General features: G+C 29.4%; 377 protein-coding genes, 5 pseudogenes and 1 riboswitch. Of the genes and pseudogenes, 172 read left to right on the top strand and 210 right to left on the bottom strand.

The annotated features are described in order from the left end of the window. Positions 1-554, bottom strand: a 554-nt coding sequence (locus Q0776_RS13915; protein ID WP_298369447.1) for a hypothetical protein, incomplete at its 3' end; no start/stop codon positions are given. A gap of 717 nt (positions 555-1,271) precedes the next feature. Next, positions 1,272-2,174, bottom strand: a complete 903-nt coding sequence (locus Q0776_RS13910; protein WP_298369444.1) for a LysR family transcriptional regulator — start codon at positions 2,172-2,174, stop codon at positions 1,272-1,274. A 93-nt stretch (positions 2,175-2,267) separates the two neighbouring features. Between Q0776_RS13910 and Q0776_RS13905 the strand changes: the two genes are divergently transcribed. After that, positions 2,268-2,864, top strand: coding sequence for an NAD(P)H-dependent oxidoreductase (locus Q0776_RS13905; protein ID WP_298369441.1), 597 nt, complete (start codon positions 2,268-2,270; stop codon positions 2,862-2,864). Positions 2,865-3,188: 324 nt separating this feature from the next. On the opposite strand, the gene Q0776_RS13900 is transcribed toward Q0776_RS13905, so the two are convergent. After that, the gene (locus tag Q0776_RS13900; protein ID WP_298369439.1) at positions 3,189-4,088 is read right to left on the bottom strand and encodes a DUF1080 domain-containing protein; all 900 of its coding nucleotides are present in this window, start codon (positions 4,086-4,088) and stop codon (positions 3,189-3,191) included. Positions 4,089-4,248: 160 nt separating this feature from the next. Between Q0776_RS13900 and Q0776_RS13895 the strand changes: the two genes are divergently transcribed. Continuing rightward, positions 4,249-4,794, top strand: a complete 546-nt coding sequence (locus Q0776_RS13895; RefSeq protein ID WP_298369436.1) for a VOC family protein — start codon at positions 4,249-4,251, stop codon at positions 4,792-4,794. A 149-nt stretch (positions 4,795-4,943) separates the two neighbouring features. Here Q0776_RS13895 and Q0776_RS13890 read toward each other — a convergent pair whose 3' ends face one another. Both Q0776_RS13890 and Q0776_RS13885 read right to left on the bottom strand, forming a co-directional pair. Next, a complete protein-coding gene (locus tag Q0776_RS13890; RefSeq protein WP_298369432.1) occupies positions 4,944-5,855 on the bottom strand; it encodes a metallophosphoesterase in 912 nt (303 codons plus the stop codon). Between the two features lie 558 nt (positions 5,856-6,413). Further along, positions 6,414-7,019, bottom strand: a complete 606-nt coding sequence (locus Q0776_RS13885) for a hypothetical protein (protein WP_298369430.1) — start codon at positions 7,017-7,019, stop codon at positions 6,414-6,416. Positions 7,020-7,327: 308 nt separating this feature from the next. On the opposite strand from Q0776_RS13885, the gene Q0776_RS13880 reads away from it, so the two are divergent. Further along, complete coding sequence (locus Q0776_RS13880) at positions 7,328-7,705, top strand: hypothetical protein (RefSeq protein WP_298369427.1); 378 nt, start codon at positions 7,328-7,330, stop codon at positions 7,703-7,705. Here the strand turns inward: Q0776_RS13880 and Q0776_RS13875 are convergent. From Q0776_RS13875 to Q0776_RS13865, 3 genes are all read right to left on the bottom strand, one after another. Further along, a complete protein-coding gene (locus Q0776_RS13875) occupies positions 7,698-8,366 on the bottom strand; it encodes a response regulator (protein ID WP_298369424.1) in 669 nt (222 codons plus the stop codon). The two genes, Q0776_RS13880 and Q0776_RS13875, sit on opposite strands and share 8 nt — an antisense overlap. 5 nt (positions 8,367-8,371) lie before the next feature. After that, positions 8,372-10,312 carry a tetratricopeptide repeat-containing sensor histidine kinase gene (locus tag Q0776_RS13870; RefSeq protein ID WP_298369421.1) on the bottom strand — a complete coding sequence of 647 codons (1,941 nt, stop codon included), beginning with the start codon at positions 10,310-10,312 and terminating at the stop codon, positions 8,372-8,374. A 167-nt stretch (positions 10,313-10,479) separates the two neighbouring features. After that, on the bottom strand, positions 10,480-10,890 hold the full coding sequence (locus tag Q0776_RS13865; protein ID WP_298369420.1) for a hypothetical protein: 411 nt from the start codon (positions 10,888-10,890) through the stop codon (positions 10,480-10,482). Positions 10,891-11,178: 288 nt separating this feature from the next. Between Q0776_RS13865 and Q0776_RS13860 the strand changes: the two genes are divergently transcribed. From Q0776_RS13860 to Q0776_RS13850, 3 genes are read left to right on the top strand one after another with little or no spacing between them, the layout of a single operon-like run. Then, positions 11,179-11,622, top strand: a complete 444-nt coding sequence (locus Q0776_RS13860; RefSeq protein WP_298369417.1) for a DUF2267 domain-containing protein — start codon at positions 11,179-11,181, stop codon at positions 11,620-11,622. A 10-nt stretch (positions 11,623-11,632) separates the two neighbouring features. Beyond that, positions 11,633-12,283 (top strand): alpha/beta hydrolase, encoded by a 651-nt coding sequence (locus Q0776_RS13855; RefSeq protein WP_298369415.1) that lies wholly within the window; start codon positions 11,633-11,635, stop codon positions 12,281-12,283. Positions 12,284-12,285: 2 nt separating this feature from the next. Then, positions 12,286-12,912 (top strand): phosphoribosyltransferase family protein, encoded by a 627-nt coding sequence (locus tag Q0776_RS13850; protein WP_298369413.1) that lies wholly within the window; start codon positions 12,286-12,288, stop codon positions 12,910-12,912. A 63-nt stretch (positions 12,913-12,975) separates the two neighbouring features. Here Q0776_RS13850 and Q0776_RS13845 read toward each other — a convergent pair whose 3' ends face one another. The 10 genes from Q0776_RS13845 to Q0776_RS13800 all read right to left on the bottom strand — a co-directional run bounded on the left by Q0776_RS13845 (position 12,976) and on the right by Q0776_RS13800 (position 21,687). Further along, positions 12,976-13,932 (bottom strand): hypothetical protein, encoded by a 957-nt coding sequence (locus tag Q0776_RS13845; protein WP_298369410.1) that lies wholly within the window; start codon positions 13,930-13,932, stop codon positions 12,976-12,978. Between the two features lie 135 nt (positions 13,933-14,067). Beyond that, entirely contained in the window at positions 14,068-14,736 is a 669-nt protein-coding gene (locus Q0776_RS13840; RefSeq protein ID WP_298369408.1) for a DUF6799 domain-containing protein, read from the bottom strand. Between the two features lie 393 nt (positions 14,737-15,129). Next, entirely contained in the window at positions 15,130-15,516 is a 387-nt protein-coding gene (locus tag Q0776_RS13835; RefSeq protein WP_298369405.1) for a hypothetical protein, read from the bottom strand. A 33-nt stretch (positions 15,517-15,549) separates the two neighbouring features. Beyond that, positions 15,550-17,505, bottom strand: coding sequence for an ATP-dependent zinc metalloprotease FtsH (gene ftsH / locus Q0776_RS13830; protein WP_298369402.1), 1,956 nt, complete (start codon positions 17,503-17,505; stop codon positions 15,550-15,552). Beyond that, the gene (locus Q0776_RS13825; RefSeq protein ID WP_298369400.1) at positions 17,495-17,854 is read right to left on the bottom strand and encodes a carboxymuconolactone decarboxylase family protein; all 360 of its coding nucleotides are present in this window, start codon (positions 17,852-17,854) and stop codon (positions 17,495-17,497) included. Before Q0776_RS13825 ends, ftsH begins: the two co-directional genes overlap by 11 nt. Before the next feature lie 26 nt (positions 17,855-17,880). Then, positions 17,881-18,246: a hypothetical protein gene (locus Q0776_RS13820; RefSeq protein ID WP_298369399.1), complete on the bottom strand. Its 366-nt coding sequence runs from the start codon at positions 18,244-18,246 to the stop codon at positions 17,881-17,883. A 5-nt stretch (positions 18,247-18,251) separates the two neighbouring features. Beyond that, positions 18,252-18,464 carry a hypothetical protein gene (locus tag Q0776_RS13815; RefSeq protein ID WP_298369397.1) on the bottom strand — a complete coding sequence of 71 codons (213 nt, stop codon included), beginning with the start codon at positions 18,462-18,464 and terminating at the stop codon, positions 18,252-18,254. Positions 18,465-18,499: 35 nt separating this feature from the next. Continuing rightward, on the bottom strand, positions 18,500-19,717 hold the full coding sequence (locus Q0776_RS13810) for an ABC transporter permease (RefSeq protein WP_298369395.1): 1,218 nt from the start codon (positions 19,715-19,717) through the stop codon (positions 18,500-18,502). A gap of 12 nt (positions 19,718-19,729) precedes the next feature. After that, positions 19,730-20,470 (bottom strand): ABC transporter ATP-binding protein, encoded by a 741-nt coding sequence (locus Q0776_RS13805; RefSeq protein WP_298369468.1) that lies wholly within the window; start codon positions 20,468-20,470, stop codon positions 19,730-19,732. A 2-nt stretch (positions 20,471-20,472) separates the two neighbouring features. Continuing rightward, positions 20,473-21,687 carry an efflux RND transporter periplasmic adaptor subunit gene (locus Q0776_RS13800; RefSeq protein ID WP_298369393.1) on the bottom strand — a complete coding sequence of 405 codons (1,215 nt, stop codon included), beginning with the start codon at positions 21,685-21,687 and terminating at the stop codon, positions 20,473-20,475. A gap of 312 nt (positions 21,688-21,999) precedes the next feature. Here Q0776_RS13800 and Q0776_RS13795 point away from each other — a divergent pair, with 312 nt between their 5' ends. The 6 genes from Q0776_RS13795 (at position 22,000) to Q0776_RS13770 (ending at position 30,011) form a co-directional block, all read left to right on the top strand. Next, positions 22,000-22,857 carry a universal stress protein gene (locus Q0776_RS13795; RefSeq protein ID WP_298369390.1) on the top strand — a complete coding sequence of 286 codons (858 nt, stop codon included), beginning with the start codon at positions 22,000-22,002 and terminating at the stop codon, positions 22,855-22,857. 3 nt (positions 22,858-22,860) lie between these two features. Continuing rightward, positions 22,861-25,248 (top strand): phosphoenolpyruvate synthase, encoded by a 2,388-nt coding sequence (gene ppsA, locus Q0776_RS13790; protein ID WP_298369386.1) that lies wholly within the window; start codon positions 22,861-22,863, stop codon positions 25,246-25,248. Between the two features lie 47 nt (positions 25,249-25,295). Further along, positions 25,296-26,465 (top strand): hypothetical protein, encoded by a 1,170-nt coding sequence (locus Q0776_RS13785; protein WP_298369384.1) that lies wholly within the window; start codon positions 25,296-25,298, stop codon positions 26,463-26,465. A 123-nt stretch (positions 26,466-26,588) separates the two neighbouring features. Then, entirely contained in the window at positions 26,589-26,795 is a 207-nt protein-coding gene (locus tag Q0776_RS13780; RefSeq protein WP_298369381.1) for a dodecin family protein, read from the top strand. Positions 26,796-27,115: 320 nt separating this feature from the next. Further along, the gene (locus Q0776_RS13775) at positions 27,116-28,579 is read left to right on the top strand and encodes a glycoside hydrolase family 130 protein (protein WP_298369378.1); all 1,464 of its coding nucleotides are present in this window, start codon (positions 27,116-27,118) and stop codon (positions 28,577-28,579) included. A gap of 991 nt (positions 28,580-29,570) precedes the next feature. Then, complete coding sequence (locus tag Q0776_RS13770) at positions 29,571-30,011, top strand: Hsp20/alpha crystallin family protein (RefSeq protein WP_298369375.1); 441 nt, start codon at positions 29,571-29,573, stop codon at positions 30,009-30,011. Between the two features lie 169 nt (positions 30,012-30,180). Here Q0776_RS13770 and Q0776_RS13765 read toward each other — a convergent pair whose 3' ends face one another. Then, positions 30,181-30,834, bottom strand: a complete 654-nt coding sequence (locus Q0776_RS13765) for a BON domain-containing protein (RefSeq protein WP_298369372.1) — start codon at positions 30,832-30,834, stop codon at positions 30,181-30,183. A 321-nt stretch (positions 30,835-31,155) separates the two neighbouring features. Here Q0776_RS13765 and Q0776_RS13760 point away from each other — a divergent pair, with 321 nt between their 5' ends. Then, a complete protein-coding gene (locus Q0776_RS13760) occupies positions 31,156-33,822 on the top strand; it encodes a cation-transporting P-type ATPase (RefSeq protein WP_298369370.1) in 2,667 nt (888 codons plus the stop codon). 18 nt (positions 33,823-33,840) lie between these two features. On the opposite strand, the gene Q0776_RS13755 is transcribed toward Q0776_RS13760, so the two are convergent. From Q0776_RS13755 to Q0776_RS13725, 7 genes are all read right to left on the bottom strand, one after another. After that, positions 33,841-36,114 (bottom strand): glycosyltransferase, encoded by a 2,274-nt coding sequence (locus tag Q0776_RS13755; protein WP_298369367.1) that lies wholly within the window; start codon positions 36,112-36,114, stop codon positions 33,841-33,843. A 5-nt stretch (positions 36,115-36,119) separates the two neighbouring features. Next, a complete protein-coding gene (locus tag Q0776_RS13750) occupies positions 36,120-37,154 on the bottom strand; it encodes a pesticidal protein Cry7Aa (protein WP_298369364.1) in 1,035 nt (344 codons plus the stop codon). Between the two features lie 39 nt (positions 37,155-37,193). After that, a complete protein-coding gene (locus tag Q0776_RS13745; protein ID WP_298369361.1) occupies positions 37,194-38,228 on the bottom strand; it encodes a trypsin-like peptidase domain-containing protein in 1,035 nt (344 codons plus the stop codon). A 614-nt stretch (positions 38,229-38,842) separates the two neighbouring features. After that, positions 38,843-40,717: a hypothetical protein gene (locus Q0776_RS13740; RefSeq protein ID WP_298369358.1), complete on the bottom strand. Its 1,875-nt coding sequence runs from the start codon at positions 40,715-40,717 to the stop codon at positions 38,843-38,845. A 42-nt stretch (positions 40,718-40,759) separates the two neighbouring features. Further along, positions 40,760-43,330, bottom strand: a complete 2,571-nt coding sequence (locus Q0776_RS13735; protein ID WP_298369355.1) for a glycoside hydrolase family 3 C-terminal domain-containing protein — start codon at positions 43,328-43,330, stop codon at positions 40,760-40,762. Between the two features lie 33 nt (positions 43,331-43,363). Further along, positions 43,364-44,767, bottom strand: a complete 1,404-nt coding sequence (locus Q0776_RS13730) for a glycoside hydrolase (protein ID WP_298369354.1) — start codon at positions 44,765-44,767, stop codon at positions 43,364-43,366. A gap of 69 nt (positions 44,768-44,836) precedes the next feature. Next, entirely contained in the window at positions 44,837-47,698 is a 2,862-nt protein-coding gene (locus Q0776_RS13725; protein ID WP_298369352.1) for a glycoside hydrolase family 2 TIM barrel-domain containing protein, read from the bottom strand. A 249-nt stretch (positions 47,699-47,947) separates the two neighbouring features. Here Q0776_RS13725 and Q0776_RS13720 point away from each other — a divergent pair, with 249 nt between their 5' ends. From Q0776_RS13720 to Q0776_RS13640, 17 genes are all read left to right on the top strand, one after another. Beyond that, a complete protein-coding gene (locus Q0776_RS13720) occupies positions 47,948-49,126 on the top strand; it encodes a hypothetical protein (protein WP_298369350.1) in 1,179 nt (392 codons plus the stop codon). An 80-nt stretch (positions 49,127-49,206) separates the two neighbouring features. Continuing rightward, complete coding sequence (locus Q0776_RS13715; RefSeq protein ID WP_298369347.1) at positions 49,207-49,332, top strand: hypothetical protein; 126 nt, start codon at positions 49,207-49,209, stop codon at positions 49,330-49,332. A 173-nt stretch (positions 49,333-49,505) separates the two neighbouring features. Next, the gene (locus Q0776_RS13710; RefSeq protein WP_298369345.1) at positions 49,506-50,159 is read left to right on the top strand and encodes a hypothetical protein; all 654 of its coding nucleotides are present in this window, start codon (positions 49,506-49,508) and stop codon (positions 50,157-50,159) included. Between the two features lie 154 nt (positions 50,160-50,313). Further along, on the top strand, positions 50,314-50,841 hold the full coding sequence (locus Q0776_RS13705) for a hypothetical protein (protein WP_298369342.1): 528 nt from the start codon (positions 50,314-50,316) through the stop codon (positions 50,839-50,841). 198 nt (positions 50,842-51,039) lie between these two features. Continuing rightward, positions 51,040-51,954 carry a DUF5677 domain-containing protein gene (locus Q0776_RS13700; RefSeq protein WP_298369340.1) on the top strand — a complete coding sequence of 305 codons (915 nt, stop codon included), beginning with the start codon at positions 51,040-51,042 and terminating at the stop codon, positions 51,952-51,954. Positions 51,955-52,165: 211 nt separating this feature from the next. Next, a complete protein-coding gene (locus Q0776_RS13695; protein WP_298369337.1) occupies positions 52,166-52,609 on the top strand; it encodes a DUF6326 family protein in 444 nt (147 codons plus the stop codon). Positions 52,610-52,774: 165 nt separating this feature from the next. After that, positions 52,775-53,842, top strand: a complete 1,068-nt coding sequence (locus Q0776_RS13690; protein ID WP_298369335.1) for a hypothetical protein — start codon at positions 52,775-52,777, stop codon at positions 53,840-53,842. 232 nt (positions 53,843-54,074) lie between these two features. After that, positions 54,075-55,307 carry a S41 family peptidase gene (locus Q0776_RS13685; protein WP_298369332.1) on the top strand — a complete coding sequence of 411 codons (1,233 nt, stop codon included), beginning with the start codon at positions 54,075-54,077 and terminating at the stop codon, positions 55,305-55,307. Positions 55,308-55,339: 32 nt separating this feature from the next. Next, a complete protein-coding gene (locus Q0776_RS13680) occupies positions 55,340-55,801 on the top strand; it encodes a hypothetical protein (RefSeq protein WP_298369330.1) in 462 nt (153 codons plus the stop codon). Positions 55,802-56,042: 241 nt separating this feature from the next. Next, positions 56,043-57,023 carry a DUF6090 family protein gene (locus tag Q0776_RS13675; RefSeq protein WP_298369327.1) on the top strand — a complete coding sequence of 327 codons (981 nt, stop codon included), beginning with the start codon at positions 56,043-56,045 and terminating at the stop codon, positions 57,021-57,023. Between the two features lie 167 nt (positions 57,024-57,190). Then, the gene (locus tag Q0776_RS13670) at positions 57,191-58,024 is read left to right on the top strand and encodes a DUF3667 domain-containing protein (RefSeq protein WP_298369325.1); all 834 of its coding nucleotides are present in this window, start codon (positions 57,191-57,193) and stop codon (positions 58,022-58,024) included. A 242-nt stretch (positions 58,025-58,266) separates the two neighbouring features. Next, a complete protein-coding gene (locus tag Q0776_RS13665; protein WP_298369323.1) occupies positions 58,267-59,676 on the top strand; it encodes a glycosyl hydrolase family 28 protein in 1,410 nt (469 codons plus the stop codon). 148 nt (positions 59,677-59,824) lie between these two features. Then, positions 59,825-60,334, top strand: a complete 510-nt coding sequence (locus tag Q0776_RS13660; RefSeq protein ID WP_298369321.1) for a GNAT family N-acetyltransferase — start codon at positions 59,825-59,827, stop codon at positions 60,332-60,334. A 145-nt stretch (positions 60,335-60,479) separates the two neighbouring features. Next, positions 60,480-61,688, top strand: a complete 1,209-nt coding sequence (locus tag Q0776_RS13655; protein ID WP_298369319.1) for a C45 family peptidase — start codon at positions 60,480-60,482, stop codon at positions 61,686-61,688. Positions 61,689-61,789: 101 nt separating this feature from the next. Continuing rightward, the gene (locus tag Q0776_RS13650) at positions 61,790-64,114 is read left to right on the top strand and encodes an ATP-binding protein (RefSeq protein ID WP_298369317.1); all 2,325 of its coding nucleotides are present in this window, start codon (positions 61,790-61,792) and stop codon (positions 64,112-64,114) included. A gap of 174 nt (positions 64,115-64,288) precedes the next feature. Further along, positions 64,289-65,611 (top strand): hypothetical protein, encoded by a 1,323-nt coding sequence (locus Q0776_RS13645; protein ID WP_298369316.1) that lies wholly within the window; start codon positions 64,289-64,291, stop codon positions 65,609-65,611. A 91-nt stretch (positions 65,612-65,702) separates the two neighbouring features. Next, on the top strand, positions 65,703-66,890 hold the full coding sequence (locus Q0776_RS13640; protein WP_298369313.1) for a serine hydrolase domain-containing protein: 1,188 nt from the start codon (positions 65,703-65,705) through the stop codon (positions 66,888-66,890). 14 nt (positions 66,891-66,904) lie between these two features. Here Q0776_RS13640 and Q0776_RS13635 read toward each other — a convergent pair whose 3' ends face one another. The 3 genes from Q0776_RS13635 to Q0776_RS13625 form a co-directional block, all read right to left on the bottom strand. Next, positions 66,905-68,119 carry a threonine/serine exporter family protein gene (locus Q0776_RS13635; protein WP_298369310.1) on the bottom strand — a complete coding sequence of 405 codons (1,215 nt, stop codon included), beginning with the start codon at positions 68,117-68,119 and terminating at the stop codon, positions 66,905-66,907. 211 nt (positions 68,120-68,330) lie between these two features. After that, complete coding sequence (locus Q0776_RS13630) at positions 68,331-69,359, bottom strand: glycoside hydrolase family protein (protein WP_298369308.1); 1,029 nt, start codon at positions 69,357-69,359, stop codon at positions 68,331-68,333. Positions 69,360-69,445: 86 nt separating this feature from the next. Further along, positions 69,446-71,242 carry a glycoside hydrolase family 2 TIM barrel-domain containing protein gene (locus Q0776_RS13625; RefSeq protein ID WP_298369305.1) on the bottom strand — a complete coding sequence of 599 codons (1,797 nt, stop codon included), beginning with the start codon at positions 71,240-71,242 and terminating at the stop codon, positions 69,446-69,448. Between the two features lie 251 nt (positions 71,243-71,493). On the opposite strand from Q0776_RS13625, the gene Q0776_RS13620 reads away from it, so the two are divergent. After that, positions 71,494-71,658 (top strand): hypothetical protein, encoded by a 165-nt coding sequence (locus Q0776_RS13620; protein WP_298369302.1) that lies wholly within the window; start codon positions 71,494-71,496, stop codon positions 71,656-71,658. Here Q0776_RS13620 and dinB read toward each other — a convergent pair whose 3' ends face one another. Further along, positions 71,659-72,870: a DNA polymerase IV gene (gene dinB / locus Q0776_RS13615; RefSeq protein ID WP_298369300.1), complete on the bottom strand. Its 1,212-nt coding sequence runs from the start codon at positions 72,868-72,870 to the stop codon at positions 71,659-71,661. 3 nt (positions 72,871-72,873) lie between these two features. Beyond that, positions 72,874-75,843 carry a DNA polymerase III subunit alpha gene (gene dnaE, locus Q0776_RS13610; protein ID WP_298369297.1) on the bottom strand — a complete coding sequence of 990 codons (2,970 nt, stop codon included), beginning with the start codon at positions 75,841-75,843 and terminating at the stop codon, positions 72,874-72,876. 86 nt (positions 75,844-75,929) lie between these two features. Between dnaE and Q0776_RS13605 the strand changes: the two genes are divergently transcribed. Both Q0776_RS13605 and Q0776_RS13600 read left to right on the top strand, forming a co-directional pair. Then, positions 75,930-76,148 (top strand): helix-turn-helix transcriptional regulator, encoded by a 219-nt coding sequence (locus Q0776_RS13605; protein ID WP_298369295.1) that lies wholly within the window; start codon positions 75,930-75,932, stop codon positions 76,146-76,148. A 10-nt stretch (positions 76,149-76,158) separates the two neighbouring features. After that, entirely contained in the window at positions 76,159-76,806 is a 648-nt protein-coding gene (locus tag Q0776_RS13600; RefSeq protein WP_298369292.1) for an SOS response-associated peptidase, read from the top strand. Positions 76,807-76,823: 17 nt separating this feature from the next. Here the strand turns inward: Q0776_RS13600 and Q0776_RS13595 are convergent, their stop codons facing one another. The 23 genes from Q0776_RS13595 to Q0776_RS13485 form a co-directional block, all read right to left on the bottom strand. Next, entirely contained in the window at positions 76,824-78,617 is a 1,794-nt protein-coding gene (locus Q0776_RS13595) for an alkaline phosphatase D family protein (RefSeq protein ID WP_298369291.1), read from the bottom strand. 142 nt (positions 78,618-78,759) lie between these two features. Continuing rightward, positions 78,760-80,187: a sulfatase-like hydrolase/transferase gene (locus Q0776_RS13590; RefSeq protein WP_298369288.1), complete on the bottom strand. Its 1,428-nt coding sequence runs from the start codon at positions 80,185-80,187 to the stop codon at positions 78,760-78,762. 67 nt (positions 80,188-80,254) lie between these two features. After that, positions 80,255-83,113: a right-handed parallel beta-helix repeat-containing protein gene (locus Q0776_RS13585; RefSeq protein ID WP_298369285.1), complete on the bottom strand. Its 2,859-nt coding sequence runs from the start codon at positions 83,111-83,113 to the stop codon at positions 80,255-80,257. 184 nt (positions 83,114-83,297) lie between these two features. Continuing rightward, the gene (locus tag Q0776_RS13580) at positions 83,298-84,719 is read right to left on the bottom strand and encodes a sialate O-acetylesterase (protein ID WP_298369283.1); all 1,422 of its coding nucleotides are present in this window, start codon (positions 84,717-84,719) and stop codon (positions 83,298-83,300) included. A gap of 16 nt (positions 84,720-84,735) precedes the next feature. Beyond that, a complete protein-coding gene (locus Q0776_RS13575; protein ID WP_298369280.1) occupies positions 84,736-85,947 on the bottom strand; it encodes an SGNH/GDSL hydrolase family protein in 1,212 nt (403 codons plus the stop codon). Positions 85,948-85,958: 11 nt separating this feature from the next. Continuing rightward, the gene (locus Q0776_RS13570; protein ID WP_298369277.1) at positions 85,959-88,526 is read right to left on the bottom strand and encodes a hypothetical protein; all 2,568 of its coding nucleotides are present in this window, start codon (positions 88,524-88,526) and stop codon (positions 85,959-85,961) included. 6 nt (positions 88,527-88,532) lie between these two features. Beyond that, on the bottom strand, positions 88,533-90,167 hold the full coding sequence (locus Q0776_RS13565) for a sulfatase-like hydrolase/transferase (RefSeq protein ID WP_298369275.1): 1,635 nt from the start codon (positions 90,165-90,167) through the stop codon (positions 88,533-88,535). Between the two features lie 5 nt (positions 90,168-90,172). Beyond that, positions 90,173-91,636 carry a sulfatase-like hydrolase/transferase gene (locus Q0776_RS13560; protein ID WP_298369272.1) on the bottom strand — a complete coding sequence of 488 codons (1,464 nt, stop codon included), beginning with the start codon at positions 91,634-91,636 and terminating at the stop codon, positions 90,173-90,175. Between the two features lie 169 nt (positions 91,637-91,805). Next, positions 91,806-93,644 (bottom strand): sulfatase-like hydrolase/transferase, encoded by a 1,839-nt coding sequence (locus Q0776_RS13555; protein ID WP_298369269.1) that lies wholly within the window; start codon positions 93,642-93,644, stop codon positions 91,806-91,808. 128 nt (positions 93,645-93,772) lie between these two features. After that, complete coding sequence (locus Q0776_RS13550) at positions 93,773-95,644, bottom strand: sulfatase-like hydrolase/transferase (protein WP_298369267.1); 1,872 nt, start codon at positions 95,642-95,644, stop codon at positions 93,773-93,775. Then, the gene (locus Q0776_RS13545; RefSeq protein WP_298369265.1) at positions 95,644-98,169 is read right to left on the bottom strand and encodes a beta-galactosidase; all 2,526 of its coding nucleotides are present in this window, start codon (positions 98,167-98,169) and stop codon (positions 95,644-95,646) included. Before Q0776_RS13545 ends, Q0776_RS13550 begins: the two co-directional genes overlap by 1 nt. 224 nt (positions 98,170-98,393) lie before the next feature. Then, complete coding sequence (locus Q0776_RS13540) at positions 98,394-99,791, bottom strand: sulfatase (RefSeq protein ID WP_298369262.1); 1,398 nt, start codon at positions 99,789-99,791, stop codon at positions 98,394-98,396. Positions 99,792-99,795: 4 nt separating this feature from the next. After that, the gene (locus Q0776_RS13535; protein WP_298369259.1) at positions 99,796-102,312 is read right to left on the bottom strand and encodes a glycoside hydrolase family 2 TIM barrel-domain containing protein; all 2,517 of its coding nucleotides are present in this window, start codon (positions 102,310-102,312) and stop codon (positions 99,796-99,798) included. Between the two features lie 14 nt (positions 102,313-102,326). Further along, positions 102,327-104,171 carry a sulfatase-like hydrolase/transferase gene (locus Q0776_RS13530; RefSeq protein WP_298369257.1) on the bottom strand — a complete coding sequence of 615 codons (1,845 nt, stop codon included), beginning with the start codon at positions 104,169-104,171 and terminating at the stop codon, positions 102,327-102,329. 5 nt (positions 104,172-104,176) lie between these two features. Next, the gene (locus Q0776_RS13525) at positions 104,177-106,579 is read right to left on the bottom strand and encodes a glycoside hydrolase family 95 protein (protein ID WP_298369256.1); all 2,403 of its coding nucleotides are present in this window, start codon (positions 106,577-106,579) and stop codon (positions 104,177-104,179) included. A gap of 26 nt (positions 106,580-106,605) precedes the next feature. Next, positions 106,606-108,399: an arylsulfatase gene (locus tag Q0776_RS13520; RefSeq protein ID WP_298369254.1), complete on the bottom strand. Its 1,794-nt coding sequence runs from the start codon at positions 108,397-108,399 to the stop codon at positions 106,606-106,608. 10 nt (positions 108,400-108,409) lie between these two features. Further along, positions 108,410-109,804 carry a family 43 glycosylhydrolase gene (locus Q0776_RS13515; RefSeq protein WP_298369252.1) on the bottom strand — a complete coding sequence of 465 codons (1,395 nt, stop codon included), beginning with the start codon at positions 109,802-109,804 and terminating at the stop codon, positions 108,410-108,412. 19 nt (positions 109,805-109,823) lie between these two features. Then, positions 109,824-112,205 (bottom strand): glycoside hydrolase family 3 N-terminal domain-containing protein, encoded by a 2,382-nt coding sequence (locus Q0776_RS13510; RefSeq protein WP_298369249.1) that lies wholly within the window; start codon positions 112,203-112,205, stop codon positions 109,824-109,826. A 218-nt stretch (positions 112,206-112,423) separates the two neighbouring features. After that, positions 112,424-113,917: an arylsulfatase gene (locus tag Q0776_RS13505; protein WP_298369466.1), complete on the bottom strand. Its 1,494-nt coding sequence runs from the start codon at positions 113,915-113,917 to the stop codon at positions 112,424-112,426. A gap of 25 nt (positions 113,918-113,942) precedes the next feature. Continuing rightward, a complete protein-coding gene (locus Q0776_RS13500) occupies positions 113,943-115,619 on the bottom strand; it encodes a DUF4038 domain-containing protein (protein WP_298369247.1) in 1,677 nt (558 codons plus the stop codon). A gap of 12 nt (positions 115,620-115,631) precedes the next feature. Beyond that, entirely contained in the window at positions 115,632-117,833 is a 2,202-nt protein-coding gene (locus Q0776_RS13495) for a glycoside hydrolase family 3 C-terminal domain-containing protein (RefSeq protein ID WP_298369244.1), read from the bottom strand. Positions 117,834-117,862: 29 nt separating this feature from the next. Further along, positions 117,863-120,541, bottom strand: coding sequence for a hypothetical protein (locus tag Q0776_RS13490; RefSeq protein ID WP_298369241.1), 2,679 nt, complete (start codon positions 120,539-120,541; stop codon positions 117,863-117,865). Positions 120,542-120,547: 6 nt separating this feature from the next. Further along, positions 120,548-123,124, bottom strand: coding sequence for a hypothetical protein (locus Q0776_RS13485; protein ID WP_298369238.1), 2,577 nt, complete (start codon positions 123,122-123,124; stop codon positions 120,548-120,550). Between the two features lie 167 nt (positions 123,125-123,291). Between Q0776_RS13485 and Q0776_RS13480 the strand changes: the two genes are divergently transcribed. Further along, the gene (locus Q0776_RS13480) at positions 123,292-124,464 is read left to right on the top strand and encodes a hypothetical protein (RefSeq protein WP_298369235.1); all 1,173 of its coding nucleotides are present in this window, start codon (positions 123,292-123,294) and stop codon (positions 124,462-124,464) included. A gap of 404 nt (positions 124,465-124,868) precedes the next feature. On the opposite strand, the pseudogene Q0776_RS17825 reads toward Q0776_RS13480, so the two are convergent. The 13 genes and pseudogenes from Q0776_RS17825 to Q0776_RS13410 form a co-directional block, all read right to left on the bottom strand. Further along, positions 124,869-125,129, bottom strand: a pseudogene (locus tag Q0776_RS17825) (thrombospondin type 3 repeat-containing protein); the annotation flags it as partial. Positions 125,130-126,182: 1,053 nt separating this feature from the next. Further along, the gene (locus Q0776_RS13465; RefSeq protein WP_298369232.1) at positions 126,183-127,517 is read right to left on the bottom strand and encodes a hypothetical protein; all 1,335 of its coding nucleotides are present in this window, start codon (positions 127,515-127,517) and stop codon (positions 126,183-126,185) included. A gap of 306 nt (positions 127,518-127,823) precedes the next feature. Beyond that, a complete protein-coding gene (locus Q0776_RS13460) occupies positions 127,824-129,293 on the bottom strand; it encodes a thrombospondin type 3 repeat-containing protein (protein WP_298369229.1) in 1,470 nt (489 codons plus the stop codon). 594 nt (positions 129,294-129,887) lie between these two features. Continuing rightward, a pseudogene (locus tag Q0776_RS13455) lies at positions 129,888-130,949 on the bottom strand (thrombospondin type 3 repeat-containing protein); the annotation flags it as partial. Between the two features lie 327 nt (positions 130,950-131,276). Further along, a complete protein-coding gene (locus Q0776_RS13450) occupies positions 131,277-132,605 on the bottom strand; it encodes a thrombospondin type 3 repeat-containing protein (protein WP_298369225.1) in 1,329 nt (442 codons plus the stop codon). Positions 132,606-133,235: 630 nt separating this feature from the next. Continuing rightward, positions 133,236-134,288, bottom strand: a pseudogene (locus tag Q0776_RS17820) (thrombospondin type 3 repeat-containing protein); the annotation flags it as partial. Between the two features lie 330 nt (positions 134,289-134,618). Beyond that, on the bottom strand, positions 134,619-136,157 hold the full coding sequence (locus Q0776_RS13440; RefSeq protein WP_298369222.1) for a thrombospondin type 3 repeat-containing protein: 1,539 nt from the start codon (positions 136,155-136,157) through the stop codon (positions 134,619-134,621). A gap of 340 nt (positions 136,158-136,497) precedes the next feature. Continuing rightward, the gene (locus tag Q0776_RS13435) at positions 136,498-137,838 is read right to left on the bottom strand and encodes a thrombospondin type 3 repeat-containing protein (RefSeq protein ID WP_298369219.1); all 1,341 of its coding nucleotides are present in this window, start codon (positions 137,836-137,838) and stop codon (positions 136,498-136,500) included. A 90-nt stretch (positions 137,839-137,928) separates the two neighbouring features. Further along, positions 137,929-138,936 carry a hypothetical protein gene (locus Q0776_RS13430; protein WP_298369217.1) on the bottom strand — a complete coding sequence of 336 codons (1,008 nt, stop codon included), beginning with the start codon at positions 138,934-138,936 and terminating at the stop codon, positions 137,929-137,931. Positions 138,937-139,325: 389 nt separating this feature from the next. After that, on the bottom strand, positions 139,326-139,538 hold the full coding sequence (locus tag Q0776_RS13425) for a DUF2007 domain-containing protein (RefSeq protein WP_298369214.1): 213 nt from the start codon (positions 139,536-139,538) through the stop codon (positions 139,326-139,328). An 11-nt stretch (positions 139,539-139,549) separates the two neighbouring features. Then, entirely contained in the window at positions 139,550-139,969 is a 420-nt protein-coding gene (locus tag Q0776_RS13420; RefSeq protein WP_298369212.1) for an LETM1 domain-containing protein, read from the bottom strand. A 6-nt stretch (positions 139,970-139,975) separates the two neighbouring features. After that, the gene (locus Q0776_RS13415; RefSeq protein WP_298369209.1) at positions 139,976-141,334 is read right to left on the bottom strand and encodes an exonuclease domain-containing protein; all 1,359 of its coding nucleotides are present in this window, start codon (positions 141,332-141,334) and stop codon (positions 139,976-139,978) included. Beyond that, positions 141,334-142,107 carry a helix-turn-helix domain-containing protein gene (locus tag Q0776_RS13410; RefSeq protein WP_298369206.1) on the bottom strand — a complete coding sequence of 258 codons (774 nt, stop codon included), beginning with the start codon at positions 142,105-142,107 and terminating at the stop codon, positions 141,334-141,336. The genes Q0776_RS13415 and Q0776_RS13410 overlap by 1 nt, the downstream gene beginning before the upstream one ends. A 238-nt stretch (positions 142,108-142,345) precedes the next feature. Here Q0776_RS13410 and Q0776_RS13405 point away from each other — a divergent pair, with 238 nt between their 5' ends. From Q0776_RS13405 to Q0776_RS13285, 25 genes are all read left to right on the top strand, one after another. Beyond that, a complete protein-coding gene (locus Q0776_RS13405; protein ID WP_298369204.1) occupies positions 142,346-143,542 on the top strand; it encodes an ATP-dependent 6-phosphofructokinase in 1,197 nt (398 codons plus the stop codon). A 251-nt stretch (positions 143,543-143,793) separates the two neighbouring features. Continuing rightward, entirely contained in the window at positions 143,794-144,300 is a 507-nt protein-coding gene (locus Q0776_RS13400; RefSeq protein ID WP_298369201.1) for a hypothetical protein, read from the top strand. 168 nt (positions 144,301-144,468) lie between these two features. Beyond that, entirely contained in the window at positions 144,469-144,642 is a 174-nt protein-coding gene (locus Q0776_RS13395) for a hypothetical protein (protein ID WP_298369198.1), read from the top strand. 865 nt (positions 144,643-145,507) lie between these two features. Next, positions 145,508-146,182, top strand: coding sequence for a hypothetical protein (locus Q0776_RS13390; protein ID WP_298369197.1), 675 nt, complete (start codon positions 145,508-145,510; stop codon positions 146,180-146,182). A gap of 135 nt (positions 146,183-146,317) precedes the next feature. Then, the gene (locus Q0776_RS13385; protein ID WP_298369194.1) at positions 146,318-146,635 is read left to right on the top strand and encodes a hypothetical protein; all 318 of its coding nucleotides are present in this window, start codon (positions 146,318-146,320) and stop codon (positions 146,633-146,635) included. A 357-nt stretch (positions 146,636-146,992) separates the two neighbouring features. Next, positions 146,993-148,207, top strand: coding sequence for a DUF3500 domain-containing protein (locus Q0776_RS13380; RefSeq protein WP_298369192.1), 1,215 nt, complete (start codon positions 146,993-146,995; stop codon positions 148,205-148,207). A gap of 219 nt (positions 148,208-148,426) precedes the next feature. Further along, positions 148,427-149,647 (top strand): DUF418 domain-containing protein, encoded by a 1,221-nt coding sequence (locus tag Q0776_RS13375; RefSeq protein ID WP_298369189.1) that lies wholly within the window; start codon positions 148,427-148,429, stop codon positions 149,645-149,647. Positions 149,648-149,837: 190 nt separating this feature from the next. Beyond that, positions 149,838-150,488, top strand: a complete 651-nt coding sequence (locus Q0776_RS13370) for a hypothetical protein (protein WP_298369187.1) — start codon at positions 149,838-149,840, stop codon at positions 150,486-150,488. 371 nt (positions 150,489-150,859) lie between these two features. Next, on the top strand, positions 150,860-151,051 hold the full coding sequence (locus Q0776_RS13365) for a hypothetical protein (protein ID WP_298369185.1): 192 nt from the start codon (positions 150,860-150,862) through the stop codon (positions 151,049-151,051). A gap of 157 nt (positions 151,052-151,208) precedes the next feature. Continuing rightward, entirely contained in the window at positions 151,209-151,664 is a 456-nt protein-coding gene (locus Q0776_RS13360) for a hypothetical protein (RefSeq protein ID WP_298369182.1), read from the top strand. Between the two features lie 266 nt (positions 151,665-151,930). Beyond that, positions 151,931-152,623 (top strand): DUF6090 family protein, encoded by a 693-nt coding sequence (locus Q0776_RS13355; RefSeq protein ID WP_298369179.1) that lies wholly within the window; start codon positions 151,931-151,933, stop codon positions 152,621-152,623. A gap of 162 nt (positions 152,624-152,785) precedes the next feature. After that, positions 152,786-153,517, top strand: coding sequence for a DUF6090 family protein (locus Q0776_RS13350; protein WP_298369177.1), 732 nt, complete (start codon positions 152,786-152,788; stop codon positions 153,515-153,517). 118 nt (positions 153,518-153,635) lie between these two features. After that, on the top strand, positions 153,636-154,358 hold the full coding sequence (locus tag Q0776_RS13345; RefSeq protein ID WP_298369174.1) for a DUF6090 family protein: 723 nt from the start codon (positions 153,636-153,638) through the stop codon (positions 154,356-154,358). 46 nt (positions 154,359-154,404) lie between these two features. Continuing rightward, a complete protein-coding gene (locus Q0776_RS13340; RefSeq protein WP_298369172.1) occupies positions 154,405-155,199 on the top strand; it encodes a cation transporter in 795 nt (264 codons plus the stop codon). A gap of 225 nt (positions 155,200-155,424) precedes the next feature. Further along, a complete protein-coding gene (locus Q0776_RS13335; protein WP_366139403.1) occupies positions 155,425-155,682 on the top strand; it encodes a DUF418 domain-containing protein in 258 nt (85 codons plus the stop codon). A gap of 292 nt (positions 155,683-155,974) precedes the next feature. Beyond that, on the top strand, positions 155,975-156,829 hold the full coding sequence (locus Q0776_RS13330) for a hypothetical protein (protein WP_298369169.1): 855 nt from the start codon (positions 155,975-155,977) through the stop codon (positions 156,827-156,829). A gap of 146 nt (positions 156,830-156,975) precedes the next feature. Then, entirely contained in the window at positions 156,976-157,542 is a 567-nt protein-coding gene (locus Q0776_RS13325; protein WP_298369166.1) for an outer membrane beta-barrel protein, read from the top strand. 194 nt (positions 157,543-157,736) lie between these two features. Beyond that, positions 157,737-158,531, top strand: a complete 795-nt coding sequence (locus Q0776_RS13320; RefSeq protein ID WP_298369165.1) for a nucleoside deaminase — start codon at positions 157,737-157,739, stop codon at positions 158,529-158,531. 215 nt (positions 158,532-158,746) lie between these two features. Further along, complete coding sequence (locus Q0776_RS13315) at positions 158,747-159,343, top strand: porin family protein (RefSeq protein WP_298369161.1); 597 nt, start codon at positions 158,747-158,749, stop codon at positions 159,341-159,343. 528 nt (positions 159,344-159,871) lie between these two features. Beyond that, complete coding sequence (locus tag Q0776_RS13310) at positions 159,872-160,309, top strand: protein-disulfide reductase DsbD domain-containing protein (RefSeq protein WP_298369158.1); 438 nt, start codon at positions 159,872-159,874, stop codon at positions 160,307-160,309. A 49-nt stretch (positions 160,310-160,358) separates the two neighbouring features. Then, positions 160,359-160,913 carry a hypothetical protein gene (locus tag Q0776_RS13305; protein ID WP_298369156.1) on the top strand — a complete coding sequence of 185 codons (555 nt, stop codon included), beginning with the start codon at positions 160,359-160,361 and terminating at the stop codon, positions 160,911-160,913. A 132-nt stretch (positions 160,914-161,045) separates the two neighbouring features. Beyond that, entirely contained in the window at positions 161,046-161,549 is a 504-nt protein-coding gene (locus Q0776_RS13300; protein ID WP_298369155.1) for a hypothetical protein, read from the top strand. An 18-nt stretch (positions 161,550-161,567) separates the two neighbouring features. Continuing rightward, positions 161,568-162,605: a serine hydrolase domain-containing protein gene (locus tag Q0776_RS13295; protein ID WP_298369152.1), complete on the top strand. Its 1,038-nt coding sequence runs from the start codon at positions 161,568-161,570 to the stop codon at positions 162,603-162,605. Between the two features lie 143 nt (positions 162,606-162,748). Next, the gene (locus Q0776_RS13290) at positions 162,749-162,916 is read left to right on the top strand and encodes a hypothetical protein (RefSeq protein WP_298369151.1); all 168 of its coding nucleotides are present in this window, start codon (positions 162,749-162,751) and stop codon (positions 162,914-162,916) included. After that, the gene (locus Q0776_RS13285; protein ID WP_298369119.1) at positions 162,909-164,222 is read left to right on the top strand and encodes a hypothetical protein; all 1,314 of its coding nucleotides are present in this window, start codon (positions 162,909-162,911) and stop codon (positions 164,220-164,222) included. The genes Q0776_RS13290 and Q0776_RS13285 overlap by 8 nt, the downstream gene beginning before the upstream one ends. Positions 164,223-164,417: 195 nt before the next feature. Here the strand turns inward: Q0776_RS13285 and Q0776_RS13280 are convergent, their stop codons facing one another. Both Q0776_RS13280 and Q0776_RS13275 read right to left on the bottom strand, forming a co-directional pair. Then, a complete protein-coding gene (locus Q0776_RS13280) occupies positions 164,418-164,792 on the bottom strand; it encodes a GerW family sporulation protein (RefSeq protein WP_298369118.1) in 375 nt (124 codons plus the stop codon). Positions 164,793-164,802: 10 nt separating this feature from the next. Next, positions 164,803-165,300: a hypothetical protein gene (locus Q0776_RS13275; RefSeq protein ID WP_298369117.1), complete on the bottom strand. Its 498-nt coding sequence runs from the start codon at positions 165,298-165,300 to the stop codon at positions 164,803-164,805. A 137-nt stretch (positions 165,301-165,437) separates the two neighbouring features. Between Q0776_RS13275 and Q0776_RS13270 the strand changes: the two genes are divergently transcribed. Next, on the top strand, positions 165,438-166,145 hold the full coding sequence (locus Q0776_RS13270) for a DNA alkylation repair protein (protein WP_298369115.1): 708 nt from the start codon (positions 165,438-165,440) through the stop codon (positions 166,143-166,145). Positions 166,146-166,149: 4 nt separating this feature from the next. Further along, positions 166,150-166,722 carry a pentapeptide repeat-containing protein gene (locus tag Q0776_RS13265; RefSeq protein WP_298369111.1) on the top strand — a complete coding sequence of 191 codons (573 nt, stop codon included), beginning with the start codon at positions 166,150-166,152 and terminating at the stop codon, positions 166,720-166,722. A gap of 9 nt (positions 166,723-166,731) precedes the next feature. On the opposite strand, the gene Q0776_RS13260 is transcribed toward Q0776_RS13265, so the two are convergent. Continuing rightward, on the bottom strand, positions 166,732-167,496 hold the full coding sequence (locus Q0776_RS13260; RefSeq protein ID WP_298369108.1) for an MBL fold metallo-hydrolase: 765 nt from the start codon (positions 167,494-167,496) through the stop codon (positions 166,732-166,734). Positions 167,497-167,846: 350 nt separating this feature from the next. On the opposite strand from Q0776_RS13260, the gene Q0776_RS13255 reads away from it, so the two are divergent. The 7 genes from Q0776_RS13255 to Q0776_RS13225 all read left to right on the top strand — a co-directional run bounded on the left by Q0776_RS13255 (position 167,847) and on the right by Q0776_RS13225 (position 173,925). Further along, the gene (locus tag Q0776_RS13255) at positions 167,847-168,962 is read left to right on the top strand and encodes a Re/Si-specific NAD(P)(+) transhydrogenase subunit alpha (protein WP_298369105.1); all 1,116 of its coding nucleotides are present in this window, start codon (positions 167,847-167,849) and stop codon (positions 168,960-168,962) included. Between the two features lie 41 nt (positions 168,963-169,003). Continuing rightward, a complete protein-coding gene (locus Q0776_RS13250; protein WP_347707164.1) occupies positions 169,004-169,273 on the top strand; it encodes an NAD(P) transhydrogenase subunit alpha in 270 nt (89 codons plus the stop codon). Further along, on the top strand, positions 169,273-170,664 hold the full coding sequence (locus tag Q0776_RS13245) for an NAD(P)(+) transhydrogenase (Re/Si-specific) subunit beta (RefSeq protein ID WP_298369096.1): 1,392 nt from the start codon (positions 169,273-169,275) through the stop codon (positions 170,662-170,664). Before Q0776_RS13250 ends, Q0776_RS13245 begins: the two co-directional genes overlap by 1 nt. A 117-nt stretch (positions 170,665-170,781) precedes the next feature. Next, positions 170,782-172,230 carry a TonB-dependent receptor gene (locus Q0776_RS13240; RefSeq protein ID WP_298369093.1) on the top strand — a complete coding sequence of 483 codons (1,449 nt, stop codon included), beginning with the start codon at positions 170,782-170,784 and terminating at the stop codon, positions 172,228-172,230. A 51-nt stretch (positions 172,231-172,281) separates the two neighbouring features. Further along, positions 172,282-172,833 (top strand): RNA polymerase sigma factor, encoded by a 552-nt coding sequence (locus Q0776_RS13235; protein WP_298369091.1) that lies wholly within the window; start codon positions 172,282-172,284, stop codon positions 172,831-172,833. Between the two features lie 32 nt (positions 172,834-172,865). Next, a complete protein-coding gene (locus Q0776_RS13230) occupies positions 172,866-173,477 on the top strand; it encodes a hypothetical protein (RefSeq protein ID WP_298369088.1) in 612 nt (203 codons plus the stop codon). Between the two features lies 1 nt (position 173,478). Then, the gene (locus Q0776_RS13225) at positions 173,479-173,925 is read left to right on the top strand and encodes a sensor of ECF-type sigma factor (RefSeq protein WP_298369087.1); all 447 of its coding nucleotides are present in this window, start codon (positions 173,479-173,481) and stop codon (positions 173,923-173,925) included. Positions 173,926-174,001: 76 nt separating this feature from the next. Here Q0776_RS13225 and Q0776_RS13220 read toward each other — a convergent pair whose 3' ends face one another. Further along, the gene (locus tag Q0776_RS13220) at positions 174,002-175,627 is read right to left on the bottom strand and encodes an ATP-binding cassette domain-containing protein (protein WP_298369085.1); all 1,626 of its coding nucleotides are present in this window, start codon (positions 175,625-175,627) and stop codon (positions 174,002-174,004) included. A gap of 173 nt (positions 175,628-175,800) precedes the next feature. Between Q0776_RS13220 and Q0776_RS13215 the strand changes: the two genes are divergently transcribed. From Q0776_RS13215 to Q0776_RS13200, 4 genes are all read left to right on the top strand, one after another. Beyond that, a complete protein-coding gene (locus Q0776_RS13215; protein WP_298369082.1) occupies positions 175,801-177,192 on the top strand; it encodes a hypothetical protein in 1,392 nt (463 codons plus the stop codon). Positions 177,193-177,284: 92 nt separating this feature from the next. Continuing rightward, complete coding sequence (locus tag Q0776_RS13210; RefSeq protein ID WP_298369080.1) at positions 177,285-179,114, top strand: DEAD/DEAH box helicase; 1,830 nt, start codon at positions 177,285-177,287, stop codon at positions 179,112-179,114. A gap of 154 nt (positions 179,115-179,268) precedes the next feature. Further along, positions 179,269-180,168: a serine hydrolase gene (locus tag Q0776_RS13205; RefSeq protein ID WP_298369078.1), complete on the top strand. Its 900-nt coding sequence runs from the start codon at positions 179,269-179,271 to the stop codon at positions 180,166-180,168. A gap of 117 nt (positions 180,169-180,285) precedes the next feature. After that, positions 180,286-183,111 carry an Npt1/Npt2 family nucleotide transporter gene (locus tag Q0776_RS13200; protein ID WP_298369076.1) on the top strand — a complete coding sequence of 942 codons (2,826 nt, stop codon included), beginning with the start codon at positions 180,286-180,288 and terminating at the stop codon, positions 183,109-183,111. 1 nt (position 183,112) lies between these two features. On the opposite strand, the gene Q0776_RS13195 is transcribed toward Q0776_RS13200, so the two are convergent. Further along, positions 183,113-184,372: a serine hydrolase gene (locus Q0776_RS13195; protein WP_298369075.1), complete on the bottom strand. Its 1,260-nt coding sequence runs from the start codon at positions 184,370-184,372 to the stop codon at positions 183,113-183,115. A 1-nt stretch (position 184,373) separates the two neighbouring features. Next, positions 184,374-187,280, bottom strand: coding sequence for a PEP/pyruvate-binding domain-containing protein (locus tag Q0776_RS13190; protein ID WP_298369074.1), 2,907 nt, complete (start codon positions 187,278-187,280; stop codon positions 184,374-184,376). Positions 187,281-187,496: 216 nt separating this feature from the next. Between Q0776_RS13190 and Q0776_RS13185 the strand changes: the two genes are divergently transcribed. After that, on the top strand, positions 187,497-189,731 hold the full coding sequence (locus tag Q0776_RS13185) for an amino acid permease (RefSeq protein WP_298369073.1): 2,235 nt from the start codon (positions 187,497-187,499) through the stop codon (positions 189,729-189,731). 19 nt (positions 189,732-189,750) lie between these two features. On the opposite strand, the gene Q0776_RS13180 is transcribed toward Q0776_RS13185, so the two are convergent. Continuing rightward, positions 189,751-190,917, bottom strand: coding sequence for a proline dehydrogenase family protein (locus Q0776_RS13180; protein ID WP_298369071.1), 1,167 nt, complete (start codon positions 190,915-190,917; stop codon positions 189,751-189,753). An 86-nt stretch (positions 190,918-191,003) separates the two neighbouring features. Between Q0776_RS13180 and aroB the strand changes: the two genes are divergently transcribed. Beyond that, entirely contained in the window at positions 191,004-192,071 is a 1,068-nt protein-coding gene (gene aroB, locus Q0776_RS13175) for a 3-dehydroquinate synthase (protein WP_298369069.1), read from the top strand. Here the strand turns inward: aroB and bshA are convergent. The 4 genes from bshA to dnaB form a co-directional block, all read right to left on the bottom strand. After that, entirely contained in the window at positions 192,068-193,201 is a 1,134-nt protein-coding gene (gene bshA / locus Q0776_RS13170; RefSeq protein WP_298369068.1) for an N-acetyl-alpha-D-glucosaminyl L-malate synthase BshA, read from the bottom strand. The genes aroB and bshA overlap by 4 nt on opposite strands. Before the next feature lie 191 nt (positions 193,202-193,392). Further along, positions 193,393-194,238: a transketolase gene (locus Q0776_RS13165; RefSeq protein WP_298369067.1), complete on the bottom strand. Its 846-nt coding sequence runs from the start codon at positions 194,236-194,238 to the stop codon at positions 193,393-193,395. Between the two features lie 92 nt (positions 194,239-194,330). Continuing rightward, entirely contained in the window at positions 194,331-195,617 is a 1,287-nt protein-coding gene (locus Q0776_RS13160; protein ID WP_298369065.1) for an asparagine synthetase B, read from the bottom strand. A gap of 4 nt (positions 195,618-195,621) precedes the next feature. After that, positions 195,622-197,142, bottom strand: coding sequence for a replicative DNA helicase (gene dnaB / locus Q0776_RS13155; RefSeq protein ID WP_298369063.1), 1,521 nt, complete (start codon positions 197,140-197,142; stop codon positions 195,622-195,624). Positions 197,143-197,382: 240 nt separating this feature from the next. On the opposite strand from dnaB, the gene Q0776_RS13150 reads away from it, so the two are divergent. The 9 genes from Q0776_RS13150 to Q0776_RS13110 all read left to right on the top strand — a co-directional run bounded on the left by Q0776_RS13150 (position 197,383) and on the right by Q0776_RS13110 (position 207,913). Beyond that, the gene (locus Q0776_RS13150; protein WP_298369061.1) at positions 197,383-198,450 is read left to right on the top strand and encodes a DUF3810 domain-containing protein; all 1,068 of its coding nucleotides are present in this window, start codon (positions 197,383-197,385) and stop codon (positions 198,448-198,450) included. A 24-nt stretch (positions 198,451-198,474) separates the two neighbouring features. Further along, positions 198,475-199,278: an RNA methyltransferase gene (locus Q0776_RS13145; protein ID WP_298369059.1), complete on the top strand. Its 804-nt coding sequence runs from the start codon at positions 198,475-198,477 to the stop codon at positions 199,276-199,278. A 17-nt stretch (positions 199,279-199,295) separates the two neighbouring features. After that, positions 199,296-200,528, top strand: a complete 1,233-nt coding sequence (locus Q0776_RS13140) for a M48 family metallopeptidase (protein ID WP_298369056.1) — start codon at positions 199,296-199,298, stop codon at positions 200,526-200,528. A 45-nt stretch (positions 200,529-200,573) separates the two neighbouring features. Continuing rightward, positions 200,574-202,793: a RelA/SpoT family protein gene (locus Q0776_RS13135; RefSeq protein ID WP_298369054.1), complete on the top strand. Its 2,220-nt coding sequence runs from the start codon at positions 200,574-200,576 to the stop codon at positions 202,791-202,793. 100 nt (positions 202,794-202,893) lie between these two features. Then, the gene (locus Q0776_RS13130) at positions 202,894-203,337 is read left to right on the top strand and encodes a transcriptional repressor (RefSeq protein ID WP_298369051.1); all 444 of its coding nucleotides are present in this window, start codon (positions 202,894-202,896) and stop codon (positions 203,335-203,337) included. 24 nt (positions 203,338-203,361) lie between these two features. Continuing rightward, on the top strand, positions 203,362-204,633 hold the full coding sequence (locus Q0776_RS13125) for an adenylosuccinate synthase (protein ID WP_298369048.1): 1,272 nt from the start codon (positions 203,362-203,364) through the stop codon (positions 204,631-204,633). Between the two features lie 96 nt (positions 204,634-204,729). Then, the gene (locus Q0776_RS13120; protein ID WP_298369044.1) at positions 204,730-206,427 is read left to right on the top strand and encodes an OstA-like protein; all 1,698 of its coding nucleotides are present in this window, start codon (positions 204,730-204,732) and stop codon (positions 206,425-206,427) included. Between the two features lie 19 nt (positions 206,428-206,446). Beyond that, on the top strand, positions 206,447-207,634 hold the full coding sequence (locus Q0776_RS13115) for an aminotransferase class III-fold pyridoxal phosphate-dependent enzyme (RefSeq protein ID WP_298369041.1): 1,188 nt from the start codon (positions 206,447-206,449) through the stop codon (positions 207,632-207,634). Between the two features lie 150 nt (positions 207,635-207,784). Then, positions 207,785-207,913, top strand: a complete 129-nt coding sequence (locus tag Q0776_RS13110; protein ID WP_298369039.1) for a hypothetical protein — start codon at positions 207,785-207,787, stop codon at positions 207,911-207,913. A gap of 80 nt (positions 207,914-207,993) precedes the next feature. Here Q0776_RS13110 and Q0776_RS13105 read toward each other — a convergent pair whose 3' ends face one another. The 15 genes from Q0776_RS13105 to Q0776_RS13035 all read right to left on the bottom strand — a co-directional run bounded on the left by Q0776_RS13105 (position 207,994) and on the right by Q0776_RS13035 (position 221,284). Continuing rightward, positions 207,994-208,428, bottom strand: a complete 435-nt coding sequence (locus Q0776_RS13105; protein ID WP_298369036.1) for a hypothetical protein — start codon at positions 208,426-208,428, stop codon at positions 207,994-207,996. Positions 208,429-208,440: 12 nt separating this feature from the next. Continuing rightward, positions 208,441-209,247, bottom strand: a complete 807-nt coding sequence (locus Q0776_RS13100; RefSeq protein ID WP_298369035.1) for a hypothetical protein — start codon at positions 209,245-209,247, stop codon at positions 208,441-208,443. Between the two features lie 34 nt (positions 209,248-209,281). Then, positions 209,282-210,490 carry a VWA domain-containing protein gene (locus Q0776_RS13095; protein ID WP_298369031.1) on the bottom strand — a complete coding sequence of 403 codons (1,209 nt, stop codon included), beginning with the start codon at positions 210,488-210,490 and terminating at the stop codon, positions 209,282-209,284. A gap of 143 nt (positions 210,491-210,633) precedes the next feature. Further along, positions 210,634-211,983 (bottom strand): outer membrane beta-barrel protein, encoded by a 1,350-nt coding sequence (locus tag Q0776_RS13090; RefSeq protein WP_298369029.1) that lies wholly within the window; start codon positions 211,981-211,983, stop codon positions 210,634-210,636. Positions 211,984-211,987: 4 nt separating this feature from the next. Continuing rightward, on the bottom strand, positions 211,988-212,542 hold the full coding sequence (locus Q0776_RS13085; RefSeq protein ID WP_298369026.1) for an RNA polymerase sigma factor: 555 nt from the start codon (positions 212,540-212,542) through the stop codon (positions 211,988-211,990). Between the two features lie 37 nt (positions 212,543-212,579). After that, complete coding sequence (locus Q0776_RS13080) at positions 212,580-213,134, bottom strand: hypothetical protein (protein ID WP_298369025.1); 555 nt, start codon at positions 213,132-213,134, stop codon at positions 212,580-212,582. Positions 213,135-213,138: 4 nt separating this feature from the next. After that, complete coding sequence (locus tag Q0776_RS13075) at positions 213,139-213,579, bottom strand: hypothetical protein (RefSeq protein ID WP_298369023.1); 441 nt, start codon at positions 213,577-213,579, stop codon at positions 213,139-213,141. Between the two features lie 98 nt (positions 213,580-213,677). Next, the gene (locus Q0776_RS13070) at positions 213,678-214,232 is read right to left on the bottom strand and encodes a TlpA disulfide reductase family protein (protein WP_298369020.1); all 555 of its coding nucleotides are present in this window, start codon (positions 214,230-214,232) and stop codon (positions 213,678-213,680) included. A gap of 108 nt (positions 214,233-214,340) precedes the next feature. Next, positions 214,341-215,213 carry a succinate--CoA ligase subunit alpha gene (sucD, locus tag Q0776_RS13065; protein WP_298369016.1) on the bottom strand — a complete coding sequence of 291 codons (873 nt, stop codon included), beginning with the start codon at positions 215,211-215,213 and terminating at the stop codon, positions 214,341-214,343. A 75-nt stretch (positions 215,214-215,288) separates the two neighbouring features. Next, positions 215,289-216,212, bottom strand: a complete 924-nt coding sequence (locus tag Q0776_RS13060; protein ID WP_298369015.1) for a UDP-3-O-(3-hydroxymyristoyl)glucosamine N-acyltransferase — start codon at positions 216,210-216,212, stop codon at positions 215,289-215,291. Positions 216,213-216,223: 11 nt separating this feature from the next. Continuing rightward, positions 216,224-216,790, bottom strand: a complete 567-nt coding sequence (gene efp, locus Q0776_RS13055; RefSeq protein ID WP_298369013.1) for an elongation factor P — start codon at positions 216,788-216,790, stop codon at positions 216,224-216,226. 17 nt (positions 216,791-216,807) lie between these two features. Further along, a complete protein-coding gene (gene lpxA / locus Q0776_RS13050; RefSeq protein ID WP_298369011.1) occupies positions 216,808-217,590 on the bottom strand; it encodes an acyl-ACP--UDP-N-acetylglucosamine O-acyltransferase in 783 nt (260 codons plus the stop codon). After that, positions 217,590-218,987, bottom strand: a complete 1,398-nt coding sequence (locus Q0776_RS13045; protein ID WP_298369009.1) for a bifunctional UDP-3-O-[3-hydroxymyristoyl] N-acetylglucosamine deacetylase/3-hydroxyacyl-ACP dehydratase — start codon at positions 218,985-218,987, stop codon at positions 217,590-217,592. The genes lpxA and Q0776_RS13045 overlap by 1 nt, the downstream gene beginning before the upstream one ends. Continuing rightward, on the bottom strand, positions 218,977-220,020 hold the full coding sequence (gene lpxD, locus Q0776_RS13040; RefSeq protein WP_298369006.1) for a UDP-3-O-(3-hydroxymyristoyl)glucosamine N-acyltransferase: 1,044 nt from the start codon (positions 220,018-220,020) through the stop codon (positions 218,977-218,979). The genes Q0776_RS13045 and lpxD overlap by 11 nt, the downstream gene beginning before the upstream one ends. A gap of 37 nt (positions 220,021-220,057) precedes the next feature. Then, positions 220,058-221,284, bottom strand: coding sequence for an HD domain-containing protein (locus Q0776_RS13035; protein WP_298369003.1), 1,227 nt, complete (start codon positions 221,282-221,284; stop codon positions 220,058-220,060). A 38-nt stretch (positions 221,285-221,322) separates the two neighbouring features. On the opposite strand from Q0776_RS13035, the gene Q0776_RS13030 reads away from it, so the two are divergent. From Q0776_RS13030 to Q0776_RS13010, 5 genes are all read left to right on the top strand, one after another. Then, on the top strand, positions 221,323-222,873 hold the full coding sequence (locus tag Q0776_RS13030; RefSeq protein WP_298369000.1) for a bifunctional response regulator/alkaline phosphatase family protein: 1,551 nt from the start codon (positions 221,323-221,325) through the stop codon (positions 222,871-222,873). Between the two features lie 38 nt (positions 222,874-222,911). Then, on the top strand, positions 222,912-223,328 hold the full coding sequence (gene tsaE, locus Q0776_RS13025; protein WP_298368997.1) for a tRNA (adenosine(37)-N6)-threonylcarbamoyltransferase complex ATPase subunit type 1 TsaE: 417 nt from the start codon (positions 222,912-222,914) through the stop codon (positions 223,326-223,328). Continuing rightward, a complete protein-coding gene (locus tag Q0776_RS13020) occupies positions 223,321-224,523 on the top strand; it encodes an alanine dehydrogenase (protein WP_298368994.1) in 1,203 nt (400 codons plus the stop codon). The genes tsaE and Q0776_RS13020 overlap by 8 nt, the downstream gene beginning before the upstream one ends. A 1-nt stretch (position 224,524) precedes the next feature. Next, on the top strand, positions 224,525-224,899 hold the full coding sequence (locus tag Q0776_RS13015) for a hypothetical protein (RefSeq protein WP_298368992.1): 375 nt from the start codon (positions 224,525-224,527) through the stop codon (positions 224,897-224,899). A 151-nt stretch (positions 224,900-225,050) separates the two neighbouring features. Then, positions 225,051-225,248, top strand: a riboswitch (cobalamin riboswitch). Between the two features lie 102 nt (positions 225,249-225,350). Further along, positions 225,351-226,652, top strand: a complete 1,302-nt coding sequence (locus Q0776_RS13010; RefSeq protein ID WP_298368990.1) for a DUF5074 domain-containing protein — start codon at positions 225,351-225,353, stop codon at positions 226,650-226,652. A gap of 95 nt (positions 226,653-226,747) precedes the next feature. Here Q0776_RS13010 and Q0776_RS13005 read toward each other — a convergent pair whose 3' ends face one another. After that, positions 226,748-227,431: an RNA methyltransferase gene (locus tag Q0776_RS13005; protein ID WP_298368988.1), complete on the bottom strand. Its 684-nt coding sequence runs from the start codon at positions 227,429-227,431 to the stop codon at positions 226,748-226,750. Between the two features lie 43 nt (positions 227,432-227,474). On the opposite strand from Q0776_RS13005, the gene Q0776_RS13000 reads away from it, so the two are divergent. Next, positions 227,475-228,167, top strand: a complete 693-nt coding sequence (locus tag Q0776_RS13000; RefSeq protein ID WP_298368985.1) for an NAD-dependent deacylase — start codon at positions 227,475-227,477, stop codon at positions 228,165-228,167. On the opposite strand, the gene Q0776_RS12995 is transcribed toward Q0776_RS13000, so the two are convergent. From Q0776_RS12995 to priA, 5 genes are all read right to left on the bottom strand, one after another. After that, the gene (locus Q0776_RS12995) at positions 228,139-228,609 is read right to left on the bottom strand and encodes a DUF6495 family protein (RefSeq protein WP_298368984.1); all 471 of its coding nucleotides are present in this window, start codon (positions 228,607-228,609) and stop codon (positions 228,139-228,141) included. The genes Q0776_RS13000 and Q0776_RS12995 overlap by 29 nt on opposite strands. 70 nt (positions 228,610-228,679) lie before the next feature. After that, the gene (rplI, locus tag Q0776_RS12990) at positions 228,680-229,129 is read right to left on the bottom strand and encodes a 50S ribosomal protein L9 (RefSeq protein WP_298368982.1); all 450 of its coding nucleotides are present in this window, start codon (positions 229,127-229,129) and stop codon (positions 228,680-228,682) included. Positions 229,130-229,143: 14 nt separating this feature from the next. Then, on the bottom strand, positions 229,144-229,437 hold the full coding sequence (rpsR, locus tag Q0776_RS12985) for a 30S ribosomal protein S18 (protein ID WP_111708427.1): 294 nt from the start codon (positions 229,435-229,437) through the stop codon (positions 229,144-229,146). Between the two features lie 5 nt (positions 229,438-229,442). Beyond that, positions 229,443-229,784, bottom strand: coding sequence for a 30S ribosomal protein S6 (gene rpsF, locus Q0776_RS12980; RefSeq protein WP_298368974.1), 342 nt, complete (start codon positions 229,782-229,784; stop codon positions 229,443-229,445). Between the two features lie 147 nt (positions 229,785-229,931). Continuing rightward, on the bottom strand, positions 229,932-232,373 hold the full coding sequence (priA, locus tag Q0776_RS12975) for a primosomal protein N' (protein WP_298369460.1): 2,442 nt from the start codon (positions 232,371-232,373) through the stop codon (positions 229,932-229,934). A gap of 206 nt (positions 232,374-232,579) precedes the next feature. On the opposite strand from priA, the gene Q0776_RS12970 reads away from it, so the two are divergent. Next, on the top strand, positions 232,580-233,839 hold the full coding sequence (locus Q0776_RS12970) for a hypothetical protein (RefSeq protein ID WP_298368971.1): 1,260 nt from the start codon (positions 232,580-232,582) through the stop codon (positions 233,837-233,839). A 77-nt stretch (positions 233,840-233,916) separates the two neighbouring features. On the opposite strand, the gene Q0776_RS12965 is transcribed toward Q0776_RS12970, so the two are convergent. Next, positions 233,917-235,110, bottom strand: coding sequence for a class I SAM-dependent RNA methyltransferase (locus Q0776_RS12965; protein ID WP_298368967.1), 1,194 nt, complete (start codon positions 235,108-235,110; stop codon positions 233,917-233,919). A gap of 124 nt (positions 235,111-235,234) precedes the next feature. On the opposite strand from Q0776_RS12965, the gene Q0776_RS12960 reads away from it, so the two are divergent. Continuing rightward, a complete protein-coding gene (locus tag Q0776_RS12960) occupies positions 235,235-235,963 on the top strand; it encodes a class I SAM-dependent methyltransferase (RefSeq protein ID WP_298368964.1) in 729 nt (242 codons plus the stop codon). Then, a complete protein-coding gene (locus Q0776_RS12955; protein ID WP_298368962.1) occupies positions 235,960-236,631 on the top strand; it encodes a ZIP family metal transporter in 672 nt (223 codons plus the stop codon). Before Q0776_RS12960 ends, Q0776_RS12955 begins: the two co-directional genes overlap by 4 nt. 107 nt (positions 236,632-236,738) lie before the next feature. On the opposite strand, the gene Q0776_RS12950 is transcribed toward Q0776_RS12955, so the two are convergent. Continuing rightward, on the bottom strand, positions 236,739-238,937 hold the full coding sequence (locus tag Q0776_RS12950; protein WP_298368960.1) for a RecQ family ATP-dependent DNA helicase: 2,199 nt from the start codon (positions 238,935-238,937) through the stop codon (positions 236,739-236,741). 163 nt (positions 238,938-239,100) lie between these two features. Between Q0776_RS12950 and Q0776_RS12945 the strand changes: the two genes are divergently transcribed. The 4 genes from Q0776_RS12945 to lptB all read left to right on the top strand — a co-directional run bounded on the left by Q0776_RS12945 (position 239,101) and on the right by lptB (position 242,047). Further along, positions 239,101-240,066 carry a KpsF/GutQ family sugar-phosphate isomerase gene (locus tag Q0776_RS12945; RefSeq protein ID WP_298368957.1) on the top strand — a complete coding sequence of 322 codons (966 nt, stop codon included), beginning with the start codon at positions 239,101-239,103 and terminating at the stop codon, positions 240,064-240,066. Between the two features lies 1 nt (position 240,067). After that, positions 240,068-240,886, top strand: coding sequence for a twin-arginine translocase subunit TatC (gene tatC / locus Q0776_RS12940; protein ID WP_298368955.1), 819 nt, complete (start codon positions 240,068-240,070; stop codon positions 240,884-240,886). Beyond that, positions 240,879-241,229, top strand: a complete 351-nt coding sequence (locus tag Q0776_RS12935; RefSeq protein ID WP_298368953.1) for a carboxymuconolactone decarboxylase family protein — start codon at positions 240,879-240,881, stop codon at positions 241,227-241,229. The genes tatC and Q0776_RS12935 overlap by 8 nt, the downstream gene beginning before the upstream one ends. Positions 241,230-241,312: 83 nt before the next feature. Continuing rightward, positions 241,313-242,047 (top strand): LPS export ABC transporter ATP-binding protein, encoded by a 735-nt coding sequence (lptB, locus tag Q0776_RS12930; RefSeq protein WP_298368951.1) that lies wholly within the window; start codon positions 241,313-241,315, stop codon positions 242,045-242,047. Positions 242,048-242,080: 33 nt separating this feature from the next. On the opposite strand, the gene Q0776_RS12925 is transcribed toward lptB, so the two are convergent. After that, complete coding sequence (locus Q0776_RS12925; protein WP_298368948.1) at positions 242,081-242,536, bottom strand: GNAT family N-acetyltransferase; 456 nt, start codon at positions 242,534-242,536, stop codon at positions 242,081-242,083. Then, entirely contained in the window at positions 242,533-243,276 is a 744-nt protein-coding gene (locus Q0776_RS12920) for a CDP-alcohol phosphatidyltransferase family protein (RefSeq protein WP_298368945.1), read from the bottom strand. Before Q0776_RS12920 ends, Q0776_RS12925 begins: the two co-directional genes overlap by 4 nt. A gap of 76 nt (positions 243,277-243,352) precedes the next feature. Here Q0776_RS12920 and Q0776_RS12915 point away from each other — a divergent pair, with 76 nt between their 5' ends. From Q0776_RS12915 to Q0776_RS12905, 3 genes are read left to right on the top strand one after another with little or no spacing between them, the layout of a single operon-like run. After that, on the top strand, positions 243,353-244,321 hold the full coding sequence (locus Q0776_RS12915; protein ID WP_298368942.1) for an alpha/beta fold hydrolase: 969 nt from the start codon (positions 243,353-243,355) through the stop codon (positions 244,319-244,321). Positions 244,322-244,374: 53 nt separating this feature from the next. Beyond that, positions 244,375-245,439, top strand: a complete 1,065-nt coding sequence (locus Q0776_RS12910; protein ID WP_298368940.1) for a PorV/PorQ family protein — start codon at positions 244,375-244,377, stop codon at positions 245,437-245,439. 2 nt (positions 245,440-245,441) lie between these two features. Next, positions 245,442-246,641, top strand: a complete 1,200-nt coding sequence (locus tag Q0776_RS12905) for a DUF4105 domain-containing protein (RefSeq protein WP_298368938.1) — start codon at positions 245,442-245,444, stop codon at positions 246,639-246,641. Here the strand turns inward: Q0776_RS12905 and Q0776_RS12900 are convergent. The 34 genes from Q0776_RS12900 to Q0776_RS12735 form a co-directional block, all read right to left on the bottom strand. Beyond that, positions 246,621-248,009: an exopolysaccharide biosynthesis polyprenyl glycosylphosphotransferase gene (locus Q0776_RS12900; protein WP_298368935.1), complete on the bottom strand. Its 1,389-nt coding sequence runs from the start codon at positions 248,007-248,009 to the stop codon at positions 246,621-246,623. The two genes, Q0776_RS12905 and Q0776_RS12900, sit on opposite strands and share 21 nt — an antisense overlap. Before the next feature lie 46 nt (positions 248,010-248,055). Then, the gene (locus Q0776_RS12895; RefSeq protein ID WP_298368932.1) at positions 248,056-248,805 is read right to left on the bottom strand and encodes a glycosyltransferase family 2 protein; all 750 of its coding nucleotides are present in this window, start codon (positions 248,803-248,805) and stop codon (positions 248,056-248,058) included. Next, the gene (locus Q0776_RS12890) at positions 248,806-250,092 is read right to left on the bottom strand and encodes a phenylacetate--CoA ligase family protein (RefSeq protein WP_298368930.1); all 1,287 of its coding nucleotides are present in this window, start codon (positions 250,090-250,092) and stop codon (positions 248,806-248,808) included. It abuts the gene before it with no gap. Then, a complete protein-coding gene (locus tag Q0776_RS12885) occupies positions 250,089-251,093 on the bottom strand; it encodes a glycosyltransferase family 4 protein (protein ID WP_298368929.1) in 1,005 nt (334 codons plus the stop codon). Before Q0776_RS12885 ends, Q0776_RS12890 begins: the two co-directional genes overlap by 4 nt. A gap of 17 nt (positions 251,094-251,110) precedes the next feature. Continuing rightward, positions 251,111-252,361 (bottom strand): O-antigen ligase family protein, encoded by a 1,251-nt coding sequence (locus Q0776_RS12880; RefSeq protein ID WP_298368926.1) that lies wholly within the window; start codon positions 252,359-252,361, stop codon positions 251,111-251,113. Between the two features lie 173 nt (positions 252,362-252,534). Next, positions 252,535-253,656 carry a glycosyltransferase gene (locus tag Q0776_RS12875; RefSeq protein ID WP_298368923.1) on the bottom strand — a complete coding sequence of 374 codons (1,122 nt, stop codon included), beginning with the start codon at positions 253,654-253,656 and terminating at the stop codon, positions 252,535-252,537. Beyond that, positions 253,649-254,752: a glycosyltransferase family 4 protein gene (locus tag Q0776_RS12870; protein ID WP_298368922.1), complete on the bottom strand. Its 1,104-nt coding sequence runs from the start codon at positions 254,750-254,752 to the stop codon at positions 253,649-253,651. The genes Q0776_RS12875 and Q0776_RS12870 overlap by 8 nt, the downstream gene beginning before the upstream one ends. An 11-nt stretch (positions 254,753-254,763) precedes the next feature. Next, positions 254,764-255,288, bottom strand: a complete 525-nt coding sequence (locus Q0776_RS12865) for a serine acetyltransferase (RefSeq protein WP_298368919.1) — start codon at positions 255,286-255,288, stop codon at positions 254,764-254,766. Between the two features lie 32 nt (positions 255,289-255,320). After that, on the bottom strand, positions 255,321-256,649 hold the full coding sequence (locus tag Q0776_RS12860; RefSeq protein WP_298368916.1) for a glycosyltransferase: 1,329 nt from the start codon (positions 256,647-256,649) through the stop codon (positions 255,321-255,323). A gap of 1,238 nt (positions 256,650-257,887) precedes the next feature. After that, on the bottom strand, positions 257,888-259,057 hold the full coding sequence (locus Q0776_RS12855) for a glycosyltransferase family 4 protein (RefSeq protein ID WP_298368915.1): 1,170 nt from the start codon (positions 259,055-259,057) through the stop codon (positions 257,888-257,890). 3 nt (positions 259,058-259,060) lie between these two features. After that, on the bottom strand, positions 259,061-260,233 hold the full coding sequence (locus Q0776_RS12850) for a glycosyltransferase family 4 protein (RefSeq protein WP_298368912.1): 1,173 nt from the start codon (positions 260,231-260,233) through the stop codon (positions 259,061-259,063). A gap of 80 nt (positions 260,234-260,313) precedes the next feature. After that, positions 260,314-261,423 (bottom strand): glycosyltransferase, encoded by a 1,110-nt coding sequence (locus tag Q0776_RS12845; RefSeq protein ID WP_298368911.1) that lies wholly within the window; start codon positions 261,421-261,423, stop codon positions 260,314-260,316. A 438-nt stretch (positions 261,424-261,861) separates the two neighbouring features. Continuing rightward, positions 261,862-263,247, bottom strand: coding sequence for an asparagine synthase-related protein (locus Q0776_RS12840; RefSeq protein ID WP_298368909.1), 1,386 nt, complete (start codon positions 263,245-263,247; stop codon positions 261,862-261,864). 7 nt (positions 263,248-263,254) lie between these two features. Beyond that, a complete protein-coding gene (locus Q0776_RS12835) occupies positions 263,255-264,184 on the bottom strand; it encodes a glycosyltransferase (RefSeq protein WP_298368907.1) in 930 nt (309 codons plus the stop codon). 41 nt (positions 264,185-264,225) lie between these two features. Then, a complete protein-coding gene (locus tag Q0776_RS12830) occupies positions 264,226-265,341 on the bottom strand; it encodes a glycosyltransferase family 4 protein (RefSeq protein WP_298368904.1) in 1,116 nt (371 codons plus the stop codon). Continuing rightward, on the bottom strand, positions 265,338-266,573 hold the full coding sequence (locus Q0776_RS12825; protein WP_298368902.1) for a polysaccharide pyruvyl transferase family protein: 1,236 nt from the start codon (positions 266,571-266,573) through the stop codon (positions 265,338-265,340). The genes Q0776_RS12830 and Q0776_RS12825 overlap by 4 nt, the downstream gene beginning before the upstream one ends. A 34-nt stretch (positions 266,574-266,607) precedes the next feature. Further along, entirely contained in the window at positions 266,608-267,315 is a 708-nt protein-coding gene (locus tag Q0776_RS12820) for a TylF/MycF/NovP-related O-methyltransferase (RefSeq protein WP_298368899.1), read from the bottom strand. Positions 267,316-267,372: 57 nt separating this feature from the next. After that, complete coding sequence (locus Q0776_RS12815) at positions 267,373-268,395, bottom strand: glycosyltransferase family 4 protein (protein ID WP_298368897.1); 1,023 nt, start codon at positions 268,393-268,395, stop codon at positions 267,373-267,375. Beyond that, entirely contained in the window at positions 268,395-269,528 is a 1,134-nt protein-coding gene (locus tag Q0776_RS12810) for a glycosyltransferase (protein ID WP_298368895.1), read from the bottom strand. Before Q0776_RS12810 ends, Q0776_RS12815 begins: the two co-directional genes overlap by 1 nt. 4 nt (positions 269,529-269,532) lie before the next feature. Then, positions 269,533-270,660: a glycosyltransferase family 4 protein gene (locus Q0776_RS12805; RefSeq protein WP_298368893.1), complete on the bottom strand. Its 1,128-nt coding sequence runs from the start codon at positions 270,658-270,660 to the stop codon at positions 269,533-269,535. Between the two features lie 48 nt (positions 270,661-270,708). After that, positions 270,709-271,470, bottom strand: coding sequence for a hypothetical protein (locus Q0776_RS12800; RefSeq protein WP_298368890.1), 762 nt, complete (start codon positions 271,468-271,470; stop codon positions 270,709-270,711). Beyond that, on the bottom strand, positions 271,451-272,800 hold the full coding sequence (locus Q0776_RS12795; RefSeq protein WP_298368888.1) for a sulfatase-like hydrolase/transferase: 1,350 nt from the start codon (positions 272,798-272,800) through the stop codon (positions 271,451-271,453). Before Q0776_RS12795 ends, Q0776_RS12800 begins: the two co-directional genes overlap by 20 nt. Before the next feature lie 302 nt (positions 272,801-273,102). After that, positions 273,103-274,026, bottom strand: a complete 924-nt coding sequence (locus tag Q0776_RS12790) for a DUF6625 family protein (protein WP_298368886.1) — start codon at positions 274,024-274,026, stop codon at positions 273,103-273,105. Next, positions 274,023-274,931, bottom strand: coding sequence for a glycosyltransferase family A protein (locus Q0776_RS12785; protein ID WP_298368884.1), 909 nt, complete (start codon positions 274,929-274,931; stop codon positions 274,023-274,025). The genes Q0776_RS12790 and Q0776_RS12785 overlap by 4 nt, the downstream gene beginning before the upstream one ends. A gap of 67 nt (positions 274,932-274,998) precedes the next feature. Continuing rightward, positions 274,999-276,075 carry a glycoside hydrolase family 99-like domain-containing protein gene (locus Q0776_RS12780; RefSeq protein ID WP_298368882.1) on the bottom strand — a complete coding sequence of 359 codons (1,077 nt, stop codon included), beginning with the start codon at positions 276,073-276,075 and terminating at the stop codon, positions 274,999-275,001. 1 nt (position 276,076) lies between these two features. Continuing rightward, positions 276,077-276,937 (bottom strand): glycosyltransferase, encoded by an 861-nt coding sequence (locus tag Q0776_RS12775; RefSeq protein ID WP_298368879.1) that lies wholly within the window; start codon positions 276,935-276,937, stop codon positions 276,077-276,079. An 18-nt stretch (positions 276,938-276,955) separates the two neighbouring features. After that, positions 276,956-277,900 (bottom strand): glycosyltransferase, encoded by a 945-nt coding sequence (locus tag Q0776_RS12770; RefSeq protein WP_298368877.1) that lies wholly within the window; start codon positions 277,898-277,900, stop codon positions 276,956-276,958. Between the two features lie 4 nt (positions 277,901-277,904). Further along, positions 277,905-278,948: a hypothetical protein gene (locus Q0776_RS12765; RefSeq protein ID WP_298368874.1), complete on the bottom strand. Its 1,044-nt coding sequence runs from the start codon at positions 278,946-278,948 to the stop codon at positions 277,905-277,907. Further along, on the bottom strand, positions 278,949-280,223 hold the full coding sequence (locus Q0776_RS12760; RefSeq protein WP_298368871.1) for a methyltransferase domain-containing protein: 1,275 nt from the start codon (positions 280,221-280,223) through the stop codon (positions 278,949-278,951). Beyond that, entirely contained in the window at positions 280,213-281,430 is a 1,218-nt protein-coding gene (locus tag Q0776_RS12755; RefSeq protein ID WP_298368869.1) for a polysaccharide ABC transporter ATP-binding protein, read from the bottom strand. The genes Q0776_RS12760 and Q0776_RS12755 overlap by 11 nt, the downstream gene beginning before the upstream one ends. A 306-nt stretch (positions 281,431-281,736) precedes the next feature. Further along, positions 281,737-282,582: an ABC transporter permease gene (locus tag Q0776_RS12750; protein ID WP_298368866.1), complete on the bottom strand. Its 846-nt coding sequence runs from the start codon at positions 282,580-282,582 to the stop codon at positions 281,737-281,739. A gap of 433 nt (positions 282,583-283,015) precedes the next feature. After that, complete coding sequence (cysC, locus tag Q0776_RS12745) at positions 283,016-283,600, bottom strand: adenylyl-sulfate kinase (protein WP_298368864.1); 585 nt, start codon at positions 283,598-283,600, stop codon at positions 283,016-283,018. Between the two features lie 6 nt (positions 283,601-283,606). Further along, positions 283,607-284,395, bottom strand: a complete 789-nt coding sequence (gene cysQ, locus Q0776_RS12740; RefSeq protein WP_298368862.1) for a 3'(2'),5'-bisphosphate nucleotidase CysQ — start codon at positions 284,393-284,395, stop codon at positions 283,607-283,609. Between the two features lie 243 nt (positions 284,396-284,638). Further along, a complete protein-coding gene (locus Q0776_RS12735) occupies positions 284,639-285,694 on the bottom strand; it encodes an NAD-dependent epimerase/dehydratase family protein (protein ID WP_298368859.1) in 1,056 nt (351 codons plus the stop codon). Between the two features lie 639 nt (positions 285,695-286,333). Here Q0776_RS12735 and ftcD point away from each other — a divergent pair. Then, positions 286,334-288,022, top strand: coding sequence for a glutamate formimidoyltransferase (gene ftcD, locus Q0776_RS12730; protein WP_298368857.1), 1,689 nt, complete (start codon positions 286,334-286,336; stop codon positions 288,020-288,022). A 260-nt stretch (positions 288,023-288,282) separates the two neighbouring features. Here the strand turns inward: ftcD and Q0776_RS12725 are convergent, their stop codons facing one another. Continuing rightward, entirely contained in the window at positions 288,283-290,910 is a 2,628-nt protein-coding gene (locus Q0776_RS12725; RefSeq protein ID WP_298368854.1) for a valine--tRNA ligase, read from the bottom strand. A 112-nt stretch (positions 290,911-291,022) separates the two neighbouring features. Here Q0776_RS12725 and Q0776_RS12720 point away from each other — a divergent pair, with 112 nt between their 5' ends. Beyond that, positions 291,023-291,472: a DUF1573 domain-containing protein gene (locus Q0776_RS12720; RefSeq protein WP_298368851.1), complete on the top strand. Its 450-nt coding sequence runs from the start codon at positions 291,023-291,025 to the stop codon at positions 291,470-291,472. Positions 291,473-291,525: 53 nt separating this feature from the next. Here the strand turns inward: Q0776_RS12720 and Q0776_RS12715 are convergent, their stop codons facing one another. Beyond that, a complete protein-coding gene (locus tag Q0776_RS12715) occupies positions 291,526-292,890 on the bottom strand; it encodes an aspartyl protease family protein (protein WP_298368849.1) in 1,365 nt (454 codons plus the stop codon). A 142-nt stretch (positions 292,891-293,032) separates the two neighbouring features. Here Q0776_RS12715 and Q0776_RS12710 point away from each other — a divergent pair, with 142 nt between their 5' ends. Together Q0776_RS12710 and murB are read left to right on the top strand one after the other, a co-directional pair. Beyond that, positions 293,033-294,229 carry a pyridoxal phosphate-dependent aminotransferase gene (locus Q0776_RS12710; RefSeq protein WP_298368846.1) on the top strand — a complete coding sequence of 399 codons (1,197 nt, stop codon included), beginning with the start codon at positions 293,033-293,035 and terminating at the stop codon, positions 294,227-294,229. Continuing rightward, positions 294,230-295,231: a UDP-N-acetylmuramate dehydrogenase gene (gene murB, locus Q0776_RS12705; protein ID WP_298368843.1), complete on the top strand. Its 1,002-nt coding sequence runs from the start codon at positions 294,230-294,232 to the stop codon at positions 295,229-295,231. It abuts the gene before it with no gap. Positions 295,232-295,295: 64 nt separating this feature from the next. Here the strand turns inward: murB and Q0776_RS12700 are convergent, their stop codons facing one another. Further along, on the bottom strand, positions 295,296-296,432 hold the full coding sequence (locus Q0776_RS12700; protein ID WP_298368840.1) for a cysteine desulfurase family protein: 1,137 nt from the start codon (positions 296,430-296,432) through the stop codon (positions 295,296-295,298). A gap of 85 nt (positions 296,433-296,517) precedes the next feature. Here Q0776_RS12700 and Q0776_RS12695 point away from each other — a divergent pair, with 85 nt between their 5' ends. Further along, positions 296,518-297,000, top strand: coding sequence for a hypothetical protein (locus Q0776_RS12695; RefSeq protein WP_298368839.1), 483 nt, complete (start codon positions 296,518-296,520; stop codon positions 296,998-297,000). 1 nt (position 297,001) lies between these two features. Here Q0776_RS12695 and Q0776_RS12690 read toward each other — a convergent pair whose 3' ends face one another. Continuing rightward, entirely contained in the window at positions 297,002-297,562 is a 561-nt protein-coding gene (locus tag Q0776_RS12690; RefSeq protein ID WP_298368836.1) for a DNA mismatch repair protein MutS, read from the bottom strand. 73 nt (positions 297,563-297,635) lie between these two features. Between Q0776_RS12690 and Q0776_RS12685 the strand changes: the two genes are divergently transcribed. From Q0776_RS12685 to Q0776_RS12665, 5 genes are read left to right on the top strand one after another with little or no spacing between them, the layout of a single operon-like run. Beyond that, the gene (locus Q0776_RS12685; protein ID WP_298368835.1) at positions 297,636-298,268 is read left to right on the top strand and encodes a hypothetical protein; all 633 of its coding nucleotides are present in this window, start codon (positions 297,636-297,638) and stop codon (positions 298,266-298,268) included. Positions 298,269-298,298: 30 nt separating this feature from the next. Then, complete coding sequence (locus Q0776_RS12680; protein WP_298368833.1) at positions 298,299-298,592, top strand: DUF2752 domain-containing protein; 294 nt, start codon at positions 298,299-298,301, stop codon at positions 298,590-298,592. A gap of 12 nt (positions 298,593-298,604) precedes the next feature. Next, entirely contained in the window at positions 298,605-298,928 is a 324-nt protein-coding gene (locus Q0776_RS12675; protein WP_298368832.1) for a CCC motif membrane protein, read from the top strand. Positions 298,929-298,961: 33 nt separating this feature from the next. Next, positions 298,962-299,336 carry a DUF2752 domain-containing protein gene (locus tag Q0776_RS12670; protein ID WP_298368831.1) on the top strand — a complete coding sequence of 125 codons (375 nt, stop codon included), beginning with the start codon at positions 298,962-298,964 and terminating at the stop codon, positions 299,334-299,336. Between the two features lie 14 nt (positions 299,337-299,350). After that, positions 299,351-300,034 carry a PrsW family glutamic-type intramembrane protease gene (locus tag Q0776_RS12665; protein ID WP_298368830.1) on the top strand — a complete coding sequence of 228 codons (684 nt, stop codon included), beginning with the start codon at positions 299,351-299,353 and terminating at the stop codon, positions 300,032-300,034. On the opposite strand, the gene Q0776_RS12660 is transcribed toward Q0776_RS12665, so the two are convergent. The 8 genes from Q0776_RS12660 to nadC all read right to left on the bottom strand — a co-directional run bounded on the left by Q0776_RS12660 (position 300,031) and on the right by nadC (position 306,816). After that, positions 300,031-300,867, bottom strand: a complete 837-nt coding sequence (locus Q0776_RS12660; protein ID WP_298368828.1) for a phosphatase PAP2 family protein — start codon at positions 300,865-300,867, stop codon at positions 300,031-300,033. The genes Q0776_RS12665 and Q0776_RS12660 overlap by 4 nt on opposite strands. A 236-nt stretch (positions 300,868-301,103) precedes the next feature. Further along, positions 301,104-301,790 carry a GTP cyclohydrolase I FolE gene (folE, locus tag Q0776_RS12655; RefSeq protein WP_298368826.1) on the bottom strand — a complete coding sequence of 229 codons (687 nt, stop codon included), beginning with the start codon at positions 301,788-301,790 and terminating at the stop codon, positions 301,104-301,106. Between the two features lie 43 nt (positions 301,791-301,833). After that, complete coding sequence (gene hisS, locus Q0776_RS12650; protein ID WP_298368823.1) at positions 301,834-303,204, bottom strand: histidine--tRNA ligase; 1,371 nt, start codon at positions 303,202-303,204, stop codon at positions 301,834-301,836. 43 nt (positions 303,205-303,247) lie between these two features. Continuing rightward, entirely contained in the window at positions 303,248-303,724 is a 477-nt protein-coding gene (locus Q0776_RS12645) for a hypothetical protein (RefSeq protein ID WP_298368821.1), read from the bottom strand. After that, the gene (locus tag Q0776_RS12640; protein ID WP_298369457.1) at positions 303,721-304,287 is read right to left on the bottom strand and encodes a DUF4126 domain-containing protein; all 567 of its coding nucleotides are present in this window, start codon (positions 304,285-304,287) and stop codon (positions 303,721-303,723) included. Before Q0776_RS12640 ends, Q0776_RS12645 begins: the two co-directional genes overlap by 4 nt. An 8-nt stretch (positions 304,288-304,295) precedes the next feature. Then, positions 304,296-305,027, bottom strand: coding sequence for a 3-deoxy-manno-octulosonate cytidylyltransferase (gene kdsB, locus Q0776_RS12635; protein ID WP_298368818.1), 732 nt, complete (start codon positions 305,025-305,027; stop codon positions 304,296-304,298). After that, entirely contained in the window at positions 305,024-305,959 is a 936-nt protein-coding gene (locus Q0776_RS12630; protein WP_298368816.1) for a YihY/virulence factor BrkB family protein, read from the bottom strand. The genes kdsB and Q0776_RS12630 overlap by 4 nt, the downstream gene beginning before the upstream one ends. After that, positions 305,959-306,816 (bottom strand): carboxylating nicotinate-nucleotide diphosphorylase, encoded by an 858-nt coding sequence (gene nadC, locus Q0776_RS12625; RefSeq protein ID WP_298368814.1) that lies wholly within the window; start codon positions 306,814-306,816, stop codon positions 305,959-305,961. The genes Q0776_RS12630 and nadC overlap by 1 nt, the downstream gene beginning before the upstream one ends. 77 nt (positions 306,817-306,893) lie before the next feature. Here nadC and rlmH point away from each other — a divergent pair, with 77 nt between their 5' ends. Genes rlmH through Q0776_RS12600 form a run of 5 tightly spaced genes read left to right on the top strand, consistent with a single transcriptional unit; the run spans position 306,894 to position 310,818 of the window. Further along, entirely contained in the window at positions 306,894-307,367 is a 474-nt protein-coding gene (gene rlmH / locus Q0776_RS12620; RefSeq protein ID WP_298368811.1) for a 23S rRNA (pseudouridine(1915)-N(3))-methyltransferase RlmH, read from the top strand. Then, a complete protein-coding gene (locus Q0776_RS12615; protein WP_298368808.1) occupies positions 307,360-307,944 on the top strand; it encodes a non-canonical purine NTP diphosphatase in 585 nt (194 codons plus the stop codon). The genes rlmH and Q0776_RS12615 overlap by 8 nt, the downstream gene beginning before the upstream one ends. After that, positions 307,944-308,975: an iron ABC transporter permease gene (locus Q0776_RS12610; RefSeq protein WP_298369456.1), complete on the top strand. Its 1,032-nt coding sequence runs from the start codon at positions 307,944-307,946 to the stop codon at positions 308,973-308,975. The genes Q0776_RS12615 and Q0776_RS12610 overlap by 1 nt, the downstream gene beginning before the upstream one ends. Next, positions 308,975-309,769: an ABC transporter ATP-binding protein gene (locus Q0776_RS12605; RefSeq protein ID WP_298368806.1), complete on the top strand. Its 795-nt coding sequence runs from the start codon at positions 308,975-308,977 to the stop codon at positions 309,767-309,769. The genes Q0776_RS12610 and Q0776_RS12605 overlap by 1 nt, the downstream gene beginning before the upstream one ends. Before the next feature lie 38 nt (positions 309,770-309,807). Further along, a complete protein-coding gene (locus Q0776_RS12600) occupies positions 309,808-310,818 on the top strand; it encodes a M28 family metallopeptidase (RefSeq protein ID WP_298368804.1) in 1,011 nt (336 codons plus the stop codon). A 174-nt stretch (positions 310,819-310,992) separates the two neighbouring features. Here the strand turns inward: Q0776_RS12600 and Q0776_RS12595 are convergent, their stop codons facing one another. The 6 genes from Q0776_RS12595 to holA all read right to left on the bottom strand — a co-directional run bounded on the left by Q0776_RS12595 (position 310,993) and on the right by holA (position 314,535). After that, positions 310,993-311,592, bottom strand: a complete 600-nt coding sequence (locus tag Q0776_RS12595; protein WP_298368802.1) for a hypothetical protein — start codon at positions 311,590-311,592, stop codon at positions 310,993-310,995. Further along, positions 311,579-311,788 (bottom strand): hypothetical protein, encoded by a 210-nt coding sequence (locus Q0776_RS12590; RefSeq protein ID WP_298368800.1) that lies wholly within the window; start codon positions 311,786-311,788, stop codon positions 311,579-311,581. Before Q0776_RS12590 ends, Q0776_RS12595 begins: the two co-directional genes overlap by 14 nt. A 132-nt stretch (positions 311,789-311,920) precedes the next feature. After that, positions 311,921-312,346, bottom strand: coding sequence for a hypothetical protein (locus Q0776_RS12585; protein ID WP_298368798.1), 426 nt, complete (start codon positions 312,344-312,346; stop codon positions 311,921-311,923). Between the two features lie 53 nt (positions 312,347-312,399). Next, positions 312,400-312,768: a hypothetical protein gene (locus Q0776_RS12580; protein ID WP_298368796.1), complete on the bottom strand. Its 369-nt coding sequence runs from the start codon at positions 312,766-312,768 to the stop codon at positions 312,400-312,402. A gap of 9 nt (positions 312,769-312,777) precedes the next feature. Continuing rightward, entirely contained in the window at positions 312,778-313,062 is a 285-nt protein-coding gene (locus Q0776_RS12575) for a hypothetical protein (RefSeq protein WP_298368794.1), read from the bottom strand. A gap of 468 nt (positions 313,063-313,530) precedes the next feature. Then, positions 313,531-314,535 (bottom strand): DNA polymerase III subunit delta, encoded by a 1,005-nt coding sequence (holA, locus tag Q0776_RS12570; protein WP_298368792.1) that lies wholly within the window; start codon positions 314,533-314,535, stop codon positions 313,531-313,533. Between the two features lie 29 nt (positions 314,536-314,564). On the opposite strand from holA, the gene Q0776_RS12565 reads away from it, so the two are divergent. Then, the gene (locus Q0776_RS12565; protein ID WP_298368790.1) at positions 314,565-315,014 is read left to right on the top strand and encodes a type I restriction enzyme HsdR N-terminal domain-containing protein; all 450 of its coding nucleotides are present in this window, start codon (positions 314,565-314,567) and stop codon (positions 315,012-315,014) included. Positions 315,015-315,060: 46 nt separating this feature from the next. Further along, positions 315,061-316,059, top strand: a complete 999-nt coding sequence (locus Q0776_RS12560) for a glycosyltransferase family 2 protein (RefSeq protein ID WP_298368788.1) — start codon at positions 315,061-315,063, stop codon at positions 316,057-316,059. A 6-nt stretch (positions 316,060-316,065) separates the two neighbouring features. Here the strand turns inward: Q0776_RS12560 and Q0776_RS12555 are convergent, their stop codons facing one another. The 8 genes from Q0776_RS12555 to nusB all read right to left on the bottom strand — a co-directional run bounded on the left by Q0776_RS12555 (position 316,066) and on the right by nusB (position 322,648). Continuing rightward, a complete protein-coding gene (locus Q0776_RS12555; RefSeq protein ID WP_298368787.1) occupies positions 316,066-316,686 on the bottom strand; it encodes an L-threonylcarbamoyladenylate synthase in 621 nt (206 codons plus the stop codon). A gap of 194 nt (positions 316,687-316,880) precedes the next feature. Further along, positions 316,881-317,582: a response regulator transcription factor gene (locus tag Q0776_RS12550; protein ID WP_298368786.1), complete on the bottom strand. Its 702-nt coding sequence runs from the start codon at positions 317,580-317,582 to the stop codon at positions 316,881-316,883. Between the two features lie 4 nt (positions 317,583-317,586). After that, a complete protein-coding gene (locus Q0776_RS12545) occupies positions 317,587-319,161 on the bottom strand; it encodes a HAMP domain-containing sensor histidine kinase (protein WP_298368785.1) in 1,575 nt (524 codons plus the stop codon). Positions 319,162-319,253: 92 nt separating this feature from the next. After that, entirely contained in the window at positions 319,254-319,844 is a 591-nt protein-coding gene (gene coaE / locus Q0776_RS12540) for a dephospho-CoA kinase (RefSeq protein WP_298368783.1), read from the bottom strand. Beyond that, a complete protein-coding gene (locus Q0776_RS12535; protein WP_298368780.1) occupies positions 319,841-320,809 on the bottom strand; it encodes a YbbR-like domain-containing protein in 969 nt (322 codons plus the stop codon). The genes coaE and Q0776_RS12535 overlap by 4 nt, the downstream gene beginning before the upstream one ends. 72 nt (positions 320,810-320,881) lie before the next feature. Beyond that, positions 320,882-321,202, bottom strand: coding sequence for a preprotein translocase subunit YajC (gene yajC / locus Q0776_RS12530; protein ID WP_298368777.1), 321 nt, complete (start codon positions 321,200-321,202; stop codon positions 320,882-320,884). Between the two features lie 28 nt (positions 321,203-321,230). After that, on the bottom strand, positions 321,231-321,680 hold the full coding sequence (locus Q0776_RS12525) for a DUF1573 domain-containing protein (RefSeq protein ID WP_298368774.1): 450 nt from the start codon (positions 321,678-321,680) through the stop codon (positions 321,231-321,233). A gap of 29 nt (positions 321,681-321,709) precedes the next feature. Then, positions 321,710-322,648 carry a transcription antitermination factor NusB gene (gene nusB / locus Q0776_RS12520; RefSeq protein WP_298368772.1) on the bottom strand — a complete coding sequence of 313 codons (939 nt, stop codon included), beginning with the start codon at positions 322,646-322,648 and terminating at the stop codon, positions 321,710-321,712. 171 nt (positions 322,649-322,819) lie between these two features. Here nusB and Q0776_RS12515 point away from each other — a divergent pair, with 171 nt between their 5' ends. Both Q0776_RS12515 and Q0776_RS12510 read left to right on the top strand, forming a co-directional pair. Continuing rightward, positions 322,820-324,574 (top strand): ABC transporter ATP-binding protein, encoded by a 1,755-nt coding sequence (locus tag Q0776_RS12515; protein WP_298368769.1) that lies wholly within the window; start codon positions 322,820-322,822, stop codon positions 324,572-324,574. Positions 324,575-324,654: 80 nt separating this feature from the next. Then, positions 324,655-325,023 carry a PUR family DNA/RNA-binding protein gene (locus Q0776_RS12510; protein WP_298368766.1) on the top strand — a complete coding sequence of 123 codons (369 nt, stop codon included), beginning with the start codon at positions 324,655-324,657 and terminating at the stop codon, positions 325,021-325,023. Positions 325,024-325,073: 50 nt separating this feature from the next. Here Q0776_RS12510 and Q0776_RS12505 read toward each other — a convergent pair whose 3' ends face one another. The 11 genes from Q0776_RS12505 to Q0776_RS12455 all read right to left on the bottom strand — a co-directional run bounded on the left by Q0776_RS12505 (position 325,074) and on the right by Q0776_RS12455 (position 334,964). Continuing rightward, positions 325,074-326,249: a GlmU family protein gene (locus Q0776_RS12505; RefSeq protein ID WP_298368763.1), complete on the bottom strand. Its 1,176-nt coding sequence runs from the start codon at positions 326,247-326,249 to the stop codon at positions 325,074-325,076. Positions 326,250-326,311: 62 nt separating this feature from the next. Next, entirely contained in the window at positions 326,312-326,686 is a 375-nt protein-coding gene (locus Q0776_RS12500) for a HEPN domain-containing protein (protein ID WP_298368761.1), read from the bottom strand. 73 nt (positions 326,687-326,759) lie between these two features. Continuing rightward, positions 326,760-330,290, bottom strand: a complete 3,531-nt coding sequence (gene nifJ / locus Q0776_RS12495; protein WP_298368759.1) for a pyruvate:ferredoxin (flavodoxin) oxidoreductase — start codon at positions 330,288-330,290, stop codon at positions 326,760-326,762. Positions 330,291-330,911: 621 nt separating this feature from the next. After that, complete coding sequence (locus tag Q0776_RS12490; RefSeq protein WP_298368756.1) at positions 330,912-331,418, bottom strand: CIA30 family protein; 507 nt, start codon at positions 331,416-331,418, stop codon at positions 330,912-330,914. Between the two features lie 18 nt (positions 331,419-331,436). Continuing rightward, a complete protein-coding gene (locus tag Q0776_RS12485; RefSeq protein ID WP_298368754.1) occupies positions 331,437-331,922 on the bottom strand; it encodes an SRPBCC family protein in 486 nt (161 codons plus the stop codon). A gap of 10 nt (positions 331,923-331,932) precedes the next feature. Continuing rightward, positions 331,933-332,394, bottom strand: a complete 462-nt coding sequence (locus tag Q0776_RS12480; protein WP_298368751.1) for a TspO/MBR family protein — start codon at positions 332,392-332,394, stop codon at positions 331,933-331,935. Then, entirely contained in the window at positions 332,394-332,873 is a 480-nt protein-coding gene (locus tag Q0776_RS12475) for a glutathione peroxidase (protein WP_298369455.1), read from the bottom strand. Before Q0776_RS12475 ends, Q0776_RS12480 begins: the two co-directional genes overlap by 1 nt. 96 nt (positions 332,874-332,969) lie before the next feature. Further along, entirely contained in the window at positions 332,970-333,653 is a 684-nt protein-coding gene (locus Q0776_RS12470; protein WP_298368748.1) for an SDR family oxidoreductase, read from the bottom strand. A gap of 9 nt (positions 333,654-333,662) precedes the next feature. Beyond that, the gene (locus Q0776_RS12465; RefSeq protein ID WP_298368746.1) at positions 333,663-333,884 is read right to left on the bottom strand and encodes a hypothetical protein; all 222 of its coding nucleotides are present in this window, start codon (positions 333,882-333,884) and stop codon (positions 333,663-333,665) included. 2 nt (positions 333,885-333,886) lie between these two features. Then, the gene (gene folE, locus Q0776_RS12460) at positions 333,887-334,588 is read right to left on the bottom strand and encodes a GTP cyclohydrolase I FolE (protein ID WP_298368744.1); all 702 of its coding nucleotides are present in this window, start codon (positions 334,586-334,588) and stop codon (positions 333,887-333,889) included. After that, entirely contained in the window at positions 334,551-334,964 is a 414-nt protein-coding gene (locus Q0776_RS12455; RefSeq protein WP_298368742.1) for a 6-carboxytetrahydropterin synthase, read from the bottom strand. Before Q0776_RS12455 ends, folE (Q0776_RS12460) begins: the two co-directional genes overlap by 38 nt. A 168-nt stretch (positions 334,965-335,132) precedes the next feature. Between Q0776_RS12455 and Q0776_RS12450 the strand changes: the two genes are divergently transcribed. Genes Q0776_RS12450 through Q0776_RS12435 form a run of 4 tightly spaced genes read left to right on the top strand, consistent with a single transcriptional unit; the run spans position 335,133 to position 339,149 of the window. Next, positions 335,133-335,789, top strand: a complete 657-nt coding sequence (locus Q0776_RS12450) for a TetR/AcrR family transcriptional regulator (RefSeq protein ID WP_298368740.1) — start codon at positions 335,133-335,135, stop codon at positions 335,787-335,789. A 10-nt stretch (positions 335,790-335,799) separates the two neighbouring features. Next, entirely contained in the window at positions 335,800-337,110 is a 1,311-nt protein-coding gene (locus Q0776_RS12445; RefSeq protein ID WP_298369453.1) for an AarF/UbiB family protein, read from the top strand. Then, entirely contained in the window at positions 337,110-337,727 is a 618-nt protein-coding gene (locus Q0776_RS12440; protein ID WP_298368738.1) for a flavin reductase, read from the top strand. The genes Q0776_RS12445 and Q0776_RS12440 overlap by 1 nt, the downstream gene beginning before the upstream one ends. Then, positions 337,728-339,149 carry an SDR family oxidoreductase gene (locus tag Q0776_RS12435; RefSeq protein WP_298368735.1) on the top strand — a complete coding sequence of 474 codons (1,422 nt, stop codon included), beginning with the start codon at positions 337,728-337,730 and terminating at the stop codon, positions 339,147-339,149. It begins immediately after the preceding gene. A 9-nt stretch (positions 339,150-339,158) separates the two neighbouring features. On the opposite strand, the gene Q0776_RS12430 is transcribed toward Q0776_RS12435, so the two are convergent. From Q0776_RS12430 to Q0776_RS12350, 17 genes are all read right to left on the bottom strand, one after another. Continuing rightward, the gene (locus tag Q0776_RS12430; RefSeq protein WP_298368734.1) at positions 339,159-340,436 is read right to left on the bottom strand and encodes a deoxyribodipyrimidine photo-lyase; all 1,278 of its coding nucleotides are present in this window, start codon (positions 340,434-340,436) and stop codon (positions 339,159-339,161) included. Positions 340,437-340,500: 64 nt separating this feature from the next. After that, a complete protein-coding gene (locus tag Q0776_RS12425; RefSeq protein WP_298368733.1) occupies positions 340,501-341,901 on the bottom strand; it encodes a fasciclin domain-containing protein in 1,401 nt (466 codons plus the stop codon). A gap of 179 nt (positions 341,902-342,080) precedes the next feature. Then, complete coding sequence (locus Q0776_RS12420) at positions 342,081-342,770, bottom strand: lycopene cyclase domain-containing protein (RefSeq protein ID WP_298368730.1); 690 nt, start codon at positions 342,768-342,770, stop codon at positions 342,081-342,083. After that, positions 342,767-343,207: a sterol desaturase family protein gene (locus Q0776_RS12415; RefSeq protein WP_298368728.1), complete on the bottom strand. Its 441-nt coding sequence runs from the start codon at positions 343,205-343,207 to the stop codon at positions 342,767-342,769. Before Q0776_RS12415 ends, Q0776_RS12420 begins: the two co-directional genes overlap by 4 nt. Next, complete coding sequence (locus Q0776_RS12410; protein ID WP_298368725.1) at positions 343,204-343,704, bottom strand: hypothetical protein; 501 nt, start codon at positions 343,702-343,704, stop codon at positions 343,204-343,206. Before Q0776_RS12410 ends, Q0776_RS12415 begins: the two co-directional genes overlap by 4 nt. Then, positions 343,704-344,543 carry a phytoene/squalene synthase family protein gene (locus Q0776_RS12405; RefSeq protein WP_298368723.1) on the bottom strand — a complete coding sequence of 280 codons (840 nt, stop codon included), beginning with the start codon at positions 344,541-344,543 and terminating at the stop codon, positions 343,704-343,706. The genes Q0776_RS12410 and Q0776_RS12405 overlap by 1 nt, the downstream gene beginning before the upstream one ends. A 28-nt stretch (positions 344,544-344,571) precedes the next feature. After that, positions 344,572-346,029, bottom strand: coding sequence for a phytoene desaturase family protein (crtI, locus tag Q0776_RS12400; protein WP_298368720.1), 1,458 nt, complete (start codon positions 346,027-346,029; stop codon positions 344,572-344,574). A 55-nt stretch (positions 346,030-346,084) separates the two neighbouring features. Continuing rightward, positions 346,085-346,984, bottom strand: a complete 900-nt coding sequence (locus Q0776_RS12395) for a MerR family transcriptional regulator (protein WP_298368717.1) — start codon at positions 346,982-346,984, stop codon at positions 346,085-346,087. A gap of 101 nt (positions 346,985-347,085) precedes the next feature. Then, complete coding sequence (gene carB / locus Q0776_RS12390; protein WP_298368714.1) at positions 347,086-349,938, bottom strand: carbamoyl-phosphate synthase large subunit; 2,853 nt, start codon at positions 349,936-349,938, stop codon at positions 347,086-347,088. 142 nt (positions 349,939-350,080) lie between these two features. After that, entirely contained in the window at positions 350,081-350,242 is a 162-nt protein-coding gene (gene rpmH, locus Q0776_RS12385) for a 50S ribosomal protein L34 (RefSeq protein WP_115882330.1), read from the bottom strand. 378 nt (positions 350,243-350,620) lie between these two features. Further along, entirely contained in the window at positions 350,621-352,378 is a 1,758-nt protein-coding gene (locus Q0776_RS12380) for a response regulator (protein WP_298368708.1), read from the bottom strand. Between the two features lie 10 nt (positions 352,379-352,388). Next, complete coding sequence (locus Q0776_RS12375; protein ID WP_298368705.1) at positions 352,389-352,784, bottom strand: response regulator; 396 nt, start codon at positions 352,782-352,784, stop codon at positions 352,389-352,391. A gap of 17 nt (positions 352,785-352,801) precedes the next feature. Further along, complete coding sequence (locus tag Q0776_RS12370) at positions 352,802-354,502, bottom strand: ATP-binding protein (RefSeq protein ID WP_298368702.1); 1,701 nt, start codon at positions 354,500-354,502, stop codon at positions 352,802-352,804. Between the two features lie 87 nt (positions 354,503-354,589). Then, the gene (locus Q0776_RS12365) at positions 354,590-355,063 is read right to left on the bottom strand and encodes a hypothetical protein (protein ID WP_298368699.1); all 474 of its coding nucleotides are present in this window, start codon (positions 355,061-355,063) and stop codon (positions 354,590-354,592) included. 46 nt (positions 355,064-355,109) lie between these two features. Beyond that, complete coding sequence (locus tag Q0776_RS12360; protein WP_298368696.1) at positions 355,110-357,425, bottom strand: TonB-dependent receptor; 2,316 nt, start codon at positions 357,423-357,425, stop codon at positions 355,110-355,112. Positions 357,426-357,475: 50 nt separating this feature from the next. Beyond that, positions 357,476-359,800, bottom strand: a complete 2,325-nt coding sequence (locus tag Q0776_RS12355; RefSeq protein WP_298368694.1) for a TonB-dependent receptor — start codon at positions 359,798-359,800, stop codon at positions 357,476-357,478. Positions 359,801-359,807: 7 nt separating this feature from the next. Continuing rightward, positions 359,808-360,245, bottom strand: coding sequence for a YfiR/HmsC family protein (locus Q0776_RS12350; RefSeq protein WP_298368691.1), 438 nt, complete (start codon positions 360,243-360,245; stop codon positions 359,808-359,810). 274 nt (positions 360,246-360,519) lie between these two features. On the opposite strand from Q0776_RS12350, the gene Q0776_RS12345 reads away from it, so the two are divergent. From Q0776_RS12345 to Q0776_RS12330, 4 genes are all read left to right on the top strand, one after another. Further along, on the top strand, positions 360,520-361,398 hold the full coding sequence (locus Q0776_RS12345; protein WP_298368690.1) for an SDR family oxidoreductase: 879 nt from the start codon (positions 360,520-360,522) through the stop codon (positions 361,396-361,398). A 167-nt stretch (positions 361,399-361,565) separates the two neighbouring features. Further along, complete coding sequence (locus tag Q0776_RS12340; RefSeq protein ID WP_298368688.1) at positions 361,566-363,179, top strand: CTP synthase; 1,614 nt, start codon at positions 361,566-361,568, stop codon at positions 363,177-363,179. Positions 363,180-363,287: 108 nt separating this feature from the next. After that, positions 363,288-365,180: a membrane protein insertase YidC gene (gene yidC, locus Q0776_RS12335; protein ID WP_298368686.1), complete on the top strand. Its 1,893-nt coding sequence runs from the start codon at positions 363,288-363,290 to the stop codon at positions 365,178-365,180. Between the two features lie 87 nt (positions 365,181-365,267). Continuing rightward, positions 365,268-365,711: a hypothetical protein gene (locus tag Q0776_RS12330; protein WP_298368683.1), complete on the top strand. Its 444-nt coding sequence runs from the start codon at positions 365,268-365,270 to the stop codon at positions 365,709-365,711. Here Q0776_RS12330 and Q0776_RS12325 read toward each other — a convergent pair. Together Q0776_RS12325 and Q0776_RS12320 are read right to left on the bottom strand one after the other, a co-directional pair. Next, complete coding sequence (locus tag Q0776_RS12325) at positions 365,708-366,658, bottom strand: phosphoribosylaminoimidazolesuccinocarboxamide synthase (RefSeq protein ID WP_298368682.1); 951 nt, start codon at positions 366,656-366,658, stop codon at positions 365,708-365,710. The two genes, Q0776_RS12330 and Q0776_RS12325, sit on opposite strands and share 4 nt — an antisense overlap. Then, complete coding sequence (locus Q0776_RS12320) at positions 366,651-367,604, bottom strand: PhoH family protein (RefSeq protein WP_298368679.1); 954 nt, start codon at positions 367,602-367,604, stop codon at positions 366,651-366,653. The genes Q0776_RS12325 and Q0776_RS12320 overlap by 8 nt, the downstream gene beginning before the upstream one ends. 182 nt (positions 367,605-367,786) lie before the next feature. Here Q0776_RS12320 and Q0776_RS12315 point away from each other — a divergent pair, with 182 nt between their 5' ends. The 19 genes from Q0776_RS12315 (at position 367,787) to Q0776_RS12225 (ending at position 384,812) form a co-directional block, all read left to right on the top strand. After that, a complete protein-coding gene (locus tag Q0776_RS12315) occupies positions 367,787-368,617 on the top strand; it encodes an SAM-dependent chlorinase/fluorinase (protein WP_298368678.1) in 831 nt (276 codons plus the stop codon). Between the two features lie 9 nt (positions 368,618-368,626). Next, positions 368,627-368,923, top strand: a complete 297-nt coding sequence (locus Q0776_RS12310; RefSeq protein ID WP_298368676.1) for an antibiotic biosynthesis monooxygenase family protein — start codon at positions 368,627-368,629, stop codon at positions 368,921-368,923. A 49-nt stretch (positions 368,924-368,972) separates the two neighbouring features. Continuing rightward, positions 368,973-369,698, top strand: a complete 726-nt coding sequence (gene gldF, locus Q0776_RS12305) for a gliding motility-associated ABC transporter permease subunit GldF (RefSeq protein WP_298368673.1) — start codon at positions 368,973-368,975, stop codon at positions 369,696-369,698. Further along, positions 369,691-371,331 (top strand): gliding motility-associated ABC transporter substrate-binding protein GldG, encoded by a 1,641-nt coding sequence (gene gldG, locus Q0776_RS12300; protein WP_298368670.1) that lies wholly within the window; start codon positions 369,691-369,693, stop codon positions 371,329-371,331. Before gldF ends, gldG begins: the two co-directional genes overlap by 8 nt. 100 nt (positions 371,332-371,431) lie before the next feature. Then, positions 371,432-372,271, top strand: coding sequence for a DUF2911 domain-containing protein (locus Q0776_RS12295; RefSeq protein ID WP_298368668.1), 840 nt, complete (start codon positions 371,432-371,434; stop codon positions 372,269-372,271). 5 nt (positions 372,272-372,276) lie between these two features. Continuing rightward, positions 372,277-372,771 carry a DUF2911 domain-containing protein gene (locus Q0776_RS12290; protein WP_298368665.1) on the top strand — a complete coding sequence of 165 codons (495 nt, stop codon included), beginning with the start codon at positions 372,277-372,279 and terminating at the stop codon, positions 372,769-372,771. A 366-nt stretch (positions 372,772-373,137) separates the two neighbouring features. Continuing rightward, entirely contained in the window at positions 373,138-374,811 is a 1,674-nt protein-coding gene (locus tag Q0776_RS12285) for a hypothetical protein (protein ID WP_298368663.1), read from the top strand. Between the two features lie 54 nt (positions 374,812-374,865). Then, complete coding sequence (locus Q0776_RS12280) at positions 374,866-375,201, top strand: hypothetical protein (protein WP_298368660.1); 336 nt, start codon at positions 374,866-374,868, stop codon at positions 375,199-375,201. Positions 375,202-375,422: 221 nt separating this feature from the next. Beyond that, entirely contained in the window at positions 375,423-377,216 is a 1,794-nt protein-coding gene (locus tag Q0776_RS12275; protein WP_298368658.1) for a restriction endonuclease, read from the top strand. A 219-nt stretch (positions 377,217-377,435) separates the two neighbouring features. Then, the gene (locus Q0776_RS12270; protein ID WP_298368655.1) at positions 377,436-377,801 is read left to right on the top strand and encodes a hypothetical protein; all 366 of its coding nucleotides are present in this window, start codon (positions 377,436-377,438) and stop codon (positions 377,799-377,801) included. Positions 377,802-377,992: 191 nt separating this feature from the next. Further along, positions 377,993-378,910 (top strand): hypothetical protein, encoded by a 918-nt coding sequence (locus Q0776_RS12265; RefSeq protein WP_298368653.1) that lies wholly within the window; start codon positions 377,993-377,995, stop codon positions 378,908-378,910. 191 nt (positions 378,911-379,101) lie between these two features. Next, positions 379,102-379,785: a DUF4919 domain-containing protein gene (locus Q0776_RS12260; protein WP_298368651.1), complete on the top strand. Its 684-nt coding sequence runs from the start codon at positions 379,102-379,104 to the stop codon at positions 379,783-379,785. A gap of 215 nt (positions 379,786-380,000) precedes the next feature. Beyond that, positions 380,001-380,468 carry a c-type cytochrome gene (locus tag Q0776_RS12255; RefSeq protein ID WP_298368649.1) on the top strand — a complete coding sequence of 156 codons (468 nt, stop codon included), beginning with the start codon at positions 380,001-380,003 and terminating at the stop codon, positions 380,466-380,468. Positions 380,469-380,828: 360 nt separating this feature from the next. After that, positions 380,829-381,338, top strand: a complete 510-nt coding sequence (locus Q0776_RS12250) for a DUF3124 domain-containing protein (protein WP_298368647.1) — start codon at positions 380,829-380,831, stop codon at positions 381,336-381,338. Position 381,339: 1 nt separating this feature from the next. Then, entirely contained in the window at positions 381,340-381,951 is a 612-nt protein-coding gene (locus Q0776_RS12245; RefSeq protein ID WP_298368645.1) for a MarC family protein, read from the top strand. Positions 381,952-382,009: 58 nt separating this feature from the next. Beyond that, positions 382,010-382,567: a hypothetical protein gene (locus tag Q0776_RS12240; protein ID WP_298368643.1), complete on the top strand. Its 558-nt coding sequence runs from the start codon at positions 382,010-382,012 to the stop codon at positions 382,565-382,567. 278 nt (positions 382,568-382,845) lie between these two features. Next, a complete protein-coding gene (locus Q0776_RS12235) occupies positions 382,846-383,739 on the top strand; it encodes a J domain-containing protein (protein ID WP_298368641.1) in 894 nt (297 codons plus the stop codon). A gap of 1 nt (position 383,740) precedes the next feature. Beyond that, positions 383,741-384,037, top strand: coding sequence for a chaperone modulator CbpM (locus Q0776_RS12230; protein ID WP_298368639.1), 297 nt, complete (start codon positions 383,741-383,743; stop codon positions 384,035-384,037). 40 nt (positions 384,038-384,077) lie between these two features. Next, positions 384,078-384,812: a sulfite exporter TauE/SafE family protein gene (locus Q0776_RS12225; RefSeq protein WP_298368638.1), complete on the top strand. Its 735-nt coding sequence runs from the start codon at positions 384,078-384,080 to the stop codon at positions 384,810-384,812. Between the two features lie 240 nt (positions 384,813-385,052). Here the strand turns inward: Q0776_RS12225 and Q0776_RS12220 are convergent, their stop codons facing one another. Further along, on the bottom strand, positions 385,053-386,720 hold the full coding sequence (locus Q0776_RS12220) for a sodium:solute symporter (RefSeq protein WP_298368636.1): 1,668 nt from the start codon (positions 386,718-386,720) through the stop codon (positions 385,053-385,055). Positions 386,721-386,828: 108 nt separating this feature from the next. After that, a complete protein-coding gene (locus Q0776_RS12215) occupies positions 386,829-389,345 on the bottom strand; it encodes a PIG-L family deacetylase (protein WP_298368634.1) in 2,517 nt (838 codons plus the stop codon). 227 nt (positions 389,346-389,572) lie between these two features. Here Q0776_RS12215 and dnaN point away from each other — a divergent pair, with 227 nt between their 5' ends. The 5 genes and pseudogenes from dnaN to Q0776_RS12190 form a co-directional block, all read left to right on the top strand. Next, on the top strand, positions 389,573-390,691 hold the full coding sequence (gene dnaN, locus Q0776_RS12210) for a DNA polymerase III subunit beta (protein WP_298368632.1): 1,119 nt from the start codon (positions 389,573-389,575) through the stop codon (positions 390,689-390,691). 415 nt (positions 390,692-391,106) lie between these two features. Then, a complete protein-coding gene (locus tag Q0776_RS12205; protein WP_298368630.1) occupies positions 391,107-393,194 on the top strand; it encodes an acylase in 2,088 nt (695 codons plus the stop codon). Between the two features lie 105 nt (positions 393,195-393,299). Further along, a pseudogene (locus tag Q0776_RS12200) lies at positions 393,300-393,525 on the top strand (DNA polymerase III subunit beta); the annotation flags it as partial. A gap of 413 nt (positions 393,526-393,938) precedes the next feature. Then, the gene (locus tag Q0776_RS12195) at positions 393,939-394,736 is read left to right on the top strand and encodes a class I SAM-dependent methyltransferase (protein ID WP_298368629.1); all 798 of its coding nucleotides are present in this window, start codon (positions 393,939-393,941) and stop codon (positions 394,734-394,736) included. A gap of 67 nt (positions 394,737-394,803) precedes the next feature. Next, positions 394,804-394,986: pseudogene (locus Q0776_RS12190) on the top strand (DNA polymerase III subunit beta); the annotation flags it as partial. 78 nt (positions 394,987-395,064) lie between these two features. Here Q0776_RS12190 and Q0776_RS12185 read toward each other — a convergent pair. Then, complete coding sequence (locus Q0776_RS12185) at positions 395,065-395,808, bottom strand: slipin family protein (RefSeq protein WP_298368628.1); 744 nt, start codon at positions 395,806-395,808, stop codon at positions 395,065-395,067. 411 nt (positions 395,809-396,219) lie between these two features. On the opposite strand from Q0776_RS12185, the gene Q0776_RS12180 reads away from it, so the two are divergent. The 10 genes from Q0776_RS12180 (at position 396,220) to Q0776_RS12135 (ending at position 404,766) form a co-directional block, all read left to right on the top strand. Continuing rightward, complete coding sequence (locus tag Q0776_RS12180) at positions 396,220-396,468, top strand: FUSC family protein (RefSeq protein WP_298368627.1); 249 nt, start codon at positions 396,220-396,222, stop codon at positions 396,466-396,468. 87 nt (positions 396,469-396,555) lie between these two features. Next, complete coding sequence (locus tag Q0776_RS12175; protein ID WP_298368625.1) at positions 396,556-397,629, top strand: NADH:flavin oxidoreductase; 1,074 nt, start codon at positions 396,556-396,558, stop codon at positions 397,627-397,629. 129 nt (positions 397,630-397,758) lie between these two features. Beyond that, complete coding sequence (locus tag Q0776_RS12170; protein WP_298368623.1) at positions 397,759-398,607, top strand: mechanosensitive ion channel domain-containing protein; 849 nt, start codon at positions 397,759-397,761, stop codon at positions 398,605-398,607. A 54-nt stretch (positions 398,608-398,661) separates the two neighbouring features. Beyond that, positions 398,662-399,150: a thioredoxin family protein gene (locus Q0776_RS12165; RefSeq protein ID WP_298368621.1), complete on the top strand. Its 489-nt coding sequence runs from the start codon at positions 398,662-398,664 to the stop codon at positions 399,148-399,150. Between the two features lie 38 nt (positions 399,151-399,188). Continuing rightward, positions 399,189-400,076 carry a zinc-dependent peptidase gene (locus tag Q0776_RS12160; RefSeq protein WP_298368620.1) on the top strand — a complete coding sequence of 296 codons (888 nt, stop codon included), beginning with the start codon at positions 399,189-399,191 and terminating at the stop codon, positions 400,074-400,076. 96 nt (positions 400,077-400,172) lie between these two features. Then, the gene (locus Q0776_RS12155; protein ID WP_298368618.1) at positions 400,173-401,258 is read left to right on the top strand and encodes a hypothetical protein; all 1,086 of its coding nucleotides are present in this window, start codon (positions 400,173-400,175) and stop codon (positions 401,256-401,258) included. 48 nt (positions 401,259-401,306) lie between these two features. Continuing rightward, complete coding sequence (locus Q0776_RS12150) at positions 401,307-401,903, top strand: ACP phosphodiesterase (RefSeq protein ID WP_298368617.1); 597 nt, start codon at positions 401,307-401,309, stop codon at positions 401,901-401,903. Between the two features lie 48 nt (positions 401,904-401,951). Further along, complete coding sequence (locus tag Q0776_RS12145) at positions 401,952-403,034, top strand: AI-2E family transporter (protein WP_298368616.1); 1,083 nt, start codon at positions 401,952-401,954, stop codon at positions 403,032-403,034. 3 nt (positions 403,035-403,037) lie between these two features. Continuing rightward, positions 403,038-403,595, top strand: a complete 558-nt coding sequence (locus tag Q0776_RS12140; RefSeq protein WP_298368614.1) for a DUF1697 domain-containing protein — start codon at positions 403,038-403,040, stop codon at positions 403,593-403,595. Beyond that, positions 403,588-404,766, top strand: coding sequence for an RsmD family RNA methyltransferase (locus Q0776_RS12135; RefSeq protein WP_298368612.1), 1,179 nt, complete (start codon positions 403,588-403,590; stop codon positions 404,764-404,766). The genes Q0776_RS12140 and Q0776_RS12135 overlap by 8 nt, the downstream gene beginning before the upstream one ends. A gap of 69 nt (positions 404,767-404,835) precedes the next feature. Here the strand turns inward: Q0776_RS12135 and lgt are convergent, their stop codons facing one another. The 6 genes from lgt to Q0776_RS12105 all read right to left on the bottom strand — a co-directional run bounded on the left by lgt (position 404,836) and on the right by Q0776_RS12105 (position 410,124). Further along, positions 404,836-405,654, bottom strand: coding sequence for a prolipoprotein diacylglyceryl transferase (gene lgt / locus Q0776_RS12130; protein WP_298368611.1), 819 nt, complete (start codon positions 405,652-405,654; stop codon positions 404,836-404,838). Positions 405,655-405,681: 27 nt separating this feature from the next. Then, positions 405,682-405,936: a membrane protein insertion efficiency factor YidD gene (gene yidD, locus Q0776_RS12125; RefSeq protein ID WP_298369450.1), complete on the bottom strand. Its 255-nt coding sequence runs from the start codon at positions 405,934-405,936 to the stop codon at positions 405,682-405,684. A gap of 10 nt (positions 405,937-405,946) precedes the next feature. After that, positions 405,947-407,425, bottom strand: a complete 1,479-nt coding sequence (gene cysS, locus Q0776_RS12120) for a cysteine--tRNA ligase (protein ID WP_298368609.1) — start codon at positions 407,423-407,425, stop codon at positions 405,947-405,949. 105 nt (positions 407,426-407,530) lie between these two features. Next, entirely contained in the window at positions 407,531-409,045 is a 1,515-nt protein-coding gene (locus tag Q0776_RS12115) for a hypothetical protein (RefSeq protein ID WP_298368607.1), read from the bottom strand. Continuing rightward, positions 409,026-409,583 (bottom strand): hypothetical protein, encoded by a 558-nt coding sequence (locus Q0776_RS12110; RefSeq protein ID WP_298368605.1) that lies wholly within the window; start codon positions 409,581-409,583, stop codon positions 409,026-409,028. The genes Q0776_RS12115 and Q0776_RS12110 overlap by 20 nt, the downstream gene beginning before the upstream one ends. Then, positions 409,576-410,124: an RNA polymerase sigma factor gene (locus Q0776_RS12105; RefSeq protein WP_298368603.1), complete on the bottom strand. Its 549-nt coding sequence runs from the start codon at positions 410,122-410,124 to the stop codon at positions 409,576-409,578. Before Q0776_RS12105 ends, Q0776_RS12110 begins: the two co-directional genes overlap by 8 nt. A gap of 151 nt (positions 410,125-410,275) precedes the next feature. Here Q0776_RS12105 and Q0776_RS12100 point away from each other — a divergent pair, with 151 nt between their 5' ends. The 4 genes from Q0776_RS12100 (at position 410,276) to Q0776_RS12085 (ending at position 413,982) form a co-directional block, all read left to right on the top strand. After that, the gene (locus Q0776_RS12100) at positions 410,276-410,989 is read left to right on the top strand and encodes a glycosyltransferase family 2 protein (RefSeq protein WP_298368601.1); all 714 of its coding nucleotides are present in this window, start codon (positions 410,276-410,278) and stop codon (positions 410,987-410,989) included. Continuing rightward, positions 410,989-411,609: a lipid-A-disaccharide synthase N-terminal domain-containing protein gene (locus Q0776_RS12095; protein ID WP_298368599.1), complete on the top strand. Its 621-nt coding sequence runs from the start codon at positions 410,989-410,991 to the stop codon at positions 411,607-411,609. The genes Q0776_RS12100 and Q0776_RS12095 overlap by 1 nt, the downstream gene beginning before the upstream one ends. Before the next feature lie 66 nt (positions 411,610-411,675). Beyond that, entirely contained in the window at positions 411,676-413,301 is a 1,626-nt protein-coding gene (locus tag Q0776_RS12090; protein WP_298368598.1) for a glycosyltransferase family 39 protein, read from the top strand. A 12-nt stretch (positions 413,302-413,313) separates the two neighbouring features. Then, a complete protein-coding gene (locus tag Q0776_RS12085) occupies positions 413,314-413,982 on the top strand; it encodes a hypothetical protein (protein WP_298368596.1) in 669 nt (222 codons plus the stop codon). Here the strand turns inward: Q0776_RS12085 and Q0776_RS12080 are convergent. The 6 genes from Q0776_RS12080 to Q0776_RS12055 form a co-directional block, all read right to left on the bottom strand. Then, positions 413,979-414,590 carry a phosphatase PAP2 family protein gene (locus tag Q0776_RS12080; RefSeq protein ID WP_298368594.1) on the bottom strand — a complete coding sequence of 204 codons (612 nt, stop codon included), beginning with the start codon at positions 414,588-414,590 and terminating at the stop codon, positions 413,979-413,981. The genes Q0776_RS12085 and Q0776_RS12080 overlap by 4 nt on opposite strands. A gap of 169 nt (positions 414,591-414,759) precedes the next feature. After that, complete coding sequence (locus Q0776_RS12075; RefSeq protein ID WP_298368592.1) at positions 414,760-415,329, bottom strand: phosphatase PAP2 family protein; 570 nt, start codon at positions 415,327-415,329, stop codon at positions 414,760-414,762. A 14-nt stretch (positions 415,330-415,343) separates the two neighbouring features. Next, complete coding sequence (locus Q0776_RS12070; protein WP_298368590.1) at positions 415,344-416,456, bottom strand: peptidylprolyl isomerase; 1,113 nt, start codon at positions 416,454-416,456, stop codon at positions 415,344-415,346. 23 nt (positions 416,457-416,479) lie between these two features. After that, positions 416,480-417,208 (bottom strand): FKBP-type peptidyl-prolyl cis-trans isomerase, encoded by a 729-nt coding sequence (locus Q0776_RS12065; protein WP_298368588.1) that lies wholly within the window; start codon positions 417,206-417,208, stop codon positions 416,480-416,482. Next, positions 417,195-417,737: a gliding motility-associated peptidyl-prolyl isomerase GldI gene (gene gldI / locus Q0776_RS12060; protein ID WP_298368587.1), complete on the bottom strand. Its 543-nt coding sequence runs from the start codon at positions 417,735-417,737 to the stop codon at positions 417,195-417,197. Before gldI ends, Q0776_RS12065 begins: the two co-directional genes overlap by 14 nt. Next, positions 417,727-418,758: a bifunctional oligoribonuclease/PAP phosphatase NrnA gene (locus tag Q0776_RS12055; protein WP_298368585.1), complete on the bottom strand. Its 1,032-nt coding sequence runs from the start codon at positions 418,756-418,758 to the stop codon at positions 417,727-417,729. Before Q0776_RS12055 ends, gldI begins: the two co-directional genes overlap by 11 nt. A 171-nt stretch (positions 418,759-418,929) precedes the next feature. On the opposite strand from Q0776_RS12055, the gene Q0776_RS12050 reads away from it, so the two are divergent. Next, positions 418,930-419,364 carry a nucleoside-diphosphate kinase gene (locus Q0776_RS12050; RefSeq protein ID WP_298368582.1) on the top strand — a complete coding sequence of 145 codons (435 nt, stop codon included), beginning with the start codon at positions 418,930-418,932 and terminating at the stop codon, positions 419,362-419,364. Positions 419,365-419,397: 33 nt separating this feature from the next. Here Q0776_RS12050 and Q0776_RS12045 read toward each other — a convergent pair whose 3' ends face one another. Both Q0776_RS12045 and recF read right to left on the bottom strand, forming a co-directional pair. After that, positions 419,398-419,694: a DUF721 domain-containing protein gene (locus Q0776_RS12045; RefSeq protein WP_298368580.1), complete on the bottom strand. Its 297-nt coding sequence runs from the start codon at positions 419,692-419,694 to the stop codon at positions 419,398-419,400. Next, entirely contained in the window at positions 419,694-420,773 is a 1,080-nt protein-coding gene (gene recF / locus Q0776_RS12040; protein ID WP_298368578.1) for a DNA replication and repair protein RecF, read from the bottom strand. The genes Q0776_RS12045 and recF overlap by 1 nt, the downstream gene beginning before the upstream one ends. A gap of 112 nt (positions 420,774-420,885) precedes the next feature. Here recF and Q0776_RS12035 point away from each other — a divergent pair, with 112 nt between their 5' ends. From Q0776_RS12035 to Q0776_RS12005, 7 genes are all read left to right on the top strand, one after another. Beyond that, positions 420,886-421,650 carry a tetratricopeptide repeat protein gene (locus Q0776_RS12035; protein ID WP_298368577.1) on the top strand — a complete coding sequence of 255 codons (765 nt, stop codon included), beginning with the start codon at positions 420,886-420,888 and terminating at the stop codon, positions 421,648-421,650. A 6-nt stretch (positions 421,651-421,656) separates the two neighbouring features. Beyond that, on the top strand, positions 421,657-422,136 hold the full coding sequence (ribH, locus tag Q0776_RS12030) for a 6,7-dimethyl-8-ribityllumazine synthase (RefSeq protein ID WP_298368575.1): 480 nt from the start codon (positions 421,657-421,659) through the stop codon (positions 422,134-422,136). A 76-nt stretch (positions 422,137-422,212) separates the two neighbouring features. Beyond that, positions 422,213-422,503, top strand: coding sequence for a hypothetical protein (locus Q0776_RS12025; RefSeq protein WP_298368573.1), 291 nt, complete (start codon positions 422,213-422,215; stop codon positions 422,501-422,503). Further along, the gene (gene mutL / locus Q0776_RS12020; RefSeq protein ID WP_298368570.1) at positions 422,503-424,317 is read left to right on the top strand and encodes a DNA mismatch repair endonuclease MutL; all 1,815 of its coding nucleotides are present in this window, start codon (positions 422,503-422,505) and stop codon (positions 424,315-424,317) included. Before Q0776_RS12025 ends, mutL begins: the two co-directional genes overlap by 1 nt. Positions 424,318-424,340: 23 nt before the next feature. Then, complete coding sequence (locus Q0776_RS12015; RefSeq protein WP_298368567.1) at positions 424,341-425,075, top strand: rhomboid family intramembrane serine protease; 735 nt, start codon at positions 424,341-424,343, stop codon at positions 425,073-425,075. A 2-nt stretch (positions 425,076-425,077) separates the two neighbouring features. Further along, positions 425,078-425,911, top strand: coding sequence for a rhomboid family intramembrane serine protease (locus Q0776_RS12010; RefSeq protein ID WP_298368565.1), 834 nt, complete (start codon positions 425,078-425,080; stop codon positions 425,909-425,911). 3 nt (positions 425,912-425,914) lie between these two features. Next, positions 425,915-426,925 carry an endonuclease/exonuclease/phosphatase family protein gene (locus Q0776_RS12005; protein ID WP_298368564.1) on the top strand — a complete coding sequence of 337 codons (1,011 nt, stop codon included), beginning with the start codon at positions 425,915-425,917 and terminating at the stop codon, positions 426,923-426,925. The last annotated feature ends 117 nt before the right edge of the window (positions 426,926-427,042 follow it).

Genomic DNA, 427,042 nt, shown 5'->3' with positions numbered 1-427,042 from the left:
CTACAATTATCCGTAGCCGAAGCACTAACTGTTACAGATGCTCCACAGATTCCTGAATCACTATTTACACTCTCATTACCACTATGGGTAATGACTGGTATTTCATTGTCTGTTACCGTTACTGTAGCTGTACAAGTAGTTATAATCCCTCCATCATCAGAAGTTAATGTAACAACGTTTGGTCCAATATTTGAGCAATTAAAACTTGAAATATCAATAGAAAGTGTTCCTGTACTTCCATTATTAATATCAGAAGGTGATATAGTTGCCACTCCAGCAGAATCCAAAAAAACAGAAATATTTTGACAGTTAGCAGCAACAACTAAGTTATTTTCATAAAGCTCATAATCAATTTCATTATCTTCAACAATAGTAAGCTCTTCAACAAATTCTTCAAAATAACCATCTAAATTTAGCAACGGATTACTTATCTCTTCTGAAGTAGAATAACTAATATTAAAGGATAATTCTTGGGCAAACAAATAACCATTCACACTAAAAAATAGTGAAAAACAAAAAATATATTTATATAAACTAAGTAGTTTTTTTATCATATTTTTTAATTATTACTAATAAACTTAATGAAACTGATCACAACATTTAAATTTATCTAAAACTATAAATCTCCTTAAATAATCCGGGTAGAAATTTCTACTAAGTAAGATCTTTTAAACGAAAAATTACAGATAATTATAGAAAGGCTATTAAATAAAATCAAAAAAAGTAAACTTAATTAGTTTTACTAAATTGAGATCTTTAAACCTTGAGTTATTCACTTAATTAAACAATTCTAAAAGAACTCTTATCTAAACAAAAAAAACTTTTAGAATTTTAAAAAACCAACATAATTAAAAAACTTTTAACCTAGGGGGAGGTTAGAATGCTGGTATTAACACATTTAAACACTGAAATGTAGTTATTTTAAACGTAAAAAAAAAATATTATTGTAATAATTTCACAATCAAATATGACTACTCTTATAAATATTCAATGATTTTTCAAAACATGACTGTAAACTTAAAATAATCTTAATGACGTTTATTAATAATCTTTCAAGTAAAACAACTTTATAAAAATTTAAGAAACTCGAACTTTGTAATAATCTTCAATTACGTATCAAAAAAAAATTATCCAAACCTCATATTATGGTTTAAAGAACATCATAAATAACTCTTCACAATAGATAAGCCAAAATAAAAGAGATATTAAAAACACCATTTATTAAATGCATTCAAAACTACCCCTTTAAACTGTTTAATGATTAATCGTGTTTATTTCATTTTTAATGTAAATATAGTCTTAATTGTTTTCAATTCTTTTTTATATTTCAAATCTGTTCTCGACGCAAAATATAAGGTGTTTTCTGTTTTTACTTTTCCTTCCCAAACTAAATTTATTTCCTTTCTTAAAATTTGTTCTTGACATAAAAAATCCGGAACTAATGCAAGTCCGTTTCCATTGTTTAAACATCTTATAATAGAGGTAATATTTGGTAAAATATAGTTGGGTTTAAAAGCAGGTTTCTTATTAAAATTCTCAAACCAAAAACGTCTAAAATGTTCCATTTCGTTTGATGAACTATACCAAACATTTTGAAGCAGTTCGTCTTCTAACTTACTTAAATCTTTTGATTTTAGGTGTTCTTGTGTTTTGGTTGTATCTGTTTTATTGCCAGCTATTAAAACGATTCTTTCTTTTGAAAACGGAATATACTCAACCAATGATTTTTTTTCATTCTGTTTTTTAGGTGTTATTACTAAATCTAAAATTCCATTGTTTAGGTCTTTTATTAAATCTGTATGTGCTCCAAATCTAGCTACTAGGTCAAAGTCTAGTTTTGGAATTTCGGGTTCAATAATTAGTTGAAACATTTCTGAACACATTCCAATGTTTAGAGATGGATTTTTTTCTTGAGTTGTTTTTTTAAAATGCTGTTCTGCTATTTCAAGTTTTTTTAAAGATTCAATAATATATTCATATAAAAATTTCCCATCCTCTGTTGGAATCATTTTTCTCGAAGTACGTTCAAATAGTTTTTTGCCAACATAAGCTTCTAGTGCATTTAAGTGTACACTAACTCCAGGCTGAGAAGCAAATAAAGCAATAGAAGCTTTAGTTAAAGTTCCGTTTTCATATATTTCTTTAAATGTTCTGTACCATTCTAAATTCACCATATCTATTAAATTATTGATACAAAGGTATGATTTGTATTATTTTTACAATAATAAATATTGCTTTAATTTTGCCTCAAATAAAATAAGAGACAAATGAAAAATATATTTATAATTAATGGAAGTCATCCTTTTGCACATTCTGGTGGAATATTTAACGAAACACTTTTCAATACTACTATTTCATATTTTGATACGCGTGAGGAATTTGAAGTGAAATATACTCAAGTAGGCGGCAATTATGATGTAAAGGAAGAAGTTGAGAAATTTAAATGGGCAGATATAGTAATTTATCATACGCCCATTTGGTGGTTTCAAATACCTTTTGGATTTAAAAAATATATAGATGAAGTTTTTACGGAAGGTCATCAAAATGGAATTTATGCAAGTGATGGAAGAAGTAGAAAAAATCCAGACATCAATTACGGGACTGGTGGTTTAATGCACGGAAAAAAATACATACTTACTACAAGTTGGAATGCACCTAAAACCGCATTTACTTTAGAAAATGAATTTTTTAATCAAAAAAGTGTAGATGAAGGTGTGATGTTTGGTTTTCACAAAATGAATGCTTTTACAGGAATGGAATTATTAGCAACACATCATTTTCACGATATGGAAAAAAATGCAGATGTGCCTTTTGAGTTGGATAATTACAGTGCTTTTTTAAATGATTTAATGATTAATTTGTAATTATCTGGTTTCGTTTCGAAAATGCAGGAGAACGTCTCGTATATAAAGCATAGTGCAACTAGAGCTAAAATATTACCTTTTTTCTCTTAACCAAAGCAATGATAATTTGGCTTTAATTTTCCATATCATAAAAGGTCTATTCAAGATAATTTGGCGGTGCTACATAAAAGTGCAAAATTTCCTTAAACCACTTCTCGCACTATGATTTACAAACATTCTTGTGTACTGTTGTTTTTATAAAGTAACTTTAAATAGAATTTTTATTTTATTAATTTATGTAAATATAGTTTCGCTTTCTAATTTTTCACAGTAATGAGTAAAGTTTCAGAAAAGTGCAAAATGGGAACTACTTAGTGAATCAATTTTTCTAATTTTAATGTCTTTGAAAAATATCTCAGCAGCTTCACTTTGTAATTGAATTTTACCTTTTGTTAATGGTTTTGTATTGCCGTATTCGTCAGTAAATCTGGAGTTTTTTAAAATCATAACAATATGTCCATTCACAATATGTAAACTTTTATCCTCAAAACAATATAAATCTAAAGTGTTCCATTCATCGTGGTTTTTTTCATAATTACTGCTTCGTAAACAATAATTTTTATATGGACTTTGGAAGCCAATTGTTAGGTAGTCTTGAGAAGGGTGCGCCATAGGATTTAAATTTCCTTCTGGTTTGTATGCCCTAATGTCAATAGCTGAAGTTATTTGACTCCAAAAGTCTCCGGTATGCCCTTCCATTATCTGAAACTCTTGAGAAAGCATCCAAGATCTCCAGTAATCAACACCAATTGGGCCAATTGAATGGTATAAAATACCAGAATCTTTTAGTAAATTTTTTCTATAAGCCCATTTCTTATTACCCCATTTATATTTTAGTTGGAAGTGGTAATTTTTATATTCTTGTTTAGTTACCAAACATCCATAATACTCACCTGAATTTTTTATTATTAAGTTATCATCTTCCTGAATAGTAGAAAACACGTTATAAGACGGGTTGTTTAATCCAATGGGCTCAACTAGATTTCCTAGTTCATCCTTAGGCTGTGATCCATTGTAACCAGGCTGAATTTTATAACTTAAATAAACATCCCATTCCGAAAGATTTTGGTCAATTAAGTTTTTCCATTTGTATTCGCTGTTCTGATCAGAAGGATGTTTCTTGACAACATTAGTACACGATGTTAATATGAATGTTATGATAATAGAAATATAGATTCGCTTCATTTGTAAATAATTAAACTTGGTTAAATAGCTTTTTTAAAACAGTTTATCTCAGAGAGTATATAAAAGAAACAAAAATATATTTTTTTATAATAATAGACCTAAGATATTATTTTATATTTATGCATTAATAAATAGTAAAAACGCCTAATTAGTTTTAATAATGAAACGTAGTAATAAAATAAGCAGAAAAGAGAATAATAGTAAATCTAATTTAAGTTTTAGGTTTTTATGCTTTGTGGTTTTAGTTATAGCAAGTACAACTTTTAGTTTTGCTCAGAATTTAGAGCAACCTGCTGTAAATGATACTAGTAATGTACAGGCACGGGTTATTGGATTAGATAATATTTGTGTACATGTATTACAACTTGAAAAATCTTTAAAACTTTATCGTGAGATTTTAGGTTTTAAATTAGACGATGCTGTTGTATTTCAAGGCAAAGGTATTGAGGGGATGTTGGCAATGAAGCTAAAGGCAAATGACCTTACAATAACATTATCACTTACGGCTCCAGAATATATAAATACCATTGGCCCGGTTGGGAATACTAACCATAACCATTTTATGCTTCGTGTGAATGATATTGAAACAATAGGAAATAAGTTGAAAGAAGAAGGTTACGAACTGGAAAATGAAAACTATGCCCGCGACAAATATACTTTTTTTGTAGGCCCAAACGGTGAAATTATTGGACTATCGGCTTGGTAGAAAATTAATATTTAAAATTATGTAGCCTTTATTCAGGATGGGTCATTAGTATTTATTACGTTTTTTTTAAGCCGTATACATAATTTAATGTTCTATATATTGTAGCAATTTATTGTAAGCTTTTTGTAATAATTAGGATATTTTAACTACTAATAAATAAATCCTTCTTCTTTATTTATAGCACTTATATATTCTGATTTAAAAGCAACTAAATGTCCTTTTTTAGCTACGCTATAATCTAAACATATAGCCTTATTATTCTCAACAACTGGATTTCCTTTTAACCAATAATGTCCAAAAAAAACGGTTTTATTTGATGTATAATGAAAGCCTTTACCATCTTCAATAAATTCATTTCCGTATTCTAATGGACACATCATTAAAATATCACTATTTTTTACTCTTTTTTCTATGGGCTGCCACCATTTTACTCTGCATTCTTTTCTTTCAACTCCATCTTTATCAAAAAATGTATGTCCGTTGCTTAAGTTAATTTCTTTTCCTTTTAAAGTTTCTTCAATTACTACATTTTCAATTGATTTATTTTTATTAAAATTAGCAAGGAAATCGTTGGTTAATTTTCCTTTAAAGTTGTTTTTAAGCCAATTAATATGTTTATCATCCCAACATGCATGCACAGCTCTAAAATTATCCTTTTCAATAAATAATGGTAATTTCTTAAACCAAGGAAGAAAAAGATCTTTCCACTCTTCACTAAAATCTTTAAATTGCTTTAGTGTTTCAAAATGCTGATTGATTTCTGTAAATGTATGTTTCCTATAATAGCCCCCGTTTTTTTTATCAGTAGTATGAAAACAAACCGCATTAAACTCATGATTTCCCATAATAGCTTCTGCATTTCCAGTATCACACATATTTTTTACAATATGTAATGTTTCTCTAATTTTAGGTCCACGATCAATATAATCTCCTAAAAATAGTACTTTTCTTTGTTCAGAATGTTCATAAATTCCATTCAATAAATTATATCCTAACTTTTGAAGAAGCTTTTCTAACTCATCTGCATGACCGTGTATATCACCAATTATATCGTAGTTCATATTATAAAATTAAACTAATTTTTCTTACATATTAAACAACTAGCTTTTCTTAAAAAAGAATGCACATCTTTCCAATTGAAATTAGAACAACCTTTATTTGAACATCCTGATGTACCACAATTATCACACTTTAATAAATCAAAATTACAACTTCCACATTTACCTATTTTTTTCATAATTACATAAAACTAGTTTTAATTTTCTTAAATGAAATAATAGCAGCCAATTTCTCTATCTCAACTTTTCTAATTTTGGCTTTGTTCAACTCTTAAAATTAAGAAACCTATTTCAATTACTCTTATGTATTAACATAATAATATCTGAAATAGGTTTATCAAAATTTAAAAATTCTCTATTTTATGCTACCCAAATAAAAAGTTCCTTTTTTAGAAAATAAATTAACCATTCTGAATTTTCCATATTTTATTTTAAGAATTTTTCAGTCACTTCTATTTAAACTTTTATAACCTTAAAAGTACCGTCATAAAAAAACAAAACCTTACGGCTTTCCGTAAGGTTTTGACAACTCTTTTTCAAATTTACAACTTCCTTCTACTATCAATCCGTTTTAATTGTAGCACCCATAACTTTTGCAGTTACTTTGGCTTTTTGAGAAAATAGCCCTTGACTATATTCCACTTCATATTTAGGATTTAAAAATATATCAACATCTGGATTTTCTTCAACTAGACGACTATTTAAATTCCATGATGCGTTTTGCATCGCAGCTCCACTCCAAGTTAAATTATTCAAAATAGCTGCAACGGGTAATACCGCTACAGAAGCTAAAGGCAACCCTAATTTATCTTCACCAAAATTATTGCTACCCCAATCATTTTCAACTCCTACAATATCATTAATTAATACACCTGTACCAAATGTATAGCCAATCATAGTTAAAATTGGTAAAAACTGATTTGACTTGCCTAATTCAATTCCATTAAATCTTACAACTACTCCTCTTTTCTTTTTTGCCTTCATTGGTATTCCAAAAAGCGCTCGTCCTTCAACTGAAATTGGATGAAGTCTTTTTAATTCATATTCATTTGAATTCTTATTTAATGAAACATCACTATAACCACCATTACTAATAGATGACATAGAGGAACAACTAGATATTAAAATGGTTATTAATAAAATACCTACAATTTTAAAATTTTTCATTTATGCTATTATTTAAAGTTTTGTTACTTCAAAATTACCATCATAAAAAAATATAACCTTACGGTTTTCCGCAATGGATAAAAGTATTTTTTGAAAACTCTTACTTTTGAAAAGTAAATAGCTACCCTTTTTTCAATAAAACTTTCCTAAATTTTTGGAATGACTTTAAAACTTACTTCACAAAAAAATAAGGGCTTACTATTTTATGAAACTCATCTATTTGGAGATTAAAAAAAATAAAAAACATAAACTTGTAACTTGTTGTTTTATTAATGTATACGTATTATTTTTATCGAAAAATTTAGCTTATGAAAAAATATTGTTTACTCCTATTTTTATTATCCAATTTAATTTTTTCTCAAAATATTGATCGTAAAAAAAATCATTTTCAAACAGCGGGGCACGTTTTAAAAACAAGCTTTAATACTATCCCCAAAGATTTTGTTTATTTGGGAAATGAGTTTTCAAATGATTGGAAAAAAACTGGATATTATGGTGCCAGAGTTGTTGGGCTTTTATTAACCGACAAAATTACTACTAATTTTTGGCACAAAACCGTTGAACCTGCCATTAATAATTCTCTGCCAAATATTTTGCGCTTATTAAAAAGCAAAAAAAGACCTTACAACTTTTGTAAGATCTTCATTATCTTTTTCTTAAAATTTCCCTACAGCAACTTTATATAAGTCCTAAATCTTTTGATATAGCAACTAAATGAGCTGGATTATTAGCATTAAAATGCTCTTTTAAAAACTTTAATCGCTTTTCAACAGCACTTACACTAGACGGACTCCAATTTAAATCTTTTAATTTTTCACTAATTTGTCCCTGAAGTAATCCTTGAGATAAACACTCAATTATAAAAATATCGTATTCTGAAATTTCAATAGAATTATTATTAGACAAAGCATTGGCAACTGAAGGCGAAATAAAACTTTCATTGGAAGAAAAAATTATTTTTAAGGCTTTTTTAAGATCACTTAAACCATCTCTACCTTTCCAAACATAGGCATTTACATTGTATTGATTAAGTAAAGTTTGAATTGTAAACGGTTTATCTTCTACCGAAAAAACTGCAATTTTTAAATTGGGAAAATCAATTCTTACTTTTTTTACTAAATCTTCCCCTCCTGTAATTTTTTGTTCATTACCATTTTGTTCAAATGATAAATCACTAATTAACAAATCGTATGGATCATTATTTAATGTAGCACTTTTTAATTTCAACAATGCTTCATCGCAATACTGAACATATTCAATTTTTTCAATTCCTAATTTCTCTAATTCAGACTTTACACCAAAGTTGATAAAGTCCATGTCTTCTGCTATTAATATTTTCTTAAACATAAATACTACCCTTTAAATTTTATGGATGCTTTAAAACCATTATTATAGGACGATTCAAAAGTAACAAAACCTCCAATTGAATTTATACGGGTTTCCACATTTATAAGTCCATTTTTATTTTTTAGGTTATTTAAGTCAACTCCTACTCCATTATCCGAGTATTTTATGTTAATTGTATTTTTTTCTTTTTCAAAAGATAAGGCTACAAATTTAGCTTTACTATGTTTTTGCATATTTATCATTAACTCTTGAAGCACCCTATAAACTTCAATTTGGAAAGTTTCTGATAAACTTTCCAACCCCACTTTATTAATATTTTTTAATATAATTTTTGTGCTATTTGTATTGAAATTTGTAAGAAGGTTTTTTAATGAATTAACAAACCCTTTTCCTGTTTCAATTATATTATTTTGATGTGATATATCTCTTGTAAGCAAATAAACTTTTTGAAGATCATCCAACAATATTTCTTTTGGCTCATTTGTATATTGAATTTTGTTCATAATGTTTACTACATTATTAGCAACTTCATCATGAATTTTTTTCGCAATTTTAGTTTCCGTTTTATAAACTTCTTCCCTTTTCTCTAGTTTATGCTTTTGTTTACGGTAAAATCCGAAGCCTGTAAATCCTAATAAAATTAAACCAGTAGTAACAGCTCCAATTATATTTTGAGTTTTTTCTTTCTGTAGATCCACTTCTTTTTTTGAATTAGCTATTTTTAGCTTCAAATTATCTTCACGATTTTTCTCGCTATCGTATTTTAACTTTGCAAATTTATTCTTAGCTTGTTTTTCAGAATTGTTTATACTGTCGTTAATTCTAATATATGATGTGTAGTATTCTTTAACCTTTAAGGGGTTTTCAAGATTAATAAGTTTTTGAAGTGCTTCCAGTTGATCTCTTGGGCTTTTTTGGCGACAAGCCAAATTGTACATCTTTTGAGCATTATTTATGGCTTTTTTCTTGTTTTTTTGTTTATAAAAATCAGAAATGTGAGCATAACTAGCAATAAGTCCAAAACTATCTTTTTCTTTTTGTCTTATGTTTTTTGCTGTTAAAAAATCTGAAAGTACATTTGACTTATTATTTTGCAACCAAATTGTATAAGCATTATTATCAATAATTTTAGCCTTAGTTCTAGGTCTTTCATTCAATTTGGGCTCATTTAATAATTCCTTAAATAAATTGATACTTTCATCATACTTTTCTAAATAACGTAGTGCAAGCGCCTTATTATATAATATACTAATTGAATCAAGTCTTGTTGTTGCTATGCTTAATGATTTAGTATTCCAATATATTGATTCTTTATAATCTTTCTGGTTTTTAGAATTTATGGCTAAACAATTGTACAAAGTAGTCAAATATCTATTGTTGTTTTTATCTATATATTCTATTGCTTTTAGTGCTGTATCATCACTCCCGTCATAATCTCCCAATTCTGCCTGAATAATTGCCATACGAGTTAAATTTTCACCTGTCTTAGCACTATCTTTTAAAGCTTCATACATTTCATTTGAATAATTATAACAATAATAGGCACTATCCCTTTGTGAATTGGCATTATAATAATAGCCTAATATCGAATATTGTTTTGCCAAGCCTTTAATATTATCCTTTTTCAAAAATTTTAAATATTTCTTGGAAGTATGGATAACACTATCATATTTTTTTAAATTCACAAAAAAGTAAGTCTTATAACCTATAATTTCCTTTTGTTCTAATATTAGTTCTTTCTTTTTTGCCAATCTTAGAGCCTTATTGGCGTGCATTAAACCACGGTCAGCAGTTAAACTCATGTTTTTCATATTTTTAATATGATAATCTAAAGAGTCCGTATCTATTTGTATTGAGAAATTTAAATCTAAAGCATCATTAATACTTGATGCTTGAGCTAAATAAACTACACATAAAAAAAGGAATGTAACTTTTATTTTTTTCATTCCTCAAAAATAATATAAAACTATAACTAGATAAGTGTTTAATTATATTTTAAGTTTTTAATTAAAAAATTAAAAACACTCTATTAAATAGCAATATCTATAAATATTAAAGTATTTTTATATTTTAGATTCTTAAACAAAACCTTGAGCCAAAAAAATCAAAAAGCTTAAATAATTTCAATTAAAAATTCATATAGATAAGCCTTAAAATTTTTATACTTTTTATTAAACTCAAAAATTTCTTTTTCAATATCTTCATAATTCTCTAACAAATCCTCACCAAAACTAAAAACATTATTATTTAAAATATTGGTTACTTTCAGCTTATACTTTTCAACTTTTTCTTTAATAACATTGTTATTCTCAACTAACAAATCAATATCTTTTATTAATAATTGAAGTCTTTCAAATAAATTTGGAATTGATGATTTAAATGAGTTCGATTTTACTATTGCTTTTAAAAAAAGCAACTCTTTATTAATAAAATTAAAATCTGAAATCCAAATTATAGAGTCATTAATAATATCTCTATAACTCTTGTTTATTTCAAACGCCTTATAAGAAACTGTTGAATCCATAATACAGTTTATTTAATTCATCTGTAATTAAGTAAATTTATAAACATCTTAAAATGATTTATATCAAACTATTATGTAATGTTTCTAGTATATATTTCTTTTCAACAACTTAATTTATTGATAAACTGAGTAAAATCATTTTAAAAAAAAGTTAGTATTAATAGCTTTAATACACCAAATCATTTCAATTTTGAAAAAAAATATAATCATCTTAATTTATAAGCAATTTCATTTCAAAGAAATATTATTTCTTCCAAAATTATAAAATTAACTTAAAAAAATAAACTCATGTCACTAAATTTCAACCAATTCGCACTTGACGCAAACGCTTTTATGAAAGAATATTCTGAAAAGTTAAATATTAAAGATAAAGATAAAGCTGGTCGTATTCTATCCTCTATTTTACATGGTTTAAGGGAGGTAATTTCAACAGAAGAATCGCTACAATTTATAGCTCAATTACCTATGTTTTTAAAAGCTGTTTATGTAAACGGATGGTCTTCCCAGAAAAAACAACGAGTTAAAAACATAATTGAATTTATTGACCTAATACATAGGTTTGATGGTGTTACGTCTGAAAATGATTTTGGTTCAGATGAAAATTCTATAAAACACATTAAAACAACATTTTTAGTTTTGCGAAAATACGTTTCACATGGAGAGCTTAAAGATATTAGAACAGAACTTCCTAAAGAATTAAAATCTTTAATTTTTGAAGAATATTTAATTTAAATATATAATTATGAACACCATCAAAAAAACTTATAAAGAAGTTGATATAAAACTAGATACTGTTATATTAAAAGGCAATTTAAGATTGGCTAATGAAGAAAAAGGAATTATAATATTTTCTCATGGAAGCGGAAGCAGCAGATTAAGTGTAAGAAATAATTATGTAGCTGATATTCTATTAAAAAAAAGGTTTTCAAGTTTACTTTTTGATTTGTTAACCCCAGAAGAAGATACTATTTACGAAAATAGGTTTAATATTGAATTGCTTACTACACGACTAATAAAAGTTACCAAATGGGTTCAAAACTACTACCAAAATAAACAAATACCAATTGGTTATTTTGGAGCAAGTACAGGTGCAGCATCTGCATTTAATGCTGCTGCAAAGCTGAATAAAACTGTAAAGGCCATAGTTTCTAGAGGAGGCAGACCAGATCTGGCATCAGATATTTTAAGTAATATAAAAATACCTAGTCTTTTAATTGTTGGTGGTAATGATGGTATTGTAATTAATTTAAACAAACAAGCTAAGGCAAAAATTGGTGGAATTTGCGAACTTAAAATTGTTAATGGTGCTTCACATTTATTTTCTGAACCTGGAAAATTAGAAATAGTAGCAAATCTAAGTAGTCAATGGTTCAATAACTATTTAAATAAATAATTATGTTTACAAATAGAACAGAGGCGGGAAACCTACTTGCTAAAGAGCTAATGAGTTATAGCAATAATAAAAACGTTATAATTGTTGCTATTCCAAGAGGTGGTGTTCCTGTTGGTGCTGCAATCGCTAAAAAATTAAACGCACCTTTAGAAATTGTTTTGTCAAAAAAAATTGGACATCCATTAAATAAAGAATATGCCATTGGGGCAATAACTTTAAAAAACAGTATTATTACTAATAATATTAAGGGTGTATCCAAATTATATATTGATAAAGAAACACAACGTATTAGAGACTTATTGCAAAATAGATACCAATGGTATTATGGAAATTCTAAACCCAAAACCTTTAATAATAAAACAATAATTGTAGTTGATGATGGTGTTGCTACTGGAAATACATTAATATCAAGCATTCAACTTATTGAAAGAGAAAAACCTTCCGAAATTATTGTGGCTTTGCCTGTTGCACCAACAAATGCAATTAGAAGAATTAAAGAATCCACAACAGTAACCAATATTATTTGTTTATTAACTCCAGTTAATTTTAAAGCTGTAGGGCAATTTTATAAAGATTTTAACCAAGTTAGTGATAACGAAGTAATAGAAATACTGCATAAATTAGTCTAAAATGGGCTATCCTAAAATAAATAATACTTATTGAAATGATATATAGCTAATATGTACATTGTGTTAATTAAACTTATAACTACACCCTAGCATCCAATAAAAAGTTTCTTTTATATCCTCTTTAACAATAATATCATCTACAAAAATAGTTGCTTTATTAAATGGAAAAACCAAGGAAGGCTTCAATGAAATTGTAAGCGAATTATGGATATACCACATTGGTAAACTAAATTCGGCAGCCATCAAATTAAAATTTTCACTTTCCTTAATAACTAATTCTGATGTTACCTGTGCACCTTCTGTATCTATAGTTTCAAACCCAGATTCAATTTTATCTCCATTATTATTACTATTTCCAGAACCATTTTTACCTTTTAATTTAGGTCTTCCCCCATTACCGTAACGATTATTTACGTAATATGCTTCATAAAAATTTTGGGATCCAAAATAAATTCCTGCTGTTGGTGAAAATTGAAATTTTTTATTGTTTGTTACAAAGTCATGACTTATTTCTGAAAATAAAAAGAAATCTGCATCACTACTACTTTCTCCTAAATAAGTACTTGCAGTTAGCATTAAATTAACAATCTTAAAATCAATATTAGCCAAAGCCGAAACATTTATATCTACTTCCGAAAGTACATTATAACTATTTTCATTAAAAAAATATTTTGTAACTGAAAAATCTCCAAAAAAATTATCTACGGTAAAATTATATCCCAAATCAAATAAAAATAAATCTACTCTACTTTCTTCATCTTTTGTAAGATAGGAAACAGACCCGTTGGCATAAAAGCCCGATTTATGTTGGTATTCTGCTATAAAATATAAATAAGGCGCAGTAATAGAATCTTTTCGTCCCATAAAAACATAATCGTTGCTGTAATTTAAATATAATGAGAAATACGAGTTTGTATTTTTATTTAATTTAGAATTAGTTTCAATATTTTGGCCCAATATGTTACCTCCTAATAATATAAAAACCCAAATAATTATTAGTTTTATTTTTGGAGCTTCCATTTTATTTAATTTAAGTTTTATTAAAAGATACTATCTGAAAAGTTAAGTATTCATCTACATAAATTTTAACTAAGCTCAGTTATTAATATATAATACCGAGTTTTAATACTTTTCAGATAGCTCTTTTTGTTCATTCTAATAACCTGCTTTTTTATTACTTTTCTTTTGAACACTTTTTTTAGGTATGTTTTTATTAATATTTATGTTCTTTTTAACATACATTTTACGGTATACGTATGCATTTTTATACATTTTACCATCCATATTTAAGCATTCTCCATTTTTAAGCCTAGTGCGTTCTTTATTACGTTCTTGATAAGTTCCATCTGGATTTACGATACTACCATCTCCTAACTTCAATTGATTTTGAAGTTTTTCTTGAGACTGATTTTTAATTTGGTACATCTCACCATTAATCATTGTAAACATAAAGCGATTTTGATTTCGGGATTGAATTTGTGCTTCCGACAATCCTTTATTCTCTTGTTGTACTTTATAACGATATTGATATTCATTTCTATAATAAATACCATCATTATCTATACAAGATCCATCTTTTAAACGCAACCGTACTTGATCTTTTGTTACATAAGCACCATTCGGACTTAAAACTGTACCATCATTCAATGTAATTTTATCGCGTAATCTAACTTGATCGCGGTCTCTTATTTGAAGAACATCTCCATCAACAACCATAATACGGTCCCTGTCTCTATCCCGATCTTTAATTTGATCTTTGTCTTGTGCCATCATTACTATGGTTCCAAAAACCATAAAAATTAATAAAATTGATATTTTTTTCATATTATAAATTTTTTAAATTAACTTGTTTATTTAATATTTTACTATCTAAAAATAAGGTTGTTTAGAAAGTAATTTTCTATTCACCATAGCATACTTTCTTCACTACAGTTTGAAAAAATAACTGCCATAGAAAGTACAACTAGCCTTAAAAGTATTTTTTTCCTTTCATCTTCATTTGTTTTATGTTTTAATGAAATATGAAAAAATAAGGGCGAAACGGGTGAAAAGGGTGAAGTTTTTTAATTACAACGTAAAATAACCAATTTGTTTATCAAATAAAAATGATATTATCCATTTAATAACATGATAATTATCAGGGCGGCCACATAATTATTTACAAAAGACAGAAATATGCTTATTTGTTTATTTTCCTTTTATAAATCAGTTATTCCATTACATATAATTAGTCAAAAACTTAAAAAATTCATCTTTCAAACCTTCATATATATGTCGTTGAAGTTCCATTTTATTTCTAAATTCTACATGCACATTTACTAAACTAATGTCTAGCACTTCTTTTCCTTCCTTACTGGATTTTGCAATAATTGTTTCGTGGACATTGATATGATCTTGTAATTTATCAATAGCATTTTCTTGAATTATAAATTGATTTTGATAGTGTTCTAATTGCGCTAGCATTTCTTTATCATTCCAGCGTTTCACAAGTGTATCCAACCTGATTTTAAAGGATTTAATTTCATCTTCCCAAAAGAAAAGTTCACGTCTCCATAGTTTATGTTCAAAATGTAGGTCTGAGTTAAAAATAAGTTCATTTTTCATAATATTTAATTTTTAAGTTATTAATTTCCTTACTTAATCTTCTTTATTTAAAGTTATTTCTTTAATTCTTTTACCTAATATTTGTTCAAGATCTTCTAAGTAAACCACTTCTTTCTTTAATAATAAATTTGCAAGGTCTTCAAGTTCCTGTTGGTGGTTTATCAATAATTTAGACACATTATTATAACTTAAACTAATTAAATTTTGTACTTCAATATCAATTAGTTCTGCCATTTTTTCGCTATATGGCTTTCCTAAATAACGTTCATTTTCGCCTGTAGAATCATAGAAACTCATTGGGCCAATTTTAGTATTTAAACCATAATAAGCCACCATGGTATAGGCCTGTTTTGTTACTTTTTCCAAATCGTCTAATCCACCCGAAGAAGCTTCGTTAAAAATAATTTCTTCAGCCGCTCTTCCTCCTAAAGAAGCACAGAGCTGATCCAAGAATTGTGATTTGGTAATAATTTGGTGCTCTTCTGGAAGGTACCAAGCTCCTCCCAAAGATTTACCTCTAGGAATAATTGATACTTTTACAAGTGAATCTACATTTTTTAAATACCAACTCGCTACGGCATGGCCTGCTTCATGATACGCTACAATTTTCTTTTCTTTTGGTGAAATAATTTTACTTCTCCGTTCCAAACCACCAACAACACGATCTCTTGCTTCCATAAAATCTTTTTGAAAAACCTCATCCTGTTTTTTACGTGCGGCTATTAAAGCTGCTTCATTACATATATTGGCTATATCAGCTCCAGAAAACCCAGGACTTAAAGAAGCTAACAATTGAACATCAACATCTTTTGCTTTTTTTATAGGTTTTAAATGAACCTCATAAATTTCTATTCGCTCTTGTTTATTTGGTAATTCTAAATAAATATGACGATCAAATCTTCCAGGTCGCAATAAGGCTTTATCTAAAATATCGGCCCTATTTGTTGCTGCCAAAACAATAACACCCGTATTGGTTCCAAAACCATCAAGTTCGGTTAAAAGCTGATTTAAGGTATTTTCCCTTTCGTCATTAGATTGAAAGGAATTTAATTTGCTACGAGAACGACCAACGGCATCAATTTCATCAATAAAAATAATACTTGGTGCTTTTTGCTTTGCTTGTTTAAATAAATCTCTAACCCTAGAAGCACCAACACCCACAAACATTTCAACAAACTCGGAACCAGATAATGAAAAAAAAGGAACATTTGCTTCTCCTGCAACTGCCTTAGCCATTAATGTTTTACCCGTTCCGGTAGGACCTACCAACATAACACCTTTAGGAATTTTTGCTCCAAGCTTGGTATAAGTAGCTGGATTTTTTAAAAAGTCAACTATTTCTTCTACCTCTTTTTTAGCTTCTTTTAAACCTGCTACGTCTTTAAAAGTTACGGTACTTTTAGTATCCTTGTCCTGCAATTTTGCAGTTGATTTACCAAAGTTAAAAACTGAACCTCCCATAGTTGTTTTTCCCATACCACGAAACAGATACATCCAAAATAAAATTAGGAGTCCAAACGGAAGGATCCAAACAAACGTACTCCACCAACTAATTTTGTTTATATAGCGAACATCAACAAGTTCAGACGGTGTAAATTCTTTTTGAGCTTGCTGTAATTTATTTTCAAAATTATCAATAGAACCAATTGAAATTATATAATGTGGAGTTGAACTTGAAATAAATTTACCTTTTGGAATTTTTTGATATTTGGGGGTATTCAATTTTTCACTTTTAATAAATATTTGAGCAACCTCTTTATTAACAACTATAATTTTTTCAACATCATGAGTACTTAACATTGTTTGCTCAAACTCTAACCATCCAATTTCTTTTGTATTGAATGTTTTTCCAAAAAACATATAAATAATCATAAATATTAAAAATAGCAAGTACAACCAATAAAGTTTAAAACCTTTTGGATATAAAGATGGCTGCTGCTTTTTTTCTTCTAAAAATTTCGAATTATATGTTTTTTTATCATTTTTCATTCTTTTCTAAAACTATAAATTGATTTAATGCCTCTACTGCTTCACAACCATAAATAATACTTTCTGTACCACCCATATAAATTGCAACCCCAATAGTTTCATAAATTTCTAAAGAACTAGCTCCAGATTCAAGAGCCTTATACACATGAAAAGCTATATTTTGTTTGATTCCTTTTGAAATAGCAATACCTAAAGCAATTAAATTCTTCGTTTTAGATTTAAGAATTCCTTCAGTTGTACTATCAACACGAAGTTTTTCAACTTCTTCCATTATTGAAGGAATATAATGCTCTAATTTTTCATATGATTTTTCCAAATCTCGAATGTGTTTGCAATAATCTTTTACCATTTTAGTTTCAATTTTACTTTTTCAAATTATATTTTAATGATATCTGTAGGAGTTTCAACCAAAATTGTTTTTTCTCCTCTCAATGCAATTGGCTGCTTCATAATACTTGGATTATGTTTTATCATTTTAATCCAATCTTCTGAAGAAAATTCATAATGTTTAAATTTTGAGGAATATGAGGGATGTTCTTGATTTACCAAATCTTTAATTTCTATATGCAATCGATCTGCCAATTCTGCAATTTGGGTTCCTGTTAAAGTGGTTTTTAAAATATCTATTTCTTGAATGGGTAAACCCTCGGATTTTGCATATGCCAACGCTTTTTTTGCTCTCACAGATTTTGAGTTATAAAACAAGGTAATCTGTCGTTCTGATGTTGCTATTTCTCCCATAATATTTATTTAATTGAATGCGTTTTTAAATAATGCGATAATAATTGTTTTAAACTTTCTAAATAATCCTGCATTACTTTTTCACTAATTTCTGGGTGATTCTCCGAAGGAATTGTTAATGGATTCTCTTCTAAAAACTGGTATAATTCTGGATACTTTTTTTCAATTTCAAAAGTTAATTCGGTTATTTCTTTAAGTGTTTTCTGTAAATATTTCATAAGAATTGAATATTATTTAATGTTAACTACCTTTATTATTCATATCGCAAAGCATCAATGGGATTTAATTTTGCTGCTTTACTAGCTGGAAAATACCCAAATGCAATGCCCACCAATGCGGCAAAACCAAAACCAATTAAAATAGAATACGGAGCTGTTGGGATTAAAAAATTGGTGATTTTATATATTATTTGATTGCCAGCAATACCTAAAACAACTCCTAAAACACCACCGGCTAAACTCAATACTATTGCTTCAATTAAAAACTGGGTTAAAATGTCACTCTCTCTTGCTCCTATGGCTAATCGAGTTCCTATTTCACGAGTTCTTTCAGTTACCGAAACCAACATTATATTCATAATACCAATACCACCAACTATTAAAGAAATACTTGCAATTGCACCTAATAAAATTGTTAAAATACCAGTAACATTCCCTGTTATTTCTTGTAATTCTATTTGAGTTGTAATTTCAAAATCATCTTCTTCACCTTCTAAAATCTTGTGGGATTCACGCATTAATTCTGTAGCTTCAATTTCGGCATCAATAATATGGTTTTCATTTATGGCGCTTGCCATAATAATATCATATCCTCTTCTATGGCCGTGTAATCTATTTTGAATGGTGGTATATGGTGCCAAAATAATATCGTCTTGATCCTGTCCCATTGCTCCTTTACCTTCTTCTTTTAGCAATCCAACTACTGTAAATGGAATTTTATCTATTCTAATTTTTCGACCAATAGGATCTAAATCTGAAAATAATTCATCTTTCAATGTTTTTCCTATTACACACACTTTACCTGCTGTTTTTACTTCCTCTTCTTTAAAAAACTCACCTGATGCTAAATCTCTACTCAAAATGTCAAAATATTGATCGGACACTCCATAAATTGCTATGGACTTATAGCCATTAGGGCCAATTGCTTGAGCTACATCTACAATTAAAGGTGATAATTTTGAAATCCAAACGGAGTTATTTTGCAACATATCAAAGTCTTTTTTATTTATTGGTTTACCCATTCTAACATGAGCACCAGCTCTATGCTCCGTTTTCGTATAAATCATTAATAAATTTGTTCCTAAACCCGATATTTGTTTCTGAACCTCTAAGGTTGCACCTTCACCTGCAGAAATTGTCATAATTACAGCGGCAACCCCAATAATTATTCCTAACACAGTAAGTAAACTACGTGATCTATTTTTATTAATTGCTTGAAAGGCTACCTTAAATGTTTTAAAAAACTGTTGCATCCTTGCTAATAATTATGTTGTTAATTCTAATTCTTTTAAAGCACTTTCTTTGGTGCTTCTATTTTTTATAAACTCATCTGTTAACACAGATCCATCTCTTAAATAAATAATGCGTTTTGCAAACTGTGCAATATCTGGTTCATGAGTAATCATTAAAATAGTTTTTCCTTTATTGTTTAACCTCACAAATAAATCGGCCACATCAATACTCGTTTTACTATCTAAATTTCCTGTGGCTTCGTCTGATAGAATAAGTGCTGGATCATTTACCAAGGCTCTAGCAATAGCTACGCGCTGTTGCTCTCCTCCCGAAAGTTCATTTGTTTTATGATAAATTCTATTTTTTAAACCAACTTGTTCTAACGCTTTTTTTGCTAATTGTTTGGAGTTGGTAAACTTTCCTGTTCTATTGTAAACTAATGGCAATTCAACATTTTCGATAGCTGAAGTGCGAGATAATAAATTGTAATTTTGAAAAATGAATCCAATTTTTTGGTTTCTAACCGCTGCCAATTCATTTTTATTTAAGTTATTTACATGAATTCCATCCAAATAGTACTCTCCAGAAGTGGGTTTATCTAAACAACCTAAAATGTTTAACAGCGTAGATTTTCCCGACCCTGAAGCTCCCATAATAGCTACAAACTCACCCTCTTCTATTGAAATATTTACATTGGTAAGTGCATTTACTTCAATTTCGCCATTTTTAAAAACACGACTTAATTTTTTTGTTTCTATGACTTTTTTAGGTATCATTATTTTGATTTTATACCATTAATTACTTTTGTTCCTTCATCTAATGTTATACTATCTAAAAAGCTTTTTATTTCAGACTGCAATCCTGTTTTCATACCAATTTCTATAAATTTAAATTCCAATTTCCCTTTTTCATTTTTCATAAAAATTCCATCAATTTTTGTAGGTAATTTTTTTTTGAAATTTGCAGACAAATACAATTCTTCATTCTTAATTCCTGCTATAAAATCTTGTTGAATAGAATCTGGTAAAAATGCTTTTCCTTTGGCAATTAAAATTGGTTTCATTTCATTTAGCATAGCTTCATTTGGCCTAAATCGTAAAGCCGAATTATTAATAAGTAGTACGTTATTGGCTACATTTACAATAAACTCTATACTTGCTGTCATTCCTGGAAGTAGTAATTTCTCTTTATTATCAACATCAATAACTACCTGGTAATTAACTACATTATTAATTTTTATCGGTTGCATTCTAATTTGACTTACTTGCCCATAAAACTCTTTTTTTGGATAGGTTTGCACCGTAAAACGAGCTTTCATACCATTATTAATGTATCCTATATCACTCTCGTCCACATCTGCTAAAATTTGCATTTTAGATAAGTCTTCAGCAATAATAAACATTGTTGGAGTTGCAAAAGACGCAGCAACAGTCTGTCCTTCTTCAACACTTCTTTTGGTTATTGTGCCATTAATTGGAGAACGTATGTGTGCAAAGCTTATAGAAACTTGAATATTTTTTACTGTTGCCAATGCTGCCTTTTTAACACTTTCTGCTTGTTCAAAATTGTATTTTGAATTTTGATACTCTAATTCTGAAATAACTCCCCGTTCAAATAATCTTTTATCACGGTTGAATTGATCATTGGCGTGATTGAGTTGGGATGTACATACTGCTAAATTGGCAAGTGCGTTATTTAAATTTGTATTCAACAATCTTAAATCCATTTCAGCCAAAAGTTGACCTGCAATAACATTATCATTATAATCTACATATATTTTTTTAATGGTTCCTGAAATTTGCGTTCCCACTTCAACAGTAATTATAGCTTCTAAAGTACCAGTACTAGATACAATCGATTCTATATTTCCTTTTTCCAAAATGGTATATGTAAACTCTAAATTCTTAACCTTTAAAGTTGGCTTAACATTGAAATATATAAGTGCTGAAATACATACACCTCCTAATATAACCCATCTCCACTTTTTCATAATACAAAGCTATTTTAATTAAAAAAAAATCACTTTTAGAACGTAGTCTTAACCAAAAACAAAGAATCAATAAATACATTTAAACCCTTTTATGGGGCTTAGCTTGTATCGAAGCAACTATTTTATTTACAACAACACAAAAAGTAAACAGTTGATTGGCTAATAATTACATATAAATTTATAAAAGACATCTGTTGAAAAAAATGATTACAATCACCCATAAATTACTTTATTGTGAGAAATATCATTTACTGCAAAAACATTGATTTTTAACTTTAACAAACTTGATATAGCAATTAAAATTAATCTTTTATGAAAACGATAATACACGCAACGGATTTTTCTAAAAATGCTATTACCGCATTAAAATATGCCTACGCATTTAGTGAAAAAATAAATGCTAGCTTATGGGTAGTAAACATCTTTGATGCTAATAGATTAAGTTCTAATTTAAATGAACCTTATCCTTTTTCAAAAAAAGAATTAAAAACACAAAAAGTACTCAAAATTAAACAATTATGTATTGACCATTTAGGAAGTAATTTTCTTGAAAAAAAAATTCATATTGAAGCTATTGAAAACAGTTCTGTTGTTAACGGTATTATATCCAAAACCGATGAATTATATGCTTCCTTAATAATTACTGGAATGAAAGGAAAAAGCGATCTAAAAGATTTCTTAATGGGAAATACCACAAAAATACTTATTGAAAAAGCTCCTTGTCCAGTTTTAGCAATACCAGAAAAAGCCGTTTTCAATAATATTGATACAATTGTTTATGCATCCGATTTTGAACAGGAAGATATTAGTGCAATTTACAGAATTGTAGAAATAACAAAAAAATTTAATACCAAAATAAAAATAATTCATGTTTCTACTAAAAAAGAAAACAATGCAGAAGAACAAATGCAATGGTTTAAGGAAATGTTAGAACAAAAAGTAAGTTATAAAAATATTGAATACGCCTTATTTTACTCGGATGATGTATTTAATTTTCTAAAAATATATTTAACCGAAAAAAATGCCGATTGGGTTGCTATGCTAGAACGAAAGAAAAAAGGTCTTGTTAATAAATTATTTCATTCCGATTTAGTTAAAAAAATGAAAGATCAAAGCGATGTACCTTTAATAAGTTTTAACGAATTTAATTATAGTCGCAAACACAAGTAAAAAATGAAAACATTTATAAAAAAATTTAATGAAATAGGAATAAATGATGTAGCACTTGTTGGAGGTAAAAATGCTTCATTAGGTGAAATGTATAACGAACTGATTCACGAAGGTATTTCGGTTCCCAATGGGTTTGCTACAACATCATATGCCTTTAATACATTTTTAAACGAAAATAATTTACAGATTCCACTTAACAATGTTTTAAGCAAATTAAACAGAAATAATTATTCCAATTTAAACAAAATTGGTAAACAAGCAAGAGACTTAATTTTAAATGCATCTTTTTCAAATCAATTTTCAAAATCCATTATTGATGCTTATAAAAATTTATGCAATGGCAACTATTTTGAAGTTGCAGTAAGAAGTAGCGCAACAGCAGAAGACCTTCCTGAAGCTAGTTTTGCCGGTCAGCATGAATCTTTCCTTAATATTTTAGGTGAAAAAAACTTACTCATTGCTATTAAAAATTGTTTTGCATCCTTATACACCAACAGAGCTATTAAATATAGAGAAGACAAGGGATTTATTCATAGTGATATTGCTATATCCGTAGGTGTTCAAAAAATGGTTCGCTCGGATATTGGTTGCTCTGGTGTCGGGTTTACTTTAGAACCCGAATCTGGATTTGAAAACATTATTTTAATCTCAGGGGTTTGGGGTTTGGGTGAAAATATGGTTCAAGGCACTGTAACACCAGATGAGTTTTATGTTTTTAAACCTACCCTTAAACTTGGTAAAAAAGGAATCATTCAAAAAAAAATGGGTTCCAAAGAAAAAACAATGATTTATGCCGAATCTAACAGTCATTCTTCTTTGTTAAACCTTGATACACCTTTAAACAAACAAATACAATTTGTTTTAAACGATGATGAAATACAAAAACTTGCTAAATGGGCTCTAATAATTGAAGAACACTATAAAAAAGCAATGGATATTGAATGGGCTAAAGATGGTATTAACAATCAATTATTCATTATACAAGCCAGACCAGAAACGGTGCACCATACAAAAACTAAAAAAGATTTTTTTGAATATAAATTATTAGAAAAAAGTGAAATTATTAGTTCTGGAAATGCTGTTGGGTCTAAAATAATTGTTGGAACAGCTAGGATTTTAAATTCTCCTAAAGACGCATTTAAATTAAAAGAAGGAGAAATTATTGTTACAAATACCATTACTCCCGATTGGGATCCAGTACTTAAAAAATCTGGGGGAATTATTACAAATAAAGGAGGACGAACAAGTCATGCTTCTATAGTTGCAAGGGAATTAGGAGTGCCAGCTGTTGTTGGCTGTGGAGATGCCACAGAAACAATTTCCAATGGACATGTAATCACTATTTCTTGCGCAGAAGGCAAAACAGGATATATTTATAAAGGCAATCTCTCTTTTAAAAAAACAAAACTTGATTTTTCAGCTATAAAAATGCCAAAAACTGAAATGAAATTAATTTTAGCAGATCCCGAAAAAGCATTTCAATTAGCTGCTTATCCAAATAACGGTGTTGGTTTATTACGTATGGAATTTATTATCACCCATAGCGTAAAAATTCACCCTATGGCATTGATAAAATTTAATGAGCTTGAAGATGCAAGTGACAAAGAAAAAATTGAAAAACTTACTGAGAGTTGGACAAATAAAGAAACTTATTTTATAGATAAGTTAGCAGAAGGAATAGCAACAATTACAGCAGCTTTTTATCCAAAAGAAGTAATTGTTAGAATGAGTGATTTTAAAACCAATGAATACGCAAACTTAATTGGAGGTAAACAATTTGAACCAAAAGAAGAAAATCCTATGTTAGGTTTTAGAGGTGCATCAAGATATTACCACGAACTATACAAAGATGGTTTTAGACTGGAATGTATGGCTATAAAAAAAGTTAGGGAATCTATGGGATTAAACAACCTAAAAGTAATGATTCCTTTTTGCCGAACTGTTGAAGAAGGAAAAAAAGTGCTTAAAATTATGGCTGATTTTGAACTAGAACAAGGTAAAAATGGATTAGAAGTTTACACCATGGTTGAGATACCAAGTAATGTAATTTTAGCCGAAGATTTTGCCTCCATATTTGATGGGTTTTCTATCGGTTCTAATGATTTAACACAGCTTACATTAGGAGTAGATAGAGATTCTGAATTTATGAACGATTTGTTTGATGAACATGACAAAGCTGCTAAAACTATGATTGCAATGGCCATTGAAAAAGCTCATAAAACAAACACTAAAATTGGTTTTTGTGGACAAGCACCAAGTGATTTCCCAAATTTTGCCGAATTCCTAGTTAACACAGGTATTGATAGTATTTCATTTAATCCTGATGCTTTACTGAAGGGAATTGAAAATACCAACAAAGCCGAACAAAAAAAAGGTGTTTACGTTCATTAATTCATTAAAAAAACTTTGTAAGGCTATTAACTTAAAAACAACAAATTATGAAAACTTCTAAATTTCACCCGCTACCAATAAAAACTTTTGAGACTTTAGCTACAAATCATTCTCTGCATTGTGTTTCCATATATCTTCCTATGCATAAAAAAGGAAAAGAACAAAATGAGCACCTAGCGCAAGAAACCTTAAAAAAATGTATTAAGGATGCGAACAAATCACTTCAAAAACACAATTTAAGTAATTCTGAAATAACTACATATTTAAAACCAATTGAAAAACTAATTTCCAATGTAGAATTATGGAGAAATCCTTCTGAAGGCTTAGCAATTTTTTTAGACAAAAAGGGATTTAATTATTATACACTTCCTATTCCTTTCACAGCCAAAACAGAAGTGGCGAGTTCTTTTTATTTAACTCCATTACTTCCACTTTATGAAGAAGAGGAACAATATTATTTATTGGAATTAAGCCAAGATTACGTAAAATTATATGAGGCCTCCAAATTTGGCTTAACCAATCTTCATATTAAAAGTTTAGCACCTGATACTTTAGAAAAAGCTATCGGATTTGATTTCAAACAAAAGATGTTACAATTTAGAAGCGGACAAGACGCATTTAGTGCTGGATCATTTCACGGACATGGTGAAGGTAAAGATGATGACAAAAAAGAAATTTTAGCTTTTTTAAAAATTATTGACAAAGCTGTAAACAAAGCAATTAAAGATAAAAAAGCTCCTTTAGTTATTGCTAGCACAAATAATGTATTTAATAGTTACCAACAAATAAATTCATACCCAAATCTTTATAATATTAATTGTAAAGGCGATCCAGAATTTAAAAATAAAACAAAATTGCATAAAGCCTCTTTAAAATTAATAAAACCTTATTTCGAAACATCTAAAAAACTGCAACTATCTCAATTTCAAGAATTATATCATACACCTAAAGTGTCATATCAATTAAATGAAATTATTCCAGCTGCAATTTCAGGGAAAATAGAAACCTTATTTGTTGATAAAAGTTCAGATGAATTTGGACTGTATAATACAGAAAACGGAAAGCTACTATTAGGCACTAAAAAAGAAATTAAAAATAGCTCACTTGCTAACTTAGCCGCAGTACAAACATTTTTAAACAAAGGAAATGTTTATGTAATAGACCCAACTGAAATGCCCGTAAAAGGTCGAACTTTAAATGCCATTTTTAGGTATTGAAATTTTAAAATATTTTAATCTCTAAAGTAATATTAAAAAAATATTGAAAATTGATGAAAATCATTTGAAAACTTATTATCCAATCCTAACTTCATACAATATTAATCATAAAAACAACATATTATGTCAGTTTTAAAAGTAATAGAAGTTTTAGGGAATTCCACTGTAAGTTTTGAAGATGCGGTACAAAATGTAGTAAATGAAGCATCAAAATCTGTAAAAAACATTAAATCTGTTTATATTAAAGAAATGCAGGTAAAAGTGAGTGCTAACAAAATTAGTGAATACAGAGTTAACTCTAAGGTTTGTTTTGGAATTTTAGATGAATAGATTTTGTTTGAAATCAAATTTCATTGATTATAATTTAGTGTATACACTAAAAGATTATTTTGAAGGCTAAATAAAAAGGTCTAAAAATCTCATTCTGTATTGGTTATTAACCTTATCTATACCTTGTAAATTCTAAGTGTAAAATGGATATATTAGAATTTCAAAGTGCAGATTTCCAGAATAACAAAAAATTATATTTCGACACCGCTTAATAACTATTTATTGAGCGAAGTCGAAGTTTAACTCAATTCAAAGCCAACTATTTAGGCAGCCTTTATAATTTTATAATTATTCATTTATAACTTAAAATATTTCGGCTAATGCAAATTAAAGTAAATAGAAAAAACATCTTTTTTAGTCCTGATTCTAGCCGAGTAATTGCCCGATTTAATTATTCTGGTGATGAAAAAAGTAAAGAAATTATTCTAAAAATTCTAGAGCTTTCAGAAGAGCAAGCAAAAGAGGAATTAATAAAGATTCTAAGAGGTTATTCTAAGCGTCATAGAAATATTTCAATAATATTTGAACATCATTTCTATAAATTATCCCATATTTTAAAGGAGTTAAAAATTAATACAAATGACATTAGTAATGTCTTTAAAACACTTATTGGCTCCTATTTCACGAAAGAATACTCTATTGAATCGGCTGCATTTTTTAATCCATCTATGGTAGAAGACCCCGATCAAAGTATGGTTCAAAAGGGAGAAAAAAGAGTAATTTTAAGCTTTCGAGCTACAGGAGAGGGACATATTTCTTCTATTGTTTTTAGAAGCGGAATTCTTGATGAAAACTGTAATTTAAAAATTAAGGAACCTGGAAAAATGTTAAATGAAGCAAAAAATATAAAAAGGCATGCTTATAATAAAGATCATTTCTTTTCCAAACTTTTTGAATTACATAAAGATGATCAAGACATTGCTTCCAAACTTTTTTCTAAATTACCTGATCATTTTTCATACGGTGAATTGGAGAGAGTTGTAAAAAAAACAAAAAAGGAACTTAATTTATGCCTATCAGGCGAAATACTTTGTGATGAAATTATGTGGCTAGCCTCTTCTCATTATGAGATTATATTTTCATTGGACACTGATATTTCCGAAAGAGTAATTTTTCCTGTTTCAGAAAATGAAAAAAATGGAATTGAAGATGCTCGATTTGTAAAATTTATCGATGATAACGGAGAAATAACCTACTGTGCCACCTATACTGCTTATGATGGGATTACCATTTTACCAAAATTAATGACCACTAAAAACTTTTACCATTTTACAATTACACCTATAAATGGTGAAGTAGCTAGAAATAAAGGAATGGCATTATTTCCAAGGAAAATAAATGGACAATATGCAATGCTATGTAGAATTGATGGGATAAATAACTATATCTCTTTTTCTAACGATTTAAATAGATGGAATGAGGCAAAATTATTGCAAAAACCAAAATACCCTTGGGAATTTGTTCAAGTAGGAAACTGTGGCTCTCCCATTGAAACAAAAGATGGATGGCTTGTAATTACCCACGCTGTGGGTCAAATGAGGGAATATGTAATGGGTGCTTCATTATTTGAATTCGATCATCCTGAAATAGAAATTGGGCGATTAAAAATGCCTTTAATGATTCCTAACGAAGTAGAAAGAGAAGGCTATGTACCCAATGTAATTTATTCTTGTGGGTCAATAATTCATAATGGTAATCTTTGCATTCCATATGCAATGTCAGACCGTGCTTCTTCATTTGCTACTGTAAATTTAGAAGAACTGTTATCCGAATTAAAAAGGTAACAATAACTAAAGATTCATACTTATCGTGTATTTTGTCTATTAAATTGAATAGAACGTCAGTTCGAGTAATTTTTGATAAAAAATTTTATCGAGAACGATTGTTTTTTAATAAAATTTCGATTCTCGACACTAATTTTCAGCCAAATAGGCTAAAATTCACTCGAATTGACGAAATTTAATAATAATGGTCAACGGATTAATTCATAAAAAGTTCTTAATTCTGATAACAATCATATGCTAAAATGATGCTCATCATAAAATAATACTATTTCAAATATTAAATTTGATGTATTAATTAAAAGTTCTTTGAATTTGAAACAGCTATTAAAAATATAAATTTACATTGTTTAAAAGACAAGTAAATTATAGTGAAGAGGTTTAGCTACTTTTTGATGGAAGTTGTAGTTTATTATTCTAATTTTTAGAAATAAAAATTTTTTGAAAGATTATTTCAATATCACCAAGTTACCAAAGTCTTTTCAGAAGGAAACAGGAAGTTTAGACTTCCTGTTTCTAAAAAAATAAATCTTCATTATTGAAAAAATATTGAAGATTGAAATGAAGGAATTATAAGTGTTTAATATGGCAAAAGGGTTTTAATATTGTTTTAGAAATAAGTTGATATTGAAATTGTTTGAAAGTATTAAAAGTTATAAATGCTTCAGGAAACAGGAAGTTTAGGCTTCCTGTTTCTATTAAAAAAAATCTTTATTGCTGAAAAATTATAGAGATTAAAATGAAGGGTTCAGATATTTTATGGTAAAAAATTTCAGTTTTATTAAGTTAAGAATAACATAAGAGATTACGCAATTACCTATAAACATATTAAACCCTTTAAAAGCAGGAAACTTAAAATTCCTGCTTTTTTATTTTAAAAATAATAAGTAAAGAATCATTTATAAATTAACTAAAATTGAGCGAAATCATTTCAAAATACCACTACTACAGATACATTTGAGTAATTAAAAAGTTTAATTTAAAATATAAAATTATGTCACTTGTAAAATTTAGAAAAAGTCCGCTAGAAAATTTATTTACACCAGATTTTTTAGATTTTAACGTAAATAATCTATTAAATGATAGATTTTGGTTAAAAAAAATGAATGAGCCAGCTTTGAATATCAAAGAAACAAAAGATCATTTCGAAATTGAATTGGCTGCTCCTGGATACAACAAAAAAGATTTTGAAGTTACTATTGATGATGGTTGTTTAAACATTTCAGCTAAGAAAGAAGAAACTAAAGAAGAAAAGGATGAAAATTATACTCGTAAAGAGTTTAGCGCCTCTTCTTTTGAAAGATCTTTACAATTACCAGATAGTATTGCCGATGAAAAAATAAAAGCTAAATATGACAATGGAATTTTAAAATTTAGTCTTGCTAAAAAAGAAGAAGCTAAAAAACAAAAACCAAAAGTTATTGAGATTTCGTAAATTTTAAAAAGGGAAATTAATGTTTAATAAAGATGGATTAAAATATCGGGGTTTTAGACCTCGATATTTTTTTACAATAGTTAAATTCAATTAACAATTTCAATTTGTTGCAATAAAAAGAGACTGTAAAATAAATTAAACAGTCTCGTTTTTTTGTACTCTGTTAAACTTATAACACAACTTCAATGTCATTTTCAACCTCATAAACACCTGGTGCCGCGTAGGCCGTTTTTTTAGCCTCCTCTTTTTCAACATATGAGTGAACTTTCCCTTTTAATTTCACTGTATGTCCCACAACATCAACATTAATATTCTTGGCATCTATATCTGCCAAACGTTCAAATGCTTTTGTTATTTTAGCTTTAATTTCGTGAGGTTTAACAGCTTGTTGCAAAGTAATATTATTTACTACTTTTTTTACTCCTAACAAGGACTCTATTGATTTTGAAACTGCTTCTTTTTGGTAAAACCATTTAAGTTCTCCAGATAAATAAACCCAACCATCACGTACTTCAATAGTAACTTTGTCTTCTGGTACAGATGTATTCCAATTTAAAGCATTAACTGCTGCTTTTGCAATTTCTTTATCCGTTTTTTTGTAGGCTGCTCCATATTTAACCTCAATATCATCAGCTACGGCCTTTACGCCTTTAACATTTTTTACAGCTTTTTCGGCTGCTAATTTTTTAGAATAGCTATCAACAATTCCAGTGAGTGTTACCACTCCATCTTCAACAATAACCCCAATTTGAGTCTCATCAACATCTGGTTGCCATATTAATTCATCAAGAACATCTTCTTTAATTGCACTATCGCTTCTCATAATAAATAAATTTAAATTAAACATTATAATTTTCTATCAGTATAAAACTAACTACTATAAAAAAAAGACAAAATGATACGCATCAAGTCTATTTTTCTTTTGTTCAAAAAAATCATTTACATATAAATTTTGAATTAAAGGCACTGTCTTATCACTCCTTTAAAACAGCTACTATTTTAACAATAACGTTACTATTTTCTATAAAATTAATTTATTACATTAAAAAACATTTAACACGTTAAACTGATGACAATCATTTGATAAACCGACTATTGGCAATACCTTAATTGTATTAAACTGACACTCATTAACTGTAATCAAATGCCAATTTCTTTGCAAAAAACAATTCAAAATCCACATACCCTATCGCCTATTGAAGTGATTCAACAATTAAAAAGCGATTCAATTTTAGGGTTAACTGCAAAGCAAGTAAAAACTAGATCTAAACTATTTGGTCCAAACAATTTACCTAATGTAAAATCTAAAAGTCCTCTTGTAATTCTTTATGAACAGTTTTTTAATCCAATCATATACATTTTACTAATTGCAGCATTCTTGGCAATCATTTTTAAAGATTGGTTAGAAGGAATTGCAATTCTTATTGTGATTATAATTACTGTTGCTATTGGTTTTTTTATGGAATTACAGGCTTTGCGCTCTTTAAAAACACTACAAAAAATGGGGCAATCAATTACAAAGGTTTTACGAGATGGTATTTTACTTCAATTGAAATCTTCTCAATTAGTTCCTGGGGATCTTATTATTATTGAAGCTGGAGATGTGGTTACGGCAGATGCGCGTTTAATTTATTCAGAAAATTTAACTGTAAAGGAAGCTATTTTAACAGGTGAGAGTTTCCCTATAGAAAAAGAAATAGCAGTACTACCAAAAAACACTCCACTTTCTGAACTAAACAATATGGTTTTTAGAGGTACTTTGGTAACTAAAGGAATGGCTAAAGCCATTGTAATAACTATTGGAAAAGATACAGAAATTGGTAAAATTCAACAATTGGGAATTGCTGCAAAAAAAACACAAACTCCCTTAGAAAAAAAACTAACTAATTTAAGCAAACATCTTATTTTATTAACCCTTATTTTAACTACTCTAATAATAATAACTGGATATTTTAGAGGAAATGATTTTATATTAATAGTACAAACTGGCATTGCATTGGCCGTTGCCTCAATTCCGGAAGGTCTGCCAATTGTAGCTACAATTGCATTGGCACAAGGAATGCTAAGATTATCCAAAAAACAAGTAATTATAAAAAAACTAGAAGCTGTACAAACATTGGGAGCTATCAATATTATTTGTACAGACAAAACAGGGACACTTACAGAAGACAAAATGAAGGTACATTCACTTACTTTTGAAAACATTTCTTTTGAAAATATTTACAATAAAAAGGAACATATTTGTAATGAAGTATTAAAAATAAAGGCATTTGAAGAATTGATGGCCGCAAGTATATTATGTAATGACACACTACTTTCAAATAATTATAAATATGGAGATGCTATAGATATCGCTTTAATTGACTTTGCTGAATTTGTAGGATACAAACCTCATCTTATTAAAAAAAAATATCCCGAAAAAATGGAAATTGCTTTTGATACAAAAAGTAAAATGATGGCAACTGTAAACCAATACAATTCCACATTTAAAATATATGCCAAAGGTGCGTTTGAAAGCATTGCTGCTTGCTCCAATACCCTTATTAGAAAGGGAAAAACAATTGCTTTTGATAATAAAGAGGAATGGATTAAAAAGGTAGATAATTTAGCTTCGAAAGGTTTAAGGGTTTTAGCCTTTGCTTTTAAAGATTTAAATAAAATCCCAACACAAAAAAACTTTTTAAAAGATCTCACCTTTATAGGAATTATTGGTTTTATAGATCCGGCAAGAAAAGATGTTAAGGAAACCATTGCTACTTATAAAAATGCAGGAATTCGTGTGGTTATGATGACAGGAGATCACCCTGGAACTGCTACAAAAATTGCACAAGAAATAGGTTTACTGCCTACACAAATAAAAAAAGGAGATGTAACCTTAGGAAGAGATTTTACTACTATTAAAAAGCTTCCGAAAGAACAAAAAACAACACTTTTAAATACTGTTGTTTTTGCCAGAGTGGTTCCAGAACAAAAATTAGAAATTATATCCCTTTTTCAAGAAAATAATTCTATAGTTGGAATGATTGGAGACGGAGTTAATGATGTACCTGCCTTAAAAAAAGCAGATATAGGAATTGCCATGGGAATTAGAGGTACAGAAGCGGCAAGAGCAACGGCAGATGTTATTTTAAAGGATGATAAATTTACCTCTATTGAACTCTCAATTCGCCAAGGCAGAGCCATTTTCGAAAATATCCGTCAGTTTGTGGTATATTTATTATCTAGTAATTTGGCCGAAATTATTTCAGTAGGTATTGCTGCATTATTGAATTTACCTTCACCCTTATTACCTTTACAAATATTATTTTTAAACCTAGTTACAGATATATTTCCTGCATTAGCTTTGGGACTTGGAAAAGGTGAAAAAAATCTTATGAAAAAACCTCCTAGATTACCAAATGAACCAATTATGACTAAAAAATTATGGAATGCAACTATTATTTATGGATTGTGCGTTACTACAGGCGTTTTAGGCATAACGTTATATTCCAATTATATGTTAAAATTATCGCCCAATGAAATAAATAACATGGCTTTTTTTACCTTAATTTTTGCCCAATTATTAAATGTTTTTAATTTACCTAAACGTGAAGAATCATTTTTCAACAATGAAGTTACTTCAAATAAATGGATTTGGTTAGCAATTTTAATTTGTATTTTTTTAACTTCCATTGCTTACTTTACACCTTTAGTGGCAACTGCACTTTCAATATCACCTTTAACCATTAGTAAATTAACAACCATTATTATATTTGGATTAGGTTCTTTATTATTGGCCCAAATTATAAAACGTATTGGCTGGACTATTTAATTTTAAACATACAACCTCTTATATATTATTTTCAATTTTAAATTGTTGTCTCAATCTTCTATTTCGAGTATATTTAGGTATTGAAATAGCTTCATTCTCCATTATAAGCCGTGCAATAAGATAGCAAATAGTTGATTCTGCTCCTTGATTTAAATTTACATGTGTTTTCTCTAAGCCGTCATAACAACCACCGGTAATTGGATTATACATGGTTTGATTTAAATGATTCATTCCTAAAAACCAATTAAAAGCTTTTTTTTGTAATTTTTTATAGGTAACATCTTTAGTTGTTTTATAAAATAAATCTAAAGTTTGTATTGTATAAGAAACATCTATAGGTTGTTCACCGTATATCTTGGGTTCTATTCCTTTATAATACCATCCCTTGTTAGAAATTACTTTGAACTGATTATTAACAAATAGTTTAGATAATAAAAAATCAAAGGAATCAATGGCAACCCTTTTATACTTTAATTTTTTGGTAACTAAATAGGCATATAGCATAGCTTCAGGTAAAACACTGTTGGCATATGTTAAGTAATTTTCAAACCATTTCCAATTCTTGGTTTCTATTATATCATAATTTGAAATTAAATTGTTTGCCAATTTTTCAATAACGTAAACAACTTCTGGTTGTTTAGTTGCTGAATAATACAAATACAATCCTTTAATTGCAAAACCAATGGCTCTCGGTGATAAAATATTCTTTACCCAAGGTAAACCATCAATAAAGCAATTAGTAGCTTTTTCTATTATATATTCGGGTAGATAATCCTTTAATGATATTATCATTCCAAGAGCCCAAACAGCTCTAGCATTAGAATCTTCTAAATTTATATAGCTATTTTTAATATGTTCGAAATTGTTTTCATCTATATAATTTACGAATGTGCCTGATGGTTTTTGACAACGTATTATAAAATTTAAATATGTATTTATAAGATGTAGATCTTCCTTAATATGAAATAATTTATAATGTAAACCTAGCGCTATTAAAGCGCGAGCGTTATCGTCTAAGGTATATCCAGATGAACTATCAGGTTGAGAAATTTTACAAAATTGAATAATTCCCAACTCGGTAGTCATTTTTTTTAGATGATCCAATTTTATTGGAGGGTAATTGTATTTAATTGCTCGTTTTTCATCAAGAAGTTTATTGTAGGCGTTTACATGCTTTATTGCAACATTCTCCCAAGAAGATTCTCTTGTTTTTTGAAATGCTGAAATTGCCATAGATTGCCTTAAATCCTTATTTGAAAGTATCTTTTTAGTGGCTTCTGCAAATTGTTCATGATTTTCAATGTCTACCAATAAACCTGCATCTTTCGTAAGTACTTCTTTTGTATGTGGTATTGCTGTTGCCACAATTGGGCAAGCACAACTCATAGCATAGGAAAACGTTCCGCTAACAGCCTGATTTGGATCTTTTGATGTAAATAAATAGATATCTGTTGCTTTTAAATAAGATAGTAGCTCATTGATTTCAAGATATTTATCTATAAAAAGCACATGATTTTTAAGATGTAACTTTTCTACCAATCCTTCCAAATAATTACGATAGGTATCAATATTATTTTTAATTGAATTTGGATGTGTTTTTCCAATTATTAAATACAAAACATTGGGCGTATTTGCTACAATATTGGGCAATGCCTTTAATGCTGTTTCAATACTTTTTCCTTGGCTTAAAAGACCAAAAGTTGAAAGTATTGTCCTATTTTCCAAATTGAATTGTTTTTTAATTTCGCTGCTTTTCTGGTAATCTACAATATGTGTACCGTGGGGTATATATATTATTAGGTTCTCTGAAATTCCATAATCTTTTACTAATATTTTTTGAGATTGTTTGGTCATAATAAACACCAAATTTGACTTAGATATTAATGTGTTTACCAATAATTTTAACTCATTGTTTGGTTTAGGAATTACGCTATGAAAAGTAAACGTTACCGGTTTGTTTATTGCTTCTAAAAACGTAATTAAATAATTACCGTAAGAACCACCAAACAGCCCAAATTCATGTTGAATATGTACAATTTTTATAGCACTATTATTATTAATTTCTTCGGCAGTTAATTTGTATTCTTCTTTAATGTTTGGGTTTAATGTAAATTCCACTAAACTTGATTTTTTAGCCTCTGCTCCTATTTCACAAATAACACAATTTAATGTTTTATTGAATGAATTGTTTATAGCTGAAATTAGGTCTTTTGTAAATGTAGCAATACCACATTGGGTTGGTGGAAATGTTGTAACAAATGCTATTTTTGTTTTGTGTGATTCTTCTTTCATCAGTTTTAATTTAAAAGTTTAAATAATAACTTATTTAAATCTACAGAAGCTACTGCTACACAACTATCTGCAGCGCCATAATAAATATATAGTTCATCATTAAAAAGTGCTGTACCTGTAGGAAAAACAACATTGTTTACGTTTCCTTTTTGTTCATAATCTTCTGTAGGAGAAAATAAGGGTTGTTTTAATCTTCCTATTACTTTTAATGGATTTTTTATATCTAATAATGCAGCACAAGCGTGGTAAACTAAACCACTAGTTGTAGTTTGGGCTGCATGATAAATAATTAACCATCCTTTTTCTGTTTCAATTGGTGGGCATCCGGCACCAATATGGCTACTCTCATGTTTCAATTTTGGCAGTAACACAATATGGTTTCCTAAATTAGAAATATAATCTTTCCAAAAACTGTGTGTTAGTTCATTTGGATTTGTAAAACATAGTAGTTGAATTGATGGGTGCAATCGATGCAAAACCGCAAGTTTTCCATCAATTTTCTTTGGAAAAAACACCAAATTTTTATCCCAAACATAAATTTTGCCTTTCATTAATTCTGAAATTTTGTAACGAGAAAAAAGTTCATAAAATAAATAATGTGATTTTTTTATGCGATCATAATTCTGCGTTATCAAAGCGGCATATTCTTCAAAAGTAAATTTGGGAGTAATAATGCCTTTCTTTTCAAATTTTTTCAAATCTGTAGAAGTCGCATAAGCTCCAAAAACATTTATACCATCATATGCCGAATAGGTTAAATAGTAGGTGTCGTCAATTTTTGTAATTCTTGGATCTTCAATACCTTTAAATTCTTCACTAGTTTCAGGAATAAGCAAAGGCTGTTTTAGCCTTTCAATTACTTTTAAAGGTCCTTCTAGTTTACAGTAACCTATACATGAAAAGTTACCTTTTCTAACCGCGCGATAAAATAAATGCACGGTATTTTTATCTTGATAAACTGCAGGATTAAAAACACCTTCATTTTCAAAACTTGTGGCCGTTTGTTCTAAAATAACACCGTGTTTCTTTACTTTAATCATTTTAATAATATATAATCTTCAAATTATAGAACTACTTAATTATTTGATAGATGAATTAGGAATTGTTCTTGAAATTTCTAAAACAGATCCCTTTCTTAAAATTTTAAAATGTAAAACCTGTCCTAACTTTAAATTTTGAATTATCCACCAAGCTTTATGTAAATTTTCTTCATTTATTAATGAAATATTTTCTATGGAAAGTATAATATCTCCACCAACTATATACTCACCTCCTTCAAAATAAATTTTAGAAGAGCCACCTATTAAACTCATTATATCACCTAATGAAAAATTAGCTACCTTTTCCACTAAAACGCCACCTTCTTGAGGAATATTTAAAATTCCTGCCAACGAACCTGTAATTAAATGCGCTTCAACTCCCGTCCAAACCGATTGCTCATCTAATAATATATTTTTTGCCACATTCGATGTCGTAGCAAATCCTAACCCTTGAAAACCACTCGAATTACTCAGTATAAAACTAGAAATTCCAACTACTTCACCATTTAAATTAAACATTGGTGCGCCTGAACTTCCTTCATTTAAAACAGCGTCGGTTTGAATAATTTCTGAAGTAACAAAACCATCCTCTATCTCATTTGAATATTTTTTACCGACATAGCCAACCGATAGAGAATTACCCAAACCAAAAGGAGCTCCAATAACATAAATTTGATCCCCTACTTTAACGTTATCTGAATTGCTTAATTTTACCACTTTTAAAGGTGTTTTTTTTACTGATAACAATTTAATTAAAGCAACATCTGCTGGTGGATAAGAGCATACTACTTTTGCAAAAACTTCTTCTCCATCAGAGAATTTTACAATAATATTTTGGGCAGTTTGAACCACATGAGCAGCTGTCATTATTTCTCCTTCTTTTGAAACTACAAAACCCGATCCTAGCCCTTTAACATTCAACATTAACTTTTGATATCCTTCTCTTACCATCTCAGGTTCAGATGTTTTAATAAGCACTACAGCTTCTTTTGAATTTTCGTATAACTCACTAATATTTTGGCAATAACCTGTTAAGAATAAAAAAAAGCTAAGAATTAAAATATTTATTTTCATTATGAAAAATTTTAAAGATGCATCTTTCACTTACAAAGTGAACCTAAATTTGTAAGGATTCAAATGACCATTATCAAATAACATCATTAGTATATATGAATTTTATCATATGAATTCTAAAACAAGTAAAATGCTCAATAAAATGGTTTCAAATTAAATTCAAACTATAATTAATACAAGAAGGTATAGAAAACAAGTACCAAAAAATCGCTTTAAAAAGTATCTCTTACTTAATAAATAGAGAATTCATTCTTAAAAACCTTAAGAATCTTTAGTAAATATTTTGTTCTTTATTAAAATATCACAGTCTAAATTTCATTTAATTGCATTTGGTTTCTGCAACTGAATTGTTTGGAAGTATTTAAGTTTATTTTAAGTTTTTATCACCATTTTACCTAATTAATTAAAGTCTACAACGCTATAAATTTTTATAGAAGGTAATTATATCGCTGCAAATGATGTTTTATAAATTTGAAAAAGATATGAGACTTTGGCAAGAAAGCCATAGGATTCTCAACTCTTAAATTGCACAAAAAATGTTGTTTATGTTAATTTAATTGATACAATGATATTAGGCTTAGGGGAATTATAAAAAATAATCCTTTTAAATCTATTTACTTTTGTAAACTCTTTAACTCTTTAAATTCAATATCTTTAAACAAAACTATTTTATCAATTTGCAAAAATTGTGAACGTCCTCCAATTTTAATAGCATATTGTCCTGCTTTAGGAAACTCTACTGTTAACCAAGGTTGTCCCTTTTCATGTAAATCGAGTTGCCCATTTAACACAAATGATTCCTTACCTCTACCATGAAATTTATTATATCCTTTAAGTGCCTCTTTATTACCATAGCTTGGAACATTAGGAAAACTAATCCAAGCATCGTTTGATGTATCACCTTCCGAATTATCTGGTTGCCGCATCATCCATTTTACAGTATATAATCCCGGTTCTTCAACTATAAAATAAGCATCACAAACTTCTTTGTTTACCACTTCTTGAAAATGATTTTCACCAATATATTGGATATATCTACCTCCACTAGCCTTTTTATCATTTGCAAATTTCCAATGTCCATGCAAATCGAAATGTTCGCCTTCAATACTAATAATAGTTCCAGTGGTTTTCTTTTTTATATCTTTTTTAACACAATGAAACTTCAACTGAGTCCATCTACCTCGGGCAAAAGCAAAAGCATCACCTTCAGGAATCTTTCCGTTTGAATTTGAATTAAATTCAACCTGAATATCATTAACATCTTTAAGCTTTACATTGTTAAAAGTATGCGTATAAACATTGTAATCTTTTAGTGTTTCCTTGTTTTGCAATTGTCCAACTTCTACTCCATTTACCTTTAACCTATAAGTTGATTCTCCATCTATTTCTCCTAATGTTGAAATAGTTATATTATACAAACCTTTAGGTGCTGTCAATTGCACTTTACTTGCTGCAAATACGTTTTTGTGTTGCGCAGCATCAATAGCCATTGCTTTGCGATAGTTATCTTTATAAGGTGCAACAAAACCAGGAATAGTAAGTATTGGAAAATCTTCTACTGCCAACAATGTAAAATTGTTGTTCGAATCTAACTCTTTAGTTATACTAATACCTTGTAAAGAATTTGGAATACCATTTCCTAAAAAGGTATTGAACTTTTCAGGATTCCCATTTTCGTCTCCTGTAAGTAACCAAAACAACATACCAGCATCAGAAATATCCGCCTTTCCGGTATCATGCGCTTGAACTCTTTTATACATCCATCTAATACTTTCATCTTTATGATCTCGCATCCAATACCAAGGAGAAAAATCTTTACCAGAACACCACAAAACATTTGGCTTAGTACATGCATTTTGATCATTAATTTTATGGTATTGAATTCGGTTTCCACATAATTCTTGAATATCAGCCCAAGTATGATGCCAATCACGGCGAGTTTCATTTTCATTAAAACCACTATGCGAAACTAATTTTACATGTTTTAGTGCTTCTAAACCTCCCATTTCTATTGCTTTTTCAACCGCTTGATAAACAAATTCTGATAAACCTGCGTGAATAAAATAAAGAGGATCCTTTGCAGTAGACTTTTTCATTTCAATAGCTAAATTAGTTTTAGCTTTTTCTAACTGTGTAGTAACATCGTAAAACTTTGAAGCATCAAAATGCCATCGAATAATAGCTCCATCACAGCTTATTTTATTTTGATTTTCATTATCTGGTCCTGCTGGAGCATCAATAAAATTATTATAAGAACAATGCACCAATTTATCTTGTAGCTTAAGCTTAGCAATTATTGCCAAACTCGCAGCTGAAGCTCCCCAATCATCTGGATCTCCAATTGGCCATTTATATTGATTATCCGGCGCACTATTGCCATCAAAACTAATAGCTATTCTATTGTTATTATAGTTCCAACTCTGAGCATTTACTGTGCTCGAAAAATTAAAAACTATTATTAATAGTAATAAAATATGTTCTTTTTTCATTTTAAATTTTATTGTTTATTTCTAATTATTCATTCTTAATAACTATGGTTTCTCCACAAACTTATTAATTTCAAAAGGCTTGTTACCTCCTGGAGGAATTATTCTTATTGACTGATGCTTAACTTTACCGTGTAAAGTTTTAATTTTTAAACGAACAGGCTTTCCGTATTCTGGCGGAATTGGAATTCTAATTGGTAATTTTAATTGATTTTTCAAAATAGTATGAGAACCAATTACAGCTCCAGCCATTGATGTTTCTACAATTGCTTCTTTTGTTGCTGAAGTAAAATTTAATTCAGCCTCCCAAGTATTTACATAAAATCCTGGATCTACGAAGGTTATTTCATACTCAACCCATTCATTTCCATCGTCTTTATTTTTTGTTGAAGAATTTATCTCTGCTATATTTTCATAAAGATAATCCCAACTTTTGGTGCGATTTTCATTATTTGCATTAAAATAACCACTTTTTTGTCCAACTTTTATAGCAGGAATTGCACCACCACTAACTTTTACAGTTTTAACTTTAGCTATGTTTTCACTTGAGTTACCTACCATAATTTCAAAATCACCTGCTTCTACAACAAATTTATTTTGAATAGTATCATAATGTGCAAAAGCCTCATATGGAAGTTTAAATTTAACTTGTGTTGTTTTTCCTGCAGGTACGTTAACACGTTTAAATGCTTTTAGCGCCTTAATTGGTGTTTTTTGAGAAGATTTTACATCACGAATATATACTTGTATAACTTCATCTCCATCAATACTACCAATGTTAGTAATATTAGCAGAAACCTCAACATTTTCAAGAGTATTTATTTTATTACTATTTAAATTTACATTGTCAATTTTAAAGTTGGTATAACTTAGGCCATATCCAAAAGGGTACAAAGGTTTCCCTTTAAAATACATATAAGTACGTCCTGTTTGAATGTTATAATCATTAAAATCTGGTAAATCATTATCCGATTTAAACCAAGTTGAATTTAACTTTCCACCTGGGTTAACATCTCCAAACAATACATTAGCCAAAGCAGTTCCTTGTTCTTGACCATTAGGCCACATACAAACAATACTAGGTATATTTTCTTGTTCCCAAGTAACAGCTGTTGGTCCGCTTGGTACTAAAACCAAGGTAATATTTTTATTAACTGCCTCAATTGCTTTAATAAGCTTGTGCTGATTACCAGGTAGTTTTATTGATGCTCGATCAACATTCTCGGTTGAAGTTGTTTCATCGTTACCTACTACCAATACCACGTGCTCCATTTTTTTTGCTAAAGCTACTGCTTCTGCAATTTTTTTATCATCATCTACATGTGCATTTACTTCGCAACCTTCAGCATAACTTACCTTAGCAGAAGTAGCATTCTTTAAACCTTCAAGTGGACTAATTTTACTTTTTGGAAATCCAGAATAAATCCCCATCCAACATCTATTGGCAAATGGACCAATTACAGCAAGGTTTGTTATATTCTTTTTTAAAGGTAAACTATTGTCATTCTTTAAAAGTACTATTGCTTGTTCAGCAGCTTTTAATGCTAATTTTTTATGAGCATCACACTCCATAACACTGGCAGGAATTTTAGAGTAGGGATTTAAAGCTGGATCATCAAAATCACCTGTCATAAAACGTAAACGAAGCAATCTTTTAACCGACACATCTAATTCACTTTCAGTTAACAAACCTTGTTCCATAGCTGCTTTTAAACCATAAACCATAGGTGCTTGTTTTTTATTATTTCTAAAACATTCTTGGTCTACACCTGCTTTAATTGCCATTGCAGCAGCTTCTGCTTGCGATTTGGCATATTTCATTCTAACTTCTAATCCTTGAACAGCTGCCCAATCTGCAATAACATATCCTTTGAATCCCCACTCTTGGCGTAATACACCATTAACAGCCCAATCATGAGCCGAACAAGGAATACCGTTCAAACCATTTAAACCTGTCATAATTCCAGTAGCTTCTTCGTCTACAAGACACGTTTTGTAAGCAGGAAAATAGTATTCGTACAAATCTTTTTTATTAATTATAGAATGATGTTTTTCGCGTCCTTTATCTACATTATTTGCAACATAATGTTTTACTGTAGTTACAGTTTTAGTATATTTTTGGTCGTTACCTTGCATACCACGAATAAACATACGTGCAATTTCAGACATAAGAAAAGGGTCTTCACTATAACACTCTCCATTTCGTCCCCATCTTGGATCACGTGCCATATTTACTGTTGGTGAAAACATCATTACTTCTTTTTGCCCCATATTTTTTAGCGCTCTTGCTTCGTTTGAAATGGCTGTAGCTACATCAAACATCAAGTCTGGGTTCCAAGTACTTCCCATTGCTATATTTTGAGGAAACTGTGTACAGTTCCAACCAATAATACCGTGAAGAGCCTCGCCATACCATTCAAAAGAAGGAATGCCTAATCGTTCTATTTCAGGAATTCTTGATCCACAGTAATTAATCTTTTCCTCTAATGTCATTTTCGACAATAAATCTTCAACTCTAGCATCAACACTTGAGTTTGGATCTTTCCAGGTTTGAGCATTAACCAAATTCCCAATAATTAGAAATAATAAAACAAAATGATTTGTAATGATTTTCATTTTTAAAATATGTATTTTTTATACGTAAATTATTTAGTTTAGCACTATTGCTGCAATAGCATTTGCCGGAACATTTACTTTTATGGATTTATTTTCAATAGCTAATTCAAAAACACCATCTTTTTCATTAGTATTTTGTACCAAAACTTTAATTTTTCCATCTGGTGATTTTACTGTAATAATTGGATGACTATTACTTCTGTTTACAGATGCAATACGCACATCACCTGGCTGAATAAACTTGCTGATAATGTACATTGCATTGTAATCTGGATTGTATTGTATTGTTTTTTCTTTTCTGTCAATGTTAATTAATGAGTTTTGTGGCCAATCCCATCCACTTTTGGTGGTTTCATTTAAAATCATATTCCAATAAGTAAAGTTGGTACTTCCACTGTTAATATAACTGGCTACTTCATTTAATCGATGTTTAGCTTCTTCTGCAGAGTTTTTTCCATTATAACAATGCCCTTCAGTATGAATAATTTTCATATTAGGGATTAATGTTCGTGCATCGTTTATAATTTTTGCTTCGGTATATTGAACACCAATACCATCTATTCCTTCTGTATTTTCACATTGAACAAAATCCATTAAATCCATTTGATCTGCAGCTCTAAACGTTCCTGCATAAATTTTGGTTTTAATACTGTTTTTCTTGAAAGCTGGAGCCATATAATTATTGGTAAATTCAACCATTTCTTTAGCTGGAAAAATACAACTAGGATATTTTGTATTGGCATCATTTTCATTTTGAATACAAATACGGTCTACATTAACACCTTCTTTTGCATATTCCTGAACATATTTTACAAAATAATTGGCATAAGCTTTTTGAATTTTAGCATCACTTTTCATTCTATTTCCTTCTTTTTGTAAGCCAACCATTTTACCACTTTCTTTCATCCAAGCTGGTGGACTCCATGGAGAGGCAAATAATGTAAAATTAGGATTTACTGCAATTGCGCTTTTAATATAAGGCAATACATATTTTTTATCTCTATCTATTGAAAAATGATTCATTTCAAAATCATTAGGTGTCATAGAATAACTATATGCGTCAATTCCAAAATCACTAGCTCCAATAGCTGTTCTACAAAATGTAAAATTTGCTTTATCAGGAGAAAATAAATTGTTTATTAATTCATTTTGTTCTTTTAAAGGAAGTGAAAGTAATGCCTCACCACCTATTTCATTAAATGCACCTCCAATACCTTCTAATGTTTGAAAAGTAACATTAGGCTGAATGTATATACGATTTTTCCAACCTACCTTTTTTCCTTTGGTATCATTATTAACTTTAAATAATGGAGCTGCTTTTCCTTTATCTAGTTTTACTGCAAATACCTCTACACTTTTGGTTTGGGCAAAAGTGCTTACGTTTAATGCTATCCCTATAACTAGCAAAAGGTTTTTTATATTATTTATTCTTATCATGACTTAATTTTTATTAATGTTTTGTTTATACTTAATTTTAAAACAGTTAAATATGTTTTAAATTACTAGCTACTTTATGCGTTTTAACTCAAACCCGTTTAACCAAGTGTGTGCGTCCTTTTTATTGGTTTCAAAATTAATAATCACAGGATTTACACCATCACTTTCAATACTATTAATTACCGACATAGGTTTTCGCTCCCCTATATCTTTACCATCTTGAATTCCAACAGCAGCATTATCTGATATAAATTCATATGTCCCATTGGTATCGTTCAATTCTACTTTGATATTGTATGGAAATAATTTATTTAAGTTTTGAAATGAATGATGGTACGATTTTAATTTAAACTTGCCTTTTGGTAAATTATTTATTGTTAATGTAAGTTTACCTTTTTCTGTAAAAACTCCATCACAAGCCATAAAAGCTAAGTCTCCCAAAATGGCATAAGTACCTTTTCTCCAGGCTAAACTAGAATCTGAACTTATAGTGAATGTATAATCGCCTACATTAAATTTAAACGAATTTTTAGTATTTCCATTTACAATACTCCATCCAAATTGCTCTAATTGGTCTTCCGTTTGAATATCAATTTTATGCGTTGGATAATCATAAATTGGTTTAGCATTTGCCAATAGTTCATTAGAAATAAATGGCGTTGTATTTATAACAAGTTTTCCAGGTTTTAAATTTCCTGAAGTTGCTTTTATACTAATTTCCCCTGCTTCTTTAGCTCCTTTTAGATAAATTGTAGCAACACCTTGATATGTTTGCATATTTTTAGTAAAACTCTTGTTTTCATAAACTATTGAACCTTTACCTTTTGCTTCAAAATGTACTTTTACATTAGCATTAGTAACTGTTTCTCCATTTTTATCTACTACATAAGCACGAATCATTTTTAAATCTGAGCCACCAGATTGCAATAATAAACCTGCATTATCAACGGCTAATTTTAAAGCATATGGTTGTTCTGTTTTAGTTCTTGAATGCGTTGCAACTGTAGTATTAAAACTTAATGCTTTTGCTGTAATTTTTTCATTAGTCCAATTATAACTAAACGTAAATGAAGGATGCTCATTCCACAATCTTAATGGGTCGTTATCTGCTTTTTGAATAGCTATTAATTTATCATTTGCATAAAGAGCTACTTTGTTAGCATTGCTATACACATGTATTTTTCTGTTTTTATACACCGATTCATCAGCAATATGTACGTATGGAGCATTTGTTAGTTCTGATTTATACCAATAATACGATGGATGTGGAATTCTATAAGCTGTTTGTAAACCATACTCGGTAATAAAATCGTAGGTTTCAGTGTTTGGTTGTAAACGATTGTAATCGGCTCCAACCCAAAGTAGCGCTCCAATATTGTTTTTACGCTTTTTATAACGAGAAATATGATGCTGTTGTGAAAGACCATTGTGAGAATATCCGTGTTCCATTACCATACAAAAATCTCCTTCAGGAAAATCTGTTTTACGATAATCCATAGTAGCATAAATATCAGTAACTCCTGCATTTTTAATTCCATTCCAAGGAGCAGATGCACTTGCTGTTAAACGAAAAGGATCTTCTTCTTTTGCTGCACTATTTAATTGTGGTACAGGACCTCGATGATTAATTCCGGCTCCCCAAATAACAATTGAAGGATGGTTTCTATGATTACGAACCATAATTCGTAATGATTGCTCCAATTTATCCATCCATTCACCTTCTTTCCATCGTATCCAAGTTGCTGGCTCTTCATAAAGTAAAATTCCAAGTTCATCACAAGCTTCAATAAAAGAATTATCTTGAGGATAATGAGATAAACGAATAGTATTAATTCCTGCTTTTTTGTAATTTAATGCCGCTTCATAATGCATTGAATTTGGAACAGCATCTCCAATATGTGGGTAACTTTGGTGACGATTTACACCAACCATAAAAAAGGGTTCTCCATTTAATAATAAACCTTGTCCATCTACCAATTTAATAGAACGAAAACCAAATTTGTTTTCAACAAAATCAACGGCTTTACCATCTATATAAATAACTGAAACTGCTCTATATAAATAAGGATCGCTTGGCGACCATAAACGAAAATCATCTACTATTTCTGTTGTTTGACGAAATGTATGTGTATGTCCTGCTTTAACTTTTGAAGTTGACTTTAACTTTTTAATTAAATGTCCATTGGCATTTAGTATTAACGTTTCTATTTGGCATTCTGCCAGATTATTATACTCATTTACTATTGTAGTTTTTACCGAAACCGTTCCATTGTTCTTTTTTACAACTGGTGTGGTAATGTGAACACCAGCATCAAAACTTTCCCAATTAAAATTTACGTGTAACTTATTGGTTTTTACAAGATAAACATCTCTATAAATTCCTCCCCATTTTAAATAATCGGTTTCGTAAGGATCTGGAGCTATTGTAGGATTAAAACTATTATCGGCCAATACAGCTATTGTGTTATTTTCTCCTGAAATCACAAAGTCAGTTATATCAAAATGATGTGGAACGTAACCATTAACTTCAAACCTACCAACAAACTTACCATTTACATAAAGTTCTGTAGCATTATGAACACCCTCAAATTCTATAAAAGCTTTTTCATTTTCTTCAAGTTTAATTAGCATATTTTTTCTATACCAATTATAGTCTCGAATAAATTGTTTCTGTTGCCACATTTCAGAAACACTGTCTAATCTTAAAGAAAGCGGATCTGGATTATGTGGTAAGCAAACATTCTCCCATTGATTATCATCAAAATTAATGGCAATAGGCTTATTTGCTTTTGGCATTTTTGAAAATTTCCAATCGAGATTTATATTCTCTTTTGTTCTATTAGTTTTAGGATAACCTTCGGAAGTATTTGCATATGTAGAACCAACAATTCCAACTAACGTAAATACAACAAGTAGTTTTATAATTTTCATTTAATTATTACTTTATAGAAATCAATTACAACAAGTTTATACCTTTTTTTATTCGTTCTAAAATAATTTGTTTGTAAAACTGTAATAGACACTGTAATTTAACCGTTAAATACACTTCATTTAAAACTGATAATCAATTAATTAACATATAGAAATTACAAAACCTTAAAATTTCGTTCAAATTACAGAATCCAAAAAAACAGCGTTCTTTTCTTTCTAATATCAACTTCAAATTCTATTTTTGAAAGAATGATTTCAACTGAAAAAATAAAAGAGATAAAACAAGCGCTAAACCGCATTAAATCGAATGAACTTTTTGTTCGATCATCTACATATTCCGTTTTATTAAATTATTTGGTTAAAAAAGCGATAGCTGGAGAAGATTTAAAAGAATATACCATTGGAGTAGATTTATTTGGAGAAAATTATAAAAACGATAAAAATGATGGAACAGTTCGCTCTAAGATGTATAAGTTGCGCAAAAAACTCTCGAAATATTATGAAACTGATGGTAAAGAGGAACTGTTAATATTTGATATTGAAAAAGGGCAATATAATTTAAGCTTTTTATCGGCTGATGAATATTTTAAATCGAAACATGGAAAAACCAAAACTGTAACAATTCCAATTAAATATATTAAACTTTTACTTGGTGTAATTCTACTTTCGCTTATTTCATTTTTTGTTATTAAAACTATTGTTTCAAAACCAAACTTTATTTGGGAGCAGTATTTTGAAAAAACAGCAGATAACCTGCTTATAATTTCCGATCAGTTTATTGTTTATGAAAAATTGGAAGATGGTAAAATGTATGGAATATCGTACCCAGAAATTAACAACTATAATGACTTTATTAAGTATACTCAAGAACATCCTGAAAAAGAACTGAAACCAACAGATTATACGTTAATGTCTAAAATGGCACCCTTTACCGTTAATACTTTAAGCAAATGGTTTGAATTCAATAAAAAGGACTTTGATCTTAAACTAGAAAGCAAACTTAAATATGAAGATATTCAAAATAATAATATTCTTTTTGTGGGACAGTATAAAACAATGAACCTGACTAAATCTTTATTTTTACAAAACAGCAAAGTATTTACAACCTTTGGTGATGGTTTTAAATATAAAAATGATAGTAATGAAAAAGTTTACAACACTAAATTTGGTAATAATTTAAAGGTTGAATACGCTATGGTATCTTACACTACTTTAAATAACGGGAAAAGTGCTTTGTATTTTGTTTCAAATAACGATATTGGAGTAATGGCAACTGTTAATAAATTTACAAACAATAAATGGCTTGCCGAATTTAAACAACAATTACCAAGTAAATCAAAACACTTTAATGCCTTATTTGAGGTTAGTGGAATGCAACGAAATGATGTTAGTTGCAAATTAGTAGAATTGGAAGCTTTAAAAAATTAAATATAAACTCTTAGCAATATTGCTGTCAGAAGTTTTGGTTACCTAGCCTTCTTTATCTTTTTAACTAATGCTTTATTAAAATGGATACAAAAACTTTATCTTTAATTCCAACTGCTAAAGATTTTAGAAAAACATTTATTAGAGAATTTTTATTACAAAGCAAGCATACAAATTATATTATTAAATATGCTACTAACAAAAATTAAGGGAAAAATACGTGTACTTCTATAAAAGTTTATTTATATATTTGATTATTGCTAGGCTATTAAAAAAATTTAAAAACAATATACATTAGTTACCTTATCCCGACATTTATTAGGGATAAGCGTATAATGTATAAATATATAACGAGTTGGCTTTAATTTTGAGAATAACATAAATGGATATTTTAAATAAATTATTTGGTCTGTTTTACGATAATTCAAAGACATTGAGTCATAAATTATCTTATTTAATAATTTTTTTATTTGTTATTTTTATAATTGAATATCATTTTGATTTTACATATAATTTTTATTTAAATAATAAGATTGAACAACTTAATGGTGTAAATGATTTAAAGAACATTTATTCAAGTGATTCAATTAAAATGATTGAATTAAATGATATTGAGCAAAGAATACTAAGCAGAACTCATTACTCGGAATATTTACGAAAAATTTCAATTAAAGACTTTAGGATATTTGAAAGAACAGAAAAACCTAAAGTTATAAATTCCGTAAATAATAATGCTGTTACTATAATAAATAAACCCATACGTTCATATTTTTGGATGTTGTTTTCTTCTAGTTATTTACTAGTTATTGTTTTTGTTTCATTGATATTTTTACCGATTACTCATAAAAAACATAGAAAAGGTCAAGATTTAGCTGGATTAATTGCTGGAATGATTATTTTATTTATTCTTGCAAACATTATAACTTGGATATCATACCAAATTCCTGTGATTTTAAAAAACCCAATTTTTAATTACATCTTGAACTCCATTATTCATACTATAATATTGATTGTTATATACCGAAAAACGAAATAAAAAAACTAAAGCCAACACCGTATAACCAAAATTGCTAAATTCAATAAAATAGAATGTTTCTAAACTTTAAATTTATTAATTTTAACAAAGAAAAATTGTAACACTTTAACCGCAACTTTGGTTATACAAACACGTTGCCCACAATACGAATACTATGGAAAGAGAAGAACTTCATATTAAACTTTTGAAATACTTAATTAAAAAAGATGGAGGATTCGGATTTGTTCAGATACGAGAATTTCTACTTGATAATTTTGAGGATGGAAAAGAATTAGAAGGAAGAGTGAAAATGAAAAGACTTTTAGATTTTATGGAGTCTGAAAATTATATTGAGAAAATGCCTGATTCTCAAAATGGTATTTGGATTTTTAAAGTTGCAGGAAAAATAGTTGAAAGAAAAGATATATCATCAATAATAAAGATAACGCCAAAAGGAGTTGAATTAGCGAATAAGTATAAGAATGATAAATTCAAAAAAACATCTAATATTTTAGCGTTATCTATGAGTGCTATTGCGATAGTTATTTCCTTTTTTAGTTACAAAAATTCAGAAAATAAAGACTATTTAAACCTTGAGAAAAAGATTGATTCTATAAGATATGATAGTCGAAATAATCAGCTAGAAATTCAGTATATAAAACAATCGAAAAAAGATACAACGTTAATAATAGACAAAAAATAGGAAAGATGTATTCTAACGGAAAATTACTGTGGGCAACACTGCGTATAAAAAATAGCTTTATTTTGCCAAGCCATTTGTACAATTTTGTGCTTTTGAATCTACTTACTAATCTGAAATTTGCTGTTGTTTTTACGCTACTTTTCATACTCTAAATCGTTACCCACAAGCTAAACGAACATCGAGCCAATAGAAGAAATATTGCCACAAGAAGAAAACAAGGAATTGAATTTAATTCTTAAAAATCTTTCTGACAACTTGAGAAAAGTTGTGAATTTTGGTACTCATATTTTAAAATGGGACATTGAGAAAAAAAGAAATGGAAGAGACAAAAATGTTCCTTCTGTCTTTTTAAGAAATAGTATTGAATTAGGAGATGCGATTTCTTTATTAATTGAGAAGTCATCAATTGACCCAGCTAAAATCTTGGTTCGTTCTTTAATGGAAAGTACTTTTAGCTTACTCTATATGATTGAGAAAGACGAGGAATTACGCTCTCATTCATTTCTTATTTGTCGACTAAATAAAGAAATTAAATATTACAAGCAGTTTATAAAAGAAGAAGAAATTTCTAAAAGTTTCGTTTCAAAATTCATTAAACAAGAACCACATTTTGAATTAGAAAATCATTGTAACCCGATAGAAATAAAGAAAGTGATTGAAGCCAAAGAAAGCTTATTACTTGAAAACATTTACAAAGAAGTGAATGTTGAATTCCAACGGACTTATAACAAAAATAAAAAACGAAATAATAATCCGAATTGGTATTCATTATACGATGGACCAAATAATTTTGAAAATCTTTGTTTATATCTCAATAACACAATTCTTTACGAATTTCAATACAGAAAATACTCTGAAAATGTTCATCCAAATAGCGTAATGAGTGGATTTACAATTGCAGGAAACGATAAAGCTGATATTCTACAAATTCGTAATTTTAAAGAATGTAAGGAAGTATTTTATAATGGAATAAATCTATTAATTGATGTCTATCGAGAATTTATTAGAATGAGATTACCAGAAAAACAAAAGGAATTTGACAATTGGTATTTAAATTACATTCCTGAATTTGAAAAAACGGATTTAGAAACCAAATTTAATTACGCGGAGTAAAGCCAGTGGGTAACACCGCATATAGTTTATTGCTAGTTCTAGCCGATTTACGAAAATCCTAGCGGATTTCCTATTCGGTTTTTATTTGCTAAATTAGTGACTTATACACACAACTTCCCATAGCCTAACCCCTTAGCAACAAGCTGAAAATCGAACTAACTTTAGTATTCAGGCAACCATTTAAAAAGATTTTACGTCTTTATAAATACAAATGGACTTAAATTATAAAACTTTAAAAGATATGTTAGAAAACCCGAAAGTGAATATCAAAATTAAACTTGCTTCTTTATGGGCTTCAGCAACTTTCTGCTATTTATATGGGGATTATTTTGAACTCTACACACCAGGAAAAATAAACAGTTTACTTACAGGCGAAAATATTTTAGATAGTCCCACCAAATTATTAATAGCCTCAATGATTTTAGCAACTTCATCAGTAATGGTGGCACTTTCAATTATCCTCAAACCAAAAACAAATCGTGTTCTTAATATTGTATTTGGAATATTGTTTACAATAATGATGTTATTCATTGGCTTCAATTCAAATACTGAATGGTATGGTTTCTATGTGTTTTTAGCATTTTTAGAAAGTATTATTACTGCATTAATTGTTTGGTATGCTTGGAAATGGCCTAAAGAAAAATCAATACTTTAAGGAAAAAATTTGAACAAATTAAGAAAAGAGTAAGACTTAAACCCAATTGCCAACAACCTGTATAATTCATGCTAATAGTATCCTTAAAATAAAAATATTATATTTAAACAACTGATTTACAAACACGTTGTAAAAAATAATCAACCAAACGCAAAGCAGAACAAAATGAAAAAACTAATTCTAATTACAAGCATATTAATAAGCCTTGTTGTACAAGGTCAAGAATATGCTTTCATACCTGACAGTCTAAAACTGCTTCCCATACAAGAACTTGCGAAAAAACAGCCACCAGCAGATTTTAAGCCAGTATTCTATGAAGATGGCACAAAAGCAAACTTTAAAGAAGTATTGCCGTTAATTATGAAAAATAAGTTAAAACCCTTAATGTACGTTGACAAAAAAGGAAATTACAAAGCTTTAGTTGTTAAGAACCTAACGAAAAACGAAGACATAAAGATAGAATATGAAAACATACCTGAATCATTAATAAAGTCAGGCTATTCATTCGGAAACCCGAATAGCAATAAGGTAATCATCTATTTACAAGGTGGACCTGTAAATTATCTTACCACCTATGGGTTCGAAGCTTTGATGAATATTTCAGGCGGAATTGATGAGAACAATTATTTTTTAATAAATATGCGTGAATCACAAACAATGTATCCCGAAGAAACAGAAATTGAAGAAATAACTTGGGAACAAGCAAAAAAGTATAATGCTGAAACGGCTAAAACGCTCCATGAGCTCATAAGTTACTTTAAATCACAAAATAAAAAAGTTTACGTTGTTGGTGGGTCTTATGGTTCTTTTGTTGGTCTAAAATCCATTGTTGACTATAAGAATATAGCTGATGGATATTTGTTGATGGTAGGCAGACTGGATATGACACAAGAAATAAGCAATGCTTATTCTAAAGGCCTAAAAGCACAATTTGAAGAGGATGCTATAACGCCTATCATAGGTGAAAAGTCAGACAATATTTATACGGTAAATATGAGAAAAATAGCTTCTGCATTGAGTAGAGATGAGAAATATACTGAGTTGCTGAAAGACACCGACCTGTCAAATGTCAACTACATTTATAGTGAAATAGACCAAAGCGTTGGCAAATTAACAGAAAAAGAAATAGCATTTCTCAAATCAAAAAACGCTGAAGTAGTAAATGTAAAAATTGAACACGGAAAATATGCCGAACTTTTAAAAGAAGGATTTAAAATGTTGTTCAAGGATTAAAATTTATTAAAAATTACGTTTTACAACAACGTACAAAATTTATTGCTGGCTTCTCGCCTACTTACGACAGTCCATACGGACTTTCTTTGCTTAGGAATTATTTACTAATTTTATAATTTAACCCCGCAACTAAATATTGAATAAGCCCGTTCTACGCAAATTGAATAAACAGACATTGTAACAAAACAAGAAAATTAACAACTAATAATTTGAAACAACAGCTGTATTATTTATGAAAAACTTCATTTTAGCATCTATTTTCCTTTTTAATTTAACTTATGCAAACTCACAAGAAAGCAAAATTGACCACAACAAAATTAAAGAAGATTTAAATAAAATTATAACTGACATATCACACAACTATGTTTACCTACAAGAAAAAAATGTAGATTTAAATTGTGTACAAGAATACTACGAAAAACAAATTCCAAACATAAAAACAGAAGAAGAAACAGTATTGTTTTTTGAGTATTTACTGAACGAATTTTATGATAATCACCTTACTTTAAAAACGAATACAAATTCTTCTTTTCGTCTTTTTGCACCAATTTACACCACAATAAAAAATGGAAAGTTAATTGTAACAAACATATGGCAAACGCAAATAGAAAGTTCCAATCAAAATATAATCGGAGCTGAAATCATAAAATTTAACGGAATTGAATTTGAACAAGTCATTAAGGATTTTCCAACGCACTGTAATGATAAAAGTCTTCCTGAAACTAGAGAATGGATTGCTAATAAAATTTTAGCAGGTCGATACAACGAACCAAGAATATTGAGTTTAAAATTACCCAACAAAAAAGAAATTGAATATAATTTAGATAATATCAAGCTAAAAGAAAATAACAGTCTTTTATCTTCTAAAACGATTAATAAAATTGGAATAATAAAAATAAACAACTCGCTTGGAAATGATAATTTAGTAAGTGAATTTGACAAAACATTAAATGAATTATTAAATACAAAAGGTCTTATTATAGATTTAAGAAATACAATATTTGGTGGAGACTCATATGAAGCTCGTGGAATTATGAGTAGATTTATAAAAGATCCCAAACCTTATCAAAAACACTCCTTCATCGAGAAATCAGAAAACAATCCAAATATTAAAAGAAGTTGGGTAGAATTTGTTATTCCTCGTTTGGAACAATATGAAAAACCTGTTATAATTTTAGTTGGTCGTTGGACAGGAAGTATGGGAGAAGGACTTGCAATTGGTTTTGAAGGAATGGGAAGAGCGGAAATCGTTGGTTCTGAAATGAGAAGATTAGCCGGAGAAGTTTATGATTTTAGTTTCTTACATCAAAAATATGGATACAAACTTTCAACTGCTAAATTGTATCACATAAATGGAACAATAAGAGAAAAATATATTCCAACGAATTATGTAAAACAAACTGCAACTGAAAAAGATGAAACTTTGGAAAAAGGAATTAAACTAATTAACAAATTAACAGAGTAAAATCCCATTGCTATAATTTAAAAAACAACTTAATGATTAAATATTTAACATTCGGAATATCAATATCTTTTATCTCTTGGTTAGTTGGAATGATTTTGAATAGTATTCTTTTAAAAACTGAGTATTATAAAAAACTGTCTAACTTGAACTTTGTTACGAACAAAAATTTTAATAAATATATTGGAATTGAGCAGTTCAAATGGATTGTCAAAAACACCTTTTTTAAATTTTTTAACGGAAAAATAACCTTAAAAGATAAAAATGTAGAATTGAGTGAAATACGCAAAGAAATGACAATTGCAGAAATAAGCCATTTAATCGGATTTATATTTGTAACTGTTATTGCCTTATACAAGAGCATTTCTCATAACTATTTATTTGGATTGATAATAATGATTCCTAATATATTAATGAACTTATATCCTTCACTTTTACAACAGGAAAATAAAAGACGAATAGACAAGTTGATTAAAAGAAAGATAAAAACTATGTAAAGCACCATATATAAAAAAATGCTTATTTTTAGCTTAACCAAAAGTTAATGCTTTACTAATCTCCATCTATTTTCCTTCGGAAAATAGCCACTTTTAGAAAGCAACTTTTCATAACACAAACACGTTAGGCAACATTATCAGAAACCGCTAACCAATGATAAAATTCTTTAGAAAAATTCGCAAAAACCTACTATCAGAAAATAAATTTAGCAAGTATTTACTGTATGCTATAGGCGAGATTGTGCTTGTTATTATTGGTATTCTTATCGCGCTTCAAATAAATAATAAAAACGAACAGCGTAAAACCGAAAATAAAATTGTTTCTATTTTAAAGGAAGTACAACATGATTTAGGACTAGACATTCAAAAATCGGACGAACTAGTTGCCTATTATAAAACAAAAGATTCAATCATCAACTTAATACAGACAGATAAACTAACCTTTAATGATTATAAAAATGATGATCAATATGCTTTAAGATATGCTATTATGAACGCTTTTCACATGAAAATTCACACAAATGGATATGCTAACGTCATAGAAAATGTTGATAATGTTCCCAAAAAACTAAAAGCAGTTATTGAGCCATTAAACGAGATCTATATTTATAACAAATACGAAATAGATAAGTTCGATAATCGCATGGACTTTATTACAGATAGAGTGAGGGACGAGTTAGCCAAAAGTAAAGATTGGTATTACAGATTAGATCGGTATCAACTAGAAGATGAGATGATTGATTTTTTCCTGAATGACCCTTATTATAAAAATGATGTATATCTATACCAAAATGCCGGCTGGGTACACTTGGCATATAATGTTACGCTATTTAGAGAAAACGCAATTAATGCATACAAACAAATTAACACACTTGTTGAAAGTAATGAACCGCTTCCCGATTTTATACCTCATAATTTAGTTAATCTAACCACAGCACAACTAAATGAGTATGTTGGTACTTATAAGGTTATTAAGATTGAAGGTTATGAAGGTCCTATTCCTGATTTAACCTACAAAATTCAGATACAAAACAATGATATAGTAGGCGTTATGGATGAAGATTTTGAAGATATGGATTATTTCTATTTTGAAACAACAGATAAGATATTTGGTCAGACTGATATTTACCTTAAAGGAGAGTTTGTAAGAGATAGTTTAAATGAAATTACTTCTTTATTTATTATGAAAAATGGAATGGTAGCTCACTTAAATAAACTTTAAACTAATTATAAGAAATTAATAACGAAAGGCTAACTTAAGATGTATAAAATTTAAGCTTACTTTTAAACTAAATATTAACGACAAACATTCTAACAAACCGATTTGCTTCAACCGAAAAATCTCCGATTTTCCAGTCGCACAAATCTTATAAAAAAAACCGTAAGCCATTGGAAAAGAATTTAGAAGGAGAAGAAATGAATTGTAAAAATTGCTATTTAGAGATTAATCTAAAAGATGATTTTTGTAAAAAATGTGGAGCTAAAATTGTTCGAGAAAGAATTACTCTAAAAAGCCTATTCTCTAGTTTAACTGTGTCATTAGGATGGGACAGTAACATTTTCGTCACGTTAAGATTTTTATTATACAAACCTCAAATAGTTATAAAAGAATACATTAATGGAACAAGAAAAAAATATACAAATCCATTTACATTTTTTGCGATTGGACTTGCACTATCATTATTTATTTTTGGTCAATATTCTGATGAATTAATTAAAATGTCTACAAATATTGGTTTAAACCAAGCTGAAATAATTGAAAATTCAGTATCTGATAAACCTGAAAACATCAAAGAATTAGAAATATTTGGATATAAAAACCAAGAAGAGTTTAAGAATGCTATTTTTAAATTTCAATTGAAGTATTATAATTTAGTATCGTTCTTATTTTTGCCTTTTTATACTTTACTTTCATTCCTTGTTTTTCGAAAACCATATAATTTTGGAGAACATTTAGTAATCAATACATACTTACAAGGAATTCTTTTATATTTGAGTGTTTTAGTTTTTATATTTAGTCTTTTATCTGGAATAAATATATTTGGAATAGGAATTTTCATACTTCCGCTTTTTTATTATTCATACACGTATAAAAAATTAAATAATTTAAGTTTTGGTCAAGTTTTAGTTAAGATATTAAAGCTAATAGGAATATTACTTATAATGTTCATTATAACTATAGTTATAGGAGTTATAATTGTGTTGATTAAAAAAACTTTATAAGAAAAAGGAGAAAGAAGGTAATGAATAAAAAAACATACAAGATTAATATTTTAAAGAAAACCGCTTACAATACCACATATAGCAAATTGCTTAATTCTTGTAAATAGGAAAATTTAAGTACATTTAAACAAATAAACAAACAGTGGAAAAGTACGGTTTCAAACCCGCAACTTTTCAAGCTCTAACCCGTTGTAGCACATTAACTCAGTTTATTTAACTACAATACAATTAATAAACATATAATGAAGATATTTAATTCAATTATTCTATTACTAAGCATATCATTTGCAACCAACGCCAAAGATTTCAACATATCTGATTACAATGCAATTAATGATGGAAAAACACTGAATACAAAAGCAATTCAACAAGCTATTGACGAATGTACTTTATCAGGAGGTGGAACAGTAAAAATTGATGGAGGTGGTATTTATGTATCTGGTACTATTTACCTAAAAGATAATGTTTCATTACACATTGAGGGAGGTACAACATTGCAGGGAAGTCCAAATTATAACGATTACACACAGGACACTTATAAGATGATGTATCAATACAGTACAAACATGGACCGCTGTTTCATATATGCTGAAAACTCAAAAAACATAAGTATTGTAGGATTTGGAACAATAGATGGAAATGGACATTTAGAAAACTTTGCCCATGGTGCAGGTCGCCCAATGCTAATTCGTATGTTAGAATGCCAAAATATTCACCTAAACAATATTAATTTAATCAATCCAGCAAGTTGGACTTCTGTTTTTTTATACTGCGATAATATTGAGGTTTCAGGAATTAACATCTATAGTCGTGTTAATTATAATGGTGATGGATTGGATTTTGATGGTTGTACCAGGGTTAGGGTATCAAACAGTAACTTCGATAACAGTGACGACTGCATCTGTCTTCAAACTTCACGCTCTGATAAGCCTTGTAAAGATGTTGTTATAACAAATAATATATTTCGATCTAAATGGGCAGGCATTAGAATTGGTTTACTTTCAAAAGGTGATATTGAATCAGTTACTGTCAGTAATTGTACATTTAGAGACATTGAAGATGCTGGTTTAAAAATACAACAAAACGAGGGTGGTGAAATGAAAAACATGACCTTTTCAAACCTAGTAATGGATAATGTTCCTAGACCAATTTTTATGACATTTTGCCAACAACGAATGAGTGTAGATACTCCAAAAGGCCAACTAGAACCTATTAAGCGAATGCATGGATTCTATTTTAATAATATAATAGTTGATAATTCTAAAGGTGATAAAAATTCAGCGATTTTTATTACAGGACTTCCTAATCATAAAATAGAGGATATATCTATTAAAAACATTAGATTCATAGTTTCTGGTGGAGGAACAAAAAAGGATGCTTCAAAAATTGATTCTGTTAAGGAATTTACATCTGAGGTTATGGGTGTTCATTCCCCTGAATTTTATTCGATTGGAACTTTACCTGCGTTTGGAATTTTTGTTCGTCATATTGCAGGACTTCACCTTGAGAATATTAATCTAATAACAATAAATGAAGATGAAAGACCTTCTATAGTTTTAGATGATGTGACAGGTTTTTACAGTAGTTTTCTAAAAAATAACGGGAGAAAAATTGAAGATATTGAGATTATAAATGTTAGTAAAAAAGAATAACGTGCTACAACAACTGGTATGTTTTAATGCTTGGTTCTCGCCTACTTAACAAAATTCTAATGTAATTTCTTTTTGGTTATTATTTGTTAAATTAGTGGTTTAAAAGCAAATCCAAAACTGTTGGATTTCATTTAATTTAATAAAATATATGTTGGAAACAGACAGACTAAAATTTAAAATATTGAATTCTAAATATGAAAAAGATTTAGAAAAATTATTCTGTAAAAACCAAAAAGTAATGAAAACAGTATTTAAAGGAAGGGTTTTTACAAATGACGAATTTAAAAAATTACTTAGTGAAGATTTTATAAAGTCTAAAAACGAAAAAGTTGGACTCTGGTGTATAACTTCCAATTTAAATGATAAACTTATTGGAATTACAGGTTTGCTAAAATTTAATTATCTAAACAAAGATAATTATGAGTTTGGATTTATTCTGAATGAAAATAATTGGGGAAAAGGTTTTGCAACAGAAATTGGAAATTTCTGGTTAGAATATGCAAAAAACGAGATGAATTTGTTTGAATTAATAGCAACTGTTAGTCCAAAAAATATCGCCTCACGAAAAGTGTTAGAAAAATTGAATATGGAATATGTGGATGAATTTATTTCTGAAGAAAGAGGAACTAGATTAATATTTAGAAAAAATATAAATTAAGGCTCAACCCTAATCAGCCTTAATTAACTGTATATGAGATATTTAATTGAAACCTCACTAATTATACTTGTTTGGGAACTATTTTTTAAATTTATAATTTAAAATATACGGCAACGCTGTATCCAATATTAAAAAATATGCTACTATGAAAAACAAACTATTAATACTGCTTTTTACATGCATCATTTTTTTGTCATGCTTAAATAATGAAAAACAAAAAGAGCAGCTTCTTATTAAACAAAATAAAACGGAACATTTAGAGTTGCTTGCAAATGGGAATCTTCGATATCTTAAACTAAACGGAACACCTTATGAAAGAGGATTAACTCATGGCAAAGTATTAAAGAAAGAAATACAGGAAATAATAAACTTATTTAAACAAGAAATTGCAGAAACAACTAAAGAAGATCCTGATAAATTTATAGCAAAATTTTTAAAATATACAGATTATAGAACTTCCGTTAATAAATGGATGCCTGAACTAATGAAAGAATTACAAGGAATTTCAAAAGGTTCGGGAGTTGATTTGGAAACTATTTTTATGTTTCAATTAGGTGACGAATATTGGTTTAATACAAAAGATATTTTAGCACACAACTGCAGTTCAATTGGAATAAACAAAAGTAATAACAAACCAAGTATTACAGCGCAAAATATGGATATTCCTCAATTTTATCATGGCTTCCAAACAGTACTTAAGATTAGCGAACCTAATTCGGATAAAGAAACTATGGTTCTTACTATGCCTGGTCACCTTGGAATTACAGGAATGAATAATAGATTAGTATCAATTAACTGTAATACTTTAATGCAATTAGATTACCGTAAAACAGGATTGCCCGTAACTTTTATTGTTAGAGGTGTTTTAGACAAAAATACTCAAGAAGAGGCGTTGAATTTTATTAATAAAATTGAACATGCTTCTGGTCAAAATTTTATTATTGGAGGTGCAGAAAAAGTTTATAGTTTGGAATGTTCGGCAAATAAAGTAGCCGAATATAGACCTTTTAAAAATTCTTTTTTCACATATCACACAAACCATCCAATGAGCAATACTGATTATAGTAAAAAATATCTCGCACAGTTAAAAACCAATAATAAAACTATCGAAGATGGATTAAATGAATGTCTACGAATAAAATCGTTTCAACAAAGGTTTACTGAAAATACAACTCATATAGAAATTGAGGATATTAAAGAAGTTCTTCGTTCAAAGGATAATGGAAGTGCAGATGTAGTAAGTAATAATTCTACATATGCAAGCGTAATTTATAAACTTTCTGATAAGCCAAAATTTATAATTGCTCCGGGAAAGCCTCACGAAATTGATTATATTGAAATTGATTTTAATTAAAAAACCACCTTACAAATATTGCTAAAAAATTGCTTTACAATGCTTATAAAAACTAAAAAAAATCTCTTGTTTATAGTTTACACTTTTATTACATTTCAATAATGAATTATTTTCAAATAGGAATATTATTATCACAAGGTATTTTAGTCTCATTTTTGATTCTAATGCTTTTCCATCTTCGTAAAAAACTTGGAATAGGAATACTATTTGCTTGTTTAGGATTATTTCAATTTATGCAAGTGTTTCTATCCAGTACCGTTTATGTAGAAATAGCTAACAATTTTCTTGTATCACCTGGTTCCTCGGTTTTATTTACCGCAACACTTTTTGCCGTATTAATAATTTATATAAAAGAAGATGCTAGTGAAACTCGAAAAATAATTTACGCGTTATTGATTACAAATATTGTTATGTCAATCCTTATACAATCCTTTGGCTGGAATATTAAAGCATCATCTACTTTTAATCCTTTTAATGTTTCAACAAATCTATTTGATAATAATGCTTGGGTTTTAATAGTTGGAACAATTGCGCTTTTTTTCGATTCTTTATTAATTATTATCATTTATGAATTTGCATATAGATATCTAAAAAATTTATTTCTGCAAATTTGTTTAACTATGCTTATCGTTTTAAGTTTCGATACTGTATTCTTTTCAATTATGGCATTTTGGAACTACGATAATTTTAATACTATTGTGGTATCGGGTTTAATTTCAAAAGGGTTTTTCGCATTCTTTTATAGTATCATCTTTTATATTTATTTAAAATATTTCGATACCCGAGAATTCAAAAACAACTACATTAAAGTAAATGATGTGTTTAAACCATTAACCTACAAGCAAAAATTTGAAATAGCTAAACTCGATGTAATTAAAACTTCTGAAGAAGTTAAATTAAAAGAAATTAAATATCAAACACTTACAAATGCATCTCCCGTAGGAATTTTTCATACAGAAATTGACGGCTATACAACTTATGTAAATCCTAGATGGAGTGAAATTTCTGGTTTATCGCATAAGGAAGCACTAGGAAATGGATGGTTGAAGGCAGTTCATCCAGACGATATTGAAAAAATTAAAAAAGAATGGGAACAAGCAACAATTGAAACTAGAGCATCAGAAACTCAATATAGGTTTTTATTAAATGATGGATCTATTAAATGGGTATTGGGTCGTGCCGTTCCCGAAATAGACGAAAACAACCAAATTATAGGATATGTTGGTACAATTACAGATATTACTAGCATAAAACTTATTCAGCAAGAGCAAATTTTATTAAAAGAAAAAGCCGAAGAAAGCAATCGCTTAAAATCTGCATTTCTTGCAAATATGAGTCACGAAATACGTACACCAATGAATGGTATTTTAGGTTTTGCCGGACTATTAAAAGAGGTAGAATTATCTGGAGAACAACAACAAAAATACATTCAAATTATAGAAAAAAGTGGAGCCCGAATGCTTAACGTTATAAATGATATTGTTAGTATTTCCAAAATAGAATCTGGTACTGTTGGAGTTCAACTTTCTTTGACAAATATAAATAATCAACTACAATTTATTTATGAGTCATTAAAACTCGATGCAGATAATAAAAAAATTAAACTAACTTTTACTTGTGAATTACCTGAAGAACAAGCAATTATTAAAACAGATAGCGAAAAACTATATGGAATACTTATTAATTTAGTTAAAAATGCCATTAAATATACCAACACCGGAACAATAGAATTTGGATACAAAAAGAAAGAAGATAAAATTGAATTTTTTGTTAAAGATACTGGTATTGGAATTCCTAAAGATAGACAAAAAGCCATATTTGATCGATTTGTACAGGCCGATATAATTGATACAATGGCTCGTCAAGGTGCAGGCCTTGGATTAGCTATTTCTAAAGCATATGTAGAAATGTTAGGTGGTAAAATATGGGTAGAGAGCGAGGGAGATAATGGTTCTACTTTCTTTTTTACATTACCCAATTATATAGTTGCTACTGATAAAATTGGAAACTTAAGCACTGTGAATTCTGAAAATGAAGCAACAATTATAGTTCCAAATAATCTGAATTTAAAAATTTTAATTGCCGAGGATGATATAGCTTCAGAAATGTTAATTTCAATAGAATTGAAAAAATTTAGCAAGGAAATATTTAAAGCTAAAAATGGTTTAGAAGCTATAGATATATGTCGCCAACATCCAGATATTGATTTAGTGCTTATGGACATTCGAATGCCTAAAATGGACGGATATCAAGCAACTAAAGAAATTCGTAAATTCAATAAAAATGTGATTATTTTTGCACAAACCGCATTTGCACTAACTGGCGACAAAGATAAAGCACTTGAAGCAGGTTGCAATAATTATATTTCAAAACCAATAGGAAAAGATGAATTATTAAAATTAATTCAATCCTATTTTATTAAATGATTTAATGAAAACATATAATAAATTTTGTGAAATAAAATTGAATATCTTTTAACAGAATATACAAATAACTGTGCTACAAAAAACCAACTTTGCATTGTTACAAATGTTAAAAAACAACTCTTTAGATTTAATTTATTGCTAAATTTTAATACCAAAAACATTTTCAATTTAATTATGAATAAAAATTATTTTTCAACAAAATCACTTAGCAACCTACTATTGTTAATAGCTCCAATATTTCTAAACGGTCAAATAACCGAAAACCAATTAGATAAATGGATTGATAAAGATGAAGATGAAAATTATACTGCAAGACACGAATGTTCATTTGTACAAGCCGGCGATGCTTTTATTTTATTTGGCGGAAGAGAATCTGCGCAAACGTTGGAACTTTATGATTTTAAAAATAATTCTTGGAAAAAAGCGACAAATAAAGCTCCGAAAGAATTCAATCATTTTCAGGCAACATTTTACAAAGGATTTGTTTGGGTAATTGGAGCATTTAAAACCAATAGTTTTCCAAAGGAAATCCCTGAAGAGTCTATTTGGTTATATCATCCTCCTACAGATCAATGGATACAAGGCCCTGAAATTCCTGAAGATCGAAGACGTGGAGGTGCTGGTTTGGTTGTATATAACGATGTCTTCTATTTAGTTGGAGGAAATACCATTGGACACAATGGCGGTTATGTAAATTGGTTCGATTCGTATAACCCAAAAAATAATACTTGGACTGTTTTAGAAAATGCATCTCAACAAAGAGATCATTTTCATGCAGCAGTTATTGACCATACTTTATATGCAGTTGGAGGAAGACAATCTGGTGGTGAAGGTGGTGTTTTTGCACCTTTAATTAGTGTAGTAGACACCTATAATTTTAAAACTGGGAAATGGTCTACTTTAAAAAATGATTTACCAACTCCAAGAGCAGCACCGGGAATTATGGCCTTTAAAAATGAATTATATGTAATGGGTGGCGAAGGAGAAAAATCGGGACCTGCATTTAAAATAGTTGAAGCTTATAATCCAAAAACCGAAATTTGGTCAAATAAAGCACCAATGCATTATCCAAGACACGGTACTCAGGCAATCTTATCTGGTGAAGGAATTTATATGGCGGCAGGATCACCTATAAGAGGTGGTGGAAAACAACACAACATGGAAGTTTACAATAAAGACCAACCTAAAGGTGAAGTATTAATTGCTTCAGAATTAATTACTCCAAAACATGTAAAAATTCCATTAGGAAGTTCCAAAACTATTACTATTCAAAATAAAAATGGAACTACAGGTAGTTTTATTAGCTCTATAAGTTTGTTTGGAAATGCCAAAAACTATTACAAAATCAATTCTAAATCCAAACATTTTTTAGTAGACTCTAATGGACAGTTTGAAATTGAAATTGAACATATTGGAAAAGTTGGACATGTAACAGCACAACTCGAAATTATATACAATGGTACTATTAAAAAATCCATTGAATTAAGTACAAATTAAAAAACTTAAAAATTTAGTTAAAATATAAAATGTTTATTGCCAATAAATAAATGATTGCTATTTTTAAGGTCTAAAACCCCAAAACCTCAAATTGAAAGCATATTTTAAATTTTTAGTAGTAATGCTTATTGCCCTAATAAGTGTTTTTGTTTTTAGTGAAAAATCTGAAAATGTTGATATCAAGAATATTTCATCTAAAGTTTCTGTAGTAAAAACAAAAAAAAAGCCAGTACAACTTGAAAAATATTCAGAAACCGATACAAAAAAGGTACAACTTAAATTAGATTCGCTGTTAAAACGCATTAATAAACGACATGATTTTCACGGATCACTTTTAGTTGCCAAAAACGACAAAATATTATACAGCAACCAAATTGGTTATGCCGATTTTAGTAAGAAAAAACCTATAAATAAAACATCGGTGTTTCAACTTGCTTCTGTTAGTAAACAATTTACAGCTGCAGCTATAATGCTTCTTTATGAACGCAAACAAATTAAACTTACGGATACTGTTAATCACTTTTTCCCTGATTTTCCATACGAAAATGTAACCATTAAAAACCTATTAAATCATACAGCTGGTTTACCAAAATATTTTTGGTTATCAGATCATTTATGGAACAAGAAAAAGGCTCCTTCAAATAGTGAAATGATGTCCTTATTAGCCAAAAGTAATGTTCAACGTTTTTATAAGCCTGGCTATAAATTTGATTATTCAAATACAGGATACTTTGTATTAGCATCTATTATAGAAAAGGTAACAGGTGAAAGTTTTAGTAATTTTATTGAAGACAATATTTTTAATCCTTTGGAAATGAAAAACTCGTATGTTTATAATACTGAAAATGACAGCATTATAAAAAATAAGTTAAGTGGTTATAGATTGTACAGAGGTTGGAGACATTTAAAAATAAATAATACTGTTAATGACGCAATTGTGGGTGATAAAAATGTTTATACCACTTCTGAAGATTTATTTAAATGGACGCTTGGTCTTAATAATGGGAAACTCTTATCAAAAGAATCGCTGGATTTAATGTACTCTAAAGGAGAAACTATTTCGGGTAAAAAAATTCCTTATGGGTTTGGATTTAGAATAGATCCAAAAGATGAAAACATTATTTATCATCACGGTAAATGGAATGGTTTTAGTACTTCCCTTACCCAATATAAAATGGAAGATTTAGTAATTATTGTTTTAGAACATACTGGTTATAATTCTATGACCTATTTAAATAATAAAATAAAAAAACTTGTTACCGAAAACTTTAAAGTTTAACTTATAAAGCTACATTATTCATTTATTGAATTGGTGCTTCTAAAAACACCTGCAAACAATAAACCTCCTATTATTCCCATTAAAATATATGCAACCTGCTCGTAAATATTTGTAGCATTAACAATAGTAGATTTTAAAAATACATTACTCAATCCCATAAAAGACTTACTACCAGGAACTAACATTATAATTCCTTGAGTTAGAAATACAGTTTTTGGAGAATTTGAAAATCTACTAAATAAATTACTTAAAATTACAACTATAATTGTTCCTACAAAAGTACTTATTAATATTCCGAAAGAGGAAAATAATACCGTTAAAGAAAACCCCGATATACCAGTTATAACACCCAATAACATATCTTTTTTTCTAACTTGAAAAATTGGTAATAAACTAATTGAAAAAAGTGGAACCGCAATTAACATTACCCATTTTGGAATACTCGAAATATGATTTATTAATTGAATGTTAATTAAAACCGATAACAAGGACACACCCAAAACAACTCCAAAAAATTGTTTAAATAATGAAATAAGAGCATCAAACAGTTTTGCAGAACCAGACACCAAACTTTTCGAGGTTATTTCTTCTAAAGCTGTTGTTAAGGCTAGCCCTGGAACAAAAATTATTATTGATGATAAAACAGTTAAACCAACATTAAACTCGGGAATTACCAATACTAATAAACCTGCTAATATTGTAACTACAAATGACGCCAACGACTCTAAAACAGTACTTATATAGGATGATTTACTAGCTAAAAACACGAAAAAATATACCAAGGCCCCAAAAACTAAGGCAAACATTAAAGAAATCCAATTTGTACCAATCATTAAACTAAATGCACCCGATGCTAAAGCATATGATAATGTTAATATAAAATGATTTACTTTTTTTGTTTCTTTTTGAATTAAATCTAATTCTGGAGCAACTTCCGAAATTTTAATTTCTTTTGAGGTTACTTTACGTGTTAAATCACTAACTCTAGACAATGCCCCTAAATTTAAATTACCAGGAGGTACACATTCAATATGATTGTATGTTTGCTTTCCATTTTCTTCATAAAAAACATAATTTATCCACGTAGGTAAATCCATAAAACTACCTTTAATTCCTTGTATTTTTGAAACATTTGTTAAATATGTTTGAATTTTATACGAAGGAACCCCATAAGTATGGAGTGCTTTTCCCAATTGAATTATAAATTGGTATTTTTTACTAGCTTTCATAATCCGAAAATATCTACTTAATTTAAAGGCGGCAAAGCTACATAAATAAGTAATACAAAAAGTGATTATAATTCAAACACACGAACAATAATTAACTTATAAAATACTGAATACCAAATAGATTACATTAAAAAGTGAAATTTCAATAATATATAAAAGTAATTATTATTAAAAGTGTAATAATTTAGGTTTAACACCTATTAAAATAATATTAATTAGGTAAATTTACTTTTAGTACAGCTCCTGAATGCGTTCGAATAGGACCAAAAATAGCATTGAATAAATATTCTGGCTCGTCATTTTTCCAAAGGATTTGAACCCTCTCGTATCTCGCTTTTTCATCAACGGGAAAATAATGAGATCCCTTGTAATGACTTCTTTTATAAGCTCCCCAATGTAATCCATCTTCCGACTCTAAATACAAGCCACCATACCAATCATAATTACCCATATCTCTAATTAAACAATGAAACTTATTTTTATAATAAAACATATAAGGATCCTCTGTTTGTCCACCACGTTCTGGAAAATCGATAATTGGGTTTCCTTCATATTTTATATAAGGGCCTTCCAATTTTTTTGATATTGCAACTCCTGTTTTTCTTCGGTCGTCATTTCGTCTATCCCAAGAACGGTAATAAATCCAATATTCGCCATTAGGATGTTTCATAAATGAAGGGTTTACTGTACAATACCCATCCCAAGCCATTGTATCTTTTGAAACTTCAATAACAGGTTTATCAAAACGTTTCCAAGGCCCGTTAGGAGAATCTGAAATTGCCATTCCAACACGTTGCGTGTTTGCCGATTTTGCTCTAGTTCTCCAATTATCTTGTTTAATGGTGTCGTTTCCTATGTATAGCATTACATATTTTCCATCAACTTTTTGAATATTTGGATTGTGAATGGTATTTGCATCCCATTTTCCTTTTCTTCCCTTTAAAATAACTCCTAATTTTTTATATGGCCCTTCTGGATGATCGGCAACTGCGTGGGCTATAGAACTATGTGTAAGCCAATTTTCTGATTGCGCCCAAGTAGAATAATAAACATGTAGCTTTCCTTTTTCGTCATAAATTGGAGCACAACCCCAAACAATACTGTCTTTTGTTTGAAGAATTAATGTTCCTTTATCTGCCAATCTTTTTGTTAGCCAAGATTCTTGTGGCTCACTATTTTTTTGTGCAAAACAAAAGCTTACACTTAAAAAAATGAAAGATAAAATAGTTAGTTTTTTCATAAAATATAATCTTGTTTATTGTATAAAGTTAATCCTTCTTTATCAAATCTAGAAATTCATTTAAGTGTTTATTTTTAAAGAGAATACTATTTTTTTATAGTATTTATCATATCAATTTCTTCATAATAATGCTTCATTATATGCCAAGCTTTTTTTCTTTGACCTTTGTCTGAAACCAATCCTTTTCGGTTCCATCCATTTTGATTTAAAGGGTGATTTCTATAAGGAGAACGAAAATCGAAAAGTACCCAAGGAGAGGTTCCTCTTAAATTTGGAATGTTTTTAAACATAATTAAGTTTTTGCGATATAATTCTTCTTGATAATCTTCGCTCCAAGAATGAGCTTCTTCTTTTGATCCACTTTGCCCATACAAAGATTCACAACCAAATTCGGTCATAATAAAAGGTTTGTCAATAGCAACATTCCATTTTACTTTTGAAGGGTCTATAGGCCAAGGCATATACCATCCCATATATTTATTAACCCCAATTACATCAACTATTTTTGAAATGTCGTCTTTAATATTGAAAGTTGATGTTTCTGGATCGTATTTAGGATTATCAAAAGCTGCAGACACTAAACGGGTATTATCTATTGAGCGTGCCAAATTAATTAAATCTGTTAAAACTTTGTCTCTATAATTATTTGGGCGAGTTTCATTAGCAACACTCCAAATAATAATACCAGCACGATTTTTATCTCGGTAAATCATTTCTTTAAGCATATTAGTAGCTTTATCTAAAACCACGGGGTTTTTAAAACCTATGCCTTGCCACAATGGAATTTCTTCCCAAATCATTAGCCCTTTTTTTTCTGCCAAACGTACAATATGCTCATTTTGTGGGTAATGTGCTGTACGTATAAAATTACAGCCAAGAGCCATTACTTCTTCTAATATCATTGCGGCATCGGCTTGAGAATATGCGCGCCCTAATCGTTGAGGAATTTCTTCATGAAAATTTACCCCTTTTAAAAAAACTGAATTGCCATTTAATAATATTTCTGTGCCTTTTACCTCAATGTTTCGAAAACCAATTTCATCTGAAATTTTATTATTTTGAACCGACAAAGTAGTTGCATACATTTTAGGTGAATTGGGCGACCATAATTGAGGTTTAGCTTTTATTTCAAATGAAGCAAAGCCTTTTTCATCTGTAGTAATTTCTTTTTTTACTTTTAATTCTGGTATCGATAATAAAGTTTGTTGAGCAGAAGTAGCTCCTTCTAATTGCACATAACCAGAGATTACATTTTTATGACTTTTTTTGAGCTGCACTTTATAATCGCTTATGTAAACATTTGGAGTTTCAATAAAGAAAACATCTCGAAGAATTCCTCCGTAGTTCCACCAATCAAATCTCATAGCTGGAATTCTATCTTTCTCTCTGCCATTGTTTACTCTAATAACAAGATCGTTCTTACCTTCTTTTAAAAATGAACCTACCTCAAACTGAAAAGGTGTAAAACCACCTTCGTGGGTACCCACTTTTTCACCATTAAGCCACACATCTGCTTTGTAGCTTACACCTGCAAAATAAATAAATGCACGTTTATCATTATTCTTCTTTGCTAAAAAATAACGCTGATACCAAATATCTCCTTCATAATACTTCAATTCGGGAATTTGCGAATTAAAATCTCCAGGAACATCCAATCTTAATCCATTTTCAAAAGAATATTCAAAAAATTCTTTATCTGATTGTGGTTTTTTGTTTTGATAATATTTTGCCTGTTCTCCCTTACTATAAGGATCAATAATAGCATTCCATTTACCATTTAATAGTTGTGCATCTGATCTTCCGTACGGATTCATCATAAAAGATTGTGCCATAAGTACGGTTGAAAAAAGAGCAGTTATGCTCACTAAAAATATTTTTTTCATTTAACTAAATTTCTTTGTTTAATTAGTTTTAATTGATGTAATTAATTCCATAAAATTAGCAATATAAACTCTAAAACAAAACATAAACATTATAATTAAAACTATTTACAATATTAAAATAAGAAAACAGTTTTACTAGTTAATTAGAGTTATGTTTATTGTTACTTTTTATCCTTTTTCAAGTTTATAAAATTCATATTTTAATTAGTAAAAATATATTATTGTAATTTTGAATCCTTTAGATACAATTTATGGCAAAAAAAGGCTCACCAAAAAACACCAAAAACAAAGCTAAACATAGTAAACTTATGAATAGAAAGAAAAATAAGGAAAGAGAAGACAAAATTGCTCGTGAAAATCGTTTAAAAGAAATGGTAAAAAAAATGCATGAGCTTAAAAACAAATCTAGCAATTAGTTATCTTCTTCTATTTGGTAATAATGGTGGTGGCTCTCCACTAAAAGGATTCCATCTACTTATACTTTTTGCTCCCATACCTGAAGCTCGTATTACAGCCCTATCTCCATAACGTTCACGCATTTTATCCATTGCCTGATACAAATTCATTATTTTCTCATTGTCTTCAAATAAATTAATTTGATGTCCTCCACTTACTAAATGGCTAAATTTAACACCTATTAAACGCACCAACAATCTTCGCTGATATAAACTTTCATAAAGGTTCATTACAATTGGTAAAATAGAGTGATCGGATGAACTATAAGGAATTCGCTGTTGTTTGGTGTACGTTTGAAAATCGGAATACCGTATTTTAAACGTTACACACGCTGTTAATTTATCACCTCTTCGCAATTGATATATTAAATTTTCAGCCATTGCAACAATAATACTTTTCAGTTTTACAATATCTGTTGTATCTTTATCAAATGTACGTTCTGTTGAAATAGACTTGCGCTCGTGATAGCGAATTACAGGTGAATTATCTATTCCATTTGCTTTTTTCCAAATACCCGATCCGTGTTTACCAAAAACACGTGTCATCATATCAATAGGCATTTCTTGCACTGTTTTAATACGTTTAATTCCTAAATCGCATAACGAGTTATACGTCTTCTCTCCTACCATTGGAATTTTCCGTACCGAAAGTGGTGCTAAAAATGGTTTTTCGGTTCCTACATTTACTTTTATCTCGTTGTTAGGTTTTGCCTCTCCCGTTGCTATTTTTGAAACCGTTTTATTTGCTGACAAACCAAATGAAATTGGCAAACCTGTTTCTCTTATAATTTTTGTTCGTAACTCCGAAGCTAATTGATGACAGCCAAAAAATTGATCCATTCCTGTTAAATCTATATAAAACTCATCTATTGAAGATTTTTCATACAACGGAACCGTATCTTTTATAACATCGGTTACTAATTTTGAGTACTTTGTATAAATTCCCGAATTACCTCTTAAAACTATTGCTTCAGGACATAATTGTTTTGCCATGCGCATTGGCATTGCAGAGTGTACACCATATTTACGTGCTTCGTAACTACAACTTGCCACTACACCTCTATCTGAAGTTCCTCCAATTAATACAGGTCTATTGTTTAATCTACTATCAATTAAACGTTCGCACGATACAAAAAAAGTGTCTAAATCCATATGTACTATTGAGCGTTCCATAATTTATATTACTTTTTCTATTGGTTCATCTGTATAACGTGGATCTTGCATAATTGCCAGTTTTTCTAACATGTCAACTTCAATACTTACACAATCAAATTCTGCGGTTACTTTTCCTATTATTTTGTAAATCCCGCGTCCTTTAATAGGATATTTTTTTGCTGAAGGAGGAAAATGTACCGTATCAATATGATCGCCTTTACTATCTATAAAAGTTCCAAAATACATTAAATTTCCTTTTGAAGTGGACGTTCTTTTAACCGTAACATAATAGCCATAAACTGTTACTGTTTTATTAACAAATTTTAGCAAATCTGCAGCAAATAATTGCTGATTTACAGGCTTAGTTAATAACCTAAACGGACTGCTTAAAGGAAAACCAATGTATTGTAATTCATCAAAAGCATCTTCTAAGTTTGAGCTTATTAATTCTGGCGTTTTATAAGTAACTTTTTCCGACTTAAACAACGTTACTATATGCTCTTCTAAACACACTTTATTTACTTTCATATGTGCTTCCCATAGTAATTCTCTTTTATTTCTACCCGTAAATTTAAACGCATTGACCTTAATTAAAATTGAAATCTGCTCTAATGAAATTGCTACCCGATCTATAAAATCATCTAAGTTTAAAAACGCTCCGTTTTTAGTTCTTTCAGCTACAATTTTAGATGCATTTTTCACTTCAAAAGATTGTAACATTATAAAGCCTAAGTAAATGTTATTTCCTTCGATATAATTATGATAATACGATTTATTGATTGTTGGGGGATGTATAATTCCACCATTCATTCGGGCTTCGTGTACATAATATTCTGGACGGTAAAAACCTCCAAAATTATTTAGTGTTGCTACCATATATTCTAATGGATAGTAGGCTTTTAAAAACAGACTTTGGTAACTTTCAACCGCATACGAAGCCGAATGTCCTTTGGCAAACGCATAACCAGCAAAACTCTCTATTTGTCGCCATATTTCTGAAGTTAACTCAAAGCTTTCTCCTTTCTGTTTACAGTTTTCAAAAAACTGATTTTTAACTTTCATAAACTCATCTCTCGAACGAAATTTACCACTCATTCCACGGCGTAACATATCGGCTTCTCCCAAACTTAAACCTCCAAAATGATGCGCTACTTTTATCACATCTTCCTGATATACCATTACACCATACGTTTCAGGCATTATATCTAATAATATAGGATGTGCATCTTTTCTTCGTTCCGGATTTCTATAACGTAAAATATATTCGCGCATCATTCCCGATTTTGCAACACCCGGACGAATTACCGAACTTGCAGCTACCAAACCCAAATAATTATCTACTTGTAACTTTTTAAGCAGCATACGCATTGCCGGAGATTCTACATAAAAACAACCAATAGCTTTGGCATTTTTTAGCATTATTTTAATTTTTAAATCTTCCTTAAACCGTTTAATATCGTGTATATCTATTTCTGGAAGTTTTGGGTGATTGTATTTTACAATATCAACTGCTTCGCGAATTTTACCCAAACCACGCTGACTTAAAATATCAAATTTGTACAAACCAATATCTTCAGCCACAACCATATCGAACATTGCTGTTGAAAACCCTTTTGGAGGTAAATAAGTTGCTGTGTAATAATTAATTGGTTTTTCTGAAATTAAAATACCTCCCGGATGAATTCCTAAATAATTAGGAAAACCTTTTATTAACTTACTATAAACCAAGACTAAACGAGATAGCTCATCGAGTTTATGAACATTAAAATTCCCTAACGTAAGCTTATCTATTTCTTCTTTTGGAAGTCCAAAAACTTTACCAATTTCACGAACCGAAGCTTTGTATTTAAACGTATTATAAACCGCAATAAGTGATGTGTTTTTAAATGTTTTAAAAATATAATTCATTACATCATCTCTATCTCGCCACGAAAAATCAATATCAAAATCGGGTGGATTTGTACGGTATAGATTAATAAATCGTTCAAAATACAAATCTAATTCAATAGGATCAACATCGGTAATTCTTAATAAATATGCAATAATACTATTGGCTCCACTTCCTCTTCCTACATAATAATATCCTTTGCTTCTCGCATATTTTAAAATTTTCCAATTAATTAAAAAATACGATACAAATTGTTTTTCCTTAATAATTTTAAGCTCTTTTTCTAATCGTTCAAATACACGTTTCCCTATTTTTTTATACCGATAATTTAAACCCTCATAAGCCAATTTACGTAATAATTTAAAATCTAAATCTTTATTACAGGTGTATGTCTCTTGGTTTTTTGGTTTAGCATTAGAAAACTGAAAATCAATAGAACAACTACTCAATAACCACTTCGTGTTTTCAATAATTTGAGGATATTCTTTATATATTTCTTTTAAAATTTCTTCTGAAATCATTACATCAGATTCCTCTCCTTGCTCTGTTTTTGAAAGTTTACTTAATAACGTATTGTTATCTATGGCTCGTAATAATCTGTGTGTATTAAATCCCTTTTTATTTTGAAATGAAACCGTTTTTAAGATTACTAATTTATGTTGTTGAAACCTCCATTCAGAAAACTTTAAATAATTTAAATCTAATGGTTTTATTCCTATAAATTCGTTTTCTAATAATTTAAAAACTTCTGTTTTAAAGGGATAAATAACATACGTATTTGGAAGCTGTTTTGCTTTTATAGGCACTTCAAAATTATCTAAATGCAATAACTCTGATAGGTAATTATTTACAAGTTGGTAACCATTATTATTTTTAGCTAATACAATAAATTGTTGTTTAGCCCCATTTCTAAAATCGACTCCAAGTATTGGTTTAAGTTCTTTTTTTTGAGCCAAACGAACAAACTCTAAATTTGCTGAAGTACTATTAATATCTGTTAAACAAAATGTTTTAACACCTAAACTTAAAGCGCTATCTATAAGTTCTTTAGGCGACACTGTACCATATCGTAAACTATAATATGTATGTGAATTCAAATACATTGTTAATAACTAATATTTTTAATAAACTTTATATTTTGCTAAATTAGCTTATTATTTGAGCAAGTGTTGCTCAATTTATTAGCATTATGAATTATTTAGCAAAAAACATTAAATATATTAGAGCTTTAAAAGGACTTTCTCAAGAGCGACTTGCCGAAGATTTAAAAGTCTCGCGCTCAAGAATTAGTTCGTATGAAGACAAAAGAGCGTCACCTCCTATTGAGTTTTTAATCAGTCTATCGGAGTACATAAATATTTCTATGGATGTATTAATTAAAGAAAATTTAAATAACTTAGAACTTTAAATAATTTTTTATGTGCTATCAAACACGAATTATTAAGCAAAAAGAAGAATTAATGGAGCGTTTTAACACCGCTTTAGATGATTTGAATGATTATGAGCCTATTGAGTTTTGTAGCGCTTTTGAATATCCAAAAACTCCTATAATTACAAATAAAAACCCTAAAAAAATACAGTTCTACAATTGGGGATTAGTTCCAAGTTGGTCGCAAGATGAATCTATAAGAAATTACACCTTAAATGCTAGAATAGAAACTTTAAACGAAAAAAAATCGTTTAAAGATGTAGTACAAAATCGCTGTTTAATTATTGCTGATGGTTTTTATGAATGGCAATGGAAAACTAAAAGCGGTTCTAAAAAAGAAAAATTTTTAATCACGCTTCCAAACGAAGAATTATTTGCCTTTGCAGGTTTATACACACAGTGGACAAATTTTAATGACACAACTTTAAATTCGTACACAATAATTACTACAGAAGCGAATGAATTAATGAGCGAAATACATAACACCAAACAACGGATGCCTATTATTTTAAAAAAAGAAGACGAACAAAATTGGTTAAGTGGTACCAATTACAAACAATTTGCTTATCCGTATAGTAATAACTTAATTGCTACTTCATTAAAACCAAATTCAAATCAATTAGGTTTATTTAGTTAATTACTTATGCTGCTTCTCTACATTGTTATACTTATATTCTTTTTGTTTTTCTTTACAGCTTCAACACCAAAATAACGTTTTAGGTTCTCGCCTTCTCCAACTTCAATAGTATAGTGTCCTGGATATAAAACAGTTGGTTTATATTGATTTCCATTTATTCTTAATGAAGAAATAACTTCTTTTGTATAATCGTTTCTAACCGTTACTACTTGATCTTCTTTAGATATTTTCAGCGTTGGTAATTCAAAACCATTAGAAATTTTGAAATTATCTTTTTGTGAAAAAGTAAATGGCCACCCTTCATAAGGTTTACTACCTTCAGCAAACATATCTACATTACGTTCCCAACACTCAAATGTAATTGCACGCTTTGGTTTATTAAATTTAATAATTCCATAACCTGCAGCTCTACCATTTAACAAATCATTTTTAGGACTATTATCCTTATGAGTAGGGTTTGCAACTGCGTGTACTGTTATTTTATTTTGAAAAGCATCATTATATTCACCAGTATAATTTGGAGCTCCTTTTATATGATTTTTCCCTGGCGCATCAGGATTCCACCAACGCATCCAATAATTAGCAGCAGCAGGAACAGCAAAAGAATATCCTGCATTGTTCCAATCTTCAATTCCGTGATGTACCACAGAACCCAAGTGTTGATCTCCAGCAATCATACACGCAAAACTTTTTCTAATAACATTTAACGCTTTGTTTCTTCCTGCTTGTGGCCAACCATTAGAATCTACACTGTAACGTTGCTTTTTATCGATAGTTGGTGAATGTGTTGCCAAATTGGTAAAAATTGTTTGAGACAAAACAGCTTTCATTTCGGCATTTTTCCAATTTGTAGTCCAATCCTCTAAAAAATCTAATTGTCTTTCACCTAATAAAGTGGCTTCTAACACATCCATCTCTCGAGTATCATTAAATCTTTTTTTACTTAAAACTCTTCTAGGTCCAGATTTAAATTTTCTATCTTCAACAATGGCAAAACTTATTCCGCCCCAAGTTAAATCTGTATAATAAACACCTATTCCTTGTTCAATTGGAGTGGCATCGTAAGGATCTGGCAAATGCCAAGTTTGTGCTCTTTGAACTTCTTCAATGTAGTTTACTGGCATATAATAACCTCCATAATTTCCATCTCTAGTTTCAGATTTTCTTCCTCCATCACCCCAAATATTTCCTTGTCCTACATCGTGATCATCAGGAATTGCAATTGTTGGTGTGTTTCTAATTACATCTCCAAAAGATTCTCCAAACTTTAACCAATATTTATAATGTTCACTATGGTCGTAAACCTGATCGCCTGCAAAAAACAACACATCTGGTTTTAACTTTTTTAAATTATTTACAATATCTGTTTCAGGTTCTTGCCCGCCGTGTCTTTCATAAATAGACCAACAAGAAAAGGCTGCCATTACAACTTCGTCTTTATTTACAGGGTTTTGACGAATAATCCCTGTATAAAATTGATTCTTTTTATAAACAACTCTATATTCCTTTTCTTTGGTGTCGTCCCAATTTTCTATTCTGAAATGCGCTGTATAACCTGGGTAATGAATTTCACTTTCTTGAACATTCTCCCAATTACCATTATTTTTAATTTGAAGTGTAGCTCTAAACGGATCGTAGTTTTTTATCGGATAAAACTGTGCTGTCATTTTAAGAGTGTTTTCGTGCACAGTATACAATGCAAAACAAATTTTATTTTTTGCAGCTTTCTTTTCTGAAATGTCTAACACATCTTTTTGTCCGTAAGAAAAGTTTATTACTAAAACTAGAAGAATTAAAATTGATTTTTTCATAATTGATTATTAATAGCGTCTATTTGTTTTTTTCTTTCTTCAGATTGTAATTTCCAAATATCTTTACGAAAAGCTGTAATTTAAAAATCTTTACTAATGTTAGTACTAAAAATTATCTTTAAATGCTTTTCATTTTTAAGTGTTATTTATTCTTTTTTTTACTCTTTGGAACAGCTTCTTTAAAAAACTCTGTGCGCAATTTATGGTAAGCCTTGTATCCCATCATTTTTTCGTCAATATTTTTTTTATTCCATTCAATCCATTTAGCATGTAATTCTTTAGCTCTTATAGATTTCTTGTCAATAATATCCTCCGATTCTGAAATATCGTTTGGTAAATAAAACAGCTCTGAGTTTTTACTGTCTTTGTCCTTAACGTGTTTCATTCCATCCGATGCAAGAACAGACCAATTACTACCACCTCTCCAATAAATTGCATCGTGCGGTGCTTTTTTATCTTCTCCTATTACAAAAGGAATTAGATTTACTCCTTCCATATCAATTACAGAATTAGGTTCTACTCCTGCTACGGCAACAGCTGTTTTACCTATATCTAATGAATTAACCGGTAATTTATATCTAGAACCCGATTTAAATTTTGCAGGCCACGAAGCAATAAATGGAACGTGAACACCTCCATCATAAAAACTTCCTTTACCTCCTCTAAAAGGCTTATTACTTGAAGCATTTCCTTTTCCTGGGTTTTCTTTAGATCCTTGAGGTCCGCCGTTATCACTTAAGAAAAATATTAATGTATTTTCATAAATTCCATTTTTCTTTAAAGTTGCAACCACATTACCAATTCCTCTATCCATAACATCTACCATTGCAGCATATACTCTTCTTTTTTTATCTTTTATATGACTGTATCTCTCTATATCTTCTTTTGGAGCTTGTAAAGGTTGGTGAGGTGCGTTGTACGAAACAAATAAAAAGAATGGATTATCTTTGTTTTCATTAACAAAATTAGCGGCATCATTACTTAATGCCGTTGTTAAATAACCGTCAAAATTTGCTGTTTTTTTATTTCGAGTTAATCCTTGTAAATAGGCTTCCCAAACAGGCTTTGTAGTATCAATTTTGAAATAATCATGTCCTCCACCTAAAAATCCATAGAAATAATCAAAACCTCTATTATTTGGATGATGTTTTTCTGAAGCTCCTAAATGCCATTTTCCTACAATCGCTGTTTTATAGCCAACTTCTTGTAATCTTTTAGGAAATAATTTTACACTTGGATCTATCCCCATTAACGGATTTGCTGGGTCGTAAGCTGGATTTGTTTCAAAACCAAATCTATATGGATATTTACCCGACAATAAAGCGGCTCTACTTGGTGCACAAAATGAATGGTTTGCATAACCCTGCTCAAACACCACTCCATTTTCTGCTAGTTTGTCTAAATTAGGAGTTAAAATATCGGTTGCTCCTGTAAATCCAGTATCAGCATATCCCATATCATCGGCCATAAAAATAATTATGTTTGGCCTCTCTTTTTTGGTTTTGTTTTGTGAAAACGACTGAAAAGACACTAATAATAACAGGAAAGAGACTATACTTAAATTTTTCATTTTTTACTATTCTTAATTATATTTTAATAATATTTTTATAAATTTTGAATTTGCTAAATACTAAATTCTAATATTTTACTATTTTGAAATATATTGGTTTTATTGTTCCTACTTTAACTAAATAAACACCTGCTGGCTTTCCCTTTAAATTAAGCTCAACTTCACTTGAAGTTATAGCGTAAATTTTTGAAGAAATTAATTGCCCTTGAACATTGTAAATTTCAATAGGAATGTTCCCCTCATTAGTTGGAAGTGAAATTCTAAATTCTCCTTTTGTTGGATTAGGTGTCGGTTTCGCATCCTCATAAAAATCTATGGTTTTTAACAATTCACCTTCACATTCTTTTGCCGTTTTTACGCTTACAATATCTCCTTGACTAACTTCAATTTTAAATTTAGAAGAAGTTGTTTCCATAATTTGAGTATTGTTAACTAAAACTCGGAAAGGAGCTGTTCCTGATGTAATACTTACCTCAAATTGTTTGCCTGACAGACTTGTTTTTGACGATAATTCATCCACTCCTTTTACTTTAGCATTAAAACACTGACTTTCATTTCCCCCTTCAATATTAATACATATTTCATAGGAATTTGGGGCTAAATTTTCAAAAGAAATTTCATTAGTAAATTCGTGAACATTTCCATTGAAATTTACTTGGTAATTAGCTTCAATATTTGGCGTAATTGTTAATGTTCCATTGTTTTTATCAGGACAGGTTTCTGAAGTAATAGCAATTGAAAATTTTGTATTTAATATTGAAAATTCTTTCTCTAAAAAATCAGGTAAGGTTAAATTTGCACCAGCATTTAAAACTCTATTTCCACCTTCTAAAGCCCCAGCGTTTGGTGTTGTTGAACTAGTAATTCCAGGTATTTCTACTCCAGCTGCAATTGCTGAAGAAGAACTACTTAAATTAAAGTCCCCGTTTGCAACATTAGCAAAATTTGAATTTTCTTCCGAAAGGTTTAAAAATACATTATTTTCAGGATTAAAATGATAATTATAATTAGCACAATGTGTTGTAAATTCATTCCAATCAGTTGTTTCTAAACTTGGACTTGGATTCAAAGTAACATAACCTTGATTTCCTCCTGTACTTGACAAAATTTGACGGACATAACTTAATTTAAAATCAGAATCGGACATAAAAATATTATTTGCAAAATGTCCATCTGTCATTCTACCAGAATCAAAATCTAAACCTAATGCTTCCCAATTATCTATTTCAATATTCCAGATACTAATACAAAAATCGTAGTTCCAAATAGTGTTGTTATAATAGTTTACAGGATTATCCATTGGGTTATATCTAGGACCTAAATATAAAAATTCACCGTGTCGTGTAATATCTACTGAACCGTTATAATTATCCGCTTTTATATTGTAAATTAAGTTATGATGTGCGGTATAATTTTCAGTGTCCTCCATATAAAAAGCAGTAATTTTTTGCTTGTTATAGTTACCATCTGAAACTGGAATTCCTTTTACATCGTGAATTTTATTATACGCAATTACACCACCTTTTAAATCTAAAGATTCTATTCTACCTGTACTTGTTGCTTCAATTGGACCAGCGTCTTCACCCATTTTCATTGCACCGTAAAAGTCCGAATCCATAATATTCACTTTAGCGTCTCCTCCATCAACACGAATTTGAAATCTTCCGGCATCACCAAACGTACAATTGTTAATATTGGTGTTGTTCGATTTATTTATATGAATTCCTGAAGTAAATACGCCTACCCACCCAAAATCTTCAATGGTACAGTTTTCAAAAGAATTGTTTGCTCCACTGCGCAACGCAACCATATTTCCCCAACTATGACCAACATAGGTGTTTTTAAATGTATTATTTGAGCTATCTTCTAAATAAATTCCTTTCGGATCTGTATCATTTTGACCGTAGCCATTTGGAGTCCAAAATGGATGCAAATATCTAAATGTACAATCTTCAATAACTGCATTATTGGCATCTTGAAAATCTACATTTCCGGCAACAAAATTGATACCTGAAACTTGAATGCCTTCTGTATTATTTAATACCAACACTTTTTCACGTGTTTGCAATTCAATTCTATAATCATTTATATTTCCTCCGTTTGAAGGGAAATAATACAATTTGTTGTTTTCAATAAACCATTCACCTTTAGTGTCAACCAAATTTTTATGCAACACATATCCCCAACTAAATTTAAATCTTGTTGAAGCAATGGCATTATCTTTTTTCCAATCTGTATTACCGTTTATAGCCTTAAATGAAACTGTATTTCCTGAATTTGAAACAACGTTACCGTAAACATAATTACGCATTTTCCCGGTCATTGCTCTTACAATTCCTCCAGTTAAATCTACATCTGGAATGGTGGTTTCTTGAAAAGTTACTTGTCCGGTAGCAGTTGCTCCTGAAGGTTTTGAAGCGTTGGTTAACGGTGCGTAACCACCATCGGAATGGATAACTTCCATCATATCTTCAATATTTCTATTTGGATGACGGCCTAATTTTTGAATGTTTCCATTTGCAAACAACTGACTGTAATCCGTTTCTATATTTATACCCGAAATATCAATTACTTTTACTCCAGAAGTCATTCCAGTAGCATCGCTCCATGTTCCTGAAACTTTATCAGCTCCTGTAACCAACACATAGTCACTATTGTAATTTTTAAGTGTTAAATTATTCTTGTTAACAACAACTTTTTCACGATAAATTCCTTCGTGAATAATAATTACATCTCCATTTGAAGCCTGATTAATAGCTTCATTAATAGAATATATTTTATCTGAATCTTCAGTAATTGAGCCTTGAACCCAAGGAATATCTGTTGAATACACGTGAATATCTTGCGAATACAGTTTTGAAAATCCAATACATATTAAAAAAAAGATTAGGCTTATTCCTTTGTGCATATTTTTACCTTGTTTCATTATAGCTAATTATTTTATATTTATAACCAATGTATTGTTATCTAGAAAATTCTTTTAAAATCATGTTTAGAATTATTATTTCTAAATACAATTTTCATGTAAATTTCTTCTTAACAAAAATCCTTCTTTTTTCTTCTCATAATGAAACCAAACGTCCTAATAAATAGTAGGAATGGTTAATTAGTTACTTTTTTAAGATATTTTCCCAACGTTCAGTACAAAATGCTGAAGCTGGTAAACCTGCTGTATTGAATAAACTTCCGTCAATATAACTATTCCAACCATAACGCACGTTTTTTGGTGTAGAAACCTCTTCGCTCCAAACTTGTAAGGTTATACCTTTTTCTATAATTTTTACATTTGCAGTATGATAAACTCCATCTTCTCCTGAAATTTCAAAATTTGCAAGTGTTTTTCCTAATGAAGTTATTCCTAAAGGAGCTTCTTTAAAACTAATTAAAACTTTATTTTTTTCAATTTTCATAGATTTATAAATTGGACCAGAATGTACAATTCCTTCAATATTATAATCTTTTACCAATGCCCACAAAGCTAAACGTTCACCAACTTCTCTCTTTTTTGGAGGATGAATTCTTGTTTTATAACCAATATCATTAATTACAGCCATTCCAGTTTTGGGAACAGTAAGCATTGTTTTTAGTTGCGCTTGCTGAATGCCAACCCAACCTTCTAAATCTTTATTTCCATAAGGAGCCAATTGAACAAAATAAAACGGAAAATCTCCTTGTTTCCATTCATCTCTCCAATTTTTAATCATTGCAGGAAATAACCTTGAATATTGTTCTGGATTCCATCTATTTCCTTCACCTTGATACCAAATTGAACCTTTAATTGTAAATGGAATTAACGGATTTATCATTCCATTAAATAAAACTGAAGGGTTTTTAGTATTTACTTTTTGTGGTGAAATATTTTTAAATTCTGGAAATTCAGCATCTAAAACATTTTTTGAAGTCCAAGCTTGTGCTGGTGTACCACCAACATTACTTGAAATTAAACCAACTGGAACACCTAATGATTCTTGAATCATTTTTCCAAAGAAATAACCAACAGCACTAAATTTTGCCGAAGATTTTGGATTTGAAACTTCCCAATTACCTTTGCAATCGTCTAAAGGTATTGAGCTTGCTTTTCTTTCAACAGTAAAAAATCGTAGTTGTGAGTTGGTACTTTTTAAAATTGCGTTGTTACTGCCCTCAATATGTTGTCCAATATTTCCTTCAAGTTTCATTGCCATATTAGATTGTCCGCTACACAACCAAACTTCACCCAATAAAATATCTTCTAATACAATACTTTGAGATCCATTAACCTTTATAGTATAAGGTCCACCAGCATTTGTAGTTTGAATAGTTGTTTTCCAAACTCCCTTTGAATTGGTTTTAGTTTTTGCTTGTTTTCCCCAACTAGCTTGTAGTTCTATGGTTTTATTTGGAGTATCTTTCCCCCAAATATGTACTTCAGTATTGCGTTGCAACACCATATGACTATTAAAAATAGTAGCTAGTTTGGTTTGAGCATTTATTGGTAAAGAAACAATCCAAATTACTAGAAAACTAAATAAATACTTTGAGATTTTGTTCATTTTATATTGCTTTAAACTATTTGTTAACAACTAAAAACTGACCTATTTGCAATACTTTTTCAGGTGCTAATTTTACAAGTTTTACAGTTGTTGTATGTGCACCTTTTTTTACTTCTTTTAAAAAAGTATACTTGGTTTGTGGTTTTCCACTTCTAGATTTTAAATCAATTAATTTTGGTTTTCCTCCATCGGTAGTTACTTCTACTTGAATAGCTCCTTTTGCATCTAACAAAGCAGTAAAACCTAGTAAAAAACCATCCCATTTAAATGAAAAAGACTCTCCAATTTTAGTAGTTTTCATAGCTTCGTTAAAAATGGTTTTTTCACCACCATTTTTATCAGTAAAATCATCATTTATATCAACTCCTGATAATTTGGCTTTTTTCCAGTTAGCACTAAATTTAGCTTTGGAAACTGGTACCATTGACGCATTTGAAAAAGAGTTATTATTCAATGGTTCTGGAATTTTATTAGCTCCAGGTGTTCCGTGATTTTCCATAGATTTTAAAGATCTTGCTAAAACATTTCTATAAATATTATGACCAGCTTCTATTGGATGTACAGCATCTTTACTAAAAATGATTCTTCCTTCCGCTGGTTTATCTCCTTTTTTGAAAACCAATTTATCTTCCTTCAAAAGTTTTACAACTTCCAATCCAAATTCTATAGAAGGTATTCCATAATGATTTGCTACAGGCTCCATATAAAGTCCTGCACTAGTTTGTTTTCCTTCTTTAATTTCATTTAGCATCCAATGTGCAATTGTGTAAACAAAACAAATTTCAGTATTTGGATTATTTTTCCAAATTTGAGGAATCAATCCTTCTAAAGCAGCCCCCTTATATACGCCTCCATTATTTACACGATATTCTATAAAAACCATATCAGGATTGTGTTGTAACAAATGGTCTTGAATTCTACAAGCACCATAATCTGGTCCAGTTCCTCCAATTGCAGCATTTACTTGCGTAATAGTTGCTTTTGGGTATTCACTTTTTAACCATTCTATAGATTTTGCTCTCCACATTCCGCCATTGGTAATACTTCCTCCAATGTATCCAACTTTTACATCTTTTCCTTCTTTTAATTTTTGAAAAAAATTTGGCAAGCCATCTCTAACTCTTAATTCTTCAGTTTTAGAAACGTCTAAATTGTATTTATTTTGTGCATTTATCTCGGTTGAAGTAAACAACAACAAACCGATTACAAGTGTAACTAATGATTTCATTTTTTTAATATTTATTTTTCAGACCAACCTTTTTTGGTTCCTTTTAAATAGCCAATTGCCCAACCACTTCCTTTTTGTGATGCCCAAAAAACATCTTCTCTATAAGGATCTGGTTTTAAATCTACAATTCTGTCGTGCTGACCTAAACCTCTGTTAATTTTATTCCACGTTTTTCCACCATCCATTGAAGCATATGCTCCCGAATTAAGTTTTGCATTCGCATTTTTAGCTTTTGCTCTATGTGCTAATGGAGCACTTACAGTTATTATATTTGAATTTACTGGTGAAGTTTCGCATTGCCAAACGTATGGAAGTTTAAAAATTCGTTCCCAAGACTTCCCTTTGTTTTTGCTTTTCCAAACGCCACCGCCAATATCAGTTCCATTTTCATTTCCTGTTGAAATAAACATATCCTGCGTATTTCTATCAATAAAAATATTATTCACATTTTTTATTTCAGAAGGAATTTTAACTTCTTTCCACGAATCACCTTTATCTTTTGAAATAAAAAGACCTCCATTATCATCATTTACTGCAGCGTATAAAGTTTCCAGATTTTTAGGGTCCATTACAACTCTTCTAATACTTGCGTTAGGGTGAAAACCTTTCATACTTAAGTTCCAAGTATAACCTTCATCTGTAGATTTATAAAAACCATAATCTCCTTTTGTTAAACTTTTAGCATATGGACCAGCAACTTGAGATATCGGTTTTTTAGTTGCACAGAAATACATATTATTCGAGTTGTTTGGGTCAATAATTAATGAATTTAAAAATACCAAACGCTCGTGAGCAGGAGTATCTGCAGCAAAAATGGTTGAAATGTTTTCCCACGTTTTACCGCCATTAATTGATCTACGAAGTTTTCCTCTATGATTTTGTCTATACGATAAAAAGTAAATAATATCTGGGTTGTTTGGATGCACAGCCACTGTTCCAGCAGAATGTGCTCCACCGTGATGTACTTGCCCTTCTAGTTGTTCTACAGCAACCTCCATTTTTTCAGGATAATCACCTAATGGAGCTGTTTGCCATAAACCGTGTTCTCCACTTGTAAGTAAATACCTGTCTTTAATTCCAGTTTCTAACAACATAAATCTACCAGGCAAATTACTGCCACCACGACCTACCCAACGCTTACTTCCTGGAGTAGTTTCATTATCATCAATTTGTTGCCAAGTTTCGCCTCCATTTTTTGAAGCCAATACTTGTTGATCTAAACAAATATATGCAGTGCCATCTACACTTAATTCTAAAAATCTATTTCCCCAAGAATTCTCTCTTCTGTCCATTTCAGGTTGTAAATGTGCAAAAGTTGTATTTGTTTTTGTTGGATTGTTTCTAGATTCCCAATACGCTTTATTTTTGTTATTTTTCCAGTATAAACCTGTTCTAGCAATAGCTATCCAAGTTTTTCCACCATCGTTAGATTTCCAAGCATCACCCATTAAAAAAGCCTTGTCGTGTTTGGTGTTATGCGATAAGTAAATTTCGTTTTTATTGGTTGGGTTTACTTGAATTCTATGCCAAACATCTAAAATATTTGTAGGTAATTCAGGGTATTTTGTTCTAACATCTTTCACACTTGTTTGAAACCAATATGATAAAGATTTCCAATATCTATTTTGAAGTGCTTTGGTTGATATTTCTTTTAAATTAACACCTAAATTTCCTGTTATGCTTTCCCAAGTTTTACCAGAATCAGTACTTTTATAAACGCCTCCTTTTGAAGTAATCGTTTTTCCATTTCCTTCAAATGCTGTTTGATCAACTAAATATAAAATGAATTCTTTTGTGTTTTTATCAAAGTAAGCATCTAAATCTCTAGGTCTATTTACCTGCAACCCCTTAGCACTAGGTTTCCAAGTTTTACCTTTGTCAGTACTTCTAAAAACACCTTGGTTAGTAATGGTAATTATTACTTTTGAATTGTTTGGATCAACTACAATTCTTCCAACATCTATTTTTTCAGAATCTCCAACTTTAAACTTTTGCCAAGTTTTACCGCTATCAGTGCTTCTGTAAATGGCATTCTTATTTTCTTTTCCCGCTTGTCCATTTATATGTCTCCAACTCTTTTTTACATTCCAGAAATCTCCAGGACCTATATACCAGTTTTTATCGTTTGAAGGATCTACTGTAATTTCAGAATGACGACCTTTGAAGGTATTTACTTCTTTCCAACTTCTACCAGTATCAAGAGTTTTATATAATTTGCCTCCACCAGTTATTGCAAATCCAAATGCAGGATTTTGGTACGAAAACATAAACTTACGTACTCTAGCTAAATCTTTTCCATCTCCATCGGCATCTTTTACGGTACTCCAAGTTTTTCCGGCATCCCAAGACCCATATGTATTGTACATATCTGGCGACATCATAATAACATTTTTATCGGTTGGATGGCACCAAAATTCTTCACAATATCCAGCCATTCCAGGACCAACTTGTCGCCATTCAACCAAATCAGTTGATTCCACTCTCTCTGAATTTAATTTCTTGAAATACGATTTATTGAATTGAGCGTTTACAGTAAAACTCAACACAAGCGCAACTATTGGAAATACTAATTTCTTCATTGTATATTATTTTTTCAACTTTAATGGTTCAACTTTTCCAATTCCATTCACTGGTGCATCATGTTCTGTTGCGTGTAAATCGAATTGAGGTAAAATTGATTTTAATTTCTTATACTCTTCTTTTTGTTCTTTAGTGGCTTTACTCCAATCTTTAATTTCAGGAAAACTAATTAAATCAGCAGGATAGCTAGAAACGTCATATGCTTTACCAACACCATCAATCAATACATTTTTACTTCTAATCAATTGTTTTTCCATATGATATGTGTAAATCCACTCTCTATGTTCAGGAGTCTTGGTTGTTAAAAATGGAATCAAGCTTTTTCCATTAAGTTCGTAGTCTTTAGGAACTTCAACATCTGATATTTCAGCAATTGTTGGTAAAATATCTGAAACATCTGCCAATACATCTTGTTCACCATGTTTGGTCATATTTAAACACGGAGCATAAATAATCATAGGAATATGTGGTCCTTTTTGTGAATTAAAACTTCCTTTCCCATAACCACTTGTTGCGTTATCTGCACAAAATATTAAAATTGTATTGTCTTCAATTTTTAACTCTTTTAATTTCTCTATGTATTGCCATAATTGATAATCTAAATATTTTACATGGTTATGAATTCCTCCTTCAGTAATAGAACCGTGCGTATTATATTCTCCATTATCTCCTGTTACATTAGGATTTGTTCTAATATATTTTCCATTTTTCCATTCAACTTTTGGAGTTGCAGGCCATTTTTGTCTTGTTTTTTTATTGATGTCGCTACTGAAAAAATCCCAACCATCGTGACCTAAATGAGTTGTATGATACACAAAGAAAGGTTTCTCTTCTTTATGTTTTCTTTCCATAAAATCTAATACAAAATCTAATTCTACATCTGGTCCAAAAGTATTTAAGCCATAAGAAGCCTTCGATTCAGGAGTATTTGGCCACCATTCAAATTGTTTACTTGAACTTGGGTGATTCATTAATTCTACGTGTGGTTTCCAATACCAACCAAACTGCTGATAATATTCAACCTCAACGCCAGTATCTTCATTAATTAATACTCTTTTTCCGTTTATTTTTTTCTGAACAATTTTAAAATCAGTATTTGGATTCTTTTTATCATTTACTCCAGGTGTAAAACATCCTTCATCAAAATTAAATTTGTCTACACCTCCAATTTGTGTTTTTCCTGCCCAATATGTTGCATAGCCACCCGCTTTTGCAATATGACCAATTGTATGAGGCGAACTTTCGTAAAGAGGATATGTATGTTCTTTTTTTCCTTTTTTATTTATAAATGAACCTCTATCTTTTAAATGCCACCATTTATGAATATGGGCATACCTACCAGTCATCATCATTGCTCTACTAGGTGAGCAAATTGTTGCTCCCCAAGCCGATTTTATAAAAACACCTTCATTGGCTATTTTATCCATAACAGGTGTTTCAGCTCTATATTTAGGGTTTGAAGTATTTCCTCCTTGTGGTGGAACACTCCAAGTTGAAGAATTGTAAATCGGTAATTCTCTAGCGCTAATATCATCAGCAAAAACCACAATAATATTTGGTTTTTTTTGGGCTTTAATAGAACTATTAACTATTGATAGAATTGACAATCCAATTACTAAAACACTTGTAATTTTATTCATCTTAATTATTTATAAATTAAATCATTTTTACCTTTTGTAAAAATTGGATCGTTGTACTTTTTAGCTTGTTTTAATAGTTCAGCTTGTAATTCACTGGCTATTTTTTTGTATTTAGCATTATTATAAAAGTTAATATCCTCATCAGAATTTACTTCTAAATCTATTAACCAAGGTTTATCTTCTTGCGACAATACTAACTTATATCTATTTGTAACTGCAGCAATCCATTTTTGATGTGATGAAGTCATATAAGTAACTCTATCGTCAACAACTTCTTTTTTGTTTGAAGTAAAATCAGATGAAGCATTTACTCCGTCTGCATTTTTAATTTCTGGAGCTCCCATTAACCCAAGAATTGTAGGTGCAAAATCGGTTGTTGTATATGCTTTTTTAATTACTTTTCCTGCTTTAACCTTTTTAGGGTAACGTAATACAAAAGGAATTTTTGCCGAAGCCTCATAAGGGTTTCCTTTGTTGTGTTTGTGATGTTCTCCCATTAAATCTCCGTGATCAGAAGTAAAAACAACAATGGTATTTTCAGTTAAATTATTTTCATCTAAAAAATTAAGAATTCTACCTACATTATCATCAATACATTTCACCATTCCAAAATAGCGTTGCATTTTATCTTGCTCTAATTCATTTACAAAATTCTTTCCTTGTGCACCAGCCCAATTAGGCATTTCATTAACTGGAGTTTTTAGTGTTTTAGGTTTTTCGAAATGTAGGTTTGAATACATTGTGTCGTAAGGTGGACGAACAGTGTTTGGCGTGTGAGGATCTGGAATTGAAACCATAATACAAAATGGTTTATTCTTATCTCTTTCTAAAATCTCAATTGTTTTTGTTGCCAAATAATCGGTTGTAAAATCTACAGCTGTTGTATTCTTTACATTAATTTTTTGTTTGAAATTTTTAGCATTGTAATCTCCCGCTAATTTTGGATTTCCGTGTTCATCATCTTCTAAACCTTTCCAATGTCCACGATTAAACATATACTTATTATCTGTAAATCCAAATTTCCTTTTTGGAGCAAAACCAGGTTTTGCCTTACCATCTAAATGCCATTTTCCTAAATACGAAGTTGCATAACCTTCTTGCTTTAATACTTCAGCAAAAGTTACAACCTCATCCTTCATTGGAATATCATTTCGGTATGAAGCTGTTTTAATAGGATAATTTCCTGAAACTAAAGAAGCTCTTGATGGAGTACAAACAGGTGATGAAGCATAGTAATTATTACAAATAGCACCTTCGTTTGCAATTCGATCAATATGTGGTGTTTTTACCTCAACACCTTTTCCCCAAACAAATGCTTGGTCTTCAGTTAGCTGATCTCGATAGCAACCTAACGTTCTAAAATTATGCTCATCTGTATGAATAACAATTAAGTTTGGTTTCTTTTCTTGTGCCTTTGAAACTTCAGGAAGTAATAATATTCCTACTATCAAGGCTAAATATAATTTCATTAATTTCATATGATAATTTTATTTGTTTGAAAAAATTACGTCACTTCGAGTGATTTTTCTAGGTACTAGAAAAATTATATCGAGAAGTCTTTGTTAAATCGAAAAGTTCTCGATACAATTTTCTCCTCTCCGTTTCGAAAATTACTCGAACTGACGATATTTATTAATTCTATTTTTTCAGTTTCAACTTATAATCGTGAGCTCCAGGAGCAAAATTGCTATGATAAACTTTGGTGTTAATTGCATTCATTCCTTTTCCCCAATTTACTTCGGCTCTATTGTCTCCTAGAACTATATTTATTAACTTTTGCTTCATAGCTTTTGCTATTTTTGAATACTTTTTATCAAAAGCTAAATTGTTAGTTTCTTGCGGATCTTTTTTCATATCAAAAAGTGCAGGATCTAAATCTTTATACGAAGCATTTAAAGCCCATTCCATATTCTCTCCACGTTTTTTTGTAGGACGTGTTTGCATTGAAAACACATATTCTTTAGTTCTAATAAATGCTCTTGGACCAGTTACTGCGTGACTTTCACCAATTACATAATCTCTAACTGGTGTTTTTTGGGCAACAACTTCAGCTAAATTCATTCCATCTAAATAGTCAAACTTTTTATCTTTTAAATTTGCACCTGCATCCGCTAAAATAGTTGGAGCAATATCTACAAACTCTGTATAATCTCTAACTACTTTACCTGCAGGAAATGCTTTTTTATCTGAAGAAACCACAACAATTGGATTGTGAGCATCTATATCCCAAGGTGTAAATTTTGAATATGCTCCGTGCTCGTTTAACTTCCAACCGTGATCTCCATTTACATAAACAACTAACCAAGGTTGATTTTTTTGCTCACTATATTCGATAAAAGCATCAACAGATTGTCCAACTAAATCATCACCATAGGCACAAAAAGCATAATAATCTTGAATCATAGATAGCTTTTGCTCATCAGTAAAATCATTAGAATATGCATTGCCAACTTGCTTTTTTAGTTGATTTGGCATATTTGCCCATTCTTCCTTTGTTAAATTAGGAATGTTGTATTTATATTTTTGAAAACGCTCTCTATATTCTGCAGGAGGTAATACTGGAGTGTGTGGGAAATCATAACCAATATGACAAAATAAAGGCTTCTCTGGATTCACTCCTTTAAAAGCTGCTTTTCCTAATTTGAACTCTTTATTTTCTTTTTTTAGGAAATCTATAAATGAAGAAGTATAATAACCATCACGTGTTTTTCCTGCTGGTCTTGGGCTCACTCCACCTAAAATTCCTTGACTAAAAGCTGTCTCCGGTTTTTTATTGGTATGTTTACGAAGTAAGTCTAACTTATCATAAATTTTTTGAGCCATACCAGCAAACTGTGGATTTTGTTCTTCTAATTCTTTTGTGAAGAAATGAAACTTTCCATCTTCAGTTTTCAAGTATTTGATATTTCTAAAAGGTTTTTTCAATTTTTGACCGTCAATTTCTTTCAACAATGAAATTTTCCCCCATTCAGCAAGACCTTCATTTGCAAGTGTTTTTGAATCAATATCTGTTTGATACATATTAGGAGCAACAGCCTTTCCATTTTTAATAGTTCTTAAACGAACACCTAATTTTCCAATATGTACAGTTTGATATCCTAACTTTTCCATTTGTTCTGGTAAGTGTGGGTATGAATTATCTGAATTATTATTGTGATATTCAAACTCGTAAACTCCTGAACGAAACGGATAACGACCATAATGCATAGATGCACGTGAAGGCGCACAACCTTGTGCCTGACAATAGGTGTTTATAAATGTTGTTCCCATACTAGCCAGGCGGTCAATATTAGGAGATTCTACATATCCTAATGCGCTCTCCTCTTTTCCAGTAAGCATTTTATTAAATGAACGAACAGCGTCATATCTATGATCGTCAGTTAAAACCCAAAGTACATTTGGTTGCTGTTTTTGCGCAAAACTAAATTTACTAGCTGTTACACTTAGTAACAATATTAAAACTATTATTCTTTTCATTTTTATTGTTTTAAATTTTTGTTCGTCTCTTAAAATATTTTTTTTAGGTATTAGGAAATTGAATGTAGAATTTCTCGATACAATTTGTCACTCCGATTCGAAAATCACTCGAAATGACGATCCAAAACCTATTTAATGTTTTGTAATTTCAATTTATAATCGTGTGCCCCTACTGTTGTATTGTTACGGTAAACTTTAGTTCCAATAGCTTTGGTACTTTTACCAAAATTATCTCCTCCCCAATTTATTTCTGCTCTTCCATCTCCAATTACAATATCCAGCAATTTCTTTTTCATTTTCATTGCTATTTTTTTATACTTTGGATCAAAAGCAACATTGTTAATTTCATTAGGATCTTTAGTTGTATGGTATAAAGCAGGATCTAATTCTTTGTAAGTTGCTTCCATTGCCCAATTCATATTAACTCCTCTTTTTGAACTTGGTCGGGTTTTAACCGAAAACATATAATCTTTAGTTCTAATATATGCTCTTGGCCCAATAGAATGGTGGCTTTCTCCTAGTACATAGTCTCTTGCAGGAATTATACCAGAAGCTATTTTTTCTAAATCTAAACCATCTAAATGATTGAATTTTTTATTCTGTAAATTGGCTCCTGCGGCTTTTAAAACTGTTGGAGCAATATCTACAAATTCTGTAAAATCTCTAACTACTTTTCCGGCAGGGAATTTCTTTTTATCTGAAGAAACCACAATTATTGGGTTGTGGCTATCCATTTCCCAAGGTGTATTTTTGGTAATGGAACCGTGCTCATTTAATTTCCAACCGTGATCTCCACACACATACACTATCATCCAAGGTTGCTTTTTAGTATTGCTATATTTAATAAAAGCCTCCGTTGCTTGTCCAATTAAATTATCGCCATAAGCACAAAATGCATAATAATCTTGCACCATTTTTTGTTTTTCTTCATCGGTAAAATCATCTGAATAACTTGAAGTTACACGTTTTTGAAAAGCTTTAGCCATTTTTTTGAATTCTTCATCCGTCAATTCAGGAATTTTATAAGTATATTTTTGAAAGCGCTCACGATATTCTTTTGGAGGCAATACAGGTGTATGTGGAAAATCGTAACCAATATGTGCAAACAATGGTTTAGCAGAGTTTACTCCTTCAAAAGTTTGAGTTCCCACTTTAAATTTCTTATTTGCATTTTTTAAGTAGTTTACAAAAGACGTAGTATAATGTCCATCTCTTGTTTTTCCTGAAGGTTGTGGACTTACTCCTGCTAAAACTCCTTTATTAAATACACTTTGAGGCTGACCTTTTTTCTTGTTGTATTTATAAAACAATTCATATTTATCAAAAGCTTCTTTAGCCATTCCTGCCAACTTCGGATTGTCTTTTTCTAATTTTTCAGACTTATAATAAATCGTTCCGTCTTCATCTTTAAAGTAAGTTACATTTCGTAAAGGCTTCTTTAATTTTATACCATTTACTTCTGTTACTAAACTCTGTTTTCCCCATTCTGGTAAACCTTCATTCTCTACAATTTTAGAATCTATATCAACTTGATACAATGGAAATTTAACCGCATTGTTGTTTTCTAAAGTTCTTATACGAACACCTAATTTTCCAACGTGCATTGTTTGATATCCTAATTTTGCCATTTCTTCTGGTAATAAAGGATATGAGTTATCGGTATTGTTATTAAAGTATTCAAATTGATAAACTCCTGAGCGAAATGGGTAACGTCCTGTATGCATCGACGCTCTCGAAGGTGCACAACCTTGTGCTTGACAAAAAGTATTTATAAACGTTGTTCCCATATTTGCCAAACGATCAACATTTGGGGATTCTACATAACCCAATGCGCTTTCTTCACGACCGTGCAACATTTTATTAAATGCCGGAATAGCATCATAACGTTGATCATCGGTTAAAATATAAAGCACATTTGGTTTTTCCTGTTGTGCTATTATTGTTTTGTTTGAAATAAGAATTGCCGAAACTACTAATATTAAATTCTTTATTTTACTCATTACTTTAATTTATAATTTTTACTATATACAGGAATAGTTGTAATACCATTCACTTTTAATACATTCTCAGTTTTATTTAAATCTGGCCAATAAACACCATCAATATAAATGGCATCTTTTGGTTGAAGCGGAATAAATTTTAATTCCAGTTTCATATCTGAATTGTAATCAGACAACAAATGTTTTGTGCTTAAATCCCACTTGTTTCCATTGTAGTAATTATCGTATTTAAATTCTTCGTTTTTATAAAAACGTAAAGCACTTGCTTTATAATCTACAATAACTCTTACATCATTTAGGTTTGAAGGTATACCTTTAGGAAAGCTAAATTCAACAACAGTTCCTTTATGCCAAATCGAATCTAACGGGCGTGCTATTTTGTTGTTTATTTTTCTATTATTTGAACGATTTTTAAACGTTAAACTTTCACCATTTTGAGTTTCTTTTATGGTAATTGGAACTTCTTTTTTTTCAAAATTAACTTCAAATTTATCAAATAAACCATCTTTTGAAGTGGCTACATTTGCAATAGTGTTTGAAGGATATACCCAAACTGAATTTTGTGCATTCTCACTAATAACTTCAATTGTATTATTAACATTGTTAAACTTAATTACCTCAGCATTTGACAAATACAATTTATCGTTATTTTTATACAATTGTTTAGCTTGCTTTTGTGATAAAACTATAAAACGAACAGTTTTCCCATTCTTTTGTTTTACGTTAAAATAACAATTTAAACCAGCTTGTGTTATCTCTATTTTAGTTGTTTCGCCTTGTTTTGAAACTTTGGCATTGTTAGCTGTTACAGTTTCTAAAGTTGTATTGTCTAAAACAAATTCAGCATTAATTCCTTCATTTTGAAAGAAAACATAGGTGTTACTTTCTTTTAAATGAAGTATAGGTTGTGCCGAAGCATATTTAATGGTTGTTTGTTGAAGCGTTAAATTAAAAGGCCAATAAAAGTAAGCGTCTATAGGAACAGTTATTGCTTTTTCTGGAATTGTTAACGTTTCATTTTTCAATTTAATTTTAAATTGAATATTATTGAATTGATAAGCTGTATCTAATTTTACGTGATTGTTAACAAAAACAAATCCTGTTTTACCATCGGTTCTAATAGCTCTTTGTAGTTTATTTGTTTCTCCTAGTTTAAATCCTTTAAGTTCATCTAATTCCGCAGGAACAAAAGTTTTACAAGGCGCTAAATATTCTCCAAAATCTGTCATGAAATTTAACTGAACTGGATATTCGTGGAAGCTTTTACGAACTTGACCAAATTCTCCAATTGCAGCTTGAAAATCACGACTAATAACACCATTATCATTAGCTCCAGATTCAATATCTCGATTCATATAAGTTAATTTACCTTTAGGATTATTACCTCCTACATTCATAAAATACCCTATACCATTTGCGCCGCTTCCAAGTTCAACTAATGAAAGGGCTCCATTATCGAAATTATCAAGATTTGTTCGTCTGTGATATGCCATATCCATTCCAATTCCAGTTTCACAAGTTAAATATGGATTTGAATTATAAGAAGTTTGAACACCTTCAGTTTCTTTGGCACCATCACTTAATTCAGTATTAACATCATTTGAGGCCCTATAAATACTAAAACTAAATGCCTCAGGTACGTGTTTTGCATCTGCAGGAATCCAAAAATAGTCGGCATATGAACCATATGAAGGAATTGTGTTGTCTTGTGTGAAAGGAGCGTCTGCCCATCCGGTTACAGAATATAATGGAACATCCATTCCGTATTTTATTGCCGTTTCTTTTTCCCAATCCATTAAAGCAGGACTTCCTTTTGAAACGTGATGTGAAAACTCATTATCTAATTGAATAGCATATATTGGACCTCCATCTTTCCAATACAAACCTTCCATTTGTTCTGCTAATTTTTGAAATAAGATATCAACTGAAGCTAAATATTCAGGTGCCATTGTACGCAATTTTCCGCCTCGTCCACTATTTCCAAATGGATTTTTAGGATCTCCCAACCTCTTTACAAGCCAATCCGGATGACCTCCATTTCTACATTCGCCATTTACCCAAGGTCCAATTCTTGCATAAAACTTTAAATCATGCTTTTGACATAATTTAATAAAACGTCTTAAATCATTACTTCCAGTAAAATCCCATTCACCTTCAATTTCTTCGTGTAAAATCCATAAAACATAGGCTGATACACCGTCAAAACCTTGTGCTTTCATTTTTAACAGGGCATCTTCCCAATATTCCGCAGGATAACGTTGATAATGAAATTCTCCGTATGAAGGAATCCAAGGTTTGTTGTTATACGTTAAATACTGGCTGTTAACCGTAATCTTATCTCCGTTAGGAGAAACTGCAGACATTTTTGGAATATTACGTGGTGTTTTAATAATTACTTCTGAAAAGTCGAAAATTAAAGGTTTGTTATAAGTTATGACATTTTCAGTTTTGTCTAAATCTTGAGTTTCTGTTTTACAAGAAAAAAACAGCATTAAAATTCCTAAAAGGGTAAGAAAATATTTCATATAAAGTGTTTGATCAATTATTGTATGCAATTTATAACAAAGCAGAGATGAAGATCGGTTTAAATGTCTCTAATACTAAAACGTATGATTTTTGATTGTAAACTTTAATGTCCTTTTATAGAAAATGGTTGTATATAGTTTGTATAATACTATTTTATTAAAAAAGGGCAGCATTTTTTTAATATACTACCCTTTTAATTTTAACTAAGAATTATTACTGGTTTTTAATCAAGAATAGGTGTTCTTTTATCATCCATACGCTTCATTGCATTTTCTTCATAAACACGTTTTAACATCCATAATGGACGTTCTAATTCGCATTCCCATTTCCATAAATGAGTAAACATTTCTTTTACTTTTTCAGGATGCTTATAGGCTAAGTTGTTATTCTCCTCTTGGTCCTTTTCTATATTGTATAATTCAGCAGGTCTATCTGGAAACCTCAACATTTTCCAATCTCCCATACGTATAATCCCTCTGTTTTCTTTTTTCCAAAATAACTTTTCGTGAGGTGTCGCTTTATTTTTACCAGTAACGTAAGGTATTAAATCTACACCATCTATATTTTTAATTTTAGATGCATTACCTCCAGCTGCATTTACAAAAGTCGGCAGCATATCCAACATACTAACAGGTTTGTTAAAAGTACTTCCTGGTTTAATTACGTTTGGTAATTTCATTATAAAGGGAACACGAATTCCTCCTTCAAGATTATTAGATTTACAACCGCTCAACGGATAATTGCACGTTTTTGAACCATCAGGGCCTCCATTATCGTTTGAGAAAACAACTAATGTATTTTCTTCTAAACCAAGTTCTTTTAATTTATCTAAAATTTGTCCGCAAGCTCTATCCAAAGCAATAGTCATAGCAGCTAAAATCTTACGTTTTCCTGTTAAGCCTTTTACTTTTGCTAAATCTTCTTTTGTTGCTTGCAATGGCGTATGCACGGCATTAAAAGAAACATATGTAAAAAATGGTTTGTTTTTATTTCTTTCAATAAAATTACAAGCTTCATCAGCAATAGCATCAGATAAATATTTGTCTGCCTCTTGGTATTTTTCATAACCAATCTCTAATCTGTTTTCTGGTCTATCTGCCGCTTCAGCTTGTGTTAATGGCCAAAAACTTCTTGCTCCACCTCGAAATCCATAAAATTCATCAAAACCACGATGAAGTGGATGGTATTTATCAGCATTTCCTAAGTGCCATTTACCTAAAATTTGCGATGTATACCCTAAAGGTTTTAAATAATCTGCAATTGTTTTTTCATCCAAAGGCATTCCCATTTCATCTCCCATAAGTTTTGAAGAATGACTCATATAACCTGGTACATTATTTTCTTCAATACCAAAACGTTGTTGGTATCTACCAGTTAATAACCCAGCTCTTGAAGGTCCGCAAACAGCAGCCGTAGTATAAGCCTGTTTAAAAACCATTCCATCTTTAGCTAGCTTATCTAAATTAGGAGTTTTAAAGGTTTTACTTCCTTGAAAGCCAAAATCGTGATAACCGGCATCATCAGCAAAAAGAAAGACAATATTTTTCTTTTTTTGTGCAAAAATCACTGATGAACAAATCATCATTAACGCAATTATAAAAATGTGTTTATTTTTTTTCATAATATTATTTAGTATTAATTTGAATTGTATTACTGTTAAACTCTGCAGATTTTGCTTCAATTTTAATTGAACCTTTTTTTCTTAAAGATTGAATAATTAATAAAGAACGGCCTTTGGTTGTTTTTAAACTATTTGTTTGATAATCTTGAATATTTGTATCTGCTCCGTTATCAACTCCAAGTACTTTAGCTTCTCCATTAACTTCAAAAGTTAAATCTACATTTGTTGTTTTTACATCATTTCCATCTTTATCAACCAGTTGAGCAATAATATGTGCAACATCATAACCATCGGCATTTAGTGTTGTTTTATCGACCGTTAATTTAATTTTAATAGGCTCAGAAGCAGTTTTTAATTCCGTTTTAATTTCAGATCCAATAAATCCCCCTTTTGCAACAAGCGTTCCAGCTTCATACGGAACTGCCCAACGGAAAATACGATCTGGACATTGAGACAAACCTCTTTCACCTAATGATTTTCCATTTAAAAATAATTCAACAACCGGCAAATTAGAACTTACTTCTACTACAACCATTTCACCTTTCTTATAATTCCAATGATCATTTAAAATATGATTGTCCCAATTTGGTGTTTTTCCTTTTTTAGGTACTACTTTACCACTTAATTCGTCAAGTTTAAATTTAGAATCGCTTAATAATCTTGTATTAAATGAAATATTAGGTTTGTTAACCCAAATACTTTTAAAGTTATTCCAACCAGCTTTTTTAAATCCAGCCATATCTAACATATCACCAGGAAAAGCTTTACGAGGCCATTTTTCATTAGATTCTCCCATATAATCAATTCCTGTCCACATATACATACTAAAAACCATTGGATTTTCTAATATTGAATTCCATTCGCTTAAATATCCTGAGTTTTCACTTCCAGTAAAAATCATATCTGGATAATTCTTTTTACACCAGTCGTAATGTGCAATTTGGTAGCTAAATCCAACTATATCCAATGCCGCTGCATACCCAGAGGCACAACTTGCTACCGGTATAATTAGATTTGCAGTTACTGGACGTGTTGTATCAACGTCTTTTACCCAACTAGCAAGTTTTTCAGCCGTTTCAGCAAGTTTATACTTTCTGTCTGGCAAAGCCTTGTAACGAGCTTGCATTTCTTCAGCAGTTAAACGAATGTTTCCGTTCCAATAGCCACCTTTATTTTCAGGATCCCAAAATCCACTTACATGTTTATAATCTGGATAGGTCCATTCTATTTCGTTACCAATACTCCACTGAAACACGGAAGGATGGTTTCTATCTCTTAACATTGTACGTTTTAAATCGCTTTCACCCCATTTCTGAAAATGCTCAGTATAACCACGTGTAATGTATTTTACACTTCTTTCATTTAAGTTAAACTGTTTGTCTTTTGGGTTATCCATTTCGTCAAAAATTTCATTTTGAACCAGGAATCCCATTTCATCACATAGGTCTAAAAATTCTTCTGAAAAAGGGTTATGAGATGTTCTAATTGCGTTACAACCAGCTTCTTTTAAAGATTCTAAGCGTCTTCTCCAAACACCTTCAGGAACGGCAGCACCAACTAAACCACCATCGTGATGTAAACAAACACCTTTTACATAGGTAGATTTTCCATTTAAAAAGAAACCTTGATCGTTTGTTTCTAAACTACGAATACCAAACGGAGTTGTATACGTATCAACAACCTTTCCTTTTAAAGAAATTGTTGAAACCACTTTATACATATTAGGGTTTTCTGTATCCCATAATTTAGGATTAGAAACTGTTAATAATTGTGTGTTAACCAAATTTTTACCTGCAGAAACTTTTAATTCTTTTTTCTGAATTGAAACACTACTACCTTTACCGTCTAAAATTTCATTTGTTAATACAAATTTTTTCGATTTTCTATCGCTGTTTTTTACATTGGTTTCAATACTAACAACAGCTTTTTTATTTGTAATTTCTGGAGTTGTTACAAATGTTCCCCAAATTGGAATGTGTAATTTATCAACAGTAATTAGTTTTACATTTCTGTAAATTCCACTACCTGTATACCAACGACTATCTGCGTAACGAGAATGATCTACATGAACTGTAATTATATTTTCTGAACCATCGGTTTTTAAATGTTTTGTTAATTCAAAATAAGTTGGAGAATATCCGTAAGGATTTTCACCCAACAACTTACCATTTAACCAAAACGTAGCATTATTATAAACACCATCAAATAATATAAAAATGTTTTTTTCTGAAGTATTTAAAGGTGTTTTAAAATGTTTTTGATATATACCAACTCCACCTGGTAAATAACCTGTGCAACCTTCTAAATCTTTATTAAAAGAAGCTTCTACACTCCAATCGTGTGGTAAGCGAATAGCTCTCCATTTTGAATCTTCTAACGGTATTTGTGTTGGTTTTTTAGTTTCTTCTACTAAAGTAAATTTCCAATCAAAGTTAAAATCATGTTCTCTTTCTTGAGCTACTACGGAAGTACTTGTTATGTTTATAAAAAGTAAAATTAATAATACTAATTTAAGTTTCATTTAATCTGTTTTAATTATTTAATTTTTGGAATTATTGCTCGAGGAATATCTAATTTTCCATTGTGAGCCCCTTTTGCAAAATTGCTTACATTGTATGTATTTGCTTTAGACCAATCGCATTCAATACGACCATCACCCAACACAATATTTCCTAATTTATTTCTAAACCAACTTGCCAAAGCTTTGTATTCTTTTTTATCGCCAACGTTTTCTCTTTCATCAGGATCTTTACGTAAATCGTATAATACTAATTCAGCTTCCTCAACTGGACAACTTAAAGCCCATTTTATACCTTGATTTGGCTCTCTTTTCTTAGCCCAAGTTCTGGTTTTCATTGAAAATGCAAAATCTCTTGAACGTATATAAGCTCTTGCTCCAGCAACTAAATTGATTTCTCCAACTATGTATTCACGTTTTTCTTCATTATTATCCACGAAATCCATCATATTGAAGCCATCTAAATAATCATATTCATTACTGTGAATGTCTTCTCCGGCTTCACTTAAAATAGTTGGAGCAATATCTACATATTCCACTAATTGCTTTTGAACCAATCCTTCTGGAACTTTTGTTTTATCTGAAGAAACCATAATCATAGCTCCGTTTGTAGATTTATCCCAAGGACCAAATTTTGCCTCAATTCCTTGTTCACCTAAATGCCAACCGTGATCACCTACTGTAAAAATGATAAAATATTCTTGATTGTTTTTCTTACAATACTCTTTAAAAATCTCAACCGATTCACCAATTAAAGCATCTCCATATGCACAAAAAGCATAATAATCTTGAATAGCTTGTTGCTTGTCTTTAGTTGACATTTTACTAAAGTTCAAATTTTTATATAACTGATGAATTTGAGGCGGCATATTCTCTAACTCCTTTTCAGTAAAAGCAGGAACTTTGTATTTCTTCTTTTTGAATTTATCTCTAAACTCTTTTGGAGGTAACACTGGTGTATGTGGTAAATGAAACCCTAAGTTAATCATTAAAGGTTTTTCAGGGTTTACTCCAGTTCTGTCTTCACCCCAAGTTGTTTTAAACGCTTTATTCTGGTTTTCTAAATACAACTTCATTTCTTCAACAACTTTTGCATCTATGGTTTCACCAGCAGGCATTGGGTTTTCACCTCCAATAATTAAATCTTTATTGTAGCGAGTATATGAACGAAGAATTTCATACTTTTTTTCAACTTCGTCACGAGTTTTTATATCTTCTTTGCTAAACTCACCATCTTTCTTTTTGATTAAAAAGTTAACAATTTTTCCGTCAGGAGTTTTTACACGTTCTTCAGTTCCAAGACTTTTCCAAGTTCCTTTTTTATAAGCTGGTTGATTCCAAAAATCTCCAACATCATTTTTTTGTAAATCGTGTTTAAAACTTACTTTATAGTCATAAAGTCCAGCATCTTTAAATCCTTGTCCAGGTCCCCATTTAAAAATGTACGCGCCATCTTTACCAAATGAAGCTGTAACATATCCTTTTTTCTGAAGTGTTTGCGTAAATGTAGGTTTTACAAAATCTGGTTCTTGATGAGTTTGTTCAAAAGCATAATGTGCATTTCTAAATGTATAACGTCCACTAACCATTGATCCTCTAGAAGGTCCACAAGCTGGAGAATTATTATAAGCATTTATAAAAAATGCACCTTCTGAGGCAAGTTTATCAATGTTTGGAGATGATACATAACCTAAAGCGCTATTTTTATTGCCAGTTAAAATTTTATTGTAGCTCTCAATAGCATCAGCTCTATGATCATCTGTAACTATCCATAATATATTTGGTTTGTTTTGAGCTTTTACATTTAATATAAGTGTAAAACTTGCAAATATCAATAAAACTGTTTTTTTAATATTGTTCATAATTTTTATTTAAAATCAGTTACTTGAAACGTATATGTTTCTCCTATTTTAGTTTCTTGGGAAATAAGTTTTCCTGAATAACGTATGTTTAAATGATTTCCTAAAATTGATTTTACTTCAACTGCTTCTAACTTTTCATCTTTCCAAATAATAGAAACTTCAAAGCCTCCTCTTCCTTTTATTCCTGAAATTGATCCATTTGAAAGTTTAGATGGTAACGCAGGTAAAATATCTAAATAATAGTTTCCATTTTCATCACGTAAGTGAGATTGTAATAACATTTCGGTAATACCAGAGGTTGCGCCAAAATTTCCATCAATTTGAAATGGTGGATGTGCATCAAATAAATTTGGATACAATCCACCTGCACTATGCTGAGATCCAGTTTTAGAGCCTTCAGGAACCATTAAATTTTTCAATAATAAAAAAGAATGATCTCCATCTAATAAGCGCGCCCAAAAATTAATTTTCCAAGCTCTAGACCAACCAGTTCCACCATCTCCTCTATGAGTTAACGTTATTTTACAAGCTTCTGCCAATTCTGGAGTAGTTAAAGGATGAATTTCATTTCCAGGATGCAATCCCCATAAATGGGAAACGTGTCTGTGTGTATTTTTAGGATCATCTTTATCCTCTAGCCATTCTTGTAGCTGTCCATATTTCCCTATTTGATTTGGAGTAATTTTGCTTTTTTTATCCTCTAATTCTTTTACAAAATCAGCATCTATATTTAAAATTTCAGCAGCTTCTATGGTGTTTGTAAACAAGTTTCTAATTATTTGATGATCCATAGTTGGTCCCATTACCATTCCGCCCATTTCTGGACTATTACTTGGACCGCTAACTAACCAATTCGAATTTTCCTTATGAAGAGTTAAATACTCACTAAAGAATTCTGAAGCACCTTTCATTATTGGATATGCCTTTTCTTTTAAAAATTGTTCATCTCCAGTAAATTGATAGTGCCACCATAAATGTTGTGAAGCCCAAGCACCACCAGAAGGCCAAACACCATGATTTGCATTGTTAATTGGTGCAGCTCCACGCCATAAATCGGTGTTATGGTGTGCCATCCATCCACTAGAATTGTAATGTTCTTTTGCCACTTTTTCACCTGTAATAGATAAATCTTCAACCAATTGTAAAAACGGCTCAGCCATTTCAGATAAATTTGTGATTTCAGCTGGCCAATAGTTCATTTCGGCATTAATATTCAAGGTATATTTACTATCCCAAGCAGGTGCAATTTCATCATTCCAAATTCCTTGTAGGTTTGCTGGCTGTGTTCCTGGTCTTGATGAAGAAATTAAAAGATATCTCCCATATTGATATAATAAAGCAACTAAACTAGGATCTTCATCTTCTGAAAAAGATTGCAATCGTTCATCTGTTGGGCGTTTTGAGATTTCTGAATTTCCAAAATCCAATTGCACACGTTTGTAGTATTTTTGATACTCTTTTAAATGAGCCTTTTTTAATTCTTTATAAGTTTTACCATCTAAGTTGGCTAAATACTGTTTACACCTTTCTTCCGGATTTCCACTTATATCACTGAAATCAACAAAATTGGTTGCAGCAACTAAAAGCAAAGTTACGCTTGTTGCATTTTTAACTTCTATAAATTTGGTATTTTTAATTAATTCTCCTCCTTCATTAATTACCTTTAAACGAGCTTCAAAAGTCATTTTACTTTCAGGATAATCTAACTTTGAACTCTTTTCACTACTTTTTTTATTTGCTTTTTTTCTTGAAGTATAATTATTAACCTTTCCTTTAACAATTACAACATCATCTTCAACACTAATATCAAATCTATTATGTGCAGTTATTAAGCCCGTATAGAAATTTAATTGCCCTTCCTTATCTGCTGTTAATTTTATAGCAATAGTCTGGTCAGGAGCAGAAGCAAATGCTTCTCTTGAAAATTTTACATCGTTAACTTGATAGCTTACTCTTGAAATTGCATCTTCTAAATTTAAAGAGCGCTTATAATTCTCAGCATTTAAATGTTCTGGAAATTGTAGAAGCAATTTTCCAAACGGCTGATAACTTAATTGTCTCAAAGGTTTAGACATAAAATGAGTATTTCCCATTTTATGAGCTTCATCTTGTTTGCCATCCCAAAGTAAATTTCTTAGCGAATCTAAATATTTGTGAGATCCTTTATTTGAATAGTCTTTAGGTTGTCCAGACCAAAGCGTTTCTTCATTAAATTGAATAATTTCTTCGCTTGGTTTACCATAAATCATTGCTCCCAATCTCCCATTTCCAATAGGTAAAGCTTCAGTCCATTTTTCTGACGGTTTATTATACCAAAGAGATTGATTTGAATTTAGTGCGACTTCTTTTTTTTCAGAAGTGCAAGAAAATAAGATGCATATAATAGCTACAAAAATTATATTTTTCATAATAAATTAAAATTTGAAGAATAAAATTAATTAGTTTTTTTTACATATGAATAATACACACCATATGTTTTATTACCTTCAATAAAATCGTTTACTAATAGGGTTTTTCCTTTTTCTAATTTCACTTTAAAAAGAACTTCTTCATCGTTCTCATTTATTTCTTTTTCAAGAATTTGATTAGCAATTTGGATTCTTGCTTTTGTTGGATGAATAGTTTTATAATCATACAAATTTTTGGGATTTTTTTGAGGAATTCCCCAAATTGATCCTGGACATTCTTTTGGCCATCTTCTTAGCGAAATTTCATAAATACCCGCTTTTTCTATTTCCAAAGCATGTGTATTATTTATGTTTTTCATCCCTTCAGAAACTTGCTCTGGTTTCCAAATGCCGCCACCTTCTCCAATTGCATGCTGAATAGTTAGTTTTATTTCTTCTTGTGCTTCATTTCCAACTACATTAACCGGAAGTTCGCTATAAATTGGACTTGTTTTTGTTGATTTTAGAAATTCGGCATTATCTGCTAACAATTGCTTAACTAATTCAGGATGTTCTGAAGCAATATTATGTTGTTGTTTTGGATCTTTTATTATATCATACAACTGTTTACCATTTACCAAACGCCATTGATTTTTTAAAATACACGTTTGATTTTCATCCATTGGAGGTCTCCAATCTTGACGGTTATGAAGAAAAACTGTTCGTTCATCAATTGCTCCTTTTTGAGGTTTTAATAATGAAGAAAAATCAACTCCATCTAATTTCATTGTTGAAGGAATGCTAAGTCCGCAAAGTTTAGCCAATGTTGGCACTAAATCTACGTGAGCGGTAAGTGTATTTATATCTTTTCCTCCTTGAATTTCACCATTTGGCCAACGAATAAAAAATGGTGCAATATGTCCGCCTTCTAACTTACTTCCTTTTATTCCTCTGTAACCTCTATTGTATCCTAACTTTCCATCGGCACTATAACCATAACGAGTTCCATTGTCACTCATAAATATTACAATGGTATTTTCAGCAAGATTTTTTTCTTCTAAAAAAGCATTTAACTTTCCAAAATTTTCATCAATATTGGCAATCATTCCATAAAGGTTTGCGCTAATAATATCTTTACCTTCAAACTGCTTGTAAGGTTCTGCGTATTTTTCAGCGACAATCAACGGATCGTGAGGAGCATTTGTAGGTAAATACACAAAAAATGGTTTGTCAGCATCTTTGTTTTTATCAATGTATTTCATTGTTTCGTTAAACCAAACATCGGTGCAATAACCTTCAAACTGTTGAGGTTTATTATTTACATAATATACATCATCAAAATAACTGTTTCCCCAATAATCTGATAATTCACCAACACCACCAGCCAAATGATGAATTGCAGTATCAAATCCACAATCTGTAGGGCGAACAGGATAATTATCGCCCAAATGCCATTTACCAAACAAAGCTGTTTTATATCCATTATTTTTGAATACGTTAGCCATTGTTAGTGTATTTCTAGTTAAAGCATCTCTACCTTTAAACGTAGCCCACGCACCATTATTTATTGGATACTGACCTGTCATAATTGCACTTCGAGTTGGAGTACAAAGCGGACTTACATGAAAATCGGTCATTCTAACAGATTCATTATAAAATGAATCAATATTAGGTGTTTTTAACCAAGGATTTCCGTGGCAACCTAAATCTCCAATACCTAAATCATCTGTAAGTACTAGAATAACATTTGGTGCTTTCTGCTCTTTTTTTTCAATTTCCATTGTTTGACAAGCAATAAACTGAACTAAAAAGATACAACCTAAAAATACATTTTTTAACATGAGTTAATTTTTATTCTATTCTTATTTCTTCAATTTCCCAAGTACCAGAAGTTGCATCTGTAGCTGGTTGAATTGCAATTTGCATTAACCTATTTTTTACTTCATTAAACTGATTTAATTCAATGGTATAAGTTTTAAATTCAGTGTCATTTGAAGAAATTGGAATACTTATCCATTGTTTTTCATTCCAATTAACAGGCTTTGTACCAACTGTCCAAAAACCATTTTCTTTTTCATCTCTGGTATAAATAGCGAATTTCATTTCTTTAGCTGCGCTATTGTTTTTAATATTAAAAGTTACTTTAGAGCATAATCTGGTATCGGTATATAACCAAGGTGCACTTCTTATAACAGCATTTTTATCTGAAATAGTTCCAATTAATTTACCATCTTTAAACTCTGCTGAAGTTCCATTTAAAGCTTTCCAGCCCATAGTGCTATTTTTAAACTCAAAAGGTCTTCCTGGAGCTGGGTACATCCTATCATCTGCCGGAATTATTATAGTTCCATCTTCATTAAAGTTTACTGGTTTTAAACTTGCTCCTCTATAAAAAGCGCTAATATCATGATTTTCTTGCATAACATATTTTTGACCTTTCCAATCAAAGAAACTTGTATGCCCTCCACTTAAAAATGCTCCTTGAAATTCATAAGGTCCGTATAAGTTTTTAGACATTGAATATCTACTTCCATACACTAAATAGTACCAATCATTTCGTTTAAATAATGTAGGTTTATCTTCTGCACTTAATTCCTTCCCATTTTTATCTTGAATAATAATTTTCTTTGGTTCAGTGTCTAAAGATTTCATATCCTTAGCCAATGTTGCCATATAATATTTACCTACACCAAAACAAATAGTATACACATCGTTTTCTATGAATATTTCAGGATCGTATGGATGAACTGGCACAATTCCCTTAGGTAATAATGGTTTACCTAATAAATCTTTATACTCACCAGTAATTTCATCAGCTACCATTACACCGGTATCAATATTTCTATTTGAAAAGAACCAATAATATTTCCCATCTCTTTCACAAATATCACCAGCCCAACAATTTGGTTGGTCACCAATGTAGGTGTCTTGTGGTAACAAATTTCTATGAAATTCCCAATTAATTAAATCTGCAGAAGACCAAAGTTCCCATCTATCCATAGGAAATGAAGAAGTTGGATCCCAAGATTTATCGTGACCACAAATAATATAAACTCTATCATTTTCAACCCACGCATGTGGATCTGCCATACCGTGTTCTGGGACAATTACATCAATTTTTACTGGTTTATGCTTAGCTTCAGAAATGTTATTTTCAACTTCCTTCTTTTTTTTAACTTCATTACAACTAAAAAGCACTAAAGTAATAAGTGTTAGAATTGAAATTTGTTTAATTAATGATTTCATCTTTATCTATTTTTTGATGTTATTTTATTTCATTTTTAGTGAAGAAAACCTCTCTTCCATTGTTTAGAATGGTATTTTCACCTTTTAAGTTAATAACTCCATTTAACTTAATATCGGTACAAGATGCACCAATTTTAAATTCATAATTTCCACTTTCAACAATCCATTTATTGTTTGTGTATTGAGCCAATTGTTGAGGAGAAACATTAAATGTTACTGTTTTTTCTTCTCCCGATTTTAAAGAAACACGTTGAAATCCTTTTAATTGAATTGGTTTCATTGTTGAATTTTCTTCAACTGGAGAAACATATAATTGTACAACTTCATCTCCATCAATAGCACTTGAGTTTTTTAAATTAAATGAAATTGAAAAACGATTATCAGTAATTGTTGCTTCAGCATTCATTTTAAAATTGGAATATTCAAATGTTGAATATGACAAACCATACCCAAAAGGATATTGAACTAAATCTTTATTTGGATAGCCATCTTTATAATTAATTTCAACCTTTTCTTGCGTTTTAGGATATGAAACACATAATTTACCAGAAGGATTTGTATTACCCAATAAAATATCTGCTACAGCATTTCCCCCTTCTTCACCAGTAAACCAAGCTTGTATAATTGCAGCACATTTACCTTCTAGTTTGCTAATTTCTTCCTGTCTTCCACTAAACATTACTAAAATAACTGGCTTTCCAGTTGCAATCAATTTTTCAACAAAAGCCTCTTGTTGTCCGGGTAATGCAATACCTTTTCTCCATCTTCCTTCTCCATTTAAATACAAGTTTTCACCCATTGCAGCAATAATTACATCACTTTCTCCTGAAATTTTTAAAGCATTCTGCAAATCTGGTTGAGGTTGATTTTTAATAGTTAACAACTTTAATTTTTCAATTCTACTATCACCAAAATTCTTTTTATCAATTTTAGCTTCTAGTTTAGCACTCCAATCGCACCCACGTTCATACTCCAATTGAACATTTTCGCCCAATTTACTTGCTAATCCTTCTTTTAAAGTAACTAGTTTTGGATTGTTGCTATCAAATTCCGATTGTTTCCAAAAGGCGCGCATTCCTTGGTAGGTATAATCACCTAATAAACCGTGAACAGAAGCAGCATTTGGACCAACCAACGCTATTTTTTTCACGTCCTTTTTTATAGGAAGTACTCCATTATTTTTTAATAATACAATAGATTGACTTGCAGTTTCATACGCTAACTTTCTATTTTCAGCAGAATCAAAATCTAAATCTCCATCTTTACCAAAAGTTGGATTTTTATCTAATAACCCCAAACGTGCTTTCATAATTAAAGAACGTTTAACAGCTGTATTAATTTGTTTTTCAGTTACGTGTCCTTGCTTTAATGCTTCGTCTAATTTTGGATACATAGTTGGTGAAGACAATTCAATATCTACACCTGCATTTAAAGCCATAGCACCTGCCATAACAGAATCTTTTGCAACTTTATATTTTTTATGAAGTAAATTAATTGAACCATAATCACTAACAATCAATCCATCAAAACCAATTTCTCTTCGAAGCATTTGCTCCAACATAATTTGGTTTGCAACAACAGGAATTGTTTTGTAAACACCATATGAAGGCATTACACTTTTGGCTCCACCAATTTTAATACAAGCTTCGTGTGGCATTAAATATTCTTCGTATAATTCTTTTGAATCATTATTAGCGGTTCCGTAACCAGCAAAATGTTTTACGGTTGCAGCTACTCCGGTTTTTAAATCGTTTCCTTGTAAACCTTTTACAAAAGAGACTCCCATTTTAGAAGTTAAATAAGCGTCTTCACCATAACTTTCTTGATGTCTGTTAAAATGTGCACTTCTACTAATATCAAGCATAGGAGACAACGCAAATGTTGCTCCAGCGGCTCTCATACTTACAGCAGTAGATTTGGTCATTTTAGTTACTAATTCAGGATTCCAAGTACAAGCAACGCCAATTTGCTGAGGAAAAGTAGTAGCACCTTTTGTGGCAAAACCTGTTATAGCTTCTTCGTGAAAAATAGCCGGAATTTTTAACCTTGTTTCTGAAACTAATAAGTGTTGAATTTCACGTACTAAATCTCTTAATTCATTTGGTTCTAAATCTTGACCCGAAGAAAACTGACAAAAATGACCAATTCCATATGGAATATGTTCTTTAAACTTTTCTAATGAAATTTTTCCATCAACCATAATATCTCTAATACGTGTGCCTTGTATTTGAGCTAATTTTTCATCCATAGTCATTTCAGACAGAATGGCTTCAACTTTAGTATCAATTTCTGGAGTTGAAAATGGAATTGGCTTGGTAATTTCAATAACTTTATTAGTAGGTGTATTACACGTTAAAAACAATGCAAATATGATGAATGTAATTTTCTTGAAAATATTCATTTTATTCCTTTATAATATATTTGTTTTAATTCTAATAACTTTAAAAACAAAATCTTCGTCAACATAGACTTGTTTACTCATTTCTTTCATTTTTAGCAAATAAGATTGAACTGTCATTCTGAACGATAGTGAAGAATCTCACGAAATACTGAGTAAAGAGATTCTTCATTTCGTTGCACTACATTCAGAATGACAAGTTTCTTTTATTTTATAAAATTTTACTTTTTAAAATTTGAATAATCTTTTCCTCTAATAGCTTCAAATTCAGCCAATAGTTTTTTTAGCATTTTAGGATTAGATTTTGCTAAATTGTTAGTTTGACCAACATCATCCTTTAAATTATACAATTGAAACTCGGTGTCAACTCCAGTTTCAACAAAAGAATTCCAACTCATTTTCGCTCCTTTATAAGGAGGAATTAAAACCCATTCTTTAGTTCTATATGACGTTTTTCCACCAGCTTCTAAAACTAGATTTTTACGTCCTTTTTTGCTTTTACCTAATAATACAGGTAACATATTTTCACTATCACTCATATCAGCATTTTCATCAACCAATTTTGCTAGTGAAGCCAATAAATCAACCTGACAAATTAAAGCATCTGATTCGTTTGGTTTAATTGTTCCTTTCCAATACGCCATAAAAGGCACACGAGTACCTGCATCAAACAAACTATATTTTCCTCCTCGTAGTTTACCTGCAGGAGTATGTTTTCCTAATTTCTCAATAGCATCATCATAATAACCATCTTGTAAAACAGGTCCGTTATCACTTGAAAAAACAATTAATGTATTTTCTAAAATACCTTCATCTTTCAATGTTTTCATAAATTCGCCAATACACCAATCTGCTTCTAAAATAACATCTCCACGAGGTCCCATTCCAGATTTACCTACAAAACGAGGGTTTGGAGTACGCGGTACGTGCGGTTGTTGCAATGCATAGTATAAAAAGAATGGTTTGCTTTTGTGGCTCTTAACATAAGCTTGAGCTTTTTCTAAAAAGTGGTCTGCCATATCAACATCGCTCCATTTTGCAGCTTCCCCACCTTTCATATAACCTATTCTTGGAATTCCGTTTACAATACTATTATTGTGCCCGTGATGCCATTTCATAGTTGTTAATTCAGGATTGTCTTTTCCCGTAGGTTCACCTTCAAAATTCTTTTTATAACTTACATAAACAGGATCGTTTTTATCTAAACCATCAATGTAACCATCTTTAATATAAACTGTAGGCGTACGATCTTGTGTTGCTGCTAAAATATACGCATCATCAAAACCAACTTCGTTTGGACCAGGTGTTATATGCTCGTTCCAATTTACATTTCCTTCACCCAAACCTAAATGCCATTTACCAACGATAGCAGTTTGATATCCTGCTCTTTTCAACATTTTTGGTAACGTTTCTTGTTTTGTTGAAATAATTAATGGGGCTGAACCCGGAAGAATTCTAGCTTTTGCATTTCTCCAAGGGTAAACTCCTGTTAATAAACCATAACGACTTGGAGTACACGTTGCTGAAGTTGCATAACCATTTGTGAATTTTACTCCATCATTTGCCAAAACATCCATATTTGGTGTTTGTAATTCAGTTGCTCCGTAAGCACTTAAATCTCCGTAGCCTAAATCGTCTAAATAAATTACAACTATATTGGGTTTAGTTTGAGCATTTGCTGATAATAGTCCTATAAATAATAGGAATGTGAACATTTTTTTTAGTTTCATTTTATAAATTTTAATTTTTTTTATATTCTAGATTTTTTATAATTAATATAGCATCAGCCTCATTTCTCCAAGGACGCCAATCCCAAAAGCCATATTTATGTTTAAATACCAGCTTTTCTTCTTTTGTAAATTCTCCTGTTATTGTGTTAAACCAATGCCACGTAGCATTTTCATAATTAAATTCGGTGCTTAGCATTCGTTTTATATCGTCTGAATGTACTTCCTTAGGGAAATACTGCATTACAACACCTTCTTTAGTATTAGATAAAGTGTATGATCTTGGATTGTATTTGGAAACTGGTTTAAAGTTTTCAAAATTTACTGTATTGAACAGTTTTCTCATATTTTTGAAATAATCAAATCGTGGTTTTTTAACGCCTTCTGGCTGTTCAAACGGATTGTGAATAATAGCATTCCAAGATGCAGCTTGCCAATAATAAGTTGTGTAAACTCCTGCGAATAGACATTCATAATTTCTTCTTAAACACTCTTCAGCATTAGAAAATCCACCAGGAAAAACATTGTAAGGCGATTCTTCGTATCCTCCGTGTTCAATATTAAATACAGGTTTATCTGGAAAAAGATTATACACTTTTAACATACTTTCGTGCAATGATAGTTTCCAATCTTGTGTAGAAATAAAATCAACTTGATCTTTATGATTTTTACAAAAACCAAAATCATGTACCGATACTAAACGATTGAATGAATCTAAATTTCTAGTACGATCTATTCGTTCTTCAATATGCTCAACAATATTTTCATTTTGTTCAATTGCAATTTTATTTGCTGCTTCTTTAGAAACATCCCAAATCATATTAGGAAATGCTTGATACCTTTTAATAATATAATCGTAATACATATTATCTGCATCCGAACCTGCTTTAGGCCAAGCAACACGCTTATTCCAAACATAAATCATTAAATGACTCACAATTTCTTTATCGTGCATTGCTGCAATTACTTTATCAAAATGCTTGAAAAAATCGTAATTTAAATCTGAATAATCGGGATTGGAATTAGAACCTAAAAAAGGAAAAATATCTTCTCTCTCACCATAATCGTGTTGTGGATTTTTCTTCAATTGTTCATCTTCAACCCAATCTAAATCCGGATCATAAGCATACACATTCATAACAATCTGATTGAATCCGTTTTGGTTTATTAAATTTAATAGATGTTTTGTTTTAGAAATTTCTTTTTGACCATAATCTAATGCAAATAACCAATCGCACTCAAAAGCAAGATTAAAATAGTGTGAACCATCTTCATAATAAAAATGTCTTTTGTCATCTTCATTTTTTACAATTCCTCCGTGACGTTCTTTTTTCTTATTTTCTGAAATAACAAACTTACCTCTTCTACCATTCAACTCTTTTACTTCAGATTCTAAAACATATGATTTAGTTCCAATTGTTGAACTTGAATAACGAAAAACCCACTCTTTATTTCCATTATAAAACAACGGTATTTTTTGTTCCCCATCTCTTCCTTTTACAATTGCAAAAACACTTTTTTTGTGTGGTGATTTAACATTTTTTCTTGTTTTAAAAAGTAAATCATTTACTTCCCATTGAACAGTTTTTACAAGTGTATTTGATCTAGGTTTTTCATAAACATTGATTTGTGCAAAACTGGTTTGCACAAAAATTAAAGCCATTACTAAGATTGAAAATATTTTATTCATTAAATGTATGTTTTATTTCAGTTGAATTATTGCTGTTTGAGGAACTGATGCTCCAAGTTTTACACTTAAATCTCCCGGTGATGCATTTCCAACTACTATTTTGTAATTACCTTTTCTCCAAACTCTTTCTCCTTCCTCATTTACAACTTTTAAATCTTCTGGATTAATTGAAAATGAAACTGATTTCTTTTCTCCTTTTTTTAATGAAGCTCTACTAAATCCTTTCATACTTTTTAAAGGAATTCCTCCTGAAACATTTTCTGGACATATATATAGTTGTACTACTTCTTCAATATCAAAATTCCCAACATTCTCAACATCTACAGTTACTTCTAACGTTTCTTTTTTCTTCAATTTTGTTGAATTTAAAACCAAGTTACTGAATTCTGTTTTCGAATATGTTAACCCATAACCAAAAGGAAACATTGGATCTTTAGTCATATATTTATATGTTCTACCTTTCATAGAATATGCATCATAAGATGGTAATTGATCTACGTTTTTAGGAAATGTAATTGGTAATTTTCCTGAAGGAGATACTTTTCCAAACAACACATCAGCAACTGCATTTCCACCTTGCTCACCCGGATACCAAATTTGAAGAATAGCATCGCAATGCTCTTCAATTCCTTCTAAAGAAACCGGACCTCCACTAGCAATTACCAATATTAAAGGTTTATCTTTTTTCTTTTCAATAATTTGATGAATGTATTTAATCTGATTTTCTGGCAATTTTAAATTAGGTTTATCACCTCCGTGAGCCGAAGCAATTGCATCAACACCTTCTCCTTCTAAATCTGCAGTTGTTCCAACAACACAAATAGTAACATCAGATTCTGCAGCTACATTTGGCGCCCAGTTTTTTGGGTTTGGATTTAGTTGAAACGGCAAAGCTCCACTTCTATAGTTTAATGAAGTTCCTAAAGAAACAGCATCTGTAATACCTTCTACAATAGTTACCATTCCTGTACTAACGCCATAATAACTTCCCATTAACATATCGTTTGAATTTGCGAAAGGTCCTGTTACATAAGGAATTTTTATTTCAGGAGAAAGTGGTAATACATTATTCTTGTTTTTTAATAAAACAATAGATTTTTGTGCTGCTACTCGAGATAATGCAATATGCTTTTCTGAATGAATTACTTCAGGTCCAATTTTTGAAAAAGGAACATCTTCTTGCTTATCAAACATTCCTAAACGGAAACGAGTTTTAAACAATTGGATAACTCTTTTATTGATTAATTCTTCCGTAATTAATCCTTTTTCTAATGCTTTTTTTAAGTTTTTATAAGTACCTCCACAATTTAGATTTATGCCTGCAGTTAAAGCCAATGCCGAAGCATCTAAAGCTGTTTTTGCATATCCTTGTTTTCCTGCAGCACCTGAAATAGCTCCACAATCTGAAGTTACATACCCATCAAAATTCCAGTTTTCTCTTAATGTTTCTTTCACTAAAAATTCACTAGTACAAGAAGGCTTTCCAAAAACCATATTATAAGCTGTCATTACACCTTCTACTTTTGCATCTTCAACTAAAGCTTTAAAGGCTGGGAAATAAGTTTCGTTTAAATCTTGTTTAGAAACCTCAACGTTAAATTCTAATTTACCGTGTTCAGGACCAGAATGCATTACAAAATGTTTTGCACAAGCTGCAGTTTTTAAATAATTTGGATCATCTCCTTGTAAACCTTTTACAAAGGCAACTCCAATTTTAGACATTAAAAAAGGATCTTCACTATATGATTCTTGTCCACGACCATAACGAGGATCACGGTACAAATTTACAGTTGGAGACCAAAAAGTAAGTCCCGCAAATTTACTATGATTTCCCATAGCTTGAGAAATTGAATATTTTGCTCTTGCTTCATCAGATATTGCAGATGCAACTTCTTTTATTAATTCAGGATCAAAGGTTGCACCTAATCCAATTCCTTGTGGAAAAATAGTTGCTTTTCCATTACGTGCAACACCGTGTAATGCTTCACTCCACCAATTATAATCTGCAACTTTTAATCTTGGAATAGCTGCTGAAGCGTGTACCATTTGACTTATTTTTTCATCCAATGTCATTTGAGAAACCAAAATTTTCGCTCTTACATCAATTGGTAATTCCTTATTTTGAAAAGAAAAATCAACTTCTTGAGCTTTCACCAAAAATGGAGAAATAATTAGAAGTATTAGAATTAAGTTTTTAATAGATAATATGTTCATTTTTTTATACTCTAAGCTTTTAATATTTATTAATTTTCAGAAGACAAATAACCTTCCTTTGTTCCGTTTAAATAAGCAATATTCCAACCTGAACCCCAAGCTGCACTCCAAATAACATTTTCGTTATATGGATCTGGTTTTACATCTACCATTTTATCTTGATTTCCTAAACCTTTGTTGATTTTAGTCCAGTTTTTTCCATCATCTTTTGAAAGATAAATTCCTGGATTCATAAATTCTGTAGCTCTACTAACTATTTGACCAGGAACACTAATTATTATTAATTCTGGATTAACAGGTGAGGTTTCAGCTTGCCAAACGTAAGGTGCTTTAAAAATTTGCTCCCAAGTTTTACCGTTGTTTTTACTTCTCCAAACACCACCTTCATTATAAGTTCCATTTCTTCTACCTGTACTTATAAAAACATCTTTGGTATTTCTATCAATAAATACATTGTTAACAGCTTTTATTTCTGAAGGAATTTTAATTTTACTCCAATTATTTCCTTTATTTGTTGAAATGTACAAACCTCCATTGTCATCATTTGAAGCAGCATAAAAGGTTTCTGAATTTTCTGGATCCATTATTATTCTTCGAATACTAAATTCTTTATGAAACCCTTCATTACTTAAATTCCAGGTTAAACCACAATCAAAAGAGCGGTAAAAACCATAACCTCCTTTGGTTAATTCTTGTGCTTTGCTTCCGCCAATTTCAGAAATTTTATGACTCGTAGCACAGAAATACATATTTTTAGGATTGTTAGGATCTATTAATAGTGAGTTTTGAGGAGCAACTGATTGCCAAGGTCCATTATCTGCTTCAAAAATGGTTGCTATATTTTCCCAAGTTTTTCCTCCATTGGTAGTTTTGCGTAATTTCCCTCTGTGTTCTTGACGCCAACTTAATGTAAAAATGGTATTAGGATCATTAGGATGAACCGCCACAGTTGAAGTAGAATGTTGTCCTTGCATTCCGCTATGATCGTGAACTTGTCCATCAATTTGTTCTACTGCAACTGCTTGTTTGTCTTTCCAGCCATCTAAGCTTGTTGTTTGCCATAAACCGTGTTCACCGCTACATAACAACCTTCTTCCTTTAATTCCTGTTTCGTGCAGCATAAACCTTCCTGGCAAATTACTATCGCCACGTCCAATCCATTTTCCACTTCCTTTAGAAGTTTCAAAATCATCTATTTGTTGCCAAGTTTTACCGTTATCTGAAGATCGTTGTGTTTGCTGACCAATTTGTATAAATACTTCTCCTTTTGAATTGATTACTAAAAATCTATTTCCAAAACGAGTTTCATTTTGTTCTTCATAAGATCTGCTTACGTGTGAAAATTCTACATTTGCTCCAATAGGATTTCCTTTACTAATCCAATAAGATTCATCTTTTTTATTCAACCAATATTCACCAGAACGTGCACAAATTACCCAAGTTTTTCCTGCATTTTCTGTTTTCCAAGCATCACCAGGACCAAAACTTCTATCGTGACGTTGATTAGCCACTAAATAAATTTCGTTTTTATTTGTTGGATTTACAACTATTTTATTAAAAGCTGAATAGGTGTTTTTTGGAAACTCAGGATACTTTTCTTTTGATTTTTCACCTAAAAAAATACTTAATGCCTTGTGATAATTATTTCGGTGTGAAGCATCGGTTATTTTGTTGAAATTAACACCTAAATCTCCAGTAATACTCACCCAATTTTTTCCTCCATCTGTACTTTTAAATACGCCACCTTTTGTTGAAATGCTTTTACCTTTTGGTTTATACATTGTTTGTTCAACTAAAAATAGTACAAACTCTTTTGTTTTTTCATTATAAAATGAAGTTAAATCTCGAGGTAAGTTATTTGGTAATCCTTTTGATGTATTTTCCCAAGATAAACCACCATCAAAACTAAGAAGCAAACCAACATTAGTAGCCATAATAACATTTTTATTGTTATTTGGGTTGACAATAATTTTTCCGACATCGGTATTTTTAGGTAAGCCTTGGGTTATTTTTTTCCAAGTTTTTCCTTTATCTGTAGATTTATAAATATATCCATAAGAAGCATATTTAAATGCAACTCCATTTGGGTTTTTTCTGGTTCTAACATTATTTTTTACATTCCAAAAATCACCAGCACCTACATACCAAATATTCTCGTTAGATGGGTCAACTGCTAACTCACTGTGTCGAGTTCCTTCTTGTTCAAAATACCAACCTTTTTTAAATGAATCTGGATCGTTAGGATCTATGCCAATTTCTTTATAACTTTTTCCTAGTTCTTTGGTTTTAGTCCAAGAACGACCTTTGTCTTTAGTTTCATAAACCCATCCGTTCCAATCTAAAGCCATTCCAAAATCAGGATTTTGTAATGAAAATTCTATGTCCAATACTCTTTTCATTTCAAGACTTAAACCGTCAGAATCTTTAATAGTTTGCCAAGATTTTCCATTATCCCAAGTACCATAACTTACGTGCATATCTGGCCCCATAAACATAACGTTAGCATCTGTTGGATGACACCAAAACTCTTCGCAATAACCAGACATACCTGGGCCGAAGTTTTTCCATTCAATTGATTGGTCGGATTGTATTCTCTCAATTCTAATCTTCGAGAAAAAAGCTTCCCTATCTTTATTTGAATCTTGATTGCAACTAACAAAAAATGTTGTGGCTAGAACTAAACTGAAAAGAATATTGATTTTTTTCATAGTAAATTATTTAATAATAGCTTTAAACCAGCCACTTCCCCAAGCTGCACTCCAAATAATGTTTTCATTATAAGGGTCAAATTTTATATCTACCATTTTGTCTGGTTGTCCAATACCTTTATTAATCTTTTCCCAACTTTTCCCTCCGTTTTTTGTTAAATAAATTCCAGGATTTTTAAATTGATCAAATTTTGATTCAACCTGAGCAGGAACATTTACCATAATCAAGTTTGGGTTTAATGGAGAAACTTCGGTTTGCCATACATAAGGAGCTTTAAAGAATTTTTTCCAAGTTTTACCGTTGTTTGTGCTTTTCCAAACTCCACCGGTTTCAATAGAACCAGTTCTAAAACCTGCAGATAAATACATGTCTTTAGTATTTCTATCAATAAAAATGTTGTTTACACCTTCAATTTCTGAAGGAATATTCATCTTTTTCCAAGATTTGGCTTTATTAGTTGAAATGTATAAACCTGAAGGGTCTTTTTTTCCTCTTTTATTTAAACAAGCATATAACGTTTTTGGATTATCTGGATGCATTACAATTCTTCTAACACTTGCATTTTGTGGCAATCCATTATTTTTTAGGTTCCAAGTATAACCTCCATCAGGTGAATGATACACGCCGTAACCTCCTTTAGTCAATTTTCCTTTACTTCCTCCACCAACTTCTTGAATTGGTCTTTTAATTGCGCAGAAATAAATATTCTCTGGATTTACAGGGTCAACAGTTAAAGAATATTGATAACCTAAATCTTCCCAAGATCCATTATCAGCTTCAAAAATGGTTGCTATATTTTCCCAAGTTTTACCGCCATCAGTACTTCTTCTAAACTTACCGCGGTGTTCTTGACGCCACATTAAAATATAAATAGTATTAGGATCATTTGGATGAACCGCCACCGTAGAAATTGAATGTGCTCCGTGATTTCCACTATGATCGTGTACTTGACCTTCTATTTGTTTTACAGCCACAGCATCTTTATCAGGGTAATTACCTAAATCGGCGGTTTGCCATAAACCATGTTCACCAGAACATAATAAATATCGGTCTTTTATTCCAGTTTCAAGTAACATATAACGTCCTGGTAAATCACTATCACCACGACCTATCCAAGCATTACTTCCAGGCGCAGTTTCAATATCATCAATTTGTTGCCAAGAACTTCCGCCATCGTTAGAACGTTGCGTTTGTTGACCAACACCAATAAAAACTTCACCAACAGAATTAATTGCCAATAAACGGTTTCCAAATCTTGTTTCACTTTGTTCTTCATAAGAACGACTTACGTGAGAAAATTCTACGTTTGCTCCAATTGGATTTTGGTTACTTTCCCAATATGCTTTATCTTTTTTATTAAACCAATATTCACCAGCACGTGCAATTATAACCCAAGTTTTTCCACCATCTTCAGTTTTCCAAGCATCACCAGGTCCAAAACTTTTATCGTGACGTTGATTAGCTACTAAATAAATTTCATTTTTATTTATTGGATTTACAACAATTCTATTAAATCCTGAATAGGTGTTTTCTGGAAATTGAGGATATAGTTTTTTTGAGTTTTCACCTAAAAAGTAACTCAATGCTTTATGATAATTATTTCTGTGTGAAGCGTCTTTAATTTTATTGAAGTTTACACCTAAATTACCCGTAATATTTTCCCAACTTTTTCCGTTATCAGTACTTTTATAAACACCTCCTTTTGTTGAAATACTTTTACCTTTTGGTTCGTAAATTGTTTGTTCAACTAAATACAAAACAAATTCTTTTGTTTTTGGATTGTAATACGAAGTAAAATCGCGAGGTAAATTATTTGGTAATCCTTTTCCACTAGGCTTCCAATCTTCACCTTCATTATTACTTACAAAAACACCATAATTTGTTGCAATAAAAAGTTGTTTTGGGTTATTTGGATTGAAAATAATACGTGCAACATCTAAATTTTCAGAAATATTTATTGCTACTTTTTTCCAAGATTTTCCGTGGTTAGTAGTTTTTAAAACGTATCCGTATTTTGCTCTAGGATGTTTTTTTCCGTGAATATTTTTTTTAGATCTATGGTTGTCTTTCACATTCCAAAAATCTCCAGCGCCAACAAACCAAATATCATCATTTGTAGGATGAATTGCAATTTGAGTATGCACATTTGTTCCAAATTTTGTAGCTCCCGGTATTGTATAGATTAACTCCCAAGTTCTTCCTCTATCAGTTGTTTCAAATATGTTACCTCTTCGTTCTAAAGCAAGTCCAAAATCAGGGTTTTTAGTTGAAAACTCAATATCTAAAACTCGTTCTAAATCTTTTCCAAAACCATCAGAATCTTTAATGGTTTGCCAAGATTTTCCATTGTCCCAAGAACCATAACTCACGTGCATATCTGGCCCCATAAACATTACATTTACATCTGTTGGGTGACACCAAAACTCTTCATTATAACCAGACATTCCTGGGCCAAAGTTTTTCCATTCTACAGAAGCATCTGAACTAATTTTTTTTGTCGCAATTTTTCTAAAAAAAGCATTATCCATTTGAGCATTTGCTAAAAACGGAATTAAAAAAAGTAAGTAATAAATGTTTTTCATATTTCGATTTAATTTTAGACTATAAATTTACCCTCTAAATATTAATAAAAACGTGTTCAATGTTCTAATAGCTATAACAAATGACTATATTTACAGTAATTATAACGGTTATTTAACTGTTACATCTGGCGTAAACAACTAGATATTAATGTATTTAACAAATAGTAATGACACATAAGAATTTCGAAATCCAAGAAATTGAAAATGCATTTGAAAGGATTAGAACCCATAAATTATTTAAAAGATCGGCCCTTCATATTCGAATTTTAAGATACCTAATTGACCAAGCAATTGCTAAAAATGATGTAAAAGAACAAACCATAGGAATTGAATTATTAAATGAAAACTATGACTCTGAACAAAAGAATAGTAAAGTTAGAGTTTACGTTTATAATCTACGTAAAAAGTTAGACGAATATTACGAAGAAACTGCTGATAGTGAAACAATTATGTTTCATATTGAAAAGGGTCAATACAACCTTAGCTTTAAACAAAATATTGAAGAAAAAGCTAGTAATTTTAAGCAATCTTATTTTAAGTTTCAAATATCAAAAAAATTATTATTTATAACTTTAGGACTATTACTTATTTCTTTGTTAGGAGTATTTATTATTAAAAACAATAGACCAACTTATTTATGGAAACCTTATCTTTCAAAAAACAATTCACTTTGTGTAATTGCCGATAAGTTTATAGTTTCGGATAGAACTTCGAAAAAGAATGCTCATTTTGCAATGTATCCTGATATTATTAGTTCTAATACTTTAGAAAAGTACGAAAATGAAAACCCTAATTTAGATCTTAAGAAATCAAGTTTTACTATGCTAACAAAAATGGCTCCATTTGGGATTCATTATTTAGACCAATGGTTTCATAAATTCAATAGTAGTTTTGATCTATTGTTAGAAAGCGATGTTCAATTTTCAGATTACGCCGATAAAAATGTAATTTATATTGGTCAATCTAAGTATATGACTACTAGTAAATCGCTTTTCTTAAAGAATAGCAAGGTTTTTAAGGCTGAAATTGATGGTTACAGTTTTAAAAGTGCTCATGGAATAAAAAAATATGTGCCACAAATTTATAAAGTGAATTACAAGGAATATGCAATGGTTTCTTATCAAAAAATGGATAATGGTAATTACGCACTATTTTTTGTATCTAATCATGATATTGGTGTTATTGCCACCCTAAAAATGTTTACTTCAAAAGAACAATTAAAAGAGTTTTATAAAAAAATTCCGAATCCGAATTCAGAATTTAACGCACTTTTTGAAGTGAATGGTTTACAGCGCAACGATATGAATTGCGAACTAATTGAGTTGGAAATAATAGATTAGTGTAAATCTCCTTTCAATTTACCGTCCATATTAAATTTTAATATAAAAAAAACCTGCTAAAATAATTAGCAGGTTTTTAGTTTTTATTTTTAGTTTACAAATTAGTTTATATCGTAATAACCAGGTATATGTGCGTTTCTAGCACAATCTAAAATATCATTACGTTCGCCTCGGCTAATTAATCGGTCTCTTCTCCACATATAAGTAATACCAGATAGTTTTCTTAAGAAATCACGGTTTAACTCTTCCCAGTTATCTCCATCGTATTGGCTGTTGATGTCTTCAATTAAGCTATCTAGTTCGTCCATCATTGTAGAACCGTTACGCGCAAATTGGTTTTCAATATCTAAGCGACATTCTGCTCCACTTATATAAAAGTCTTCTGTTGTGTTTGAGAAAGGGTGATTGTCTCTAAAATCTTTTACACCATCGTTATCATCATCATCATCACAAGCATCACCTTCATCGTCTCCATCATAATTTGCTTGGTTGCTGTTTGGTGTATACGGACAGTTATCGTATTCATTCATAATGTCATCTCCATCAATATCATCATCGCAAACATCACCTATACCATCTTCATCCATATCTTCTTGGTCTGGGTTTCGTGTGTTTGGACAATTGTCGTCTTCGTTTAAAATACCGTCTTCGTCAATGTCTGGATTGCAAACTCCGAATCTTAGATTGTCAATTGTCTCATAACTAGAGCTGTTTACAATTATTTTAGTTATAGGTGTTTGGGAAATAAATCCAATAAATAATCCTTCACTTGACGAAACTGTCATAAATGAATTTGAATAAATAAGGCCTTCATCGTCATATAATTCAACTATATTATAATAGTTTGCCCCCCTCCAGCCAAATAATTCAAAACTAATATAATAAGATGAGCTTTCTGTAAAGTCAATAACTAAAAAATCACTGGACCTATTAGTTGTAATTTTAAAATTTCCTGATGTATTGGTTTCGTTTACATAGAATTCATTATAGCCTCCTTCAAGGTTAAACGAAACTCCTGAAACAATCTCACCAGGATCATATAGGTTGTTGGATGTGAATTCATTAAGAGGAGAACTTATGGTGTAGTTTTGTTTATTTGTTGGTTCGAAATCTTCAAGTATCAAGTCATCACAAGTATCTAACAGGAAGTCTTCCTCATTATAATAAGTAATAATTCCTGATGTTTCATCAACAGTTTTAGATTTTATATTTGATTTTTTGCTCTGAGTTGTAAAATCATCACTATTAAAATTAATATAATCAGAAGCAGGTATATTTTCTTGTGTCTTCATTTCTGAATTTTCTATGACAGTGTCACTTTCTTTTTCACAACTTATTGCAAAAACAGCTATTAATAGTAAATAGATAATTTTTTTTAAATGTTTCATAGTTTTTAGGTGTTAGTTAGTTAAATTTTAGATTTTTTCCATTAAAAGTTACAATTTAAGCGCTCCTAATAATTTTGGGGAGCAACATAGTTTCTTTTAAACGCCATGTAAATTTAATTATATCTATTTGTTTTATTAAAAAAATAAAATATTTCTAATAAAATACACGATAACGTAAATAAATGGCAATTAAATAACTGTTTAATTAGATTTACACTTATTGTAAAATAACTTAATTTTATAACTGTTTTACATAGGTTTACTTAAAACAATAAAAAAACCTGCTAAAATAATTAGCAGGTTTTTAGTTTTTAATTTATGGTTTACAAATTAGTTTATATCGTAATAACCAGGTATATGTGCGTTTCTAGCACAATCTAAAATATCATTACGTTCGCCTCGGCTAATTAATCGGTCTCTTCTCCACATATATGTAATACCAGATAGTTTTCTTAAGAAATCACGGTTTAATTCTTCCCAGTTATCTCCATCGTATTGGCTGTTAATGTCTTCAATTAAACTATCTAATTCGTCCATCATTGTAGAACCGTTACGTGCAAATTGGTTTTCAATATCTAAGAAACATTCTGCTCCACTTATATAAAAGTCTTCTGTTGTGTTTGAGAAAGGATGGTTGTCTCTAGAATTTCTTACACCGTCATTATCAAAATCGTCTAAATTTCCAAAAGAAGCATTTTCTAAATTTGGTTGAGATCTGTTATAATAATCAAAACTTATTTCATCATTATTAACATTATAAGGGCCGTACATATAACCCAAAATTTCAATTTTCCCAATAGAAATATTTGATTTTACACCCCAAAAATTATTATAACTATAAGAATAGTCAGTAGCTATTAAGTTTTCATCCGTATCATAAACTTTATATGTATAATAATTATTATATGTTAATGTAAAATTAACCGAATTTACATCTGATTCAGTAAATTTAATTACAAGATCAGTAAAACTATAATTTGAGAAAAGTGTTTTATCATAGCTATTATTACAACTTGGACAATTTGGATAATTATAGTTACTTCTACTAATAAAGAAACCATTATTATCAATCCATCCTTCAAGTCGCTCACGCACTTCTTCATCGTTCTCCTCAAAATAATAACGGAAATATTGTGCATTGTAATCAACTTCAAGCATTTCCTCATTTATTTTTTGTTCAAAAGAAATACCTGATGTAAAATCACCAGGATTAAATTTGTTATGTAAATTATTTTCATTTAATATTCCTGGAAACGAGTAGGTAGTTCCGAAACTAAGATAATAACTGTAAGTCGGATCACTTAGATTTTCATGATAATCATCCCAAGAATAATCTTCAATGGCATTTTCAAAATCTTCTGTTGTTAAGTTGTTATTACCAAATTCTTCGGCAGTATTAAAAAACATTACATTTTCATTATATGAGCGTTGTGCAGTTTTTGTTGGTGAAGCGCTTTTGTCTTGTAAGGCTTTCTGTTCTCTAAAATAAGCATCTAAACCTCCAGTTTTCATTATTTCAAATAATGACATTGGGGCATCATCGGGCAGATTTTGTATTTTTTTTGTTTCAGAAGCTGAATTTTCTAGCGTTAAAGTTTCTTTTTCACAACTAATTGCAAAAACTGCTATTAAAAGTAAATAGGTGATTTTTTTTAAATGTTTCATAGTGTTTGTTGATTTTTAATTAGTATGTTTTTACATAGGTAATATTGAGTATATAGCATTTTAATTGTTAATATATTTTATAATACCTAATAAAAACAGCAATATACGGAATAAAAAATAATAAAAAGATGTTTGATTTGATTTGATAATAGATTCAACAATTGTTAAAACTTCTATAATAGTAGATACAACGGTTTTAATTAGGTATAGAAACTGTAACCTTTAGCTGTTCGTATTTAAATAATTTAACAAAAAAACCTGCTAAAATAATTAGCAGGTTTTTAGTTTTAATTTATGGTTTACAAATTAGTTTATATCGTAATAACCAGGTATATGTGCGTTTCTAGCGCAACTTAAAATATCATTACGTTCGCCTCGGCTAATTAATCGGTCTCTTCTCCACATATAAGTAATACCAGATAGTTTTCTTAAGAAATCACGGTTTAACTCTTCCCAGTTATCTCCATCGTATTGGCTGTTAATGTCTTCAATTAAGCTATCTAGTTCGTCCATCATTGTAGAACCGTTTCGTGCAAATTGATTTTCAATATCTAAGAAACATTCTGCTCCACTTATATAAAAGTCTTCTGTTGTATTTGAGAAAGGATGGTTGTCTCTAGAATCTTTTACACCATCGTTATCATCATCATCATCACAAGCATCACCTTCATCGTCTCCATCATAATTTGCTTGGTTGCTGTTTGGTGTATACGAACAGTTATCATATTCATTCATAATGTCATCTCCATCAATATCATCGTCACAAACATCACCTATACCATCTTCATCCAAATCTGCTTGGTCTGGATTTGGAGTAGTTGGGCAGTTGTCTATATCATCAAAAACACCATCATCATCGCTATCATCACAAACATCACCTATTCCGTCTTCATCCATATCTGCTTGATCTGGGTTTGGTGTTTCAGGGCAATTATCAATAGCATCTGGAATTAAATCATTATCAAAATCTGGGAAACAAGATCCAAATGACAAATTGTCAATCCAAGCTCCTGGTGTTCTTGGGCCACCACCTGCTTGTACTGTAATTTGAGTAATTGGCTCATTTGCTTTTACTCCCCAAAATGTGTTTGCTCCCGAATTAAAAGTGTAATAATCTATAATGCCATTTTCTCCTGAAATTGTGATATTTACATCTCCAGTAGCGTCAAATGACAACCTTATATCCATACTTACAGTACTAATATCATTTGAAATAAAATCTATTACTAAGGCATTATCACTCACCGGAGCTAACTGTTTAGAAGGTCCATAAGGAAGGTCTGCAACAGCTAAAGTACCTTCTCTTCCATCTGGTTCTTCTTCTTCTTTCTCTACACTAAACACCACACCTGTCGCAATTTCATTAGGCAAAAACACTCCATTATTTGTTGTTGCATCTAAATTTTCAGAAAAAAATACAATTGTACCATCAGGTGTTCTGTATCTTGCTTCTTCAAAATCTTCTAATGTCATTACATCACATGAAATATCTATAAAATTTTCCATATCAGTATAATAAGTAAGTCCTGCTTCTTCGCTTAGTTTTGCCTTAATTTTAGTAGTATTTTTTGTTGTTTTTACAGGTAAGGTTTTAAAATAAGTGTTAAAATCAAAACCTGCATTAATCATTTTTTGAATAGCTTGATAATCTTTAAAATTAAAGTTTTCATCTAGTTCAACTTTTATGTTCTCAGAAGAAGTAATTGCTTCTTTCTCACAACTTATAGTAAAAACAAGAAGTAAAATTAGATAGCAGGTAATTTTTAAATGTTTCATTGTTTATGTAATTTAAATTAATAATAATTATTCTTTCTTATTCAATAAAGCGATGAAATGAATTTAAAAAGCAACATTAACTATAAGGTTTGCTTGTTGAGAGGGTATGAATTTACTTATTATTTAAAGTTAACACTTTCCTAAATCCTAAACTAATTTAGGAATATTATTATTAAACACCTAAAATCAACTCTTTTTATTTAATTATTTTTTTAGAAAGACTGATTAATTGAAAGCAAAAAGCCTCTCAAATGTTGAAAGGCTTTTTTTGATGTTAATTTGTTTTAGTATTTATTATCTAATCAATACTCCTGGAATACCAGAATCTCTAGCGCAACTTAATATATCATTACGTTCGCCTCGGCTAATTAATCGGTCTCTTCTCCACATATAAGTAATACCAGATAGTTTTCTTAAGAAATCACGGTTTAATTCTTCCCAGTTATCTCCATCGTATTGGCTGTTAATGTCTTCAATTAAGCTATCTAGTTCGTCCATCATTGTAGAACCGTTTCGTGCAAATTGGTTTTCAATATCTAAGAAACATTCTGCTCCACTTATATAAAAGTCTTCTGTTGTGTTTGAGAAAGGATGGTTGTCTCTAGAATCTTTTATACCATCGTTATCATCATCATCGTCACAAGCATCACCTTCATCGTCTCCATCATAATTTGCTTGGTTGCTGTTTGGTGTTAACGGGCAGTTATCGTATTCGTTCATAATGTCATCTCCATCAATATCATCGTCACAAACATCTCCTATACCATCTTCATCCATATCTGCTTGATCTGGGTTTGGCGTGTTTGGACAATTGTCATCTTCGTTTAAAATGCCGTCTTCGTCAATGTCTGGGTTACAAGTTCCAAATCTTAAATTATCTATGGTTTCCCAACCATATCCCAATAAATTGAGGGTAATTCTTTTTATTGGGCTTAAACTTTTAATACCAAAATAAGTTGGAGAATTAGTTATATTAGGAACAGTTGTAGTACCAATTATTCCGTCTTCATCATAAAAATCTAATTTCATTGGTAAAATATTATTCCAATGTGATATAAGATCCATACTAACATTAAATACATCGTTATTTTCAAATTCTATATTTAAATAATGAATTTCATAATCATTACTTGTATAATGTGTTCTTAAATAGGTAGATGCATAGTTATTTTCTAAACCGCCTGGCATTACAACCATATCTCCTGTAGGTCCACCTGCAGAAGCATAGAAAAATACATTTTCAGAGATATCTCCTTCAGCATAAACTCCATTATTCTCGGATTCATCTAGATTATTATAAATTAAACTGTAATCGGTGTTTAAATTTATTGAAGACTCAAAATCTTCTAATTCAAGATTTTCACATCCATTTAAATTAAACTCATTTTGATCATAATAAAAGGTTAAACCAGATATTTCATCAAAAACTTTACCTTGAAAATCTTTATTTTTAGTTGCTGGTTGAGGTGAGTTTTCTAAAATTCTTTGAAACTCAATTTCGTTCATAAACGCTCCAGTTTCAAGAGGTAGATTTTTTAATTCTATTTTTTGTTGATCCTGATTAAAAATTTCAGGTTCAGCAACAGTTTCTTTTTCACAACTTACAATCAATGTAATTGTTAGTAGTAAATAGATAATTTTTTTTAAATGTTTCATAGTTTTTAGGTGTTGATTAGTTAAATTTTAGATTTTTTCCATTAAAAGTTACAATTTAAGCGCTCCTAATAATTTTGGGGAGCAACATAGTTTCTTTTAAATGTTATGTAAATTTAATTATATCTGTTTATTTTATTAAAAAATTAAAGTATTTCTAATAAAATACACGGTTCCACAAATAAACGGTAATTAAATAACTGTTAATTAGGATTTACACCTATTGTAAATAACTTAATTTTATAACTGTTTTATATAGGTATGCATAAAACAATAAAAAAACCTGCTAAAATAATTAGCAGGTTTTTAGTTTTTAATTTATGGTTTTAGCTATCTAGGAACATTATACATTGGCATATCATAATAAGGAATACCAGAATCTCTAGCGCAACTTAATATATCATTACGTTCGCCTCGGCTAATTAATCGGTCTCTTCTCCACATATAAGTAATACCAGATAATTTTCTTAAGAAATCACGGTTTAACTCTTCCCAGTTATCTCCATCGTATTGGCTGTTAATGTCTTCAATTAAACTATCTAGTTCGTCCATCATTGTAGAACCGTTACGCGCAAATTGGTTTTCAATATCTAAACGACATTCTGCTCCACTTATATAAAAGTCTTCTGTTGTGTTTGAGAAAGGATGGTTGTCTCTAAAATCTTTTACACCATCGTTATCATCATCATCATCACAAGCATCACCTTCATCGTCTCCATCATAATTTGCTTGGTTGCTGTTTGGTGTTAACGGGCAGTTATCGTATTCATCTAAAATACCATCATTGTCGTCATCTTCATCACAAACATCACCTATTCCATCTTTATCGTTATCCTCTTGGTCTGCATTAGGTGTTTCTGGACAGTTGTCGTCTTCGTTTGGAATGCCGTCACAATCATAGTCTAAGTCTATTATTTCTATAACATCAAATTCTATTTGAGCAGGACCTGTCAATCCTTGTGGGATAACTTCCGAAAAATATAATCTTACAGTAGTTCCCGTATAGCTAGAAAGATCGGCTGTATGGGTTAGCCATCCAGTATCTCCAGATGGATTTGTATCTTGCGTCCCAGTTGAGAAACTATATAAAGTTGTAATAACATTATTGCTAATTGGGTCCCTTAATTGCACATCGAAAGTTCTTGGTTCATCAGCAAAATTAGCTCCAGTTATTTCAAAATCCCATTGAATTCTATTTTCCCAAGATAATTGAACATTACATCCACAAATATATACATCTTGGTACATTACAAAATCCACTGGAGTAAAACCATCAAAACTATTCCAAGCAACCATTGACCCATCTTGTGGTGAGGTGCTGTCCATACCAAAACCTATACCACTATCAGAACCCGAAACTTGCCATGATGGGGGATAAGGCGTTCCATTAGTTACAATATTCCAACCAGTAAAATCACCAGTTTCAAAGCTACCGTTAATTAGTTGACAAGGATCTTCTATTGGAATTACAATTTCAGATTTACTGTTTAAAATGGTATTGTTTTTATTAGAATCAGCGGCTGAGTAATTTGGGTAATTGTATAATTCATTCTGAATATTCATTTCAGAATTTTCAGGTAAAGCATCGGTTTCTTTTTCACAACTTACCAACAATGTTATTGTTAGTAGTAAATAGGTTAGTTTTTTTAGGTGTTTCATAGTTTTTAGGTGTTAGTTAGTTAAATTTTAGATTTTTCCATTAAAAGTTACAATTTAAGCGCTCCTAATAATTGTGGGGAGCAACATAGTTTCTTTTAAATGTTATGTAAATTTAATTATATCTGTTTATTTTATTAAAAAATTAAAGTATTTCTAATAAAATACACGATAACGTAAATAAACGGTAATTAAATAACTGTTTAATTAGATTTACACCTATTGTAAATAACTTAATTTTATAACTGTTTTATATAGGTGTAGGTAAAACAATAAAAAAACCTGCTAAAATAATTAGCAGGTTTTTAGTTTTTAAATTATGGTTTACAATTAGTTTATATCGTAATAACCAGGTATATGTGCGTTTCTAGCACAATCTAAAATATCATTACGTTCGCCTCGGCTAATTAATCGGTCTCTTCTCCACATATAAGTAATACCAGATAGTTTTCTTAAGAAATCACGGTTTAATTCTTCCCAGTTATCTCCATCGTATTGGCTGTTAATGTCTTCAATTAAACTATCTAGTTCGTCCATCATTGTAGAACCGTTACGTGCAAATTGGTTTTCAATATCTAAGAAACATTCTGCTCCACTTATATAAAAGTCTTCTGTTGTGTTTGAGAAAGGATGGTTGTCTCTAGAATCTTTTACACCATCGTTATCATCATCATCGTCACAAGCATCACCTTCATCGTCTCCATCATAATTTGCTTGGTTGCTATTTGGTGTATACGGACAGTTATCATATTCATTCATAATGTCATCTCCATCAATATCATCGTCACAAACATCTCCTATACCATCTTCATCCAAATCTGCTTGGTCTGGGTTTGGAGTAGTTGGGCAGTTGTCGTCAACATCTGAAATACCGTCTTCGTCTCTATCTCCTATCTCACAATTACCAAAAAATAAATCATCAATCCCTATTGAATATATTGTTGCTTTTATCACTATATTTTTAATAAATTCATTTGTTTTAATACCTAAAAAAGTTCTACTCAATAATTCAGTATCATAAAAGCCTATTAGTTCATCAGAATGGTTATAAATACTTATTGAAAAAAGGCCATCCTGAAAACTTCCATCTAAATTTAATCCAACTGTATTTACATTTAATATTGTAAAATCAATATGAAGTATATTGCTCTTTCTATTGTTCATTATGTTGTAATTACCATACTCCCCATTATACAAAAAAAGATAATCAGCATTTTTAGTTCCACTATACAATTCAAAACCTGGCTGAATATCTCCAGGATTAAAAAAATTATTATCGTAAGTGCTGCTTAAAACTCCCAAAAATCCATAACCTGTAAGATTATTAGAGAAGAGAATCGAAGGAACAAAATCCTCATGAGTATAATATTCACAAGTAAGAGTTAAATCATCTTCATTATCATAAATTACCATACCCTCATTTTTAGAAATAATTTTGGCACTTTGTCGGTCATATTTTTGCGCTAAAGATTTGTTTTCTTCTAAATATATTTTAACGGATTCCAAATCATCTTTGGAGAAAGATCCAATTAGATTAGATTCTTGTCCATGTAAATATTTGTCTAAATTATTTTGTTTTAAAGTAGCATCAAATTCAACAGATGATTGAACATCTGTTTCTTTCTCACAGCTTATAGCAAAAGCTATTGTTACTAATAAATAAGCGATTTTTTTTAAATGTTTCATAGTTTTTGTGTGTTAGCTAGTTAATTTTTAAACTTATTCAATTAAAAGTAACAATTTAAGCACTCCTAATAATAATGGAGAGTAGCATAGTTTCTTTTAAACGGTATGTAAATTTAATTACATCTATTTGTTTTATTAAAAAAATAAAGTATTTCTAATAAAATACACGATAACGTAAATAAATGGCAATTAAATAACTGTTTAATTAGATTTACACTTATTGTAAAATAACTTAATTTTATAACTGTTTTATATAGGTGTACGTAAAATAATAAAAAAACCTGCTAAAATAATTAGCAGGTTTTTAGTTTTTAATTTATGGTTTACAAATTAGTTTATATCGTAATAACCAGGTATATGTGCGTTTCTAGCACAATCTAAAATATCATTACGTTCGCCTCGGCTAATTAATCGGTCTCTTCTCCACATATAAGTAATACCTGATAGTTTTCTTAAGAAATCACGGTTTAACTCTTCCCAGTTATCTCCATCGTATTGGCTGTTAACGTCTTCAATTAAACTATCTAGTTCGTCCATCATTGTAGAACCGTTACGCGCAAATTGGTTTTCAATATCTAAACGACATTCTGCGCCACTTATATAAAAGTCTTCTGTTGTGTTTGAGAAAGGATGGTTGTCTCTAGAATCTTTTACACCATCATTATCATCATCGTCGTCACAAGCATCACCTTCATCGTCTCCATCATAATTTGCTTGGTTGCTGTTTGGTGTTAACGGGCAGTTATCGTATTCGTTCATAATGTCATCTCCATCAATATCATCGTCACAAACATCTCCTATACCATCTTCATCCATATCTTCTTGGTCTGGGTTTGGTGTGTTTGGACAATTGTCGTCTTCGTTTGGAATTCCGTCTTCGTCTTTATCTTTAGAAATAGCTGATACATCAATAATTGCGAGCACTAGTGCGAGACAGTCATTATTAATAAGAGAGGTAAGATTAAGGTTGTTATTTCCGATTGTCAATTGTGATGAAATATCGTTTGTATAAATATCCCAAAAAGCACCTAAATTTCCATTAAAAATATCGCTAGCCATTTCTATTGTTACAGAATTTATATCAATCTCTCCATCTACAGAAGGCTGACCGTCAGCCACGTGTAATTGTAGGTTTGCTATTCCTGAATTGTATTCTATAGGAGGGAAATTAGCGTCCCAGCCTGAATTATCTGATGGAGCCATTAGATTTCCTCCTATTCCGGAAAATTCAATATTAGAATCGTTTCCCTCAATTAGAAAAACATCTCTATTATTAGTATCTATTCCATCATCATAAAAAACTACTATAGATGCCCCATTCGGATTTAAACCTGAAAAATCTGCTAGTTCATAAATGCCGTTTCCTGAAGAAGAAACGATATCAGTAATATCTGCTTTCAAAGCTATCGAATTTGACTCAGCCCAACAATTGCTCCCTGAAATCCCAATATTTTCTCCGGCTACTTCTGTTTCATTAATTGTTAGAGAAAAATCTGTCAAGATAGAATTCGTATTTCCATGCCAATAAATATAGGCTCCTTTTATAATACCAGTTAGACCTAAAATTTCAATAGATCCCGAATAGACATTTTTCATATTTCCAGCTCCAAAAGTTTTAAAATCTGTATTCACGTTTACTGAATTAGCTGAAAAATTAGGTGAAATAAGTTCTCGACTTTTGACATTTTTGACATTCATATTAGAGGTAGGTTTTTCTTTAAGAAAACTTACAGTCCCTGGAATAACCGATGCTTGAGAACTTAGTTCTTTATGTTCTAGTTGATCAGGTTCCAAGTTACAAGCAGTTAATAGAAATAATGCGAAAACTACAGATTCAAATAAATAAGCATTTTTTTTTAAATGTTTCATTGTTTTTAGGTGTTGATTAGTTAAATTTTAGATTTTTTCCATTAAAAGTTACAATTTAAGCGCTCCTAATAATTGTGGGGAGCAACATAGTTTCTTTTAAATGTTATGTAAATTTAATTATATCTATTTGTTTTATTAAAAAATTAAAGTATTTCTAATAAAATACACGATAACGTAAATAAACGGTAATTAAATAACTGTTTAATTAGATTTACACCTATTGTAAATAACTTAATTTTATAACTGTTTTATATAGGTGTAGGTAAAACAATAAAAAAACCTGCTAAAATAATTAGCAGGTTTTTAGTTTTTAAATTATGGTTTACAATTAGTTTATATCTTAATAACCAGGTATATGTGCGTTTCTAGCACAATCTAAAATATCATTACGTTCGCCTCGGCTAATTAATCGGTCTCTTCTCCACATATAAGTAATACCAGATAGTTTTCTTAAGAAATCACGGTTTAATTCTTCCCAGTTATCTCCATCGTATTGGCTGTTAATGTCTTCAATTAAGCTATCTAGTTCGTCCATCATTGTAGAACCGTTACGCGCAAATTGGTTTTCAATATCTAAGAAACATTCTGCTCCACTTATATAAAAGTCTTCTGTTGTGTTTGAGAAAGGATGGTTGTCTCTAAAATCTTTTACTCCATCGTTATCATCATCATCGTCACAAGCATCACCTTCTCCATCGTCGTCAAAATCTGATTGTGTTTCATTTGCCATATCTGGACAATTATCACAAACATCACCTATTCCATCATCATCCAAATCTGCTTGATCTTCATTTGGTGTGTATGGGCAATTGTCTTCAATATCTGAAATACCGTCTTCATCCATATCTACAGGTCCGCACGATGCTAAAGCATACTCAATCATATTTATTGAAAGAAGTAGTTCAGATGCATTACTACCATTTAAATCTGCAAAATCAGAGAAAAAAGCTACCCATACACCATTACCATAACAATAAGTTCCTCCCACAGGATCAATCCCATTACCAAGTTGATCCCTATTAAAAGTAGCAAATATTTCAAAATCAGAACTTAAATTAATATAATCCCAATAACATCCAGTCTGGTTTCCTCCACTAAAACTAGAAGGCAAACCCACTGTAATAGGATGTTCCATATTAACGTTAACAATATTAGAATAACAATCAATCCTATATCCAGTTGCCATAGGCTCACTACTAAAACCAAAGTAAAATAAAATCTGCTGTGTGGCTGTATATTCTGAAATTAAAATTCCTCCGTTATTTACAAAAGATTTAATTTGAGCTATTGTAGTTGAGTTATAACTAAAAGATCTTTGAAGATACAGTACATCATAATTTGATAAACCTCCGTTATCTATTTCAGATTGGCCAATGCCAACAGCATTATATCCATTAGCATTAAAGAATGAAATCCATGATGAATAATAATATGATTGAAACACTGCAATATTAGTTGTTGGAGCTACATTATCCCTATTGCTAAAAGATTTATTAATAAAATTTACTTTTGGTGGAATCCAGTTTGGATCCAGCTCAATATCTGATGTTGACATTTCTTGAGGAACTTCAATTATTTGTTTTGTTAATTCTAAGTCCTCTACTACTGTTATTTCTTCCTCACAGCTTACAAACATAATTGCTGCGAGTGCTAAATACAAGGTGAGTTTTAATTTTTTCATAATACTTGTTTTATTGGTTAAAATATGAGTTGTATCAAAGACTAAAAAAAAACCGCTATTTTTAGTTAGCAGTTTTTTTTATGAAATTATTTATAACGGTATATTATTAAAAGGGACTTGGGCTCGCCAACCTGCACTATATATAGCAGAACGTTCGCCTCTTGTAATTAATCGGTCTCTTCTCCAATAATACGTTAGTTTTAATAGTTCTTTAGTAAAATCTCGGTGCAGCTCGTCCCAGTTACCTCCATTATATTGTTCATTAATATCGTCAATTAAAGCATCTATTTCGTCCATCATTGTTACACCTTCATCTATAAATATATTTTCAATTTCTAACATATGCTCACCAATTGATAAGTATTCGCTTACATTTGATTCTGGAAACGGATCGTCTTCATTTAAAATACCATCATCATCTAAATCCGGATTATTACAATTTCCAAATGAAATCATATCAACCCCTTCATAACCATAAGTTGAACTAATAACAATTTTTTTAATAGACTCATCAGAATGAAGCCCCATAAAACGTCCTTCAGCACGATCATCCGGATGATTATAATGTGTCAACGTTTGTGCAATATAATGGTCATTTTCCCCATAAATAGTTACATTTATATCAGTAGTTTGCATATCAAATAGTCGCATACTTACATCTTTAACGTCATTATTCGTGAAGTTTATAATTAATTCTCCGTCATCGTAATTTGACATTAAAACAAAAGGGTAGCCCCAAGAATTTGAAGGAATAAAAAAGGCATCATTCGTATGAATTGAATTAGCCACATTAAATAATATCCCAGGCAAAATATTTCCTGGCGAAAATTGAAGCGTATTTGTATATTGGTCTATTGGAGCCGCAAAAGCGCCACTGTAATTAGTTTCAGCAAAATTTTGTGTTGGCAAAATAGTACATCCAAACTCTTCTGGCGTCCAATAAAACCAAACGGATGGGTTTACTTCTTCGCGCTGCATCAAATTCTTTTTTTGATTATTCATTTCTGAATTTTCAAGCAATATTTCATTATCTTTTTCGCAACTAATCGCAATAATTAATACTAAAAATAGGTAGGTAATTTTTATTATATGTTTCATAATACTTAAATTAAACTGTTATATGAATCCTTAATAAAAGCCCCTTAAATTATAGCGACAGTAGCAGGCATTTATTAAGTTGTTAAATGCTACAATAAATTTAAGCATTTAACAGTTTATTTAACAGTTTATTAAGAGCTTTCTAATAAAACGGTTCAATTATAAAATGAATGGACATTTTTTATAAATAAAATACTATTTAGTATTAATTTAAGAATAAAGTGTACTATTTAATTTAACACCGTTTTATTATTAATAGTAGGTGTTTTATTTGTAGTTGATTAAAATTTTTAGAATCGTCATTTCTAAATTTAACACAGAATTAAAATAATTGAAGGAAAAAGAAATGAAAGGAAAGGAAATTTAGAGTGTTGAAAGTAATAACTTACTTAATTATCTTCAAATTCTTTTAAAATTTCTTTCACCCTTTCAAGATCTAATTCCGATACCTGAAGTTCAACTTCAAATGAAGGTAAGTAATTCATTATTTGAGTTGTAAATTCATTTCTCATATAACATTTTATACCCTCAGACTCTAGCCTACCTTTAAGTATAAGTAAATCTGTTTCTAAATGCGATCTTTTAATTGTTATTAAACTCATAACCTTCTATTTTAATTGATTTTAGTATGCGTATTTATTTTAGCATTTTTATTTGTAGCTGTCTTAAAGTTTGATGGAATTAAATCAATTCCCTTTTTTTCGGCAGCCTTTAATAAAAACGGTATTAGCAATGTTGCACCAGGAATTAACATAAATGGCACTCCAATTCCTAAAATTTTAAACACATCGTAAACTTGGGTTTTTAAATGCTTTTCTTCGGTTTTTGAAATTTTTTGATTTGAAATGTACTTTACAATTATTCGAGATGTTTCTTTAGAATCTGAAGCTTCATTTTTAATTCCAATTAAAAAAACATTCAGTGCTTTTGCAGCTCTAAACCTATTTCTTTTTACAACTTGAAAAAATTCAATTTTACCGTTGCTTTCAAAAATAGTTAAATCTAGCCGTGTTTTATTATGGTCCTTCTTCATTTATAGCTAATTTAACTGAAATATTTGACCTACATTCTTTTCAACATATGATTTTAAAATTCGTTTTACATCGTTATTGTCTTTTTGCGCAGTAATTATTTCAAAATAATCATCGGTTGAATTTAATTGTTGATCATTACTTGCATAACCAAAACCCTTATAAACACCATTTACAATTAGTACATAAGCATTTTCATTTTTTTCTCTCCCAGACTCTTTAATAATGAAATTTTCAGACTTAAATTTTATCGATTTTATAGCTTTTTCAACTCTTTTATTGTACTCTTTAGGTGTTTCTTCTCCTTTACAAACACCTTTGCATTGTTTTATTTGATAATGAAAACAAGTATCAATATTAGATTGTAAGTTGCAATACTTTGGACACAACTCAAATTCTTCGCATAATTTTTCCAAAAAATTGCGACACTCGGCTACATTGTAAAACTTCATCAACGGATTTGGAATTAGTTTTAACCGATTATAGGCTATATGAAATATTCCGTCTCTATCTTCATAACTAAACAAACCAACACTTTCTTGTGTTCTTCTTTGTGCTCTATTAAATTTTGGGTATAATTTTTTAATTTCTGAAGATTCTAATAACAAAGCTATCAATTCGCTTCCGGTTTCTTCAAAAGTTATATTAGCGGTTTCTAAACACATAGAAACTTCTTTTTTTGCTTTATCGTAAAAATGACTTATTACTCGTTGTTTAATGTTGTTTGCCTTACCAACATAAATTACTTCGTTTTTTTCGTTTTTAAAGTAATAAACACCCGCTTTTTCAGACAAATTATCAACTATTTTTTTTGGTAATAAAGGTGGTAAAGTTGCTTGTCTTGACCGAGGATCTAAAAATGAATTAATTACAATTTGATGCTCGTCTAATTGTAATAATTGTTTAAATAAAATGGTAGTTGCTTCTGCATCTCCTTTTGCTCTGTGCCTGTCTTTAATTTCTATGTTTTGGGTGCTACAAAGTGCTCCTAAACTATACGAATTTAATCCTGGAATTAATTTTCTAGACAATCGGATGGTACACAGTTTTTTTCTTTTAAACTCAAATCCTAAATCTTTAAATTCTTTATGAATAATATTGTAATCAAAATTTACATTGTGCGCTACAAATATGCAATCTTCGGTAATTTCTTGTATTTTTTTGGCAACTTCGTAAAACTTTGGTGCATTGCCAACCATTGCGTTGTTTATTCCTGTTAAATTGGTAATGAACGGAGGAATACTACACTCTGGATTTACAAGTGTTGTATATTCATCAATTACTTTTTTACCATCAAAAATAAAAATAGATATTTCGGTAATTTTAGAACTATGTCCTGTGGTTTCTATATCAACTATTGCATACATTAATTTACAGACTTTTCAAGTTCTTTTAATTCTACTCCTAGTTGTGTTAACATTGCCGCAATACTGCTTATTTTTAATTCATGTTCGTCGTATTCTTGCGTATTAATGCTACACGTAAATTCCCATAATTCTAACACTTCATCTACAGGCACGTAATACGGATCGTATTTTTTATTATCCGAAACTAATAGTAGCATTTGATGTTCTTCAATTTTATCAAAAACACGCTTATAAACAATACCATCATTTAATGTAAGTACAATGTATGTTTTTCCACTTTTTAAATCCCTAATATCCTCAATAAATCGAGCAACAATGTAGGAACCACTTTTAACCGGAAGCATTGAATCTCCTTTTATTGGAAATGCTCTATGGGTTCCTGTTGGCAAAAATGGCAGTTTTATTTTGTTTAAATGTTCTATATACTCCGGATCGGAATAACCGCGTAAATAACCTGCTGAAGCTTCAACCGGAATTACCTCTATTAAATCTTCATCATCGCTATCAACAGTTATTGGAAATAGCAATCGCTTCTCTCCTACTTTTAAAAAACTGGCATCGGTTGCACTAGACAAGTCATTTTTAACCAAAATATCAATAGAAATGTTAAAATAATCGGACAAAATTATTAAAAACTCTATTGGAGGAACAGCCCTATGCTCTTCATAAGAACTTATGCGCGAACGAGATACATCCAATTCTTGTGCAAGTTGCTCTTGAGTTAAACCTTTTAAAACCCTAATATGTTTAATGTTTTTCGATATAAAATTCATAATGCTAAAAATATAAGCTAACAATGCTAAATATGTAGGCTAATATAATAAAAAAATAAAAATGGTGCCTATTATTAAAAAAAATATTGAAAAAATAGACTTCAAATTTAAGACTAAATAGTATGTTTTAATTGAATAAATCTGTAAATTTGAGAGTAGTTTTATTGGAATACGCCTTATAATCAAGGATTTTCTCCTTTCAATAAAAATCTTATTTGTTAACTTAAACACACATATTATGGCAAAAAAAATTAAAGGAACTATCGCAATTTTAACAGGTGGTGGAGATGTTCCGGGTTTAAACCCTGCTATTAGAGCAATTACTATTAGAGCAATGCGCGAAGGTTATAGAGTAATTGGATTAAGACGTGGATGGGCCGGAATTGTTGAACTTATTCAAGATCCGAAAGCCGATAATAGTAATAATTATGTGGAACTAACTCAAATTATTGTTAACAAAGCCGGACGAACAGGTGGAACATTTTTACACAGTTCTAGAACACGTCCAAGTCATTTACCTAAAGGAAGAGTACCCGAACATTTAAAAGATACCTACAACGAAGAATTTAATGATATGACACCTGTAGTGTTAGATAATTTAGCATATTTAGGTGTTGATTTTTTAATTCCAATTGGTGGTGACGATACCTTAAGTTATGCTGTTAGATTGTATAAAGAAGGTTTTAAAGTGGTTGCCATTCCTAAAACTATGGATAATGATGTACCAGGAACCGATTATTGTATTGGTTTTAGTACTTGCATTACCCGAACTATAAATATGACCAATACTTTAAGAACTTCTGCTGGTTCGCACGAGCGTTTTTTAGTATTGGAAGTTTTTGGGCGTTATGCTGGTTTTACAGCAATGTTACCAACAATGGCAGGTGCGGCAAACCGCTGTGTTATTCCAGAATACAAGTTTAAAATAGAAAATTTAACCGAACAATTGGTTAGAGATCGTTATGAAAACCCAAGTAATTATTCGGTGGTTTTAGTTTCTGAAGGTGCTATGTTTGAAGGTGGTGATATGGTGTTTAAAAATTCGGAAAAAGACCAATTTGGACACGCAAAATTAGGTGGAATTGGTGAAATGGTTTCCGAAAACTTAAAATCGCTTTCCCCAACTTATAATAACGGTACAAGAATTAATGTAATAAATCAAAAATTAGGATATTTAGTACGTGGTGGCGATCCAGATGCGGTAGATTCTATTGTACCAATGGCTTATGGAAATTTAGCTTTAGACCTTATTTTAAAAGGTGTTCACGGACGTTTAGTAGTACTTAAAAATGGACGCTACGATAACGTTCCTATTGATGTTGTTGTTGGAAAATCTAAACTAGTAAATATTGAAAAATTTTACAATACCGAACGCTTAAGACCGTATTATAACAGCTTTGAAATGAATCCGTTATTTATTATGACAAGCGAATAATTAACTGTTTACCATATTAAAAACCTTGTAAAATTACTCCATAATTTTACAAGGTTTTAGTTTAAAACAGTATTTATATTTTCTAGTTACATAAATTATTATAATTTTATACTACAAAAAATTGCAACTACGTTTAATTATTAGCTCCATTAAAAAAGTAAAACATAACACGTTTTATGGATAATTTAATGGGATAAGTGTATTTAATATGAACATATAACAGAGTTGGCAACAATATAAAAAGATAGATTATGAAAAATTTAAAGTATTTACTATTCAGTCTGATTTTTACGATAAATTTCGCATGTGTAATCAATGAAAAAATAGAAGATAAAGAGTTTAACAAAATTCCTGATAAAATAACGCAAGAAAAAGTAATTGGTGATTATATAATTCACTCAAGTTCGATTGATAAGTTTGATAAGATTGAAAAAATTGATGAATTTATTCTTTCAATTAAAACTGACTTGACATTTACAATTAAGAATGCTCCAGTTAAGTTAGTTAATGGAAAATATTATTTTGAAAAATCAGATTCTCTTGTATTGGAAATGAATGGAGAGTGGAATTTGATTTATAACAAACAGAATTCAGATAACACTCTAAATCTAACAATTGAAAAAAGAGAAAAAAACTCATATTATAAATCATTTATAGCATATAAAGTGTTGAAATCTGATAAAGGATTGATTTTATCTAATTTAATTCCAGTTAATGATGGGAAATTTGAATATATGAGATTTGTAAAAAAAGATTAAAATACAGTTGCCAACACCTCATAAAATTTATGCTTAAATTTGAACTAGTACAAACGACAAACATTTAACAAACGATTTACTACAACCGAAAAATCTCCGATTTTCAAGTTTCTTTTTGATAATTGCAATGATTATTATAATTTATGAAAATAAAAAAAAAGGAAAGAAATGAATAAAACAAGAATTCTAGGAATAATAATATTATTAATAGGATTATTTTTAATGTTTAAAATTGAAAATTTAGAAAATGGTTGGTTGATTAATGCATTTATTGGAGCAATAGTTGGTAGCGGTTTCGTTTTAACAGTTTTTGGCGGGTTTAATTTTAATACTAAATTTTAACTAAACTGAGTAAATCCTGATTTGTGTAAGCTTTTATGAAACCTAAAAAACAGAAAATAAAAGAATGAAATTTCAATTTTTAAAAGAATCAAAATTAACACTTAGGATTCTATTTGTTATATCAATTATTCCATTTGGAATTTATCCTTTTCTAATTTTAGTAAATATGATGTCACTTGCTGGACACCGATCTGGAAATGAGTCATTTTTAGAAATGCTTTTACCATACTCTTTCTTGATCTTTTCTACTCTTTACCCATTGACTTTTTTATATAGCTGGATAAACAGAAAAAAGAAAAATCTAATTATTTCACTTCTTCCAATATTTCACGTAATCATAAGTGTAATTTTATTTTTTCTCTGGCTAAACTTTGGAAATTAAATTATTATGAGACCTATTAAGAGAACTTAATTTTTAATCCAAACAGAATTTGAATTTTTACAAAAAAAACATTTTAAAAAAATATAAACTTAAAAATTCATTGAAATAAATTGATTTTTAGCACAACTACGGAATTGAGAAACAGAATAATACTATTTAAAAGATAAATTTTAACTAAACTGAGTGAATTCTGAGTTGAATATGTTATTGAGAAATCAAAAAAACAGAAACTAAAAGACAAATTCTTGATTTTAAAAATATGATAGATTTGAATATTGAAACGGATAGAAATAGTACTGAATAGATTAATTTAAACTCATAATCACTATTTACAACACCGCGCATAAAAAATTGCTAAATTCAACAAAATAGAATGTTTCTAAAATATAAATAACTTAAATTTAAACATCAGAAAATTACGATTTAAAAAGTCGCACAAATCTCATAAAAAACCGTTGTGTGTAATATAAAAAACCATCAAAAGTGAAGAAAATAATATACCTATTTATACTTATTACCAATTTTGGATTTGGTCAGAGTGGACTTATTGAAATAGAAATTAAAGATTCTATAAGAATGAAACCAATCAATTTTGAATATAATGTTCAAATAAGTGAATCCAAATTTAATCGCTATGATGAAAATGGAGCGATTGGCAAGAATTCTGCTAAGATAAAAATGCACGAAAAGTATAAGGAGCTTGAATTATTTCTTGAAAACAAAAATTATAAAATCCGACCTTTAAATAACTCTGAATTTCAAATTCACAATTATGCGGGATTTTGGAAATTAGGATTTGCCGTTGAATTGAAAACCTCTAAACAGTTGGAAAAACTGACGACGGAATTGAAAACGTTAGACTACATCACAGCTTCAGTAGGGGAAATTGAATATGGAGATACAGAATTGGACGAAAAAAGGTTGTTTTCAAAGATTTTAGAAAAAGCGAATAAAAAAGCACAAATGATTGCTAGTCTTACTGGACAAAAATTAGGTAAGATTATCGAAGTTAGAGAAGGAAAAGAAGTTGATAATATTAGTGTCAATATCAAAGACGTTTACTTAAGTGCTCTTCAAAATAAAAATTGGGATGTTAATAAAAACATCATATTTGGACAGGAATGGAAAACAGTAGTTATTAAATTTAGTACGAAATAATACTGCGTACAACAAAACCTAAACCTAATGCGGACTAACGGGCTAAATCGAAAAATCTGCGTATATTTATGAGGTCGCACTAATCTTATAAAAACACGTTAGCTGTAATTGACTACATAATAAACTCAAAATTCAATGATTAAAAATAAATTTCACGGAAAATTAGGGGAATTGATTGAAAGAGCAGAAAGTGGAAATGCAGAAGATGTAGATTTTATAATAGGACATTTAACTGATAAATCTAGTTTAGCTATGACTCGTTATGTTGACTATGCTCTAAGCTTAGTGAAAAATGAAATTGGAGTTTTACGTTTAAAATATTATTTGTTTAACGGAACACTTATTCAACGGAATTATTGTTGCTTATTTTTTAACAGAAGATTAGATTATGACATTGTAGATCGAGCTTGCCGATTAGGTTTGATAGATGAAATTCAGGCATTTTCAAGATAAACTAACTTATTAAAAATTGTTAATTTGAACCATTCATTATTGGTAAAAACGTTAATGTTAAAATGTGGACTTTTATTAACTGAATTTAACTAGACTGATTAATACTCTTAGGAATAGTTTTCGATTTTAATTTATCCAATATATGACTTAGTACAGGAAATTTGAAAAAAAACTACAGCTAACTTAAATCATGTATAATTAATGGCTGGTTCTCGCCTATTTACAAAAATTACTACGCCAATTTTCTTTGCTCGTGTCTCCCGCATTTTCTATTCGCTTTTTATTTGCTAAATTAGGTACTTAAACAACTCAACAAAACATACCAAAACCCATTGGCTATTAGCTAAAAAAACAGAAATGATGAAAAACTTAATCATACTATTTTTACTTTTAACTGCTTTTAGTTGCAAAAAGAAAGCGGCTCAAAAGGAAAATGACAAAACAACGGATAATGTTGAGGAGGTTAATACTGTAAAAGAACAATTTGCCAAAATGGAGACAGAAGCTTTGAAAGAGCCTTATGTTGGAATTTTTACAAAAGACAGCGATTCGACAAATTTATTTCAAATTCGTGCTACAGGAGTTTCAACTTTACCAATTCAAAAAGCTGCTGAAAATTTTTTAAATGGCTTATCACCTTCACAACTACAACGCACAACATTTGACATAAATGATGAGGAATGGAGGAAATGGTGTAACGTTGATAATGGTATATATGACAGACAAGGTGTTAGCTTAAAAGAATTGACCGAAATTCAAAAGAAAATTGCTTTTAAATTAATTCAAGAATCATTAAGCGCTAAAGGACTTCAACTGAGCAAGGACATAATGAAGACTGACCAAACTCTTAAAGAGCTTAACAATGGTTCATTGGATTATGATGAAGAATTGTATTTCTTTACTATTATGGGAAAACCTTCAAGTACTAAACCTTGGGGCTGGCAATTGGATGGACATCATTTAGTTATTAACTACTTTATTTTAGGAGACCAAGTTGTAATGTCACCAGTATTTATGGGTGGAGAACCAATAATTACGACTTCTGGAAAATATAAAGGAAATACCCTATTTCAAGATGAACAGAATTTTGGATTAGCTTTAATGCAATCCCTAACGCAGGAGCAACAGAAAGAGGCTGCAATTTCAAACGTAAAAACTGACAATAACAATGTAGCTGAAGCTAATAAAGATAATTTAAGCCTCAATTATGAAGGAATTCAGGTCTCAAATTTTTCAAAGGAACAAAGGCAAAAACTACTAGAATTAGTTTATTTGTACATAAGCAATATTCGTGAAGGACACGACAAAGTTAAAATGGAGGAAATAAAAGCTCATATTGATAATACTTGGTTTTCTTGGGTTGGAAACACTTCTGAAAATGCTGTTTTTTACTATCGAATTCATAGTCCAGTTATTTTAATTGAATTTGATCATCAAAAAGTAGTTGGAGTTCCAAACGCAGATGACGGCAAACCTTCAAAAAACCATATTCATACAGTTGTTAGGACACCAAACGGAAATGATTACGGAAAAGATTTATTGAGACAGCATAAAGAGAAACATCATCATTAAAATTAAAGGCCAGCTGCTAACAATGGCTTTAAGTAATTGCTTTTCTCGCTTATTTACAAAATTGCTACGCCAATTTGCTTTGCACGTGTTTCGCGGAATTTCTATTTTGTTTTTATTTATTAAATTAGGCGCTTAAACACGTAACAAAATCATACACAAACCATTACCTTTCATTATGTCTCCAAATGAAAAATATAATTTTATAAAAAAAATAATCTTATGAAAATTAGTAAGCCTATTGAACCAAATAAAAGAATCGAAATTATAGATATTCTACGTGGATTTGCACTACTCGGTATTATTTTTATGAATATGAGTTTTTTTAGCGGTTACCTGTTTATGCCCTTTGAAGAACTGAAGCAAATATCTAACTTTGAGTTAGATAATAAATTATATAATTTTTTAGGAATTATAGTCTCAGGTAAATTTTACACTATATTTTCAATTTTATTTGCTGTTGGTTTTTATATACAATTCAACAAAAACAGAGATAGAACTGCTGATTTTTTAAGAACGTTTCGGAGAAGATTATTCATTTTACTAATTATAGGTATTCTACATACTTTATTTTGGTATGGCGATATATTACTAACATATTCTATTTATGGTTTTATTCTAATTTTATTTCGAAATGTAAAACCAAAAATACTACTTCGATGGTCACTCTTTTTTCTGTTAATACCCTATGTATTGGATTTTGCTCTTTTACCATTTACTGAAGCCTTGCAGGCTAATACCCCTGTAAACACAAATCAAGTACCAATTGCTCGCATTTCCTATCCGGATATGTCGAATGTAGATGTTATTAATATTTTTAGAGAAGGTTCTGTTATTGAAATATTCAAGTTAAATATTCATAATTTTATATGGAAGCAATTAAGCTATATACCATCTGGTGGCTATTTTAAATTACTTGGTATTTTTCTTTTGGGTTACTATCTAGCCTCGATAGAATTCTTTAAAAAAACACCAAAATCTACACTATTAATATTAACTATTTTAATTGGTGGGATACTAATTACTATTACTGCAAAACTTTTAGGAGGCAATGCATATGAACTGCCTACTTTTCAAAATATTCGTTATAAATTCTTATCATTGGTTGGTCAACTGCTTATTAGTATTTCTTATATCATGGCAATAATAAAAATTGCCCAAACTGTAATTGGTAAAAAAGTATTGAAATATTTGATTCCTGTAGGAAGAACAGCCTTGAGTAATTATATTCTACAAACAGTTTTAATGCTTGTCATTTTTTATAATTTCGGATTTAGTCTGTTTGGAAAAATAGGATTAATTCCAACGTTTATTATTGCCATAATTATTGTCGCTATTCAAATTATTCTAAGTAATATTTGGTTAAAACACTATCGATTTGGACCACTTGAATGGGCTTGGAGAAGTTTAACCTATAAAAAACGGATAAAAATTCGATATTAAAATCTATTAAAAATTAAATTTATAATTTAACCAAAGGCAACACTATACAAACTTAATTACCCGGTCCTCGACTACTTGCGAAAAACCTAGCGGATTTTCTATTCTGTTTTTATTTGTTAAATTAGGTGCTTAAACACGCCACAAAACCAAATACAAACGCGCTTTAAGCAATTCAAAAAAAAGGAAGATTTTGAAAATAAAAGGACATAAAATCGATTGGTTAAATCATTCATTGGAATTTGTTGTAGTTATTGTTGGAATTCTTATTGCGTTTCAATTAAACAAATGTTCATTCGAAAACGAACAAAGTTTAACCATTGATATTCACTCAAAAGAAATTATTAAAGAAACTAACCTAAATAAAACATCATTTGAAAATGCAATAAAATATGACGAATTGAATTTAATGAAAATGGACACGCTTTTTAAGCTATTAGAAAACAAAAACAATTTTATAAAGGCCAATCATCTTTCATTAGAATTATTGAATTTAGGAGGAGTCTATATAAGAAAAAACGCCTATAAAATATTGATAGAATCCGGAGATATTAGATTTATTAGAAACTATGAAGAAAAGCAAAATATTGTTAATTTGTACGAATATTATAAATGGGTAGAATCCTTCAACGAAATTTCTATGAATCTTTATACTAGTGATTATTATCCCTATTTAAAAAATAATTTTGACCTAGTAAAAGGTTCAATTCAAAAGGATGAAATATACACCTCTAAAGAATTTATGAATATCCTTGGAGCTTATTATAGAACCAGTCAAAACAGGTTGCAAAAATACAAGGATTGTTTAGTAGAGATAAATAAATATTTAGAAAGCAACAACTAAAAAACACCTACAACCACCCTACAAAATTAATTTCTACCGCCAACAACATATAAAAATAATTGTTTGGTTATAGCACACTTGCTAAAAACTTAACTATTAAGCACTAAACCAAAAGCTAACTACTTATTTGCAAAGTCCGCCAAATTTTTAGATTTGCCTTTAATTTTATAAGGTTTTAATTAAAATGGGGTTTATATTTCCTGGTTACATAAATTATTTTAATTTTATACTACAAAAAATTGCAACTAAATTTAATTATTAGCGCCATTAAAAAAGTAAAACATAACACGTTTTATGGATAAATAAATGGGATAAACGCATATAATATGAATATATAACGAGTTGTAATTTATTACAGAAAAACAGAAACTATGAACAAAACTAGAATTTTTGGAATTACGATTATTATAATTGGAATTATCTCTTTTTTCTCATTGGAAAACGATTTAACTGGATTTATTTCCGGAATTTTAATTGGTTTAGGTGTTGGAATGACAATAAATGATCTAAAGAATTTTAAAAATAAAATTTCGGTTTCAGAGAACAGAGAAATGACAAATTGAGCGGTTCGATTTTAGCAAAATTCCGGAATTGAACAACGTAATGGAAAAGCTTAAAAGAAAAATTGAAACAAGCTGAGAAAAATTTTTGACTTTTTCAATCATTAAATTGATTGAACAATAAACAGATTAAGTTTATATCTGAAAAACATAAATTGAAATGAAAAAATACAAATACTTAATAGCATCTTCCGTTTTGATTATATTAATGATTTTGATTTTTATTCCGAGACCATCAGAAAAGATTTATGTTTTATACGATAAAAATGAGATTGAATGTGATTCCAATATAGTAAGACAAAATTGGGAAAAAGATTCATATTTAATTTGTGATAGTTTCATATTTATAAATTTCACTAAAAAAACAGAGAAAAGCTCGAGAATTATGGATTTGAGTAAAATTAATAAATTCAAAATTATTTCTAAAAAAGAGTTATTGAAAAGGTTTAGTAATGATATTATTAACAGAGATAAATATGATTTTGACTTATTGGATAGAGATAAAGAATTTGATTTTAATTTAATTCTAAAAGATACTATTATAAATAAGATTGAGATTATTCCTGTAGAGCAAATTGTAGTTTTTAATGACTACATTGAATATGAATTGAATTAGGCTGATTTATGAATAGCATTAACCGAAAAGTAACAAATTACAACACCGTATAACCAAAATTGCTTAATTCCGTAAAACAGAATGTTTAGAAAATATAAATTCATTAATTTTAATAAAGAAAAATTGTAACATCCAAATCGCAACTTTGGTTATACAAACCCGTTGTGCTTCATTATTCTCACTCGAACGGAATTAAATAATTATTCTAACTTTAGAGAAACAACCAACCAATGATAAAATTCTTTAGAAAAATACGCTATGACCTTATGGAAAAAAACAAAACTGGAAAGTATTTGAAGTATGCTGTTGGTGAGATTCTTTTGGTGATAATTGGAATCCTAATTGCGGTATCTATTAATGGTTGGAATGAAGACCGAAAGCTAAAAAAAGCAGAGCAGTCTATTCTCAAAGACCTTAAACAAGAAATGATAATAAATCTGAAAGCTTTGGAATCCACAATAGAGGGAAACGAAATATCCTTTCAAACGGCAATAGAAATGAGAGCGCTTTTTAGAGACAGAGCAGCTTTTGATAAAATGTCGGATAGTCTGTTTTCTGCATCAATCAGAAAACTGGATTATAACTTAACGTATGATCCGCAAAACGGGATACTTAATTCCATTATCTCTTCAGGACAAATTAATCAACTTTCAAATAAGGAACTGAAATATTTACTGGCATCTTTAAAGGATTTAACGACAGACGCTTTAGAAAGCACACTTAAAATAGAAACTCAAAGAGAGAGTTCGATAAAATCATATTGGACCAATGCCATGATTATTGAAGATGGAAAAATTACGGGATATAATTTAAGGTCAATATTTGAACATCCCGAATTCAGATGGGCAACAAACCATCTTTTTCATGATATACGAAAAAATGGATTAGAGGAAGAAAAGGATCTAATGGCAACTTTAGAGTATATTATTGAACTCATAGATAAAAATATTAATAAATAACGAAAGCACAACAATGGCTATAAATAATTGCTTGTTCTCGCCTACTTCTGAAAGTCCTCTTGGATCTTCTTGGTCGGTAATTATTCACAAAATTAGTTGTTTAAAACACGCTACAAAACATACCAAAAACCGTTGTGCTTCATTATGACCAACCAATAACCAATGATAAAATTCTTTAGAAAAATCCGTCAAAACCTGCTAATGGAAAATAAAACTGGAAAGTATTTTAAATACGCAGTTGGTGAAATTATTCTTGTCGTTATTGGAATTTTGATTGCGCTTCAAATTAATAACTGGAATGAAAACCGCAAACAAAGTAATGTTATTCAAAATTACTATTACCAATTAGAAGAAGACTTGGCTGATGAGACAGACAACATAAAAGACAAAATTTCTCGAATTAGTGAAAGTATAGCTTCCTATGAACAATATTTACAACTTACTAAAGAATCAAACTTAGAACTTATCGAAATGATGAACGCACTAACTCAAGTCAAACTTGCTTTTTGGTATCCATCATTTAACTCTAATACAATTGGAACATTAGAATCAACAGGAGACATAAAATTGATACCTGCTCACTTCAGAAAAAAGTTGATAAATCTTGTGAGAAAACAAGAAGGAATTGTCAGTCAAGCCAATGGAAATTACAGTGTTTATTTAAGTGATTTACAAAAAGCAGGGAATTTAGGATTTTATAGAAACACTTATCACTTGAAAGAAAATAGCCATTTAAATTATACCGAAAACTACCCAGAAATAATATTGACCCTTGAGAACGCTTTATATCTTAAAAATTACACAGAAAAAAGACAAATAATTGAATTAAAGCAAATGCTAAATAATGTCAATGAATTGAAAGAATTAATTAAGATTGAGATAAATAAAAAATAACGAAAGCACAACAATGACTATAAATAATTGCTTGTTCTCGCCTATTTCTGAAAATCCTCCCGCATTTTCTATTCGCTTTTTATTTGCTAAATTAGGTGCTTAAACACGCCATTAACCAATGATAAAATTCTTTAGAAAAATTAGACAAAGATTATTAACTGAAAATAAATTCAGTAAGTATCTGATTTACGCAATTGGAGAAATTATTCTTGTTGTTATAGGAATTTTGATTGCATTGCAGATTAATAATTGGAATGAAGTTCAAAAGGGCAAAATGAAAGCTACCACTATTTTGAAAGCAATTCGTTCGGATATGGTTAAAGATTTAGAGTTAATCGAAGAATTAAAACCATATTGGGGAAGAGAGATTATGTACTTTAAAAAGGTTTTACCTTCATTTAATCCTCGAAAAGAAATAACTTCCTTTGAAGGCTTTGATACTATTAGCAAAATATCTTATTCGGAGTTATTTGGATATGATATGCCCTTTCGGTCAAGCAAAAGTGCCTACGATGCTATGATTGCTGATGGCAATTCTGACCTTATAATAAATGACACCTTATATTCAAATATTCAAAGGTTTTATACTTTTAATGCACCTACCAATGAAAATCTATTTGAAATTTTGAGGCAGGAATCATCTGATTTAAATTATAAATATGCTCATTTAATAACTTATGAGCCATATAAAAACATTAGTGATTTAACAGACGAATATTTAATAGCTGATCTTAATATTTATTTTCGATCAAAGAATTTTTATTATTGGAGAACATTTGTAATAAACCAGGAAAGCCTTAAGGATATTATTTCTCAAATTGATAAAGAACTAGAACAATAGCTGAATAAAAAATAAGCACAGCAATGTGTATAACCTACAAATTTCAATGAACAAAACAATATTTGAAATTACCAAAATGGACTGTCCATCGGAGGAAAATTTAGTCCGAATGAAATTGGACGGAATTTCGAGTATTGCGAATTTGGACTTTGATATTCCAAACAGAAAATTGACCGTTTTTCACAGCGGAGAAATTGACCAAATCGAAAAGTATATTATCGAACTGAATTTAGGCGGAAAGAAAATTTCGACCGAACAAACCGACCAAACGGAATTTAAAGAAAATGCAAATCAGAAAAAGCTACTTTGGTCTGTACTTGCAATCAATTTTGCTTTTTTTATAATCGAAATGACAACTGGAATTATCTCAAAATCTATGGGACTTGTTGCCGATAGTTTGGATATGCTTGCCGACAGTTTTGTTTACGGAATTAGCTTATTTGCGGTTGGCGGAACGATAATAAAGAAAAAGCGGATTGCGAAACTTGCTGGATATTTTCAAATAACACTTGCGATTATCGGATTTGTGGAAGTTTTAAGGAGATTTTTTGGAGACGAGAAACTTCCTGATTTTTCGACAATGATAATCGTTTCTATTTTCGCACTTATCGCAAACGGAATTTGTCTTTACATTTTACAAAAGTCAAAGAGCAAAGACGAGGCACATATGAAAGCTAGTATGATTTTCACCTCAAATGATGTGATAATTAATTTAGGTGTCATAATCGCAGGACTTATGGTAAATTGGTTAAGTTCGAGCAAACCTGATTTAATAATTGGAACAATCGTTTTTGTATTGGTAATTCAAGGTGCCATTAGAATTTTAAAACTTGGAAAATAATGTTGCTATTCGCTTACTTCATTGTTTTTTTTACTTGTTTTTGTATAACGTTCTGTTTTGTTGTGGAAAAAAACTAGAGTAAATCCATTAACTTTTAACAAAAAATATGATGCTCACGGATTTAACGGTAAAATGTTCAAAGTAATATCGCTTAATGAATTAATAGTAGTTGGAGTTTGTGCATTTAAAAAAGAATGATACAAATATTTACTTCCATTTTGGTATTTGGAAAATCCTACTTCACAAAATATTGGTTTGTTTTTATTTTCTTCAATCCGATTTAAACTTTACGAAACTTTAAGTCCGTCAAAAACATTTTTAACAGCGATTATGGTTTTCGCCTTTCAAATTCTATTTAGCAAGATTTGGTTAAAATATTTCAGATTTGGACCATTAGAATGGATTTGGCGTTGTTTAACATATAGAAAATTATTGCCAATTAGTGCGAGAAGTACTGTGCCTAACAATATTTATAAAAAATAGTGCAAGTAATTGTTAAAACTAAGGTTTAGCTTTTTTGCAAAGTCCGCCAAATTTTTAGATTTGGCTTTAATTTTATAAGGTTTTAATTAAAATGGGTTTTATATTTCCTGGTTACATAAATTATTTTAATTTTATACTACAAAAAATTGCAACTAAATTTAATTTTTAGCGCCATTAAAAAAGTAAAACATAACACGTTTTACGGATAAATAAATGGGATAAACGCATATAATGTGAATATATAACGAGTTAGCTGCAAGGCGAGAACGAGACCGAAAACAGAGATAATTAAATGAAAAATAGAGATTATTATTCCTCAAGAACAGGTAAACTAAAAGAGACACCTGAACTTACTTTAAAACTATTGAAGAAACTATTTCTCGTTACTTATAACAAGTTAGACGAGGATGGATATTTTCAAAAATATTTTGGATATTATTGTGTCGACCAAGGAGATGTAAATGGTGAATTAGGTGGAGATATTGACTCCATGATATTTTTATCATTAAAAAAAGAAAATCTTTGGCCGATTCAGGAAAAACTAGAATCATACTCAGAAGATGACTTATTTGATATGATAGAATTTCTACATGACCATTGCTCTAAACCGCTTTCTGGATATTATCATCAGTTCAATAATTGTGGACATCATTATGATACTTTTAATAATACTGATGGTCAGCAATATTTTAGAGAAAAAATGAATTATGTCATTAAGGACTATCTGAAAGGATATGAAATTTCTAATGACGGTGAAATTCTTGAACTACCTGACAAATATATTGCACCTCTTCTTGAAGCTGATATTCCGTCATCTGATATTGAAAACATTAATAGTAAAATCCAGCGTGCTGTAACCAAATTTAGAAGACATAAATCAACTCTTGAAGACAGAAAAGAAGCATTGAGGGAATTAGCGGATGTTTTAGAGTACTTAAGACCTGAAATGAAAGATGTTCTTGATTCAAAAGATGAAGGTGATATATTTAATATTGCAAATAACTTTAGCATTAGACACCACAACGAAAAGCAGAAAAAGGATTATGACAAAGCAATTTGGTATAGCTGGATATTTTATCACTATTTAGCAACAATACATGCAGTTCTGAGAATGGTAGCTAGAAAAGAACAAAAGCCCAGCAGCTAACAATGTGCATAAAAAATTGCTAAAGTGTAAAATATAGAATGTTTCTAAAACAAAATAAACTTAAATTTAACAGTCTGAAAATTGTAGTTTTAAAACCGCAACTTTTCATGCACTAACACGTTAGCAAAAATAAAAAAAGACAAAAAATGAAAAAAAAGATTGCAATTACTTTATTGATTTTAATACCACTAATAACCTTCTCTCAAAAAAAAATGGGAGTTTTGATTGGATTAAATAATTCATCTATTTCAGAGGGAGTTTTAAATCAAATTGATATTACTGATAAAATGGGATTTCATTTAGGAGGATTTTATGAATTTGATATAACCGAAAAAATTAAATTTAGACCAAAATTAGTTTATTCACAACAAGGGAATCGAGACGGTGAAAGTAGTAGTATTGAACATATTGATTATAAATCAGAATATTTAAATCTCCCATTAAATTTTAAATTTTATGACAAGACATATATTTTAGCGGGACCTCAAATTGGATTTTTACTTTCTGAAAAACTCCCATACTTTTTAAACAAAGGAGAAACGATTGATTTTGGAGTAAATATTGGATTTGGTCAAAAGATTAATGATTTATTTCTTGAATTGAATTTTTATCAAGGTCTGACTAAAGCTATCGACAAACCGAACTATGATGGAGAATTGAAAAAAGGAACAAATACCTTGATTCAATTTAGCATAGGATATTATATATTCTGATAAAAACTTTTGCTAACACCTCATATAATTTATGCTTACATTTGAAATAAATAACGAACTGACAAACATTCAACAAACGATTTACTACGTCCGAAAAATCTCCGATTTTCCAGTCGCACAAATCTTATAAAATCCCGTTCGCAATAATTTGGGTAATTAATTATCATCTATAAAACTTAATAAATAAATTTCTAATGAAAAAAACATATTTCTTAATTAGCATTTTTATTTTGTCAATATGCTTTTTTTCATGTGTAATAAAACAGCCTAATTCTGAATTAAATATTGAAAAATGTGAATGCACTCTTGATTCAGTTTCTGTTGATTCGGTTTCATTGGAACAACAAGAACTTGACTATTTTTATTCCTTAATGGCATATGCAGTAGTTCATAAAGATTGGCAAATTAACGCTCTTGAAGGTAGAGGATATAACATTGGTTCTGTGTTAGTGGATAGTGATAAATATGTTGTTAACTGGGCAAGAAATTCAGTAAATATTAAAATGAATGGAACCCAACATGGAGAAGTTCGAGTGATACAATCCTATTTAGACAGTGTTCAATCCTTTTCTTTAAAAGGCTTTTCAATATATACAACATTAGAACCATGTGCAATGTGTTCTGGCATGATGAAATTAACTAATGTGTATAGAACCGTTTATGGTCAAACAGATCCCACCTACGGAAAGGCACTGGAAAGACTCCAATTAGAATCAGGCTCATGTTGCAAAGGTGGTTATTCACCATATCCTAAACCGGTTATTTCATATAAATCACCTGACCTTATATCAATGCAAATAGATTCAGCATATGCAAAGTACAAAGGAAAATATATAGTTGATTTTTTAACAACACCAGAAGCCGAAAAATTATTTAAGAAGGCATCAAATATGTTTCAACAATATAAAAAAGCTAAATATGTAGAAAATCAAAAGTATATTGATAGTGCTCATAAATTTTATAATTTAGTTGGTACCTCCATTAAATAGTAAATAAAAAGCTATTGCCAACAACATATAAAAATATTTGCTTGTTATCGCGTACTTTGGAAAGTCTTTACGGATTTTCTTGGTCGGTAATTATTTACTAAATATTTAGCTTAAAAACGCAACTAACCTTGCACAAAACCATCGTAAAAAACTGCACTTATTAGGTTTAAAAAAGCGTAAAAGAACCAATTATAGTTTTAAATTTTACATTAAAAATGAACATAAAATATTACCTAGGAATAGTATTCTTTCTAATTACACAAAGCAACCAAAGTCAATCACTAAAATTAAGTCTAAAAGCAGGATACAACTTATCAAATATTGAATATAATGTAATTATTAACGGTTCATCATCTGGCAGAAAACAGCATAATAAAAACTCTTTTTATATAGGAGGTGAAATGGAGTATCCTATTAATTTAAAAGCTAAAAATGGTACCGCATTAAAAATTGGATTAATGTATTCTGAACAAGGATATACATTTTATGAAACTACAACAATTATCAATCAAATTAACCTACCAATTGTTTTGAAAAAAAGGCTGTTTAATGATTTTTCTGTTTTAGCTGGAGGTTATTTAGGTTATATTTCTAAAGTTAAAGATAGTTGGGGAACCTCTATAAATGATTACACTAATTTTGATTTTGGAACAACAATAGGTATTGAATATGAATTTGATTTTGGCTTATATGTAGAAACAAGATATTTATATGGTTTAACCGATATTTTAAAATTGGAATACCCCGAAAGCTTCATAGAACACGAAAATAAAAATAGGGTTTTCCAAGTTGGCTTAGGATTTAATTTTTAACAAAAGAACTGAATTAGAACACTTATAAAAAATAGAATTCTTACTTTAATGTAAAATTTAAAAATTTTGCAGAATTAAACATAATAGCTATTTTTTATAAATTAAATTTTGGTTTTAAATTGTTAATAAATACGTAGTATTTAACAGTTTTTATTACTACTTTTTTAGTAATTTTAAATTGGTTGTTAACACCTTGTTTTTCAAAGGTTTTAAGCACTTCTCTAAATAATCTACAACTTTTTAAAAATTATTGTACTTAAATTAGAAAATTATTGTACTATATTTAATTAAATATAGTACTTAATTTACAACAAACTCCCTCAACTTTAACAATAAAGTCCCTAATAAAATACACTATTTATGCTAATAGTTAACACTATTTAATAGCATCCTTTTAGTACGCCTTATAGCACTTATTAAAAAATGATGTAGAACAAATAAAAAAACAACAACGTAAAACCAAATACAATACTAAATATTATTTTTGCTTAAATTGGTCTAGAATTTAAAAACATAACTTAAAATCGCATGAAAAATTTACTTTTATTATTGTTATTAATAACAACAGTTAGTTATTCTCAAATCCTTGAACCTATAAAATGGACAACAGAAACTAAGAAAATAACAGCAACCGAATATGATTTAATAATTAATGCTTCAATTGAAAAAAATTACCATTTATATTCTCAAAAAGTACCTGAAGATAGACCACTTCCTACTATTTTCATTTTTGAAGAAAGTAATGATTATGAGCTTATTGGTAATACCACTGAAGAAAAAGGACATACAGTTCACGACCCAGTTTTTAACTTAAAAATTAAGTACTTCGAAACTAAAACCACATTTAAACAGCGAATAAAAGTAAAAAATAAGAACCCTTTTAAAATAATAGGTGAAATAGAATTTATGACATGCAATAATTCTAGTTTTGTGCCTGGCTATGGAGATATTGAATTTAAAATTTAAGTAAGTTTAGAAAGTAAAACTTAAAATAGTACACAAAACATTTTATAAAATGAACGAAAGAACATTAGAACAACAAAGAATTGAATATATCAATCAAAAATTTTTAGCTACACCACTAGCTGGACTAATTATTTGGACTATCATTGGAATAATGGGGATATTTTTCTCTGATTTTGTAGCCGTTTGGTCAATTTTTATTGGAACTGGAAGTATTGTATATTTAGGTTTGTTTCTATCGAAATACACTGGTGAAAATTTTTTAGATAAAAGCAAACCAAAAAACGAATTCGATACACTTTTTCTTTTCACCGCTGGTCAGGCAATTCTGGTGTATTCAATTGCAATTCCATTTTTTTTAGTTGATTATACATCACTTCCCATGAGTGTAGGAATTTTAACCGGATTAATGTGGGTGCCATTTTCTTGGATTATAAAACATTGGGTTGGAATTTTTCACACATTAACTAGAACAGTTACAATTTTAATTCTTTGGTATCTGTTACCCGAATACAGATTTATTGCTATTCCCTTTGCAATTGTAGCTATTTATATAATTACACTCCTAATATTAAAAAACAGAAAAAACTTAAATAAACCACAATAATAGCTATTATCAATTGCTTGGTTCTCCCCTTGCTTATAAAAAGAATTGCGTATTTTCTTTTTCGTGTTTATTTATTAATTTAGGTGCTTTAACAACGTAACAAATTATATACAAACAACGTTAGCATACATTATGAAAAAAATTTCATTACTGATTTTAATAGTGAGTTTAATTAGTTGTAATTCCGACAAAAAAACATCGGAAATAAAAACTGAACCTAAAAAATTAAACACGGAATTAATCGGAATCTATGAATATAAAGCCCTTAAACAATCCGAAAATCATTATTTGGTAATTGACACACTAAACGGAAAATATAGCGCTCTTTATTACGGAGCTGAAGATAATAGCAGATTCGGAATTTTGTTTTATAAAAATGAAATAAAAAAACTTACTATAGAAAATAACACTATAAGTTTTGAAATTGGAAAAAGAGAACTTTGTGAAAACTCTCTAATGAAAGTTGTAAAACAGGAAAGAAATTTAGAAAAAAAATCAATAATTGCAATTTCTAGAGGATTATTGAAATATAACGGAGAATTATTAAAAGATAGTGTTAAATTAAAATGCCAATCTGATTATGGAGATTGTTGGGATTCTGAAATGACTTTTGAAAAGCTAACTGATAAAAAATAACCTTCCATATTTAACAATATGACCAAAATAAAATCAAAACAACTATTTAGAATTTTATTGTTTATTGGAACAGCTATTTCTTTATACTTTGTTCCTTGGCCAATTGTAAAAGCTTGGATAACTCCATTACCTAAAACCGTTCAAGAACAAGTAAATAAAGCCACTAATTATGGATTCGATGGCATTATAGTTTATGTAGATACAAAAGGTAAACAACCTCAATTTTATACTTCGGGTTATAAAAATAGGGAAAACAAAATTGCTGCAGATCCTCATTCATTATTTAAAATAGCGAGTGTAAATAAACTGTATTATGCGGTAGCTATTGCAAAATTGGTGCGAGATGGACGTTTAGTTTTAAATAAATCGCTTGCTTATTATTTACCTGAGTTGAAAAACAGAATTGAATTTGCCAACGAAATTACCTTAAAAATGATGGTGCAACATAGAAGTGGCATTCCAAATTTTACTGATACCCAAAATTATTGGTTAACACCAAAAGAAACAGCAGACGAAAATCTTGAATTGGTTTTGGATGTACCTGCAAATTTTAAGCCAGGCGAAGATTATGAATATTGTAACACAAACTACTTGCTATTAGATAAAATAATGAACCGAATACTTGGATATAATACATTCCAATACATTCAAGAAGAGATTTTAACTCCACTAAACTTAAACCACACTTTTGGCTCTATAAACAATGTTAACATAGACGATGTAATGAGCGGTTACTATGTAGGTTACAGTATGGATTTAAAAACCAATAATGTGGGCTCAATATTGGCAACCGCAGAAGATTTAGGCAAATTTATAAGAGCCTTAAATAATGGAACGGTATTTACAGACAAACAAGAACAAGAAATATATTCATCAATCTACACCTACGAGCACACAGGCTTAATTCCTGGATACCAAACTATAGCAAAATATCATAAGGATATAGATACTGTGGTTATTCAATTTACAAATACGGTAGATTTTAATGGTTACAACTGGAATTTATCGGAAATAATGTACAATAGAATTGTAAAAATAGTAAGTTCTAATTATTAGTTTTAATACTCTCTAAATTTAATTGAGTTAAACTTCAAAAAATCTTTTTAATTTTCTGTTCCGTGTTTATTTATTAAATTAGGAAAAATTACTCGCAAAAAATAAATTAACCAACATAAATTAATTGTAAAATGAGTACATCAATGAGAAATCTAATAATCGTAATAGGAATCGCTTCCATATTATTTGCTTTATACGCAGTTTTTAAAGGACAAAAATTTATAGATGCTTTAGGCGGAATTGTTATTGGTGTGTCTTTAATTGGGGTAGTTTTAATTGAACAGAATAAAAATAAAAAAAAGAATGAGTAAAACTAAGACTATAGATACAACGCCTTCTTTGAAATCGCCCAAAAATTGGCTGCAAAGGCTAAAAGATGAAAGTTGGGAAGCTGAATTATTAGTATCTACAATTTCAATTTTTGGAACCCTACAAATGTTTGGTTTAATTGATTGGGCTACAAACAAATTTATTAACTTATTAGATCCTAGTCAGTATTTAATTGGTTATATGATTGTTTTTTTCGGGCTTTTAGCAATAAGTATTCTAATTTCAATGTTCGTTATCCATTTTTTTTTACGAGCCTATTGGGTTGGTCTTGTTGGTTTAAATTCTGTATTTCCCGATTACAGTGTTGAAGACAGCGCATATTCTAAAATTTATACAGAAAAAATACTAGCCATACTTCCTAAATTAAAGGACTCTATCCAAAAAGTTGATGAGTTGTGTAGCGTTATTTTTTCTGTTGCATTTACCTTCCTGCTCACCTATATGTATTTGGGTTTATTTGCAAGTATCTATTTATTAATTTTCAATTTACTTTCCGAGTATGTTAATTCCTATATACTTTTAATACCTGGCATTTTATTGTTAGCAACTATATTTGTTCAAGCTATAATATCTTTAATAGCCAATCTAAAAAAGAACAAAGAAAAGGAAAACCTACAAATTTGGAATTTTAGAATTGTTAAATTGGTCTCTATTATAACCTACGGACCTCTTTATAAGTCTATACTTCAGGTATTTATGATTTTCGGTTCAAATTTCAAAAAAAAGAAAAGCTTAATTTCCTTACTTTTTATATTTATTTTATCTGGAATGTTTGTATCAGTATATCAAATGACCAATACAAATATTCCATATCTTATTACTCAAGAATCTTATTTTGATGTAACAAAATCGTACTCTAGCTATTATAAAAGTGAAAATAACGATGCCAATTTTTTATTGAGCCCAGAAATTGAATCTGATAAGGTTGAATCTTCTGTTTTAAAACTTTTTATTCCTATTTTTAGTCACGAAAAAAAAATAAGACAAGAGATTTGTGGTTCCTATATTGAAGATCCAAACAAATCGGGCTTGGAGCAACGAACAGAAAGAAGAGCACAACTGCTTAAATGTTATCAAAAATACGTTCTTATTTATATAAATGGAACACTAACAAAAGTCGATTTTTTAAGATATGAACACCCAAAAACCAATCAATCTGGAATAATTTGTTATATAGATCTTTCTAACCTTAAATCTGGATTAACTAAATTAGAAGTTAAGAAAAAGCAGGATAAAAAAGATATTACAGCTTGGACCATTCCATTTTACTACATTTCAAAAAATTAACTTATAAAAGTATACCTATTAAAAACCTTGTAAGATTATTTAAAATTTTACAAGGTTTTTTTGTTAATTAAACTATTACAACCGCAAATATGTTAATAAGGAATTTAATAAATATACCCTTTTTGCATTTTTAAAACATTTGACAGTTCGAGTGATTTTTGTCAAAAAATTGAATTGAGATTAATTGTTTTTACATTAAACCTCTACCTCTTCTTTGTTTCGCTCTTTAATAATTTTTTCAACCATGTCTGGAACTTTTTCAAACATTGCAGATAAGCCATGTGCTTTACCAGCTTCTATGAAAGAAATTTGATCGCCTTTTGTAACTAAAAAACCAATTGGTTCAATACCTACACCTGCACCAGCACCAGCTCCCATTCCTTCACCACCACTACTTTTCTTTTCATGACCTTCTCCTCCTCCAGAACCAAATCCCATACCAACTTTAATAACTGGTACACATTTAAATTCTCCTAAATCAAACTGTTTTCCAACAACAGTATCTGTATTGGCTTCAGTTTTCATAAAGTCTGTAATTTGTTTTAATAATTCTTCTAATTGTAAATCCATAATATAATTTTTAAAGGTTAATAATCGCTTTCACTAAATTCCATGGCCTGCTTTTTAAATTCACAACCACTTCATTCTCTCCCATATAATTTATTTTAAAGGTTCCAAAATGGTAATTAAAAAAAGTAAACATTGGATACAGTTTTGCATTTGCAATACAATCTCCAGTATCAATATTCACATACATTTTATTCACTTTAATTGATTTTATAAACTTTAGTCCTTTTTTAAATAGTACTCTTCTATTTTTAATTTCTCCTTTTGGTTTATTTAATTCTTTTTTCTGTTTGAGTTTCATTCTTAATGGATAAAAATTATAGTTAAAAAAAAGAACTTTTAAATTTAACTTTAAAACTGTTTCTTCATCGCCTATTAAACTTGCTTTAAACAACCCTTTCATTTGCACGTAATATTCACTTGTAGAAGTGTTTACTACCAAAATTACAGGCTTAAACAACACATAAAAAAGCAGTAATAAAACCAGTATAAAAAACCCTAATAAATACATTTTTTTTATTTGTTTGAAGTAACCAAATAGTACCAATATTTACAATGATGAAGGTCATTTTAAAAAAAATATTTCCCTAAATTGCAATGATTATAATCATTTTAAACATTGTTTAATATCACCTTTAAAATTAATTAATGGATGAACTTCTAAATAAAATAAGAGAAGACCTTTTAAAATACAGTGATCCGAAGGTTAAACTTGCCAGTAAACGTTTTTTTAAAGAAGAATTTAACAATTACGGAGTTAAAGCTATGTATGTACATCAAATAGCTAAAGAACATTTTAAAATAATTAAAAACGAACCAAAAGAAGTTGTTTTTGAAGGTTGTAAAGCGCTTTTTGAAACCAATATTATGGAAGAATCGCTTATTGCCTGCGATTGGTCTTATGCTTTAAAAAAACAATTAGAACCCAATGATTTTAAGGTTCTTGAAAACTGGATTGATAGCTACATTACAAATTGGGCAACTTGCGATACTTTATGCACAAAAACTGTTGGTTTTTTTATAGAACAATATCCTGAATATTTAGAAGAATTAAAAAAATGGACACAATCTAAAAACTTGTGGAAACGAAGAGCTTCAGCAGTTTCACTTATTTTCCCAGCAAAACATGGATTGTTTTTAAATGATATTTTAGAAATTGCCGATAATTTAATGCTGGATAACGAAGATATGGTTCAAAAAGGATATGGATGGATGTTAAAAGTTGCTAGCCAAACTAACCAACAAGCAATTTTTAATTATGTAATGCAACATAAAATTAAAATGCCTAGAACTGCATTGCGATATGCAATTGAAAAAATGCCAAAAGAATTAAAACAAGAAGCTATGAAAAAATAACACTATGAACGATATTTATATTGAAGGAGAAACCTTTAAAGGAAAAGATTTTACTATTGAAAAATTTCAAAGAGCAGAATATGATAACTGTACTTTTAAAAATTGTAATTTTTCTAAACTAGATTTATCTAACAACGAATTTATTGAGTGCGATTTTGAAGATTGTAATTTTAGTTTATCCAAGCTTAAAAACACCTCATTTAAAGACGTTAATTTTAGTAAATGCAAATTAGTTGGCGTTAATTTTAGTGAATGCAATCAGTTTTTATTTGCTATATCACTAAATAAGTGTGATTTAAATTTATCTTCATTTTATAGCATTAAAATGAGTAATACCAAATTTGCTCATTGCAATTTACAGGAAGTAGATTTTGTTAAATGCGATTTATCAAATTCAATATTTAGCTCTTGCGATTTTAAAGGAGCCTCTTTTGAAAACACTAATTTAGAAAAGGCAGATTTTAGAACTTCCACTAATTATACTATAGACCCCGAAAAAAACGCTTTAAAAAATGCTAAATTTTCATTAGATCAAATTGCTGGTTTACTAAGAAAATATAAAATAGTAATTGAATAAAGTAACGTATTAATCTATTTCTATAACCAACCCATCGTATGCTAAATAAACATTTTTTGGTAAGGTTTTTTCAACTTCTTCGTGAAATCCTAAATGATGACTTATATGTGTAAAATAAGTTTTTTTTGGCTTTAACTCATTTACCAGTGCTAAGGCTTCATCTAAATTTAAATGCGAGTGATGTGGTTTATGCCGTATTGCATTTATAATTAAAACATCTAAATTATATAGCTTCTTTTTCTCTTCTTCGCTAATGGTTTTAACATCGGTTAAATAAGCCGTATTATTAAATTTATAACCAAAAATTTTAAGATTTCCGTGCATTACTTCTATTGGTAAAATTTGTACACCTCCTAAAGTAATTAATTCATTTTTAATAGGTTTACTAACAACTTTTGGAGCTCCAGGGTATTTATTTTTGTCATTAAAAATATACTCAAACCTATATGCCAAATTTTCTAAAACACTCTTTTGTGCATAAATTGGAACAGCACCCATTTGAAAACAAAATGGTCTTAAATCGTCTAAACCTCCAATATGATCTGCGTGCTCGTGAGTAATAAAAACACCGTCAATTTTTTTCACATTTGCTCTTAACATTTGGTATCTAAAATCGGGACCACAATCTACCACAAATGCAAAATTGTCCCATTCAACTAAAATAGAAACTCGCAATCTTTTATCCTTTTTATCTTTAGAAAGACAAACCGGATGATCACAGTTAATAACAGGAATACCTTGAGAAGTTCCGGTACCTAAAAATGTTATTTTCAAAATAAATGTAATTTTATGAGTACCACAAATATATTATTTCAAAAACTATGAACCAATAAAATTAAAAAATGAATAATCTCAATTAATGTAAGCAACAATTACTACATATAACCCAATTTACCAGTTGTTTTATAAAATTATTTATAATCTGTGATTTTTATCAATCTTTATATTCTATTTATTAATTAACTTTAACTTTGTATATTAAACATATAAATATGAACAGAGATTTTTCTCCCTTTAAATTCTACCAATATTTTCTTAATAAATCTCTGACTTCACCAAATTTCCCGAAAAAATCAAACAAACATAAAACTATAATTTAACCAATTTTTAAATTTAAATACCAAATGAAAATAGGCATACTAAAAGAAACTCAAAAAGGTGAAAGACGTGTCTGTATTTCTCCCATTATTGCAAAACAACTAATAGAAAAAGGTTTTGAAGTTTTGGTAGAGGAAGATGCAGGAGTAAATTCTTCTTTTAAAAACTCTGATTATGAAAAAATTGGAGCTACCGTAGATATTAGAGGTGTGGTTTTTAAAGAAGCCAAAGTGCTAGTAAAAATCAATCCTTTTGATGAAGATGACTTAAAACTAATAGATAGTTCTCACATTTTAATGAGTCAATTATTCCATAAATCGAATCCAGATTTAATTAAAGCAATTGCTGAAAAAGGAGCAACTGCTTTTTCTATGGATGCAATGCCTCGTATTTCAAGAGCTCAAGATATGGATGTTTTAAGTTCTCAAAGTAATTTAGCGGGGTATAAAGCTGTTATTTTAGGAGCTTATGAAATGACAAAAATATTTCCATTAATGATGACCGCCGCCGGAACAATTACACCATCTAGAGTGCTAGTTTACGGTGTAGGAGTTGCTGGTTTACAAGCAATTGCAACCGCAAAAAGATTAGGTGCCGTTGTTGAAGCAACTGATATTAGAATGGAAACAAAAGAGCAAACAGAATCGTTAGGTGCTAAATTTATTTCTGTAGATAACACTGGCGAAGAAAAATCGGAAGGTGGTTACGCAAAGGCCGCTTCTGAAGATTATGCACGCAGACAAAAAGAAGCTGTTAATAAGTCGTTGTTTCAAGCAGATTTAGTAATAACAACCGCTATGGTTCCAGGAAGAAAATCTCCTATTTTAATTACCGAAGAACAAATTAAACAAATGAAAAATGGTGCTGTAATTATAGATTTAGCAGCGGCACAAGGTGGAAATGTTGAATTAAGTAAGTTAAATAAAACAGTTATAAAAAACGGAGTGAAAATAATTGGAACTACAATTTCTCCTGAAAGTGTTTCTACAAACGCAAGTGATTTATATGGTAAAAACATGTTTAACTTTTTAAAACACCTAACAAAAGATAACGAATTTGTTTGGGATTTAGAAGAAGAAATTACAGATGAAACATTGATAGTACATAACGGTAAAATAAGAAAAAACGGAAAAACTGAATAACTATGACTGAATTTATAGATTTTATTAGCAATAACCTCCAAATGATATATATCGTAATTCTTATGATATTTGTTGGGGTTGAAATAATAGGCCATGTACCTGCCGTATTGCATACACCCTTAATGTCTGGTGCAAACGCCATTCATGGTGTTGTAATTATTGGTGCAATATTAGTAATGTTAGGTGCAGAACCAGATAATATTTTAGCGTTATCATTAGGATTTGTAGCTGTTTTACTTGGAACTTTAAACGTAGTTGGTGGATTTGTAGTTACCGACCGCATGTTAGAAATGTTTAAAAAGAAGAAATAATGGAATATATATTTAGTCTAGAATTTATTTATTTAATAGCATCAGTAACCTATATATTAGGTTTAAAAATGCTTGGACATCCAGAAACTGCAAGAAAAGGAAATTTAATTGCTGCAGCTGGTATGACATTGGCAATTATTGGTACCATCTTTTTATATCAAGGCGAGGTAGCTTCTATTATTTACATTTTAATTGGAGTAGCTATTTTAATTGGAACCATAATAGGTTGGATGGTCGCTAAAAAAGTTGGAATGACCAAAATGCCCGAACTAGTTTCCCTTTTTAATGGAATGGGTGGAGCAAGTGCGGCATTAATTGGACTGATAGAATTTCATCATTACATTGGTGATCAATTATCAATTTTAACCATTATTGCAGGAATGATTATCGGAAGTATTTCATTTTCTGGAAGTATGATTGCTTGGGCAAAACTAAATGGTACTATGAACAAACCAATCCGATTACCAAAATATAACATTTTAAATAATGTATTTTTAATTGGAATTTTAGGTTTTGGTGCTTTTATGGTATTTAGTGGCTCTGAAAGTTCGTTATTTTTATACTTACTTTTCTTTGCCGCATTAGCATATGGTATTTTATTTGTTTTACCAATTGGTGGTGCAGATATGCCTGTTGTTATTTCATTATTAAATTCATTTACTGGTTTAGCCGCTGCATTTGGTGGATTTTTATATGGAAATATGGTAATGTTAACTGGTGGTATTTTAGTAGGTTCTGCAGGTACAATTTTAACGCTTGCTATGTGTAAAGCAATGAACAGACCACTTTCAAATGTTATATTTGGAGCATTTGGAGAAGGAAGTGCTGCTGCAACAGGGTCTGTAGGAAAAACTGGAGGAAGTGTTAAAGAAGCTTCTGCAAGTGATGTTGCTATATTAATGAACTATTCTAACAAAGTTATTATTGTTCCTGGGTATGGTTTGGCAGTTGCACAGGCTCAACATATAATTCACGAATTAGAACAATTATTAGAAAGTAAAGGAATTGATGTAAAATATGCAATTCATCCTGTTGCTGGTCGTATGCCGGGTCATATGAATGTTCTTTTAGCAGAAACAAATGTAGATTATGATAAGTTAGTTGAAATGGAAGATGTTAATCCTGAATTTAAAAGTACAGATGTGGTATTTGTTGTTGGAGCAAATGATGTGGTAAATCCTGCCGCACATAACGATCCATCCAGCCCAATTTACGGAATGCCTATTTTGGATGTAGAAAACGCAAAACATATCATTATTAACAAGCGTAGTATGAAACCAGGTTATGCTGGAATTGAAAATGAATTATTTTACAATCAAAAAACAAGTATGCTATTTGGTGATGCCAAAAAAGCGCTAACTGAATTGGTTGCGGAACTTAAAAATATGTAATTCAAAAAAACATATATAAAAAAAAGGGTGAAATTAAATTTTCACCCTTTTTTTATGCGAATAATTACCTCATAAAACTGTCATTTTTTACTATTTTTACACAAATAAAAATATACTATGGCTCTAAAATTAAAAGGCGACAAAGAAATTAATGTAGCAATGTCTTCTAAAGAAAAGGCATTAAAAGTTAACTTTAACAAAGATACCTACGGTACATTTGCCGAAATAGGAGCTGGACAAGAAACAGTACGTCATTTTTTTAGAGCAGGTGGAGCTTCTGGAACTATAGCAAAAGCTATGAGTGCGTATGATAAGGATTTTTCTGACGCTATTTATGGAATTGAAGAAGATGGAAGATATGTAACGGAAACAAGGTTAAAAAAAATGTTAACCTATGAAATAGAAGTTATTGAAGAACGATTAAGTCGTAAAAAACATCCAAATAAAATTTTTTTCACATACGCTAATACAGTAACAACAATTGATTTTGCTAAAAAATTTAAAGGTCACGGTTGGGTTGGAATTAAATTTCAATTAGATCCCTTAGAAAATTACAGCAAAATTGTTTTACATGTTAGATTTAAAGAAACAGATGCTAAACTACAACAGGAAACATTAGGAATTCTTGGTGTAAACCTAATTTACGGTGCCTTTTATCTTAATGACAAACCAAGAGAATTATTAAAATCTCTTTATGATAATTTACATAAAGTGCAACTTGAAATTGATATGATTAATTTTGATGGACCACGATTTTCTTATGTAGATAATAGGTTAATGAGTTTATTATTAGTTAAAAATGGAATGACAAATGCTGTAATGTTTGGACCTGATGGAAACAATTTATTACCAGCACAACAGTTATACAAAGCTAATATTTTAGCTTTAAGAGGGAGTTTTAGACCTGTTACCAAGGTTAACATGAATATGTATAAACTCGCTCATAAAATGTTTTTAAAAGAAAATAAAGTTAAAGAAGAAAATACTAAATTTATTTTTGAAATAACATTAACTAATTTAAGTAACGAAGGTGAAATTGATGAACGCGATTTCTTAGATAGAGCCGAATTACTTTGTTCTTTAGGACAAAATGTAATGATTACCAATTTCCAAGAATACTATAAGTTAGTAGATTACTTCTCTGAATTCACAAAAGCACGAATTGGATTAGCTATGGGAGTAGCAAGTTTTATTCAAATTTTTGATGAAAAATACTATAGAAATCTTAGTGGTGGAATTTTAGAAGCCTTTGGTAAATTATTCTTTAAAGATTTAAAAGTTTATTTGTACCCATTTAAAAATCAAAAAACTGGAGAAATTGTAACAAGTAAAAATTTAAGAGTTCATCCTAGAATGAAAGAACTATATAAATTCTTTAAATACAATGGAAAAGTTATTGATTTAGACGATTTTGATCCAAAAATATTAGAAGTATTCTCTATAAAAGTTCTTGCAATGATCTCTAATGGTGATCACGGTTGGGAAGAAATGCTTCCAACAGGTATTGCAGAAACAATTAAAGACGAACGACTATTTGGTTACTCAAAAAGACGATTTAAAAAGTAAATTATTTGGTCATTGATTAAACCTTTCTTAATTTTAATTGTCTAACAGTAAATGCTGCATGTGGATAACGAAAAATTATTAGTTGCTCAATTAAAAAATAAAAAAACACAAGAACTCGCATTTCGAAAATTAATGTCTTTGTACAAAGAACGTTTGTATTGGCATATTCGAAAAATTGTTTATGTTCATGACGATGCTGATGATGTACTTCAGAATACCTTTATAAAAGTTTTTAAAAATATACATTCATTTAAAGAAGACAGCAAATTGTATTCTTGGATGTATAGAATTGCTACAAATGAAGCTATAACTTTTATAAATAAAAAAGCTTCAAAACTTCAAGTTGATTTATCCGAATTACAACTAAATACGGTAAATAATCTAAATAATGATATCGATTATACAGGTGATGAAATTCAGCAATTATTACAAAAAGCAATAATTACATTGCCTCAGAAACAACAATTGGTTTTTAATATGAAATATTTTGATGAAATGAAATATGCCGATATGTCTGAGATATTAGGAACTTCTGTTGGAGCACTTAAAGCTTCTTATTTTCACGCAGTTAAAAAAATTGAAGAATTTTTAAAATCACATTAAACTTTACCCAAAAACTAAAGTCTTATTAGTAAATGAATAAAAAAGAATTACATAAAATGGCACCACTTTTGAGTGAAATTTCACCTAAAAATTCAGGGTTTACTGTACCTGATGGATATTTTAATTCTGTTGAAGATGGAATTATTGCTGAAATTGTAACTCATAATTTAAACAAATCTACTAACGAATTTAAAACCCCTGAAAACTATTTTGAAAATTTAGAAGATGTAGTAATTGCAAAACTAAAAGTTGAAACCTTATCTGAGAGCGCACAAAATTATGTGCCAGATAATTATTTTGAAACTTTTGAGGATAATGTACTATCAAAATTAAACTCAAAACCAAAAGTAATATCAATTAAAAAAGTAACCAAATATTTAATCCCAATTGCAGCTGCGGCATCATTTTTACTAATTTTCTTATTAAACAACAATTCTAATTCTGTAACCTTTGAATCTTTAGCCTCTACAGAAATTGAAGAATGGATTGATAACGGATTAGTAGACCTAGACCCATATCAAATGGCAAATATTTATTCAGATGTAGAAATTGACAACAATTTTATTTCTGAAAAAATTTCTGAAAATGATATTGAAGATTATTTATACAAAGAAAATATTGAACTTTTACTTATAGACAATTAACATGAAAAAATCATTATTTATATTTATACTTTTATTAGCCATTTCTTTTGCATCAAATGCACAAGGACGGGAACGCATAAAAGCACTAAAAGCAACCTATATAACAAACTCTATTAATTTAACACCTACCGAAGCCGAAAAATTTTGGCCTGTTTACAATAAATATTCAACAAAAATCCAGGAATTAAAATTAAGTATGGAATCTGGAATGCGTAAGTTGAAATTTGTAAATTCAATGAATAAATTAACTGAAAAAGAAGCTGAAAAAATTATCGATAATAGAATTGATTTTGAAGAAAAAATTCTAGAGTTAAAAATTTCTCAAACAAAGGAACTCAAAAAAGTAATTTCAGCAATTAAAATATTAAAACTTCAAAAAGCCGAACGCGATTTTAATAGAGAGTTATTGCAAGAATATGGCAAACGACGTGGAATGAATAGAAATTAAAACAATTAAAAAGTTTATAAAGCCAAAAAAGGTGATTTTATAAAAATAAAATCACCTTTTTTTATGTCTTAATCTTTTAAGAATACATCTTAGTTCTTAACTCTTTAATCTTTGGATCATCTAAGTATTCATCAAATGTTGAGTATCTATCAATAACACCTTTTGGTGTAATCTCAATAATTCTATTTGCAACAGTTTGAGCAAATTCGTGGTCATGTGTTGTAAACAAAACTGTTCCTTTAAAATTACTTAACGAGTTATTAAATGCTTGAATTGTTTCTAAATCTAAATGGTTTGTAGGCTCATCTAGCATTAAAACATTTGCTCTAATCATCATCATCCTACTCATCATACACCTAACTTTTTCACCTCCAGATAAAACGTTGCATTTTTTTAAGGCTTCTTCTCCACTAAAAATCATTTTACCTAAAAATCCTCTTAAAAATACTTCTTCGCGCTCTTCTTCAGTTTTAGCATATTGACGTAACCAATCAACTAAATTCAATTCTGCATTTGTAAAATATTCTGCATTATCAAGTGGTAAATACGATTGTGTAGTTGTTACACCCCATTGAAATTTACCCTTATCGGCTTCTAAATTTCCGTTTAAAATTTCATAAAAAGCAGTTACAGCTTTAGAGTTTTTTGAGATTAAAGCAACTTTATCTCCTCTATTTAAATTAAAGTGAATATCATTAAATAAAACTTCTTCTTCGGTGGCTTTTGATAAATGTTCTACATTTAATATTTGATCACCTGCTTCACGTTCTCTTTCAAAAATAATTGCAGGATATCTTCTACTTGAAGGTTTAATTTCTTCAACGTTTAAACGCTCAATCATTTTTTTACGACTTGTTGCTTGCTTAGATTTTGCAACGTTTGCCGAAAAACGACGAATAAATTCTTCTAATTCTTTTTTCTTGTCTTCAGCTTTTTTACTTTGCTGCGCTCTTTGCTTAGCCGCTAATTGACTAGATTCATACCAAAATGAATAATTACCTGAATAATGCGTAATTTTTCCAAAATCAATATCGGAAATATGTGTACAAACTGCATCTAAAAAGTGACGGTCATGCGATACAACTATTACTGTATTATCGTAATTAGCCAAAAAATTCTCTAAAAAACCAATAGTTTCAAAATCCAAATCATTGGTAGGCTCATCCATTACTAATACATCTGGATTTCCAAATAAAGCCTGTGCTAATAGAACACGTACTTTAGTTTTACCATCTAGCTCGCCCATTAAAGTGTAATGTTGCTCTTCTTTTATCCCAAGATTAGATAACAAAGTTGCAGCATTACTTTCGGCATTCCATCCGCCCATTTCTTCAAACTCTACTCCTAGCTCACCTGCTTTAACACCATCAGCTTCAGAAAAATCTTCTTTAGCGTAAATGGCATCCATTTCATTTTTTATATCAAACAACTTTTTATTACCCATCATTACTGCTTCTAAAACTTGAAACTCGTCAAATGCATAATGATTTTGTGATAATACTGACATTCTTTTGCCAGCTTCTAAATGAACTTGACCAGAAGTTGGCTCAATTTCACCAGATATTATTTTTAAAAATGTTGATTTACCCGAACCATTAGCTCCAATAATTCCGTAGCAATTACCAATTGTAAATTTAGTATTTACATCATCAAACAAAACTCTTTTACCGAACTGAACAGATAAATTTGATACTGAAAGCATTATATATGTTTTTTTTTAAATTTTGTGCAAAAGTAACAAAAAAGCGGGTACTACAAATATTTAATTCTGTTTAAATTTTTTAATAAAGATTTAAGAGCTTCACTTCTTTATTTAACATCTCATTAACAAGTAAAACCTAAAGATGTATGTACTTTTGTTTGAATTCAATGACAATGAAATATATTTTAGGAATATTAACATTATTACTTATTACTAGTTGTAAAACATCTAGTGATAAAGATGCTGTCACTTACTTTGGTGGCCAAATAATTAACCCTAAATCTAATTTTATACTTCTTTTAAAAGACAATGAAGTTATTGACACCATTACTTTAGATAAAGAAAATCGTTTTCTTTCAAAATACAAATCACTAAAAGAAGGTTTATATACATTTAAGCACGGAATTGAGTTTCAATATATTTATTTAGAACCAAAAGACAGTATATTGGTTAGGTTAAATACTTGGGATTTTGACGAATCGTTGGTTTTTAGTGGTAAAGGAAGCAGTAAAAATGAATTTTTGATTAATTTATTTTTAAAGAATGAAAAAGAAGAACAAAAAATGTATCAATACTTTGGTTTAAATGAAAATGATTTTTCTGATAAAATTGAAAATTTTGCTAAAGAAAAGGTAGCTATTTACAACGAGTTTAAAATTAATAACGAAGAAATTTCAAGCGGTTTTAATACATTAACAAATGCCGCCATTTATTATCCTCTTTATAGGCTAAAAGAAGTATATCCTTTTTACCACAGAAAAGTAAAAAAACTTAAAAATTTTCCGGAAGTTAATGATGATTTTTATGAATTTAGAAAACATGTAAATTTAAACGAAGAAGATTTACTTTCTTTTTATCCATATAGAAATTATATAACAAACTACTTTTACCATATTAGCTATAAATTAAAGGAAAGCGATAGTACTAAAAATAATTTAACCGTAAATATGTTAAATGCTATTGTTGATAATATTAAAATTGAAGAATTTAAAAACTCTTTACTAAAAAAAACAGTGGTAGATGAATTTTTAAAACGTGAAACTACCTGCTCTATTAATAATGATACCTATAAAGTTTTTTTAGAAAACTGCTCAAACGATAATTATAAAAAAGAAATTCAAAATTTAGTAAATGATAGTGAATATGTAGTAAATCATAAACCACTAGAAAATTTTGATATAAAATCTTACGACGATAGAGTTTTATCTGTAAGTAGTGTTATAGAAAACAAAAAGTGTGTTATCTATTTTTGGTCTTCAAACTATATGAACCCAGATTACTTGTTAAAAGCAATTAATAGATTAGAAAAAAAACATCCTAATATTTTGTTTATAGGAATTAATATGCAATCCGATTTATTTAATTTATCAAATTCATCTAACGTAAAACTTATTGATTATAAAAAGCAATTTAAACTTCCCGAAGATAGTTACGCTCGAAAGTACTTAACCAGCAACTATCCACGTACAATTATGATTGATAATTTTGGAATAGTTACAAATGGTTTTACACATTTAGATTCTAAAAAATTTAATTCCGAATTAAATAAACTAGAAAAAAAATAGTTTTATAGCCCAAACCATTATTTTAAGTGTACCTTTGCACGTTTTTTAACCGGTTTATAGATGGGCATCTGTAAATCAATAATTTATACAGAATGACAACATTTAAAGACCTAGGACTTAATGAAAATATCATTAAGGCCCTTACCGATTTGGGCTATGAAAACCCAACAGAAATTCAAGAAAAAGCAATACCACAAGTTATTGCATCAAAACAAGATTTAAAAGCTTTTGCGCAAACAGGAACTGGTAAAACAGCTGCATTTGGTTTGCCAATTATAGAGCAAATTGATACTAATAGCAACGATACACAAGCTATTATTTTATCACCAACTCGTGAATTAGCTTTACAAATTGCTAAAAACATTGAGGAATTTTCAAAATACATTAAAGGACTAAGAGTTGCAGCCGTTTATGGTGGAGCAAATATCGACGAACAAATAAGAAAACTTAGAAAAGGAGTTCATATTGTTGTTGGTACGCCAGGTAGAACTGTTGATTTAATTAACAGAAGACAATTGAAATTAAATAATCTTCAATGGTTAGTTTTAGATGAAGCTGATGAAATGCTAAACATGGGTTTCAAAGATGAATTAGATAAAATTTTAGAAGTTACTCCAGAAGAAAAACAAACATTATTATTTTCGGCAACTTTCCCTCGAGAAGTGGAAAGTATTGCTAAAAATTATATGCACAAACCTATTGAACTTACTTCAGGTGAAAAAAATAAAGGATCGGACCAAGTTTCGCATCAATATTATGTAGTTTCAGAAAGAAACAGATATGCAGCATTAAAGAGAATTGCCGATGTAAATACAGATATTTATAGTATCGTTTTTTGTAGAACAAGAAGAGAAACACAAGAAATTGCTGATAAATTAATTAAAGATGGATATAACGCCGATGCACTTCATGGAGATTTATCTCAAGCTCAACGTGATAGTGTTATGGAAAAATTCCGCAAAAAACACCTTCAATTACTAGTAGCAACTGATGTTGCTGCACGTGGTTTAGACGTAAATGATTTAACGCACGTAATTAACCATAAATTACCAGACCAAATTGAATCGTATACACACAGAAGTGGTAGAACTGGACGTGCAGGAAAAGAAGGAATTTCAATTGCAATTGTAACAGCAAGAGAAAAAGGTAAACTTAGACCTATTGAAAGAATTATTGGTAAAAAGTTTGTGAGTACTCCTGTTCCAACTGGAAAAGAAATTTGTCAAAATCAATTATTAAAATTAATTGATAAAGTACACGACATAAAAGTTAATGAAACTGAAATTAGCGAATTTTTACCTTCTATATATGAAAAATTGGAAGGTTTAGATAGAGAAGAATTGATAAAAAGATTTGTTTCAATAGAGTTTAACTCATTTCTTTCATATTACGAAAATGCACCCGATTTAAACGACAGTGATCAAATGAGAAGCGGTCGTGATAATGATTCTAGAGGAAAACGAAGAGATGATGAAAATATGACTCGTTTCTTTATTAATATTGGTCGTAAAGATAAATTAAATCCTGCAAGATTAATTGGCTTAATTAATGATCAACAAATTGCAAAAAATATAGAAATTGGTCAAATTGAAATATTAGATACATTTTCATTTTTTGAATTAGATAAAAATTACACTGAAGAAACCATTTCAAACTTTCAACAAAACGATGTTAGCTTTGAAGGAAGAGGAGTTAATGTTGAAATTACCGAAAAGAAACGCACCGGAAGAGGTGGCGGAGGCCCAAGACGCAGAAATAGCGGTGATGGAGGTGGAAATAATTCTGGTGGAAGAAGCGGCGGAGGTCGAAGAAGAAGCAAAGACAGAAAAGAAGGTGGTGGAAACTCTAGTGGATTTGGTAGAAAAAGATCAAACCCAGGAGATTTTGGAGCTAATAAAAATTCTCGTAGAAGAAAAGGATAAATCTTATTTAATATAAAAAAAAGCGGTCTATGACCGCTTTTTTTTATACATAATTTTATTTCTAAAAATGTTTAATTTCAATAAAATTTTAACATTTCGTATATTAAAAAAATAAATATCTTTAATAAATAATTTTAAACTTTTAAAAATTTAAATGAAAACAAATCAATTATTTATTTTTTCATTATTTATCTTTTCATTTTCTCTTTTTGCACAAAATGAATTACCAATTAATGCTAATAATTCTACAATAAAACCTTTAGGAACCCTTTTTAATAAAGATCTTCAAAAAGGTTTAGAATTAGAGTTAAATAACAACCCAAAATGGAGAAATTTAATTCAACAAAATAAATTAGCCGTTGGAGTTATTGATTTAAGTGATCAAAGTAATATCGAATATGCTAGAATTAATGGAAACCATATGATGTATGCCGCTAGTTTGCCTAAAATTGCCATTTTATTGGCTGCAATGGACGCTATAGATAAAGGAGAACTAAAAGAAACTCCTGAAGTTAAAAATGACATGAAATTAATGATTAGCAAATCTAGCAACCAAGCAGCAACAAAAATGATTGACAAGTTGGGGTTTGACAAAATTGAAGGCGTTTTAACCGATGAAAAATACCAACTGTATGATGAAGAACATGGCGGTGGTTTATGGGTTGGAAAGCGTTACGGAGGAACGGGCAATACCAATAGAGAACCCCTTAAAAATTTAAGTCATGCTGCTACTGTTAATCAAGTTTGTAGATTTTATTATTTACTAGCCAATGGAAAATTAGTAAACTACAAAAGATCTAAACAAATGTTAGATATTCTTGAAAATCCAGCATTACATCATAAGTTTGTAAACACTCTCGATCAAATTGCTCCAAATGCTCGTTTATTTAGAAAATCAGGTTCTTGGAAAAATTTCCATTCAGATTCTATTTTAGTTTGGGGAAAAGATCCCAAAAGACGTTATATTTTGGTCGCATTAGTTGATGATGCTTATGGGGAAAGAATAATTAGAAATTTGGTAAAACCTATTGAAAAAGTTTTAAAAAATTATTAATATTAAAAAGCTTTTTTCAATACATATAAAACTGACATAAAATTTATCTATTAATTATTTAATATCCATCTAAAACAAAGTACTAACGTAAAGTGTAAAACCAAGTAATTTATTTATATGTTTAACAAAATTTCTCTAAAAAAATACTTTCTAAAAGCTTTTGATTTAAAGGAGGATGAACTGTTAAAAACCTTACTACTTCAATTAAACGTATTTTTACTAATTTCTACCTTACTTATTGTTAAACCAACTATAAATTCTCTTTTTTTATCGGAACTTACTTCGGCCGCCTTGCCTCTAGGTTATGTATTAACCGCAATTACAGCTGTGGTTGGTTCTTATTTTTATGATAAAATTTTAGAAAGAAAATCATTAAATAAAATAATAGAAGGAACATTAATTGGCTCGGTAATTTCTTTAATTATTTTTGGAATTGCATTTACATTTAATATTGCAAATGGATTACTTGTATACATTCCATATGTTTGGATTGCTATTTTTGGCCTTTTAACAACTTCTCAATTCTGGATTTTAGCAAATTTAGTTTATAACGTTAGGGAAGCAAAACGTGTTTTTGGATTTATTGGTGCTGGCGCAATTGCCGGAGGTATTTTTGGAGGATACCTTACCTCTGTATTAACTTCTTTTATAAATACGGAAATATTATTTTTTGTTGCCGCAATTTTAATTGCAAGTTGTTTACCAATTACAAAATACATTTGGAATAATGAGGTGGTTAAATTAAACACTTTTCAGGTATCTTTTAGATCCAATCCAAAAGGAGAATCTCCTTTTAAACTAATAAAACAATCTAAACTATTAAGTTTAATTGCTATTGTTTTTGGTGTAAGTGTTTTGGTTGCCAAATTAGTAGATTATCAATACAGTGATTATGCTTCAAAACTAATTGAAGATCAAGAAGAATTAACTTCCTTTTTTGGTTTCTGGTTTTCAACATTAAGCGTTATTTCATTAGTAGTTCAATTATTTTTAACCCAGCGAGTTGTTGGTACATTTGGTGTGGGAAAATCATTATTATGGCTTCCTTCAGGAATATTAATTGGATCAATATTATTACTTTTCCTTCCACAATTATGGGTAATAATAGTAATTAAAGTTATAGATGGTAGTTTAAAACAATCGGTTAACAAGGCAGCAACAGAGCTACTTTCTATTCCAATACCAATTGAAATTAAAAAGAAAACCAAAACATTTACAGATGTGGTTGTAGATAGTATTGCAACAGGTTTGGCAGGTTTTATTCTTATATTTTTTGTTAACGGATTAAAAATTTCGGCAATATCTATTAGTATAATCATAATCACACTAATTTCTATTTGGATATATTTTATATATCACCTTAGAAAAGAATATATTATTTCATTTAAAAAATTACTAGAAACTTCAAATTCAAAAAAAGAAAAAACAATAAAAACAGAGATTCCAATTACTTCAATTATCGACACCGTTAAAAGAGTTTTTGAAAATGGTTCTGAAGGACAAATTACTCATATGCTTCAAAAAGCATTAGAAGTAAAAGATGAACGTTTTTTTTACTCAATTAAAGCACTCTTAAATCATCCATCATCAAAAATAAGAGCTGCAGCAATTGAAAATTTATTTTTATTAAAAACGGAAAATCTTTGCAATCAAATAGAATCAATGATTTACGATGACAATCAACAGGTAACTACAAATGCGTTTAGATACTTGTTAAAACATTATGACAAAAATCCTATTGAACTTTTTAATAAATATTTGAATATAAACGATGAAACAATAGCAAATGCAGCATTAATTGGGCTATCGCTCGAATTAAGAAACAATAGCTTATTACAAGAACGCTTTAATTTAGAAAACAGATTAAATAAAGCTTTAAACCAATGGGAATTTATAAAATCTGAAGATGAAAAATCAAATAAAATGATGGCAATTTTAGAAGCCATTGGAAATTCAAAATCCGAAAAATTTTATACTATTTTAAAAGAACAATTGGTATCTCAAAATTTAGAATTAAAAAATACAGCTATTCTAAGTGCAGCTAAAACATTGGAGCCTCAATTTATTAATTTAATTATTGACCAATTATCAAATAAAGACACCAGAAAAACTGCCATTGAGGCACTTTATAGTTACGGCGAACCAATTATCGATATTTTAGTTAGTGAAATTCTTAATGAGATTGTTGACTTGGAAGATACTGCATATACAATTGCAGTTATTGAAAAATTTGCCTCACAAAAAGCAATTGGTGGACTTATAAAATTGACAAATGGTACGGAGCATTCAGTAAAAATAGAAGCTATTGAAGCTTTAAAAAGGTTAAAATGGAAATTCCCCAATTTACATATTAAAGATAGGTTTATAGTTGACAAAATTTTAGATGAATGTTTTTTATATCAAAATACACTTTCTGTAATTCATTCTCAAATTGTAATTCAACACAAAAATATGGTTATTTCTGAAAACACTAATGAAATAACTAAAGCTCGAAATGGTTTAATTCAATTGTTAGAACAACGTTTAGACCGACAATTACAGCGTATGTTTAAGTTTTTAGGACTTAAGTATCCTCCAAATGATGTTGAACCAATATTGCATATTATTTTAACAGGAAAGGAAGAACAACGAATACACGCTATTGAATTTTTAGATAATATTTTAGATATTCAATTAAAGAAAGAATTAATTCCAATTGCCGAATCTATAGTAGTAGATGCTCGTTCAGAAGAGAAAATAAAAAAACTGAACCTAAAAATGCTTAGTGAAACCGAATGTTACCGAACTTTATTAGAAAGAAAAGACAGTAAATTAAAACTTGCTGTATTGTATTTAATAGAAAAAACCAACGATTCAAAATTTAAACCGTTAGTTGAGTTAGTTTTAAATGATGCTAATAAAAATATTAGAAATAAGGCACTTGAAATTTTAAATAAAATTTAGTTTAAATATTAATCAGCTTATCAATACTACCGGCCAAATACATATGGTCACTTGCAGAGTTTTTTCGTAAAACATTGGTCATTAATGCAACTATATATTTTTTACCATTTGGATGCTCTATAATTGCTACAGAATTCATAAAATTTTGAACATTTCCCATATATTTTCCACAAGCTTCCCCTTTACTTCTATCGCATTTATATAAACTGCCCGATTTAAAGTAAACAGCGGCATCTTTTAATGCTGGTGCTTGTGCATAACGTATTCTGCGGTCTGTCATGTACATCAAGCGTTTCATTTCTAAACTAGATTTTTCATCAACCACTTTACCTTGTTCCAATTGCACTAAAAACTTCATTAAACCAATAGGGCTTCCAATACTTCCATCTTTACTACCAATAAAATTATTAGACCCACGTGTAAAAAAAGTTCCTAAACGCCATTCTTCAAATGTAATCCCCAATTTTCTTAAAGGTAAATTTACTACATCATTTCCTAAATTTGTTAAATCTTTCTTAGGAGTATTTTTAAAATAAGCATCTGCTCCTTCTTGAGTTAAGGTTGGGTAATCTTTACCAAAAGCAGCCATTAACAACGTTTCCCTCCAAACAATACTTGCAGCACCATTATTACTAACGGACATCATATGATCCGCCCATTCAAATAATGTAAAAACATCACTTTCTATCACTTGTCTTTTTATTAATTTATTAGTTTCTATATTAAAAATTGGAACAGTATGCTCATCTGTTAATCCCCATAAACCTGCTTTTACCGATTTTGTTCTTAATAATTCAATTCTTTTTTCAAAAGAATCTGGATAAATTTTTGCCAATTGCGTAAATAAACCAACTAAAACTGCAATTTTCCCTACGCTTCCTGGTTGATAACCCGCAGATTCGTTCCGTGCAGCATATCTAATATTATTTACGTCAGAAATATCTAAAACAGACAATGAATAACTTTTATCTAAACCATAAAATAAGCCATTGATTTCCTTGTTAAATTTTTCATTTTTAACTAAAAATTGTGCTGTACTATCTTTCTTTTTTGAAGTTAAACTTAATGCAATTTCGCTGTAAGATTTTAATGCACCCGAAGGTAAATTTAAATTCTCCTTTATTACACCGCTTTTTATGCGCTCCAATCTTAACAAACGTTTTATTCCTGTTCTAGAATACCCATCTATTGGATACGGATTCATTCCAACAAACGTCCAACTTAATACTACAACAACTGCAATTTTTAAATAATGCTTCATTTTATATTTTTTTTGAAAGTATAACTACTTTGTTTTTATCAATTTTTGGAGTAATGGATTCTAAATAACCAGAACTTAACGCTTTTTTATTTTCTACAAACGGTCTTATTTGAAACAACCACAGTTTATTATTTTTAAAACCAAGCTCCACATCATAAGCACCTTTATATTCAGCATTTACTTCTTTCGCCATTTTTACACGAACATTTTCTGCCAATTCTCTAATCTCTTTCATATTTTGTTGGTTGAGAATAGAACTTTCAAATGTTGCAGATTTTTTAGCAGTCCCACCTGAAGTTGGCAAACTATTATAATCCGATTCTCTTGCCGGCGCAATTAACTTAGTAGTTCCATCAACACCTAATTCATAGGCTTCTGCCGATTGCCCGTCAACGGCACCACCAGCACCTCTGCTAAAAGCAATGGTTAAATCTTTCGAATTTCCAGAGTTTATTCCGGTTGTAATCATAACTCCAGAATAATCTACATCTACACTAGGAATTACTAAAATTGAAGGAAACACATTTTCTGGATTCAATAAATATTTTTGACGCCATTTAAAACTACGTTCTGTATAAGGCGATGCCCAAACATCTTTAATTCCTTGAATAATTTTATCTTTTGCAACTACATTAAACAAGGTTAAATTTAAACCAGCGCCCGAAAAATCTTTTAAATCTTCCATATTGGTATCACTTCTTAAAAAGACCGGTACTTCACCTAACTTTTTCCCTAAAACAGCTACAAATTCACTTTCTAATTGTGAAATAAAACTTGCTTGAATCGGCATTTTTTTAATTGCTTCTCGTAAAATTTCTAATTGTTTTAATTGAAATTTCTCCACTTCAGCTTCCGAAATATTATTTGAACGTTGCTTATCGGCTTCCAAAAACATATTAGTTAAAAATTTCCAATAGGACACATTTTGCTCTGGCATTGGTTGATTCATATGTGATTTAAAAATTCCAAACGGAATAACAACGCCTTCCACTACTTTATCTGGAAACATTTTTTTCAATTGCCCCAAATTAGCTGCTTTAGGTCCGCATAATTTCCCAGAATCCTTCGCATCAACTTTTCTCATATTTAAAATGCTGTTCACATCTAAACGAATATCTGCAACAGGAACCGCTATTTTAGCATCATTTCGTACTGTTTTTGAAAACAATCCTTTTTCTTCAGCAGTCATATCTTTTTCTAATTTCATAATAACATTTCCTTTATTTGAAACTGCATAAAATACTTTTTGGCCATTGATTTTTTTCAAATTTTGAAGATTATCATCCGACATTGCCGCATTTGGAATTCCTAAATTACGCGCCAATAATTGTACGTGTGAAACTAAATTTCCTTCAGCTACAGTGGCAATTCCTCCAACAGGTTTTAAATCGGAAGGTGGTTTTTGAAAAATATAAATTTTGTTTGAAGAAACCTCAACACCTTCTGGTGAACCATCAATAACTACCAATTCTCCAAAAGCATACCCTGGATTTAATCCACGAACCGAACTTTGATTTGAAATATTAAATACTTTATTGGTTAAAGAAGATTCTGTTGCAATAAAATCACCCAAATCACCCACAGTTTTGCCTAAATGTAATGTCACAGAACTTCTGATTTTATCATCAATAAAACCATACGATTTTGACTCAAAACCAGTATAAATATCAACAATATCTTCATAGGTTGCTTTCACCATAGATGAACTCCACTCTACCACACTCCTAGCCGATTGTAAAATGGTTGTTAATTCATTTAAAGTAAGAGAAGTTGCGTTTTTTGGTTTTAAAATTGGTTCAATTTCATTCCACTCCCATAGTTCAATATAACCAGCACCTACAGTTGCCATTGCTATATAATATGTTTTATTCAATAATTCCATTATGGTTATTGGTTGCCACTGTGAGGCATTTTTAAAAACAATTTCCTCTAATTTTAAAGAGGCATCTAACAATTGAACTCTTGCTTGGGCACGTTTTTCAACTAAAACTGCTTTTCTAATTTCTAACAATAAGTTAGCAGATTCAGTAACTAAATTAGCTGGTTTTGTTTCAATGCCATTTTTTATTGAAAAGTCTTTAATTAAGTTTCCAATAGGTGTATTTTTAACCAAACTAGTTTTGTTAGGTAATGCCTGAATATCAATTGGCTTGTAAAAATTAGCCATTGTTACCAATAACTCATCAAATTTTAAATTTAATGTAGCAGTTAATTTTGAAGCATTTTTTACTTTAAATTGTTTTACTTTTTCTATATCAACAAATTCTGGCTGTCCGTGAATTTTTACACGTAAATCCATAAATTGAGGAAATAAATCAGAAATTACTTTAGATTGGCTGCGCATTAATTGCGCTACATTATCATCTCCTTTATGCGGAATATCATTTAAAGATTGACGAATTAAATAAAAGTTTTTAGTAATACTTGTATCTCCAGTTAATAACCACTTGTAGAAGTCGACTCCCCAAGCTTCTTCATCTTCAACTTGCACAGCTCCTCTATAATATTGTGCTTTTTGCAAAATCCACCCATCATCTACACTTCTTAAATACTTATCTAATTGATATTGTTTAATACGTGAATTGTGATTTTGAGAATCCCAAAATTCTTGGTTTGTTGTATATGCTAATATTTGCCCTAAAAAAACATGATTTCTCTTTCCTATATTCTCAACAACATCCTTATAACGCGCATGTTGTACTCCAGGTCCAATTTCTTGTGGGCAAGGATCTTTTGGTTGGCGCACACTTCCATCTTTACAAAACCATCTAATATCCTTATAAGGACCTCTAATATCATTTTTAAATTCGGAAATTTGTTCTTTTATATATTGATTACTTAAATTTTGAGAAAAAGTTACAAGCGAAAACAAACATACCAGTAAGCTAACAAAAATTTGTTTTTTCATTATTTAATTAGGTTTTAAAACACTGTATTTAAAGTCAAATATAATGCCATTACATTTGAAATTAAGATAATTATTTTTTTTATCAAACCAATAAATCTTTACGGAAATATTTTTATTTTAAATTTTGAATTTTGAAATGATTATTTGATTACTTTTAATATAACACTAGCGATTTTTAAATGATCGTTTAACAAATAATAATTAGTATTTTTTTAAATGAATAAGACACTTTCATCTGCTAAAGCAAATTTTGGTACTCTGCCTGTTTTTTTAACTGCAATTTCAACAATTCTTGGAGCAGTGATGTTTTTAAGATTTGGTTTTGCGGTAGGCTCTGTAGGCTTTGTAGGAACATTAGCTATAATATTTATAGGTCATTTAGTAACCATCCCAACTGCAATGGCTTTAGCTGAAATTGCTACCAATCAAAAAGTTGAAGGTGGTGGTGAATACTTTATTATTTCACGTTCATTTGGTGTAAATATTGGAGCTGCAATTGGAATAACACTATACCTATCACAAGCTATTAGTGTTGCCTTTTACGTTATAGCATTTGCAGAATCCTTTGAAGCAATAAAACCTTGGATAGAAACTAAATTTGGTTATGAAATATACGACAACCGATTATTTAGTATTCCTGCATTATTACTTTTAATTTGGTTAATGGTTACTAAAGGTGCAGATTTGGGAATGAAAGCATTATATGTGGTTGTAACAATTTTAGCCATTTCATTAATTCTTTTCTTTTTGGGTTCAACGGAACATTCAACGGTTTTTGATAGCAGTCAGTTGTTCAATAATATAACTCCAGAAAACGGTTTCTTTTACGTTTTTGCTATTATTTTCCCTGCATTTACTGGTATGACCGCAGGGGTTGGATTATCTGGAGACCTAAAAGACCCAAAAAAATCTATTCCAATGGGCACCCTTTCTGCAACACTTATTGGAATGGTTATTTATGTTTTTATAGCCTATAAATTAACCGCTTCTGCTAGTGCTAGTGATTTAATTAACGATCAACTAATAATGAGTAAAATTGCGTTATGGGGACCAATTATTCCTATAGGCTTAGCAGCAGCAACTATTTCATCTGCTTTAGGCTCTTTTATGGTTGCTCCGCGTACTTTACAAGCTATTGGAGGAGACCAAGTTTTTCCAAACAAAATGCTAAATAATTTTGTTGCAAAAGGAACCGAAAAGAATAATGAACCAAGAAACGCTACTATATTAACAAGTGCAATTGCGTTAATTTTTGTTTTAATGGGTGATGTAAACGCCGTTGCTGAAATTATCTCTATGTTTTTTATGGTTACTTATGGATCACTTTGTTTAATCTCTTTTATGCAACATTTTGCTGCAGATCCATCTTATAGACCCTCATTTAAATCTAAATGGTATTTATCTCTTTTAGGTGCTGTAATGTGTGTGTTTTTAATGTTTAAAATTAATACACCTTATGCTATTTCAGCAATTGCTTTAATGGTGGCAATCTACTTTTATATTACCATGAAAAGTGATCATAAAAAAGGTATGGCAACTATTTTTCAAGGTGTAATTCATCAATTTAGTAGAACTATGCAGGTATTTCTTCAAAAAACTGAAAAAGAAAAAACAGAAGAAGCCTGGAGACCAGCAGTTATATGTTTATCAAAAGATAGTTTTAAAAGATATGGTGCAATGGAAATGATGAAATGGATTTCGCATAGATATGGCTTTGGTACCTATATACATTTTGAAAAAGCATATTTTTCCAAAGAATCTAAAAAAAATGCCGAAATTAAACTTGAAAAATTAATTAAAACAGCATCCTCTAGTAGAAATAATGTTTTTGTTGAAACATTAATATCTCCTTCCAATACTGCGGCAATTATTCAAGCAATTCAACAACCTGGAATTTCCGGACAACCAAATAACATGATGCTTTTTGAATATAAAAAAGGTGAAAGTGAATGGTTAACTACTATTTTGGATAACTTTAGTGTATTAAAAAGTGCACAGTACGATTTATGTATTTTAGCATCTTCCGATAAAGGTTTTGGTTATAAAAAAGATATTCACGTATGGATAAACAAACAAGATTATGAGAATGCTAATTTAATGATTTTGTTATCCTATATAATTTTAGGTCATCCGGACTGGCAACAAGGTGAAATTAAAATTTTTGCAACTTTTGCTAAAGAAAATATTGCCCAAGAAGAACAAAATTTAATTGAATTAACTTCTTCTGGCCGTTTGCCTATATCTGCAAATAACATTCGTGTTTTACCAATTGATGACAATAAAAGCAGAATAGAATTAATTAACGAAAACTCTTCAGATGCTGATTTAACTTTAATTGGCTTTCATGAAGGAATGATGAACACAGAAAATAGCTTGGAGATTTTTGAAGGTTATGACAATATTGGAAACATTCTTTTTGTTAATACATTAACCTCTAAATCAATAAAATAAAAAAAATCTATATGTTTTATTAAATTTTTCTTCTTTCGCGTTCTTCTTTTAAAAGTCTAAGCTCTCTACTTGTTTGTCCTGCAACCGATGTGTTTTCTTCTGCTCTTCTTATTAAATAAGGCATCACATCTCTAACTGGTCCGTAAGGTAAATATTTAGCAACATTGTAATTATTATTAGCCAAATTGTAACTAATATGATCACTCATTCCATAAAGTTGACCAAACCATACTCTTCGATCTTCTTTTTTAATGTTTGATTTTGCCAATAAATCCATTAATAAATAGGAGCTATCTTCGTTATGAGTTCCAGCAAAAATGGCCATATCATCTATGTTTTCAAACATATATTTTAAAACATCGTTAAACATTTTATCTGTTGCCGCCTTATTTTCACAAATAGGATCTTTATAACCCATTTCTTCTGCTCTTTCTCTTTCTTTCTCCATATAGGCACCACGAACTAATTTCATTCCAATTTTAAAGCCTTGATCCTTAGCTCTTTTATGCAGCTTTTTTAAATAATCTAATCTATCCCATCTATACAATTGTAATGTTCCAAAAATTACAACTTTTTGTTTGTTGTATTTTTTCATCATTTCTTCTATTAAATCATCTGCCGCATCTTGCATCCAAGTTTCTTCGGCATCAATTAATAGAGGAACATCCATTTCGTAAGCTGCTTTACATACTATTTCATATCTTTCTTTAACTCTTCTCCATTCTACTTCCTCATGCGCGCTTAAAGGTTCATTTTCAGTAATTTTTCTATAAATTTCTAACTTTCCAAATCCAGAAGGTTTAAAAACAGCAAACGGTACACTATCTAATTCTTTTCCAAATTTTATATTACCCAGTGTTTTCTGCATTGTTAAATCAAACTGAACTTCATCTTCTTTTCCTTCTGCAGAATAATCTAAAACAGAATGCACTTTTTTTGTATACATTTTATCAATAGTAGGCATACAGTCTTGTTCTGTAACACCTCCACAAAAGTGATCAAATACAGTAGCTCTAATAATTCCTTCAACTGGTAAATGTGTTTTAAGAGCAAATTTAGTTACCGCTGTACCAATTTTAACCAATGGTTCGCGTTTGATCATTTCAAATAAATAATAAGCTCTATCTAGCTCTGAATTGGTTTTAATTTCAAAAGCTACTTCAGTGTTTTCAAATAAATTATTCATTATATTATGTATTTAATCAAAGATAATTACAAACAGTTTATTTTTTCGTTTTTTTACCTTTAATTTGCACTAAAATATTATCCAAAATGACACCAATATTATCCAATAATTACTTTGTAAACTTTCAAGAGGATGCTTACCTAAAATTAAATTCCTATTTAGCTGAAAATCCGCCTTCTAAATTGTTTATTTTGGTGGACGAAAATACAAACGAAAATTGCTTACCAATTTTATTGGATGAACTTAAAACCAATTCTGAAATTGAAATTATTGAGATTGAAGCTGGTGAAGAAAACAAAAATTTAGACACTTGTACAGGCGTTTGGCATGCTTTAACAGAATTAGGTGCCGATAGAAAAAGTTTACTTATTAATTTGGGTGGAGGTGTTATTACTGATTTAGGTGGTTTTGTAGCTTCTTGTTTTAAAAGAGGAATTAGTTTTATAAATATCCCTACAACTTTATTAAGTATGGTAGATGCTTCTGTGGGTGGAAAAACAGGTGTTGATTTAGGAGTGTTAAAAAATCAAATTGGGTTGTTTTCTGACCCACAAATGGTACTAATTGATACACGATTTTTAAATACTGTTATAGAACGAGAAATTAGATCGGGGTTGGCAGAAATTATTAAATATGGATTAACATACGATGTTAAAATTTGGGATAAAATTAATAATTTTAGTGAATTGTCTGTTGAAAACATTAGCTCCTTAATACATCGTTCTATCGAAATTAAGAATGAGGTTGTTACAGAAGACCCAAAGGAACATGGAATTAGAAAAATTTTAAACTATGGACATACATTAGGCCATGCTATTGAATCTTATTTCTTAGATTCTGAAAATAAAGAAAACCTTACCCACGGAGAAGCTATTGCTATTGGAATGATTACTGAAGCTTATTTATCTGAAAAATTACTAAACTTTCCTACTAAAACATTAGAAGACATAAAAAAATCTATAATTGCTAAATATGGGAAAGTTATTATAGAAACTTCCGATTATGATGGTATTATTGAACTTTTAATACATGATAAAAAGAATGTAAGCGGCCAAGTAAATTTTGTTCTTCTAACAGATTTAGAAAAATATAAGTTTAATTGTAAAGTTGAAAAAAGCTTATTAATTGAAGCCTTAAACTATTATAATTCTTAACAGCAATTAGCAATTACTTCTCTATATACTTCTTTATAACCTGGAAGTACATTTTGAAGACTAAACCTTTTTGCCTGCATCAAAGCATTTTCTTTAAATTGCTGTAATGTTTGGTCATTTTTTAATATAGAGATTCCGTTCATTGCCATATCATCAGTATCTCCTACATTACTTAAGTAACCCGTAACACCATTTATATTAACCTCTGGCAATCCTCCCGAATTAGTTGAAATTACTGGCGTTCTTGCTGCCATTGCTTCAAGCGCGGCCAATCCAAAACTTTCAGTTTCTGAAGGAAGTAGAAATAAATCGGAATAACACAATAATTTATTTACCTCATTACTATTTCCCAAGAAAAGTATTTTATCTAAAATTCCTAAATCTTTTGCTTGGCATTCTATACGTTCTCGGTCTGGCCCTTCTCCAACTAACAATAATTTAGACGGCACTTCCTTTTGAATTTTATAAAATACATCAATAACATCCCAAGCTCTTTTAACAGGTCTTAAATTACTTATATGTGTTATAATTCTTTCATTTTCTTTTGCAATTGTATGTCTTTGACATTCCTCGGAACCAATTTCTGGATATTTTTCAAAGTCTATAAAATTATTTATTACATAAATTTCTTTTGTAATATTAAATAGTCTTAAAGTATCATTTTTTAAACTTTCAGAAACTGTTGTTACAGCATCAGAATTATTAATACTAAATTCCACAGCTGTTTTATAATTAGGGTGACTTCCAACTAATGTAATATCTGTACCATGTAAAGTTGTAACAACTTTTATATCAATTCCTTTTTCCTTTAGCATTTGCTTTGCCATGTATGCTGCATATGCGTGTGGAATTGCATAGTGAACATGCAAAATTTCTAAATCATACATTCTCACAACTTCAACCATTTTGCTCGATAAAGCCAACTCATAGGGTTGAAATTGAAATAGTGGATACTCTTCTACAAAAACTTCATGAAAATGTATATCGTTTGAAATAAAATCCAACCTAACGGGCTGTTTATAAGTAATAAAATGAACGTGATGTCCTTTTTGTGCTAAAGCCATACCTAATTCAGTTGCTACTACTCCACTTCCTCCAAAAGTTGGATAACATACTATTCCTATTTTCATAAATGTTTATTTAAAATTGAAAGATTATCAATTTGAAAATTTTAATTAAAATTATTTTTTTAAGAGTTGTAAATATATAAGGAAACTTACAATTAAACTGAACTAATTTTATAAAAAAATCATAAAAAAACCCTTTCAAATTAATGAAAGGGTTCTTTTTATATAATTATTTTACCTAAAAAATAATATGTTTAGTAATCTCCTAAAGTTTGTGGGTTTTGATTTAATGCATCTTCTAATTGAGCATCACTTGGTGCTTTTCCATGCCAAGCATGTGTGTGCATCATAAAATCAATTCCATTACCCATTTCAGTTTTTAACAATATGCAAACTGGTTTTCCATTACCTGTCAATGATTTAGCTTCCGCTAGTACCTTTTTAATACTGTCAATATCGTTTCCTTTTTTTTCTTCTAAAACAATCCAACCAAAAGCTTCAAATTTTGCTTTTAAATCTCCCAATGGTAAAACCTGATCTGTTGAACCATCAATTTGCTGTCCATTGTAGTCTATTGTGGCAATGTAATTATCAACATTTTTACCTGCTGCATACATTATTGCTTCCCAATTTTGACCTTCTTGCAATTCACCATCGCCGTGCAAAGAATAAATTAACTTATTATCTCCATTTAGTTTTTTAGCTTGAGCTGCTCCAATTGCAACACTCATTCCTTGACCTAATGAACCCGAAGCCATTCTAACACCTGGTAATCCATCATGCGTAGTTGGGTGTCCTTGTAAACGTGAGTTTAACAATCTAAAAGTTGCTAATTCTTCAACTGGAAAAAAACCACTTCTAGATAAAACACTGTAAAATAACGGAGAAATATGCCCGTTTGACAAAAAGAAAATATCCTCATTTTTACCATCCATAGAAAATTCAGTAGAATAATCCATTACATCTTGATATAAAACAGTCAAAAATTCATTACAGCCTAACGATCCACCTGGATGACCAGATTTAACAGCATGTACCATTCTAACAATATCTCTTCTTACTTGTTGAGCAAAATTTTGCAGTTCTTTTGTAGTTGACATTTATATATTTTTAAATAATGTCGCAAAAATAGTATTTTAGAATTATGAGGCAACGATTTTTGTTAATAAACTTTTAATGTTGTTATTAACACCTATGTTTTTTGCTTTTTCTTTTTTGCAGCTGGAAATAATACGTTGTTTAGAATTAGTCTATAACCCGGAGAGTTTGGATGTAAATCTAGCTCCGTTTTAGGATCTCCAACTCTATGCTGATAGTCTTCAGGATCGTGACCACCATAAAAAGTAAACATTCCTTTTCCTTTAACACCATGTATATAACGAGCTTCTTGATTTAGTTTAATTTCACCCATTACTAAAATATTGGATTTTATGGCGCTTCTATCAAACGAAGTAGTTTGTCCCATAAATCCTTTTACCAAAGTAGTATGGTTTTGACATAACATTGTTGGTACAGGATCCCATTTTGCTGAATATTCCTTTAATTCAAAATAATCTGCAGTTCGTTTTATATTTTGCCTTTTACGCGTCATATCGATAGATGAAAACTCATATTCAGTAGGATTTTTAACTAAGGAAAAATCTTTAAATGCAAAAGTTTTATTGTAATCAATTTTATCTTGATAATCTATTTCTGAAGGATCTCCATCAAACATACTTTCACAAATATCAATTCCTTCTGCAGATAATGCTATATCAAAACTATCTGTAGCAGAACACATTGCAAACATAAATCCACCTCCAATAACAAAATCTCGAATTTTTAATGAAACCGCTAATTTTTCTTGAGATACCTTCGAATATCCCAATTTTGTGGCTAATTCTTCTGCCGACTTTTTTTGTTCAATATACCACGGTGCTGCTCTATAAGCTCCATAAAACTTTCCAAATTGTCCCGTAAAATCTTCATGATGTAAGTGCAGCCATTCATATAACAAAAGTTTTTCTTCCAAAACTTCTTCATCATACACTACATCAAAAGGAATTTCGGCATAGGTTAAAACCATAGTTACCGCATCATCCCAAGGCATTTTATTTTTAGGTGAATACACGGCTATTTTTGGCGCTTTTTCTAATAAAACTGCCTCCATGTTTTTCGATGGACTGCTAATATCTTGTAAAATATTTGCTGCTTCAGTATTTGAAATCACTTCAAAATAAACCCCTCTTATTTTACATTCATTTCTTGTTGCTTCGTTGTCTTCTAACAAAAACGAACCACCTTTATAATTTAATAACCATTTAGCCTTATTTCCATTATTTAATGACCAATAGGTTATTCCATAAGCTTTTAAATGATTGGTTTGGGTAACATCATCCATCGGAATTAAAACGAATGATGCATATATTGAATGCGAAAAAAGCAATACCAATATAAGCAGTGCTTTTTTAAATAATAATAGGCTTTTATATAAATTCATACTTTTAAAATGGAACATCACCATCATCTAAGCTATCTGGAGCTCCAAATGCATCTTCAGGACTTGTAAAATTACTTGTTGAAATTTCACTATTCATTTTTGAATGAAACTCATTTCCAAAATCTTCATCTAAATTGCTAAATTGAGCTAAATGCCCAGTAAATTTTAATCTAATATTTTCTAAACCACCGTTTCTGTGTTTTGCAACAATAAACTCTGCTTGTCCTTCGCAAGGTGTTCTTTCTTCATCATCCCACTCTGTTAAACCATAATATTCTGGTCTAAAAATAAAGGAAACAATATCGGCATCTTGTTCAATTGCTCCAGATTCACGTAAATCGGATAATAACGGACGCTTACTTCCTCCACGTGTTTCAACAGCACGTGATAACTGAGATAATGCTATTACAGGAATTGCCAATTCTTTTGCTAATGCTTTTAGATTTCTAGATATTGTTGAAATTTCTTGTTCTCGATTTCCGTTAGATGAACTTCCTGCGGTCATTAACTGTAAATAATCAATAATAATTATTTTAATTCCGTGTTGCGATGCTAAACGACGAGCTTTTGCACGTAAATCAAAAATAGATAAGGATGGTGTATCATCAATAAATATAGGAGCTTTCGATAAATTTTTAACTTTAACGTTTAATTGTTCCCATTCATGTGGCTCTAAATTCCCTTTTCTTAATTTTCCTGAAGAAATTCCTGTTTCACTTGATATCATACGAGTAATTAACTGTACAGAAGACATCTCTAATGAAAATATGGCGGCAGGAGTTCCAAAATCAATGGCCATATTTTTTGCCATTGACATTACAAATGCTGTTTTTCCCATACCAGGACGTGCAGCTAAAATTACTAAATCCGAAGGTTGCCAACCCGATGTTAATTCATCCAAACGTGTAAAACCAGTGGCAACACCACTCATTCCCTGTTTATTTGAAATCTCCTGAATCTTCTTGATTGCCTGATTAACAAGACCTTGTGCATCTTCAGAACCTTTCTTTAAATTCCCCTGCGTAACTTCAAATAATTTTGTTTCAGCATCATCTAATAAGTCAAATACATCTACAGTTTCATCGTAAGCTTCTTCAATAATTTCAGCAGAAATTGAAATTAATTTACGTTGAATGTATTTTTGAAGAATAATACGTGCGTGAAATTCAATATGTGCCGATGAAGCTACTTTTTGAGTTAAACCAATTAAGTAAAAATCTCCTCCAATTAGTTCTAATTTTCCCGATTTTTTTAACTGATTCGCAACGGTTAATAAATCCGTTGGTTCCGAATTTTGAAACAATGTATAAATAGCCTCATAAATATGTTGATGTGATTCTTTGTAAAAAACTTCAGAATGTAAAATATCAATTACGTCATCAACACCTTTTTTATCAATCATCATTGCACCTAACACAGCTTCCTCTAACTCAACAGCTTGAGGCGGTAATTTACCTTTCTCCAGGTTTATTACAGTACTTTTCTTATTAAACTTTTTAGCCGGTACAGGTTGTAAATTTTTCACTCTTAATTGAATATATATATTAGTAAAACTCTTTTTTTAGTAAAAAAATTGTGTGCAATTTTATCTACTCATAAAAATAATATAAACCATTATTTTTTAAGTTGCACAAATGTAAATTTTTAATACTCAAATTAGCCTCAATTAAAAAAATTATTTGCACATTTTTTGTTAACAAGTACCTTTTTTGTTAATAACTATAATTATAAAATTTAGTGAAATATAATTTCCTATTTTTGAAAAATGAACGCTAACAAGGTATATAAAATTTTAACGGCTCTTTTAGTAATGCAATGGGCTTTTATACAGTTAATTGCCCTAAATCATTCATTTATTGAAACGTATTATTCAAATGGAGTTTACTTATATATTTCACGTTTTTATAGAGTTTTATTTGGTTGGGTTTCTTTTTCTGTTGGTGATTTACTTTATATTTTTTTAATTTTTATTATTGCTAAATTAATTATTAACCTATTTAAATTTAAAGATATAAAAAATAGCTTGTTTAAAATTACTGGAACACTTTCTGTTATATTTTTCTTTTTTCATTTGAATTGGGCCTTGAATTATTTTAGACAACCTATAAGTGAAACTTTAAATATTTCAATTTCAAATTATTCCAATGAAGATTTAATTGATTTTACCAAAAGATTAATTATAAAAACTAATAAGGTTCATAAACATTTAGTTAAAAATGACACTTTACTTTATGAAAATTCTCTTTCAAAAAATAAAATTAAAGCAATTGCTCCAACTGCGTACGAAGATTTAGAAAAAAAATATGTTCAATTTGCTTATAAAAACTCAACTGTTAAACATTCGCTTTTTAGTATTCCTTTAACTTATATGGGATTTGCTGGCTATTTAAATCCGTTAACTAATGAAGCACAGGTTAATTCATTGATTCCAAAAAATAATTACCCAGCAACAGTTTGCCACGAAATTGCTCATCAGGTTGGATATGCTTCTGAAAGTGAGGCTAATTTTATTGGTTATTTAGCGGCTACACATTCAAGAGAAGATTATTTTAATTATTCGGGCTATTTAATGGCTCTGCGTTATTGTATTTCTGAAGTTTACCGAAAAGACCCTAACAGTTTTGAAGAATTAAAATTACTAATTAGTAAAGGTATTTTAAAAGATTTAAAGCAAAGTCAAGAATTTTGGGAAAGTTATAATAATTGGACCGAGAAATACTTTAAATCGTTTTACGATAATTACCTTAAAGCCAACAAACAAAAAGACGGAATTGTAGGTTATAGTAAAATGGTTACATTATTAATAAATTACTATAAAACAAAAGAATTATAGATATTATTCTATTATTTTTGCAATATGCACAAACAAATTTCAAGTACAAGTAATTCGCTAATTAAAGAACTTGTACAGCTTAAGGATAAATCGCGATTAAGAAAAAAAACAAACTCCTTTTTAATTGAAGGTGCTCGTGAAATTTCATTAGCTGTATTAGGTAATTATGAAATAAAAACGTTGCTTGTTGATTTTTCCATTTTTAATAAAATTGCATTTAATAATTTAGTTGAAACTATAAAAACTAATATTGATATTATTGAAATTTCGAATGATGTGTATCAAAAAATTGCAATGAGAACAACCACAGAAGGTATTGTTGCAGTTGCCAAAAGTAAAGATTTATCACTTTCAAACATTAAATTTAAAAATAGCAATCCTCTTATTCTGGTAGCCGAAGCTCCCGAAAAACCAGGTAATATTGGTGCATTATTAAGAACTGTTGATGCAGCAGGGATTGATGCCGTTTTTATTGCAAATCCAAAAACGGATATGTACAACCCAAACATTATAAGATCTAGTGTAGGGTGTTTATTTACAACAAATATTGCTACAGGATCTACTTCTGAAATTATTAAATTTTTAAAGGACAAAAATATTGAAATGTATGGAGCTGCATTAACCGCTTCTGTTGAATACCAAACTATAAACTTTACAAATCCTTCTGCAATTATTGTTGGAACAGAAGCAACTGGCCTAACCGATGAATGGTTAAATAATACTACACAAAATATTATTATTCCTATGAGAGGCGCAATAGATTCTATGAATGTTTCCGTAAGTGCAGCAATTATCCTTTTTGAAGCCGTACGCCAACGTTTAGCTTAATTTTAAAACAACTATTAATGACACCTCAACTACTTTTTTATATCTTAATTGGAATAATTTTAGCCAAATTTATATTTGATACTTTAATCGATGCCAATAACGCAAAGCATTTTAATGATAAAATTCCTCAGCCACTTGAAGGAATTTATAATGAAAAAGAATACTTAAAATCTCAAGAGTATAAAAAGGAAAACTATAAATTTTCTAGTATAACAAGTACTTTTTCTATAATTACTACTCTACTATTCTTCTTTTTAGATGGATTTGCAATTGTAGACAATTTAGCTAGAACTATTTCTAATAATACTATAATTATTACACTAATTTTCTTTGGAATTATCTTATTTGCCAGTGATGTTATTACAACACCCTTTTCATATTATAAAACTTTTGTAATTGAGGAAAAATATGGATTTAATAAATCCACCATAAAAACATTTATTTTTGATAAAATTAAAGGTTGGTTAATGATGGTGATTTTAGGTGGTGGAATTTTAGCTTTGTTAACTTGGTTTTATCAAATAACAACTACAAATTTTTGGTTATATGCTTGGGGTTTAATTGCAATATTTACCATTTTTATGAACTTGTTTTATTCTAAATTAATTGTTCCAATATTTAATAAACAAACACCTTTAGAAGAAGGACCATTAAAAACAGAAATAAATAATTTTGGAAAAAAAGTAGGTTTTAAATTGGATAATATTTTTGTAATTGATGGTTCAAAAAGATCTACAAAAGCAAATGCTTACTTTTCTGGATTTGGATCTCAAAAAAGAGTAACTCTTTACGACACCTTAATTAATGATTTGGAAACCAATGAAATAGTTGCTGTTTTAGCCCACGAAATTGGTCATTACAAGAAAAAACATATTATTTACAATCTAATTTTATCATTGCTTTTAACAGGCTTCACATTTTATATATTGTCTTTACTTGTAGGAAATGAAATGCTTGCGCAAGCTTTAGGAGTTGAAAACTCGAGCTTTCATATTGGTTTAATTGCCTTTGCTATATTATACAGTCCTATTTCAGAAATTACTGGACTGTTAATGAATATTTTATCTCGTAAATTTGAATATCAAGCCGACGATTATGCTAAAAATAATTACAATTCTGAATCATTAATTTCAGCTTTAAAAAAGCTTTCAAAAAATAGTTTAAGCAACTTAACGCCTAGCAAATTATATGTCAAAATTCATTATTCACATCCTACATTACTCTCTCGTATTTCTAACTTAAAAAAATAAACTTTTACCATTGTTTACTCAATAAAAAAATTCTATTTTTAGGCGATGAGTTACAACTTAAGCATAGAAGAAGAAAATAAAGAAATAGCAAAACGATACAAAGATTTGCTAAAAGGTGCATATCAATCATTTACTGACGCTGACAAAAAAGAAATTAGAAAAGCATTTGATATAGCATTAGAAGCTCATAAAGATCAGAGAAGAAAAACTGGAGAACCATATATTTTTCATCCAATTGCAGTTGCAAAAATTGTTGCCTATGAAATTGGTTTAGATACTACTTCAATTGTAGCCGCGCTTTTACACGATGTAGTTGAAGATACCGATTATACTTTAGAAGATATTGAACGTTTATTTGGTGAAAATGTAGCGCGTATTGTAAATGGGCTCACTAAAATATCGCATTTAAAGAAAGATCAAGATGCATCTGTACAAGCAGAGAATTTTAGAAAAATGTTATTAACCTTAAATGATGATGTTAGGGTTATTTTAATAAAAATTGCAGACAGATTGCATAATATGCAAACAATGGATGCAATGCCTCCAGATAAGCAACTAAAAATATCTTCCGAAACGCTCTATATTTATGCTCCTTTAGCGCATAGATTAGGTTTATACAACATAAAATCTGAACTTGAAAATCTAGGGTTAAAATACACAGAACCTGATGTTTACAAGGATATTTCGAATAGAATCACACAAAGTACAGAAGAACATAAAAAATACATTGAATCTTTTTCAAATATCTTAAAATCTACGTTAGATAATGAAGGTTTTGAATATACTATTAAAGGGCGAAGAAAATCTATTTATTCCATTCGTAAAAAAATGCTTTCACAAGGAGTTTCCTATGATGAAATTTACGATAAATTTGCGATTCGAATTATATATAAATCAACCATTAAAAAAGAAAAATTTGATGCGTGGAAAATCTATTCAATTGTAACAGATCATTTTAGACCCAATCCTATTAGATTAAGAGATTGGATTAGCCAGCCAAAATCAACCGGATATGAATCCTTGCATATTACTGTAATGGGACCTATGGGACGTTGGGTTGAAGTTCAAATTAGATCTGAAAGAATGGATGAAATTGCCGAAAAAGGATATGCCGCACATTATAAATACAAAAACAAAAATGAAGGAGAAACAGGACTAGACGATTGGCTTAATAAAATTAAAGACTCATTAGAAAATCCAAACAGCAATGCTGTTGATTTTGTAGAAGATTTTAAGTTAAATCTGTATTCAAAAGAAATATTTGTTTTTACACCAAATGGAGATTTAAAAGCATTGCCAAAAAATGCAACTGCTTTAGATTTTGCTTTTTCTATTCATACCCAAGTTGGTATGAATTGTAGAGGAGCCAAAGTAAATGGAAAATTAAAACCAATAAGTCACCAATTAAAAAGTGGTGATCAGGTTGAAATTATAACTGCAAAAAGTCAAAAACCAAATGTTGGTTGGCTAGATTTTGTAGTTACCGCAAGAGCACGTACTAGAATTAAAAATGCTCTTAATGAAGACCAAAAGAAAATTGCCGAAGAAGGAAAAGAAATACTAACAAGAAAGCTACGACACCTAAAAATAAATTTAACCGAAAAAGTTGTTAATGAACTTGTTGTGTTTTTTAAACTAAAAACAAGTTTGGATTTATTCTACCGTATGGGGAATGGTTCCATAGATAACAATCAACTAAAAGAATTTATTTCATCTAGAAATAGCTCTATTGTAAATTTCTTTAAAAACCGAATTAAAAGATCTAAAAGTGTTGCTGATACAATTGATAAAAATGAAGTTGTTGATAATTATGATTCTTTAGTATTTGGAAAAGAAGAAGAGCATTTAGATTATAAAATGTCTCAATGCTGTAACCCAATTCCTGGTGATAAAGTATTTGGTTTTATAACAATTAACGACGGAATTAAAGTTCATAAAAAAGATTGTCCTAATGCTATTAGTTTGCAAGCCAACTATGCTTATAGAATTATAAATGCTAAATGGATAGACTCAACCAAACAAGAATTTAGAGCAATTATAAAAATTCATGGAGTAGATCACCAAGGAATGGCAAATGAAATAACCAAGGTTATTTCTACAAATATGAATATTAATATCCACAACTTAAACATATCGAGTTCTGATGGAGTTTTTGAAGGAAAAATAACCGTTAGTGTAAAAAATAAAACCCAACTTCAAAAAATTAGTGATAGTATTAAAAAAATTGAAGGAGTAGATAAAGTAGAACGAATCTATAAACTATAATTTATTCACAATAAAAGTTAATAAATATAGCGATATCAAGTTTTTTTTAAAAAAAATAGAGTTAACTTTGTCGTTTAGTTTTCAATAAAAAATCATTTTTATGAGTAATGAAAATCAAAAAATTGTAAAAAGCGTTTTTGTGAAATTTCTTGAAACAAATAATCACAGAAAAACACCCGAACGATTTGCAATTCTTCAAGAAATCTATGATTTAAACGATCATTTCGATATAGAATCTCTATATATCCAAATGAAAAATAAAAATTATAGAGTAAGTAGAGCAACTCTCTATAATACAATTGAATTACTTTTAGAATGTGGACTAGTTAGAAAACACCAATTTGGCCAAAACCAAGCGCATTATGAGAAATCATATTTCGATAAACAACACGACCATGTAATTTTAACAGATACTGGTGAAGTTATTGAGTTTTGCGACCCACGAGTGCAAACAATAAAAAAAGCGATTGAAGAAACTTTTAATATTGATATCCACAATCATTCACTCTATTTCTACGGAACAAAAAAACAAAAAAACAACTAACATACTAACATTTTAAAAAGCATCATGGCTGTAAATTTATTACTAGGATTACAATGGGGAGATGAAGGTAAAGGGAAAATTGTAGATGTCCTTACCTCTAATTATGATATTATTGCTCGTTTTCAAGGAGGACCAAACGCTGGGCATACATTAATTTTTGATGGACAAAAACACGTATTACATACAATACCTTCAGGAATATTTCATGACAAAGCAATGAATGTTGTAGGAAACGGTGTTGTTATTGACCCTGTTATTTTTAAAAAAGAATTAGATAATCTTTCAAAACATAATATTGATTTTGCTTCTAAACTTGTAATATCTCGAAAAGCACATATAATTCTACCAACGCACAGATTATTAGATGCTGCTAGTGAAGCTTCTAAAGGTAAAGCTAAAATTGGCTCTACTCTTAAAGGAATTGGTCCAACTTACATGGATAAAACTGGTAGAAATGGTATTAGAATTGGTGATACTGAACTGGAAGATTTCAAAGAAAGATATCAAGCTTTAGTGCAAAAGCATATTAAAATGATTGATTATTATGGTATTCAATTAGATTATAATTTAGAAGAACTTGAGGAAGAATTTTTTGCTGCATTAGACTTTTTAAAGCAAATTCCTTTTGTTGACAGTGAAGAATATTTAAGTGCTGCAATGAAAGCTGGTAAAACCGTTTTAGCAGAAGGAGCACAAGGATCATTATTAGATGTTGACTTTGGAACATATCCATTTGTAACCTCTTCTAATACAACTGCTGCAGGTGCCTGTACTGGTTTAGGTGTTGCACCAAACAAAATTGGTGAGGTTTTTGGAATTTTTAAGGCATATACCACTCGTGTTGGTTCAGGACCATTCCCAACAGAATTATTTGATGAAGATGGAGAAACAATGTCTAGAGTTGGTCACGAATTTGGTGCAACAACAGGACGACCACGAAGATGTGGATGGTTAGATTTAATTGCTCTAAAATACGCTGTTGAAATTAACGGTGTAACTCAACTAATGATGATGAAAGGTGACGTACTATCTGGTTTCGATACCTTAAAAGTTTGTACTTCTTACAATTATAAAGGTACCGAAGTTAAACACCTACCTTACAATATTGAAGAGCATAACGTAACACCAAACTATACTGAATTTAAAGGTTGGAAAGAAGATTTAACTTCAATGACTTCTGTAGATACTTTACCAAAAGAATTAATGGACTACATTAAGTTTATAGAAGATTTTGTTGAAGTACCTGTTAAAATAGTTTCAGTAGGTCCTGATAGGAAACAAACAATAATGAGATAATAAAAAAAAGCTTCAACTATTGAAGCTTTTTTTTTAACACAGTATTACAATATACAAACTACTTTTTTGTTAGTTTTGTGTTTAAATTTTAGAATCTTGAAACATCTTTTTATAATACTATTAGCTTTTTTAAGTTTTACTGGATTTTCACAATCGAAAAAAATTAAAATTTTAAAAGCCGATAATACAATGGTAGACCCAAAATATCCGGGCGCTATTATATCACTTGGAAATGTTTTTGTTGAACATGAAGGTGCAACTCTACGTTGCGATAAAGCATATATTTACCAAGACACTAAAATTATAAAGGCTATGGGTAATGTAATTATAAATCAAGGTGATACAATTACTCAATATAGCAAATATGTCGATTATGATGGAGAAAAAAAACTAGCAACTTCATGGGGCGATGTTTTGCTTAAAGACGAATTAATGACCCTTAAAACAGATACATTATTTTTCGATAGACAAAAACAACATTTATATTATAATACTGGAGGAACAATTAGAGACACAACCAATCTTCTTAAAAGTGAAATAGGTAGTTATTATTTAAGAACAAATAAATTTCAGGCTTTTAACAGGGTTGATGTTACTAATAAGGACAGTAAATTAATTTCGGAACGATTGGATTATTTTACCAGTACCGGAATTGCTGAAATTTATGGACCGTCAACAATTACAAGTGCGGAAAACTCTATATATACCGAAAAAGGTCATCATAATTCAAAAACTAATATTTCTCACTTTTTAGACAATTCAAAAATATTTTATGGCGATAGAACTATTGAAGGTGATAGTTTATATTACAATAAAAATATAGATTATGCATCTGCAACAGGTAATATTATAGTTTTGGATACTGCAAATGCATCTATTATAAAAGGTGGCTATGCCGAATATTTTAAGGCTAAAGACTCTGTATATATAACAGATAAAGCTGTGGCAATATCAGTTTTGGAAAACGACTCTCTATATATTCATGGAGATAAATTAATGGTTACCGGAAAGGTTGATGAGCGGATAGTAAAAGCTTTCTATCGTGTAAAACTATTTAAATCTAATTTACAAGGGAAATGCGATTCTTTAGTTTCTGAAGAAAAAACAGGTCTCACAAAACTATTTACCAATCCTGTTCTTTGGGCTGAAGAAAATCAAATTACCGGTGATACTATCCAATTTATTTCTAATCAAAAAACAGAACAATTAGATTCATTAAAAATTAAAAATAATGGGTTAATGGTTCAAAAAGATTCGGCAGGATATAGTCAGTTAAAGGGTAAAAATATGTTTGGTAAATTTAAAGATAACAAATTAATATCCTTAGATGCAGTTGGAAATAGCGAAACACTCTTTTTTTTAAGAAGCGAAACTGGTGAGCTTTTTGGAATAGATAAAAAACAGTGCAGTCAAAATATTTTAATACTTCTAGAAAATAACGATGTAAAAAGTATTGATTATTACCAAACAATAAAAGGTTATACCTATCCTCCTTCCGAATTTAAAGAATTAAAAGAAGAAGAAAAATTGTTAAAAGGATTTGTTTGGAGAGAAAATGAACGGCCTTTAACTAAAGATGATATTTTTATAAAAGACGAGCCGTTAAAGGAAATGGATAAAATAGCACAAAAAAAACCTTCAGACAAAATTGATTTAAATACTGTAGAAAAAAAAGCAACTGAAAAGAAAAAAGATAACAATACTATAAAAGATACAGAAGAAGAGTTAACTAAAAATAAGCCTATTGCTAAGAAAAAAGTTGAAGGTGAAAATTTAGAGATAAAGGAAAATTAGATTAAATAAATTAATTACTTTGAAAGAAGATTTCTTTAATTATCAAGCACAAACTAGTCCTTACCCACTAGCTTTAGAAGTTTTACGAGCTAATGGCTCATATGTATATGACACAAAAAATAAAGAATATTTAGATTTTATTGCTGGAGTAAGTGCCAATACATTAGGACATTGCCATCCTATAATTTCAAAGGCAATAAAAGATCAGGTTGACCATTATACACATGTTATGGTATATGGAGATTTTATTCAAAAACCTCAATTAGATCTTTGTAAAAATCTTATTAATCATTTACCTACTTATTTTGAAACAGTTTATATTACCAATTCCGGTACGGAAGCTACTGAGGGTGCAATTAAACTGGCAAAAAGATTTACAGGTAAAAGTGAAATTATAGCCGCCAAAAATGGATATCACGGCAATACACAAGGTGCTATGAGTGTTTGTGGTGCTGAACAACAAAATAGTGCGTTTAGGCCTTTAATTCCAGGTATTAGATTTATAGAGTTTAATAACCCAATTGATATTGAAAAAATTACATCGAAAACAGCTGGAGTAATTTTAGAAACTATACAAGGTGGTGCTGGATTTATTCAACCAATAAATGACTATTTAAAAAAAGTTAAAGAAAAATGCGAAGAAGTTGGCGCTTTATTAATTTTAGATGAAATTCAATCAGGAATTGGTAGAACTGGCAAATTTTTTGGATTTGAAAACTACAATGTAATTCCACATATAATTGTTACAGGAAAAGGATTAGGTGGAGGAATGCCAATTGGAGCATTTATTTCTTCGAAAGAAATAATGAGTTGCTTAAAACAACATCCAAAATTAGGACATATTACAACTTTTGGTGGGCATCCAGTTATTGCGGCAGCGGCAAATGCTACTCTTCAAGAATTATTTAATTCTAATCTTATTGAGCAAACCTTAGAAAAAGAAAAATTAATTCGAAAAATATTAATTCATCCTCTTATATCTGAAATTAGAGGAAAAGGATTAATGCTTGCTGCTATAGTTGAAACTCCCGAAATGGCTTCAAAAATAATTTTAAAATGTTTAGATAAAGGCCTACTCTTATTTTGGCTTTTATTTGAAGGTAAAGCCATTAGAATTACGCCTCCTCTTACAATTAGTGAAGAAGAAATTTATATAGGTTGTAATATAATTATTGAGGCTTTAAATGAAATTTTAGCCGATTATTAATCCTTAAGTTAATCCATTAAACACCCAACTTGTTAAGTCACAATATTTTAGTTAAATTATTGTTAATAAAGTACTATGTTATACATAATAGAGTAACAAACTTAAATAATAAACGTCATTTAAGTACAATAACAATTAAAAACTACTATTATGAAAACTTTAAACTTAAACAAAACCGAAGAAAAAAGTAAAAAGAAAAAAGTACTAATTGTAAATTTTAGCCGAACAAAAAGATTACAATGGGATCGTTTTAGAAGATACGGATTATATGCTTCATAAATTAACTTAATTTTTTACTATGAATACTTAATCAAAACCTATAAATATTTTTATAGGTTTTTTTTTCTAATAATAAACAATTAAATAGTACCACATAAGATTGCCTTAGAATATTCTAAAACTGGTCCATCGCAATAACTCCAAGTGCCTTGTAAACTATAATCATCCAAAACAATAAGATGTTCAATTAAATTGCCCGTATAATTTGCAATAAGCGAATTATCAATATCATAAACAAGTTCTACAAATTCTTCAGATTCAATTATCTTTTTAGAATAGGATCCAAAAGCTTCAATTTTTTCATCTTCAGTAAAACGAATTTTTGTAAATGTGTTATTTGAATAAAGACAAATTGTTTCTTGCCATTCCATATCTTCACCAGTGGTTTCAGAACCTGCAATACTTCCACTCATTTTTATTAACGCATAGTACTCACCATTATTGGTTAATTCTTCATTTCGACTGCACGAAATAAATAAACAAACAAATAGTCCAATTAAAAAGTGGTTTTTCATAAAATAATTCTTTTAATTATCAATCCAACTGTAATAATTAATATTATTCCAACTATAAATTGCAATTGTTACTCCTGAATTTTCTTCAATATTTTCAATAGAATATTCATTTAAAATGTTACCTAAATCTTTAAATTTTTCAAAATTAGAATAGGTGAAATACCGCGAAGGGTGATTAACCCAATTTCCATCTGAGCTTAAAGGATAAGGAATTCTCCCCTCTCCTTCAAATTCAAATTCCTCAAAGCTTGGATTTTCGGATAGTATTGCTAAAAAATCGGAATAAATATTTGTATTGTTTGTATTTGTTCCACATACATATGCAAATGAATTTTCTGGAATTCTAAAAGTTTCGTTGTATAATGAATTAGTAAATCTGTTTTCGATAGGTGAAATAGAAATTTTGTTTTGATTAATTTCTATAGAATATGTATCAATACTATTACCATTTATAAAGGTTATTTTATTTATAGTTTTAGGTAAATCAACGTAAGACATTGCAGGGCCAATTGCTGTAAGGCAAATTTCCGATTCAATTATTCCTTCAAACCTTATAATTAATTCGTTGTTTTTTATAAATTCAGTAGTTGACAAAGAAAAATTTATACAAGGGTAAATTTTAGAAGTAACTAACTTTAATTTTAGTATTGGTTCTTGCAACTCATTAGTATTATATATTTCAACTGGCATAAAATTAATGTCAGAGTCTATTTTATTTTCTGAAATAAACTCTGAGAATTCAGAATTACTTGATAGTTCATCATCAGAATTACAACTTAATGTATAAACTGCCAGTATAAATAGTAAATACTTTTTCATCAGTCTTTTTTTATTCTAACATCTAATTTAATAATTAATTTGTAGAGTACTTGTCAATGAGTCTTACCAATAAATTATTTAAATTTTCAACCTGATAATCTCCAACACTTGCCTCTAAATGTTCATTTCCAATACCACTATCGTTAGTTATAAAAACATAGGTTCCATTTGTACTAACTGCAAAAAATCGCATTAAAAACTCTGTTTCTTTATCAATTCCACTAGCTGTTATTGGGATAAGTTTAATACCTTTTTCTGCGTATTTAGTAATTAAACTGTGTAATTTATCTAAAATTTGAACATTGTAATGTGGTGGTGCATCCAATAATAAAAATGCAATTCGGGTTCTAGAATTTAAAGACCACTGCAATTCTGTTAAAGCTTCATCTAATGCTGAATCAACCGCTTCGGGAAAATCTCCACCACCATTAGCACTTTGCTGGTTTATAAAATTTAAAGTTGAACTTATATTGTTTGTAAAACCAGAACTTTTTACTAAATAATCATCATCTCTATCTCTGTAAAAAACAGTTCCTGTAAAAATATCTAACTCCGAATTACTTTGCTCGGAACGTTGAATAACGTCTTTTAAATCATCCTTTAAAAATTCTAATTCATCACCCATAGATCCAGTTGCGTCCACAATAAATGCAATTTCAACTTTATTTGAACTATTGTTTTGAGCTGAATTTAACTCAACTTCTACAATTCCATCTTCAACAAATTTTAAAGGAGTGGTATTTTCTATACCATTAATAAACAATTTAAATCCATTAAAATTACTAATATTAGAGTCTTTAAATAAATCGACAAAAAGTTCTGTTTTCCCAAAATTATCTGTCATACTTTGCCAAACCAACTCATTATTTAATTTTAATTCAACTTTTGAATTAATAATTGGTGTTGCGTTATTTTTAACTTGAACAGAAATTCTTTTTAGGGTATAAAACTCCCAGTAACTTACATTTTTAAAGTATTCGTTTTCATTTAAAATATTCTTCCAAAAATTCCAATTTTCAAGATCATTCCACTCTCCTGCTGTTATCAATCCTGTATTATTCCCATTACCTTGATCCGATCCTCCTGGAGTTTCAACACCAGATCCTTCCGAACTTAATTTAATGTCTCCCGAATAATCCCCATCAATTGTTTCGCTTAAACCATCTTCATTACAAGCTGAAAATAATAAAAATACCAATGCTACTAAACTAAATGCAATTTTCTTTAAAATTTTTGAAACCATCTTTTTCTTTTTTATATAAAACCTCAGCTTGCCTATAAAGCAAGCATTGAGATTCTATAATTTTTGTAATTAATTGTAAAATTAAATTTTTAACCTATTAATTACAGTACGTATTGAAGTTACAAAACGCTACAAAAAATTAATTATTTTTTTTGAAAACTAAAATTATAGCGTAAATGAACTCCCGCACTATTAAAATCTATTTTTTGCTGAGTAACTGACTGAAGTGAGTATTTAAAATAAGGTTCTATAACAATAGACTGATGTTGTTTATTAACTGGTAATTCAATTCCCAAAGAAAAGTTTAAAGCATTGGCTAAATTAAAAGCATTTGACTTGTTTTCTGTTATTACCTTTTCTGATAATTGAACTAAATTGTATTGAACAATATTATTACCAAATGAATCTTGTGTACTTAATTCTGTTCTATTATTAACTAAATATTCAGATTCAATATTTTCAGTTATATAAGAAGTTGAGGAAAATCCAGCCGATACAAATACGTTTTTTTTATTTACATTAAAATTGTATTTAATATTTAATGGAATTTCAATACCCTTTATTACGGCTTCTTTATTAACAATTTGTTTCGATTCTTTAGCGCTAACTCCATCAACTAAATAATTTGACGGTTTATTTAAATCTAATTTTTGATCTGCATAGTAAACTCCAGAATTAATATGGAAATTTTTAAACAATGGAATTTCGATCATAACTCCACCAGAAAAACCAATATTAGAATTTTCGTTTTCTTGATACGAATCTAAAATAGGTGACAAACTTAAACCTACTTTAACGGCCCTTTTGCTGTTTTCTAATTTAGTTTTTTCTTCCTCAACCAACGCAATTAAATTCTCTTTTTCTATTAAACTATCCTTTGTAACTTCTTTTTCTTTTAAAACAATTTCTTCTTTTATTAATGCTACATCTTTGAGTGTGTCAGATACAGATTGCACAATAAAATCATTTTCAATTTTGTTAATTAAATCACTCTTTTTAAGAATTATAGAATCAATTTCAACCTTATTATTTGATGCGTTTTTTAACTTAGTATTATTTTTAGCAACCTTAGTATTAATAGCTTTAAACCCTCTTTTTTTACTAATATGCGGAATTATTTTATTTGTACTATCCTTTACAACAATTTTTGAATTGATGTTAATCAAACTATCAACATTTATTGATGAAATTATTACATTTGGATTTTTCTTTAATGTATCCAAACGCAATGAATCATTTGTTTTATCAAATATAATTTTGGGTTTCATATTTTCATTTGAAATTGAACTCTTATAAAAATAGTTCCCCAATCCTCCAGCAAATAAAGCCATTAAAATAACAGCGGCATATTTCCAATAAAGGAATATGCGTTTTTTCTTTTTATTTTTTTTCGAAAGCAACATATTCCAATGCTCTGGATTATAAGGAATCTCAATATTATCTGAGAGTTCTCTAATTTTGTTACTTAATATTTTATCAAACTTATCTTCCATTTATTTAAAAGTTTTTTCCAATTAAAACTCTCAATTTTTTTTTTGCACGTGTTAAAAAAACTCTCGATGTGCTTTCACCTATGCTTAATTTTTCCGAAATTTCTTTATGACTATAGCCCTGAATTTCGAACATATTAAATACTATTCTATGTATTTCGGGCAACTGATCTAATAGTTTTAAAATATCCTCAACCGTTAAATCTTCTATAATATTTATGTCAGCTTTAACACTTTCTGCTTCATCTACATCAGAATGATAATAATGTTTAGAGTTCTTTCGATAATTATCAATAGCAGTATTAATTAAAACTCGCCTTAACCAATTTTTAAAAGGAATTGAGTTGTTATACCCTTTCTTTTCAATTGATGAAAATACCTTTAAAAAACTATCATTCAAAATTGAAACAGCCTCATCATTAGAGTAAGTGTATAAACGACAAATACTTAAAGCATATCCATAAAAGTGTTTGTATAACATTTCTTGATGCAATACATTTCCCCTTTTACATTCTGCAAGGATATTATCTAAAAATATATTTCTATCTATGTCCTGCTCCAAATTATTTTAATTAAATACTAAGTTTTCTATATTAGATTTAATTCATTCCTTTAACTATGGCATCAGCATTTTCTCCCGAGTTGTAAGTGCTAAAAATATTATACGAACAAGTATCTTTATAGTCTACGTCTCCAATAAGTGCTTCTAAATTAATTACAATAGTTTCTGTAATATATGCTTCACATAGATCGTCATTGGCATCGTGAACCAACATTAAATTCATATGACAAGGTTCATCTGTATAAACAACACCATCCCAAATTACTTCAAAATCGTGATTTTTACAGCCCCCGCTATACGACAAATTTACTTGAATAAAATCTCCTTCTCTTTTAACATAATTAATAGAGTAAGTATCACCTTTTGAAATGTTTTTAATTCGTTTTTCATTTAAATCGTTAAAAACATCTTTGTTTATTCGAAGTTTAGCTCTTAAAAACTCTTCTGAGTCTCCATCTGCCTTAATATCATTATTACTCGAATAATCTAAATATATCGAATCTACAGACTCAGAATCTCCATCCGAGCTACATGAATAACTAAAAAACAACGTAAAGCAACTTATTATAATGGTGTACAACCTTCTTTTCATATAATTAAATTTTAACAACTATAACACCTCTGTAATTATCAACTTCGTACTCATAATCAAGAACATCAAAATTTTTAACCTCGAAAAAAGTACAACAATCTTCACTTACTGTATCCATATCTAAATCAAAAACTACATTAATCGTGTCACTTAAATAAATTGTATATGTTTTAGCATCTAATTCCCATCCAATTGAATAAACAGAAATTATAAACTCATCGTTTATAAGGTGTTTTTCAAAATCTATTATTTTATCTTCTTCATCCTTAATTTCAATGTTGTCTAAACTAACAGTTCCATTATAAATTAAATCTTCTCCTGTAACTTTATCTACAAATTTAAAATTAAATTCTGGTGGCGGAGTGAAGCATTCACCACAATCGTCATTAAGGTCACAGGAATTTAATGTTAATACAAGTACTAACAATGTAATTATTTGTTTCATTTTATATAAATTTAAACTGATTAAATTATTGAAAAATAAATTTCAACATATAAAACCTATACGTTCAAATTCTTAAAAACGCTACACCAATTTTTGCTTTATTCTAATAAAAGTTTATCTATTGTATTTCTAACTTTATTACTGCTCCAATTTGCTGCTCCAACTTTATCAATAATAATATTTCCTTTTTTATCGATTAAATAACTTGCAGGTATACTATTTGTTTCAGTCAACTTTTTTGGAGGTGAACTTGCGGAATTAAATACTGGTAAACTGTAACCATTTTTTTGAAAAAATTTATTTACAGTTGGCCAACTTTCATTTGTTACAAATACAAAAGCAACTTTATCTTTATAATCATTATACAACTCTTGAATCATTGGCATTTCGGCTCTACAAGGAGGACACCATGTAGCCCAAAAGTTTACAAAAATCACTTTATCTTCAAGTGTTTCAAAGTTTAAATTTTTTGTGTTAAGTCCATTTAAATTCCAATTATAAGAGCCTATATTATTTGTACTTTCAATATTTGAAGTTGGTGCAAATGCCATTTGACGCATGAACCATTCTCTAGAAGGTGAATATAATAACATTAAAACCACCAAGGCAAATACAATATTTGAAATTGACTTTCTGTTTATCCTAAAGTTCATAATTAATAATTTTTTTGTTAGTGGACACAATCCCAGTTTACTTACAATTTTAACAAAAAAAACCTTTGAAATTCAAAGGTTTTTTTAATTCTATATATTATTTAATTCTTAGCCTAAAACTTCTGCAACCTTTTCACCAATTTTTGCTGGAGAATCAACCACATAAATTCCGTTAGCCCTTAATATTTCCATTTTTGCTTGTGCAGTATCATCTTTACCACCAACAATTGCTCCTGCGTGTCCCATAGTTCTACCTTTTGGTGCGGTTTGCCCAGCAATAAAACCAACAACTGGTTTTTTATTCCCTGTTGCTTTCACCCATTGAGCGGCTTCTGCTTCAAGCTGGCCTCCAATTTCACCAATCATAACAATACATTCTGTATCGTCATCATTCATCAATAATTCAACAGCTTCTTTAGTAGTTGTTCCAATAATTGGATCTCCGCCTATTCCTATTGCAGTTGTAATTCCATAACCCTTTTTAACAACCTGGTCAGCCGCCTCGTAAGTTAATGTTCCTGATTTTGAAACAATTCCAACATTTCCTTTTCTAAAAATAAAACCTGGCATAATTCCAACCTTAGCTTCTCCTGGAGTAATAACACCTGGGCAATTTGGACCTACCAATCTACAATCTTTATTATCTATATAAGCTTTTACTTTTACCATATCAGCAACAGGAATGCCTTCTGTTATACAAATTATCACTTTAATCCCTGCCGAAGCAGCTTCCATGATAGCATCTGCTGCAAAAGCTGGTGGAACAAAAATAATTGAAGTATCTGCACCAACTTTATCCACTGCTTCTTGAACGGTGTTAAAAACTGGTTTACCAAGATGAGTTTGACCTCCTTTTCCTGGAGTAACTCCACCAACTACATTTGTACCGTATTCAATCATTTGTGTAGCATGAAAAGTACCTTCACCTCCTGTAAATCCTTGAACTATTATATTTGAATTTTTATTAACTAAAACGCTCATTTAACTGTAATTTTTAAGTGAAAATGTGATTTTATAACAAATTTAATTTTTTATTCTATAAGTTGAGTAGAAATATTACTTTTTTTGCAATTTAATTAACTCCTTAATTTTTGCCATTTCTATCAATTTTTTTCGCGATTCTTCAACTGGAGTTCCAAAATAAGTTTTTCCTCCTTTTACAGATTTAGTTACTCCTGTTTGACCTAAAATAACAGCTTTTTCACCTATTGTAATTCCGCTATTTGTACCAACCTGCCCCCAAATAGTAACTTCATTTTCCACAATTACGCAACCAGCAATACCAGATTGTGATGCAATTAAACATTTTTCTCCAATTATGGTATCATGTCCTATTTGAACCTGATTATCAATCTTTGTTCCTTTGTGAATAGTTGTTGTACCTGAAACACCGCGATCTATTGTACAAAGAGCACCAATATCAACATTATCCTTAATATCAACAGTTCCTCCTGATATTAATTTATCATACCCTGTTGGTCTATTTTTATAATAAAATGCATCGGCTCCTATAACAGTTCCTGCATGAATTGTAACATTATTTCCAATAATACAATTATCGTAAATAGTAACATTAGGATGAATTAGGCAATTATCACCAATTTTAACATTGTTTCCTATAAACACATTTGGCTGAATTATGGTGTTTAAACCTATTTTAGCCGACTCAGAAATTAATAAATTTGAAGATCTAAATGAATTAAAATGAAGCGTAAGTTTGTTAAAATCTGCAAAAGGATCTTTTGAAATTAATAACGCTTTACCTTTTGGACATTCTACCTTTTTATTTATTAATACTACCGTTGCTTTAGATTCTAAAGCTTTATTGTAATATTTTGGATGGTCAACAAAAACAATATCTCCTTTCTCAACAACATGAATTTCGTTAATTCCAAAAATAGGAAAATGTTTTGGCCCAACATATTCAACTTTTAACAATTCGGCTATTTCCTCTAAACTATAGCTGCGTGGGAATTTCATAGCTATTTATTTTATTCTTTAACACGCTCTAAATATGCCCCTTTAGCGGTATCAATTTTCACCTTATCTCCTTCATTAATAAATAAAGGTACATTAACTTGTGCTCCTGTTTCAACTGTAGCTGGTTTTGTAGCATTTGTTGCTGTATTTCCTTTAACACCTGGCTCTGTATGTGTAATTTCTAAAATTACACTTGCTGGCATATCAACTGATAATGGCATATCGTCTTCTGTATTAAAAATTACAGTTACAATTTCACCTTCTTTTAAAAGTTCTGGAGCATCAAGAGTTTCTCGCTCTAATGTAATTTGATTGTAATCTTCCGTATTCATAAAATGGTAGCTATTTCCTTCCGGATATAAGAATTGATATTTTCTTGTTTCTACTCTTATATCTTCAATTTTTCTACCTGCTGGAAATGTATTATCTAATACCTTACCTGATGATAGACTTTTTAATTTTGTTCTAACAAAAGCAGGTCCTTTTCCTGGTTTTACGTGTAAAAATTCTACTATTTTATATATATCATTGTTATGTTTGATACATAATCCATTTCTAATATCTGATGTTGTTGCCATAATTTATTTTGGTTTTTTTAACTTCCTGTATAACCTTTCATTATTCCTCTCTGAGAATTTTTTATGAAAAGAATTATTTGATCTCTTTCTTTTGTTGCTTCCATATCAGCTTCAATAATTTCTAACGCCTGTGTATTATTGTAGTTTTTCTGATATAAAAATCTATAAATATTCTGAATCTCTCTAATTTTTTCTGTGTCGAAACCTCTTCTTCTCAATCCAATTGAGTTAATTCCTACATAAGATAATGGCTCTTTTCCGGCTTTTGTAAAAGGAGGAACATCTTTTCTAACTAAAGAACCTCCAGAAACCATTGCATGTTCACCGATGTGAATAAATTGGTGAACAGCAACCAAGCCACTTAATATAGCAAAGTCTCCTACTGTAACATGACCCGCAATAACTGATCCATTTGCTAAAATACAATTATCACCAATAATGCAATCATGTGCAATATGTGAAGTTGCCATTATTAAGCAGTTATTTCCAATTTGTGTTTTACCCAAAGCTTTAGTACCTCGGTTAACAGTTACACATTCTCTAATTGTGGTATTATTTCCAATAATTGCTAATGAATCCTCTCCGTCAAATTTTAAATCTTGAGGAATTGCTGAAATTACTGCTCCTGGAAAAATTCTACAATTTTCTCCTATCCTAGCGCCTTCCATGATTGTAACATTAGACCCTATCCAAGTTCCCGAACCTATTTCTACATTGTTATGAATTGTTGTGAAAGGTTCTACTACTACATTCCTAGCAATTTTTGCACCCGGATGTATATATGCTAATGGTTGGTTCATTATTCTTTTGGTTTTTTTGCTATTTGCGCCATTAACTCTGCCTCAACAACTAATTTTCCGTTAGCATATCCGTAGGATTGCATATGGCATATTCCACGTCTTATTGGTGTTATTAATTCTGCTTTAAATATTAATGTATCTCCTGGTAATACTTTTTGTTTAAACTTAACATTATCCATTTTCATGAAATAAGTTAAGTAATTTTCTGGATCAGGAACGGTACTTAAAACTAAAACACCACCGCATTGTGCCATAGCCTCTACTTGTAAAACACCTGGCATAACTGGAGCTCCTGGAAAATGTCCTACAAAAAATCCTTCATTCATTGTAACGTTTTTCATTCCAACCACATGTCTATCAGATAGTTCAATAATTCTATCAATTAATAAAAAAGGTGGTCTATGCGGAAGAATATCCATAATTTTATGGATATCCATTAGAGGTGGTTGATTTAAATCGTATTTTGGAACGTAATTTCTTTTTTCTTGTTTAATAATTTTCTGTAACTTTTTTGCAAACACAGTATTTACTAGGTGACCTGGTTTATTTGCAATTACTTTTCCTTTTATTCTTGTTCCTACAAGGGCTAAATCACCAATAACATCTAATAATTTATGACGAGCAGCTTCATTTGCCCATCTCAAAGTTAAATTATCTAAAATACCATTTGGCTTTACAGTTAAAGAATCTTTATTAAACGCTTTTTTTAATTTGTTTTTTGTTGCTTCAGAAATTTCCTTATCTACGTAAACAATTGCATTATTCAAATCACCTCCTTTAATTAAGTCATTATCTAGCAACATTTCAAGTTCATGTAAAAAGCTAAATGTTCGCGCGTCAGAAATTTCTTTTTTAAATTCGGATAAAGAATTTAAGGTTGCATTTTGTGTACCTAAAACTTTGGTTCCAAAATCAACCATTGTAGTAATTTGATATTGATCGGATGGCATTAAAATAAGCTCACTTCCTGTTGCTTCATCCTTGTAAGAAATAATTTCTTTAACTACATATTCTTCAACTTCTGCATCTTGCTCAAGAATTCCAGCTTTTTCCAAAGCTTCAACAAAATGTTTTGATGAGCCGTCCATAATAGGAGGTTCGGGAGCATTTATTTCAATTATAATGTTGTCAATTCCTAAGGCAACAACTGCAGCTAAAACGTGTTCTGATGTATTTACGGTAACTCCTCTTTTTTCTAAGTTTGTTCCTCTTTGGGTGTTTACTACATATTCTGCACTTGCTTCAATAATGGGCTCACCTTCTAAATCTATTCTAACAAAAGCATACCCGTTATTAATTGGTGCAGGTTTAAAAGTCATGGTAACTTTATTTCCGGTATGTAATCCTACACCAGAGAGTGTTACCTCATTCTTAATTGTTTTTTGTTTAATACTCATATTTCTCCTTTAAAGCTTTAATTTCCTTTTCTAACATATTTATATTTGAAACCAAATCGGGTAATTTTTTAAAATAAACGTACGACTTATTAAAATCGTTATATCCAAATGCTGGTGTTCCTTGTATTACCTCATTATCTTTAATATGTCGCGCAACTCCTGTTTGAGCTTGAATGCGAACATTATTTCCAATATTCATATGACCTACAATTCCTACTTGTCCACCTATCATGCAATTCTCTCCAATTTTAGTAGAACCCGCAATACCTGTTTGAGCGGCAATTACAGTATTAGATCCAATCTCTACGTTATGTGCTATTTGAATTTGATTGTCTAATTTAACACCTGCTTTAATAATTGTAGAACCTAATGTTGCTCTATCAATTGTAGTTGAAGCACCTATTTCAACGTTATCTTCAATTATTACATTTCCAATATGTGGTATCTTAGAATAATTACCATCATCATTTGGAGCAAATCCAAATCCATCTGATCCAATAACGGAGTTTGAATGAATTACACAATTATTTCCAATTATTGTTTCAGAATATATCTTAACTCCCGAAAAAATAGTGGTATTATCTCGAATTGTAACATTATTTCCAATGTAGCTATTTGGATAAATTTTTACATTGTCTCCAATTTTTACATCATTTCCAATATATGCGAATGCTCCCAAATAAATTTCACTACCTATAGATGCCGAATCACTTATAAATGATGGTGTTTCAATACCCGATTTATGTAGTTTTACTTGGCTATAATACTCTAATAAGGTTGAAAAACTTATACGTGCGTCATCTACCAAAATTAAGGTAGTTTTAAGTTTCTCTTTGGGTAAAAAGTCTTTATTTACAATAGCTATTGTAGCTTTTGTAGAATATATATGTTGCTCATATTTAGGATTCGATAAAAACGTGAGTGATCCGCTATCACCTTCTTCTATTTTAGAAAGTTTAAAAACCTCAACACTAGCATCACCTATTATTTCTCCACCTAAAATTTCTGCTATTTGATTTGCTGTAAATTTCATTAACGACAAAAGTAAAAAAAAAGAATAACTATACCTATTACTTTGGATAACACATGTAATACTTATAAACTGGCTTTGAAAGTGCTTGGATATTTAAATGGTCCGATGCTTCCACAACATCTTTAATTTCTCCATTTTTATATAAGAGTTTAATTGTATTTTCCGTAGCATTATATGCTTGATTGGAGATTTCACCTGTGTAAACAAAGTAATCTACCTCATTTTTTGTATACCCAAAAGTTTTCATTACACCATTTCTAACTTCTTCTTTTTGACTATTAGTAAAAGGTTTATTTTGTAAAATAACTTTTGGTAATCTTCTATTTATTAAACTTTCTGATAATTTTGAAATAATACTATCTTCATTAGATATCCAATCTTTAATTGCCGATAAAACATCATAATCATCTAATCTAGAGAAGGTTTTAAGTGTTTTAAAATCAAAATTATTTTCATCAATTTGATGCTTTAAAAAATAAGTAAAAGCTTTACTTGCTGGTAATTCTTTTCCCGAAAGAGCCAACTCATTAGCTCTTTTTAATATTTTTTCTAATAATTTTTCTGCAACCAATCCTGTTTTATGCAAATAAACCTGCCAATACATTAACCTTCTGGCTACAATAAATTTTTCTACTGAATATATTCCTTTTTCTTCAACAACTAAATTGTCTTCTTTTACATTTAACATTGTAATTAAACGTTCGGCATTGATATTTCCTTCGGCAACACCGGTATAAAAACTATCTCGTTTTAAATAATCCAATCTATCTGTATCTAACTGACTAGAAATTAATTGATATAAAAATTTACGATGGTAATTTCCTTTAAAAATTGTAATAGCTAAAGATAGCTTTCCATCAAACTCATCATTAAGTGCTTCCATAAATTTTAATGAAATAGACTCATGATGTATACCTGTAACAATACTTTGCTCTAATGCGTGTGAAAACGGACCGTGACCTATATCGTGTAATAAAATTGCAATGTAAACTGCATTTGCTTCTTCTTCTGATATTTCGACTCCTTTAAATCTTAAAACACTTACTGCTTTTTGCATTAAATGCATACAGCCAATAGCATGATGAAACCGCGTATGATGTGCTCCTGGATACACTAAATGCGATAATCCCATTTGAGTAATTCTTCTTAAACGCTGAAAATAAGAATGTTGAATTAAATCGAAGATTAATGGGTTAGGAATAACAATAAAGCCGTAAATTGGGTCGTTAAGTATTTTAAGTTTGTTCGTTATTTTATCGTTCAAAATAAATTATTTATTAATAATAATGCAAAGATAACAATATGGGTGGAATAAGCATTTTATGGGTTGATGATGAAATAGATTTATTAAAACCGCACATTCTTTTTTTAGAAAAGAAAGGATACACCGTTACCAAATGTAATAATGGTGCCGATGCAATAGATTTATGTGAAGAAAATAATTACGACATTGTTTTTTTAGACGAAAATATGCCGGGCTTAAGCGGCTTGGAAACTCTTAGTGAAATTAAAAGTAAAAAAGCAAATCTTCCTATTGTAATGATTACAAAAAGTGAGGAAGAATATATTATGGAAGATGCTATTGGAAACAAAATAGCCGATTATTTAATAAAACCAGTTAATCCAAATCAAATTCTTTTAAGTTTAAAGAAAAATCTAGATCACTCTCGTTTAATTTCCGAAAAAACTACTTCAAATTACCAACAAGAATTTAGAAAAATCTCCATGGATTTAGCCATGGTTAATTCATATGAAGATTGGGTGGACATTTACAAAAAACTAATTTACTGGGAATTAGAACTTGAAGATATTAATGACACAGGAATGGTAGAGATTCTTGAAAGTCAAAAACAAGAAGCGAATTCATTATTTTTTAAATTCATTAAAAAAAATTATCAAGATTGGATTAATGATCCTGAAAATGCGCCAGTTTTATCTAATAACTTATTCAAAAAAATTATATTACCTGAAGTAAAAGATGCTTCGGGTACACTATTAGTTATAATTGATAATTTAAGATATGACCAATTTAGTATTGTAGAAAAAAGCATAAATAAATATTATAAAAAAATAAAAGAAATACCTTATTTTAGTATTTTACCTACTGCAACACAATATGCGAGAAATTCTATATTTTCAGGATTAATGCCTTTAGAAATGGAGCAAAAACACCCCAATTTATGGAAAAACGATCCAGATGAAGGTGGTAAAAACCTTTATGAAGAAGAATTTCTTAAAGCACAGTTAAGCAGGCTACGGGAAAATATAAAGGCAGAATACTTAAAAATTACCAATTTAAAATCGGGTAAACAATTATCCGATAATTTTAATTCGGTTAAACAAAATGACTTAACGGTTATTGTATACAACTTTGTTGATATGTTATCTCATGCAAAAACTGAAATGGAGGTAATAAAAGAGTTGGCAAGTGACGATAAAGCCTATAGATCGTTAACAAATAGCTGGTTTATAAATTCGCCATTGTTTGAAATGATTCAAAAAGCGCAAACCTTAGGTTTAAAACTTATTATTACAACAGACCACGGAACTATAAATGCCAAAGTGCCATCAAAAGTAATTGGAGATAAAAATATAAGTTCTAATTTAAGATATAAAACTGGAAAAAGTTTATCCTTTGAAGAAAAAGAAGTATTTGCTGTTAAAAATCCAAAAGATATTATGCTTCCTTCATTGTCTATGAGTAGCTCGTTTATTTTTGCAAAAGAAGATTATTTTTTCGCATATCCCAATAATTACAATCATTTTGTTAAATATTATAGAAATACTTACCAACATGGTGGAATTTCTTTAGAGGAAATGATAATTCCTTGTGCTATATTTGCACCTAAATAAGCTATTGGTAAATAGCCTATAGCAAATAGCCAATTTATATGAAAAAAAATTACACGTTAGGACAATTACCTCAAATTGCGAGTGATGTAATTGAAGCAGCACAACAAAAAGTGTTGTTATTTTATGGTGAAATGGGAGTTGGTAAAACCACATTAATAAAGGAAATAGTACGCCAACTAGGTGTTTTAGACAATGTTAGTTCCCCTACTTTCTCACTTGTTAATGAATATCACACTTCTGAAAATGAAAAAGTTTATCATTTCGATTTTTATAGAATTAACGATGAAGAAGAAGCATTAGACATGGGAATTGAGGAATATTTTTACAGTAATAGTTGGTGTTTGGTAGAATGGCCAAATAAAGTTGAAAATTTACTACCTTTAAAATCGGTAAACATTACAATTACTTTAGATAACAACCAACAACGAACTATAGAAGTTAAAAATAATGAGTAAAAAACAATCTTCACCATTTAGTGTGCACGAATTAATTCCTCAAGAGGAAACTTTAGAGATTCGCAAACAAAAAGGAGAACTGGTAATTGGTATCCCTAAAGAAACCCATTATCAAGAAAAACGAGTTTGTTTAACACCTGATGCAGTGGGAGCATTAACAAATCAAGGTCATAAATTTATTATTGAAACTGGTGCAGGTGATGGTGCACATTTTTCTGACAAGGAATACTCCGAAGCAGGTGCAAAAATTTCTTACGATGTAAAAGAAGTATTTGGATGCAATATTGTATTAAAAGTAGAGCCACCTTCTTTTGATGAAATTGATTTAATGAATCCTCAAAGTATTTTATTTTCTGCGTTACAATTAAAAACACAAACAAAAAAATATTTTGAAGCTTTGGCAAGCAAACGTATAAGTGCTGTTGCTTTTGATTATATTAGAGATGAACATGGTGTATATTCGGTAGTTAAATCGTTAAGTGAAATTGCCGGAACTGCCTCCATATTAATTGCCGCCGAAATGATGAGCGGCGATAAAGATGGTAATGGATTATTATTAGGAAATATATGCGGTGTTCCACCAACAGAAGTTGTTATTTTAGGTGCTGGTACGGTTGCCGAATTTGCTGCAAAATCTGCATTAGGTTTAGGTGCAAACGTAAAAATATTCGATAATTCCCTAACCAAATTAAGAAGCATACAACATCGATTAGGACGACCAATTTACACATCAACTATTCAACCAAAAACCTTACAAAAAGCCTTAATGAGGTGTGATATTGCAATTGGTGCCGTAAGAGGGATTTCCAGATCACCCATTTTAGTTACAGAAGGAATGGTTGAACAAATGAAATCGGGATCGGTTATTGTTGATGTTAGTATAGATAGAGGTGGATGTTTTGAAACTTCAGAGGTTACTACGCACAAAAACCCAACTATTGATAAATATGGTGTAATTCATTATTGTGTCCCAAATATACCTTCTAGATATTCTAGAACTGCCTCTGTTTCAATTAGTAACATTTTCACTCCTTATTTATCAAATATTGCAGAAGAAGGTGGTTTTGAAAATGCTATTAGATTTGATAAAAGCTTACAAAAGGGAATGTATTTTTACCACGGAATATTAACAAATAAAACGGTTGCCGATTGGTTTAATTTACCATATAGAGATATAAATTTGTTATTTTTGTAGCATGACATTTAAACAACGATTGCCTTTTTTTTTAGGAGGCTTAACAATAGGTATTATTATTGTAGTTTTCATTTTTGGAAAAAAAAATACTTCATTTGATTATGGTCCAAATTCTAGAGTTTTAAAAAACTTAAGAAACAAAGAGCGAGTTTATTCAGAAAATGCTTTAATTATTCTAAACTCGTCTTCAAAAATTGATACAGCTGTTATTTCACAAATTCTTAAAAAAGGAAATGTAGATTTAATGAATAAAATTAAATTAGATAGCTGTTTGTATCAATACAATATTAAAGGAAAACAAGAATTAAAACATATTGAATTAACAGTTATTAATTGCGATTCAACAGCAATAATTGAAAATATAAGGATTCAATAATATTTCTAATTAACAGCAATTTTACCAACTTTAAAAATACTTTTACCAGTACTTTATTACACTTTTTCTTGTAACTAATTGATTGTTAGATACACTTTATTTTTTTATTTTTTATTCTTTGATAAAATGAAAATCACAGAAAAAAACACTTAAATTTGCCACGTTTTTAGGTGACTTTATAAGTTTAAAAGGGAATCAGATGAAAACTCTGAACAGTTCCCGCTACTGTAAATTTCACTGGTGTTAATTCACCGAGATGGCTTTACCACAACCACTGTTTTTTAAAAAAATGGGAAGGTAAATAAAGCTGAAATGAGTCAGGAAACCTGCCTAATTACATATTAAATATCAAAGCTTTCGGGGATAAAAGCTTATGGTACGTTTTTTATATGCTACCATATTTATTACCTAAGGTTTGATTTGTTGTAATCACATAAATTAAATAAATAAAATGAAACTTAAATTAATTTTCGGCATAATGCTGTTTACACTTGTATTTGAATCTTGTTCTGATGATGATACACTATTTGCACCAAAAATTTTAGTTGATAAAAAAAACTATCAATTAGATCTTGAAGAATCAATACTATTAACTCCTGAAATTGAAAATTTAACTGAAACCACTATCAACTGGTTTTTAAACAATGAACTAGTTTCTACCAAACCAACCTACACTTTTTTATCTAATAGAATTGGTGAAAATGAATTAAAATTGGTGGTTGAAAACGCTGCCGGTAAAGAAACCGTAATTTATAACATGCGTGTTTTTGGAAAATATGCCGAAGGTGTTTTTATTGTTTGCTCTTCTTCACCTAACGATAATGGAACAATTGGCTTCTTAAAAAATTTGGAATTTACTCCAGAAGTTTATCAGCTCGAAAATTCCAATAAAACATTAGGAGCTGACCTAATAAGTGGACAAATATTTAATGGTAAACTATTTTTAGTTTCGCAAAGTGGTTCTGATTTTGTTAGCATATTAAATTCAGAATCTTTACAACTGGAACAAACCATAAAAACTTCAGAGGCTGTAAACCCTGCATTTTTAACTATTGCAAATAATAACAAAAGTTATATTGTAAGTTCGTACCGCAGAACCCGATCGCTTTATAATTTAAATTATACAGAAGCTTCAATTAATAATAAAATTGATGGAATGTCTGATATCCCAGCTATACAATCTTCTGTGTTAGCTATTGAAAATAGATTACTTATTGCCGATGGTAATTCTATTAAAGAATTAGATACAACTACGGAATCTGTTAATGAAATACTTACATTTTCCGATAATGTTTCTGGAATTGTAAAGGATTCTAATAACAATATTTGGATTGGTACTGAAGGTAGAAATGAAGAAGCTACATTTGTACGATTAAACGATGATTTATCTATTGCCGAAACCGTAAAATTAGGTAGTTCTATTAAATTATACCGAAATGGAATGTTAACATCTGCTAGTTCAAAATATTTTTATTGGCAAGAAACATCTACAGGAAATATTCATCGATTTGATAGTGAAAGTAAAACTCAAGAATTGTTTTTAACACCAATTAACAATAGTATTCTTTTTACAACAGCACTTAAAGTTCATCCTAAAACGGGAGCAGTTTATATAGCAGGAGTAAAAGACTTTTTTGATATGAGTAATAGTATAATGCTAGTATTAAATGAACAAGGTGAAGAAATAATAAAACTTGAAAATGTTGGAACAGCTCCAACTGATTTTATCTTTAATTATAAAGAATTATATTAATAATTCTGTTTAAAAAACAATTTAAACTGTAAAATTAAGTGGTTAATATACTTCTAGTTAACCACTTAATCTTACTACTTTATAAAAAATTGCCGTTAAGTATTTCTAATTTTCTGCTCAAAATAATTTTCTTTTATTTTTTTTATACTTTTTATCGATTTTTCCATCCAATCTAAATATTTTTCTCTTTTTTCTAATTCCGTCAATCGCCAATCAATATTAGATTGTTTTAATTTTTGATTTAAATCTTGAAGTATAATTGCTGCTGCAACCGAAATATTTAAACTTTCAGTAAAACCAACCATTGGTATTTTTAAATAACCATCTGCATTGTCCATTACATCTTTAGAAAGTCCTTCTTTCTCCACACCAAAAAAGAAAGCCGATTTCTGTGTAATATCGAAATCTTGTAACAAACACGATTCGTTATGAGGTGTAGTTGCAATTATTTTATACCCCTTTTCTTTTAAAGCAGCAATACAATCTAATGTATTATTTGTATTTTTTTTATTGTACATAGAAAAGTCAATCCATTTTTGGGCTCCTTTAGCAACTAATCGTGAAGCATAAAACTTATACTTACTTTCAATTACATGCATATCCTGAACTCCGAAAATATCACAAGTTCGTACAACTGCACTCGCATTGTGAGGTTGGAAAATATCTTCTATAGCAACAGTAAAATGTCTTGTTCGTTCGTTTAATACCGTATTAAATAAATTTCTTCTTTTTTCAGTTACAAATTGTTCCAAATATTGAATATACTTTTCATCTACCATTTAAAATTGTCTTTTTTTCAAAGATAAATTTTACTTTTATATTATGAAAAGAATAGTTGTACTTACAGGAGCGGGAATTAGTGCCGAAAGTGGCATTAGTACTTTTAGAGATGCAGATGGTTTATGGGAAGGCCATGATGTTATGGAAGTAGCTTCACCACTTGGATGGGTTAAAAATCAAAAACTTGTTTTAGATTTCTATAACAAAAGAAGATCTCAACTTTTAAATGTAAAACCAAATAAAGCTCATTTAGCACTTTTTGATCTTGAAAAGTATTTCAATGTTTCCATAATAACTCAAAATGTTGATGATTTACATGAACGTGCTGGAAATACAAACATTACTCATTTACATGGAGAATTACTTAAAGTAAGAAGCACCCGCGATTCTAATTTAGTTTATCCATGGAAAAAGGATTTAAATATTGGAGATCTATGTAGTAAAAACTCACAGCTAAGACCGCATATTGTTTGGTTTGGAGAAGAAGTACCAATGTTAGATAAGGCTATAGAAATTACCTCACATGCGGATATTTTATTAATTATTGGCACATCTATGCAAGTTTACCCTGCAGCCAATCTTATAAATTATATAAAGCCAATTGTTCCCATTTACTTTATAGACCCTAAGCCTAATATTCAAAAAAACTATTACAAAAATTTAACAATTATAAATAAAGCAGCAACTATTGGAGTTGAAAAAGTTGTTAACGAATTAATTGGCTCATTGCATTAAATAATTCACCTTTAGAAATTACACTTCCCATTTCTATTAATTTAAAAATATCTGTATTACGCTCTTCAGAATATTTTTTTGAAGCCTTATAAAAGTCAAAGCTATCATCAGTCGGATTTTTTAAAAACCAACTAAAATCGGCATCCTTTAAAAAACTTCTTGAAATGTTGTTGCATTTAATATAAATACGCACAATTTCTTTAGAGGTACATTTAAATAAATTTAAATGATTTTCCGAAATATGTTCTAAATATTCGGTTTTAGTTAAAACATCTTCCCAAACCATATCGCTAAAAATATTTAGTTCCTCCTCTGCCATTGAAGGTTTGTCTGTTTTAATGGTTTCCCATTCTTTAGCATCAATTTGTTGGGTTGCTAAAAATTCAGCAAACTCTTTATGCAGTTCTGAAAATTGTTCTTTTGTTAGTTGTCTGTATTTCATAATTAATCAAAAAAAAACCGCCCTAATTGGGCGGTTTAAATATATTATTTTCTAATTACTATTGCAATTATTAAGCTTCTGCTATAACTTCAATAGGTAATTCTACAATAACAGCTCTGTGTAATCTTACAGTAGTATTGTATTTTCCAAGTCTTTTGATGTTTCCACCTTCAACTTTAATGAATTTTTTATCAATTTCTTGACCTGCTTTTGCAAATGCTTCAGCAACATCACCATTACTTACTGATCCAAATAATTTAGTACCATCTCCTGTTTTAGCAGTAATTTTGATTTCTAATTCTTTGATTGCATCAGCAACTTTAGTAGCGTCTTTAATTAATTTCTCTTCTTTAAATGCACGTTGCTTTAAAGTTTCGGCTAATACTTTTTTAGCTGAACTTGTAGCTAAAATTGCATATCCTTGAGGAATTAAATAATTACGTCCATAACCATTTTTTACAGTTACAACATCATCAATAAAACCTAAGTTTTCAACGTCTTGTTTTAATATAATTTCCATGATTCCTTTCAGTTTTATTTTAACATATCGCCAACGTAAGGCATTAAAGCTAAGTGACGTGCTCTTTTAATTGCAACAGAAACTTTACGTTGATATTTTAATGATGTACCAGTTAAACGACGAGGTAAAATTTTACCTTGCTCATTTACTAAATATAATAAGAAATCAGCATCTTTATAATCAATATATTTGATACCGTTCTTTTTAAAACGACAGTATTTTTTTACCTGTTTAGTGTCAATATCTAATGGAGTTAGGTAACGAACATCACCTTGTTTTCCTCCTTTTGCTTGTTGTTCTATAGACATAACTCTTATTTTTTAGATGCGTTATTTCTTAATCTTCTCTTTTCAGCCCAAGCTACAGCGTGCTTATCTAAAGCAACAGTTAAATAGCGCATAATGCTATCATCTCTTCTAAATTCAAGTTCAAAAGGAGCAATTGTTTGTCCATCTACTTTGTACTCAAATAAGTGATAAAATCCACTTTTTTTGTTTTGAATTGTGTAAGCTAATTTTTTTAGCCCCCAATCTTCTTTTGAGATCATTTCGGCACCTTTGGAAACAAGATAGTCTTCGAACTTCTTTACTGTTTCCTTTATCTGAGTATCAGATAAAACGGGATTCAAAATGAAAACAGTTTCGTAATGATTCATAAATTATTATTTTAAAATTATTTTTAAGGCTGCAAATGTACAAATATTTAATGAAGAAGCAATATTTATTTATGTTTAATATTTTCAACTACAAAACATAAAACTATTGAAGCTTTAACCTGCATAAATTTCTCTCTTTCAACAATTTTAATAATTGTCTACATCAATATTAAATTTTATTGATCGAAACTCTTTTACAGACTGAAATGAGTTTTTAACTTTTAAAATAGCATTTTTAGTTGCAGGTAAATGCTGTTTTTTTGGAATTTTTATTATAATATGACGAATATAATAATTCCTAATTTTAGAAATTGCTGGTGTTGTTGGGCCAAGAATATTCTCTTTAAAAATTGATGCAAAAGATTTCCCTAACCAATTTGCCCCTTCTTCTACTCTATTAAAATCTTTATGACGTAACGTAATTTTTATAATTCTATAATATGGAGGGTAATGATATTGCCAACGTTCATCTAATTGTTCTTTAAACATTTCTTCATAAGAATTTGTTGAAACCTGTTGCAATATTTGATGGTAAGGATTAAATGTTTGTATAGCTACCTTACCTCTTTTTTTAGTTCTACCTGCTCTACCTGCAACTTGTACCATTAATTGATAACTACGCTCATGAGCCCTAAAATCTGGGAAATTTAGCATTGTATCCGCATTCATAATACCAACTAGTGATACATTTCCAAAATCCAACCCTTTTGAAAGCATTTGGGTTCCAACTAAAATATCTATTTCTTGTGCTTCAAACTGTCCTATTATTTTTTGATAACCATATTTACCTCTTGTGGTATCTAAATCCATTCTTCCAACATTCGAATCTGGAAATAATTGTTGCAACTCTAATTCAATTTGCTCCGTACCAAAACCTTTTGTGTTTAATTTTTCACTTCCACATGCTCCGCAATTATAAGGCATTGCTTGTTTATAACCGCAATAATGACAGCGTAATTCTTTTCGGTAACTATGAAATGTTAAACTAACATCACATTGAGGACATTGAGGACTTACACCACAAGTTTCGCATTCAACAACCGGAGCAAACCCTCTTCTATTTTGAAATAATATTACTTGTTCTTTCTCATCTAAAGCATCTTTAATCATTTCAATTAATCTATCGGAAAAATGCCCTTGCATTCTTTTTTTTCGATGTTTTTCTTTAATATCAACCAATTCAATTTCAGGAAGCAGCACATCTCCAAATCTTCTGTTTAGTTCAACTAATCCATATTTTTCTTGTGATGCATTAAAATAGGTTTCAACTGCCGGAGTTGCAGATCCTAATAAAACTTTAGAACCATGAAGATTGGCCAAAACAATTGCTGCATCTCTTGCGTGGTATCTTGGTGCTGGATCATATTGTTTAAATGAAGGCTCATGTTCTTCATCAACAATAATAAGACCTATGTTAGAAAATGGTAAAAATAGTGAAGACCGTGCACCTAATATTAACTGTGCTTTTTTCTTATTTTCATTTACATTGCTCCAAACTTCAACGCGTTCATTCATAGAATACTTAGAATGAAACACTGATAAATATGCTCCAAAATATAATTGAAGTCTTTCAATTAACTGAGTAGTTAATGCAATTTCGGGCAATAAATACAAAACCTGTTTTCCTTCTTCTAGTTTTTCTTTTATAAGTTTTGCATAAATTTCAGTTTTACCGCTACTTGTAATTCCTTTTAAAAGTGTAACCTGTTTTTGTTCATAAGATTTCTTAATACTTAAAAAAGCTTCTTCCTGAAATGTTGTTAATTGCTTAATCTCAGAACTTTTTCCGGCAAAGTTGATCCTATCTTTTTGAATAAAATAAAACTCAAATATTTCTTTATCAACCAACGCTTTAATAACTGCCGATGAGCATTGAGCTTGTGTTTTTAATTGCTCAACTTTTATAGGCTTTTTTAAACTTTGAAGTTGGAAAAATGTTAAAATAAGTTCACGTTGTTTTTTTGCGCGACTTAACAACTCCAATAATTCGGTAAGTTTTTCGCTTGAACTCCACTTTTCAGTTAAACGAATGTATTTTATTAATTTTGGTTTATACTGCTCGTAAATTTGTTCTTTTACAACTATTACTCCCTTTTCAATTAAATTTTTTATAACTGAAAACACCGATTTCTTACCTAAAATTTCAATAACCTTAAAAATAGACAATTGCGATTGATGTTGTAAAGCTTCAAAAATTAAAAATTCATCATCATTAAGGTCCTTTTCATTAGAAAAACCAGCAACTAATTGAATTTCTGTTTCACTTTCCAATAAAAAAGCTGAAGGCAATGCTGCTCTAAACACTTCTCCTAAAGAACACATATAATAAGAAGCAATCCATTCCCAATGTTTTAATTGTATTTTATTTACAACTGGAGTTTCATCTAAAATTTGATGAATATCTTTTGCTTCATAACCAACTGGTGCTGTTTTATGAATACTAAAAACCAATGCTGTAAATATTTTTGATTTACCAAATTCAACAGCCACTCTCATTCCTGGTTTTAAAAAACTAGACTCAGCTTCAGTTATTTTATAAGTAAATAACTTTTGAAGTGGTATTGGTAATATAACATTGATATAATAAATAGCTTCTTGATTTAAATATGATGCTACAAAAATAAATAATTGATTTATCTAATCAGCTATATTTATAGTTTTTAAACAACATTAACCTTAACGCTTAAATATCAACAACTTAGGTTAACTGACCGAATTTTGGCACGCTGTTTGTATTGTAAGAATTGTATAATGCTAACCAACATTATTTAGTATTAACATTAAAACCCACTATTATGAAAAACAAATTATTTTTAATCGCAACATTTTTGTTTGTTAGTTTAGGAGCATTCGCTTCAAACAATAACAATACCAATTCAACTTTATATCCATACAACGGTGATTATGGAAAATCGTTTACTTTTGTTGAAAGAGGCGTTACATTTTCTGTTTTTCAAAATGGAGAGTTCGATTTTTATATAAATCCTAGAAATGGATTTAATGCAAATTACCTTGGTAATGGTGTAAATATAAGCTACAATTCTGGTTATAATTACGATGCTTACGTTCAGTACGATGATTATGGAGCAATAGTTCAAATCGAAAACATTCCTGTTTATTACGATTACTATGGGCGTGTTACTAGGGTTGGAAGTGTTGATATAGATTATTACGATGGTCGATTAGTTAGGCTTGGTGGTTTAAATGTATATTATAGCAGATATGGTTCATACTCTCATCACTCTGGTTTTATAAACATTTATAACAGACGTTATGTATACCACCCATACCATAACTATTTTTCTAGACCGTTGTTCGATTTTAGAATTGTAAGTTACAAACCGTATAGAAGTCATTATAAAGCACATAGATATACATATCACACAGATCACTCTAGAAATAGATATTATACAAAAAATAGATATTACAGTAGAAATAATACGTTAAACAGACATAGTTCTAGAGATCGATATGCAACTAATAAAGTGCCAAAACGAAATGGAAATAGTGTAATACAACGTGGACAGTCTAGTTCTCGTTCAAACAGAAATCACAATTCTACTGCACATAGAAGTTCTACAAATAGAAGTTCTACAGGTATTCAGCACAGAAGTCCAAATAGTACACAACAAAGAAACTCTACAAGCACTTCAACAAGAAGACCTAGTAGCACTCAACAAAGAAGTTCTAATAGTTCAGCTCAAAGGAGTCCTATAAATAATAGTCAACAAAGAAGTTCTACAAGTACTTCAACTAGAAGACCGAGTAGTACGCAACAAAGAAGTTCTAATAGTTCAACTTATAAAAGTCCGAGCAAAACGCAACAAAGAAGCATTACAAGTACTTCAACAAGAAGACCAAGTAGTACGCAACAAAGAAGTACATCAAGTTCATCAACTAGAAATTCTTCAATTGCTCAAAGAAGTTCAAAACCAACAAGTGTTAGAACTCCATCTAGAACACAATCAAAAAGTTCAAGTTCAGCAACGAGCAGAAAACTTTCAACTAGAGAAAAATCTAGTACAAGAAATACAAGAAAAAGAAGAGGAATATAATTTAATTTGAATTAAGTAAAAAAGCTTTACAGAAATGTAAAGCTTTTTTTATTTTAACATCTATTAAAAATACTATTTTAACTATCTGTTTCTTCAGATTCTTCTTTATTTTTAATTAGTTTTTTGGCTTTTTTACTTCCTTCATAAATATCATATCGCACGTAAACACAATCTAAATCTCCATTTTTTAATGGAATTCTTCTTGAAGTACGCAAACCAACATGTTTTATAGCTTCTTTGTTTGAAGTTATAAACCAAACGGTAGAATCTGGATAACCGTGTTTTAAAGTATCTCCTATTTTTTTGTAAAATTCGTTGATATCAATTTCCAAACGCTCACCATAAGGTGGATTAAATAATATGGTTGTTTTTCCAAAAACTTCTTTAGCTGAGTTAAAGAAATTTATATGATGAACACCTATAAACTCACTTAAATTGGCATTTTCTATATTTTCTTTTGCCTTTTTAACTGCCGAAGGTGCTTTATCAAATCCCATTATTTTAAAATGAGAACTTCTAATTTTTTTTAATAATGAATCTTGTACTTTAAAGTATAAATCTTCATCGTAGTCATCCCAGTTTTCAAAACCAAATTCTTTTCTATTAATATTGGCTGGAATGTTATTTGCAATCATTGCGGCTTCTATTAAAATAGTTCCCGAACCACACATTGGGTCTATAAAATTACAATCTCCAGTGTATCCAGATAATAAAACCAATCCAGCTGCTAATACTTCATTAATTGGAGCAATATTGGTTAAATTTCTATAACCACGTTTGTGCAAAGAATCGCCTGAACTATCTAAAGAAATAGAACATAAATCTTTTTGAATATGCACATGAATTTTTAAATCTGGATGTTTTACATCAACATCTGGTCTTTTATGATATTTATGTCTAAAATAATCTGCAATTGCATCTTTCGATTTTAACGAAATATAATGCGAGTTTGTGGTGAAATTTTTAGAATTTACAACTGCTCCAATTGCAAATGTACTTTCTACGGTCATAAAACGCTCCCACTCAATTTGCTGAATTTTTTTGTACAAATCATCTTCATCAAAAACTTTAAACCTTTTTATTGGTTTTAAAATTCTAATGGCTGTACGCAAAGCAATATTAGCCTTATACATAAAACCTTTATCACCAACAAACGAAACGTTTCTTACTCCAACTGCTACATCCTGTGCTCCTAAATTTTTTAATTCTGTTGCCAATACTTCTTCTAAACCAAACATGGTAGTGGCAACCATTTTAAAATTATGACTCATAATCTTTTAATTTGTGCAAAAGTACTTAAATTAAAATCTACCTAATGCTTAAAGTTTTCAAAAAAATAAAAATATTGATTTAATACTTTAAACAATTCCTTATTTTTGTTGCCACTTAAAAAATATGGAAACAGAAAAAGAATGGTTTGCTTCTTGGTTTGACACCAGCTACTATCACATACTATATAAACATCGTGATGATACCGAAGCTCAAGAATTTATACAAAATTTAGTGTCGTTTTTAAAAATTGAAAAAAAAGACACCTTATTAGATTTAGCTTGTGGAAAAGGAAGGCATTCTATTTACCTTAATAAATTGGGATACAATGTTGTTGGTGCAGATTTATCTAAAAACAGTATTAATTTTGCAAAACAATTTGAAAATAATTCACTGAGGTTTGTTGAGCATGATATGAGAAATAAATTAACTCAAAACTATGATGTTATTTTAAATTTATTTACAAGTTTTGGTTTTTTTGAAGACGATAATGAAGATATTAAAGTTTTAAAAAATATAAAAAAAGGCTTAAATAAGTATGGAATGGCTGTAATTGATTTTATGAACTCCAAAAAAGTGATATCAAATCTTGTTCCTGAAGAAACTCAATTAATTGATGGTATAAACTTTCATATAACCCGATATATAAAAAATGGTTTTATTGTAAAAGAAATCAATTTTGAAGCTAATAACAAACACCATACTTACTATGAAAAAGTTAAAATGTTGAACTTAGCAAAAATTAATTCTTATTTAAATTCCGTTGGATTTAAAATAAAACATACATTTGGCAATTACAAATTAGAGCAGTTTAATGAAGAAACATCAGATCGATTAATTTTAGTTTTAGAATGACATATATAGCATTAATATTTTCAGTTTTAATTGGTGTAGTAATAGTTTACGGCTTTAAACCTAGTAATAAATCTGTACAATTATTATTAGCATTTAGTGGTGCATATTTATTATCCATTACTATTTTACATTTATTTCCCGAAATTTATATTGGAGACAATGAAAATATTGGGTTATTTATTATTCTTGGGTTATTGCTACAACTTATTTTAGATTTCTTTTCGAAAGGTGCAGAACACGGACATATGCATATTCAAGATGATATTGCTTTTCCTTGGTCTTTATTTTTAAGTTTAGGAATTCATGCATTTATGGAAGGGATTCCATTAGCACACAACCATCATCACGAACATTTGCTTTGGGCAATAGTTATTCATAAAATACCTATTGCAATAATTTTGGCTACATTTTTTGTGAAATCAAAAATCAAAAAAATACATGCTGTTTTATTTCTATTATTATTTTCGTTAATGTCTCCTATGGGAAGCTTAGCTGGTGAAAACATTTCTTTTTTAATAGATTATAAAAAAGAAATTACAGCAATAATTATTGGAATATTTTTACACATTTCTACAATTATTTTGTTTGAAACATCTAAAGATCACAAATTTAATTTGTTAAAATTTATAGCCATTCTTGTTGGAATGGTTGTCGCATACATTGCTTAACAAAAAGTATTTTTAAAAACAATTATATAGTTAGTTGCCTTTTAAAAATAAAAGCGGAAATACACTTTAAGGTATTTCCGCTTTTATTTAATTAGTATTTTATCAAATTAATTTGCGACCTGACTTATAAATCTTATACGCATTAATCGCAATTCATCTTCATCGTAATCGCCATCAAATTCATCTAAAGCATTTTGAATACTATCATTTTCCGCTTCCATAAAATATTCAAATATTTCTTCTTGTTGATCTTCATCTAATAATTCATCAAGACAATAATCGATATTTATCTTAGTTCCGCTGTAAACAATGCGTTGCATTTCCTCAATTAACTCCTTAAATTCTAAACCTTTTGCCTTTGCAATATCTTCTAAAGGTAGTTTTCGGTCTGTATTTTGAATGATGTATAATTTCAATCCAGAATTAACTCCAGTGCTTTTTACAATAAAGTCGTCTGGTCTAATAATATTATTCTCTTCAACATATTTAGAAATAAGTTCAACAAAAGGTTTTCCAAACTTTTTTGCTTTTCCTTCTCCTACTCCATAAATATTTTTCAATTCTTCAATTGAAATTGGATATTTTAAAGCCATATCATCTAATGAAGTTTCTTGAAAAACTGCATAAGGTGGAACTCCATTCTTTTTAGCAACAGACTTTTGTAATTCTTTTAATAGCTTAACCAATACTTCATCGGCAGCAGAACCACCTCCTTTTGTTTTTGTAACAACAATTGCTTCGTCTCCTTCTTCATAAATATGGTCTTCAGTCATCATAAACGAAACAGGTTTTAATATAAAATCATCCCCTTTTTTCGTCATTTTCACTACCCCATATTGTTCAATCTCTTTCCTAATATAACCAGCAACCAATGCTTGTCTTATAAGTGCCATCCAATACTTATCTGTATGCTTTGAACCAGATCCAAAAAATGGTTGTGTATCGGTTTTATGAGATTTCAATAAAGCATTAACCTTACCAATTAAAGTATTTACTACTTCCTTAGATTTATATTTTTGATTGGTAGCATTTACAACTTCTAATAACAATTTTAAATCGTCTTTGGCTTCATGCTTTTTCTTTGGGTTTACAACATTATCGTCCATATTTGCACCCAGGCCATTTACTTCGTCAAAATCTTCTCCAAAATAATGCAATAAATATTTTCTTCTAGACATTGAAGTTTCGGCATAACCCACAACTTCTTGTAACAATGCATTTCCTATTTCTTGCTCGGCAATTGGTTTACCTGATAAAAACTTTTCTAACTTTTCTATATCTTTATAAGCGTAATATGCTAAACAATAACCTTCTCCCCCATCTCGGCCAGCTCTACCAGTTTCTTGATAATAACTTTCTAAACTTTTTGGTATATCATGATGAATTACAAAGCGCACATCGGGCTTGTCAATTCCCATTCCAAAAGCAATTGTAGCCACTACAACATCCACATCTTCCATTAAAAACATATCTTGATGTTTTGCTCTTGTTTTTGCATCTAAACCTGCATGATATGGCACTGCTTTAATACCGTTTACTTGTAAAACTTGTGCAATTTCTTCAACTTTCTTTCTACTAAGACAATAAATTATTCCCGATTTATTTAAATGTAATCTAATAAATCGAATAATATCTCCATTTATATTTTTGGTTTTAGGACGCACATCATAAAACAAATTTGGTCTGTTAAATGAAGCTTTAAAAGTTTTAGCATCAGACATCCCTAAGGTTTTAAGAATATCTTCTTGCACTTTCTCAGTTGCCGTAGCAGTTAAACCAATAATAGGAACATTATCTATTTTACCAATTATATTTCGTAAATTTCTATATTCTGGTCTAAAGTCATGTCCCCATTCCGAAATACAATGCGCTTCATCAATTGCAACAAATGAAATTGTTTGTTTTTGCAAAAACTCAACATATTCCTCCTTTATTAAAGATTCTGGTGCTACATATAATAATTTGGTGATACCATTTTCTATATCACTTTTAACTTCTGCTATTTCAGACTTATTTAAAGATGAATTTAAAACGTGTGCAATTCCCCTGTTAGAAGAAATTCCTCTAATGGCATCTACTTGATTTTTCATTAAAGCAATTAATGGAGATACCACAATTGCAGTACCTTCTTTAATTAATGCCGGTAACTGATAACATAGAGATTTCCCTCCACCAGTTGGCATTATTACAAAGGTGTCATTACCCTCAATAATACTTTCTATAACTTTTTCTTGTAAACCCTTAAATTTGCTAAACCCAAAATAAGTCTTTAATTCCTTGTGTATATCAACACCTGTACTACCCATTATTTATTTTAAATTTTCAATTTTAAAAATATTTTTCGAAATATAACGAAATATATCAATCTATATTTTTATTTTTTCAATACTTTATTCAATTTCTAATTAAATAAATATATTTTTGTTTGAACTAAAGATAAAACTTTTTTTAATAGTAAAACTCAATCTTTTGAAAAATAAAAATACAATTATAGACATTGCCAAGCAAACAATTACTGAAGAAAGCAATGCAATTGCGAATTTAATAAATTTTGTAAACGAAGATTTTGCTAAAGCTGTAAATTATATTCTTTCTTCAAATGGAAGAGTAATTGTTACAGGTATTGGTAAAAGTGCAAATATTGCTACCAAAATTGTAGCTACCTTTAATTCAACAGGAACACCGGCTATTTTTATGCATGCCGCAGATGCCATACACGGTGATTTAGGGAATATTCAAAAAAATGACGTTGTTATTTGTATTTCAAACAGTGGAAATACTCCTGAAATTAAAGTTTTAGTACCACTAATTAAAAATTACGGAAATAAAATTGTGGCAATAACGGGAAATGTTAATTCTTTTTTAGGTACAAATTGCGATTTTGTTCTAAGTTCCTTTGTAGAAAAAGAAGCCTGTCCAAACAACTTAGCCCCTACATCAAGTACAACAGCTCAACTTGTAATTGGAGATGCTTTAGCGGTTTGTTTGTTAGAACTAAATCATTTTTCTAGCAAAGATTTTGCAAAATATCATCCTGGAGGTGCTCTTGGAAAAAAATTATATTTAAGAGTAAAAGATTTAATTTCTAATAACGAATTACCTCAAGTTGCTCCATCCACTCCTATTATGGATGTAATAATTGAAATTTCTAAAAAACGTTTAGGTACAACTGCTGTTGTTGAAAATGATAAAATAGTTGGTATTATAACTGATGGTGATTTAAGACGAATGCTTAAGGACAATCCCGATATTAGCAAAATAATAGCAAAAGATATTATGGGTAAAAACCCTAAAACAATATCAGTTGATGCAATGGCTGTGCAAGCATTAGAAACAATGGAAAATAATAATATTTCTCAAATATTAGTTGAAGATAGTACAAAATACGTAGGAGTTGTACATTTGCATGATTTATTAAAAGAAGGAATTTTTTAAAATGGCCAAAGTAGAAAAAGAAATGTCGTTTTTAGACCATGTTGAAGAACTAAGATGGCATTTAATACGATCAACAGCTGCAATATTTTTTTTCGGAATAATTGCATTTTTAATGAAAGATTTTATTTTTAATAAAATCTTATTTGCTCCTAAAAATGCTGATTTTATAACTTATAGAGTATTTTGTAAAGTTTCCAGGTTTTTTGGAACCGAAGGACTGTGTATTGAAGATATTCCATTTACATTTCAAAGTTTGGCAATGGCCGAACAATTTAGTGTTCATATTTGGACATCAATAACATTTGGGTTTATAATTGGTTTTCCTTTTATTATTAGAGAAGTATGGAAATTTATAAGTCCAGGATTGTACGAGAAAGAACGCAAAGGAGCAAAAACCTTTATAATTATATCATCAATATTATTTTTTATTGGAGTGTTGTTTGGATATTATGTAGTTACACCGTTATCTGTTAACTTTCTTGGTAACTACTCGGTAAGTGATGTTGTAGAACGAAATATTAAAATTGGCTCATATATTAGCTTGGTTCGTTCATCTTTATTGGCTTCAGGTTTAATATTTGAGTTACCAATAATTATGTTCTTTTTAACTAAAATGGGATTAATTACACCCGATTTTCTAAAAAAATACCGAAAACATGCCTTGGTAATTGTATTGGTTTTAGCAGCCATAATAACACCTCCAGATATTATCAGTCAGGTTATTGTTGCTATACCTATTTTAATATTATATGAAGTGAGTATCTTCATTTCAAAAGTAGTTATTAAACGAGAACTTAAAAAAAGTAGAGAAAATGCCTAATCAAGTTGAAGAATTTAATGCCTATCGTGAAAAAATGAACGATAAAATATTGGTAGGAAATCATAAAATAATTAAACGAATTTTTAATTTAGATACCAACGCATACAAAGAAGGACATTTAGACGTTAAAACTAAAGAATTACTTGGTTTGGTTGCTTCTGCTGTTTTACGCTGTGATGATTGTATAAAGTATCACTTAGAAACGGCTTATAAACAAGGTGTTTCAAAAGAAGAAATGATGGAAACCATGGAAATTGCCACTTTAGTTGGTGGAACCATTGTAATTCCTCATTTGCGAAGAGCTTATGAGTTTTGGGAAGAACTTGAAACTACTGATAAATAATAATTTAACAGTACTAAAATTACAAATAAACAAAGATTGTAAGGTTAATTAAAAACAATTCAACGTTTAAACAACAATTAAAAATGAAATTAAGAGCAGAAAATATAAAGAAAAAATACGGTAGTCGTTACGTTGTAAAAGGTATTTCTTTAGAGGTTGAACAAGGACAAATTGTTGGTTTATTAGGACCTAATGGAGCGGGTAAAACAACTTCCTTTTATATGATTGTTGGAATGATTAGACCAAATGAGGGGAATATTTATTTAGATGATCAACCAATTACCGACTACCCAATGTACAAAAGAGCTCAAGAAGGAGTTGGATATTTAGCTCAAGAAGCTTCTGTTTTTAGAAAATTGTCTGTGGAGGATAATATTATGTCTGTACTTCAATTTACAGGACTTTCAAAAAAAGAGCAAAAAGAAAAATTAGAATCTTTAATTGATGAGTTTAGTTTAGGTCACGTTCGTACAAACCGTGGTGATTTGTTATCTGGTGGAGAAAGAAGAAGAACTGAAATTGCCCGCGCATTGGCTTCAGACCCTAAGTTTATTTTATTAGACGAACCTTTTGCAGGTGTTGACCCTATTGCTGTTGAAGATATTCAAAGTATTGTGGCACATTTAAAAGATAGAAACATAGGAATTTTAATTACAGATCATAACGTACAAGAAACACTTGCCATTACAGATAAAACATATTTAATGTTTGAAGGAGGAATATTAAAAGAAGGAACTCCTGAAGAACTTGCAGCTGATGAAACTGTACGCCGTGTTTATTTAGGTAAAGACTTTGAACTTAAAAAGAAAAAGTTCTAAAAAAACATTTATTTTAATAAATTATCAATTCTATTATAAATGTAGTTTCATACCTTCATGAGAAGGTTTAAATCCTAATTTTTCGTAAAATTTAATTGCTTTAGGTCTTTGCTTATCACTTGTTAGTTGAACAATATGCGCATTTTTTTCTTTGGCTCGGTTAATTGCCCATAAAAACATTTTTTTTCCAATTCCTTGCCCTCTTAAATCTTCACGAATAAAAACATTTTCAATTTGAGCTCTTACACCACCTTTGTAAGTTAAATATTGAATAAATGTTAGGTGCAAGGTTCCTATAATTCCAGTATTATTTTCATCCTCAACAACAATCAATTCGTTAGAACTATCAGAATTTATAATATCAAAAGCTTTATAATAATTATTAGGAAGTGGATCTTGAAAGTCTTCTCTCAATTTTCCTAACTCATCACTTGCAATAATTTTTATTATTGCAGCAACATCATTTACGGTTGCTTTTCTAAAAATCATTTTAACTTATTATTATTTGAAACAACAGATATAATAACATAAAGCACAATCACAATAGGTATTGCAACAAACTGAAAAACAACGCTTAACAATAAGGTCAATCCAATAAAAACAAACTGAATTTTATTATTCTTCCAACTATAATCTTTAAATTTTAATGCAAATAATGGAATTTCTGCATTCATAAAATAACTTAAAACTATGGTTAATCCAATTAAAAACCATTTGTTTAAAATTAAAGTATGAACCATTTCAATTGAACTAAATTGAAGAATTAATGGTAGCGAAACTACTGCAATTGATGCTGCCGGAGTTGGTAATCCAATAAACGAACTTGTTTGGCGCTCATCTATATTAAATTTAGCCAATCTATACGCAGCGGCCAATGTAATTAGCAACCCAAAAAACGGTAAAATTTCAAGATCTTTTGATTTCCATGAAATTAGTTCGGTGTTAAATAGTTCTATTGAATTTTTAGTTTGAAGTAATTTATAAATTACAATTCCCGGCACCACACCACTTGTTACAACATCGGCTAAAGAATCTAATTGTTTCCCTAATTCTCCTTGAACTTTTAACAATCTTGCTGCAAATCCGTCAAAAAAATCAAAAAAGATTCCTAAAAAAACCAAATATGCAGCAATTACTAACTCATTATTTACAGCAAAAATAACAGCTATTGTTCCAGATAATAAGTTTAATAGTGTTAATAAATTTGGAATGTATTTTTTTAGGTTCATCTTTTAAAATTTCAGTAAATTTAACAAAATGTTTTAAGTAAGTTAATTTAAATTTCTTTTTTAAATAGTATCATAAATGCCCATAATTAATTCCACTTACCAACCTTCAATTCTGTTTAAAAACAATCATTTTAATACCGTTTATAAAACACTTTTTTACAAAGAAACCATTTCTTATTCCAGAAAAAGAATTTTTACTGAAGACAAAGATTTTATTGACTTAGATTTTTCTATTAACAATTCGGAAACACTTGTAATTGCGTTACACGGATTGGAAGGAAGTTCAAAATCGAAGTACATTGTGTCGGCTATAAATTTTCTAAACTCAAACAATATTGATTGTGTAGCTGTTAATTTTAGAGGTTGTAGCGGAGAAGATAACAATCATCCGTATTCATATAATAGCGGAAAAACGGATGATGTATCCTTAATTATAAATTATATTTTAAAAAATTATAATTATAAAAATTTGGTATTGTTGGGTTATAGTATGGGAGGAAATATTTCGTTAAAATATATGGGAGAAACAACTCATTTTCCTAAAGAAATAAAAGGCGCCGTTGCTATTTCAACACCTTGCGATTTAGAAGGTTCATCCAATAGTTTATCTGGCTGGCACAACAAAATATATTTAAAAAGGTTTATGAAAACATTAAAGGAAAAAGCATTATTTAAATTAGATAAATTTCCAAACTGCGGACTCGATAAAACCGCTATATTAAAGGCTAAAAATTTTAATGATTTTGATAACTTGGTTACCGCTCCTCTTTTTGGATATAAAAACGCTCAAGATTATTGGACTCAATGCAGTTCCAAACAATTTTTAAATAACATTACAATTCCAACCTTGCTCATTAATGCCTTAGACGATTCTTTTCTTTCAGAGAGTTGCCACCCTTTTAATGAAGCCAAAAACAACACTAATTTTTATTTTGAAGTTTCTAAATATGGCGGTCACGTAGGATTTAATTCTTCTGTTTTTGGTGAAGATTTATATTGGAGTGAAAATCGAATTTTGGAATTTATAAATCTTATTATTTCTTAAAAATTTACCATAAACTTGTAAAGTTTTTTTACTTTCGTTTAAAATTAATCATCTTGAAAAACTATTTTCTTTTTTTAATATTCGCGGTTCAATTGGTTTCTGCACAATCTGTACGTAAATATTCAAATGAATTTTTAAATATTGGTGTAGACGCTGCGGCTTTTGGAATGGGTAAAGCTGTTGTTGCAAGTAGCCATGATGTAAATTCTGCTTATTGGAATCCGGCCGGGTTAACAAAAATAACCGATTATGAAGGTGCCATTATGCATGCCGATTATTTTGAAGGAATTGCAAAATATGATTATGTAGGTTTTGCAATGCCTGTTGATGAAAATAGTAGTGTAGGTGTTTCTTTAATCCGATTTGGTGTTGACGACATCTTAAACACCACACAATTAATTGATAGCCAAGGAAATATTAACTACAATAATATAAGTTTGTTTTCTGCAGCAGATTATGCGTTAAATTTATCTTATGCCCGAAAATTAGGAGTTGAAGGATTATCTGCTGGTTTAAACACCAAAATTGTACGAAGAATTATTGGAGATTTTGCAACTTCTTGGGGTTTTGGGTTAGATGCTGGTTTTCAATATGAAAAAAATGACTGGAAATATGGTTTAATGCTAAGAGATATTACCACAACTTTTAATTCGTGGAATATTGATGAAAAAGAATTTGAAAAAATTCAAAATGCAATTCCAGACGAGAATCAAGAATTACCCGAAACTACCGAAATAACCTTACCAAAAGCGCAATTAGGAGTTGCTCGTTATTTCAAAGTTGGTAAAGATTTTAATTTATTAGGTGAACTGGATTTAAATTTAAGATTTACTGAAACAAACGATATCATTTCAACCGATTTTGTTAGTATTGATCCAGCAATTGGTTTTCAGCTAGATTATACCAAGATTGTTTATTTAAGACTTGGTTTTGGAAATTTTCAAAAAGAATTACAATACGATTTTACCGAAGAAACCTCATTTCAACCAAATTTTGGGGTGGGCTTTAATTATAAAGGTATTCAAATAGATTATGCTTTAACAAATATTGGTAGTGTTGGAAGTGCTCTTTATTCTAATATTTTTTCAATAAAAGTAAATTTTGAAAACTTTAATTAATTATGAAAATTAAACAGTTCTGTTCTTTTATTGTTATCCTTATTTCGTTTGTAACCTACTCTCAAAAGCTTTCAGAAAAAGCGGAAGTTAGCGTTATAACTTGTGGCCCTGGAGCACAGCTTTTTACAGCTTTCGGTCATAGTGCTTTTAGAATTTCGGATCCCGTTTTGAAAATCGATAAAATTTATAATTATGGAACTTTCAATTTTAATGCGCCTAATTTTTATTTAAATTTTGCAAAAGGAAAATTAACTTATCAACTCTCAACTTCACCGTTTAGCTATTTTTTAAGGGTTTATAAGTACGAAAACAGGTGGGTAAAATCGCAGGTATTGAATTTAAAACCTGAAGAACTGCAGGCTTTTTATGATTTTTTACAAAACAATGCCAAACCGCAAAACAGAGATTATCAATATGATTTCTTTTATGACAACTGCTCCACAAAAATTGAGGCCGTAATAAAAACTATTTTAAAAGAAAAAGTTCATTTTAATAATGATCATATAACCTCTTCAAAAACCCATAGAGATTTAATTGCAGACTATACAGTAGATCAAAAATGGGGGAAATTTGGAATAGATTTAGCATTGGGATCTGTTATAGACAGAACAGCCACAAAAGACGAATATAAGTTTTTACCTGATTATATTTTTCAGGCTATGGACAATGCAACTATTAAGATTGGAAATACCAACGAACCGTTAGTTTTAGCTACAAAAACATTCTTAAATTCTAATAAAACCAATTCTAATTTATTGTTTAGTTATTTAACAGCTCCAATTTCTATTTTAACGATACTAAGTTTAATTGTTGGTTTTATAACATTTAAAAACTTTAGAAATAAGCAACGATCTAGATGGTTAGACTTTTCGTTACATTTAATTACTGGCATTATAGGAATAGCAGTGCTCTTACTTTGGTTTGCAACAGACCATACTGCTACATATAAAAATTTAAATTTCCTTTGGGCTTTTGCACCAAACACCATTGTTGCTTTTTATATGTTAAAAGCTAAATTACCTCAATGGATTGGCAACTATCATTTGTTTTTACTACTATTATTAGGAATCTCCGTACTTATTTGGCTATTTAAAATTCAAGTTTATAATATAGCAATCGCACCTCTTTTAATAGCTTTAGGACTGCGTTATTTTTATATTTTTTATACGGGAAAAAAAGTATTAAGTACCTCTAAAAAATAGTACGGTACTCACAGTTTTAATTATTATTTTAAAATCCATTAATAAGCTACGCTCTTTTATATAGTATAGGTCGTATCGAAGTTTTATGTATTGTTCCTGTTTGGTACTTGCGTAAGGATATTCTACTTGTGCCCAACCAGTTAAACCAGGTTTAATCACGTTTCTAATAGTATAAAAAGGAAAGTTTTCACTTAATTCCTCAACAAATTCGGGACGCTCAGGACGCGGACCAATAATACTCATATCTCCTTTAAAAATATTGATAAATTGAGGAACTTCATCCAATCGTGTTCTTCTTAAAAATTTTCCAAATTTTGTAACTCTAGCATCATCTTTAACAGCCCAAACAGCTTCGCCATTTTCAGCATTTTTAATCATCGTACGAAACTTAATTATCTTAAAATTAGCTCCCGCTTTCCCAACACGTTCTTGTAAATAAAACAATGCCCCTCTATTTCCCACTAAATTTCCAAGAAAAATAAATGGAATTAATATCAATAGAAATAACAATCCCATAAACGATCCTACCACATCAAAAATTCGATGTAACAATAAGTAAATTCTATTTTCCTGGCTTTTACTAAAACTAATGTAGTTGTAAAAATTTTCATTTAAATAAGCCTTTGGAACCCTATTGGTAATGCTACTTATAAATTTTTCAAAACTTGAAATTTTATAGCTTTTTTTAAATAAAGAAATTAATTGAGGCGTAAAACTTGAAATAAAATTAGATGATTCAAAACTATCTATTACAACTTCTGTTGTATGTCCATTTTTTATTACATCAGCCAATTCTAATTCCTTATTATTATAGTATTGGAAAGATAAACCATCTATTTTCTCCGGACTTATATAACCTACAATTTTATTTTCGGGTGCGCTTTTATGTATTAAATTAATTAATTTTAAAATATTCTCTTTGGACGAACTTATAATTAATATTCTATTAAAAAATACAGGTGAAAATATGAGTAGAATGTATAAGGTTCTCCATATATATATAGGAATGGTAATTCCTAAAAAGAAATACAATATTTGAATTCTATTCTCAGGGAGTTCTGGAGTTAAAATTGGTGTAAACACGTAAAATAATGTTGTTAAAACACCCGTTAACAGCGTACTTCTTAAAATTAAATAACGGTTATTGGCCACACGCAAATTATACATTTCAAATATTTGACCAAATAATAATATATACATAGAAAGGACAACTATGTATTTTGTAAATGTACTAGGTTCTATTTTAAAATAATGAAAATCAAAAATATAAGACAATGATACTATCCCTAGGACTGCAAAAACTACATCAAACAATCGTAAAAACAATTTCCGCTCCGAAATTGTAAATTGGGGCTTATTTACCGGCATTTATAGTAAATTTTAATAACAAATATACTTTATTTCCTTTAAATAGTTACATATAGTATTTACGAATTCCTAAAAACATCCAAGAAATAAAATAATAAGCAGACTTTATTACAGACAATTGAATTACCTGTCTGTAAAAGCTCCATTGATGCTTTAATAATTTAAACTTATTCCTAGAATGCGACCGCTTTCTAATTCTATAAATTGCTAGTGGTTTTTGAATTCCATAAGCAAATTCTACTTTTTCTAAATATTGTAACCATAGTCCCATATCTTGTCTATAAAGAACATCGGGCATGTATAACTTCCCAAGTTTATTTATATTTATAAATGCAGTTAAACAACTAATAGAATTTGTTTTTAAAATATCATGATAGGTAACTTTTTCAGGTACAAGAAAGTCCTTATATTTTGGATTCATATGTTCATCAAAACGATGATATGATGCAAAAACAAACCCTTCACTATTAGCTTCAAAAGCTATGGACGTATTTAAAAAATCTGGCAACCAAATATCGTCCGAATCTATAAAAGTTAAATACCTGCCAGTTGCCAATTGTATCCCTTTATTCCGGCACTTTGAAGGCCCTGAATTACTTTCTGATTTTATGAGTTTAATTCTGGAATCTTGTTTACAGTGGTCTTGAATAATTTCTACAGAATTATCCGTAGAACAATCATCTACAATTATCCACTCCCAGTTTTTATACGTCTGGTTTACCACGCTTTTAATCGTTTGCTCAATAAATTGATCGCAATTGTAATTTGGCGTTATTATAGATACTAACTGCTCCATCTAATCTATGCTTGAAATAAAACTTTGATGCTTCTTATCTTTTAAAACTTGTTCTTTCAATTGCGCTATGGAATAATCCACATCCTCTTTAAAATAATTATAAATTTCATTTTTAACCAGTTTCAAATCAATTTCAGAAAGCTGTTGTTCAATTAAAAAAATAAGTTTACCTTTTTTATGCTGCTCAACTTGGTAGGTTAATTCCATTCCATTTTTTGCAAGATTTTTAAAAATATAATAAAAATAAAGACTTGGATAAGTGTGCTCCTTTCCATAAACCAGCGATCCTATTCTCCCTGTTACTTCTTCCAATATTCTATGTTTCATACCACAAGAACAGATCTTCTCCTTGGGCGCCAGTTTTACGTAATCTCCCAATTTATACCTAATTATAGGAAATGCCAGTTGCTGCAAATTTGTTACCACTATTTCATTATCCAATTCTTCAACCAATACTCCTTCCATATTTATATGCATCGCTCCACTTGGACATTCAAAAGCAATTATTCCCGTTTCAGCTGCACCATATTCGCTTATCATTTTCAATCCAAATGCTTTTTCAACTTCATTTTGATACGATTCATATATTTTTTCAGAAGTCCCTTTTACCATTTTTAAGTTGGAATCTAATTTCAGGTGATGCGCATTTATATACTTTGCTAAATTATAAATCATGGAGGAATAGCCGTGTAAATATGTGGCTTTATTCAATTTTTTACTGAAAGCATCTAGTTCTTTTTTATGATAACTAAAAAGCCTAAATCTATTCTGAAGCATATCCAAAAATTCAGTCTTGATTTTAGAAACTCCATAAAAATTAAATCCCCAAAAATAACCATTGCGCTCCCAAGGTTTTACTGAATACCAGGAATATCCTCTAAAAATACTTGCTCTATTAAACGAATCGGCCGATTCTTCTCTCTTAAATTTTAAAGAATCTCCAGTACTTCCAGAAGTATTTGCTTTAAACAACTTTTTAAAACTACCTTTTGTAGAGATCTCTTCATTGAAATTTAACAACTCTTTTTTAGAAATAATTGGCAGCTTTTCAATATCCTTTAGTATTTCAATGGTTGAAGGACTTACTCCATGTTCTTTAAATTTTTGGTTGTAAAAATTTGAGTTTGTATATGCTACTTCAACTAATTTTTTTAACTGTTGTAATTGATATACCTCGAGTTCGTCTATAGACCATTTTTCGGACGTTTTCAGAAAAGTAAGCCAATTTTCCAAAGATGGATTTCTTAGCTTTTGTCCTAAATTAAAAATAACTTTTGAAAATATCATTTTAGTAAATTACTCCATTGTTTTTGAACTAGTTGAACATCAAAACTCTCACTTAATTTCCTTGCATTTTGTGCATTCGCATAAGCTTTATTAGGACACTTAAGTATCTCTAATACTTTATCTGCCATTTCTGGAACATTCCTATTTTCAACCAAAAAACCGTTTTCATTATTCTTTATTAAATAAGGAATGCCTCCAACGTTTGTTGAAACTACTGGCAAACCCAAAGCCATAGCTTCAATTACACTTACGGGCGTATTATCTATGGTTGTTGTATTTATAAAAATATCAAAATCTTTCGACTTCTCTATCCATGCTTCTTTTGACAATAAACCGGTAATTTCTAAAGAATTAATAATATTCAGTTTTTTAGCCAAGCTTTTTACTTCTTCCATAGAACCATCTTTATCCGGACCTACCATACATAATTTGGCGTTAGGATATTGTTTTTTTAATAAAGCCAACACCTCTACTGCGAGTTTTGGATTGTATATTTTATCAAAAGCTCGTACCCATAAAAGTTTAGGTTCTATTTTATACCTTTCTTTGAACTTATAATTATTTAAACTAATTGCATTTGGAATAAATTGAACATTAAAGCTCGCTTTTTTAAAATTGCTAAACAAATAATTAGATGGAGCAACATTAACATATGCATAGTTAAAAATAAGGTTACATAATTTAGGATGAACCTTTAACCTATGTGGTAAGTTGCCTCCGTGTAAAATTGGAATGTATGGAATGGATAACAATCGTGCTAATTGCGATACCAATAATGCATAATAAAAGTTAGTTGTGCTATAAGTATCTATTAAAAGGTAATTGGATGTTCTGTGTTTAAGAACTCCTAAACACATAGCGATTAAACGACTAAGTTTATTCTTTTTATTTGAATATATAAATGTCTTAAAACCCAATTCTTCTAACATTGCTGAAAGTTGAATAAGTGTGGTAGGATTTTTACCACTCAAATTATTTCCTATGTAAACAATTTTTTTCAATTCGTTATAAAACTCAATTAATCGTTTAATTTTTCTTTTGATTTGAAACTAATAACAGCAACACTCAATCCGTAAATAAATGCTGGAAACGCAATCCGCATAGCCGAATGATTAATAGTTAAAAACCAAAATATTAAAAAAGCACTTAAAAAAGCCCGTGCCAAATAAGGCTGATTTAAAATATGATGTCCCGGAATTAGCAGCAACAGTATTAATACAATCAATCCAATCATTCCATGTTCACTGAACAACCTACTCACTTCATTATGCGAAGCGGCTAAAACACCTGTTTCTTCCAAACGATCATACTTGGAACCTCCTACACCAATACCAAAAAAAGGATGCTCATAAAAATTTTCCAATTCGCTCTTAAATAAATCAATCCTTCCTGTACTAAAATCCTTTTTCTCTATTCCAGCAGCATTTTTATTGGTGTATCTATTGATAATCATACCTCCCGTTAAATCGGCCGTATATACCACCAATGCGATTCCAAATAAGAAAATAAGACTCACATATTTAACCAATTGGGTTATGGTATCCTTTCTTGCCAAAATGTAAAAAAATGTAAATGCAATTAACGCAACAATTACGGTTATCATACCTCCTCTTGAAAATGTAATTAAGGTTCTATAAACAATGTATAAAAGCAAAAACAAATCAAGTAGATACAAAGAAGTAATCCTTTTTTTAAAAAATAAATGTACTGCTACAATAAAACCTCCCAAACCAAGAATTGTTGCCACCTGATTAGGTCCATACCCTCCAGAAGTAGCAAAATTGGCGTTGCTACTAAATCTAATTTTTTCAAAATCTGGGGTTTTAAAATACAGCAATACTGCCATTGAAATAATAGGCAACAACATATAAAACAGGACATCCAATATCTTTGAAATAGACATTTCTCTTTTATAAAAATAAACAGCCGAAACGCATAACAATATAGGGCCGCTTAAATTAAAAGCAATTGCTTTTCGAATCGACTCGTTAAAAGGAATATCCATAAAAGCAATCCCTATTAATAAAAGTAATATTATTATAAAATAGGATACGGAAACATGATGCCGTTTTTTTTCAATATATAACCCCAACCCTAAAAATAATAAGATGGAATATTTTGGTAATTCATATAAAAAAGTACCTCCAGACATTCTATACAAAACCTCAGCTCCCACCATATAAGCACTCCAATAAATTGCTTGGTTACCGTCGTTTTTTGATTTTATAATGTTTATAATCCCTAATAAAACAACCGCTAATGACACCATTTTAGAAATGCCTCCCAATAACATCAAAACACCCAAGCCCACATGAAGCAGTACTAGTATATAATTACTTTTAAATGTTTTATTGTTTATCAAGGGTTCGTTTTATAAATGCAGTAATTAAAATATTTAAAATCACCATTTCAAATTTACAGAAATAAGTTTTTATGCAAGCCTTAACCCACTATTTCTTTTTGAATCCTATTTAAATAATACTGATAGGTGAATTTTTGAGCTAATTTATAATTGATTTCCATATATTCTTTGGAATCAACAGACAAACTATACAAGCTTTCCAACAAAACACTGCTTAATTTATCTTTAGTTAGGGGATGTATTAAATAGCCATTGTAGTTATTTTGTACATATTGACCTATACAAGAAATATCGGAAACAATTGGAATGCAACCGTAATTCATTCCTTCTCCAATTACTTTTGGGAAGCCCTCACTTTTTGAGGGCAATACTATGTAATTACACTTTTTATAAATTTCAACAATTTTATTTTTAGGTAAATACCCGTAAAAAATAATCTCATTTTTGGAAGTGAGCGCTTCCTTTTCCAACTCTTTTCTTAATACACCGTCTCCAACTATGTGTAAGCTTCCTAATTTCGAATGTTGCAGATTTTTATAGACTTCCACAAATTCTTTTATTCCTTTGTTTTTATTCAACCCACCAACAAAACAATAATTGTAGTTATTATCAATCGATTTATTATTCACAATCTGTAAACCTAACTCCCTGTCCTCTTTTGATAAACAAGGATTTTCAAATGCCAATTTATTTATACCAACACCGTCCCAATTTCCATTAAGAGTAACTTTTGTTGTAGTTTCCAACATATTTTGAAGCCACCATTTTTGAAATCTATTTCCTAACGGTAAACGTTCTCCCATCCAATTACCAGCATACTTTACCCAGTAAGGTTTCCTATTTATAAATCTCAAATAAGGCAATACATACAATCCTATGCCAGTTGGTGCTCTAAATTGAATAATAGCTACTTTTTTATGCGCTTTATGTATTTGCCACAAATTATAGGGCGCATTGCTTAAAATAGTAAACTTTCCAAAAAACTTACCTCCAGACGGTTTTAAAGGAATAAACGATATCTTAGAATTATAGGCAACTGAACTTTTTGGTGCTTTATCTTTAAAAAATGGTGCTATATGTATTATTTCATCAAAAATTTCGGTTAAATAATTAATTTCAGTAACCGTTGAGCCCCATCCTACAATGGTTCCGTTGGCATCTAAATAATGTTCTGTATGCGATATAATTAATAACTTACTCAAAAATGTTTATATAATTTTTTATGACAACCTCCCATCTAAATTCAGAAGACCATTCTTTTGCACCTACTTGATATGCTTTATAATTAGAGGAAACTTGCGCCACTTTTTGCACAAATCCATTTATATCCGTTGGATGTACCAATTCACCTGAAACTCCCTCGTTAATAGCATCAACAATTCCGCAATCATTAGATCCTATGGCTGGTAATCCTAAGGCATTCGCCTCTAAAATTGCAATACCAAATCCCTCAACATCACCACTTTGTGTTCTATTGCTCAGCATTACAAATATAGTACTCTCTTTGAGTAACTGTAGTTTTTTTTGTTGACTTACTTGGCCATGAAAAGTAAGGTGACTTTCAACCTTTAACTTTTTAGCAATTTCCATAAATCCATTTTGTTCCGTTGGAATTCCAACAATATGGTAGTGTGTTTTTGGATATTTTTCAATCAATAATGGCAAGGCTTTAATTACATTTAATTGCCCTTTACGTTCTGATACGTTTCCTACTGTAATTAATATTGGAGATTCTATAGTAGTGAATGGTACTTTTTTTGAAGTTTTTATAGTACTGTTTTCTAAGTTAAATCCGTTTGGAATTACCATTACATTAGATTGCTTAACATGTGCAATTAAAGACTTTGTATAATTTGAAACAGCAATAATTGTATTAAAATTTAACAATGCGCTATCTGTTAACCTTTTATTGAATCCTTTTAAATTTAACTCGCTACCATGAATTACAGCATATGCATGTAACTTATTAAAAAAGGGATCTGAACCAACTAACCATAATGAGAACTTCCCCGACGCTAAAACCAACTTACTTTTCGCCACCAATCTTTTGTAAGTTATTATGCGTTTTAAATAAGTAAATCCAATTATTTTATAACGTTTAGTTCTAACTACTTTAAAAGGCAAATTAGCATCGAATTGCTGCTCCTCAAAACCGTCTTTTGATCGTACATCGGTTAAAACGGTAACACTAAAATCATTTAATTGAAGTTGCTGCGCCAAATTATAAGCATGATTTCCAATTCCTCCTGGTTGTGGAGGAAATTCAGAGGTTACAATTAGTATTTTTTTAGAACTCATTTATTAAGTTATTAAACTTCTTTTGCAGGTACACCCACTAAAATACTATTTTTTTGAAGGCAATTATTTACAACACATGCTGAAGCTCCTACACTAATATTATCACTTAAAACTAAAGGGCCAATAAGCGTTGCATTGCCTCCAAACGTACAGTTATCACCAATTACAAATGAACCTTTCTCACAGTTTACTTTTGAACCAATCAAATTACCTCCTGTTAAAGTCAAGTTTTTACCAATACTTACCTGACCTGAAATTACAATTCCTAAAGAAGGATGTAAAACTAATAATCCTCCTTTAATATTCGCTTTATAATGGATATCAATATTAGAATATGCTTGTAATAAATAAAACAATGGTATCAACGGAATTCTCAAAACTCCGTAAATATTATTAAAGATTAAAAATAAACTCCTTTCGAATCTGTATAAAAAAATTCCCACAAAAATTCTACTCATCCAAATATGGATAATTCTAGCTTTTCTTTTACCTAACACTCTATTAATGTCCGAAAAAAAATATTTTAATTGTGTCATTCTAAAAATTTACAATTTAAGGTGCTATTTTATTATAACTTTTCAATTTTAGCTCCTTCCGTTAATTTTTTACTTGCTAATTTCCACGATTTCCAAACCTGTAACAACACCAAAGGAAATAATAATAAAGAAAGCACATACCCCAACAACATCATTTTTACATTTGCTTTATATTTATATGGAATTAATGACGGAGGAACCGCTTTCAATAAGGCATAACGTGTTAATGTATTCCCGAAATAATTTCTAAACAAATACACCACACTTGGAATAGGTCGTGGAGCAAACCACTTTTTAGGTCTAAATCCATCCCAACTACCCATTTGTCGTAATCCTCCAGTTTCAACTTTTAAGTGCAAGCGCTCTGCAGTTGGGTTGGAAATATTTAAAAAACCTGCCAAATAGGCCCGTAATCCAAATTCACCATCGCCCATACGTTGTTTCTCAAATTGTCTATCGAACAAACCTATTTTTTTAAACACTTCTCTTTTAATAAGTACATTCCCTGTATCGATCTGCTCAGATAGTTTAAAATACCGATACGAATCTGGAACTTTTGCGCCTACTACAGATATGGAAGTACCTGATGATATTTCAGCATTAAAAAAATCAATACACTTTAAATGGTTTGTAATCCAATCAGCTGCTACTCTACTATCATCATCAAAAAGCAATAAAAAATCAGCATTTGAAGTTTTAATTGCCGTATTTCTTGCCAACCATAATGCTTTTTCTTGTTGACGAATTACGCGTAATTTTAAAGAAAACTCTTTATAAAATAATTCTTGAAAAGGCTCAGATTGATCAACAACAATAACGTCAAAATTAGTATAGTCTTGCTTTTCTAGGTCGTTTAACACATCCTTTAAATAAGTATACCTGTTTAACGTAGGAATAATGACACTCACTTTAGGCTGTTGCTTCACTATTTTACTATTAAAATTATCCCATTCTGGATATTTTAAATACGTCGTAAATACGTTTATTTGATTTACTTTTCTTGTGTTAAAAAACGCTTGAAACTCTTTAAATGGATTGTGAAAAGTAAGTAGACGAAGTAGAAAGGTATAGTACACCCATAATTTATTAAAATAGCTTCGTATAAAACGGTATTCATCTTCTATGGGAATAGGAGTTTCAAAATTAATTGTTTTTACATTTCCAATATACCCTTTTTGAATAGCCTGATATGAACCATCTAATTTACTTATTTCTAAACTACTATAAGCCTTATTTAATTTTATTTGCCCTTGTATATTTTTAGGTAAGGCATCCCATTCTGGAAATATAGTAGTACTGTTATTTCTTTCTAAATTGAAATAATTTGTTGGTGATATGTATTTTAAGAATTTAAATAGCATTTAGTTTTATAAAATTATAACCTAACAGGTTTTAGAAACTTGTTAGGTTTACGAAAATAATGTTTTAAAATATCCATTCAAACTCAATTTTCATTTCCAACGTAATCTTTTTATACAAATATAAAAGAACCTAATTGGAACAGTAGGTTTTATGGATATTTTTCGCAAGTTAAATAATACTTCGCAGTTTCGTCAATTCGAGTGACCGAGTATACGAGGTTGTATCAAGAACTCACACCTTATACTTCTCGCCTCCGTCAGTTCGAGTGACCGAGTGTGCGAGGTTGTATCGAGAACTCAAACGCAATACTTCTCGCCTCCGTCAGTTCGAGTGACCGAGTATGCGAGGTTATATCGAGAACTCACACGCAATACTTCTCGCCTCCGTCAGTTCAAGTGACAAAGTATTCAAAGTTGTATCGAGAACTCACTCCTAATACTTCTCGAATCCGTCAGTTCGAGTGACCGAGTATGCGAGGTTGTATCGAGAACTCACACGCAATACTTCTCGCCTCCGTCAGTTCGAGTGACCGAGTGTGCGAGGTTGTATCGAGAACTTGCACGATACTTCTCGATACACTATTTCTCCATTCCATTTCGAAATACCACTCGAAGTGACGTGCTTTTCGTCAGTTCGAGTGACCGAGTATGCGAGGTTGTATCGAGAACCCACACGCAATACTTCTCGCCTCCGTCAATTCGAGTGACCGAGTGTGCGAGGTTGTATCGAGAACTCACACGCAATACTTCTCGCCTCCGTCAGTTCGAGTGACCGAGTGTGCGAGGTTGTATCGAGAACTTGCACCTAATACTTCTCAGTATACTATTTCTCCATTCCATTTTGAAATACCACTCGAAGTGACGCACTTTCCGTCAGTTCGAGTGACCGAGTGTGCGAGGTTGTATCGAGAACTTGCACCTAATACTTCTCAGTATACTATTTCTTCATTCCATTTCGAAATACCACTCGAAGTGACGTGCTTTAAGTCAGTTCAAGTGACAAAGTATTCGAAGTTGTATCGAGAACTCAAACGCAATACTTCTCTATACACTATTTCTCCGTTTCACTTCGAAATACCACTCGAAGTGACGCACTTTCCGTCAGTTCGAGTGACCGAGTGTGCGAGGTTGTATCGAGAACTTGCACGATACTTCTCGATACAATTTCCTCCGTTTTACTTCTGAAAGTCACTCGAAGTGACGGTATATATTAATTATACCACAACATTTTTAAACAACTAAATATAAAAATTCACAAACTCAAGTTGTTGTTTTTCAAGATTAAAATGTTCTTTTACTCTTTTTTGAGCATTTAATGAAACACTTTTTTTCTCTGATTCTTCTAATCTAATTACTTCTTTTATTTTATTAGCTAATAATCTTGGATTGCACGAAGGTACCACCCATCCTGTTTCTTTATCAATTATATTTTCTGATAAGCCTTCCGCATCTGATACTATACACAATAAACCCATTGCTTGCGCCTCTAAAACTGCATTGCAAAAACCTTCTTGAATACTATATTGAAGGTATACATCTGAATTTTGTAATTTATCTTTTATAGATTCGTGTGGGATTTTACCACTAAAAGTTATTTGGTTACTAATACCTAATTGATAGGCTGCAAATTTCAATCTTTCCATTTCTGTTCCATCACCTATAAGGGTATAATGAAACGGAATTCCTTCTTTTTTTAATATTGCCAACGCTTCTAAGGTATAAACCAATCCTTTTTTCCAATGCAAGCGAGCAATTGTAATAAAATTCGTAGGAACTGTTGTAACTTGTTGAGCTCGCTTTTTAAAGAAAGTGGTATCAATTGCAGGAGTTATTTTTACAATCGAAGCTTTTCCATTAAACCCATTTTTATAAACCAATTCTTCAATATCATTTGAAATCACATGAATTTTATCTACATTTTCCCAAAGCTTAGCATAACAATTAGGATTTTTTAAAGGATACATGCCAATATCAAACCCCCTAAAGCTTACTGCCATTTTTGCTCCAATTGCTTTAGCCACATATTCTTTATTCAACGCCATTGTTCCAAAACCAAAATGCAACCAATCCAATGTCTCCGATAATATATGAACATTACTGATGATGTTTTTTATACTTTGTAAAAAACTCATGCCATCTTTTCGCAACAACTTAAACAAACGAAAACTTCCTTTAAAATGAAACAAGAAAGCATATAACAATTTTGATATACTAACAATTCCTACTTTTAGTTTATTTCCATATAGTTTTGGAGCAACTTTAACCTTAAAAGAACTATTTTGTCGTTTTTCAGAACTATTCACAAAAACAACTACAGAGTGGCCATGTTTTTCCAACCCTTTTATTTTGTTTAAAAAAAAGGTTTCTGAATATGCAGGAACCTTAGGTAACACCAATCCTATTCTCATCTCCTACTTATTTATAACTTGTTTGTACAGCTCATTCATTTCTTGTATCATTTTTTTATGACTATGCTGTTTTTCAATAAAAGCTCTAGCAGCTTTGGTAATTTTATTATAGTTTTCTAATGATAAGTCAGAAACTGTATGTAATGCCTCAGCCATAGCTTCAGCATCTCTTATTGGAACTATAAATCCATTTTCATTATTAGTCAATACTTCATCCATTCCTCCACAATCAGTGGATACAACTAAAGTTCCCAATGCCATAGCTTCAAGTACCACATTGGCAATCCCTTCCTCAACACTTGGCAATAATAAAACATTTGACATTGATATCTTTTTTAAAACTTCTTCAAAAGACATTTTATCAATAAACGAAACTTCATTTTTTAATCCAAACTGAGATCGTTGATACAACAACTCTTCATTAGTATCAACACCTACAATTGTATAGTGAAAATCAATTCCCTTTTCCTTTAAAAACTTCATACATTTTAATGCATAAGTATATCCCTTAACCCAATGATTTCGACCAATAGAAATAATTCTCACCAAACCACTTTTTTTAGTTTTAGAATTAAATGGTAACCTTCTTAAATCTAACCCACTCTTTACAATATTCATTTTTGAAAACTCCACTCCATACAATTCCGAAATACTCAACATGGATTTTGAAACCGCATGAAAACCATCAATTTCATGAAAATATTCAGAGTATTTTATTTTCCAACGCTCATCTGCAATAGGACTTATAGTAACATGAGTTCCTCTTAAACTTAAAATCAATTTCATTCCAAACTCTTGAACCCACATCCAATCTTCAATACTTTTTGCCCATTGCATATGAAAAATATCAGGACAATGATATAATACCGGATAATACTTAACTTTTAATAGTTTAGAATTTCTCTTCTTACTTAAAATGATTTTATCCAATCTTTTCTTTTCCTTTCCTTTATAAAGGCTTAATAAAAAACAGTATTTAATTAAAAATAATGATTTACTTAATTTATTTTTATAGGTAAAATAAAAAATATTTTCACTTGAAGTTTTTTTATGATTCTGTTGACCAAAAATGAACACTTTAAGTCCTTTTTTGGCTAAGCCACCTATCAACCGTTCAATAAAGGTTGTACTTGGTGAAACACCAGAATAAACTGCTATTTTAATGGGGTTATTCAATATTTTAATTTTTATAAAAATAGTACAATTTTAATTAAAAAAAGCTTTCTAATAAACTTGAATTTTAGCCCCTATTATTGCTACTTTTTTGCAATGATATTCTTATAAAATTCAGAATGCATATTTATAAACTGGTCTATGGAATATTCATTTACAGCAAGAGCTCTCATTTCTTTTTCTAATTGAATATGGTCTTCCTTTTTCATGTTCATTATCCTTAAAATACTTTCTTTTAAACTTTGAACATTATTGGGATCGAACAAATTATTTGGGAATTTTTTTAAGATATCTTTTACACCACTTACATTTGAACCAATCACAATACTACCCGAAGCCATTGCTTCTAATGGAGCTACTGGTAATCCTTCACCTAAAGCTAAAGTTGGAATAACAAATACATCTGCAATGGCATGATAAGGCCTAACATCTGCTTTTTTTCCTAAAAACTGGATTGTTGAAATTCCTTTTGCTATATTTTTTAATTTATGAGCGTAGTCTCCTTGATCATTTCCAACAATAAGTAGTTTTATAGCTGGATTATCTAATTGAATAACTGCATTTATCAATACTTCTATTCCTTTAACAGGAATCAAATTCACTACAGATACAATTACAAAATCGTTAGAATCTATATTACTTTCTTTCAATACCAATTCATTTACTTTAAAAGAAGGAGTATAATAATTGGTATTTACACCCAATGGAATTTCTTCAATCTTTTTAAGTGTTTTTCCAGAATAGAATGATTTCATATCTGAATTAATGGTAATAATTTTAGAGCTTAAAGCACTTCGCCATTTCCACGCTTTATTTCCCCACCCCATAGATTTTTTAGTAAATACCCAAGGAATACCAGCTAACTTTGCTGCTAGAGGTTCTGAAAAATCGGAACTCCAATGCCAAGAATGGATAATATCAAATTTATGCTTTTTAAAAAAGCGAATGGTTTTTATAATTCTAAAGGGAAATGTAAAAAAGGGTCGGTAGTTAATGGCAAATGAAAATAAGTGTACTTTCACATCTAATTTCTTGATTTCATCCATAAAGGAGCCTCTATTATGAAAGCAGCATATTTCAGGTTCAAACTTTTCTTTATCCAAACCTTTTACTAAATCATAAACCACCTTACCACTTCCTGCAGTATCAAAATTAGGGATTGTATAAAGTATTTTTATTTTTTTGCTTGCCATATTTTAAACTATAAATATACTATTATTTTACAGTTGAACAAGGTGTGAAATTTTAATGAAAACATACTTCGACAAGCTCAGTATGACATGCTTCGACTCACTATTATTTTCCTCTCCATTATCAGTCTGAGCCTGTCGAAGACCCTTTATTACTCTTCTCATCTTGTCAGTCTTAGCTCATCGAAGCCCCATTATTACCCTTCTCTAATGTCAGTCTGAGCTTGTCGAAGACTATTATTAATTCCGGATTAACTTTTCGTTTCTTATCCACACTTCGACAAGCTCAGTGTGACAGGCTTCAACTCACTCACAATTTTCTCCTCTTTGTCAGTCTGAGCTTGTCGAAGACTCACTATTGCCCTCCGTTATTGTCAGTCTGAGCCTGTCGAAGACCCTTTATTACTCTTCTCATCTTTGTCAGTCTGAGCTTGTCGAAGACTATTTATTAAATTTCTCTTGAAACAACGCCAAGGTCAATAACATACTCACGGGATGAGAATAGTTGACAGCATCCTTATCCTTAAAATCGTCAAAGAATTGTTGAATAATTTTCTTTGGAACAACCTCTTTTAATTTAGAATCAAACAACCATTTTTTTAAGTGCTTTTCATTATTTTCACCTACAAATTGCAATTCCCAATTTCGTTGAATAAATGGCTTCCCTAACAAACCATTAAATTCTCTTTTAAGCTTGTTTGTGATCCTATAAGGTAAATTATATGGCATCTTATTTAAATGAAAATTATTTAAATTGAAAGGTTTCTTTTCTTGCCAAGTAATTTTTGCCAAATCTGGAGCATTTTGCTGAATATAAGCTATTTGCAATTTTCGATTGGTTAGATATTCTTCCGGAATGGTACACATAAATGCGCACATACGGTTATCATAATAAGGCAACGTAATAGGAAGCTCATTTTCAAATACCGATAAATTATTTGAAGACCAACTTGCAACAGCATACTGCGTTTTAAAAGCGCGTAATTTTGAATTTGTATTTTCTATATCAAATTCCTTTAATAAATCACTTATTCGAGAACCAAAATAATTTTCAAACGTACCTTCCAATCCCCAAGAATTCCAAAGTGAAGTTGCTAATTCTAGACCTCCTTTCTTTAAAAATAGCTTCATAATCTCCTGTACCTCTTCCTCAAAAGTAAGTTGGGGTAATTTAAAAGAATCGAACATTAAATCACCCATATGACCTAAAGAAAAGACATCGCCCAACTCTTTAAACTTATCAATAAAAGCCATTTGACGTGGATGTGTAAATTCGGAATAGCATTTATTAATTCCTGCTAATTCTTCAATGCAATTCCATAAATATCCTTTTTGAACAGCAAATGATTGAAATGAAAACTGGCATTTCTCCGCAATCTCTTTGGCTATTTTATGCTCTGGATAACCTCCATAAAATGCATAGCTATAAGATTTCAACTGTGGATGGTTCCTTAATGCTACTGCTTGTGTCCGACTATCTAACCCTCCTGACAAAGGCAAAATTACTTTCTTATTTTGTGTTTGCTCCTTAATAATTGTTTCAAACAGCATGGTAAATTCTTGCAGCGCATTCTCAAAACTAATTTTTCTTGGACTATAATGCCATTGAAACCAGGGTTTACTTTCAATTAAAAAACCATTTTCATCTATAGTGTTTATGGTTGCTGGTCTTAAAACAACCTCATCTTTCCAATAGGTATCTTGATCTAAAAAAAAACCTGTTGCTGCAAAAATACAGATTGCCTCTAAATTTAATTCATGAGCCCCTTTAACCTTCGCAAATGTTTTTTTAATAGGAATTATAGGAGTTTTAATTATGCTGTCCATAAATCATTTATTTATAAAAGTACCTATTCAATCTAATAAAAAAATCACTTGAAATTAAATTAAACCTATATAGTTTCAGAAAAATCAATCCTCTTAAATAGCTAAAAACATTGAAATATTTATGCTTATAAAATAGCTTTAAACTATTTTGAACATACATTAAATCTTCTTTTCTTTTAGATTTATAAAAATACCTTATACAGAGAAAATAATATCCTTTTACCAAACTTTTCTGCTGTTTACTTAACGTATAATTTTGATGCATATAAGTTATTAAATAATCTACGGATTCACAAATTACATTTACAGGTCTTTTGCTAATATCTATTGGAGCAACACAATAAAAGAAATCTACTTTATTATCAATCACTTTATAATTCTTTCCAAGTATAAGCGCTCTTATGGACAATTCAATATCTTGTAACCGTTTTAAATCTGGATTAAATTTCCCAATTTTTATTAAAAACTCTTTATTCCATAAAATTGCTGTTACTGGCCAAATAAATTTAGCTTGTAAGAAGTGATTTAGAAAATGAGACGCAACATTGGGTGCTGGTTTATTATTACCATGTTCATCTAAAATATTTGAATTTTTAAATACTACAAAATCTTGTACATCTATTAATCTATTACTAACAAAGTCTTCTGATATTAGATCATCAGAATCTAAAAAAACCAATTTTTCTGCAGTCACATAGTCAATTCCAATATTTCTACAAACCGAACCATTTGTTTTTTTATCATTAAATATTAATTTAATATTGGTGCTGTTGTGTTCTTTAAAATATGCTTTTAATGATTCTTTTGTGGAAATATCAGAAAAATCATCCACTATTATCCACTCCCATTGATCCGTATTTTGATTTACCAAACACGTATGTGTTTGTTGAATGCCTTCAAAATCATTAAAATGTGGGGTGATGATACTAATTTTCATAATAACTTTTTTATTCTATTTTAATCAAAAAATTAAAACAATTATTGCTTTAAAGACATTTCTAAAAGTTTTTGAATTCCATTAATATGTTTTTCAAAACTAAAATGAGCTTTTATTCGTTTCTTTCCTTCTTGTCCCATTTTTTTAGCCATCTCAATATCATCTAGTAACTTTAAAATATTTTGCCCCATACTTTTCACATCATGTTCTTTACAAAGTAATCCTGTAACACCATCTTCTATCACATCTGAAATCCCTGCATGATGTGTAGAAACAACTGGTAATCCTGAGGCACTCGCTTCTAAAATAGAAATTGGCATTCCTTCCATATCTCCATTACTAGCGGTAATAGAATGTTGAATATAACCGATCGATTCCTCAAACAATTCTATCAATTTATTTGAGGAAATTACACCTAAAAATTCAATTTGATTTTCAAGTTGATGATACTTAACTAAATTCTTACACACTTCTAATAATAAACCATCACCACACATTAACAACTTTGCATTAGGATACTTTTTTAAAACTTCTTTAAAAGCCAATATTGTATAATATGGTGCCTTCTTATTCGTAAATCTGCCAACGGAAATAAACTGATTGGATTTAAATGAAGGCTGTACCTTTAAAAATTTCGATTGTGCTGCATTGGCATTATACACTAATTTTTCTTGTGGGCAACCTATACTTAACAATTGATTTTTCATAACTGTAGAAACAACAATTACTTTTGATGCATATTGAAAAACTTCCCTATAATTATTATTTTTTTTAAGCAGTTCTCTTTTACAAGCATCATAACCATGAAAATGAACTACTAAAGGTAAATTACATTTTTCAATTGCTGGTAAAATTTGTTGTGCGTGCATTCCATATTCAACAAGAACTACATCTATTTGGTGTTTTTTTAAAGATTTTTTTAAAAGCTGTACTAACACAAATGAACTTTCTTTTTTTAAAATGTTTTTAATTGCCTTTAGAAAATAAATCTTATACTTTCCTGCTAACGAAGGATAATTTTCCAGTTCAATATTTTCATTTTCGCCATAATAGTAAAATACATTACCTTTTAAATAATTTTTATGTGCTTGAATAAAAGTTTCAGAATATGGATTTTTATTTGGTGAAAACAGCGCAATATTAATTTTATTTTTCATTTTAATAATCTGTTTAATTTTAACAGCTTAAAGTTTTTTTCAACTTGTTTACTCGCATTTAAAGTTATTATATCAATATTGTTTAAATAACTATTATAATTATTTATAAAAAAATCTACTTTAGAAAACCATGAATTGATATCTTCTTTATATGAAAAGCAATAATCCTCTAATCCCAAAGAATCAAATATACCTAAGGTTTTATCTTCATATGCTATGTTTAATGCAGGTATACCAGCTAATAAGGAAAGAATTGCTCCATGCAATCTCATTCCAATATATCCATCGTACTGACTTAAGGTTTCTAGTAGCTCCTTTAGCGTAAATTTATCTTTTAATATAACACATTGTGTTTGTAAAACGATGGGTAAATTATTTAATATTCTTTCGGCAAATTCAGAATCATCTACATATCCTTTAACTCCTTGACAGGTGGAAATAAATGTTAATTTAAAGCCTTTATTGATTAGTTTTTTACATAATAATGTGGCTTTCTCTAAATTATCTTTACTCTTATCTTCATATTTCCATTTTCTAAAATTAATTACAATGTTTTTTAGTTCTTTATTACAATCAACTTTTCTTGCATAATCTTTATAAAGATAAAAAGCGATATCATTTGTAACAGTAACATTTTCATCATTATAACCAATTGATTTTAAATGATTCAATGAATAGGACTCCCTTAAAATTACTTGATTCGCATTTTTAAAAATTCGATTTAACATTTGAAAGTTTTCTTTTTTCCAAAATGGGCCTACAGATTGAGAAAAAATGAAATATGGTTTCTTAAGATGAAAATGAATAAAATCCAATGTATCTATTCTTTTTTTATATCCATAAAAATCATGAATATAACCACCTGCTGAAACAATAACTTTATCACATCCAGATAAATGTTTATATACCCTTTTTTCACTTTTAGAAGCAAACATTCTAGAAAGTGTACTGTAGTATGAAACCTTTATAAATTTATTTAATAAATGCCTAATACGTCTTTTAACTTTGAATAGAAATGTATAACCTGAATTTGGAGATTTTAAATGAGTGTATTCCCAATCCCAATCCAGTTCTAAATTAGGAAAGAATTTTTTATATAAATTTGGGTTATTGCATAACACTAAAATAGAAGGATTATTGAATTGTTTCTTTAACCCCAATAAAGTAGCTTTTAATAAAGCCTCATCACCACCATTTATTGGTACTGCATTTATAATTACTATTTTAAACATCTAATATTTTATATAAATACTCTTTTAAACATAATCATTTTACTTTTTCTATTACTAAACGTTCTTTATTAAGAAAAATATAATTTTCTTTTTTATTCTTAAAGTATTCATCTACAGCTTTTTTACAACCAGAATAACGATAATAATCATCTATAATTAATAAACCACCTACAACTAAATGAGGCTCAATTCTTTCTAAAGATAATATAACAGAATCATACCAATCACAATCTATATGAGCCATTGCAACCTGTTCTTTAATGATTAAAGTATCTTTATAATATCCTTTTATTAATTTTACATTAGTCAAATCAACATTAAAAGACTTAAAACTAGTTCTCACTTTATTATACAAGTCTCTTTCATAACCATAGTATAAATTACCATTAATTCCTTTTGAAACTCCTTTCTTAATAACACTGAATCTATTGTGAACATCTTCACCATCATTTTCAGATGGCTCTGGCATCATTTCAAAAGAATCATACACATTAAATTGCCGATCTTTATTTTTAAGCTTCCCTATTAAAATAGAACTGCCACCTAAGGCACATCCTGTTTCTATTATACACCCTTGAATATTCTTCTTTTCTATTTTTTTTACTGTTTTCCCTAATAATAACAATGCTCTATGTGATAAATACGTAAGCTTTTGATGAGATACTTTTCTAGCAATGTTTTCTATTTTGTTAAAGAAAATTATTCTTTCTATTTTTTTAATAACACGAATAATAAAATTCATAATAATAAATACTTACCTTTTAAAACTAAATTGATTACAATAATGCTAAAGTTATCTTTAAACTTCTATTGATTCATAATACATCTCTATTTGCTTTGCTATTTCTCTCCAATCATATTCAAGTGATTTAATTCTTGAAGAATTTCCAATTGTTTTCAATTCTTCCTCATTCTTTAATAAAGCAACTACTGATTCTATAAATGAATCTACATCTTTTGGTGGAATTAATAAATTTTTTGTGTCTTTTATATAAGTGGTATTACCTCCAACATCTGATGTTACAATTGGCAAACCACAAGCCATTGCTTCCAAAATTGAATTACATGCAGTTACATCTTTTAAAGGTAAAAATAATAAACTTGCTTGCTGATATAAAGCTCTTAAAGCAACATCATCAACACCATTAAATATGGTTATAGTAGAATGCGGTTGAATTTGTTTCACATATTCTTTTCGCAAAATTACATTCACTTTTAAATCCTTAATTTGTTCAGCAATTTTAGGTATACAATAATTAAAAGTATCAAAGTCTCTTAAATGCTGCCCAACAAACAGTAATGTATGCGCTGTTTTCTTTAATGGATCCGGTACAAAAAAATAAGTATCTACCCCATGAGGTATATATTTGACATTTTCAATCTTTAACCAATTCTTTAAAAAGTCTACTTGATTGTTCCCAACTGCAATTGCTCCATCTAATTTTTTTAAATACTTTGTATTACTAATTTGTTCTTTTAAAATTGAAGCTGGTTTATGAAAAGTTCCACAAAATGCTGTATTTTTAAAAAATTGCTTGTAATTTATTAAATGTCTTATATCGCGTTCGGCGTTTAAATAATGAACCAGTTGTTTTTTATTATTTGACAAATGCTTAAATAACTCAATTTCTTTTAAAACGCTTGAAGTATCGTAATTTCCTGAAAGTTGATTCGAATTTTTACTAATCAATTTTGCAACTCTATATGGAAATTTAATTGAACCGTTTACAACCTCAACTTTTGGCAAAAAATCAATGATACGCGCATATCCAGAATTTGTTGCGTGATGACTAGATCGATGATGAATAATTATTGGATTCATTAATGGTTATCAAAATTAATTATCATACTATTTAATATACGTTTTACATTTTTTACAGGATGCACATGTGTTTCAAAATATAGCCTTGCATTTTCTGAAAGTTCTTTAGCTAATAAATCATTTTCCAAAACACTATTTATATTATATATTAATTCTTCATCTGTATTAAAAAACAAAACTTCTTTACCATGAACCAAAGGAACTGGTAATTCAGCTGTTAAAGGTTCTGCAATAATCACTTTTCCTTGTGAAAGGTATTCTGCCATTTTCCACGCCGGAGAATTTGCTAATCCCCTTGTATAGATAACAATTTTAGCTTTTTTTAAAGCATTTAAGTATTGCTCTGGTTCACTTGGAACATTTGATAGCGCATCTTTATAAAGTATATTGGAAATTTTTGAAGGTATAAAACCTCCTAAAAACAATTTTGGATATGTTTTTTTTAATAATTTAATAATTCGATACCGTTGTTGATGTATTTCTTTTACATCTTTTTGTTCTTCATGCTGAAAACAACGCGTTTGAAAAAAGATTGAATTCACTTCAGGCTTTTCAAAATTTTCAAACCGTTCTATTTTCCGAGTTGTTTTAATAAAATTCCAATGATTTAATTGCGCTACATAATTTTTATATAATCGACCCAATAAATTTCTATCTAATTTAAACGTTAAATTACCAATAAATAAACTAATAAAGAATAAATAATCTTTACGCTTAATCTTTGAATGAACACCAAAACTTAAACCGTACCTAAAAATTTTATTTTGATTTTCAATTGGTAATTGTTTTATATACTTTGATTCGTAATTTCTTTTAAAAATGTAATCACATTTTTCCAAGGCAACTGTTGAAAACTGGTTTGAAAAATCATATAAATCAACTGCAAAATAAATTGATTTACCACTATGGTTATCTATTAATTTATAGTATGATGCTTTTTGAAATAATCTAGTTGTTTTATTTATTGCTCCTTTTTCAGCAACTTCTGTAACTCCTTTGTTTTTATGAAACCCTAATTTTATTTTTAAATTTAAAAACCCCTTTTTTTCAAGTTCAAACAAGCCTGTCTGAAAATTAGATGAATGATTTAATTCTTGTGGTGTATAAATAATTACAGTATATTTAGGTTTCATAAATTTATTTTAAAGCATCCTCAACTGATGATTTTAATACTTGATACGTAGCTTCAATACTATACTCTTCTAATACTTTAGTCCTTGCGTTTTTAGAAATTATAAGTTGTTTTTCTTTATTATTAAAATAACTTAAAATATCAGACGCATAATTTTGTGGTGTTGACAAAATTCCATCTACTCCATTTGTTATAACATCTTTAGGACCGCCAGGACAATTGATACCCGCAACAGGTGTACCACAAGCCATAGCCTCTATCATAACCATTCCAAAAGTTTCTTTATCACTTGGTAAAGTAAATAAATCTGCTTTTTGAAAATAATAAGGCAATTCTTCATGTTCTTTATGACCTAAAAAAAACACATTTTTCTCTAAAGATAATTCAATAATCATTTTTTTTAATTGAGAAAAATAGACTTCTGAACTTACCGGACCAATAATATTTAATACAGCATCTTTAAATCCAGAATCAACTAATTTTTTAGTAGCTTCAATTGCCAAATGAATACGCTTCCATTCTACAATTCTACCAACATACAATAATTGAGGAGTTATATTCTTCTTCTCTAATGAAATAAATTTATTACAATCAACACCTAAAGGAAAAACACGTATATCTTTATTCTTAAACAACTCCAAGTTTTCCATTTGTTTCTTTTGCAAATAAGTATGCACCAAAATATGGTGAGCGTTTTTATAATATGCTCTGAACATATCATTATCCGTATAATGCTGCCCTCCAAGCATTGCTACATATTTCTTATTTTTTTCTAAAATTATTTTTGACAATTCATAAGAAAATGGACTTGAATGCCCAGACATATTAATAATTGTAACATCGGGTGTGTTTTTAGTATATGCTTTTAAACAACTTTTAGATACTTGTTTTTTCCATTTTTTATGATCTCCATTTAAGGTAAAAGACACTGGAAAAAAGTTCCATTTTATATTGCCTTTTTTTAAACTGTATTTAAAAAGTTTTGAAGTAAAATATTCCATGGTACAGCTATAACCTTGTTTTGCTAATTTTTGCATAGCTAACAAATGCGGCTGACTGTGATAGGTAGGCACACTTTTTTCAACTGCTCCAGCTGCTTTAGGTGTAAATGGGTGTAGGATTGATACTTTCATAAAAATGTATATTACGTTATTCTTAAAATTTTGAATTAAATATATTAACTATAAATCAACAAGTACAACTTTAACATTTTCATCACCTAAAATTTTCATTTTATTATATAATTTTACTATTGCTATTTTTAATCGATATAAACTATTAATTTTTGGTGGATCATTAATAATGTTCCACACTAAAATTTTACAATCTTTAAAATTTAATTTCATAACTTTAAAATCTTTAGCATTTGCTGAAATATAATCGGTTTTATTTAACATTATTTTATTCTTAATGATAAGAATTTGTTCTGTTAAATTATTATTATCTAATTCACTTAATTTTGATGGTAAATAATATGAAGTTTGAAATCCTTTTTCAGAAAATACATATAAATACTCAGGCTTAACCGATTCAACAATTATATTACCTGATTTTATATTTAAAGTTTTAGTAATGGAATCTAAAAGATTTGAAGATTGTTTAAAATTAGTTGAATCAAGATTTTTAAAATCTAACCAAAATCCAAAATTATCATCAATTTTTTCCGATTTAAAATAATTCCATAAATTTAAGCTGATTGATGGTGCTGGAGGATGACGAACATCAAACATTTTACTTTTTACATCATATACAACGTCTAATTCAACTCCTTCAAAAAAATTTCGAGCTTTGGAATATTTTTCCAATTCATTAACTCTATGTACCCATATTTTGTTATGATAAACTAATCTTAAAATTTGATTTTGATAGTTTAAAACACCAAAAACACTTATAAAAAGGATTAAAAATATTAATAATAGCTTTTTACTTTTTTTGAAAATCATAAAAACTTTCATATTTCTTTTTATTTGATATTAACCTTTCTTTTTCTTTAAATTTTTTATTAAAAATACTTTTTGTTGAATCAAATTCTTTAAAATTAATATTTGATAAATCACTTAATGAATACATTAAATCTTCAGTAGTAAACTTTCGATTTATATTAAACGTAAAACGCCCTTTTTCTTCTTCATTAAAAATAGTTGATTTCCAAAGTATGAATGGTATGTCGTACATTGGCTTCGTAGATTTTGAATCGCTATGTCCAACAAAGTTACCCGTATCATAAACATCTTCACCGTGATCTGATAAATATAAAACAAAAGATTTACAGTTTAATCCTCTAACTAAATCAATAATATTGTTTACAATGTAGTCATTATACATAATAGCATTATCATATTCATTAATTATATCAAAATTGACACCCTTAAAATCGATACTTGACTGTGTTTTACCTTTAAATACATCGTACTGTTGAGAATATCTTCTTGAATACCTAGAATGAGTTCCCATTAAATGAATAATTATAAATTTTTTTTGTTTTTTATTTTTAAGGATCTTATTTAATGGATGAAATATTTTTTCGTCAAGCGAATTGGATTTACTCCCACTTTGTATATTAGTAAAGATTTGTTCATTACAATTATTAGATATTAATGTCGTTCCAGTTTCAAAAACCCCAAAAGGAATTTGATTTGAAACCCAATATGTGCTAAAATTTGCTTTATTAAAAAGCTGCACTATCGTACCGTCAAATTTTTTTTCAGGATATTCAAATGATGATAATGTTAAACATTTTTCCAAAGCTTCAATTGTATGTGCATGAGGTGAAATCACATCATTATAAATTAAAAGTTCATTTCTGATTTTATTTAAATTAGGATTCGTATTTCTTTCATAACCATATAGTTGCATATGATTACGATTTGTTGATTCTCCAATAATTAATACATATACTTCATTTTCTGAACTTTCATTATGAATTACATTTGAAAATTCACCACCTAACCTATCTTTTGTTAATATTTTATATTTTAAATTACTTTCTTTATAATCTATAATTGCTTTTATTAATACGTGTGGAATTATTGCTGAACGCACTTTGTATATAGAAAGAAAACCTATGGCACAAATAAGCATTAAAATTTTATACTTAATTTTAAATTTATTATTGGCAAAGTAATATTTTTCTTCTTTTATTTTTTTTGTAGGTATTAATAATAAGATGCTTGCAAAAACAGTAATTAACATTAATACAATCATAAATATTAAATTACCATCTAAATACATCAATAAAAAATCTAATGTTTCATTCCTATTAGAATCAAACATAATAAATATTGTTGAGCTCCTTATCTTATCATTAAATAAATAAAAATGGCTCAACTGAATAAACATTAAAAAGTTAAATATAAAAAGGCCAACTATTTTAAAACTATAATTAACCTTTACATTATTAAAAAGACCACAAAAACTTAAAATTATTATTACTGTTATCAAATTACCTACAATTAAAAAAATATTTGAATTAATTTGATTGTAATAGATAATAACGAATAGCATAAAAGGAAACCAAAAACCTATATATTTGAATAACTGATGAAATATTTTTTTTACTAAAATCATATACCAAACTATAAATTCAATTTTCTTTTAACACGTTTTTTTAAACTTTTAAACTTTAACCTTCTTATCCTTCTTTTCTCTCTGACCCAATATCCATTAAAGATATTTTTAAAACTATTAAAATAATGAGCGATTTTTGAATGTTGTTTATAATGTATTCCATTAAACGAAAAATAAAATTGCGTTGGATTATCTATATATTTAACTTCACAAGTTTTCATAGTACGCTTCCAATTGATAAAATGTAAATACATTAATTCTTTACTTGTGGTTACATCAATCATTTTTCCATTTTGCCATTGCCATTTATCTAAATAATATTCTTGGTGAGAGTCTCTACCTCTCTCTTTATTACATAAAATTGATGGCCAATAAATATTAAAAGAATCTTTTTCTTGTTTTAAATAATTTGTTAAAACTTGCTCATCAAAAACAACTAATTTTTGTTTTTCAAACATTAATTTATAATTAGTTATGTTTTTGTACAAAACATTTATTTTTTCCGAATTTTTAAATAAATTAAAATGTCCGGAAATAGCTTCTTTTCTACTTGAAATAATATCGTATTGTGATAATATGTCTGTTGTAATAAATTTTCTTATATCTCCCCAAATAATATCCATATCACAAATTCCCCAAAAGTCATAATCTTTAATCTCATTTTTAAATATATCTCCATAAGCTGGTTTTATATCACATAATTTACGAGGAGTTAAGGGTACCTTTGCTTCTACTATTGTATTCACTTTTCTATTAAGTTCAAATAAAGATGTTGGTAAAAACTTTAAATTTTTAGGATAACCTTTAGGCAATTCACAGTCTGTAGGGCATAACCAATTAATTGTAGGGTTTTTTGATATGGATACTAAATAAGCATCAAACCAAACTGGCCATTTTCCAAAATATGGGATAATTAATAGAATTGATTTCATCTCTTCCATTTTTTTATATAATAACTTAATAATTTTCGTGCTGCTTTATAAATGTTTTTGTATTCCTTTTCAATTAAAAAAAGTTTACACATTTTAAGAAACAAACTAAGTGATACCTTATGATATCGATACCTTAAACTTTGATAATGCAAAATTAATTTTAAGCGTTGTTCCTTATTAAATTTATATAAATATTCATCAATTATTAATTTAAATAAAGAATTTTTTGTTTCTTTCTTTACTTCACTTTGAAAACCAGACCTAGATATATTTTCTGAAGAAATTCTAAAATATGTATTAGCTTCATTTATACCATACAAATCACCAAAATCCGAAAATTCTAACCAGGCAAGATCATCTGCCCCCCAAGCCAGAGGTAAATTTCTAAAACCTCGTTTTAAATACATTTCTTTTTTAAAAATTTGCTCTGATAGAGAACCATGTGCTCCTCCAAAAAATTTTCTAAAGAAATTATCTTTTGAACTTTCAATTCTTGGATGGGTAAATAACTTTGAAAGTACCCCTTCCTTATCTATAAAAACAGAAAAATGAATAACATTGATTTTTAGCTGGTTTACTTTTTCTAAGTGATTATAAAACTCTTCTACAAAATTTGGACTTATATAGTCATCATCTCCTAAAAGCAATATCCATTCCTCCTTATCTGTTAATGAAATGCAACGACCCCATTGTTTAGTTAATGAATTACCTCCTAAGTTTTTTTCAAAATAATAGTACTCTAAATCAAATTTACTTTTATATTTTTCTATTATTTCACATGGATTTTGTGGGCTAGCATCATCTCCTATATAAACTTTAAACCTTTTATCTGTTTGATTTGATAAAGATTGAAGAGTTTCTTCAAAAAAAGAAAGCTTATAATATGGGATTACAATTGCCAGCATATTATAATTAATAATTAAATAGATTTAGAATATTCGAACTTATTAAATTTGACATAAACATTTTTAATTAATTATTATCTAGGGCTTTTTTTGTAGCTTTTAAATAAGCATCTTTATATTTAATACAAGGTTCTAAATGATTTCCTTCAGCCCATTCATTCATTGCATTTATAAAAATAAAATTTTCCTCCTTTGAGTATGGTTTAAATGATTTTACAATACTACTTAACCAATTAAAATATAATTGAGGACTACTTCCTACTGCAATCGTACCTTTTTTATTTTTCCTTGCTGTATTATCCCATGATGGGGTAACTCCTCTATATAGCTTATAACTTGGTAATACTTTATTAATACAATTCTCTACACCTTTTTTAAAATCTCTTAAACTATATTCTCTTTTATCTTTTAATCCCAATTTCTCTAATAATTTGACCTTTCCTCTCTTATTAATCCTATTTTTTATAACCTCATGAGGTGAAAATTCAATAGCCGCATTAAAATTAATAAAAGTTGGATCTACAGATTTATTAAAACTTTCTACAACACACAAATACAAATCTTTAAAACCAAATTCATTAATCGCTATATCTCTCCAAATTTTTGCAGTTTCAACTATATTTGGAAATAAATCTTGCCTATAAACAACAAAAACTGGACAACCATCTACTAGTATATAACGTTCATCAGAAAAAACATTTTTACACAACCAACGCATATGCTCTTTATCATCATCAAAACTATATTCTTGCTTTATTAAAATATCTTTCTCTTGTCCATCCCATCTTCTAGTCCAATTCTCATTAGCCCAACACAACATAAATGGCATTTTTGGATTTTGCAGCGTCAACATTTCATCAATTGGTTCGTTTAATAATCTTTTTCCATTAAACCAATAATGGTAATAACAAAAACCATGAATACCATGTTCCTTAGCCAAATTTGCTTGTGCTTCTCGTGCTGCTGGAAGCCGCAAATCATAGAACCCTAAGTCTGTTGGCAATTGAGGTTGGTAATGCCCCTTAAATAGAGGAGTTGATTTTGTAACATTTGTCCATTCTGTAAAACCTTTTCCCCACCAAATATCATTCTCTGGTATTGGGTGAAATTGCGGTAAAACAAATGCAATAGGTCTTATTTTCATGCTATCTTTTGATATTTTTATACAATTTAAAACAAATTGGGGGTATAAATAACTTTATAGTTCGCTTAAATTTTGTATGTTTATTTTCTTTATCTAATTGTTTTTCAATTGAAAAACGTTGTATAAACAATTTATTCTCATTTCTTTTTTTTACAAACAATTGAAAAGCTTTATTCATAACTTCCTTATTTCTCATCATACTATTAGCATGTAAACGAATTAAAGTTCTTGTTTCCTTATAATTTCCAATGTGTTGAAATTTAATTTTGTGCAAAACACATCTAGTGTGAAAATCCCAATCTTCAAGTGAAATTAGATCCTCATCAAAAACACCGACTTTTTCAAAAATAAATTTTCTGTAGATAGGTGCACTAATAACCATCGGATTTTTAATCTTTAAGACTTCAATTATATCGGTATCATCTTTTGATAAAATTACTTCTGGAAAAAAATTATTTTTTCCCATAATTTTTAACTTCTCACAATTATCATCAAAATATCGATAACCAGAAACGGAAATATCAATTTCATTATCGTTAAGTAATTCTATTAGTTGTACTTTAATCTTTTCTTTTTCTAATAAATCATCTGAATCCAAAAACTGAATATAATGCCCAATGGCTAATTTCAAACCAGCATTTCTTGCACTACTTAAACCTCCATTTTTTTTATTAATATATTTAAAACGGTTATCTTTTAGTAACCATTTTTTAGCAATTTCATCTGTATTATCAGTGCTGCCATCATTAACAATAATACACTCCCAATTTTTATAGGTTTGATTTAAAACAGATTGTAACGCCTCCTCTAAAAAATGAGCTTGATTATAACAAGGCACAATAATTGAAACTAATGAATCCATCTTATTTAATTTTTTATTCTATCTAAATCCAACTTTTACAAGTATAAAACGTTTTAAACACTTAAATAATATTCCTTTTTCTTTATTTATTATTCCAATCAATTTTTGATTAAAATAATCATTGTAAATTTTATTATGTTTATTAACTTTTAGAATATTTTTAAAATATAAAAATATTCTAAAACGATCTTTAAATTTAAACTCTTTTTTTTCTAAATTAAAATATTGAAAATGCAATTTTGCTAACTTAGCTCTTTTTACATCGTTTTTAATACCTATTTTTTTTAATTGATAGTTGATAGTTGGCAACACACAAAGATCTTGTTCTTTCTTTTTTAATACACTTATACTTTCTCTATGTATTCTATACCTAATTAATTTAGCACCACAATTCTTAACATTATACTTTTGTGCAATTTTAACCCATAAACTATAATCTTGAGCATACTTAATGCTTTCATCAAATCTAAATTCTTTTAAAACTGTAGTTCTTAACATCACCGAAGAATGCACAAACGTGTTTTTAAAAAATAATTTTTCTTTTAAATTTGTATTTTCAACATTAATTTCACCAATTAAATTACCTTTTTCGTCAATCTCATATGCTGATGCTCCAACTAATGCCAAATTTTCATCTTGATTTTCAAATATTGAAAGTTGATATTTTAACCTATTTGGCTCACAAATATCGTCAGCATCAATTCTTGCAACATATTCCGTATTAATGTAATCTAACGCTTTATTTAATGATTTTGTTAATCCTATATTACGTTCATTATTAATTAATCGAATTCTATTATCATTGTATGAATTTATAATAGCCAAACTATTATCTGTACTACAATCATTTACTATATAAAACAAAAAATTAGAGTAAGACTGATTTAAAACACTGTTTATACATGTTTGTAAATATTTCTCAGCATTATAAACCGACATTAAAACTGAAATTTTCTCTTTCATTTAATTAAATATAACCCCAACTAGGTAAATTGGATGAATTATAATCCGTGTCATTTTCAATAATATTTCCTATCATTTTTAAAGCAAGATGTTTAAAAAATGTCCCCCATGCATCCGACAAATAAACTGGCGTTTCCATGTAATCCCAACTACTATATTTATATTTTTGATTTTTTACCTTACTATCAAAATATTTATAAAACCCACTTTTAGAATATGTTTTATAAGAAAAACTATGATCTCTCCTCATATCATTTAAAAGTGTCTTTCTCATTAACCTCAATTTATTGAAAATTTCTTCCTTTCTGTAATCAGTTTGTTTTAAACAACGAAAGTAAATTTCTACAATATCATAGTCTTCGCAAGCTCCTCCCTCTACCGTCTGGATTAATCCATTATTACAATGCATCAATAAACAATGATCTATTATTTTATTAATATTTGGTATTTCTCTTTTGTAATAATCATAAAATAAATAAATATGTGCTGCTCCATACGCTTTTGCATAAATACTTTTAGTCGTTTTATCATCTCCCCAAAAACCGTTTTCTAAATTTTGATTTTGGTTCAAATAATTAAAAATTATATCAATATAACTCTCAAAGCTATCGTCTTTCAAGTATTTCATTCTGTAAGTTATAAAATACATCAAAAACATCAATTGATTGGATGTTGCCCAAAAATTCTTCTCCATTGATTTATTTAATTCATCCAATAATTTCTCCTCATTAAAATCATTTAAAAAATCGATTTTCATATTTTTTACACCCAAAACATCTAAAGCTGAAAGTGTAAAAAAGGTAAATTGAGGAATGACATAGGATGAATTATGTTCTGGATGAGAATGATATTTATAATTTGAATCTATAAAATATCCTTCATTATTTCTAGAGCCTAATAAATACTGAATTATTTTCTCTTTATTCTCTATATCTTCTTGAAGTAATTGTTTTGTTAACACCCCAAAAGAGGTACTTAATATTGTTTGGTTCGAATATTCTGAAAATTTAAATCCATTTTCAGTTTTAATTTTATTAAAATAATCCATTTATTTAATTGCTATAAACATCCATTTATTAATAACATGAAATTCTTTAAAAATAGACTCAAGGATTTTTTTCAATTCAGTTTCTGTAAAAATATGCAAATGATAAGGATTGGTCAATCTTAGCTTTTTTGCTTGTTCATCAGTCTCCGGGAAAGACGAAGTTCCTATTAAAACTCCTCCATCTTTAAGCACTTTACCCATTTCAATCATATATTTTTCTCCATCTAACTTAGTAAAATGTTCAATTGTCTCAAAAGCTGTAACTACGTCAAACTTTTCTTCTTGTAAAAAACTAACATCTAAAGCATCACCTTGTATAAAATTAACATTTTTTAAATTCCAAAACCTTTTACTAAAATCAATTGCTTCCTTTTCTATGTCAAATGAAGTTACAGTTTTACTGTAGCAGCTAAGTATTGTACTTCCCCAACCTATTCCGCAACAAGAATCTAATACTTTTTTGTTTTCACAAAACACCTTCCCTGCAAAAAAATATCTTTTCAACATGGTATGAGAATAGCCAGTTTTCATGAAATTTTCATCTCCAGGAAAAGCTCTCTCTTCTTTTGCTATAAATTTAACTAAATTCGAATCAAAACTCAATATTTTACCAATTGTATCCTTATGGGTCTTTTTTTCTTTTCTATATATAAAATCAATTATTGACATATTGATTTTCTTTAAATCTTTTTCTAAAACAAAATCATCTCTTTTTCTAATTACAACCGCTGGATTACCAAAGGCAACACAATTTTCTGGAATTGACTTTGTAACAACACTACTCGCGCCGATAATACAACCATTACCAATTTTTACTCCATCAAGAATTACAGAATTAGCACCAACCCAAACATTATCTCCAATTTTAATTCCTCGTCTACTCTCTCCTTGCAACTGTATTGGTATATTTAAAAATGAATAATTATGATTGGCAGGAATAATTGTACAATGTGCTGCTATTTGAGTGTTATTTCCTATTTCAACACCCCCATGTCCATAAATTATTGAATAATTATTTACTAATGAATTATCTCCAATTTTAATAAAACCATCATAAGGGAGTAGATTAGCCCCTAATCCTAATTTAAAATTTTCTCCAATTTCTATTTCTCCTTTTATATTCTCAATTACAGATGATTTATGAATATTGCTATTTCTTCCCATTGAAGTATTAACATAATTTTTTCTATCATTTTTTATGAGTAGAATTATTTTTTTTCTATTTCTAAGCAGGAATAAAAGTTCCTTTATAAGTTGTTTAATTCTAATCATCATTAAATTCAATATTATATGTTGTCATTCCTGAATAAAAATCTTTGTAAGAAAATTTTACGGGAATATTTCTCCACCAAAATATACATTCTTTTCTATCTTCAGTAAATATGGCGATAAAAAGATACATTCTTAATCCATTAACCTGTATATTTTTTATTGTTACATTTAGCTCTCCTTCACCCTTACTAAAACTCACAACTTTTTTTACAGCTTTATTATTTGCTTGATAAAAATCAATTCCACTCATTATTGAAGCTCTTAAAACGATATCAATTTCTAAGTTTTCTAATTTTTCTTTAGCATCGTATTTAACATGAATGGTTAAATCTTCTTCTTCATTCATATTAACTACCCCATTTATTAATTTAGGAGTGAAACTTATTTCTTTAATTTTAAGAATGTTATTTCCTGAAATTACCTTTTCAATCTCTTTTTCAGTATTCATAACAGTTAAAGAGTCTTTATATGCTTCTATACTTTTCTCTACTTCGCCAAAATAAAGTTGGTTTCCTTTACTAAGTGCTATACCTTTATTACTAAAAGTTGTAATTTGATGTAAATTATGAGAAACTAAAATAATTGCAACTCCATTTTTTCTTAGTTGTCCTATTCTATTGAAACACTTTAACTGAAAATTTATATCTCCAACCGCCAACACTTCATCAATCAACAATACGTCTGGTTCCAATTGTGCTGCCACGGCAAAACCTAATCGTACACGCATTCCAGAGCTATAGTTTTGTACAGGCATATCAATAAACTCACGTATTTCAGCAAAGTCTATAATTTCCTCTAATTTATCATCAATTTCTTTACGTGTAAATCCTAAAATAGCACCATTGTTATATATATTTTCTCTCCCACTCAATATTGGGTTAAAACCTGCTCCTAATTCAATTAAAGCTCCTACCCTCCCTTTTATAGTAACTGTCCCTGCATCTGGGTTTATCAAGCCATTCAATATTTTTAATAAGGTAGATTTCCCAGCACCATTATGTCCTATCAAACCTAAACATTCTCCCCTTCCAAGTTCAAAATTAATATTTTGTAATGCCCAAAATTCATTGGGACGTAAATTTCTTTTTTCTTTGTTTCCCTTTACATTACTTACCAAGTCTTTTACACCGTACCATAAACTGGTTTTTAAGTTTTTGCAAAACTTTTTGGAGAGACCTTCTACTTTTACCAATACTTCCTTTTCTTCCATTAATAAATTGGTATTAAGTTTAGATTAGCACACTTCGACAAGCTCAGCGCGACATGCTTCGATACTTTTATCCAGTTCTGCACTGCACTGCTCCACGCAAAAGGCATAGATATTTCTTTAATGCTTATCATAGGCTTTCTTAGTTTGGGATACTTCGATAGGTTATAAATAATATGCTTTGACAGGCTCAGCATGACACAAGGTAAGTAATTGAAAAGTTGAAATATTTGAAGTAATATACTCCAAAAATACAGATTGCTTCGCTTTGCTCGTATTGACAAAATATTTATAGTTTCTTTTTCCATATTAAGCACTTAAACGTTCTACAAATATTGGAATAGAAATTCTATAAACAACCAAACCTAGCATTAGTAAAGGGATACTTACCAAAATTACGATAAAATAATAGGTTAAAAACTGTGGTGCTTGACCTAGTAAAACGTCTCTTGTTGTTAACAAAAGTGGTGTTAAAGGGTTATATTCCATCAAAGTTTTCATAATACCTTCTTTTGGAATTATATAAACTACAGGTGTTATATACATCAATAACCGAAATCCCATTGTTAAAATGCGGTTAACATCATTATATAACATAGCTACAGGAGTAATAAACAAACCAATAGCCGTTCCAAAAACTATAATCCCTAATAAGGCTAAAGGAAAAAATAAAATACTTAAATGAAAATCCACTCCAAAAAGCAGAAAAAACACAAATAGTAATCCTAATTTTATGGAAGAATTAAACAACAATTTGTAAATCCCCGAAATCAACAATGCTTCCTTTGGAAAATTAATTTTTGAAAGTAATCCTCTAGCTCCTTTTGTACTTGTTGTTGGTGAATTTATTGCTTCAATTAAAATTGCCCATAACAAAGTTCCTGAAAAAGCAAAAACTGGATATGGCACTCCTGTATCAGAAAGTTTAATGGTTCCAGTCAGGTTTAAAAATACCCAAACTGCTGCAGTAGAAATAGGCGTAATAAAAGCCCATAAAATCCCTAAATAGCTTTGGCGGTATTGAGCCTTGATATCTCTAGTAGCTAATTGTCTAGCTAGAAACCGAGAATTATAGATATCCTTCAAACTCTCCAAAAACAATTTGAATAATTTGGTGTTGTTTTCTTTTTGGTATACTTTAACTTCTAACGACATTTAGTTGCTTTACTGAAATTAACTATTACCCCTTATCCATTAATCTTATAAAATCTAAGGATTTATTTACATTCTAAATTTGATAGAAAAAAGGGGTGCTTAAACTATTTGATGTAAATATACTTTATTCAATGTTGATTTGAAAATTGTTTTTATATATCTTAATTAATTATAGTTATTATACGAAAACGTTACAAAATAGTCTTTTCAATAGAATTGGACTTTTTCACTATCACTCGCAATAACAAAACACAAAAATATTCCTGAGATTATAAAACAGAACTCAATACACATAAATATTGAAATTAAAGGTTGAGATGTTGAATCAAGTTAAACATGACCATTGTATTCGCTGTTAACTCGGGTTAAAAGTGGTGATAATATAAAGATTGATAGCAGATTGCTGTATAAGCATTTATGATATTGATTGGATCTATATTCTCGACTTCACAATATTCATTATTTTTTCAACGGCAACCTCTGGCTTTTCATTGGCTGTTTTCACTTCAATGGCAAAATTCTTTGGAATTTCGAAAGGTGCGGATATTCCTGTAAAATTTTTAATTTCACCTGAACGTGCTTTTTTATACAAGCCTTTTACATCTCTTTCTTCACAAACCTCTAAGGGAGTATTTACAAAAACTTCAATATAATCTTGTTCCCCAACAATTTCTTTTATTTCTGCTCTAATTTTCTCATAAGGTGTAATAAATGCCGCAATAACCACAATACCCGCATCCACTAACAATTTTGCAGTTTCAGCAGTACGCCTTAAATTTTCAAATCTATCATCTTTTGAAAACGTTAAGTCTTTATTTAAGCCTCTTCTTAAATTATCACCATCTAAAGAATACGTATGTATGTTCTGCTTAAATAGTTCTTTTTCTAATAAGTTTGCGATGGTAGATTTTCCAGCACCTGACAACCCTGTAAACCAAACTAAACATGAACAATGTTTTTTAAGCGCTTCTCTATGCTTCCTATTTATTGTATAATCTTGTTTATTAACGTTTTTCATAATTAATTAGTTCACTATAAAAAAAGGGTTTAATAAATTACTTTTATTATACTTTAATTCTTCATTAGAATCAGTTTGTTTTACACTTAATCCAACAGCATTACATATTGCGTGTCCGGCAGCTGTATCCCATTCCATTGTAGGTGCAAATCTAGGGTATAAAGTGGCGTTTCCTTCAGCAACGGTGCAAAATTTCAATGAACTTCCTACAGAAATCAATTCAATTTTATTTCCTTGCTTTTCTAAATCATGCATATATTTAGAAGTTTCTTTGCTTTTGTGGGAGCGACTACCAACAATCTTAATGGTATCTTTGGAATTATTTGCTGGTTTTATTTCTATACTTTTATCTATTATTTCATTGGAATACTTATGGCTATTAAGCACTATTTTATATGCTTTACCCTCTGCAACAATTCCATAATACAAAGTTTTAGTAACAGGAACATATATAACACCTAATATTGGTTTATTCTTTTCTATTAAAGCAATATTTACAGTAAACTCTCCATTACGCTTTACAAATTCTTTAGTTCCATCTAACGGATCTACCATCCAGCAAGTATCCCAATTTTTTCGTTTTTCAAAATCCAATTGTTCGTTTTCTTCACTAATTATGGGTATGGCTGTTTTTTCTAAAAAGAAATTAATTATTTTATTTGCGTTTTTATCAGCAACAGTAATTGGAGAACTATCAGATTTTAATTGAACTTCAAAATCTTTATCATAAACTTTCATGATTTCTCCTCCAGCAAGTATCGCGGCTTCTATTGTAATTGAAAGAAGTTTTCTCATATAATATGCATTAGTATTTGGTATTTATAGGATAAATTTAGTCGATAGCTCAGTAATCTAACATTGTTTTGAGTACCATTTGTTTTTATTCGCACTAACACAACAAAACCTAACCCCTAATTTAGCTCTGAATCTTATAAAATAGAATTCTAAACAAACTAGTGTCACCAAAAAAAGAGTGAGCTGCTGAATCAAGTTCAGTACAACGGTTATCCTCATTTTTATGATAAGAGTAAGGACCTTCTATTTTTTCAATTCCTCCAACTCTAAGTACTTTTTCACAAAAGCTTTTACACCTTCTTCAATATTGGTTTGAGGTTTAAAATCTATATAGTTAAATAAACTTTCAACATTTGCATAGGTACTTTGTACATCTCCAGGTTGCATTGGTTTAAATACAATCTTTCCTTTTTTACCTAATACTTTTTCAAGTGCTTTTATATAATCCATTAAAGCTACCGGACTGTTATTTCCAATATTAAAAATTTGATAGGCTTTTGAACTTTTAGATGATGTTGGCTTTTTAGGGTTAAATGCCGGATTGTTTTCTTTAGGCGCTAATGGTAATAGTCGTTTTATACTTTCGACAATATCAGCAACATAGGTGAAATCTCTACTCATATTTCCATTGTTAAATACTTCAAACTCTTTATCTTCTACCATTGCTTTTGTAAAAATATGCAACGCCATATCTGGTCTTCCCCAAGGTCCGTACACCGTAAAAAAGCGTAATCCTGTACTTGGTATATTGTATAAGTTAGCATAGGAATGCGCCATCATTTCATTTGCCTTTTTACTTGCCGCATACATTGCCAAAGGATGATCGGTACAATTGTCTTCCTGAAAAGGAATATCTTCACTCAATCCATATACCGAACTGGATGAAGCAAATACCAAGTGCTCCACTGGATATGCTCTACAACTTTCCAAAATATTTAAAAAACCAGTAATATTACTATCTACATACGAATGCGGATTTATTAAAGAATAACGCACACCTGCCTGTGCAGCCAAATTCACAACATAATTAAATTGTTGTTCTTTAAACAAGGCTTTTATATTTTCTAAATCTGTTAAGTCAAGTTTAATAAAAGAAGTTGCTTCGTTTTTTAATAGTTTATTGTATTCAATTGCTTTTGTGTTGAATCCTAAATCTTTTAAACGTGCTAATTTTAAATTAGGATCGTAATAATCGTTTATATTATCCAATCCTACAACCTCATAATTAGCTGCAACAAGTAACTTTGTTAAATGGTGACCAATAAAACCAGCCATCCCTGTTACTAATACTTTTTTCATATGATTATTCTTTATTTTTTAAATTATAATTAGAACCGGGACTGGTGAAATACGTTTCAGCTCGCCTAGCACAGCACATTTGGCACACACAAACCCATCTCGATACAATTTTCTACTAAAAATCACTCGATGTGACGCAGCCCTAATTCGTCAGTTCGAGTGGTTTTAATAAGGACCCTAGTTCTTGTTAAAATTGTATCGAGAACCAGAACTTCTATTTTGCTAAATTAATTAAACTATCATATTCATTATTAATTAAAGCTTCTTTTTTTACTCTAGATCACTTTTTTAATTGTTTTTCTTTTGATTTATAAAAGTTAAAACTATAAAATCGAAGATTTCTTGAATAAGAACAGATTAGCACATCTCGATACGATTTTCTCCGAAAATCACTCGATGTGACGCAGCCTTAATTCGTCAGTTCGAGTGGTTTTAATAAGAACCCTAGTTTTTTTTAAAACTGTATCGAGAACTCATGTTTTATTCGATATGACAGTTTCAAACCTATTCCGTCAGTTCGAAGAACTCTTAAATAGATTCAAAATAGGTATCAGCTAATATATTATTCAATTATTTTAAAATAGTACTACCAACTACCAAATTATCTACCTAAATTTGAATAACCAAATAATAATTAAAATGAACAAGCAATTAATAGAATGCGTTCCTAACATTAGTGAAGGTCGTGATACAGCCAAAATTAACGCAATAGCAGCCGTTGTTGAAACTGTTGATGGTGTAAAATTACTAGATATAGATCCTGGTAAAGCTACCAATAGAACCGTAATAACTTTTGTTGGAGAACCTGATAATGTTATTGAAGCAGCTTTTAGATTGATTAAAAAAGCTGCTGAATTAATTGATATGAGTAAACATACAGGTGAGCATCCTCGTTTTGGCGCAACCGATGTTTGCCCTTTGGTTCCTATTTCAAATATTTCCTTAGATGAAGCAGCAGTTTACGCTCATAAATTAGGTGAACGTGTAGGTAAAGAATTAGGTATTCCTGGGTACTTTTATGAAAATGCAGCCAAAGAACCTAAGCGTAAAAATTTGGCTAGTTGTCGTTCTGGTGAATATGAAGGCTTAAAAGAAAAACTAGTGAATCCCGATTGGAAACCAGATTTTGGTCCCGCAGCATTTAATAATTCAGTAGTAAAATCAGGAGCTGTTGCTATTTCTGCACGTGATTTTTTAATTGCCTATAATGTTAATTTAAATACAACTTCAACCAGAAGAGCCAATGCCATTGCTTTTGATATTCGCGAAGCTGGAAGAGTAAAATATGAAAATGGTGTTTCGGGTAAAAAAGTACTAGATAAAAATGGTGACCCTGTTCGTGTTCCAGGAAAATTAAAAGCCGTGAAAGGAATTGGTTGGTACATAGAAGAATATGGAATTGCGCAAATTTCATATAATTTAACAAATATCAATATTACTTCTATGCATGTGGCTTTTGACGAAACCGTGAAAGCAGCAACTAAAAGAGGGTTACGGGTTACAGGTTCTGAACTTATTGGATTAATTCCATTAAAAGCGATGTTAGATGCTGGCGATTATTTTTTACGAAAACAACAGCGATCCTTAGGAATTTCAGAAGAAGAAAAGATTAAAATTGCGGTAAAATCACTTGGTTTAGACGATTTAAAGCCATTTAATCCAAAAGAAAAAATTATTGAATATCTATTAGAAGACACCTCTAAAAAGCTAATTGACTTTACAGTTAAAGATTTTGCAGAAGAGACTGCAGGAGAATCAATGGCTCCTGGTGGTGGTTCAATTTCGGCATATGTTGGTGCTTTGGGTGTTTCTTTAGGAACTATGGTAGCAAACCTTTCGGCACACAAAGCTGGTTGGGATGATAAATGGGAGTTTTATTCTGATTGGGCCGAAAAAGGACAAGCATATAAAAATAAATTATTGTTTTTGGTAGATGAAGATACCAATGCTTTTAATAAAATTATTGATGGATTTAGAATGCCAAAAGGCACTTCTGAAGAAAAAAATTTAAGATCTCAAGCAATTGAAGATGCTACAAAATACGCTACCGAAATACCGTTTCAAGTAATGGAAACTGCTTATAATTCTATGGAAGTAATGCAGGCAATGTTAAAAGATGGATTACAAAGTTCGTTGTCTGATGCTGCAGTAGGTGTTCTTTGTGCAAAAACTGCAGTTACAGGTGCGTATTTTAACGTTCGAATCAATGCTAAAGATATAAAAGATCGTGTTTTTGCCGAAGCTATTATGAAGAGGGCTAAAACTATTTATGAGAAGGCATTGGCAATTGAAAACGAAGTTATAGCATTTATAGATAGTAAAATGTAAAAATAACCTATCATTCTGAGCAATAGCGAAGAATCTCACAGTACTTAAAGATTCTTCATTTCGTTACACTCCATTCAGAATGACATTTTACATTTCGTCATGCTGAACTTGTTTCAGCAACTTCCACTTTAGAGGATGCTGCATTTCGTTACACTTCATTTAAAATGACAATCTGTTTCATAATAAAAGCAAAAAGGGACTCCATAAATGGAATCCCTTTTCTATTATGCATTCGCCAGCCATAGCTTGTGCATCGTTTTTTATAAGCTACTTAAACTAGCTTTTATTGTTTCAATTTTTGATAATGCGTCTGCTTCTTTCTTACGTTCCATTGCAATTACTTGTTCTGGTGCATTGTTTACAAAACGCTCATTACTTAATTTCTTTTGTACAGATTTTAAAAAGCCTTCGTTGTATTTTAATTCTTCTTCTAGCTTTGCTTTTTCAGCTTCAACATCAATAGCATCACCCATTGGAATAAAATACTCATTAGATTTTACTCTAAAACTCAACGCTCCATCAACCTTTTCCGAAACATAATTAAGTGATGACAAGTTACCTAATTTTTCAATAACAGCATCAAAATCATCAGAAACATTATCATTATTTAATACTGAAAACTCAATTTGCTCTTTAAAAGAAATGTTTTTGTCTTTTCTAATGGTTCTAATTCCAGAAATTACTTCGGAAGCAATTTTAAATCCTTCAATTAAACTTTCATTTACTTTAACAGTTTTAGGATATTCAGCAATAATTAACGCTTCATCTGCTGTTCTTTCTGAAATGTTTTGCCAAATTTCTTCTGTTAAGAAAGGCATAAAAGGATGTAAAACTTTTAAGTTATCTTCTAAAAATGAAATAACCGCTTTATAGGTTACCGCATCCATTGGTTGTTGATAACCTGGTTTTACCATTTCTAAGAACCAAGAAGAAAAATCGTCCCAAACTAATTTGTAAATACTCATTAAAGCTTCACTTATTCGGTATTGGTCGAAAGATTTTTCTAAATCTATTAATGTTTGCTGAAATTTAGCTTGATACCAATCAATAGCAATTTTTGCAGATTTTGGTTGTTCTAAATCTTCTGAAACTTCCCATCCTTTAATTAAACGGAATGAATTCCATATTTTATTAGAGAAATTACGTCCCTGAGCACATAATTCTTCATCAAATAATAAATCGTTACCTGCAGCCGAACACAATAGCATTCCAACACGAACACCGTCAGCTCCATATTTTTCAATCAATCCAATTGGATCAGGTGAATTCCCTAACGATTTAGACATTTTTCTTCCTTTTCCATCACGTACAATTCCCGTAAAATATACATTAGAAAAAGGTTTTTCATTTCTAAATTCATATCCTGCAAAAATCATACGAGCTACCCAGAAGAAAATAATATCTGGACCTGTAACTAAGTCGTTTGTTGGATAATAGTATTCTATTTCTTCATTATTTGGTTTTCTAATTCCGTCAAAAACAGAAATTGGCCATAACCAAGAAGAGAACCAAGTATCTAAAGCATCTGGATCTTGAGTTAAATCCTCTGCTTTAAACTCCTTCCCTACTTTTTCTGAAGCAATTTTAGCTGCTTCTTCAATGGTTTCGGCAATTACAAAATCGTTTACTCCATCTCCGTAGAAAAACGCTGGTATTTGGTGTCCCCACCATAATTGACGAGATATATTCCAATCTCTAATGTTTTCTAACCAGTGACTGTAAGTGCTATTGTAATGCTTTGGGAAAAATTTTATTTCTTCATCTTCCAACACCGCTTTTAAAGCTGGTTTTACAATAGTATCCATTTTTAAGAACCATTGAGCCGAAATTTTTGGTTCAATTACAGCTTTAGTTCTTTCTGAAGTACCAACTTTATGTAAATGTTGTTCAACTTTTACCAAACAACCTAATTCTTTAAGTTCTTTTGTAATTTCTTTTTGAACAACAAAACGGTCTTTTCCTTCATAATGCAAACCAAAAGAATTCAAAGAAGCATCGTCATTAAAAATATCGATTACTTCTAAATTGTGTTTTTCACCTAAAACTTTATCGTTTTGATCGTGTGCAGGTGTTACTTTTAAACATCCTGTACCAAATTCTACATCTACATATTCATCTTCAATAATAGGAATAACGCGATTTACAATTGGTACAATTGCTTTTTTACCTTTTAAATGAGTAAAACGTTCGTCGTTAGGATTGATACATATTGCTGTATCACCCAAAATTGTTTCAGGACGTGTAGTTGCAATAGTTAACACATCATCGCTTCCTTCAATTTTATAATTTACGTAGTAAAGGTTTCCTTGTTTTTCTTCAAAAATAACTTCTTCATCAGACAGTGTAGTTTTTGCTTCAGGATCCCAGTTTACCATTCTATAACCACGGTAAATCAACCCTTTATTGTATAAATCTATAAATACTTTAGTTACAGCTTCGCTCAACTCATTGTCCATTGTAAACTTTGTACGTTCCCAATCACAAGATGCTCCAAGCTTTTTAAGTTGTTCTAAAATTATACCTCCATGTTCATCGGTCCAATCCCAAGCGTGTTTTAAAAACTCATCGCGTGTTAAATCGGACTTATTAATTCCTTGTTCTTTTAATTTAGCAACTACTTTTGCTTCGGTAGCAATTGAAGCGTGATCAGTTCCAGGAACCCAACAAGCATTTTTACCTTTTAAACGTGCACGTCTAATTAACACATCTTGAATAGTGTTATTTAGCATATGTCCCATATGCAATACACCTGTTACATTAGGAGGTGGAATTACAATGGTATAAGGCTCTTTTTCATTTGGAGTTGAATGAAAATAATTATTTTTCATCCAGTAATCATACCACTTATTTTCTACTTCCTGTGGATTATATTTTGTTGCTAAACTCATTTTTGGTCTAATATTTGTAATACAGTTTGCAAATGTACAATTATAAGCATTAACATAAAATATTTTGAAAGCATAAAAAAATAACTAACTTTACATTTTAAAATTTAAAATTATGAAAAGAATATTGACACTTTTATTTATTGGAATGATGACATTTTCAATGAATGCACAACAAACTACTCAAGCAGCAGCAACAGCGGATCCAAATGCACCAGCATTTGAATTTGAAACTGATGTTATTGATTATGGTAAAATTGAACAAAATGCAGACGGAGTAAGAGTTTTTAAATTTAAGAACGTTGGAAAATCACCGTTAACTATTACTAAAGTTCAATCTAGTTGTGGATGTACAGTACCTAAATATTCAAAAGAACCTATTCTCCCTGGAAAAACTGGTGAAATTGAAGCTAAATATGCTACTAACAGAATTGGAGGTTTCAACAAAACATTAACTATTCATTCAAATGCTTCTGAGCCTGTTAAAAGAATTAGAATTAAAGGTATTGTTTTAAAACCAGAAACTCTAGTAGCTAAAGAAAAACCAACTGTTTCTTCTAACTAAGAAGTTAAACAACAGAATAAAATAAAAAAGGATTTCGTTTTCGAAATCCTTTTTTATTTTAATATATCCTTTAAGGTGAAATTGAAATCAAAATCTTGTCCGTTTCGTTCTACCACCATATTAATTCTTTTATTTTCTTTTTGAAAATAGGTTCCTATAATTTCATCTAAATCCATTTCGAACGTATATTTTCCATTTATTTTTATAACCACATCACCAACCATTAAACCCGCATTATCTGCTGGAGAATTGGGTACTAATTTAAAAATTTTATAAGACGGTTTAAACGTAAATTTATAATTATAATCAATATGAACTCGATTTCCATTTGGGGAATTTGCTGAGGATTCAAAAGAAAATGAAGATTTGTTTTTATCTCTTTCTTTTACCAATATTTTACCATTGTGAACCAATTCAATTCCACTCATATTATACCTAAATGGCTTGTTAAAATTGCCTCCTTTTTTTAAAGTAATTTTGGCACTATTATAATCGAAAATAACTGTAAAACGTCTTAAAATAGAACCTCCTAAACTACCATTTCTTTCGGCATATTTAAGAGCATTAACAATAGACAAAGAATCTGGGTATGAAACAGTTGGGTTATGCATTTCAAAGCTACCAATAACCAACGATTTTATTTTTGACTTTTTACCATATATAGAGCCACTTAATCCTTCACCCAAAAAATCGTGAAAATATTTTTCAGGCCCTTTAATATCTGGATGACTGTTTGTAAACAACCACATAGCATCACTCCCACCCGAATCAACCAACACCTTTATTGGTGTAGCTTTTTGTGTTGCACTAGATAGTTTTGCTTCTATATTCATATAAGGTTTAAGCTGATAAAATTCCAGGTTAAAACTTTCACATTTTCTACATTTTGAATAATCAAAAGTTCCTTTTTTATAAAAAGTGATTTTTTTGGTGCTGTAATTAATTTTAACTTCTAAATTTTTTAATAAAGAATAACCAATAATACCATTAACCGTTATTCCTAATTTAGACGATAAATCGAAACTATCATTATCAATAACATATACCAATTCATTTGTATTTTCAATAGAATTGATAGTGAATGTATTTCCTCTTGATACGGCTGCATTTATTGGTTCTTCACCTCCTAATCCTTGTAATTTTACTCTTTTAACATTGTTTAATTTAATGGAATCGCGTGCATTTAGATTAAAAAGCACTGTGCCACCAACACCCGAATCTAAAATAAAATTTAATTTCTCACCATTTACCTCAATTGGAAATACAATTAAATTATTTAATAGTTTAAATGAAATTGATTGCTTATTTAAGTTATTTGTAAAATCAAAATTACCTTGCGCAGTAGATAAACAATATACAAACATACCTATAACTCCTAATAAAATATGTTTGGTTTTATGTTTCAAGATGTAATTCATTTACTTGATGTTAAGCTACAAAAAGCTTCAATTATAACATAACTTTTGTGAAAAATTTAACCTTTTATATTTTCGCTAAAAAAGGTATATATCAAGAAATATTTTCGCAATTTTGTAATTAACCATTTTTAATCAAAAACAAATGCCAACAGTATCAAAAAAAGGAAGAAATATGCCGGATTCACCAATTAGAAAATTGGTGCCTTTTGCAGAAGCTGCAGTAAAAAAAGGAATAGAAGTCTTCCATTTAAACATTGGACAACCAGACATAAAAACTCCAAATTTGGCCTTAGAAGCGGTTAAAAATAACGACATTTCAGTATTAGAATATGGTCGTTCTGAAGGCTCTGAGTCTTACAGAAATAAAATTGCAGCCTATTACCATAGAAATAACATTTTTGTAGATGCAAAAGACATTATAGTTACCATTGGAGGTTCGGAAGCATTGCTTTTTGCTTTGGGAAGTATAACCGATCCCGGTGATGAAATTATTATATCTGAACCTTTTTATGCTAATTATATTGCTTTTTCAACATCCGCTGATATAAAAATTGTTCCTATAATTTCTGATATTGAAGACAATTTTGCGTTACCTTCAATTTCAGATTTTGAAAAACTAATTACTCCAAAAACAAGAGCTATTTTAATTTGCAATCCGGGGAATCCAACAGGGTATTCATATTCGAAAGAAGAAATGCAAAAATTAGCAGAAATTGTAATTAAACATGATATATTTTTAATTGCAGATGAAGTATATCGCGAATTTATTTATGATAGCGATGAACCTCATCAATCTGTACTTCATGATTTTGGACTAGAAAACAATGCAATTATAATTGACTCTGTATCTAAACGATATAGTATGTGCGGAGCGCGAATTGGTTGCTTGGTTTCAAAAAACAAAGAAGTTATTTCAACTGCATTAAAATTTGCGCAAGCACGTTTAAGTCCGCCTACCTTTGCACATATTGCTAGTGAGGCTGCAATGGAAACACCACAATCTTACTTTGATGAAGTAATTGTTGAATATAAAGAAAGAAGAGATACTTTAATTAGCGAGTTAAATAAAATTGATGGTATTAAAGTTGCTTCTCCAAAAGGCGCATTTTATAGCGTGGTAGAATTACCGGTTGATGATACAGATAAGTTTGCGCAGTGGTTATTGGAGCATTTTAGCTTAAACAACCAAACAATAATGGTTGCTCCCGGTGCTGGATTTTATTCCACTAAAGGTTATGGAACCAAGCAAGTTAGAATTGCTTATGTTTTAAATAAAGAAAGTATAATTACCTCTGTAAAAATATTAAAAGCAGGTTTAGAAAAATATAATTCCTTATAATTGAATACTTTAGAAAACATATCTTTAAAAAACTATAATACGTTTGGAATTGATGTAATTGCTAAACGTTTTATAACTGTAAATTCTTTTGAAGAATTAAAAACCATTACTTCTAAGGAAAAAGATATTTTTCTTATTGGAGGTGGAAGTAATATGCTGCTTACTTCAGCAATTGATAAATTGGTGGTACACATTAATACAAAAGGAATTATTGTGAACGATCAAAATACAAATAATGTTTTTGTAACAGCTGAAGCAGGTGAAAATTGGCACGATTTTGTAACTTGGTGTGTAAATCAAAATTATGGAGGACTAGAAAATTTATCTTTAATTCCTGGTAATGTTGGAACTTCTCCTATTCAAAATATTGGAGCATATGGAGTTGAATTAAAAGATACATTTTATCAATTAGAAGCTCTTGAAATTGAAACAGGAAAGATTAAAACTTTTACCAATACAGATTGTAAATTTGGATATAGAAATTCGGTTTTTAAAAACGAATTGAAAGGAAAATACATAATATTAAATGTAACTTTTAAACTAACTAAAATAGCTCATAAGCTTAATATTTCATACGGAGCAATAAAAGATGTTCTAAAAAATATTGAAAATCCTAGTTTAAAAGACATTTCCGAAGCCGTAATTTCTATTAGAGAAAGTAAACTTCCAGATCCTAAGAAAATTGGAAATAGTGGTAGTTTTTTTAAAAATCCCATTATTTCGAAAGCTAATTTCGAGCAATTAATTGCAAAATTTCCAAAAGTACCGCATTATGTTGTTTCTGAAAAAGAAATTAAAATACCTGCTGGTTGGCTAATTGAACAAAGCGGTTTTAAAGGAAAACGTTATGGAAATTATGGTGTTCACGAAAATCAAGCACTGGTTTTGGTAAACTATGGAAATGCTACTGGTAATGAAATTTTTGAATTGGCATCACTTATTCAAAAAACCATAAAAGAAAACTTTCATATTTCGTTAGAAATTGAAGTGAATGTGATTTAGGTACTCTTTATATTGAAGTGTTAAATTGTAATTCTATGCTACACTTAATTAAGTACACTTCTAATTATACAACCAAACCTTTTAACACTGTAACAACCTCATCAATTTCTTCTGTTGTATTATACTTATTAAAAGAAAAACGTACCGATGTATGTTTGGCTAATTCTTCGTTTAAAATAGTATTTAAAACATGCGAACCTTTATTACTTCCACTTTGACAAGCACTTCCTCCAGAAACCGAAATTCCTTTTAAGTCTAAATTAAAAAGTAACATTGAATATTCTTTAGGGAAACGAACATTTAAAATAATATAGCTACTCTTATTTTCATCTTCTGAAAAACCATTAAATACAATATTGTTAAAATTTGCTTTTAAAATATCAATAAAATAACGCTTCAATTCTTTAATGTATCTTGCTTCTTCTTCTAAGTTAGCATAGGCAATTTCTAATGCTTTTTCCATTCCTAAAATACTATGTACATTTTCAGTACCGGCTCTTGCTCCTTTTTCTTGTTCACCTCCGTGTAAAATTGGTGCTATTCCAAATCCTTTTTTAATATAGGCAAAACCAACACCTTTTGGTCCGTGAAATTTATGTGCACTTGCCACAAAAAAATCTATTGGAGTTTCTGTTATATCAAATTTAAAATGACCTATTGTCTGCACTGAATCTGAATGAAATAAAGCATTGTTTGCTTCGCACATTTCTGAAACTTTTTTTACATTTAATATATTCCCAATTTCATTATTAATATACATTAAACTTACCAATACTTTTTCATTTTCATTTTGTAACAACTGTTCTAAATGAGCATAATTAATTCCTCCTTTTTCATTTAAATCAACCCATAAAACTTTAATACTGAATTCTTTTTCTAAACTTTCAATAGTATGAAGCACCGCATGATGCTCAATTTTTGAAGAAATAATTACTTTAACACCTAAATTAACTACCGCATTTCTAAGTATTAAATTATCGGCTTCACTTCCACCAGCAGTGAAAAATATTTCGTTAGATGCAGCATTAAAATGTTTTGCAATGTTTTTTCGTGCAGTTTCTACCAATGATTTTGCCTTTCTACCTATTTGATGTGTTGAAGAAGGATTTCCGTAAACTGTCTCCATTGAGCTGGTAATTAAACTTATTACCTCAGGTAAAATGGGAGTGGTTGCTGCGTTGTCTAAATAAATATTTTTCATTAAAAGCAAAATTAACTAAAATAGTTGGTATCATTTAGCGTTAGATTATCTAAAACAATTATTTTTGCTTTCATAAAATTATAAAATGAAAAAATTATTTTACCTTTTTGTTGCGTTTACAGTGTTTTCTTGTAATGATGGTGATTTTGATGTTCCGGCGTTTGAGTTTACCGATACTATAAAAAGTTGTGGCGATTTAGTATTGTATAAATTAAACACCGAAAGTACAGAGGTTATTATACTTTCATTATCCGATACTCAATTTGGTGAAACTGCAGGAGAAAAAACCTATTCTATTTCAACTGGAAGTGTTACTTACAGAATTTTTGACGAAGGAATTGGAGATTCGTATTTCTGCCAAGAAATACCACCCTCTACTCCATTGGTTTTAAAAGAATTAGATGCTGAATCTGGCACAATTATTATAAACACTATTGAAGTTTTAGAAGATGATGAAGTAACAGTAGCTGGATATACTTATGATATTTCTATATCGGATTTGTTATTTTTAGATAATAATGAACGTATATTTTTCGAATCGTTTGATTTTGGAACTTATCCTAATTAAGTTATTTTTTAGGGTTTTGGTAAACGTAAACTTCTGTTGCACCTAATCCGTACTTTTTATAATTAGCGGCGTAAAAATCGACATGGTAATTTTTAAATAAAAACTCTAATTCCGATTTTAACACTCCTTCTCCAACACCGTGAATAAACACTATTTTAGGAATTCTGTTTCTAATTGCGTATTCAATTTTATGTTTTGCGGTTTCAATTTGCAAATTTAACATATCGTAATTATCCATTCCTCTTGACGATTTAGTGAGCTGCCCAATATGCAAATCAACTTCCATTGGTGGTTGTTTATCTACTTTTAAATCCGACTTAAACTTTGGTGCTTTTTTCTTCTTAAAATCACTTTCTTTAACCAATAAATCTTCATTTGATATATCGCTATATTTAGAAAGTTCAAACTGGCTTTCTTTAATTACAACCAATTCGTTTGGAGCAAATCCAAAAGAAAAACCATCGCTTGTTTCTATAATAATGCTTGTTGGTTTCACCTCAATTACCTTCCCTTTAATAACATCATCTAAAACTGCAACCTCATCTCCTATTTTAAAACTCATCATTTAACTTTTAAATAATTTTTTAGAAATATTAAAAATACGTATAAAATCTATTTTAGTACAAAAATAGGGTATGATTAAAACTGTTGCTACAAATACTAAAGATTTTTTTATAAAATCGTATAATGAAATCTTAATTTCTGAAGAAAGAATTGATTTATTAATGGAAATTGCTTTAACTATTTGTAACGAATTACAATTACATAAAACCGTTAATTTAAATTTTATTTGTATTCATAATAGCAGAAGAAGTCAATTAGCACAAATATGGGCAAATTACGCAACCACATTTTTTAATCTTAACAATATACATTGTTTTTCCGGAGGGACTATAGTTACATCCTTTTACAGAAACACAGTAAAAACGTTACAAGAAGTAGGATTTAATTTTAAAATTTTAAAATTCTCTCATAACAACCCTTATTACTCAATTAGTTATAAAGAGTGTCCTCAACCAATTATTGCATTTTCAAAATTATATAACAGCGATTGTATTAATACTCCATTTATAGCATTAACAACCTGCTCTAGTTCAAATACAAAATGTCCGCATATTTCAGATGCAATAGAGCAATTCTATTTGCCTTTTACCGATCCGAAAAACTCGGATAATTCTAAACTTCAAGCAGAAAAATACTTAGAAGTTAACAAACAAATAGCAGGAGAAATGCATTATATTTTTAGATTGGTTAAAGGAAATCTATAATTTTTTATACTTTTATAAAAAAAAGTTTTTTTGAATAAAATAATTGATTTTTTAGAAAGCAACTTACTATCTTGTTCTTGGAAACAATATTTAAATCAAGAATGTATGGGTTGTGGAATGCAACGAGCAATTATTCTTTTGCTGAAAGGAGAGTTTATACAATCATTTAAAATGTATCCTGCTCTTTTCACTTTAATAATAATGTTTGTTTACTTAATTTTACACTTAAAATTTGACTTTAAAATAGGTCATTTAATCCTGAAATACTTATTTTTTATAAATGTTATAATTATATTAGCTAATTATATTTTAAAACTAACATAAACTTAAATCACTATGGAAAAACAAAAACTTCCTCACGCACAAAATTCATTAATATTTGGAATTATTTCTATTGTTACCGCTTGTTGCTGTATGGGATTACCTGGACTAATATTTGGTTTTATTGGACTAAGCAATTCTAAAAAAGCAATGGCTATATATAATGAAGATCCATCACTTTATACTGGGGAAGGAAATGCCAATACAGGTAAAATTACTTCAATAATTGGAATTGTAATTGGAGCAATTGCAGTGTTACAATTATTATATGCTATTTTTAGTGGAAGCTGGCAAGAACAAATGGATATGTATAAAGAATTAATTGAACAAGCAAGTTAATTGTTACAATCAATTAAATTAAAACATATAGCAATGCTACTACTTTTTGGAGTAGTAGCATTTTTGTATTTTATGGTTAATCCAACCAAAGTAACATTTTTTCCAAAATGCCCGTTATTTGTTACAACAGGAGTTTATTGCCCTGGTTGTGGTAGCCAAAGAGCAGCTCATAGTTTATTAAATTTTAATATTTTTGAAGCTTTACAACAAAACGTTTTGTTTGTAATAGGCTTATTATTTTTAGCTTATCAAATTGTAATTAAAGGTTTAAATATACTTTTTAACACTCATTTTAAAAGTGTTTTAAACCATCCCAAACTACCAATTATTTTTATTATTATAGCTGTTGTTTTTTGGATATTAAGAAACTTACCCTTATATCCATTTAATCTATTAGCGCCACATTAACATAAACTTAATTTATGACTATTTTAATTGCTTCACTCGCACCCGTAATAATTGTAATCGTTTATATTTATATAAAAGATAAATTTGAAAAAGAGTCTAAAATGGCCTTGTTAAAAAACTTTCTATTGGGTGCAATAGTAAGTATACTTATTAGTTTTGCACTATATACATTGTATGATAATTATTTACCACAATCTGATGAATATAGTGTGCTTGATCAATTTATAAAAGCATTTTTTGTTGTTGCACTTATAGAAGAGTTTAGTAAGTATATAATTGTAAGATATTATTCACAGCCAAAAAAATCGTTTAACGAACCTTTTGATGGAATTATTTATGCAGTTATGGTTTCTATGGGTTTTGCCGCCGTTGAAAACATCTTTTATGTAATGGAAAGTGGTTTAACAACTGCTTTTTTAAGAGCTTTTACCGCTATTCCTGCTCATGCAACATTTGCCGTTATAATGGGTTATTTTATGGGAAAAGCAAAATTTTCGAACAAAAAAGCATATTGGAATTTAATTGGTTTAGGTGGTGCAATACTTTTCCATGGTGCTTATGATTTTTTTATTTTTATAAACTTTATTCCTGGAATTGCTATTGGAGCTTTTGTATCACTATTTATTGGGTTAGTACTTGCAAAAAAGGCAATAAAAATTCATCAACAAAATTCATTTTTTATAAATTCAAGCAATTAAAATACTCCAACAACACCAATTTTACCAACACCAGCATTTACTTTCCATGAAAATTTTTTGTCTTTAATTTCGTTCTTCTTTTTAGATAAAAATTTATCTACACCATCAACAATAACAACACTTAGTACCATACCTAAAGTAACGTCGGTTAACCAATGTGCACCCGCCCATAATCTTGAAACAGGAGCAATTAAACCAACGGCATAGATTCCACTTTTAATCCAAATGTTTTTAAATTGCTTTGCTATTGCGTGCGAAGCGGTAAATGATAGTATGGAATGGCCTGAAGGAAAAGAATGATAACCTGGTTCTTTACTCATAAATTTAAACTCCTTGCTCCCAACATTTTGTGATGGTCTAGCTCGTCCAAAGGCATTTTTACTAATAGTTTGTATTAACCCCGTTGCCACGGCAGATGAAATTATAAGGACTCCTGTATGTCTAAATTTATCATTTTTAGCAAACAATCCATAACTGTAAATACCTGCGCTTATCATAAAGAAATTTTGAGGGCTTCCATAATACCATCCTATTTCTTTCAACATATTTGGAGCACTTTCTTCCTGATTTACAAAATACTCACTTGTTTGTTCATCATAAATATAAAGTAAGGCTGTTCCTGCAGCTATTCCTCCAAAAGTTAACCAATCTTTTTTTTGCCAATGAAGCGGTCTCGTATAAGCATTTTTTACTCCACCTAAAATTAAGTTTGCATCTGTTTTTAGCATACTCCATGTGTTATCTGTAGTAGCAGTTTTTACTTTTTCTTGCGAATTTGCATTAATTAAAAATAACAATGCAAATAAAAAGCAACATACCTTATTCTGAATCATTTTCATAGAAAAACAAATTTTTTAACATTTAAATATTCATTAAATTTTATAAGAAATAGAATAACTATTTTCATAAAAAAAGACTGACTTAAAAGTGAAATTTTCGTCAACCTGAACTGTTCTCAGGTTCTCATATTTAAATTAAATAGTATGATGAGATTCTGAAATAAATTCAGAATGACGGCTTTCAATATTTTTAAGTCAGCCTTTTTTTATATCTTAAATTTGAATATAAATTAATCAAAATCCGTATCCATTTTAATATAATCTAAAAACTCTCTTCGAACGTCTTTGTCTTTAAATTTACCACCAAATTCTGAAGTTACAGTACTACTGTCAATATCTTTAACACCTCTTGAATTTACACATAAGTGTTTTGCGTCAATAACACAAGCAACATCTTCAGTTCCCATAGCTTGTTGTAGCGCCTGAACTACTTGCATAGTTAAACGTTCTTGAACTTGTGGTCTTTTTGCAAAATAGTCTACTATTCTGTTCATTTTAGACAAACCAATAACGTTTCCGTTAGAAATATAAGCAACATGAGCACGTCCAATTATAGGTAATAAATGATGCTCGCAGGTAGAATAAACCACAATGTTTTTTTCTACTAACATTTCACCATACTTATAATTATTATCAAATGTGGATAATTTTGGTCGATTTGCAGGATTTAATCCTCCAAATATTTCATCTACATAAGCTTTTGCCACTCTTCTCGGAGTGCCTTTTATACTGTCATCATTTAAATCCATTCCTAATGTATCCAAAATATCACGCACACTACTTTCTATACGTTTTCTTTTTTCTTCATCAGATAATTTAAATGCATCATCTCTTAAAGGAGTTTTAGCAGAAGAACCAATATGATCTTCTCCTAATTCATCTATTTTATTTGTCATTATGTCTTTACCTTCAAACATTATCTTTCAATTAGCTCGCAAATTTACAACTTACTTTTTAAAATTAGGCAGTGATTTTGAGTAATTCTTCTAAACTACATACTTGCTGATCACCAGTTTGCATATTTTTTAACGTAAAATTATGATTTTCAATTTCTGTTGAACCTACAATTACAACAAATGGAATTTCTCTTCTATTTGCATAATTCATTTGTTTTTTCATTTTAGCACTATCTGGATACAATTCTGATTTAATGCCTTTTTTTCTGAATTCAACTAAGGCTTTCATACAATAGCTCGCTTCATTTTCTCCAAAATTTATGAATAAAACTCTTGGTTTTGGAAGCTCCACTTCATCAAATAAATTTAATTCATCTAATACCAAATAAATTCTATCCAATCCAAATGAAATTCCTACTCCACTCACATCTTTCAATCCAAATATTCCAGTTAAATCATCATATCTTCCGCCACCACCAATGGATCCCATACTTACACCTTTAGGTGCAGAAACCTCATAAATTGCTCCAGTATAATAGTTTAACCCTCTTGCAAGTGTTACATCTAAATCTAAATTTGCCGATTGTAAACCTAATGCTTCCACATTATCAACAATAAATCTTAAATCCTCAACACCTTTTATTCCTTCTTCAGATTCAGCCAACATTTCTTGTAGCTGATTTAATTTCTCCTGGTTACTGCCATTAAAATTAAACAATGGTTGTACTTTTTCAATAGCGTCTTCAGAAATTCCCTTACTTAACATTTCGTTAGTTACTCCTTCTGCCCCAATTTTATCTAACTTATCAAGTGCAACTGTAAAATCTATTAATTTATCTTTTGCGCCAATAATTTCAGCAATTCCTGCAAGTATTTTTCTGTTGTTAAGCTTTATAGTTGTACCAACTAACTTTAACTTGCTAAAAACAGCATCGTATAATTGAACAAACTCAACTTCCTGCCACAATCCTTTACTACCAACAACATCTGCATCGCATTGGTAAAATTCTCTAAACCGACCTTTTTGTGGTCTGTCTGCACGCCAAACTGGTTGCATTTGATATCTTTTAAAAGGAAATTCAATTTCGTTTTGATGTTGTACCACGTAGCGTGCAAAAGGCACTGTTAAATCGTAACGTAAAGCTTTTTCCGAAATTTTTGAGGTTACCTTTAAACTATCTTTTTCAGAAAGTAAGCCTTCATCAACTTTTTTTAAATAATCTCCCGAATTTAGAATTTTAAAAATTAATCGATCACCTTCATCGCCATACTTCCCCATTAAGGTTGAAGAATTTTCAAAAGATGGAGTTTCAATAGGCTGAAATCCATATACTTCAAAAATTTCTTTAATAGTAGAAAAAATGTAGTTTCTTTTAGCTACTTCGGTTGGTGTAAAATCTCTTGTTCCTTTTGGTATACCAGGTTTTTGTGCCATTTGTTAAAATTAGGATGCAAATATCTAAAATTTATAAAACTAATTAAAGCTTTTCTAATATTGATTTTTCGTTACTTGTAAGAGGTATATCATTTTCAAACTTACTTTTAGTTGGAAAAATGGCAAACATCATTAAAACCAAAATCGCTACCAACACAAAATAAAAACTATTATTGGTTTGCATTGCAAAGAAAATACACATAAAAGCAGGGAACTCTAACATTGCCATTCTAAAAATATGTGCCGTACTATATTTAATAGCTTTCTCATTTAAATCGGCTTTATCTGGAACTTGCTTCAATAATTTTGAATACAAATACTTACTAGCTAAGTTACCTGAGAAGGCAATTATTATTGCTAAAAACAAAAAAGGTTTATCTTCTTCATAAGAAAAAAACAAAGTGTTTTTTGCATTAAAAGCTACATAGGCTCCAAATATTAAAACACCAGCTAGCAAAGCTATATGAATTATTTGCAAGGATTTTATAAAGTCTTTTGGTTGTTGATTGGTATAACTCATTCTTTCGATTTTTTAAATAATTTAAAAACTTTAATAAGTATCCAAAAAATGAATACTACTAAAATAATTGCTAAAACAGGAATAAAAATAGCAAGTACAGACATAATAATTGAACTTCCCGTTTCAACAGTAGAAATTATGGGATTTGCAATTCCGGCCGTAGAAGCTGTTGATGCTAAACGAGTTGTACTTGTTGAGCCTTTAATTGCCGTTGCAGTTCCACCACCAGCAATAATTGCTAATGCCCAGGTTATTGTTGGATCTAAATCGCTTACCGTTGCTACCATAACGGCAGTACCTGCAACTGCAGCAAGTGGTACAGCAATGGTATCCAATAAATTATCGAACCAAGGAATAAAATAAGCCAGAATCTCCACTAAAGTTGCCATTCCTAAAATAATGATAGCTGTAGAGCTTCCAACCCATTCCCAACTTTCATTTAAGGGAATTATTCCATAGAATGAAGCTAAACTAAGTGCAAATAAGGGGACAAATATTCTAAATCCGACTGATGCTGCCAGTCCAATACCTATTATAATACTAAAAATTGTTTCGGGTGAAATATTCATTTTTATTTGGCTTTAAAAATTGCATTGGCCTTAATTAAATCCTCTGGAGTATCTATACCAATTGCAATTTGATTTGTTTCTACCATTTTAACTTTCAAACCATGTGCCAAAAAACGAAGGTTCTCTAATTTCTCTGCTGCTTCTAATTTATTTACGGGTAGTTGTGTAAATTTTAAAAGCGCCTCTTTTCTAAAAGCATAAATTCCAATATGTTTAAAATATTCAGCAAAGTTTATATCTCTTGGATAAGGAATTGGTGAACGCGAAAAATACATTGCAAAATTTTGCTCATCGGAAACCACTTTTACATTATTTGGATTGTTAATTTCATCCAAATCTTCCATTTTTATTTTTAATGACGCAATATCAACTTCTTTCTGAGTGTCGTTTTTAAAAACTTCCAATAGTTTTTGTAATGGTTCTTTTTGCGTAAAAGGTTCATCTCCTTGAACGTTAACCACAATATCAATAGCTAAATTCTCTACTGCTTCAGCAATTCTATCGCTACCCGACTGGTGTTCTTTAATACTTTTTATTGCTTTTCCTCCATTTGAAACAATTTCATCAAAAATAATAGTACTATCGGTTACTACATAAACTTCATCAAATAAATTAGACTCTTTTGTTGCTTCATAGGTTCTTAAAATAACAGATTTTCCGGCCAAGTCTTTCATTAGTTTACCTGGAAATCGGCTTGCTTCAAATCGAGCAGGAATCATAGCTATTACTTTCATAGTTCTCTTTCTTTAGGATGCATTCTTTTTAAGCGATTTATACTGGCATTTAACTCAAAACCTAACAATAATATTATTGAATTTAACCAAACAAAAAGCATTAAAACCAATAAAGTTCCAATAGATCCATATAATTGATTATAGGTTGCAAATTTCAATACATAAATTGAAAATAATTTAAACATAAGTATGGTCAATAGTGTTGTTAATATTGAACCTGGAGTGAAAAACGAATAATGCTTTACCTCTTTTGTACCATATTTATATAAAAATGAAACAGTGACAAATATTAACATTACAAAAAACAAAAACTGACCTTTTTCAACCCAAAAAAGTTCATCTTTTACCCAGCCTTTATTTTTTAAATTTTCAATACCAATTTCAAAATAAATTATTATTGCTACTGTTGCAATTAATGTAATTGATAATAAAATTGACATTCCCATTGAGATAAAATACTGACGTAAAATGCTTCGCATTTCGGTTACGTGATATGAATATTCAAAACCACCCAAAATGGCATTTACCCCGTTGGTCATTAGAAAAATAGAAGCTAAAAAACCGAATGATAACAAACCTCCATACCTATTATTTGCAATGTCTTCAATAACTACATGAACTGTTTCTGCTGTATTTGGAGGTAATAATTGTTCTATCATTACCAAAAAATCTTCTTGAAAACCTTCAATTGGAACGTAAGGAATTAATGTAAGAATGAATAAAATAAAAGGAAACAACGCCATAAAAAAACTAAAGGCAATTCCTCCAGCTCTCGAAGTTAAGGCTCCTTTTACAATTCCTATTACATACATTTCAATAATATCGTAGAGTGACATGCCTTGTAAACCAGGAATTCTTATCTTTTTTCCAAGAGTTACCAACCAATTTAAAATTGGTATTTTTTTAAGGCTATCTTCTACGGTTTTAATCATTATACAGCTTTCAAACTCAAGTCCATATTATGAACAGAATGTGTTAAAGCTCCAGATGAAATACAATCTACACCACATTCGGCATATTTACGAGCTGTTTCTAAATTAATTCCTCCTGAAGATTCCGTTTGACATTGATCTCCAATTAAATTAACCGCAGTAATTGTATCTTCATAATTAAAGTTATCAATTAAAATTCTGTAAACACCACCTTCAGCTAAAATTTCTTTAATTTCCTCCAAACTTCTGGCTTCTACTATTATTTTTAGATCTAGACTGTTTTCTTTTAAGTATTTTTTTGTTTGAGAAATTGCTTTTGCAACACCACCACAAAAATCGATATGATTGTCTTTTAACATAATCATGTCATACAAAGCAAATCTATGGTTTTCTCCACCTCCAATAACTACGGCCCATTTTTCAATAGCTCTAATTCCTGGAGTAGTTTTGCGTGTATCTAATACTTTTGTTTTTGTACCTTCTAACAATTTTACAAATTCGTTTGTTTTTGTTGCAATTGCACTCATTCTTTGTAAAACATTTAACACTAAACGCTCCGCTTTTAAAATAGATTGAGACCTACCGGTAACATAAAAAACGATATCGCCATATTTAACAGGCGTACCATCATTAATAAGTGTTTCAACTTCCATATCTGCATCTACATACTTAAAAATTCTTTTAGCCATTTCAACTCCGGCAATTATTCCATCTTCTTTTACCAAAAGTTTCGCTTTTCCCATTGCATTTTCCGGAATACAAGCTAGCGAGCTATGATCGCCTTCTCCTACATCTTCTCTTATTGCATTTGCAATTATTAAATCTAGTTCTTTTTCAAATTGTTCTTTACTTATCATTTTTGTTCGTATTTTCACACAAAAATAACTTTTTTATTTTCAAAAAATTCATCTTTATTTCTTTTTATATTTGCTGAATGAAAATCAAATTACTTGCTATTGGTAAAACCGATGATAAAAATTTACAATCGCTAATTGAAAACTATCAAAAAAGGTTGAAACATTACATTGGGTTTAACTTAGAAGTAATTCCTGATATTAAAAATGTTAAGAATTTAAGCGAGCAACAACAAAAGGAAAAAGAAGGAGAACTAATTTTAAAAAAATTGGCTCCAACGGATGAATTACTTTTATTAGACGAAAAAGGAAAAGAATTTAGATCTATAGATTTTTCTAAATTCCTTCAGAAAAAAATGAATTCAGGAATTAAGCAATTAGTATTGGTAATTGGTGGTCCTTATGGTTTTTCTGAAGCCGTTTATAAAAAAGCAACAGGAAAAATTTCATTATCTAAAATGACCTTTTCGCACCAAATGATTAGGTTATTTGTTGTTGAACAAATTTATAGAGCTTATACAATTTTAAAAAACGAACCCTACCATCATGAGTAAATTAAAATTAGTTTTTGCAACTAATAATAAGAATAAACTTGAAGAAGTTAAAGCTATGCTTACCAATTTTGAAATTGTAAGTTTAGCCGAAATAAATTGCTTTGATGACATTCCTGAAACAGCCACATCTTTAGAAGGTAATGCCATTTTAAAAGCCGATTACATTACAAAAAAATATGGTTTAAACTGTTTTGCAGATGACACTGGTTTGGAAGTTGAAGCTTTAAATAATGCTCCAGGAGTATATTCGGCAAGATATGCTGGTGAAACTTGTAATTCTGAAGACAATATTCTAAAATTATTGAGCGAGATGGGCGAAACTTTAAACAGAAATGCCCAATTTAGAACTGCCATTGCCTTAAATATTGAAGGAAAACAATTTGTATTTGAAGGTATTTGTAAAGGTGAAATTTTAAAAAACAAACAAGGGTCTAGTGGCTTTGGTTACGATCCTGTTTTTAGACCTAAAGGGTTTAAAAAATCGTTTGCCGAAATGGAAATGACTGAAAAAGGCTCTATTAGCCATAGAGGAAAGGCAATAGAAAAATTAGTAACATTTTTAAATAGCTACTCTTGATTACAACAGCAAAATCCTACAAAAACACTTTTGTTATTTTAATAGCAGTTCTTCTTATAATTTTCTTTATAAATATTAGTTTAGGCTCTGTTTATATTCCATTGAAGGGAATTATTGGAAGCCTATTTAATGGCGAAGTTGAAAAAGAATCTTGGAGAGCAATTGTTCAAAATTATCGGTTACCAAAAGCTATTACAGCCATAATTGTAGGATCGGGCTTATCTATTAGTGGTTTATTAATGCAAACTTTGTTTAGAAATCCACTTGCAGGGCCTTTTGTTTTAGGAATAAGCTCAGGTGCTAGTTTAGGTGTTGCCATTTTAATTTTAGGAGCTTCATTTTTAGGAGCAAACATAGCTAGTTATGCATTTACCAATTTTGGATTGGCATTTGCGGCCAGTTTAGGATCGTTTTTAGTGCTTTCTGCAGTTATGATAGCGGCAATAAAAGTAAGAAATACCATGTCTATTTTAATAATTGGGTTGATGTTTGGAAGTTTAACATCGGCTGTGATTAGTATTTTAGCCTACTTTAGCAGCGCAAGTCAATTGCAACAATATATGTTTTGGAGTTTTGGTAGTTTAGGAAATTTAAGTTGGAAAGAAATCACGGCCTTAACAATAACATTTTTAATTGGAATATCATTTGTAATTGTAATTATAAAACCTTTAAACAGTTTACTATTAGGTGAAAATTATGCCAAAAGTATGGGAGTAAACGTAAAGAGAACTCGTAATTTTGTATTAATTGCTACTAGTTTATTAACTGGGGTTATTACCGCTTTTTCCGGACCAATTGCGTTTATAGGATTGGCAGTTCCGCATTTAACAAAATTATTATTTACAACATCAAATCATAAAATATTATTACCGGCAGTAGCAATTAGCGGAGCCATTATAATGTTAATATGTGATAGTATTTCACAATTACCCAATAGCGAATATACACTTCCAATTAATGCCATAACATCTTTATTTGGGGCACCTATAATTATTTGGTTATTAGTTAGAAAACGAAAAATTTATTATTAATGAGTTCAACTGAAAAATATATTATAAAAACTTCTAATTTAAGTATTGGTTATAGTTCTAAAAAGGAAACTACAACCATTGCTTCAAATTTAAATATTCGTTTGAAGGCTGGTAATATGGTTGGCTTACTAGGAAAAAACGGAATAGGAAAATCTACACTTCTAAGAACTTTAACTAAAGTGCAACCTGCCTTATCTGGCGAAGTGTTTATCAATAATAAAAATTTAGATTCCTTAACCAACAATGATTTAGCTAGAACATTAAGTTTGGTTTTAACTGAACGTTTACCCGATAGCAGCTTAACTGTTTTTGAATTAGTTGCTCTTGGACGCCAACCATTTACCAATTGGATTGGTTATTTAACAAATGACGATATGGAAATAATTCAATTGGCATTTGAAAAAACAAACACCAAACATTTAATGAATTCCAAGTGTTATGAATTGAGTGATGGACAATTACAAAAGGTTTTGATTGCACGTGCCTTGGCTCAAAATACTCCAATTATTGTGTTAGATGAACCAACGGCTCATTTAGATTTACACCATACAGTAAATACATTCTCATTGTTGAAGAATCTTGCTTCAGAATTTAATAAAACAATCATAATTTCTACTCACGAAACAAATTTAACACTTCAATTAGCAGACGAACTATGGCTTATGACACCCGATAAATTTATTAGCGGAAAAACAGATGCATTAATTGAAAATAATGAATTGGAACTTCTTTTTAATTCAAAACTAATTAGCTTTAATAAAGAGCTAAAACAATTCACCATAAGTCATTCTTAAATATTTTAATATATTTGAAATTCTTGTAAACTTATAAAATGAAAAAACTTCTTCTTCTATTTTTATCTTTAACTATTTTAAGTTGTGCCAGTAACAACCATATTCCTGGAACACCTGAAGCCACTGGTGAAACTGCAACCATTTACGCTAAATCTATTACTACTGCCGACTTAAAATCTCGTTTATATATTTTTGCGTCAGATGAATTTGAAGGAAGAAATACAGGCGAACCTGGTCAAAAAAAAGCTGCAGATTTTTTAAAAAACTTTTATATAAATGCTGGTATACCTTCACCGTTAGGAGGTGACGACTATTTCCAAGACATAGCTACCGAGTTTTTAAGACCTAACTTAAAACCTTCAGAAAATGTTTTGGCATTTGTTGAAGGCTCGGAAAAACCAGAAGAAATAATAGTGATTTCGGCGCATTTAGATCATTTAGGTGTTGTTGATGGTGAAATTTATAATGGTGCCGATGATGATGGCTCAGGAAATGTAGCTATTTTAGAAATTGCTGAGGCTTTTCAAAAAGCTGTAGAAAATGGAAATGGACCAAAACGCTCTATTTTATTTTTACATGTTACAGGTGAAGAAAAAGGCTTATTAGGCTCAAAATATTATGTAAATCATCCTATTTTTCCATTAGCAAATACAGTGGCTAATTTAAATATAGATATGATTGGACGTGTTGATGATGCTCACGAAAAGAAGCCAGAGTTTGTATATCTTATTGGTTCGGATAAATTAAGTTCTGAATTACATTCACTATCAGAAGATATCAATCATAAATTTACAAAACTAGATTTGGATTATCGTTATAACGATGAGGACGATCCAAACCGTTTTTACTATAGATCTGATCATTACAATTTTGCGAAAAATAACATTCCTATTATTTTTTATTTTAATGGAACCCATGACAACTATCACAGGCCATCAGATACTCCCGATAAAATTAATTACGAAATCTTACAAAAGCGTACAAAACTTATATTTTATACCGCTTGGGAACTTGCAAATAGGGAAAACAGAATTACTGTGGATAAATAATAGTTTATTTTTGTTGTTTTTATTTAATTATAAATTAGATAAGAGCCACAACTAAAAAGATGCTAGTTTACTTTTTAAAATTTTAAATCTAATTATTAGTAAACAAAAAAGTACAAATTATTAAAACTTGTACTTCTTCTGCTATTTTTTTATAAAAAGATGTGGTTTGTATATTTATGAAATTGAAATATTTTCGATGTCAAAAATTTTCCAAATACCATTTTCCTTTTTTAAATAATATAAATCGTATGAAACATCTAGTGAATGACTCCCAAATGAAACTGCAACAAGTGCCTTGTTATTGTTATTATTGAAAGCTATTCTAGAAAAAGACATGAATGCATTAAAAATTTTATGACTAGTTTCATTCCGTATTTTAATTATATGAGACTTATTTAGTTTTAATATTTTGACATTATGATTTAATTTAATCTTTTCATAATTTATTTCACTTTCATTATTTATTACGTGAAATTTCTCAAATATTTTTTTATACTCTTGTTTATGTTTATTCAAGACCAAAGATGTAGGTACTGGAGACATCATTGAATCAATAGCAATTACAAATTTTTCTTTAATTATAACCCCATATTTCTCATCTTTTTTATGTAAATATTTAGGTACTGTATAAAAGTCAATAGAGTTTTTATTGATTATTAATGAAATTATTTCATCAATATTGTTATTTTCAACATTGATTTTAGAACAGTTAATTGATAATAAAAATATCATTGATATCATCATTAATTTAATTGAAATTTTAATTACATCCATTGGAAAATATTGAATTTTGATTTACTATTTTTCTTAATCTATCATTTTCATCCCATTGTTCTTGAGATAAAAGATTATGTAATCCATATTGCTCTAAACCAGACCAACCAAATCCCATATAGTATTCTAAAGGATATCTATTTTTATCTAATTCTTGAATTGCCAAAGCTATTGGTTTTACATAATTTTTAGTCATATACCAATGTTGATATTGTTCTGTTTTTTAATTATTGCATTTTTTGTTCTAACTATAAAGTAACAGAAAGTACAAATTATTAAAAACCTGTACTTTTTCTGCTATTTTTTATATACTTGGGTGTGTTTTGTTTTAATATAATGGAGTTAAATCTTCTTTCATATATGAATTTATAACAATTGAATCACCACTTTTAACTAATAGATTTTTAATTCTAATTGTTTCTTTTCCAATAAAAAATATATTTATGTCATATTTGTCATTTAAGACACTAATGTTGATATTTGCTATTGAATCAGAGAACTTTGAATGAGTAACAACTCCATTAATCTCTATTGAAGCAGGGATTTTTTCGTTTTTATTATAGAAACTAAATGTATTGAATTTTAACTGAGAGAATCCATTTTTACTTTTTTTTCTAATAATTTCATATACCTCTTTTTTATAAAAATCGCCTTTTTTAACTGAACAACTGAAAATAGAAAAGATAATTAAGCAACAAATACTTAATTTGTTAACATTTAGTTCCTTTTGCGTTTTTTTTATCAAATCTTTCATTTTGTATAATATTTTGAATTTCGACTTTATTAGCTATTTTCTTATATACGAGGTTATGGTTTATTCATTTTAATATCAAATAGTTCCTCAATTAGGTAACCAACTGGAAATTCAATTTTATCTTTAATGCTTATCCAATATGCAATTAACATTAAATGATATTCTGTTTGTTCTATGTTTAACAAATATTCTGAAAACAATAAACGTAACTCATTGGTTACTTTATTTTCTAAAATAGCTTCATTCATAGAAGATATTATGAGGTCTATAAATGAGGATTTCACTCCTTTCTCAAGTAAATTATTCTTCTCATAAAGAATAAATTCTTTTACCCTAATAGCATCTGAATTTTCAATTCCCCAATCATTAGTTCCAGTTAAATTTAGATCTACATCAACTTCTTTAAATGTTTTTCTCTTCATAATAATCTTTTAAGGTATATATGTTCCTAAAGGTTCGAGAGAACTTAATAAATCGTTAATGGGGTAAGTTGTTTTAACTCCTGAATCACTTGGTACTAATCTAATATGTGTTGGTTTAAAAACAACACCATCTCCATCTCTAAAAATTCTACCTATATATTGAAGATTTTCAGGAATTGGAATATCTCTGGTTCCATTATTTAACTGACTTAAATGTTTTGAAATGAAATCTTCAGCAGCTACATCATCTAACCATTGACCTAGAGGCTTTCCTATAGTATTTTTAGCTATCATTTTTTAATAAATTCAGTTGTGTGGCTTCCGTGCCGTTCAAAAGTATGTTTAATAGTTTTCCCCATCATACCTCTCGTAGGAATGTATTGTTGTTGTTTTAAATTTTTTAAAGATTAAATTTAGACAACTTTGTTAACTTTTTGGTAAGTTAAAACCGTAAACATTGTATGGTTTTGCCTTTTTTTAGCAGGCTTATTTTGTGATATCTTCGTCATGCTGAACTTGTTTCAGCATCTTATTATTTTAGAACTAATTGTGATGTGAACCTGAAACAAGTTCAGGTTGACGATAAGTTAATTTTTCATATTTCCATAAACACTTAATAAAGACAACTACTTCTGTGTACAATTATAAAAACTAAGAAAAACAAATTGCAAACTTTATTAGTGTATGTTTATAATAAATGAAAACACGTATTTTAATGTAAAAGATAAGAATAAAAAGTGAAATTTAATTTAACAATTAATTCTAATGAATAATTTTAAACAATAGTTCCTTTAAAATATCTCCTGCAGGAAGTGCATTTGCTCCTACTCCTTTACTTTTTACATCAGCATCGCGCAACAAACCTATTACCTGAGACACTTTTCGCATTGGATAATTTTTTGCTGCAACCGAATAATCTGTAACAAAAAACGGATTGATTCCTAAGGCTTTAGCAACGCTATTTTTAGATTTATCATTTAAACTATGAAAAATAAGCAATTGTGTAAAAAAGCTATTTAACAAAGAAATAGTCATTACCAACGGATTTGCTTTTTGATTTTGCGCAAAGTGATTGATAATCATATTTACCTTATAAACATTACGTTCGCCAACGGCTTTTCTTAATTCAAAATTATTAAAATCTTTACTAATCCCAATATTTTCTTCAATACTAACCGGTGTAATTGTAGAACCTTTTGGCAACACTAGCGTTAACTTATCTAGTTCATTACTTATTTTACTTAAATCGGTTCCTAAAAACTCCACAAGCATTAACGTGGCTTTGGTATCAATTTTAAATTTTTTACCAGCTAAAACTCTACGAATCCAATCTGCTACTTGATTTTCATATAACTTTTTACTTTCATAAACCAATCCAACTTTTTGAATTGCTTTGTACAACGCTTTACGCTTATCTATTTTTTTATACTTATAGCAAAGTACTAATACCGTTGATGGTTGTAAGTTATTTACATATGTTACTAATTTTTCAATAGTTCTAGATAAATCTTGAGCTTCTTTAACAATAATTACTTGTTTTTCGGCCATCATTGGAAATCGCTTAGCGTTATCGATAATTTCTTCAACCGTAACATCTCGTCCGTAAAGCACTATTTGGTTAAACCCTTTTTCTTCTTCAGCCAACACATTGTTTTCAATATATTCAGAAATCCTATCAATATAATAAGGTTCTTCTCCCATTAAAAAATAAATAGGTTTAATATTTCCGTCTTTTATATCAGAAACTATTTTGGTAACGTCACTCATTTATGAAAAAAAATTAGCATTTTTGCCTTATGCAGCAATTGAATTTACCTACATATAAATTCAGAATCAAAAGTAGTGAAAATAAGTATTTTATTTTTGATATCATTCGAAAAAAAAATATGGTTCTAACTCCCGAAGAATGGGTTCGACAACATTTTGTCCATTTTTTAATTGAAGAAAAAAAATATCCCATTTCATTAATCGCGGTTGAAAAAAAACTAACCATTAACAAATTAACCAAACGAACTGACATTTTAATTTTTGATAAAAACGGTAAACCTGATATTATTGTTGAATGTAAAGCACCTTCAATTAAAATTACCCAAGAAACGTTTGATCAAATTGCTCGATACAACCTTCAATTAAACGCAACTTATTTAATTGTAACCAACGGATTGGAACATTTTTTCTGTAAAATGGATAAAGAAAACGAATGTTATATTTTTTTAGAAAATATTCCATCTTATAATGATATTTAAGAAAATATTAATTTGTGTTTATCAATTTTAAAGTAAGTTTGCACTTGTGAAAATAGCACTTGTAATATTAAACTGGAATGGTAAGGGATTATTAGAAAAATTTCTTCCCTCAATTGTGAAATTTAGTGCACTTCCAACTGTAGAAATAGTTATTGCCGATAATGCTTCTACCGATGATTCTATTGAATTTATTAAACGGAATTATCCTTCATTAAAAATAGTTCAAAATAAGAAAAATGGTGGCTACGCCAAAGGGTATAATGATGCTCTAAAAAATGTTGACGCTGATATTTATGCCCTTATAAATTCGGATATTGAAGTTACAGAAGATTGGTTAAATCCTATAATTAAAACCTTTAAAAACGAACCAAAAACAGCAATTATCCAGCCAAAAATAGTAGACTTTAAAAATAAAGAACTATTTGAATATGCTGGAGCCGCTGGTGGATTTGTAGATAAATATGGGTACCCTTATTGCAGAGGACGTATTTTTTCTGAATTAGAAAAAGATACAAATCAGTTTAATGATAGCACTGAAATTTTTTGGGCTTCAGGGGCTTGTTTATTTATTCGTTCTAACGTTTTTCATTCATTACAAGGTTTTGATGAAGATTATTTTGCACATCAGGAAGAAATTGATTTGTGTTGGCGCGCGTTTAATTTAAATTATACCATAAAATATATTGGAAATTCCACAGTTTACCATGTTGGTGGTGCTACTTTAAAAGAAGAAAGCCCTAGAAAATCGTTTTTAAATTTTAGAAATAGTTTATTTACTTTGGTAAAAAACGTTCCAAAAAAAATGCTTTTCGGAATAATTTTGACAAGACTTATTTTAGATGGAATAGCAGCTATTAAGTTTTTGTTTGAATTGAGACCAGTGCATACATTCGCAATATTAAAGGCTCATTTTAGTTTTTATTACAATGTTATTAAAATGTATAAAAAAAGAAGTGATATTGCTAAAAAACCTAATTACTTTACAATAAATAGTATTGTTTATAGCCATTTTATTGCAGGAAAGAAAAAATATTCAGATTTGTAATTATTTTTAAAAATCTTCAACACTTCCCTTTCCTTCTCTTAATACAACTGGCTCATCCTCAGATAAATCAATTATTGTTGAAGGATTGTTATCTCCATAACCACCATCAATTACAATATCTACAATATTTCCCCATTTTTCGAAAATTAGTTCTGGATCTGTTGTGTATTCTAACAAATCATCCTCATCATAAATTGAGGTTGAAACAATTGGATTTCCAAGTCTTTTAACTAATGCCCTAATTATACTATTATCAGGAATTCTTATTCCTACGGTTTTTTTCTTCTTAAAAGCTTTTGGCAAATTATTATTACTCGGTAAAACAAATGTATAAGGACCTGGCAAGTTTTTTTTCAATATTTTATAAGTAGAAGTGTCTATTTGTCTTACATAGTCAGATAAATTACTTAAATCGTAACAAATAAAAGAGAAGTTTGCTTTGTCTAATTTTATACCTTTTATTTTCGCTACTTTTTCCATAGCTTTCATGTTAGTAATATCACAGCCCAAACCATAAACGGTATCTGTTGGATAAATTATTAATCCTCCTTTTCTTAAAACATCAACAACTTTATCCAAATCTCGTTCATTTGGATTTTCATTATAAATTTTTATAAATTGTGCCATAATATTTTCTAATTTTCACTAAAATACTCTAATTTAAATATACGTTAAAAATTATTAATTTCATATAATTATTTAACTTTCATTAGGTTAAGTTTAATTATTTTTTTAGAGTAAAAGATTGCTAAATTTAAAATAATCATAAAAAAAACCGTATTTAAAAAATTTAAATACGGTTTTTTAATCTTGTAATTATCTTATACAGATTTATCAATTAATCTAAATCCTTCTCCATGAATATTTAAAATTTCAACATTTTCATCTAATTTTAAATACTTTCTTAATTTGGCGATGTACACATCCATACTTCTAGAAGTAAAATAGTTATCGTCTCTCCAAATTTTAGTTAGTGCCAATTCTCTAGGCATTAAATCGTTTTTATGCATTGCTAGCATTTTTAACAACTTACTTTCTTTAGGTGATAGTTTTTGAGCTTCACCACCATTATAAGATAAGTGACGTAATTTAGAATTAAAATCAAAACCACCAATCTTAAATTCAAATGTATCTTCTTCTATACTCTGTTCGGTTTCTTTACGTTGTAAAATTGCTTTGATTTTATACAATAACACCTCAGAATCAAATGGTTTATTTAAATAATCATCTGCTCCAGCCTGATATCCTTTTAAAACATCTTCTTTCATTGTTTTAGCAGTAAGGAAAATTATTGGTACTTCAGAATTTGTTGCTCTAATATCTTTTGCTAATGAAAAACCATCTTTACGAGGCATCATTACATCTAAAATACATAAATCATAATCATCATTTTTAAACATAATCAAACCTTCCAATCCGTCCTTAGCATGAGTTACATTGTAATCATTTAAAGAAAGATAATCTTTTAAAACTGTCCCAAAATTGGGATCGTCTTCTACTAATAAAATTCTGTTATTTTCCATATTTTTAAATTTGTATCAAAGGTAATTTAATTGTAAAAGTACTTCCTACTCCTTTTTCACTTTCTACAAAAATTTCACCTTGATGAATTTCTACTATTTTTTTTACATATGAAAGTCCTAAACCATGTCCTTTCACATTATGAATATTCCCTGTTTCTTCTCTATAAAATTTCTTAAAAATGTTTTTCTGAACATTTTTCCCCATTCCAATACCTTGGTCTTTTACCTTAATTATAATGTTTTTTGATGTATTTTCTGTAAAAACATCAATTTTTGGTGCTTCTTCGGTATATTTAATAGCATTATCTAGCATATTAACTATAATACTGGTTAAATGAAATTGATTTCCCAAAATCTCTGTAAAACCAGCTTTTAAATGAACTTTTATATAACCTCCTTTATTTCTAACCAATAATTCAACGTGTGTTACGGCATCTTCAATTATATCGTGCATATCAACCGCTTCCTTACTTACATCTAATTGGTTCTTTTCTAGTTTAGAAATTCTCAATACGTTTTCTACCTGTACGTGCATTCTCTTATTTTCGTCCCTAATCATTTTAACATAACGCATCACTTTATCTTCATCACCTATAATTTTAGGGTTTTTAATTGCATCTAATGCTAAATTTATAGTTGCAATTGGAGTTTTAAACTCGTGTGTCATATTATTAATAAAATCGGTTTTAATTTCCGAAATTTGTTTTTGCTTAATCAACTGATACAAAGCTGTTACAAATGCTAAAATTATAATTAAAATAAAAAAAGCTGACAGCACTAATAATTTAAAAATAGAAGATAGGATAAAGTTCTTTTTCTCAGGAAAAGTAACAAACAACTGAAACTCACTTTGTCCTTCGGCATCTGCAAACATTGGAACTACATAACTTTTCCCTGCTTCTTTTCTAAAATATCCCGATTTTACCTGGGTTGCTAGTCCATTGCTATAAATACCATATTTAAAGTCGGTATTTATTCCTTTACTCTTTAATTCTCTATCTAATCTTGTGGTTATTTCATAATTACTAACACGTTGATTAATTGGAAGCTTTTTTCTTGAAGCATCAAAAGATTGTACTAAAAGCGATTTCTCAGCTTCTTTTAATCTTCCCATTTTTGTTATATGTTCTTCTGGTAATTTATCATCACCTAAAGCATCATCTAACACATTGTTATCAACTATAGAAATTTCTTCTTTGCTATAAATTTCTTTAAAACTTATAGAATCATTTTCAAAGAACTCTGTTGGCACTTTATAATTTTGCTCAATTATGCTTTGGGAAAATGTAAATCGTTCATTATTTATGGTATCTATTCTTTCAAAAATAAAATTCCTAACATCCGATCCTTTTATTAATTCTCCTTCTTTATAATTTGCAGCGTATTTTTCATAAAAATCATCAAATTCTCGTTGCCTAATATCTTCTGAAACTTTTGCCAGCGCAAAACGCACATTTGACGTAAACTGTTTTTCTGTTATTTCAATGGTGTTTTTAATCCAAAATACTTGAACAGTAATAATACCTATCAATGAGATACTCATTAAAATTATGATAAGTAAAAATATTTTTTTGCTCATTAGGCAAAATTAAACATTTTTCATTTAAATCATTTAAAATTACAACAAGATAATCAAAAATATAATTTATTAACAGAATTTTAAGATAATACTTACTTTTTGATCGTTTTCAAAAGAATGTTATAAATGGTAGAAACCTGACTTTTCGCATCAAAAGCATCAGAATTATCAATTACAAAATGAGAATTTTTAATCTTGTATTCATCATCTAATTGATTTTTAATTCTTTGTAGAATTTGTTCTTTTGAGATTGTATCTCGTTTCATTATACGTTCAATACGTTCTTCTATTGGAGTGGTTACCGTTACAATATAATCGCATAATTTATAACTACCGCTTTCGAATAATATAGCTGCCTCATAAATTATAATTTTTGCTTTAGATTTTTTAACAAAATTGGTAAAGTGCTGTCTTACTTTTGGATGAACAATTGCATTTAATGAATTTAGTTTTTCTTTGTTATTAAAAACAACAGATGCAATATGAGCTCTGTTAAGTTTTTTATTTTTATAGGCTTTGTCGCCAAATATTTTTTTTACTTCAGCAATCAATTCTATATCCGAATTCATTATTTTTTTTGCCTCATCATCTGCAATATAGGTATCACAACCCAGCTTTTTAAATAATTTTAAAACTGTAGTTTTACCACTACCTATACCTCCTGTTAAGCCTACTATTATCATTTTTGAAGTAAAAATTCTATTCTATTTGGTATTAATTTAATTGTAGATACAAATTCGCTTTTTTGTTTTATAATTGGTGTTAAAAATTGCGTAGTTGTATCCCTCTCATACTGCTTATAATCGAAAACTATTGTAAAACTATTTTCGTTAATTTTATTAAAATTTGAAATTCCTGCTTGATAAATAATTTCAATTTCTTTTGGAAATGGATTTACCGTAACCTTTTCTGGTTCATTAATTATTGAAACTGGAATTTTAATTCTTCCTTCTGTAAATTTATCAACTTCTCCAATAAGTTTCACCTTTTGGTGAGATAGTTCTATATTTTTTAAATTTTCTGGAATTACCAGTTCTACTTCTTTTTCAATGTTTTCGTATACATCGCTAATTTTAAAAGGTATTGTGGATACTTCTTTTATAGAATCTATATACTTTTTTGGTCCCGAAACCATTACAGAATCTGGTTCAACTTTTAATTTTTCGATAAAATTATAACCTATTTTAAATTTTACATCTGCCCTTGTTTGAATTGGAACTTTTTTTGAAATATTTTTTCCCACTTCAATAAAAATAGTGTCTTTAACTATATTTAATATTTCTGTTTCTCCAATAATTTGCGCATTAATATTAGACAATTGTGAATTTGGTAAAATATAATATGAACTTCCTTTTTTTGATAAGTTATTTAGATTAAAATTGATTTTGTGAGCTTTTAATTTATACTTTAATAAATTAAATCCAGGGGCTTTTATTGTCACTTCAACTTGCGAAACCGGACTTACTTGTAATAATTTATCTTTGGGCAAGTTTTTATAATCAGCCTTAAAAAATGCAGTACTTGTAAATGTTTTTGATAATTCAATTAATAACCAAATAATGGTTGTAAGTATTGTGAAAAATACAAAAACCTTAATCTTTCGGTTATTTAATAGTTTTAATCCTGATGTTTTTATGGCTGCTTTCATTAAATACTATAATTATTAAATATACAAAAAAAGTGAGCCAATTGGCTCACTTTTTTATATATGTAAAAGTAATTACTTTTTTGTAGCTGGTGCTGAATACTTTTTACTCAACTCCATTGAAATAGCAGAGCGCTCAAATTTTATTTTACCAGCACCCGTTTCAATTATTACTGTATTGTCACTATCAACAATATCTAAAATTTTACCGTGTATACCACTTGTAGTAACAATTTTGGTTCCTTTTGCAATTTCACTTTGAAATTTTTTCTCATTTTTTGCCTTTTTCATTTGCGGTCTAATCATAAATAAATAGATTACCACAAACATTAACAAAAATGGTAACATGCTTGTTAATGAACTTCCTCCTTCTTGTAATAATATTAGTGTATACATTATAAAATTGTGTTATATTAATTTTTTATTATTTCTTTTTAACCGTTCCTTTAATTCTAATAATTTCAGTAACCTTCTCTGTATTAGTTTGTAAAGTAATAGATTTACTTTGTTTCCCTTCTCTTCCTCTCGAGTTAAAGGTAAATTTTAATGATGCTGATTCTCCTGGTTTAATAGCTTCTTTTGGCCAATCTGGAACCGTACAACCACAAGTTGCTTTTGCATTTGTAATAAGTAAATCTACTTTACCAACATTGGTAATATTAAATGATCCTTCTACTAAATCTCCTTCCGTAATTTCACCAAAATCATATTCAGTTTTGTCAAATTCAATAATTGGAGCACCTAAATTAATTATAGCATCTCTTTCTTTTGCTTTTTCTAAATTAGACGTATTTACTTTTGAAGTTGCATTTTCTTTACACGAAAATACGACCAAACTTAATGCTAAAACGTAAATTAATGTTCTATTTTTCATATTCTTAAAATTTATGTAAACTTAAAAAATTATAATAATCCTCTACCAATTTTATTTAATCTTTTTGAAGCTGTAAAATCTTTTAAAATTTTATCCAAAACTCCATTAATAAAATAACTACTTTTTGTTGTTGAGTAATCTTTAGAAATTTCTATATATTCATTAATTGTAACTCTAGATGGAATTGAAGGGAATTTTAAAAATTCGCAAATTGCCATTTTAATCAAAATCATATCAATATCAGCAATTCTTTCTGCATCCCAATTTGGAGTTTTGTCTACTACTTCCTTTTCAAATTCCGTATGGTTTAATACAACCTTTCTAAATAATTCAACAACATATTTTTTATCGTCTTCATCCTTATACAATTTACCTACCATAAAAGGTTTGTTCTCTTTTAGCTGGTTAATTGTTTTTAAAACCCAAGTATTTACAAACGGAATATCATCTACCCAACTTATGTTTTTATCTTCAAAATAATCTGCTAATTTATCGTTAGGAGCAATTATTTCTCTAAAAATTGCTGCAATAAATTCTTTTTCTTTTTCAAAAGAAGTATTTTCAGAATCCATATAAGATTCATATAATTTACTTTCTTTTATTTTTGTTAAAATTTCTTTGGTATACTCGCTATCAAGTTCCCAATAATTTAAATTATGCGTTTCTAAATAATCATTTAAAGAAATACTCTCTTCAAATTTCTTAAAAATAGGGTTATTTATAAACTTTTTATTTGGGTTTAACTCTTTTGAAGTTGCTAAATATTTTTTCTGAGAAATTTTAATATGGTTTTTTTCCATATTTTTCACTTCCACAAGTAAACGAAGAATCAAAACATATAAATCAAACATTTTATCTATACTGGCATATAGAAATTTTTCTTCTTTATCAAGTATATCGCTTTTAGACTGTAATATTGCATAAACCGATTGCATTACTTTAACTCTTATATGTCTTCTATTTATCATTTAAAGAACTTTAAACATTTGTTGTTTGAAAGCGCAAAAATACTATTATTTTTTAGAAATATAATTTGTTTTCACTTTTTTATTCAAAGTTAAATCTATCTTAAAATAAGTACTATAAATATATAAAAATGTATCTTCGTACACTAAATTTGAAACATTGTTTTTCCTGATATGAAAGCCTTACAATATTTAAATAAATATTTTATAAAATATAAAAATAGACTATTAATTGGTTTGGTTATTACGTTTTGTTCTAAATATTTAGCACTTCAAATACCACAATTAATTAGTAAATCGTTAGATAAGGCACAAGATTATAAAAATGGTATTATTACAGATATAGATGTTGTAAAAACTGATTTGCTTCATAATATATTATTAATTATTGGTGCCGCTTTACTTTCTGGGTTTTTCACTTTTTTAATGCGTCAAACAATAATTGTTATGTCTCGTTTGATTGAATTTGACCTTAAAAATGAAATTTATCAGCAATATCAAAAACTATCTTTAAACTTCTACAAAAAGAACCGCACCGGAGATTTAATGAATAGAATTAGTGAAGATGTTACAAAAGTTAGAATGTATTTTGGACCAGCTATAATGTATAGCATTAACATGATAGTTTTATTTGCTGTAGCAATTGTAAAAATGTATCATATCGATGTTACTTTAACAAATTATACCTTATTACCATTACCTATTTTATCATTATCTATATATATTTTAAGTAGAGTTATTCATAAAAGAAGTACGTTAGTACAACAATACCTTTCCAAATTAACGGCAAATGCACAAGAAACATTTTCTGGAATTAGTATTTTAAAATCCTATGGTATTGAGAAAAATGCTATTAAAGAATTTGGTGAATTAGCAAAAACTTCAAAAGAGAAGAACATTAATTTATTTAAAGCTCAAGCACTGTTTTTTCCATTAATGATCTTGTTAATAGGATTAAGTAATATTTTAGTTATTTATATTGGTGGTTTAAGATATATTGCCGGTGAAATTACCATTGGAGTTATTGCCGAATTTATAATGTATGTTAATATGTTAACATGGCCGGTAGCTGTTGTTGGTTGGGTAACTTCAATTATACAACAGGCCGAAGCTTCTCAAAAACGAATAAATGAATTTTTAAAACATGAACCTGAAATTAAAAATTTGGTTGTAGAACCTTCAGATATTAAAGGTGAAATTGAATTTAACGACGTAACATTTACTTATGACGACACACATATAATTGCGTTAAAAAATCTCAGTTTTAAAATTGAAAAAGGAGAAACAGTTGCCATATTAGGAAATACAGGTTCGGGAAAATCTACAATTTTAAATTTAATTGCAAGATTATATGATGTTGAAAAGGGAGCAGTTTTAATTGATGGAAAAAATATTAAAGATCATAATTTAGATAGTATTCGTCAGAATATTGGATTTGTTCCTCAAGAAGCTTTCTTGTTTTCCGACACCATAAAAAACAATATAAAATTTGGTGATAACAATGCATCTGATGAAAAAATTGAACAAGCAGCCAAAGATGCTTATATACATCATAATATTATTGATTTTAACGAGGGATACAACACTTTTGTAGGTGAACGTGGCGTCACCTTATCCGGAGGACAAAAACAACGTATTTCTATAGCTCGTGCAATAATTAAAGAACCTAAAATTTTAATTTTCGACGATTGCTTGTCTGCAGTTGACACAGAAACAGAAGAAATTATTTTAAATAATTTGTATAAAATTAGCAAAAATAAAACCACCATAATTGTTAGTCACAGAATATCATCTGTTAAAAATGCCGATAAAATTATTGTCCTAGAAAATGGCTCAATTATTCAACAAGGTTCACACAATGAACTAATTAAAAAATCGGGATATTATAAGGAACTTTACGATCAGCAACTTTTAGAAAAAGAATTGTAAAAATTGCAGTACAAATCAAATAATTTTATAGATTTGTTGTAGAAATCTAAAAGAAAGATTAATAAATTAGAAAGTTAATTATGAGTGACAAAGAACATTTAGAACAAGAAGAGATTTTCTCTCAAGTTCTTAGAGCAGGAAGAAGAACTTACTTTTTTGATGTAAGAGCGACAAAAGCAGATGATTATTACTTAACCGTAACTGAGAGCAAAAAATTTACACATGACGATGGTACTTTCCATTACAAAAAACACAAAATTTATTTATATAAAGAAGATTTTGTAGAGTTTAATGAAATGTTAAAGGCTGCGACAGATTATATTTTAACAGAAAAAGGCGAAGAAGTAATATCTGAACGTCATCAAAAAGACTTTAAAAGACCATCTGAAATGGAAACAGGAACTTCTAGTACTGAGAGTTTTACAGATGTAAATTTCGAAGATATTTAAAAGAATTTATAATTAAAAAAATCCCATTATTTTCATAATGGGATTTTTTATTAATATTTTCTATATTTTTCGGTTATTTCGAATACATGAGTTAATATTCTTTTCTCTTGTTCATCAAATTCTAAACCTCGGCGTTGAAATACTAACGACGCAGTTTCAACAGCCTTATTTATTTGATAAATTGAAAAACCTGCCGCTCCTCCCCAACTAAAAGAAGGAACAAAATTACGAGGGAAATTACTTCCGTATATATTTGCACTAACACCAACTACAGTACCTGTATTAAACATTGTATTTATTGCACATTTGGAATGATCTCCCATCATTAAACCACAAAACTGTAATCCAGTTTTAGCAAATCGTTCGGTTTCATAACTCCATAATTTTACTTCAGCATAATTATTTTTTAAATTCGAATTATTAGAATCTGCACCAATATTACACCATTCTCCTAAAACCGAATTTCCTAAAAATCCATCATGACCTTTATTTGAAAAGCCCATTATTACGCTATTATTTACTTCTCCCCCAACTTTTGAACTCGGCCCAACAGTTGTAGCACCATAAATTTTAGCTCCCATTTTAATTACAGAATCATCACCTAAACTGAAGGGACCTCTAATAACGCTACCTTCCATTATTAAAGCATCTTTTCCAATATAAATTGGACCTGTACTTGCATTTAATGTAGAGAATAAAATTTCTGCACCTTCTTCAATAAAAATATCTTCTTTGTTAAGATAATTAACGCCTTCAGGAATTGGTTGTGATTTTCTACCTTCGGTAATTAAATCAAAATCTAGTTTTATGGCTTTATCATTTAATGAAAATAAATCCCAAGTATTGTTTATTTTTAAAATAGACTCTTCAAAATCAAATTGCTTATATTCTTCAAAATTTACAACTTCCTGATTTTCGGTTGTAAAAAAAGCAATAACTTCTCCTCCACTAAAAATAGCCTGATTTTCTTTTAAATTTTTAATTTGTTTTACTAATTGAGTAGATGGTAAAAAAGATGCATTTATCATCACATTTTTTTCCATCTCAACCATAGGATATTTTTCTTCCAAATACTCTTCGGTAAGTGTAGTAGTTGTATAACCAAGATGCTTTTCCCATTTTTCACGAATAGTTAAAATTCCTATTCTTAAATCGGCAACTGGTTTTGTATAAGTAAAAGGCAACAATGCATTGCGTACTGAACCGTCAAATAAAATATAATTCATAGTTATATAATTTAAACAAAGGTACAGTAAGTTTTTTTTTGTTCAAATGAAAAACACGTATTCTATAATACTTGTTTTTTTCTTAAATAGGTATCAATACTGTCTGCTGTATCAAAACAGGCACTAACAGAATTAATTTCTGAACAATAACGAGAATCAATAGCGTGATCTCGACATCCTATTGCACTTAAATCAATATTTTTAAAATTTTCGTCAAATGATAAACATTTATTATATAAAGTTTCAATAGTATCATTTAACTCAATATCAATATTGTTTTTTGTTAAATATCCTTTAAGAAAATTTTCAATTGCAAATTGCGAATTTTTACAAACAGAGTATGTAACTATATCTTCTGAAGGTTTAAGTAATTCGTTTTTTGCTAAATCTAAGTTTTTCTTTGCTTCTTTTAAAAATGCTTCAGGTCTTGAATTCATGATTTCTAATTTTTAAAGGAGTTAAAAAAAGTGCTAGGTGTTTAGAACACCTAGCACTTTAAAATTAATTGAATTATAAATTTTTATAGAGTTCTAATCTCTCCCATTGAATATCAACTTGTTCTTGAGCTTTTTTCAATAACATTGCACCTCGTTCTGCATCATCTTTAACAACTCTTGTAAATCGAGTTTCAGTGTACATGAAATCTTCTAATGGTGCTGAAGGAGCTTTTGAATCTAGTTTAAATTTCTTTCCTTTAGGTGCTAAAGGATTGAATCTAAACAATGGCCAATAACCAGTTTCAATTGCTTTTTCTTGGTGTTGAGCTCCATATTTTAAGTCGTAACCGTGATCTCCACAATGAGAGTATGCAATAATAATAGAAGGTCCTGGATACGCGGCTGCTTCTTCAATTGCTTTTAAGGTTTGCATATCTTTTGCTCCAATTGCAATTTGAGCTACATATACATTACCATAAGAAACTGCCTGCAACGCTAAACTTTTCTTATTGCTTGATTTACCATTCATTGCAAACTTAGCACTTGCTCCAATTTGTGTAGCTTTTGATGCTTGTCCACCTGTATTTGAATAAATCTCAGTATCCATTACTAAAATATTGATATTTTCACCAGATGCTAATACGTGATCAACACCTCCGTAACCAATATCATAAGCCCAACCATCACCACCAAATATCCAAACTGCTTTTTTACGTAAGTATTCAGATAGGTTTCTTAATTTTTTGGCTTCATAAGTATCAATGGTATCTAATATTGCATTTAACTCTTCAATATCTGCTAATTTTTCTTCTTTTAAAGTTTCAGTATCTTCAGGAGAATCTATGATTTTATTAACCAAAGTACTTCCTATTTTTGATTCTAAAGACTTTAATAAACCAACTGCTATTTCTTGTTTTTTAGTTAATGCTAATTGCATACCTAAACCAAACTCTGCATTATCTTCAAATAATGAATTTGCCCAAGCTGGTCCTCTACCTTTTTTATTTGTTGTATAAGGAGTAGTTGGTAAATTTCCTCCGTAAATTGATGAACAACCTGTTGCATTGGCAATCATAATACTATCACCGTACAATTGAGTTATTAATTTAATATAAGGTGTTTCACCACAACCAGAACAAGCTCCAGAGAACTCAAATAATGGTTCTAAAAATTGCGATCCTTTTACGGTAGAAGTTTTTAATTCTTTTCTGTCATAGTCTGGTAAATTAATAAAGAAATCCCAGTTTTCATCTTCTACTTTTTCTACTTCTAGTTTTTTAGCTAAGTTAATAGCAAATACACCTTCAACTTCTTTACTTTCTGCAGGACAAACAGCTACACAAAGATCACATCCCGTACAATCTTGCGGAGATACTTGAAGTATATAACTTTCATTGTCTTTATCAAACGGTCTACCTTTTGCAGGAACATGTTTCAATCCTGCAGGTGCATTTTCTAATAAATCGTTTGAAACTACTTTAGCTCTAATTGCAGCATGTGGACAAATGTTAACACACTTGTTACATTGTGTACAAAGGTCTGCATCGTCCCAAGTTGGAACAGCATCTGCAATTCCACGTTTTTCATATTGAGTAGTTCCTGTTGGGAATGTACCATCTGCAGCAAAAGCACTTACCGGAAGTGAATCTCCTTTACCAGCTAAAATTGTTCCTAAAATTTCTTTAACAAAATCATCAGCGTTATCTGTCATCATTGGTAATAAACCATCTTTATTTGTTGTATGACGAGGATATTCAACTTTTTCTAGATTATCTAATGATTTATCTACGGCATTAAAGTTCATTTGAACAACTGCATCACCTTTTTTAGAGTATGATTTTACAATGGCTTCTTTAATTTTCTTAATTGCTTCATCTTTTGGAAGTACGCCCGAAATTGCAAAGAAACAAGTTTGTAAAACTGTATTTGTACGCTTTCCTAATTTAGCTTCTTGCGCTACTTTTGTTGCATCAATTACATAGAAATCTATATTTTTATCTATAATTGTTTGTTGCATTGAACTTGGAAGCTCTGTCCAAACTTTATATTTAGAATAAGGAGAGTTTAATAGAAATGTTCCTCCTTCTTTAATATGACCTAAAACATCATATTTGTGAATAAAACTAAATTGATGACAAGCAATAAAGTTAGCTGTTGTAATTAAGTAATTAGAATAAATTGGTTCTGGTCCAAAACGTAAATGCGAAACTGTTTGGGCTCCAGCTTTTTTAGAGTCATAAACAAAATATCCTTGAACAAAATTATCTGTAGTTTCACCAATAATTTTAATTGAATTTTTATTTGCTCCTACTGTACCATCAGATCCTAAACCATAAAACATACAGTTAAATGTAGATTTTTTAGTTTGGAAACCTGGTGTATAAGATAAACTTGTATGAGTTACATCATCGTTAATACCAATTGTAAAGTGATTTTTAGGTGAATTTTTATCCAATTCATCAAAGATACCTTTTACCATTGTTGGAGTAAATTCTTTTGAAGATAAACCATAACGACCACCAACAACAGTTGGCATTTTTTCTCCCATCTCTACATACGCTGTTACTACATCTAAGTATAATGGTTCTCCTGTACTTCCTGGTTCTTTAGTTCTATCTAAAACAGCAACTTTTTTAACTGTTTTTGGCATTTGTTCAATAAAGTTACTTATTGAGAACGGACGGTATAAACGCACAAATAATGCTCCAACCTTTTCACCTTTTTCAACTAAAGTATCAATAGTTTCCATAACCGGACCTTGACCAGATCCCATGATAACAACCACTTTTTCAGCTTCTGGATGACCTACATAGTAAAATAAGCTATATTTTCTTCCTGTATGCTTATAAAACTCGTCCATTGTATCTTGTACAATTTCTGGAACTCTTTCATAATATATATTTGCAGCTTCACGTGCTTGGAAAAATACATCAGGATTTTGAGCTGTACCTCTTAATACAGGATTGTCTGGATCTAATGAATTTTTTTTATGTTTCATTATTTCCTCTTCTGGCATCATTGCTTTTATAACATCATCAGAAATAGCATCGATTTTAGAAATTTCATGAGATGTTCTAAATCCATCAAAAATATTCATAAATGGAACTTTACTTTTTAAAGCTGCCACTTGAGAAATTAATGCAAAATCGTGTGCCTCTTGAACAGAACCACCAAATAACATTGAAAAACCAGTTTGACGTGCCGACATAACATCTGAATGATCACCAAAAATAGACAATGCATGTGTTGCCAAAGTTCTTGCAGCAACATGAATAACAGTAGGTAATAATTCCCCTGCCATTTTATACATATTTGGTATCATTAATAAAAGTCCTTGAGATGCCGTGAAAGTAGTTGTTAGTGCTCCACCTTGTAAAGATCCATGAACAGTCCCTGCAGCTCCTGCCTCACTTTGCATTTCAACAATTCGAGGAACATCTCCCCAAATGTTTTCTTGACCTTTTGCACTATAAACATCAACATGTTCACCCATTGGAGAGGCAGGTGTAATTGGATAAATTGCACAAACCTCATTCGTTTTGTGTGCTACTATGGCAACCGCCTCATTAGCATCACAAATTAATTTCTTTGTTTCTGGTTTCATTTCTTCTTTGTTATTTACGTAAAACAATTTGTAGTTTAATTGTTATGAAGTAGCTACAAATTATATTTAATTATTAATTTAAGTATTGTAAAATTAGAAGAATTAACCTGAAGTTATGCTGATATATATCAGTTAAAACAATTAAGAAATTATTTAGAAAGAATAAAAATAATTATCATAATAATCTTACTGTATGCTGGTTAACCTGTTTGGATAACCAATTTAATGATTCTATGTAACAATATTAACAATGCATTAACACAAAAATTAGGTCATATTTAAAGACTAGTTTGTATTCTATTAAATACAAAATTACTTAAATTGTAGTTTTACAACAAAACGGTAATTAACATACTTTTTGACTTATTAAAAATACATAAATACACGTTTTAATTTTTAAAATAACTCAATTTTAAGCGGAACTTTTATATTCTTAAATACCATAAATTAAGTTAAAAGTTTTTGGAAGTAAATTTATAATATCAACCAGATAATTTATTAGACACTGCTTAATAGGAGAAAATGAACTGTGCAGCTTTAACATTTTAAAAAGTGGAAAGTTGATGTATTAACTATTACAATATTGTCTAGTTTTATACTATTTTCACTAATTGAATTAAATTATTTCAGTATTATACTTTTAATTTGAAGTTTAAAATTTTCATTTTTTTTATTTCCCACTAAAAAACCTATTTCTTCAATTTGTGCTCCATTGTAATTAGGAAGATCCAATTTTTGTCCTCTAAAATTTGGCGTCATTTCAGTTAATAAAATTTCAATTTGTTGCCAATCTTCTGTTGTTTCAAAATAGGTTATAAAAGAATGTTGATCGTTTTTGTTTGACTTTAATCTAAATTGATATCTTTTTCCATCTCCCTTAATATTCAATATTACTTTTTTAAATTCCGTAGTTTTTATTTTTGAAATTCGATTTCTTAATAATGTAAACCCTCCGTTGTTTTTAGTAGAAACAGTTCCTTTAAAAACTCCTACCCTCTCTTCATTTAAATAAAAAGTACCTTTTGAATTACCTCCCATTACCCCATCATTAATTATTCTCCAACCAGATACATTACTGTTTTTTTCACTATTAAAAATCGTAGGCATAGTAGGTCTATCTATTGTCATTAGTTAAATTATTAAGTTTTATTGATTGTAATCCCCAAAAAGTTCAATTAATTTAGCTTGTCTATATTTAAAAATTTCCTGTAGTTTGGGTTTAACTAGTATTGGGTGAACCAATCGTCCTAAAATACCAAATGGCACTTTATAATCTATAATATCTTCCATTTCAACTCCACCTTTTACGGGTTTAATAAAATGTTTATGATGCCAAAGCGCATAAGGACCAAAGCGTTGCTCATCAACAAAATACTGCTTATTAACTACATGTGTAATTTCTGTGACCCAAGTTGTTTTAATTCCTAAAATTGGAGTTACTATGTATTGAATTATTTGTCCAGCGAACATTGGTCTATCTGCTCCACTAATAATATCAAAACTCATATATGTTGGTGTAATTTCTTTTAAATTAGCTGGATTTGATAAAAACTCCCAAGCCTTATCCATAGAAATTGGTAATTGTTGTTTTGAGGATAATCGATAAACAATTCCTTTTGATGAAAATCTCATATAGCTAAAATTAATTTTTTAAATAAGTATAAGCATTCAAACTAGTTGCAATAAGTAACCATATAATATAAGGTGCAATTAATAATGTTTTGAATTTCATTTCAGAGAGAAAAGCAAACGTATAATAAGTTATTAATACGGTAAGTAAAATAATTACTATTAAAGCTAAACCAATTGCATGCTGATTAAAAAAAATAAAGTTCCAAGAAACATTTAAAATAAATTGTATTGAAAATAACATCCAAAATGTGTTAGCTTCTTTTATATTCACCAAATAGGACAAATACACTGAAAAACAAATCATTATGATAGTCCAAGCCGCTCCAAAAACCCAACCTGGAGGAGTCCAAGGCGCCTTATTTAAAGTTAAATACCAACCCGACGTTGGACCATTGCTCATTAACCAACTTCCAACTCCTAGTGCAGAAAAATTTATAAATAAAAACAATAGTAACCACATTAACTGTTTCATTATAGATGCTTTGTAATTTTAGAACTCATTGGTTTTGTTATGGAATAGTAGTAATCAATAAGTTCACCTTTTTCATTTAATAAATACTTTTGAAAATTCCATTTTACTGATGAACTTTTAACTCCGTTCATTTCTTTATTTGTTAACCATTTATATAAAGGATGTTGATTATCTCCTTTCACATCTACTTTCTCGGTTAATAAAAAAGTAACCCCATAATTAACTTCACAAAACGATTGAATTTCGGTTAATGTACCTGGTTCTTGTCCTCCAAATTGATTACAAGGAACTCCTATTACCACAAGCTTATCTTTGTAGGTGTTATATAATTTTTCCAAATCTTTATACTGCCCTGTAAAACCACATTTAGAAGCGGTATTTACTATAAGTATTTTTTTTCCTTTAAAATTTTCAAAATTAATAGGCTCTCCAGTTATACTATTTATTGAAATACTATAAAGCGATGGTGTGTTTTCCATAATATTATTTATTTTTGAATTTATTTCGCCAATAAAAACCAACGAAACGATTAAACTTGTTATAATTCCAACTATTTTCATTTAAATAAAATTTTATTAAACTTTTAATGTGGTTATTCCACAATCCATTTCTATTATTTGCCCAGACATAGATGCTGCTTTTTCTGAAATTAAAAACGAAGCCATCTCTGCAATTTCTTCAGGTTGTAAATATTTTTTTAAAGGGTGTCTTTCAATCATTTGTTCTTTCGTTTTATCATTTCTTAAAAGTCTAGAAGCTAAACTAGTATTTGTTACAGTTGGTGCAATAGCATTCACTCTTATTAAAGGTGAAAATTCTGCGGCCAAAGATTTTACCAAACCTTCAACGGCTGATTTTGACGAGGCAATACTCGCGTGAAAAGGCATTCCTAATTTTGTTGCAACGGTACTAAACAATAAAATAGATGGCGAATTAGCCTCTTTTAATAAAGGTAAATATTTTTCAATTGCTTTTACCGCTCCTAAAAAATTAATTTCAAAATCCGTTTTAAAATCCTCAATTTTTAAACGAGTAAACGGCTTTAAATTAATACTACCCGGGCAATAAATTAGCGCATCAACCGAATTTAAATCAGGTAACTCATCTTTTAAAATATCACAAGTATAATGGGTTAAATTTACATGTTCAAAATCTGGTTTTGTCCTACTTAAATTTATAACCTTGTTCAAATTTAATTTCATTTGAGAAATAGCTTTGCCAATTCCCTTACTACCACCAATAATTACAATTGTTTTCATTTTTAGTTATTAAACAGTAATTCGCAATTTTAATCGTTTTTCAACTTTACGCTTAATAACTGTTAAACGCTTCATAATATCCATCAACTCTGGATTTTTAGTTTCTTTATATATCTCATTAATCCCTAAAATCAAACTTTTAACTTCTTTTGAAGCTAAAATTCTATCATTTGTGCTTTTTAATGATAATTTACGTTGTTCAAATTCTAAAGCTTTTTTTATAAGTTCCATAACTATAGTTTTAAATAATTTTGAAGTTCTACAATTTTCTCTGGTTTATTAAAAACACCTCCATAAAAACTAGTCACGGTTGCCGAAGAATCATCTTTAATACCTCTTGAAGCCACACACAAATGCTTTGCATCTACAATAACGGCAACATCATCGGTTTCTAAAATAGAAGACAACTCCATAGCTATTTGATTTGTTAAACGCTCTTGTACTTGAGGTCTATTTGCAAAATACTGTACAATTCTATTAATTTTCGAAAGTCCTATTACTTTTCCCGAAGAAACATAAGCCACGTGTACTTTTCCAAAAATTGGCACAAAATGATGCTCACAATTTGAGTAAAATTGTATGTTTTTTTCAACCAACATTTGGTTGTATTTATATTTATTTTCGAACAACGCTATTTTTGGTTTATTCTTGGGATTTAAGCCTGAAAAAATTTCGTCTATATACATTTTAGCAACTCTTTTAGGCGTTCCTTTCAAGGAGTCATCGGTTAAATCCAATCCCATTACATCCATTATTTGGGAAAATAAATCAGCAATTTTATCTTTCTTTTCTGTATCACTTAGCAAAAAAGCATCTTTCTTCATTGGAGTTTCCACTCCTGTATATAAATGATCGTCACCTATCTCATCAAAAGTAAAACCATTTAGTTTCGTTCCATTAGTAAGGGAATTCAACAAAGTTTCTTGGTGTCTCATATAATTTAATTTTTAGTTCATACTGCGTTTCAATTAGAGGTTTTAAAATCAAATAAATAACCTTTGCAATGTTTTCAGTTGTTGGATTTAAAGATTTAAATTCTTCCACATCTAAATTTAAGTTTTGGTGATCAAATTTATCTAATACCTCATTTTTAATAAGGTTAGACAATTTTTTTGTGTCAACCACGTATCCTGTATCATCCTGAATTTCTCCAATCACCTTCACTTCCAACTCGTAATTGTGCCCATGAAAGTTTGGGTTATTACATTTACCAAACACCTCTTTATTTTTTTCAAGAGACCAGTTTGCATTGTGCAATCTGTGAGCTGCATTAAAATGTTCTCTTCTGGTAACTGCAAATCTATTATTCATATTTTGTTCAACTTAATTTGTGTAAATATAAACAATATAAGATGGTTAAATAGATATTGACATATATTTTAACTATAATGCAATAAAGTTTAATTATTCTAAATATAATATTATTTTAATATTTTTTGTTTAATTTGTATTGTATTTTATTAAACACTAAATAACGTAATGGCAAAAAACAAAAAAATATCACATTCAGAAATTATATCGAGTTATATGAATTTTGTGTTAGAAAACAACACTCCACCAAAATCTGTTTATGCATTTGCAAAAGCGGCAAATTTTGAAGAAAGTGAGTTCTACAACTATTTTGGTTCCTTTGAAGGAATTGAAAAAGAAATACTTAATACATTCTTCAATAACACTTTAGAGACTTTAAATAAAAGTGAAGAATACCTAACTTTTGATTCTAGAAGTAAGTTGTTAAGTTTTTATTTCACTTTTTTTGAAAATTTTTCTGCAAACCGAAGTTACCTATTATTAGTTCTTAATAATGGATCCATAAATTTACAGAAATTAAGAACACTTAATATCTTAAAAAATTCATTCACAAAATTTATAAGTGAACTAAATATTGATACGCTTGATTTTAAAGAGCAAAAGATTTCTAAATTTCAAGATAAAGCAATTGAAGAAAGTGCTTGGATGCAATTTTTAATTACTATTAAGTTTTGGATAAATGACAATTCTGCGTCCTTTGAAAAAACTGATATTTTTATTGAAAAAGCTGTGAACACAAGTTTTGATTTACTAAATACAGCACCTTTAAAAAGCGTTATAGATCTTGGCAAGTTTTTGTATAAAGAAAAAATGAATTCAAACTAAAACACTTATGATAAAATCTATAGATTCTATTCCCGTTTCAAAAATACAACGTGCATCAAAACTAGTACAAACTGGCGCTAAAGTTGGTGTAAATTACATAAAATATTATAGTGATAAACTGGTATCTTCAGAAATTGATGCAAAAGAAAAATTAAATAAAAACAATGCCGAAGACATTTACGACGGACTTAAAAAATTAAAAGGTAGCGCTTTAAAAGTGGCTCAAATGCTGAGTATGGAAAAAAGTATTTTACCACAGGCTTATGTAGAAAAATTTTCATTATCACAGTTCTCAGTACCACCGCTATCCGCACCTTTGGTTGTAAAAACGTTTAAAAAATACTTTGGTAAATCTCCAAGTGAATTGTTTGACACTTTTAATGCAACTTCTGTAAACGCAGCTAGTATTGGACAAGTACACAAAGCCACAAAAAATGGAAAAGCATTGGCTGTTAAAATCCAATATCCAGGAATCGCAAACAGTATTTCAAGTGATTTAGCATTGGTAAAACCTATTGCTATAAGCATGTTTAATATTAGAGGAAAAGACTCTGATAAATATTTTAAAGAAGTTGAAGACAAGCTTATTGAAGAAACCAATTATATTTTAGAAGTTGCACAAAGTAAAGAAATTGTAAAAGCCTGTGCACATATTCCTAATTTAAAATTCCCCAATTATTATGAAGATTGGTCTTCTGAAAGAATTATTACCATGGATTGGATGCACGGTGAACATTTATCTGAATTTACAGCGCACAACACAAATCAAGAAAAATCAAATAAACTAGGTCAAGCTTTGTGGGATTTTTATATGTATCAAATTCACCGATTAAAAAAGGTACACGCTGATCCGCATCCTGGTAATTTTTTAATTTCAGAAAACAGTGAGTTAATTGCCATTGATTTTGGCTGTATGAAAACCATACCAAATGAGTTTTATATTCCTTATTTTGAATTAGCTAAAAAAGAAAACATTAACAACGCTCAATTATTTAAAGATACTTTATTTGAATTAGAAATTTTAAGAGCAGATGATTCTGAAGAAGAATTGGAGTTTTTTACAGCTATGTTTCACGATATGTTGAGTTTATTTACACAGCCATTTCACGAAGAAACATTCGATTTTTCCAATCCAGATTTCTTTCAACAAATTGCAGCTTTAGGAGAACGCTATTCTAAAAGTTCTGAACTAAAAAACATGAATGGAAACAGAGGTTCCAAACATTTTATTTACATCAACAGAACCTTTTTCGGATTGTACAATTTAATGTTTGATCTAAAAGCTAAAGACATTCAAATTAATAATTTCAACAAATTATAATGAATTATTTTAACAAAGAAGCTATCAATTCTTTAGAACATTTATATAAAATTAATCTTATTAATAGCTGTGCAGGTTACAAGTCGGCTAATTTAATTGCTACAAAATCAACCGATGCTATAACAAATTTAGCTATCTTTAGTTCAGTTATTCATCTAGGATCTTCACCTCCATTATTGGGTTTTATTTTAAGACCAACAACAGTTCCTAGAGATACCTATGAAAACATTATGGAAACTGGTTATTTCACCATTAATCATATCCATGAAAACATATTAAAAGACGCACACCATACATCAGCAAAATACGATAAATCTGTATCTGAATTTGATGTTACAGATTTAGAAACAGCTTATAAAGACAAATTTTACGCACCTTTTGTTAAAAACAGCCCAATACAATTAGGGATGAAATATATAGAAGAATACAATATAAAAGCAAACAACACAAAACTTGTAATTGGAGAAATACAAGGGTTATACATTGAAGATAGTTTATTAGAAAATGATGGCTTTATTAATTTATCAAAAGGAGCAATTGCCACTATAAATGGTTTGGATGGCTATGCTATTCCAAATTTAAAAGAACGAATGGATTACCAAAGACCCATAAAATAAATGAAAATTCTTGTCACAGGAGCAACTGGCTATATTGGAAAAAGATTAATTCCTTTATTATTAAATGAAGGTCACACCGTAGTTTGTTCTGTAAGAGATGCGTCAAGAGCACATCAATTCAACAACACTCGAGACGAACTTATTTCTGTTGTGGAATCAGACTTTTTAAAGCCTGAAACATTATCAACTATTCCAAAAGATATAGATGTTGCATACTATCTTATACACTCTATGTCTAATTCTTCGACAGAATTTCATTCTTTAGAAGAACAATGCGCTCAAAATTTCAAGCTATTTATTGAAACAACTACCGCAAAGCAAGTGATATATTTAAGTGGCATTACTAACGACACGAAGCTTTCTAAACATTTATTATCAAGAAAAAATGTAGAAACAATTTTACAATCAAACGTTTATGCATTAACTACTTTTAAAGCAGGAATTATTGTTGGATCTGGAAGTTCTTCGTTTGAAATCATTAGAGATTTAGTTGAAAAACTACCCGTAATGATTGCTCCAAAATGGCTAAACACAAAAACACAACCTATCGCCATAAGAGACGTTTTAAATTTTTTATTACGAGCTATAGGAAATGAACAATTGTACCGAAAATCTTTTGATATTTTTGGTCCAGAAATATTAACCTATCAAGAAATGTTACTTGAATTTGCTAAAATAAGAGGTTTGAAAAGATATATTTTCACTGTACCAATAATGACACCAAAATTATCTTCCTATTGGTTATATTTTGTAACATCCACATCATACAAACTTGCTGCTTCATTGGTAAATAGCATGGGTATAGAAATTATTGGAAAGCCGAGCAACATCAATAAAATCTTAAACATACACCCTATTTCTTATAAAAAAGCAATAAAAAAAGCATTTGTAAAAATTGAACAAAACAGTATTGTTTCTAGCTGGAAAGACTCTTTTATTAGTGGTCTCTTGCAACATAACGCCCACGAATACATTAATGTACCAAGCTACGGATGCTTTAAAGATATGAAACAACGAACCATTACAAATCCAACAAAAACGCTTGATAAAATCTGGGCTATTGGAGGAGAAAATGGTTGGTATTACGGAGATTTTTTATGGAAACTTAGAGGTTTTTTCGACAAAGTTTTTGGAGGAATTGGTTTAAGAAGAGGACGAACAAACCCAATAGAACTCAATGTGGGTGATTCTCTAGATTTTTGGCGTGTAATTTACGCTGACAAAAAACAAAAAAGGTTATTACTATATGCTGAAATGAAACTTCCTGGAGAAGCTTGGTTAGAGTTTAAAATAGAAGACAATATTTTATATCAAACTGCAACTTTTAGACCTAAAGGTGTTGCAGGTCGTTTATATTGGTATTCAGTTATACCATTTCATTGGTTTATATTTAACGGAATGATTTCTAATTTAGCAAAATAACCCACCAACCTATTGCAATAAAGACTTTTTTACAACCTCTAAATAACGTTCTCTGGCAAATTTATGTTCTACTATTTCTGGAATGTTACTATAGTTAGGATTCCATTTTTTAATGTATTTTAAATCTGGATCAAATTTTTGTTGCTGTGTAGTTGGGTTAAAAACTCTAAAATACGGTGCTGAATCACAACCAGTACCCGCAACCCATTGCCAATTACCATTATTTGCGGATAATTCAAAATCTAATAACTTTTCAGCAAAATATGCTTCGCCCCAACGCCAATCTATTAACAAATGCTTATTCAAAAAGCTAGCAACAATCATTCTAACCCTATTGTGCATATAACCTGTTTCATTAAGTTGACGCATACCAGCATCAACGATCGGGTAGCCAGTTTTTCCTTCGCACCACATTTTAAATTCCTGTTCGTTATTTCTCCATGGAATAAAATTATACTTTGATTTAAAATTTTCATTCACCACTTTTGGAAAATGATATAGAATTTGCATAAAAAATTCACGCCAAATTAATTCGCTCGTAAACGTTGATTCTGTTTTAATAGCGTACGCCATTAATTTTCGAATACTAATGGTTCCAAAACGTAAATGCACCGATATGTTTGATGTTTCTACAGACGGAATATCTCTATACCTCTCGTAATTATCTATGCATTTTGAATTAATTGGCAACACTTGAATCTTGTTTTCAACAAAACCAATTTCTTCCAACGTAGGAAATTGAAACGTATTTTTTAAAAAATTATTAGTTAATTTTTCTGAAGGAAATTGTTGAATATTTGAATTATGATATTCTAAAAGCCACTTTTTTTTATAAGGCGTATATACCGTGTAAGGTAAACCATTAACTTTTGTAATTTCACTTTTTTCAAAAATTACTTGATCTTTAAAATTATTAACTTCAGCTCCTTTACTTTTGCAAAGGTTTGAAATTTTAGCATCACGCTTATTAGCATACGGTTCATAATCTCTGTTAAAAAATACTTCTTTAACGTTAAACTCCTGAAAAATTTGCTCCCAAGCATCGACTACATTTGTATTTAAAATATATAACGAAGTATTTACTTTCTGTAATTCACTTTTAATTTTAGACAACGATTGGTGAATAAATTGCACTCTCGCGTCATTTTTAGGTAATTCTGACAATATTTCTTTATCAAAAATAAAAATTGGTAATACTGGATATTTTGAATTTAATGCATGAAATAATGCACAATTATCTTCTAACCTTAAATCTCTTCGAAACCAAAAAACAGCAATTTTCTTCATATTATAAAAAAAAACGCTGAATAATTTGGATTTATCCAGCGCTTACAAATTTAACTAACTATTATTAATTTAACAAAACTGCATCTATGGCGTGCACTACTCCATTTGTACCTTGAACATCATTAGTAGCTTCACCCACTAAAATATTCACTGTTTGATTACTTGTTGTTTTTATTTGAGCTCCATTCGATAAATCAATGGTAATATTTGACCCTCCAAATGTTGCAATTGTAGTATTAGACAATTGATCTGCCTGAACATTCGCTGCATTAATCACGTGGTATTTTAAAACTGCATCTAAAGTTTCAATTGCAATATCCCCTAAAGAATTCCAAGAAGAGTTAGAATCCAATAACGCTTGAAAAGCAGCATTTGTTGGTGCAAAAACTGTAAAAGGTCCGTCACCACTCAACACAGAAACAAAATCAGTTGTATGTCTAGCATCGGTTAAAGCTGCAACTAACGTAGAAAAACCAGCATTATTTAAAGCCAAAGTAACAATATTTGGTGGCAACATAACCTTATCAATTATATGTACAACACCATTTGAAACTTCTATATCAACATTCAATGGCATTGCATCTCCATTAAAAGTTACCCCTCCTGTTGTATTAACTTGTAAAGAAATATTTTCATCATTTGGACCTGTAGCCAATGTTTTTACATAGGTGTCTGATAAATCACCTGACATAATTTTTGAAGGAACTACGTGAAATAACAGCACAGCTTTTAGGGTTTCTACTGGGATATCGTCTAACGAGTTCCAAGCGCTATTTGAGTCTAACAAAGCTTGAAAAGCTGTATTATTTGGCGCAAAAACCGTCATAGCACCATCTGCTTGTAATGCTTCAACTAGACCCGCTTTTTGAACAGCCTGAACTAGTATACTCAAATCTGCAGTTGCAATTGCCTTATCAACTATATCCATTTCCGGGGCAATAGGCAACATAACCTCATCTATAATATGAATTATTCCATTTGAAGCGTTAATATTAGCAGTAGTTACGGAAACCATTTGCTCTGCCAGCGTTTTTAGCATCACACCGTTGGTTAAATCTACTTCAATTTTCTCCATATTTAAAGTTGTTAATTCTTGTCCTTGACTTAAATCTGCTGCAGCGCTTTTTCCACTAACCACATGGTACAATAAAACAGATTTTAAGGTTTCTACAGGAATATCATCTAGAGAATTCCAAGAGTCATTTGAGTCCAACAATGCTTGAAAAGCAGCATCTGTAGGTGCAAAAACTGTCAATGGTCCATCTGCTTGTAGTGCTCCTACTAAATCCGCCTTTACAACTGCCTGAACTAAAATACTTAAATCATTGGATGCACTAGCTAAATCAACAATATCCATTTCCATTATTACCGGAATATCATTATCATCATCATTACAAGATGTAAAAATTAACATTAACGAAAAAGTAAAAAGAGTTAATACATATTTTAAATTTTTTAAAAACATAACATTATTATTTTATATTTAATGCTTACTACTTTTAAAGTCTTTGTTCGGCTTATCTCGACTTTGTTTAACTTTATGTTATTTATGTTAAACATTTTAAATTTAGCTAAAAAAATAACGCCCTTTTATTTGCGTTGGTACAAATATATGTATTTTTGTTTAACTTTCAAAGTTTTTTGTTAAACATTTTTATTTAATTTGAATTTTTCAATTAAAATAAGCGCTGGGTACAACATATTAAAAGCATAAAAAACATCTTCAATTGGCACTGTTCCAATCCTTAACCCTAAGTTTTCAGCATTGTTATACCAAACTACTTCTTCAGCAATAAAACTTCCAGTTAATAATCCATTTACTATAAAAAAAGGAAATAACACCACTAAAAATGTAATATAAAACCTATTCAATACATTGTTCTTGGATAATAACGAATAACACATTAAAAACACAAACAACGAAAAATTTACTGTGGTATATGCTTTTGGAAAACCATATAAAAGAAAAACTATTGCTGTAATAAGTAAGAATAGCGAAATTGTTTTTGTTACTTTATTTGAAAATTTCAGGTTTTTAAAAAAATATTCAAATGCATAGTGGGTAAAAATACTTGCATATGGAATGCATATAAAAAAAAGTATTTCTTCTAAAGGTAATTTAAATATGGTTATTCCTAAATAATATTTAGAATTAAATCCCCAAACACCATTTAGTGTAAAAATAACATCCCAAATTAAAAAAGGTACCGCAACAATTAAAATAGATAAAAAAACAACTTTCCAATATTGGATAAAGCGCATTTTTTTTTCAAAACTATAGATAAAAGGAACTGAAAAACTTACTATATTTATTAATAAATATAAATATGTCATATTTTAAAGTACTTAAAAGGAACAAATAACATTCCAAAACACTCACCTTCTTCTTTTCCTAAATGCTTGTGATGCACTTTATGGGCTTTTCTTAAACCTATTAAATACTTATTATTGGTTTTATTAAACCAATTAAATCTTTTATGAATAAGAACATCATGAACCAAAAAGTATGCTAAACCATAAAGCATAATTCCTAATCCTATAAAAAATAAATAATTTAAACCACCTTTGAAACCATAATAAAATAAGGCTATACTTGGTATTGCAAATATGATAAAAAAGACATCGTTGCGTTCGAACCAGTTTTGATATCTAGGCTGATGGTGATCTTCATGAAAATACCACATAAAACCATGCATTACGTACTTATGAGTTAGCCAAGTAACGCATTCCATCAATAAAAAAGTAAGAATTGTAATTAAAATAAACATCATAATCTTTTTATTAATTGATTTAATCTATTTTCCTCCATTACAGTTATGTCCTTTACCTGCAACATATTATGAAGGATTTTTAATTTTAAATCCAAATTTAATCTACCAATAGTAACCCCATTTAAAATAACTTCAAAATCTTCATTTATATTTTTATCATACCCCAAAAAACTAGGAATTTCTTTTTGCATTAAAAACCTAATGTACCTTATTTCAATATTCTCTGGGTTTTTAAGTATTGTTTCATCCAACAAATTTTTTCCCTCTTTAAAATACTTCATTTTAGTAAAGGGAAATTTCACAAATCTCGATTTCATAAAAATCATTGCAGCAATATAGGCTTTTGATTCAGGAGAATTATCATTTTTCAATTCCATAATAAAAGCATCAGCTTGGTCTTTAGAGACAATATTTGGAAACTTATTTCTTACCCTATCAACATTAGAAATTGGCTGTGAAAACAGCGAATAAAATAATATAACGGTGAAAAATTTCATTATAACAAGTTTAGCTTATAAACTAAGAAAGATTTTGCTAATAAACTAATTTTCATAGGGTTTGAAACTCGAATTCTCGTATTTAATATTTCTGTTGACGGTGTATTACTTAACTTTTTTAACAACCTTTTATAATAAACATATGCTGTATAAACTCCAAATTTAGCTTCTAATGGTAATCTTTTAATTCCTGAAAAAGCTTCTTTAAAATCCGACTCTATATCCGCAATAATTTCGGCCTTATCTTCAAAAGTCAACTCCTTTAAATTCAAACCAGGAAAATAAGAACGATGCAACAATTCATAATCATCTTTTAAATCTCTTAAAAAATTAACTTTTTGAAAAGCAGATCCTAATTTCATTGCAGGCTCTTTTAAGCTCTCATATTTTTCTTTATCACCACCAACAAATACTTTTAAACACATTAGACCAACAACATCTGCCGAACCATAAATATACTCATTGTATTCCTCAACAGTTTCATACGTTTCCTTTTTTAAATCGGCTCGCATACTTTTTAAGAACGATTGAATTAAATCATCTGTAATATTGTATTTTTTTACTGTAAGCTGAAAACAATTTAAGATTGGATTTAAACTTATGTTATTATTATAAGCACTATAATAATCTTTCTCAAAATCATCTAAAAGTTCTGATTTTTTATAATTATGAAATGAGTCAACAATTTCATCTGCAAATCGAACAAACGCATAAATACTATAAATTGCTTCTCTAATTTTTGGAGACAGCATATTAACAGCTAACGAAAAAGAAGTGCTGTATTTTTTAGTTACATTTTTACTACATGTAAAAGACACTTCGTCATACAATTGTTTCATAATTATTTTATTAGTTAGTAATTTAAACTTAGAGGTTTCTTAAAACCATATCCGAAACTATTTTTCCCGAAATTATTGCCGGTGGAACACCTGGCCCGGGAACAGTTAATTGCCCTGTAAAAAATAAATTTTTCACTTTTTTACTTTTAATTTTCGGTCTCAAAAAGGCCGTTTGAAAAAGCGTATTTGCCAATCCATATGCATTTCCCTTATACGAATTGTAATCTCTTTTAAAATCGTTAACACAATATGATTGATTAAACAAAACATCATCCTTTAATTTTTGACCAGTAAGTTGTTCTAAACGATTCATAATTTTCAAAAAATACTCTTCTCTCACCTCAGGAATATCAACTAAACCAGGAGCTAAAGGAATTAAAAAGGTTGCCGCTTCTTTTGAAATAGGGGCAAAACTATTATCGGTTATACTTGAAAAACTTGCATAAAAAAGCGGCTCCTTTGGCCATTTTGGCTTATCATAAATATCTTTGGCATGAACATCAAAATCTGTGTCAAAAAACAAAGTATGATGCGATACATTTTTTAATTTTTTATTAAAACCTACATAAAAAAGTAATGCAGAAGGAGCAAATGTTTTTTGTAACCAATACTTTTCCGAATATACTCTATATTTTTTATCTAATAAAGTTTCGGTATGATGATAGTCTGCACCACTTATAACAATATCAGCTTTTATAAATTTAGAATTTACTTGAAGACCTTTTACTTTTCCACTTTCAACAACAATCTTCTCAACATTTTGACTTGTTTCAATTTGAACCCCTAAACTAGTTGCTAAGCTTACAAAACCTTTAACTACCTCAAACATTCCACCTTTTGGGTGCCAAGTACCTAAACCAAAATCGGCATAGTTCATAAAATTGTAAAAAGCAGGTGTATTTGTTGGTTTAGCTCCTAAAAACAACACCGGAAACTCCAAAATTTGCTGCAATTTATGACTCTTAATTTTCTTCCGAACAGTTTTACTAATAGAAGTAAAAAACTGATTAACTTTAGAGATTGTAGTAAAGTTGATTAATTCTGAAATAGATTCACCTGGCTTGTAAACTAAATCGTTTATGGCTACTTCATAATTAAATTTGGCCGAAATTAAAAATTCTTTTAAATATTTTGAACTACCTTCTTCTTCCTCTTCGAATATCTTATAAATGTCATTTAAATTATCTGGAATGGTTATGGAATCACTTTTTCCGAAATAAACTTGATATGCAGGTGATAACTTTTGAAGCTGATAAAAATCTTGAGGCTTCTTATTAAAATCTCCAAAATATTTTTCAAAAACATCTGGCATCCAATACCAAGTTGGCCCCATATCGAAAGTAAAGCCGTCTTGTTTAAACTGTCTTGCCCTTCCGCCTAATGTGGCATTTTTTTCCAAAATTGTAACATTATTACCAGCTTTAGCCAAATAACTAGCAGCCGACAATGATGAAAATCCTGATCCAATTATAACTATATCTCTCATTTGTTTAACAAATATAGTTTATAATTAAACAGAAAACAAATTTGTTTAGGAATTTTTATAAATTATTTAACAATTCTTCAATAGAACTAAACAATTTAATTTTGTCTAAAGATACCTTATCATTAATTTCTGCTGTTTTTCTCCCCATTAACCATAACTCATCTTGGGTTCCATTTAAAACCGTATTAGAAACATTTTCAATATAATTAGAAACAGATATTTTTGATGGTTCAACAGTTAAATAACTTACAAAACAGATAGAATTATATACTTTTTGAACATCATTTAAATTTGACACTGGCACACTTTGCCCCAAATAAATAGATTGATATCCATGTAACAACAATTCAAAATGCAAATACAGCAAACCTAATTCATGAATTTCATTCATTGGTAAATACAACACAAATACTTTATCAAAATTTGTAGGAGAAGAAAGTTGTAAACGCTCTATATTTATAAATATTTTTTGCTTAATAAGATTTGTTATAAAATGTTCATGAGCAGGAGTTATTGAATTTACTTGCCATAACATACCAATTTCATTTAAAAAAGGCAAAAACACATTCTTATAAACACTTCTTAAAGAAGATTGCGCAATTAAATTATTATATGTTACATTGAATAGGTTTTCATCAAAATTTAGCATAGCTAATTTTAATGTATTTGAAGCTTGAGAATCAGCTCCTTTTTTCGATATTATTTCTCTAACAGTTGCATTCAACTTCGATTCAGGAAGGTCTGCTACTTTTGAAATTTTTAATCCATTATTGTTAAGAAAAGATACATTTAACAATTTTTGGAGATTGTAAATATCATAATATCGAATGTTTGATTCTGTTCTATTTGGAGTTAGGAGATTGTATCTTTTTTCCCAAATTCTAATAGTATGAGCCTTAATACCTGAAAAATTCTCAAGGTCCTTTATGGTAAATTCTGTTTTAATATTGTTCAATGTAATAATATTTTAATTAAACAAATATATAAACAATTTTCGTTTAAACAAAAAGAGTTCCAAATTATGGAACTCTTTTTGTTTTATTAAAGTGAAAAATATTATTTATTTAAATACATTTTTCTTCGAGAATATAATTCATAAAATTGATCATCTTTTAACGAATCAATAAATAAAATGCTTTCCCCTGTAGATTTCATTTCAGGTCCTAATTTCTTATCTACGTTAGGAAACTTGTTAAATGAGAAAACTGGTTGTTTAATTGCAAAACCTTCAAGTCGTGGATTAAATTGGAAATCTTTTACTTTTTTATCCCCTAACATCACCTTTGTTGCAAAATTAACGTAAGGCTCTTGGTAGGCTTTTGCAATAAAAGGTACCGTACGTGAAGCTCTAGGATTAGCCTCAATTATATAAACTACATCATCTTTTACGGCAAACTGAATATTAATCAACCCTTTAGTTTCTAATGCCAAAGCAATTTTTTTGGTATGATCTTTTATTTGCTGCATTACAAACTCACCTAAATTAAAAGGTGGTAAGGTAGCATTTGAATCTCCTGAATGCACTCCACAAGGCTCTATATGCTCCATAATTCCAATAATATAAACATCTTCACCATCACATATTGCATCAGCTTCAGCTTCTATAGCACCATCTAAATAATGGTCTAGCAATAACATATTATTAGGAATTTTCCTTAATAAATCTACAACATGCTTTTCTAACTCTTCTTTATTAATTACAATTTTCATTCCCTGACCTCCTAAAACATAAGATGGACGAACTAAAATTGGAAAATCTAAATTATCGGCTATTTCAGAAGCTTCATCAGCAGTAGTTGCTGTTCCATATTTTGGAAATGGAATATCTAAATCAATTAACAATTCAGAAAAACGCTTTCTATCTTCAGCTAAATCAAGTGCTTCAAAACTTGTTCCAATAATTTTAACTCCCCATTTAGATAATTTCTCTGCTAATTTTAATGCTGTTTGTCCACCTAACTGAACAATTACACCTTCTGGTTTTTCATGTTCAATAATATCGTAAATATGCTCCCAAAATACCGGCTCAAAATATAATTTATCTGCAGTATCAAAATCAGTTGAAACTGTCTCCGGATTACAGTTAATCATAATTGTTTCATAACCAGCCTCTTTAGCTGCTAAAACACCATGCACACAACAATAATCAAATTCTATCCCTTGTCCAATTCTATTTGGTCCAGAGCCTAAAACTATTATTTTCTTTTTATCTGTAACTATACTTTCGTTATCTGCTTTAATTACACCATCAGGTGTTATCATTTTATTTTCAAAAGTTGAATAGTAATATGGTGTTTGTGCGTTAAATTCAGCTGCACAAGTATCTACCAATTTATAAACGCGATTGATATCAAGTTCTGTTCTCTTAGCCTTTACTTCACTTTCTAAACAACCTAACATATGTGCTATTTGCCTATCTGCAAAACCTTTTTGTTTTGCTTCCAACAATAATTCATATGATAAAGATTCTAATTTATTTGTTGAAATTTCTACTTCTAAAGCTAATAATTCTTCATATTGCTTTAAATACCACATATCAATTTTTGTGATTTCGTGAATTCTACTCAAAGGAATTCCCATTTGAATAGCATCGTAAATCACAAAAACACGATCCCAGCTTGCAAATTTTAATTTTTGAATAATGGTATCATAATCTTTTTCTCCTTTTCCATCAGCTCCTAACCCATTTCGTTTAATTTCTAAAGATTGTGTTGCTTTATGCAACGCTTCTTGAAAACAACGACCAATTCCCATAACTTCACCTACCGATTTCATTTGAAGTCCTAAAGTTCTATCTGAGCCTTCAAACTTATCAAAGTTCCAACGTGGTATTTTTACAATTACATAATCTAATGTTGGCTCAAATAATGCCGAAGTAGTTTTTGTAATTTGGTTGTTTAATTCATCTAAGTGGTATCCAATAGCTAATTTTGCGGCAATTTTTGCAATAGGATAACCTGTTGCTTTTGATGCTAAAGCTGAAGAACGAGATACACGTGGATTAATTTCAATAGCTATTATATCTTCTTTTTCATCAGGACTTACCGCAAACTGCACATTACAACCACCGGCAAAATCTCCAATTGAACGCATCATATGAATTGCCATATCACGCATTCTTTGGAAAGTAGTGTCGCTTAGTGTCATTGCTGGAGCAACCGTAATTGAATCTCCTGTATGAATTCCCATTGGATCCATATTTTCAATTGTACAAACAATAACAACATTATCATTACTATCTCTTAACAATTCTAACTCATATTCTTTCCAACCAAGTAAGGCTTTATCTATAATTACTTCATGAATGGGCGAAGCTTCTAAACCTCTACTTAATAAATCGTCAAAATCTTTTTTATCATACACAATTGAAGCTCCAAAACCACCTAAAGTAAAAGAAGGACGAATTACTAGAGGAAACCCGTATTCTTGAGCAATTTCTTTACCTTTTAAAAATGAAGTTGCAGTTGTTGAAGGTGCCTGACCTACACCAATTTCAATCATCAATTTTCTAAACTGTTCTCGATCTTCTGTTATATTAATCGCGTCAATATCAACACCTATTAACTCTACATTAAAATCTTCCCAAATACCTTTATCATCAGCTTCAATACATAAATTTAATGCAGTTTGACCACCCATTGTAGGTAATACCGCATCAATATTTGGATGCATTTGTAAAATCTCAATTATAGATTTTGTAGTTAATGGTTTCAAATAAACATTATCCGCTAAGGACGGATCGGTCATGATAGTTGCAGGATTAGAGTTGATTAAAGTTACTTCAATCCCCTCTTCTTTTAATGATCTAATTGCTTGAGATCCAGAGTAATCAAATTCACAGGCTTGACCAATAATAATTGGACCAGAACCAATTATTAAAATCGACTTAATGTTTTTGTTTTTAGGCATTTGTTTGTGTTAAATATAAATTTTTGTAAATATCAATAAAAATCGTTTTTTTCTAAAATTAAGTTTTCAAAACTTATCAAAAGGTCAAAAAAAAGGTGTTACTAAAAAAAAGTAACACCTTATATATAAAACTATTGTTTCATTATTTCTTTGGTCTTGCGTCTGAAGAAACACTTAATCTTTTTCTACCTTTAGCTCTTCTTCTCGCTAACACTTTTCTTCCCGTTGCAGAAGCCATACGCTCTCTAAAACCATGTTTGTTTCTTCTCTTTCTTTTTGACGGCTGATAAGTTCTTTTACTCATTATAAATATCTTTAAATATCGTGTTTCTTAAGTTGATGCTTTCGGTTGAATTAATCTCCCTAAAAGCGTGGGCAAATATACAATTACTTTTTTCTTTGACAAATAGATTTATAAAAAAAATTAAAAAAAATTTATTCGTCTAAAAAAATGAGATAATTTAGGTCTTACAAAAGTACTTAAATTATTGATAAACGCTTAAAAAGCTAACATTTATGAGCTATTGTTTTTTCAATAACAAAGTGTGCTAATAGTTATTTTTAAGCCTCTTTTAAATACTTTTTATTTTTTATTTAATCAACCTTTTACAAATAAAAGAATACTAGTATAACAGTAAAGTAATTTAGATAATCATTTCTTTTTTAATTAACTAAATAAAACTTATTGAGAAATAAGCCTTTCACTTAAATGTTTATATATTTTTGAAATTAAAATATTCTTATTAATTGGTTTGGAAACGTAATCGGTAAAACCTGAATTTAAGGCTTTTTTAATATCGTCGGATAATGCGTAAGCGGTTTGTGCAATAATAATAATTTCTTTATCAAATTCTCTAATTTTGGAAGTTGCTTCATAACCGCCCATAACTGGCATTTTTACATCCATTAAAATAACATCAACATCTCTATTATTTTTATATATTTCAATTGCTTCTTCTCCATTTTCTGCAAAAAGCAACTCTGAACTTATATCTTTTAAAATTTGAGACAACAAAAATGTTGTTATCTCCTCATCCTCCGCTACTAATATTTTTATTTTCGTAGGCTTCTCTTTATTATAATTTATTGGGTCTAAAATTACATTATCTTTTTGTTCGTTTAAGTTGGTTAATGGAATTTTAAAATTAAATTTAGACCCTTCATTTTCAATAGATTCAACTGTTACACATCCTTTAAGCATTTTAGCGTAAGATCTAGCTATTGATAATCCCAACCCAATTCCTTCATAAACTTTTTTATCCTCTATATCAGCCTGTACAAATCGATCAAAAATTGCTTCTTGCTTATTTTTTGGAATTCCTATTCCTGTGTCTGAAACAAAAAACACTAAAGAATTATCTTTTATTGTATACCCAAATTCAATTCCACCAACATTTGTATATTTTATGGCATTTTTAATAAGATTACTTAAAATACCATATAATTTCTCACTATCAGTACTTATTATAATTTCATTATTTTCTTTTGGTTTTAATAAATTAAAATACAATCCTTTGTTTGTTGCTTCCAATTTAAAAAGCGAATATATATTTTCAATCTCATTATTTACATTTACTTCTTTCAGATTTAACTTAACCTGACCGGTTTCAAGCATAGAAATATCCATTAAATCATTTAAAGTATTTAATAATCGTTGCCCGCTTTTAAAAATAATATCAATAAATTTTTGTTGCTTTTCTATTGAAATTTTAGGATTTTTTAAAAGCTCTGAAAACCCCAAAATCCCATTCATTGGAGTCCTAATTTCATGAGACATATTGGCCAGAAAAGCTGATTTTAATCGATTATTCTCTTCTGCTCTTTCTTTGGAGATATTTAGGTCTCTTGTTCTTTCTTCAACTATTTCTTCTAAATGATTTTTGTATAGTTCTAAGTTCTCATTTTGAAGTTTTATTTCTTTTTCTGTTTTTAAAAGCAACTTATTTTTGTTTTCGAGTTCTAGCGTGCGTAATTCAACTTTTTTTTCAAGTGAATTGCTTAATTCTAATAATTTTTCATTTTGAAATTTAAGTTGTCCTTCTAGATGATATCTTTTTAAACCATGTTGTATTGTAAGAATTAGATCGTTAGTATTCCAAGGCTTTGCAATATATCTATATAAATTTGCATTATTAATAGAATTTGCAACCCCCTCAACGGTTGCTTGCCCCGTTAAAAGTATTTTTAATGTACTTGGAGCTATTTTATGGATTATTTTTAAAAGTTCATCGCCTTTCATTCCTGGCATAGCATAGTCTACAATAACAATGGGTAGTTTATAATTTAATGCCAATAAATTATCTATAGCTTCTAAAGCTTCAATTCCAGACTCGGCAGTTTCAATAATATAATTGCTTCCAAATTCATTTTTCAATTCAGCTTTTAAACTGTTTAAAACAATCTTTTCATCATCAATACAAAATATTATTTCTTTTTTCATAACACTCTTTTTAAATTAATAAAATTCCAGAGTCAATACATGAAAACAATTCAGATTTCATCCATGGTTTTCTTATACATTTATATAAGTTAGCTTCTTTTTTTGTTTTTTCTATCGACTTAAGATCTGCTTGTCCTGTTAACATAATTTTTAATGACTGAGGATATTTATTATGAACTTTAATAAGAAACTCATCACCTTTAATTACAGGCATTAGCCAGTCGCTAATTACAATTAAATTTGCATTTAAATCGCCCATCATTTCTTCAATTATTTCTAAAGCCTCAGTAGCACTCTCTGCTGTTTCATATAAAAATACATTTCCATAATTTTCTTTCAACTGAGTTTTAATACTGTTTAAAATAATTTTTTCATCATCAACACAAAGAATTATAGTTTTTTTCATGATTTTCGTTAAATTTATTATGTATTCTTCGTTTTTATTGGAAGGTAAACGCTAAAAGTTGTTTTCCCTGGTTTACTTTTAACTTCTATTTTTCCGTTATGCTTATCTATAATGCGTTTTGCAATATCCAAACCAATACCCGTTCCTTCTCCTTCTGGTTTTGTTGTAAAAAACGGATCAAACACTTTACCTATTTCCGTTGGTAAAATTCCTTTACCGCTATCTGTTATCGAAACAACAACCTCTTCTCCTTTTGCATAAACTTTAATTTCTAAATTTCCGCTTAAATCCATGGCATAAATGGCATTATGCAATATATTAGTCCATACCTGATTTAATTCGTCTGGGTAACAAAGAATTTCAGGTATAGGTCCATAGATTTTCGAAACTTCTATACCTTGTTTAATTTGATTATTATAAAGGGTTAGTACGGTTTCAATTCCATCAATTATATTAAATAGCTTTTGTTCATCTGAATAACCAATTCTTGAAGAATTTTTGAGAGCAAAAATAACTTTAGATGCCTTATTAGCTGCAAATTCAATATTATTAGTGCTTCTTTGTAAACCTGTTAGTTTATATGCCATATCAATAATAGCTTCTGAATCTTCTTGTTTTAAAAGGTCTATATACTTTTCAATATTTTCAACAACCATCATATCTACAAAGGTATCAGCAAAAGAGTATGCATTATCTATATTGTAACTTTCTAAAATATTTGTAATTTTCTTTTTGTTAATTCTCTCCTCTTTTGAGGTTAAAAAATGTTGGTTTTTTAAGGAGCTTTCCAATAAAGAAAAAAATGTCTTTTTTGTTGATTCGGGTAATTGATTTATAAATATTGGATATTCTTTTATTACTATTTTTAATGAATTTTTAAAATTTCCAATCGACGATCTAATAGCCCCTAAAGGAGTATTAATTTCGTGAGCGACACCTGCAGTTAATTGCCCAAGTGCAGCAAGTTTTTCTGAATTTACTAATTTTTGTTGTGTTTGTTTTAAATCACTTAATGTTTTTGTTAACTCATTTGTACGTTGTTTTAAAGCCTCTTCACGTTCAAATATCTTTGCTAGCATTTTATTGTATTCATCAACCAACATGCCAATTTCGTCATTACCATGTTTTTCAACTCTGTGTTTATAATTACCTTCGTTAGAAATTTTCTTAGTGGCATTTGTTAAATTAAAAATTGGTTTTGAAAGAATGCCTTGTAATTTTTTTGCTAAAAAGTAGTTTCCAATTAGCAACACAATTAGAAGCCCAAACATGGTTATTAAATATTCCTTTATTTTTAAATACAATTCCTCGGTTGATACTTTTAAATAAATTGTTCCTGCCGATTTATTTTCATATTGAATATCCTGATAAACATTTAAATAATCTCCTTCAAAACTACTCCAAGACTTATTATTTAAAGGTGGTAAAACATCAACTTTTTCTCCATTTTTATAAAATTCTGCAAAAATTTCATTTTTATTATTATAAACAATTCCAATTTCTACAGAAGGTATATTTTGTAATTTTTCAAGTGTTTCTTTTGCATTATCAGTCATCCCAAAATCTAATGGAACAGCACAGTAATCTCCTATTAAGGTTGCATTAATAATTGTGTTGTTTTGCATGTCTTGTTTAAAACTTGCAATGGTATTAACTATTACATACGTAAAACCTAAAGAAAGTGATAACAACGATACTAATTGAATTATTAATATCATTTTCACTTTAATAGAAAGGTTTTTAAACAGCATAGGTAAAATTTAGTTTATTATTAATGAGGTTTTTTTCCAAGATTTAATTAAAAACTACATAAATGTAATAGTTAGTAAATAATCTACCCCGTCGTATGATGCTGGTATTGTAGCTATCATTTTTGACGAAGAAATTGACTCAACAGTAAATGTGGTTATACCAATTTCACCCACTATTGGATACGTAAATAAAATAGGCTCTTTAAAGGTTATTTGAGTTTCATCAGAATTAATTGTCCATGTGGTTTGAAAAATAAGTTTTTTGGAAATATCATATTGAAAAATAGTTCCATCATCGTTATATTTATAGGAATATTTTCTAACCTCTTCAGATTCAAGAAACATTAGATCTGTTACCTCAAATCCACTAACAACAACACTTGGGGTAATTATTTTACTTTGAGCAGCCCAGGATTTACCTGTGAGCAAGCTGTTTATACCTTTTTCTGGAGAATCATCATCACTACTACATGAAGATAAATTGAACACAAAAAGAATAATTGCAGTTAAGTAGGTTAATTTTTTCATAATAAGGGTTTTAAAATTTACATTAGGGTTGATTTATATTTAGTATTTAATATTTCCATTGAAATCCAATCATTAAAGTTGTTCCAATTTTATCGGCAAATCCAAATTGATATTGCTCTCCTAATAAATTTTTCATTGAAACAAAAACATTTGTATTCTTCAATAAATTATAGCTAATTTTTGCATTTATAATTGCATTAGGATCAATAGTTGCATTTCTATAATAATATTCGCCAGTATAGTCGGAAATAACATTATCAACGGGCATTCCGTCAAATACTTGTTTAGAATATAAATAACTATTTATATTTAAATTTAGTCGATTATTTGGTTTATAATTAAAAATTAAACCTCCATAAAAAGTTGGTGTAAGCTTGTCACTTAACAAAGTCATATTAACATTTGAATACGTGGTTGAACTTAATATATTTGTTTCTGAATCCAAGGAGTATCTTGTATCCGTAGTATTGAACTCAAATTCTGTATTATCATGTAAAAAAGTTTTTTGGAGAGTTCCATAAAATTTAAAATCAACTTGTGAATTTGGTGTATAATTTAACATAAAACTTAAACCTACTTGCGAAGATCCAAAATCGTAATTTTCAAAAAACATATTAGCATAACCAGATCCTGAGATAACAGATTCAACTTCATTTTCATCATTTAACTGAGCTTCAGCACTTATTTCTCGGTATTCTACAGATGCTAAGAGATTCTTATTTTTTTGATAAAAAAGCTCCGTATCTATAGTTAACTTATCACTTAATTTCCCACGCCAACTCAATTCAAAACTAGTATTGGTAGGGTAGTTTTGATCTCTTTTAGCTAAAATATGTTGTTCTATAGGTACATAAATCATATCAGGATTGGGTTCTACCACTAATCCATTATAGAAATTCATTTTTGTATTAAAAAAAGTATCAAAGAAAGAAGGTGAACGGTTGGCCTTTGAATAAACAGCACGGAACAAATTATTTTTATTTAAACGGTATGTAGCTGCAAGTTCATAATTAGTGAAATAGTTTTTATTGATATTGAATTTATCAATACGAAACCCACCAATTAATCTTAGTTTAGACAATGGCTTCCAATCGGCAAGAAGTGAAGCAGAATAACTATTAAAAACTCTCGACTCTTCTTTCAAATTATAATTAAGATTATATAAGTCAAATGGAGTGTCATTTGTAACAGGACTATTATAATTACTACTTTTGAAACTTATTCCTGGTCGTAAACTAAAATTACTAAAACGGTATTGATACTCTAAGTTAGCATCTAGATTTTGAAATTTAAAAGAATTAAACGAATTACCATTAACCTTTCCTTTAGAGAGATTTACTTGCCCATAAAAATTATTAATTTTAAATTTATTATCAACATAAAAACTATTAGAATTATACTGAGATAAAGGTGTTGCAAAATTTAAAAAACCTATTTTTTGACTTTGTGATTTTTGCGCACCAAAAGCGATATTAAAGTTGGAACCCTCATTAAATTGGTGTGTAAAAAATAAATTGGCACCTCTTTTTTGTAAACTTTTGTCTATGTTATATGTGCTATTCGAATAATTGCTAAAATCTTTATAAATCCAAGATTCATGCGTAATTGGATCTTTTTCAATATCGAACATCAATTTCATATCTTCCAACGAAGAATAATTTTGATCAAATGAATTATAATATAGGTTATCAAATCGATTGCGTTCTGAATAATTTCCCGTAAGCGTTAAACTTGTTTTATCATCCCAGTTATAACCAATATTTGCATTTACAATTTTAGTGTTTGCATTCCCCATATTACCAGTAGCACACGCATTTAAACCCCTTTCATTTGAATGCGAAGTAATAATGTTAATTACACCTGTAGCCGCATTTGGCCCGTATAAAGCTGATGCAGGTCCTCTAACTATTTCAATACGCTCAATGTCATTTATATCAACAGTTAAAGTTTCCCAAAGCGTACCTCCAGAATAATAATCATAAACAATCCTATTATCAATCATAACAAGGATAGTTGTGTTATACGGAAGGGAAACATAAGCGTTTTTAGTAATATCATCGAAACCTCTAATTTGAACATCAAAATTTCCTGGTGTTATTTCTCTTACAATTAACCCTTGCGACAACCGAAGAGCTTCCATAATACTTGTTGCTCCTGCTCTATCAATATCCTCCTTGTTAATTATTGAAACTGACAATGGAGTTTCAAATAAATCTTCTGGTTGTTTTGAAGCTGTAACCACAACATCAATATTTAAAATTTCATCTAAAGACATATTATTATACACACTACTTTTCTGAGCCGATAAGTGAATACTTATCAGAAAAACTAATAGTAATAATATTTTTGCCCTTACTTTCATTATAAATTTTAAACTTAATAACTAATGATTTTTTTATGTTTTAGTCATATTTATAGCTCCCATTTTAAACCAACTAGAAATTGCCTTCCAATTTGATCAGCAAAACCATATTCATAATGGTTTCCTAAAATGTTTTTTAATATAAAATTTGTTGTTGTGTTTTTATTTAATTTATATGATGCTTTTGTGTTTAAAATAATATTTGCATTGACATCTATTTCTATCAATGAATTATCAATACTAGTTTCATCTGTTATTTTATAATAATTATAGTTTGTGAATTTCTGGTTGGAATACATATATGCATCTGTATTAAAATTCCATTTTTTATTTGGTTTATAATTCAATACAAAACCACCAAAAAATGAAGGTGTCACTTCGTTGCTCCATTGTATCGGATTCATTTTTGAAGTTATTGTGGAAGTAAGGGTGTTATCAGGAGCAATATCATCAAAGTGAATATTGGTAACCTCAATATTTATATCTTTATTTCCTGAAATATTGGTATGCTGATAAGTTCCAAAAAATTTAGCCTTAAATACATTAGAAATATCATAATTTAAAGTAAAACCAGCACCATATTGACTTGCCTTAAGGTCATAATTTTCAAATAGAGCATTTCCGTCTACATTTGCAGAAACTAAAGATTCTGGGGCTCCACTTTCATTTAATTGTTGAACTACTGTAAATTGACGGTAAATGTTTGCATTTACAAAATTATTTACTTTTGAATAAAACAATTCAACATCTAAGTTTAAATTTGAATTAAATTTTGTTCTCCAACCAATTTCCTGGTTTGTAATTGCAGGGTATTTTAAATCTTTTTGACCATTAATTTTTAAACTAATAGGTATCGATATTGAAGGTTGTCCTCCTTCACTTTCTACATCCATTTTTAGTAAAAGACTGCTACTTATGTACGAATCAAAAAAGAAAGGTGATTTATTTGCTTTTGAATGAGCGCCTCGAATTAAGTTATTTTTATTTAAACGATAAGTAAGGGCAATTTCATAAATAGTAAAATAGTTCTTATTAATATCGAATTTATCTACACGAATAGCCCCAATTAATCTGAGCTTTGAAGTAGGCCTCCATTCCGACAACATAAATGCCGAATAAACCGAAGCAACTCTAGCTTCATCTTTATATTGATAATTTAAGACATTAAAATTGAATGGATCATTATAAGTAACAGGACTATTATAAGACAAATATTTATAACCTATTCCAGGTCGAATACATATAGATTTAAACTGTTTAAAATATTCAAGATCACCTTCTATATTTGTAAACTTATATGAATTAAATTTGTAATTGCTATTATCATGTCCCGAATTTATACTTAATTGACCTCTAAGATTATTATAATTTATTTTCGTATTTAAATAATAGCTTTTCGATTCTGTTTGAGACAATGGTGTAGAAAAATTTAGAAAGCCTGTTTTTTGACTTTGTGATTTTTGCGCTCCAGCAGCAATATCAATATTTAATCGCTCAGAGAAATTATGAGAAAAATAAATGTTTCCTCCTAGTTTTCTTAAACTAAGATCCACATCATAATGTGCGCCTAGTGTTTCTTGATATTCTTTAAATGTCCAAACCTCATTGTTATCTCTATCTTTTATTGGAGAAACAAACATTGTTATTTCATCTATTGATGTATAATCTTTTTTGTTAAAATCATAGTATTTATTATCAAAACGATAGCGTTCCGTAAAATTACCTGAAAATGAAAGTTTTGTTTTATTTTCCCAATTATATCCAATGTTTACGTTTGCATTTTTAGCTTTGTTAGTCCCAACCATACCACTAGCAACAACATTCTTGCCTATTTTAGTTGCGTGCGAAGTAATAATATTAATTACTCCGGTTACAGCATTTGGACCGTATAATGCAGATGCCGCACCCCTAACAACTTCAATTCTTTCCACATCATTTATATCAACTGGAAATGTCTCCCAAAACGTTCCTCCACTAAAATAACTATATACAACACGATTATCAATCATAACAAGTGTTGTGGTGTTATAAGGTAAGGTCATATAAACATTTTTTGTAATATCGTCATAACCTCTAATATGAATATCATAATTCCCTGGAGTTATTTCTCTTACAATTACACCTTGTGATAAGCGTAAAGCTTCTGGAATACTTGTAACACCAGAATTTTCAATTTCTTCCTTACTAATAATAGTAGTAGATAATGGCGTATCAAATAAATCTTCTGGTCTTTTAGAAGCGGTAACAACTACATCAATATTTAATAATTCCTCTAAAGTCATTTTATTATAAACTTCATTTTGTTGCGCTGAAACATCAACGACCATTTCGTATACCAAGCAAAAAAACAATAAAAACTTTCTCGTGAATCTCATAGCTGATTTAATTGAAAATTTTTGCAATTCTTAAAATATCCGAAGAAAGCGATTGACCTTCTTCTTCTAAAGATGTTAAATTCACCAATATCTTTGGCTTATTATTCTGTATTCCAAATCCTAAGGAAATTTTCCCATGTTCAACATATTGGGAAATTCCAGTAACTGATAGCACTTTACTTCTTTTGCATATCATCGAAAAATCATCAAGCCCAGGCATAAAATAAACAAGATCATAACCGTCAATAGCTTCTTCTAGCTCATTAGACCTTATTGCTTTTACCTCCATTACCTGGCTCAATTCCTTAAAAAACTCATCCTTATTATTCTGAGAATTATTATCGTACACAATTAGCATTTTAACCTTTGCCTTTTGTGAAATTTCTGGATTAAATTTTAAAACTTTAGGTAAAAGTGCTGCTTGTATGTTTTCAGGAACAAGCATGTTTTGACCATAACAATAAGATGCTGAATTAATTATGATGAATAAAACGAATATACTTTTACTCAAAAAGGGCGAAAAAGGGACGAATTTTAAATTAATCATTTAATCAAAATCTCTTCGCTTAATTATTGGGTTTTACACGAACAGCAATTTAATATTTTAATTTTTCTATTTAAATGATAATTATCATTTAAATAGAAAAAACAGTAAAAATGTCACTAATTCAAAACATTATGCTACATTTATTACATAATACTTAAAAATTAATTGAATTATGTTTCAAAAACCAATGCTTAAAGACAACGCATTAAAAGGTAAGGTTATCGTGGTTACTGGAGGTGGCAGTGGATTGGGAAAATCTATGACAACCTACTTTTTAAAACTTGGAGCTCATGTAGTAATTACTTCAAGAAATATTGAAAAGTTAAACAAGGCTAAAATTGAATTAGAAGGAAAAACTGGCGGAAAAGTTTTAGCTGTGCAATGTGATGTAAGAAATTACAGCGAAGTTGAAGTTGTTTTAGAGGAAACGCTTAAAGAATTTGGAAAAGTTGACGGACTTTTAAACAACGCTGCAGGTAATTTTATAAGTCCAACGGAACGATTATCCGCAAATGCATTTGACACTATAATAGATATTGTTTTAAAAGGTAGTAAAAATTTTACGTTGGCTTTTGGCAAACACTGGATAAAAGAAAAACAAAAAACCTCAACAATTTTAAATATTGTTACAACTTATGCTTGGACAGGCTCTGCATATGTTGTTCCTTCTGCTACTGCAAAAGCAGGTGTGTTGGCAATGACGCGTTCTTTAGCTGTTGAATGGGCTAAATATGGAATACGTTCAAATGCAATTGCACCTGGCCCCTTTCCAACAAAAGGCGCTTGGGATAGATTATTACCAGGAGATTTAAAAGATAAATTTGATATAAAAAAGAAAGTACCAGTTGGCAGAGTTGGTGTACATCAAGAATTAGCAAATTTAGCTGCCTATTTAATGAGCGATTTTTCTGCCTATATAAATGGAGAAGTTATTACTATAGATGGAGGTGAATGGCTAAAAGGTGCAGGAGAATTTAATATGTTAGAAGACGTTTCTGAAGAAATGTGGGATATGCTAGAAACAATGATTAGAAATAAAAAAAAGAAATAATGTAGCCCATAACAATTCATGAAAAATATGTGACATATTTTAAATGGAACCTATTTTATAAAATAATACTTTAATTGAATCAAACACATAAAAAAACTTGCGTTTTTAAAGGGTTTTGTTTTTGTCAACTAAAATAGAGTTAGTACTTTTGCGCAAACCTAAGAATAATGAAAAACACAAAATATGTTTTTGTAACTGGAGGTGTAACTTCTTCCCTAGGAAAAGGAATTATAGCAGCTTCTTTGGCAAAATTACTACAAAGCAGAGGTTACTCAGTAACCATACAAAAACTAGACCCATATATTAATATTGATCCAGGAACATTAAATCCTTATGAACATGGAGAATGTTATGTTACTGATGACGGAGCTGAAACAGATCTAGATTTAGGTCATTATGAGCGTTATTTAAATACTGCAACATCACAAGCAAATAATGTTACAACTGGTAGAATTTACCAATCTGTAATTGACAAAGAGCGTAAGGGAGAATTTTTAGGAAAAACTGTTCAGGTCATTCCTCATATTACAAATGAAATTAAACGAAGAATTCAAATATTAGGTAAAACTGGAAAATACGACATTGTAATTACCGAAATTGGTGGTACTGTTGGTGATATTGAATCTTTACCATATGTAGAGTCGGTTAGACAATTAACTTGGGAGTTAGGAGAAGAAAATGCTATTGTTATTCATTTAACACTTATTCCATATTTAGCTGCAGCAGGTGAATTAAAAACCAAACCAACTCAACACTCTGTAAAAATGTTAATGCAAAGTGGTGTTAGCCCAGATGTTTTAGTTTGCAGAACCGAACATACCATTTCAGAAGACATTAAACGTAAATTAGCATTATTTTGCAACGTTAAAAAAGAAGATGTTATTCAATCTATCGATGCCGAAACAATTTATGATGTTCCTAATTTAATGTTAGATGAAGGTTTAGATGTTGTTGTATTAAAAAAATTACATTTATCTCAAGAAAATGAACCAAATCTTGATATTTGGAATCAGTTCTTATCTCGACATAAAAACCCTAAAAGCACCGTTAAAATTGGATTAATTGGTAAATATGTAGAATTAAAAGATGCCTATAAATCAATTTCTGAAGCATTTATTCATGCAGGCGCAACCAACGAAGTAAAAGTTGAAATTGAATGGATTCATTCTGAAGAACTTACTATTGGAAATGTTCCCGAATTATTAAATGGTTTAAACGGAATTTTAGTAGCTCCAGGATTTGGAGAAAGAGGTATTGAAGGAAAAATTGAAGCTGTTAAATATGCACGTGAAAATAACATACCTTTCTTAGGTATTTGTTTAGGAATGCAAATGGCAGTAATTGAATTTTCGAGAAATGTATTAGGTTTTGCCGATGCAAATTCTGCCGAAATGAATAAAAAAACAAAGCACCCAGTTATTGATTTAATGGAAGAACAAAAAAGCATTACCAATTATGGAGGTACAATGCGTTTAGGTGCTTGGGATTGTAAATTAAAAGAAGGAAGTAAAATTCAAGGCATTTACAAAAAAGAATTAATTAGTGAACGTCACAGACATAGATACGAGTTTAATAGTGATTATTTAACTCAAATTGAAAAAGCAGGAATGATTGCTACAGGTAAAAACCCTAAAACGGATTTAGTTGAAGTTATTGAAATTCCTTCGCATCCTTGGTTTGTAGGAGTTCAATACCACCCAGAATATAAAAGTACGGTGTTAAACCCACATCCATTATTTGTTGATTTTGTAAAAGCCTCTTTGGAACACTCTTTGACTTAATAGGTAAACATTATTAAAAACTAATTATTAACGTTACTTTTAGTACTTTTGTCGGGCTTTTTGAATTTTTCAAAAAACAAAATGACAAATTGACATTTAAATATACACATGGAAGAAAAGAAATTTGATTTTAATTCACTTATTGGCTTTGTTTTACTTGGAGCAATTATGTTATGGTGGATGTACACCAACCAGCCTACACCAGAAGAACTAGAGGCCGAAAAAAACAAAAAAACAGAACAAGTTGAAGAAAATTCAACTTCTTCTACAGTTGAAAATGCTTTTAGTAATTCTGAAGCTCTGCAAGCCACGGATTCTCTTTCTATTGAAAAAGCTAAAAGTGCATTAGGAGAGTTTGCATATTCAGCAACGGTTGCAAATGAAGAAACAGTTTTAGAAAATGATGTTCTAAAATTGATTATTTCTAATAAAGGTGGACAAATAAAAGAAGCTTTAATAAAAAACTATGTTACCTATGATTCTTTACCTCTATATATGGTAAAAGATCAAAATGCTTCTTTTAATATTAATTTTGGTACTTCTGGAAACAGAATTTTAAACACCAAAGAATTAATGTTCGAACCAACAATTAGTAATAATGGTTCTAAAAAAGTGCTTTCTATGAAATTAAAAGTTTCTGAAAACAAGTACTTAGAATATAGATATGAAATGACACCTGATGAATATATGGTAGATTTTTATGTTAAATCTCAAGGTTTAAATTCAACAATTAATTCGGCACAACAAATTACATTAGATTGGAGTTTAGAAGGGTTCAGACACGAAAAAAGTATTCGTTATGAAAACCAACAAACAGAAATGTATTATGAAAAAGATGATGAAGACATCGATTATTTATCTGTTGGAGGCGAAGATGATGCTGATGAAAATGATGTAAATTGGGTTGCTTTTAAACAACATTTTTTCTCTTCAATATTAATTACAGATAAAGCATTTGAAAATGCTCGTTTAGAATCTAAAACATTAACAGAAGACGAAGAAGTAGATACTACATTTACAAAAGCCTTTTATTTAAAAGCACCATTAGCTTTAGAAGGCGGAGAATTTAATTATAAAATGAATTGGTACATTGGGCCAAATGATTACCAAATTCTTAAAAAATACGATAGAAACTTAAAAGAAGTTGTAAACTTAGGTTGGGGAATATTCGGTTATATTAACCGCTTAATTTTTATACCTGTATTTAACTTTTTACAAGGTTTTATAGGTAACTACGGATTAATTATTATTCTGTTAACTATTGTTGTACGTATTTTAATGTCGCCATTAGTTTATAAATCGTACTTATCTAGTGCTAAAATGAAGGTGTTAAAACCTGAAATGGAGGAAATAAACAAACGTTTACCAGGAAAAGAAAATGCGATGAAACGTCAGCAAGAAACTATGGCTGTTCAAAGCAAAGCCGGTGTTAGTCCTTTATCGGGTTGTATTCCAGCGGTTTTACAAATGCCAGTATTCTTTGCGTTATTTCGATTTTTCCCATCAAATATAGACTTACGTCAAAAAGGATTTTTATGGGCTGATGATTTATCGGCATATGATTCTGTTTTTGAACTTCCATTTAATATTCCAATGTATGGATCTCATATTAGTTTGTTCCCAATTTTAGCCTCTGTAGCCATTTTCTTTTATATGAGAATGAGTCAGAGTCAACAAATGAATATGCAGCAACCTACACAAGAAGGAATGCCTGATATGCAGAAGATGATGAAAATGATGATGTACTTTTCGCCTGTAATGATGTTAATTTTCTTTAATATGTATGCAAGTAGTTTAAGTTTATATTACTTTGTTTCTAACTTACTTACCATTACAATAATGCTGATTATTAAAAATTACATTATTGATGAAGAAAAAATTCATGCTAAAATTCAAGAGAACAAAAAGAAGCCTAAAAAAGAAGGTAAATTTAGAAAACGTCTAAATGATGCAATGAAACAGGCTCAAGAACAACAAGCAAAACAGCAGAAAAAACGATAAAACTTACCGTTTGTTAAGTTATAAGTCCTTTTGTTTTTTCAAAAGGACTTTTTTTATACTTTTATTTGAGATTTACCCCTCAAAATCATGAAAAAGCTAAAAAGCACATATAAAATTATCCCCGATCTTAATCTTGTAATTGAATTTCATACTGGAATACTTGATGTAGATACATACATAGATTTTAAAAAAAAATTATTTAGTGATAAGCTTTTTAAACCAGAGATGAATTTTTTTATTCATCATAAAAATGTAGTTTTTTCAACAACTCCTGCCGATATTAAAAAGTTTGTAGACTTTATCCATTCAAAAAGTGAAGTATTAGGAAAAAGAAAAGTAGCAATGGTGACCTTTACTCCCAATCAAGTAGTTTCAACAACGCTCTATAAAAAACAACAAACCAACTTAAACCAAGAAGCTGAAGTTTTTTCAACCAATGAAAGTGCTTTAAGCTGGCTTTTAACTGAACCTTATTCTGAAAAAGAAATTATTTCAATAATAAGAAACCTTAAAAATAGTTTAGACAATTAAGAATTTAAAAATGCTAATACATTTTTTTCAATTCTTTTATGAATATTACTAACATCTGATTTTACAAATTTTTCGCCAGTAATATTTTCATACAATTCTATGTATCGTTCTGAAATTTCATTAATTTTTTCATCAGACATTTCTGGCACCGTTTGCCCTTCTAATCCTTGAAAATTATTAGCAATTAACCATTGACGTACAAATTCTTTAGATAATTGCTTTTGAGCTTCTCCTCTACTTTGTCTTTCTTCATATCCTTCTGCATAGAAATAACGAGAAGAATCTGGTGTATGAATTTCATCAATCAATAAAATTTTCCCGTCTTTAGTTTTTCCAAACTCATATTTAGTATCCACTAAAATTAAACCACGTTTTGCAGCAATTTCAGTTCCTCTTTTAAATAGTGCTTTGGTGTACTTTTCTAAAACTGCATAATCTTCAGCCGAAACAATGCCTTTTGCAATAATGTCTTCTTTAGAAATATCTTCATCGTGGTCGCCATCTTCTGCTTTAGTTGCGGGTGTAATAATTGGCTCGGGGAATTTATCATTCTCTTTCATACCTTCGGGCATTGCAACACCGCAAAGCATTCTTTTCCCTAATTTATATTCACGTGCTGCATGACCGCTCATATAGCCTCTAATTACCATTTCTACTTTAAAAGGCTCACATAAATGACCAACTGCAACATTAGGATCTGGAATACCTAAAATCCAATTTGGCACAATATCGCTGGTTGCATCTAACATTTTTGACGCAATTTGATTTAATATTTGTCCTTTGTATGGTATTTGCTTTGGCATAACAACATCAAATGCCGAAAGCCTATCTGAAGCTATCATAACCAAAACTTCATCGTTAATATTATAAACTTCTCTAACTTTTCCTTTGTAAACAGATTTTTGTTTTGGAAAATTAAACTCGGTGTTGTTAATTGTATTACTCATTGCCTACTTCAATACTTTTATATGCTGAAATTATTTCTTTTACTAATCTATGTCTAATTACATCTTTATCATCTAAATATACAAATCCAATTCCTTTAACATCTTTTAAAGTTAACATTGCTTCTTTTAAACCAGAAACTTGTCTTCTTGGCAAATCTATTTGACCTGGATCCCCATTAATTACAAATTTAGCGCTTTTCCCCATCCTTGTCAAAAACATTTTCATTTGATTATGGGTTGTGTTTTGCGCTTCATCCAAAATTACAAATGCATTATCTAAAGTTCTTCCTCGCATAAATGCCAACGGGGCAATTTCAATAATTCTTTTTTCTATATATGAATCTAATCTTTCAAAAGGAATCATATCGCGCAAAGCATCATACAATGGCTGCATATACGGATCTAATTTTTCTTTTAAATCTCCCGGTAAAAATCCTAAATTTTCGCCCGATTCAACTGCCGGACGTGTTAACACAATACGACGAACCTCTTTCTCTTTTAAAGCTTTTACAGCTAATGCAACAGCAGTATATGTTTTTCCTGTACCAGCCGGACCAATAGCAAACATCATATCGTTTTTGTTCATAAGCTCTACCATTTTACGCTGGTTGGCCGTTTGAGCTTTTATTAATCTACCACTTACACCGTGTACCAAAACGCCATCGGCCAATTTAGAACTTTTGGGTTCCTTTCCATTGGAGGTTAAAATGCGTTCAATACTATTGTCGTCTAACTTATTATAACGATTAAAATACTTTATAAGCATATTAAATCGTTTTTCAAATTCATCTAAAATATTGGGCTCTCCATAGGCTTTTAACTTTGTTCCTCGAGCAACTATTTTAAGTTTTGGAAAATATTTCCTCAATAAATCCACATTCGAGTTTTGAGTTCCGAAAAAATCACCTGGATTTATATCTGTTAGTTCAATAATACGTTCGTTCAAATGATATAAGTGTTAAGTTTAATTCATACAAATGTGTGCAAAATAACCGAATAATTGATTAGATTTGCATAACAAATTTAATTATATCAAATAACAATCATTTGAACTTTGTAAATAAGTTTTAAACATTTTATTAAGTATATTAAATTGTTAATTGTCAAAAAAATTCGCGCTGATTCTATATGTCTATAATTACTTTAACTACTGATTTTGGGACTAAAGACCATTTTGTTGGTGCTGTAAAAGGAACTATTTACAGTGAGCTTCCTAATGCTAGAATTGTTGATATATCACATCACATATCGCCATTTAATATAACCGAAACGGCTTATATTTTAAAAAATGCATACAAGAGTTTTCCTGATGGAAGTATTCATATTATTGGTGTTGACAGTGAGTTAAATGAAGAAAATAAACATATTGCCTTAAAACTAGATAATCATTATTTTATTTGTGCGGACAATGGGGTAATATCTCTTTTGGCTGCAGAAATTAAACCCGAAAAAATTGTTGAGATAAATATTCACAACCGTTTTGAAACTAGTTTTCCGGTGTTAGATGTTTTTGTTAAAGTTGCCTGTCATATTTCGCGCGGAGGAACTTTAGAGGTTATAGGTAAGGCTATTCCTGAGTTTAAAAAATTAATAGAATTACAACCTTCTATTTCTAGCGATAACAAAACCATATTTGGAAATATTATTTATATAGATAATTATGGAAACTCAATTAGTAATATTAGTCAAAAATTGTTTCAAGAAGTTGGAAAAGGACGAGATTATGAAATATCGGCTAATAAGTATATTTTCAATAAAATATATACTCGATATAGCGAATTTGTAAATTTCTCTGTTCCAAAAGAACAACGCCAAAAAGATGGAAGTAAATTAGCTTTATTTAATTCGGCAAATTACCTCGAAATAGCAATGTACCGAAGTAATTTAAATACCGTTGGTGGCGCATCTTCTTTGTTAGGTTTAAATTATAGAGATGTATTAACCGTAAAATTTTTATAAATTAAAACTATGTTTGTACGAATTGTAAAAATGAGTTTTGATGCTTCTAAAATTGAAACGTTTTTAAATAATTTTAATAATAACAAAACCAACATACGAAACTTTGATGGTTGTCGTTTATTAGAATTATACCAAGACAAGAACGATCCATCACTATTTTTTACGTATAGTTACTGGGAATCTGAAAAACATTTAGAACATTATAGAAATTCCGATTTATTTAAAAATGTTTGGGCAAAAACTAAAGTGTTATTCAATAAAAAACCAGAAGCTTGGAGCGTAGATAAGGTTTGGTGTGAAGTGTGAAGTGTGAAGTGTGATAATTTAAATTAAACAATAAAATAATAAAACAGCAATGTTACCCATTTTAAAAAAAGAACTTAATTCCTTTTTTTCTTCGCCAATTGGTTATTTAGTTATAGCGGTATATTTGGTTATTAACGGGTTATTTCTTTGGGTTTTTAATGGCGATTTTAATATTTTACACGCTGGTTTTGCCGATTTAAATAGTTATTTCTTTTTAGCTCCTTGGATTTTCATTTTCTTAATTCCTGCTATAACAATGCGCAGTTTTTCCGATGAGTTTAATACCGGAACCATAGAAATTTTAAGAACAAAACCCATAACAATTTGGCAATTAATAATAGGAAAATTTTTGGGTTCTTTGTGTTTGGTAATTTTAGCCATTCTACCAACATTAATTTACATTTACAGCATTTACCAACTTGGAAATCCGGTTGGTAACATAAACTTTGGCACAACTATAGGTTCGTTTTTAGGATTGCTATTTTTAGCTGCCACATACACCGCAATTGGTGTTTTTTCTTCTACCATATCAAAAAATCAAATAGTTTCGTTTTTAGTAGCGGTATTTATTTCGTTTTTTATGTATTATGGTTTTGAAGCCTTGGCATCGAATAACTTATTTGGAAGTTTGGATTATACAATTCAAAACATTGGAATGAGTACACATTTTAATAGCATTAGCAAAGGAGTTATAGACACCCGAGATTTAATTTACTTTACTTCGCTCGCATTTTTGTTTTTATATTTCACTAAAATCAGAATTAACAATGCGTAAAAAGTATACAAACATAGCGCTAGTTTTATTGGGAATACTCCTAATTAACATTTTAGGCTCCTCATTTTATAAACGTTTCGATTTAACCGAAGACAAACGCTATACGCTTTCTGAAACCACAAAAAAAATTACAGAAAACATTGCCGAAACCATTGTAATAAAAGTGTATTTACAAGGCGATTTTCCTGCTGAATTTAAGCGCTTACAAACCGAAACAAAACTACATTTAGAAGAATTAAAAGCCTTAAATAAAAAAATACATTTCCGTTTTTACAATCCTATGGATATTGGCGAAGAGTTGATAAACAAAGGACTTGAACCAAGCAGATTGCAAATTGAAGAAAATGGCAAACTTTCTGAAATTGTTATATTTCCATATGCCGAAATTAGCTACAAAAACAAATCGGAGTTTGTTTCTTTATTAAAAGATAGTTACACCAATTCTCAAGACGAACAATTGGAAAGTTCTATTCAAAATTTAGAATATGCTTTTGCAGAAGTATTGCATAAAATAACTTCAAAAAAATCGAAAAAAATAGCCATTATAAAAGGAAACGGAGAATTAGACGATATTTACATTGCCGATTTTTTAAAAAAATTAAGCGAATATTATTTGCTTGCTCCTTTTACCTTAGATTCTGTAGCTACCAATCCTGCTAAAACTTTAAATCAGCTTTCCCAATTCGATGTTGCCATTGTTGCAAAACCTACTGAAAAATTTTCTGAAGAAGAAAAGTTTACAATGGATCAGTATATGATGAATGGTGGTAAATCGTTGTGGTTAATAGACAATGCACAAGCAGAATTAGATAGTTTAATGACAACTGGCGAATCACTCGCCTATCCTAGAGATTTGGGTTTAACCGATTTATTTTTTAACTATGGTGTTAGAATCAATTCTGATTTAATATACGATCTTAACAGTTCGCAAATAACATTAGCAACCGGAAATGTGGGTAACAAAACTCAGTTTAACAATTTTAATTGGAACTATTTTCCGTTGGCAAACGCCTTAAACAACCATCCAATAAATAACAATACAGAAGCGGTTAATTTTAAATTTGTTAGCAGTATAGATACCTTAAAAAACAACATTTCAAAAACCATATTGGCACAAAGTTCACAATTATCTAAAACCGTTGGAATTCCTTCAATAATTTCGTTAAAATCTATTAGCGAAAAAGTAAAACCCGAAGAATTTACCCACGGAAATAAACCATTAGCTGTGTTGTTAGAAGGTTCGTTTAAATCGGCATACAATAACCGAATTAAACCTTTTAAACTAGCAAACACCAAAGAAACTGGTGCGCCAACTAAAATGATTGTTATTTCGGACGGCGATGTTATTGCCAACGAAGTTTCAAAAGGAAAACCGCTACAATTAGGCGTAAATAAATGGACCAACCAACGTTTTGGAAACAAAGATTTTTTATTAAACTCGGTAAACTATTTATTAGATGATAACGGCTTAATAAACATTCGTTCAAAAACGGTTAAAATTAACTTTTTAAACAAGCAAAAAGCGTTTGAAGAATCTACAAAATGGCAACTTATAAATATTATATTTCCGTTGGTATTACTATCGGTATTTGGGGTGCTATTTAACTACTTCCGAAAGAAAAAATACAGTTAAATAGCAGTTAGCTGCTTCTTAAATAATTGTTAAAAATAGAAACCGTCAAATTATAGGTTCCTTTATATGTTATATTTGTTACTAAACAAAATAATATATTATGCTAAAAAAATTATTAATTGCCGTATTATTTGTTGGAATATCTTCAACAATAGACGCACAAATTAAAACACCACAACCTAGTCCTACTTCTAAGTTAGAGCAAGTTGTTGGATTAACAAATGTAACTTTAGAGTATTCTAGACCTGCGGTTAGAGGAAGAGTTATTTTTGGAGACTTAGTACCTTTTGGTAAAACTTGGAGAACTGGAGCAAACGCTAACACTAAAATTACATTTAGTGATAATGTAACAATTGCCGGACAAGAAGTAAAAAAAGGAACTTACGCTATTTTTACAGTACCTAATAAAGATTCTTGGGAGTTAATTTTATACACCGACTCTAACAATTGGGGAACTCCACAAAAATGGGACGAATCTAAAGTTGCAGCAAGAGCTACAGCAAAAACAACTAGCGTACCATTTAATGTAGAAAGTTTTACTATAGATTTAAACGGATTATCGAACAAAGGTGGAAACCTAGAATTTATTTGGGAAAGTACATTTGTAGCATTTCCGTTTGAAGTACCAACAGATAAAATTGCTTCAAAAAGTATAAACGATGCAATGGCTGGTCCTTCTCAAAACGATTATTTTCAAGCAGCAACATATTACCATACAGAAGGTAAAGATTTAAAACAAGCTTTAGAATGGATTAAAAAAGCAACTGCTAAAGATGCAAAATTTTGGCATTTACGCAGAATGAGTTTAATACAAGCAGATTTAGGAGATAAAGCTGGAGCAATTGCAACTGCAAAATTATCGTTAGAAGGTGCAGAAAAAGCTGGTAATGCAGACTATGTTAAAATGAACAAAGAATCAATTGCTGAATGGCAAAAATAATAAAGATGAAAAAAATTAAATTTACATTAGCATTGATGCTTTTAATTGCAACAGCAACATTTGCACAAAAAAGCCCAAGAGCCGAAGCTACAGGACAAGTAGGTGAAACTACAGTAACTGTAGATTACGGAGCGCCAAGCGTTAGAGATAGAGTTATTTGGGGCGATTTAGTTCCTTACAACAAAGTTTGGAGAGCTGGAGCAAACGAAAACACTACCATTTCTTTTGCTAAGGATATGATCGTGAAAGGAAAAAAAGTTCCTGCTGGAAAATATGGTTTATTTATTATACCTGCTGAAGGTGAAGAATGGACTGTTGTGTTAAGCAACAAAAATGATGCTTGGGGATCTAATGGATATAGCCAAGAAAACGACCTTGTACGTTTTAAAGTTAAAACGAAAAAGGCCGATAAAAATAGAGAACAATTAACCTTTTTAGTTTTTAAAGGTGGCGTACAATTTAATTGGGAAAAAGTACGTTTCTTTATTCCAATGAAGTAATAGTTTTTTAATAAGGTGCTTAAGAGGCTGTCTTAAAAGTTTTAAAATCGTTGTAAACCTAAACTTGTTTAGGTGCTCATATTAATTGTTAATTAGTATGATATAATTCTAAAAAATAGAATTAGAATAACGTATTGCAACTTTTATTTTAGCCTCTTTTTGCGTTTACTACTTTTTTGGTTTATAAATTAAATCTACTTTCTGATAATTATCAGACTATACATTCATTTATTTTTTTAATTTTGAGTGAGAAAAATTGCAAAACTCATTTTACGCGTAAAAAAACGTTTGTTATCCTGTATGTTTTATGGGGATAAAAACATGTAGTATAATTAGATAATGAGTTGGCATTCATTAAAAAAAACTATGATAGAGAATTTACCAAAAGAAATTACATTAGAAAACTTATACAAATTTAATTTTGGAGATATAGAAGCAAATAATGATGAATTATTATTTCATAGTGTTTGTAAAACTTCTTCTATAATTGATTTTTTGACTGGAAAGAAAAATATCGTTTTAGGGGAAAAAGGAACTGGAAAAACTGCTTTATTTAGATTATTAAAAGAAGAAAAATTAAAATTTCAGAATCATCACGGGTATAAAAACTTAATTATCCCGATTGATGATAATTTTCAATACAAGAATCTAAAAGGAAAAATTTTAAAACTCATTCAAACAGAATCTGATGAAGATGTGTTTAAATATCAAATTGTTTGGGAGTTATTTTTATTTTTCAAAATGACACAACGATTAGAGAAATTGGATATTCCTTTAACTCAACCCATCAAAGAGTCTATTAAACTAACAAAGTCAATTTTTGGAAAAAATGAGTTAGATACATTCCTAAAAACAAAAAAGACATTTGGAATTAAACTATATGACACTGCAACAAGTATAATGCCAGATGTGTACTTCACAACCGAACCTGTCATTCAAGAAGAAAATATTAAAGAAAAGTTTACAGATAAACTTGAAATTGATTTGGATTATTACAAACAAGAAATCAATACTTTCTTAATAGATAATAATTTAAATATCGTTATTTTAATAGATAGATTAGATGAATTTGTAAGTCGTTCCTGTATTAATACACAGAAAGAACTGCTCGAAGCTTTAATTGCAGTAGAAAGAGAATATCGTAATTACTCAAACATTGAATTGAAATTATTTCTTCGAGATGATTTATTTCATCAACTTTCCTTTGATGGAATCGGATATGATAAAGTTATTTCAAAAAAAATTGATTTAAAATGGACTCCTGAAAATATTCGAGAATTCATTGCTAAACGAATTATTTATAATATTAAAAATATATTTAATTTAGAACATATAATGATTTCTGTAGCTCAAGAGAATATAGAAATTGATACATCTCTTGAAACTGATAATTATATTAAACCTGCTTTTTATGTTAGATGTTATAGAATGGCAATGAGGAAAATAAATAAAGCTCATTATGAACAAAAATTCCCTCGAAAAGTAAATTTAGATGACAACTTAAACAAGCAAATAATTCAAACTTTTCTTCCTAAACACGTTAGTTTCAAAAATGGCAATGGGCAAATTGAGAAAATAGAAATATTTGATTATTTTTCAGGAAATTTTAATCTTGGGACAGGTAATTCTATTCCTCGAATGGTTCTTATATTTTTGGATAAAATTTTTAATGTAATTTCTGATTATTATCTAAAAAACAGAGATGAACTACCTGTTAAAAAATCAGATACTCACTGCTTTGAGTTAGTCAAAGAAGGATTCTTTTTAAAAGCATATGAAAGCTTTAAACAAGATATTTACATTAATTTTTCTAAATTGAATACTGATTTTGAAAGTGAAATACTTCTATTTAAAGAAAAAATGGGGAATAGATATACTTTCAGAGCTAAAGAACTTAAAAACTTTTTAAGTATAAAAGATGATCTTGAACTAATTCACTTTTGCAATTATATGACACATATTGGGATATTTAAAAGAGTAAATTCATCTACAAGTATTAATAATATGAAATTTGAACTTCCAATTATGTTTAGAAATTAAATAACGAAATGCCAACAATAGGTATAAAAAATTGCTTAATTCAGAAAAATTAATATGACAAAGAAAACTGAAACTTCAAAATCCATACTCAAAAAAGAAAGAAAAGTTGAAAAGTTAAAAGACAAAACTTTAATAGATTTATCTTTTGACCTTAAAATCCCATTTCATCATTTCATTCAAATTTTGAAATATCTAAAGATTAATAAAGCAGATAACGATAAGCCAGATTTAAATGAATTAGAGAATATATTAAATTTTATAAAAGATAATAAAGGTAATTTACCACCCAAAAAGAATTTAAATTTAAAGAAAAAAGATTCACATTCAGTTTATGATAAAATCAATAAAAACAAAGGAATTGGAAAAGTTATTTATATAAGAAAGTCGTAACATTTACCAATACCGCATATGAAAAATTGCTCAAGGAATAAAATAGAATGTTTATAGTGAATATAAATTAATTAATTTTAACAATGGAAAATTGTAACAACAAAAACACAACTTCCGTTTTACAAAAAGGTTGTGCTTCATTAATGCGAAATAATAAAAACTGATAAAGTAATTTGAATTATTAATTCTATTAGATAAAAATTGCAATAAAAAGTTAAGAAATGAACTATGAAAAACTAGATATAAAAATATCTCAAGATCACTACGCAAATTATGACACCAAATACGTAGCAGAACTAACTCATACTGGATTAAATGAACATCGTGTTTTAGTTGATAGAAATTCAGCTATCCTTGAAAATAAGATTTTAACTCTCGCTGAAAGATGGAATCAAAAATGGAGAGTTTTGTGCGATAAAATTGAGAAAGAAAACTTAATTAGAAATTTAGAAGAAATAGCAAATAATAAAAATTTAGATGCTACTAGATTTCTTGAGAATACTACAAATATTCTTAATAATACTTTAGAAGTCGATGATACCATAGATTGGGATTTGCTTAAAGATAAAAGGGAATTTGTAAAAGAATCACCTCAGAAAAAAAAATTACCTACAAAACCACAAAAGAAAATAGTTAAATCAAAGGATAAAAAGGAATTACCAAAAATTACTGATAAAAAATATAAAATAAAACTTTCTTTAATTGAAAAGATATTTAAGAAAAAAGGTGAACGAAAAAAAACTTCAATCAAAGATAAGTTTGAAATAGATTTAAAAGAAACTAAAACTTTCAACAAAAAGATTGACGAAGAAAACAAAAAAAACACAGATGAAGAAGCTAAAACCTATCAAAAAAGGCTGAATGAATGGAACAAATCTGTTGAAATTTTAAATACCGAATATAATGAAGAATGCCAACGATTTGAAAATGAGAAAACAAAATTCTACAATGAAAAAGAAAGAGCAAACAAACTTGTTGATGAATTTAAAAATAAATATTTTGAATTAGATTCTCAATCTATTGAGCAATATTGTGATTTAGTTCTAAGTAATTCTATCTACCCTTCTTCATTTCCCCAATCATACGAAATAGAGTATTCTGAAACTAATAAATCAATAATTATTGATTATAGACTACCTGCACCGGATGATTTACCGAAAATAAAAGAAGTTAAATTCATAAAATCAAAAAAAGAAATAAAGGAAATTACATTATCTCAATCCCAAATTAATAAGCTTTTTGATAGTTCATTATATCAAATATGCCTAAGAACTATTCATGAGTTATTTGAAGCAGACACAGTTAATGCTCTTGACATAATAACATTTAATGGTTTTGTTAAATTTATAAATAAATCAAACGGTAAAGAAGAAAATAGTTGCATAATTTCGTTACAAGTTTCTAAAGAGGAATTTTTAAATATTGATTTAGCAAGGGTTGAGCCTAAAGAATGTTTCAAAGGTTTAAAAGGTGTTGGAAGTAGTAAACTACATGGATTATCTCCAATAAAACCAATAATCATGATGGACAGAAACGATAGCAGAATTGCTGAATCATATTCTGTTGTAGACGATATTAATGACTCAGTAAATTTGGCTATGATGGACTGGGAAGACTTCGAAAACTTAGTTAGAGAACTATTTGCCAAAGAATTTACAAATGAAGGATCTGAAGTACATGTAACACAAGCAAGTAGAGATGGTGGTGTTGATGCAATTGCATTTGATCCAGATCCAATTAGAGGCGGAAAGATCGTTATTCAAGCAAAAAGATATACTAATGTAGTTGGAGTTGCTGCAGTAAGAGATTTATATGGAACAGTTGTAAATGAAGGTGCAATCAAAGGAATTTTAGTTACTACATCTGAATATGGTCCAGATTCATATAGTTTTGCAAAAGATAAACCACTTACATTATTAAATGGGAATAATCTTCTACATATGTTAATGAAACATGGAACAAAAGCTAAAATTGATATAAAAGAAGCTAAAAAATATTTTAAAGAAAACACTTAAAAACTCATAGAACTGAACGGAATTTAAGTTATAAAAGAGAGGGGATTATCAATGTTGACGAAGTCTTAGCTTCACCGTATATATTAATCTTATTTCTCTCTTTTATTCTTTCTGATTAAGTATCTAATTTATTAAAAGACAAACTTAAAACGGATATAAAAAATAGCTTCAATTCTTAAAATCTATTTACTTTTTAACACAATACAAACTAAAAGCCTTATGAAAAAGAATTATTTTTACTTAATAGGTTTAGCAATAATATTGCTATTAAATTTTCTTATTTCTTATTTAACTAAAAACCACACAACTGAAAACATAAATAATATTAATTTATATGCAATTTTAAAGCAAAGTTTACACCCATCTGCAATATTTTTACTAATTAATTTTTTCAACAAAAAGAGTATAAATGCGCCTCTATTTTCTATATTCATTTTTGCATTAATAATTATAGAATTTATTTTTAGATACTTCAAAGAAAAAGATATAATTGAATATAATTATGTAATTGGAATGTTTGTAGGATTACTATTTGTTTTCCTAATTGATTGGTTTAAAGATAAATTAATTCTCGATATTAAATAAAAGCCACTAACTTTAAACTACTTAATCTAACTCAATCAATCTGTGCTATTTCAAAAATCTTATTAAAAACCGTTAGTAGTATTTATCGTACAAAAGTTTATAAAAAATAATTAAAACCTATCAATTTCTTAATATTTGCATGGTGCAAAAAAAATACATTTGTAAACATTAACATATCTTATTAAAAAACAATGAAAAACACTGCCTTAGCCCTATTTAATTTACTTTTAATTTGTATTAGCTGCAATAACACCAACGATATTATACCTCCAATTACCGAAGAACCAACCGAAACTACCAATATACATACTATAGATTTTTCATCGGTTACTGGTGTTTCTGAAATTGAAGATTTTGATATTGAAAATGACGTTATGTATTTTATTTTTAATAAAAGTATTTACAGCATAAATTTAAATGCTAATACAAGTGCCATTGAGCAAATTATAGAAGACACAACCGATTGGCCAGCATCATTAAAGGTAATAAATAACATTTTATATTATCAAGGTAACTCGGCTTGGTCGGAGTCTACAAACATAAAGCAAATTGATTTAAACAATGTTTCAGCAGGCGTGCAATCTACCAACGCCATTATAGGCATTTCTCGATCGCAGTTATGTAAAAACGCCGATAAAATAGTTTATATATCTAGTCCAGATGGGTTTTCGCCTACAAACAATTTTTACGAACTTAACCAATCGGCTACCGATAAAAAAATTGCTACCGATACATTTGTACTTCCAAAAAATATGCGCGTTATAGATCATTATTTGTATTTCTCTTCTCAAAAAGAGATTCGTAAATTAGATTTAAACAATCCAACCGAAGAATCTATTATTATCTACACAGTTCCAACTATTTTAAATGGCAGCGACAATGATGGTGAAGTTATTGGATTTGATATTTATAATGGTATTATTTATTTCAGTCAAGTTTCGAGCAACAAACTTTTAGCTAAAGATTTAGAAAAACCATATGAAGCTCCTACAACATTAAAAACTAATAACAACGAAGGAGAAACAGGTTATGGTAAAATAATTATTTCGAACGGAAAATTGTACGCAAAAAAAATTATTGACAAACAAATAGAGGTTTTTGAAATTTAAATAAAACGTAAAACTAAAAATTTAAATTGCGTGTAAAAAATTGCTTAATTCAACTAAATAGAATGTTTCTAAACCAAAAAAACATTAATTTTAAACATTGAAAAATTGCGTTTGTAACATAATTGTTTTGCTAGTTTTAAACCCATAATTGCAATAAATTTATTCAAATACCAAGTCACAAAACAAAACCTATGAAAAAGAGACCGTTGTTATTACTATTTATGCTTTCAGTACTAATTGGATTTTCTCAGAATAAAAAAAAGGAAAAACCAAATTACAAGAAAATTGAAAGAATGATTAAGAAAGAAAATTCTGATTTTTATTACCCAAAATTAGTAGCCAAATTTAATGCTGCAGATACTACACTAACACTACAAGAAAAAAGACTTTTATACTACGGATTTAGTTTTCAAAAAAATTATTCACCTTTCGAAAATTCTACATTCAAGGATAGTTTAAAAACGGTTTTATCTAAAAGTAGATTAACCAATTTAGATTATTCTTCTGTAGTTAAATACGCAGATTCTATACTTGTAGAATTTCCATTTAATTTTCAGGCTTTAAACTATAAACTTATAGCTTTTAAAAGTTTACAAAATAAAAATGAGTTTATAAAAACTATAATTCAAATGAGAACTATAATTGATGCAATTACAAGTTCGGGAGATGGAAAAACAGAAGAAACCGCAATTTATGTAGTAAACGTTAGTCACGAATACCTAACATTAAGCGCTTTAGGTTTAAAATTTTCTGGAGAACAATCGTTAATAAACCATTATGATTATTTGTCGGTTGCAGAAAATCCTAAAGGAATTAAAGGTCTCTATTTTGATATTAGTCCAAGTTTAAATGCTTTAGGAGAAATGTTAAAATAACTTTTTTAGTCGTTAAAATACTGCTCAACAGCCACCACTTATCACTAACTGAAAAGGTTTCTTTTCTTGTAATAACATTGCATTTGTAAAACCTCATATTGATAAAAATCAGTTCTAGCATTGATGAGGGTCATTTTTTTTAATTTACTTAATTTCTAATTTTAATGTAGCAAATGTGCTTTGTGCATTGAATTATTAATTTAAAACACCTAGTTATGACCGATACAAAAAACTTTTTAATCAATTTTTCAAATTATTTAATGGTGTTTGTCTTTTTATGTGGAAGTTTACTTTTAAGTAGCTGCAACAGTCAAGCACGTGAATTTGCTTTGCCTGAAGGAAACCTTGAAAAAGGAAAAGCAATTTATGAAAGTTTGGCTTGTAATGAATGCCATAGTATTCCAGATATTGCGTGGAAAGGCGGAATAGATAATTTAAATATACATCTTGGAGGCGAAGTAACAGCCTTAAAAACCTATGGAGATTTGGTAACTTCTGTAATTAATCCTTCGCACAAGGTTGCATCTTATTACAAACAAAAAACTTCAACCGAAGGAAGTCTTTCAAAAATGAAAAACTACAATGAAGTTATGACCGTGCAAGAACTTGTAGATCTTGTTACTTTTCTTCAATCGGAATATAAAGTTGTTTCTCCGCCAACCAAATACCATCCTTATTATTAGGTATTTAACAAATTATAGAAACCGCTTTTAATACATTTATCAAAGCTAATGGATAATCTATTGGCTTTGATTCTTTTTTTTTGAATCGTATAAATTGCATTGAAATATATTTACAGTATTAGAATACTTTAAAAAATATGCGCTTAAAGATTTTATGGATAAATTTAACTATTGTAATAGAAATACTAAATCACTTCTAATTTTAATGAAGATAAAATAACTATTTTAAACTTCTTCCTAAAATTTATGCCTAAATTTGAACTCGTTAAAACAGTAAAATTTTAGTATATTTAAACATAAAAAAGTTGCATTTTTGAAACTGAAATTATTTTTTAAATGTTATTGAAACAAAAATCTAATATGAAAATAAAGTTTTTATTTATTATAAGTTTGCTTCTCATTATGAGTTGTAATCGTAAAAAAGAAATGAGCTCCATAAATCCAGAAAATTGGACTAAACGAACTGCTACAATAAAAGCAACAGATTCGCTAGAATATGGAAAATCATACTTATCTATTTACTCGCAAATTTACAGTCAAACGCAACACAAAACTCATAATTTAACAGCAATGGTAAGTTTGAGAAATACGAGCGATTTAGATACTATTTATATTTTAAAAGCCGAATATTACGATACGCACGGAAAATCAATAAGACATTATTTTGAAAATCCAATATTTTTAGCTCCAATGGAAACTACAGAAATTATTATTGATGAAATTGATATTTCTGGCGGAACAGGTTCTAATTTTATATTTGAATGGAACATCCCAAAAAATTGTCCGGAGCCATTATTTGAGGGGATTATGAGTTCAACTATGGGACAACAAGGTTTATCCTTTACAACAATAGCCAAGCGTATAAAATAATATGGTAGAATATTTAACAACCCTATTTTTTATTTTTGCTGTTATTGATCCAATTGGTTCAATTCCGGTATATCTCGAAGCTACAAAAGAATTTGACGCTCGATATAAGAAAAAAATAGCCCTTAGAGCTTCTGTTATTGCATTTCTAATTCTGTTATTTTTTATAGTAATTGGTCAATTAATTTTAGAGGGAATGTCTGTTTCTCTAGATGCATTTCAAATTTCGGGAGGTGTAATTCTTTTCTTATTTGCATTAACAATGATATTTGGCGATGGTAAACCCGAACAAGAAAAAAATAGAATAACAGATTATAAACACGTTACAATTTTCCCAATAGCCATTCCGTCAATAGCATCTCCTGGAGCCATAATGGCGGTTGTTTTAATGACTGATAATCATATATTTACAATTCAACAACAAATTGTTACCACAGTACTTGTATTGGTTGTAATTGGTTTAACCTGCTTAATTTTATTAACTGCAAATCATTTACAAAAGAAGATTGGTAATTATGGAATTACCGTAATTAGTAAAATAATGGGACTTATTTTAGCCGCCTATGCTGTACAAAGTATTTTAAGTGGAATTAGTAACTTTTTTGGTCAAACATAACAATTGCACCTTAAACAATATTATAAAAAAGACATACCCAACTTAGCCAAATAAAGCAATGAAAAAATCCCTAATCTTTGTCATATCTTTGTTTTTATTTTCACAATTAAATGCACAATTTATAAAATCAACTTCGGTTGATATTTCTGCCGGCCTTGGAATAACTGTTCCTTATGATAATGTAGATATAGAAAGTTATGGTTTTTATTTACAAGGAGAATATGTACTTAACTCTTCTTATTGGATTGATTTTAGAACCTATGCTGGTTTAATTTTAACTAAAACAGAAATTGATAAACAACAAAATGAACCCGCTTACAAATCGGATGCTCGCGCTTTTTTAATTGGTGGTAAAACTCGTATATCCCCTCCTTTTCGTAGGTTTGCCCCATTTTTTGAAATAGGAATTGGTGCGTCTTTTGGTTCGTTCGAAACCTTTACACCATTTACTTTTAAAAAAGATAGCGGAGTTCAATTACATATTCCTTTTTCACTTGGTGTAGAATTAGGCTATTATCGAAATTACGAATTATCTCTAAAGTATTATTACCATCCAAATATGAAACAATTTTCGGGTGCTACTGCTGTTGGTATTTCTATACCGTTAAGTAATTAATAAGAAAAAATGCTCGCTTCTTATTAAAATTTAACCAAAGTAAAATTAACCATCTATCAATATCATTTAATAACCAAAGTAAATAATAAGTGTTCTCTTTATCGCTGATAAAGATGTTAATTCCAAGTCTATTTTTTTTAATTAATAATCTTTAACTTTTTATGGAATTTTACCAAAGTTTACGTAACTTTAGTAAACGTATTCCCCTAATTGAAAATGAACTACGTGTTTACACGTTAGTTATATTAACTTAATTATTAATCCAAAAATCGAAGTACATGACTTTTGTTGATTATTATAAAATATTAGGAATTGAAAAGAACGCTACCGACAAGGAAATTAAAAAAGCGTATCGAAAATTAGCACGTAAATATCATCCCGATTTAAATCCTGATGATAAAGAAGCTGAAAAAAAATTCAAAGAAATTAATGAAGCTAACGAAGTGCTTAGCAATTCCGAAAATAGAAAAAAATACGATAAGTACGGAAAAGATTGGCAACACGGAGAAGCTTACGAAAAAGCAAAACAACAACAACAATCTCAAGGCCAATACCAAGGTTTTTCAGGAAATACTGGTGGATATTCTGAAACCGATTTTTCAGACTTTTTTGAATCTATGTTTGGTGGTGCTCGAACCTCATCTAGACGTAGTAAAAGACAGTTTAAAGGTCAGGATTTTAATGCCGAACTACAATTAAACCTAAAAGACGTTTTTAAAACGCATAAACAAGTTTTAACCGTTAATGGTTCACAAATAAGACTTACAATTCCAGCTGGTATAGAAAATGGTCAAACTATTAAAATAAAAGGAAAAGGAGGAAAAGGAATAAATGGAGGTCCAAATGGTGACTTGTATATTAAATTTTCAATACAAAATCACACACAATTCAAAAGAGACAAAAATAATTTATATGCTTCTGTTGACCTGGATTTATATACCGCAATTTTAGGAGGTACTATTACAGTTGATACTTTTGATGGAAAAGTTAAATTAAAAATTGCTCCCGAAACTAAAAACGGAACAAAAGTTAAACTAAAAGGAAAAGGATTTCCTGTTTACAAAAAAGAAAATCAATTTGGAGATTTAATTATTACTTATACTATTAAACTTCCTACAAATTTAAATGCTAAAGAAAAAGCATTGTTTGAAGAACTTCAAAAATTAAGATAAAATGGTTGTACAAGATTTAATATTGGTCGAAAAACTTTGTTCTCACTATAAAATTGAGCTTTCATTTTTTGATGCGCTAAACAATTCAAAGCTTATAAAAATTGAAACTTTTGAACAACACCAATTTATTCATAAAGACGAGATTGGAAATCTTGAAAAAATGATTCGGCTTCATAAAGAACTAAACGTTAATATTGAAGGTATTGATGTGGTTTTTAATTTATTAAAAAAAGAAATGAAGTTAAGAAAAGAATTAAACGCTTTAAAAAATAGATTACGGTTGTACGAAAATGATTAGTTAGCTCTTTCCATTAATACTAATTTGAAACATACATTTAATGGATAAATTAAACTATGTATTTATATTTCTTGCTTTAATTGCTGAAATCGCCGGAACAATTGGTGGCTTTGGTTCTTCTGTGTTTTTTGTACCAATTGGTAATTTTTATTTCGATTTTCATTCTGTATTAGGGTTAACTGCTATTTTCCATTTATCTAGTAATTTAAGTAAAATTGCTCTTTTTAAAAAAGGTATCGATAAAAAAATACTGCTAAACATTGGAATTCCATCGGTAATTTTTGTAATTATTGGCGGACTTTTAACTACACTTCTAAATACATTATTATTAGAAATATTACTCGCCATATTTTTGGTTGCTTTAAGCTCTCTTTTTCTTTACAAGAAAGAACTCATTGTTTTACCAACTAAAAAAAATGCCATAACGGGAGGAATATTATCAGGTTTTTCTGCAGGATTGTTAGGTACAGGCGGAGCAATAAGAGGTCTAACTATGGCTGCATTTAATCTTGAAAAAAGTGTGTTTATAGCAACCTCAGCAATCATCGATTTTTTTATAGATTTTACTCGAACTTTTGTTTATTTCAAAAATGGATATATTCATAAACACGATCTTATTTATGTGCCCTTTCTATTAATTATTGGAATATTTGGCACCTATATTGGAAAACGCATTTTAAATAAAATTCCACAAAACAAATTTAAATCTATTTCACTTATTTTAATATTGTTAATTGGAATAGTTACACTTGTAAATGTGGTTTTAAAGTACTAAACGTTCGTGTTTTATCAAAAAAACTAAGAACATATAAAAACCCAGAACAACATCATTTTTAAAAATATTTAGCATTTAATATCTATAACAGTTTTGAAATTAATTTCTGAATAAGTTGAAACCTATATATCAAACAAACAAGGTTGTCTAAAAAGTATTAAAACTCGTCATTCTGAATTTATTTCAGGTTGACGAAAAGTTTTACTTTTAGACTGTTTTTATTTCATCTAAAATGAGATTTTAACCTTTTTTTGAAACAGATTGAATTAAAACAGCAATTCCCATTACCAAAGCACAACCAAATAAATTAAGCCATAAATAAGGCATCCAGTCTTGCCACCAACCAACAATTACAATTGCTTGTGTAATAAGTGCCGCAATAAAAACAGCATTTCCTTTTACATATTTTATAAAAAATGCTAGTAAAAAAATACCTAAAACATTTCCATAAAAAATAGAACCTATTATATTCACTAACTGAATTAAATTGTCAAATAAATTTGCCACACAGGCCACTAAAATTGCAATTATTCCCCAACCAAGTGTAAACCATTTCGAAATTTTTACAAAGTGAGCATCTGTCTTTTCACCAGTAACATTTCGCTTATATAAATCCATTGCAGTAGTGCTAGCTAATGCATTTAATTCAGATGCTGTACTAGACATTGCTGCAGATAAAATTACCGCCAACAATAAACCTATTAAACCTCTTGGAAGGTTATGTAAAATAAAATGAATAAACACATAGTCTTTATCATTGGTTTCTGCATCAACGTCTGCTTGTTTAATCAATGTTTTTGCAGACTCTCTATTTTCTTTTTCTAAAAGATTTAAATGTTGAATTTCTTTAACCAACTCAGCATTATCTAAATCGTTTCCATACTTTAAATTTACTTCAGATTTTAGTAGTTCTAAATCTTTATGTTTAATTTCTAACTGCTCGTATTCTTTTGAATACTCAGAATTTTTAACAATTTCTGTTGCTGTTGGATTGAAATTTAAGGGTGAAGTATTGAACTGATAAAACACAAAAACCATAACTCCAACCAATAAAATAAAAAACTGCATTGGCACCTTTAATAATCCGTTAAAAACAAGCCCCATTTGCATTTCTCTTATGGATTTTCCCGACAAATAGCGTTGCACCTGACTTTGGTCTGTTCCAAAATAAGATAAGGCTAAAAAACTACCACCAATAATTCCACTCCAAAAAGTATATCTATTATCTAAGTTGAATGAAAAATCTAACACCTCCATTTTACCACTTGCTCCTGCAATTTTTAGTGCTTTTGAAAACGAAATATCTGCGGGCAAATAACTTACAATTAAGTAAAAGGCTACAAACATTCCTGCAAAAATCACAGCCATTTGTTGTTTTTGAGTTACACTAACAGCTTTTGTTCCTCCAGAAACTGTGTAAATAATTACTAAAACACCAATAATAATATTTAGCATTGTTAAATCCCAACCCAATACTGCCGATAAAATAATAGCAGGTGCAAAAATTGTAATTCCGGCTGCCAAACCACGTTGTATTAAAAACAAAATTGCTGCTAAACTTCTTGTTTTTAAATCGAAACGAGCCTCCAAAAATTCATAAGCTGTAAATACTTTCAATCGATGGTAAATAGGAATAAAAACCAAACAAATAATTATCATTGCAATAGGCAATCCAAAATAAAATTGCACAAAGCCCATTCCGCTATGAAATGCTTGTCCGGGAGTTGATAAGAATGTAATTGCACTTGCTTGAGTAGCCATAACCGACAAGCCAATTGTCCACCATTTAGCTTCACTTCCACCTTTAATATAATCGGTTACATTTTTACTTCCTTTAGTTTTATAAGCTCCATATGAAACTATAAACAATAATGTTCCAATAAGTATTATCCAATCTAACTGTGCCATACTTATGAAAATGAAGTCATTATTAAATAAAACACTATTATGTATATGGCATTTGCAATTAAGATAATGCTATATTCCTTTTTCCAAATATATTTAGGTGCAGACATATTAGTTTTTTAAAGGTTTATCAATATTATTTTTTCCAATAGAAAGCATATTTGCAAATAACTTATAAGCTCCTGGAACTCCTGCTGGTAGTTCTCTAAAAAAACTTAATCCCGTATAAATAAAATTTCCTTCACCATATTTAGCAACAAGTAAACTTCCATCTTTAGGTGTTTCATTTTTATCGTTCATTCTTAACAATGCTTCATAATTAGAATCCCAGCTATTTGGAAAGTACAAACCTCGCTCTTGTACCCAACCATCAAAATCGGATGCATTAATTTTATTTGGGTACGATAACAATTCGTGATTAGGATTTATTATTTCAACCTTTGCATTTTCATCTGTTACTCTATCTCTTGATAGTTGTAATGGATAAGGTCCTACATTATCAACTTTTACTCTATGACTTGTATTGTATTGCGCAATTAAAGTTCCGCCATTACTTACATAATTATGCAAATGTTTTTGATAAAATTTAATTCTATCATTAGTGTTATAGGCTCTAATTCCCATCACAACTGCGTCAAAATTTTGTAATTTATCTGGAGTAATATCATCATCCGAAAGTTCTACAACTGTATATCCAATTTGGCGTAAACTTGTTGGAACCATATCTCCAGCTCCTTGAATATAACCAATTAATTGTCCTTTTTTCTGAATATTTAAGTGCACCACCTTTGCTTCAGAAGGCATAACTATAGATTGAAATGGAATATGATTGTAATCCATTTCAATTAATTCATTAGTAAATGAAGCACCTTCAATTTCAACAATAGGAGCTATTAACCCTTCAGCTTGCTCATTTGGCGGAGTTACAACAAACTCTATTAGTTCTTCTTGTCCTTTTTGAGTTAAATTAATGGCTACACTCTCTGGTGAAACTTTCCAATTATTTGGTGTGCATAAAATTAATTTACCCTTTATATTATCTTCAACCGATTTTACTTTTATGGCTATTTTTTGAGGTTCACCATCAGAAAATATATGTACTTTCTCATTAAATGAAGCTGATACTTTTGGTAAAATTTCAAACGGTTTGTATACCTCACCCTTTACAGGATCGTTAAATTTATAAACTATATTTTTTTGAAATGTTATTGGAGTACCGTTAAAATCAATAACAAAATCCATTTTCATTTCACTTGGAGTTTCTGGTAAACTTATTAGCTTAGAATCTTCAACATTATACATTCCTAAAGTTCCTTTTTTATCTAACCAATAAGGATAGGTGTAATGTAAATTAGAAGGAATATCAATATCTAAAGAAAATTTATGTGCTTCATTATTATTTAAAGCAATATCCTTATTTTCAACTATGTTTTGTGGTTTAACACTAACATATTTTAATGTAATAGGAAAATTACTTCTATTTATTGCTTCAATTTTAATGTTATTTTTTTGATTTAATGTTGTTGATGCGCTGTTTGAAACTGCTTCTAAATACAATCCTGAACAACCTGCAATTAGTTGTTTAATTTCTTTCAATTTAAGTTGTTTCCAATGCTCATCTTTTAACTTTAAAATTAATTTATAAGCCTTTATTAAATTAGGAATACTTGCAGATGGATTGTTGAAATCAAATTCTTTTTCAACTTTAGAAAGAATATTTCCAATTTCAACTCCACCTTCTACTCTACTCCATGTGGTATTAATTCCATCAAATACATTTTTGTTTTTTGGAAAATCTCCTTTTAAAAATTCTAAATATTCGGTTTGACTACCACGAGTTCCAGTACTTCCAAAACCTTGAGATTGATGTTGACTTCTACTTAATGAAGCAATTTCACTATTAGACAATCCTTTATGTGCGTAATAAGTACCAATATCTACACTTAACAAATTAGATTTATCGGCTTTATTAAAATTCTCTTCGCTCCCATAAAACCACCACGAAGTATTAAAAAATAATCTTTTTGCGCTCCATAAATTATCATTTTCTAAATGTGTTTTATAGGAAGCATCATTTGCCAAATCAAAAGCTTCAAAACTTAACATTGCAGACGACGTATGATGTCCGTGTGTAGATCCCGGATTTTTATGATTAAACCTATTTACAATTACATCGGGTTTAAATTTTCTAATTACCGCAACAACATCTTTTAAAACCTCGTCTTTATTCCAAATGTGCAACGTTTCGTCTGGATGTTTAGAATAACCAAAATCATTGGCACGAGTAAAAAATTGTTCACCTCCATCAATTCTTCTTGCTGCAAGTAATTCTTGAGTTCTTAAAACACCTAATAATTCTCTAATTTCAGGACCAATTAAATTTTGACCACCATCACCTCTAGTTAAACTTAAATAAGCGGTGCGCGCTTTAACATCATTCGAAAAATAGGAAATTAACCGAGTATTTTCATCATCTGGATGCGCAGCAACATATAGTACAGATCCTAAAAAATTCAATTTCTGAATAGATTCGAAAAGATCGCCTGATGTTGGTTTTTTTGGGATTTGAGAATGGGTTAATGGAATGTAAATAAGTGATAAGAATAGAATTATAACTATTTTCTTCATAAAGTTTAATTATTTTAGTAGCGAAACAAATATAAAATTTAATTAATAGGTATAACTTTTGGTTGTTCTATATTAACATAATTATAACTTTTAAAAATAAAAAATTATAACTACCATTGTATCTATGTTTTAAAGGCGTTTTTTCAATTTTCAACTGTTAATAAATAACTTTTTTAAAACAATTTTTTTAGAATATATTTGTAACTTACCTAATAAAATAATCTTAAATGAAATTTATAGTATCTAGTAGCCAATTATTAAAACAACTTCAAGTTTTAGGCGGAGTAATTAATAGCAGTAACACCTTACCTATTTTAGATAATTTCTTATTCGAATTAAATCAAAACGAATTAAAAATATCTGCTTCTGATTTAGAAACAACAATGAGTACAATTATTGAAGTTGAATCAGATTCTGAAGGTTCAGTAGCTGTTTCGGCTCGTTTATTATTGGATACTCTTAAAACATTTCCAAATCAGCCGTTAACATTTAAAACTGAGGATACAAATACCATTGAAATTAGTTCTAGTCACGGTAAATATGATATGGCTTATTTTAATGGTAATGAATTTCCTAAAGCTGTTTCAATTCAATCGCCAAGCAGTACAATTATTCCTGGAAATGTGTTGGCAACAGCTATTTCTAAAACAATTTTTGCCGCTGGAAATGATGATTTAAGACCTGTAATGAGTGGTGTGTTTTTTCAATTTAGTGCAGATAGTTTAACTTTTGTAGCTACAGATGCTCACAAATTAGTGAAATATTCGCGAACAGATGTTACCGCTAATGATACCGCTGAATTTATAATGCCTAAAAAACCATTAAACCTTTTAAAAGGTATATTAGGCAATGTTGAAAGTGATGTTACAATTGAATATAATGATGCCAATGCTAAATTTACATTCGATAATGTGGTTTTAGTTTGTCGTTTAATTGATGGTAAATACCCTAATTACGACGCTGTTATTCCTAAAGAAAATCCAAATAAATTAACTGTTGACAGAGGTACATTTTTAAACTCTGTTAAGCGTGTTTCTATTTTCTCTAGTAAAACTACACACCAAATTAGACTTAAAATGGCTGGAACAGAACTAAATATTTCTGCTGAAGATTTAGATTATTCAAACAAAGCTGAAGAACGTTTAGTATGTGAATACCAAGGTGACGATATGCAAATTGGATTTAACTCTCGTTTTTTAACTGAAATGTTGAGTAATTTAAACTCTAATGAAGTTTTAATTGAAATGAGTTTACCAAACCGCGCTGGAATTTTAACTCCTATTGATGGTGTTGATGAAGGCGAATTTATTACAATGTTGGTAATGCCAGTTATGTTGAATAGTTAATACAACTAATAATAAATAATTAAAAGCCACAACTTAAAAGTTGTGGCTTTTTTTGTTAAAAAAAACTCCTCCTACTTTTATGATTTTCCTATATAATAAGTAAGTAAAAAAGGCTATAAATTATTCTTATTTTATAATCCCTTTAAAGAAAGAATTTATTACCCATTTTTTAATAGATTAAATTTCAAAACCTTATATAATATTTTTTTTTATATATTAGTAACACTAACTAAAAAAAATGCTATGCCTTCTACAATAAAAAAATTGTATGGAAATGGAATACCCAAAACCAAATAAAACTTAACTTTTTATTACTATATCCCGATATTTTTGTGTGATACATACATCTTTATTAAAGATATAACGAGTTAGCCTTAATTTCAAATAAAAGTCAAAAATAATTAATCTATAAATCATGAAAAACAAACTCTTTATTACCCTCATTATTTTTTCTTTTCTAAATATATCATACTCTCAAAACGAAAAGATAACAACTCAAATTGCTTGGGACACTTGGGGTGTTCCACATATTACATCCAACACTATTGAAGAGTTATTTTACGCTCAAGGTTGGGCACAAATGCACAATCACGCTAACCTCATTTTAGATCTGTATGGTAGTTCTAGAGGAAAAGGGGCAGAATACTGGGGAAAAAGCAAACTACAAAACGATATACTTATACATACACTTGGCTTTGGAGATCTAGCTGATGATTGGGAATCAAAACAAGATCCCGAAACAAAACTAATCTTTAAATCTTTCGTTGAAGGCTTAAATGCCTATGCATCGGCGCATCCTGAATCCATAGATGATAAAAATAAGATCGTTCTTCCCTTAACTACTAAAGACGTTAACATGCATAGTATGTATGTAATTTTCACAAGATTTATTGGAGGAAGTGATTTAGGCAGAGTGCAACAATGGCCAGATATGGGAAGTAACACTTATGCAATCAGCCCAAAGCGATCAGCTTCTGGCAATGCTATGCTGGTCCAGAATCCCCATTTACCTTGGTGGCAGGAATTTCTTTTTTTTGAGTCACACTTAAATTTGAATGGTAAAAACATGTACGGAAGTAATTTAGTAGGTCTTCCAGGTATTGCTATAGGATTTAATGAATATTTAGGTTGGAGTCACACAGACAACACTATTGATAATGCTGACACTTATGAATTAGAGTTAAAAGAGGGTGGTTATTTGCTAGATGGCAAAGTAAAAGAGTTTGAAGCCTCAAAAAACACAATTAAAGTAAAACAGGAAGATGGCTCATTAAAGGAGCAAGAAATACCATTGCTTAAAACTATTCATGGTCCTGTTGTAAACCAAAAAGAAAACAAAGTTTTAGCTTTACGAATGGTTGGATTGGATAGGCCAAATATGCTTCTACAATGGTGGAGAATGATAAATAGTAGCAGTTTTAATGAGTTTGAATCTGCTTTAAAAATGGCACAAATACCATTCTGGAATGTGATGTATGCAGATAAGTCTGGTGAGATTTTCTATCTTTTTAATGGTTTAGTACCCAAGCGAACCGAAGATTCTTGGGCCTATTGGAATCGAATAATACCTGGTGGAAAATCTGCTGATATATGGACAGAAGTGCACGATTATGCCGATTTACCCAAAGTAAAAAACCCAACAAATGGATGGCTTCAAAATGCAAATGATCCACCTTGGACAAGCACCATCCCCATGACCTTGAACCCTAAAGACTACCCAGGCTATATGGCACCTCAAAGTATGAATTTTAGGCCCCAACGTTCGGCAAGAATGTTAATTGAAGATGAATCAATTACGTTTGATGAATTAGTTGAATATAAACTCTCAACAAGGTTAGAATTCGCAGATAGAATTTTAGATGATTTATTTGCAGCTATTGATGCCTCTGATTCAGAAAAAGCAAAAGAGGCTAAAATAGTATTAGAAAAATGGGATCGTGAAGCAGACGCAGATAGTAAAGGTATGCTTATATTTTTTAGTTGGGCGAGAAAATTTAATGTCTGGAAAGAATCTAATTACTCAGAACAATGGAGCATTGATAAACCAAATACAACACCAGACGGTTTTGCAGACCCAAATAAAGCGGTTCAACTATTAGAACAAGCAGCCATAGAAATTGAAACCAAATTTGGTAGTTTAGATACCCCTTGGGGAGATTATTATAGAATAAATTATAATGGCATAAATCTTCCTGCTAATGGAAGTGATGGATCTATGGGAGTGTTTAGAGTAGCATGGCCTGGAAGTAAAGATGAAGACCACATGTATGTGGGTGGTGGGGATTCTTGGGTGGGTGTCATTGAGTTTGGCACTGAAGTAAATGCTAAGGTCTTATTAAGTTACGGTAATGCCACACAAAAGGATTCTCCTCATAATGGTGATCAGTTAGAATTATTCTCTAAAAAAGAATTACGCGATGCTTGGTTTACAAAAGAGCAAGTAAAAGCCAATACTGAAAAAGTAGAAGTACTTACAGAAAATGGATTTAAGGACAAAAAATAAACTAAGGCTAAAATGTAAATGAGGCATTAAAACGACCGCTTATGCTCACCGTTATTAAATCGAAAATACTATGGGGTTAATTAAATATATTTAAACTTAAGGTTAACTAGTAAAACTCAAAAACGCATCAAAGGGAATATATTACACGACGATATGCAAATTGGATTTAACTTTCGTTTTTTAACGAAAATGTTGAGTAATTTAAACTCTAATGAAGTTTTAATTGAAATGAGTTTACCAAACCGCGCTGGAATTTTATCTCCTAATTAATGGTGTTGATGAAGGCGAATTTATTACAATGTTGGTAATGCCAATTATGTTAAATAGTTAGAAAAACACTTAAAATAATTAGAAAAAGCCACAACTTAAAAGTTGTGGCTTTTTTTGTTAAAAAAATACTCCTCTTACTTTTCTAAATTAATGATTTTCCTATATAATAAGTAAGTGAAAAAGGTTATAAATTATTCTTTTTTTATAATCCCTTTAAATAAAAAATTTATAATTTTTTTTAATAGATTAAATTTCAAAACCTTATATAATATTTTTTTTATATATTGGTATCACTAACTAAAAAAATGCTATGCCTTCTACAATAAAAGAGTTGTATGGAAATGGAATACCCATAACCATATAAAACTTAACTTTTTATTACTATATCCCGATATTTTTGTGAGACAAATACATCTGTATTTAAAGATATAACGAGTTACCAAAAATTAAAAACTAACCAATAAAATTAATATTATGGAACAAACAAATCACAAAATTATTCGCGAATATGAATTAGATACTTGGACTAGATGCTCACCTAGTTATAATGAAACTTGGGCTACATTAACTAATGAAACACTTCCATTATTAATAAACAAAACAAATATTGATTCTAATCTTTCCGTATTAGATATTGGTTGTGGTGCTGGGAATTCAACAAAGAAAATTAGTGAAACAGGAGCGAATGTAATTGGAATTGATTTTTCTCAAAAAATGATAGACCAAGCCAATTCAGTCTATGAAAATATTACATTTAAACAATCTGATGCTGAAAATATTCCACTAGAAGACAACTCAATGGATGTTGTAATTGCGAATTTTGTAGTGCATCATTTTGCGGAGCCCAATAAAGTTTTTAACGAAGTAAACAGAATTTTAAAACCAAATGGAAAATTTGCTTTTGCAGTTTGGGGAGCGAATGAAGAACAAAGTTCATTAGGAGCGTTTTTTCAAGCTTTTGCAAACCATCACGAGTTATCGGAATTACCTCACGGACCACTATTTGGAGTAACAGATTTTGAAACTTATAATGAACTCATAACAAATACCAGTTTAAAAAATTTCAAATTAGAAAAACTGAATACAAATTGGAATATGGATTCTCTCGACCCTTTAATTAATGGATGTTGGGATTGGGGAAATTTACACTTATTTCCTAATGATAAACAAAAGGATATTAAAACTGATTTAATTAAAAATTGTGAAGCATTTAAAAATGGAAAAAATTATTCATTTCAGCATTCTGCTATGATTGGATACGCTGAAAAATAAAAAACTTTTGCTAACTTAAGGTTAACTTATTAAAACTCAAAAATGCATCAATGGGAATACATTACACGACGATATGCAAATTGGATTTAACTCTCGTTTTTTAACTGAAATGTTGAGTAACCTAAACTCTAATGAAGTTTTAATTGAAATGAGTTTACCAAACCGTGCTGGAATTTTAACTCCAATTAACGGTGTTGATGAAGGCGAATTTATTACAATGCTGGAAATGCCAGTTATATTGAATAGCTAATACAACTAATAATATATAATTAAAAGCCACAACTTTTAAGTTGCGGCTTTTTTATTGTTATTAAAATAAAAATTGTTCCTAATCCTTCTTCTTTTTATTTCTTGGCAAAACTTCTTCAGGGAATGGGAATAAAATAGTTGAATTTTTTTCTGAAGCAATATTTGCCAATGTTTGGTATAAACGTAATTTAATAGCAGATGGTGATTGGTCAATTAATTTACCTGCTTCTAATAATTTACCTGCAGCTTGTTCTTCAGCAAGTGCTAAAATAATACGAGCTCGTCTAGAACGTTCTGCTTCGGCTTGATTTGCCATCATACGTCGCATATTTTCCGGCAATTGAATATCTTTAATCTTCACATCAATAATTTCAATACCCCAATCTTTAGTTTCATGTTCTACTATTGACTTAATATTTTTACCCATTTCTTCTCTTTTGGATAAGATGGTATCAAGTTCAACTTTACCACAAACATCTCTTAAAGCAGCTTGAGCCAATTGTGTAATCGCAAAATTAAATTCTTCAACTTCAAGAACTGCTTTTTCTGGATTACTAACTTTAAAAAAAACTACACCATCAATACTACAAGGCACATTATCTTCTGTCATAACCTCTTGCGATATAATATTAATTGTAATTACCCTAATATCTACCACTTGAATAGATTCAACAATAGGGATAATCCACCTAAATCCTGGCTCTAATATTTTAATATACTTTCCAAATCTAAATTTTAATGCTCGTTTATATTCAAAAACAATTCTAATACCTCCAAATAAAAACAAGAAAATTAGAATACTAAAAAAGATGGTAAAACTCATATGATAAGAATTTAAAAATTACATTGGGATTATTATCCATAATACAAGTAAAATATACAGCGGACGCTGTTTTTCACTTTTAATCTTTAAAAAACCTTTAAATTTTAAAAACTTTCTGGTTAGTTGTTTGTCATCTTCTTAAAGTTACTCATTATAAACCTTTTAACAAAATAAATTACTAAAAAAAGGTTTGTAAAAAAGCGTTTTAAATTAATTGAAATATTTAAAATATTAACTGCGCCTTTCAATTGAAAAGCTAATTCTATTAATGATTATACTTCCAAAATTTAAGTATATTTGGTTATCCATAATAAAAATAAACAGGTTATTGTGTTTAATAAACTGACGGACATCATTCCAAAACTCCTATTTCAATAAACAATAAAACAAAATTTAAATAACTTCAAACAAATGACAGAAAAAGAATTAGCCGAATTAACAGACGAAGAATTGTTACAAAAAGCAAAAAAAATGAAATCAACTTCCATAATGAACGCTGCATTAATTGGATTTTCGGTTGGAATTATAATTTATAGCGCTGCAAAAAATAGTGTTGGCTTTTTTACACTAATACCATTGTATTTTGTTTACAAACTAATTAATAATTCTAAAAATGATAAAGCCTTAAAAAATATTCTTAAAGAACGTAATTTGAAATAAACCAATTAGCATTTGTTTACTTTTATATTCTATAAAATCAAATAACAAAGGTTACAACATTTAAACTCAATATTTATATTATTTATTATGACCAATGCAAATTCAGCCATAATTTTCCCTTGCGGAGCAACTATGAAAAATAGATTTATGTTAGCTCCTTTAACAAATCAACAAAGTCATGAAAATGGAGAACTTTCTAATGACGAGCTAAAATGGTTAACTATGAGAGCCGAAGGAGGATTTGGTATGGTAATGACCTGCGCTTCGCATGTTCAAAAAATTGGAAAAGGTTTTCCAGGACAACTTGGTATTTTTAGTGACAATTTAAATGCAGGGCATATAAAATTAACAACTAAAATTAAAGAACAAGGAAGTTTAGCCGTTATACAATTGCATCATGCAGGAATGCGAACACCGGCAGAATTAATAAACGAATCTCCTGTTTGCCCTTCTGATAATAAAGAAACCAATGCACGTGGGCTTACAATAGAAGAAGTTAAACAACTAAGAGATGACTTTATAAATGCAGCTATCCGTGCTAAAAAATGTGGCTATACAGGTGTTGAAGTTCACGGAGCACATGGATATATTATAACTCAATTTTTAAGTCCAAAAATAAATAATAGAACGGATGCATATGGAGGTTCGTTAATTAATAGATCTAGACTATTATTTGAAATAGTTGATGCCATTAGAGCAACATGTGGCAAGGAGTTTTTAATTGGTGTTAGACTTTCTCCGGAAAGGTTTGGAATGGACATTAACGAGATAAAATGGGTGTGCCAACGATTAATTAATGAGGGAAATATCGATTTTTTAGATATATCTTTATGGGATAGTTTTAAAACTCCTGAAGAAAAAAAATATCAAAATAGCTCCTTATTAGAACACTTTAGTAGCTTAGATTTTAAAAAGGTTAAATGGACTGTTGCAGGAAAAATTAGCACTGCTATGGATGTGCAAAATATTTTAGATGCTGGAGTAGATTTTGTTTCTATTGGAACATCGGCAATTTTACATCACAACTTTCCAAAACTAGTTTTAGAAAATCCAGCTTTTAATCCTATTTCAACCCCTGTTTCAGAAGAACATCTTATAAAAGAAGGTTTAGGTGAAAAATTTATTGCCTATTTAAAAAGATGGCCCGATTTTGTAAAATAACAATAAATTGCACCAAGTGAATAATGTACAAGCTTAGTTTACTAAGTTAAATTTATGCAATGAATACAGTTAAAAGTAAAACAACTCATTAAATTTATGCTTACTTTTAACTAACTGATAAAAAGTAAAATGGAAACAATTTTAAGTTTTTTAGAATTTGAATTAATTAAAATAGGCGAAAATACCATAAGAGTATATTCATTATTTACTATTTTAATTATTTTCATACTTACCAAAGCAATATTATGGCTTATTAAAAGAGCTTTATATAGTAAAAATCAAATTAGTAAATTAGACAATAAAGATACTTATGCGTTATTTCAAATTATTAAATATATAATTTGGGTAATTGCTATAGGTCTTATTTTAGAGTTTCTTGGAATAAAAGTTACAGTTTTACTTGCAGGTTCGGCTGCTTTACTTGTTGGAATTGGGTTGGGTTTGCAACAAACGTTTAATGATGTAATATCCGGAATTATTTTACTTTCAGAAAAATCGATACGAATTGATGATGTTTTGGATATAGATGGTGTTGTAGTAAAAATTCAAAGCATTGGAATTAGAACGTCAAAAGGCATAAATACTGATGATATTACTATGATAATTCCAAATTCATTAATAACCACAAACAAAGTTATTAATTGGAGTCACCAATCAGAAAAAGCACGCTTTAGAATTGATGTGGGAGTTTCATATGGAAGTGATGTAGATCTAGTTATTAAAGTTTTAGAAGAAAGTGCATTTGAACATCCTGATATTTATAACAAAGAATTAATTGAGGTGCGATTAATTAATTTTGGACCTTCTTCATTAGATTTCCAAATTTTGTTTTATAGTGAAAACATTTTTAGTATTGGTAAGGTAAAAAGTGACATTCGAAAAATTATTAGCAGAAACCTTGACGCTAACAATATTACCATTCCTTTTAATCAATTGGATTTACATATAAAATCAAATTCAACCGATATTATAAAATAATAAACTTGCTTTTGTCAAAATTTATAATGTCAACTCTAGGTTAATCAACAAGTTATGCTCGAAAAAATTATCCAATTTCAAAACAATTCGAAAAAAAAATTTGAAAAGGAGAAAACTCTAAAAACAAGTTTCAATTATTTAATTGCTTTTATTCTTTTTATAATATCAACTATAGTAGCAGCATTTTCATGGCCTTTTCGTTATATTATTAATAAAACTACTAAAAAGAAAGATAATTCTGCCATTATCAACTTAAATGAAAAAAATATAGATCTTATTTTAAATACTGAAAATAGGATCTTAATTGATTTTTGGGCAGAATGGTGCGGACCTTGTGTAATGATGAATTCTATTATTGAAAAATTTGCTTTAGAATCTAAAAGCACCAAAGTTGCTAAGGTAAATGCCGATTTAAATAAAAAAATAATGGAAACTTATAACGTACGAGGCTTACCTCAATTTATACTTATTGAAAATGGAAAAGAAATTAAGCGATTTGCTGGAGCTATGACACTAAATGATTTAAATACCTTTTGTAATTAAAAACCCAAAATCGTTAAATTTAATTAAACTAACAATAAATGACATTAACCGTATTTGTAATAATAATTATCACCGTAAGCTATTCGGCCTTTCGTTGGAATAGGAAAGTAAATTCAAAATGGCGCGTGCCAATTACACCTTTTCCTAAAGAAATGAGAGCTATATTAAATCGTGATATTTCTTTTTACAATGCTCTAAGCGAAATTGAAAAAAGCCGATTTGAGTTTAAAGTACAAGAGTTTCTTTTAAATTGTAGAATTACGGGTATAGAAACTACAGTTAATTTAACCGATAAAGTTTTAGTTGCTTCAAGTGCTGTTATTCCAATTTTTGGATTTGACAACTGGAAATACGTTAATATTAAAGAGGTGTTAATTTATCCAACGGCTTTTAACGAAAAATTTGAAATAGAGGGAACTAACAGACGTATTTTAGGAATGGTTGGTAGCGGTTACATGGATGGAATTATGATATTATCTCAACAAGCTTTAAAACACGGTTTTAGAAATGAATCCGATAAAAAAAACACAGCAATACACGAGTTTATTCATTTAATTGATAAAACCGATGGCCCAATTGACGGCATTCCTTCTAAACTAATGGAGAAGCAATATGCCATTCCTTGGATTGATTTAATTAACAAGAAAATAGATGAAATAATAGACGGAAATTCGGACATTAACCCATATGGAAGTACTAATAAAGCTGAATTTTTCTCAGTTGCTAGCGAATACTTTTTTGAAAGACCTAAGCTTCTCGAAAAAAAACATCCTGAGTTGTACAGCTTATTAGAAAAAGTTTTTAATCAAAAAATGGCAAACCGAAAATTAAATAAACGTACAGTTGAAATTGGCAGAAACAATCCTTGCCCTTGTAATAGTGGTAAAAAGTTTAAAAAATGTTGCGGTGGTATTCACTACAATTAAATTTGGATATTTACTTTTTAAAGCATTTTAACCCTAATTTAAATTAGATTTTTCACTACTTTTATATACATATTCCTCATTTATACACATAAAAAAATGAAGTTATTAAAAAGTATTCTTTCGTCAATTTCATATTTCATTTTGTTTTTAATAATCAGTTCTTGTAGTAATTCAGACGATGATGTTATTGTAGATAAAAGTCCTGCCGCACCTCAAATAAACTTAAATACCGTTTGGGAAAAATCAAAAGGAATTGAAACTGTTGGGATTCAGAAAATTTACGAATACAAAGAGAAATTATTAGCAATAACTATAGCTAAAGGTGTTTTTATTTCCGAAGATAATGGAATAACTTGGATTTCAAGTAATGTAGGAATTGTTGATGAAAATAATGTTCAGTTAGAAGACATTAAAACATACGACATTTCTGGTTATGGTAATGCTTTATATTTATTAACCTCTGGAAATATTTATTTATCTAAAGATTCCGGCAGTAATTGGGAACCAACTAATTTCGACACTGAAGGCTTTCGTGCTGGGGGAAGCAAAATTTGTGCAATAAATGAAACAACCATTTGTGCTTCATCGGGATCAGGTAAATTTATTTATAATTATTCTTCAAACTCTGGTAATAGTTGGACACATAAAACCCTCTCATTTGCAAATTATTATCATAACTATAAGGTTAACAACAATAATGTTTATACAACTAAAGGAAGTCAAGGAATTATCAACTCTACAGATAATGGAAAAAATTGGAATTCAATTGGCTTAGAATCTATTCGCTGCTATGATTTTCTATTTAAAAATGATCTTATGATAACATCTACGGAAGCAGGAATATTCAAAAAAAATAGTTCAAATGAGTGGATTGAAGGAAATGTTAAAGGCCTACCTGGAATTACATCTACTAGAATTTCGACATTAATTGAAATCAATAATTGGATAGTTGCTTTGACCTACGATAATGAAATTTTTATTTCAAAAATTATTGAAAATAAAATAGCAGATTGGCAACAACTTAAATTAGATGGATTAGAATTTATAGATGACTATATGTATATCAGCGCATTATCATTCAGCAAAGGAAAACTTTTAATAGGAACAACTAATCTTCATAATGTAGGTAAAACATCTTTAACGCACGGCAAGGGAGTGTATACAGCTAATATTTCATTCTAAAATTATTCATAGCATCTTTTTTTTTGTATCATTGCCCAAATTAATTCTATGAATTTTTTAGCACATTTATACCTTTCTAAAGACAATAAAAACATTTTAATTGGCAATTTTATTTCCGATGCTGTTAAAGGTAAAGCCTATAAAAAATATCCAAAAGAAATACAGGTAGGACTAATCTTGCATAGAAATATAGACAATTTTACAGATACGCATCCTATTGTAAAAAGAAGTATGCGCCGTCTTAATCCAAGATATCGACACTTTGATGGAATTATTATTGATATTTTATACGATCATTTTTTAGCAAAAAATTGGAGTAAATATTCTAACATTCCTTTAGAAATTTACGCTCAAAATGTTTATAGTTTTTTATCTGAAAATGTTGAAAGTTTCCCAGAAGAACTTCAAAACCTACTTCCATCTATGATAAAATATAATTGGCTAGTTAATTATGCTTCTTTGAAAGGAATTGAACGTGTTTTAGGCGGTATGAACAGACGCACAAAAGGAATATCGCAAATGGATTTAGCTATTGAAGATTTAAAACTTCATTATAAAGAACTAGAAGAAGACTTTACAGCATATTTTAAAGAACTTGAAGATTTTGTAGCTGAGAAAACCCAATATCTAATCAACAATCAATAGCAATTCTATTGAAATAAATTCATATTTTTATAATTCTAAAAAAATAATATGACCTCGAACACAATTACAAATGGAATTTTAAAAGCAATTGCAATATTAATTGGTGTTTTTCTATTGTTATATTTTCTTTATAAAATTCAATCAATTTTAATATATATTGCCATTGCTGCAGTTATTTCTTTAATAGGAAGTCCAATAATTCGATTTTTAAAAAGAAAGTTAAAATTCCCAAATACATTAGCGGTAATAACAACATTGATTTTTTTTATTGGAATTTTATCTGGGCTAATTAGTATGTTTATTCCTTTAATAATTAAGCAAGGAGAAAACTTGTCGTTATTAAATATTGACCAACTTCAAACAAATATTGAACACCTAATAAACCAAACTAACAATTACTTTTTAGCTCATAATATTGATATTTTAAACGAACTTAAAAATGTTGATTTATTTAAAAATTTAACAGCAATTCCCAATTTACTAAACTCTGTTATTGGTACTGTTGGAAATTTAAGTATTGGGTTATTTTCGGTGCTTTTTATAACCTTCTTTTTAATGAAAGACACGCATATAATGGAGAATTCTATTTATGTTTTGGTTACAGATAAAAGTGAAAATAAATTAAGAAAATCGCTTTCAACAATTAATAACTTATTATCAAGATACTTTATTGGATTGGTTTTTCAAATTACCATTTTATTCATTATTTATATGATAACATTGTTAATTTTTGGAATTGAAAATGCCATTGTAATTGCCTTTTTATGTGCGTTACTTAATTTAATTCCATATATAGGTCCGCTAATTGGTGGCGTAATAATGTTATTTTTAACTATGAGCAGTAATTTGGGGCAAGATTTTCAATCAGAAATTTTACCAACTTCCATTTATGTTATGATTGGATACGTAATAGCCCAATTAATTGATAACTTTTTAAGTCAGCCACTCATATTTTCTAATAGTGTAAAATCACATCCACTAGAAATATTTTTAGTGATAATGATTAGTGGTGTTCTTTTTGGAGTAACAGGAATGATTGTTGCAATACCAACTTATACAGCTATTAAAGTAATTTTAAAAGCGTTTCTTGCCGACAATAAAATTGTTAAATCACTTACAAAGAACATTTAATTTATGAATACCTATATTGCTCTTTTAAGAGGAATTAATGTCTCTGGAAAGAATATTATTAAAATGGCCGATTTAAAACAGCTGTTAACAGCAAATGGTTTTATTGAGGTTCAAACTTATATTCAGAGTGGAAATGTAATTTTTAAACTGAATGAAAAAGTTACCGAAAAAATTGAATTTCAAATTTCAAACATTCTAAACAAACAGTATCAATACAATGTTAACGTGTTGGTTTTAACAAAAAAACAATTAGATTGTATTTTTCAATCAAATCCTTTTATTGAAAAAAATAACGCAATAGACATTTCAAAAATGTACGTTACATTATTAAATAACAACCCTGATTTAAGTGGTGTTTCAAAAATTGAAAGTTTAATTTCAACTAATGATGATGCATTTATTATTTCCGGTAAAACAATTTATTTACATTGCCCTAATGGTTATGGAAAAACAAAATTATCTAATAATTTGTTTGAAAGTAAATTAAAATCTCCTGCTACTTCTCGTAATTGGAAAACTATAACAAAACTTGTTCAACTAACAAATGAACGTCTTGAATAAAATTATTTTAAATACCGAAATTCAACATTTTATCAATGCTAATTTAAAGTCTGATATTACAAAACTAGTATTAAAAGGAAGTCCGTTTAACGGTATTTCTATTCAAGAAATTGTTGAACAACTTGTTTCAAAAACAAAATGTGAAAAGAAACTTCCTACTTGGTTTTTAACTGAAGGTATTTATTTTCCAAAAAAATTAAATATTGAACAAACTTCATCTGAAATTACAGCAAAATATAAGGCAAGCCTAATTTCTGGAACTTCTCTTATTGATGTAACCGGAGGATTTGGAGTGGATGCTTATTACTTTTCAAAAAAAATTAAAGAGGTAATACATTGTGAAATAAACCAAGAATTATCTCAAATTGTTGCTCATAATTTAAAACAACTTAAGTGTAAAAATATTGAAACCTATGTTGGAGATGGAATTGAATTTACAACTAATTCGGATAAAACATATGATTGGATTTATATAGATCCTTCTCGAAGAAATGATATTAAAGGAAAAGTTTTTTTGTTAAACGATTGCTTACCAAATGTACCTGAAAACTTAGAGAAATTGTTTGCTAAAACCAACAATATCCTTTTAAAAATTTCTCCAATATTAGATATTAAAAGCGCCATAAATGAGTTAACATTTGTAAAGGAAATTCATGTTGTTTCTCTCGAAAATGAAGTTAAAGAGTTACTTTTTATATTAGAAAAAAATTATTGTGGCAACATACATTTAAAAACAATCAACTTTTTAAAAAGCGAAAAACAATGTTTTAATTTTGAATTAAATTCAGAAGAAGATATCCCAAGTTATTCGGCTCCTAAAAAGTACTTGTTTGAGCCTAATCCCGCAATTTTAAAAGCTGGTGCATTTAAACAAATAGCTACCAAATTAAATATTGATAAATTACACCAACACTCGCATTTATATACTTCTAACAAACTTATTAATTTCCCAGGAAGATCTTTTTTAATAGAGCAAATTACAGCTTATGACAAAAAGATTCTTAAAAAAATATGTCCTTCAAAAAAAGCAAATATAACCACACGAAATTTTCCTGAAACAGTTGCTCAAATTAGAAAAAAAACAGGTTTAAAAGATGGTGGAAACAAATATCTTTTTTTTACAACTAACCTTGAAAATAATCATATTGTATTGGTGTGTTCAAAAATTTGAGCATACTTTTATCTAAAAAAAAGCCGTTTATTTTTCAATAAACGGCTTTTCTAGAAATTATTTTAAATATTATTTTTTAGTTCTAAACATATAGTAAAAACCTACTAGTATAAGTGGTATACTTAAAACCTGACCGGTATTTAAACCAAGAATCCAGTCTTCTCTTCCTTCAACTTGTGCTTCTTTAAAAAATTCAACACAAAATCTTACGGTCCAAAGCATAGCGAAAAATAGTCCAAATATGTACCCTGGTTTTTCTTTTTTATTTGTTTTCCAATACACATATAAAACAATAAAGAAAATTAATAAATAACCAATGGCTTCGTATAATTGCGCCGGATGACGAGGAAAACTTTCTCCTAATCTTTTAAAAACAAATCCATAATCACTATTTGTAGGTTTTCCAATAATTTCAGAATTCATTAAGTTTCCTAAACGTACAAACATACCTCCAATTGCAACTGGCATCGTCATTCTATCTAAAATAAAAAATACAGGTTTTTTTAGTACTTTTTTACTGTATAAATATAAAGCTGTAATTATTCCAATTACGGCCCCGTGACTTGCTAAACCTGCAAAACCAGTAAATTCAAACTTAGGTGAAAATCTAAATGGTAAAATTACTTCTAATGGCTTTTTAATTAAAAACTCTGGATCGTAAAATAAAAAATGTCCTAAACGAGCTCCAACCAAAGTTGCAACAACAGTGTAAATAAATAAAGAATCTAATTTTTCAATATCAATTTTTTCATTAATAAATATTTTTTTCATTAAATAAAGCCCTAACATAAATGCACATACAAACATTAGACTATAATATCTTATGGCAAATGAACCTATTTTAAAAAGTTCTGGTGAAGGATTCCAATCTATTTGAAGTAATATCATTTCTATATTTTATATTTAACTATTAAATTATACTTTTTTATTTTCTTTATCATCTTTTTTTTCAGGAACTGGATCGTAACCACTTCCACCCCAAGGATGACAACTTCCTATTCTTTTTATTGCTAACCATCCACCTTTAAAAACGCCATGTTTTTGTAAAGCTTCTAACGTATAACTAGAACAAGTTGGTGTATATCTGCAAGCCGATGGTGTATAAGGTGAAATTGCAGCTTGGTAAAACCTAACTAACCAAATAAATGGAATTGCCAATATTTTGGTTATACTTTTCAATTTAGTTTACCGAAAAAGTTGTTCCTTCTTTTCCGTCTTTTAACTGAATTCCCAACTCGGCCAATTCATCTCTAATTTTATCAGATAATGCCCAATCTTTATTTTCACGCGCATCTTTACGCATACCAATTAGCATTTCTACAACACCCGATAATTTATCTGAACTATCTTGTTGCAATTCATTTTTAAGTCCTAAAACATCAAAAACAAACGCATTAATAGTTGTTTTAAAAACTTCTAAATCTTCAGCTGAAATAGTTGCTTTCTTTTCAATTAAAAGATTTACATATTTTACAGCTTCAAACAAATTAGCAATTAAAACTGGTGTGTTAAAATCGTCGTTCATTGCATCGTAACATTTCTGTTTCCATTCAGCAATATTAATAGTCGATTCTTTTCCTGCCTCAATTTTATCCAAAGATGAAATTGCTTCCATTAATTTAATATATCCTTTTTCTGAAGCTTCCAAACCAGTACTAGTAAAATCTAAAATACTACGATAATTTGCTTGCAACATAAAAAATCGAGTTGCACTTGGACTAAATGCTTTACTTAAAATATCATTTTCGCCCGAAAATATTTCATTAGGTAAAATAAAATTCCCAGTAGATTTCGCCATTTTTTGTCCATTTAATATCAACATATTAGCGTGCATCCAATAATTAACCGGATTTACACCATTATTTGTCTTAGACTGTGCTATTTCGCATTCGTGGTGTGGAAATTTTAAATCCATTCCTCCTCCATGAATATCAAATGTTTCTCCCAAATATTTGCTACTCATTGCAGAACATTCCAAATGCCAACCCGGAAAACCATCGCTCCAAGGCGAAGGCCAACGCATAATATGACGTTCGTCTGCTTTTTTCCAAAGTGCAAAATCTTGTGGATTTTTCTTTTCGCTCTGTCCGTCGAGAGTTCGTGTATTATGAATTGAATCTTCAATTTTTCTACCTGAAAGAATTCCGTAATTTTCAGTTTCGTTGTATTTCAACACATCAAAATAAACCGATCCATTTACTTCATAAGCCAAACCTTTATCTAAAATATCTTTTATAATTTCAATTTGCTCAACTATATGTCCTGTTGCAGTAGGCTCAATACTTGGTGGTAAATTATTTATTTTTTGAAGCGTATCGTGAAAGTCGACAGTATAACGCTGTACAACTTCCATTGGTTCAATTTGCTCTAAGCGTGCTTTTTTAGCAATTCTATCTTCACCAGCATCGGCATCATTTTCTAAATGACCTGCATCGGTAATATTACGAACATAACGCACTTTATAACCTAAATGTTTTAAATAGCGAAATACCATATCAAACGACATAAAGGTTCTTACATTTCCTAAATGCACATTACTATAAACAGTTGGTCCACATACATACATTCCAACTTTACCTTCAACTATTGGCTTAAATTCTTCTTTAGTTTTACTTAAAGAATTGTAAATTTTTAGTGTATTTGTTTTAAATAACTCCATTAATTATCGTTTGTTTTGAAGTTGTAAAGATAACAACAATTACTTAATGGAAAAATTATACTTTAATAGGATTTTAAAGCATTTTTAAAACGAAGTGTGAAGTGTTTAGTTTAAGTTAATTGTGCTAAAAACACCTGTTAAAAAAAGCTTATTCCCAGAAGTTTTATCCTTATTAAAACCTTCAATTATTTGAACGCCATCAATATTTTTATTATTTAATTGCTTATAGTTTTTATTTAATTTAAATGTACTTTTTTTACCATTAATTTGATACACAAAAGAAGCATTAGATGTATCAATTATAGCTTTTGCATAATCTATTATTATATTTAATTTTTCAAAATTGGAATGCAACTGTTCTACTTTTAAATTGCCGAATTTTTGACTTAACGCTACGTTATTTCCAATTTCTTCAATTATAACATCTGATGAATTAGAAAATAAATTTACACTGTTAAATGTTCCAAACTTTGCGTTTGGAACATTTTTTAATGTAATATTACTTGAGTTTAGAGTTTCAATTGTTACTGGAGAATTGGAGAAAACCAGTTCGTTTTTTGCTCCTATTATAGCTCCTCCAACAAAATAGCCATAAGACATATTTGCAGACATTTTTTTATTAGATTCGGGAATAGTAACTTTTCCATGACGCACATTTAAATTAAAAGTTGCCTTTTTTGGAACTTTAATTTTCAAATATTTCTTTATTTTAAATTTTGAATTATTCTCGGTTCTGTAATCAATTATAATATTATCATGAATGGAATAAAGTGAATCTAATTTACCTTCCTCTTTTAATCTTTTTACCTCATCTCTAGCCGCTTTACTTGCATCTTTTGCCAACTCAACTTGCTCAACAATTAGCACCCTTTGGTCTTGTGTTTGTTTTGTAGCATCTTTAATAGCCTTTTTTGCATCTTCCATAGATTTTTTAAATTCTTCTGAATTTTTCATTTCATGAATTTTGCGTTTTAATTTGGCATTGGCTTTTTTATATTCTTCTATTTTAATTTTAAATTCTTTTGAGTTTCTAAAAGAATCTAATTTCTTTTTCCATTCACTATTATTAAATTTTTCTACACTTTTTATAACTTTTTCTTTATACTTATTTAAATAGGTAGTGTCATTTTTATACAACTCGTAATCAAATTCAAAACCACCCATATCTGGCATTTCTGGCATTTCCGGTATTTCTGGCATCTCAGGAAGTTCAATTTCGGGAAATTCAACATCAAATTCGTGTATTTCAATGTGTGGAACATTTATATCAATCTCTGGAAAATCGAAGTCAAAATCCTGGGTAAATTCAAAGTTCATACCACCCGACATAGAGGTTATTTTTACCTTATTCTTATTCCCGAGTGCTTCAAATTTCCAATCTTTTAATATTTTATTGGCTTCCTTTTTGTCAACTCCTTCAACTTCCATAACAGCTTCAACCGAAACTTCATTCTTATTCCAAGTTTCAATTTCTACATCCATATGAGCCGTGTTAACAACAATTTCGACATCTGAATTTACCTTAAATCTATCTTCAATTTTTTTATCATAGGTTTGCGCTTGAAGTGCAACTCCAAAAAACAATAGTATGATTCCTATTTTATAGCTGTATGCTTTCATTTTTTTCTAAATTAAGTTTTTTTAATTCGTTTAATTGCTCTTTAAGTTGATACAACAATTTTAAACGTAATTGCAAATTATCAATTAAAGCATTTATAGTGTTTTCACTTAACCCTTCAACATTAAGTTCATTTGTTAACTCTTTATAATCAGCCGATAGTTCGCCTAATTTTTCAAAATAACTATCTAATAATTCTTTGTTTTCTTTAGTTACTTCTAAGTCCGAAATTTCGGTATTTATAGTTGCTAAATAGTAATTTTCTATTTTCTTTAATTCGGGAGAAATACTTCCTAAACTTTCAATTTTGTTAGTTTTAACAGGTGTTTTTATTTCATTGTTTGAAAAATAAAACATTGTTGTTCCTAAACCTACAAGAACCAAAAACGTGGCGGCATATTTTAATAAATGGAAACTTCTATTTTTTTTAGCGTGCATTTCCGTTTTTAATTTAGCTTCAAATTTGGATCTATGATTAACAGATAATTTATTTGAACCCGCCATTTCTTTTTTTACTATTTCTCTTAAATCTTTAGGCATAATTGTATGCTTTTAATTGATTTTTTAATTTGCTTTTACCTCTCATTAACTGTGATCTAGAAGTAACCTCAGTAATGTTTAAAATTTGTGAAATTTCTTGATGATCATAACCTTCTATTAAATATAAGTTTAAAACAACTCTATACTTTTCGGGTAATTTTTTTATTTCATCCGAAATTATCTCAACAGTTACCTCTTTATTAACAGACCAATCGTCATTGGCTATCTGTATTTGCTGATTTTCTTCCAAAGAAACCAATTCAATTTTCTTCTTTTTCAAATAATCAATGCATTGATTAATTACAATTCTTTTTATCCAAGCTCCAATGGTTACTTCTCCTTTAAAAGTTTCAATATTTTTAAAAACCTTAATAAATGCGTCTTGCATAACATCTTCAGCCACAAAAGTATCTTTTACATACCTACACGCAATCACAAACATTGCATTGCAATACAAGTCATATAATTGCATTTGAGCTTTTGCCTTATTTAATTTGCAATCTTCTACAATTTTGTTATTTATTAAAACTGTTTTACTCATTAAGTTGGTTACTTCTATTACTAAAGACGAAACATTATTTTATGTGTTGCATATTTTCAAAATAAATATTTTAAATTTACCCAATATTTTTAAAGACTTAAACATTTATTTAAATAGTCTTATAAAAAATCACAAAAACTATATAAGTATAATGAGTTATGAATTTACTATAGTTGTGCCTGTTTTCAACGAAGAAGATAATCTGCAACGTGTTGAACAAGAACTTTCTAAATATCTTAAAATTGCAATTAAAAAGACTAAAATTCTTTTTGTAAATGACGGAAGCACAGATAAAAGTCAAGAATTAATTACTAAAATTTGCAAAAACAATCCAGATTTTAGTTTTATTAAATTTGAAGAAAATTGTGGTTTAAGTGCTGCAATCGCTGCTGGATTTGAAAATACAGACACAGAACTTGTTGGTTATATAGATTCGGACTTACAAACCGCTCCTGAAGATTTTAATTTATTACTAAAAGAAATTGGTGATTATGACTTAGTTACTGGAGTTAGAGCAAACAGAAAAGACTCTTTTGTTAAAAATATGTCTTCTACAATTGCAAATGGAATAAGACGAGCATTTACGCACGACGGAATGGACGATACAGGTTGTCCATTAAAAGTTATTAAAACTGAATATGCAAAAAAAATCCCTATGTTTAAAGGACTTCATAGGTTTTTACCTGCAATGATTTTATTGCAAAATGGTAGCATAAAGCAAATTCCTGTACAACATTTTCCACGTATAGCTGGTGAAGCAAAATATGGTTTATGGAACAGACTTTTAGGACCATTAATGGATTGCTTTGCATATTTATGGATGAAGAAAAAATATTTAAATTATAAAATTTCCCATAAAGGTTAATGAGTAACTGGCTCATATATACTATTGGATTTTTTGCTCAATTGCTTTTTTCTGGCAGACTTGTTTTACAATGGATATTATCGGAAAAAAGTAAAAAAGTATTAACTCCTTCCCTATTTTGGAAATTAAGTTTAATTGCTTCTTTTTTACTGTTTGTTTATGGTTACTTGCGGGAAGATTTTGCTATTATGTTAGGCCAAGCACTCACCTATTTTATATACATTAGAAATTTACAGCTGCAAGGCGAATGGAAAAAAGCACCAAAAATACTTAGATGGTTTTTATTAATATTCCCCATTTTATTGGTAATTTACTCGTACAATAATAATACCTATGATATTGATAAATTATTTAGAAATGATGCCATTCCATTATGGATGTTATTATTAGGTGTTGTTGCTCAAATAATATTCACTTTGAGGTTTGTATATCAGTGGATTTATTCTGAAAAAAACAAGGAATCATCATTACCATTTGGATTTTGGTTATTAAGTTTAATCGGTTCAATTTTGATTCTTATTTATGCCATTTTAAGAAAAGACCCTGTATTATTGGTTGGGCATTTAATGGGCTCTGTTATATATTTTAGAAATATTATTATTCTTAAAAAACAAGATTAACATCAATTTTCTATATTAAACAATGTTTTAAGGATTTAATTAGAAATATCATTTAATAAATTTATTATGATAGAAAAGATTGAAAAATATCCATTGGCTTCATTATCAATTACCATAATTTTAATGTTATTGGTTCATTTAAACATTCCAGAAATTACCATAATGGAAGCTCGAAACTTTATTACAGCAAGAGAAATGATTAACGATAATCATTGGTTGTTAACAACAATGAATGGAGAACCAAGGTATCAAAAACCACCTTTACCAACCTGGATTACGGCTATATCAGGAGTAATATTTGGGGTGAATAATTTGCACGCACTTAGGTTACCTGCAGCACTTATGGTACTTTTTATTGGTATTTTTAGTTATTATTTTTCACTAAAATTAAAACTCACAAAAAATCACAGTTTTAGAAATAGCTTAATTTTAGTAACATCATTTTATGTTTTTGCCATAATAAATGAAGCTCCTTGGGACATTTTTGCCCACGGATTTATGCTTGCCGGATTGTATTTTTTATTCCTGCTTTTAAAAGAACCCAAACCAACTTGGAAAAATGTAATAGCATCATCAGTTTTTATAGGTTTTTCCATAATGAGTAAAGGTCCTGTATCTTTATTTGCATTACTATTACCTTTTATTATTTCATACAGTATTGTTTATAAGTTTAAAAAAATAAAGTCTAAGTTTTTGCAATTGGTTACACTATTATTAACATCATTAATTGTTGGAGGCTGGTGGTTTTTATATGTTCGTTTAATTGATCCTGCAGCATTTTTAGAAATTGCTTCAAAAGAAACAGGTAATTGGAGTAGCTATAATGTTAAACCAATATATTATTATTGGAGCTTTTTTACGCAAACTGGATTATGGACAATTCCTGCTTTTATAAGCTTAATGTATCCCTATTTAATAAAACGTGTAGATAATAAAAAAGCATACCAATTTTCGTTTTGGTGGACAATTAGCGCTGTTATTTTACTATCACTAATTCCTGAAAAAAAGGCACGTTACTTAATGCCTGTGCTAATTCCATTAGCTTTAAATACAGGTTTTTACATTCAGTATCTAATAAAATCATTTTATAAATTAAAACTTAAAATTGATAAAATTCCTGTTTATTTTAACTTTGGTCTCATTGCAACAATAGGAATAAGTATCCCGTTTGCACTATTCTTTGTTTTAAATGATCGTTTTCAAAATCACATATCTAGCTTTATTTTAACCTCGGTATTTTCAATTGTAATAGGCGTTTTAATATTTATGTTTTTAATTAAAAAGAAATTTAAACATGTATTTTATTTAAACGTTTTGTTTATGGTTGGCTTGTTCCTTTTTGGATTGCCAATTTCTAAAGGTTTTAATAAAAATGAAGCCTACAATTCTATTAAAAAATTACATCAAATTGAATTTCAACATAAAATTACAACCTATAGCATTGGAGAAATTACTCCCGAATTACTTTGGGATTATAATGGACCATTAAAAAATATTTACAAAAACAAAGAGCTAAATATACCTTCTGAAGAACACTTTGGTCTATTAATAATGAATGAAAATATTAATGAAATTTTCGCTTTACTAGAACCAGAACACCATATAAAATTAACAGATACTTATAACCTAAATACAGGTTCAAAAAGTAAAGAACGCTTAATACGAAAGTTTTACATAGTATCAAAAAAATAGTACTTTTACCAAATGAAAACACTTACACAAACAGATAAAATTGCATACATATTTTTATTATTAGTATTTAGTTTAGGAATTTATTACGCAAATACAAACCTTCAATATTTTGATGAAGTTTACACTAAAGAAGATGGTTTTGCCGAATATGGAACTGCCTTATTATTATTTTGTTCGAGTATCTTATTATTTTATCGTTTTTTTAAATTACAAAAGTTTAAAAAATCACTTTGGAAAGTTGGGATTTTAGGATTAGCTGTAATATTTATGTTTGGTGCGGGAGAAGAAATTTCTTGGGGACAACGAATTTTTGAAGTTGAATCTTCTCAGTATTTTATTGAAAATAATGCACAAGGTGAAACCAATTTACATAATATGGTTGTTGATGGTAAAAAAATAAATAAAATAATTTTTAGCCAATTGTTAACCGTTGTTTTAGTTATTTACCTGTTAATTACTCCTTTGCTTTTTAGAAAAAGTCCTTTTATTAAAAATTTAGCCAATTCATTTGCAATTCCAATAGTACAGTGGCACCAAACAATTGCGTTTTTAATAAGCACTGCCCTACTTGTTTTTATGGGATCCAATAGAAAATGGGAATTGTATGAATTAGCCTTTGCAGTTATATTTTTCTTGATATTCTTAAATCCATTCAATAAGGAAATCTATAAGTCAAATTAAAATTTATAGGAAAAGTACATTCCTAATTTATTTTCTATAAATTGAGGAGCTAACACTATTTCTTTATTCTTTTTAAAAGGGTTAAAGCGTTTTAAAGGCTCAAAGTGGTAAACCAAATGGGTAACTAAAATACCTATTCCTGCACCTACAAGAACATCTGATATCCAATGTTTATTGTTAGCGATTCTAAAGCCTCCAGTTAACGTAGCAAATGCATAACCGCTATAAGCCAATCCTGGAGAACTATCCTTAAATTCATTAAATAAAACCGCAGCATTTGTAAATGCAATAGTTGTATGTCCGGAAGGAAATGCGTTTTCATCTCCACTTGGTCGTATTTTTTTGGTTAACACCTTTAATCTATTTGTAATTCCCGATGAAATTACATTAGAAATTAACATATACTTAGTTTGATCGAACCAATGATTTTTACTTTTAACTCCAATAATATCTGCAGCATACATTTCAACTATTGGTACTGCTAAAAGATAATCGTCAATGCTATTGGCATAGGAATTGCCAACTTTATTTCTAATATCAATTTGAAATTCTTTTTCAAAATTACTTTTGTTAAAAATTATACCTAAACCTATTAAAGATAAAGGCATTATACTTTTTTTTAAAACAGATTTAGAATTATCAATTTTTAGCGTATCAATACTTTTAGATTTTACTTGAAAAACCGTTAAAAAAATAACAAATATTAAAAGGAATGGTATATTCTTTGTCAAAATGCAGCAATAATAAATAATTCACTGCTCAATATACAAAAAATAGCTACTTTACAAACTTTTGTAAAAACAACTTTAATAAAAAATAAAATATACTTGCATAAAAGGCTCCAAAAAATAGACCTGTTAATACATCTGCAGGAAAATGAACTCCAATATATATTCTACTATAAGAAACCAAAAGTGCCCAAATAATTAATAAAAAAGGGAGCATTTTAAACTTGTTTTTGAATAAAAAACTAAAAAACACGGCAATTGCCATAGAGTTGGCAGCGTGTGCAGAAAAATACGAATACAAACCACCACATCGTTCTTTTACCAATCGAATTAGGTTTACAATATGTTCGTCGTGACAAGGTCTTAATCTTTTAAAACCATATTTAAATAAGTTGCTGGTTTGGTCTGAAATTGCAATTAAAACAACAATAAATAAAACAATAATTAGTGTTTTTTTTAATCCAAACTGCTTAAAAGTTAAATAAAGCAGCAATAAATATAATGGGATGGCGCTTAGCTTATTTGTTAAAAAAAGCCAAAAACCATCCCATTGTGTTGTACCTAAATTATTTAGGAAAATTAATAATTCAACGTCTTTATCAATAATTGATTCTATCATTGAACTTAATAATTTTATTTTTTATCAGTAATCTCTATAAGCTCTAATTCAAAAACCAAATCGGTATTTGGAGGAATTACGTCTCCTGCTCCTTGAACACCATATCCTAAATGTGAAGGAATAAAAAGTAATGCCTTATCGCCTACTTTCATTTGTTGTAATCCTTCTTTAAATCCTTGAATAAGTTTAGCTTCATTACTATAAACTGTTGGTATTGGCGCATAACCACCAGCAGATTCTTGACGATGATCGTACATTTCATATGTTTCAGCTAGCTCTTTCCAAGTTGTCCAAAATAACTTTCCATCTGAAAAATATCCAGCACAATCAACTTTTACATTTACTCCTGCTTTAGGGCTTTCACCATTTTTTGTTTCGGTAATTACATATTTTAAACCAGAAGGTAATTCTGTTGTTTTAGAAGCATAATTATCAAACTTCGCCTTGGTTTTAGCTATAACACTATTTAAACGTTCTTCTTTAGCTTTTTCTTCGGCCTCAATGTTATTGTAGTAAGTAGTAAATCTTTCGGCAGCATTAAACTTACGCGCAATTTTACCCACTTTAATAATTTCAAGTTTTTTTATGGTATCATTTTGCGCAATAGAATCTACTACCGACTGTCCTTTTATTACATTTCCAAAAACAGTATGTTTTCCATCCAACCAAGGAGTTTCTTTATGAGTTATAAAAAATTGACTTCCGTTAGTTTTAGGACCCGAATTTGCCATAGATAAAATACCAGGTTTGTCATGTTTTAGCAACAAGTTTCCTTTTTCGTCTTTTGGAAATTCATCAGTAAAATTATAACCCGGCCCACCAGATCCAGTTCCTAAAGGGTCTCCTCCTTGAATCATAAAATTTGGAATAACTCTATGAAATACTAAACCATTATAATACGGAGCACCTTTTTTATCGTCGCTCACAAGTTCATTTGTACCTTCTGCTAACGAAACAAAATTTGCAACCGTAATTGGTGTTTTTTCAAATTCAAGTTTTAATAAAATTGTTCCTTTATTTGTTATCATATCAGCATACATACCATCATCTAAATCTGCATATTTGGTAGGCTTACACGAAAAGAAACTTAAAGAAACTATTAAAATAACTAACTTTAAAAACTTCATAAAAATGTATTTATTTCGAACTACTATTTTAGTACTTCAATTAATTCAACTTCAAAAATAAGAGGCATAAATGGTTTAATAGCTCCTCCTGGACGTGGTGTTGCTCCATATGCTAATTCTTGTGGAATAAAGAATTTAAATTTTGAACCTACAGGCATTAATTGTAAACCTTCTGTCCATCCTTTTATAACTTGTCCTACTCCAAATGATGCTGGCTGACCTTTATCAACTGAACTATCAAAAACAGTACCGTCGATTAACGTACCGTGATAATGAACTTTTACACGTGAAGATGGTGTTGGTTTTTCTCCTTCTCCATTTTTTAGAATAATATATTGTAACCCACTTTCAGTTGTTACAACTCCTTCTTTAGTTTTGTTTTCTTCAAGAAATTTTTCACCTTCTTTTTTAACTTCTCCAAATTCTTCTTCAGCTTTTTTGGCTGCTGCTTCTTGTTGTTTAGCCATTTCTTCTTGTTGCTTTTTTTGGAAGAATTTACTAATTGTAGCATTTAATGCTGAAGGCTCAATCTTAATATTTGTTGAATCAATAGCATTATGTAAACCTTGTACAAACAAATCTACATCTACTTCTTCAAAATTTGCTTTAATTTTCATTCCCATATCCAAACCAATAGCGTAGCTAACTGAATCAATTTGATTTGTTAACGGTTTATTTGATACACCTTTGTTATTGCATGATGCTAACAATACAACAACTGCACAAACAACTAATACTTTAATTACTCTCATTTTTTTTATTTATTTTAATTAATTGAACTTTATATATTAATGGTTGATTTATTCCTATTTTTTTTTGATCGCCCAAATATCCAAAAACTTTATGAGATGGAAACAAAAAAGTTGCAATGTCTCCAACATTCATTAATTTTAATCCCTCTCTTAAGCCTTCAATAATTTCCTGTTTATCAACAATATAATTTCGAATTCCAATTTCCTCTTGGGTATATATAATATCATAGTTTAAATTATAAACTTCGAAGCTATATACTACTTCATCTTCATTTTTTGGAAAATAACTGGCTTCTGACTTATAATTAAACGTGTACCAAAAACCTAAATCGCTTGCAATATAAACATTTAAGCTATCTCGTTTAATTATTTTATTAAAATCGGATTCTTGTTGAGCTATTATTTTTTTATTGAGTGTAACGGACTGCTCAATTCCAGAAGAAGACTTTCTTAAAATAGGTCTTCTTGGCTCCACATTACAAGAAGCTACCAAAGAAAAAATAAGAAAGATAAAAAAACTATTCTTCATATGAATGTAAAAGCTCCGATTGGTAATCAGGCAATGTAGTTAAAAATTTTGCAACAGTTTCATCCAACGTTAAGTTTGATCTTCCACCTGCCGCATTGTCATGTCCTCCACCATCAAAATGATTTCTAGCAAACTTATTCACAGAAAATGTACCTTTAGATCTTAATGATATTTTCACAATAGATTGCTCCTTATCTTCAATGAAAATTGCTGCAAAAATTACCCCATCAACCGATAAGGCATAATTTACAACACCTTCCGTATCGCCTTTTTGATAATTAAACTCGTCTAATTCACTTTGGGATAGTGTAATATAAGCGGTATTCATATCCTTAATAACAACCATATTACTCAACGATTTCCCTAATAATTGCAATCTATCAAATGAATTGGTATCGTAAACATTGTTATGAATTTTAGCATTTTCTGCACCTTTATCAATTAAATCTGCAATAATTCTATGTGTTGTACTAGTTGTTGAGGCAAATCTAAACGAGCCTGTATCAGTCATAATACCTGTATACAAACTTGTTGCTATTTCTTTATTAATTTGCGAAACCGCATCTAATTTTTCTAAAAAATGATAAACCATTTGACACGTGGAACAAATTGAGGTGTCAGAAAACAAATATTTAGCTACATCATCTGGTTGTTGATGATGATCAATCATAATATAGGTTCCATTATAATTTTTTAGCGTATTTTCCATATCCGAACCAACTCTATGCAACGCATTAAAATCTAACAAAAATATTATTGAAGATTCTTCAATAGCTTTTTTTGCTTGTCTGTTTTGCATATCAAACTTTAAAGCTTGTTTAGAATTTGGTAACCATTTTAAAAAATCAGGATAATCATTTGGAGCAACAACAGTTGCTTCATGACCTAAATTAATTAAGAAATTGTACATAGCTAAACTTGCTCCCATAGCATCTCCATCTGGATTTCTATGCGGTACAATTACAATTTTTTTAGGACTCGATAGTAAATCTTTTATTTCCTTAATTTCTGTAATATTCATAAGTTGCAAATATACAACTTAATCAAATAAAACATTTCAAAAAGTAGGCTATCTTTATTAAAGTTTACTTAAAAAACCATAACTTTAAGTACTAAAATTTAACAATCATTTATATTTCTTTCATTTTATAATGAAAAAGCTATATTTGAAGCATTTAAAACCAAGTATAAAATGATAACAAACAGAACCTTTTCAATGATTAAACCCGATGCGGTTAAAAAGGGAGTTATTGGCCCAATTCTGGAAAAAATTAATGCTGCAGGATTTAAAATTGTAGCAATGAAAATGACCAGATTAACAAAAGCGGGAGCGAGCGCTTTTTATGAAATTCATCAAGATCGTCCTTTTTTTGGAGAGTTAGTCGATTTTATAACTAGCGGACCCATTGTTGCCGTAATTTTAGAAAAAGAAAACGCCGTTGAAGATTTTAGAGTATTAATTGGAGCTACAAACCCTAATGATGCTGCCGAGGGAACAATAAGAAAATTATATGCAGAATCTATTGGTAGTAATGCCATACACGGTTCGGATAGCAATGAAAATGCAGTAATTGAAAGTGCTTTTCATTTTTCTGGAAGAGAAGTTTTTTCGGGAGCATTTTTATAAAACTAAAAAATCCGTTTTTCAACGGATTTTTTTTTAGCTTAATATTATTTTCGAAATTAGATCTTCTCCAATTTCCTCATTCATCATTTTAATAATTTTGGCCTTTCCATAACTTAATTCTTCTCGCAATACAGAAGATTTTAAATTAACTATTAACGTTTTACCCTTCAGCTCAATGTTATTTGTATAAGAAACTACTCCTGGCCCCATTAATTTAGCCCACGCATCTTTAATTGATAATTGATGCATTCCTTTAGTGAGTTTATTTTCTTTAATAACATCTTTCATTAAATCACTTATTGAAAGAAATTCGTTAAGTCTTTTAGCCATTATAGTTTAATTATTTTATACGATTGGTTGGTGCTTTTCACCACTTCTTCCGTTCGTTCTTCGTGTGTATCACTTATAAATATTTGTCCAAAATTATCATTATTTACCAAAGTAACCAATTGTTCTACACGCGAATCATCTAACTTATCAAAAATATCATCTAACAATAAAATTGGTTTTACTTCAGATTGAGATTTAATAAAATCGAACTGCGCCAATTTCAAAGCAATAAGGTACGATTTTTGTTGTCCCTGAGATCCAAACTTTTTAACAGGATACCCGTTAATTTCAAAAATTAAATCATCCTTATGCACCCCGGCACTTGTATATTGTAAAACACGATCTTTTTCTAAACTTTGCTCAAATAATTCTAACAAACTAGCCTCTTTTAACTGTGTTTTATAAACTAAGTTCACCTCTTCTTTGCTATTGGAAATAGAAGCATATCTTTTTTTAAATATTGGAATAAAAGCTTCTAAAAAAATGGAACGTTGCTTAAAAATAATATCGCCATAAATTTGTAACTGCTCATTATACACATTTAAATTTAGAGCATCAAAAGTTCTATTTGCTGCAAAATATTTTAATAATGAATTACGTTGCGCTAATACTTTGTTATAATTTAAAATAGCTTGTAAATAACTTTTATTAGATTGTGAAATAACACCATCAATAAATTTACGTCTAGTATCGCTACCTTCTATAATTAAATCCCTATCGGCAGGAGAAATAATTACCAGTGGTAAATAACCGATATGATCGGAGAATTTTTCATAAGCCTTACCATTTCTTTTTAAAACTTTTTTATTTCCACGTTTTAAACTACAAACAACGGTATCCGTTTTTTCCTCTATTTTATATTCACCTTGAATCATAAAAAAGTCTTGGTGATGCTTTATGTTTTGCACAGCAACCGAATTAAAGTAACTTTTTGTAAAAGACAAATAATAAATAGCATCCAAAACATTGGTTTTCCCAACGCCATTATCACCAACAAAACAATTTATTTTAGACTCAAAATCAAAGCTTTGCGATTCAAAATTTTTAAAATTTACTAATGTAATTTTTTGTAAATGCATCTATTTTTTTTCAATCCATAAAATTATTCAAAATAAATGAAAATTTAGGTACAAATGCATTTTTACTTTCCAATTAAAAATTCTATTTTTGCGCCTACAAATTTTACAACAAATGGCGACATATAAAAAGAAAGGGAGTAAAGTAAAAAAAACTCAAAATTCTATAGAAACTAATTCTACAACTGCTGAAGTATTTAACACCTTAGATGAAACTGCTTCAAAATCGGAACAATTTGTAATTAAAAATCAAAAAACGATTTTTATTATTTTAGGTTTAGTAGTTGCAATTATCTTAGGTTACTTAGCATATCAAAAATTTGTTAAGGCTCCAAACGAAAAAGTTGCTGCAGATGAATTAGCATACCCAAAAGCATATTTTGAAGATGCAATGAGGGGAACTGTTGCTGTAGATTCATTATTAACTTTAGGGTTAAATGGAAACGACGGAAAATATGGTTTTATTGACATTGCAAGTGAATTTAGCGGAACAAAAGCTGGAAACTTAGCTAATTATTACGCTGGTATTTCTTACCTAAAGTTAAAAAACTATAAAGAAGCTATTGATTATTTAGAAGATTTTTCTTCGGAAGATGAATTATTAGGTCCAACTGCTAAAGGAGCTATTGGAGATGCTTTTGCAGATATAGACCAACCAAAAGACGCTTTAGATTATTATTTAAAAGCTGCAAATTTAAGAGATAACAATTTTTCAACACCTTTATATTTATTTAAGGCTGCAAATACAGCTATGGAATTGGAAGATTACGGAAAGGCTTTAGACCTATTTAATAAAATTAAAAATGAATATCCAAACGCTAATGAAGCTAAAAATATAGATATCTATATTCATAAAGCTGCGTTTGCATCAAAAAACTAAGTTGTAATGGCAACAACTAATTTATCTTATTACGATAAAGCAACAATCCCAAATGCGAAAAAATTTCGATTTGGGATTGTTGTTTCTGAGTGGAATCCAGACATAACACATAACCTTTATTTAGGGGCTAAAGAAGCTTTTATTGAAAACGGAGTACTTTCTGAAAACATTATAAAGTGGGATGTACCTGGAAGTTTTGAGCTTATTTACGGCTGTAAAAAAATGATTGAAACTCAAAAAGTAGATGCCATTATTGCTATTGGAAATGTTATTCAAGGAGAAACTAAACATTTCGATTTTGTATGCGATGGTGTTACTCAAGGTATCAAAGACTTAAACGTTAAGTACGATGTACCAGTTATATTTTGTGTTTTAACCGACAACAATAAGCAACAATCTTTAGAACGTTCTGGAGGAATACACGGAAACAAAGGTATAGAAAGTGCAGTTGCAGCTATAAAAATGGCAGCTTTAAGAGAGTTTTAACACCCTCCTTTTCCAAAAAACTTGACCATCACTTTATAATTCAGTATTTTTGATAATTACTGTATAATTTTATTTTATGTTTGGTAAATTATTTAAACCTCGCTCGCATTATGTGTTTGATTATAAACCTCGTTACTATGACGAGCGTAAAGAACGTTTGCAAAATTTAGAGGAAAAATATCATGGAAATGAAAACGAAGGTGATGATGCTCCCAGAATAACTTTATCAAAAAACAATCTTAAAAACGATTGGGTTAAAAATAAAAGAAGTGCTACTGACAAAGCTACAAACCTTAGATTGGCTATTATAATTGCCATTTTGGTTGGAATAGTAGCCTATATTTTTGAACTCCATAAATTATTTTAATGTCAGACATTATTCAGCTACTTCCTGATCATGTTGCAAATCAAATTGCCGCCGGAGAGGTTGTTCAAAGGCCTGCTTCTGTGGTTAAAGAATTACTTGAAAACGCAATTGACGCAAATGCCACTTCTATTAAATTAATTATTAAAGATGCTGGAAAAACATTAATTCAGGTAATTGATAATGGAAAAGGAATGAGTCGTACAGATGCTCGCTTAAGTTTTGAACGTCACGCCACTTCTAAAATAAAGCAAGCCGAAGATTTATTTAATTTACAAACAAAAGGTTTTAGAGGTGAAGCCTTGGCATCTATTGCAGCAATTGCTCACGTAGATTTAAAAACTAAACAAGACAACGCTGAGTTAGGAACTTTTATAAAAATAGAAGGTAGTAAAATTATTTCTCAAGAAAATATTGGAACAACAACTGGAACTTCAATTGCTGTAAAAAATTTATTTTATAATATTCCTGCTCGAAGGAATTTTTTAAAATCGAACACCATTGAAACACGCCACATAGTTAATGAATTTCAACGTGTTGCATTGGCACATCCAAGTATTGCATTTTCTTTTTACCATAATGAAAATGAAATTTACAACTTACTATCGAGCAATTTACGTAAAAGAATAGTTGCCATTTTAGGCAAAAAAACCAATGAAAAATTAGTTCCAATAAAAGAAGCTACAGATATAGTTGAAATTACTGGTTATGTAGCTAAACCAGAATTTGCTAAGAAAAAAAGAGGAGAACAATTCTTTTTTGTAAATGACAGGTTTATAAAAAATGCATATTTAAATCACGCTGTAACCAGTGCCTTTGAAAGTTTACTATCAGGTGGTTATTATCCAACTTATTTTTTATATTTAAAAGTTCCAGCTAAAAGTATAGATATAAACATTCATCCAACAAAAACAGAAATTAAGTTTGAAGATGAAAAAACATTGTATGCTATTTTACGATCAACCGTAAAACACAGCTTAGGACAATATAATGTTGCTCCTGTTTTAGATTTTGAAAGAAGCGCTTCTTTTGATACTCCTTACGAGTTTAAGGACAAAAAAACTGCTACTCCAAAAATAAGCGTAGACCAAAATTACAATCCTTTTAAATCTGAAAATCAAAAATCAAGTGGTTTTCATTTTAAAAAAGAAAATAATGCCCAATGGGAAAGTTTATACACAGGAATAGACGTTGATAATATTGAAGTAAAATCTGAAACAGTAATTTCTTCAATGTTTTCAGAGGAAAAACAAAATAGTAAAACCTATCAAATACACAATAAATATATAGTTAGTAGTATTAAATCTGGTATTGTTTATATCAATCAAAATTTGGCACATCAACGTATTTTATACGAAGAGTATTTAGAAAACATTACGGTTAAAGAAGCAATGAGTCAGCAATTATTATTTCCTTTGGAAATAACGTTCAATAAATCTGATATTAATTTAATTAAAGAAATTAAAGAAGATTTAGAAAATGTTGGTTTTTTATTTGATAAAATATTAGATGATACTATTATTGTAAAAGGAATGCCGGTAACTATTATTGAAAGTCAAATAACATTAATAATAGAACAATTATTAGAAGATATAAAAAACGATATTCCAGATACTAGCTTTAGTCAATTAGATATTATGGCTAAAAGTTTAGCAAAAAGTTTGGCTATTAAAACCGGAAGTAAATTAAATTTAAAGGAACAAGAAGAGTTGGTTAACAAACTATTTTCTTGTAAACAACCCGATTTATCTCCTTTTGGAAAATTAACTTTTGTAACAATTAATATTGATGAAATTGATAAAAAGTTTAACAATTAAATCTTGTTAAGTAACTAAAAATTATGGGAAGAATTACTGAAGCTGTAAAGCACCTAATTATAATAAATGTAATATTATTTATTGCCCCGCAATTAATGCAAGGTATTGATTTGCAAAGTATGTTTGCACTTTATTTTCCTCAAAATGAAAAATTTGGATTTTGGCAATTTGCAACACATATGTTTATGCATGGTGGCTTTTCACATATTTTATTTAATATGTATGGTTTATGGGCTTTTGGTACGCCATTAGAACAAATGTGGGGGAAAAATAAGTTTCTCTTTTTTTACCTATCATCTGGTTTAGGAGCGGGTATTATATATACACTTGTAAATTATTATCAATTTAACGGAGTTTACGATCAACTAATTGGTATTGGTTTATCTGCCAACGATATTCAAAATATATTAACTACGGGAAGTTATAACGATCGAATTTTAGAAACAATTTCTAGCACCCAACTTAACGAATTTTATGCAACTTACCATACACCAGCTGTTGGAGCCTCTGGTGCTATTTATGGAATTTTAGTAGCCTTTGGTTTAAGTTTCCCAAATGCCAAATTAGCACTGATATTTTTACCTGTTCCAATTGCTGCAAAGTATTTTATTCCAGCTATTATTGTAGGTGATTTATTTTTTGGAATGACAAAATACTCTATAGGTAATGTTGCCCATTTTGCACACGTTGGTGGTGCTTTAATTGGCTTTTTAATAGCCTGGTACTGGAAACAAAATCAATTTAAACGCTGGAACTAATTGTGAATTTTATAGATGACATAAAAAGAGCTTATTACAATGCCAATATTGTTGAACGAATAATTTACTTAAATGTTTTATTATTTTTAATAACAGTACTATTTACATCGTTTACAATAAATTGGCTTGCCTTACCAACTAGTTTAGATAGTTTTATTTATAAACCTTGGACCCTAATTTCCTATTCATTTATTCACCAAAGGTTATTTCATGTGTTATCTAATTTAATGGTGTTGTACTACATTGGAAATTTGTTTTTAAATTTTTATACCAAAAAACAATTTCTAAACTTTTACTTTTTAGGAGCCATATTTGGAGCATTTATCTTTTTACTATACTATTATTTAACTGAAAAAACGGGTACTCCGTTAGGTGGCGCTTCAGCAGCTGTAACAACTATATTTGTTGCTATTGCCACTAAAATACCACGCTATTCATTACAATTACGATTTATAGGAAGTGTTGAATTATGGGTATTGGCTGCTATTTGGGTTTCTTTAAGTATATTGCAATTAGCAAATCCTAATAATGGAGGAGCAATTGCGCATATTAGTGGAGCCGTATTTGGTTTTGTATATGCACAACAATTACAAAAAGGAAATGATATTGGAAAATGGTTCGAGACTATTGTTGATTATTTTGCTAACCTATTTAAACCTAGTAAAAAATCTCCTTTAAAAACAGTTTACAAATCGAAAAAAAATACATCGGTAAATAATGCATCCTTACCAAAACAGAAAAAAATAGATTTAATTCTGGATAAAATTAGTAAATCGGGATATGAAAGTTTAACCAAAGAAGAAAAAGAATTTTTATTTAGGGCTGGAAAAAAGTAATACATGAAAAAATTATCATTATTAGATAAATTATTATTTGTTGTTAATTCTATTTTAGCAGCTACCTTACTTGTTTCCTTTTTAACCAATTTTATATCTCCTAACACCTATTCTATCTTTTCCTTTTTAAGTTTGGGTGTTCCATTTTTAATTATTATCAATATTGTTTTTGTAATTTATTGGATTTTAAAATTAAAAAAACAGTTTTTACTTTCCTTATTTGTACTGCTACTTGGCTTTCAAAATATTTCAAAATTTTACGGTATATCTGAAAAGAAAATCCTGTTAAATGATGATTTAAAAATTATGAGTTATAATGTGAGAATGTTTAACTTGTACAATTGGATTGATGAAGAACAAATAGATCAGAAAATATATACTTTTATTAAAGATAAATCGCCGGATATACTATGTATTCAAGAGTTTCACCCTTCAAAAAAACTCGATATTAAATATCCTTATAAACATGTTAAAATTAGGGTAAATCAGAACAATTTTGGACATGCTATTTTCTCAAAACATAAAATTATTAATTCAGGTTCCCTTAATTTTTCTAATAGTAGTAACAATGCAATTTTTGCCGATATTATAAAAGGAAATGATACACTTAGAGTTTATAATGTACATTTAGAATCTTTAAAAATTAATCCAAAAGAAGAAACCCTTAGTCAAGAAAATTCTGAAAAATTAAAAATAAGAGTTGAAAATGCTTTTAAAAAACAAGCAAATCAGGCATCTCTAATTTTACAACATCAAGAAAAAACCAAGTTAAAAACAGTTATTTGCGGCGATTTTAACAACAATGCATTTTCTTGGGTGTATCATAAATTAAAATCGAATAAAAATGACGCTTTTGTTGAAGCCGGAAAAGGCTTTGGAAATACTTTCGATTATAGGTTCCCTTTTCGAATTGACTTTATTTTAACGGATGAAAATCTTAAGGTTAATAACTACAAAACTTATAATATAAAATACTCGGACCATTTCCCTATAATGGCAAGAATAGGGTTTTAAACCTTTATTTTCTAACGTCAGTTCGAGTGATTTACGGAGTGCAACGTAGAAAATTGTATTGAGAACATTTTCTGTTACATGACTTCTCGATACACTTCTCTCAAACTCGAAGCACTC

Source organism: uncultured Lutibacter sp. (assembly GCF_947495725.1).
Classification (GTDB): Bacteria; Bacteroidota; Bacteroidia; order Flavobacteriales; family Flavobacteriaceae; genus Lutibacter.
Note: the sequence above shows the minus strand (reverse complement) of the source record. Positions and strands in the feature narration are given on the sequence as shown.

Excerpts from the sequence above, each read along its gene's own strand:
- Q0776_RS13685 (WP_298369332.1), top strand. The coding sequence starts at position 54,075 with ATGAAAAACTTCATTTTAGCATCTATTTTCCTTTTTAATTTAACTTAT.
- Q0776_RS12515 (WP_298368769.1), top strand. The coding sequence starts at position 322,820 with ATGAAAGCCTTACAATATTTAAATAAATATTTTATAAAATATAAAAAT.
- Q0776_RS13845 (WP_298369410.1), bottom strand. The coding sequence starts at position 13,932 with ATGGAAGCTCCAAAAATAAAACTAATAATTATTTGGGTTTTTATATTA.
- Q0776_RS12835 (WP_298368907.1), bottom strand. The coding sequence starts at position 264,184 with ATGAAAATTAGTATCATCACCCCACATTTTAATGATTTTGAAGGCATT.
- Q0776_RS13130 (WP_298369051.1), top strand. The coding sequence starts at position 202,894 with ATGAGTAATGAAAATCAAAAAATTGTAAAAAGCGTTTTTGTGAAATTT.
- Q0776_RS13655 (WP_298369319.1), top strand. The coding sequence starts at position 60,480 with ATGAAAAACAAACTATTAATACTGCTTTTTACATGCATCATTTTTTTG.
- Q0776_RS13885 (WP_298369430.1), bottom strand. The coding sequence starts at position 7,019 with ATGAAAAATTTTAAAATTGTAGGTATTTTATTAATAACCATTTTAATA.
- efp (WP_298369013.1), bottom strand. The coding sequence starts at position 216,790 with ATGGCAACAACATCAGATATTAGAAATGGATTATGTATCAAACATAAC.
- Q0776_RS12810 (WP_298368895.1), bottom strand. The coding sequence starts at position 269,528 with ATGAAACCTAAATATACTGTAATTATTTATACACCACAAGAATTAAAT.
- Q0776_RS12870 (WP_298368922.1), bottom strand. The coding sequence starts at position 254,752 with ATGAGTTCTAAAAAAATACTAATTGTAACCTCTGAATTTCCTCCACAA.
- gldG (WP_298368670.1), top strand. The coding sequence starts at position 369,691 with ATGCGTAAAAAGTATACAAACATAGCGCTAGTTTTATTGGGAATACTC.
- Q0776_RS12895 (WP_298368932.1), bottom strand. The coding sequence starts at position 248,805 with ATGGAGCAGTTAGTATCTATAATAACGCCAAATTACAATTGCGATCAA.
- Q0776_RS12260 (WP_298368651.1), top strand. The coding sequence starts at position 379,102 with ATGAAAAAGAGACCGTTGTTATTACTATTTATGCTTTCAGTACTAATT.
- Q0776_RS12715 (WP_298368849.1), bottom strand. The coding sequence starts at position 292,890 with ATGAATTACATCTTGAAACATAAAACCAAACATATTTTATTAGGAGTT.
- Q0776_RS12045 (WP_298368580.1), bottom strand. The coding sequence starts at position 419,694 with ATGGCTAAAAGACTTAACGAATTTCTTTCAATAAGTGATTTAATGAAA.
- Q0776_RS12485 (WP_298368754.1), bottom strand. The coding sequence starts at position 331,922 with ATGAGATTTTCATCAAAAGGAATTGTTTATCGATTATCCTCAAAACAA.
- Q0776_RS12535 (WP_298368780.1), bottom strand. The coding sequence starts at position 320,809 with ATGAAAGCAGCCATAAAAACATCAGGATTAAAACTATTAAATAACCGA.
- Q0776_RS13810 (WP_298369395.1), bottom strand. The coding sequence starts at position 19,717 with ATGCAACAGTTTTTTAAAACATTTAAGGTAGCCTTTCAAGCAATTAAT.
- Q0776_RS13740 (WP_298369358.1), bottom strand. The coding sequence starts at position 40,717 with ATGAAAAAAGAACATATTTTATTACTATTAATAATAGTTTTTAATTTT.
- lpxD (WP_298369006.1), bottom strand. The coding sequence starts at position 220,020 with ATGAAATTTACAGCAAATCAAATAGCAGAAATTTTAGGTGGAGAAATA.
- mutL (WP_298368570.1), top strand. The coding sequence starts at position 422,503 with ATGTCAGACATTATTCAGCTACTTCCTGATCATGTTGCAAATCAAATT.
- Q0776_RS13435 (WP_298369219.1), bottom strand. The coding sequence starts at position 137,838 with ATGAAAAAATTAAAACTCACCTTGTATTTAGCACTCGCAGCAATTATG.
- kdsB (WP_298368818.1), bottom strand. The coding sequence starts at position 305,027 with ATGAAAGTAATAGCTATGATTCCTGCTCGATTTGAAGCAAGCCGATTT.
- Q0776_RS12685 (WP_298368835.1), top strand. The coding sequence starts at position 297,636 with ATGATTAAAACTGTTGCTACAAATACTAAAGATTTTTTTATAAAATCG.
- Q0776_RS12080 (WP_298368594.1), bottom strand. The coding sequence starts at position 414,590 with ATGCCTTTATCTTTAATAGGTTTAGGTATAATTTTTAACAAAAGTAAT.
- Q0776_RS13410 (WP_298369206.1), bottom strand. The coding sequence starts at position 142,107 with ATGAATTTTATATCGAAAAACATTAAACATATTAGGGTTTTAAAAGGT.
- Q0776_RS13730 (WP_298369354.1), bottom strand. The coding sequence starts at position 44,767 with ATGATAAGAATAAATAATATAAAAAACCTTTTGCTAGTTATAGGGATA.
- Q0776_RS13520 (WP_298369254.1), bottom strand. The coding sequence starts at position 108,399 with ATGTTAAAAAATGTATTTTTAGGTTGTATCTTTTTAGTTCAGTTTATT.
- yajC (WP_298368777.1), bottom strand. The coding sequence starts at position 321,202 with ATGTATACACTAATATTATTACAAGAAGGAGGAAGTTCATTAACAAGC.
- Q0776_RS12660 (WP_298368828.1), bottom strand. The coding sequence starts at position 300,867 with ATGATTCAGAATAAGGTATGTTGCTTTTTATTTGCATTGTTATTTTTA.
- Q0776_RS13195 (WP_298369075.1), bottom strand. The coding sequence starts at position 184,372 with ATGAAGCATTATTTAAAAATTGCAGTTGTTGTAGTATTAAGTTGGACG.
- Q0776_RS12710 (WP_298368846.1), top strand. The coding sequence starts at position 293,033 with ATGCCAACAGTATCAAAAAAAGGAAGAAATATGCCGGATTCACCAATT.
- Q0776_RS12240 (WP_298368643.1), top strand. The coding sequence starts at position 382,010 with ATGAAAAAATCCCTAATCTTTGTCATATCTTTGTTTTTATTTTCACAA.
- Q0776_RS13420 (WP_298369212.1), bottom strand. The coding sequence starts at position 139,969 with ATGAAGAAGGACCATAATAAAACACGGCTAGATTTAACTATTTTTGAA.
- Q0776_RS13875 (WP_298369424.1), bottom strand. The coding sequence starts at position 8,366 with ATGTTTAAGAAAATATTAATAGCAGAAGACATGGACTTTATCAACTTT.
- Q0776_RS12950 (WP_298368960.1), bottom strand. The coding sequence starts at position 238,937 with ATGGGTAGTACAGGTGTTGATATACACAAGGAATTAAAGACTTATTTT.
- Q0776_RS13020 (WP_298368994.1), top strand. The coding sequence starts at position 223,321 with ATGAGTAAAAAACAATCTTCACCATTTAGTGTGCACGAATTAATTCCT.
- Q0776_RS13800 (WP_298369393.1), bottom strand. The coding sequence starts at position 21,687 with ATGAAAAAGTGGAGATGGGTTATATTAGGAGGTGTATGTATTTCAGCA.
- Q0776_RS13505 (WP_298369466.1), bottom strand. The coding sequence starts at position 113,917 with ATGTTCACATTCCTATTATTTATAGGACTATTATCAGCAAATGCTCAA.
- Q0776_RS12170 (WP_298368623.1), top strand. The coding sequence starts at position 397,759 with ATGGAAACAATTTTAAGTTTTTTAGAATTTGAATTAATTAAAATAGGC.
- Q0776_RS13045 (WP_298369009.1), bottom strand. The coding sequence starts at position 218,987 with ATGAGTATTAAACAAAAAACAATTAAGAATGAGGTAACACTCTCTGGT.
- Q0776_RS13160 (WP_298369065.1), bottom strand. The coding sequence starts at position 195,617 with ATGAATTTATATAAAAGCCTATTATTATTTAAAAAAGCACTGCTTATA.
- Q0776_RS13330 (WP_298369169.1), top strand. The coding sequence starts at position 155,975 with ATGAAAAATAGAGATTATTATTCCTCAAGAACAGGTAAACTAAAAGAG.
- Q0776_RS12215 (WP_298368634.1), bottom strand. The coding sequence starts at position 389,345 with ATGAAGAAAATAGTTATAATTCTATTCTTATCACTTATTTACATTCCA.
- Q0776_RS13815 (WP_298369397.1), bottom strand. The coding sequence starts at position 18,464 with ATGAAATATTTACAGAAAACACTTAAAGAAATAACCGAATTAACTTTT.
- Q0776_RS13090 (WP_298369029.1), bottom strand. The coding sequence starts at position 211,983 with ATGGAAGATAAGTTTGATAAAATATTAAGTAACAAAATTAGAGAACTC.
- Q0776_RS12760 (WP_298368871.1), bottom strand. The coding sequence starts at position 280,223 with ATGATGATTAGAATTAAACAACTTATAAAGGAACTTTTATTCCTGCTT.
- Q0776_RS13735 (WP_298369355.1), bottom strand. The coding sequence starts at position 43,330 with ATGAAAATCATTACAAATCATTTTGTTTTATTATTTCTAATTATTGGG.
- Q0776_RS13360 (WP_298369182.1), top strand. The coding sequence starts at position 151,209 with ATGAAAAAATACAAATACTTAATAGCATCTTCCGTTTTGATTATATTA.
- Q0776_RS12605 (WP_298368806.1), top strand. The coding sequence starts at position 308,975 with ATGAGTTCAACTGAAAAATATATTATAAAAACTTCTAATTTAAGTATT.
- Q0776_RS13580 (WP_298369283.1), bottom strand. The coding sequence starts at position 84,719 with ATGAACAAAATCTCAAAGTATTTATTTAGTTTTCTAGTAATTTGGATT.
- Q0776_RS12370 (WP_298368702.1), bottom strand. The coding sequence starts at position 354,502 with ATGATATTAATAATTCAATTAGTATCGTTGTTATCACTTTCTTTAGGT.
- Q0776_RS13275 (WP_298369117.1), bottom strand. The coding sequence starts at position 165,300 with ATGTATTTATTAGGGTTTTTTATACTGGTTTTATTACTGCTTTTTTAT.
- Q0776_RS13570 (WP_298369277.1), bottom strand. The coding sequence starts at position 88,526 with ATGAAGAAATTAGTATTTCCAATAGTTGCGCTTGTGTTGAGTTTTACT.
- Q0776_RS13010 (WP_298368990.1), top strand. The coding sequence starts at position 225,351 with ATGAAACTTAAATTAATTTTCGGCATAATGCTGTTTACACTTGTATTT.
- Q0776_RS12855 (WP_298368915.1), bottom strand. The coding sequence starts at position 259,057 with ATGAGAATAGGATTGGTGTTACCTAAGGTTCCTGCATATTCAGAAACC.
- Q0776_RS12695 (WP_298368839.1), top strand. The coding sequence starts at position 296,518 with ATGAAAAAATTATTTTACCTTTTTGTTGCGTTTACAGTGTTTTCTTGT.
- Q0776_RS13880 (WP_298369427.1), top strand. The coding sequence starts at position 7,328 with ATGAAAAAATATTGTTTACTCCTATTTTTATTATCCAATTTAATTTTT.
- Q0776_RS13285 (WP_298369119.1), top strand. The coding sequence starts at position 162,909 with ATGAGTAAAACTAAGACTATAGATACAACGCCTTCTTTGAAATCGCCC.
- Q0776_RS13710 (WP_298369345.1), top strand. The coding sequence starts at position 49,506 with ATGGATATTTTAAATAAATTATTTGGTCTGTTTTACGATAATTCAAAG.
- Q0776_RS13565 (WP_298369275.1), bottom strand. The coding sequence starts at position 90,167 with ATGAATAAAATTACAAGTGTTTTAGTAATTGGATTGTCAATTCTATCA.
- Q0776_RS12845 (WP_298368911.1), bottom strand. The coding sequence starts at position 261,423 with ATGGCAAGCAAAAAAATAAAAATACTTTATACAATCCCTAATTTTGAT.
- Q0776_RS12965 (WP_298368967.1), bottom strand. The coding sequence starts at position 235,110 with ATGAGTCATAATTTTAAAATGGTTGCCACTACCATGTTTGGTTTAGAA.
- Q0776_RS12510 (WP_298368766.1), top strand. The coding sequence starts at position 324,655 with ATGAGTGACAAAGAACATTTAGAACAAGAAGAGATTTTCTCTCAAGTT.
- Q0776_RS13295 (WP_298369152.1), top strand. The coding sequence starts at position 161,568 with ATGACCAAAATAAAATCAAAACAACTATTTAGAATTTTATTGTTTATT.
- Q0776_RS13770 (WP_298369375.1), top strand. The coding sequence starts at position 29,571 with ATGTCACTTGTAAAATTTAGAAAAAGTCCGCTAGAAAATTTATTTACA.
- Q0776_RS12765 (WP_298368874.1), bottom strand. The coding sequence starts at position 278,948 with ATGGATTATTTTAATAAAATTAAAACTGAAAATGGATTTAAATTTTCA.
- gldF (WP_298368673.1), top strand. The coding sequence starts at position 368,973 with ATGTTACCCATTTTAAAAAAAGAACTTAATTCCTTTTTTTCTTCGCCA.
- Q0776_RS12295 (WP_298368668.1), top strand. The coding sequence starts at position 371,432 with ATGCTAAAAAAATTATTAATTGCCGTATTATTTGTTGGAATATCTTCA.
- Q0776_RS13625 (WP_298369305.1), bottom strand. The coding sequence starts at position 71,242 with ATGAAAAAAATATTTTTAGTGAGCATAACTGCTCTTTTTTCAACCGTA.
- Q0776_RS13315 (WP_298369161.1), top strand. The coding sequence starts at position 158,747 with ATGAACATAAAATATTACCTAGGAATAGTATTCTTTCTAATTACACAA.
- rlmH (WP_298368811.1), top strand. The coding sequence starts at position 306,894 with ATGAAAATCAAATTACTTGCTATTGGTAAAACCGATGATAAAAATTTA.
- Q0776_RS13440 (WP_298369222.1), bottom strand. The coding sequence starts at position 136,157 with ATGAAACATTTAAAAAAAAATGCTTATTTATTTGAATCTGTAGTTTTC.
- Q0776_RS13545 (WP_298369265.1), bottom strand. The coding sequence starts at position 98,169 with ATGAAATATTTTCTTACCCTTTTAGGAATTTTAATGCTGTTTTTTTCT.
- Q0776_RS12970 (WP_298368971.1), top strand. The coding sequence starts at position 232,580 with ATGAAAAACAAATTATTTTTAATCGCAACATTTTTGTTTGTTAGTTTA.
- Q0776_RS12265 (WP_298368653.1), top strand. The coding sequence starts at position 377,993 with ATGAAAAACACTGCCTTAGCCCTATTTAATTTACTTTTAATTTGTATT.
- Q0776_RS13200 (WP_298369076.1), top strand. The coding sequence starts at position 180,286 with ATGTTTAACAAAATTTCTCTAAAAAAATACTTTCTAAAAGCTTTTGAT.
- Q0776_RS12590 (WP_298368800.1), bottom strand. The coding sequence starts at position 311,788 with ATGACTAAAAATTATGTAAAACCAATAGCTTTGGCAATTCAAGAATTA.
- Q0776_RS12360 (WP_298368696.1), bottom strand. The coding sequence starts at position 357,425 with ATGAAAGTAAGGGCAAAAATATTATTACTATTAGTTTTTCTGATAAGT.
- Q0776_RS12180 (WP_298368627.1), top strand. The coding sequence starts at position 396,220 with ATGACAGAAAAAGAATTAGCCGAATTAACAGACGAAGAATTGTTACAA.
- Q0776_RS13850 (WP_298369413.1), top strand. The coding sequence starts at position 12,286 with ATGTTTACAAATAGAACAGAGGCGGGAAACCTACTTGCTAAAGAGCTA.
- gldI (WP_298368587.1), bottom strand. The coding sequence starts at position 417,737 with ATGAAGAATAGTTTTTTTATCTTTCTTATTTTTTCTTTGGTAGCTTCT.
- Q0776_RS13890 (WP_298369432.1), bottom strand. The coding sequence starts at position 5,855 with ATGAACTACGATATAATTGGTGATATACACGGTCATGCAGATGAGTTA.
- Q0776_RS13575 (WP_298369280.1), bottom strand. The coding sequence starts at position 85,947 with ATGAAATCATTAGTTACACTTGTAATCGGTTTGTTGTTGTTTACTTCA.
- Q0776_RS12670 (WP_298368831.1), top strand. The coding sequence starts at position 298,962 with ATGCTACTACTTTTTGGAGTAGTAGCATTTTTGTATTTTATGGTTAAT.
- Q0776_RS13495 (WP_298369244.1), bottom strand. The coding sequence starts at position 117,833 with ATGAACATATTATCTATTAAAAACTTAATTCTAATACTTCTAATTATT.
- Q0776_RS12110 (WP_298368605.1), bottom strand. The coding sequence starts at position 409,583 with ATGCCTAAAGATTTAAGAGAAATAGTAAAAAAAGAAATGGCGGGTTCA.
- Q0776_RS13620 (WP_298369302.1), top strand. The coding sequence starts at position 71,494 with ATGGCAAAAAAAGGCTCACCAAAAAACACCAAAAACAAAGCTAAACAT.
- Q0776_RS13265 (WP_298369111.1), top strand. The coding sequence starts at position 166,150 with ATGAACGATATTTATATTGAAGGAGAAACCTTTAAAGGAAAAGATTTT.
- Q0776_RS13030 (WP_298369000.1), top strand. The coding sequence starts at position 221,323 with ATGGGTGGAATAAGCATTTTATGGGTTGATGATGAAATAGATTTATTA.
- lpxA (WP_298369011.1), bottom strand. The coding sequence starts at position 217,590 with ATGAACCAACCATTAGCATATATACATCCGGGTGCAAAAATTGCTAGG.
- dnaE (WP_298369297.1), bottom strand. The coding sequence starts at position 75,843 with ATGTATTTGAATTCACATACATATTATAGTTTACGATATGGTACAGTG.
- Q0776_RS13865 (WP_298369420.1), bottom strand. The coding sequence starts at position 10,890 with ATGGATTCAACAGTTTCTTATAAGGCGTTTGAAATAAACAAGAGTTAT.
- Q0776_RS12315 (WP_298368678.1), top strand. The coding sequence starts at position 367,787 with ATGTCTATAATTACTTTAACTACTGATTTTGGGACTAAAGACCATTTT.
- rpmH (WP_115882330.1), bottom strand. The coding sequence starts at position 350,242 with ATGAGTAAAAGAACTTATCAGCCGTCAAAAAGAAAGAGAAGAAACAAA.
- Q0776_RS12285 (WP_298368663.1), top strand. The coding sequence starts at position 373,138 with ATGATAGAGAATTTACCAAAAGAAATTACATTAGAAAACTTATACAAA.
- Q0776_RS12065 (WP_298368588.1), bottom strand. The coding sequence starts at position 417,208 with ATGAGAGTAATTAAAGTATTAGTTGTTTGTGCAGTTGTTGTATTGTTA.
- yidC (WP_298368686.1), top strand. The coding sequence starts at position 363,288 with ATGGAAGAAAAGAAATTTGATTTTAATTCACTTATTGGCTTTGTTTTA.
- Q0776_RS13905 (WP_298369441.1), top strand. The coding sequence starts at position 2,268 with ATGAAAAATATATTTATAATTAATGGAAGTCATCCTTTTGCACATTCT.
- Q0776_RS12920 (WP_298368945.1), bottom strand. The coding sequence starts at position 243,276 with ATGAACCTAAAAAAATACATTCCAAATTTATTAACACTATTAAACTTA.
- Q0776_RS12235 (WP_298368641.1), top strand. The coding sequence starts at position 382,846 with ATGACTTTTGTTGATTATTATAAAATATTAGGAATTGAAAAGAACGCT.
- Q0776_RS13515 (WP_298369252.1), bottom strand. The coding sequence starts at position 109,804 with ATGAAATCATTAATTAAACAAATTTCAATTCTAACACTTATTACTTTA.
- Q0776_RS12675 (WP_298368832.1), top strand. The coding sequence starts at position 298,605 with ATGGAAAAACAAAAACTTCCTCACGCACAAAATTCATTAATATTTGGA.
- Q0776_RS13895 (WP_298369436.1), top strand. The coding sequence starts at position 4,249 with ATGAAACGTAGTAATAAAATAAGCAGAAAAGAGAATAATAGTAAATCT.
- Q0776_RS12405 (WP_298368723.1), bottom strand. The coding sequence starts at position 344,543 with ATGAAACAATTGTATGACGAAGTGTCTTTTACATGTAGTAAAAATGTA.
- Q0776_RS13705 (WP_298369342.1), top strand. The coding sequence starts at position 50,314 with ATGGAAAGAGAAGAACTTCATATTAAACTTTTGAAATACTTAATTAAA.
- Q0776_RS13220 (WP_298369085.1), bottom strand. The coding sequence starts at position 175,627 with ATGCTTTCAGTATCAAATTTATCTGTTCAGTTCGGTAAAAGAGTTTTG.
- Q0776_RS12475 (WP_298369455.1), bottom strand. The coding sequence starts at position 332,873 with ATGGAAAACACACCATCGCTTTATAGTATTTCAATAAATAGTATAACT.
- Q0776_RS12790 (WP_298368886.1), bottom strand. The coding sequence starts at position 274,026 with ATGAAATCAATTCTATTAATTATCCCATATTTTGGAAAATGGCCAGTT.
- Q0776_RS13550 (WP_298369267.1), bottom strand. The coding sequence starts at position 95,644 with ATGAGTAAAATAAAGAATTTAATATTAGTAGTTTCGGCAATTCTTATT.
- Q0776_RS12015 (WP_298368567.1), top strand. The coding sequence starts at position 424,341 with ATGGGAAGAATTACTGAAGCTGTAAAGCACCTAATTATAATAAATGTA.
- Q0776_RS12690 (WP_298368836.1), bottom strand. The coding sequence starts at position 297,562 with ATGAGTTTTAAAATAGGAGATGAGGTTGCAGTTTTAGATGATGTTATT.
- Q0776_RS12505 (WP_298368763.1), bottom strand. The coding sequence starts at position 326,249 with ATGAATTATATTTTATTTGACGGTTCAGTACGCAATGCATTGTTGCCT.
- carB (WP_298368714.1), bottom strand. The coding sequence starts at position 349,938 with ATGCCTAAAAACAAAAACATTAAGTCGATTTTAATAATTGGTTCTGGT.
- Q0776_RS12775 (WP_298368879.1), bottom strand. The coding sequence starts at position 276,937 with ATGGATTCATTAGTTTCAATTATTGTGCCTTGTTATAATCAAGCTCAT.
- cysQ (WP_298368862.1), bottom strand. The coding sequence starts at position 284,395 with ATGAGAAAACTTCTTTCAATTACAATAGAAGCCGCGATACTTGCTGGA.
- rpsR (WP_111708427.1), bottom strand. The coding sequence starts at position 229,437 with ATGTCTATAGAACAACAAGCAAAAGGAGGAAAACAAGGTGATGTTCGT.
- Q0776_RS12700 (WP_298368840.1), bottom strand. The coding sequence starts at position 296,432 with ATGAAAAATATTTATTTAGACAACGCAGCAACCACTCCCATTTTACCT.
- Q0776_RS13480 (WP_298369235.1), top strand. The coding sequence starts at position 123,292 with ATGACACATAAGAATTTCGAAATCCAAGAAATTGAAAATGCATTTGAA.
- Q0776_RS13340 (WP_298369172.1), top strand. The coding sequence starts at position 154,405 with ATGAACAAAACAATATTTGAAATTACCAAAATGGACTGTCCATCGGAG.
- Q0776_RS12995 (WP_298368984.1), bottom strand. The coding sequence starts at position 228,609 with ATGAAATACAGACAACTAACAAAAGAACAATTTTCAGAACTGCATAAA.
- Q0776_RS13165 (WP_298369067.1), bottom strand. The coding sequence starts at position 194,238 with ATGTCAACTACAAAAGAACTGCAAAATTTTGCTCAACAAGTAAGAAGA.
- Q0776_RS13095 (WP_298369031.1), bottom strand. The coding sequence starts at position 210,490 with ATGGTTTCAAAAATTTTAAAGAAAATTGCATTTAGTTTAGTAGCATTG.
- Q0776_RS13605 (WP_298369295.1), top strand. The coding sequence starts at position 75,930 with ATGAATTATTTAGCAAAAAACATTAAATATATTAGAGCTTTAAAAGGA.
- Q0776_RS13005 (WP_298368988.1), bottom strand. The coding sequence starts at position 227,431 with ATGGTAGATGAAAAGTATATTCAATATTTGGAACAATTTGTAACTGAA.
- Q0776_RS12750 (WP_298368866.1), bottom strand. The coding sequence starts at position 282,582 with ATGTCGTTAGAAGTTAAAGTATACCAAAAAGAAAACAACACCAAATTA.
- Q0776_RS12280 (WP_298368660.1), top strand. The coding sequence starts at position 374,866 with ATGACAAAGAAAACTGAAACTTCAAAATCCATACTCAAAAAAGAAAGA.
- Q0776_RS13180 (WP_298369071.1), bottom strand. The coding sequence starts at position 190,917 with ATGAATAATTTATTTGAAAACACTGAAGTAGCTTTTGAAATTAAAACC.
- Q0776_RS12155 (WP_298368618.1), top strand. The coding sequence starts at position 400,173 with ATGAAGTTATTAAAAAGTATTCTTTCGTCAATTTCATATTTCATTTTG.
- Q0776_RS12365 (WP_298368699.1), bottom strand. The coding sequence starts at position 355,063 with ATGAAAAAATTAACCTACTTAACTGCAATTATTCTTTTTGTGTTCAAT.
- Q0776_RS12860 (WP_298368916.1), bottom strand. The coding sequence starts at position 256,649 with ATGCTATTTAAATTCTTAAAATACATATCACCAACAAATTATTTCAAT.
- Q0776_RS13140 (WP_298369056.1), top strand. The coding sequence starts at position 199,296 with ATGACACCTCAACTACTTTTTTATATCTTAATTGGAATAATTTTAGCC.
- Q0776_RS12470 (WP_298368748.1), bottom strand. The coding sequence starts at position 333,653 with ATGAAAACAATTGTAATTATTGGTGGTAGTAAGGGAATTGGCAAAGCT.
- Q0776_RS13080 (WP_298369025.1), bottom strand. The coding sequence starts at position 213,134 with ATGAAAAGAAGGTTGTACACCATTATAATAAGTTGCTTTACGTTGTTT.
- Q0776_RS12525 (WP_298368774.1), bottom strand. The coding sequence starts at position 321,680 with ATGAAAAATAGAACATTAATTTACGTTTTAGCATTAAGTTTGGTCGTA.
- Q0776_RS13215 (WP_298369082.1), top strand. The coding sequence starts at position 175,801 with ATGAAATATATTTTAGGAATATTAACATTATTACTTATTACTAGTTGT.
- Q0776_RS13820 (WP_298369399.1), bottom strand. The coding sequence starts at position 18,246 with ATGGGAGAAATAGCAACATCAGAACGACAGATTACCTTGTTTTATAAC.
- Q0776_RS12665 (WP_298368830.1), top strand. The coding sequence starts at position 299,351 with ATGACTATTTTAATTGCTTCACTCGCACCCGTAATAATTGTAATCGTT.
- Q0776_RS12330 (WP_298368683.1), top strand. The coding sequence starts at position 365,268 with ATGAAAAAGCTAAAAAGCACATATAAAATTATCCCCGATCTTAATCTT.
- Q0776_RS12160 (WP_298368620.1), top strand. The coding sequence starts at position 399,189 with ATGACATTAACCGTATTTGTAATAATAATTATCACCGTAAGCTATTCG.
- Q0776_RS13490 (WP_298369241.1), bottom strand. The coding sequence starts at position 120,541 with ATGAAAAAAATCAATATTCTTTTCAGTTTAGTTCTAGCCACAACATTT.
- folE (WP_298368826.1), bottom strand. The coding sequence starts at position 301,790 with ATGTTTGAAGGTAAAGACATAATGACAAATAAAATAGATGAATTAGGA.
- Q0776_RS13745 (WP_298369361.1), bottom strand. The coding sequence starts at position 38,228 with ATGAAAATAAATATTTTAATTCTTAGCTTTTTTTTATTCTTAACAGGT.
- Q0776_RS13425 (WP_298369214.1), bottom strand. The coding sequence starts at position 139,538 with ATGAGTTTAATAACAATTAAAAGATCGCATTTAGAAACAGATTTACTT.
- Q0776_RS12310 (WP_298368676.1), top strand. The coding sequence starts at position 368,627 with ATGTTTGTACGAATTGTAAAAATGAGTTTTGATGCTTCTAAAATTGAA.
- Q0776_RS13590 (WP_298369288.1), bottom strand. The coding sequence starts at position 80,187 with ATGAAAAATTTAAGTATAGTCTCTTTCCTGTTATTATTAGTGTCTTTT.
- Q0776_RS12025 (WP_298368573.1), top strand. The coding sequence starts at position 422,213 with ATGTTTGGTAAATTATTTAAACCTCGCTCGCATTATGTGTTTGATTAT.
- ppsA (WP_298369386.1), top strand. The coding sequence starts at position 22,861 with ATGAAAACATTTATAAAAAAATTTAATGAAATAGGAATAAATGATGTA.
- Q0776_RS12410 (WP_298368725.1), bottom strand. The coding sequence starts at position 343,704 with ATGAAATTTTTCACCGTTATATTATTTTATTCGCTGTTTTCACAGCCA.
- Q0776_RS12205 (WP_298368630.1), top strand. The coding sequence starts at position 391,107 with ATGAAAAACAAACTCTTTATTACCCTCATTATTTTTTCTTTTCTAAAT.
- Q0776_RS13715 (WP_298369347.1), top strand. The coding sequence starts at position 49,207 with ATGGATACAAAAACTTTATCTTTAATTCCAACTGCTAAAGATTTTAGA.
- Q0776_RS13460 (WP_298369229.1), bottom strand. The coding sequence starts at position 129,293 with ATGAAACATTTAAAAATTACCTGCTATCTAATTTTACTTCTTGTTTTT.
- Q0776_RS12415 (WP_298368728.1), bottom strand. The coding sequence starts at position 343,207 with ATGATGTTTATTTTAATTACAATTCTTACTTTTTTATTGATGGAATGC.
- Q0776_RS13690 (WP_298369335.1), top strand. The coding sequence starts at position 52,775 with ATGAAAAAACTAATTCTAATTACAAGCATATTAATAAGCCTTGTTGTA.
- Q0776_RS12250 (WP_298368647.1), top strand. The coding sequence starts at position 380,829 with ATGAAAATAAAGTTTTTATTTATTATAAGTTTGCTTCTCATTATGAGT.
- rplI (WP_298368982.1), bottom strand. The coding sequence starts at position 229,129 with ATGGAAATTATATTAAAACAAGACGTTGAAAACTTAGGTTTTATTGAT.
- Q0776_RS13240 (WP_298369093.1), top strand. The coding sequence starts at position 170,782 with ATGGCTCTAAAATTAAAAGGCGACAAAGAAATTAATGTAGCAATGTCT.
- Q0776_RS13225 (WP_298369087.1), top strand. The coding sequence starts at position 173,479 with ATGAAAAAATCATTATTTATATTTATACTTTTATTAGCCATTTCTTTT.
- tatC (WP_298368955.1), top strand. The coding sequence starts at position 240,068 with ATGGCCAAAGTAGAAAAAGAAATGTCGTTTTTAGACCATGTTGAAGAA.
- Q0776_RS13405 (WP_298369204.1), top strand. The coding sequence starts at position 142,346 with ATGGCAAAAAAAATTAAAGGAACTATCGCAATTTTAACAGGTGGTGGA.
- Q0776_RS13365 (WP_298369185.1), top strand. The coding sequence starts at position 150,860 with ATGAACAAAACTAGAATTTTTGGAATTACGATTATTATAATTGGAATT.
- Q0776_RS13635 (WP_298369310.1), bottom strand. The coding sequence starts at position 68,119 with ATGAAAGCTAGTAAAAAATACCAATTTATAATTCAATTGGGAAAAGCA.
- Q0776_RS12490 (WP_298368756.1), bottom strand. The coding sequence starts at position 331,418 with ATGACAATAGATAGACCTACTATGCCTACGATTTTTAATAGTGAAAAA.
- Q0776_RS12500 (WP_298368761.1), bottom strand. The coding sequence starts at position 326,686 with ATGAATTCAAGACCTGAAGCATTTTTAAAAGAAGCAAAGAAAAACTTA.
- dinB (WP_298369300.1), bottom strand. The coding sequence starts at position 72,870 with ATGGAACGCTCAATAGTACATATGGATTTAGACACTTTTTTTGTATCG.
- Q0776_RS12935 (WP_298368953.1), top strand. The coding sequence starts at position 240,879 with ATGCCTAATCAAGTTGAAGAATTTAATGCCTATCGTGAAAAAATGAAC.
- Q0776_RS12290 (WP_298368665.1), top strand. The coding sequence starts at position 372,277 with ATGAAAAAAATTAAATTTACATTAGCATTGATGCTTTTAATTGCAACA.
- Q0776_RS13230 (WP_298369088.1), top strand. The coding sequence starts at position 172,866 with ATGAATAAAAAAGAATTACATAAAATGGCACCACTTTTGAGTGAAATT.
- Q0776_RS13695 (WP_298369337.1), top strand. The coding sequence starts at position 52,166 with ATGGACTTAAATTATAAAACTTTAAAAGATATGTTAGAAAACCCGAAA.
- Q0776_RS12595 (WP_298368802.1), bottom strand. The coding sequence starts at position 311,592 with ATGGATGTAATTAAAATTTCAATTAAATTAATGATGATATCAATGATA.
- Q0776_RS13255 (WP_298369105.1), top strand. The coding sequence starts at position 167,847 with ATGAAAATAGGCATACTAAAAGAAACTCAAAAAGGTGAAAGACGTGTC.
- dnaN (WP_298368632.1), top strand. The coding sequence starts at position 389,573 with ATGAAATTTATAGTATCTAGTAGCCAATTATTAAAACAACTTCAAGTT.
- Q0776_RS12255 (WP_298368649.1), top strand. The coding sequence starts at position 380,001 with ATGACCGATACAAAAAACTTTTTAATCAATTTTTCAAATTATTTAATG.
- Q0776_RS13755 (WP_298369367.1), bottom strand. The coding sequence starts at position 36,114 with ATGAAAGAAGAATCACACAAAACAAAAATAGCATTTGTTACAACATTT.
- folE (WP_298368744.1), bottom strand. The coding sequence starts at position 334,588 with ATGAGACACCAAGAAACTTTGTTGAATTCCCTTACTAATGGAACGAAA.
- Q0776_RS12220 (WP_298368636.1), bottom strand. The coding sequence starts at position 386,720 with ATGGCACAGTTAGATTGGATAATACTTATTGGAACATTATTGTTTATA.
- Q0776_RS13350 (WP_298369177.1), top strand. The coding sequence starts at position 152,786 with ATGATAAAATTCTTTAGAAAAATCCGTCAAAACCTGCTAATGGAAAAT.
- Q0776_RS12375 (WP_298368705.1), bottom strand. The coding sequence starts at position 352,784 with ATGAAAAAAACTATAATTCTTTGTGTTGATGATGAAAAAATTATTTTA.
- Q0776_RS13075 (WP_298369023.1), bottom strand. The coding sequence starts at position 213,579 with ATGAAACAAATAATTACATTGTTAGTACTTGTATTAACATTAAATTCC.
- Q0776_RS12575 (WP_298368794.1), bottom strand. The coding sequence starts at position 313,062 with ATGATAGCTAAAAATACTATAGGAAAGCCTCTAGGTCAATGGTTAGAT.
- Q0776_RS13380 (WP_298369192.1), top strand. The coding sequence starts at position 146,993 with ATGATGAAAAACTTAATCATACTATTTTTACTTTTAACTGCTTTTAGT.
- Q0776_RS12925 (WP_298368948.1), bottom strand. The coding sequence starts at position 242,536 with ATGATTTTTAGAAAAGCAACCGTAAATGATGTTGCTGCAATAATAAAA.
- Q0776_RS12430 (WP_298368734.1), bottom strand. The coding sequence starts at position 340,436 with ATGAAGAAAATTGCTGTTTTTTGGTTTCGAAGAGATTTAAGGTTAGAA.
- Q0776_RS13860 (WP_298369417.1), top strand. The coding sequence starts at position 11,179 with ATGTCACTAAATTTCAACCAATTCGCACTTGACGCAAACGCTTTTATG.
- Q0776_RS12825 (WP_298368902.1), bottom strand. The coding sequence starts at position 266,573 with ATGTTTAAAATAGTAATTATAAATGCAGTACCAATAAATGGTGGTGAT.
- Q0776_RS12465 (WP_298368746.1), bottom strand. The coding sequence starts at position 333,884 with ATGGAACTTATAAAAAAAGCTTTAGAATTTGAACAACGTAAATTATCA.
- Q0776_RS12435 (WP_298368735.1), top strand. The coding sequence starts at position 337,728 with ATGAAAATTCTTGTCACAGGAGCAACTGGCTATATTGGAAAAAGATTA.
- Q0776_RS13780 (WP_298369381.1), top strand. The coding sequence starts at position 26,589 with ATGTCAGTTTTAAAAGTAATAGAAGTTTTAGGGAATTCCACTGTAAGT.
- Q0776_RS13540 (WP_298369262.1), bottom strand. The coding sequence starts at position 99,791 with ATGAAAAAAAATAAACACATTTTTATAATTGCGTTAATGATGATTTGT.
- Q0776_RS13760 (WP_298369370.1), top strand. The coding sequence starts at position 31,156 with ATGCCAATTTCTTTGCAAAAAACAATTCAAAATCCACATACCCTATCG.
- Q0776_RS13765 (WP_298369372.1), bottom strand. The coding sequence starts at position 30,834 with ATGAGAAGCGATAGTGCAATTAAAGAAGATGTTCTTGATGAATTAATA.
- Q0776_RS13530 (WP_298369257.1), bottom strand. The coding sequence starts at position 104,171 with ATGAACAATATTAAAAAAACAGTTTTATTGATATTTGCAAGTTTTACA.
- Q0776_RS13650 (WP_298369317.1), top strand. The coding sequence starts at position 61,790 with ATGAATTATTTTCAAATAGGAATATTATTATCACAAGGTATTTTAGTC.
- Q0776_RS12865 (WP_298368919.1), bottom strand. The coding sequence starts at position 255,288 with ATGACACAATTAAAATATTTTTTTTCGGACATTAATAGAGTGTTAGGT.
- Q0776_RS12105 (WP_298368603.1), bottom strand. The coding sequence starts at position 410,124 with ATGAGTAAAACAGTTTTAATAAATAACAAAATTGTAGAAGATTGCAAA.
- Q0776_RS13720 (WP_298369350.1), top strand. The coding sequence starts at position 47,948 with ATGATTTCAACTGAAAAAATAAAAGAGATAAAACAAGCGCTAAACCGC.
- Q0776_RS13835 (WP_298369405.1), bottom strand. The coding sequence starts at position 15,516 with ATGAAAAATGAACTTATTTTTAACTCAGACCTACATTTTGAACATAAA.
- Q0776_RS12645 (WP_298368821.1), bottom strand. The coding sequence starts at position 303,724 with ATGAGTTATACCAATCAACAACCAAAAGACTTTATAAAATCCTTGCAA.
- holA (WP_298368792.1), bottom strand. The coding sequence starts at position 314,535 with ATGAGTGACGTTACCAAAATAGTTTCTGATATAAAAGACGGAAATATT.
- Q0776_RS13900 (WP_298369439.1), bottom strand. The coding sequence starts at position 4,088 with ATGAAGCGAATCTATATTTCTATTATCATAACATTCATATTAACATCG.
- Q0776_RS13910 (WP_298369444.1), bottom strand. The coding sequence starts at position 2,174 with ATGGTGAATTTAGAATGGTACAGAACATTTAAAGAAATATATGAAAAC.
- Q0776_RS13100 (WP_298369035.1), bottom strand. The coding sequence starts at position 209,247 with ATGAAAAAGTATTTACTATTTATACTGGCAGTTTATACATTAAGTTGT.
- Q0776_RS12090 (WP_298368598.1), top strand. The coding sequence starts at position 411,676 with ATGATAGAAAAGATTGAAAAATATCCATTGGCTTCATTATCAATTACC.
- Q0776_RS12340 (WP_298368688.1), top strand. The coding sequence starts at position 361,566 with ATGAAAAACACAAAATATGTTTTTGTAACTGGAGGTGTAACTTCTTCC.
- Q0776_RS12565 (WP_298368790.1), top strand. The coding sequence starts at position 314,565 with ATGCAGCAATTGAATTTACCTACATATAAATTCAGAATCAAAAGTAGT.
- Q0776_RS13190 (WP_298369074.1), bottom strand. The coding sequence starts at position 187,280 with ATGAAAAAACAAATTTTTGTTAGCTTACTGGTATGTTTGTTTTCGCTT.
- Q0776_RS12195 (WP_298368629.1), top strand. The coding sequence starts at position 393,939 with ATGGAACAAACAAATCACAAAATTATTCGCGAATATGAATTAGATACT.
- Q0776_RS12915 (WP_298368942.1), top strand. The coding sequence starts at position 243,353 with ATGCCCATAATTAATTCCACTTACCAACCTTCAATTCTGTTTAAAAAC.
- Q0776_RS13245 (WP_298369096.1), top strand. The coding sequence starts at position 169,273 with ATGGAATATATATTTAGTCTAGAATTTATTTATTTAATAGCATCAGTA.
- Q0776_RS12880 (WP_298368926.1), bottom strand. The coding sequence starts at position 252,361 with ATGGTGTCATTAGCGGTTGTTTTATTAGGGATTATAAACATTATAAAA.
- Q0776_RS12440 (WP_298368738.1), top strand. The coding sequence starts at position 337,110 with ATGAATTATTTTAACAAAGAAGCTATCAATTCTTTAGAACATTTATAT.
- Q0776_RS13415 (WP_298369209.1), bottom strand. The coding sequence starts at position 141,334 with ATGTATGCAATAGTTGATATAGAAACCACAGGACATAGTTCTAAAATT.
- Q0776_RS12725 (WP_298368854.1), bottom strand. The coding sequence starts at position 290,910 with ATGAGTTTAGCAACAAAATATAATCCACAGGAAGTAGAAAATAAGTGG.
- Q0776_RS12795 (WP_298368888.1), bottom strand. The coding sequence starts at position 272,800 with ATGTTTGATTCTAATAGGAATGAAACATTAGATTTTTTATTGATGTAT.
- Q0776_RS12225 (WP_298368638.1), top strand. The coding sequence starts at position 384,078 with ATGGATAAATTAAACTATGTATTTATATTTCTTGCTTTAATTGCTGAA.
- Q0776_RS13400 (WP_298369201.1), top strand. The coding sequence starts at position 143,794 with ATGAAAAATTTAAAGTATTTACTATTCAGTCTGATTTTTACGATAAAT.
- Q0776_RS12230 (WP_298368639.1), top strand. The coding sequence starts at position 383,741 with ATGGTTGTACAAGATTTAATATTGGTCGAAAAACTTTGTTCTCACTAT.
- Q0776_RS12780 (WP_298368882.1), bottom strand. The coding sequence starts at position 276,075 with ATGAAAATAAGACCTATTGCATTTGTTTTACCGCAATTTCACCCAATA.
- Q0776_RS13395 (WP_298369198.1), top strand. The coding sequence starts at position 144,469 with ATGAATAAAACAAGAATTCTAGGAATAATAATATTATTAATAGGATTA.
- Q0776_RS12095 (WP_298368599.1), top strand. The coding sequence starts at position 410,989 with ATGAGTAACTGGCTCATATATACTATTGGATTTTTTGCTCAATTGCTT.
- Q0776_RS12480 (WP_298368751.1), bottom strand. The coding sequence starts at position 332,394 with ATGAAACAGTTAATGTGGTTACTATTGTTTTTATTTATAAATTTTTCT.
- Q0776_RS13015 (WP_298368992.1), top strand. The coding sequence starts at position 224,525 with ATGACATTTAAACAACGATTGCCTTTTTTTTTAGGAGGCTTAACAATA.
- Q0776_RS12085 (WP_298368596.1), top strand. The coding sequence starts at position 413,314 with ATGAAAACACTTACACAAACAGATAAAATTGCATACATATTTTTATTA.
- Q0776_RS13840 (WP_298369408.1), bottom strand. The coding sequence starts at position 14,736 with ATGAAAAAAATATCAATTTTATTAATTTTTATGGTTTTTGGAACCATA.
- Q0776_RS12380 (WP_298368708.1), bottom strand. The coding sequence starts at position 352,378 with ATGAAAAAAGAAATAATATTTTGTATTGATGATGAAAAGATTGTTTTA.
- Q0776_RS13185 (WP_298369073.1), top strand. The coding sequence starts at position 187,497 with ATGAATAAGACACTTTCATCTGCTAAAGCAAATTTTGGTACTCTGCCT.
- Q0776_RS13825 (WP_298369400.1), bottom strand. The coding sequence starts at position 17,854 with ATGGTAAAAGATTATTGCAAACACATTCGAGATTTGGAAAAATCATAT.
- Q0776_RS12450 (WP_298368740.1), top strand. The coding sequence starts at position 335,133 with ATGGCAAAAAACAAAAAAATATCACATTCAGAAATTATATCGAGTTAT.
- Q0776_RS12600 (WP_298368804.1), top strand. The coding sequence starts at position 309,808 with ATGAAAAAACTTCTTCTTCTATTTTTATCTTTAACTATTTTAAGTTGT.
- coaE (WP_298368783.1), bottom strand. The coding sequence starts at position 319,844 with ATGATAATAGTAGGCTTAACAGGAGGTATAGGTAGTGGTAAAACTACA.
- Q0776_RS13300 (WP_298369155.1), top strand. The coding sequence starts at position 161,046 with ATGAAAAAAATTTCATTACTGATTTTAATAGTGAGTTTAATTAGTTGT.
- Q0776_RS13280 (WP_298369118.1), bottom strand. The coding sequence starts at position 164,792 with ATGGATTTACAATTAGAAGAATTATTAAAACAAATTACAGACTTTATG.
- Q0776_RS13210 (WP_298369080.1), top strand. The coding sequence starts at position 177,285 with ATGACAACATTTAAAGACCTAGGACTTAATGAAAATATCATTAAGGCC.
- Q0776_RS12245 (WP_298368645.1), top strand. The coding sequence starts at position 381,340 with ATGGTAGAATATTTAACAACCCTATTTTTTATTTTTGCTGTTATTGAT.
- Q0776_RS13630 (WP_298369308.1), bottom strand. The coding sequence starts at position 69,359 with ATGAAAAAACTAACTATTTTATCTTTCATTTTTTTAAGTGTAAGCTTT.
- Q0776_RS12145 (WP_298368616.1), top strand. The coding sequence starts at position 401,952 with ATGACCTCGAACACAATTACAAATGGAATTTTAAAAGCAATTGCAATA.
- Q0776_RS13355 (WP_298369179.1), top strand. The coding sequence starts at position 151,931 with ATGGAAAAAAACAAAACTGGAAAGTATTTGAAGTATGCTGTTGGTGAG.
- Q0776_RS12630 (WP_298368816.1), bottom strand. The coding sequence starts at position 305,959 with ATGATTAAAACCGTAGAAGATAGCCTTAAAAAAATACCAATTTTAAAT.
- Q0776_RS12830 (WP_298368904.1), bottom strand. The coding sequence starts at position 265,341 with ATGAAAAATAAAATTAATATTGCGCTGTTTTCACCAAATAAAAATCCA.
- nifJ (WP_298368759.1), bottom strand. The coding sequence starts at position 330,290 with ATGAAACCAGAAACAAAGAAATTAATTTGTGATGCTAATGAGGCGGTT.
- Q0776_RS12555 (WP_298368787.1), bottom strand. The coding sequence starts at position 316,686 with ATGGCACAATTTATAAAAATTTATAATGAAAATCCAAATGAACGAGAT.
- hisS (WP_298368823.1), bottom strand. The coding sequence starts at position 303,204 with ATGGCACAAAAACCTGGTATACCAAAAGGAACAAGAGATTTTACACCA.
- Q0776_RS12150 (WP_298368617.1), top strand. The coding sequence starts at position 401,307 with ATGAATTTTTTAGCACATTTATACCTTTCTAAAGACAATAAAAACATT.
- Q0776_RS12270 (WP_298368655.1), top strand. The coding sequence starts at position 377,436 with ATGAAAAAGAATTATTTTTACTTAATAGGTTTAGCAATAATATTGCTA.
- Q0776_RS12890 (WP_298368930.1), bottom strand. The coding sequence starts at position 250,092 with ATGATATTTTCAAAAGTTATTTTTAATTTAGGACAAAAGCTAAGAAAT.
- Q0776_RS13250 (WP_347707164.1), top strand. The coding sequence starts at position 169,004 with ATGATATATATCGTAATTCTTATGATATTTGTTGGGGTTGAAATAATA.
- Q0776_RS13535 (WP_298369259.1), bottom strand. The coding sequence starts at position 102,312 with ATGAAACTTAAATTAGTATTATTAATTTTACTTTTTATAAACATAACA.
- Q0776_RS12165 (WP_298368621.1), top strand. The coding sequence starts at position 398,662 with ATGCTCGAAAAAATTATCCAATTTCAAAACAATTCGAAAAAAAAATTT.
- Q0776_RS12275 (WP_298368658.1), top strand. The coding sequence starts at position 375,423 with ATGAACTATGAAAAACTAGATATAAAAATATCTCAAGATCACTACGCA.
- Q0776_RS12350 (WP_298368691.1), bottom strand. The coding sequence starts at position 360,245 with ATGCTTGTTCCTGAAAACATACAAGCAGCACTTTTACCTAAAGTTTTA.
- cysC (WP_298368864.1), bottom strand. The coding sequence starts at position 283,600 with ATGAAAAACGTTAATAAACAAGATTATACAATAAATAGGAAGCATAGA.
- Q0776_RS13290 (WP_298369151.1), top strand. The coding sequence starts at position 162,749 with ATGAGAAATCTAATAATCGTAATAGGAATCGCTTCCATATTATTTGCT.
- Q0776_RS12055 (WP_298368585.1), bottom strand. The coding sequence starts at position 418,758 with ATGAATATTACAGAAATTAAGGAAATAAAAGATTTACTATCGAGTCCT.
- Q0776_RS13680 (WP_298369330.1), top strand. The coding sequence starts at position 55,340 with ATGATTAAATATTTAACATTCGGAATATCAATATCTTTTATCTCTTGG.
- Q0776_RS13665 (WP_298369323.1), top strand. The coding sequence starts at position 58,267 with ATGAAGATATTTAATTCAATTATTCTATTACTAAGCATATCATTTGCA.
- Q0776_RS13450 (WP_298369225.1), bottom strand. The coding sequence starts at position 132,605 with ATGAAACACCTAAAAAAACTAACCTATTTACTACTAACAATAACATTG.
- nadC (WP_298368814.1), bottom strand. The coding sequence starts at position 306,816 with ATGATAAGTAAAGAACAATTTGAAAAAGAACTAGATTTAATAATTGCA.
- Q0776_RS12050 (WP_298368582.1), top strand. The coding sequence starts at position 418,930 with ATGATAACAAACAGAACCTTTTCAATGATTAAACCCGATGCGGTTAAA.
- lgt (WP_298368611.1), bottom strand. The coding sequence starts at position 405,654 with ATGATATTACTTCAAATAGATTGGAATCCTTCACCAGAACTTTTTAAA.
- crtI (WP_298368720.1), bottom strand. The coding sequence starts at position 346,029 with ATGAGAGATATAGTTATAATTGGATCAGGATTTTCATCATTGTCGGCT.
- cysS (WP_298368609.1), bottom strand. The coding sequence starts at position 407,425 with ATGGAGTTATTTAAAACAAATACACTAAAAATTTACAATTCTTTAAGT.
- Q0776_RS13150 (WP_298369061.1), top strand. The coding sequence starts at position 197,383 with ATGAACGCTAACAAGGTATATAAAATTTTAACGGCTCTTTTAGTAATG.
- Q0776_RS12905 (WP_298368938.1), top strand. The coding sequence starts at position 245,442 with ATGAAAATTAAACAGTTCTGTTCTTTTATTGTTATCCTTATTTCGTTT.
- Q0776_RS12800 (WP_298368890.1), bottom strand. The coding sequence starts at position 271,470 with ATGATTTTCAAAAAAAGTAAAAAGCTATTATTAATATTTTTAATCCTT.
- Q0776_RS13750 (WP_298369364.1), bottom strand. The coding sequence starts at position 37,154 with ATGATTAAAGTAAAGAAACACGGTGTTATTTTAGAACAAACGGCCACA.
- Q0776_RS12785 (WP_298368884.1), bottom strand. The coding sequence starts at position 274,931 with ATGCTGGCAATTGTAATCCCATATTATAAGCTTTCTTTTTTTGAAGAA.
- Q0776_RS12615 (WP_298368808.1), top strand. The coding sequence starts at position 307,360 with ATGAGTAAATTAAAATTAGTTTTTGCAACTAATAATAAGAATAAACTT.
- Q0776_RS13325 (WP_298369166.1), top strand. The coding sequence starts at position 156,976 with ATGAAAAAAAAGATTGCAATTACTTTATTGATTTTAATACCACTAATA.
- Q0776_RS13465 (WP_298369232.1), bottom strand. The coding sequence starts at position 127,517 with ATGAAACATTTAAAAAAAATCACCTATTTACTTTTAATAGCAGTTTTT.
- Q0776_RS12420 (WP_298368730.1), bottom strand. The coding sequence starts at position 342,770 with ATGACATATTTATATTTATTAATAAATATAGTAAGTTTTTCAGTTCCT.
- Q0776_RS12455 (WP_298368742.1), bottom strand. The coding sequence starts at position 334,964 with ATGAATAATAGATTTGCAGTTACCAGAAGAGAACATTTTAATGCAGCT.
- Q0776_RS12720 (WP_298368851.1), top strand. The coding sequence starts at position 291,023 with ATGAAAAGAATATTGACACTTTTATTTATTGGAATGATGACATTTTCA.
- Q0776_RS13775 (WP_298369378.1), top strand. The coding sequence starts at position 27,116 with ATGCAAATTAAAGTAAATAGAAAAAACATCTTTTTTAGTCCTGATTCT.
- sucD (WP_298369016.1), bottom strand. The coding sequence starts at position 215,213 with ATGAGCGTTTTAGTTAATAAAAATTCAAATATAATAGTTCAAGGATTT.
- Q0776_RS13855 (WP_298369415.1), top strand. The coding sequence starts at position 11,633 with ATGAACACCATCAAAAAAACTTATAAAGAAGTTGATATAAAACTAGAT.
- Q0776_RS13145 (WP_298369059.1), top strand. The coding sequence starts at position 198,475 with ATGCACAAACAAATTTCAAGTACAAGTAATTCGCTAATTAAAGAACTT.
- Q0776_RS12100 (WP_298368601.1), top strand. The coding sequence starts at position 410,276 with ATGAGTTATGAATTTACTATAGTTGTGCCTGTTTTCAACGAAGAAGAT.
- Q0776_RS13510 (WP_298369249.1), bottom strand. The coding sequence starts at position 112,205 with ATGAATATTTTCAAGAAAATTACATTCATCATATTTGCATTGTTTTTA.
- Q0776_RS12070 (WP_298368590.1), bottom strand. The coding sequence starts at position 416,456 with ATGAAGTTTTTAAAGTTAGTTATTTTAATAGTTTCTTTAAGTTTCTTT.
- Q0776_RS12035 (WP_298368577.1), top strand. The coding sequence starts at position 420,886 with ATGGCGACATATAAAAAGAAAGGGAGTAAAGTAAAAAAAACTCAAAAT.
- Q0776_RS13000 (WP_298368985.1), top strand. The coding sequence starts at position 227,475 with ATGAAAAGAATAGTTGTACTTACAGGAGCGGGAATTAGTGCCGAAAGT.
- Q0776_RS12815 (WP_298368897.1), bottom strand. The coding sequence starts at position 268,395 with ATGAATCCAATAATTATTCATCATCGATCTAGTCATCACGCAACAAAT.
- ribH (WP_298368575.1), top strand. The coding sequence starts at position 421,657 with ATGGCAACAACTAATTTATCTTATTACGATAAAGCAACAATCCCAAAT.
- Q0776_RS12550 (WP_298368786.1), bottom strand. The coding sequence starts at position 317,582 with ATGGAAAATAACAGAATTTTATTAGTAGAAGACGATCCCAATTTTGGG.
- rpsF (WP_298368974.1), bottom strand. The coding sequence starts at position 229,784 with ATGAATCATTACGAAACTGTTTTCATTTTGAATCCCGTTTTATCTGAT.
- Q0776_RS12805 (WP_298368893.1), bottom strand. The coding sequence starts at position 270,660 with ATGAAAGTATCAATCCTACACCCATTTACACCTAAAGCAGCTGGAGCA.
- nusB (WP_298368772.1), bottom strand. The coding sequence starts at position 322,648 with ATGATAAATAGAAGACATATAAGAGTTAAAGTAATGCAATCGGTTTAT.
- Q0776_RS13235 (WP_298369091.1), top strand. The coding sequence starts at position 172,282 with ATGCTGCATGTGGATAACGAAAAATTATTAGTTGCTCAATTAAAAAAT.
- Q0776_RS13600 (WP_298369292.1), top strand. The coding sequence starts at position 76,159 with ATGTGCTATCAAACACGAATTATTAAGCAAAAAGAAGAATTAATGGAG.
- Q0776_RS13270 (WP_298369115.1), top strand. The coding sequence starts at position 165,438 with ATGGATGAACTTCTAAATAAAATAAGAGAAGACCTTTTAAAATACAGT.
- Q0776_RS12580 (WP_298368796.1), bottom strand. The coding sequence starts at position 312,768 with ATGAAGAGAAAAACATTTAAAGAAGTTGATGTAGATCTAAATTTAACT.
- Q0776_RS12005 (WP_298368564.1), top strand. The coding sequence starts at position 425,915 with ATGAAAAAATTATCATTATTAGATAAATTATTATTTGTTGTTAATTCT.
- Q0776_RS12075 (WP_298368592.1), bottom strand. The coding sequence starts at position 415,329 with ATGATAGAATCAATTATTGATAAAGACGTTGAATTATTAATTTTCCTA.
- Q0776_RS12820 (WP_298368899.1), bottom strand. The coding sequence starts at position 267,315 with ATGAATTTTATTATTCGTGTTATTAAAAAAATAGAAAGAATAATTTTC.
- Q0776_RS13060 (WP_298369015.1), bottom strand. The coding sequence starts at position 216,212 with ATGAAATTCCCACGCAGCTATAGTTTAGAGGAAATAGCCGAATTGTTA.
- Q0776_RS13110 (WP_298369039.1), top strand. The coding sequence starts at position 207,785 with ATGAAAACTTTAAACTTAAACAAAACCGAAGAAAAAAGTAAAAAGAAA.
- Q0776_RS13205 (WP_298369078.1), top strand. The coding sequence starts at position 179,269 with ATGAAAACAAATCAATTATTTATTTTTTCATTATTTATCTTTTCATTT.
- ftcD (WP_298368857.1), top strand. The coding sequence starts at position 286,334 with ATGAACAAGCAATTAATAGAATGCGTTCCTAACATTAGTGAAGGTCGT.
- tsaE (WP_298368997.1), top strand. The coding sequence starts at position 222,912 with ATGAAAAAAAATTACACGTTAGGACAATTACCTCAAATTGCGAGTGAT.
- Q0776_RS12425 (WP_298368733.1), bottom strand. The coding sequence starts at position 341,901 with ATGTTTTTAAAAAATTTAAAATATGTATTAACTCTTTTTACTTTTTCG.
- bshA (WP_298369068.1), bottom strand. The coding sequence starts at position 193,201 with ATGAAAATAGGAATAGTATGTTATCCAACTTTTGGAGGAAGTGGAGTA.
- Q0776_RS12545 (WP_298368785.1), bottom strand. The coding sequence starts at position 319,161 with ATGAGCAAAAAAATATTTTTACTTATCATAATTTTAATGAGTATCTCA.
- Q0776_RS12185 (WP_298368628.1), bottom strand. The coding sequence starts at position 395,808 with ATGAGTTTTACCATCTTTTTTAGTATTCTAATTTTCTTGTTTTTATTT.
- Q0776_RS13310 (WP_298369158.1), top strand. The coding sequence starts at position 159,872 with ATGAAAAATTTACTTTTATTATTGTTATTAATAACAACAGTTAGTTAT.
- Q0776_RS12585 (WP_298368798.1), bottom strand. The coding sequence starts at position 312,346 with ATGAAAGATTTGATAAAAAAAACGCAAAAGGAACTAAATGTTAACAAA.
- Q0776_RS13660 (WP_298369321.1), top strand. The coding sequence starts at position 59,825 with ATGTTGGAAACAGACAGACTAAAATTTAAAATATTGAATTCTAAATAT.
- Q0776_RS13105 (WP_298369036.1), bottom strand. The coding sequence starts at position 208,428 with ATGAAAAACCACTTTTTAATTGGACTATTTGTTTGTTTATTTATTTCG.
- Q0776_RS13555 (WP_298369269.1), bottom strand. The coding sequence starts at position 93,644 with ATGAAAAGAATAATAGTTTTAATATTGTTACTAAGTGTAACAGCTAGT.
- Q0776_RS13320 (WP_298369165.1), top strand. The coding sequence starts at position 157,737 with ATGAAAAAAACATATTTCTTAATTAGCATTTTTATTTTGTCAATATGC.
- Q0776_RS12115 (WP_298368607.1), bottom strand. The coding sequence starts at position 409,045 with ATGAAAGCATACAGCTATAAAATAGGAATCATACTATTGTTTTTTGGA.
- Q0776_RS13385 (WP_298369194.1), top strand. The coding sequence starts at position 146,318 with ATGATTAAAAATAAATTTCACGGAAAATTAGGGGAATTGATTGAAAGA.
- Q0776_RS12955 (WP_298368962.1), top strand. The coding sequence starts at position 235,960 with ATGACATATATAGCATTAATATTTTCAGTTTTAATTGGTGTAGTAATA.
- Q0776_RS13595 (WP_298369291.1), bottom strand. The coding sequence starts at position 78,617 with ATGAAAAAATCAATTTTAATTCTTCTAGTTTTAGTAATAAACTTTTCT.
- Q0776_RS12325 (WP_298368682.1), bottom strand. The coding sequence starts at position 366,658 with ATGAGTAATACAATTAACAACACCGAGTTTAATTTTCCAAAACAAAAA.
- Q0776_RS13430 (WP_298369217.1), bottom strand. The coding sequence starts at position 138,936 with ATGAAACATATAATAAAAATTACCTACCTATTTTTAGTATTAATTATT.
- Q0776_RS12175 (WP_298368625.1), top strand. The coding sequence starts at position 396,556 with ATGACCAATGCAAATTCAGCCATAATTTTCCCTTGCGGAGCAACTATG.
- lptB (WP_298368951.1), top strand. The coding sequence starts at position 241,313 with ATGAAATTAAGAGCAGAAAATATAAAGAAAAAATACGGTAGTCGTTAC.
- Q0776_RS13795 (WP_298369390.1), top strand. The coding sequence starts at position 22,000 with ATGAAAACGATAATACACGCAACGGATTTTTCTAAAAATGCTATTACC.
- Q0776_RS12960 (WP_298368964.1), top strand. The coding sequence starts at position 235,235 with ATGGAAACAGAAAAAGAATGGTTTGCTTCTTGGTTTGACACCAGCTAC.
- Q0776_RS13135 (WP_298369054.1), top strand. The coding sequence starts at position 200,574 with ATGAGTTACAACTTAAGCATAGAAGAAGAAAATAAAGAAATAGCAAAA.
- Q0776_RS13645 (WP_298369316.1), top strand. The coding sequence starts at position 64,289 with ATGAATAAAAATTATTTTTCAACAAAATCACTTAGCAACCTACTATTG.
- Q0776_RS12900 (WP_298368935.1), bottom strand. The coding sequence starts at position 248,009 with ATGCCGGTAAATAAGCCCCAATTTACAATTTCGGAGCGGAAATTGTTT.
- Q0776_RS13305 (WP_298369156.1), top strand. The coding sequence starts at position 160,359 with ATGAACGAAAGAACATTAGAACAACAAAGAATTGAATATATCAATCAA.
- Q0776_RS12345 (WP_298368690.1), top strand. The coding sequence starts at position 360,520 with ATGTTTCAAAAACCAATGCTTAAAGACAACGCATTAAAAGGTAAGGTT.
- Q0776_RS13125 (WP_298369048.1), top strand. The coding sequence starts at position 203,362 with ATGGCTGTAAATTTATTACTAGGATTACAATGGGGAGATGAAGGTAAA.
- Q0776_RS12755 (WP_298368869.1), bottom strand. The coding sequence starts at position 281,430 with ATGGAAGAAAAGGAAGTATTGGTAAAAGTAGAAGGTCTCTCCAAAAAG.
- Q0776_RS13725 (WP_298369352.1), bottom strand. The coding sequence starts at position 47,698 with ATGAAAATTATAAAACTACTTGTTGTATTTACGTTAGTTGGAATTGTT.
- ftsH (WP_298369402.1), bottom strand. The coding sequence starts at position 17,505 with ATGAAAAATGATAAAAAAACATATAATTCGAAATTTTTAGAAGAAAAA.
- Q0776_RS13500 (WP_298369247.1), bottom strand. The coding sequence starts at position 115,619 with ATGAATAAAATATTTTCAATCTTAGTAATGGCTTTAATTTTTGTGCAA.
- Q0776_RS12735 (WP_298368859.1), bottom strand. The coding sequence starts at position 285,694 with ATGAAAAAAGTATTAGTAACAGGGATGGCTGGTTTTATTGGTCACCAT.
- Q0776_RS13525 (WP_298369256.1), bottom strand. The coding sequence starts at position 106,579 with ATGAAAAATATAATTTTTGTAGCTATTATATGCATCTTATTTTCTTGC.
- aroB (WP_298369069.1), top strand. The coding sequence starts at position 191,004 with ATGACACCAATATTATCCAATAATTACTTTGTAAACTTTCAAGAGGAT.
- Q0776_RS12770 (WP_298368877.1), bottom strand. The coding sequence starts at position 277,900 with ATGAAAGAGAAAATTTCAGTTTTAATGTCGGTTTATAATGCTGAGAAA.
- Q0776_RS12355 (WP_298368694.1), bottom strand. The coding sequence starts at position 359,800 with ATGAGATTCACGAGAAAGTTTTTATTGTTTTTTTGCTTGGTATACGAA.
- Q0776_RS13870 (WP_298369421.1), bottom strand. The coding sequence starts at position 10,312 with ATGAAAAAAATAAAAGTTACATTCCTTTTTTTATGTGTAGTTTATTTA.
- Q0776_RS13785 (WP_298369384.1), top strand. The coding sequence starts at position 25,296 with ATGAAAACTTCTAAATTTCACCCGCTACCAATAAAAACTTTTGAGACT.
- Q0776_RS13485 (WP_298369238.1), bottom strand. The coding sequence starts at position 123,124 with ATGAAAAACATTTATTACTTACTTTTTTTAATTCCGTTTTTAGCAAAT.
- Q0776_RS13070 (WP_298369020.1), bottom strand. The coding sequence starts at position 214,232 with ATGAACTTTAGGATAAACAGAAAGTCAATTTCAAATATTGTATTTGCC.
- Q0776_RS12140 (WP_298368614.1), top strand. The coding sequence starts at position 403,038 with ATGAATACCTATATTGCTCTTTTAAGAGGAATTAATGTCTCTGGAAAG.
- Q0776_RS12840 (WP_298368909.1), bottom strand. The coding sequence starts at position 263,247 with ATGGACAGCATAATTAAAACTCCTATAATTCCTATTAAAAAAACATTT.
- Q0776_RS13375 (WP_298369189.1), top strand. The coding sequence starts at position 148,427 with ATGAAAATTAGTAAGCCTATTGAACCAAATAAAAGAATCGAAATTATA.
- Q0776_RS13345 (WP_298369174.1), top strand. The coding sequence starts at position 153,636 with ATGATAAAATTCTTTAGAAAAATTAGACAAAGATTATTAACTGAAAAT.
- Q0776_RS13560 (WP_298369272.1), bottom strand. The coding sequence starts at position 91,636 with ATGAAATTATATTTAGCCTTGATAGTAGGAATATTATTACTTCCTGAA.
- Q0776_RS13585 (WP_298369285.1), bottom strand. The coding sequence starts at position 83,113 with ATGAAACAAGGTAAAAATATGCACAAAGGAATAAGCCTAATCTTTTTT.
- recF (WP_298368578.1), bottom strand. The coding sequence starts at position 420,773 with ATGCATTTACAAAAAATTACATTAGTAAATTTTAAAAATTTTGAATCG.